We start from the raw sequence: 461373 nt of genomic DNA, 5'->3' as shown, positions 1-461373 counted from the left end.
AATTCACTTGTGTGTCAAACCCTTTCGGGGCCAGCAGCCCAGCATACGGAGGTGCTTTTCAGCCGCCCTTCTCCGCGCCTGCGCGCAGAGGGAAAGGCGGACCCCCGGCAGGACACAGTGTACCACATTTTTATGCGGGTGTCGAGAAATGGCTTTCCTACCCGGCAGCCCCGCCGCGGAAAAAGGCCGCTCCGGACAGATCATGGGCGGTCCCCACACTGCAGGCATCTTCCCGCCGGACGGCCTGCCTGCCGCCAGGCCGTCCGGCGGGCAAAGAACGCAGATATCCGGGGGCCCGGCAAGGGGGACAGATTAGCGTGGCAGGGAGGACAGCATGTGCAGGCTGCCGCTCGTTTGCCGCGGTGTCCGGGCGCGCCGTGAAAAAGGCAGTCCGGGCCCGCGGACGGGCGCGGCGCGGCGGTGAAAACGCCTTTTTCAGCGAAGTGGGGGCGGCGGGGACTGCCCTGGAAATGCGGGTCAAACGAACAGGGGCGGCGGGAGAAGCTCTCCCGCCGCCCCTGCATCCCCGCCCGGCGTGGGGGCGGGGAGGGAAAAGTCAGAATACCGCGATCACGGTGCCCTCGTAGGTCTCTTCGATATACGCCTTTACCTCGGGGCTGGTCATGGCCTCGATCAGCGCTTTCAGCTCGGGGCGCTCGTCTCCCTCCCGGATGGCCAGTACATTGGGATAGGTCTGGGCCGCCTCGCTGTCCGCACCCTCCTTGGCAATGGCGGTGCCGGCGATGCCCGCGCCCAGGGCATAGTTGCCGTTGGCGATGCCCAGGTCCACGTCGGCCAGCAGGTTGGGGATCTGGGCCGCCACCACCTCTTCAAACTTCAGGTTTTTGGGGTTCTCGACCACATCGTTCGGGGTGGCCTCCAGGCCGACCCCCTCTTTGAGGGTGATCAGTCCCTGGGCGGCAAGCAGCTGCAGGGCCCTGGCCTCGTTGGTGGTGTCGTTGGGGATGGCGATCGAAGCGCCGTCAGCAAGGACGTCCAGCGAGGCCGTTTTGCCCGGATAGAGGGCCATCGTCTCAAAATGGACCTCTGCGCCCACTGCCAGATGCGTGCCGTTTTCCTCGTTGAAGTTCTCAAGATACGGGGTGTGCTGGAAGTAGTTGGCGTCCAGCTCGCCGGCCTCCAGGGCGGTGTTGGGGATGATGTAGTCGTCAAACTCCCGCACCACCAGCTCGATGCCCTGCGCGGCCAGCAGCGGCGCGATCACATCGTTCAAGATCTGGGCGTGGGGAGAGGGGGAGGCGCCCACCGTCAGGGTGGCGGTGACGGCTGTGCTGGAGGCGGCCGCGGAGGATGGACCCGCGGCGGACGAACCGGCGGCGGAACTGCCCGCTGCGGAACTGCCGCTGCCGCCGCAGCCGGTGAGGGCGAGGGACAGGGCCAGTGCGGCGCTGATCAGGGGGATGAATTTCTTTTTCATGATGAGTTTCCTCTCTTTCTCTCTTCTCTTTTTTGTCGTGCGTTTTATCTTCTGCCCGCCGCAGGCAAAGGCAGGCGGGTCCCGCCCGGGGCCCCGGGCGGCGGCTGCGCTCTGCCGCGGCAGCGGCGGCGGAACAGGGGGGAGAAGCGTGGGCCCGCGCGTCCGCGGACGTTCCGCCGATCTCCTTTCTCTGCCCGCCGGTGCAGATCTGGTTTCAGGCCCGCGGGGGCCTCAAAGGCGGATGCCCGGAGCCTCTGCGCGTGTCCCGATGTGGCGAACACTTGAAAGTCCTTGCCGGGGCGCAGGCTTTCAGCCCCTTGTGGAAAGGGACCAGGCGAGCTGCGCCTGCGCTTTTTGAATGCTTTTCCCGCAGCGGAGCTTTCCGCGCGCTCCCCGTCCGGGCGTGCGCACCGGGCCCGCCGTCCTTTGGCTGAGGGCATCCGCTCCGCTGAAAGCGCCGGCCGGGCAGCGGCGTGCGCCCGCCGGTGGTTCTGGAGGAGCGCTCTGGCCGTCCGGCAGCGGCTTTGCCCGCCTGCGGGCCGAGGTTTTTCAGAGACCCGGAGCTCGCTCGCCAGGGCGCAGCGGGGGGGGGTTGCCCGCCTGCGCGCCGGGACGTTTGCCCTAAAAGCGGTTTTTCTTATCGATGCGGTTCGCGGCAAAGCCAAAGGCAAACTGGATCAGACAGACCAGCACCACCAGCAGCACCAGGGTGAACAGCATCACGTCGGACTGGTAGCGGTAGTAGCCGTAGCGGATGGCGATATCGCCCAGGCCGCCCGCGCCCACGGCGCCGGCCATGGCGGAATAACCGATGAGGGTGATGGAGGTGATGGAGAGCCCGCGCACCAGGCTGGGGATCGATTCGCCCAGCAGCACGTGCAGGATGATCTGGCCCCGGGTCGCGCCCATGCAGCGGGCGGCCTCGATGACCCCGACGTCCACCTCTTCCAGGCTCTGCTCCACCAGCCGCGCCACAAACGGGGCCGAGCCGATCACCAGCGGCACGATCGCCGCTGTGGGGCCGATGGCTTTGCCCACCACCAGCCGGGTAAAGGGGATGAGGGCTACGATGAGGATGATGAAAGGGATGCTGCGGCCGATGTTCACCACCCAGCCCAGGGCCCGGTTGAGCGGCGCGTTTTCATGGATGCCGCCCTTGCCGGTGGTGTAGAGCAGCACCCCCAGCGGCAGCCCGGCAAGATAGGCCAGCAGGGTGGAGGTGAACACCATATACAGCGTGTCAAAAAGGCCCTGAAGCAGTACGTCTTTGAGCCCGATGATCGTTTCAAGCATGTTTCAGCCCTCCCTCGGTGCCCAGCAGCAGCCGTGTGATGCTGCTTTTGGGGCGGTCGAAGATCTCGTCCGTGCGGCCGCCCTCGGCAAACTGGGCGGCGTCGATGACCGCCACTTTGTTGCAGATGGACCGCACCACGCTGATCTCGTGGGTGATGATGACGATGGTGACCCCCAGCTTCCGGTTGATGCTGCGCAGCAGCCCCAGCACCTGCCCCGTGGTGAGGGGGTCCAGGGCGCTGGTGGGCTCGTCACAGAGCAGGACCTCCGGGCGGGTGGCCAGTGCCCGGGCGATGGCCACCCGCTGCCGCTGCCCGCCCGAGAGTTGGGCCGGATAGGCGTCCGCCTTGTCCGCCAGGCCCACCAGTTCCAGCAGTTCGTCCACCCGGGCGTCGGCGTCAGCTTTTTTTGCGCCCGCCAGCCGCAGGGGAAAGGCCACGTTCTGCCGCACCGATTTCTGCATCAGCAGGTTATAGCCCTGAAAGACCACGCCGGTGCGCCGGTGCGCGTCGATCAGCGCCCTGCCGCGCAGCGCGGCCAGGTCGACGCCGTCCTGCAGGATGCGGCCGCTGGTGGGGCGCTCGAGCATCGAGAGGCAGCGCAGCAGGGTCGACTTGCCCGCCCCGCTCATGCCGATGATGCCGAAGATATCGCCGTCCTCAATGGTGAAGCTGACGTTGTGCAGCGCGGTCACCTCGCTGTCGGTGCCGGATTTAAAGACCTTGGTCAGGTTTTCGATCTGGATCATGCTCTGCGCCTCCTCAAAAGCTGTGAAAATCGCCGGGCCGCGCGGCCAAACGCCGCAAAGCCGGGGACAGGGCGGGAGCCTGCGCGTGGGACAACAAAAAGCCCCCGTCCTTGAATCGCTTCAAGGACGGGGGCTGATGCTCCCGCGGTACCACCTTGGTTCGCCCGGCGCTTGCGCCGCCCGGGCCTCTGCAGCTACTCCGGCAAATGCCATTTATAGCCTGCCACTGTAACGGGTGGGCCCGTCACGGGCTAACCTTTCGGCTCGCCCGCGCAGCTCCGAGACCATGTTCGGCGTCGTTCGCTTTGCCCTCTCGCACCAGATCGGGGGCTCTCTGTGAAAGCGGCGGATGCTTACTCTTCTCATCTGCGCCTTTGGCTGTTTGGTTGTGATTTCATTATACACCGGGGCAGGGCATTGTCAACCGGGGAAAAACAGTCAAACTTTTGCAGAAAAAACCGCGTTTTGATTGGCAAAATTGCACAAAATCAAAGCGGCTTTCAGCGTTGACCCAGGGCGGCAGCTCAGGACAGGCCGTCGATGGATGGGGTGGAAAAGCCCTCGATGTGCTCCGGCGGGGGGAACGCCGCCGGCGGGATCCGGGGCGCGGGCGTCTCGGCCAACACGCCGCTGGGCGGCGCGCTCTGCGGCGGCCAGACGGGCGCGGAAGACGCGCAGGCATCCCCCTGTTCCGCGCTGTCCTGCGGGCTGTCCGCAGGCGCGGGATCAGGGACAGGGGAGGGCGGGACGGCGTCCGTCCCGTCCTCGGGGCCCTCCGGCTGCGGGACGCTGGGCGCCGAAAGGTCGCCGTAGCCCTCGCGTAGAGGGGCGGCAGGCACAGGCGCGGGCGGCGGGGGGACGGGCGGGGCGGCAGAAAGACCGGCCGGGGCCGTCTGCGCCGCGCCGCCTGTTGCGGGGGCGCCCTTTTTGGGCAGCAGGAGCACGCGGGTATCGCACAGGCGGTCCGCCCAGGTGCGCTTTTCCCGGTCCGCCCCGGCCATCAGATAGCCGATGAAAAGCAGGCTGTTGAGAAAGCGGCCCACCGTCTCGCGGTAGATCGCGTCTTTCCAGCCCAGGTAGCCGGTGCGGGTGCAGACCACCCGCATGCGCAGCATCCTTTTGCCCGGCGTGGTGCCCAGCGCCCCCTCAAAGACGCAGAAATACAATATCACCGCCCCCGTCAGCAGCAGGTCGGCGGGAGTGTAGTGGAAAAAGACCGGCTGGCGGCCGATGCCGAAAATGCCCAGAAAAGCCAGCAGCAGACGCAGCGGGACGGAGAGCAGAAGCGCCAGCGCCAGATCGATCAAAAAGGCGGCGGCGCGCCGCCAGAACCCGGCAAAGACGGGATCAGCCTGCGTATACATACATCGGCACCCCGCTTTTGTCGGCTTCCGCAAGCTCTTTCAGCACCTGGCTGTCGCTTTTGGGCAGAATGGAGGCCACCGCGCCCAGCAGGCGGTCAAAGATGGTGGTATCCGAAAAATCAGTGTAATAGGGAGAAGCGCCCGTCTCCCGGCGAAAGGCGTCCAGCGCCTCGTCCAGCGTGGTGATCTCATCGATCAGGCCGTTTTCCAGCGCCTGCTTTGCGGTGTAGATGCGCCCGTCCGCCAGTTTGCGCACCGCCGGCTCGGACATCTCCCTGCCCTCGCAGACAATGCCTACAAACTGGTCGTAGGCCTCGTCCACCACGCTCTGGTAGATGGCGCGCTGCTCGTCGGTGAGGTCCAGGTCGCCCGCCCCCATCGACTTGTTGCGGCCGCTGGTGATATAGACCGACTCAAGGCCAAGCTTTTCATAGAGACCCTTGACGTTGGTGTAGCTCATGATGACCCCGATGGAGCCGGTGGTGGTGTTGCGGTCGGCGGAGATGTGGTCCGCCGCCATGGCGATGTAATAACCGCCGCTGGCCGCCGTGGGGCCGAAAAAGGCATGGATGGGTCGGCCGGTGGCCTCCTTGTACTCCATCAGGGCGCGGTACAGTTCGTCCGACTCGTACACCCCGCCCCCGCCGGTGTCAAAATAGAGAAAGATCCCCTTGTTGGAACGGTCGTATTGCAGATTGCGGACATAGTTCAGCGTGGCGTTGTGGTGGTAGCTGGGCTGGTTGAGCCCCAGCTCGTCGCCGCTGGTGTTCTGGATGGTGCCCACCACGCTGACGACCGCAAAGCTGTCGTAGGCGGGCAGATAACCCGCCGCCGAGGACTCTATCTCCCGCAGCACCGCTGCCGTGAAGGTGCCGAACAGCCCCACCAGCACCAGCGCTATCGCCGCGATGACGACGCCCCAGGTCTGTTTTTTCGTCACTTGCTTTCACCTCGTTCCAGCCCGCAGGCTGGAAAATTTTGTTCCATTCCCATTATACCGGGCCGCAGCCAAAAGCGCAATCGACAAAATGCAAAGGCGCGCGGCAAGCCTTGCCCGTGTGGGCGCGCAGCGGTATAATAAGAGCAAAGACAGCGCGGGCCGGTCTGTTCCGCCCCGCTCCATTTTGGCGCTTTTCAGGGACGACAGAGGAAACGGAAGACAGGCCGCGGCGAGCGGGCCTGTGGAGCGCGGGGCCGCGGGGCCGGAGCGCCGCCGGACGCCGCGCCGCGGGGCTGCCGCCGCACCGCGTTTTGGAATAGAAAACAGCATCCCGGGGCGTCGGACGCGCTTTTTGTCTGAGGCCGGGCCGCACCCGGGCTTTCCCCGCCGCCCGCGCGGCAGGGGAGGCGCTTTGAAAAAATGTCCGCAGAAAGGCCGGGGCCGCAACGCCGCCCCGGCGGAAAGAGAGGGCCGGCGCATGCGCAGGGAAGACCGGGAAGTAAAGGAGTTTGACGGCATTTTAAAGATCGTGGAGGACTGCAGGGTCTGCAGGCTGGCGCTGCAGGATGAAGAGGGGCTTTATATCGTGCCGCTGAATTTCGGCTATGAGGCGGGCGGAGGGCGGCTGACCCTCTATTTTCACAGCGCCGCGGAGGGTCGCAAGCTGCGCGCGCTGGCGGCGGACCCGCGGGTGGCCTTTGAGATGGACTGCGGCCACCGACTGCTGGAGGCAGAGCGCCCCTGCGGTTACGGCTACGCCTTTAAAAGCGTTGTGGGCTGCGGGCGGGCGTTTCTGGTGCAGGACCCGGCGGAAAAGTGCCGCGCCCTGACCCTGCTGATGCGCCACCAGACGGGGCGGGACTTTTGCTTCAGCGGCGCTGAGGCCGGGACAGTGGCGGTCATCCGGCTGGACGTGGAGCGCCTGTCGGCAAAGGTCCACCCCTGAGGGGGAGACGTTCCTGCCCCCCGCTTTTTGGCGGCGGATCCCAGTGAAAGAGAAAAAAAGCGCGTCCCTCGGCTGGTCTTGAGACCAGCTGCGGGACGCGCTTTTTCATGTCTGTTTTTGCCCGGACAGAAAAGCCCGAAGCCTTACTTTTCCTCTTCCCAGATCGGCTCTTTCAGCACCCAGCGGCCGTATTCGTCCTTATAAAAGAGGTCGGTGTTATAGAACTTGTCCAGGATGGCCCAAAACTCGCTCTCGCTGTAGCCGCAGAACGCGCAGAAATCCCGCACACAGAGCGGGTCCAGCGCGCCGTCCCGCTGCTTGATGACGGGGATGGCCTCTTCGCGGGTCATCAGCCCGTAACGGATATAGCGGGCCGTGTAATCGGTGGCGGCCGCATGGCCGAATTTCGGGTATTTGAGCCAGCTGTGCACCAGGTAAGCGCGGCTGTCGATCTGATCGAAATTCTCGGCGTGATGGGTGCGGTCCCACTCGTGCGTCAGGTCATGGAAGCCGTGTTCCCGGGCGATCTGATAGTTTTTCAGGCTGTTCCAGGGCAGAAAATAGCTCATATAGAAAGGGTCCAGCCGGTCCAGCTCCTCGGCGGAGGGGGCCTCGGTGAGGATGAGGTCGTTCTCGCTGACGCCGTAGCTGAGCAGCTCCTCCTTGGGGAACCCGACCGCAACGCCGTTTTCGATCTGCCCCTTGGCGGAATAGGTCTCCTCGTCCGCGCTGCCGCCGTACTCAAACGAGACGTTCTCGCCGTAGCAGAGGAAAGGCGTGTTGAACTTGGCCGCCATGTGCAGCGGGAACGTGTAGATCAGCCGGTCCACATACCAGGTCGGCTTGCCGTACTTTTCAAAAAACACCCGCATCAGTTTTTTCTGGGCGCGGATATTGGGTTTGCAGCTGATGATGGTACAGCCAAAAGCCTCGCTGATGTTTTTCAGGTTGTGCTTGCCCGCCTCGGTCATGGGGAAATTATCCTCCACGCTGAAGAGGATGGGGTTCATGTGCATGACCTCTTTGAGGATATACACCTGGAAATGGCTGTCCTTACCGCCCGAGACAGCCACCGCGCAGTCATAGCCGCCGGGGCCGTTGCAGCCGCGGTACTTGTCGCACATGGCCTCGAACTCTTTCCAGCGGGCGTCCCAGTCCACGTCTTTGCGGTGCTCGTAATGGCGGCAGGCAGAGCAGACGCCCTCGGCGTCAAAAGTGATGCCGGGCCGGGTGTCCGGCATGGTGCATTTTTTACAGTATTTCATCTGATTTCTCCTTACTGTCTGGATCAGGCGTTTTGGATGCGGGGAAACGCACCCGCGCTCCGCCCTTATTGTACCCCATTTTGCGGACGGCTACAAGGCAAAAACCTATTTCAGCAGGCTCAGCCACTCGTCCAGCAGTGCCAGGGTGCGGGGGGGCAGATCGCGCACCTTCCGCACCACCTTTTGGGTCAGCGCCGCCTCCGCCCGGCCGGGCGAAAAAAATTCTGCGGGCGTGACCTCCAGATAATCGCAGATCTCCAGAAACATGGCCATCGAGGGCAGCACTTTGCCGGAGGAGATGCCCTGGATATAGCTGCGGCTTTGGCCGAGATCCAGGCTCATCTTGTACTCCGACACATTTTTTTGCAGCCGCAGCTCGGTGATGCGCTGTTGGATAAAAGCGGTATCCATGCCTTTGGTCACACCCTTTCCCATCTACTATGATACCGCTTTAAAATTGTTTTATTAATTTTTAAAATCGCGAAGATTGAAGATTTTTGTTGATATTACAACTTTAAGAAGTTATAATAAAAATACAAAACATTTTTGAGAAGTATAAAGGAGGCGCGTATGCTGCTGGAGACGCTGTGGCGCCAAGTGGGGTGCCTCTACCTGTCCGATCTGAGGACGGAGCCCTATAACCGTCTGGCCCGTCTGGCGGCCCAGACGCTGCGGGCCGGGGACTTTGCCGTGCAGGAGTGGAACGACGCGGCGGAATACCTGCTGGGGCGGGGCTCGGGCGGCTATCCCAGTGCCGAAGCGGCGCAGCGCGCCCTGATCCTAAAGTAAAAAGGACCCGCCCCGGAACGGATAAAATTGAGCCAGCGGAAGCGCACCGCCGTTCCGTTTCACTCCGGACGGTTCGGGGGGGGCAAAACGGGCCCGTTTGCGGGCCAAAATTCAAAAGCAGAGGCCGCGGAAGTCCAGAAATGACTCCCACGGCCTCTGCTTTTTCTTCCGCTTCGCGCTGAACGTCCAAAGGCTGCGGCCCGCCGCAGAAACTGCGCTGGACTACAGACCAGCCAAAAAATCGCGCACAAAAGGGATCGCCGCGCCCAGAGCCACCACATCCGGCTCCTGCGCGCCCACCCGCAAAAAGTTTTCGCTTTCCGGGAAAGCGGTGCGCCGCTGGATCCGGGCAAACAGAGCGTCCAGATCCTGCTCCGTCAAAAAAGGGGCTACATGGCCGCCTAAAAGAACGGGACTGTCCAATACCATGTGCAGATTGTTGATGGCCAGCGCGAGGTAATCTAAATAGCGTTCCCAACGCGCCTGCACAGCGGCGTCCCCCCGATGCAGCGCTGTAAAAAATTCTTCCAGGGAGCCCGCCCCATCCAACAGCGCACCGGCCGAGCAATAGCATTCCATACAGCCCCGCTTACCGCAATAGCATAGCTTGCCGCCCTCTGACAGGGTCATATGCTCAAAGGCGCCGGTGCGGCCGGTGCGGCCGCTCTTAATGCCGCCGTCCATGATGATGGCGCCGCCCAGATGCTGCCCCAGCGAGAGGTACAGCGCGTCGGTCAGCGAGGGCGTGCGCCACAGCTCCAGCGCGGCGGCGCATTCCGCGTCGTGTACAAACCGGCAGGGGAAAGGCAGCAATTGCCCCAGCCGGTCTGCCGTCATGCCGGTGCAGTGCAGGATCTGCCCGTACAGTACCCGCTGGCCGTCCTCGGAGACGAGGCTTTGCAGCCCGAGGCCCGCCCCCAGGACTTGTTTCGGTTCTGCCCCGCAGGAGGCCAGCAACTCCTGCGTCAGAGAAGCAAGGGCACAGAAGTAAGCGTCCGTCTGCTCAAACGGAAGTTCTGCCGCGATCCGGCCGAAAACCTCCCCGTACAGATCCAACAGCACCACGGTCACCCGGTCGCGCAGGATCTCCGCGCCCACGGCCAACCGGGCTTGGGCGATCGCCTCGTAGGCCGCGGCTTTGCGGCCGATGGAAGAGGCCATCTGCCCCTGCCGGGAGATAAGACCGTCCTTTGTCAGGGCTGCCAGATGCTGGGTCACGGTGGGCAGGCTCATCCGCAGGGCGCCGGCGATGTCCTGCTTGGAGACCCGCCGCTGCCGATAGATATAACGGTAGACGTCGGCATAGTTCTTTTTGCGGATGTCGGCCAGCGAAAAGTTGTCCATCTTTCCCCGCCTTTCGGTGCCCATGTTTTATAAAATATGATTTATATTATAGCGCTTTTAATTGCCGCACACAACTGGCCGGGATCTCCTGAGGCAGAATGCACAAGAAAAAGCGCTGCTTTTTGTGGTTATGAAACTTGATTTTTACATCAGCAAAAACTATTATATAAATAAATTATATAAAATGATTTTATATAATTGCAAACATAAATGAACCGACAGAAAGGAGATCTTTTCATGGGGATCATTGAAAAAATGCGTCTGGATGGCAAAAAGATTTTTGTGACCGGGGGCGCCCGGGGCATCGGCAAAAGTGTGGCGACTGCGTTTTGTGAGGCGGGGGCGGATGTGGCCATTGTGGATGTGGACGGGGAGGCGGCGGAGCGGACGGCTGCCCAGCTGGCGGCTGAGACCGGAGCAGACACTGTCGCTTTTGGGACTGACGTGACCGACCCCGGGCAGGTGGACGCCATGATCGCCGGTTTTCTGGAAAGATACGGCAAGCTGGACGCCGCGTTTTGCAATGCGGGCATCTGCCTGAACGTCCCGGCGGAGGAGATGACGCCCGAACAATGGACCCGGGTGATCAGTATCAACCTGACCGGCGTTTTCCTGACCGCTCAGGCCGCGGGCCGGGTGATGCTGCGGCAGGGCTATGGATCCATCATCAACACCGCCTCCATGTCTGCACACATCGTCAACGTGCCCCAGCCCCAGTGCGCCTACAACGCCTCCAAGGCGGGAGTGATCCAGCTTACCAAGTCGCTGGCTGTGGAATGGGCCGGGCGCGGGGTGCGGGTCAACAGCATCAGCCCGGGCTATATCGGTACCGATCTGACCCTGTCCTCCGAGTCGCTCAAACCGCTGATCGCACAGTGGAACGCCATGGCCCCCATGGGCCGCCTGGGCAAGCCTGAGGAACTGCAGAGCATCTGCGTCTATCTGGCGGGGGACACCTCCACTTTTACCACCGGCTCCGACTTTGTGGTCGACGGCGCGTTCACTTGTTTTTGAGTGAGATAGAGAGGAAAAGACATGGAATATTTGTTGGGAACAGACATCGGGACCTCAGGCACCAAGACGATCCTGGTGGATCTTCAGGGCCGGGTGCTGGCGCAGGATCTGCAGGAGACCGACGTGCTCACGCCGCGCCCCCTGTGGGCAGAGCAGTGGCCTCAGGTCTGGCTGAAAGCAGCGGAAGCTTCGATCCGCAACACGGTGGCCAAAGCGGGGGTGAAAAAAAGCGACGTGCGGGCCATTGCCATCAGCGGGCTTTACGGCGGCTCGGGCATCCCGCTGGACGAGCGGATGGATCCTATCCGTCCCTGCATGATCTGGATGGACCGCCGCGCGCAGGAGGAGAGCGACTGGGCGCTGCACACAGTGGGGGAAGAGCGGCTGTTGCGCGTCACCCACAACGGGGCCGACCCCTATTACGGATACACCAAAATGCTTTGGATGAAGCGACATGAGCCGGAAAACTGGGAGAAGACGAAACTCTTTTTGCCGCCCAACGCCTATGTGATCTATAAATTCACCGGCTGCACGGCCATCGATTATTCTTCAGCCGGTAATATCGGGGGTATTTTTGACATGAATACCCGCACCTGGTCCGGGGAGCTGATGGAGGCTTTGGGCATTCCCCTGGCCAAGATGCCCCGGCGCCTGGTGGAGTCCACCGATGTGGTGGGAGGGCTCACCGAGGAAGCGGCGGCCAGACTGGGGCTTTGGGAGGGCATGCCGGTGGTGGCGGGCGGCGTCGACTGCGGGGCCGCGAACCTGGGCATGGGGGTGTTCGAACCCGGGGTATATGCGGCGGCTATCGGAACTTCCATGTGCGCGGCCCTGATCTCCGACAAGCCGGTCCGGGGCCGAGGGCTCATCGTCTGGCCGTACCTGTACAGGGCAAAAGAGCTCTCTTACTATTTCGCAGGCGGGGCCACGGCGGGGGCTATCGTCAAATGGTTCCGGGATAATCTGTGCCAGATGGAACGGCAAGCGGAACAAGAGGGCGGGCCCAACGCCTATCGGGTGCTGGACGAGCAGGCGTCCCGCATCCCCGCGGGCAGTGAGGGGCTGGTGGTACTGCCCTATTTCATGGGAGAGCGCAGCCCGGTGTGGGACTCAGACGCCAAGGGCACGGTGGTGGGGCTCTCACTCATCCACACCCGGGCGCATCTGTACCGGGCCTTTTTAGAGGCGGTAGCCTATTCGCTGCGGGATGCTATGGAAGCCACTGGCGAAGATCTGGGCAGCTCCATCCTGCTGGCGGGCGGAGCGGTCCGTTCCCGCCTGTGGCGGCAGATCTTTGCCGATGTGACGGGCTACCCGGTGATCTGTCCCAAAAACGACGCAGAAGCCAATATGGGGGACGCGATGCTGGCGGGCATCGGTGCGGAAGTGCTCACCTATGAGGACGTCCGCACCTGGCAGACGCTGGACGAGCCGATCATGCCCGTCCCGGAAGTCCATGCCAAGTATGACCGGTACTTTGCGGTGTACAAATCGGTGTATGGGCATCTGAAAGAGGATATGAAAGCCCTCAGCGTGCTGGAACGCTGAAAGCGGCACGAGCACAAAGGCGCCGGAGTGCTGGCCGGTGCCTTTGTGCCCGTTGTTTTCTGTGCCCATATTTCTGCTTTTTTCTTGAAAAGGCCCCCTGATGCAGGATAGTAAAGCTGCATCGGGGGGCTTTTGACGGTTTGTTCTTTGCGCTGCAAAAGCGCCTATTTTATATAGCGGGCGATCTTTTGCCGCCACACCTGCTGCTGTGCCGGGGCCACCTTTGCCTTTTGGATATAGCCGTAGATGCGGCCGGCAAAGTCGGCGAAAGGCGGGCAGATGCGCCGGAAGCGGGCGGGGTCCAGATGCAGGGCGTCCAGCGCGTGCACGCCGATGAGGGCAAAGCATTTCAGCCAGTTGAAATGCGGCCGGAAAGCCGCGTCAAAGGGGTGGTCGCGGGGCGGTTCACGGTGCACCTGCTCCAGCAGGTCCGCCATCCGCAGATAGGCGGGGCGGGCGGGGTCGTCGTCAAAATAGCCCTCGATCACCTCTTTGGGGATGGGGAACTCCGCCGCAGGCGCGCTCAGGGCGGCGGCGAACTCCTCGTAGCTGCCCACGCAGCGCCCGTCCCGGTAGATGACGGGGTCAAATTCGTGGGGGATGGGCTGGGGGCGCAGGATGCGGCAGCTTTTGCCGGCAAAATAGACTTCCGCGATCGCCGTGCTCATCCAGATGAAGATGTCGTCGGCGGCCGTGATCCACTGCTTCACCGAGTGCTCGAAGATGACGTGGAAGCCCGGCCGCTTCGCCGCCAGCGCCGCCAGGGCCGGGCTGTCCCACTCGGAAGGGTGGCGGCGGTAGACCAGCTCCACGTCGGGGTGGACTGCGAGATAGCGGTCGAACCAGTCCAGTGTGGCGGCCATGGATTCCCGGTTGACGCGGGCGAATTCGCTGAAGTCCTGGCCCGCCATGCGGGACAGCTCCGCCACCTCGTCCTCGCCCATCGAGGCGTAGCCGAAGCTGGAGATGTACAGCAGCAGCCGCTTGTCCGGGTCAAGGCCAAACTCCCGGCACAGAGCGGCGCGGTCCAGAAAATAGCCCTCGAACTCCGGCCGCAGAAAGTCCATCATCACCGCGCCGGTCACCACCGCGTTCTGCGGCGGCACCCCGTGATCGATCAGCCGCCGCCGCGTGCGCTCGCCCCAGCAGGTCTGCACACATTTGCGCGCATTGCCCGAAAAGTTGAACCAGGGCTCGGCCTCCTGGGTGTCCGAGAGCATCTGCTCCCAGTGCAGGTTGACCACCCGCTCGCAGCGGCCCACATTGTTGTAGACGTGGCTGTTGAGGCCCTCGTTGTCATAGAGGTTGCTGGCGACCAGCACCCGAGGGCGCTTCCAGGTGAAATATTTCAGCTTTTTGCGGTCCAGCAGCTGGCGGATCTCCACCGAGTAGCCCCGCCGCTCCAATTCCGCTTTCAGCAGCAGCAGGCTCTCATACTCCCGCACCACATGCTCGTACAGGATGAGAAAGTCCAGCCCCATCAGCCCACCTCCTCAAAAAGCGTGCGGGTCCACTGGGGCAGCCCGTGCACGGTGTCGATGTGAAAACCGTCAAAGAACATGCCGTCCGGGTAGGCGGGATCGTTCTGCCACTCGTAGTCCAACACCCGCGCGCCGCTGGCCGCAAGGGCTTCCAGGGCGGGGCGCATGGCCTCGTCGATGCCGAGCGGCTCGCAGACCAGCCGCCGCACGCTCTCGTCCATGGGCGGCAGCACGATGGTCAGCTCCACGCCGTTCTGTTCGCAGAATTTCGCCAGATCGAGCAGCTTTTCCAGCGCCGCGCCATTCACCGAAAAACGGCTTTGCGCCGGGGTGGCGGACAGCATGGCCCGGGCCATCTCGGCGGCGTTGGCAAGCGCGCCGTCCTCGCCGTAGACCCGCTGGGGCAGCGCCCCGCTCACCGCGCAGTTGCCGTAAAGGGTGGCCGCGTAATCGATCAGGTCCCGCCGGTAGGGCAGGGGGACGCCGTTTTCCTCGTATTCCGCGGCCGTGTGCTCGGCGGTCTCCTCGGCGTCCGGGCGGCCGGCCAGCTTGTCCCCGATCACGGTGAGGGTGTTGATGTTGTATTCCAGGTTCAGGATATAGGCCGCCGGGTTTTTGAGCTGGGTCTCGATGGTGGACATGCGGTTGGCGGTGCGGTAGCCGGCGTTCAGGGTGTAAAAGGAGAGCCCCAGCACCACCCGCTGGATCTCCGGCGCGGTTTCGTACAGATAATAGAACTCGTCGATGCTCTCCTCCAGGCTGGCGCCCCCATAGGAGACGTTGGACCAGGACGCGCCGGACACCTCGTCCACCAGCGCCATGTCGAAGTGGGCCATGCGGCTGTCGCCCAGCAGCAGGTTGGGCTGCGGGTCCAGCTGATAGGCGCGCAGCCGGGCGATCGGGGCGTTGCCGCTCGTGACGCCGCGCAGCCCGAAATAATTGTTCGGCTCAAAAGCCACGAACACCGCCAGATACAGGGCCGCCGGCAGCAGGGCCAGGGCCAGCTTTGCGATAAATTTTTTCATGGCTGCCCTCCTTAAAAGCCCGCGTAGGCAAAACTCACGGTGCCGAAGCCGCCGCTCTGCATGACGGCGCCCGCCAGGATGCAGCCGATGAGCAGATAGTAGACCGCCCAGCGCGCGGCGGGGCGCAGCTTTGCCAGCGCCAGCGAGATGTGCTGGTCCCTGTGGCGGAAGCACTGGCGCCAGTCAGCGAAAAAGGCGATGGCCAGCACCGCCGCAAGAAAGACAAAATAAGCGGCCACCATGATCGGGCGGGCATAAAAGCCGGCCTGTACCGCAGCGCTGGTATCGGCAAAAAACGCGGCCGCAGACCAGCCGGTGAACTGCCTGCCCAGATAGGAGAGCGCGTCGGTCACCGTGCCCCCGGGCAGCAGCCCGACGCGGAAGAACACGAGGCTGGCCGTCCACAGGCAGAACACCCCCGCGGTCTTGAACAGGCGCAGCGGCAGGCCGGGGCGCTTTTTCGGCTTTTTGTAAAAGCGGTGCAGCAGCTCTTCCCCCACCCGGTAAAGGGCCTGCAGCAGCCCCCACGCCACGAAAGGCAGGCTGTTGCCGTGCCAGAAACCGCTGACGAAGAACAGGATCACCAGGCTGGAGAGCATGGGCGGGTTTTCGACCCGCTTGCCCACCAGGGGCAGGCGGCTGGTCCAGCGGCCCCAGACCAGCGGCAGAAAGATATAGTCCTGCAGCCAGCTGGACAGGGAGAGGTGCCAGCGGTTCCAGAAAGCGGAAAAGTTGGTGGAAAAATAGGGGGTCTTGAAGTTGACCGGGATCTCAAGCCCCAGCAGCAGAGCGGTGCCCCGGGCCACGTCGGAGTAGCCTGCAAACTCAAAATAGAGCTGCAATGCGTAGAGCGCGGCCGCAGAGATCAGGGTCAGCCCGTGATAGGCGGCGTTGTTTTCAAAGATCTGGTTGACATACAGCCCCAGCACGTTGGCCACGGCGATCCACTTGAAAAGGCCGAACAGGATAAGGCGCAGGGCGTCGGCCCCGCGCTGGGCGTCCCAGCGGCGCGCTTCCCGCAGCTGGGGCAGCATCTGCCGCGCCCGGCAGATGGGGCCGCTGGTGATGGTGCCGAAAAAGGTGACAAAGGCCGCGTAGGCCACAAGATCGGTCTCAGGCTCCATGTCGCCCCGGGCCACGTCCACCAGATAGCTGATGGTGGCAAAGGTGTAAAAGCTGATGCCCAGCGGAAAGGCCAGCTTTGCCAGGGAGCCGCCGGCGGCGCCCAGCAGGGTGGGCATCAGGGCATTGTAGTATTTGAACACCGCCAGCACCGCCGTCACCGAGATCACCGCCAGCGCCGCAAGGCGCTTTTTCCGGGCCGCGGGGGCCGCGCCGATGCGCCGCGCCATAAAATAGGTGAACACCACGTGCAGCGCCAGCACGGCGGCGGAGAGCGGGTGCCCCCCCAGGCTGAAGCCGTAAAAAAGGCAGCTGGCCAGCAGCAGCACCGCGTTCTGCAGGCGCTTTGGCACCAGATAATAGGCCAGCGCCGCCAGAGGCAGAAACAGCGCGTAGCCTGCGGAGGAGAGGGTCATGGAAACGCTCCTTTCAGGGCGGCGGCCGGGCCGCCGGGACACTGTGATTTTGGGCAAAAACAAAGCAGACCATCCCTCCCCCTGCCCGGAGGAGAGACGAAATCTGCGAAAAATGCAGCAAAATGCCGCTGAAGTACGTTCTATTATAAAGGAAGCGCCCCGCCTTGTAAAGCGGCCGGGGCGTCCGCCCGCCCGGCTTTTTATTGATATTGGGGCCGTTTTATAGTATACTTAACTATATTTGTTGCCCTGAGCATTTTGGCAGAAAATGAAAAATAAACGCCCGCCCCCGGGCGGTAAGAGAGGGATCGCGCTATGTCTCACACTGTCATGGTCACCGGCGCCGACGGATTTATCGGCAGCCATCTCACCGAGGAGCTCGTCCGGAGCGGCGAAAGGGTGAAGGCGTTCTGTTACTATAACTCTTTCAATTCCTGCGGGTGGATCGACACCCTGCCGCCAGAGATCCGCGCCGAGATCGAGGTTTTTATGGGCGATATCCGCGACCCCAACGGGGTGCGCACCGCCATGGCCGGGCAGGAGCGCGTCTATCACCTGGCCGCCCTCATCGCCATCCCGTTCAGCTACCATTCGCCGGACAGCTATGTGGACACCAATATCAAGGGGACCCTCAACGTGCTGCAGGCGGCCCGGGACCTGGGCACCCGGCGGCTGATGATCACCTCCACCAGCGAGGTGTACGGCACCGCGCAGTACGTGCCCATCGACGAGCATCACCCCTACCAGGGCCAGAGCCCCTATTCCGCGACCAAGATCGGCGCGGACCGGCTGGCCGAAAGCTTTTACCGCAGCTTTGACCTGCCGGTATCCATCGTGCCCCCGTTCAACGCCTACGGGCCGCGCCAGTCGGCCCGGGCGGTGATCCCGACCATCATCACCCAGCTGCTGGCCGGGCGCACCGAGATCCGCCTGGGCAACCTCGCCGCCACGCGGGACTTCAACTACGTCAAGGACACCGCCGCGGGCTTTATGGCCATCGCTGACTGCGAAGAGGCCGTGGGCCAGGAGATCAATATCGCCACCGGGCGGGAGATCTCCATCGGCGAGCTGGCGGACGAGCTGATCCGTCAGATCAATCCGGCGGCCAGGGTGATCTGTGAAGAACAGCGGCTGCGCCCCGCCAAGAGCGAGGTGGAACGGCTGCTGGGGGACGCCACCAAGCTGCGCCAGATGACCGGCTGGGCGCCCCGGTATACCTTTGAAGAGGGGCTGGCGGAGACCATCGAGTTTCTGCGCAGGCATCTGGACAGCTACAAGATCGACGCCTATAATCTGTAGAAAAAACGGCGCGCGCCCCGCGGGCGCGCGGGCGGGGAGTGCGGGATGGACGGTGCGCTGCAAAAACTGAAAAGCCTGTGGGGCCGCTCCGGGGTGCGCTGGGCGCTGGGCTGTCCCGTCGTGCTGCTGTGCGGCGTGGGCGTGGTTTATTACTGGCGGGTGGCCTATGGCTTTGACGGCCTTTCGCCCTGGGTGGCCACCGCCGTGGTCTGCGGCGGTTTCGCGGCGGTCTACGCAGTGGTCTTTCTGATCGCCCATTTTGTCAGGCAGAACCTGGCGCTCAAGGCCTCGCTGCTGGTGCTGGTGGCGGGGCTGTGCTTCGTGTTCGCCAACCCGCCCCTGCAGGCGCCGGACGAAAATATGCACTTTCTGCGCGCCTATTCCATCGGCAGCGGGAATTTTATGTTTGAGCAGGACGAGGACTATCCGGACGACGTAGACCTGCTGATCCAGGATTTTCCCGGCCTGTACAGCCACCAGCTGATCGCCACCGGGCAGGCCACCATGGCCGACGGCTTTGCGCGCTACCGCGCCCATCTGCAGCAGGGGGCCGCTGCGCCCAACGCCTCCACCCTGATCCAGCAGCTGGTGCCCTATCTGGCGCAGGCGCCGGCCATCGCGCTGGCGCGGCTGTGCGGCGGCGACGCGCTGGCCTGCATGTACGCCGCGCGCGCGGGCAACCTGCTGCTGTACGCGGCGCTGTGCTATTTCGCCTTTCGGGCGGCAAAGCGGTTTTTGCCCATCCTCATCGCGCTTGCCATCTCCCCCATCGCCCTGTTTACGGCGGGGTCCTGCAGCGCCGACGGCCTGCTGCTGGGGCTGACCTGGGTCTTTATCGGGCTGTGCTTTTCCGACCGCCTGTCCCGGCCGCAGGTGGCGGTGCTGGCGGTCAGCTTCGGGCTGATGGTCTTTGCCAAATACGCCCCGGCGGCCCTGCTGCCGCTGGTGGCGCTGATCCCGCAGCCGGAGGGCCTGAAAGCAGGGCGGCACGGCGCGGCGCGCAGCCGGTGGCTGGTGGCGGGGTTCTGTGTGGCGGGGGCGGCGCTGGTGTATGTGCTGCTCACCGCCTACACCAGCTTTGCCAGCACCTACGGGGCGCTGCCCTATGCGGATACCGGCGTGCGCCCGGCCGAACAGCTGCGGTTCATCCTGTCCAACCCGCCCCGCTATCTGGCTGTCTTTCTCTATTCGCTCTACCGCGACAAGGCGAACCTGTCCATGCTGGGCAACTTTGGCTGGATGGATATGAACGTGCCCTTTGTCAGCGTTTTTTCGCCGCTGGTACTGCTTTTTTCGGCCGGGATGTCGGCGCTGGAGGGCGCGCGGGAAAAGCCGCGCACCGGCTGGGCCTGCGCCCTCACGGCGGCGCTGCTGTACGCGTTCACCTATACGGGCATGTATCTGACCAGCACGCCGGTCTCGCTGCCCGAGATCAACGGCGTGCAGAGCCGCTATCTTCTGGGCGCTTTTTTTGCGCTGCTGGTGCTGGCCGCCATGCTGCTGGGCCGCAGCATGGCGCTGGACAAGCTGCGCCCGGGAGAGCCGCAGAAGACCCCGCCCGCGTGGCGGATGCTGCATCTGGCGTTCTGCTTTGCGCTGGTCTCGGCCCTGCTGCTGTTCCAGTCCTACTACATCGGCCCCTGAGAGGGGCCGCGCCCTTTCCCGCGCCGCGGCCCGCGCTGCGGCCGGAGATCCTGACCTGCGGGAGGATAACCTGATTTGACGGCATTCATGGAGATGTTCCTTACCTTTGCTGCGCTGGCGGCGCTCAGCTTTTTTGTGGGCGCGCGCACCAGCCTGCCCTCGGGCGCGGCGCCTCTGGCCGTGCTCTGCGCCACCATGCTCTGGTACAGCCTTGCGGGCTGCTTGGACCTGCTGTTTCCGGCGGGCCTGCTGTGGTTCGCCGCGGCCCTGGCCGCTGCCGCGGCGCTTGTGCTGCGGCGCAGGGAGATCCGCTGGAAAGAGCTGCTGGGCCCCGGCATGGTCTTTTTTCTGATCGCCAGCCTGTTGGTGATCGGGCTGTTCGCCCTGCGCCGCCCCATTTTTATGGAGTGGGATGAATTCACCTTTTGGGGCATCGCGCCCAAGGTGGTCAAGTCCACCGGGCGGCTGTACACGTTCGAGCCCGGCAGCATGGTGGGGGTCACCTATGTGCCCGGGCTGGTGATGCTGGATCATGCGTTCCAGTTTCTCGGGACGGCTTTTGTGCCGTGGAAGGTGTTCGCCGCCTATGACATCCTGTTTTTTGCCATCTTCGCCGCGGCGCTGTCCATGTTCCGGCGGCGCGGCTGGCGCATGGCCGTGCCGATGGCGGTGGTGCTGACCCTGCTGCCCTATCTGCTCACCGTCTATCACCGGGGCATCTATGTGCAGCCCATTTATATGAGCGCTTACGCCGATATCCCCATGGGCCTGCTGTTCGGCGCCGGGCTGGCGGTTTATTTTGCCGCGGAAAAAAAGACCCCCGCGGTGCTGCTGACGGCGGCTCTGGCCGTGACGGCGGAGAGCATCGCCAAGGATATGGGCTTTGCCCTGTGCATGGTGGCGGCGGCGCTGATCTGCTTTGATCTGCTGTTTGTCGAAAAGGGCGGGGCCGTTTTTGCAAAGCTGCGCGGCGTGTGGGCAAAGCTGTGCTGGTGCGCGCTGACCGTGCTGCTGCCGCTGGGGGCCTTTTTCGGCTGGGCCCTGCATCTGCAGGCGGCCCTGGGGGTGAGCCGGTTCGACCTTGGCGGCAGCGAGGAAATGGGCATGGTGCAGATGGTGGTCACCGGCATCGCAGAGCTGGCCAGCCCGCAGAAAAGTGAAAAATTTGCACAGATCGCAGACGGCATGTACAAGGCGTTCTTTACCACCAAACTGACCATGCTGGGCAGCGGCTTTGCGGTGGTGCTGGTGATCCTGGCGCTGCTGGCGCTGGCCTACCTCTGCGGCAGCCGGGCGCAGAAAGCGCGCACGGCCTGGTTTGCAGCGCTTTCCATGCTGGGCTTCGCGGCGTTTTATATTTTCAATATTTTCACCTACGCCTATATCTTCAAGGGGCAGGAGGCCCTGGGCCTGAGCAACTATAACCGCTATATCTACCCCTATTACATCGGCTGGCTGCTGGCCGCCCTGGTGCTGCTGGGCAGGAGCCTGGCGGACGGGCGCGCCGAGCGGGCGGGCGGCCGCGCGCTGGCGTGGCAGGGCGCGCTCTTCGCGCTGCCCTATGCGCTGATGGCGGCCGTGCTGCTGCCGCTGCGCGGGGTCTGGGCCGCACAGGACGGGGCCTCTTACCGGCTGCAGCCGCTGCTGCTGGCCGCGGGCCTGGGGCTGACGGCTTTGCTGCTGGCCCTTTCCGCCGCGCCGCTGCGCGCGGTCTCCTTTGTGCCGCTGCTGCTGGCCGCCCTTTCCTTTCTCTGCTGCGCGCGGGTGTTTGCCCTGGTGCAGCCGCAGCTTTCGGTGGTGGACTATCCCGACGGCTATTTTGCCGGCCGGAACGAGCAGATCGCCCAGGTGGAGGGGATCAAGGCGCGCCTGGGAGAAAACGAGCGGGTCTTTTATATCTGCCAGGGGGACGACGGCAGGCGCTGGTTTATGAGTTATTACGATTTTTACCCCGAAGTGCTGTTGGATTACAGCCTGGGCGGTGCGGGGATCTCGCCGGAGAGCCGGCTGAACACGGTCTCGATCCCGCGCTTTTTCACCCGCGAGCAGGCGCAGCGGTTTCTCGCCGCAGACGTGACCCTGACGCCGGAGGTCTGGTGTGAATATCTGCAGGCCAGCGGCTGCACCGCAGTGTATCTGGAGCAGGTGGACGAGAGTTTTCAGCAGGCGTATGGAGCCCTGTTTGAGGGCGGCGCCCAGAGCGGCGGCCTCTACCGCATCCAGGGGGAGGGGCAGGGCATGCGCTTTGCGCCCATCCCGGAGGAGGTGAGCGCCCGGTGAACCGGATCAAAAAACTGGGCTGCGCCCTGGTCCGCCTGCCGCGCAGGGACAAACAGCTGGTGGCCCTCTGCTATGCCGCTTTCTTTGCCGTCAGCCTGCTGGTCTCGCTCTACAGCTTTGCCGAGGACCGGGTGCAGCGGGCGCTGGGCAATGTGACGGAGACCGAGATCAGCGCCGCTGATTTTGAGTGGACCGATCTGGAGCAGAGCCCCGGCGGCGCGCTGGTGACCACCTCCGCCGACCCGCGCATGGTGCTGCGCGACCCGCCCGTCTATGTGCGCGGGGTGCGCGTTGAAGCGCTTTTCCGCAAAAAAGACCCGGGCGAGTTCTGCATCTTTTACAAGCCGCGGCCCGGCATGGAGGACTTTGACGCCAACTACCGGGTCTGGGCGCGTGTGGAAGCGGACGGCAGCTATACCTTTGCGCTGCCGCGCGGCAAAATTTATGGCCTGCGGCTCGACCCCGGCATCTATGCCGGCATCGAGATGGAGATAACGGGCATCACCCTGAACCCGCAGCGGAGCTTTGGGTCGTACTTTGCGCCCTCCCGGCTCTGGCTGCTCTGCCAACTGGTCGCCCCGGCGCTTGCCGCCAGCGCGATCCAATGCGCGGCCGAGGCCTTTTTTGCCCTGAAAAAGGGCGGCCGCCTTTCTGGAGGGAAAGAACGATGGAAATGAAATTCATACCCCTGTCCGTCCCCAATTTTTCGGGCAATGAAAAGGAATACGTCAACGGCGCGGTCGTCAGCGAGTGGGTCTCCACCGGCGGCAGTCTGGTGGGCGAGTTTGAGCAGAAGGTGGCCGGATATGCCGGCATGCCCGCCGCAGTTGCCTGCAACAGCGGTTCCTCCGGCCTGCACCTGGCAAACCTGGTGGCGGGCGCGGGCCGCGGGGACGAAGTGCTGGCCCCGGCGCTCACCTTTATCGCGGCGGTGAACCCCATCCGCTATGTCGGGGCCGAGCCGGTGTTCATCGGCTGCGACGATTCGCTGTGCATGGACCCTGTCCTGGCCGAGCGCTTCCTCAGTGAAAACTGCGAGATGCGCGGCGGCTGCTGCTACAACCGGCGCACCGGCGCGCGGGTGCGGGCCATCGTGGTGGTCCACGTGTTCGGCAATATGGCCGACATGCCGGCTTTTCTGGCGCTGGCGAAAAAATATAATCTGGTGCTCATCGAGGACGCCACCGAGGCGCTGGGCACCCGCTACACCGGGGGCCCGCTGGCGGGCCGGATGGCCGGCACCATGGGCGACGCGGGGGTCTACAGCTTCAACGGCAACAAGATCATCACCACCGGCGCGGGCGGCATGGTGGTCTCCAACCACCCGGACTGGGCCGAGCATGCCAAATATCTCTCCACCCAGGCAAAGGACGATCAGCTGCAGTTCATCCACGGCGAGGTGGGATATAACTACCGCCTGACCAACGTGCAGGCGGCCATGGGCCTGGCCCAGATGGAGCAGCTGGAGGATTTTATCGCCCACAAGATCCAGATGCACGAGTTCTACGCCAGCCGGCTGGACGGCAAAAACGGCTACCGCGTGCTGGGCTTCCGGGACGGGGTGCGGGCCAACCGCTGGTTCTACAGCCTGTATCTGGAGGACCCGCGCCATCAGCGGGATCAGGTCATTGCCGCCCTGGCGGAGCAGAAGATCCAGACCCGGCCGGTCTGGGCGCTGATCAACGAGCAGAAGCCCTATCTCCAGTGCGAGGCCTACGGCCTGGAGAAAGCGGAGGACTACCGCGCAAAGATCGTCAACCTGCCCTGCAGCACCAACCTCACCGCGGAGGACGCGCAGCGGGTGGTGGATGTGCTGCTGGCGCTGTAGGCCCCGGCACAAACGAAAAGAAGGGGGTGGACCCTGATGAAATTGGACGAACTGCTGATCGAAGAGGACCGCACCGTGCTGGAAGCCATGCGGCGGCTGGACGAGACCGGCCACCGCATCCTGTTTGTGGCGCCGGAGGGCAGGCTGAAAGCGGTGGTGACCGACAGCGACGTGCGCCGCTATATCCTGCGGGGCGGCGCCCTGACCGGCCCGGTGCGGGAGATGGCGAACTACCGCCCCAAATCGGTCACGGTGGAGGAGCGGGGCAGCGCCCGCAGGCTGCTGCTGCAATACTCCATCGACGCGCTGCCGGTGCTGGACCGGCGCGGGGTCATCAACGACGTGATCTTTGAGGGCGACCTGGACGTGGACACCCACAAAAAGGCGGATCTGCCGGTGGTGATCATGGCGGGGGGGCTGGGCACCCGGCTGTACCCCTACACCAAGATCCTGCCCAAGCCCCTCATCCCGGTGGGGGAGCTGCCCATCGCCGAGCACATCATCAACCGGTTCAAAAATTTCGGCTGCTATGAGTTCACGCTGGTGGTCAACTACAAAAAAAGCATGATCAAGAGCTACTTCAATGATCTGGAAAAGGACTATACGGTCCACTATGCCGACGAGGACCAGCCGCTGGGCACCGGCGGCGGGCTGGCGCTGCTCAAGGGCAGGGTCACCAGCACCTTTTTTCTCACCAACTGCGACGTGCTCATCGACGCGGATTTCGGGGATATCTATGATTTCCACCGCCGGCAGGGCAACCTGATCACGGTGGTCTGCGCGTTCAAGCACATCACCATTCCCTATGGGGTGATCGAACTGGGAAGCGGGGGCGAGATCAAAAACGTCACCGAAAAGCCGGAGATGAACTTTTTGACCAACACCGGCGTCTATGTGGTGGAGCCCCGGGTCATCGACGAGCTGGAGGACGGGGTGGCCGTGGGCTTCCCCGACATCATGGAAAAATACCGCCATGCGGGCGAAAAGATCGGGGTCTACCCGGTGAGCGAGAACAGCTGGATGGATATGGGTCAGCTGGAAGAGCTGGAAAATATGCGCCGCCGCATGGAGGAGCAGAACGGCTGAGGCAGGCGGCGTGCCGCCCGGCCGAAAGAAAAACAGGGAAGAAAAGAGGCTGCCGTATGAAAACGCTCATCATCGCCGAGGCCGGGGTCAACCACAACGGGGACCTGGCGCTGGCGAAAAAGATGGCGGTCGTGGCGAAGAACGCCGGCGCCGACATCGTCAAATATCAGACCGCCGTGCCGGAACTGGTCATCAGCAAATTTGCCGAGAAAGCGGAGTACCAGAAGGTGCAGACCGGGGACCATGAGACCCAGCTGGAGATGGTGCGCCGCATCCATTTCGGGTTTGAGGCGCACCGGGAGCTGAAAGCGTACTGCGACTCCATCGGCATCCAGTACCTGTCCGCCGCTTTCGATCTGCCCAGCATCGACTTTTTGGCCTCGCTGGACCTGCCCCTCTTCAAGATCCCCTCAGGCGAGATCACCAACCTGCCCTATCTGGAGCGGGTGGCGGCCTGCCGCAAGCCGGTGCTGCTGTCCACCGGCATGAGCGAGATGGAGGAGATCGCGGCGGCCCTGAACGCCCTCAAGCTGGGCGGCGCGGGGGAGGTGACGGTGCTGCACTGCAACACCGAGTACCCCACCCCGGCCGAGGACGCCAACCTGCGGGCCCTGTTGGACATCAAAAAGCGCTTCGGCTGCCGGGTGGGCTATTCCGACCACACGTTGGGCATCGAGGCGGACGTCGCCGCCGTGGCGCTGGGCGCCGAGGTGGTGGAAAAGCACTTTACGCTGGACAAGAATATGGAGGGGCCGGACCACAAGGCCAGCCTTTCGCCCTCCGAGCTGATGGAGATGGTCTCCGCCATCCGCCGCACCGAGGCCATGCTGGGCAGCGGGCATAAGGGGGTCAGCTTTTCAGAGCGCAAAAACATCGCCATCGCGCGCAAGAGCATCGTGGCGGCGCGGGACATTGCGCCCGGAGAGACCTTTACTGAAGAAAACCTGACCGTAAAGCGGCCGGGGCAGGGCGTGTCCCCCATGCGCTGGTACGAGGTGCTCGGCAAACGCGCAAAGCGCGCGTTCGCCGAGGACGAGATGATCGAAGTATGAGCGGGGCGAAAAAACGCCGGGTCGCGGTGGTCACCGGCACCCGCGCCGAGTACGGCCTGCTGCGCCCGGTCTGTCAAAAGCTGCTGGCCAGCGACGAGCTGGAACTGGAGCTGGTGGTGACCGGCGCCCACCTGTCGGAAAAATACGGCGGCACGGTGGCGGAGATCGAGGCGGACGGCATGCCCATCGCGGCCCGCATCCCCATTTTGAACCACCCCTCTACAGACCTTGGCACCTGTTTGACCATCGGCGACGCGGTGGGGCGGTTCGCAGAGCAGTTCAGCGCCTCCCGGCCGGACTGCGTGCTGGTGCTGGGCGACCGGTACGAGATTTTTGCCGCAGCCACGGCGGCCGCGGTGCTGCGCATCCCGCTGGCGCACATCAGCGGCGGCGACGTGACGGCCGGCGCAGCGGATGAATTTTTCCGCCACTCCATCACCAAAATGGCCTCGGTGCATTTTCCCTCCTGCTCGCAGTACGCCGCCCGCATCATCCGCATGGGGGAAGAGCCCCAGCGGGTCTTTAACGTGGGCGGCCTGGGGGACGAGAACATCCGCACCATGCGCCTGCTCAGCCGCGAAGAGCTGGGACAGGCTTTCGGCTTTGATTTTACGGCGCCTTACCTGCTGGTCACCTACCATCCGGCGACGCTGGGCGGCGACCCGGCGGCGGAGGTGTCGGAGCTGCTGGACGCGCTGGACGCTTTTCCCGAAATGGGACTGATCTTTACCAAGGCGAATGCCGACGCCGGGGGCGAGGCGATCAACGCCCTGCTGGACCGCTATACCGCCTCGCGGCGCAACGCCGCGGCGTTCACCTCCATGGGCGCAAGGGGGTACCTGTCGGCCATGAATTTCTGCGCTGCGGTGGTGGGGAATTCCTCCTCCGGCGTGGTGGAGGCGCCCAGCTTCCACAAACCCACCGTCAACATCGGCGACCGGCAGAAAGGGCGGCTGCGCTGCCGCTCGATCCTGGACTGCGGCACGGCCCGGGACGAGATCGTCAAGGCCCTGCGCACGGCGCTCTCGCCCGCCTTTGGACTGCAGTGCAAAGCGGCCCGCAGCCCCTATAACGGCGGCGACACCAGCGGCATGATCGTCAGCCTGCTGGGCGCTTTTCTGGACAGCGGGCTGGCGCACCGGCCAAAGATGTTTTATGACATGCCGGCCTGCGCGGGGTGTGAAAAGGGCGAGGAGCATTAGCCGGGTCCGGAAAGGAAACAGGAGTCGAGCCATACGATTTTGGCGCAGCGCCGCCGGCTTGATCTGTATGCGATCTGTATTTTTAATGCACAAAAGGGGTTGTCTTATGGAACTGTTGATCGTCGGCCTGGGCAGCATGGGCAAACGCCGCGCCCGGCTGCTGCGCGGCCTTGAGCCGGAGGCGGGGCTTTCCGGCGTGGATTCCAATCCCGGCCGCAGGGAAGAGGCGAGGGCGCTGGGCATCCGGGTCTTCGAGAGCATCCCCGCCGCGGTGGCGGCGCGGCGCTACGACGCGGCGCTGGTCTGCACGGCCCCGCTCTCCCACGCGGCCATCATCGCGCAGCTGCTGGACGCGGGCCTGCCGGTGTTTACCGAGCTCAATCTGGTGGCGGACTGCTACCGGGAAAACATGGCGAAAGCGAAAGAAAAGGGGTTGCTGCTCTTTCTCTCCAGCACTATGCTCTACCGGGGGGAGACCCGCCATATCGCCGGGCGGGTGCGGGCGTTTGAGGGCCCGGTGAACTACCTCTACCACATCGGGCAGTATCTGCCCGACTGGCACCCGTGGGAGGATTACAAAAACTTTTTTGTGGGCGACGCGCGCACCGGCGGCTGCCGGGAGATCTTCGGCATCGAGCTGCCCTGGCTGCTGGACGCGTTCGGTCCCGTGAGGGCGGTGCAGGCCAAAGCGGACAGGCTGACCCGCCTGGATCTGCCTTACCCGGACTGCTGGTTCGTCACCCTGACCCATGAAAACGGCACCCGCGGCGTGCTGGCGGTGGATGTTGTCTGCCCCAAAGCGGTGCGCAGCTTTGAGGCGTTCGGCGAGGGGCTGCACCTGTTCTGGGAGGGCAATCCCCGGGAGCTGTACGAGTTTGACCCTGTGACAAAAGAAAAGCGCTTTGTGTCCACCTATCAGACGGTGGAGCAGGACCCGCGCTACAGCGACAACATCGTCGAAAACGCCTATGTGGACGAGCTGGCGGAGTTTCTGGCCTGTCTGCGCGGGCAGGCCACGGCCCGCTACAGCTTTGAAAAGGACCTGGCCGCCCTGGACCTGATCGAGGAGATCGAGAGGGAGGCGGGGCGATGAAAGCGCTGTTCGTGGGCCTGGGCTCCATCGGTACCCGGCACCTGAAAAACCTGCAGGCGCGCTGCGCCGCCCGCGGCATCCCTCTGCAGGCGGACGCGCTGCGCTCTTCGCCGCGCCCCCTGCCCGCCGAGACCGCGGCGCTGCTGCGACAACAATTTACAGAGAGTGATAAACTTGGCCATTATGACCTTTTGTTTATCACAAATCCCACCAACCTGCACTTTTCCGCCATCCGTGAGCTGGCCGACAAGGCGGATTGCCTGTTTATCGAAAAGCCGATCTTTGAGGACGGGCGTTATCGTCTGGAGGACGCGGGCCTGACGGGCAAAAAAGCGGTGGTGGCCGCCCCAATGCGGTACTGCGGCACCTTTCTGGCCCTGAAAGAGGAGCTGCGGGGCAGGCGGGTCTATTCGGCCCGGCTGATCTGTTCCAGCTATCTGCCCGACTGGCGTCCCGGGGTGGACTACCGCCAGGTCTATTCGGCCCGGCGGGAGATGGGCGGCGGGGTGACCATTGACCTGATCCATGAGTGGGATTATCTGGTGGATCTTTTCGGCTTCCCGCAGCAGAGCTATAACCTCAAGGGGACCTATTCGCAGCTGGAGATCGACAGCGACGATCTGTCGGTCTATATCGCCCGCTACCCCTCGCTGCTGGCGGAGATCCACCTGGACTACTTTGGCCGCACCTATCGCCGCACCGCAGAGTTTTTTGTGCAGGAGGGCACCATCACCGCGGATTTCGGCGCAGGGACCCTCACCCGCGCCGACGGCAGTGTGCTGCACTGTGAAGAGGAGGTCAACGCCCGCTATCTGCGGGAGATGGACGCCCTGCTGGACTATGCGCTGGGCGGCGAAGAAAAGAGCGCAAACCCGCCTGAGATGGCGCTGCAGGTGCTGAAGCTGACGCTGGGCGAGCGATAGCCCGGACGGCCCGGTGTAAAGGGAAAGCACTTTCCTCTTTTAAAAAAGGACCTCCTGCGGCCACAGGAGAAAATGAAACGAAAATGAGACGGGGAGGAACAGAGATGAAAAGGGTGCTGATCACAGTTTGCGGCCGTGCGGGCAGCAAGGGGTTCCGCAACAAGAACCTGAAAGTATTTTGCGGCCAGCCGCTGGTCTATTACACGCTCTCAGCGGCGGAGCTTTTCCGCCGGGCGCGGCCGGACCTCTCGGTAGAGGTGGCGCTGAATACCGATTCCCCCGAGCTGCGCGCCCTGACCGCGCAGCGCTACCCCGAGGCGGTCCCGGTCAAACGCCCGCAGGAGCTGTGCGGCGACACGGTGCCCAAGATGGCGGTCTTTCAGCAGACGCTGGCCGAGATGGAGCGGCGGGGCGGCTGCCGCTACGACTACCTGATCGATCTGGACATCACCAGCCCCATCCGCAGGGAGGGGGACGTGGCGGGCGCCTTTGCGGCCGCCGAAGCGCGGGAGGACCTGGACCTTGTCTTCAGCGTGGCCGAGGCGCGGCGCAACCCTTATTTCAATATGGTCAAAGTGGTGGGCGACCATGTGGAAAAAGTCATTGAGAGCCCCTATACCGCGCGCCAGCAGGCCCCTGCCATCTATGATCTGAACGCCAGCATTTATGTTTTTCGCCGGGATTTTCTGGCGGAAAACAGGACCGGCATCCTCTGGGACGGCAAATGCGGCATCTATGAAATGTTCGACTCCGGCATTTTGGATATCGACTCAGAGGCGGACTACCGCCTGATGGAGGTCGTCGCCCGCCATCTGTACGACACGGCGCCCGAGTTTGCCGCCGTGCGGGAGAATATCCGGGGCTGAAGCGCGCCGGTCCCGTCTGCAGATGAAAACGCCGGACGTCTGGAAAAAACTGCCGGGGCCGTTGAAAATCCGGCGCTCGACGCCCTGTCTGCAGCCGGCAGGGGCCGTGGCCCTTGCCGGGCCCGGACGGGGCATGCCGCCTTTTTCGCCCCGGCCCCGCGCGGCGGCCGTGAAAAGAGGCGGCGGCCTTTTCGGCTTTCAAACAGGCCCAAGACGGGGGGCCGGCGCAGCAGCCGCTGTGGCCGGCCGGGCCGGGCCCGCGTTTTTGCGGGGGACCTTTCGTCCCGGTGGATCTTTTCGAGCTTTTTCCCACTTTGCGGCGGGTTTCAGACAGCAAACAACAGATTTTTCCACAGCCGGCGCGTTGAAGTTTTGCCCGCCGCGGGGTATGATAAGAGCAGACGGCGGCCGCCGGAAATGGCGCTGCCGGGTGTATCAGAAAAATCGGGGCCTTTTGTCGCCCATGGAGATGATAGATTGTCCACGTATCGAGAATTTCGGGCCGAGGCCAAAAAGAAAAAACGGCGCCGCGCTTTTCAGCGCTGCTGCCTGATCCTGCTCATCGCCGTCCTGCTGGGCGGCCTGACCTGGTTCGTTGTCCAGCTTGCGGGCAGGGTCGGCACGGCGGAGAGCGCGCCGCCCGCGCCGTCTGTTTCGTCGCAGGCAGGGCAGTCCACGGCGGACGCCGGGGACCCGGCGCTGCCCTCCGGCACTGCCGCGCCGGGGTGGCAGGGGATCGGCCCCATCCAGCAGACCATCAACAATTTTCAGATCATCTCGCCGGACCGGCGCATGATCTCGCTGCCCGAGAACGGGCGGGTGGATCTGTCCTATTTTGACGACGCCACCTTTGTAGGCGATTCGATCACCACCGGCTGGAACGTTTACCGCGCCGCCGATGGGCTGCTGCCGAACGCCCGCGTGGTGGCCGAGATCAGCACCTCGCCCCCGGTGGGCGGCGTGCAGTGGGTGCACAATAAGAATGCCGCCGATGTCTACGACCCCATGCAGGCCATCGCCGACACGGTGCCCAAAAAGGTGTATGTGATGTTCGGCACCAACATGCTGGTCAACCAGAGCGAGGCCACTGAGGATAAGCTGATCAGCGATTACAGCGCTTTTATCGACGATCTGGGCACCCGCATCCCGGGCTGCGAGGTCTATATCCAGTCCATCCTCATCCCCACCGCTGCGGGCACGGCCTCCAAGCCGGGGCTGAACCCCGAGCGCATCAACCGGGTCAACGACCGGCTGGCGGCGCTGGCCTTTGAAAAGGGCTGCCACTATCTCAATGTGCAGGAATACCTTTGCCGGGACGGCGTGCTCAACTGGGACATCGCCGCCAAAGACGGCATCCACCTGAACACGGACGGCTATCGCGCCTGGCTGGACTACCTGGCCACCCACACGGCCTACAGTGCTGCAGCCAGCTATTTGGGAGGCACGCCCTATCCCGCCGCGCCGGCGCAGCAAACGCCTGCCGAAGCCCCGGCGGGGACGCCCGCCGAGACGCCGGTCCCGGAAACGTCCGGGGCCCCGGCCGCCTGAAATGAGAATTTCCGACCGCTTTCCCATCAGCCGGGAGAGCGGTTTTTTTGTCCGCCGCGCCCGGCAAAGACGGGCGCAGGCGCAGAAAACATTTTTTGCGGAGGAAAAAAAGAGCACGGAAAGAGCCCGGCTGCGTTGCCGGCCAAAGTTTCCACAAAATTTTCAAACTTTTCGCCGGGTATCCGCGTCTAGGAAGTGGTACAATTAAAACAAAACATTTTTCGGCTGGTGTCCCGGTCGTCCCGCAAAGATAGGGGCCAGGCCATAGAGATAAGATGTTTTTTATTGCGGAGCGATAAAAAATAGCCGGAGGCTATTTTTTAGTAGCCATGCGGCCTGTCCTCAGGCCGCGGCGAATCGAAATAAGATGTTTTTTATTGCGAAGCAATAAAAAATAGCCGGAGGCTATTTTTTAGTAGCCATGCGGCCTGTCCTCAGGCCGCGGCGAATCGAAATAAGATGTTTTTTATTGCGAAGCAATAAAAAATAGCCGCAAGGCTATTTTTTAGTAGCCGTGCGGCCTGTCCTCAGGCTGCGGCGAATCGAAATAAGTTGTTTTTTTGGCCAATGCCCCGGTCGTCCCGCAGAGGGCGGGGACAAGCCTTCAACGGAAGTCTTTTCGTGCGCAGCAAGAAAAACGGGATCTCCGTGCCGCGATCGCCCGGACGCGGCTGAAAAAATGGGCGCAGGCCGTCTTTTTTGCTGCTCTGCCGCAAAATGCGCAGAACGGCTTTTGCCGCGGAGGGCCTGCATTGCCCGAAGAAAAAATCGAAAACAGGGAAAAGGGGGCAGGACGGTATGGCGGACTATCGCGAACGCCGCGCAGTACAGCGGCGCAGACGGCTGCTGCGCCGGGTACGGGCCGCGGCGCTGATGCTGCTGGCGGCGGCGCTGCTGGCCGGCGGCGTCCTTGCCGCGGTCCATTTTTGGAACAATAAAGAGGCGGGCGGCGGTGCGGACAGCCTCCCGTCCTCTTCCGGCAGCGGGCAGGCGGCACTTTCCGGCCCGCAGCAGGGGGCGCAAGACACCGCGCAGACGGACGCGCTTTCCCGCTGGGAGGAGATGGCCTCCGCCGGGCGGACCATCAATAACTTTTCGCCGCTGACGCCCAGCCGCAGGCTTTACGCTTTGCCCCAAAACGGCCGGGTGGACCTGTCCTATTTTGACGACGCGGTCTTTGTGGGGGATTCCATCAGCACCGGCTGGAGCGTTTACAAGGACGCCGCCGGCATGCTGCCCAGCCCCAACGTGGTGGCGGAAAAAGGCGCGTCGCCCCCTGCAAACGGCAGCCAGTGGGCGCGCAACCAAAAATCGAGCGACCTTTACGACCCGCTGGAGGCGATCGTGGCCCTGTCGCCCAGAAAGATCTATATCATGCTGGGGGCCAACATGCTGGTGGCCGAGGGCGAGGGGGTAGAGGACAGGCTGGTGAGCAGCTACGGCATCTTTATCGATGACCTGCGCGCCCGTCTGCCGGGAGTAAAGATCTATCTGCAGTCCATCCTGCTGCCCACGGCGGAGTACAGCGCCGCGCACGCGGGCCTGACGCCTGAACGCATCGACCGGGTGAACGACCGGCTGGCCGCACTTTCCTTTGAAAAAAATTGCTATTATCTGGACCTCGAGGAATACCTGTGCAAAAATGGGGTGCGGAACTGGGACATCGCCCAGCCCGACGGGCTGCACATCAATACCGACGGCTATCGCGGCTGGCTGGAATATCTGGTCACCCACACCGCCTATGATCCCGCCAACCCCTACACCGAGGCGCCTCAGAGTTATTGAGCGGCAGGGCCCCCCGATTGACCCCTGGCCGAACTGTGTTATAATATGGAGTATTCCCGGCGTTTGCTTTCAGGAAAGTTCTGCGCCGGGCGCTGAAAGAAATGTCACGGAGTTGATATCCTTTGGATTACAGGGAGTATTACCGGGCGGATGCGAAGCGCCGCCGCCGCAGGCGCGGGTTCCAGCGCTTTTGCTTTTTTGCGCTTCTTCTGCTGTTGCTGCTGGGCCTTGCGGCCGTGATCACCTGGGTGATCGAAGCGGTGGGCGGCAAAGACGATCCCTCCGCCTCGCTGCCGGGGCAGAGCGTGTCCTCTTCCGCCGTTTCCTCACAGCCGGAGGAGAGCAGCTCCGGCGCTGTCCAGCAGGGCGCAGCCCTGCCTGAAAAGGGCCGGGTGGAGCTGTCCTACTTCACGGACGCCGCTTTTGTGGGCGACTCGATCACAGTGGGCTGGAACGATTACAAGGGCGCAGCCGCCCTGCCGGACACCAATGTGATCGCGGCCATCGGCGTCACCCCGCCGGTGAACGGCATCCAGTGGGCGGGCAGCGACGGCGCGATGTACGACCCGCTGCAGGCGGTCGCGGACGCCGCCCCGGCCAAGCTGTATCTGATGTTCGGCGCAAACAAACTGGTGGACCAGGGGGACGCGGCCGAGGATACGCTGCTGTCCAGCTATGCCTCCTTTATCGACGACCTGCGGGCAAAGCTGCCGCAGGCCAAGATCTATATCCAGTCGGTCCTGACCCCCACCGCGACGGGCACCGACGCGCACCCCGGCCTCAGCCCGGAGCGCATCGCCCGGGTGAACGGGCGGCTGCAGGCCCTGGCGGCGGAAAAGGGCTGCTATTATCTGGATCTGGAAGAGGCGCTCTGCCCGGAAGGTGTGCTCAGCGACGCTTATGCGTCGGGAGATGGGCTGCATTTGTCCAAAGAGGGCTATATGGCCTGGCTGGAATATCTGATCACCCATGCGGCATATGACCCTTCCAACCCCTATGTGGGCGGCATCGACCCAGGCCCCTGAACCACTGCGCGCGCTCCTGCGGCCGCCCCCCTTTGCGCCGCAAGGCCGGCGTACAGGGCGGACGGCAAAAATAAAAGCAACAAAGAGGCCCGGCTCTCAGCCGGGCCTCTTTGTCTTAAAATGCCTGTTCTGAATATGAAAGCGCCTGTTCCGGCGGCGGGGCGGCAGCCGCTTTTCAGGCGAGCTGGGCGATCCGGTCCTCCAGCACCTGGGTGATCAGCCGGTGCCCGGCCTCGTTGGGGTGGATGCCGTCCCCACAGAGCAGGCTGCGGTAGTCGTTGTGCGAGAGAAACGCGCCGCGCAGGTCCACGACCGGCACGTTCAGCGCCTGCGCGGTCTCTGCCGCCAAGTCGCTGTAGTGGGCCTGCCAGTCGTAGATGCGGCGCACCCCGCCCAAAAACTGCAGCAGTGCGTCTTTGGAGAGGCCGCGGGAGATCCAGTCAAAATAGCGCTGTTCATCCACCGGCGGCAGGCTGAACGCCACGGGCCGGCCGCCCGCGCGGCGCACCTGCTGCAGCAAAGCGCCGTATTCCGCGCAAAAACGCGCTGGGGGTGTGTTACAGTCATGGGGGGACAGCGGATCGGCGGCCACCTGCTGCCAGCGATAGTCGCAGTCATTGCCGCCGAACTCCACCACGGTGTAGTCGGCCCGGGCGGCGTCCTCCAGGTGCCGCTGCGCCACCCGGCTGCCCTTGGTGACCGTACAGCCAAAGCGGGAAAAATTTTCAACTGCAATGTGCCTGGCCTCAGCCACCAGCCGGGCAAAGCAGGAGCGGCTGTCCACATAGCGCTGTTTCGCTTCGTCCAGCACCACGCCGCGCGCCACGGAATCTCCAAAAATGCAGACAGACTCGATCATTTTTTATTACCTCGCATAATACAATATATAATATTATATGATGTAATTATTATTATGTCAATTAAGACGCGTTGTTATTCAAACTATTTACAATTTCCGCTGTCTCTGATAAAATAGGGCTGGACCTAAGACCAACAGAGGGAGGGGAAAGGCGTGAAAGAGGTGGAAGAGCTGAGCCGCCGCCTGTCTGAGTGGCGGCCCGCGCCCTATGACAGCCTGCCGGATCTGGACCTGTACAAGGATCAGGTGCTCAGCTATATGCAGCGCCAGCAGCTGCCCGGCGAGAGCGCGGACGAGCTGACCGGCGCCATGATCAACAATTATATCAAAAGCGGGGTGCTGCCCCGCCCGGCAGGCAAAAAATATCAGCGCCAGCATCTGGCGGCGCTCACCGCCATCTGCCAGCTCAAGCAGGTGCTCTCGGTGGCAGATGTCAGCGCGCTGCTGGCCTGCCAGCCGGACGCGTCGGACGCCGCGGCCTTTTACGGCCGCTATCTGCAGCAGCTGGACGAGGCGCTGCGCCGTGCCGCCGACACGCTGCCCGGGGCCGGGGAGGACGGCAGAGAAGCATTGGCGCGCTGCGCACTCACGCTGGCGGTGCAGAGTTATGCCGACCGCCTGGCCGCCCGCGAGCTGTTGGCCCTGCTGGAGCGCGCAGAACAGCCCGACACGGATGCGGCGCAGAGGGAAAAGACCGCCCCGGCGCCGAAGAAGTGAGACGCTGCGGCGGGAGCTGCCGCACGGACAGGGCAAGACGGTGCAAAGACGCTTTTTGAGAGGAACACGGCCCGGCAGAGCGGCGAAGCGGGCGAGCGGCCGGGGCGGACAGGCCCTGCGGCCGGCGGCGGGACAACTGCTTTTCGCCGGGCGGCCGCGGCCGGCGGGACACAAGCGGGCGGCTGTGCCGCGACCGGGAAAGTGCCGCCCGCACAGCGCCGTGCCCGGGACAAAAAATACGGCCGCCGCGCGCCGGAAAGCGCGGCCGCCCCGGTGGGATGCGGGAACCGCGCCTTTCGGGGCTCAGATGGGAGAATAGAGATGCGCGATTATGTGATCCTGACCGATTCCTCCTGCGACCTGCCCGCCGAGATGGGGCAGCAGCTGGAGGTCACCGTGCTGCCGCTCACTTTCCAGATCCAGGGCAAAGAGTACGCCAATTATCTGGACGGGCGCGAGATCGGCTTTCACGAGTTTTATGAGCTGATCCGCTCCGGGGAGCAGAGCGTCACCAGCGCCGTCAATATGGACAGCTGGATGGCGGGCATGCGCCCGCTGCTGGAAGAGGGCAAAGACCTGCTGGTGCTGGCCTTTTCCTCGGGTCTGTCCAACACCTACAACGCGGCGCAGCTGGCGGCAAAAGAGCTGAAAGGGCAGTATCCCGACCGCCGGATCTATGTGGTGGACACCCTCTCCGCCTCTCTGGGCGAGGGGCTGCTGGTCTATCTGGCGGTCGAAAAAAAGCGTCAGGGGCTTTCCCTCGAGGAGGTGCGCGACTTTGCCGAACAGACCAAGCTGCACCTCTGCCACTGGTTTACGGTGGACGACCTCAACCACCTCAAGCGCGGCGGGCGGGTCAGCCCCACCGTGGCGCTGGTGGGCACCATGCTGGGCATCAAGCCGGTCATGCACATGGACAACGAGGGCCATCTGATCAAGGTGGGCACGGCCAAAGGCCGCCCGGCCAGCCTGAAAGCGCTGGTGGACCGGATGGAAAAGCTGGCGGTGGAACCCCGCAGGCAGACCGTATTCATCAGCCACGGCGACTGCCCGGAGGACGCCGGCCGGGTGGCGGAGATGGTAAAAAAGCGGTTTGGCTGCAAGACGGTGATGCTCAACTATGTGGGCCCCGTCATCGGCGCCCATTCCGGCCCGGGCACCGTTGCGCTGTTCTTTCTGGGCAGGGAGCGGTAAAAAAAGAGAGAGAAAGGCCGCACGGCAGCAGCGCCGTGCGGCCTGTTTTTTTGCCGCGGGGCTGCGGGCCGCGCACAAAAGCTTGTCGAAAGCCGCTGCGGGATAAGAAGAGGAAAAGCAGCGCGCAGCGCCGCGGCCTGACAGGGCGGCGGCCGTCCTGTTTTTGGAAAGGAGCTCCCCGGCTTTTCCGGGCGGGCCGGGGCATCCATGTCGAAAGGCGCTGCAGCGCCGCAAAGGCGGCCCGGCGGCGGTCCCGGCAGAGGAGAAAACAGCCGCTGCAGCGGGCAGAGCCGCGCGGAGCGGCGCGCTCTGTTTCCCGAGCGGCCGGCCCCCCCGGAGCGCGCCGTTCACACCAGATCCGGCAGGCGGCAGAAGTCGCAGAGCTGGACGTAAAAAGCGGAGTAGCGGTCCAGCAGATAGTCCGCGCCGGTGCGCAGATGGGTGTCGGCGGCGTCCTTTGCCAGCGGGAGGGAGAGCGCAAAGCAGCTGCCCTCGCCGAAAACGCTTTCAACGGACAGCACGCCCCCCAGCCGCGCGGCCAGGGACTGGACAAACGCCAGGCCCAGCCCCGTGCCCGCGCCCCCGTCCCCGCCGGGGCCGGCGGAAAAGAACGGCTCACAGATGTGCGGCAGCACGTCCGGGCGGATGCCCGTGCCCTGGTCCCGTATCCGCAGCAGGGCGCGGCCGGGCAGGGCCGAGACCGACACGGCGATCTCGCCGCCGTCCTGAGAAAAACGCAGCGCGTTGTCCAGCAGCGCCCCCACCGCCAGCGACAGCAGCTCTGCCCCGCAGCTCACCGGCAGCTGGGTTTGCGGGCCTGTCCAGCGGATGGCGGGCAGGCCGGGCAGCAGCGCGCCGCGGGCGGCTTCACACAGCCCGCGCGCCACCGAGGAGAGATCGGCCGCCCGGCCGGGAAGCTGGCCGCCGGACAGCAGCGAGAGGCCGGACAGCAGGCAGACACTGTGCAGCAGCCGGTAGCAGCAGCGCTCCAGCTCCAGCAAGGGGGCAGGGTCTGCGGCGGCGTCCAGCTGCCGGGCCAGCAGCGGCAGCAGCGCAAAGGCCTCGGTGAGCGGACCGCGCAGCCGGGCGGGAAAGCCGCGCGGCAGGGCGGCGCAGCAGGGGGCGCAGAGAAAACCGTGGTAATTCCCCTCCGGGCCGGGCAGCAGCGCAAGTTCCAGCGCGCCGTCCCCCGGGCCGGGCAGCAGCAGGCTGACGCCGCGGCCGGCCCGCAGCAGCTCCCATGCGCCCGGGTGGGCGCGCAGCAGCTTCAGCGCCCCGCCCTGGCCGCAGAGCCCGGGGGCCAGCGCCTGTGCGGCGGGGTCGGCCCACAGCAGCTGCAGGCGGGGCGAAAAGATCAAGGGCGGACAGGCAAAAGCGCTGCGGGCCGCCGGTCCTTTGCTTTTGGGCGGATAAGACATCCGGGCTTCGCCGCCTTTCTTCCACAAAATAGCGGCGCGGGTGCCGCCGCCCATCCCCGGGCGGCAGGGCGGCCGGCGGGGAATGACGGCCGCTTTTCGGCAAAAAGAAAAAGGGTCCCGCCGCGCGCCGCGGGGCACGGGGCCCAGTCGTTATCCTGCCGCAAAAAAATGCCCATATCCCCGGGCCGCAAAAGAAAATATTCTGCGCTGTAAACGTTAAATTTTTGTCAACGGCCTTGTAGTTTTTTCAAAAGTAGTATAGAATAAGGTTAAATCCAAATCTTAAGGAGGATGTTGTTTATTATGGCAGTTAAAGTTGCGATTAATGGCTTTGGCCGGATCGGCCGCCTGGCGTTTCGTCAGATGTTCGAGGCCGACGGTTACGAGGTCGTCGCCATCAACGATCTGACCAGCCCCAAGATGCTGGCCCACCTGCTGAAGTATGATACCGCACAGGGCAGCTTCATGGGTCACATGGGCGAGAACAAGCACACCGTCGAGGCCGGCGAGGATTACATCGTGGTCGACGGCAAGAAGATCGTCATCTATGCGAAAGCGAATGCGGCCGAGCTGCCCTGGGGCGAGATCGGCGTGGACGTCGTGCTCGAGTGCACCGGCTTCTACACCAGCAAAGCCAAGGCGCAGGCCCACATTGAAGCCGGCGCCAAAAAGGTCGTCATCTCCGCGCCCGCGGGCAACGACCTGCCCACCATCGTTTACAGCGTCAACGAGAACACCCTCACCAAAGAGGACACCGTCATCTCCGCCGCCTCCTGCACCACCAACTGCCTGGCCCCGATGGCGGATACCCTGAACAAGGCTTATCCCATCGTTTCCGGCATCATGACCACCGTACATGCCTACACCGGCGACCAGATGATCCTGGACGGCCCGCAGCGCAAGGGCGACCTGCGCCGTGCCCGCGCCGGCGCGCAGAACATCGTGCCCAACAGCACCGGCGCCGCCAAGGCCATCGGCCTGGTCATCCCCGAGCTGAACGGCAAGCTGATCGGTTCTGCCCAGCGCGTGCCCGTGCCCACCGGCTCCACCACCATCCTCGTGGCTGTCGTCAAGGGCAAGGATGTCAGCAAAGACTCCATCAATGCCGCCATGAAAGCCGCCGCCTCCGAGAGCTTTGGCTACAACGAGGAGGAGATCGTCTCTTCCGACGTCATCGGCATGCGCTATGGCAGCCTGTTTGACGCCACCCAGACCATGGTCACCAAGATCGACGACGACACCTATCAGGTGCAGGTCGTGTCCTGGTACGACAACGAGAACAGCTACACCAGCCAGATGGTGCGCACCATCAAATATTTCGCCGAGCTGTAATCGCTTTTACAAGCGCAACTGTCTTTCGCCCCGCAGAGCCCCGCAGGCCCTGCGGGGCTTTTTGCGCGCCTGCGGCCGCGTTGGCATTGTTTACGCCGGCGAGATTTTCCCGCCCATTTTTGTTCATAATTAGATGATACACTAATAGCGGGCCGGCGGTGTGTCCACCTTTTCAGGCGGCGGAGAGCGGGGGAAAAAACTTTTCCGCGCGGCCGGGTCCGGTTTCTATCACCACAGGCAAGGGGCGGTTTCATGCATAAAAAAATGTTGCTCATCTACAATCCGGTGGCGGGCAAGGCCACGGTGCCGGGCAAGCTCTCTTTCATCATCGAGAGCTTTTCCAGCGCGGGCTTCGAGGTCACGGTGCATCCCATCCAGCCCGGCAGCGGGGCGGAGGAGGTGCTGGCCGCGCGCGGCGGCGCCTATGACCTGGTGGTCTGCTGCGGCGGGGACGGCACCCTGAACCACACGGTGAACGGCCTGATGCAGATGGAGCGCCCGCCTGTGTTCGGCTACCTGCCCAGCGGCTCCACCAACGATTTTGCGCGCTCGCTGGGGCTGCCGCAGAAGATCGAAGACGGCTGTGCCGCCATTGTGGAGGGGAGCCCTTTCTTTTACGATATCGGGGCTTTCAACGACCGCTACTTCAACTACGTGGCCGCTTTCGGCGCTTTTACCGACGTGTCCTATCTGACGGCGCAGAACGACAAGAATGCCCTGGGGCATTTGGCTTACCTGATCGAGGGCGTCAAACGGCTGCCCATCGGCCAGCACTTTCCCGCAAAAGTGGAGTGCGGCGGCGAGAGCTGGGTGGGAGACTACCTCTATGTGGCGGTGAGCAACTCCACTTCGGTGGGCGGCATCCAGCTGGGCAGGCCGGAGGAAGTCAGGCTGGACGACGGCAAATTCGAGGTGCTGCTCATCAAAGCCCCCGCCAACGTGGCCGAGACCAGCGCCATCGCCGGGAAGCTGCTCACCCGGGAGTTTGACGGCGATTTTGTGCGGCTGATCCGCACCGACAGCATCCGCTTTACCTTTACTGAAAATACCGCATGGACGCTGGACGGCGAGTTCGGCGGCGAAGTGCGGGAGGCGGATATCCGCGTCTGTCCGCGGGCGCTGGGGATTTTGAAAAAGCAGGTGTGACGGGCGCTGCGGCGGGGCCGGGAATGAAAAAACGGGACGCCGCCTTGAAAGAGCCGGGGGATAAAAGTGCTCTCCGGGAGATGCGGGCCGCGGGACCGGCCGCGGCAGCTGAAACAGCGGGAGACAGGCGCGGAGGCCGCGCCCTGTACCCGCGCGGGCCCCGTGGGAGAAAGGGCTCTCTGGTGCGCCGGACATCCCGAGAATAAAAAAAGGGAAGCTTGAAAGCTTCCCTTTTTTTATTTTTGAAAGAGGAACCGGCTGCGGCGGCCCGAAAAAGTTTCCGCTGCAGGACAGGGGAAAGCAGATCTTTCACAGAGACGCTGATGCGCGGGCAAAACACGAGCCGCACGGGCAGCGGGAATGCGGGATGCGGGCGCAGAGTGTCCGGCTGTCCCCTTGAGACGCGCTCTGCTGAAAGGGCTTTGCAGCTCACCGCTTGACCGGCCCTCCCGGCTGTGTGCCCTGATGATCGAGGGCGCAGGGAGCGGTGAAAGGAAAAACTGCTTTTGGCGGGCAGCCGGACCGCAAAGACAAGCTTTCTCCCGGACGGGAGTTGGGGGAGATGGAGGGCATCCGGCTTGTCCGAAAAAAGCGGGACAGAGGGCCAAAAGGGGGCAAGCCGCACCCGCAACTTTTAAAAGAACGCCAAGGGGGCGCTGCGGACGCCCAGAGCAGTCCGCCGGCCGGGGCGGGAAAACTCTTTACCGCCGCCGCAGCGCCGCGTAGGCGGCGGCCAGCTGTACGGCTGTGCCGGCGCACAGGGACAGGCTGTCGGCCGGCGGTACCTGTGATGCGGACGGCAGAAGCGCCAGCAGGCCCCCGGGCAGGCCCAGGTCCCATTTGCTGGCCATGACCCGGGCGGCCTCCGGCGGGGCGGAGGCGCAGAGGTGCAGCGGCCGGGCGGCGTCGGGAAGCGCAGGGAAGTCACCGCCGCCCAGACCGATCAGCGGCACCCCGCAGGAGGCGAGATAAGCCAGACAGCGGCCGGGGTCAAAAAGATGCGAAAAACCGGCGCAGACCACGGCCACCGGCGTATGGGCTAGGGCATGCAGATCGGCCGGGACCTCTGCGGTCTCCGCGCCGGGCTGTTCGGGCTCCCCCAGCAGGGGGACTGCCAGCACGGGGATGCCCGCCATGGCGGCGGCGAGCAGGGCCGATGAGACGGCGGCGGGGGCGTCCGCAGAGGAAGCGAGCAGGATGGGCAGGGAGGCGCGGCCCGCGGGCTGCGCCTGCCGTTTTTCCAGCGCGTCCAGTTCGCCGGGGTCCGCGCCGATGCGCAGTTTGCCCCCCAGTACGGCGATGACGGCGGGGACGCCGCCGGCGTCCCGCACGGCCCTGCCGGCGGCAGCCAGAGCCGCCGCCCAGCCCCCCGCCAGCGGGGCGCTGGGGAAAGCGGTCACCGGCTTGCCGCAGGCAATGGCGCGTTCCACCTCGGGCGCGACCGAAAGATAACGCATCGGATTCATTTTAAGACACCCCTTTCCGGCAGCCGCCGGCGGCTTGAGAGCAAAAAGAACGGGAAAAAAGGAGAAAAGACCTCTGCGATCATTTTAGTCAATCCCGACGCAAAAAACAAGCGGGCCAGAGATATGCGGCGGGGGGACGGCACAAAAGCGCCCGCGCGCTCTTGGCGCGCCGGGGAAAGGAGCGCCGCGGGGGAGAACGGAGGAAATCGCGAAAGGCGGAACGCTTCCGGCGGACCGGCCGGGAAAGGGTGCGCAGAAAATTCTGGGGCGCAGCGCTGTTCCGCAATCGGGGGCCCCGGGCGCCCGAAAGGGTAGGCAAAACAGGCGGACGCAGCCCTGGACAGAGCGCCTTGCGGCGCTGCCCCCCGCTGTGCGGAGCGGGTTTCGCGTTCCGGCTTCGGGCTTGAGAATTCCCTGCCGGGCGCGGAAAGGGCGCGGCGGCGCTGTTTTCTCTGCTGTGAAGCAGTGCGGGCGGAAACCGGCTGCCCCGGGTTCCGCCGTGCAGAACGGGATCGCCGGTCCATTCCCCCCAGTCCCACGGCGATCCGCCCTTTTTTCGCGCTTTCTCTCAAGTGGGGGAGGCGGGAGCGGCGCGGCGCTGACGGATGCGCCCCGGCGGAGAAAGGCGAGGCGAGCTTTCGGCCGCGGGCTTTGCGGCGGCCATGCATAAACCGGGGGCGGGGGGCCAACAATAGGGATAAACCGGGGCCGGGACGGCCCGGAAAAACGGCGCTCAGCGCAAAAAAACAGCCGTGCGGCGGGGTCGAACCCAGGGCCGGTCGCGGCGCGAAAGGAACAGAAGATGGACAAGAAAAACAAATTTTCCTCGATGTGGAAGGGCAAGGGCTTTTACATCGCGCTGGGGGTCTGTGTCTTTGCTGCGGTCATTTCCAGCGCGCTGGCCATCAACAACATGATGGGCAAACTGGAGGCGCAAAATCCCGCGGGCAGCGCCGCGGCAAGCGAGAGTGGGGTGAACGATCCGTGGGAGCAGGGAGAAGAAGTCGGCAAAACCGAGAGCAAGGTGCCCGTATTGCCGGGCTCGTCGTCACAGCAGCAGAGTGCTGCGTCATCGGGCTCTGCCTCTGGCGCTGCGCAAGAAGCGCCGCAAGAACCCGCAGATGGGCAGCCTGTGCAAGAGGGCTCATTCAGCTTGCCGGTGGACGGTAAGGTGAGCGCCGCCTACAGCGGAGACGAGCTGGTCTACAATAACACGCTCGCTGACTGGCGCACCCACAACGGCATCGACATCTCCGCCGCCGCGGGCGCGCAGGTCAAAGCGGCCATGGCCGGCACCGTAGCCAGGGTGACGGAGGACGATATGTGGGGCAATGTGGTAGAGGTCGTCAGCGGCGATCTGACGCTGCGCTACTGCGGCCTTGCAGAGGACGCGGCGGTCAAAGAGGGCGACACCGTCTCGCTGGGCCAGCAGCTGGGCCTTTTGGCCGAGGTGCCCGCTGAAGTGGCGGAGGAACCGCATCTGCATCTGGAAGTGCTGCGCGGCGAGGCCACCATCAACCCGGAAGAGATCATGAAATAATCGGCATCGGCACTGCAAAAGCCCTGAAAAGCGCGGAAGAACGCTTTTCAGGGCTTTTTGGCGTGGGCCTCCCTTGCGCGCGGGGACCGTTCCGTGGTAAAATAGCCGGGTAAGTCCTTTTTGGTGGGCAGATTCCAGCCTGTGGTACACGCGCAGAGCGGAGCGCCGCCGCTTGTGGCCGATCGCCCGGCTGCCGCTTCGGCGGCAGGGACAGGCGTCGGGATAAATTGATTTTGATGGTGCAGCCACAAAAAACAGCCGCTCATCGCTGCTGCGGCGGGAGGCGGTGCCGAAAGCCTGCCGCGGGCAGACGCTTTTCCGCTCCGCTGCGCTCCCTGCTGAAACCGGCCGCCTGGCGCCGCAGGGGGCGGGCAGGCGCGAAAAAGAGCCGGACGCGGGCATGTGGATGCCGTTTTGCTGCGCGCAGAAAATAAATAGTTTGCCTTTTTGGACGCCTCGTTGGGGCAGCGGACGGCCGGCTGAAAGCACCGGCCGGCGCGCGGGTGCGGCGGGGCCTGATTTTGATTTTTTGGAGGAACGGATTTGTTAACAGTCAGCGATGTGAGCCTGCAATTTGACGGGACCGATCTATTCAAGCATGTGGACCTGAAGTTCACCGACGGCAACTGCTACGGCATTATCGGCGCCAATGGGGCTGGCAAAAGCACCCTGCTGCGGGTGCTGTCCGGCGACCTGGAACCCACCACCGGCAGTGTGTCCATGAGCCCGGGCACCCGCATGAGCGTGCTGCAGCAGGATCACTTTAAATTTGATGAGTATTCTGTGATGGATACCGTCATCATGGGAAACCGCCGTTTATATGACGTGCGCTGTGAAAAAGACGCTCTTTACATGAAAGAGGACTTTTCAGAGGCGGACGGCGAGCGGGCGGCCGAGCTGGAGGGCGAGTTTGCCGAGCTGGGCGGCTGGGACGCGGAGACCGAGGCGGCCCAGCTGCTGAACGGGCTGGGCATCCCCACGGACCGGCACGACGCGCAGATGTCCAGCCTGGACGGCCGCGGCAAGGTAAAGGTGCTGCTGGCCCAGGCCCTGTTCGGGCAGCCCAACATCGTGCTGCTGGACGAGCCCACCAACTACCTGGACATCGAGTCCATCGACTGGCTGGAGGAGTTCCTCATCGACTATCCCTATACGGTGCTGGTGGTCAGCCACGACCGTCACTTTCTCAATGCGGTCTGTACCCACACGGTGGATATCGACTACAACCAGGTGCGCATGTACGCGGGCAACTATGATTTCTGGTATGAGTCGTCCCGGCTGATGCAGCAGCTCATCCGCAACCAGAACAAGAAAAAAGAGGAAAAGATCCGCGAACTGCAGTCCTTTATTCAGCGCTTTTCCGCCAATAAATCAAAGTCCAAACAGGCGACCAGCCGCAAAAAGGTGCTGGAGTCGATCCAGCTGGAGGAGATGCCGGCCTCCAGCCGCAAGTATCCTTTTGTGGGCTTTTCCATGGAGCGGGAGCTGGGCAAGGACATCCTGTTCGTGGAGGGCGTCTCCAAAACGGTGGATGGGGTCAAGGTGCTGGACAACGTCTCGTTCAGCGTCGGCAGGGGCGAAAAAATCGCCTTTATCGGGGACAACGAGGCGGGCCAGACAGCCCTGTTCCAGATCCTGGCCGGGGAGCTGGAGCCGGATGCGGGCAGCTTCAAGTGGGGGGTGTCCACCAGCCGCAGCTATTTTCCAAAGGACAACTCCGCCTTTTTCAACGACTGTGACCTGAACCTGGTGGAGTGGCTGCGCCAGTTCTCCACCGATACCACCGAGACCTACCTGCGCGGTTTTTTGGGGCGGATGCTTTTTTCCGGCGATGAGGTCTACAAACCGGTAAAGGTGCTCTCCGGCGGCGAAAAGGTGCGCTGCATGCTCTCCCGCATGATGCTGGGAAGCGCCAACGTGCTGCTGCTGGACCAGCCCACCAACCACCTGGACCTGGAAAGCATCACGGCGGTCAACAACGGGCTGTCCGATTTTGGCGGCAACGTCTTTTTTTCAAGCCATGATCACCAGTTCATCGACACAGTGGCTACCCGCATCATCGAACTGCGCACCGAGAGCGAGGGCGGCGGCTGTATCGACCGCGCCGGCAGCTACGATGAATTTTTAGAGTACAAGGCAAAGCTGAAAGAGCGGGAAGAATTGATCTGAAAGCGCACAAAAGGCGCGGCGGAAGCCGCGCCTTTTGTTTTGGTGGGGAGGGCAGCGTGCAGAGCGCGGCACGCAGGAAAAATAAAACCGCAGCTGCCGGTCTTTTGATCCGGCGGCCGCGGTTTTGCCGTGTACTGCATAAGGGGGCAACGCGGTGTTCAAGTGTGTTCGATCAGGCTTTCCGGTCATCGGAACGTGGCGACGATGACCCCGACAATGATGATCGCCACACCCGCCCAGCGGTTGGCGGGGACTTCTGATTCCCAGAAAGTGATATTTCATGCGGTTCCCTGTTGCGCGCTCACATATAGTGACACAGGGGGATAGATAAGAGACACAGATAACCGCAGAGGCTGCCGCCCAGAAAAAGGTAGACAAGGACAAGCGCGAAGCGATACCCACCATTCTCGGTGCACGGCGGGCAGCGCCAGAAGAGGAGGCCACAGCGCGATCAGACCTGCAAAGCCGTCTTTGAGTGCCCGCGGCCGAAGCGCTGTCCCTGGGTTAGAAGATATACACCGCAAGATAGGTCAGCGCCGAAACATCAGGAGGCCGCAGAAAAAACGGCCTGTTTCATCGGGACACAGCAGCCCTTGCGGTCCAGGAGGCGAAGCGGATAAGCTGCGCTGAGGAAATGCGCCCCAACGGAAAAAAGCCGATGAAAGGTTTTCAAATTTTAGTGTTCAGCGGCTCAAAAAAGCCAGGAAAAATTGTTGCAGTACATTGACTTGGAGAACAGCGACAAAACTGCAAATTCCTGCCCGCAGGAAACTGGAAAGTTTTTGGGAGAGCTTTTCCTGACCTAAAGCGCAAAGAAGAGTTAAGGGCAACGCACTGTGATAAAAATATCGGCCCAATAGTACGTCGACTCGGGAGGTAAGTGTTCCGAAAATCAAGACGGTTAGATTTCCGGCCACGGCTAACGCTGCAAAAAGAAAAATGACGCTGCGCCGCCCTTCCTTGGATTCCTCAAACCGTCCTTTCAGCAAACGGATTCCGTAAAGGAAAGTCGGGAAAGAGAGGGCCAGAAGTGCGAGAAATGCAAGAAAGCCGCTGGACCGCAGCAAAAGAAGAATCCAGCCGTTTGCTGCGGCTTCAGTGGGATAAAAATAAGAAGAAAGAAAAGACATCAGCCCAGGTAGAAGCCGGACAGGGGCTGCGCTGGGATTTACCAGCGGCAGTACATAGGAAAGATGTTGGGCGGTCCCGGTAAAAGCGCCATAAAGATACCAATTGTAACAGAACCACGGTATAAGGGCAAGCAAAACCGCGGCAAGGCAGGGAAAAAACAGTTTGCCCTTTCGCAGAGAAAGCAAGATGCAGAGCAGAGGGGCAAGCAGAAATAAGGCAGTGATTTTTGTAAGGCAGGAAAGCGAGATGAAAAGCACAGAGAGGATCAGGCTGCGGAAAGAACTATGGTAAAAAAGAAAATTTATCATAAAAAAGAGAGCCGCGGTGCTGAATAAAACGGCAAGAGCCTCGTTGCTGACAGTAGAAAAACGCACCAATGTCCCGGGGGTAGCCCAAAACAAGAGAAGCAGCGCCAAATCTCTTGCGGGGCGAATAGAAATCACCTGTTCCCGCTCCAGCAGGCGCAGGACACATAAAGTAAGGTACACGCATCCCCACCAAAGCAGGAAACTAAAGCCTCTTAAAAGGAAAATACGGGTCAATTTATCGGAAATAGGAAGGCATAAAAGGGAACAGACCCAATAATAGACAGGGGGCTGGACTGCCTCGTAATAAGCGGGATCTATGTTCATGTTGGGCAGATGACCAGAGGCCAGAATATAGTGTATGTTATAGTAATGTGCAGCTTCATCCACAACGGAAAAAATATCGCCGGTTGAAATATAAACGAGACAAAATGCGGAGATAAGAACAATTAAGCAGAAATAAGCGCGGGTGTCGTTCGCGGAAAAATAGCAAAGCGCCAGAAAAAGCATCGCGGCATAAAACACGGCGGTAACGGATTCTCCCCGCAAGCCGGTTCGGTAAAGAAGCAGCCCCGTGCAAAGAAGTGCAGCGGCGGCGAAAAAGCAAAGGAAAAAAGTCCAAAACTGGCTGCGTTTTGACGATGGGAACAAAGAACAACACCGCTCTCTGTAATTTTTGAATTAAGTATACCTGCCTTTGACAGATATGACAAGAGCGGCACCCCCCCTTTTGCCAACGCTTGGAAAATAAAAAAGCTTTGGCAAATTGCACCTCGCCCAGCGTCAAATCCGACAACGAAGTTTGTTAAATTTTTGCAAAATTAGACAGTTCACCAAAACTGCAACAACCTGTTTAATTTTTAACAATCCCCCTTGAAAGCGGCCCCCCATTGTGATATATTTAACATGTACCAGGAGGGGGAACGCCCCCTCCCACCCGAGAGCAACAGAGACAGGGCAGACCGGAAAAAGGTAACATCAAAAATGGAGGGAACCAATTATGTCTAAGGAAATCGTACTCGTGGGCGCCTGCCGCACCGCCATCGGCAAGATGGGCGGGGCGCTGTCCAACGTCCCCGCCGAGCAGCTCGGCGCCATCGTGATGAAAGAAGCCATGAACCGGGCCGGCATCGCCCCGGAGCAGGTTGACGAAGTGCTTTTCGGCAATGTGCTCACCGCGGCCATGGGCCAGAACCCCGCCCGCCAGGCTGCCGTCCACGCCGGCATCCCCTACAGCGTGCCCGCCCTGACCATCAACAACGTCTGCGGCAGCGGCCTGAAGACCGTCAATATGGCAGCCGCCCTGATCGAGGCCGGCGAGGCCGACGTGGTCATGGCCGGCGGCATGGAGAATATGTCCATGGCCCCCTACGCGCTGACCAAAGCCCGTTTCGGCTACCGCATGAACAACTCCACCATGGTCGACACCATGGTCAACGACGCTCTGTGGGATGCGTTCAATGATTATCACATGGGCATCACCGCCGAGAACGTGGCGGAGGAGTACGGCATCACCCGCGAGATGCAGGACGAATTTGCCGCCTGGAGCCAGCAGAAATGCGAGGCTGCCCGCAAAGCCGGCAAGTTTGACGACGAGATCGTCGGCGTGCCTGTGAAAGTGAAAAAAGAGACCGTCATCTTCAATAAGGACGAGGGCCCCCGCGACGGCGTGACCGCCGAGGGCATCGCCAAGCTGCGCCCGGCGTTCCGCGCCGACGGCAGTGTGACCGCGGCCAACGCCTCCGGCATCAACGACGGCGCCGCCGCCATCATCGTCATGAGCGCTGAGAAAGCCAAAGAGCTGGGCGTCAAGCCGATGGCCCGCTGGGTTGGCGGCACTTCCGGCGGCGTGGATCCCTCGGTCATGGGCGTGGGCCCCGCCACCTCCACCAAGAAGCTGTTTGAAAAGACCGGCCTGCGCATCAACCAGATGGACCTGATCGAGGCCAACGAGGCGTTCGCGGCCCAGAGCCTGGCTGTGGGCAAGCTGCTCAACTGGGACGCCGAAAGGGTCAACGTCAACGGCGGCGCCATCGCGCTGGGCCACCCGGTAGGCGCTTCCGGCTGCCGCATTCTGGTGACCCTGCTCTATGAAATGCAGAAGCGCGGCTCCAAATACGGCCTGGCCACCCTGTGCGTCGGCGGCGGCATGGGCGTCTCCACCATCGTCGAGGGCATCAAATAAGAACGCCTTTTGGGCGCAACCTGAAACGAGAAGGAGAGTCGTAACATGAGCTTTGTGAAAGTGGAACAGAAAGAGGGCTACGCCGTCCTCACCATCGACCGCGAAAAGGCGCTCAACGCCCTCAACAGCGAGGTGCTGGGCGACCTGGAAGCTGCGGTGGACGCGCTGGACCTGAACGCCGTGCGCGCCCTGATCATCACCGGGGCGGGCAGCAAAAGCTTTGTCGCGGGCGCGGACATCGGCGAGATGAGCGGCCTGACCAAAGCGGAGGGCGAGGCTTTCGGCAAAAAGGGCAACGACGTTTTCCGCAAGATCGAGAGCCTGCCCATCCCCGTCATCGCCGCGGTGAACGGCTTTGCGCTGGGCGGCGGCTGCGAGCTGTCCCTGGCCTGCGACATCCGCATCGCCAGCGAGAACGCCCGCTTCGGCCAGCCCGAGGTCGGCCTGGGCATCACCCCGGGCTTTGGCGGCACCCAGCGCCTGGCGCGCACCATCGGTGTGGGCAAGGCCAAAGAGCTGCTCTACACCTGCGCGCAGGTCAAGGCTCCCGAGGCGCTTTCCCTGGGCCTTGTAAACGCTGTTTATCCCATTGACGAGCTGCTGCCCGCCGCCGAGAAAATGGCCGCTGCCATTGCCGCCAACGCGCCCATTGCGGTGCGCGCCACCAAAAAGGCGGTCAACGACGGCTTGCAGGTAGGCATCGACGAGGCCATCGTCATTGAGGAAAAGCTGTTCGGCAGCTGCTTTGAGAGCGCCGACCAGAAAGAGGGCATGGCCGCTTTCCTTGAGCGCCGCCCGCACGCTCCTTACCAGAACCAATAAGAACGGACCGGCGCGGGCGGGCGACTGTCCGCGCTGGCCGTGCTTTGTCCGGCAAAGACCGCACAGGTTTTACATATGCTTTGCATTCCAGTGAGAGGGGATACCGGCGCCGCAGGCGGCAGCGCCCGGACCGGTACCGCCCAGGATCAGGATGATCAGAAAAATTAGGAGGCTGTCAACATGAAAGTTGGTATTATTGGCGCCGGCACCATGGGTTCCGGTATCGCGCAGGCTTTTGCACAGGCCGGCAACGAAGTTTGCCTTTGCGACATCAAGGCGGAGTGGGCCGAGGGCGGCAAGGCGAAGATCGCCAAAGGCCTGGCGGGCCGCGTTGCGAAAGGCAAGATGGAGCAGGCTGACGCCGACGCCATCACCGCCCGCATCAGCACCGGCACCAACGAGATCGTAAAGGACTGCGATCTGGTGGTCGAGGCGGCCCTGGAAAAGATGGACCTGAAAAAAGAGCTGTTCAAGCAGCTGGACGAGATCTGCAAGCCCGAGTGCATCCTCGCCTCCAACACCTCTTCTCTGTCCATCACCGAGATCGGCAACGGCCTGTCCCGCCCGGTCGTCGGCATGCACTTCTTCAACCCGGCCCCGGTCATGAAACTGGTCGAGGTCATCGCGGGCGAGAACACCCCCGACGAGACCGTGGCCAAGATCGTTGAGATCAGCGAGTCCATCGGCAAGACCCCCGTGCAGGTGAAAGAGGCCGCCGGCTTTGTCGTCAACCGCATCCTCATCCCGATGATCAACGAGGCCATCGGCATCTACGCCGAGGGCGTCGCCTCCGTCGAGGGCATCGACACCGCCATGAAGCTGGGCGCCAACCACCCGATGGGCCCCCTGGCCCTGGGCGACCTGGTGGGCCTGGACATCGTGCTGGCCATCATGGAAGTGCTGCAGAGCGAGACCGGCGACCCGAAATACCGTCCGCACCCGCTGCTTCGCAAGATGGTGCGCGCCGGCAAGCTGGGCCGCAAGACCGGCATCGGCTTCTACGATTACCGCAAATAAGGAAAGAAACACAGCACAAAGGACGGAGCATCTCCGCCCTTTTGTGCTTCGCTGTGACATCCGGATATTGGAGGAGAATACAAGATGGACTTTGTACTGAGCAAAGAACATGAGATGGCGCGCACCCTGTTCCGGGAGTTCGCCGAAAAGGAAGTCAAGCCCCTCGCCGCAGAGATCGACGAGACCGAGCGCTTCCCCACCGAGACCGTCGACAAGCTGAAAAAGTACGGCTTTTTGGGCATCCCGTTCCCGAAAGAAGTGGGCGGCCAGGGCTGCGACACCCTCACCTATGTGATGTGCGTGGAGGAGCTTTCCAAGGTCTGCGCCACCACCGGCGTCATCGTGTCCGCCCACACCTCGCTGGGCACGGACCCCATCAAAAAGTTCGGCACCCCGCTGCAGCAGGAAAAATATCTGAAAAAGCTGGCCTCGGGCGAGTATCTGGGCGCTTTCGGCCTCACCGAGCCGGGCGCCGGCACCGACGCTTCCGGCCAGCAGACCAAAGCGGTGCTGGACGGCGACCACTATGTGCTCAACGGCAGCAAGATCTTTATCACCAACGGCGGCCAGGCCGACACTTACATCATTTTTGCGATGACCGACAAGTCCAAGGGCACCAAGGGCATCTCGGCGTTCATCGTGGAAAAGGATTTCCCCGGCTTCTCGATCGGCAAAAAGGAGGACAAACTGGGCATCCGCGCCTCCTCCACCACCGAGCTGATCTTTGAAAACTGCATTGTGCCCAAGGAGAACCTGCTGGGCGCCGAGGGCAAGGGCTTCGGCATCGCCATGCAGACCCTGGACGGCGGCCGCATCGGCATCGCCGCGCAGGCGCTGGGCATTGCCGAGGGCGCGCTGGACGAGGCGAAAAAATACGTCAACGAGCGCAAGCAGTTCGGCCGTCCCATCTCGAAGTTCCAGAACACCCAGTTCGTCTTTGCGGATCTGGCCACCAAGGTGGAGGCCGCCAAGATGCTGGTGTACAAGGCTGCGATGGCAAAAGACACCCAGAAGCGTTTCAGCGTCGAGGCCGCGATGGCGAAGCTGTTCGCCGCCGAGACCGCGATGGAGGTCACCACCAAGGTGGTGCAGATGTTCGGCGGCTACGGCTACACCCGCGACTACCCGGTAGAGCGCATGATGCGCGATGCCAAGATCACCGAGATCTACGAGGGCACCAGCGAAGTGCAGCGCATGGTCATTGCCGGCAGTCTGCTGTAACGAGAGGGAAGGAGAGTCTATACCATGAACATCGTAGTTTGCATCAAGCAAGTTCCCGATACCAACGAGGTCAAGATCGACCCCGTGACCGGCACCCTGATCCGCGACGGCATCCCCAGCATCATGAACCCGGACGACAAGGCCGGCCTGGAGGCCGCCCTGCGCATCAAAGAGCAGAACGGCGCCCATATCGCCGTCGTCTCGATGGGCCCGCCCCAGGCGGACGCCGTGCTGCGCGAGGCTCTGGCCATGGGCGCGGACGAGGGGTACCTCATCACCGACCGCGCCTTTGGCGGCGCGGATACCTGGGCCACCTCCAGCACCATCGCCTCGGCGATCGAAAAGCTGCCCTATGACCTGATCATCACCGGCCGGCAGGCCATCGACGGCGACACCGCCCAGGTGGGCCCGCAGATCGCCGAGCATCTGGGCCTGGCGAATATCAGCTATGCCGAGGACATCAAGGTCGAGGGCGACTATGTGATCGTCAAGCGTCAGTTCGAGGACCGCTATCACGTCCTCAAGGCGAAAATGCCCTGCCTGATCACCGCTCTGTCTGAGCTCAACGAGCCGCGCTACATGACCCCGGGCGGCATCTTTGACGCCTACCGCGAGGGGGACGTCAAGACCTTTACCCGCCCCGACCTGGCCGTCTCCGACGATAATATCGGCCTCAAGGGCAGCCCCACCCGCGTCTTCAAGTCTTTTACCAAGGCGCTCAAGGCCGCCGGCACCAAGGTCCAGCTGGACCCGCAGGAGTCCGCCGACTATATCGTTGAAAAGCTCAAAGAAAAATTCATTATCTGACAGAACGCGGTGACGCGCCGCGCGCCGGCGGGCCCGTGCCCGCATCGCGCCCGGCGTGACCGGCACAATTCCGAGAAAGGAATGATCATTCAAATGAATCTTCAGGATTATAAAGGTGTATTCGTCTTTGTGCAGCAGGTCGACGGCAAGGTCACAAACGTTTCCTACGAGCTGATCGGCAAGGCGAAAGAACTGGCCGCCGACCTCGGCACCGAGGTCACCGCCGTGCTGCTGGGCCACCAGGTGGATGGCCTGTGCAAGCCGCTGGCCGAGTATGGCGCCGACCGGATCATCAAGATCGACGACAAGCTGCTGGAGACCTATATGACCGAGCCCTATGCGTACTGCATGGCTGAGACCATCAAAAAATACAAGCCCGAAGCCGTCCTGGTCGGCGCGACCGCCATCGGACGCGACGTGGGCCCCCGCATCTCCGCCCGCGTGCACACCGGCCTGACCGCCGACTGCACCGGCCTTGCCGTGGACCCGGAGAGCGGGAACCTGCAGATGACCCGCCCGGCCTTTGGCGGCAACATCATGGCGACCATCATCTGCCCGGAGCATCGTCCCCAGATGGCGACCGTGCGCCCCGGCGTGATGAAAAAACTGCCCCGCGAAGAGGGCCGCACCTGCCCCGTGGAGGAGTTTGTCCCCGCCGACCTGGACCAGCACATAAATGTGGAGATCCTCGAAGTGGTCAAGACCGCTGCTGCGAAGATGGATATCCAGGACGCGAAGATCCTGGTCTCCGGCGGCCGCGGCATGTGCAGCGCCGAGAACTTCCATCTGCTGCAGGAGCTGGCCGACGTGCTCGGCGGTACCGTGAGCTGCAGCCGCGCGGCAGTGGACGCGGGCTGGGCTGAAAAGGATATGCAGGTTGGCCAGACCGGCAAGACCGTGCGCCCGAACCTGTACATCGCCTGCGGCATTTCCGGCGCCATCCAGCATCTGGCCGGTATGGAGGATTCCGACGTGATCGTGGCCATCAACAAGGATGAGACCGCCCCGATCTTTGAAGTTGCGGACTACGGCATCGTGGGCGACGCGCTGCAGATCGTGCCGCTGCTGACCGAGGCCCTCAAGCGCGAGATCGTCGCCAAGGCCTGAGCGCGTTTTCAGCTGTGCCGCAGCGGAAGCGAAGAGGGAAACTCTCTCTTCGCAGCGCCGCAATGGCCTGGGGGAATGCACAGCATTCCCGCATGGATGCGCACTATAACTGCAGCGGAAAGGAAAGTCTTCTCGCCGCAGTGCCGCAAATGCGTGGGAGAATGCGCAGCATTCTCGCATGGATGCGTACTATAACTATAGCGAAGAGGAAAACTTTTTCGCCGCAGCGCCGCAAATGCGTGGGAGAATGCGCAGCATTCTCGCATGGATGCGTACTATAACTATAGCGAAGAGGAAAGCTCTTTCGCCGCAGCGCCGCAAATGCGTGGGAGAATGCGCAGCATTCTCGCATGGATGCGTACTATAACTATAGCGAAGAGGAAAGCTCTTTCGCCGCAGCGCCGCAATAGCCTGGGAGAATGCGCAGCATTCTCGCATGGATGCGCACTATAACTATAGCGAAGAGGAAAGCTCTTTCGCCGCAGCGCCGCAATAGCCTGGGAGAATGCGCAGCATTCTCGCATGGATGCGCACTATAACTGCAGCGGAGAGGAAAGTCTTCTCGCCGCAGCGCCGCAATGGCCTGGGAGAATGCGCAGCATTCTCGCATGGATGCGCACTATAACTATAGCGAAGAGGAAAGCTCTTTCGCATCCTAATGCCTGTCTCTCGGACAGTGTTCCGTTCCATTTTAAGCGCCGCCCCCTGTGCGAAGCACCGCGCAGAGGGCGGCGCTTTCCTGTTGCGCTGCCTGGGCGGAAAACGCCGCCCAGGCTCTGCCGGGGGAGGGAAAAGGGCTTTCGCCTCCCGTGCCCGGGGAAGCGGAAAACAAAGAGAGGTTTTATAGCGGCAGAGGGTCCGGCTGGGGGCCTGGCTCCGCGTGGGGAAAAGCGCCTGCTTGCGGGCCGGGGGCAGGCGGTGCGGCGGAAAGACGCGTTACGGGCTGCGTTTGAAGCGGCCGGGGGCACCGCGCCCACGCAGGGCTTTTCCGGCCCGATCCTGCCGGAGAAGCCTGGTTTTGAGGCGATAAAGACCGGCAGCGATGGAATGGGTGAAAACGCGGAAAAGATGAAAAGCGATGGAGCAAGATGCGTTCGTCTGCTCCCGCCCCGCGCCTCCTGCGGCCGTGAAAGAATTAAAAAGTATACAAAAATAATCTGTAAATTTGTCAAAAGATAGAAAATCATAAAAAGCGATTTCAAAACACGGAAATAAAGAGTATTATGACAATTGAGACAAAAGCGTCTGCAAAGGTGAACTTCAAACAGATGAGGTGTGGACAGGGATGAAGAAAAAAATAACCGCGCTGCTGCTGGCGGCAGCCGTCGTTGCCTCGGTATTCGCGGGCTGCGGCTCCGGCCCGGAGCCCGGCGGAGAGCCGGCTTCTGTCGGCAGCACGGCCGCAGAAAAAACTCTGGTGCTGAGTGAGCCCGGCGTTTATTCCCAGGCGAGCGAGTACAGCGACGTGGTGCTCAAGGCGGACGGCATCGTGCTGGAAAATGCGGTGATCCACGGCTCGCTTACCGTGGATAAAGCCGTGGGGGAGGGCGACGCGACCCTGCGCGGCTGCACGGTCGAGGGAGACGTTTATCTGTACGGCGGCGGGCCCAACAGCGTCCATTTTGAGGACTGCAGTTTGGGCACTGTTCTGGCGGAAAAAAAGGACCTGCGCCTGGTGCTGGACAGCGGCACACGCGCAGATGTGGTGAGCGCCCGCACCCGTGTGCGGTTTGAGATCTCCGCCGAGGTAAAGACGGTGATGGTCGAGAGCAGCGCGGCCAGCAGCGAACTGCTGCTCACCGACGAGGCCCGGGTGGACAGGGTGATGCTGAACGCCGCGGCGCAGCTGGAGCAAAACAGCCCGCTTGCAGAGCTGACCGTGAGCAAAAAAGCGGAGGGCAGCAGCTTGAACCTGACCGCTGGGGTGGAAAAGGCGGTGCTCAGGGGGAACTGCTCGCTGGAGGTAAAAGCCGGCATCGGGGAACTGGTGCTCATGGACAACGCCTCCGGCAGTGAGATCGCAGTGGCAAAAGGGGCGCAGATCGACGTCCTGGCCACCGGCGTGCCGCTGACCTTGAGTGGCGAGGGCACGGTGAAACGAGCGATCTCTGACGAAAAGGAAAAACTGGGCGGCACGCTGGCCCCTGCTGTGGTCGAAGAAAAAGAGTCCCCGGTGCTGGAGGGGAGCGGGACGGCCAGCGCCAATCTGGCCACGCCCACCAAGGCGCCGTCGGCGACGGCGGCGCCGACCCGAAAACCCGCGCCTGCGCCCACCCCCTGGAACCCGGGCGGCGCGGGCACGGCTACGGCGGTCCCCGCGGCCCCCACCGCCACCCCTGCGCCCACGGCCACGGCGAGCCCGACGCCGACCCCAACGCCGGTGCCGGTACGCGTGTGGGACGGTTCTGCCGATACCAGCTGGTATACGGGTGACGCACAGAAATATGTGTTGGAGAATGCAGAGCAACTGGCCGGCCTGGCCAGTTTGGTGAACGGCGGCAGCGATTTTGCCGGGATCACCGTCACATTGGGCGTGAATTTGGATCTGGATGGCCGGGAGTGGACGCCCATAGGCGCAAGCAGTAGGAGCGGCGGCGGATTGGCGGCGGGCAGCACCCCGTTTGCCGGGGTCTTTGACGGCAGCGGAAACACGATCGCAGGCCTGTCGATCAGCGCGACAAGCGCCGCCGATAGGGGCGTGGGCCTGTTCGGCGCGGTCGCGGGCAGCGGGGCAGAGGTAAAAGGCCTTACCCTGACCGGAGTAAAGGTGGACGTGCCCTCCAGCAAGGCGCTGGGGGCAGTGACGGGCCTGCTCACGGACGGGGCGGCGATCTCTGACTGTCATGTGACCGGCGGCGTGGTCTCCGGCACACAGGGGGTCGGCGGCATCGTGGGGCGCGGCCTCAAGACCGGCGTGGTGCAGAATTGTTCCAATGCCGCGGCCGTCGCGGCCTCAAGTGCCAACGCGGGCGGCATCGCGGGGGCCATGTACTACGATCAGGACCCCGCGGGCACGGCCGGGCGTTCCGCCTTTGCGGTGCGCGGCTGCGCCAACAGCGGCCCCGTGGGCGGCCAGAGCGGCGTGGGCGGCATTGTGGGCCTGTCCACCACCTGTGACATCGAGCGCTGCGCGAACAGCGGCACGGTGACGGGCAGCGGCACCAGCATCGGCGGCATTGCCGGGGAGCAGAAGTTCGGCGGCACGGTGTCCGGCTGTACCAACAGCGCGGCGGCCACGGTCACCGGCGGCTCCTATGTGGGCGGCGTTGTGGGCTGGGTCCGCTATAACGCGCCGGGCGACATCTATAACCAGACCCTCACGGTAACGGTGGAAAACTGTAAGAACCAGGCGGCGGTGACCGGCAAAAGCTGCGTGGCGGGCATTGCGGGCGACATCTACTGGAGCGCGGTCCTCACCGGCTGCGTCAACAGCGGCGCGATCACCTCTCCCGGCATGGGGGCGGGCGTTGCGGTGGAGCAAAGCCTGTCCGCGGGCGGGGCAAAGGACGACAACTATTCCGCTGCGCGCGCGAACCGCGTGGAGGTGACCGGCTGCGCCAACAGCGGCGCGGTGGCTGCGACACCCACCTCAGACCTGCTTTACATTAACAGCAGCGATGGCGGCGGCTGCACGGTGGCGGTGGACGGCGTGATCCTTGTGGACGGGGATAAGATCGTTGCCATCACGGATGGGACCGATCGTTACAGTTCGCTTGCGGAAGCTGTTGCCGGCGCGCCGGACGGCGCGACCATCAGCCTGCCGGAGGGCCGGTATGACGAGACGGTCGTCGTGGGAAAGACGCTGACGATCCGGGGCAGCGGGACGGGTAAAACCGTAATCGCGCCCTCCGCCGCCACGGCCAAAGCCTTTGTGGTGGACCGGGGCTGCACCAGCGCGGCGCAGGCCGACACGGCGCAGCCCGGCAGCCTGACGCTGGAGCATTTGTCCCTGGAGCTCCCGTCGGGCGCGCGCGGTATCCTGGTGGAAAACACCAGCAACTACACGATACGGCTGAAAGATGTGAGCGCCGCCACGGCCGACATCAATACCGTCTTTCTCTATCTGAGGGGCGAGGTCGCCGGCGGCGCGGCGCGGGTGCAGAAAGATCTTTCGGTGGAGGCGGACGGTTTCCGACTCAATGAAGACGCGGGCCTGACCATCGACAGAGTTTTTTCAGCGTTTTATTTCGGCAATCTCACGGGCGGAAGCCTGCGCCTGCAGAACTCGGATCTGCGGGGCGCCCGGTATGCGATCAACCTGCAGCAGTCTGCGGGGATGGAGGTAACGGTGGCGGCCTCGGCCGTGCAGGGCTGGACGACCCTCAACGCCATCAGCAATAACTGCACTTTTGAAGTGACCGGCAGCACCCTGACCGGCTACAACTCCATGACGGGTACCAGCAACGACTACAGCGTGCTGGTCATCGACGGGGGACAGATCATCGGGGTGGACCCGGTACAGGGGTATGTCAACACCCTGCACGTCGCAGATTCCACCCTGCGCGCCGTGCGCGCGCCCGGCTGCTGTGCGGAAAAATATCTCAGCATCCAGTACGGGTCCGCCCAAAACCAGGCCGTTTTTGAGAATGTCCGCTTTGAGGCGGAAAACGACCCGCTGAACGGGGGCAGCGGGCTCGATATCGGGCCCAGCGACCGGCTGGTGGTAAACGGCGCCGAGGTGCCCGGCGCTGCCCCGCAGTTCGTCAAGGAGGACGATGGGGACTACTGGCTGCTGAAGGTCTCCTCGGCGGCGGCAGCTTTAACGGGCGAGTGGTACGATGACGGGACCAAGGCGACCATCTCCACCGACACCGCGCTGCACATTTTGAAAACAGAGGCGGAGAGCAGAAAGGTGTGGGGCTATTTCTCCGCCGTCACAGAGGCAGCGGGACAAAAATGCGCTGTCAGCTGCGATGTGGATATCCGGGATATCGCGGCGACCGATGTCCCGGTCACCGAGATCACCTTTGTCGGAGAGAGCGGCGGCGCGGCCACGGCGGCTGTGGGGGAGACCCGGCAGTTCAGCGCTGCGGTGCAGCCGGGGAATACCACCCACCGCACCGTCGTCTGGTCCAGCAGCGATGAGGGCGTCGCCGCGGTGACGGCCGACCCGCTGGACCCGTCGCGGGCGCAGGTAACGGCGCTCGCCGCGGGGGAGACGATCCTGAGCGCCCAGGCGGGCGGCGTCACTGCCCAGATCACCCTCACGGTAAAGGCCGCGGCAAACAGTGCTCTGTTCGCCCTGCAAGAAAATACCCCGCAGGAGGATGCAAAGACGGCGGCAGAGCAGACGCCGGAGCCGGAAGCAGAAAAGCAGCCCGCGCCGGGGCAGGAAGAAGCAGATATCGCTTCTCCCACGCCGACCATCGGGCCGACGCCGGAGCCGGATTGGACGCCCGAACCCCTGCCCGGCCCGGGCACAGTGACTTCTCCCACGCCGACCATCGGGCCGACGCCGGAGCCGGATTGGACGCCCGAACCTCTGCCCAGCCCGGGCGCGGTGACTTCGACCACGCCCGCGGCAACGCCGGTGCTGAGTCCCACGCCGGACCCGGCCTGGACCCCGGGCTCGCCGCCTGTACCTGCGGCGGCAGACGGGGAAAAGACGGACGATCCCCCGCGCGCGGAGATGGGGCCGGTACCGGATTGGACGCCGGAACCGCTGCGGTAACAAAGAGGAGGGCTGGGCGCCAATGCTGCTTCGGTCCGTGAGGGCAGCCCCCGGTATGGACAAGATGCAAAGTTTTTTGCCGCGGGGCGTGCCGCCGGATGTCTCAGCGGAGGTGCCGGCCAGCTCTTCACCGGCCTTTTCGTTTCAGCGCCCGCAAACGGGCAGGCGGACACTGACGTCCGCCTCTGGTTTTCAGGGGGGCGGATCTTGCCCGTTCCCGTTTTGCCCCGCAGCCACGCAAAAGCCTTTTTTTGGAGGGCGACAGCCTCCCCGGCCGGGACCAAAGACCTTTTGGATTTGATCATAATATTGAGATAAACAGACACAGGCCCGGTGGTCGCCGGGCCTGTGTCTGTTTTGGCAGGACCTTTTCTGGGTAAAATTTTGAAAAAATGAACAAATTTGAAAGAAAAAATCCGGCAGCCGCGTTTTATAAGTGACAAGCCAATATCAGCGCCCCTGTTTTGCCGGGGGCGGAAGGGAATCTTTTATCTTGAAAACGGCCGTGCAAAAATTGAAAAACAGCCGCCGCGCGGCGCTCCTGCTCGCCCTGTGGGCCGTGGCGGTCTTTCCGCTGATGTGCCAGTTTTTTGTGGAGTGGGTGCGGCTGCAGAGTGTGGGCCGGGCCGTGGCCTATTTTGCGGGCCATCTGGGTGCGGCGCTGCTGGGCACGGTTTTTCTGGCCGCGCTGATCGCCCTGTTCGCTTTGCTCACCCGCCGTCCCTGGACAGGTGCGGCGCTGACGGGCGGGCTTTTGTTCATCGGCGCCTATGTCAACTTTTACAAGCTCACCTACCGCGGCGATCCGGTGCTGCCGAAAGATCTGGCCATTGCCGGGGACGCGGCAAAGGTGGCGACCGAGCTGTCCATCCCGCCCACCTTTCAGATGGGGGTGTTCTTCCTCTTTTTTTCGCTCAGCATCCTGCTGCTGCTCCCCATCCAGCTGCCGCTGCCCGGCGGTGCAAAGGGTCTGGCGCTGCGGGTGGCCGGGCCGCTGGCAGCGGCGGCGTTCTGCGGCGTTTATCTGTGGGGCGTGCTCTGGAACAGCGGCGTGCAGGCCGCTTTCAAGATCGACACCATGGCGTTTCAGCCCTCCAAAAGCTATGAACAAAGCACCTTTGCCACCGGGTTTTTGATGTATACGGGTGCAATGAGCCCGCGCGCGCCCAAAGGCTACGGTGAGGCGGCCGCCGCCGGGGCCGCGCAGGCGCTGCCCAAAACGGACCGCAGCGCCCAGCGCCGCCCGGACGTGATCGTGGTGATGCTGGAAAGCTACTATCGGCTGGACAATGTACAGGGGGCGTCCTACGACACGGATCTGACCGAAAACTATGACCGCTATGCGGCGGAGGGGATCTCGGGCAGTTATATCTCGGACAAATATTCCGGCGGCACCGAGGAGATGGAGTTCGGCGCACTGACCGGCTTTTCCACCAGCCTGCTGCCCACCGGCAGCATCCCGTATGTGGAATACGTGGACGGGGAGTTCCCCTGCTATCCGCGCTTTTTGAAAGAACAGGGCTATAAAACCATCGCGCTGCATCCCTATGACCCGACCATCTACAGCCGTGACAAGGCGTATCCGGCCATGGGGTTTGACGAGTTTTACGCGCAGGACGATTTTGACGACCCGCAGATGCACGGGGCTTATATCGACGACGTCGAGACGGCAAAAAAACTGATCGAGCTCTATGAACAGGCCACTGCCGACGGCAGCAGCGTTTTTCTGCACACCGTGACCATGCAGAACCATATCCCCAACGACCCCGACGAGTACACGGCGGACTATAAGGTGAACGCGCAGCTGCCCGGCGTGCCGGAGTACTATGTGGACAGCCTGGAAAGCGTCGCCACCGGCCTGCGGGATGCTGACCGCGCCATCGGCCTGCTCTGCGATTATTTTGCCCGCAGCGACCGGGACGTGGTGCTCTTGTTCTTCGGCGATCACCAGACCGCCATCGGCGACCGGGACGGCCGGGAGCTGCTGGATGAGCTGGGCTCTTTCCAGGCGCTCAGCGAGGAGGAACAGCTCCGGGCCAAGCACATCGCGCCCTATCTGATGTGGTCCAACTTTGAGACAAAAGAGGCTGAGACGGCGGGGACCATGCCCCCTTATCAGCTGCTGGCGACCATGCTGGCCCGCTATAATGTGCTGCGGCCCGCCTGGTTTGATTTTCTGGCCCAGAGCCAGACCGTGATGAAAGGGGTCAACCTGGGCGAGGTGATCGGCCCGGACGGCAGCTTTGCCGGGCCGGTGTCCAATGCCGGCGAAGCGCAGAAAGACCTGCTGGAAAAACAGAAGCTGCTGCAGTACGACGCCATGTTCGGCGAGGGATTCGCGCATCAAAAAATGTACGGCTGACCGGCCCGGCCGGCAGGGAAAGGAAGACGAGCGATGTATCCGCTGATGGGGGCGCTGGCCGTCTTGTTGGGCGCGCTTTTGTTCGCGCTTGCCGGCGCGGCGGGCAAAAAGAGCCGGGGCGCTGCCTTGGCCCTGCGTGCGGCCGGGGTCCTGCTGACGATCGCGGGGTTGACCGCGCTTTTTCTGCTGCTGACAGGGCGCCTGACCCTGCCTCTGTCCCGCGGGTGAGGGAAAAAGCGCGCCGGCATAGGCGAGGCGCAGCCGAAAAGCAGTGCGCAGCCGCTGTTTTTCGGGTGAGAGAAAAAGCGCCCCTGCGCCGCGCAGGCGGCACATGGGCGAAGAAAGGCCAAAGTTTGAAAGGCGATAAAAAAAGGGCCGGAGCGGCAGGGAGGTTTTCCCCGCCGCTCCGGCCTTTCATGTTGTGTGGATACGGCCGCGGCTGTACCGGCGGCGCGCGCCCGGGCAGTTTTTCTTTGCAGGGAAAGCGCGGGCCGGGAAGCGGAGAGCCGAAAGCAGCGGCCGTTTTTTAGCTGCGGAAGCAAAGATATACGGCGGTACAACTGACCGTCTTTTGGGATGGCCACAGCGGGGGAGCAGCATAAAAGGGGCCTGAGGCCCTGTTTTGTTGTGCAAAAGCCCGGAGGCCGCGGTGCGTTTTCCCCTTTTCAAAAAGGAACGGCCTCAGGAAACGGTCCCCCGCTCATCTCAAGACGCAGGCAGGGAGATCGTGTACCCGGCGAGGCTGCCGGACGGCAGCCTCCCAAACGCGGTGAAAACCAGCCCGCAAATGACGGGTCCGGGCTTTTTTAAAACGCGATGACGATCCCTCCGTCATTTGCGTAGACGGTCGAGACGCCTGCAGCGGGCACGATCAGCACGTCTTCCAGCGCGGGGCAGGCCTCCAGCAGGGCCTTTTTCAGCCCCAGCGCGCGTTCAGTGCAGTTGCACTGGCTCATCACCAGCTGTACGCTGTGGGCCGCGGCGTCCCGGGTCATCTCGCCCACCCGGGCCACCAGCTTTGTCAGCGCATTGGCCGTGCCGCGCACTTTTTCCAGACAGGCGATCTCACCGTGGCCGTTGTCGCTCATAATGGGCCGCAGGCTGAGCATGCTGCCGATCACGCCCGCAGCCTTGCTGATGCGGCCGTTTTTGATCAGGTTCGACAGATCTTCCAGCACAAAAAGGGTGCGCATCTTGTCCCGGAACGCACAGGCCTGGGCCGTTACCTCTTCAAAAGGCAGTCCGGCCCGCACAAGGTCGAACAGCAGCAGCGCCAGCCGGGTCTCGCCCGCCGCCGCGCTCTCAGAGTCCAGGATGAAGATCTTTTTTTCGGGTTCTTCCTCCAGCACCAGGTCGCGGCCCATCACCGCGGCGTTGTAGCTGCCGGACAGCTTTGCAGACAGGGTGATCACCACGCACTCGTCGCATCCGCGCATGGCCTGCGCATAGGCCTCCGGCGACGGGCAGGCGGTGCCGGTGGCCTCTTTGGTGGCTTTCATGGCCTGCAGCAGCAGATGGGTGTCCAGCGTTTCGTCGTCGACAAAGCACTGCCCCGGCCCGGGGCGCAGCTCCAGGGGGATATGGCGCAGCCCCAGCAGGCTCTTGAGGGCGGGGGTCAGGTCGCAGCAGCTGTCGGCAAGGATCTGGATTGGCATAAAAGGGGCCTCCTTCAGCCCCGCAGGGCCGGTCTTTCAGTTGTATATCGATTCAATTGTAAGGATTGCAGGCGGATTTGTCAAACCGACCGGGGCGGCGCCCCGGCGGCGGTACTTGTAATTATACCGGGGATTTGTTAATATTCTGTATATACGGCAAAAAGGCTTTGCGTCTCTGCCGTCAGGAGAGGGGAAAAGGAAAAGTGGAGAACAAAGTCACCGAATTTTTTAAACAGAAAGGTTTTGACCTGGAGGCTGTCTTCACGGGCGAGGATACCAGCACCGTGGCCAAAGCGGCCGCCGTGCTGGGGGTCGAGGACGGCATGATCGCCAAAAGCCTCGCTTTCCGCCTCAAGGACGGCACTCCCATCGTGCTGGTGGTCTGCGGTACCGGCCGCATCGACAACCACAAGTTTAAAGAGCAGTTCCACTGCAAGGCCAGCATGCTCAGTTTTGAGGACACATTGGCTGTCACCGGGCACCCGGTGGGCGGCGTCTGCCCGTTTGCCCTGCCGGACGGGGTAGGCGTCTATCTGGACAAGTCGCTGAAAAAGTATGAGGTGGTTTACCCCGCGGCGGGCACGCAGGACAGCGCGGTGCGGGTCGAGGTGGCGCGGTTCGAAGAGTATACCGGCGGGACCTGGGTGGACGTGTGCAAAGAGGAAGCGCCCGCCGCCCCGGCGGAATAGAATGGAAAACAGCCGGGCCCCTCGTATGGGGGACGCCCGGTTTTTTCGCGCCGGAAGGCGCGGGGGGAACACACACACCGTGACGACAGGAGGCAAAGCATGAAAACTGATATCGAGATCGCCCAGAGCACCCAGCTGCTGCCCATATCCCGCATCGCTGAGGCCGTGGGCCTGCCGGAAGAGAGCGTCGATCTCTACGGCCGCTATAAGGCAAAGGTGGATCACCGCCTTGTGGCCCGCAGCGCAGGCCGGCCGGACGGCAAGGTCATTCTGGTCACCGCCATCAGCCCCACCCCGGCGGGAGAGGGAAAGACCACCACCAGCGTGGGGCTGGCCGACGCGCTGCACCGGCTGGACAAACGGGTGATGCTCTGCCTGCGCGAGCCCAGCCTGGGCCCGGTGTTCGGCGTCAAAGGCGGCGCTGCGGGCGGCGGCTATGCCCAGGTCGTGCCCATGGAGGACATCAACCTGCACTTCACAGGCGATCTGCATGCGATCGGCGCGGCCAACAACCTGCTGGCGGCCATGATCGACAATCACATCTATCAGGGCAACGCGCTGGGCATTGACCCGCGCCGGGTCACGTGGCGGCGCTGCATGGACATGAACGACCGGCAGCTGCGCTTTCTGGTAGACGGCCTGGGCGGGCGGACCAACGGCACCCCGCGGGAGGACGGCTTTGACATCACGGTGGCCAGCGAGATCATGGCCATTTTCTGCCTGGCGACAGATCTTGCCGACCTGAAAGCGCGGCTCGCCCGCATCGTGGTGGGTTCCACCTATGACGGGGAGCCGGTCACGGCGGGCCAGCTGGGGGCCGCGGGCGCCATGGCCGCGCTGCTCAAGGACGCTTTCGACCCCAATCTGGTGCAAACGCTGGAACACACCCCGGCGCTCATCCACGGCGGGCCCTTTGCCAATATCGCGCATGGCTGCAACAGCGTCATCGCCACAAAGCTGTCCCGCAAGCTGGCGGACTATGTAGTAACCGAGGCCGGCTTCGGCGCGGATCTGGGCGCTGAAAAATTTCTGGACATCAAATGCCGGCTGTCTGGCATCCGGCCGTCGGCAGTGGTGCTGGTCGCCACCCTGCGGGCCCTCAAACATCATGGCGGCTGCCCCCGGGACGCGCTGGACCAGCCCAGCCCGGCGCTGGTGCGGGCTGGGCTGCCCAATCTGGAACGCCATATTGAGAACCTGCGCGGTTTTGGTCTGCCTGTGGTGGTGGCGATCAATGCATTTCCCACCGATACGGCAGAGGAGCGGGCCGAGGTGGAGGCGCTCTGCGCCCGGATGGGGGTGCCCTGTGCGATGAGCGAGGTCTTTGCCAAAGGCGGCGCCGGCGGCGAGGCGCTGGCGAAAGAGGTGCTGGCGGTGATGGAAAGCCAGCGGGAAACGCCCGAGCTTTGCTTCACCTATGAGGACGGTCTGCCGCTGGCGGGAAAGATCGAGGCGGTCTGCAAAAAGATCTACCGCGCCAAAGCGGTCAACTTTGCGCCTGCGGCGGCAAAAGCCCTGGCGGAATACGAGCGCATGGGTTACGGCAGCTGCCCGGTCTGCATCGCCAAGACGCAGTATTCTTTCAGCGACAACGCCAAACTGCTGGCGGCGCCGGAAAACTTCACGGTGGAGGTGCGCGAAGCGCGCCTTGCGGCGGGCGCGGGCTTTGTGGTGGCGATCTGCGGCGCGATCATGACCATGCCGGGCCTCCCCAGGAGGCCGGCAGCGGAGAATATCGACGTGGACGCGGACGGTAAAATCAAGGGGCTGTTCTAAAGAAAACAGCGGGCTTGCGCCGGCCTCCGGACGTATTCGGATAAGCCCGGCCGGCAGCGGGATTCCGCAGAGTATAACAGCGAGCTCGAACTTCAAAAGGATGACTTCCAGAAAGCTTTAAAGAACAAGGGTCCCCCTAGCGGCTTGTGCCGCTAGGGGGGACCCTTGTTCTTTTCATTGTAAAAGGACGCGCACGAGACAATCAAAGATCACTGATAAATAAAATGGAATTTTTTATCGCAGATGACTTTTTCCACCAACTCGCTGCACAGACCCTGGCTGCTGAAAGAGGTGGATTGCGCTGCGATCTCCCGGCAGGCAGATACCGCTTTGAGCAGAGAGACCGGATCGTCGTCATTGATAAAAGAGCGGATAAAGCTGGTGGCGACCGTATCGCGATAGTGAGAAAAAAGAGCCGAGCGGGGAGTCGGATCAGAAAAAACGCAGATGATGCTCGCCTCATCGTCGGTATAACAGAAGTGACTGTCCCCATAGCAGACCAGCAAAGGCCCGGCGAGTTTGGCGTGCAGCTGTTTGGATATCCGAAAAATGCTTTTTTCATCCGTCATATCGGGCGTTTCCCGCTCCAGAATAGCCGCTGCATTTTCCAGGCTGGTCACCATGCCGTTGAACTGATTGAGAAAATTTTTATAGCGTTTGATACGCGTGGGCTTGGTGCAGACGAACAAAGTGGGAGAATAAGTGGAGGAAACGTATTGCAGAGTTTCGCTGGACAGGCTGTCCTCGACGACGATCAACTGGGCATGGCGCAGTTTGTACTGCTTGCTGCTCAGAAACTCAGGGGTGATCAGGCGCTGCAGTTTCATGTTGGCAGAGGCGAGAATGATTTTGTTGAAATCCAACGTGCGGATCTCCAGATAGGTGGAAGTCCGCTCTGAGGGGACGATCATAAAACTGTCGGTGTCGACCCCTGCGCTCTTGCACTCTTCAATCAGGGAACGCCCCAGCAGATCAGAACCCACGGCAGAGATACAGCAGGTGCGCATTCCAAACCGGGTCAGAGATTCTGCAATATTTTTGCAGATACCGCCATAGCTGACCCGCAGGTCATAATCATCCAGCGCAAGAGGGGTAAAAATTTGATTTTCCGCCATTACGGTCTGATAGTCCACACCGGAGGACCCGATCACGCAGATGCTTTTTTGATCTTCGATCACATATCCGCGCCCACGGATATATCCTTTTTGCATCAGATAGGAAATATAAACCGACACCGAAGAGCGCGTGATATTTAGCATCCGTGCCAGCTCACTTTGAGAAAGCATAGGATTTTCCGTCAGTTTTTCCAAAATGATCTTTTCATGCTTGTTCACTCTCATCGCACCTTTAAAACTATCCATTTTATAGAAATTATTCTATCTGTATTTTATAAAAAAGTCAATTAATGTAAGAATAGCACAATTAATTTCACTAAAAATTATAACTTTTATGGGTTTACACTTAAAAAAATATAGCATATACTATTTTTAGATCAAAAAGCTATAAAGGCTGCGGGCGGGAGGCGGAACCGTGGAGAAAAAGCAAAATTGCGCATATGGCAAAAAACTCCCTCTCAAAGCCGGCATCTATTTCATGGGCATGGCGATCAGCTGCTGCGGGACCGCAATTTTCACCCTGAACGGTCTGGGAAGCGATGCCATGAACACCTTGTTCACCGCAATTGCCAGCAGAATGAATATTTTACCGGGCCGGATCTATACGGTGTTCAACCTCACCATGCTGCTGGCTGGATTTTTGCTTGCCAGACGCTATATGGGCATCGGGTCAGTGCTGATGATCCTGGTCCAGGGATTTTTTATCGATATCTGGATGAGCTGTTTCCTCTCAGTGCCCTGGCTGTTTGAGGGTGCTGGATGGAAGGCTGCTATGGCGGCGCTGGGCTATGTCTGCCGGACTTTTGGATGTGCGCTGTCCACTTCTATGTGCCTGGGCACAGCGGGCTTTGAGGCTTGTCTTTTTACTCTGGCAGACAGGATACGGGTGGAATACAAATATTTGAAGATGTTCAGCGAGATCTTTTATTTCGCAGCAGCTCTGGCTTTGGGAGGCGTATACGGTGTAATGACGATCATAGAGGTCTTGTTTTACGGCTGCGGACTCAGCTTTTTTATGGTAGGGCTGAACAAAACCGTTTGGAGACGGTGGGACATAGACGACAGGCGCAACGACCTTTCACGCAACAACCGGCGCAAAACATTCGCCGGCGATGCGGGTGAGGAATAAAGTCCGTATTCCCGCTTTAAAGCGCTTTGAAGCGGGTTGGGAATAAAAGGAGCACTTAACTCCGAATTTCAGTAAAAGAAAGGAAGAAGATCATGAAAAAGTTACTTGCTATCTTGCTGACGCTTGCTATGGCAGCCTCGCTTGCCGCCTGCGGTGGTTCCGGCGGCGGAGACAAACCCGCTTCCGGCGGAGCTTCCTCCGGTGCTGCGGCACAACAGGGCGCTTCCGGCACAGCGGACGGGGATGCGCGCAGCATCATCTATCTGTGCATGAATCTGGGCGATTTGTCCTTTAACGATCTCGGCTGGGAAGGCTCTCAAAACGCGGCGGAAAAGTATGGCTGGAGCGCAGATGTCATCGAACTGGGCAAAGATACCTCCACCTATGAAAATGCTTTTGTCGACGCTTTGGACAGCGGAAAATATGACCTGGTAGTTACTCAGTCCAACTATGGATTGTCCGATTTGTGTATCAAATATGCTCCTGAATATCCCGAGATTGATTTCATCTCCTTTGATATGTCTGCTACGGCAGACATTTCGGGCATCGACAATCTGTTTGGCATTGCATTTAAACAGAATGAAGGCTCTTTCCTGGCGGGCGCCCTGGCGGGGAAATTGACCAAGACCAATAAGATCGGCGCTTTTGTCTTCAATGATGTGCCGGTCGGCAACGACTTTGTCACCGGTTATGTGGCCGGCGTCCGCGAGGCCAACCCCGACGCGGAAGTCAGCATCGCTTACGGCGGCGGGACGGCGGACGCTTCCAAATTGCAGGAGGTCTCTTCGGCCATGTTTGACAGCGGAGTGGATGTCATCTACGGTATCTCCGGCTCGGCCTATCCCGGCCTGGCAAAGGAAGCGACCGGCCGCGGCGGGATCGACAGCGGTCTGTGGTGCATTGGTGTAGACAGCGACATGTGGACGGTCTACAAGGCGTCGGAAAATGCCGATTATGCGGATGTGATCGTTACCTCGATGAAGAAAAATGTGGCGGATTCCATTGTTTACACGATCGACCGCATGGTGGAAGGATCGCTCCCGTTCGGCAAGGTGGAGCCCTACGGCATCACGGAGGGCGGCGTCGGCCTGGCGGACAACGAATATTACCGCTCCAAAACCCCGGCGGACGTGCTGGAGTACATGGACAGCCTGCAGAAAGACGTTGTTGACGGCAAGGTAAAGGTTCCTTCCTACTTCGATTTCGAAGATTATGACGCTTTTGTCGAGTGGAGAGACCAGTAAGCGGAGGGTCGTCAAAGCAGTTCATTTCATGAAGTACATGGGGAGATGGACGGGGGTTCATCTCCCCATCTGGTAAAGGGGAGAAAAGATTTGGCAGAAGTACTTCGCATGCAGGATATCACCAAAATCTATCCCAATGGCTTTATGGCCAACAAGGACGTCAATCTGGTCATCAGGGAAGGCGAGATCCACGCTCTTGTGGGAGAGAACGGAGCGGGCAAGACGACACTCATGAAAATTCTTTTCGGTATGGAGGATTTTCAGGGCGGGCAGGTCCTGCTGGACGGCAAGGACGCATGCATCTCGAGCCCGCTGGACGCGATCGCGAAAGGCATCGGTATGGTCCATCAGCATTTTATGCAGGTGCCGTCCCTGAGTGTTGCGGAGAACGTCACGCTGGGGATCGAACCCGGACAGGGCCTGCTATTTGACAAGAAAAAGGCTGCGCAGATCACGCAGGAGATCTCTGACCGGTATCAGCTCAAAGTGAACGCCAACGAGCGGATCGCGGACATGGGCGTGGGTCTGCGGCAGAAAGTGGAAATATTAAAAGCGCTGGTACGCAAATGCCGCATCCTGATTTTAGACGAACCTACGGCTGTGCTGACCCCGCAGGAGACGCAGGAACTTTTTGTGCAGCTGAAAGCGCTGAAAAAAGACGGCATCGCCATTATTTTTATCTCCCACAAGCTGGAAGAGGTAATGGCTCTTTGTGACCGGGTCACCGTGCTGCGTGCGGGCCGTACGGTGGGAACAGATGTGATCGAAAACCTGAACCCGACCAAGATCTCCCGCATGATGGTTGGCCGCGATGTGGTGCTGGAGATCGAAAAGGAGCCTGCAGCGCCCACCGAACTGGTGCTGCAGGTAGAGGATATCCACTATAAAAACGCTGAGAATATCATGACCGTAAACGGTGTGACTTTCGGCATCCGGCGCGGCGAGGTCGTGGGGATCGCAGGCGTAGAGGGAAACGGGCAGAACGAGGTGGCGGAACTGATCAGCGGTATGCTTCCGCTGACGCAGGGAGAGATCCGGATCTGTGGTAAGAGCATCCGCGGCAAGTCGGTGCGCAGGATCCGAGATATGGGGATGGCCTATATCTCGGAGGACCGTATGGTTTATGGCTGCGCCGCAAATCTTCCCATCCGCGAAAACATGATGGCCGACCGGATCCATTCCCAAAAATACCGTAAGTTTGGCCTTTTTATCGACACAAAAAAGATCAATCAGGATATTGACGGGCTGATTGAAACATTTGAGGTTGCCTGTGACGACCGCGCCCAGCCGGTGCGGATGCTCTCCGGCGGCAATATTCAAAAGGTCATCGTAGCCCGCGAATTTTCCAGCGGGGCGCATCTGATCCTGGCAAACCAGCCGACCCGCGGCATTGATGTGGGCACTACGGAAATGATCCGCAAAACTTTAGTGCGCAAGGCGAGGGAGGAGGGCGTGGCGGTACTGCTCGTTTCTTCGGACCTGAACGAAGTGCTGGAGGTCTCTGACCGCCTGCTGGTCATGAAAGACGGCAAGATCGTCGCGCATTTTGAGGACGCCTCGCTGGTAAGCGAAGAACTGCTGGGTGAATACATGCTGGGGGTCAGGCAGATGACTTCGGAAGAAATGGGTGAAATGGTATGAAAGAAACCAGAAAAATAGAGTTTGGATTTGAGATCTTCAGGATCATCGTTGCCCTTGCCATCGCCTACGGCATCACCCTGTTATGCATCATGATCATCAGTGACGACCCCTTTCAGGCCGTTTATATGTTTGCAGTAGGACCGTTTACTTCGATCCGCCGGCTGGGACAGTTGTTCGGCAAGTTTATCCCTTATCTGCTGACCGGCGCGGGGATGTGTTTTGTGTATGCCTCCAATCGGTTCAACCTGATCGGGGAAGGCGTTTACCTCATGTCCGGCTGCCTGGTGGCTTATGTGGCCGTGCAGCTGGGCGGAGCAGGCATCCCGCATATCCTGTTTGTGCTGCTGCTTCTGGTGGTCGGCGCTTTGACGGGGGCGCTGTTCGGCTCGGTACCCGCGCTGCTGCGTGAGAAAATGAATATCAACGAGACCGTGGTCTCCATCATGATGAACTGGGCGATGCTGTACCTGGCGACCTATCTGGTCAAAACTAAAATGTATGACAACAGCATCACCTACATGGCGTCCAAGCCCATCCCGCAGGAAGCACGGCTGACCGCTCTCATTCCCCGCACGCAGCTGCACACCGGCATTTTTGTCGGCATCATCGCTGTGGCGGTCACTGCGCTGATCTTTTACAGAACTGCATTGGGATACGATATCCGCATCTGTGGGGCCAACCCCAAATTTGCCAAAGCAAGCGGTATCAATATGACTGCCACCTTGATTTTGGCCCAGGTGATGGGGGCGGCACTGGCGGGCCTTGGCGGCGCGGTGGACATTTTGGGCATTTACGACCGTTACATGTGGACGGCCCTGACGAATATGGGGTTTGACGGTTTGATCGTGGCCGTGCTGTCCAAAAAGAACCCGGTTTTTATCCCGCTGGGGGCTTTTCTGCTGGCGTATATGAGAACGGGTGCCTCCATTCTCAATTACACGACCGAGATCCCGATAGAGTTTGTGGATATTATGCAGGCCGTTATTATCCTTCTGATCGCAGCGGAACACTTCCTCGGCGGATTTAAGGAAAAGCTGATCTTCAGGGCGTCGAAAGAAAAGAACAAGGAGGTGGCGTGACCGTGCTCGATACCATCGTTAAATTTTTGTTTTCTGTTATCCGGGTCTCAACACCGCTGGTTTTTGGGGCGGTAGCGGCCTGTGTCACCCGCAAGGCCGGCCTGCTCAACCTGGCGATCGAAAGCATGATGCTTGCCTCGGCGCTGACGGGCGTTCTGGTCAGCGGCGCCACCCAAAGCCTTCTGCTGGGGATGCTGGCAGGATTTGCGGCGGCTATCGCCATCACGATGATCATCTCTTACAGCGCATTTGTGCTTAAATGTGATCTGTATCTGGTGAGTATCGCGATGAACACCGCGCTGGTGGGAGGTACGGTGTTCGTGATGTACCTGTTCACACAGCAGAAAGCAAATACTGCGGGCGCGATCCCCAGCCTGTTTGTAGGCAGCATGGAACTCCCTCTCATCAAGAACATCCCCCTGCTGGGAGGCATCCTTTCCGGACACAACGTGCTCACCTATGTGGCTTTTTTGATGGTGTTTCTGGTGTGGTTCCTTTTATACAAGACCAAGATCGGCCTGCGCATCCGCTCGGTGGGCGAAAACCCGCAGGCAGCGGAGTCGGTGGGGATCTCCCCGCGCCGCATTTACTTTTTATCCTTTGGGATGTCCGGCTTTATTGCGGCGCTGGGCGGCATGTACATGTCCATGGGATATCTGACCTGGTTTGCACGCGACATGATCGCGGGCCGCGGCATGATCTCCATGTCGGCGATGAACATTGCGGTGGGTGAGCCGGTGAGCGCGACTTTGGCGGCGATGATGTTTGGCACGGCCGACGCACTGTCCAATTATATGCAGCTGGGCAAGTTCCCCTCGGAGCTGATTTCCATGTTCCCTTATGTGTGCACTGTCGCGATCTTAGTGCTGATGGCGGTGATCCGCACGGTCAAAGCCACGGCGGAAAGAAATAAAATTTAAAACGAACGGAGAGTCGATCATCATGAAAAGAAAAATAATTCTTGATGTGGATACCGGATCTGACGATGCGGTAGCCATCATGTCTGCGGTCTTGTCACCGGATCTTCAGCTGGAGGCGGTGTGCTCTGTGGCAGGGAACAAGGATATCGACAAGACGACCGAAAACACGCTGCGGGTGATACAGCTGCTGGGCGCTGACGTGCCGGTATATCGCGGCTGCCGCGAGCCGCTGGTCAAGTTTTTATGTCCTGACCGGCTGCCCAAACGCGGGGCCTCCAAACCGGTTTTGAAAGATGGAAAAGAAGTGCAGATGCATGCCGATTATCTGGATATCCCCGCAGCCGTGATCCGCGAGCAGGCGATCAGCGCGCCGGAGTTTTATGTGCAGTATCTGCGCGCGGCCAAAGAACCGGTGACCATCGTTGCGGTGGGGCCCTTGACCAATGTTGCCATGGCGCTTCTTCTGGACAACTCGATTTTGAATAAGATCGAGGAGATCGTCGTCATGGGCGGCGGCTACAATATCACCAACACCTCGCCGAGCGCAGAGTTTAATATTTGGTATGACCCGGAAGCCGCCCAGAGAGTTTTCCACTGCGGCGCCAAGGTCACGATAGTTCCTCTGGACGCGACCCACGCGGCATGTGTCACACTGGAAGACTGCGCGCGTTTCCGTGCGCTGGGAACGGTATCCGGCAACTTTGCAGCCGAACTTTGTGAACAGCGCATCACAGTACACGACGATTCCCAGCCGTTGGCAGTGCCGCATGCGGCCGCTGTCCACGACGCGGTTTGCGTGGCTTATCTGATCGATCCCTCGGTGCTCAAGGATGTGCGGCATGTGCATTGCGATGTGGGATTCCGAGATTTCTGTGAGGGGCAGACCATCCTGGACCCACGGTATTACACGGAAGAAAAAAACTGCTATTTTGCTTTTGACGGCGACAGGTTCAAATTTGTGGATATCCTCTGCGACCTGTTTGCGCGCGACAAAAAAGCTGGGAGGTAATTTTATGGCAACAAAAGTGATTTTGGATGTCGATACCGGGTCGGATGACGCCGTAGCGATCATGACAGCGGCGCTTTCCCCCGAGATCGACCTAGTCGCGATCTGTACCACCTGGGGCAATCAGGCGATCGAAGACACCACGGACAATACCCTGCGGCTGGTGGACGCCATGGGCCTTGACGTACCGGTTTATCAGGGGTGCGATACGGCGATGGTAAAGTATCTGACCAACGATTATGTGGAAAACCGTCCGCATGTGCCTGTGATGCACAACGGAAAGCCGGTCATCATGCACGCGAAACATCTGGATCTGCCCGAGGCGGTAACACGGCCCCAGAACGTGCCGGCGGCCTGCTTCTATGTCGACTATCTCCGCAAGGCTACCGAAAAAATCACGCTGATCCCAGTCGGCCCGCTCACGAATCTGGGCCTGGCCCTGCGCATCGCCCCTGATATTGCAGAGCATATAGAGCAGATCGTGGTGATGGGCGGCGGCAGTAAGATCACCAACTGCAACCCCTGGGGCGAATCGAATATCTGGCACGATCCGGAAGCGGCGCAGATCGTGGCGGAATGCGGCGCAAAGGTCGTTTGGGTGCCGCTGGATGCCACGCACCGGGCCTGCATCACGATGGAGGATTGCAGACGCTTTCGGGAGATCGGCACTTTTTGCGCCAAGTTTGCCGCGGAACAGTGCGAACAGAGGATCATCGTCCACAACGCGCAGCAGCCGTTGGACATTCCCGACGCAGCGGCGGTACATGACGCTTTGTGCGTGGCCTATGTGATCGATCCCACTGTGCTTACGGACCTGCGTCATTGCCATGTGGAGATCGGTCTGGCAGGCTATGGAGAAGGGCAGACGATCGTGGATCAGCGCGCATATCCCTTGGAGAAAAACGGCTATTTTGCCTATGATGCGGACCGGTTCAAGTTCGTGGATATCCTTTGCAGCTGCTTTGCGCGCGATCCTCAAAAGGCGTAAGGCGTCGATCTCTTTTACCGTGCGCCGCTGAACAGGTCAAAGGGGCGCAGGCGGCAGTGAAAAAAGGATGCCCAGAGGCGGTAAAATGTGCCTGTCCAGTTGAGAAGAGCCCGCCGCGCAGGCGGACATGACGGGAAGCATAAATATCAAATGATGCCGCAGCATGCTGTTGCGGCATCATTTGATATCGGGTCAAAAGAGGAGGCAGAAGATGAGAAAGATCATTATGGATGTGGACACCGGCACCGATGATGCGATCGCGATCATGGCCGCTGTCATGGCGCCTCAAATCGAGGTGGCGGCGCTGTGTACCGTCCACGGAAACACCAGCGTGTCCAACACGACGAAAAACACGCTCAGGGCAGCCTTTGCCGCCGGAAGAGAGGATATCCCCGTCTATCCGGGAGCTGCGGGCCCCATGGTAAAAGACCTGTCGGAGGTAAGACGCATCCCGGTGCCGGAACCGGTGCTGGGGGGCACGGCGGAGGTGGACGGGGTCACAGTATCGATGAATCCTGATCTATTGCCCCTGCCGGACCCCTCCTGCGCGCCGCAGGCCACGCCCGCCCCACTGTACTATCTGGAATTTTTGAGGACCACGACAGAGAAAGTCACAATTGTCGCTACAGGCGCGCTGACAAACCTGGGGCTGGCATTGTCGCTGGACCCGATGCTCGCGGAAAAAATAGAGGAGCTTGTGATCATGGGAGGAGGGGTGAAAAAGAGCAATATCACCGCTTCGGCAGAGGCCAATTTTTATAAGGACCCGGAAGCGGCGGCGATCGTTCTGCAATGTGGCGCGCCCATTACTCTGTGCACGCTGGACGCCACCCACAGCTGCGCTCTCACAGAGTCCCACGAGCGGAGGCTGAGAGCGATAGGAAATACGGCAGCGGTGTTTACGGCAAACGATGTACGGGCCCGGCGGGAGAGTTATGCGCGTTTTCAACCGCTGGAACGGGCGGGGACAGCCCCCATCCATGACGCGCTGTGCATCGCGTATCTGATCGACCCCACCGTCTTGACCTGTGTGGAAGATGCGGCCTGCATGGTGGAGTGCTCAGAGGGGATCGGTGACGGGAGACTGCAGGTGGATACCCGAAGTTTTCACGCGGCGCCAAACGTCAGACTGGTCACACAGGCTGATCCGGACAAAATGTGCGATATTCTGGCAGAAGTTTTTTCCGGGAGAGGGGGAGTAACGGGATGAGCATGAAAAAAAGGCGCGTTGTTTTGGATGTGGACGCCAGCAGCGGCGGGACCGCCGCCGTGTTATTGGCTGCGTCCTCTGGAAGGTTCCATCTGGAAGGAGTGACGACGGTCTGGGGGCGGAAGCAGCCCGCAGAGGCCGCGGCACAGGCGCTTATGGTGGGGGAAATGCTGAAAAAAGAATTTCCCATCTGCCCGGGATGTCCCGGCCCCTTGGTGCGGGAAGTTTACCGGCAGGCGCCGGAAAGGGAAGACGGAAGAAAACCGGCGCCGCTGCTTTCTCCCTTTTGCACAGAGAAACACGCGGTGGACTATCTGATCCGGCAGTGCCGTGCCAGCACAGAAAAGCTGACGATCTTGGCTATGGGACCACTGACCAACCTCGCTGCGGCGATCCGCATTGCCCCGGACCTGTTGGAAAATGTCCGGGAGATCGTCGTGGCCACAGGAGGCGCAGGAGGGACGGACAGCGCCTTTTGCCCCGAGGGAAACGTCTTTCAGGACCCTGAAGCTGCCAAAATCGTGGCTGAAAGCGGCGCCCGGGTCATATTTTTGCGGCGGAATATGGTGCGGCAGACGTTTTTGCCGGAGGGATATGCCGCAAAGTGCCGTGCCCTGGGCAGCCCCGCAGGCGAGTTTTTTGCCCGGATATTGGAGGGGCAGGCCCTTGCCTACAGCGGACCGCGGCCCCGGCGGCAGGCGGATATCGCCCCCATCCAGGCGGCGCTGAGTTTCGCTTATCTGGTCGACCCCGCCAGCCTGGGGAAGCTGGAGCATATTTCTTTGGACATTTGTTTGGACAGAGGCGCGGGGCGGGGAGCGGTGTTGATCGGCGACCCGCATTTCAAATTGAAGAAGAACGTCTGGATGGCGAACGAAGCAGATGCGGACCGGGTGGGAGAAATTGTATTGGAGGCCCTGCGCGAAGCGCCGGCGGGGCAGTGAAAGGCGGAAAAAATGTTTGATCTTATAATTCGGAATGGAACTCTGGTGACTTCTGCGGGGAGACAAAAGCTGGATATTGCGGTAAAGGATGGACGCATCGCCGCCCTTGGGGAGGGGAATGCACAGGCAGCCGCGCGGGTGGTGGATGCAGCGGGCCTTTATCTGCTGCCGGGATTGATGGATACCCATGTGCATTTTCGAGACCCTGGCCTTACCCAAAAGGAAGACTTCGCTACCGGTTCCCGGGCAGCACTGTATGGAGGTATGACCTATGTGGTGGATATGCCCAATGTAAAACCGGTCACGTCCACAGCGGAACGCCTGCGGGCACGCACAGAGCGCGCCCGCAGGGAAGCCAGCCTGGAAATCGGTTTTTTTGCTCTGCTCACTGCGGACAACCTGGAAGAGATGGACGCGCTGAAGCAGGCCGGCGCCGTGGGTTTTAAAATCTATCTGGGCACCTCGGTGGGAGAGATCGCTGCGCCGCCGGACGGGGTGATGCTGGAACAATTCCGCCGCGCCGCCCGCCTTGGGATGAGGATCGGATTTCATGCGGAAAACAATGCCATCAACGACTATTACACCGCGCTTGAACAGGCGGCAGGCTGCACAGACCCAGGCGCCCTGATCCGGGCCCGGCCGGATTTTTCTGAGGAGGAAGCTGTTTGCAAAGCCATCGCCTATGCCCGGGAGACAGGGGCGGCCATCCACATTTATCATGTGAGCAGCGGAAAAACGGTAGACCGGATACGGGAGGCCAAAGCGGAGGGGATCGACGTGACAGCGGAGACCTGTCCGCATTACCTCTTCCTGGATCAGGCGGATTACAAACGGCTGGGCGTCTTGCTGAAAGTATACCCTACCGTTAAAACGCAATGGGACAAAGAAAAACTCTGGGCCGGTCTTGCCGATGGGACGATCGATATGATCGCGACCGATCATGCGCCGCATCTCCCGCAGGAAAAACAAGGAGGGCTGTGGGAGGCCATGGCCGGAGTGGCGGGCGTCGAGATCTCGGCGCGGCTGATGCTGGATGCGGTAAACCGGGGAAGGCTCACACTGGAGCAGCTTGCGGCATGGATGAGTGAAAACCCTGCCCGCATTTGGGGACTGAAAGAGCGGGGCACAGTAAAATCTGGGCAGCCTGCTAATCTGACGGCAGTGGATCTAAGCCGCCGCGGTGTCATTCACAATGCGCGGCTGCATGGCAAGACCAATGTGACGGCGTTTGACGGGGTAGAGACGATCGGAGCGCCTGTGTTTTCGGTCACAGGAGGAAAATTGTTTGAGATACCGCTGAAATAGGGATTCAGGACGGCTGTGTGCGTTCAACGGAACCCTGTTTTTGGCAATGATCCTGTCTTGTGTAGACGTGAAAGGGATCTCCAGTGGGGCTGTCAGCTTCGGCTTCCAGGCCCACTGGAGATCTTTTTCACAAGGGGCGATTATCGGTGCTCCGCCCGCATAAGACACGCGGGTTCCCCTGTTGTCCGGTGTTGTCACGTCGGGGCCTTTTTCTCCTGTTTGTGATGCTGAAAGAAAAACTGGGAGAAAGGCGTATCAGGCGTATAAAAAAACGGAAAGAGAAAAACTGCAAACCACTGCAGGCCAAAAGAAAAATTAAGAGCGCCCTCAAGTGGAAATTTGCCCATAACTGTGGTAGAATACAAAATGAATCAAAGCGCGCAAAAGCTGTTTTGCCGTGTTTTTCGCCTTTCAGAGGGCAAAATAAAGGTGATTTGAGGTAGCAGAATGGGTAAATTCAATTTTATTGCGACAGAGCTTCCCGGCGTTGTGATCATCGAACCGACCGTATTCCCGGATCCGCGCGGTTATTTTATGGAGACCTATGCCCGCCGCGACTTCGCAGAGGGCGGCATCGACCGCGAATTCGTGCAGGACAACCAGTCCAAAAGCACGCGGGGCGTGCTGCGGGGCCTGCACTTTCAGAAACAGCATCCGCAGGGCAAACTGGTGCGGGTGATCTCGGGCGAGGTGTTCGACGTGGCGGTGGACTGCCGCCCCGGCAGCCCGGCCTACGGCAAGTGGACCGGCGTCGCGCTCTCGGCGGAAAACAAAAAGATGCTCTATATCCCCGAGGGTTTCGCCCACGGGTTTCTGGTGCTGTCCGACGAGGCCGAATTCACCTATAAATGCACCGACTACTACACCCCCGGCGACGAGGGCGGCATCCCCTGGAACGACCCTGACATCGGCGTCCAGTGGCCGGATGCGGGCGTGGCGCCCCTGACCAGCGAGAAAGACGGCAAGCACCCCGGCTTTGCCCGGCAAAGCTTCGATTACTTTAAAAGGTGGGCCGACTGATGCAGAAGATGAAGCCCTATTTTAAGGATTTCTGGCGCTATCGCCACCTGCTGAACAATCTTATCAGCCGGGATATCAAGGTGAAGTACAGGCGCAGCGCCCTGGGCCTGATCTGGAGCGTGCTCAACCCGCTGCTGATGATGCTGGTCATGTACGTGGTGTTCAGCCAGATCTTTCACATGACCCAGCTGAACCGGGGAGATGTGGAGGTCAACTTTGCCGTTTATCTGCTCACCGGCCAGCTGATGTACAACTTTTTTTCCGAGGCGACCCAGACGGCGATGAGCAGTGTGCTGGGCAGCGCGCCGCTGATCAAAAAGGTCTACATCCCCAAATACATCTTTCCGCTGGAAAAGGTCGCCTTTTCCTTTGTCAATGCACTGTTCAGCCTGATCGCGCTGGTGATCGTGATGATCTTCACCCGCACGGCGGTGCACGTCACCGTGCTGCTGTTCTGGGTGCCCATGGTCATCCTGTTCCTCTTCAACTTCGGCGTGGGGCTGATCCTCGCCTCGGCCACGGTGTTCTTCCGCGATATCATGCACCTGTACGGCGTGTTGGTCGCGGCGCTGATGTATCTGACCCCCATTATGTACGATGTGAGCATCCTGCCCGCCTGGGCGCTCAAATTTATCCCGTTTAACCCGATGTACTGGTTTGTCAGCATGTTCCGCGACTTTGTCATCTACGGCCAGATGCCGGGCATCAACGCCTGGATCGGCACCTGCGCGTCGGCGCTGACGTCCCTGGCGGCGGGCCTGCTGCTCTTCAAAAAAACCCAGGACCGCTTTGTCCTGTACATTTAAAGGGGAATCACGGTATGAATATCATCGAAGTGCGCGACGTCTCGATGCGCTTTAACATGGCAAAAGAGCGGGTGGACAACCTCAAGGAATTCTTCATCAAAAAGGCGAAAGGGACCTTGAAGTTTGAGGAGTTCTACGCTTTGAAAAACGTCTCCCTGACCGTGGAAAGGGGCGACGTCTACGGGCTGGTAGGCCTTAACGGCAGCGGCAAATCGACCCTGCTCAAGGTCGTGGCCGGGGTGCTCAAGCCCACGACCGGCACCGCCGTGGTGCGGGGCGTCATCGCGCCGCTGATCGAGCTGGGAGCGGGCTTTGACATGGACCTCACCGCCCGCGAGAACATCTACCTCAACGGCGCCGTACTGGGGCTGGAGACCGCTTTTATCGACTCCAAATTCGACGAGATCGTGGAATTCAGCGAGCTGCGGGAATTTCTCGACGTGCCGCTGAAAAACTATTCCTCCGGCATGGTGGCCCGCATCGCATTTGCCATCGCCACCGTCACCAAGCCGGACGTGCTCATCGCGGACGAGATCCTCTCGGTGGGGGACTTTTTGTTCCAGAAAAAATGCGAACAGCGGATGAAAGAGCTGATGAGCGGCGGCACCACAGTGCTTATCGTCAGCCATTCTATCGAGCAGATCGAACGGCTGTGCAACAAGGTGGCCTGGCTGGACCATGGCCGCATCAAGATGGACGGGCCGGTGGAACAGGTGTGCGAGGCCTACAAGGAGCTCGACCCCGACGCGGCTGCCGAGCAGGAAGCGAGAGGGAAGAAATGAGCGCTTTGCCTGAAAAAAAGACCGCTGCGGATGAGCGCGACAGCGTGGGCAAAGCCATCCGGCGCAACCTTTCCCCCAAAAAGGCGCTGGAGCTGGCCGCCCGCGGCGCGCGCTGCTTTGCCACCCGGGGCGCAGAGGCCACCGGGCGCGAGATCTCGTTCCGGGTGGGCCTGATGCTGGGCCGGGACGACTGGCGCCACCGGGCCGATATCCCCCTGCGGCGGGAACTGCGCGCCCAGCGGGCGGCAAAGCTGCCCCGCATGCCCCTTATCAGCGTCGTTGCGCCGCTGTACAACACGCCGCCGCTGTATCTGCGGCAGATGGTGAACAGCGTGCTGCGCCAGAGCTATCAAAACCTGGAGCTGGTGCTGGTGGACGCGAGCGACCGGGATCACCCCGAGGTGGGGGAGTTCTGCAGATCGCTGCGGGACGCGCGGGTCAACTATGTCCGCCTGGCAAAGAACGAGGGCATCGCGGGCAATACCAACCTGGGCCTGTCGGAGGCCAATGGCGAATATCTGGCCCTGCTGGACCACGACGACGTGCTGCAGCTGAACGCGCTGTACGAGATGGCGCGGGCCATCGGAGAGACGGGGGCGGACTTTCTCTACAGCGATGAGATCGTACTGGGGCCGGACCTGAAGACGCTGCGGGAATACCACTTTAAACCTGATTTTTCACCCGACAGCCTGCGGGGCTGCAACTACATCACCCATTTTTCCGTTTTCAGCCGCCAGCTGCTGCAGGCGGCCGGCGGCGGGGAGGACCGGCGCTACGACGGCGCGCAGGATTTTGATCTGATCCTGCGGCTGACCGAGCGCGCGCAGCGGATCTGCCATATCCCCAAAGTCCTCTATGTCTGGCGCAGCCATGCGCACTCGACGGCCAGTGATATCTCGGCAAAGCCCTATGCCATCGAGGCGGGGGCCGCCGCGATCCAGGCGCAGCTGGACAGGCTGGGTCTGGCGGGGGAGGTGGAGCCCCAGGAGGGCGGCCCGGGCAGCTACCGGGTGCGGTATGCCCTTGCCGCGCACCCGCTGGTCTCGGTGCTCATCCCCAACAAGGACCATGTGGAGGATCTGCGCCGCTGTCTGGACAGCCTTGCCGCAAAGGCGGGCTATGACGAGATGGAGATCCTGGTGCTGGAGAACAACTCCACCGAGGCCGCGACCTTCGAGTTTTACAAAAATGAGCTGCCGAAATACGGCCGCTGCCGGCTGGTGACCTATACCGGGCCGTTCAACTTTGCCGCGGTCAACAATCTGGGTGCGCGCGAGGCAAAAGGGGAACAGCTGCTGCTGCTGAATAACGATATCGAGCTGCTGTCGGACGGTTTTATCCCCGAACTGCTGATGTTCTCCCAGCGGGAGGACGTGGGCGCAGTGGGGGCGAAGCTCTATTACCCGGACGACAAGATCCAGCACGCAGGGGTGTTTATCGGTTTGGGCGGCAGTGCCGGGCACAGCCACAAGGGCCTGCCGCGGGACAACCGCGGCGATCTGTACCGCCTGTCCACCGCCCAGAACATGAGCGCGGTGACCGGGGCCTGCCTGATGGTGAAAGCCTCGCTCTACCGCGAGCTGGGCGGTCTGGATGAAAAAAACTTTGCAGTCAGCTACAACGACGTGGACTTTTGTCTGCGGCTGCGGGAGCGGGGCTATCTCAATATCTTCACCCCCTACGCGGAGGCTTATCACTATGAGAGCAAGAGCCGCGGCCTGGACACCCAGGGCCCCAACGCGCGCCGCTACGCGGGGGAGCGCCAGCGCTTTTGTGAAAAATACGCCGCGCTGCTGCGGGACGGCGACCCTTATTACAACCCCCATTTCACATTGCTGTACGAGAATTACGGGTACAAATAAAAAAACAGCCGCGGGCTGCTTTTCGGCCGGGACGCAGGCTGGAGGGCGGCCCTGTGCGCCCTGTGGCCACGGCTGTCAAAAGGAAGCCTTTTGCTGCGGGGCGATGAGGACCGCACGGAGCGAAACGATCTGTTCCCAATGATCTGTTTGCGGACACGGGCGTTGCCCCTCTGTCATGCCGCCGTCCGCGGGGACGGCGCGGCCTGCCCCCATCTTGGCTTTTACCCGGGCCGCCGCAGCGAGGGGCGGGAACAGGACTGTTCTGGCTGCCGCTTTTTATGCGCGGGTGTCTGCGCCCGGGCTGCCCAAAGGGCGGGGCGCGGCAGGGACCTGCGCGCGGGTCTGCCGTGCGGGACCAAAAGGCGCCGCGGCCGGGCCCTCTGATTTTATCTCAGTAATTTATCCCAGTAAGGAGAACATATGCATCGTCTCAAACGGTTCAAAGAACTGGTATTGCTTTTTTTTAAAATGGTGCGCGAGGATGGCCCCGGCTTTACCCTGCGCAAGATGAGCGGCTTTCTGCGCCGCAGGCTGCGCCGCAAAAAGGGGCGTTTTCTGCCCGCACGGGCGGAGCTGGAGCGCCAGCGGCGGGAGGACGTCACGGCCCTGCCCCGGATCAGCATCTGCACTGCGCTTTACAACACGGACCCCAAATTCCTCAAAGAGTTTTTGAACAGCTTTCTCTATCAGACCGATCAGAACTCAGAGCTCTGCCTCGCGGACGCCAGCGATTCCGAGCACGCCTATGTGCGCCAGATCGTCTCGGCCTGCAAGAGTCCGCGCATCCAATATGTAAAGCTGGACCGCAATGCCGGCATCAGTGAGAACACCAATGCGGCCGCGCGCCTGGCCACCGGTAGCTATCTGGCCCTGGCGGACCACGACGACATCCTGTCGCCCAACGCCTGCTATGAGCTGGCACAGGCGGCGGCTTCGGGCGCCCAGTTCATCTACAGCGATGAAGCGCTGTTCTCCGGCGATTACCTGCGCCCCCGGGTGGGGCATTTCAAGCCGGATTTTGCGCCCTATTACCTCACCAACTGCAACTATATCTGCCATATCGCCGCTTTTTCAGCAGAGCTGTTCTGGAAAGTGGGGGGGCTGAGGGCGGAGTTTGACGGTAGCCAGGACCACGATCTCTTTTTCCGTCTCACCGAAAAGACCAAAAAGATCTGCCATATCCCCAAGGTGCTGTATTATTGGCGACTGCACGAGGGGAGCACCAGCAGTGGCGTGGAGGCCAAACCCTATGTGGCGGAGGCGGCAAAGCGGGCCATCGACGAGCACCTGGCCCGGAAAAAGATCAGGGGACATGCGGTGGACGGCCGTTTTCCGTCCACCTATAAGGTGGAGTACGATCTGCGGATAAAGCCGCTGGTGTCGATCCTGATCCCGAACAAGGACCATGTGGAGGACCTTTCCCGCTGCCTGGAGAGTATTTACGGCAAGACCACCTGGCCGAAGTTCGAGGTCATCGTCATTGAAAACAACTCGCAGGACGAGGCGACTTTCCGCTATTACGAGGAGCAGCAGGCCGCGCATGCGAACCTGAGGGTGGCGCGCTATGAGGGCGCGTTCAATTTTTCCGCCATCAATAATTTCGGCCGCGGACAGGCGCAGGGCAAATTCCTGGTGCTGCTCAACAATGATATTGAGATCCTCACGCCGGACTGGATCGAGCAGATGGTGATGCTGGCAAAGCAGCCAGGCGTGGGCGCGGTGGGCGCTATGCTCTACTATCCGGACGATACCGTTCAGCACGCGGGCGTGATCACCGGCCTTGGCGGCTATGCCGGGCACAGCCATAAGTACGCCAGGCGCGGGCACAGCGGGTATATGTTCCGGCTGGCGACCGTGCAGGACCTATCCGCCGTGACGGCGGCCATGATGATGGTCAAAACCGCAGTCTTTGATGAGGTGGGCGGGCTGGACGAGGGGTTCACCGTGGCGTTCAACGATGTGGACTTTTGCCTGCGGCTGCGCGGCGCGGGCTACAGCGTGCTTTTCACCCCCTATGCCGAGGCCTATCACTGCGAGAGCAAAAGCCGGGGTCTGGACAAAAAGGGGGAGGCGAAGGAACGTTTTGACGGCGAGCGCGCCCGCCTGAAAGCGCGGTACGGCGAGGTCCTGCTGCGCGACCCCTTTTATAACCCCAGCCTGACGCTGGACATGGAAGATTTTTCCGAGGCCGCGGTATTGCCCGCCTATTGAACGGATGTCCGGGGCGGAGCCGTGCGGCCCGCCCCAGAAGCTGTATTTTATCTGAGGAGAGGAGGCTGCTGCGCATGAAGCTGCTGTCAAAGCCGGACAGAGTCGGTATTTTTGCCTTTTATGATGCGGACGGCATTGTGGACGATTATATCCCGATTCTGGTGGGGGCTGTGCGGGAACACTGTGCCTATCTGCTCTGCGTGGTCAACGGGGAGCTGACGGCAGAGGGCCGGCAAAAGCTGGCCGCAGTCTCAGACGAGATCCTCTGCCGCCCCAACGAGGGCCTGGACGTCACCGGGTATAAAGAGGGCCTCTTTCATCTGGAAGAGAGGGCGCGCGGCGCCGACGAAGTTCTGTTTTTCAACCAGACCGTGTTTGGCCCCCTCTATCCGCTCGAAGAAATGTTCAGCGCAATGGGCGCGCGCGATCTGGATTTTTGGGGAATGACCCGGCACAAGGGCCTGCAGGCCGACCTCACCGGCACTATGTGGGAAAAGGTGGAATACGGCTATATCCCTCCCCATATCCAGAGTTATTTTTTCGCAGTGCGCAGCAGCCTGCTGCAGAGCCCGGAGTTTTGGAAATATTGGCGCGGGCTGCCGCCGATCCATGATTATGTCGAGGCAGTCAGTTTTCATGAGGTGAAGTTCACTAAATATTTCGAGAATCTTGGATTTTGCGGTGAGCCCTATCTGGACTGCAGTGAGTGGGAACCCTATATGGATTATCCCCTGATGGGGATACCGGTGGAAATGGTGAAAGAAAAGCGTGCGCCGCTGGTGAAACGCAAAAGCTTTTTTGCGGCACGCACTTCGATCCTTGGCATCCCTTTTGGAGGAGAAAGCTGGGAGCTTTATCTTTACTTGAATAAGCTTAAAACTTACAGGACTGAATACATTTTACAAAATGTAACGCGGACAGTATCCTGTGCGGAATATACTGCGGCCCTGGCGCCGACTTTTTGCCCCCGGCCGGGGACGGCAGAGCAGGGACGGACGGCCCTGGTACTATGGCTGTCAGATCCCATGATATTCCCTTACGCCGCAGCGGCGGCTCGTTCTCTCCCGGCGGGGGGACAGATTTTTTGTCTGGTCACTGATGGCGTATTAAAAGCAGCGCTAGAAGATTTTCTGCCCCAGGCCAAAGTCTTGATCGAAGAAAAAAATGGCTTTTTTAGATTGTTTCGAGATCTGTGGCAGGAGATAAAAGCCTATCAATACTGCTGCTATTTACCGCTTGTGCCTACTTTTCTGCCAGACAGCCTACAAGATATGTCATTGGTTCACAGCAATTTTAGGGCCTTGGGTGATATTTCAGCAGATTTAAAAATGCTGCGCGAGGTGCCCGGGATCAGCGTTCTCTCCCCGATTCCGGAAGGACTGGGAAACGCTTTTTTCAACACTTTGTCGGTAAAGACGCTCTCTCCTTTAGTGGAAATATTGAAAGAAGCTGAAATAGGAAAACAATGTTTGGGAGAAGAACTGCTGCGGCTGCCGGGAAGCGCCTTTTTTGCGGAGACAAAAACCCTTGAGCTTTTGAGCGGCCTTCCCTGGGAAAAAATATCTTCTCTTAAAACGGAACTGCCGGCAGAAGAATTTTTGCTTCCCCTTGCTGCCCAGTCCTGTTCTAAACTGTGTGGTTTTTGCGCATCCTGGGCAGATGTGACCCGGGAATATTGGAATGCAAGAGAATATGCGATGCGCTTTGCGAGGATATTTAAGACACCCAGCAAGCAAAAGCCGGACCTGATCGAATACCGCATGCGCGGGATCAAAGATTTTTATGACGAGCGCCGCTATCAAATGACGTTGGAGCAGGCCTTTAAAGCGAAGCTGGGCTTCAAACAAAAGCTCTGGATCATTGTGCAGCTGCTGCTTTCGCCGCAGGCGTTTGAACGGCTGCAGCGTCTGCTGCACGGGGGAAAGCTGCCGCCGGCCCCGCCGCACCCGCAGGACCCACTGGATTGAGAGGGAAAATCGTGAAGAGAATTAATGGCTTGATAACGCGGCACGACCTCAGCGCCCGCACGCTCTGGATCGCGGCCCTGGCATTGGTCGGCCTCAAAATTTTGCTCTGCAGTTTTCAGCTCATGTATGCGTCGCCGGATCTCTCCCCCATCGACGATACCCTGATGGTGGACCTGGCCAAAAGCATTGCCGCGGGCCGGTGGCTGGGGGATTACAACTGGCTGACTTTGGGCAAACATTCATTTTTTGCGCTCTGGCTCGCTTTTTTAAACAAGCTGGGCCTGAATTTTCTCATCGGGGGCCAGCTGCTGTTCGCGGTGGGCGCTTTGCTGCTGCTGGGGGCGCTGCGGCCGCTGTTCAGGACAAATCTGGCGCGGTTTTTCGTTTTCGGCATCGTGCTCTGGACCCCCGCCTCCTGGGCGGAGCACAGCCTGCGCGCTTACCGGGACAACATTTATCCCGCCCTGGTTTTGCTGTCCTTTGCGGGGCTGCTGGGCGCCTTTGTGCGCTATCGAGAGCCCGCCCGCCGGGCGCTGCCGTTTTATCTCGCCGCGGGCCTGGCTTTGGGCGCGGCTTGGCTGTCGCATGAGGACAACGCGCTGCTGGTGCCCTTTCTGCTCTGCGCGGCGGTCCTTTACATCGTTTTTCTGCTGTGGGGCCGCGTGGGGCAAACGGCGGCAAAGCTGGCGCTGCTGGCGGTGCCGCTGGCGCTGTGGGGCGGTTGTGTTGCGGCCTGGTGCGGCATGAATCAAAAAGTCTACGGCCGCTTTATCGTCAGCGACTTCACCTCAAGCGAGTTTTCGGATGCGATGGGCGCGCTTGCCCGCGCCTGCCCGGAAGACCAGCAAAGGTATCTGCTGGTACCGCGAACCACCAGGTTTGCCCTCTATGAGGTGTCTCCGACTTTTGCGGCGATCGAGCCTTATCTGGAGACAGAGGATATCTACAACGGATACGGCAGCGTTCCAGACCAAGAGATCAACTCCGGGGGCATCCATTGGGCGATCCGCAAGGCAGCTGGCCTTGCTGGCTATTATGCCGATCCGGAAACAGCGCGCCAGTTTTATGCCGCGGTGGCAGAAGAGGTGAACGCGGCCTGTGACGCCGGGCTGCTGCCCGCAGGCGCAAAGCGGTCCGGCACCTTTGCCCCGTTCAAAGGGGAATACCTTGCGCCCACGCTGCAAAAGTTCAGCGAGCAGCTGCGCATTTTGGCGTTTTATGAGCAGACCCGGCCCACCGCGCTATTATCTATTGCCACACCCCAGCAGAGCACAGACTGGGAAGAGTTTCTGCATTGTAACAGCACAAAAGTGGCGATAGAAAACACCAATGCTGCATATTTTACTCCTGTTCAGCACTTTATCTACAAATTTCTTAACCTTGCCACCTGGCTGCAGCGCATCCTCCTCTGGCCCATGCTGCTTCTGGCGGGATGGTGGCTTTGCCGCACAGCGGCCTCGGCGGTGCGCGGCCTTCGCAGAAAACAGCCTCCCCGGGACCTGCTGGGCGCTTTGCTGCTGTTGGGCTTTCTGTTGAGCGGCCTGCTGCGGGTCGCGGCGATCTCTTATCTGATGGCGGTGAGCTTTTCCATCAAGGGATACCTGATGTATCTGGCGCCGGCCTGCCCGCTGCTGCTGGCATTTCTGGCATATGGCACAGCCAAGTGGCTGGAGGGGCCGCAGCAGGAGCGGGAAGAGCACACGGACGGGAAACAGAGCGCCTAAAGCCGGAAAGCTTCGGCGCTCCCCGGCAGCTGTGTTTTGTTCCTCACACGGCGCGAAAACGTCTGACCGCGCGCCTGCATTTTCTGCGGGGCCGGCAAAGGCGGCTGCTGCGACGGGCTTTTCCGTCTGCGCTGCAAGCCGGCGCGCTGGGGTTTCAGGGCCAGGGCAATGGCAGCGGCTCCGGCCGGCCTTTGCGTGCCGCGCTGCAAAGGTGATCGCGGCTTTGCAGGCGGGCCGGGGATGGGGCGCAGCGGCCGACACCGAAAAAATCGTCTCACAAAAGGCGCTTTCCCGGCAGCCCTGCCGGGAAAGCGCCTTTTGTGCCGTATCCGGGCTTTGCCGGTGCCGGCCACGGCCGCGTCCGGATCTTGCGGCCCTAAAAAGCGGGCCGCTTTGACAGCCCCCGCACAGCAGAGGCGGCGCGGCGGAGGACTTGCCGCCCCAAAAGCACAAAAAGCCCCGGCACGCCGCCGGGGCTTTTTGGCTGCATCCTTTGCCGCAGCTACAGCGTGGTCAGCAGCAGTTCACAGATCCCGCTGACCCGGTAGGCGCCGCATCCCGCGGGGACAAAGACGCATTCCCCCGCGGCGATGGCAAGGCTGCCGCCCGGGTATTTCAGCTCCGCTGCGCCGCTGGTGAGCAGCAGCGCGTGGTAACTCCTGCTGTCGGCGCAGAGCGGGACAGAATCCCGCACTTTCAGCAGGGTGGTGGAAAAGTAGTCGCACAGACCCAGCACTGTCTCGGTGTAGCCGCCGCAGTCCATCTCCGGCCCCACGGGGCCGACGGGCCGCTCAGGCGGGGCCAGCCGGGTGACGGCCAGCGCCTTTTCGATTTGAAGCTCGCGCAGGGCACCGTTTTTATCCCTGCGGCCGTAGTCAAAGATGCGATAGGTGGAATTGGAATTCTGCTGGATCTCGGCGATCAGACAGCCCGCGCCGATGCCGTGTAGGGTGCCCGCTTCGATGAACAGAACGTCCCCCGCCCGCACCTTGACCGCGTTGACGTCGTCCAGCAGAGTGCCGTCCTCGATATGGGCGCGAAATTCCTGCTGGGAGATCGGATGCCGAAAGCCGTAGAGCAGCTCGGCCCCCTCGTCCGCCTGGATGACGTACCACATTTCGGTCTTGCCGTGCTCATGCTCCACGGCCATGGCATACTCCTCCGTGGGGTGTACCTGCACCGAAAGCTGCTGCCTGGCGTCGATTAGTTTGATCAGGATGGGCAGGCCGCCCTCCGGGCAGGCAGTGCCCAGGGCCCCGGGGTCTGCGTCCAGGACCTCTTTCAGCGTCCGGCCTGCATCCCCGCCGCTGGCGATGACGCAGGGGCCGTCCTTATGTACGCTGAGTTCCCAGCTCTCAGCGAGGGGGGACAGATCGGTCTGCTTGCCGAATACGGTCCGCAGACGCTGCCCTCCCCAAAGATAATCCTTAAAGACCGGACTGAGCTTGCATGGTGTGCGCATGGTTTACCCTCCCTGTATTTCAGTTTCCGGCGGGGAGCGCCGCCGTTTATTCCATATAATCAGTCACCTGGATCGGCTTGCCGCCCCGGGTGTAGACCCGCTGTACGCGGCGGCCGATGTCGCAGATGATCTCATAGTTTACAGTGCCGCACTTGTCGGCGATATCGTCCACCGAGTCCGCCGCGCCGCCGCCGAAGATGGTGGCCACGTCCCCCTGCTGCACGCCGGGGATGCCGGTGACGTCCACGATGATCTGATCCATGCAGACCCGGCCGACCACCGGCGCGGGACGACCATGGATGGAGACCACCCCCCGGTTGGACAGCGCCCGCTGGTATCCGTCGGCATAGCCCACCGACAGGGTGGCCACCTGCATGTCGCGGTCTGCGGTGAAGATGCGGCCGTAGCTGAGATCGTCCCCGCGGCGGATGGATTTCACCAGGCTGACGGCGGCTTTCAGCTCCAGCGCGCCGCACAGCTCGCTGCAGGTCACGTCGGGGCTGGGACGGTAACCGTAAAGAATGACTCCCGGCCGCACCATGTCCAGCTGCATATCCGGGTAGGCGAGGATCGCGGCCGAGTTGCAGCAGTGGGCGACGGGAAAAGTCACGCCGCGGGCCGCCAGACGGCGGACGGCCTCGCAGAACAGCTCGAACTGCCGTTTGGTGTAGCTGATGTCCTCCGGCAGGGCGGAGTCCGCCACCGCAAAGTGGGTAAAGATGCCGATGTGGCACAGCCCGGGCAGCGCGGTGGCCTCACAGACCTGCGCCACCGCCGCCTCCATATCGTCCCGCACGGCAAAACCGATGCGCCCCATGCCGGTGTCCAGCTTGATATGGACATTGACCGTTACCCCGGCCGCCACGGCGGCCTCCGAGAGCTGACGGGCATATTCCAGCGAATAAACGGTCTGCGTGATGGTGTTGATGGCCAGCATCGCCGCTTTTTGAGGGCTGGTATAGCCCAGCACCAGGATGGGGCGGGTGACCCCGGCGCGGCGCAGCCGCAGGGCCTCGGCAAAACCGGAGACTGCGAACCGGTCTGCGCCGGCTTCTTCCAGTGTGGAGGCGATGACGGCGTCCCCGTGCCCATAGGCGTCCGCCTTGACCACGGCCATGATCATGCTGTGGGGGGCGCGGCGCTTGATGACCCTGAAATTGTGTTCTATTTTGTCCAGGTCGATCTCGGCCCAGCATCTCTTTTCAAATTCCATTCTGGAAGCTCCTTTTTTCCTCTTTCGGCGATCTGCGCGATCCCCGTCCGGGGGCGCGCCTGTGCCTGTTTGGCATTAGTATAGCACAAAAGGGGGGCAAATAAAATAAAAGCAGGGCGACCCCAAAAGACTTTGCCCCATTGGCAGCGGGGCATAAAAGCGGCTGCAGGGACGGTATCGACTCTTTGCGGGCTGCTGCAGGGTCGACAAAAAACAAATTTTAGTACAAAATGTTATTTTTTGGAACAAAATTACAAAAAATAAGAGGCGCCTGCCCCCCTGAGCGGCGGTGCGGCGGCTGTGCAGTCTGCCGCCCCGCCGCCAAAACGGAGAGGCTAAAAGGCAGACGACCCGCCTTGCAGTACATTGAAACGACAATTTTGTACCGCAAACACGCTTTTGCACACAGGGGACCGGGTGTGGTATAATGGCGAAAAAGAAGAGGATACCGCGTTGATGTCTGATGTTTCGCCCTCAGGCGGGGCGCCGATCTTGTCCGCGCTTGGGGCAGGGGGCTGTAAAGCAGCTGCGCCGCGCTTACCCGGAAACGCATCCGCCGGGGACGGCGGGCGCCGCGCGCAGGGGCGTCAAAAGAACAAAAGCGGCAGGGATATCGTTCCGTCACAATAAAAACTCTGCGGCGCGGATGTGGAAGAGGCGTGTAAAAAATGAGAGATTTGATCGTGTTGGATTTTGAGACCACTGGCCTGGATGCCGGGACGGACGAGGTGCTGCAGGTCTCGATGGTGGACGGTGCGGGCTCGGTGCTGATGAACGAGTACTGCCGGCCGGAGCGGCATACCGCCTGGGAGGCCGCGCAGAAGATCAACGGCATCAGCCCCGGCATGGTGACGGACAAACCGACTTTTCGGGAACTTTTGCCCCGCGTACTGGAGCTTTTGGCCGGGGCAAAGACCGTGGTGGCGTACAACGCCGAATTTGAAAAAGGATTTTTAACGGCTTACGGCGTGGATGCGCGCAGGCTGCGCTGGGGCGCGGACCCGATGAAGCTGTTCGCCGCTCATTTCGGCAACCAGCGGCGCACCCTCTCCACCGTGGCGGTCTTTTTTGGCTGTGAGTTCAAGGCTCATGATGCGCTGGAGGACACCCGGGCCACGCTGGAGGTCTACCGGCATCTCTCCGCCGGGCCGCTGCTGCCCCATTTGATGGAGGCCGGCGTCCCGGCGGAAGAACCCGGCTGCCGTACATTTGAAGAGGAAGCGGACTGGCTGCGGCTGCTCAAAACGCTGGGGCTTTCGCCGCTGACCGCTAAAAAGCGCAAGCCTCTGATCTATAAGGGCGTGTTCACAGACGGCCCCGTCGCCTGCGAGGCGGTGGGCTTCGAATATCCCGCCCTGTCCGACGATTCAGCCGTGCTGCTGGTGCAGGCAGGGGAGGCGCGGGTGCGCATCTGTGACGCTTATCTGCGGGAGATGCAGGGAGGTGCGTTTGGTGAAAACGCCCCCGCGGCGGCTGTCCGGCAGCCGCGCAAAAGCCGGGCGGCCGACCGGCCCCGCCCGGCGGCAGCGCCCGCAAAGGAGGAACAGAAAAATTCTGCGCCCGCGCGGCAGGGAGGCAAATACGCGGCCTTTGCGGCGAAAAAGACGGATCTTCGCGCTTTGTCCCCCAATCTGGACGCCGACCCCGACAACCCTTTTTTTGGCAAAACAGTGGTTTTCACCGGTGATCTGACGCTCTCGCGCGGGGAAGCGGCCGCCGCGGTCTCAGCGCTCGGGGCAAGCGTGAAATCCTCGGTATCCAGGCATACCGATTATCTTGTGGTGGGGACGCAGGACGCCGCCCTGGTGGGGGCGAAGGGGTACAGCACCAAAGAGCAGAAAGCGGCGGAGCTGAACGAAAGCGGCAAAGCGGAGATCAGCATTTTGGACGAGCAGCGGTTTATGGCGCTGCTGGCCGATGCCAAGGGGACGTGAGCGCACCTGCCCCGGAACTTTCGCGCAGAAAAGCGGAAAAGTCCCGAAAAGCGGGGAGAACGAAATGGGGGGGCGGGGAACCCGGGCGGAGTTGTGAAAACAAGCAAGGAAAATGCTTTTGCTGTATAGTTTCGCGGCCGCCGGTGAGGAGGACGCAGGCCGGCCCCTGCGGGATGTTGCCCGGAGTATACCGATCGATACCTGCCGACGGCAGGGAGGATGCGGATCGGAATGATGGAGAGAGCGGCGGCTGCGGTCCGTGATCGCATCAGCCGGATCGCCCTCGCCGAGGCCCCGGGGACAAGGGAAACTGTATCTGCCCGCAGCGGCGTGCGGAGCGGTCGTCCGCCGCTGTTTTGCCGTTCTTATTATTTGAAAAATGGCATAAGAGCATACGGCAGAAAAAAAGAGCAAATAAAAGAAAAACAGAGATCGGAATCCATAGATTGCAATAATCAGATTTTTTTGTTGACAAGCCTGTGACAGGCTGTTATAATAACTCGTGCAGCCTTTAAAAAGGTGTTTTCTGCCCGTTTGGCGGGCAGGTCCGATTTTTTTGAAAGAGATCATACGGGAGGAACACGATATGAGCACAACGTTAGCAAAACCCGGCCAGGTCGAGCGCAAGTGGTATATCCTGGATGCCGCTGGCAAGCCTCTGGGCCGCGTTGCCGCCAAGGCAGCTGTTCTGCTGCGCGGCAAAGACAAAGTCATTTTCACCCCGAACGTCGATTGCGGCGACCACGTCATCATCATCAACTGTGATCAGGCCGTCCTGACCGGCTCCAAGCTGGACAAGAAGTTCTACCGCACCCATTCCGGCTGGATCGGCGGTCTGAAAGAGGTCAACTACCGCACCCTGATGGCTGAAAAGTCCGACAAGGCCATGATGATCGCGGTCAAGGGCATGCTGCCCGGCAACAGCCTGGGCGCTGCGGCGCTCAAGCGCCTGCGCGTCTACAAGGGCGCCGAGCACAACAATGCCGCGCAGAAGCCTGAAGTTTACGCACTGTAAAGAGGGGGTAACAAAGAGATGTACGAGACGAAACCTTATTTCTACGGCACCGGCCGCCGCAAATCTTCCGTTGCCCGCGTCCGCGTGTATAACGGTACCGGCAAGATCACCATCAATGACCGTGATATCGACGATTATTTCGGCCTCGAGACGCTGAAGCTGATCGTGCGTCAGCCGCTGGTCCTCGCCGAGATCGAGAACAAGTTTGACATTGTGGTCCGCGTTGCGGGCGGCGGCGTTTCCGGCCAGGCCGGCGCGATCCGCCACGGCCTTTCCCGCGCGCTGCTGCTGTATGATGAAAACCTGCGCCCCGTGCTGAAGAAAGCGGGCTTCCTGACCCGCGATCCGCGCATGAAAGAGCGCAAGAAATACGGCCTCAAAGCCGCTCGTCGTGCGCCGCAGTTCAGCAAGCGCTGATTCGGCCGCTTCCGTATTCTACAGAAAAAGAGCCCTGCTCGCACGAGCGGGGTTCTTTTTATTGCTTTGCGATAAAAGACAACTTGTCTCGGTGGCCCCGCCCTCGCCGCTTGCGCGGCAATTGGGCGAGTGGCCGGGAAAATATCCTGCGGCTATTTTCTGTTGTTCCGCAATCAAAAAGCGACTTATCTTAATGGGCCCTGACCTCGCCGATTGCGCGGCAACCGGGCGGATGGCTGAAAAATAGCCTGCGCTATTTTTTATCAACAAGAGTCTTTCCGGCGCTCTGATCTTTGGCGCCGTACGACAGGGGCGGCCGCGTTTCCGCGTTCCGCTGCACCGTCGGGGCAAAAGAGGCCTGTCGGCTGGGGCATAGTGAAATCGTTCCGCACCGCCGGATCCCAGGACATCTCTCCGCGCGGTAGTGCACCGGCGTCGGATGACCCGGAAAGCAGAGGGAGCGTGGCGGATCGCCGGGAAAAGACGCCGACGCTATGCGGGGAAGTTTTATGCTGCTTTCGTGCTTACTGCTCAGAATCAGGCCCTGCCGCCGGGGCGGGCCGCCGCGATGGCGGTGCGCAGAAAAAGGCAGAAAAACCAAAAAAGAAGAGCCGTTTTGTGCAGCCCGCCAAAACGGCTCTTTTCTATTGACAAAATGGTCTATAAGTTATAGACTTAAAACACGGGGATGGTCTATAATTTATAAACCAAACAAAAAGAAAGAAGAAGGTGATGCAGATGCCGGTAAAACCGCTCACAGAAGCGGAGCTGCGGCTCGCAGAACTGATCTGGGACGCCCAGCCCCTGCCCTCCGGGGAGCTGGTGCGGCGCTGTGAGGAAGCTTTCGGCTGGAAAAAATCCACCACCTACACCATGCTGAAAAAGCTGTGCAGCTGCGGCGTCGCCCGCAATGAGGAAGCCGTCGTCACCGCGCGCATGAGCCGGGAAGAATATCACCGCCGCCAGGGGGAGGCGGTGATCCAGGAGGGGTTCGAGGGCTCGCTGCCGCGTTTTTTGACGGCATTCATGCGGGGGAGAGGGCTGTCCCGCAGGGAGGCGGAGGAGCTGAAAGCGCTGATCGACCGCTGGGAGGAGGCCGGGGATGAGTGAGATATTCAAGACTGTTTTGCAGATGAGCCTGCAGGGCAGCTATGTGATCCTGTTTGTGCTGGCCGCCAGGCTGGCGCTGCGGCGCGCGCCGAAAGGGTTCTCTTATGCGCTTTGGGCCGCGGCGCTGTTCCGCCTGCTCTGCCCGGTCACGCTGAGATCCGTTTTCAGTTTGCTGCCCCGCAGCCAGGCGCTGGCAGCGCCGGTGGAACAGCTGGCTGCCGTGCCGGGCTTTGTCTCCCCGCCGGTGGCTGGGCCGCCGGCGGGGCAGGGCGGGACGGGCGCCGCCTCTGCCGCCATGGCGCCGCTGGAGATCTGCGCGCTGGTCTGGGCGGCGGTGGCCGCGGCTCTGGTGCTGGGCAGCCTGATCTCGCTGCTGCGGCTGCGCCGGTCGCTGCGCGGGGCCGTGCAGGTGGGGCCGGGGCTTTATGAGGCGGCGGGCCTGCCCACCGCTTTTGTGCTGGGCGTGGCGCATCCGCGCATCTATCTGCCCGCGGGCCTGCCCATCCGCGAGCGGGAACATGTCATCCGGCATGAGCGGGTCCATATCCGGCGCGGGGACTGGCTGGTGAAGATGGCCGCTTTTGGGACGGTGTGTCTGCACTGGTTCAACCCGCTGGTCTGGCTGGCCTTTTCACTGGCCTGCAGGGACATGGAAATGTCCTGTGACGAGCGGGTCCTGCGCGAGCTGGGGGACGGGGTGCGGGCGGATTACTCCCGCTCGCTGCTGGCAATGGCCTCCGGCCGCCGCATCTGGAACGGCGGGCCGCTCGCCTTTGGAGAGAACGACGCCAAAAGCCGCGTCAAAAATGTGCTGAACTATCGCCGGCCGGCCTTTTGGGTGATGCTCGCTGCCGCTGCCGCAGTGGCGGCGCTGGCGGCAGGCCTTGTGCTGGACCCGGCGGTGCGGCCCGAGCCGCTGCGCTGGGCCCAGAATCTGGAGGCGGCGCAGGTGGAGCGCATCGAACTGACCGTGATGCCGTCCTCGCCGGAAGAGCGATATCATCTGTTCACAGAAGCGGAGCTGCCGGGCGTTGTCGAGCACATCCGCCAGAGCCGCGGACGGCTGGTGAAAGATCCAGAGAGCATCGCCGGCGGCGGCATGACCCTCACCGTGACGATGAAAGACGGAAGCGTCCACACGGTAGGGAACAACGCCAACACCTATCTGGTGATCGACGGAGAAAGCTTTGACGCAGGCTATGATTGGCTCGCGGGCTGGGATTACCTGGGCGACGCCGCCGCGCCGGTCAGCGGCGGGGCGTCTTACCGGCTGGACCAGCTGCAGCAGAGCATCCGCTACGATGCCGAAAGCGGTGTTTTGCAGTTCACGATCCCGGACGGGATCACGACAGGGGCGCTCGACCTGCAGGTGAGCGGCAGGCTGACCGCGGGCGGTGGTATGAGCTGGCATGCTTTTGAGCGGGAGAGCGCAGCGGCCGGCTGGGAGCCAGGGCGCACCTATACCGCCCAGGTGGACGCCGAATCTCTTGAGAACATCCTCATCAGCGCGGAGCTGAACGGCTATGTCCGCCGCTGGGAGATCGCCGCCCCGGATTTTGAAGTACGGCTCAGCATTTTGGGTAGAGCGGAGAGCAACGAGGTGCAGGACACCGGCGGGCTCAGCTTCCCGCATCCCATGGGCAGCACGCCGGTGACCCTGGCGGACGGCAGCGGGGTGGAGGTCAAGCTGGTCATGACTGCCGGCAAACTCTGGACCGAGAGCGATCCGGATTTTGCGGCGGGCGGGCCTCTGCATGCGGGGGAGAAAAACTATCTCGGCGATTTTGAGATCGTCGTCTCGCGGGACGGGCTCACCCTTTCCAGTATGCCCTTTGTGCCCGGCACCGGCGACACGGCCTGTTTTTACGGGCCGGTGACGCTCCGCGTCATGGACTATAATGACGACGGAGACCCAGACTTTTCCCTGGGAAGCTATCTGTGGAGCGGCGGCAACACGTTTAACCTCTACAGCATCGACCGCACCGGGAGGATCTACCAGATCGGGACGGTGGAGCGGCACGATGAGCCGGAAGCCTCGGTGCTGTTCGGCGTGCCCGCCAACGGCGGCCACATCGTCACGATGCAGTGGAACCAGGAAAAGGGCGATTATGACTATCTCTATTATCACTATGACGCAGAGCAGCGGCTCTTTTTGCCGGAGAACCCCGACGTGTCTCAGGGCGGGGAATGAAAATCAGCCGCAAAGCTGTTGCGGAGGCGATCGGCGGGATGCTGCACAAACAACAATGGCAAGGGCATAGAAATGGAATAAACTGATTTTGAAAGCGAAAGCACCTTGTTGCTTTCGCTTTTTTGATCGCCCCACAAGCAGAGCCATTTATACTTGTCAATGGCGGGCAAAGCCCATTCATCATTGACGAGCACGAATGGCTTTGCTGCTTATTGAGTGGTAGAAAAAATGCAGCCTGATGATAAAATATTTTATGCCGTATTGTTTGCCGGGAGCGGAAAGAGCAATATTGTCAAAACCCATAAACAATATGAGGATAGTAAAAGAATGAGAGATTTAGTGGAAATAAACAAATTGAAATTTTAAGAGGAGGTGAACCGTAGATGTATACCCAATCTGGTGATTTTTATATCACTTCATTTATTGTTATGTTTTCGATGGTAATAGGTTTAGTACTTATTATCATAATTTATAATTGGTGGAAAAATAGATGCTCGCCTCTTATTGTAACCCAAGCGACAGTTACGGATAAACGTATTGAAGAACATTATGTCCGAAGTAAACGAAGTGCCGGCATTGGATATAGAACACGAAAAGTGCTGATTTATTATATAACTTTTAATTTAGAGGGTGGAGAGAATATAGAGCTGCGTACTAAGGAAATAGTATATTCAGAACTGCAATACAATGATTGTGGAAAACTAACATTTAAAGAATCAAAATACATAAATTTTGAAAAAGTTTAATGTATAAATTTCCTTTTATCGTTTTTCAGCTTGCACAACTTTATATCTGTATTACACGGCGGTTAGTCATTACGATTGACCTTTCTTATGAAAAAAGGACGCTGGTATAGCATCCTAAAGTGTCATGTCAAAGCTCATTCAATCGTGGTAAAATGAATATTTTTTAGTTATTAAATCTTCTTAAAATGTAGTGTTTATGCGGATAATCTGAAATTACATATAGAATTTAACACAACTTTAATGAAATAACTTTCCCTTGAGGCAAAAAAGATAAATGGGAAATTGAGGAGGTAAAGCGATATGACAAAACAGCTAAAGAAAAGACCCATAGAAAAGGAACTGAATTTTTTGACCAATTTTGAAATATACGGCGCGCTAATGTTTGCAGCGCTATACTTCGCAACAAAGTATATTGTTGATATGGATTTTGGAAAAGAACCGTTTAAATTAAATTGGATCTCATTTTATCCATTGTTGGTATTTTCTATTATAGTGATCGAGGGAAGTTTCTATTGGCGGAATAAGTTGAAAAAAGTAAAAAGAAAGAAGTCTTTGAGTAATATCCAAATAGGTAGGATATATCATAAATTGAGATGGATAAATGTAATTTTATTAACGGCCTATCTGCCGGCAATTATTATAACGGCACTTGTAAAAGAAAATCTATCTGGAATAGTGGTTGGGACTTTGTTTTATCTTATGGCGGTAATAGAACAAATCAATTATTTTCACATCAGACTTTCTTATGAAACGGTAAACGGTGCGCTCTTGGTCGTTGAACCTTTAAAACAACTATTGACGGGAACAGGGAGGCGCTCGGCATTACGAAAGGATATTGACGCTTATTTGGGTGTTGAAAAAAATAGAAAACAGAATTCTGTTTAAATAATATGTAAGAGCGAGATAGATAGAAACTGCATGGCCAAGAGGCAGAAAAAATCGTGGTCATATTGGATAACAGTCAAAACAAGAGAACAGCAAATTCGTATTTATAAAGAGTTTGGATAATCCCGACAAGCAAAAATGCAGCACATTTTTTCGGCCGATCGCCCGGCTGCCGCGCAAGCGGCGAGGGCGGGGCCATAGCAATAAAAAATAGCCGCAAGGCTATTTTTTAGTAGCCATGCGGCCTGTCCTCAGGCCGCGGCGAATCGAAATAAAACGGCCGGCCGAAAATCGCGGGGGAGGACAGGCATTCTCCGGCGGTTTTCGGCCGGCCGCACTGTTTTATCCCGACGGCGTCGGTCCCGGGCTGCACCTTTCCGGCAGCGCGGGGCCAAAAATTGGGCCGTGCGGATGCGGACGCAGCGCCGCTGTGGTATCATAAGAGGGAAACGGTCAAGACGTCAAAGTCCAGCGGCTTCCCCTTTTTTGCGGGGGGATGATCTGCGGGCCGGGGCGGGCGGTGTGTACGGCGAAGTTCAGCGGCGCGGGGATGACCGGCTTTTGCTGCGCCGGGGTACCCGGACGGCGGGACGCCCCGGCGCCGGACGGTCCCCGGGCTTGAACCGCCCCATCTGCAGCCGCCGCGGCAGCGCGCCGCCGCAGGGGCCGGGCGCTGGCTCGGCACAAACGGGAAAAGACAAAGGAGGAGACAGGATGGAGATCCGGATACGGCCTTATGGCGAGAGCGACTTGATGGCCATTCAAAAGATCTGGAACAGCGTGGTGGAAAAAGGGGACGCCTTTCCCGGGGAGACGCCGCTGAGCCTGCAGGAGTGCCGGGACTATTTTGCGCAGCAGACCCTGACGGCGGTGGCTGAGGCCGCAGGCCGGGTGGAGGGCGTTTATATCCTGCATCCCAACAACATCGGCCGCGCGGGACACATCGCCAACGCCAGCTATGCGGTGGCGCCGTCCGCCCGCGGCCGGGGCGTGGGGGAGGCGCTGGTGCGCCACAGCCTGGGGCAGCTGCGCCCCCATGGTTTTGCAGGGCTGCAGTTCAACGCGGTGGTCGGCACCAACCGGGCGGCGATCGCCCTTTATGAAAAGCTGGAGTTCACCCGCGTGGGCACAGTTCCCGGCGGCTTCCGGCTGCCGGACGGCAGCTTTGCCGATATCCACCTCTATTTTCACGCCGCGCCGGAAAAAGAGCGCGCACCGCGCACTGCCCAGGACCCGGAGGAGTGCTAGGGGCGCGGGAGAGCGTTTCTCCCGTGCCCGGACGCTCAGCTGCCGCAAAAAGAGAGGCCGCCCGCTGAAACGGGTGGCCTTTCTCAAAAAGATAGCTGTTTGAATAGAGGACGCCTTTGTGGCTGCGGCAGCGCGCCAGGGACTGGCAGGGCAAAGGTCAAGGGCCGAAAGCCCGGGGAGCACCCGCATAGCCCGATGGAATCTCGCACCCCCATGGTCTGACGGCTTTGCGTACCGCGTGACAGTCACCTCGCGGCCAAGGGTTCCCCCAATAGCATGGGAACTCTTGGCCGCCCGACGATTTCCGCGTAGTCCGGCAGTTTTCTGCACAGCGCGACAGTTCCCCATCGTCCAATGGCTGCTGCATGGTCTGGGGGCCGTATAGTTCAAAGGTTCTCTCATGCCCCTGCGCCTCTCTGCACAGCCAAATGGTTTTCCCGTAGCCCGGCGGTTACCCATAGCCCGAGGAGCATCCGCAGAGTCCGCGCACTCGCACGGTCCGGCAGGTCTCCCATAGTCTGAGGATTCCGGCACAGCCCGGCGGCTGCCCCATAGTCCGAGGGCACCAGCCCGACCCGGCGATTCTCTTCGCAGCCAGAGGCCCCCTCATAGTCCTGCGATCCTCTGTACAGCACGGCGGCCCTGTTGCGGGAAGCCGCCTTTACAGCAGGTCCCCCAGCGCGCAGAAATCCTCCAGCGTCAGCTGCTCGGGGCGCACCAGGGGGCCCTTGCCCAGGGCCTCCACCGCGGCGGAGACCTGCGCTTTGGGCAGCCCCAGCCCGGCGGAGATCGCGTTGACCGCCGTTTTGCGCCGCTGGCTGAAAGCGGCGCGGATGACCGCGAACATCCGTGCCTCGTCCCCCGGCGTCACCGGCGGCGCGGGACGCAGCCGCAGCTGGATCACGGCGCTGGTGACCTTGGGCGGCGGCGTGAAACTGCCGGGCGAGACGGTAAACAGCACTTTGGGCTCGGCATAATAGCGCACGGCAAGACTGATCGCCCCCGCGTCCCGGCTGCCGGGGGCGGCGCAGATGCGGTCCGCCGCCTCTTTTTGGACCATGGCGGTGATGCTCTCGATGGGCAGCCGCTCTTCCAGCAGCTTCATCAGGATGGGGCTGGTGATATAATAGGGCAGGTTGGCGACCACGGCCACCCGCAGCCCGGCAAATTCGCGGCGGATCAGACCGGCAAGGTCGGTCTTGAGCACGTCGCCCAGAATGATCTTCACATTGTCAAACTCCGCCAGCGTTTCGGCCAGCAGCGGCGGCAGGCGCTCGTCGACCTCCACGGCGACGACCCGGGCGGCCCGCAGCGCGGCCTCTTTGGTGAGCACCCCTATCCCCGGCCCGATCTCCAGCACGCCAAAGCTGCGGTCGATGCCGGCGGCTTCCACCATTTTGGGGCAGATGCCGGGGTTGACGATAAAATTTTGTCCAAAGCCCTTGGAGAGGGCGAACCCATGGCGCTCGCAGAGCGTGCGGATGGTTTTGAGATCGGTGAGGTTCGGCATGGGAAAAGGCTCCATTTCCAGCTTTTTTTGGCGCGGCGCGCCTTTTTTTATGAAAGCGTCTGCGCGTCGGGGCCCGCCGCTTTCCCTCCGCAAAACGCGGGGCGGGGCGCAGGGCGCGGGCGGCGTCCCGACTGCTCTGCGGTTATTATACCACAAGCGCGCGCCCGGCGCAGCAGAAAGCGGACGGCGCGCAGGCCAAAACTTGCACATTTGGCTGCAATCGTTTATCATAGAAAAAAACGGGACGGGCGGTGGAGCCGCCGCCCCGGGGATGGGGTGTCTTATGGCGCGCAGGGACAAGATCAACTATTATCTGGACATTGCCGATGCGGTCTCACGCCGCGGCACCTGCCTGCGGCGCAACTACGGCGCGATCATCGTCAAAAACGACGAGATCCTCTCCACAGGTTATGTGGGGGCGCCGCGCGGGCGCAAAAACTGCAGCGATATGGGGGTCTGCATCCGCGAAAAGCTGCAGATTCCGCGCGGGGAGCGCTATGAGCTCTGCCGCAGCGTGCACGCGGAGGCCAACGCCATCATCAGTGCCGAGCGCAAGTCGATGATCGGGGCCACCCTGTATCTCTCCGGCCGCAATGTGACCGACGGGCGGTATGTGGAGAACGCGATGTGCTGCAGCATGTGCAAGCGCATGGTCATCAACGCGGGTATCAGCACGGTGGTGGTGCGGATCGACGACGAGCATTACCGCACCGTGGACGTGGAAGCGGAGTGGGTCGCCCAGGACGAGAGCCTGGACGGCGTGATGGGCTACTGAGGCGCAGACGGCAGCGAAAAAACAGCAGGGACGGCCGCAGGGCCGGGCGCGCGCTTTGAGGCGGCCCGGCCGGGGCGGCCGCCTGCGTTTTGCGCGGGACTGCGGAAAAGAGGAGAAACGGCATGAAAACGGGATTGGTGCTGGAGGGCGGCGCGCTGCGCACGATCTTTTCCAGCGGGGCCTGCGACGCCCTGCTGGACCTGGGCCTGACGGCGGATTACGTGGTGGGGGTGTCGGCGGGCATCGCCTATGGGGTGAGCTATCTGTCGGGGCAAAAGGGGCGCAACCTGGATATCCTCACCACCTATGCAAACGACCGGCGGTATATGGGCGTGCGCAATCTGCTGGACCGGAAAAACCGCAGCTATTTTGGGCTCAAGTTCGCCTACGAAGAGATCCCCAACAGCCTGATCCCGTTTGATTACGACGCGTTTGCCGCCTGGCCCGGCGAGGCGGAAGCGGTGGTGACCAGCCTTGCCCGCGGGCAGGCGGAATATCTGCCGGTGCCGCGGCGGGACGAGAGTTTTTTGCTGCTGCAGGCGACCTGCGCTATGCCGCTGCTGTTTCCCGCCTTTGATCTGGGCGGCGGCCCGGTGCTGGACGGAGGGGTGGCGGACGCCATCCCTTTCCGCCGGGCGCTGGAAAAGGGCTGCGACCGGGTGACGGTCATCCTCACGCGGGAGCGGAGCTACCACAAAAAGCCGGAAAAGCTGCAGCCCCTGATCGACCTGGCCTATCGCCGCTGGCCGAATTTTTGCAGGGCCATGCGCCGCCGCGCCCAGCAGTATGAGGCCGCGCGGGAAGAGCTGTTCCGCCTGGAACAGGAGGGCCGGGCGCTGATCCTGGAGCCGGAGAGCACCGCGGGATTCTCGCGGGTGGAGCGGGATGTGGAGAAGATCCGCACCCTTTACCGGGAGGGCTATGACGCCGCCATGGCAAAGCGGGAAGAGCTGGGAGCGTTTTTGAAAAACACATAGACCGCGGCGGGGCAGGCGGGAGGACCGCTTTGCCGCCGGCCGTTTTTTGCGGGAGGCGCATGAAAAATGGGACCTGTGCTGAAAGTGGGCGTCGGGGTGCTGATCTTGAGGGAGGATAAGATCCTGCTGGGGCACCGCGTCGCCGGGGCGAAAGACACCGGCGGCATTTATGAGCCGGACAGCTGGTGTCTGCCGGGCGGAAAACAGGAGTACGGGGAGACGATGTTCGAGGCCGCCGCGCGGGAAGTGAAAGAGGAGACCGGCCTCATCGCCGGGGCTTTTGAACTCTTCAGCGCCGCGGACGATATCCAGCCGGGCAGACATTTTGTGACCCTGCAGATCGTGGCCAGGACCTGCGCGGGGGAGGCAAGGGCCATGGAGCCGGACAAGCAGGATGAGTGGCGATGGTTCGGCCCGGACGCGCTGCCCAAAAACCTGTATTCCCCGTCGGAAAAATTTATCCGCGCGTTTTTTCAAAAGAAAGCAAAATGAAAATTGCGGTATATCGCGGCTTTTTAAAGGCATTCTCTTGCCGGGCAGGGACGCCGAAAGCGCAGGGGGGAGAAGCCGTCCCGCCGCCCGGGGCGGACGGCCTGCGCGGGGTAGGTAAGGCTTTTCGGCGGACTGCCTCCCCAGGGCGGCAGCTTCTCGGCGGGCGCAGCCCCTCTCCCGGCCGCAGCCCGCGCCCGCCCCTCTGCAAACGGATGGTTTGCCTGCGCGTCCAGTGCTTCCGCCCTGCCGGCGGCCGGTTTGTCCCAAAGCGCTTTGGCCCGCTGCCGCCGCTGCGCTCTTTTGCGGGCCGCCGGGCGCGCAGCACCCATAAAAAAGGGACGCCCTGCGGCGTCCCTTTTTTGCCGGGCCTTACAGGCCCAGGTCTTTTTTCATCTTTTCCAGTTCGTCGTCCACCGAGGCGTCGGTGCCCGCGGCGCTGTACTTCGCCTCCAGGGCCTTGGCCTCGTCCACCGGCTCGGTGTTCAGCTCGGCCATGGCGTTTGCCTCGTCCAGCATGCGGTTGGCCTTGTCCTCCATGCGGTCGAAAGCGCTCATCGCGCCGGCGGCCTTGTCGGAAGCGCTGCTGACCTGGTTGACCTTCTGCTGCGTTTTGGCGACGGCCACCTTGGCCTTGACCATCTCGCGGCGGGCGTTCAGGGTCTCGATATCGCTGACCAGCTTGTCGTGCATCTGACGCATTTTGACTGCGTTTTCGTGGGCTGCGGCATAGGCGGTGGCAAGGCCGGCGCCTGCGCTTTCCACCTGCTGCTTTTTGGCGATAAAGACCTTGGCGTCCTCTTCATTGCCCGCCTGCAGAGCCTTTTTGGCCAGATTGGCATATTTTTCAGCGTCGGCCTTGTTTTCATCCACCAGCCGTTTGGTGCGGGCTTCCTCGGCCATGACGCCGGCGGTCTCTTTTTTCACCTCGGCCAGGTTGTCGGTCAGCTCACGCAGGTACTGGTCGATCATTTTGGCGGGGTCCTCCATCTTGTCGAGCACCGCGTTGACGTTTGCCTTGATAATGTCGTTGAATCTTGAAAGAATTCCCATAGTGTACCTCCTGATAAACGTGTTTTTTATTTTACTGCACAGCAATAAAAGCATGGTTGCCGGTCCGCCCCGGGCGGCGCCCGCCGCGCGGGGGGAGAGAGCCGTTTATTCCTCTTTCGTGTCGTCCTCATACTTTTTGGCCAGATCTTCGACTTCGGTGTCGCCGAACTTTTCCAGCGGGGTATTGAGGATCTCCGCCGTCTGCCGGGCCTCCAGGTTCTTCTGCTCTTTGGCGTGTTTCCACCATTTATAGAGCAGTGCCACCACGATCACGACGGCCGTGACCACGACCACGGTGGTCAGCACGGCGGGCCAGGGGGATCTGGTCACGGTCATGATGCGCTCGCCGGTCTTTTCAAAGGTAAGGGAGAAGAACTCCTCGTCCCCCATGTCGTCGGAATAGTAGCGGTCCAGATAATCGGCGAGAATACCCAAAGCCTCGTCGTCCATGATGGTCTTGGCCTGGGCGCCCACCGAGTAACCGCACATATAACCGCCGCTGCCGTTGTCGCAGAACACCAGCAGAAAATGGGCTTCGTCGGTAAACAGCTGGCTGTAGAGCGTCTCGGCATACGCCTGGATGGCGGACGCTGTGGGCCGGGCAGTGCCGTCCACCGTCTCGGCGATGTAGAGGTAGGGCTGCACGCCGGTCTGCTTATAAAAGCGCTTCATGCCGGCTGTGAGCTCGCCGCTGTTGCTGATCCAACCGGGCTCGTCGGTGTAGTAGGCCGTCTCGTTGACCGCCCCTGCGGGCAGCGGCTGGCGTTCCACCGTCGATTTGGCGATGCCGGAGCTTCCGCCCGAACCGCCGCCGCCAAACGAGAAGAGCGGGAGCAGCACCGTGCCGATGACGACAAGGATCACGATCACCGCAAGAAAGGTGCCGCAGCCTGAAGTCTGTCTGCCCCTTCGCGGCCCGCCGCCCGGCGGGGGGGCGCCGTAATAGCGCCGGGTGTTGATGAATACCGGGCCGCGGTAGCCGCCGAACACCGGGCCGCTGTGATGGGAGGAGCCGCCGTAAGAGCGTCCGCCGCCCGAGCGCCCGCCGCCGCTGCGCCCGCTGCCGAAACCGCCGGAAAAGCTGCCGCTGCTGCGCCCGCCGCCGGAAAAACCGCCGGAGAACCCTCCGCCGTGACCGCCTCCGCCTCCACCTGATCTTCCCACAGGAAACCTCCTTCTGTCGTTCCAAACTTTTTATTCGCCCCCCGAAAGGGGCCGCGCCGCCGTCCCGCTGCGGGTCCGGCGCACAGTGTAACGGTAACGGCATCCTCGCGCCGCCGGGGAACACCGCCGTGCTGATTGCCATCTGGTCGACCGGGAAGCATTTTGCCTCCCTTACCGCTTGAGTTAATTAAACCATACCGGGATGCAAATTGCAATGTCGCCCCCGGCCCCCCGCGGCCGCCCCGGGGCCCGGGCGGGCACCCCGGGTGCAAGGGAACTTTCAATCTCACGCAAGCGGCCTCAATCTCTGCCAATCTCTCGAAATCTCACAAAAAGCAAAGAGGTGGGATGCGGAAGACGGCGAAAAAGGTCAAAAAAAGCAGCGGGCGGGCTCTGCCGTTTCCGCTGCTTTTTTGAGTTTTTGCCCGAGCGCTTAAAAGCCGGTCAAAAGATCTGCGTCCCCGTTTTTCTGCGGCCGGCGGCGTGCGCGGCGTTAAAAATGCCGGGAGGCCGCCGGGGCTTCGGCGCTTTTCACCCTTCGGCCCCGCGCCGGCGGCAAAAGCTCCGCCCTTTTCGCCGGCCCCAAAGCGGGCCCTATTCCTGCGGCGCTTTTTCCTGCGCCGGGTCTGCTCCGGCGTCCTCTTCCAGGGGAGCCCCGGCGGCAAATTCCACCGTGGCGACAAAGAGATCCGCGTCGGTGCCCACGGCAAAGCGGCCGCCGCAGGCCTCGGTAAAGCTGCGGGCGATGGACAGGCCAAGGCCGCTGCCGCCGTCGGTGCGGCTCGGGTCGCCGCGCACAAACCGCTCGGTAAAGTCCATGCCGTCGGGCAGTTCGGCGGCGGAGGTGTTTTTGACCGAGGCGCAGGCCACGCCGTCCTGCTCGCTGAGGGAGACGTGGACGCGGGAGCCGGCCAGAGAGTACTGCAGCGCGTTTTGGATCAGGTTCTGGAACACCCGGTAAAGACGCTCGCCGTCCGCCCGGATCGCGACCGGTCCGTCGGGGATCTCCGCGCGCACCGTCACCGGCGCGGCGTCGATCTGCGCCGACATGTCGGCCAGGGTCTGCCGCAGCAGCTTGCCCAGGTCCAGCGATTTGAGATGCACGGGCAGCTGGCCGGACGCCGCCTTGCTCACCTCCACCACGTCCTGTACCATGGTCTTCAGCCGCAGAGACTTCTGGTCCAGAATGCGCACATAGTCCTGCACATGCGGGGGCAGACCATCCTCCCGCTTGAGAAGTTCGATATAACCGATGATGGAGGTCAGCGGGGTCTTGATGTCGTGGGACACGTTGGCGATGAGTTCCACTTTCATCCGCTCGCTCTTGATGCGCTCTTCCAGCGCGGTGCCCATGCCCTGCTGGATCTCGGCCAAGTCTTTTGCCGCGGCGGCCAGATCGGCGTCCGCGGGCAGTTCCAGCGGCAGCGAAAGATTGCCCGCCCGCACCGAGGCGATCTGCTCCACCAGGCTGCCCATATCCTGCGCCAGCTCGCGCTCATTGCGCAAAAAGAGCACCAGCGCCCCGGCCAGAAGCAGGCAGAGGAAGCCGCAGACGGCGGCAAAGGGCAGCGCCCAGCTGTCCGCGCCGGAGGCGGCGAACAGCGCCAGGGGCTGGGCCGCCGCCACAGCCAGCCCGATGGCGGCGGCCGCCATCAGCCAGCTGCGCCGCACCAGCCGCTTTTGCAGGGGGCGTTTCATGCCCCAGGTGGACAGCAGGCTGTGCCGCCATACGCGGGGGTTGCGGCGCAGGTCGCATATCCACAGCCAGACGATCCAGAACAGGCCGCAGAGCCAGCCGGTGGAAGTGAACAGGTCCCACAGGGCATAGGTGAACAGGCCGGGATAAATTTCCCCATAGCTGAACGCATAGGTGACCTCCTGCCACCAGCCGCTGTCCCAGTTTTGCAGACAGATGCTGGAAACGGGCAGCGCCAGGGCCAGCAGGGTGAGCAGCAGCTTGCACTCAAACCACAGCTTGCCGAGGACGCGGGCGATGGCGGCCTCGGCCTGCCGGCGGCTGCGGCGCATCGCCAGCCCCGCGACGAGCAGCACCAGACCGGCGGCCAGGGCGGCCGCGCCGAAGAGATATTCCAGGCGGGCGTCCCGCAGGTTCTTTTCCATCCAGTAGAAAGTGTTGCAGCCGTCGGCGCCGCCGCTGGCGCCGTAGTTGCCGACCAGATAAAGGATGGGGTCCGCGGCGCAGGCGATGGTCACCCGGCTTTTTGCGGCGTCCTCACCTGCGGGAAAGTTTTTGTATCCGGGCAGGCACCAGTCGGTCTCATCGTTATAGTAGCCGTCGCCGTAGATGTCCAGCACCTGGCCGTCTTTCTGCACCGTGACCTTTTCGCCGTCAAAGTAGAGCAGGAAGTTATAGCCATCCGGAAGCTTGCCCGCCGCCCCGTCCAGCTGCAGGCCTCCCGCGTTGGTGTATTTCACGCTGCCGTCCCGGCTGACCGAATAGAGCATGTTTTTGTCGTTGGCCCACAGGTCCGCCAGCTCGCGGGCGCTCCGGGCCCACTCTTTGCGGGCCCGCTCGTATTCCTCTTTTTCTTCCGCTGAAAGATCCTCCGCCGTGCCCTGCGCGACGACGGTGCCAAAGCCCCAGTCGCCATACTCCACCGACGACAAGAGGAGGCCGCTGCCCGGGTACTCGCTGGAATACCCGTACCAGCTGTCCACCGGGCCGCCGGCGGCCATGGCCAGAAGCTGTTCCAGCCGGTTGGAGATCTCGTTGCGAAAGGCCTGCGTATCCTGATAGTCGTCGCTGAAGACGTCCCGCACGCCCCAGGCCTCGCCGCCCCGGCGGGCCATCTGCACTGCCGGCCCGATCGAGCACAGCAGCAGTGAGACGCCGAAAAAGAAACAGGCGAAGCTAAGAATGACTTTCCACTTTTTCGATTTTGTATCCAATGCCCCATACCACCTTTAAATAGTCTGGCTCTTTCGGGTTCAGTTCGATCTTTTCACGGATGCGGCGGATGTGTACCATCACGGTGTTTTCAGGCGCGAAAGCGTCCTCCTGCCAGACGCGGCGGTAGATCTCCTCGGCGGGGAACACCCGCCCAAGATTGCGCATCAGCAGGTCGACGATGCCCGTCTCGGTGGCGGTGAGCCGCACCGGCTCGCCGTCCGCGCGCAGCACCCGCTCGGCCTTGTTGTACCGCAGCCGGCCGTTGACGATCTCGTCCGCCGGCAGGGCGTCGATACCGCCCAGCCGCGTGTAGCGGCGCAGCTGGCTGCGCACCCGGGCCACCAGTTCCAGCGGGTTATAAGGCTTGGCGATATAGTCGTCCGCCCCCATGGAAAGGCCCAGCACCTTGTCGGTGTCCTCGCTTTTGGCGCTGAGCACGATAATGGGCAGGTTGCGCTGCTCCCGCAGCCGCAGCACGGCGGAGAGGCCGTCCAGCCTGGGCATCATCACGTCCATCAAAATCAGCTGAACAGATTCCCGCGCCACCAGGTCCAGCGCTTCCAGCCCGTCATAGGCCCGCAGCACCCGGTAGCCCTCGTCCTCCAGCAACAGGGCGATCGCCCCCACGATCTCGCGGTCGTCGTCGACCACCAGCACACATTCCTTCATCTGCATTCCCTTTCCGGGGGCGCGGCCGCATCCCCCTTGAGCCTGACTTTATTGTAACGGCCGGTTCTTACAAAACGATCGATGGATCTCTTACAGAAGTCTTACGGTTTTGCGGGCGCGGCAGCCGGGGAGGGCGCGCCGGACAGCCCTGACCGCACAAAAGGGACCCGGGCCGCCGGGCCCGAGTCCCTTTTTCAAATAAGGCTCATCTGCAGGCCCGGATGCGGGCAAGAAGTTCTGCTTTTTCGCTCTGGGGCAGAAAGGCGGCCTCGGCGGAATAGGCCAGCATCTGCAGCAGGTCGGCGCGGGAAAAGCCCATCTCCTGCAGGCAGTGGTCGTATTCGGTGTCCAGATCAATGCCGGACAGGATCATGTTGTCGGTGTTGATGGTGACCCGCAGCCCCATGTCGAACAGCTGTTTGGCCGGGTGCTGGGCATAGCCGGGCTGGCTCTGGCACTGCACATTGCTGGTGGGGCAGATCTCCAGCGTCACCCCGTCGCGGACCGCCCGCGCGCAGAGGGCTTTATCCTCAAAAATGTGGTGCCCGTGCCCGATGCGGCGGGCGCCGAAGTCCAGCGCGTCCCGCACCGTGTCCGGCCCCTGGCTGTCCCCGGCGTGACAGGTGAAAGGCAGGTCCAGCTTTTTTGCCAGATCAAAGACCGGGGCAAAATTTTTGAGAGGCACGATGCCCTCTGCGCCCGCAAGGTCCACGGCCGCAACGCCGCGGCCCCGGTACTCCGCCGCCAGGCGCACCGTTTCCAGGTTTTCGGCCATGTTGACGCTTTCCGGGCCGACGCTCATGGCGCACAGGATGATGCCCGCGCCGATGCCGGGGTTTGCGGCCAGCCCCTCGGCCCGGCCCGCCAGCACCGCCTCCACCGCGTCCCGCTGGGTCAGGCCGCCCCGCAGATGCAGCTGGGGCGCAAAGCGGATCTCGGCATACGCCAGCCCCTGGGAGGCCAGCAGGCCGATCAGCTCGCGGGTGACACGGGCCAGGGAGGCGCTGTCCTGCAGGACCTGCAGGGGCAGCTCAAAGCGCTTCAGGTATTCGTTGACGCTGCGGCAGTCCGCAGTCACCACGATAAAATGGCGAAATTCCTCCAGCGTGTCGGCCGGCAGGGGCACGCCCTGCTGGTGCGCCAGTTCCCATGCGGTCTCCGGCAGAACGGAACCGTCCAGATGCAGATGCAGGTCGATCTTGGGCAGGTCATAGTGAGACATATTCGATCTCTCCTTAATAAAAAGTGCGGCCGGAGGGGAAAGCGCGGCCAAAGGGAAAACACCTCTTTCGGGCGGGAAAGGACCCGCGGGTCCGCAGCGGACCCTGGCTCCTCTTTGCCGCGCGGCGGCGCGGGCGGCAGGGGCTGGTGCGTGGAGAGCGGAGCTGGATGCCAAAACCTCTTTGCCGCGCAGCCGCCCCGGCGGCAGGGGCCGGTGCGCGATATCCGCCTTTATCATACCCGAATCCGCACCGCCTGTCAAAACCGGGCGGCGGGCGGCTGCCCCCGCACTGAGGACCGGGCGGGGGGGGGGAGGGGGACAGGGACGGGGAAGCGCAGAAAAAAAGAGGGAAAGACGCGCCGCGCCTCTCCCTCTTCTGCTTTTTGTACAGGGGTCAGGGGTGTTTTTATACCGTCTGCTTTTCCCCGTCCTTGGCGTACTCTTCCAGCGAGCGCTTCAGCCAGCCCTTGCCGTTCATGATGCGGGCCGCGACCATGCCCAGCGCGGTGTCGCCGGTCACATTCACCAGGGTGGCAAAGGGGTCGCCCAGCGTGACGATCAGCGCCATGATGGGGATGGTCCAGCCGGGCAGGCCAAAGATGGAGGCGATGACCAGCTGGCCCACATAGCCGCCGCCGGGGATGGCGCCCATGATGGTGGAGCCCACCACCGCGGCGACGATCAGCAGCACGATGTTTTTGGGGTTGTAGACGTCGATGCCGCACATGGCGCAGACAAAAGTGGCCTGCAGCACCTGCAGGATGCTGGCGCCGTCCTTGTGCAGGTTGGCGCCCATCAGCACGCACAGGTCGGACATATCCTTGGGCAGGCCCATCTGTTTGCCCGCGATCATGTTATAGGGCAGGGTGGCGGCGGTGGAACAGGTGCCCAGGGCGGTCAGGCTGGGGGTGAGGTTGTTTTTCCAGTACAGCTTCACCGCCTCCATGCCGCCCCCGATGTAGGCCATGACTGAATGTCCCACAAAGTAATAGATCAGGATGGCGACGACATAGACGAAGAAAGAGCGGGAGAGCGGGCCCACGATATCCTTGCCGTTGGTGCCGATGAGGATGGCGAAATAGAACCCGAGGCCCAGCGGGGCCAGTTTCATGATGATGCCCACCAGCTTGACCAGCACCTCGTTGAGCCCCTCCAGCAGGCTGACGACGGGACGGGCCTTTTCGCCCGCCATGACCACGGCGATGCCGGTGAGGATGGCAAAGACCACCAGCGCCATCAGGCTGGTGCGGGACCACAGCGCCGGGAAATCACTGACCGTGAACATGGACAGGATATCCAGCTTGGTGCCGGAAAGGTCCACCGTCTCCTGGGTGAACTGGGTCATATCGGTGTTTTTGGCCGGGTCAAACAGGGCCGAAAAGCCCACCATATAAGCGCTGCACACGATGCCGGTGATGAGAAACAGCACCAGCAGTACCGCCAGCAGCTTGCCCAGCTTGCGCATGTTCTGCATGCCCGCGATGGCCGAGACCAGCGAGACAAAGATCATCGGCACCACAACGCAGTACAGCAGGTTCAAAAAGATGTTCGCCCACGGGGTCAGCACACTGGCGCCCGGGCCCCAAAACGCGCCCACAACGCCGCCAAGCACCATACAGCCCAGCAGGATGAACGAGGACTTGTACGAACTCCAGATCTTCTTCACAAAAATTCCTCCATCACAAAATTTTCCGGCGCCTGCGGGTCCGGCGTGCGGAGGGGGACAGCCCGGCTGCCGCAAAACTGTCCTCTTGATAACAACACCCGCAATTCCAAACCTTACTATACCCCTTAAAAAATGCAAAGTCAATGCGCAGAAGAGGGAGAAACAATTATTTTTTAAGCGAAAGACACAGCGCCCTGTTTCATCGATAAGTGAATATTGTCCTGATTGCACAAAAAAGCAAGAATCTGACAGGCGGAGAGGGGAAAGCGCTCCGCAAAGAAAGCTTGTCCTCAACACAAAGACAAATTCTCTTGATTTTTGGTGTCCACAGAGCTATGCTTAATATAAAATCCGCGCCCTGCCCGGACGGGACGCAGTAAAAGGAGCGATCATTGTGAAAGAGATCCTGTGTTTCGGCGATTCCAACACGCACGGCTATATGCCGGGCGTGGGCACCCGCTATCCGCTGGACGTGCGCTGGAGCGGCCGGCTGGCTGGCCTGCTGGGCGAGGGCTATCATGTGGTGGAGGAGGGGCTGGACGGCCGCACCACGGCCTTTGAGGACGAGCTGCAGCCCTGGCGCAGCGGGCTGGGGTATATCGGCGGCTGCGTCAAAAGCCACGCTCCGCTGGATCTGATCATTATCATGCTGGGCACCAATGACGCCAAGACCCGCTATGGGGTGTCGGCGGAGGAGATCGGCTTTGGCCTGCGCGAGCTGATCGCCAAGATCGAGACCTTTTTCCGCTATAACGGGGCGCACTATGGCCCCTGCCCCAAACTGCTCGTCATCAGCCCGGTGCCGATGCCGCAGACCGGCGGCGACCCGGAGTTCAACGAGGAGTCGCTGAAAAAGCAGGCGGGCCTGAAAGCGGTGTACCGGCCCATCGCAGAGGAGATGGGCTGCGCTTTTGCGGCTGCGGAGGACTGGATCGGCCCCGACCTGCTGGGCGAGGACTACTGCCATTATCTGCCCGAGGCGCACCGCATCTTTGCAGAGAAAACCGCCCAGTTGGTGCGGGAGCTGCTGGGCTGAGCCCGCGCGGACGCGGCTGCGCTTTGGCGGGCAGCTCCCCCGTCCCGGTGGGACCTGCGGCTGGCTGTGTACCGGGACGCCTGCGGGATATCCTGGGCCCTAAATAAGCTGAGACCGCGCTCCGGCATAGGCCTGCGGGCCGCGAAGCGCGGCCGCCTTGCGCGCCCAGATAAAAGGGAGCGGGGGAGCTGCTCTGTGTCTCCGGCGCAGGCGCAGCGGGCGGGCCTGCGCCCCACCCGCTGCGGACAGACTGGGGGAGAGTGCGCAGCTGCGCTGGGAGCGCTGTCTGCCCGGCAGCTGCGGCCCGCGGGGAAGCGGTCGGGCGGGAGGCGCGGGGCAAAAAACATCGGCAATACGCACAGTGCCGGAGAAGCTTTTTTGCCGGTTTTGCTGAAAAAACGGCGGGAGGGCCAAACGGAAGCCGTTTCCCGGTTGCGAAAAGTCACAGAAAAAGGTATAATAATCTACTTAGAATAGAGGGGGACGCTTTGGCAAGGCGGCCCCCTCCCAGTCTGTGAACACGGAAAGGGCGGAACGAATTGGGACTTGCAAAACTGTTTGAAGCGCATGACGTCACGGTGGGCACGCCGTGGAAACGCATTACCGAGCTGACGATCCCCATGCTGATCGGCAATATCGCGCAGCAGCTGTACAACACGGTGGACACCATCGTGGTGGGCAAATATGTGGGGGACAACGCGCTGGCCGCTGTGGGCGGCGCGTCTCCCATCCTCAATCTGCTGCTGGTGCTCTTCGTGGGCATCTCCACCGGGGCCAGTATTCTGGTCTCGCAGCGGTTTGGCGCGCGGGACCGCAGGGGCCTGGCGCGGGTCATCGGCAACTGCATCACGGTCACTGCCCTTGCCACCCTGATCACCATGGGGCTGGGCCTGCTGGCCATCCGGCCGCTGCTCACGGTCATGAACACCCCGCCCAGCATCTATGAGTGGTGTGCGAGCTATCTGACCATTTTCCTGGTGGGCGGCGCCGGTTTCATCTTTTACAACATCCTCTCCGGCATCCTGCGGGGGATGGGGGACAACGTGTCGGCACTGGCCTTTTTGCTGGTGGCCACAGTGCTCAACATCGGGCTGGACCTCTGGTTTGTGGCCGGGCTGGGCATGGGGGTGCCGGGCGTGGCGCTGGCCACCGTCATCGCCCAGACCGTCTCGGCCGTGCTCTGCACGCTGAAGCTGCTGAACATGCGCCAGTACTTTGATCTGCACCTGGGCGACCTGAAACTGGATGGGCGCTATGCCAAAAAGATCATCGGCCTGGGGCTGCCCAGCGGGGTGTCCCAGGGCGTGTTCTCCATCTCGGCGCTGCTGGTCCAGTCGCTGACCAACAGCATGGGCGAGGTGGTGATGGCCTGCAACGTGGTGGTGATGCGCATCGACGGTTTTGCCATGATGCCGGCTTTTTCCATCGGCGTCGCTATGACCACCTACGCGGGCCAGAACTATGGCGCGAGCAGGCCGGACCGGCTCAGGTCCGGCGCCAGGCAGGGCATGGCGGTGGCGTTTTTCATGTCCCTGGTGCTCACAACGGGCATCCTGCTTTTCGGCGGCCAGCTGGCGGCCATCTTTACCAGTACGCAGGAGCTGATCGCCCTGAGCATGCGCATGCTGCGCATTTTGGCGGTGGGGTATCTGGTGTTCGGCATCAACCAGGGCCTGTGCGGCTTTATGAGAGGTACCGGCGACACCACCACCCCCATGTGGATCGGCATCATCACCCAGGTCATCCTGCGGCTGCCCCTGGCCTATCTGCTGGCCTGGGCCACCAGGGACGAGGCCTACCCCAACGGCAGGCCGGAGGCGCTGTTCCTCTCGCTGGTCATCTCCTGGACCGTGGCCACGCTGCTGGCATATCTCGCCTACAGGCGGCAGGCAAAGCGGCTGGAGCGGGAGTTCGCTGCGGTGAAAGCGCCCGGGGAGGCAAAGGCAGAGCCCGGTGCCTGAGCGAGAAGAAACAGCCCGCCGCGCCGGCGTGGGCCTGAAAACGCGGCAGCGTGCGGTTTTTTGACGGGCAGAGCCCCCGGCCATGCGGCCGGGGCCTTTTTGCGCCCCGCGCAGGGCGCGGAAAAAGAGAGGCCACCGGGTCGGAACAGATGCTTTGTGAGCAGCCTCAAAGCCGATGACAGCCGCCGTCCGCAAGGACAGCGAGGGTCGAAACTGCATTTCTCGCGCCCAGATATCGGCCCGCTGCGGTCGCTGCCCGCAAGGGCGGCGCGGTCTGGAACGAGATCCTGTCGGGGACGGCATTGGCCCGGCCGCCGTCCCGGAGCGAGGCGCAGGCTGAGGCCAGGGGAGGCGTGCGTGGGCGGGCTTTGCCGCCCCGCGCGGATGGCTTGGACCGCGCGGGGCAAGGCGAGCAGGGATGCCCAGCCGGAGGACAGGTTCCGCGGCCGCCGCCTGCGAAAGGGCGCGGGTGAAATTTGAACCGGCGGCGCGGATGTGTTATAATAGGCGCCGCCGAAGGAAGCAGGTGCAAGACCTGCGCGGGCCCGTCGCCGTGAGGCGCAGCAAAAGCCGCCGGTCTCACCCAAAGCCGCGTTTGGGGACAAGCCATTGGAGCGATCTGAGAAGGCTGGCCGGCAGAGCGCCAAAGCCGGAATATTTCGGCAAAAAACCTCAGTACAGGGCCGCGAGCGCCGGCCGTGAGGGAATAAAATTTGAGGAGAGTACGATGATGCAGATGACAAAGATCAAAAAATCGCTGTCTGTTTTTCTGTGCGCAGTGCTGATCGCGGCAGCGGCGCTGACCACCACAGGCTGTAACAGCAGCAGCGCCCAAAGTGGCTCCAGCGCGGCCACGGGCAGTTCCAGTGCGGCCGCGGGCAGTTCCAGTGCGGCCGCGGGCAGTTCCGGCACAGCCGGGGACAGTTCCAGCGCAGCGCAGAGCGCCCCCGCCTCGGGCACGGCCGGCAGCGTGCTGGGAGAGGGCGAGACCGTCTTTGCCTTTGAGGTGACGGACGGGGACGGCGGCACGACCGCGTTTGAGATCCACACCGACAAGACCACCGTGGGCGAGGCGCTGGCAGAGCTGGGCCTGATCGCCGGCGAGGAGGGGCAGTACGGCCTTTTTGTCACCGAGGTGAACGGGATCGCTGCCGATTATGACAAGGACGGGACCTATTGGGCTTTTTATGTTGACGGGGAGTGTGCCTCCGCAGGGGTGGATTCCACCGAGATCACGGCGGGCGCAGTGTACGCCCTCAAGCTGGAAAAGGCGTGAAGCTGAGCGCCAGGGAGGTGGCGGTCTTCGGCATGTTGGGGGCCGCCATGTATGCCTCCAAACTGCTGATGGAGTTTTTGCCGAACGTGCATTTGCTGGGTGTGTTCACTATTGCGGTCACGATCGTCTACCGCAAAAAAGCCCTGTATCCCATCTATATCTATGTGCTGATCAACGGCCTGTTTGCGGGCTTCTCCCTCTGGTGGATGCCCTATCTTTATATGTGGACGGTGCTGTGGGGGGCCGTCATGCTGCTGCCGCGGCAGATGCCGCCCAAGGTGCGGCCGCTGGTCTACATGGCGGTCTGTGCCGGGCACGGCTTTTTGTTCGGCACCCTGTATGCCCCCGCCCAGGCGCTGCTGTTCGGGCTTGATCTCAGGGGGACCATCGCCTGGATCGTCGCCGGGCTGCCCTGGGACGTGCTGCACGGCATCAGCAATTTTTTCTGCGGCGCTTTGATCCTGCCCCTTGTCTCGGTGCTGCGCCTGGCGGACAGAAACGCCCGCGGCGGCTGAATGGGCCGGTGAAAGCGGCGTTCCGAGCAGCGCTGCCGCTGCGGTCCGGCCGGGGCGGCGGCCATTTTGCCCGCCGGGCGCGGCAGAGCGCCTGCAGGTCGGGGCCGCTGCGGCGGGCAAAAGAAAAAGCTGTTTTGCCGCAGAAGAGGGCGAAAGCGTCCCGGCGGAAAAGACCGCTGCGCTGCCCCAGCGTGAGGGGGCGCGCGATTCAAAAAAAGGCAGGCGGCCCGTCAAAAGACGGGCCGCCTGCCTTTTTTACCCCCATGGGTCCAGACAAAGCTGCAGGCCATACAGCGGGAGCCGGCGCGGCAGGGCCGACCCTGGGAAAGAAAGCATAACAAAAAAGAAAAGGCCGACAAGCAAAAGCTTGTCGGCCTATCCTGGTGGGAGCGGGTGGATTCGAACCACCGTAGTCGAAAGACAACAGATTTACAGTCTGCCCCCTTTGGCCGCTCGGGAACACTCCCTTATTCAGTTTGATTCAACTGGTGGAGCTGGTGGACGGACTTGAACCCCCGACCTGCTGATTACAAATCAGCTGCTCTACCAACTGAGCTACACCAGCAGAATAGTGCTTGATTAATATATCACATTCCCGGATTTTTTGTCAAGCCCTTTTTGCGAAAAATCCGCGCGCGGCCGGGGAAACGCTTTCGCAGGCGGCGGCGGGTGAGTCCCGGTCTTTCCCCCCGCTTGCGGGACGGCTGCGAATGGCCTACAATAGAGGGTAAGAAAAAGGGGCGGGAACGCCCGCACACGCGGGGCCCCAGGGGAGGCGAAGGGATGAAGCTCACTTTTCTCGGCGCGGCGCGCACGGTCACCGGCTCGGCGCATCTGCTGGAGGCGGGCGGACGCAGGCTGCTGGTGGATTTCGGCATGTTCCAGGGCAGGGACGGGGACACGGTGCAGCAGCTGCCCTGCCCGGCGGCGCAGATCGATTTTGTGGTGGCGACCCACGCGCATATCGACCATACCGGGCACCTGCCGCTGCTGGTCAAAAACGGGTTCCGGGGGCCGGTCTACGGCACCGGCGCCACGGCGGAACTGTGCGAGATCCTGCTGGCCGACAGCGCCCATATCCAGAAAATGGATACCGAGTGGGAGAACAAAAAGCGGGAGCGGCAGGGCCTGCCGCCCCTGGAGCCCCTTTACACCGCCGACGACGCGGCCCGCGCCGCTGCGCTGTTCCGCCCGCTGGAATACGGGGTAAAGCTGCGCCTGTGCGACGAGTTCACCATCCGCTTCACCGACGCGGGCCACATTCTGGGCTCGGCAGCGGTGGAGGTGTGGGCCACTGAGGGCGACGTCACGAAAAAGGTCGTCTTTTCGGGCGATGTGGGAAACCTGGACCAGCCCATCCTGAAAAATCCACAGTTTGTCCGGTCTGCGGATTTTCTGCTGATCGAGTCCACCTACGGCAACCGCATCCATCCCCCCGCGGGGGATGTGAAAGCGCAGCTTGCCCGGGTGGTGCTGGACACTTTCCACCGGGGAGGCAAGGTGGTCATCCCGGCCTTTGCGGTTGGGCGCGCCCAGGAAATGATCTACTATCTGCGCGAGCTGTACGCCGAGGGGGCGTTTCGGGGGTACGAGCACTGCCCGGTTTTTCTCGACTCCCCGCTGGCCATTGAGGCGACCGCCATCTTCAACAGATTTGAAAACGGCTATTACTACGACCGGGAAGCCCTGCAGGTGGTGGAAAAAGGCGGCGAGATCCTGAATTTTCCCCAGCTGCAGCTGGCCATTTCCTCTGACGACTCCAAAAACATCAATGCCTACAAGGGCAGCTGCATCATCCTCTCCGCCTCGGGCATGTGCGATGCGGGCCGGATCCGGCACCATCTCAAATACAACCTCTGGGGGCCTGAAAACACGGTGGTCCTGGTCGGCTTTCAGGCCGAGGGCACGCTGGGACGCAGACTGCTCGAGGGTGAAAAAGAGGTCCGCGTGCTGGGGTCCGAGGTGGCGGTGAACGCCGCTGTCGAGAACATCGACGGGCTGTCGGCCCACGCCGACCGCAACGGGCTGCTGCGCTGGCTGGGCGGCTTTTGCGAGATGCCGCAGTGCACTTTTGTGGTACATGGTGAGCCGGCGGCGGCGGACTCGTTCGCGGCCTACCTCACCGAGGCCCGGGGCATGGCCGCCTTTGTGCCCTCGCGGGGGGAGAGCGCTGACCTGCTGGCGGCCCGGCCGCAGCTGGCGCCGGCGCCGCCGCTGGCCGAGATGGCGCCGGTCACGGTGGCGGCGGCTCGCACCCCCAAAAAGAAAGCAAAGCCCGGGGCGCTGGCATCCGCCATCGCGCTGCTGCAGGAGATCGAAGCCAGCGGGAAAAAGCTGCCCAAACGGGAGCTGAACGAGCTGGTGCGTGCGGTGGACCGGCTCTGGGGCAGGCTGCAGGAAAAATAGGGCACAGCTTTTCTGTGGCAGGCGGCGGGTGGGCTGCGGGGCGGGCGGCCGCTCTGCTCCAGGAAAAGGGGCCGGGCGAAAACGGCTTTCAGACGGCGGGAGAACAAAGCGCGCAAGACCCGCCGCCTGCAGGGGCCCGGTCCCGTCCGCTCTCGCTCTATTTTAAAGGTACAGATCAAAGTGCAGGCCGCCGGCGGGAGAACTGCCGCAGGCGGCCTGTTTTTTTGTGCGCCCCAGCCATCGCAGATCGCTTTTAAAAGCGCCTTTTCAGACCGGCTGCAGGGGCCGTTGGTCACCAGAGGCGAAAAGATGATAAATTGGCCGAACAATGAGAGACCAAAACGCAAAATAATGAAAAAAATTGAAGAAAACGGTCAAATCTTATAGCTTTTCTGCTTTAAATCAGTTAGAATAAAACCGACTGAAACTGAAAAATAAACAGAGAACGATCAGGAGGGCTGCTTTATGGGAAAAGTCCAGGTCTTCACGAACTCCTCATCCGAGATGTCCCCGGCGCTGGCTGCTGAATTCGGGGTCATTGTCATCCCGGACGTGGTCGTCTTCAGCCCGGAAGAGCAGTACCTGAACAATGTGGAGATCGATCCGCCCACATTTTTTCAAAAGCTGCAGGGGCGCAAAAAACTGCCCACCACCTCCCACCCCAATATCGCCCAGTACATGGATGCTTTTTCGGCTGCACAGGACTGTGACGAGATCCTTTTTGTCGGCCTGACCAGCCAGATGTCCGGCTCTTTCAGCACGGCCTGCACGGCGATCCGCATGCTGCAAGAACAGGGGTTTTCCACCCCCATCACGGCTTATGACTCGCTGCAGAACTGCTATGCGCTCTGCATGATGGCGCTGGAGGCGGCCCGCATGGCGCGCGCGGGCGCGGGGACGGCGGAGATCACTGCCCGGCTGGATGTGCTGCGCGGCAAGATCGGCGCTTATTTTGTGGTCGAGTCGATGGACAATTTCCGCAAAGCCGGCAAGGTCGGGGCCATCCGGGTGCTGGCGGCCGATCTTTTGAACGTCAAGCCGATTTTGATGTTCCGCGACGGCACGGTGCGGGACGTGGGCATCGTACACGGCTTTCCGGCCGCGGTGGACAATATCCTGGACCGTTACCGCAAGCAGGCGCAGTACGGCGAGGAGGTCTTTCTCTACCATGCGGACCGGGAGGAGCTGGCCGCGCAGGTCAAGGAGCGGCTGCAGGCCATCGATCCCGGCGCAAAGGTGCGGGTGGAGTGGATCGGCGCCATCATCGGCGCTTATACCGGCGCGGGCTGCATCGGGCTGGCGTTCCACGAAAAGTGACCGCGCCGCTGCTGCTGGGGGCGGTCTCGTTTTTCGTGTTCGCGCTCTCTGATCTTTTCGGCGTTCTGCGCCCCCGGCGGGGGGCGTCCGCCTTTTTCGCCCTGGGAGGCGTTTTGCTGACCGCATCCACCCTCTGGCTGGTGCTGCGCCGGGGCCCGGGCGCGCTTTTCGGCGGCCTGTGGCCTCTGCGCTGGCTTTCGCTGCTGCTGGCCGCGGCGGGGCTGGCTCTGCTGGTCCACACTTTGTTTTTTGCGCTGCCGTCCGGCGGCAGCGGTGTGGCGCCGCCGCCGGACGGCAGGCTGCCGCTGGTGGACACCGGCGTCTTTGCCCTCTGCCGCCATCCGGGGGTGCTCTGGCTGGGCCTGAGCTACCTGGGGCTGTGGGGCGCGCTGGGCGGCGCGGGGCTGGGTCTGGCTTTCGCGCTGTTCACCGCGCTGGATGCGGCCTATGTGTTTTGGCAGGACCGCAGGGTCTTTCCGCACAGCATCGCGGGCTATGAGAGCTACCGGGCCCGGGTGCCTTTTTTGCTGCCCACCGCCCGCAGCCTGCGCGCCTGCCTGAAAACGGGAAAAGGCCGCGGCTGACCGGGAAAGGCCCCCGGCGGCGCGGCGATGAGAACGGTCCCTGGGGTGTGGGGACGGAAATGAGGAGGCCGTGGATGACCTTTGAAGAAAAACTGAAAAGCTGTTCCGCCGCTGAGATCTGGCAGGAGTACTGCGGGTTTCTGGATCTCTCGATGGAGGAATACATGGGGATCCAGCGCCGGCTGTTGATGGAACAGATCGACCTGATGAGCCGGTGCGCTTTGGGCCAGCGCTTTTTTGGGGGAGACCCGCCCCGCACGCTGGATGAGTTCCGGCGCAGGGTGCCGCTGACCAGCTTTGGCGATTACGCCGACGTGCTGCTGACCAGACGGGAGGAGATGCTGCCCGCAAAGCCGGTGGTCTGGCTGCGCACGACCTGGGAAGGCGGCGATTTCCCGGCCAAATACGCCCCTTACACCGAAAGCATGCTGGACACCTACAAGCACAATATGCTGGGCGCGGTGCTGCTGGCCACCAGCAGCGGCAAGGGCAGGTTCCATGTAAAGCCTGGCTCCCGCATCCTCTACAGCCTGGCGCCCATGCCCTATGCCACCGGCCTTTTTCCGGACCTGATCGAGCCGGAGCTTCGCGTGCGCTTTTTGCCGTCGGTGCGGGAGGCCCGCAAGCTCTCGTTCGGCCAGCAGAGCCGGCGGGGCTATAAACTGGCGCTGCAGCAGGGCATGAACATGTTCTTCGGCATGAGCAGCGTGCTGTACGGCACCACCCGCAATCTGGAACAGATGGGCCACTCTTCGCAGGAGAGCGGCAGCCGTCTGCGCTCGATACTGGGCATCAGCCCGCGCATGCTCTGGCGGCTGGCGGCGGGCCGTTACCGCTCGCGGCGGGACGGCAAGCCCCTGCTGCCCAAAGACCTGTTCCGTCTGGACGGCTTTGTCTGCATCGGCACCGATTCCAGCCGGTATAAGGATGAGCTGGAGGCCGCCTGGGGCGTGCGCCCGATGGAGCTGGCGGGCGGTACCGAGCCGACCTGTCTTGGCACCGAGACCTGGAGCAAAAACGGTCTGGTCTTTTTTCCGGACGCCTGTTTTTATGAGTTCATCCCCGAGCAGGAGATGCTCCGCAACCTGGCCGATCCGTCTTACAAGCCGCACACCTATCTGATCAACGAGCTGGTGGCGGGCCAGAACTACGAACTGGTCATCACCGTGCTGCGGGGCGGCGCGTTTTTGCGCTACCGGGTGGGGGACGTCTACCGCTGCCTGCGGCTGCGCAACCCGCAGGACGGGCTGGAACTGCCGCAGTTTGAATATGTCGACCGCATCCCCACCGTCATCGACATCGCCGGCTTTACCCGCATCACCGAGCGGGAGATCCGCAAGGTGATCGAGATGTCCTGCCTGCCGGTGGCGGACTGGTTCGCCCTGAAAGAATACGACGACAACGGGCACTCTTTTCTGCGGCTGTATGTAGAGCTGCGGGCGGGGGCGCGCCAGAGCCCGGCCCTGAGCAGGGAGATCATCCGCGAGCACCTGTCGGTTTATTTCCGCTATTACGACGGCGATTACAAGGACCTGAAGCGGCTGCTGGGCATCGACCCGCTGGAGGTGACGATGCTGCCCACCGGCACCATCGCGCGCTATGAGGCCGCCAGCGGGCAGAAGCTGCCCCGGGTGGGTGCGCCCCGCGAGGCGGTGCTGGACCTGCTGCACAGGCCCTCAGCGTTCACATCGGGAGAGGGGGATGCAGGATGTCGCTGAACCAGCGTCTGTTCATTATCGTGCCCCTGATCTCAGCGCTGTGCAACATTTTTCTGCTGCTGACCGTGCTGAGCGCGAAAAAAAACAAACAGATCTATGCCTTTATGGAGCTGCTGTGCGCGTTTACCGCCTGGTGTACCGGTTCGCTCTTTATGCGGCTGACGGTCTATCCGGGGCCGGAGTTCTGGTACGAAGTCTCGATCATGGGCATCTTTCTGACCCCGTTCTTCGTCTACAACTTCATGTACTGCTTCACCGAGTCCAAGGGGGGCTTTGTGCGGGGCACCCTGTTTGCCAGCTGGGTGGTGGTGACGGCCCTCAACCTGTTCCACGTTTTCATCACCAGCCCGCGGGTCGTGGAGGAGGCGGGGGAGCGCCGGTTCGAATATGGCGTTTCGCCGGCTGTCATCGTGCCGATCCTGCTGGTGGTGGTCACGCTGTGGGAGGCCTGGAGGCTGGCCTACAAAAGCGTGCGGGAGGATCGGGTCCCGCTGTCCCAGTTCACCCCCATGATCGCCGGCGTGGCGGTCATGTTTGCCTGCACGGTGGCCGCGGTGCTGCCGCAGATGGTCTCGCTGCCGGTAGACACCTTTTCCTGCGGGATCAACGCCATCTGCCTGTATTACGCCCTTTACAAAAAGCGCATGATCCAGCTGCGGGGCATTGCCTCCAACGGGCCGGCCTATCTGGTGTCGGCCGTGCTCACCACCCTGGTGCTCATCGCCGGGTACCAGCCGATGGAGGCGTTTTATGAGCGGTATTTTTCCAATTATCAGGAATATAAGGTCATCGTGTTTGCGGTGGGTTTTTCGCTGGTCACCATGGCGGTCTACAGCGCCGTGCGGCGGCTGATGAGCAACCTGTTCGTAAAAGGGCAGGAAAACCAGGAGGCGCAGCTCAAGCAGTTTTCCAGCGCCATCAACAAGACCCTGAAACTGGACGAGATATTAGAGCTGTACCGAGACTTTTTGCAGCGCAATCTGCCGGGCAGAACGGCGCGGGTCTTTCTCTATCAGCCCGGGGCCGGCGGCTATCAGGTCGCAGACTGCACCAATTCCGCGCTGGCAAAGGGCGATTTCATCGCCGGGGACAACCCGCTGGTGCCCTGGCTCAAAAGCTATAACCACGGCGTGAGTTACGCCGAGTTCCAGCGCACCCGCATCTACCGCTCCCTGTGGGAGGAGGAAAAGCGCCGCTTTGCCGAGATGCATATCAGCTTTATCCTGCCGGTGGTCTGTGACGACGAGCTGACCGCCATCACCACTTTTTCGGACGAGTCCGGGCAGGGGCGCGCGCGGGAGCTGAGCTTCCGCGAAGTCACCTTTCTCGAGTCGATGGCGGCCGTGCTTTCGATGGCACTGAAAAACGCGTCGCTGTATGCGGCCATCGAGAACAAGGCCCGGCGCGACCCGCTGACCAACCTGTTCAACCGCGGCTATTTTGAAGAGTGCATCCGGCGCGATTTTGAGCTTTGCCGGCACGACAGCCTGTCGCTGCTGATGATCAGCTTTGACGATTTTCACCTTTATAACGAGCTTTACGGCACCACAGAGGGGGACCGCATCCTGCGCCGGTTCGGCGAGCAGCTGACCGCGCTGGTAGGGCCGCGGGGCACAGTGGCACGGTACGGCGGCAAGGATTTTGCCGTCAGCCTGCCGTTCTGCACCGCCTCGGTGGCGGAGACCCTGGCCCGGCAGGCGCGGGACTGGCTGCGCTATGAGGTGAGCAGCGCGCCGGAAAAGACGAAAAAGTTTCTCACGTTCAGCGCCGGCATCTGCGCTTACCCGGTGTCGGCCGCTTCGGTCGAGGAGCTTTTCACCTATGCCAACATGGCGGTCTATACCGCCAAATCCAACGGCAAAAACCGCGTCGTGCTGTATGACCCGGAACAGAACCGGCAGGATACGGACAGCAATTTTCAGGAAAAACGGGCGCTGGCCGACAACTGCGCGGCAACCATCTACGCGCTGACCGCGGCCATCGACGCCAAGGACCACTACACCTTCAACCATTCCAATAACGTGGCCGAGTATGCCTCCGTCCTGGCGGCGGCCATCCCGCTGGACGCCGAGCATGTGGAGATCATCCGGCAGGCGGGCCTGCTGCATGACATCGGCAAGATCGGTATCCCCGAGGCCATCCTGTCCAAGACCACCCGCCTGACCAAAGAGGAGTACGAGGTCATGAAGCAGCACGTGGAGGGGTCCATCGCCATGATCCGCTATCTGCCCTCCCTCGACTATGTCATCCCCTCTGCCATCGGCCATCACGAGCGCTGGGACGGCAAGGGCTATCCCCGCGGCATCGCGGGGGAGACGATCCCCATCGGCGCGCGGTGCCTTTGTCTGGCCGACTCCTTTGACGCCATGGTGTCAAAGCGCAGCTATAAAGAAGCCATGAGCGTGGAGCAGGCGCTGCAGGAGATCCGCCGCAACCTGGGCACCCAGTTCGACCCCGACCTGGGGCTGCTTTTCATCCGGCTGGTGGAGGAAGGGCGCATTCAGCCGCACGTCTCCGCCGGGGAGGACTGAGGCGCGGGCGGCGCGGGCAGAGAGACGCTTTTGAACTGCAGACATGATCTTTTAGGGGACGGCGCTGCCGGTGCGGCGCCGTCCCCTTCGTCCTGCCCGGCGGCGGCAAAAGGCGCAAGGGCGTGGAAAATGAGCATATAAGAAGCCCCCGCTGCCGGGGGCTTCTTGTGCGGAGAACACGGCCCGCCCGCAAAATAAAAGGGCGGCCGCCTCAAACGAATGCAGCGCAGAAACAAAGACATAAACACAAAACGCACTGTGGGAAAAAACGGAATTTATGGCTTTGTTTTGCCGCTCTGTTTCAAAATGTATCAAAAGGCACGGACGGGAGACCGACAGCGCACAAAGCCGTCGCTTCCCGGCAGAGAAAAAGCAGCGGACGATGTTTTTTCGCAGGAGAAAGGTCCAGACGGAGAAGCGCCGAGGAGCTGGTGGCCGCCGGCAAGCCTGCGAGCGGTTCCGTCCTCACGCTGCGGCGGAATGAAAATGGAAAGCTCGTGGCGGCGCTGCCTGCTCTGCCTGCGCGTTATCGCTTTGCGGCCGGTTTCCGTCCGGCTGCGGCTGCCGCGGGCGGCGAGGATCGTTTTCTGCCTGTGGAGAAGAACCTTTTTTCGATCTGTCTGCTTTTGGGGGCGATCTCCTATCTGTACCGCAGCTGCCAAAAAGCCACCGCGCTGGCCGCCGCCACGTTCAGCGAGTCCACACCGTGGTACATGGGGATGCGCACGGTGTAGTCGCAGGCGGCGATCGTGCGTGGGGCCAGGCCGTCCCCCTCGGTGCCCAGCACGACGGCGAGCTTCTGCTCTGCCGCAAGACGCGGGTCCTCAATGCTGACGGCGTCGTCGCTCAAAGCCATGGCGGCGGTTTTGAAGCTGAACTTCTGCAGCAGGGCCATGCCCGGCTGCGGCCAGTCGTCCGGCCCGCTGCCGATGCGGGCCCAGGGCACCTGAAAGACGGCGCCCATGCTCACCCGCGCCGCGCGGCGGCACAGCGGGTCGCAGCAGGTGGGGGTCAGCAGCACCGCGTCCATGCCCAGCGCTGCGGCAGAGCGGAAGATCGCCCCCACGTTGGTGGCGTCCACAATGCCCTCCAGCACCGCCACCCGGCGGGCGGAGGCGCACACGGTCTCCGCCTCCGGCAGGTGCGGCCTGCGCATGGCGCAGAGCACGCCCCGGGTGAGCCGGTAGCCGGTCAGCCCGGCCAGCAGGCTGTCGTCGGCCGTATAAACGGGGATATCCCCGCAGCGGCGGATGACGCCGCGCGCCTGTCCCTCGATCTGCCTGCGCTCCATCAAAAGCGAGAGCGGTTCATAGCCCGCGTCCAGCGCGCGCTCGATCACCTTGGGGCTCTCAGCGATAAAAACGCCCTTTTCCGGCTCCAGGCGGCTGCGCAGCTGCGTTTCCGTCAGCCGGGCAAAGACGTCCAGTTCCGGCTGTGCAAGATCGGTCACTTCAACGATGTTGGGCATGGCGGCCTCCTCCATGAAAGACGCCCCGGCAGGGAAGCGCGGGGGAACGCGGACCCTGCGGGGCCGTTATGTGGCAATTATAACCCCGTTGGCCCCGGATTACAAGAAACCGCGGTGCGCGGCGTCCGCGCCGCCGCGGGACATCCGGGAACTTATCGGGAGAGCAGCTCTCCCGGCGGGAGGACCGCTTGGGAAAGCGCTGTGAAAACGCCGCGAAAGCGCTGGGCGGCTGCGCGGCGTCGTCTGCCGCTGCGCGGGGCCTTTGGACGCTACTTCAGCGTTTCGGCCATCCTCGCCGCCCCTGTCCCCAGCCCATCCGCGCCCGCACAGCGCCCCGGCCGGGTGTTGACGGCATGGTCCAGCAGGGGCTGTGCCTGGCTGTCGGCGTCCAGGCACAGATCGAGCGCCAGCACATCCTCCCAGGCGCGATTGAGAAAGGCCACCTCCCGGCGGCCGTGGGTGCGGGTGAGGGAGAGCGCGCCCGCCTTTTGCAGATAGAGGGCGATCTGCCCGCGGGAAAAACCGGCGGCGGCGAGACTTTCCGTCAGCCCCTCCCGGAACAGCCCGGCCAGGTCTGCCCACCGGCGGGGCGGCACGTCGTACCGCACAAAAGCGTAGCGGCTTTGGCAGTGGACGGCAAGCAGGCTTTTGCGGCCCCGCAGATCGATCACATGAAGGTCCCAGCAAAAGCGCCGGTCCGGCTCTGTGCCGCAGGCCGGCGTTTTTATCTTTAAAAACCGCTGCAGGGGAAAGGTCAAACCAAGTTCCATCATCTCGCCTCCCCGGGAAAGGTGATCTTCTCCACCCGGATCTTCCCGTCCCAAACCTCCGCCGTCATCATGGTGATTTCCTGATGGAACCGGCGGGGGCCGCAGGAGCCGGGGTTGAGCCACAGCACACCGTCCTTTTCCTCCTGTACGGCTTTGTGCGAGTGGCCGAACACCACCACATGGACCCCGGGGAGTTCCGCGGGGACCTCTTTCCTGTTGTGGACCATGTAGAAAGTCACACCGCCCAGCGCGACGGTGAGGTCGTGGGGGAGCGCCGCTGCCCAGTCCCCGTCGTTGTTGCCGCGGACAACGTAGAGGGGGGCATACCGGCGCAGCTCGTCCACGATGCTCTGGGTATGGATGTCCCCGCCATGAAAAATGGCGTCGGCGGTTTTCAGCTGCTTCCGCACCTCAGGCCGCAGCAGGCCGTGTGTGTCGGAGAGGAGGGCAAGCTTCATCGGGCGCCGCCTCCCTCCAGGGTCCAGCCGAAATCATTGTGATAGATCATCTGGCGGGTCATGCCGCCGTCAATACAGATGTTTTCTCCGGTGATAAAGCCCGCCTTGTCGGAGCAGAGGTAAAGCGCCAGGTTGGCAATATCCAGCGGGGTCCCCACCCGGCCGGCGGGCTGCTGGGCGGCGTCGGGGCCCGTGTGGACGGTGCCATCGGTGTCGATCCAGCCGGGCGAGATGGCGTTGACCCGCACCTTGCCCGCCAGGCTCACGGCAAGCGCGTGGGTCAAAGCGGAAATGCCGCCCTTGGCCGCCGTGTAGCTCTCGGTCTGGGGCTGGCTCATCCGGTCCCGGGAGGAGGAGATGTTCACGATGCAGGCGCCGGGGGCGAAATGGGGGACAAACAGTTGGGTGAGATAAAAAGGCGCGGTGACGCCCACCCGCAGGGCATAGTTGAATTCCTCGTAAGTGCAGGCGTCCAGGCCTTTCATCAGGGGAAGCGCGTTATTGATAAGATAGTCCACATGGTCGCAGTCCGCGATGACCTTGCGGGCAAAGTCATCTAAAACAGTCTGGTCGGCCAGATCGCCCTGATAGTAGCCGCCCGGCAGCAGATCGATCACGCACACCCGGGCGCCTGCTTTGCGGAATTCCTCTGCAATGGTTTTTCCAATGCCTTTGGCTCCGCCGGTAATGACCGCAATTTTGTCCTTAAACATCGCCGCACCTCTTTCAAGTCGATATCTCCATTTGCTCCGCCTGCCGGGGCGCTGCCCGGCAGGGAAACGCCGCCGCAAAGCGGGACGGCCCGCGGGCCCGCAGGGCCGTTATAAAAATTTTCTGTTCCGCAGCGCGGGACAAAAAACAAAGGGCGGACGCACGGTGCGGGCCCTCCGCCCAGAGCACTCCGGCTTTTTTCAGCTGCGGGCGGGAAAGGCCTGTCCTGCTCCTGCACGGCGCGCGCAGAGACGGAAGACCCGGTGCCGCGCCGCCGCAGCGTCAGAGGGAGCCGGGCAAAAAATGGCGATTTTACACTTCTTCAGCGCCGTCCCCCTCAAATGAGGATGCCCTCGCAATGGTCGATCTCATGCTGGATGATCTGAGCGGTCCAGCCGGTAAAGGCCCTGATACGCTCCTGAAACTTTTCATTCTGCCAGCGCACCTTGATGGACTTCCACCGCTTGGCCGGGCGGACGCCGGTAAGGGAAAGACAGCCCTCCTCCGCCTGGTATGGCTGCGATCTTTTGACGATCTCCGGGTTGAACATGACCATGTATTCACCCCCGTTGTCAAAGGCGATGATGCGCCTGTTGACGCCGATCATGTTGGCCGCCATGCCCACGCAGCCGTCCTTGTGATGCTCTAATGTCTCCAGCAGGTCCGCGGCTGTCTGCAGGTCATCCTGCGTGGCGGGCTCCGCTTTTTGGGCCAGAAATGTCTCATCCTTGCAGATCTCGCGGATCATCGTTGGTCCTCCTTGTTTTGTGGAATGACCGCCGCGAGGGTCTGGGCCGCAATGCGGGAGCCCCGCTCATTGGGGTGGACCCCATCGGCGGCATAGAGGTTTTGTGTGCCGGACAACGCATAAAACTGCTGGCCCACATTGGCAAGCAGAGCGTTGTTCTCCCGCGCGGCTTTCTGGTAGGCCTCAGACAGCTTGCGGGCCATCTCGTCATAGTCCCAGCCCCTGGCCATCAGCCTGGCCCCGCCTTTTTGATAGGCCCAGGTGGCATAGAGAATGGGCACGGCTCCGTTTGCCCGGATCTGTCTGCAGAGCTGCTCCACACTGGCAAAGAAACGCTCTGGGGCAGTGATGGGGCCGTGGCTCATCTCCTGCAGGATAACATAGTCCCACCGTTCCGTGGCCAGCGCTGCCTGGGTCCTGGCGCCCAGCTTTGTTTTGGGGTTCAGCTGTTCTGCCAGCCGCGCGCCTCCCCGGGTGTGGTGGGCCACCTGCGCATTGGTCAGCCCGGCCAGCATCTGCGGCAGATGGTTGGCAAGGGTAAAGCTGTTGCCCAGCATGAGGATGCGCATAACGATGCTCCTTGTCCTTTTTTGGCAGTTGGCGTGTTTCATGGCTGCGCCGTGATGAGCAGAAGAGGAACGCCCCGCCCGCTTTTGGACCGCCCTTTGTGCGCGGAACAACACGGATCACGGAAGGCCTCGGGGCGGTGCTTTCGCTTGGCAGGGAAAAGCGCGCGTGCAAAACGCAGACCGGAGCCCGCGCGCGTGAGGCCGGGCGCTCCCCGCCGCGAAAGAGACGCTGCTGCTATTATAGCGTATTGAGCAAGCGCGGAAAAGACTTTCACGCAGAAGCTGACGGCAAAAATCGATCTGCGGGCGTCCCGGCTCCGCAGCAGATGTCCCCAAGCCGGCATCGACCCCAAAACGATGGAAAGGGATGCTCTTCTCTGCAGGGCAGAGCCGAAAGAAAGCGGGGGGCTGGAAGCGGGAGGGCTGCGGGGAAGCAGATCCGCTGCGAAAGCCGGCGCCGGCGCTGCCCCGGGCAGGGCGGGCTGCGGAAAAACGCGGACCTCCCGATAGGCCGCTCGGGTGAGAAAAGCAAGGCTCCCGCACAGCTGCCCGCCACGGCGCAGAGCCGCAAACCAGCAGAGAGGGAAGAATGCAAAGAGTTTAAAAAGAAGCGGCTTTTGGACGAAAGACGGCTGCGGATGCCGGGCCGGTGCCTTTGCCGCTCATGTATGAAAAACCCCCTCTGAAATCAGGGATTTCAGAGGGGGCGGAAAATGATTACAGGATTTGAGAAAGATCCTCCTGTCAACGGCTTTTCTGCTGTCAGGAAAAATGGGGCTTACACAAGGGTATAAAGCAGAACTTCTTTGAAAAGGTTGCTCCATAGATTGCGGCTTTTGCCCAGATACTCCGGGTTTTCCTCTTTTTCGTCCCAGACAATCTGGGCAAGACGGTCCCCCAATTCCTGCCAGACACCGCAGGGATCCTTTTTCCAGGAATAAGCGCCAGTGCTCTCGTCAACCTGGATCAGGGCCCGGAAAGCGCCGACCACCGGATAAAGGATTCCCTTGGGGACAAGATATCGGAGCTCGGCCTGATAAAGCATGCTGTGGCCCACGATTTCGTTGTTCTTGTATTGAGAATATTTTTTTGCACCGTATAGCCGCTTGTTGTTTTTTACCTTTTGCGGGAACTCGCACTCGACGGTTTCCCACAGCCGAAAAATATCGCTTACGACAGGTTGCATATTGCACAGAATCCGCTCTCGGGGTTCTTTGCCCTGGCCTAAAAAGCGAGTCAAACTAATCTCTTTGCCGGTATAGCTCTGGATGGGCTGTCCTTCTCCCGAAAGCCCTTCTTTGCCGCGAATAGGGTAAAGATTCTGGTTAAACATATTTAGAATCGTGATGATTTCGCGGACATCGATGACCGGGATCTTTTCTCCCCAATGCTGGTTCATCCGATAGGCGATGCGGTTCTCAAAAGGAAACGGAGCGAGGATTTTTTTCAGGGTATCGAAACTCCGCTTCAGCTCTTCCTGGGATTTCAGGTCAACCGCGACCGATGTGTTTCTTGCCGCAGCAAGTTCCACAGGGGACTTGAGACCCACAAAAAACTCTGCGAATACATATCGGCCTTCAAGCGGCTGGCCGGATTTTTTGGCTTCATAGATCGCGCGGAGAGTGTGTCCGCCGTCAATATTCCCGTGGACATCGTCATTGGCCATTTCAACCGTGAGGGTCTCGTTTCGGTTGTCATATTTTACGGATTCAACTGAAAAAAGAAGACCGCGATTCAGCTCGTGAAACTCATCGTTTTCCAAAAGGCTTGTGCGAATCGCTTTTGCGGTGGCCGTAGTCATTTTCTGGTCGCGGGGGTTTGTTTTACTCCAGTTTTGCAGTTCCGATGGAAGCGTGGCCGTGTCCAGGTAGCAGATGTACTTGGTGTGGCCGCCGGGTTTGCGGTTGGGGTCTCTCATGGTTTTGAATTCTCTTGCATGCATTTCAAATTTTGGCATAATGATCTCCTTTCGAAAATAAAAACACCTTCGCATGCAAGACACGAAGATGCAGCCAACAGAGAAATACAGCAAAAAAAGATCGGCCAATGCCCATCCGCTTTTATCTGTCAATTCAGTTGTGCCCACAAATTCATATCTTACATATAAATTTTGGCTGCCTCAATAGCACATGCTATTAGGACTTCCCCTTTAGGATAACAGACGGAAAAATTATTTGCAAGCAAAAAATCCGCCTTACCGTCCGACAGGAAAAGGGCGGGCCTTATCCCGCCGCATCCCTGCCGCGCCAGGGCGAAATCTGTTTTTTCTCACCCTCGCGGGGCAGAGCAGGACATAGCGGGTCCCGCTCGAAAGCACAGAAACATTTCGTGCGGTGAAGAGGCCTCGCACACAGGCAGGGTTTTGCGGCACAATATGTAACGAAAGTCGATCTGCAGCTTTGTTTCGAGACACAGCAAGAAAACATGGAAATGGAGCAGGGATTCTGTCTGCATGTGGCCTCAAAATATTTTGATAAAATTGTGAGAGGGTATTTCAGAGCAGTCGTTTAGGAAAGCAAAAACAGCTTTGGCGGTTTACCAAAGCTGTCTTTGTCCTTATGACCATGTGAGGGGCATTCGTAGTGCCACTGCTGCGCAAAATCGATATTGGCATCCCCGTTCCCCCTCGGGGCGGAGCCCAGCGAAGCGGGTCCGCCCCGAAAGCGAAGAAACGCCCCGTTCGGCTAAGGGGCCTCGCCAAAGACGGGGACCCGTGCCATAAGGGGCGTTTCTGAGTTGGTCGGAGGGTAAGTATAGGATCTGGGAAAACCCAGCTGTTTCAATGGCTTTAGCGCAGCAAGCAAGAGGTTTTTATCTGTGTTACTTTTTTAGGTAAATCTGCGGAAAGTTTTTGTCTTTAATTTTGAGGTCCTGCCTAATTGCTTTTACTACATTAGTGAGAAACTCATCATGAAGATTAGTTTCTTTCCCTACGGCCTCATTTTCATACTGCAATATACTTTTTACAACTTTCTCACTTCCTACAATAAGCAGCTTATCACGATGATAAGTATATTTTGAAATGGCATCTCTACTACTATTGTTCGCTGCGAGATTATGTAAAGATTCAATATATGAAATATAGTGCTCTTCTTTCAGTTTTCTTAACTGAAGCATATTGCTGTTTTTATTTGAGAGAACTGCTCCGATAACGGCTACTATAACAGCAGATATTGCACCAAGTACAGATATTATTATTTCCATCAGCTGCCACCTCAAAATGAGAATATCATATTCTTATAGGCTTAGCCAGCAAATTTTGCTTTTTCCAGAAAACAAAAAAGTGAGTCCGATAAGGACTCACCCATGGTCCGAGTGACAGGATTCGAACCTGCGGCATCCTGCTCCCAAAGCAGGCGCGCTACCAGCTGCGCTACACCCGGATATGCTTTTTTATCTTATCTGCAACTACTGAATTATAGACCATCCCGCGCGCGGATGTCAACCTTTTGGCCTTGACTTGCCCCAGCCCCTGCTTTACAATAGAAAAGTAACTGGAACGGCCCATCCGGGGCCGCGGCCCGGTGCAGCACAGGGAGGAGAAGGATACAATGAACAACACGGAAAAGACCATGGACAAGGTCATCGCGCTTTGCAAAAACAGGGGCTTCGTTTTCTCGGGCAGCGAGATCTACGGCGGCCTTTCAAATACCTGGGACTACGGTCCTCTGGGCGTGGAATTCAAAAACAACGTCAAGCGCGCCTGGTGGAAAAAATTTGTGCAGGAGTCGCCCACCAACGTGGGGCTGGACGCGGCGATCCTGATGAACCCGCAGGTGTGGGTGGCTTCCGGCCATGTGGGCGGCTTTTCCGACCCGCTGATGGACTGCAAGGACTGCAAGACCCGTCACCGCGCCGACAAGCTGATCGAGGACGCGGGCGGCGACGCCAACGGCATGACCTTTGAGCAGATGAGCGCCTATATCCAGGAGCACGGCATCGTCTGCCCCAACTGCGGCAGCGCCAACTTTACCGATATCCGCAAGTTCAACCTGATGTTCAAGACGTTTCAGGGGGTCACCGAGGACGCCAAAAGCGAGATCTATCTGCGCCCGGAGACCGCGCAGGGCATCTTTGTCAACTTTGCCAACGTGCAGCGCTCCACCCGCCGCAAGCTGCCTTTCGGCGTCTGCCAGATCGGTAAAAGCTTCCGCAATGAGATCACCCCGGGCAACTTCACCTTCCGCACCCGCGAGTTTGAGCAGATGGAGATGGAATTCTTCTGCAAGCCCGACACCGACCTGGAGTGGTTTTATTACTGGAAAGACTACTGCAAAAACTTCCTCATCGGCCTTGGCATGAAAGAGGAGAACATGCGCCTGCGCGACCACGAAAAAGAGGAGCTCTCTTTCTACTCAAAGGCCACCACCGACATCGAGTATCTGTTCCCGTTCGGCTGGGGCGAACTTTGGGGCATCGCGGACCGCACCGATTACGACCTGGGCCGTCACAACGAGGTCTCGGGCAAGGTGCAGGACTATTTTGACCCCGAGACCAACGAGCACTATGTGCCCTATGTGGTGGAGCCCTCTCTGGGCGCCGATCGCGTCGCGCTGGCGTTTTTGGTAGAGGCCTATGACGAGGAGGTCGTGGACGCGGAGAAGAACGATACCCGCGTGGTGCTGCGGCTGCACCCGGCGCTGGCCCCCTACAAAGCCTGTGTGCTGCCCCTGTCCAAAAAGCTGAACGACAAGGCGGGCGAGGTGTACGCCCTGCTGCAAAAGCGGTTCATGGTGGATTATGACGATGCCGGCTCCATCGGCAAGCGCTACCGCCGTCAGGACGAGATCGGCACGCCGATCTGTGTGACCTACGATTTCGACTCTGAAAACGACGGCTGCGTCACCGTGCGGGACCGCGACACCATGCAGCAGGAGCGGATCAAGATCGAAGAGCTCGCCGCTTATATCGAGAACAAGATCGCCTATTAAGGCGCTGAGAGCGCCGGGCGCGGCGCGCGGGCAAAAAGCTGCGGCCGCCGGTTGCCTTTTCCGAGGCAGAGACGGCAGTTCCGCCGCAGAGAGGGCGGCCCGCGGCCGGCAAGGCGCGCCGCTTTTGGGGGCAGGGTCGCCCGGCCCGCCGCCTGGTTCGGCGTCCGCTGGGAACGCAGCGGACGATCCCGTGAAGAGAACAGAGCCCTTTTTGAAACATGCCGCCGCAGCAGCGGCCGGTTTGAGATACAGCGCAGGGCAGACCGCTGCCGCCTTTGTTGGCGGCAGGCAAGACGGTTTCGCGCGGCGCGGTGCTCAGACCGGCCGCTGTTTGGCGATATGGTTTACAGGAACGGCGTTTTTGGCCGCTGTTTTTTGCTTTTGACAGTAGGCAGGCCGCCGGTGGTCTGCTATAATAGCATTTGTGCGATTTGAACAAAAACGCGGTGCGTTTGATGGGAAAGACGATAGGGCCCCAGGGAGACCCGCCGCGGTGGGAGGAAGAGATCTTGAATATTTTGTGGCAAGTGGGCATTCTGTTTGTGGTCTGCCTTGCGGCCCAGTGGCTGGTGACCCTGCTGCCGTTCGCTTTTCCGGCGAGCGTGCTGGCGATGATCCTGGTGTTTTTGCTGCTGCTGGCAGGCGTCATCAAGGTGCGGCAGATCAAAGAGCTGTCCAACTGGTTTGCGCAGAACATGGCCTTTTTGTTCGTGCCGGCCTGCGCGGGGGTGCTCAACTATTTCGACCTCATTGCGGCGAACCTGTTTCCCATCCTTTTTATCAGCGTCGTCACCACCTTTCTCGTCTTTGGTGCGACCGGCTGGACGGTGAAAGGACTGATGCGTCTGCAGGCGCGCCTGAGAAAGGAAAAGGAGGGGCAGGAAAATGGCTGAGGTGCTCTCAAATCCGGTGTTCGGCATCGCGCTGTCGGTGGCGGCCTATGCGGTGGGGGTCTGGCTGAACAAAAAGCTCAAAAGCCCGCTGGCAAATCCGCTGCTCATCGCGGTGGTGCTGCTGATCGCCTTTTTCCTTTTGACCGGCATCCCGATGGGATACTACAACGCGGGCGGAGACATCATCAACTTTCTGATCTTCCCGGCCACCGCCTCGATCGGCCTGTCGATCTACGCCAACTTTGACATCCTGAAAAAGAACCTCATCCCGGTGCTGGGCGGCTGCCTGGTGGGCGCGGTGACCAGTGTGGGCAGCGTGTGGGCGCTGTGCAGGCTGTTTTCGCTGGACGCCACCCTCACCGCGAGCCTGCTGCCCAAGTCGGTGACCACCGCCATCGCGGTGCCCATCAGCGAGCAGAACGGCGGCATCCCGCAGATCACCATCGTGGCGCTGATGATCGCGGGCACACTGGGCGCGGTGCTGGCCCCCAGTCTGTCCAAATGGTTCCATCTGGACGACAGCGAGGTGGCCACCGGCCTTGCCACAGGCTGCGCCAGCCACGCGGCAGGCACTTCCACCGCGGTCAAGATGAGCGAGACGGTCGGCGCGATGAGCGGCCTCGCCATCGGGGTGTGCGGCGTTTTTACCGTGATCCTGGCCATCTTTTTCAAATATCTGCTCTGATGCGTGGAGATCCATACAAAAAGCAGGCCCGGCTTTCACAGCTGGGCCTGCTTTTTTGTGCGCCCGCTTTTGCGCCGAGGCGGTGAAATGCAGAAAACGGGGGGCAGGCTCCCTTTTGCCGGGCGGCGATAACGGGTACAATGGATGCATGGGCCGGCGCCGGGGGCGGCGGCAGTAAGAGAAGATACGGGGGGGAGCGGAATTGAAGCTCAAGATCGAACAGTCGCCCGCCTGCCAGGAGGTGGAGATCACAGTGCGCTGCGCCCAGATGGACGCGCGGCTGGCCTCGCTGCTGGAGCAGATCCGGCTGTACGGGTTTTCAGTGACAGGGCTGCGGGACGGGCGCAGCTATCAGGTGCCGCTGGACGAGGTGCTGTATATCGAGACGGTGGAGGAAAAGACCTTTCTCTACCGCAGCGGGGACGTGCTGGAATGCCAGAGCCGTCTTTATGAACTGGAGGAGCAGCTGCGCGGCACCAGCTTTGTGCGGGTCAGCCGCAGCTGCCTGCTGAACCTGCGCCGGCTGGAAAGCGTCTCGCCCCAGTTTGACGGCAGGTTTGAGGCGCGGATGGAAAACGGTGAGACGGTGGTCATCAATCGTCACTATGTGAAGGGCTTCAAACAGCGCTTCGGGCTTTAAGGAGGGCCAGAGATGAAAGAGAGAATCCGGGACGCGGTCGTCACCTGTTTTGTGTCCTTTACGGTGCTGATCCTCTGTTATGCGGCGCTGGACCTTGCGGGCTGGATCTGGCCGCTGGACAGCCGCCAGGCGCTGCGGCTGTTCGCGCTTACGGCGGCCATCGGGGCGCTGATACAGCTCACCGCGCTGCTGCCCGTGCAGCGGCTGTCCGGCCAGCTGCTGCTCCAGTTTGCGGATGTGGCGGCGGTGGTCTTTGGGCTGGGCGGCCTGATGGGGGTGTTCCCGTGGGAGGGGCCGGTGCTGCTGCTGGTGGGCGGCATGCTGACCTTTACCTACTTTGCCTCGCTGCTGATCTTCCGTCTGATCGAATTTTCCTGCAACCGGCGGGATTCCGCGCGCATCAACCGCATGCTGGCCCGCACACAGGGGCGGACGGGAGGGGACAGATGAAAGTGCTTTTGCTCAACGGCAGCCCGCGCGGCGAGGGCAGCGGCACGCTGCGGCTGGCCCGCGCCTTTCTCGACGGGCTGCAGAGCGTCTGCGATGCGGAGATAGGGACGATCCACCTGATCGAAAAGAAGATCTTGCCCTGCCGGGGCTGCTTTGGCTGCTGGACCAAAACGCCGGGCCGCTGTGTGCAGCGGGACGATATGGACGCGCTGCTGCCGCTTTACCGGCAGGCGGAGCTGGTGGTCTGGTGCCTGCCGCTTTATTATTTCGGCATGCCCGCCCACGCAAAGGCTTTTCTGGACCGCCTGCTGCCCTCGAACCTGCCCCGCATGGACCCCCGGCCGGAGGGCGGGGTGGGGCATCCGCCCCGCTGGCCCGAGCTGCAGCGCCAGCGCCATCTGCTGGTATCCACCTGCGGCTTCTGTGCGCGGCAGAACAATTACGAAGCGCTGGAAAAGCAGTTCGAGCTCGCTTTCGGCGGCGCGGAGGGGCGGCTGACCGAGATCTTATGCCCGGAGGGGGAACTGTTTCGGGTGCCGCAGCTGCGCGGGCGCACCGGCGCCTATCTCGGGCTGCTGCAAAAGGCCGGGCAGGAGTTTGGCCGGGGCGGCATCGCTGCGGATACCCGCGCCGCGCTGGAAGAGCTGCTCTTCCCGCCGGATGTCTTTATAAAGATGGCGGACGCCAGCTGGGAGATCGCAGGGGAGCCGGAGGCAGAGAGCGAGGCGCTGCGCTTCACGCGGCAGATGGCGGCGCTCTATGACCCCGAAAGCTGGCCGGGCAAAGATCTGGTGCTGGAAATGGCCTATACGGACAAGGGGGAGGCGTTCCAGCTGCGGCTGGGCAGGGAAGAGGCCGCTGTCTGTGCAGACAAGGCGGATTTTGCGCCGTATACGGCGCGGGTCGAGACCCCGCTGCAGCTGTGGAGGCAGATCGGCGCCGGAGAGGCGGACCCCATGCAGGCCCTGGCGGAACACAGATACCGCATTTTTGGAGATCTGAGCTTTATGAGCCGCTGGGACGACTTTTTCAGCGGCGGCGCCGCAGCGCCCGCGGCGGGGGAGAAGCGCGCGTCCTCCGCCGACGTGCAGGGCGAAAGCCGCAAAAGCCCCAGTTTTGCGCTGCTGCTTTTGCCCTGGATCGTCTTTTCCTGCGCGCAGTCGGCGGGCGCTTTGGCGGGGGCGGCGGTGACGCTGGCGGCCTGTCTGCTCCTGCTGCCGGCCGCGCTGCGCTGGCAGCTCACCCCGTTCGACGCCGCGGAGGGGGTGCTGCTGGGTGCGTTTTCGGCCGCGGTCCTGCTGCTCGGCGCCGGGTGGGAGCCGTGGCTGCGGGCCCTGGCAACGCTGGGGTACGCGCTGCTGTGGCTGGGCACGGGCCTGTTTGCAAGAGTACCGCTGACGGCCTGGTATTCCAGCCGCGAGTTCGGCGGCAGGCGCGCCTGGGCCAACCCGCTGTTCCTGCGCACCAACCGCATTTTGACGCTGGTGTGGGGCATTTATTTTCTGCTCAGCGCCGCGCTGCCCCTGTGGGCGGCGCGCGCGGGGGCGGCCCCTCTGGCGATGGCGCTGGCAGGGCAGCTGGCGCCGCTGCCTTTGACGGCGTTCACCCTTTGGTTTCAGCGGTGGTATCCGGCCTGTGCAGCCCGAGGCCGGGATAAGTAAAAGGCTCTGCGGCGTAGACGCCTGCCGAGAGGGAGGACAGCAGCGCGGCGTTTGCCACCCGGTAGCCGCCGCCGTCCAGCCGGCACAGCGCCCCCTGGCCGCACAGCTGGCCAAGGACGCGCAAAAGCTGCCGGTGGCTGCAGCCCAAAAACTCGGCCATATGGGTGTGGTTGTCGTGAAACTCCCCTTCCCGCGCGCCGGCAAGGATGTAGCTGGCCGCCCGCCGGGTCACGGAAAAGCTGATGGCGTCCGCCAGATCCCGGTCCCGCAGAATGGCTTTGTGGCAGAGCGCCGCGCACAGAAAGCGCAAAAAGACGGGGTCTGCAAGCAGCTGCTCCCTCTGCGCCATGGGCAGGCAGAGACAGAGCAGATCGTCCGCCGCCTCGACGTCGGTGCGCACCGCCCCGCCCTCTGCAAACTCAAAATCTCCCAGTACGGCAAAGGGCTGAAAAAAGCGCAGCAGGCACTGGCGGCCGGTCTGCAGCAGCCGCACCACACGGCAGCGGCCCTGCAGCAAAAAGTAGAGGAAGCGGGCGCGGTCGCCCTCGCGGCAGAGCGCTTCTCCCTTTTGAAAAGCGCACAGCTTCAGCTGCGCGGCCGCCCGGGCGGGGAGGATGCTCCGCACGCCGCAGGCGTCGATCCATTGTTCCCGCTCCGCATCCGACCGGATCTCTCTCAATCTATTCGCCTCCTTTTTCTTTAACTATGACATATGACATAGTTGATTGCAACCCATATTTGTTACACTGGGGGCGAAATAAAAATGCGGACCGCGCGGTCCGCGGCCGCCCGGGCGGTTTTTGCCGGGGCAAAAAAGGGGGATGCTGCGGATGATCTATTTTCTTGTGTTTGTCGGGGGCCTGCTGCTCTCGTCCATGCAGAGCCTCAACGGGCTGCTGAGCGGGTATCTGGGCCTGTTCGGCACCAGTTTTGCGGTGCATGTGATCGGCGGGGTGCTGCTGGCCGCCTTTATCCTGCTGGTGCTGCGGCAGAAGATCCGTCTTGGCCCCATGCCGTGGTACCTGTATGCGGCGGGCGTTTTCGGCATCGCGCTGGTCACCTGCAACAGCGCCTGTATCGCCCATCTGGGCGCAGCACTCACCAGCTGCCTGTCCATTGCCGGCCAGCTGATCTTTTCCATCCTGCTGGACCATTTCGGCCTGTTGGGCATGCGCCGGGTGCGCTTTGACCGGCGGCGGCTGCCGGCCCTGGCCCTGATCGCCGCGGGCCTGGTCATCGTCACCGCTGCGGGCTGAGGGAGGGGAAAAGGATGTTTTATCTGTTTTTGCTGTTGGGATTTGTCTGCGGGGGCATCAATGTGGTGTCCAAGACCATCAACTATCAGGCCACCAATCATCTGGGCACCGCCTGCGGCACCCTGATCAACTACCTTGTGGCCTCGCTGCTCTCGGCTTTGGTGCTGCTGTTCACCGGGCCGCAGCAGCTGGCGCCGGCCCGCTTCGCCTCGGCGCCCTGGTGGCTGTATCTGGGCGGGGTCTGCGGCCTGCTTGCCATGCTGATCAACGTCACCTCCCTGCACAAGATCAGCCTGTTCCAGTCCACCACCATGCTGCTGGTGGGACAGCTTGTGGGGGCGGTGATCCTGGATGCGCTGGTGTTTCGCAGTATGTCGCTGCTCAAAGCGGCCGGGGTAGCGGTGCTGGCGGCCGGTGTGGTGTGGGACAAGCGCCTGTGTACGTCCCCCGCCGGGGCAGCTGGGGACGGCGGCGGGGCCTGAACGCCGCCCGGGCCGGCACGGCCCGCTGCGGGGGAGACCCGCTGCCGCCCGGGAAAAGACGGCCCCGGTCCGCAGACAGAGCGCGGCCCCGGCGGTTTCAGGGGGCCTGTCCGGGCGGTGTGGGCCGCGCCGCAAAAGCCCCGCCGGGGCGCGCGGTGTGCGCGGCTGCTCCGGTCCCCCATACGCTTTGAGGCTGTTTTGCTGTTTTGCCCCGGCCGCGGTAAAGCGGAAAGGAGACCGCATGAGCGGCGGAACACGCCGCCCGGCCCCGCGCTGCCGGGAAATGGCGCACGGAAAAAGGCTGCCGCAGATGCGGCAGCCTTTTGCTGTTTTCAGGGAAAAATACAGGCGGTTTGCCCCAGCCCAGTCTCCCCAAAAAGGGGAGGGTCAGCTGCGCTTTTCAGCCTTTCTGCCCGCGGCGGCGCGGGCGGGGCGGCCGCTGCTGTGGGCGGCACGGGGGGCGGCGGGACGCTGCTTTGCAGCCTCGCCCTGGTTCGCGCGCACGACTGTGTCGTTCTTTTTCGAGGTGGCGCGCTGGATGGGGGTCACGTCCTGGCTGCGCGCGGCACGAGGGGCCCGGGTCTTTTCCGCCGCGGTGCCTGCGCGCTTGCTGATCTCCTTTTCCAGCTGCTCCAGCGCTTTCACATGCAGGCGCTCGTCCTCCAAAATCAGCTCCAGCGTTTTGCGCACGGTGGGTTCTTTTACCCGGTGCAGGGTGTTCTCATAGCTCTGCACCGTCTTTTTTTCAAACGAGAGGTCGCGGCCCACCATGGCCTTGAGCGTTTTGGGGTAAGGGATCATGTCGGCGCGCCAGAAGCGCTTTTCCACGCCCGGCACGGCAAAGTTCGCGTCGGCACCCAGACGGTTGATCATCTCGCCCAGACGCTGCAGGTGGGAAAGCTCCACCAGATAGATGCCGTGCATCACCGCGGCGGCTTTCTTTTCGTCCTGGGTGGTGAGCTTCAGGTTCTGATAGAGATAGATCATGGAAGCCGAGATCTCGCCGATCTGACCGGCGTAGTCCTCGTACAGGGCCTTGGCCAGCCCGATGTCCGGCTTGAGCACCGACAGGTCGGGATAGGCTTTGCCGGTGGTGTAGCGGGTGCGTGAGCCCAGCGGCGGGTTGGACCCCTTGGCCGCGGTGCCCCGGGTGGAGGGGTTTTTCTGCGCCGGGGTTTTCACCGCCGCTTTTTTTGCCGTAGACGCCGTCTTTTTTGCAGCGCCCTTCAGCGTGGTTTTGGAGGCTGATTTTTTTGCGGCCGCGCTTTTGGCCGGCGCTTTGGAGGATCTTGCACTGCCGCTCTGGGCACCGCTCTTCCGGGAAGCGGAAGAAGCTGCGCCCGCGGAGGCGCTCTTTTTTGCACCGGCAGCGGATCTGGAGGCGGTCCCGGATCTGCCGGGCTGGGAAGCCGCTGACTGTTTGGATGTGGTCGAGGTCATATTCGCATTCATTCCTTTCAAAATACGCGGGGTGGGCGCGGCGCGCCGGTGTCCGGCGCGGCGTTCCCCTGATTTTGCTGTTAGCGTTTCCCGGCCCGGCGGGTTTATGCATTTTTTGCCGTTCCGCACAAAACCGGCGGGCCGGCGCGCCCGGGCAAAGCCGACGCGCCGGAGCGAAAGACGGTTTTTCCCCCGCGCATTTTGGTGTATACTAGAAGAGAAAGCGAACAGAGAGGACGGGATAAAATGGACGGAGAACTTTTTAAGCGATATGCGGAGTTTGCAGTGCGGGTGGGGGTGGGCGTGCTGCCCGGCCAGACCCTGATGATCACCGCGCCCATCGAGGCGGCGGAGTTTGCGCGCTGCTGCGCGCAGGCTGCTTTTGAGGCCGGTGCGCGGGATGTCCATCTGCGGTATGAGGACGAAAAGCTGGCGCGCATCCGCTACCAGAATGCCACCGAGGAAGCGCTCTGCGACGTGAAGCCCTGGGTGGAGCGCAGTTATCTCGACTATGTGGAAAGCGCGGGCGGCACCTCGATCCTGCACATTTTGGGCGAGGACCCGGAGGCGTTTCTGGGCCTGGATGCGGACAAGATCAACCGCGCCCGGCAGGCCGCGCGCAGCGCGCTGAAGACCTGGCGCTCCTACACCATGAACGACCGGGTGGCCTGGAGCATCGTGGCGGTGCCCACGGACAACTGGGCGAAAAAGGTCTTTCCCGGCTGCGCGCAGGAGCAGGCGGTGGAAAAGCTCTGGCAGGCCATTTTCGATGTCTGCCGGGTGACCGGCGGCGACCCTGTGGCGGCGTGGCGGCAGCACATCGAGACCTGCACGGCCATGAAAGAAAAGCTGAACGCCCTAAACCTCCGCTCGCTGCATTTCACCAGCGGCAACGGCACCGACCTGACGGTGGGGCTGGCAGAGGGCGCAGTGTGGGAGGGGGCGGCCAGCACCACCCCGCAGGGCCAGCGGTTCATCGCCAATGTGCCGACCGAAGAGGTCTTTACGGCCCCGCACCGGCACAGGGTGGACGGGGTGGTCTATGGGACCCGGCCCTATGTCTATAACGGGGACCTGATCGAAGATCTCTGGGTGCGCTTTGAGCAGGGCCGGGTGGTGGAGAGCGGCGCGCGCAGGAACGCCGCCCTGCTGAAAACGCTGCTGGACACCGACGAGGGCAGCCGCTCGATCGGCGAGGTTGCGCTTGTGCCCGCCTCCAGCCCCATCAACCGCAGCGGCCTGCTGTTTTACAACACGCTGTTCGACGAGAACGCCGCCTGCCATATTGCCTTTGGAGACGGCTATCCCGGCACCGTGCAAGGCGGCACCGAGCTGACGCAGGAAGAGCTGCTGGAGCGGGGCGTCAACCACAGCGTGGTGCACGAGGACGTGATGATCGGCGCGGCGGACACCCGCATCATCGGCGTGGCCGGGGACGGGCGCCGGGTGACTGTTTTTGAGGACGGGGTCTGGGCGCTGTAAAAGAGACCGCAAAGGTCCGGGCCGCAGCCACAAAAATAAAAAGAGGGCGGGGCGGGGGCTGTGCCTCACGCCCTTTCCCTTTTTCTGCAGCGACCCGGCGCGGTGGAGCGCGAGACCTGCAGCGGCGCGCCGGAGACTGATCGGGAGGCCGCCGCAGGACCGCGTTTGCCGCCCCAGCGGCGGAACGGGGATTTTTTATGGTGGCGCACGGAAATCCACCGCTGCACAGCCGGCTACCCATGGGCGGAGTCTGCGGGCAGCAGCCTGCGGCGGGGCGCTCGCGGCCTGGGCCTTGTGGTATGCAGCCTTGTGGTCCGCCGCCTGCGCGGCAGGCGGACGCAGCGCTTTCCGGCGGCGGGGGACGGCGCGGAGAAAGGGCCGCCGACAGCGGTGCGGCTGTGTCCGCAAAAAAGACCGGGGCCCGCAGGAGGGCGTTCGTTTTTTCAGCCGCCGTTTTGCCCCCCCGCCGCGGAGAAAAGGGAGAAAAGTGCAAAAAACGTCCCCCGCCGCGCGCCGCGCTGCGGGCCGTTCTCTGCATTTTAAGTTTTTTTTAAGAGATGGGACCGCTTTTTCCTAAGACGGCTCTTTTATACTGGGGCATAGGGCAGGCGGGCCTTTGCGCGGAAAAGCTGTGCGCCGCCGATACAGGGGGCGGCGCACGGCGTGGAAAAAGGTGTGAAGTGAGGGAGGCCGCATGGCAAACGAGAAGATACTGGTAGTGGATGACGACAGGGCGATCGTGGAGGCGCTGACCATCCAGCTGAAAAAAGAAGGATTTGAGGTGGCCGCCGCCTACGACGGCTACGGCGCGCTGGACGTGCTCGCGGGCGGCGGCGTCGACCTGCTGCTCATCGACGTGATGATGCCCCAGCTGGACGGCTTTTCGGCGATCATGCGCATCCGGGAAAAGCAGAACCTGCCCATTTTGGTGATGAGCGCCAAGACGGAGGACACCGACAAGATCCTCGGCCTTTCCATCGGGGCGGACGACTACATCACAAAGCCTTTCAATGCGGCGGAGGTGGTGGCCCGGGTCAAAAGCCATCTGCGGCGCTACTACCAGCTGGGCGGGGCGGGACCTGCGCCGGCGGCCGAGAATGTGACCCGGGTGGGGCGGCTGAGCTACGACTTTGACGCGCATCAGCTCAGCGCCGACGGCGCGCCGGTGCGGCTGACCGCCACGGAGACCCGCATCGTGGAGCTGCTGTTCCGCAACCCGGGGCGCATTTTCTCGGCCGAGGAGATCTATTCCCGCGTCTGGCAGGAGGAGTCGTACGCCTGCGAGAACACCGTTATGGTGCACATCCGCCATATCCGCGAAAAGACGGAGCTCAACCCGAAAGAACCCGAGTATATAAAGGTGGTGTGGGGACTTGGATACAAGTTGGAAAAGCACGGAAGATAAAATGGAAAAACACCCGGGGGAAAAGCTCTCCGGCGGCCTGCCGCTGCTTTTTTCGCTTTTTCTCGGTTTGACGCTGCTGGCCCACGCGGTGGTGATGGCCGTTTTCGGCGGCGGATGGTACGGGCTGACCGATTGGGCGTATCTGCGGGGAGACCTCTCCCGCAGCCCCGCCTATGCGGACGCAGTGGCAAACCTCTACCGCACGGTGGCGATCACGGCCGCCGGCGCGGGGGATGCGGTGGGAAAGCCCACCGAGACGGTCTCCGACGACCTGGAACTGCAGCAGCAGGATGAAAACGGCATCCGCAAAAACATCGTCGCCGCCTCTTCGGAGGCTGCCCTGGCGGAGGACAGCGGCGCAGAAAACTTTGAAGAACAGCAGGAGAGCGCTTTCTGGCCCGCCGCCGAAGAGACGGGGGACAGCGCGGCCCAGGCCCGGGCCGCCATGCGGGACTGGCTGTCCCATATTCTGTCCGCCGACGGGCAAAACGGGGGCCAGCGGCTGGGGATCGCGGTGCAGGGGGCGGACGGCAGCCTGCAAAAGGATTACCCGGTCACCGTGCCCTTTGACGAAGAGACCGGCCAGCCGGTGGTGCCGGCGGGCTGGCGGCTGGAGGTCTATTGGGACGGCGAGAGCCTGACCGCTGCGAATGAGAAGATCCTGGAAGCCTATCAGAACACCGCCTGGGCCATCCGTCCTCTTGAGCAGAACATGGCAGGGCTGCGCATTGCCCTGATCACCCGCAGCTGGGACGCCGGGGACGGGATATACACGTCCTGGTACTTCGGCAACGATGCGCTTTATTATGCGTCGTATACGGCCTCCAACGAGCATGCGGCCTCGCTGCTGGTGCTGGGCGAGCTGGCTGTGGGCTTGCCGATGGTTCTACTGCCGCTGGTGCTGCGGCGCCGGCGCAGGGCGGGGGCGGCGGCATTCGCCCGCTTCACCGGCTGGTTTTTGGCAGAGTTCAAGCTGCTGTGCGCGGCCCTGGACCTGGCTGTGGTGTACTGGCTTGCCCGGGCCGCGCTGTACGAGGTGGGCGGCAGCCTGGTAAATCTGGCGACACTGTCGGCCATCGGCGGCTTTCTGCTCGTGGTGCCGTTCTGTGTTCTGCTCACCGATCTGCTGTACAACGGGGCGGCCGTGTTTCACAACAATCTGTGGAACCTGACCCGCCGCGCCGTCCACGCGCTGACCTCCCGCAGCGGGCTGGAAAAAAGCCTGATGACCCGGGCATGGGCGGCGGCCGCGCCCGCTATTTTGGGCTGCGCCGGCTTCTGCATGATCCCGCTGGCCGGCCTGTCCGGCTGGTATGGGGGCGGAGAGATGCTGCTGGGGCTGGTGCTGTGCCTGCTGCTGATCGCGCTGGGGGGGATCTTGCTGCTCTGGCTCTGCGGGCGCGCTTTCCGGACCATGGGCGCTTATGCCCGGCAGGTGGGCGATCTGGCGGAGGGACGCCCGGCCCAGCCCCTGCCGCTGAAGCCGGGGGACACCTTTGCCGCGGCGGAACGCGACCTGATGAACCTGCAGGAGGGGGTGCGCCGGGCGGTGGATCAGGCCGTGGCGGTGCAGCTGCAGGCGGAACGGGTGCAGCTGCAGTCCGAGCGGATGAAAGTGGAGCTGATCGCCAATGTCAGCCATGATCTGAAGACCCCGCTCACCAGCGTGGTCAACTATGCGGACCTGCTGTGTGAGGAACCGCTGCAGGCGCCGGCGGACCACTACGCCCAGGTGCTGCGGGAAAAGGCCTATCGCCTTAAAACCATGGTGCAGGATGTGTTCGACGTGAGCAAGGCCGCCAGCGGCGCGCTGCCCCTGCAGCCGGAGCTGATCGACCTCTCGCGCCTGATCGGCCAGACACTGGCGGATATGGATGAAAAAATCGCGGCCTCCGGGCTGGAATTCAAGGTGAACCTGGCGGCGGAGGTGCTGGTTTTTGCGGACGGGGCAAAGCTTTACCGGGTTTTTCAAAACCTGCTCGACAACGCGCTGAAATACGCCATGCCCGCCTCCCGCGTCTATGTGGACGTCGCCCGGCAGGAGGGCCAGGCGGCGGTACGGGTGCGCAATGTCAGCGCCCGCGCGCTGGATATCCCTCCGGAAGAGCTGGTGGAACGCTTTGTGCGCGGGGATGCCAGCCGCACCGACGGCGGCAGCGGTCTGGGGCTTTCCATTGCGAAAACCTTTACCGAGGCATGCGGCGGCGCGTTTGAACTGCGCTTTGACGCCGACCTTGTGACCGCCGCCGTGCGGCTGCCCCTTGCCCCGGAGGATGGGGAGAAAAAGAAAAAGGACCGGCCCGGCCCGGAGGCCGCGGCCCGGGAGGAAGCTGCTTGCCCCGCCGCAGACCCGGAGGATTGCCCTGGCCCGGCGGAGCAGGATTGCCCCGGCCCGGCGGCGCAGGAGGGGGACAACGCGAAAGCGCCGCCCCCCAAGTGCGGGGACGGCGCGGCGGAAACATCAGGACAGCCCTCTGCGCCAGACGCGGCGCAGGCAGAGGGAGCTCAGCCCTGAGGGGGCGGCTGTTCTCCGCGGTCCAGGTTATCCAGCGCGTACTGACAGCACTGGATCACCAGTTGGTTCAGGGAAACGCCCTTGTCCTGGGCGAGTTGTTCAAGGTCGGCAATGAGGTCGCAGGGAAGCCGGAAGGTCTTGTTGCTGTACTCGGTCTTTTTTACCTGAAACATGACACTCACCTCCTGACTCTCATTTTAGGTGTAAAATAAAATATTATATACACGCTATATTTACACCTATAAATATCTTGTAAATTTCCGTGTATTGTGATAGGATGAGAGCAAAAGCGGCAGGTGGCGGCAAAAAATTGTTTTATTTGGCGCTGCCGGTGGGGATGACCCGGCTTTTTGCGCTTTTTCTGTTGCGTTTTGCGGAAAATGCCGTCTTTAATAGTGAGCGGCTTTTTCAGGAGGGAAAAAGCGCGGCGCTTGACAAAAAAGCGCGGAAAAGCGTAAAATGGGATAAAGTTTACTATTGTAAGCCATATAAGAGGGAGGGGCCGGGATGAGAAACGGGATAGAGCGATTCGTGACGGCTGCGCGCCGTGCCGCCGTGCTGTTGTTGATCCTGTGCGCCTTTCTTCTTTTGCTGCCCGCGGCGCCGGCGGCGGGGGCGGCGGTCCCACCGCCCGTCCAGGCGCAGCTGGTCCGGTGGGATGGGCGCTGGCTGGAGAACGTGAGCAGCGGCCGCTGCGGGGCCCGGGTGCTGGTAGAGGGGCCGCAGGGGCCGCGCAGCCGGGTATACCTGCTGGGGCCCGGAGAGCGAAAGCAGGTGCAGGATATGGATGGCGAGCGGGCGGTGAGTATCCGGGCCTGGGCGATCTGAGCGGTCGGCGGCAGAGCCTGCCGGGCGGCCGCCGGGCTGGACAGCACAGAAAGAAAACGCTCCGCTCCGCAGCGGAAAATCCCTCTTGGGAGAACGGCTCTGCCGTTCCCGCATGGACGGCCACCAAAGCGAAAGGTTATGGGGAAACAATATGCCGTTCCGCAGCGGAAAATCTCTCTTGGGAGAACGGCTCTGCCGTTCTCATATGGACGGCCACCAAAGCGAAAGGTTATAGGGAAACAATATGCCGCTCCGCAGCGGAAAATCTCTTTTGGGAGAACGGCTCTGCCGTTCTCGCATGGACGGCCACGAAGACTAAAGGTTATGAAGAGACAATATGCCGTTCCGCAGCGGAAAATCTCTTTTGGGAGAACGGCTCTGCCGTTCCCGCATGGACGGCCACAAAAGCTAAAGGTTATGAAGAGACAATATGCCGCTCCGAAGTGGAAAATCTCTCTTGGGAGAACGGCTTTGCCGTTCTCGCATGGACGGCCACTAAAACGGTAGGTTACGAGAAAACAATATGCCGTCCTAATGCTTGCATATTTCCGCCGCTTGTGGTATAGTATGCTAGTAAGAAGAATGTCAACCGTGAAGCGTGGGCCGCAAGGCCCGCGCTTCATGTTTGTAACGGCGGTCCTGCAGGGGGCGTGATCCCCCGCGGGCCGCCCGCTTTTGGAGGTGTATATGGCGAAAGGCAAGGGAGGCAGCACGGTGGCCATCGTCGAGCGCATCGCCCGCCCGGTGGTCGAAGAGCTCGGCTATCGCCTGTGGGACGTGCGCTACGAGAAAGAGGGGCCGGATCACTTTCTGCGGGTTTTCATCGACAAGGACGGCGATATGGACACTGCGGACTGTGAAAAGGTCTCCCGGGCGCTGGACCCGCTGATCGACGAGGCGGACCCCATCGAGGAGAGCTATTACTTTGAGGTGAGCAGCCCGGGGCTGGGCCGCAGGCTGACGCGCCCCGAACATTTTGCCGCGGTCTGCGGGGAAAAGGTACTGGTGCGGCTCTACCGCGCAGACGCCCTGGGGAACAAGGAGTTTACCGGCACCCTCACAGGCGCGGCGGACGGGGAGATCGTCCTTGACGCTGCGCAGGGAGAGCGCCGCTTCGCCCTCTCCGACGTCGCACTGGCCAAGCTCTGCGACGATGAAGACCTTTTTTGACACGGCACGGCCTGTGCGGGCCGACGTCCCGCCGCGCGGCGGCGGGACCCAAAACCGGGAAAACAAGCCGTTTTTTATTGCGGAGCAATGAAAAATACCCGCGCGCCGCGGGTCAGGGAGGAAAACAGAAAACATGAACAGCGAATTTTTCGAGGCTCTTGCCCTTCTGGAGAAAGAGCGCGGCATCAGCGAGGACTATCTGGTGGAAAAGATCCAGGCCGCCATCGTCATCGCAGTCAAAAAAAGCTATGATGTAGAGGAGAACGTCAACGTCGTCATCGAGCCCCAGACCGGCAAATTCTCGGTGGCCATCGTCAAGGACGTGGTGGACGAGGTGGAGGACCCGCGCACCCAGATGACGCTGGAGGAGGCGCAGAACGTCAAAAAGAGCGCCCGCGTGGGCACCCAGGTGGAGATCCCCCTCAAGCCGAAAGAGTTTGGCCGCATCGCGGCACAGACGGCCAAGCACGTCATCCGCCAGGCCCTGCGCGAGGCGGAGCGCAACCAGATGTACGCCGAGATGCAGAGCAAGGCGCACGAGATCGTCTCGGCCGTGGTGCTCAAGATCGACCCGGTGCGCGGCATCGTGGTGGTGGATCTGGGCAAAAACGAGGCCATTCTGCCCCATAACGAGCAGGTGCCCGGCGAGACGCTGCGCGAGGGCGAGCGGGTGAAAGTTTACGTCGTGGACGTGGCGGTCACCGACAAGGGGCCGAAGATCATGATCAGCCGCACCCACCCGGGCCTGGTCAAGCGGATGTTCGAGATGGAGGTGCCGGAGATCTTCGACGGCACCGTGGAGGTCAAAGCCATCTCCCGCGAAGCGGGCCTGCGCACCAAAATGGCGGTGTGGAGCAAGGACGAAAACGTCGATCCGGTCGGCGCCTGCATCGGCGCCCGCGGCGCCCGCGTCGCGAATATCGTGGAGGAACTGGGCGGCGAAAAGATCGACATCGTCCGCTACAGCGAGGACCCCGTGGAGTTCATCTCCGCCGCCCTCTCGCCGGCCACGGTGGTCAAGGTGGAGATCCTGGACGGCGAGACCAAGAGCTGCAAGGTGACCGTGCCCGACAACCAGCTCTCGCTGGCCATCGGCAACAAGGGTCAGAACGCGCGGCTGACCGCGCGGCTGACCGGATACAATATCGATATCCGCCCCGAAAGCGGCTATTACGGCGAGGAGCCCGAAGAGGCCCCGGCGGCCGAATAAGACAGGACGGGGTCACGGCAGGACGGAGGGATGCTCAAAATGGTGACAAAAAAGATCCCGGTGCGCCGGTGCGTCGGCTGCAACGAGGGCAGGCCGAAAAAAGAGCTGGTGCGCATCGTGCGCAGCGCCGAGGGAGAGATCAGCGTGGATGTGACCGGCAAAAAATCGGGGCGCGGGGCGTATATCTGCCCCAGCCGCGAGTGTCTGGCCAAGGCGCAGAAAGCGCGGCGTCTTGAGCGGGCTTTCAGCTGCGCGATCCCGCCGGAGATCTACGAGCGGCTCGCCGCCGAGGTAGAGCAGCGCGCGGAGGAAGCAGATGGATAAACTGCTCGGCGCGCTCTCCCTCTGCCGCAAGGCCGGCAAGCTGGTGATGGGCTTTGATCCGGTGGCGGAAAGCGTGGCAAAGGGCAACGCACAGCTGGTGCTGCTGGCCGCCGATCTGGCGCCGGGCAGCCGCAAAAAAGCGCTGCGCTTTTGCGAGGGTGCGGGCCTTGCCCCGCGGGAGCTGCCGTTCACCCAGCAGGAACTGCTGGCCGTCACACCAAAAAGGACCGGCGTCTTCGCCGTGATCGATACAGGCCTCGCGCAGCTGGTGGAACGCCAGCTCGCCCCGGCCGGGCCGGAGGGCGGCAAACCGCTCCGGGCCGAACAATAACCAACCGATGGAGGTACTGCTTATATGCTGATCAAATACAAGGCCGGCGACGTCGCCAAGGATCTCGGGCTGCCCAACAAAGAGCTGCTGGAGGTCGTCACAAAAAAATTTGGGGAGGGGAAAAAATACACCACCCCCCTCACGGAAGAAGAACTGAACTACGTTTTTGAACACTACACCAGGGAGAAGCAGGTGGCCAGCTTTGACGAGTATCTGGCCAGCGCCCCGCAGCCCAAGCCGGCCGCGCCGGCGGAGCCGCTGAAAAAAGCGGACGGCACCGTGGTAGAGCTCAAGCGCACCGGCGGCAGCAACATCGACTTCAAGGCCCCGCCCAAAAAGGAAAAGCCCGCGCAGCCGGCACAGCCCAAGCGCGAGGTGGTGACCGTGCGGGTGGATACCCGCGGCGGCGACGTCAACCTGGACAAATTCAACGAGAAGTACGAGAGCCTGGCCGGCGCGCCCACCCGCGGCGCGGCGCAGGCCTCCGGGGGCGGCAAGCACGGCAAGCAGAAGGTCGGCCCCGGCGGCAAACAGAAGTTTGCCCAGCGCAACAACCGGCGCGGCCAGCCTTTCAAGCGCCGCGAGACCGAGGCGGAGCGCCTGCAGCGCCTGCAGCTGGAAAAGGCCCGCAAGGCCCAGCTGAAAGTCTCCATCCCGGACGAGATCACGGTGGGCGAGCTGGCCTCCCGCCTCAAGCAGACCGCGTCCAACGTCATCAAAAAGCTGATGGGCCTCGGCGTGATGGCCTCGGTGTCCGAAGTGGTGGACTACGATACCGCCGCCCTGGTGGCGGAGGAGTTCGGCGCCAAGGTGGAACACGAGGTGCACGTCACCATTGAGGAGCGGCTGTTCGAGGACGTGGCCGACGATCCCGGCGTGCTGGAAGAGCGCCCGCCGGTCGTGGTGGTCATGGGGCACGTCGACCACGGCAAGACTTCGATTTTGGATGCGATCCGCAAGACCCGCGTCACGGCGGGCGAGGCGGGCGGCATCACCCAGGCCATCGGCGCCTACCAGGTGGAGGCCGGCGGCAAAGCCATCACGTTCCTGGACACCCCGGGCCATGAGGCGTTCACCTCCATGCGCGCCCGCGGCGCGGACCTGACCGACATCGCGGTGCTGGTGGTGGCGGCGGACGACGGCATCATGCCCCAGACCATTGAGTCCATCAACCACGCCAAGGCGGCGGGCACCACCATTATCGTGGCCATCAACAAGATGGATAAGCCCCAGGCCAACCCCGAGCAGGTCAAGGAACAGCTCACCAAATACGAGCTGGTGCCCGAGGAGTGGGGCGGCGACACCATCTGCGTGCCGGTCTCCGCGCTCACCGGCCAGGGGATCCCCGATCTGCTGGAGAACATCAATCTGCTGGCCGAGGTCAAGGAACTGCGGGCAAACCCGAACCGCCGCGCCAAAGGCGCGGTCGTCGAGGCGCGCCTGGACAAGGGCCAGGGCCCCGTGGCCACCATCCTGGTGCAGAACGGCACCCTGAAAAAAGGCGACTGCATCATTGCCGGCACCGCTGTGGGCCGCGTGCGCGTGATGCGCAACGACAAGGGCGAACCCATCGAAACGGCCGGCCCCTCCACCCCTGTCGAGATTACCGGCCTCACCGAGGTGCCCGCCGCGGGCGACCTGTTCGAGGCTGTGGCGGACGAAAGACTGGCCCGCGAGCTGGCCGACCAGCGCGCGGCCAAACAAAAGGAAGAGCAGTGGGGCAGCTACCAGAAAGTCACCCTCGACAACCTGTTCAGCCAGATCGAAGAGGGCGAGCGCAAAGAACTGCCCATTGTGGTGAAAGCCGACGTGCAGGGCTCGGCCGAGGCGGTCAAGCAGTCGCTGGAAAAGATCTCCAACGACGAGGTGCGGGTCAAGGTCATCCATGCCGGCGTGGGCGGGATCTCGAAGAGCGACGTCATGCTGGCCGCCGCTTCGGGCGCCATCATCATCGGCTTCAACGTGCGCCCGGACCCCGTCGCCAAGGCGGAGGCGGCCCAGGCCGAGGTGGAGCTGCGCATGTACCGCGTTATCTATGACGCCATCAACGACGTCACCGATGCCATGAAAGGGATGCTGGCCCCGAAGATCCGCGAGGTGGAGCTGGGCCGCATCGAGGTGCGCAATGTGTTCAAGATCTCGTCGGCCGGCACCATCGCGGGCAGCTATGTCCTGGACGGCAAGATCACCCGCGGCAGCAAGATCCGCCTGGTGCGCGACGGCGTCGTCATCACCGAGGACGAGATCAGCTCGCTGCGCCGCTTCAAAGACGACGTCAAAGAGGTGGCCGCGGGTTACGAGTGCGGCGTCGGGCTGGAAAAGTACAACGACATCCACGAGGGCGATATCTTTGAGGCTTATATCCTGGAGGAATACCGCGACTGAATCGCGGCAGGATAAGAACCTGTACCCCAGAGCGGAACTACCGGGTGAGCGGGGACGCTTTTTTGCCGGGCAGGGAGGCTTCCCGCTGCCCGCCGGCCGTCCTGCGGCAGGCGGGGCCGGGCAAAAGAGGCCGCCGCAGGTAGGGGTTCTGAGGTCGGATGAAAAAACGGCGGCGTGCCGCCCCACCGGCAAGGAGAGACGATATGGCGCAATCCAATCACATGGGCCGTCTCGCTGAGGACATGAAGCGGGAGCTCATCGACATCATCAGCCACATGAAAGACCCGCGGGTGAACGGCCTTTTGACCGTTATGCGGGTGGAGGTCACCCCGGACCTGGACACCGCAAAGGTCTATGTCAGCGTTTTGGGGGAGGAGGACGCCCCCAAAAAGGCGGTGGAGGCCCTCAACCATGCGGCGGGGCACGTGCGCAGCGAGATCGCAAAGAGGATGCACATCCGCAAGAGCCCGTCCTTCCGCTTTATCGAGGACGACGGCGCGGCCTATGCCGCCCATATCAACAAAATATTGGGAGAGTTACACCATGACTGAACGCATCGATCTGGCAGCGGTGATGGAACGGCTCGCCGGGGCGGAGGATATCCTGCTGCTGTGCCACAAAAACCCTGACGGCGACACGCTGGGGTCCGCCGGCGCGCTCTACTGGGCGCTGACGGCGCTGGGCAAGCGGGCCGCGATCTTCTGCAGCGACCCTGTCACGGAACGGTACGACTATATGCAGCTGGGCCTGTACGACGGCAGCTGGGAACCAAAGTATGTGGCGGCCATCGATGTGGCGGGCATCCAGCTGTTTGGCGAGGGGGCCGCGCAGTACCTCAAGCGCGTCGACCTGTGCATCGACCACCACCCCAGCAACTCGGGGTACGCCGACGCGACCCTGCTGGAGCCGGAGGCCGCCGCCACAGCGGAGATCATTTATCTGCTGATCTGCCGCATGGAGGTGGAGTTCACCCCAGTCATGGCGGACTGCCTGTACACCGGCGTGTCCACCGACACGGGCTGTTTCAAGTTTGCCAACACCACCCCGCGCACCCATCACATCGCGGCGGAGCTCATGGAGCGGGGCGCGCATTTTGTACACCTGAACGAGCTGCTGTTTGAGAGCAAAAGCCAGCGGCGTCTGGCCATCGAGCAGACGGCTTTGTCCCATCTGGAATATCACTTTGGCGGGCGCTGCGCGCTGATGTACGTCTCCCGGGACGAGATCCTGCAGACCGGGGCCGACAGCAATGATCTGGAGGGGATCACCAGCATCCCGCGCATGATCGAGGGCGTCGTGGTGGGCGTGACCATGCGGCAGCTGGAGAGCGGCAGTTATAAGGTCAGCGTGCGCACCGCAGGCGAGATCGACGCCTGCAAGATCTGCGCGGCGCTGGGCGGCGGCGGGCATATGCGGGCCGCGGGCTGCGAATTTTTCGGCAACCTGGAGAACGCCAAGGCGGCGGTGCTGGCCGAGGTGGAAAAACAGATATGAACGGCATCCTGATCGTGGATAAACCCGCGGGCTGGACCAGCTTTGACGTGATCGCCAAGCTGCGCGGGGCGCTGCACACAAAAAAGATCGGCCACTCGGGCACGCTCGATCCGCTTGCGACCGGCGTGCTCCCGCTTTTTGTGGGGGGCGCAGTCAAGGCGGTGGACCTGCCGCAGAACCACCGCAAAAGTTATCTGGCAACGCTGCGCTTCGGCGTGCACACCCCCACCGGCGACCTGGAGAGCGAGCCGGACGAGCTGCGCCCCGGCCGGGTGGAGCGGGCGGCGCTGGAGGCGGCGCTGCCCGGTCTGATCGGCCCCGGCGAACAGCTGCCGCCCATGTACTCGGCGGTCAAGGTGAACGGGCAGCCGCTTTACAAGGCGGCGCGGGCCGGCCGGCAGGTGGAGCGTAAGCCCCGCCCGATCGAGATCTTTTCGCTGCAGTGCATCGGGCCCGGCCCGGGCGAAAATGAGTGGCAGGTGGCGGTGAGCTGTTCGCGGGGCACCTATATCCGGGTGCTGGTGGAGGAGATCGCCGCCCGGCTGTCGACCGTTGCCGTGATGAGCGCGCTGCGGCGCACCGCCAGCGGGGATTTTACATTGGAGGCGTCCCATCCCATGGATGAGATCCTGGAGGCAGCCGGGAAAGGCGAGGCCGAGCGGCTGCTGCTGCCGGTGGACAGCGTTTTTTGCCAGCTGCCGCGTCTGGACGCTTCCGAAGAGCTGGCTTCCCGGCTCTGGCATGGCGCGCCCACCCATCTGCGCCTGGCGGACGGGCTTTACCGCGTCTATGCGCAGGGGACTTTTTTGGGATTGGCGTCGGCGGAGCAGGGCGTGGTGAAGGTGAAAAAGCTGTTTTGTGAGCGGGAGGGCTGACCTCCCGCCGCGGGGCGCGCTCCCTGAGGCTGTCGGCATGCACTGCGCCGCGGCGGCTCAGAACCCCGGACCGTCTGCGCCCCCGGCAGGACGGGAGACGGCCCGCATCCCGGGGCCGCCCCGGCACAGGAAAGACGGCGCGGCCTGCCTTTGGGGCGGCGGCCGGGCGCGGACCTTATCGCGAGGAACGGCAAACCGCCGTTCCAGGAAAAATACAAACAGTGATTTTGAAAGAAGATATTACAAAAAGAGGCTTCTTATGCGAGAGCTGGAACAAAAACCGAAAAGCCGTTTGACCGTGGCGCTGGGATATTTTGACGGCGTGCATCTGGGGCATCGGCAGGTGCTGGGCGCCGCGGTGCGCGCGGCGCGGGCGCAGGGGCTGCAAAGCGGCGTGTTCACCTTTGTGTTTGGGGAAGAGAACCCGATCAAGGGGGACGCCATCCTCGCGCCGGAAGAGCGCCGCCGCCGGATCGGGGCGCTGGGTCTCGACTGGTATTATTGCCCGTCCTATGACGATTTCTGCGGGCTGTCGCCCGAGCAGTTCGTGGACGACATCCTGCTGGCCCGCATGAACGCCGCCGCCGTATTCTGCGGGGACAATTTCACGTTTGGCTGCGGCGGCGCTGGGAATGTGGCGCTGCTGCAGTCCCTGTGCGCGGCGCGGGGCATTGCGGTCACCGTGGTGCCCATGGCGCAGGACGCGGGCGGCCCCGTCTCGTCCACCCGCATCCGGGATATGCTGCTGGCGGGGGAGATGGAGCAGGCCAACCGCCTGCTGGGCGAGGCCTATGCGCTGGAAGAGCCGGTGGCCCACGGGCGCAAGATCGGCCGGGCAAAACTGGGGTTCCCCACCATCAACCAGAGATACCAGCCCGGCATGCTGCTGCCCCGCAGCGGCATCTATATCACCCGGGCGTGGGTGGGCGGCGGCGCCTATCCGGCGGCCACCGGCCTGGGCGACCGGCCCACGGTGGGCGGCGCGGACATCACCTGCGAGAGCTTTTTGATCGGCTTTGACGGCAACCTCTACGGCGACGCGGTGCGGCTTGAGTTTTTCAAATACATCGCGCCCACCCGGAAGTTTGATACGCTGGACGAACTGAAAGCCTGCATCTCCGACGCGGCGCGCCGGTCACGGGAGTATTTTGCGGCGCGCTGATGCGGGAGGGCGGGGCCCCGCGCGTGGTTTTTGTGTCCCGCTGCGGCCGTGAGGGGGCGGAAAAGCGCGGCGCCGTGCGCTGCCTTTTTTTCTGTAAGGAAGCTGTAAAAAAGCAGGAGGAAATTCCTTTACAGGCTGCTTTGTTTGTGCTATAATAATTTAGCTTACCCGGGCTCAGGCTGCGGCGCTCCGGCCCTGCCTTAGTTCGCGGCAAATCGCGTATAAAAAGGAGAAACAAAGATGAAGAGCAAAGCTGAGATCATTGCCGAGTATCGCCTCACTGAGACGGATACCGGGTCCCCCGAGGTGCAGGTCGCGCTGCTCACCGAGCGCATCAACCACCTCACCCAGCACATGAAAGAGAACAAGCACGACTATCACAGCAACCGCGGCCTGCTGAAAATGGTCGGCCGCCGCCGCAACCTGCTCGCCTACCTGCAGAAAAAGGATGTCGAGCGCTATCGCGCCCTGATCGCGCGGTTGGGTCTGCGCAAATAACAAGCTCAGAAAGGGCAGCCGGTCTTGCCGGCTGTCCTTTCAGTGATTTTAGGGGCATTCAGCGTTTAGCGGTAAACTGGGCGCTTTGCTTTGTGCAAAACGCCGAGTTTATTGCTAAAACTGGCTGCCTCCCAAATCACGCTATATTTCATTATTCAGGAGGCTATCCCCATGGTCGAAGAATTTACTTCCCGCCTCGAGACCTTCCCCAACTACAAGGTGTTCGAGACCGAGCTGGCCGGCCGCCCGTTTGTGGTGGAGACCGGCAAGATGTGCTGCCTGTCCAACGGCAGCTGCCTGGTGCGCTACGGCGAGACCGCCGTGCTGTGCAACGTCACAATGAGCGAAAAGCCCCGCGAGGGCATCGACTTTTTCCCGCTCAGCGTGGATTTTGAGGAAAAGCTCTACTCGGTGGGCCGCATCCCCGGCAGCTTTATGCGCCGCGAGGGCCGTCCGGGCGAAAAGGCCATCCTCACCAGCCGCGTGGTCGACCGGCCCATCCGGCCGCTCTTCCCCAAGACGATGCGCAACGACGTGTCGGTGGTGATGACGGTCATGAGCGTCGATCAGGACTGCAGCCCCGAGATCGCGGGCATGATCGGCACCTCTATTGCGCTTTCCATTTCCGACATCCCCTGGAGCGGCCCCATCGCCGGCGTCTTTATGGGCCTGGTGGACGGGGAGCTGGTGGTCAACCCCACCGAGGCGCAGCGCAGGGTGAGCGACCTGTCCCTCACCGTGGCCGCGACCGAGCAGAAGATCGTCATGATCGAGGCCGGCGCCAACGAGGTGGACGAGACCACCATGTTGCAGGCGATCAAGGACGCCCACGCCGAGATCAAAAAGATGATCTCTTTCATCAACGGCATCGTCGACGAGATCGGCAAGCCGAAAAAGCAGTTCGAGATCGTGGATCTGGACTTTGACCTGCTGATGAAGGTGCGGGACAAATATCTCGACGACTTCAAGGCCGCGATGGATACCGACGACAAAAACGTGCGGGACGCGCGCCTTGCCCCCATCCAGGACCGGCTCATCGAGGAGTTCGGCGACGAGGTGGATTACGCCACCATCGACCTGCTGATGTACAAGATGCAGAAGTATGTGGTGCGCCGCTGGCTGCTGGACGACGGCAAGCGGGTGGACGGGCGCGGCATCAACGAGGTGCGCCCGCTGGCTGCGGAAGTGGGCCTTTTGCCCCGCGCCCACGGCAGCGGCATGTTTACCCGCGGCCAGACCCAGGTGCTCACTGTGGCCACCCTCTCCAACGGCCGCGACGCCCAGATCATGGACGACATCAGCACCGAAGACGAAAAACGCTATATCCATCATTACAATTTCCCGCCCTATTCGGTGGGCGAGGCCCGCGCGCCGCGCAGCCCCGGCCGCCGCGAGATCGGCCATGGCGCCCTGGCGGAGCGCGCCCTCATCCCCGTGCTGCCCAGCGAGGCGGAATTCCCCTATACCATCCGCCTTGTCTCTGAGGTGCTGTCCTCCAACGGCTCTACCAGCCAGGCCTCCATCTGCGGCTCCACCCTGGCCCTGATGGACGCGGGCGTGCCCATCAAGGCGCCGGTGGCCGGTATCTCCTGCGGCCTGATCACCGAGGGCGACCGCTGGATGACCATGCTGGATATCCAGGGCGTGGAGGATTTTCACGGCGATATGGACTTCAAGGTCGGCGGCACCCACAAGGGCATCACCGCCATCCAGATGGATATCAAGATCGACGGCCTCACCTACGATATCATCGAGGAGGCGTTCGAAAAATGCCGCAAGGCGCGCCTGTATATCCTGGACGAGATCATCCTCAAGGCCATCCCGGCCCCGCGTGAGCAGCTGTCCGCCTACGCGCCCAAGATGGTCAGCTTCATGATCGACACGGAAAAGATCCGCGACGTCATCGGCAAGGGCGGCAAGGTCATCCAGGACATCTGCGCCAAATGCAACTGCAAGATCGACGTGGAGGAGGACGGCCGGGTCAGCATCACCGCCGTCAGCCGCGAGGACCTGAACCGGGCCGTGGGCATCGTCAAGATGATCGTGGAGGACCCGGAGGTGGGCGCGATCTACAAGGGCCGTGTCACCCGCCTGATGAATTTCGGCGCTTTCGTCGAGATCGCCCCGGGCAAAGAGGGGCTGGTCCACATCTCCAAGCTGGACACCAAGCGGGTCGAGCGGGTCGAGGATGTGGTGGCCGTGGGCGACGAACTGCTGGTCAAGGTCACCGAGATCGACCAGCAGGGCCGCATCAACCTCTCCCGCAAGGACGCGCTGGCCGACATGGCAAAACGCCAGGCGGAGCGCTCTCCGGCGGGGGAATAAACACCGGGGCCGCGCCAGGCCGCGGGCTTTTACAGCGAGATCAAAAAGGGGAAGCCGGCCACGGTTTCCCCTTTTTCACACCTGTGCGGCGTGCTATGAAAAAACGGTGTCCAGCAAAAACGGCCTGTTCAAAAAACGGGCGGCAGCCGGGCGGGTGGCTTAAAAAATAGCCTGCGCCTTTTACTGTTACGCAGAAAAAAACGGCCTGTTTCTATGTGCTCCTCGTCCCCGCGGGACGATCCGGGGCAAGGAGCGGAAGAACGGCCTGTAAAAAGGCCGACTGAAGATCTGCCGGAAAGACGCCGCGGCGAAGCATCGCCGGGGTGAGGACACGGGCGAGGCTGAAAAAAGGACGATTTTCCCGCACAGGAGGGGCGCGGCCCTTTTTCTGTCCCGCGCGGGAGCAGGAGGAGTGACATGACGTTTGGACACTGGGGATTTTCCTGGACCGGGCTGGTGTTTTCAGCTCTGCTGATAGCGCCGAATCTGTTTTGGACCAAAAACAAGCCCAGGGGCTACAGCGCGGCCGGCGAGGATCGCCGTCTGCTGGTTCTGGAGCGGGTGGGGGAAGCGGGGACCCTCTGCGCGGCGCTGTTTTTCCGCGACACCGACCCGGGCCCCTGGTCGGGCTGGAGCCTCTGGCTGGTCGCTTCAGCGGTGTTGATGCTGCTGTATGAGTGCTGGTGGGTCCGATATTTCAAAAGCGGCAAAGAGCTGACGGACTTTTACAGCTCGTTTCTGGGAGTGCCGCTGGCCGGGGCCACTCTGCCGGTAGGGGCTTTTCTGCTGTTGGGGATCTACGCGCGTCTGATACCGCTGCTCTTTTTTACCCTGGTGCTGGGGGTCGGGCATATCGGCATCCATCTGCAGCACCGCAGGGCGCTTGAGCGGCCGGGCGGCTAGGGGCCATCAGGAAAAAAGCGGGCAGGCCGTCATGATCTTTCAAGACAGCTGCGGAACAAAAAACAGGGAGAATCCAGGATAAACAGGGCGCTTTTCAGACGGCGGTCAACGCTCTGGCCGGAAAGAAAGCGAACGCGGCCTGTGGTCGCTTGCGCGACCTTTCTGGACGGCGCGCTGCAAAAAGGAGAAAAACATGAGACCTTATCTGCACAGAGTGCAATATTATGAGACCGACAGGATGGGCATCACCCACCACTCCAACTATATCCGCTGGATGGAGGAAGCGCGGGTGGATTTTTTGGAACAGCTGGGCTGGGGTTATGACCGATTGGAGAGTCTGGGCGTGGCCTCGCCGGTGCTGGGGGTGGAATGCAGCTACAAACGGTCCACCACCTTTCATGACGTCGTGGAGGTGACGGTGCGGCTGCAGTCCTATCACGGGGCCCGCATGACCATCTTTTATGAGATGCGCGCCGCCGCCGGCGAACTGGTCTGCACCGGCTCGTCCCAGCACTGCTTTGTGGACAGCGCGGGCCGGCCCGCCCGGCTGCGCCGCAGCCTGCCGGAGTTCGACGCGCTGCTCTGCTCTTTGGCGGCAGAGGGGCAGAGTGCCTGAGCCGCACCCGGGCGGCGGCAGACAGGGCCGCCGGGCACGAGAGATCCCCGCGGGTGCAGCGCGGGTGAAACGACGGCAGACCCGGCCGCCGGACACAAGGGCTTTTCCAAGTGAGGCGCGGGCACAAAAAAGCGGGTCACGGGGATGTGTGCCGCAGACGGGCGCTGCGCCGCCGCCCGGGGCAAAGCGGCGGAGAAGTATCGGCCGCGCTCCTCCGCATGCCCGCTGCCGCTAGGGAGGCGGGGCCGAAAGGCTGGTGTTCGCGCTGCTCGCCGTAAAAAGGGAGGCCGGGTCTTAAGGGGCTGCCGCCTCCCTGCTGTAGAGAAGCGCTGCTTTCAGGCATGGCAAACTGGTTTTCGGCGCAATATCCAAAAACTCCCTGCACTTTTTCGGTGTAGGGAGTTTCCGATTTGGATCGCCTTGGACCAAGAAGGCGCGATCAAATCAGTACGACAAACGGAAAGTTGTCATGTTATAGGTACGTGTTCTCTTTTTCAAGTACCCAAGGAATACTTGCAGAGAATTCAAGCTGGATAGCTGGAAGCGGAAAATCTGTTTCCAACAGGGAAATATCTTTCTGCATGGATACATGGAAACTAGGAGAAACAGAAAATGCTGCACTTTCATCCCAACATGAAGTTGTATCACTTGTTTTCTTCCACGCACTCTCTCCCTCTAACAAGGTGCCGCAGATGTGATAAAAGCCGCCATAGGATAGCGTTCCGTCATCGTTTGTGCAATTTACATAGCATTCGCACACCTTGCGCATGTCAACGCCAAGATCGGCAAAGAACTTTCTTACCGTCTGCGGGAGCGCATCGACGGCTTTCTCAAAATTCAGGCAGCCATCGCAGGAACATCCTTTGCTGACTGGCTCTGCATTCTCATAAAAGTATTTTGTTTTTTCAGTATCGATATCAACTATGTATTGCCCGAATTTAGCGACCATATGTTTGCTCCCCTCGCCAGCATCCGAATTGTCGTTCTCCGCCTAATACGGCCTGCTTTTTTACATTCTATTAGATGAAACTGTTCCTTTCAAGGCTGTTTGGTGAGACTGATGGAGTTTTTGCCGGCAATATTTATCTTACAGCAGGGACGCAGCCCCGATGTTTTGCTTTTGAGGCCCGGTTATGATACAATATTACCCGTATAGGCCCTGGGCCAAAAATCAGCATCCCCGTTGCCGGGGCAGGGAGGAAACGCATGAGGATCGTCGTCAAGGTCGGCACTTCTACGCTGGCGCATGCCACGGGCCAGCTGAACATCCGCCGTATTGAACGGCTGTGCCGGGTGATCGCGGACGTCAAAAACAGCGGGGTAGAGGTCGTGATGGTCTCTTCCGGCGCCATCGGCATGGGGGTGGGCAAGCTCTCTCTGTCCCAGCGCCCAAGCGACGTGCCGGGCAAGCAGGCGGCCTCGGCGGTGGGCCAGTGCGAGTTGATGTACGTCTATGATAAGGAGTTTGAGCAGTATCATCATGTGGTGGCGCAGATGCTGCTCACCAGCTATGAGATCGAGAACGACGATTGCCGCTGCAACATCGAGAACACGCTGCAGCGGCTGATGGATTACCGGGTGCTGCCCATCGTCAACGAGAACGACACGGTGGCCACCGAGGAGCTGGGCATCGGCGAGAACGACACCCTCTCCGCGATCGTGGCCACCCTGGCCAAAGCAGACCTGCTGGTCATCCTGTCGGATATCGACGGGCTGTATGACAGCGACCCGCATCAAAACCCGCAGGCAAAGCTGATCCCGCTGGTGCGCGAGATCACCCCTGAGATCTTTGCCCTGGCCGGGGGCGCCGGTTCCAAACTGGGCACCGGCGGCATGGAGACCAAACTGCGGGCGGGTCTGGTGGCAAACCGCGCCGGGATCCCCATGGTGATCATGAACGGCAGACAGCCCGAGCTGCTCTATGACCTGATGGAGGGCAAGCCCGTGGGCACCCGTTTTGAAGGGAGGAAAGACGTATGAGCGTCTTGTCACTGCTGGACCGTGCGCATGCCGCAAAGGGCAGCGTGGCCTATGCCTCTGCAGAGGAGAAAGACAGGCTGCTGCTGGCGATGGCCGACAGCCTGCGCCGCTCACAGGAGGAGATCCTGGCGGCCAATGCCGCCGATCTGCAGGCGGCCCGCGAGATCATCAGCGAGGTCATGCAGGACCGGCTGCGCCTTACCCCGGACCGCGTCGAGGGCATGGCGGCGGGCATGGAGAGCGTGGCCGCGCTGCCCGATCCCGTGGGACAGGTGAAGAAACATATCGAGCGCCCCAACGGCCTTGTCATCGAAAAGGTGACGGCCCCCATGGGGGTGATCGCCATCATCTACGAGTCGCGCCCCAATGTCACGGCGGACGCGGCGGCGCTTTGCCTGAAAGCGGGCAGCGCCTGTGTGCTGCGCGGCGGCAAAGAAGCGATCCGCAGCAATACCGCCATCGTGGCCGCGCTGCGGCGCGGCGCCGCGAGCGCGGGCTTTGACCCGGATGTGATCTGCCTTGTGGAGGATGTCACCCGCGCCAGCGCCAACGAACTGATGACGGCGGAGGGCCGGGTAGACCTGCTGATCCCCCGCGGCGGTGCGGGCCTGATCCGCGCCTGCGTGGAAAACGCCACCGTGCCCTGCATCGAGACCGGCACCGGCATCTGCCATGTCTATGTGGACCGCGCCGCCGACCCGGAGATGGCGGCCCGTATCGTCACCAACGCCAAGGCCAGCCGTCCCAGCGTCTGCAACGCGGCGGAGGACTGTCTGGTCCACGAGCAGATCGCGCCTGTATTTTTGCCTCTGGCGGCCCAAATGCTGGAAGAGGCGGGCGTGGAACTGCGCCTGGACGAGGCGGCGGGGAAAATAATTTCTGGAAAACCCGCAAATGAACACGATTTTGACACAGAATTTTTAGATTATATCCTAGGGATCAAGGTCGTGCGCGATCTCGACGAAGCTCTGGCCCACATTGCGGCCCACTCCACCCATCACTCGGACGCCATCGTCACTGCGGATGAGGCGGCCGCGGCGCGCTTTTGCCGCGAGGTGGACTCCGCCGCCGTGTATGTCAACGCTTCCACCCGTTTTACTGACGGGGGAGAGTTCGGCCTGGGCTGTGAAATGGGCATCTCCACCCAAAAGGTGGGGGCGCGCGGCCCGATGGGGCTTGAGGAGATCACCACCTATAAATACGTCGTCCGGGGCAGCGGCCAGATCCGCTGACCCGGACGGAGGTCACGAGGTAACAACATGGCTTATAAAAGACAGACCAAGGAAGAGAAAGAGCGGATGCGCCGCCGGCGCCGCCGCCAGCTGCTGGGCGGCGCACTGTGTGTGCTGATCGTGCTGGGCGCGGTGTCGTTGATCTCCGCCGGGGTGCGGGTGACCGCCAAGTTGTTTGACGACACCAAGGAGAAAGAACAGTATGAAAGACTGCTAGCCCCCATCGTGATGCTGGACCCGGTGCCCTTTGACAGCCTGGAGACAGCGGACCAGAACATGCTGCTGCAGACGGCGATCTGGGAGGCCATCTACAACGAGGATATCTCCAAGTATGAGCGCGATGACGTGGGCGCGCTGATCCTGCCTGCTGTGGATATTGACAAAAATGGCGCGCTGCTGTTCGGCAGGGACTATGTGCTGGAGCACCATACCTTTGACGCCAACGGCATGCAGTTCGTCTATGATGAGGAAAAAAGCGGCTATATCATCCCCATCACCGGCACCACCAGCGCTTATACCCCCAAGGTGGTGAAGATCAAGAACTCGGTACAGCAAAAACGGATCACCGTGGGCTATGTGGCGCCCCCCACCGGCTTTTCGCTGGACGGCACCCTTTCCACCGAGCAGGGCGAGCCGGCGTTTTATTACGACTATATCTTTACCCGTCAGGGAGACGGCTATTATCTGGCGGCAATGACCACCAGCGACATGAAGCCGGAGACGACCGCCGGCGCCGCTGCCAGCCAGGCGCCGCCCGTGATACCGCAGGACGAGCAGCTGGCCAGCGAGATCCAGCAGCAGGCGGATTCGCTGGCGGGCGGCAGCTCCGCCCCGCAGAGTGCTCCTGAAGAGGGCACAGAGTAAAAGCCGCATGGTGCAAAAGGCGCGGCGCCCGCGCAGCGCGCCGGCGCGCGCTGACACTGAAAGAGAAAAAAGACGGACAGGGAGAGACCTGTCCGTCTTTTTTTGTGCGCAGGATCGCCGGCAGCGCGAAAGGGAGTGTCCGGGGAAAAACGCATCCATATTTCAGCCCGCGGTGGGAATACGGCGTCCCGAAGCCGCCCGTTGAACATACGCCGGAGGGCGCAGGGGAAAGGGAAACAGTGAAAAAACGGACTTTTGCAGCGCCTGAGGGGAACGGGGGCCGAGGGGAAATATCCGCCTCCCCGGGTTTTGTGTTGCGGGGATAGGGGGCGCTGCCCGCGGGCCTTGCCGGAGGCCTTGCGCCGCGGGAAGCGTTTTTGGAGCTCAGCGCCGCAGGCGGGCGCGCATCGCCCGCGAGAGCAGCAGTGCGGCGGCGGCCTTGCAGGCGTCGGGGATCACGAAAGGCAGCACACAGAGCGCCAGGCTTTCCGGCAGGCTGCGCCCGGTGACGATCATAAACCAGCCGGTGCCGAGCGCATAGCAGGCCAGCAGCCCCGCGGCCATGGCCGCGGCGGTCCAAAGCGGATCTTTGCCGTGTTTTGCAGCCAGCGCAGTGAACAGCGCGATCAGCAGATAACCGACGATATAGCCCCCGGTAGGGCCGGCCAGAATGGCCGGGCCGCCGGAAAAGCCGGCAAACACCGGCAGGCCAAACGCGCCCAGCAGAAGATAAGCGGCCATGCTGGCCAGCGCCCAGACGGGTTCCAACAGGCAGCCGGCCAGATAGGCCCCCAGGACCGCCAAATTAAAGGGGACAGGCCCGATGGGCAGCATGATCTGCGCCAACACGGCGGTGGCGGCGGTCAACAGGGAAGCGAGCACCAGTTCCCTGGTCTTTTTAGCAGTGTGTTCCATAGGTCCCTCCAAGATTTTTGGCCGCGTAAAGCGGAAAAGTTTGTCCCGCACCCCGCGTCGGGGCGCGGACGGATTTTTTGAAGCAGAGAGAGAGAGCCGCGCCCGCGGGCGGCGGCACCCGCCGCAAAAGCGGGGCGCATGTTCTGACCCAGAGAGAAGCCGGCTGCGCTGCAGCGCCGGCCGCCCCGCAGAGACCGCTGTTTTGCCCGGGAGGGGACACCGGCAAAGGCGCAGCAAAGATGTGGCAAAAAACCTGTGCGCCGCGGCCGCGCCCACCGGCTCAGAGCATGAGACGGCGCGCTTTCAATGGGGGAGCAGCCGCACCTCGCCCGCGTTTAATAAGCGGCATTCCCCGCCGGGCAGGCGCACGGCAAGGCGGCCCTGGTCGTCGATCTCCCCGGCCGTTGCCTGATAGGGCTGGCCCAGCACGGGCAGCACGGTGACGCTGCGTCCGGGCAGGATGCTGGCGGCGCGGTATTCCTGCAGAAAGTCTTTGGCGGGAAGCGCTTCCAGCAAAGGCAGGAATTCCCGCGTGACGGCGGCGGCCAAAGCGGCGCGTCCGGGCGCGCAGCCCGGCGCAAAGACCGCCCCGGCGACACCGGCCAGCGCAGGGGGAAAACCGCTTTCCGGGGCTGTGAGGTTGAGGCCGAAGCCGACGATCAGGTGGTCCACCAGCCCGCTTTCAAAGCCGGTCGCCGCCTCGGTGAGGATGCCGCAGACCTTGCGCTCCCCCATCCACAGGTCGTTGACCCATTTGACGCCCACTTCGGCCCCGCAGCCCGCCAGCGCCCGCCGGACGGCAACTGCCGCCGCCGCGGTGACCAGCGGCGCGTCCGCAGCTGCCAGAGCGGGGCGCAGGAGCAGGCTGAAATAAAGGCCGCTGCCGGGCGGCGAAAAAAAGCTGCGCCCCCGGCGGCCCATACCGTCCGTCTGTTCCTCAGCCGCCACCAGCAGCGGCGCGGCCGTGCCGCTGTTGGCAAGCTCACGCGCGCGGCGATTGGTGGAGGGCAGGGAGCGGAAGCACTCGGCCTGCCAACCCGGTCCAAGATGGACCAGCAGCTCTTCCCGGGTGAGCAGATCTCCGCCGGCCGCCAGCCGATAGCCGCGCCGGGGCACTGATTCCAGCGGAAAACCCTCGGCCCGCAGTTCGCCTGCGGCTTTCCACACCGCGCTGCGGGTGACGCCCGCCGCCTCGGCCAGGGCCTCCCCGCTGTGCCATTGACCGGGCGCGGCGCGCAGCGCCTGCAGCAGGGCCTCTTTGACAGGGCTCTTTTTCACCTGCTTCCTCCTTTGCCTTTGCAGAGGCGATAAAAAGTGCGATCGGGATAAAATCGATTTTAACCAATTTAGAGTGTAAAAGAAAACCGCGCTATTGTCAACTAAAAATATTTTTTAGTTGACAATAGCGCGGTAAGAACAGCGTAAACCGGCAGGGAGCACGGCTGTTTTGAAACCGGGGCGGGGAGAAGGGCCGGAGGGAGGCTGCAGGGTATCCGCGGACAAAACGGCGCGCCCTGCCGCGCGGTCCCCGTTCCTGTTCTCGAGACCATGCGGCAGCCGGCGGGAACCAGCCGCCCCACACGAGTAGCACGTCTGCAAGAGGGAGACGCCGTCGCCTGCGGGCAAAAGCGGGCTGCTGCGAAAAACAGAGCAAAACAGCCTTGCACCGGCCGTTCCCCCACAGAGAGGCCGCCCGGCGGGAAAGCCGCGGCTGCGCGTCCCCCCAAAGGACGCGTTCCGCGTTCTCCAAAGCCTGCTGAAAGCGCGGGGAGAGGCCGCAGGACGCCCCCCAAAAGGGCCTCAGCGGATGCCGAACAGTGTGCGGCCGTTGGCCATGGTCTGGGTCAACAGCGTTTCGGGATCCACGCCCCGCAGGGCGGCCAGCGTCGCTGCCACATGGGTGAGCAGGGAGGAATCATTGCGTTTGCCGCGATAGGGTACCGGGGCCATATAGGGACAATCCGTCTCGATCAGCAGCCTGTCTGCGGGCACGGCGGCTGCGGCTTCCAGTGCTTTGCGGGCGTTGCGAAAGGTCACCACCCCGCCAAAGCCGATATACAGCCCCTGCGCGGTCAGCCACTTTACGTCCTCCGCGCTGCCGGAATAACAGTGCACCACGCCGCGCGGACGGTACTTTTTCAGCAGCGCGTAGGTGTCGGCGTGCGCCTCCCGGTCGTGGACGATGATGGGTCTATCCAGTTCCAGCGCCAGCTGCAGCTGGGCCTCAAACAGCGCCAGCTGCTCGTCTTTGGGCACAGGCCAGTGATAATCCAGGCCGCACTCTCCCACCGCGGCCACCCGCGGGTTTTCATACAGCGGGCGGATCGCCGCCATCTCGGCCCGCCAGTCGCCGCCGAACCGGCAAACCGTGGAAGCGTCCTCCTCGATCAGGCTTTCCGGGTGGATGCCCACTGCCGAGTAGAGAAACGGATAGCGCTCGCCCAGCGCCAGGCTGGCGAGGCTGCTCTCAAGATCGGTGCCGCAGTCGATCACCAGCCCCACGTTTTTGCCGGGCAGTGCGGACAGCACCGCGTCGCGGTCGGCATTGAAAGCAGAGGCGGTATAGTGGGCATGGGTGTCGAAGATCGCAGCCATAGAGATCCTCCTTTATTTGAAACATCGCGGCGGGGGAACGGCGGCCTCAGGCCTTTTTCCGGTTCACCAGCCAGATACCGGCACAGACCAGCGCCAGCGCGCCCAGATATTTGAGCTGCAGCGCCTCTTCCCCCAACACCAGGATGGAGAGCAGGGTGCCGAAAATGGGGATGAGAAAATTGAAGATGCAGACGCGGCCCGCCGGGTTGTATTTGAGCAGGGTGGTCCAAAGGGAAAAAGCCACCGCGGAGAGCAGGATCAGGTAGGCCAGCACGGCGATCCCGCCGCCGGTGACCTGCGGGAAACGGCCGCCCCCCGCAAGGCCTGCCGCGGCAAGAGCCCCGCCGCCGAGGGCCAGCCCCCACCCGGTGAGGGCCATGGGGGAAATGCCCTGTGCGTATTTGCGGGCCAGCAGGGAACTGCCCGCATTGGCGGCCGCAGAGAGCACCATGAACCCCTCGCCCGTCAGCCGGAACGCGAGGTCGCCGCCCCCGGCGGCCAGCAGCACGCCAAGAAAGCCCACGGCGCAGCCCGCCACCCCGGCGCCGGTCAGCTTGTCGGAGCGGAAGAACAGCGGCGCGCCCAGCACTGCGAAAAAGGCCGAAGTGGAGGTGAGGATGCTGCCCAGCGTGCCGCTGGTGTTGGAGAGGCCCACATAGAAGAAAATATACTGCAGCACGGTCTGCACCAGCGCCATCAGCAAAATGGGACCCGCTTCACTTTTTTTGAAAAACAGGGGCCGCCGGGCGGCGGCGCTGCCCACGGCCAGCACCACCACGCCGGCAAAGCCGAAGCGCAGCCCCGCAAAGAGCAACTTTGTGTAGACACTGGCGTCGCCGCCGATGCCGAAAGCCGCGTACCCCAGTTTGACAAAGGGGAAAGCGCTGCCCCACAGCAGGGTGCACAGCACTGCCAGCAGCGGCATCGAGAGCCGCCCGGTAAAGAGATTTTTCTGTTTGAGATCTGTCAAGAGATACACCTCGCTTGCTTTAAAAAGGGCCGCCCTGCGGGCAGCCCTTGAATGGAGCGGGTCCTTGTGATAAGGGAGGACGCTGCCGGCGGCGCAGGCGCTTCAGCGGATGCGGCTGCCGGGGCGCACCTCGTCGGGGAAGAAAAAGACCGCAGCGCCGCCGTCGTCGGTGTCAGCCGCCAGGACCATGCCCTCAGAGACGTATTTGCCGCCCATCATCGGGCGCGGGGCCAGGTTTGCCACAATGCCCACCTTTTTGCCGGCCAGATCCTCAGGCGCATACCATTTGGCGATGCCCGAAAGGATGGTGCGCTCCCGCTCGCCGTCAAAGACCGACAGCTTGAGCAGTTTTTTGCTCTCTTTCATCCGCTCGCAGGACACCACCTGGCCCACCAGCATCTCCACTTTGCTGAACGTGTCGTAGTCGATCTCAGCCTCGTGTTCCACGGGCTCGGCGGGTGCTGCGGGTGCAGGCGCAGCGGGCTTTTCGGCCGCGGCCGCCTGTGCCGCCAGGGCGGCTCTCTGGGCCTCCAGCTCGGCCAGCTCTTTGGCCGCGTCGATGCGGGGGAAAAGATTTTTGCCCTTGTGCAGCACGGCGGCCGCGGGCAGGGCGCCCGCAGCGGCGGCGCTGTCCCAGGTCTGCACGGCGGCGTCCGCGCCGACCTGGGCAAAGATCTCCGCACAGGTGGCGGGCATAAACGGCGTCAGCAGCACGGCGCACAGGCGCAGCGTCTCAGCCAGGTTGTACAGTACCCGGGCCAGGCGGGGCTTTTTCTCTTCGTCCCGGGCCAGCACCCAGGGGGCGGTCTCGTCGATGTACTTGTTGGCGCGCGCGATGACCGAGAACACCTCGGCCAGGGCGGACTGGAACGAGAACTTCTCCATCTGCGCCTCGTATTTGCCGCGCAGCGCGCCCAGCATGGCCAGCAGCTCGGCGTCCTCGGGGCCCTCGTCCTGGGGTGCAGGCAGGGTGCCGCCGAAGTATTTGTCGGCCATCGCCGTGGTGCGGGACAGCAGATTGCCCAGGTCGTTGGCCAGGTCCATGTTGATGCGCCCGATCAGCAGCTCATTTGAAAAATTGCCGTCCGAGCCGAACGGGAAATCGCGCAGCAGAAAATAGCGCAGCGCGTCGGTGCTGTAGCGCTCCGCCAGCAGATAGGGGTCGACGACATTGCCCTTGGATTTGGACATTTTGCCGCCGTCCAGCAGAAGCCAGCCGTGGCCGTAGACCTTTTTGGGCAGGGGCATGTCCATGCTCATCAGCATGGCGGGCCAGATGATGGAGTGAAAGCGCACGATCTCCTTGCCGACAAAGTGCACGTCTGCGGGCCAGTATTTTTCATAATCGCTGTCCGGGTAACGGTCGTTCATAAAGCCCAGCGCGGTGGTGTAATTGAACAGGGCGTCGATCCACACGTAGACCACGTGTTTTGAGTCGAAGTCCACGGGCACCCCCCACGAAAAGCTGGTGCGGGAGACGCACAGGTCCTCCAGCCCCGGGTCGATAAAGTTGTGCACCATCTCGTTCACGCGGCTGCGCGGTTCAAGAAAATCAGTGTTGACCAGCAGGTCGCGCACGCGGCCGGCATATTTGGAAAGGCGGAAAAAGTAGGCTTCCTCCTCCGCGTCGACCACCGGGCGTCCGCAGTCGGGGCAGCAGCCGTTCACCAGTTGGCTCTCGGTCCAAAAACTTTCGCAGGGGGTGCAGTATTTGCCCTTGTAGGTGCCCTTATAGATGTCCCCCTTGTCGTACATTTTTTTGAAGATCTTCTGGATGGCGGCCACGTGATAGTCGTCGGTGGTGCGGATAAAGCGGTCATAGCTGATGTCCATCAGCTTCCACAGGTCCTTGACGCCGCGGGGCCCCTCGACGATCTGATCGACGAACTGCTGCGGGGTGACCCCCTTTTCGTTGGCTTTTTCCTCGATCTTCTGGCCGTGTTCGTCGGTGCCGGTCAAAAACATCACGTCATAGCCTTTCAGGCGCTTGTACCGGGCCATCGCGTCGGTGGCGACGGTGCAGTAGGTGTGCCCGATATGCAGCTTGTCCGACGGATAATAGATCGGCGTGGTGATATAGAACGTTTTTTTCTCTTCCATTTTTCTCCCCCCACAATAGATCGGGCCCAAAGCGCGCCTTGAAACGGAAAACCGCCGAAAAATTGCCGAGGCGGGGGGCTTTGCCGGTAAAAGCCGCGGGACGGCTGGTCCCTTTCCGCGTGCTTTTGGCAAAAGCCCCGCCTCAGTAAAATTTTCAACTGTTTGGAGCTTCAAGATGCGCTCGTCAGCCCGGGTTCACGTTTTTCAGCGGTGCATCAGCTTGCTGCGCACCTTAAGAGCAGCTTCCATGGCCGTGTTGACGGCCGCGTTGTACACGATGCGGAACTCGCCTGCCGTGGTGACGATCTCACCGGTGAAATTCTGTTTGAAGCCCAGGACATTGTACAGCTGCAGGCTGTCCTCCGGGCGCACCGCCACGCCCTGCATGTCATAGACCCAGCAGCCGGTGGAAAGGGCCCACTTCATCATCTCCCACTGCAGCAGATAGGTGGCGCGCAGCCTGCGCAGCTCGTGGTCGTCGCTGGAACAGCCGTAGACATGGGCCGTCTTGCCCGCGTAGTTTACCGCCAGGCCGCCGCAGATGGGCGCGCCCTGTTCGGAATAGCACATATACATGCGCGCGTGGGCGGGAAACGCTTTCAAAAAGCCGGCCAGATACTCTTTGGGCCGGATGTTGAAGCCCTGCCGCTCGCCGGTTTCGGAATAGACCCTGTAAAAATCGTCCAGGCAGTCGTCCCCCCAGCGGCAGGTGACCCCGTGTTTGCCGGGATAGCGGATGTAATAGCGGGTCTCCCGGGCAAACTTTGACAGCAGTTCCTCCTCGCTGAGCCCCTCCAGATAGGGCAGCATGTAGTTGTAGCGGGGCTGGATGGTGTCCTTGAAAGCCGCGTCAGGGGTGAAAGAGCAGCCCAGCGACTGGAACAGCTCGATGTGCTGCTTGTCCCCCTCCAGGATATAGGGGTCCATCTTCAGGATATGGGCGTGATGTTTTTTTGCCACCGCGGCGGCGCCCGCCAGCAGGTCGGCAAGGGTGTCCCGGTCGTCGTAGTCGCACACCGGCCCGCGCGGCGCGTACAGCAGCGCGCCGGGGCCCATGGGCATGATCAGGATGCTCATGACCCCCTTTAATTTGCCGTCCGGCCCGCGCCGGGCCGCGATCTCATGCTTCCAGTTCGGCTTCACCTTCGCCCAGGCGGGGCTCTGCATAAAGCTGCCCGACCGGTGGTGGCTGACAAAGGCCTCCGCTTCGCCATATTGCTCCGGTTTCAAAAGTTCCAAATTTTCTGCGTCCCCTTTGTAGAGATTCGGCCCCCGGGCAAAGCGCCGCCCAACGCCGGGCCGCCCTGCCGCTTTTGGCCTATATACTGATATAGTATAGCACAACGGCGGTTGTTTTACCACCCGGGAGGGGTGTATAATTAAACTGAAAACAAAACGCGCTGCGGCGCGGAATTCGGCAAAAAAGGGGGCGCGGCCCGTGATCACGGTCACCGGCACGGTATTCCAGCTGGACACGGCGCATACCAGCTATCTGTTTGAGGCGCGCGGCGGCCTGCTGCAGCAGCTCTATTATGGGCCCAGGATCAAGACCCACGACGCGGAACCGCTGCGCGAGAAGACCGCGGCGGGCTACGGTAGCGAGGTGGTTTACAAAGCGGCGGAAAAGCCGCTTTCGCTGGACAGCCGCCCGCTGGAGTTTTCACCGAAAAATAAGGGCGATTACCGTCTGCCCGCCTTTTCCGCCCGCACCGGGCAGGGGTTCACCGCAGACCTTGTGTATGAGGGCTTCCGGGTGGAGGAAGCGCTGCCCGCGCCGGAGGGGCTGCCCGCTCCTCACGGCGGGGACGGCTGCCTCATCGTGACCCTGAAAACGGCGGACGGCCTGGAGGTGGAGCTGCTCTACGGCGTGTTCGAACAGGCAGACGTCATCGCCCGCAGCCTGCGGGTGGTCAACCGCACCAAAGCGCCGCTGGAGCTGCTGCGGGCGATGAGCTTTCAGCTGGACCTGCCCGGCTGCGGGTATACGCTGGCCACGCTGGACGGGGCCTGGGCGCGGGAGCGCCATGTCACCGAGCACCGCCTCGCCCCGGGCGCGGTCGTCTTTGGCAGCCGTACCGGGGCGTCCTCCAACCGGACCAACCCGTTTTTTATGGTGTACGAGGATGGCGCGGGAGAATTTGCCGGGCGGGTCTATGGCTGCAATCTGGTCTATTCCGGCAGCTTTGAGGGCGCGGCCGAGGTCTCGCCGCTGGGGTCCACCCGCATCATGGAGGGGGTGCAGAGCGACGGCTTCTGCTGGCCGCTGGCCCCGGGGGAGCGGTTTGAGGCGCCCTGGGCGGTGCTCACCTGTTCCGACGCGGGCAAAAACGGCATGAGCCAGAACATGCACCGCTTTGTGAAAGAGCACATCCTGCCGCCCGCCTTTGCCCACAAGCTGCGCCCGGTGCTGCTCAACAACTGGGAGGCCACCTATTTTGATTTCAACGAGCGGCGCCTGCTGCGGCTGGCCCGGGAGGCCGCGGCCCTGGGCGTGGAGCTGTTCGTGCTGGATGACGGCTGGTTTGGGGCGCGGGACAGCGACAGCGCCGGCCTGGGAGACTACGAGGTGAACCGCAAAAAACTGCCCTCGGGCCTGGATGGCCTGGGGGATAAGGTGCGGGCATTGGGCCTGGGATTCGGACTTTGGATGGAACCCGAGATGGTCAACGAGGATTCCGGCCTCTACCGCGCCCATCCCGACTGGGCGGTAAAAGCCCCCGGCGTGGAACCGGGCCGCGGCCGCAACCAGCTGGTACTGGACCTCTGCCGCCGGGAGGTGCGGGACTATATCGTCGAAAACGTGGTGCGCACGGTCAAAACAGCCGGCGCAGCCTATGTCAAATGGGATATGAACCGGCATGTGTCGGACAATTACTCGCCCGCACTGGACGAGCAGGGCAGGTTTGCGCACCGCTTTGTCCAGGGGCTGTACGAGATCTTCCGCCGGGTGACAGAAGCCTGTCCCGACGTGCTGTTCGAGGGCTGCGCCTCCGGGGGCGACCGCTTCGATCTGGGGGTGCTCTGCTACATGCCGCAGATCTGGACCAGCGACGATACCGACGCCTATGAGCGGCAGCTCATCCAGACCGGCACCAGCTATGGTTATCCGCCCTGTGTGATGGCGGCCCACGTTTCGGCCAGTCCCAACCACCAGGCGTCCCGGCCCTCGCCGCTGGAGGCGCGGTTCGACGTGGCTGCTTTTGGGCTGCTGGGGTATGAACTGGACCTCACCGTCGCCTCGGCGGCGGAGAAAAAGGCCATGAAAGAGCAGATCGCCTGGTACAAGGCGCACCGCCAGGTGCTGCAGCAGGGAGATTTTTACCGGCTGAAAAGCCTGTTTGGCCCGGACGACACCCGCGGCCTGACCGCGCGGGAGACCCAGTGGATCACCGTCGCGCCGGACAAGAGCGAAGCGGTGGCGGGCGAGTTTATGGGCCTGCTGGTGCCCAGCAGCGCCAAACCGCCCATGCGGCTGTACGGCCTGCACCCGGACCGGCTGTACGAGATCTCGGTGCGCCGCGAGGTCATCAATATCAAAACTTTCGGCAGCCTGATCAACCAGATCCTGCCTTTCCGGGTCAATGCGGACGGCCTGCTGATGCACACCGCCAGCGGGGTCTATATGCTGCCCTGTGAAGAAGAGCATTACACCGCCTGGGGGGACCTGCTGATGCGGGCGGGCCTGCGCTTCAAGCAGTCGTTCACCGGCACCGGCTACAATGACGATGTGCGTCTGATGCCGGATTTTTCCGGCCGCCTCTATGCGCTCAAAGCGGGTGCGGGCGCGCTGCGGGCTGAAAAGGAGAGCAAAAACGAGCAAAGCACGAATTAAACCGGGGAAAACCATAAAATTTGCGTGAATGAGACCATTTTTCTTGACAGAACGGCCCCGAATGGCATAAACTAAGAAAGGACTGGGAGACGGCGCAGCGCCTTGGCCTGCGCCGTTTTTGCGGCCCGATTTTCAAAAGAGCAAAGGAGTGTGAACCGCTCGTGGAAGGCGACCCCAACCCTCGAAGACGCAATCAAAACACCGGCCCCGCCGGCGTCCCCGCGGGCGGTCTGCGCCCCTGAGGACGCCTGCGCCGGGCCGGGAAAGCAGGTGACCAATATGATCGATATCTACATGACCAACCCCGTCAACGGCGCCCTGGCCGAGCAGGAAAAGATCCTGCCCGGCTGCTGGGTGCATCTCTGCGACCCCACCCCGGAGGAGATCGGCCGGGTGTCCAGCTGCCTGTCCATCGACCGGGACTTTTTGATGGCCGCCCTGGACGAGGAGGAGCGCAGCCGCCTGGAGGTGGAGGACGGGACCACGCTGGTGCTGGTGGACACCCCCACCGTGGAGACCCAGGGCCCCAACTTTGTCTACAACACGCTGCCGTTCGGCATCATCCTCACCGAGGAGAACATCGTCACCGTCTGCCTGAAAGAGGTGGCGCTGCCCCGCGCGTTTACCGAGGGGCTGGTCAAAGGGCTCAACACCCGCAAAAAGAACCGCATGACCCTGCAGTTCCTCTACCGCAACGCCACGCTGTTCCTGTTTTATCTGCGCCAGGTGGACAAGAACAGTACCCGCGTGGAAAACGAGCTGCACATCAGCATGAAAAACAAAGAGCTGATCCAGATGCTGGGGCTGGAGAAGAGCCTGGTCTATTTCTCCACCGCGCTCAAAAGCAATGAGATCGTGCTGGAAAAGATGCTGCGGCTGGATTTTGTCAGGGATTACCCCGAGGACACCGAGCTGCTGGAGGACGTCATCATCGAAAACAAGCAGGCCATCGAGATGAGCAATATTTACCGGGACATCCTGAGCGGCACCATGGACGCTTTCGCCTCGGTCATCTCCAACAACCTGAACATCGTCATGAAGTTGCTGGCCGCCGTGACCATCGTGCTGACCATCCCCTCCATCATTTTCGGCCTGTGGGGCGCGAACGTGCCGGTGCCCTTTGGCGATAACCCGATGGGGTTTGTTTATCTGGTGCTCATCGCCGCAGTTTTCACCATCGCCGCGGTGGCTGTCATGATCCGCAGAAAATGGCTGTAGGGCCGTGCGAAAAAAAAGCGCTCCGCTTTTGCCGGATCCAGACAAGGAAACATGACCGCAAAGGTGTCAATTGTAGCGCATTGCGGGGGTGGCCACCAGCGCAGCCGACGCTGATGGAAAGCGGCCAGCCCGGCAAGCTTGGCTGAAAGCAAACGGAAAGGCAGCAAAGAAGAGAGAAAAAAGACAGTCCCGCCGGGGACTGTCTTTTTTTATATAAAGAAAGCCGCTCGCCGGGCGAGCGGCTCAAAAGAAGCCTCATGGCGATCATGCAGACAGGGAAAAAACGTTATAAAAATAGAGATGCGGTCTGCCCCCCTGCACAAAAAGCAAAGGGAAGCGTCCAATGAATGACCGGAACCGTTGATCGCGTAGGGGAGCAAGAATTCCGGCGTCGAGGACCTTATGCAGATACGGCGGGGAAACTCCAAAGAAAAACAGAAAGATCCATAGGACACCGGCAGAAAGAAGAGCTGGCAGGCGAACAGCGGACAATGGGAAGTTTTTCATAAGCCTGTTTGCGGATGGCAGGCAGACGATTTACCGCGGCAGTCAGGCCGTGCCAACGCGGCGCGACGTGTGCTGGTGTTTGATGGGTTCGCCCGCCGGTAAACTCCCTCGGCTTTGCCGGTTTTTTTACGGTTTTTTGTTTGCGCCCCCACGCGGATTTTTTGCGCAGCGCGTTCGTTTTTTCATTACCGCGCGTCTTTTGCCGGCCCCGGCGTGCCTTTTGACGGCCCGATGCGCTGCAAAAGCGCAGGCGCAGAGCTAACGCGAAAGCCACGGACAAAGCCGGAAAAAGAGCGGAACAAGCGGCTGCAGCGCCGGGCGGCTCACCTGTGGGGGAGACGCGGGCTTTGCGGCGGTGGGGAGACGCGATGGAGAAAAAGGGGAGGAGCCTGTTCCCGGCGGTCCCCTCCGGCAGCCGGAGCCGCTCAACATGCGCTTTGCAGGGCGGAAGTACAGGCCCTCGTTATTTCCCCTGGGGTCCTGCGCGCGAACTGGGAGGTCGCGGATATCGCCCTCGCCGCGAGGCGCTGCCATCCCCCCTGGCGTCCGCGCCCGAGCTGGCAGGGCAAAACGCCGCAGACGAGGGCAAACGCCCGCTGTCACCCCCGGCGTCCTGCGCTGCAAGACGGCGGGGAGGGGACGATTTTACCGCGGGCTTTTGCTCCCTGAACGCATGCGGCGGGGCCGCCGGGCCCGCCCCTCAGTCCGCCGCGTCGATCTGTGCCAGCAGCGCTGTGTAGCGCGGGTCGTCTTTCAGCGGTTCAAAGGCCGTACCGGTCAGCAGAGTGCGCAGGAAGACAGCCTGCCCCTGGCGCTCTTTTGGTGTGAAAGTGCTGATCTTCCATTCCAGCCTGTCAAAAAAGGGGCTGTCCGGGGCCGCGGCGCCGGACAGGATCGCCCGATAGCTCTCCGCCAGTTGCTGCGCGGCTGCCAGCAGCGCCTCGGGATCCCCTGCCTCAGAGGTCAGTCTCAAACGGGTCAGCAAGGCGCTGTGGCGGGTGTTGGCAGGCAGCCCAAAGCAGCTGCAGAGCGTATCCATGGCTTCGCAGCAGCGGGCGGCAAATGCGGCGTCTCCCCGCCCCAGCGCGGAATGCGCGAGGCCGGACAGCCCGGTCACCGCCCCGGAAAGCTGATCGTAGAGCAGCCGCTGGGCCAGCTTTTCCGCCTCGTCCGTGCGGCCCTGCATCCTGTAAAGGCTGACCAGCAGCAGCCGGGGGTCCACGTCCGGGACGGGGATGGCGCTGAGCAGCTCCTCTGCCTTTTCCGGCCGGCCGGCGGCCACATAGTGGGAGATGAGCAGGGTCTGCGCGCCCTGGCGCACCTGCGGGTCGTCGGACTGAACGGCAAGATCCAGCAGCTGCCGCTGCAGGTCCAGTAAGGCCTGCGTCTCTTCTTCGCCCTCCGCCAACACGGCCTTGCCCAGCAGCAGTCCTGCAAGGCGGAAAGCGAGATAGCTGTCGCGGGGGTATTCCCGCAGGGCGGCGCGGCAGGCCGCAAGCCCTGCAGAGAACTCCCCCTCAAAAACGGCGGCGCAGCGCTCTTCCAGCGCCAGCACCTCCGTGGGTGAAAGGTGTTCCGCATAGGACAGCAGAAGATCGACCGAAACCCCGAAAAAGCGGGCCAATGGCGCCAGCAGCGCGATATCCGGGCAGCTTTGGGACGACTCCCATTTGCTGACCGCGGAGGCGGAGACCCCCACGGCAGAGGCGAGCTGCTCTTGTGTGACCCCCTGCCGCCGCCGCAGCGCCGCAATGTTTTGACCGATGGATAACTGTTCCGACCCCATATTTTGCCTCCCTATGCCATGGTTTGAGGCGGCTGCCTCTGCTTTTATTGTACAGGCACAGCCCCCGCGCCGCAATGGAGGCGAGGTTGACCCGCAGGCAGGTTTTGTGGAGAGAGACGCAACCCGGTGTCCCTGCTGCGCAGGGGCAGGGTGCCGATTCCCCGGCGCAGCATCCCGGTGAAAACAAAAAAGGACCCGCGGGCCCGAGCCGTGTCCGGCTCAGGGCCTGCGGGCCTGAGATCGCAGCCTGCGGCCGCGGGGAAGAGAAGAGTCAAAAGGACCGACCCCAAAGACCCCGCCGCCGGAGGCCGCAGCAAAAGGGGGCGTGACCAGACGGATGCAGACAAAAACGGGTCAGTCGTCGCTTTTGCCCATGCCGGCGGGCGAGCTGACATACCGCACTGCGAACGAGATGACCAGCAGGGTCACCACATAGGGCACCATGGAAAGCAGCTGCCCCGGGATGCTGGAGGAGGTGACCACGTTCTGCAGCGAGTCGGCCACCCCGAAGAGAAGACCGCCCGCGATGGCGCCCAGCGGATTAAAGCGTCCCAGGATGTTCACCGACACGGCGATATAGCCGCGCCCGGCGGTCATGTCCATGACAAAGCGGTTGACGTGATCGATGGACAGAAAACTGCCCGCCAGGCTGCACAGCAGCCCGCAGATCAGCACACCCAGATACTTGAACTTTTTGGTGTTGATGCCGATCGTCCTGGCGGCGAGAGGGTTTTCCCCCACAATGCGCATGTGCAGCCCCTGCGGCGTTTTGAACAGATACCCCCACAGCAGCACCGCCAGCAGGATCGCCAGCGGGACCATCACCGAGATATCGCCCACCAGGGGCAGCTGGATGTGGTCCAGGGTGGGCACGGTGTCCGAGTAGGCGCGGGTGCCCCAGACGATCTGGGTCATCGAGGTGGTGAAGCCCAGCGCAAACATGTTCATGCCGATGCCGCAGATGACCTGGTTCATGGAAAAAGTGACGCAGAGGACAGCGTAGAGCAGGGAATAGAACACCCCGAACAGGATGCCGACCAGCAGGCCCAGCCAGGCGTTTTGAAAGGTGTAAGCGCCCCATGCCGCGCCGAAAGAGGCCACCAGCATAAAACCCTCCATGCCCATGGCCATCACGCCGCTGCGCGCGCAGACGGAACCGCCCGCCGCGGCCAGGATCAGCGGGGTGCTGGTGCGGATGGCGGAGAGCAGCAGCAGGCCCAGCAGGTTTAAAAATTCCATCATACCGATCTCCCGCCTTTCACAAGAAACTTTTTGAGGGGCGCCAGCAGCTTGTCCATCAGCCGGGGCGCCGCCACCAGGATGACCACCAGCGCCTGGATCAGCGAGATGACGTCCATGGGCACGCTGGCGATGCGGTTGACCACCGAGGCGCCGGATTTGATGCCGCCCCAAAGAATGCCGGAAAGGATCAGGGCGATGGGGTTAAATGCAGCCAGCGTGGCCACCGCCACCCCCTCGAAGCCAAAACCGGAGGAAAAGTTGGTGATAAAACGGAAATAGGTGCCGCATACCAGCAGCCCTCCGCACAGACCGGAGATGGCCCCTGACAGGAACATGGTCTGGATGGTGATGCGGCCGCTGTTGATACCCGCCGTCTCGGCGGCCAGCCGGTTGCCGCCACAGGCCCGCGCCCGGTAGCCGAAACGGCTGTTTTTGAACACGAAGTTGACGACGACGATCAGCACCAGGGCGAACAGGATCGCCTGGGACAAAGAGTGGTCCTTTACCAGGCGGCCCAGCTGCGCCGTCTCGGCGATCCGCTCGGTCTGCGTCAGTCCCTGGTCATTTTTGAGAGGGTAAGCGACCAGATAACTGCAGAACAGGGTGGCCATGTAGTTCATCATAATGGTGGTAATGACCTCGTTGGCGCCGTATTTTACCTTGAGAAAGGCCGCCAGGGCGGCATACAGCCCGCCGGCCAGGGCCCCGGCCGCAAGCACCAGGGGCAGATGGATGACTTTGGGCAATACCGTGACGTAAGCGCCCAGCAGGGCCGAGGTCATGGCCCCGGCGTACAGCTGGCCCTCGATGCCCAGGTTGAGGATGTTGGCGTGCCGGGCCACGATGAAAGAAAGGCCGGTAAAGAGCAGCGGGGTGGCATAGATCAGCGTCGTCAAAAAGGCTTTGCCGCCGCCGAACGCCCCTTTGAAGATCAGCTTGTAGGCCTGCAGCGGATTGAAGCCGGCGATATAGAGAATGACGCCGCCGAAGATCAGCGCCAGCAGCAGGGCCGCCACGATCCTCAAAAAATGATACAGCTTTGTGGTGTCGAGCTTAAATTTTCCCATCGTCATCCCCCTCGCTTTCCGGGACATAGTCCACGCCGGCCATGCGGCACCCCAGCCGGTCGTCGTCGAAATTGTCCGCCAGGTCCTCGTCCACGATGCGGCCCTTATACAGCACGCCGATGCGGTCGCTCATCGTCTTGATCTCGTCCAGGTCGGCCGAAACCAGCAGGATCGCCTTGCCCTGGTCGCGGTAGCGGAACATCACCTCGTGGATATACTCGGAGGCGGCGATGTCGATGCCCCGTGTGGGCTGGGCGCAGACCACGAAGTCCGGCTCTTCGGAGAATACCCGTGCGATGATCACCTTTTGCTGATTGCCGCCGGACAGGGAAGACACAGGGGTGTTACAGTCCGGGGTCTTGATGTTGTAGTCGTCCACCAGCCGTGTGCCGGCGGCCTGGATCGCAGCCTGGCGCAGCAGGCCGGACCGGGAAAAATCCTCTTTGTCCTCATAGCCCAGGATGATGTTTTCCGCCACGGTCATGTTGCGTACCAGGCCCCGCTGCAGGCGGTCCTCCGGCACATGACCGATGCCGCTGCGGATAAAGTCCACCGCCGCGCCCGTCACTTGCCGGCCGTCGAGGGTAAGGGTCATCGAATCGGGCTTCAGCAGACCGGTCAGGACCTCCAGCAGCTCGGTCTGGCCGTTGCCCTCGATGCCGGCGATCCCGTAGATCTCTCCCTCGCGGATATCGATGTTGATGTCGGAGAGGACCGGCAGCCCGCCGCGGGTATAGGACAGATCGCGGATGCTGCACTTGACTTTGCCGCTGAGATCAGAGCGGTGCCGGGCGCCCAGGCTCACCTCGCGCCCCACCATCATCTTGACCAGTTCCCGGATCGAGGTGTCCTTTTTCTCCACGCTGCCGATCAGGTGCCCGTCCCGCAGCACGGTGACGCGGTCGGCGATCTGCATGACCTCGCCCAGCTTGTGGGTGATGAGCACGATGCTTTTGCCCTCGTCGCGCAGCCGGCGGAAGGTGAGGAACAGTTCGTCCACCTCCTGCGGGGTCAGCACGGCGGTGGGCTCGTCAAAGATCAGCACCTGGGCGTTTTTGTATAAAACTTTCAGGATCTCCACCCGCTGCAGCTCCCCCACCGAGAGGTCGCCTGCACGGGCCCTCACGTCCAGCGAAAAGCCGTTGTCCCGCGCGAGCTTTTCCACCTGCTGGGCGGCCTTGGCGAAATCGAAAAAGAGACCGCGCCGGGGCTCTGAGCCGGCGACCACGTTTTCGGTGACGCTGAGCACCGGGATGAGCATGAAGTGCTGGCTTACCATGCCGATGTTTTCTTTGATGGCGTCCAGCGAATCCCGGAAGCGCACCGGCCTGCCGTTGACAAGGATCTCCCCCTCGTCCGGCTGCAGCAGCCCGTACAGCACATTCATAATAGTGGTTTTGCCTGCGCCGTTTTCGCCCAAAAGGGCGTGGATCTCACCCTTTTGCAGGGTGAAATCCACATGGTCCAGTGCGGTCAGAGAACCGAATCGCTTGGTGATGCCGCGCATTTCGATCGTATTCACTGTAGCGCCCTCCTGCGGTTTTGTCATGCGAGCCCATTTTCAGCGGCCCAGGCGTCCACATCCTCCGCCTTGGAGGGCAGTTCGATGCCGCCGGCGACGACCCAGTCCCGGGCCTCCTCCGCCTTGTCCAGGATGTGCTGAGGGATCTGGATGCTGGCGTCGTCGGTGACAAATCCCAGCGAGCCGTCGGCCAGGCCGGGGCTCACGATACCGGGCGTCCACTCGCCGTTTACCAGCGCCTCGCACTCGTTGTAGACATACTGATACAGGATGAAGAGCGAAGTGCCGATGATGCGCTTGCTCATGGTGTTCTGGTTGGCGCCGACACCGATCGCCAGGGTGCCGGTCTCTTCCGCTGCGGCGAAGATGCCGGAGCCGGAGCCGCCCGCATCATTCTGGATGATGTCTACGCCCTGTTTGATGAGCGCTACCGACATCTCTTTGGCGGCGCCGGGGTCACTGAAAGAGCCGACAACAGAGATGAAGCATTCCACTTCGGGATCAGCCCAGCGCGCGCCCGCCTGGAAGCCCACGGCCATCGCCATGGGGATGGGGAAATCCTCGCCGACTACGACGGCGATCTTTTTGTCCTCATTGACGCCGTCAAAGCCCTCTTCCTGGGTCAGCAGGGCGGCCACGACGCCCGCCATAAAGGTCTGCTCGGCGCCGATCTTGGCCACGGAGCGCATATTGGGCAGATCGATGGTGGTATCGATGATGGTGAAGTTTTGATCCGGATATTCCGAGGCGACCTCTTCCAGAGAGGAGGCCGCGCTGGAGGTGGCCAGCATGACCACGTCATAGCTGCCGTCCTGTGCGTACTCATACAGGGCGGTAATGATCTCGCCGTCGGAGGCGGGTTCGATGTAGTCAAAATAAACGCCCAGTTCATCCCGCGCACGGCAGAGGCCGTCGTAGATCATATCGGCGAAATTGTTGTCGCCCAGGCCCCCGGGGCCGAACACGACGCCGACCTTATACTCCGCATCCGCATCCGGGGCCGCTGTGGAAGCGCTGCCGGATGCCGCCCCGGAAGCAGCGCCGCCGCCTGCTTCCAGGTCCTTGGTGCCGCCGCAGGCAGCCAGGGAGAACAGCATGGACAGTGACAGGAGAACCGCAAAAAACCGTTTCATTTTCTTCCCTCCATTTTTCTTATCCTGTTGCATGTATGTTGTGCGCGCACCGCGCGCGGGAAAACGGGCTCACCGGATCACATCCACCCAGATGGGGCTGGACCAGGCCTGGTGCTCGTCCTGCTGGGTGACGCGCAGATAAAAGCAGCTGCTCTCTGTTAGCTCCAGCTCATATTCACAGCGGCAGCGGCGGCCCTCACAGGCGGGGGAAAAGACGTCCTGGTTGTCCTGCACCAGCTCGACGCTGCGCAGATCCCGGGTGCCCAGCACGTCGATCTCCACCTTGAGCCGCGCCCCGGCGCAGACGCTGATCTCGCTGCCCATGCGGGCGCCGTTGATCTTCAGCGAGACCAGGATCCGCGCGCCGGTGGTGGCGTAGACAAAGCGGTCGTACAGGGCGGCAAAGATGTCCTCGCGGCGCTGCGCAGGCACGAACGCGGCGACGATGCCGCCCTCGGTGCCGTGCTCCATCTGATGCGAGTCGCTGCCCGCCGTAAAGCCCAGCCGGTAACCTTTGGCCAGGGCGTCCTGCACGTATTTGCCGTCCAGGCGCGGGTTGTTTTTGGTGTAGACCGAGGTGGTGCCTTTCTTTTCAAACGGGGCGTGCCGCGAAAAAATTTCCGCCAGACGCTGCACCTGCGGGTCGTGAAAATCCCAGTCGGTCGCGGCGCTCACCACCTCCCAGGTGGCGGCGGGGTGATGGGGGATGGCGATGCCGCCGTATTTTTTGACGTTGGCAAAAAGGCGGTCCGGCGTCAGTCCCTCTTTTTCACAGGCGCGGAAGATCTCGCCCTCCCCGCCCGGGTAATAGACGTTTTTGTGGCCAAAGTCATACCGCACCTCGTTGGACGTCCACTCGTAGGCGAGCAGGGTGGAAAATTCGCCGTCCCGGTTGAACTCGTTGCAGGTGGTGCGCATATATTCCCACTCGGATTCCGTGATGACGTCGGTAAAGCAGTCGTGATCGGTCAGGGCGGTAAAGTCCAGCCTGGAGACCGTTCTTGCATAGTTGTAGTAAAGGTCGATCTGGCCCGAGCCGTCGGACATGTCGCTTTGGCCGTGGATATCCCCGAACAGGACGTCCAGCCCAAGGTAGCCGTTGCGGGACAGCCAGGCGCGTTTTTCCGCGTCGTCTACGGCCTCCAGCTGCTTTTGGGCCTCGATGGGGCGGGTGAAATTGTTGGTCAGCGCGTCCACGTAACCGTCGTCCCGCGAAGCGATATCGGCAAAACTGGCGCGGAACAGCCGCACGTCGGCATACCGCTCGCGGTGGCCGTTGCCGTTGGCGTATTGATAAATGATATAGACCATATCGTCCGGAGTGACGACGATGCGGGGACGCACCCCGGCGCAGAGATGGTCGTCGCAGTAGACGATGACCGAATTGGACCAGGCGCCGCCGTCCTGCCGGCTGCGGGCCACCATGGCGTGGTAACTTTTGGAGTGGACCAGGATATCCCGCCTGCCGTTGGAGGCCAGCGCCACAGAGGCGAACCAGTCCCGGATGCGGGCAAGGCGCGAGGCCTCCCTGCAGCGGAGAGCGCCGTCCTCTACGGCGAGCTCTGCGGTCCAGTAGTCGATGTCGGCGCGGGGGGCAATGGCATACCAGAGCGCCGTCAACCCGGAGGAGGTCACCGCAAGCTCCGGCGCACAGGCCCAGGTCGTGCCCTCAGACAGGGTCGTCTCCCGGCCCGGCACACCGTTTTCGACCGTCAGCGCCCGGACGAAATACTGTCCGTCTTCAAAACAGTCATAGGCGCAGCAGAGCTCGCCGTCCCACACCGCAAGGGCGGGGCGGTAACAGTGCGCGCCGCGGGAGATCTCGTGCTTTTCTCCCGCCGTTTCGCCGTCAAAGGCGCACAGCAGGATGCGGCTCTCGCCCTGCTCCTGCTGGGTCCAGGCCAGATAAGCGCGCCCGCCGTCCACCGCCGCCCGGGGGAAGAAAACGCCCGCCGACTCGCCGATCTCCACGGTCTCGCCCAGCCCGTCGGGAGAATAGGCGCGGGCCAGCAGCTTCCAGCGCCCGCCGGAAAACTCGCTCCACGCCACATAAATACGGCCGCACAGTTCAAACAGTACCGGTTTAAAGGCCTGTCCCTCGCCCGACACCTGCTGCAGGGCAAACGGCGCGCCGTCCCGCAGCGTGCAGGCAAAAATGCGGTCGTGTTTGTCGCGATAGCTCTGCCAGCAGGCGTACAGTCCGCCGTCCCCGCCCAGAAGAAGATCGGGATATTGGCAGCTCTCGGTATCGATATCCGTCAGCCTGGTCGTGTTGTCCTGAAAGGTGCAGACCATATCCATATGTTTTCCCTCCTGTGATTCGTCTTTGCCCTCATCTTAAAAGAATCCGCAGAAATTGAAAATGCCAAATGGCAGAGTGGGGCGGCTGCATTTTCGACAAAGTTCGGGGGATTTTTTTTACAGCGCGCAACCGCGGCCCCACAGCGGAGCGGCCGGTGGAAGCGCACTTTCAGGCAAGGCGGAAATGAGAAACGGCGGCCCCGCGCCCGGGGCCGCCGTAAAAACAGAACGCAGCGCGCAGGGAGACCGCCGCCCCTGTTGGGGGCTGTCTCCCCCCGGGCGGCGCACCCTGCGCGCTGCGTTTTTGCCGTTTGACCTGTGCGCAGCAGGCAGGGCGTGCCGTCCCGCACCGCCGCTAAAAACCCTGCTGCCGCATAAAACTGCGCATTTTTTCATAGTGGGCGTCGTCGATCACAAAGCCGCCCCGCCGGGTGTTGAGCAGCCCCAGCTCTTTCATGCGGCTGACTGAGCGCGCCACAGAGCGCACGCTGGCCCCCGTGCTGATAGCCAGGCGGGTCTGGGTATCGCGGATCAGGATGGAGTGTACCTCGCCGCAGGTGGACGCGCGGCACATGGCAAATACGTCGCAGAAATAACCGCACAGTTTGAGGATGACGTCGCCGCGCACAAAGTACTGCAGCCCGCTGCGGTGATATTTGAGGATCGTGCGGCGCATGAGCCAGAAAAAGAGCCCGCGGCTCTGATCATAGACCTCGCGCTGCAGCAGCCTGCGCGGGATGGAAAGCAGCACCGCCTCGGTGAAAGAGCTCATGTTGGCCGTGCGCAGCACAAAATCTTCGCTGAGGGCTTCCAGGGTGCCGATGACAGAGCCCTGCGGGCAGTAGATGGGAAAAAGCAGGCTCTCGTAATTGCAGAAGAGCTTGCACACGCCGTAGATCAGCACGTAAAGCGGGCTTTCGTCCCAGTCCTCCTGCTGATAGAGCAGCGTGTCGGGGGGCAGCCGCCGGAGCGAAAGCCTGTCCAGGACGCCCTCGTCCAGCTCCAGCAAAAGAGGGGAGAGCTCGGGGAGATAGCGGTCGACAAAGCGGAGATCGCGGTTATCCATATCCATGCCCCCCTTGGCGGTAAAACAGGTGTTCGGACGTCCCGTCGCGCCGCCGCGGGCGGCTGATGGAAAAGATAGAACGGGACGGCCGAAAGATCATAAGAAATTTGCGCTTGTGATTTTCAGTATAACAAATACGGGAAAGTCCCGCAAGGCGGGCGCAGGGGGGCAAAGGGGCGGCGGGACACGGAAAACGGCCCGCGCCGGAAGCGCGGGCCGCAAAAGCAGGCAAAAATTACCAGAGATTGATCATTTCGGTGTACAGGCCGATATAGGAGCTGGCGCTGGTTTTCCAGCTGAAATCACAGTCCATGGCACGGCGCACCAGCGTTTTCCACCCCTGCGGGAAGTCGTAGCCGGCCTTGGCGCGCAGACAGGAGTCCAGCATGTCGTGGGCGTTGTAGCCTTTAAAGGTAAAGCCGTTGCCCTGGCCGTCGCCCGAGTCGGTGATGGAGTCTTTCAGGCCGCCAGTCTCCCGCACGATGGGGATGGTGCCGTAGCGCAGGGCCACCATCTGGGCCAGGCCGCAGGGCTCTGATTTGGAGGGCATCAGGAACATGTCGGCCCCCGCGTAGACCTTGTGGGCCAGCTCCGGGTTGAAGCCGATGTAAACGCCCACCCGGCCGGGATATTTGGCGGCAAGCTCGTTGAAAAAGCTCTCGTACATATAGTCGCCGTTGCCCACGATCACGAACTGCAGCCCGGAAAGCACGATGTATTCGGCCACATGGCGCACCAGATCCAGCCCTTTATGGCTGACAAGACGGGTCACCATGCCCACGATGGGCTCGCCGTTCTTTTCCAGCTTGAAGATCTCGCGCAGATCGTCCTTGCAGCGGGCTTTGCCGGTCTCAAAGGTGTCGCGGTCGAAATGGTAGGCGATCAGCGGGTCGGCGGCCGGGTCGTAGACCACGGTGTCGATGCCGTTGAGGATGCCGCAGGTCTTGTAGGCCTTTTCGCGCAGCAGCCCATCCAGCCCATGGGAATACCAGGGGTCCATGATCTCATAGGCATAGGTGGGGGAGACGGTGGTCACCTTGTCCGCGCACTCGATGGCGCCTTTCATGTAATTGACGCAGCCGTCGTATTCCACCAGATGGGCGTTTTCCGGCCCGATGGAGAGCACATCCTCCAGCAGCTCCAGGCCGTATTTGCCCTGATACTGGATGTTGTGGATCGTGAAAGCCGTCTTGATGCGGGCAAACTTGTCGATGTGCCGGTAATAGAGGTTCAGGTAGACGCAGACCAGCGCGGTCTGCCAGTCGTTTGCGTGCAGCACGTCGGGCGCAAAATCGATGTGCACCAGCATTTCGAGAATGGCGCGGGAGAAAAACGCGAACCGCTCGCCGTCGTCATAAAAGCCGTACAGCCCTTTGCGCTTAAAGTAGTATTCGTTGTCCAGCAGGTAATAGGTGACCCCGCCCGCTTCGGCGGTGAAAACGCCGCAGTACTGGCTGCGCCAGCCCACCGGCACCGTGAAATTGGTGAGGTAGGTCATCTTTTCGCGCAGTTCCGGTTTGATGTCGCCGTACAGGGGCATCACCACCGCGCAGTTCACCTTGGCCTTGACCAGCGCCTTGGGCAGGCTGCCGGCCACGTCGCCCAGGCCGCCGCTCATGGCAAAGGGCAGCGCCTCGCTGGAACAGTAGAGGATATTCATATGGGTTTCCCTCCTTTATGGTGTGCCGGCGGGAAAGGCGCACAGCGCGCTTCCCGCCGGCGGTGCGGCAGGCTCAGACGGTGGACCCTTTCTTGACGAAGACCTGGAAGCTCTTGGTGCCGCCCAGATACTGGCCCTCGGTGATCGAGACGTCCTTGTCGGTGATGACATAGTCCATCCGCACGCCCGGCGCCACGGTGGTGTTCTGCATCAGCACACAGTTTTTGACCACCGCGCCCTTGCCGATATGCACGCCGCGGAAGATCACGCAGTTTTCGATCTCGCCCTCGATGATGCAGCCGTCGGCCACCGTGCTGTTTTTGACCTTGCAGCCCAGCGCGTAGCGCACCGGCGCCTCGTCGCGCACCTTGGTGTAGACCGGACGCTCTTCGGGGAAGAGGCGGTTCAGGTTTTCAAGGTACAGCAGCTGCATGTTGGCGTCAAAGTAGCTGGACATATCCGCGATGCGGCTGCGGTAGCCGGTGTACTCGTAGCCGTAGACCTTCATGGTGTCCAGGTTTTTGGCCAGGATGTCCTGCTCAAACTTGACCAGCCCTTTGGCGTAACCGGTGCGCACGATCTCCACCAGCTGCTCGCGGCCGAGCACCACGATGCCGATCGACAGGTTGCGCTTGCCGGTCTGCGGATCGTTGATCAGCAGCTCGCGCACCCGGCCCGAGGGGGCAAGGGAGAGGGAGATGTTGTTTTTGGCCAGCGCGGGGGTCATCTTTTCTTTGGTGTAGGCGATGGTGACCTCGGCGCCGCTGGCGGCGTGACGCTCCACCAGGGCGGCATAATCCAGGTCGCAGACCACGTCACAGTCGGCCAGGATCACGTATTTTTCTTTCGCGCTTTCGATGTAGGGCAGGATGCCCTTGAGCGCGCCGATGCGCCCGTGATAGCCGTAGCCGGAGTCGCCGCTGGGCGGGAAGATGGTCAGGCCGCCGCGCTTGCGGGCCAGGTCCCATTCACGGCCGCTGCCCAGATGGTCCAGCAGGCTTTGATAGTTCTTTTTCACGATGACGCCGATGTTCTGCACACCCGCCACCGTCATGCCGGAGAGCACAAAGTCGATCAGCCGGTAGCGGCTGGCAAAGGGCACGCTGGCCATGGTACGGTGGGCGGTCAGTTCGGGAATGACCGAGTCATGCATGTTGGGGAACACGATCCCCATCGCGTTCAGGTTGACCATCTCACAGCACCTCCTTGACATCTTCCGAGATCATGGCTTTCGGGCCGACCTTGGCCCCGGCCCCCACCGTGATGCCGTCGCCGACCACGGCGACGCCCCACTTGTCCAGGTCCTCCATGTGCTCGGGGCGGGCGCCCACGATGGCGCCCTTTTTGACGACCACGTTTTCAGCCAGGATCGCGTAGTGCACCTGCGCGCCCTCCTCGATGACGCAGCCGGGCATGACGATGGAATCGCGCACCACCGCGCCGGGATGGACCTTGACGTTGGAGAAGAGCACGCTGAAATCCACCTCGCCCTCCACCTCGCAGCCCTCGGTGATCATCGAGTTTTCCACATGGGCCTGGGAGGTGATGTGATGGGGCGGCTGCGCGGCCGTGCGGGAATAGATCTTCCAGCTCTCGTCCCAGACGTCCAGCGGCACGTTGGGGTTGAGCAGGTCCATGTTGGCCTCCCACAGGCTGTCGATGGTGCCCACGTCTTTCCAGTAGCCCTCAAAGGGGTAGGCGCACATGCGCTGCCCCTCGCCCAGCATGGCCGGGATGATGTTTTTGCCGAAATCGTTGTCGCTGTCCGGCGTGGCCTCATCCCGCTCCAGATACTCGCGCAGCTTTTTCCAGCTGAAGATATAGATGCCCATCGAGGCCAGGTTGCTTTTGGGCTCCTTGGGTTTTTCTTCAAACTTGGTGATGACGCCCTCGGCGTTGGCGGTCATGATGCCGAAACGGCTGGCCTCGGCCCAGGGCACCTCCAGCACGGCGATGGTGCAGTCCGCCTGCTGCTCTTTGTGGTAGGCCAGCATGCGGGAATAATCCATCTTGTAGATGTGGTCGCCGGACAGGATCAGCACATACTCGGGGTCGTACCGGTCGATGAAATTGATGTTTTGGTAAATGGCGTTGGCGGTGCCCTTGTACCAGTCGCTGCCGCCGGATTTCTGGTACGGCGGCAGCACGTGCACGCCGCCGTACAGACGGTCCAGGTCCCAGGGCTGGCCGTTGCCGATGTACTCGTTGAGCACCAGCGGCTGGTACTGGGTCAGGATGCCCACGGTGTCGATGCCGGAGTTGACACAGTTGGACAGCGGAAAATCAATGATGCGGTACTTTCCGCCGAACGGGACGGCGGGCTTTGCGAGCTTTTGGGTCAGGGCGTACAGTCGGGAGCCCTGGCCGCCGGCAAGCAGCATGGCGATACATTCTTTCATGTCGGTTTCTCCCCTTTTTTATCCATATCGGCAGACCCTGCGGGCAGGGCGGCCGTTATTGGTCCACGGTCTTTTTCGCCGCCTTTTTTGGGGCGGCTTTTTTTGCCGGAGCTTTTTTCACCGCCTTTTTTTCCGCCGGCACCGAAAAGTAAACGGCGGAGAAAGCGGGCAGGGTAACGCTGATGGAATGGTCCAGCCCGTGCATCGGGCGCTTGCGGCTGCGGGCCGCCGGCAGCCGGACGCCGCTGCCGCCAAAGGCCTCGTCGTCGGACGAGAGCAGCACTTTATAGGAGCCGGGACGCGGCACGCCGAACTGGTAGTCCTCGCGGGTGACGGGGGTGAAATTGCAGGCGGCGATGATCTCGTTGCCCGCCCGGTCCATGCGGCGGAAGATGATCACGCTCTGGCTGTTGTCGTCCGGCACGATCCACTGGAAGCCGTCCCAGCTGTAGTCCGCCTGCCAGAACACGGGCAGATCGCGGTACAGGCGGTTCAGCTTTGCCACATAGGCCTGCAGCTGGCGGTGGCGGTCGTAGCCCAGCAGGTTCCAGTCCAGCCCGTGCTCCTCGCTCCACTCGGTGAACTGGCCGAACTCCTGCCCCATAAAGAGCAGCTTTTTGCCGGGGTGAGCGGTCATATAGCCGTAAAAGGCGCGCAGCTGGGCAAACTTCTGGTCGTATTCGCCGGGCATTTTGTTGATCAGGCTGCACTTGCCGTGCACCACCTCGTCGTGGCTGATGGGCAGGACAAAGTTTTCGCTGAACGCGTAGAAAAAGCTGAAAGTCAGCTTGTCGTGGTTGCCCTTGCGGAAGAGCGGGTCGGTGGACATATACTGCAGCACGTCGTTCATCCAGCCCATGTTCCACTTGAAATTGAAGCCCAGGCCGCCGTCCTGCGGGGGGCGGGTCACCATCGGCCAGGCGGTGCTCTCCTCGGCGATCATCAGCGCCCCGGGCACCCGCTCGAAGACGGCCTTGTTCAGCTTGCGCAGAAAGGCGATGGCTTCCAGATTCTCGTTGCCGCCGTCCCGGTTGGGCCGCCACTCGCCGTCTTTGCGGTTGTAGTCCAGATACAGCATACTGGCCACCGCGTCCACCCGCAGCCCGTCGATGTGGAACCGGCGCAGCCAGTAGAGCGCGTTGGAGATCAAAAAGCTCTGTACCTCGCCGCGGCCGTAGTCAAAGACCATGGTGCCCCATTCCTTGTGCTCGCGCCGCAGCGGGTCCTGGTCCTCATAGCAGCAGGTGCCGTCGAACATATACAGCCCGAACTCGTCCCGCGGGAAGTGGGCGGGCACCCAGTCCATCAGCACGCCGATGCCGTTCTGGTGGCAGGCGTCCACGAAAGCCATGAAATCGTGCGGTGAGCCGTAGCGGCTGGTGGGCGCGTAGTACCCGGTCACCTGATAGCCCCAGCTGCCGTCGAACGGGTGCTCGGCCACCGGCATCAGCTCCACATGGGTGTAGCCCATCTCTTTTATGTAAGGGATCAGCTCTTTTGCCAGATCGCGGTAATTAAAGGGGTTGCCGTCCGGATAGGTGCGCCAGGAGCCGGCATGCAGCTCGTAGATGTTCATGGGCGCGTTGACGACGTCCTTTTTCGCTTCGGCCTTTTCCCAGGCGCGGTCCCCCCACTGGTACCCCTCCAGATCGTAGACCTTGCTGGCGTTGCCCGGGCGCGTTTCGGCGTGAAAGGCATACGGGTCGGCCTTGTAGACCTCTTTGCCGCCCTTTTGGATCACGCAGTACTTGTACACATCGTATTCCCGCACCAGGGTGGTGAAGCATTCCCAGATGCCGCTGTCCTTGACGTTCTCCATGGGGAGAGCGCCGGGGTCCCAGCCGTTGAAATCCCCCACCAGGCTTACCGCCTCGGCGTTCGGGGCCCAGACACGGAACAGCACGCCTTTTTCCCCGTCCAGCAGCACGGGATGAGAGCCGAAAAAGTCATAGCTCTCAAAATTCGTGCCCTGTTTGAAGAGATAGACGGGCAGGTCGAAATCCACTTTTTTCTGGTACTTCAAAACGCTTCCCCCCAGCGGGCCCCGCAGGGCCGGTAATCTGTAAAAGCGATTGTCGCTATACATATTCTACCATATTGAGTTGGTTTTTCAAGAACTTTTTAAGCAAAAATGGCAATTAATTTACAATAGACAAACACCAATTTGTGCAAATAGTACAAATGATTTTCAACAATGTAGGCTGACCTGTCCCATTCCCGCGCGTTTGGCCGGCAGGGCGCGGCGGGCCGGCAGGGGGCCCGTCCGTTTCTGCGCGGCGAAAAACAGCGGGAAAAAGGACAGGCCCGCACAGACGGGCAAAACATAATTATGCACATTTTGTATAAAAGATACCGCGAAACTTGACGGCTCGCCGCAGATGGGGGCAAGATCCCGTTTTTCGCCTGCGTCCGCGCTTGTGTTTCCCTTTTGCGCTGTGGTATCATAAAGCCGGAAAGCCGAGGTGGATGCAAGATGGAAAAACTTACCGCCGCAAGTACGCTGGCAGAGCTCTGGCGGCATCCGGTGGGCCACGATGTGCTGGACAAGCTGCTGCTGCAGATGGGCAGGGGCGAGGGATGGGTGACCAACCCTCTGGTGTCCCGCCTCACCATCGGCAGGGCCTGCCGGCTGGGCCGCGGGCTGGTGGGCGAGGGGTTCGCGGATACCCTGCTGGCGCTGGTCAACGCCGCCCCGCCCCCGGTGACGGGCGCGCCGGGCGTGCGCCGCGCGCCCTTTAAAGAGGATGTGTTTTACCAGATCTATCCGCGCAGCTTCCGCGACGCGGACGGCGACGGGGTGGGCGACCTTGCCGGCATCCTGGAAAAACTGCCCTATCTGCAGGAGCTGGGGATCACCGCGCTCTGGCTCTCGCCCATCTATGCCAGCCCGATGGACGACAACGGCTACGACATCAGCGATTATCGCGCGGTCAACCCCGAGTTCGGCACCATGGAGGATCTGGAGCGGCTGCTGGCGGAGGTGCACCGGCGGGGCATGAAGCTGATCATGGACCTGGTGGTGAACCACACCTCTGATGAACACCCGTGGTTCCGGGAGGCCTGCCGGGACCGGCAGAGCCCGTATCACGACTACTATATCTGGCGCGACGGCGGGCCGGACGCCCCGCCCAACAACTGGACCAGCTTTTTTTCGGGGCCCGCCTGGAACTATTATCCCGAGGTGGGCCAGTGGGCGCTGCACCTGTTCTCCAAAAAGCAGATGGATCTCAACTGGGACAACCCGGCCCTGCGGGCCGAGGTGGCGCAGATCGTGCGCTGGTGGCTGGATAAGGGCGTGGACGGTTTCCGGATGGACGTGATCAACTATATCTCCAAGGCTTCTCTGGCGGACGGCAGCGAGGCGGTGGGGAAGCTGATGGGCTTTACCGGCATTGAGCACTATTTTTACGGCCCGCGCCTGCACGAGTATCTGCACGAGCTGCGGGAGAACGCCTTTGCGCCCTATGGGGCGGTGATGGTGGGCGAGACGCCGGGCGTGGGCCTGGAGATGGCAAAGCAGCTGACCGCCGAGGAGCGGGAAACGCTGGATATGGTCTTTAACTTTGACCAGCTGGAGACCCCGGGCCACGTGCGGTTTGACGACTATGATTACGACCTTGCCTACTTGAAGAAATATTATCTCAAGTGGATGGCCGGCATGCCGGACAACTGCCGCATGAGCATTTTCTGGGACAACCACGACAACCCGCGCATGCTGGGCAAGATCGAGCGCGGGCAGGAGTACCGGGCCGTGCTGGCAAAGCTGCTGGCTGTGCTGCAGCTCACCCTCAAGGGCACGCCTTTTCTCTATCAGGGACAGGAGCTGGGGATGACCAATATCCCGTTCCCCTCCGCCGCGGAGCTGCGGGACGTGGAGAGCCTGAATCTCTGCCGCGCACTGGAGAAAGAGGCCGGCCCAAAAGCAGCTTTTGAAAAGGTGCTGGCGGGTACCCGGGATCATGCCCGCACCCCGATGCAGTGGGAAAACGCGCCCGGCGCGGGTTTTACCAGCGGTACCCCCTGGATCTGGCTTTCGGACGACTGGCAGGCGGGGTGGAACGCGGCGGACGAGGCGGCGGACCCGGATTCGGTGCTGAACGCCTATAAAGCGCTGCTCGCGCTGCGCCGGGCGCACCCGGTCTTTGCTTACGGCGCCTTTGCCCAACAGTATGCCAGCCGCCGCGACCTGTTCTGCTACACCCGCACAGGGGAGGGGGAGCGGTACGCCGTTCTGCTCAACCTGATGCCCGGGGCCGCGCCCCGGCCCCGGCTGCCGGCGGGGGCGGCCTGCGCCTACAACAGCTATGGAGGCCCGGCCAAAGAGCTGCGCCCCTACGAGGCGGAGATCTGGCGGCTGGAGGGGCCGGAGCGCTGAGCGGCCGCCGCCCGGCCCGCGGCCTGCGCCATCCGGCGGGGCATAGGGCGCGGCTTGCGCGGCCTTGCCGGGGCGGGACCGGCGGTCCCGCTGCCCGTTCTGCGGGGCCGGGATGCAAAAAGCAGCGGCGGAAACACAAAAACAAAGGCGGCGCGCGCCGCTTTTCACAGGGAGGAACTCCATGCAGATCAAAAACGGGACCCTTTATACGCAGGGTTTTTTCTTTGAGCCTCACGACCTCATCACCAGCGGGGACCGGATCGCCCGCATCGCGCCCTCGGGTATCGAGACCGGGGAGGAGGTCCTCGACGCCTCGGGCTGCTACGTCGTGCCCGGGCTGGTGGACATCCACATTCACGGCGCTGCCGGCAGCGACCTGTGCGACGGCACGGCACAAGCGGTGGACGTCATCGCCTCCTATCTGGGGGAGATGGGGGTGACCAGCTTCCTGGGCACCAGCATGGCCTTGGGAGAAGAGCGGCTGACCGCCATTTTTGAGAGCGTCCGGCCCCTGGTGGGGGCCGACCGGGGCGGGGCGGTGCTGCGCGGCCTCAATATGGAAGGGCCTTTCTTCTCGCCGGAAAAAAAGGGCGCCCAGGCGAAAGAACATCTCGCCGACCCGGACATCGGCCTGTTTGACCGGCTGTTCGAGGCGTCGGGGCGCAATGTGCGGCTGGTGGACGTAGCGCCGGAGCTGCCGGGCGCACTGCCGTTCATCGAGCACGCCGCCCGGCGCTGCTGGGTCTCGCTGGCCCACACGGCGGCCGGCTATGAACAGGCGCGGGCGGGCTTTCGCGCCGGGGCGGACCATGTCACCCATCTGTTCAACGCTATGCCGCCCTTTGGCCACCGGGAGCCGGGCGTCGTGGGCGCCGCCGCGGACCTGGCCGCGTATGTGGAGCTGATCTCAGACGGCGTCCATGTCCACCCGGCCATGGTGCGGGCCGTTTTTCAGCTCTTTGGCGCGGAGCGGGTCTGCCTGGTCAGCGACGCGATGAGCGCCTGCGGTATGCCGGACGGCAGCTATGAGCTGGGCGGACAGGCGGTGCGGGTGGAGCAGGGCCGCGCCGCGCTGGCCGACGGGACGATCGCGGGCAGCGCCGCCTGCCTGACCGACTGCGTGCGCCGGGCGATCTCGTTCGGGGTGCCGCTGGAGGACGCCCTGCGGGCCGCCACGGCCAACCCGGCAAAGTCGGTGGGGCTGTACGGGGAAGTGGGCAGCCTGTCGGAGGGCAAGCGCGCAGACCTGCTGGTGCTGGATAAGGGGCTGAACCTCAAGGCCGTGGTGCTCGGCGGACGGCGGATCAAGTAGGAGCGCAGCGGCGGCCCGGGCTGTGGGCCGGAGCGATACGGGAAAAGCGGGCGGCAGGCCCTGCAGGAGGGGCGGGAACGCCGCCGTCGGCGGGGCCTGTATCGGTGCTTAGCAAATAGCAGGACTTTTTGCGCAGCGCTTGCCGGAGAAATGGACGCCCCGCTGGCGGAGGGACCTCCATCGACATTTGGCAGCGGCGAAACCTCTCGCACAGCGGCTGATGCTGCAGGTCTGCCTGCGTCAAATTTCGAAAGCAGATTCTTCCGCATGGACGTTTGACAGAGACAAAACCTCTTGCACAGCGGCTGATGTTGCGGGTTTGCCTGCGGCAAATTTCGAAAGCAGGTTCTTCCGCATGGACGTTTGGCAGCAGCAAGACCTCTTGCACAGCGGCTGATGCTGTAAGTTTGGCCGCGGCAGACTTGGAAAGAGGGCATTGCCGCCGGCTGCGCCGCGCGGCGTTTTCAACACGAGGAAAGGTGGAATGGATATGGCTCCCCCCATCCGGGCGCTGCTGCTGGATATCGACGGGACGCTGGTGCCGCTGGGGCGGACCGGCGTCTCGCCGGCCATTGTGCGCCGTGTGGAGCAGATCCGCGCCGCAGGGGTGGCTGTGATCGTCGCCACCGGGCGCAGTTCTTTTGTGCTGGGGCCGCGGCTGCTGGGCACGTTTGCAGCGGATTATTATATCTGCGCCAACGGCGCGGAGGTGGTGGACGCAGAGGGGAGACGCCTCAGTGAGGACCGTTTCACTGAGGAGGAGGTGCGGCTCCTCACCGCCTACTGCGAGCGGGAGAAACTGATCCTGGCTTTCCCGTTTGAGGATGGTTACGGCATCTACACGGGTTATGAGGACTATCTCGCCGGGGCGGGCCGGCCGGGGGAGACGCGGCGGGACCCGGTGGGAGAGGGCCCCTATGACGGCTGGGTGAAAAATTGCCCGGGGCGCGACCGGCATCTCACCGGGCTGCCCTTTGGCGCGGTGATCCACGGCGTGCCGGAGGGGCACCGCTTTCCCGCGGCGCTGGCCGGGTTTCAGTTCGTGGGCTTTCGCCGGGGCAGCTTTGACGTTTATCACGCGCAGGTGGACAAGGCGCGGGCCGCCGCCCGGCTGCTGGAGAAGATCGGCGTCCCGCTGTCCTGCGCCGCCGCGGTGGGGGACGGCAACAACGATGTGCCGCTCATCCGCGCCGTGGGGGTGGGGGTCGCCATGGGGAATGCGCGGCCCGCCCTGCGGCAGGCGGCCGATTTTATCGTCGGACCGGTGGAGGAAGACGGTCTGCTCGAGGCATTCGACCGCTTGGGACTGTAGCGGGGGGAAGTAAGCGGCGGAAGCGCCGCCGGGCCTGCAGCCCGGTGCGGCGCTTTTCCGGGCGCTGCTGCGGATAAAAAGACGCGGGGACCGGCCTTTGGGCGGGTCCCCGTTTTTTTTGGATAAGGGAAAACCACTCGCTTGACCCTGCGGATGTCCGGCGCAGGGCGTCCGGGCACTTCCCGCAGGGTCCCTTTGTACCGGCAGGGCAGAAGAAAAATGCGCCGCGGAAAGTGCCGCAGGCTCTGGATATGCACTCAAAACCCCCGTAAACAGCCGCGCGCCGCTTTCCCGGGGAATGCCCGGGACCAGCCGCCCCGGGCCGGCGAAGAAGAAGTTCTGCACACAATGCAATCGGCGGATATGCCAAAGTTTCTACACCAATAGACAAATTGTAACTGCAATATTACAAAAATTTGAACAAAAGCAAAAAAACAGTTGCAATGTTGGGTGGGGCACCGTATAATTTCATTAATTTATTGCTTCGATGCTTTGCTGCATAGAAGTGTGAAAGAGCTGCGTTTTTTTCAGCGCAGGCGAAAAATGGCTTTTTCACCGGCTCAGCCGGTGTGGAAAAACGGGAAGCGCGTCGGCCGCGCGCGGCCCGGTTTTTAGAAGCGAAGATGAGCGGCGGTGACCGGACGCGGGTCTGTGAGACAGCCGGACGGGCGCTCACGGGTCAGGGTTCGATCGCCGCGGCCCCAAAGAGGAGGAAATAAAGTGGAAGCAGTTAAATCGTTTATCGAGACCAGTCCGCTCATTTGCTTTTTCATCTGTGCGTTTTTGTACATGATCGGCGATCTGGTGGGCACGATGACCAAAGCGTGGGTCCCGTCGATGTTCGTCATCGCGGCGCTTTTCCTGGTGGGCTACTGGACCATCCTGCCCCAGGATCTCATCCCCAACAGCGGCCTGAGCAATACCTTTATCGGTGTGATCTGCCCGTACATCCTGGTGGTCCACATGGGCACCACCATCAGCCTGCGGGATCTTGCAAAGCAGTGGAAGACCATCGTCTGCTGCCTGGCCGGCCTGGTGGGCATGTGTGCGCTCTGCATGCTGCTGCCGATGATCGGCCTGGTGGACCGCCCGCTGGTGATCGCCGGCCTGCCTCCCCTCACGGGCGGTATCGTGGCCACCCAGATCATGAGTGAGGCCGCCGCCGCCAAGGGCCTAACCGCCGCGGCGCTGTTCGCCACCGTCATGCTCTCCGTGCAGGGCTTTGCCGGTTATCCCATCACCGCCGTCATGCTCAAAAAAGAGGGCGCGCGCCTGCTGAAAGATTACCGCTCGGGCAAGGTCGCCAAGGTCGCTTCTGCGGGCGAGGTCGACACCTCCGCCGGCAAGATGGCGGATACCGCGCCTGAAAAGAAAAAGCTGATCCCCGCCGTGCCGCAGAAGTACTACGGCACCGCCCTTTCGCTGGCCAAGGTCACCCTGGTGGCTGTCGCCGCGTTCTATATGGGTACGATCAAGTACGGCACTTTCACCATCAGCGGCATGGTCTGGGCGCTGATCTTCGGCGTTATCGCCACCGAGCTGGGCTTTTTGGATAAAAACCATCTGGGAAAGAGCGGCTGCATCAACTTTGTCATGTTCGCCCTGATGATGCTCGTCTTTAACGGCCTGCGCACCGCTTCTCCGTCCGATATCGCCTCCCTCATCGTACCGATGCTCGTCGTCGTCGCGATCGGCGTCGTCGGTATGGGCATTGTCTGCCTGCTGGTGGGCAAGGTGCTCAAGGTCAGCCCCTATATGGCGTTCGCCACCGCGCTGACCGCCCTGTACGGCTTCCCGCCGAACCTGATCCTCACCACCGAGGCCTGCAAGTCCATGACCAACGATCCCGAAGAGAACCAGTATCTGATGGACAACATGCTGCCGCAGATGATCGTGGGCGGCTTCACCACCGTCACGATCTCCTCCGTGCTGATCGCCGGCGTTTTCGCAAACTGGCTCTAAGCGGCAGGGGGCCTTGCCGCGCAGCGCGCGGGATTGGCCAGGGGCCCCGTTCTCTTACCGCAAAGTGAGTTCAGTTGATAAAAAAGACCTCCATGGGTTTTCCATGGAGGTCTTTTTTTGCCGCCGGCGGCGCTGGGCGCTGCGGTGGGAGCACGGATATCACCGCTCCCACCGCGGACGGCCGTTTTTCGCCGCTCTTTCCGGCGCCCCGGCCCGCGCGAGGCGCTGCGGGGAGGGGAGCCTGCTTTCTGCGGACCTCCCGGCGCGGCAAAAAAGGCGGCCGCCTGCGCGCTTCCTGATGCTCATCCCGCCGCTGCTTTTTGCCCGCGGCGCTTTTCCGCCGCTGCGGACAGTTTTGGCCTGCATTGTCCCCGCAGCGACCGCCGGGCCGCCGCGCGCAGACATGCGCCGCCTGTGCCGCAACGCGCTGTGTCTAAGTCTTTTTCCTGCCCACGTTTTGCCAGAAAGCCTTATAGTCCTTTTCCGTAAAGTCGGCTTTTGTGGACATGATCCGATACCTGACCCCTCTCATCGTGAACGTCTGATCGGTTTCATAGAATCCGTTTCTCCGATAGAACTCGATGCGCCGCCGCCGCTGCCGGGCATTATCCGCGCTGTCGTCCGCCTTTTCCACGTCCAGGATAATCGTCCTGCCGGGATACAGGGCCTTGATGCAGTTTAAGATCTGCGAGCCGTATCCCTGGCCCCGCAGCCGGTCGTCGACGGCGAGATATACGATAAAAACAGTTTTTTCCTGCACCGCGAGATAGGCAAAGCCGCAAAATTTTTTCTTCTCCCAAAACGCCAGCGCGTCCAGGTGCCCATGCGCGGCCATCCATCGCAGGGCGATGCCCGGGATGCGTTCCCGGGGAGGGAAAGCGCGCCGGTACAGCGCCTGGACAAGCGGATAGTCGGGCGATCTTCCATAAAATTTCTTTGCAGCCAGAGCCATTTTCGTCCTCCGTCCCATTTTTGCCGTTTTCTCAAAATTTGCAGATCTGTCCCATAGTATAACATCGCGCCGCAAAAGAATACCACTTTTTTCTTGATCTCGCATCCGATTTTTCTCCGCACTTTTTTCGCGCTCCCCCAGAGGGGCGGCGGCTTTCCGGCAGAGACGGGCGCCGCGCTTTTTCGGCAAATAGCGCGCTGTGGCTGCGATTTCAATATGCGCAATGGCTAAACTTGGTGGAGAAATTTTGTGTAATTGGCGGTAGTTCCGTCATAAAGAAGAAAAAGAATTGAATTCGGCCCCTCAAAACGGTATAATTATGAAAAGATTATGAATAAAGATCTCTGATCTTTTTAACGGCCCCGCCTTTTATGGAAATTGCCGCTTTCGGGCGGCGCATTATAAATGAAGTAAGGAGGAGATACTTATGGACCACAAACTGATCTGTGAGATTCTCAACAGCGAGATGGAACTCGCCACCGGATGTACTGAGCCTGCCGCGATCGCGCTTTGCGCCGCAAACGCCAGGGCTCATTTGAAAGGCGAGGTGGCGGAACTGACGGTGTTGGCCAGCGTCAACATCATCAAAAACGCAATGGCGGCGGGCATCCCCGGAACGAGCTATACGGGTATCGACTACGCCGCGGCGCTGGGCGCCGTGGGCGGCAAGGTGGAGCGCCAGCTGCAGGTGGTGGACGAGGCCAGCGAAGAGGAACGCCGCATGGCGATCGCGCTGGTGCAGGGCGGCCATGTGCGCATGGGCAAAAAGGATACCCCTGAAAAGCTCTATGTCGAAGTGGAGGTCAAAAGCGCCGACGGCCATCAGGCGAAAGCCATCATCGCCTCCGCTCACACCAACGTGGTCTATATCGAAGAGGACGGCGCGGCCGTCGTCGACCACGAGATCGGCACCCTGGTGAGCGGCGTGCCGGCGGACGTGATTGACGAGACCCTGTCCATCCAGACGATCTTTGATTTTGTAAATGAGCTGGACCGCGAAAAAGACGACCTGCACATGATCGAGCAGGCCATCGCGGTCAACACCCGCATCGCCGAAGAGGGCATGAAAGGCGACTACGGCCTGAATATCGGCCGCAACATCGCCAAGGCGAAAAAGGCGGGCTATATGAGCGACGACCTGGTCACCAACGCCATGGAGGTCACCGCCAGCGGCGCCGACGCGCGCATGGCGGGCGCCAACGTGCCGGTGGTCACCAACTCGGGCTCGGGCAACCAGGGCATCACCGCCACCATGCCGGTGGTCAGCGCGGCCAAAACACTGGGCGTCAGTGAGGATAGGATGTTCCGCGCAGTGACCCTCTCCCACCTGATCGGCATCCATATCCACTGCCGTTTCGGCCTGCTCAGCGGCCTGTGCGGCGCCACCGTGGCGGGCACCGGTTCGGCCTGCGGCCTGGTCTATCTGCTGGGGGGCAACGTGCAGCAGATCGGCTACGCGGTCAACAACATGCTGGGCGACGTCACCGGCATGCTCTGCGACGGCGCCAAGGCGGACTGCGCGCTCAAGATCAGCACCTGTGTGAACACCGCGTTCCAGTGCGCGTTCATGGCGCTGGACAACGTCTGCGTGCAGCCCAGCGACGGCATCGTGGACAAAGACCCGGAGCAGACGATCAAGAACTTCGTCCGCCTGGGCAACGAAGGCTCTCCCGTCATGGACAATATCGTATTGGACGTGATGTTGACAAAGCAGAAGTAACGGCCATACTTTTGCAAAGGAAGCAAACAACACTCTATCAAGAGGAGGAAAATCAATGCAAACATTTACCGACCTGATTGCGTCGTCCCCGATCATGGCCTTTGTCTTTGTGGCCCTGGTCTATGCGCTGGGCGAGGTCGTCGGGACCCTCACCAAGGCGTGGGTCCCGTCCGTCTTCGTCACGGCGGTCCTGTTCCTTGTCGGCTACTGGACCTTCTTCCCCAAGGAGATCGTCTCCATCGCCGGTTTTGCGACCCCGTTCACCAGCCCCATCTGCATTTACATCCTGATCACCCACATGGGCACCACCATCTCCATCAAAGAGCTGGTCAAACAGTGGAAGATCATCGTCATCTGCATTGCCGGCCTTGCGGGCATGATCGGGCTGTGCATGGCCCTTGCGGCCACCGGCCTTGTGGACTGGAACTATGTGGTGTCCGGTCTGCCTCCCCTCACCGGCGGCATCGTCGCGGCGCTCACCATGCAGGAGGCTGCGGCGGCCAAGGGTCTGGAGATGGCCGCTCTGCTGGCGATCGCCATGTACATCTTCCAGGGCTTTGTGGGCTATCCGCTCACTGCCGCTCTCCTCAAAAAAGAGGGCAGCAATCTGCTGAAGGGCTATCGCTCCGGCGAGGTCAAGTTAACTGCCGCCGCCGAGGAGAAGACCGCGGAGGAACCCGAGAAGAAAAAACTCATCCCCTCTGTGCCCGACAAGTTCTTCACCTCTGCGTTTGCTCTGCTGAAAGTCTCTCTGGTCGCGCTGCTGGCGTTCTACATCGGCAGCTGGACCGGCATCAGCGGTGCTGTTTGGGCCCTGATCCTGGGCATCGTGTTTACCGAGCTGGGCTTTTTGGACCGCGACATTCTGCACAAGTGCGGCTGCTTCAACTTCATCTGCTTCGCGCTCATGCTGTTTGTCTTTGACGGCCTGAAATCCGCAACCCCCGCCATGCTGGTCCAGATCCTGGTACCGCTGCTCATCATCATCGTGGTGGGCGTTCTGGGCATGGGCGTGCTGTCCATCCTGGTGGGCAAAGTGCTGAAGGTCAGCCCGTTCATGGCTTTTGCCACTGCGCTGACCGCGCTGTACGGCTTCCCGCCGAACCTCATCCTCACCACCGAGGCCTCCAAGGCTTTGGCGAGCAACGACGAGGAGTATCAGTACCTGATGGATACGATGCTGCCGCAGATGATCGTGGGCGGTTTCGTCACCGTTACCATCACCTCGGTCATCATCGCCGGTATTTTCACCGGTTTCCTGCAGTAAGCTTTACAAGAGCGCCCGGCGGCCACCGGGCGCTCTTTTGCAAAACAAAGATAGTTTAAACTAACTCGTGCGGGCGGCGGGGCAGGGAGGGGCCGGAAAGTTGCGGCAAATCACTCGAAATGCCTGTTCAAGCCCCCCTGCATGTGTTACAATAATAATATCAAAGTACCTGCCGCGCGCACGGCGACCCGCCGCAGCGGGGCCCCTGGCCGGCTGCGGCGCAGGCGCGGCACAAAAGGAGGAGAACGACAATGGATATCAAAGCTTTGGCGGAAAAGGTTGAGAGCTATGTCATCGAGCAGCGCCGCTGGTTCCACGCTCATCCGGAGCTGTCCTGGGAGGAGTACAAGACCACCGACGCCATCGCCGCGCAGCTGGAGGGCATGGGCCTGGAGGTCAAGCGCTTCACCGACGGTCTGGCGGGCTGCACTGCGATGATCTACGGCGGCAAGGCGAAGCCCGGTTGCAAAACGGTGGCGCTGCGGGCCGACATCGACGCGCTGCCCGTGGAGGAAAAGACCGGTCTGCCCTTTGCCAGTGAGAACCCCGGCTGCATGCATGCCTGCGGCCACGACAACCATATCGCCATGCTGCTGGGCGCGGCGAAGATCCTCACCGAGGTCCGGGACGAGCTGCAGGGCAACGTAAAGCTGTTTTTCCAGCCCGCGGAGGAGAGCTGCCACGGCGCCGAGCCCTGCATCGAGCAGGGCGTGCTGGACGGGGTGGACGCCATCTATGGCCAACACATCTGGGACGGCCTTGAAGCCCCTTATCTGAACGTGCAGCCCGGTGCGCGCATGGCCAGCTGCGATAACTTCTCGATCACCGTTGAGGGCTCGTCCTCTCACGGCAGCGCCCCCAACCTGGGGATCGACGCCATCGTGGCGGCCTCGGCCATTATCATGAACCTGCAGACCATCGTCTCGCGCAACAACAACCCGCTCAACGGGCTGGTGGTCTCCATCGGCGAGATCCACGGCGGCCAGCGCTGGAACGTGGTTGCCGGCAAAGTTGTCATGGAGGGCACCTGCCGCACCCACTCCCGTGAGATGCGCGGCCAGATCGAGCCGCTCATCCGCCGCATCGCCGAGTCCACCGCCGCGGCCTACAAGGCAAAGGCGACCCTCAAGTACGAGGCGTTCCCGGCCCCGGTCATCAACGATCAGGACGACCTGAACCAGATCGCCCACGACGCGGCCATCAAGCTGTACGGCGAAGAGGGCATCAAAGAACTGCCAAAGATGATGGGCAGCGAGGATTTCGCTTATTTTATGGAGAAGGTCCCCGGCGTCTTCGGCTTCCTGGGCAGCCACGACGCACAGCACAGCGCCAGCAACCACAACGACCACTATGACGTCCCGGAGGAAGTGCTCAAGCGCGGGGCTGCCATGCACGCCCAGTTCGCGGTCGATTATCTGGCGGCCAAGGCGGAATGACCGTCGCCCCCAAAATGGAAAAACAGAGGAGTGTTACCCATGAACGTTCGTGAACTCGCTGAAAAATACGAATCCTATATCATTGAGCGGCGCCGTTATTACCACACCTGCCCGGAATTGTCCGAGCACGAGGTGGAGACCGCCAAAAGCCTGAAAGCCGATCTGGAGGCGATGGGCGTCGAGGTCGAGATGTGCAAAAACTGCAACGGCGTGGTGGGCACCATCAAAGGCGGCAAGCCCGGCAAGACGGTGGCCCTGCGGGCCGACATCGACGCGCTGAGCGTGGTGGAGGAGACCGGCCTGCCCTTTGCCAGCAAAAACGAGGGCGCCATGCACGCCTGCGGCCACGACAATCACATGGCCATGCTGCTGGGCGGCGCAAAGATCCTCACCGAGATCAAGGACCAGTTGCCCGGCACGGTAAAGATCCTGTTCCAGCCCGCGGAGGAGGTCGCCACCGGCGCCAACGCGATGATCGCTGAAGGTGTGCTGGAGGGCGTGGACGCCATTTACGGCGCGCACATCTGGGGCGATTTTGACGCGCCCCTCATCGACGCTTCCGCCGGCAACCGCATGGCCTGCTGTGACGGCTTCACCATTGAGGTGGAAGGCGTCTCCACCCACGGCAGCAGCCCGCATCTGGGCACCGACGGCATTGTGGCCGCGGCCGCCATCATCCAGGAGCTGCAGTCCTACGTCTCCCGCAACAACAACCCGCTGAACCCCTGCGTCGTCACCGTGGGCACCATCAACGGCGGCCAGCGCTTCAACATTATCGCCAACAAGGTGGTGCTGGAGGGCACGGTGCGCACCTTCTCCCGCGAGACGCTGGCGACCATTCAGGAGGATATGCAGCGCATCGTCAGCAACACCGCCGCCGCCTTTGGCGCCACGGCGAATGTGACCAAGTACAGCCACATGACGCCGCCGCTGATCAACGATAATGAGGACCTGAACAAGATCGCGCAGGACGCGGTGATCAAGCTGTACGGCGAGGAGGCCCTGGGCCACCTGCCCACCATGATGGGCAGCGAGGACTATGCTTTCTTTATGGAAAAGGTGCCGGGTATCTACTGCTTCCTGGGCAGCCGGGATGCAGAGCATCATTATATCAACCACCACGAGAAATACGACGTCCCCGAGGATGTGCTGAAACGCGGCGCGGCGATGTACGCCCAGTTCGCTTTCGACTTCCTGGAGGCGAATGCCTGAGCGGCCGGCCTCAAAAAACGGCCCGCAGAGCGGTACACAGGACAAAAAAACGGACGCGCCCTTTTGGGATGTGTCCGTTTTTTTGTCGGGCAGAGGGACAAAGGCTACCCCGGCAGGTCGCTTTTTTGGAAGCACTGACGCGGCGTTTGGCGCGCGTCCGCACCCTTATCGCACCCGGCGTGCGGTCTCGCGGAACACAAGGAATGCGACTTGCCGCGGCGCGGCGGCAGGCGCGGCTGCGGCCCGGGGGGAAAGAGCAGACGGGCGCACAGGCCTTTGGGCCGCCCGGCGGGACAGGCGCCGGGAAGCAAACAGAAACGCGGCAGAACAAACAACAGCGCAGCCGCCGTCCGTTTGCGCATCCGTGCTGCCGTTATGGGAGCAGTCGCCATCGCCGGCCATCCGGGCGCGTTGCACCGGGATGGCCGTTTTTCATACGGGGCAGCGGTGGGGCAGCAATAAAAAATAGCCGCATAGCGGCTATTTTTTGGGCCACTCGCCCGGTTGCCGCGCGAGCGGCGAGGGCGGGCCATCAAGATAAGATGTTTTTTATTGCGGAGCAATAAAAAATAGCCGCAAAGCTATTTCTTGGCCGTCCGTTCGCCGGTCTGCCGCACTGGGACGGGATGCAGCTCCGTCTGATCGGCCGTTTTTGCCGGTCCGCTGCGCTTCGCAAGAAAAATTTTGTGAAATGCTTGACAAATCACTATACTGGGTATATAGTTAATTACACAAGTAATGAACCTACGAACCTCGTGGGCCAGAGGGAGAGGTGAACTGTTTGAACTTGAATTTATCGGATGAAAAGTCCATCTACCTGCAGATCGGCGAAAGCATCGAGAACGATATCCTGCGGGGCATTTTGCTGGAGGAGGAGCGGGTGCCCAGCACCAATGAACTGGCACGGGCCTATTCCATCAACCCGGCCACTGCGGCAAAAGGCATCAATCTGCTGGTAGAACAGGGGATCCTGTACAAGAAACGGGGGATCGGTATGTTTGTCGCATCGGGCGCAAAGCAGCAGATCATTGCCAAGCGCAAAAACAGCTTTTACGACAGCTTTATCGTCAGCCTGGTGGAAGAGGCGCGCAGCCTCTCGATCAGCGAGGACGAGCTGGTGGAGATGATCCGCCGGGCGAGAGAAGAGAAAAAATAATACGATTGATTTGGGAGGAAGCTATGGAAGCGAGAAACGATATGACACTGCGCTGCGAGCATGTCAGCAAGGAGTACGGCGGCAAGCGGGTGCTGGACGACGTTACACTGGAGATCGAGCCGGGCCGCATCTACGGACTGATCGGACGCAACGGGGCGGGCAAGACCACGCTGCTGTCCATCCTCACCGCCCAAAACCCCGCCAGCAGCGGCACCGTCACGCTGGGCGGCCAGCAGGTGTGGGAAAACCAGAAAATGCTCGATCACCTCTGCTTCTCGCGGGAGCTGAACCCGCAGAACGCGTTCGGCAACGCGTCCTACAAGGTAAAGGAATATCTGCGCATGGCGGCGGCCTATTACCCCAACTGGGACAAAGCGTATGCCGAGCGGCTGATCGGCCTGTTTGGGCTGGACGTGAAAAAGCGGATCGCCAAGCTGAGCAAGGGCATGCTGTCGATGGTCACCATCATCGTCGCCCTGGCCAGCCGCGCGGACATCACCATCCTGGACGAACCGGTGGCCGGGCTGGACATCGTCTCCCGCGAGCGGTTTTATCAGCTGCTGATCGAGGATTACACCGAGACCGGGCGCACCTTTATCGTCTCCACCCACATCATCGAAGAGGCGGCCAACGTCTTTGAAAAGGTCATCATCCTGCACGAGGGGCGGCTGAAGCTGGTGGAGGATACCGTCGGGCTGGTGGCGCGCTTCTGGGCCGTCAGCGGCCGGGAGGATGAGGTGGACGCGGCCTGCGCCGGGTTGGATGTACACCATGTGGACCGGATGGGACGGGGCAAAACGGCCTATGTTTCGACTGAGCCGGGCGGCGATATCCGCCGCTGCACCGACGGACACGCGGTGGATATCGCGCCGCTCAGCCTGCAAAAACTGTTTGTCGCCCTGTGCGGCGACGAGACGGCGGAGGGGGAGACAAAATGAGAGATTCCCTTTTGCGCAACCTGCGCTGCCAGGGACACACCGCCCTGCTCTCGGCGGGCGGCGTGCTGATCACCGTGCTGGCGCTGTGTCTGTTTTCGGCCCTCACCGCGCCGGTGGACGCCATTGCCCAGACGGTAGGGCAGAATTTTGTCGTCTACATCCCGGTGTCCTGCATGTTGTGGAGCATGGGCATCAGCCTTAACTTTTACGCGGTCTGCGCGCCCAACTATCTTTCGCTGGGAAGCACCCGCGGCGGTATCTTTGTGGTGCAGCAGCTGATCAAGGTGCTGTTCTGCGGTCTGGGCTGCGCGGTCATGTTCGGCAGCCTGAAGCTGTTCGGCGGCCCGCAGGAAGCCCTTGGCGGCACCGCGCTGCTGGCTTTCGGCAGCCTGCTGCTGTTGGACGGCGCCGGCGAGCTGGCCGGGCTGCTGGCCTACCGGTACGGCAAATGGGCGATGCTGTTGTACGGCCTTGTCATCTTTGTGATCTGTCTGTTTGCCGGCGGGGTGTTTGGGATCTTTGCCGCTTCCAGCCAGGTGGAAGACAATCTGGCGGCGCGGCTGCTGCAGTGGGCCGCCGGGCTTCCCGCCGCGGGCATAGCGGGGCTGGCGGTGGCCGGTTCGGCGGTGCTGGCCGCCGTGACCTGGATCTTTTTCCGCCGCACGGCGGTCAAAAGCTGAGAGGGGGGCGCGACGATGACTGCGATCAAAAAAGAATGGAAAGTACAGTGCCCTGCACTAGCGCAGGAGCTGATGATCGTGCTGGGGGCTTTTCTGGTGGGCAAGCTGTTGGGGCTTTTTCTCACCGTCGTCACCGATATGCCGCAGGAGTTTCCGCTGGGGTCGGTCTTTGGCATCATCGGGCTGGCAGTGGTGCTGTTCTGCGTCGGCGGGCAGTTCGTGCTGGGCCTTAACAACGCGATCCTGATGAGCCGCACCAGAAAAGGATTTTTGCTGGGACACTATGTGGTCAGCACTTTATCGCTGCTGCTCTGCGCGCTGCTCGCGCTGGTACTTTTCGTCCTGGAGGTATGGCTGATCCCCGGCATGGGGGAGGCAGGGCGGCAGCAGGTGCAGCAGGTGCTGGCGGTGGTGCTGAACCCCGCCCTCGCCGCGGCATTTTTGCTGGGCGGGGTGGTGCTGGCGAACTTTGTGGGGGCGCTGCTGGCCCGCTTTGGGAAAAAGGCGTTTTGGGTGCTGTGGGCGCTGTGGATGTTCTGCTTTCTCGTGCTGCCCCGCATGATGGAGGCCTCAGAGGGGAAAGACTCGATCCTCACCCGCGCCGGGCGCGCTCTTGCGGGCCTGTTCACCGGTTTCAGCCTCACCGCATGGGGCGTGGTAGGGCTGGTCTGCACGGTGCTGGCGTTCTTCGCCACCCTGCTGATGAGCCGGCACAAGCGGGCGGAAGCCTGAGCGGAGATCAGGAATAAAAAAAGAGACGCCGCGGCTGCGGCGAAAGGGGAAAAGAGTAAAAAGAAAACGGGCGCACCAAAGAGGCGCTTTCTGGCTGGGCAGGTACCCCCGGAAAGCGCCTCTTTTTGTGTTGGGACTCCCCCGCGCGGCAGCGAAAGCAGCTTTCAAAAAATTTTGGCCGCGCGCCGGGCGAGGGAGGAGGGCGGCGGAGGAAACAGAAATAAGCAGGGCCATCGGGAGCAGGCCCCCGAGGCGGCCGGCATCCCGACCGCTTACGGCAAAAGGGGACGGCGGGAAAAATCTTTCCGCGCATCCCCCATGAGGCGATCAGAGAAAAAACGATTTTACAGCCCAGCGCGGCCACGCCGCCGGCCGGGCAGGACCCGCGCGCGGAGACCGGACCGCTCTTTGGGGGATATCCCGGATGTCCGGCCTGAAAGGGGGCCTGCCGTAAGCGGCCCGCCCGCGCCCCCGCCGGGCGTCCGCCTCCAAGCCCGTCGGCCCCAAAGCCAGCCATCCCCCAAAGCCCGCGCGCCTCCGCGCCTGTCGGCCCCAAAGTCAGCCATCCCCCCAAAGCCCGCGCGCCCCACGGCCGCGCACTCAAAGCCCACCGCCGTTTCCCGCGCGGGAGCCGGGCGCCCGCCGCTTCCGTGCTGTCCGCCCTCGTCTTTTTTTGTCGGATATGCTACAATATCCACGAAACGATGTGCGGGACGCATGTCCCAAAGGAGGGCGATTTCATGAAACTGATCTCCTGGAACGTCAACGGCCTGCGGGCCTGCCTGACCAAGGGGTTTCAGGGCTTTTTCAGCCAGCTCGACGCCGACGTCTTTTGTGTCCAGGAGACCAAGATGCAGCAGGGCCAGGCGGAACTGGAACTGCCGGGCTACCGGCAGTATTGGAACAGTGCGGAGCGCAAGGGCTACTCCGGCACGGCGGTCTTTGCGCGGCGCGAGCCCCTGGCGGTCACCTACGGCCTGGGCATTGAAGAGCACGATCACGAGGGCCGGGTCATCACGCTGGAATACCCTGAATTTTATCTGGTCAACTGCTATACCCCCAACTCCAAGCGGGGGCTTGAACGGCTGGAGTACCGCATGCAGTGGGAGGACGCGATGCGCGCTTATCTCTGCGGCCTGGACGGGAAAAAGCCGGTGGTCTATTGCGGCGACCTGAATGTGGCGCATCAGCCCATTGACCTGAAAAACGCCAAAAGCAACGAGGGGAACTCCGGCTACACGGCGGAGGAGCGGGGCAAGATGACGGAGCTGCTGCAGAGCGGTTTTCTGGACAGTTTCCGCGCCCTTTACCCGGAAAAGACAGGCGCTTACAGCTGGTGGAGCTATATGTTCAACGCCCGCGCCAACAACGCGGGATGGCGCATCGACTATTTCATCATCAGCGAGCGGCTGCGCGGCGCGGTGGTGGACAGCGCCATCTGGCCCGAGGTCACGGGCAGCGATCACTGCCCGGTGGGGCTGGAACTGAATTTTTGAGGGGAAAAAGGCGGAAAAACAAAACCCGCTGCGCGGGACAGCGGACCCTGTCGGCATGCTTTTTGGCAGGGCCCCTACCCGCCCGGGACAGCGCTTTTCGGGAGAGAAAGGGCGGCACGGCTGCAAACGCGCCGTTCCGCCGCGCGCTTTTTCTGTTTTTGAGGCACCGCAAAAGCCGTCGCGGCCCTGACCGCAGCGCGTTCAGGGGGTTGCTGTATCCCGCACTGCCTTTTTCGGGCGGCGGACGCATGCTTTCCGCTTCCGGGTGAGAGCCGCGGCTGTGGGCGGAAAGGGCCGCGGGCTGCGGGTGCGCTTGTTCTTTCCGCGGCGGACGCCAGGGCCTGCGCAGCCGTTTTCTTTTTCTCAGCAAAAAGGCCGCGGCGGGAAGCGCCGGTGGATGCCCTGTGCCTGCCCCCTGCGCAGAGGCGGGCCCCGAAAGGGCAGAGGCCCGCGGCCCTTTCGGGAGGCGGCAAACTTTTCTCGTCTGCTCTGTCTGTCCCACGATCTGCAAACAGGCGCTTTTGACGCGAGCCAAAGCCCTCTGCTGCGGCGGGACGCTCCTTTGTTGTCCGCTGGGGTCGATATCGGGCCCCCTTTTTTTTGCCTCCGGCACAGCAGGGAATGCTTTTTACCCGGGCAAACAAAGAGAACTGAGCCTCCCCCGCACAGAAACGGCAGGGCGGCAAGCCCAGCGGCCGTGGGGACAAAAAAACAGGGCTGCCGCGGCAGCCCTGTCTCGCGATCTTCAGATGTCATTTGATGGCGTTCAGCAGCAATTTGCAGCGGCTGGCGGCCTCGGTCAAGTGGTCCTTGTCGATGCCGGCGGTGAGATAACTGCCGATGCCCACGGCGTAAGCGCCGCTTTCAAACCAGTGGCCGATATTGCTGTAGTCCACGCCGTCGGTGGGCATGAACTCCAAAAACGGCAGCGGCGCCTTGACCGCCTCGATAAAGTCAGGGTCGATGGACGAGCCCGGGAACAGTTTGATCAGATCGCTGCCCGCCAGATAGCTCTGGTAGGCCTCATTGGCGGTGGCGGCTCCCATGCTGCACAGCAGGTCCAGCCGCTTACAGGCCGCGCCTACCTCGGGCAGGATACAGGGGCTGGTGACAAAGTCGGCCCCGTTTTCGTAGGCGCTTTCCACCTGCTGCGCCGACAACACGGTGCCCGCGCCCACCAGCACATCGTTGCCGAACTCGTCGTTCAGTTCACGGATCAGGCGGGGGGCGTCTTTGACGGTAAAGGTGACTTCGATGGCGCCGATACCGGCCTCCGCCACCGCATGGGCCACCGCTTTCGCGGTGTCAAAGTCGTCAAAACGGATCAGGGCGACGCACTTGCCGCGCAGAGCGGCCATCGCCTCTTTTTTTGTCATCGATTTCATGCAGAGAGTTCCTCGCTTTCAGGCGGCCGGGACAGGTGAAACAGCAAAAGGGCCGCGCAATAGTCTAATGGCACTATTATACACCAAAAGGCGGCAAAGAAAAAGAAAATCTTTGTAAGAAATGTCTGAAATTTTAAAGAATAGCGAAAGGATCGACAAAAAGCGATAAAATTTGGGCATCGCTGCCCGCAGCGCCCTTGACGGGGGCGGTGCACTGCAAGATGCGGACCGGCCGCAAAGGCGGCAGGACGCTGCGCCCGCATCGTCGGCAAGGGCGGTTTTGGCCCGGCGGCAGGGCGCGGGCGAAGAGCGGGCCGCAAAGGGGAAAGGGCCCGCGGGAAAGGAGAACTTTATGACAAAGCTTACGGGACAAAAAGGAACAGCGCGGAAAAAGGCCTTTTTAAAACGCGCGGCAGGGAGAGCAGCACGATGAGGGCAGCGCAGCGGCGGGTGCTGGCCCGCATTGCGGCCGCTGTCCCGCCAGAGGCGCTCTGGGCCGTGGGCGGCAGCGCGCTGCTGGAGCGGCACGGCCTGGCACAGGGGGCGAACGATCTGGATCTGGTGACCGCGGAGGCGGATCTTGAGGTGCTTCGCCGTGTTTTGGGGGCGCTGGGGCAGGAACAGCCGCGTCCCCCAAAACCGCCTTTCATCAGCCGACGGATGACCGGCTTTGAGATCGAGGGAGAGGAATTGGATCTTATCGCGGGTTACGGCACCCGCTGCCCGGAGGGGGATCACTTTCTGGCATTTGACCGCGAGAGCGTGGCGCAGACGGTGGAACTGGAGGGCCAGCCGGTCCCTTTTATGGCGCTGGAGGATTGGCTGGTGCTGTACGGTCTGATGCCCTCGGCAAAGCGGCAGCTCAAATGCGCGGGCATCGCCCGCCGTTTGGCGCAAAGCGGCGTGGAACATCCGGCCCTGCTGGCCCGCGCGCTGCGGCAGCCTCTGCCGCAGGGGCTGCGGCTGCTCTGTGTCGCTCTGCTGGAGGGAACGGCGCGGGATGCGCAGCTGGAACGATGGCAGAGAGCGCTGGAAGCGGAGCTGAAGCGCTAAGGGCCGCCGCAAGAGAGCGGCGCAGCCGTGCGGCCCGGCCGCGGGAGAGATGCGGAGCGGGAGAGGGAGCCGGCGTTTCTCCCCGGCGTTTTTTATGCTGAAGCGGCAAAACAGTCCCAGAACAGCCGCTTGGCCCGTCTGCGGCTTTCCATTGCCCCGCAGAAGCGAGGGGGACACGGCCGCCGTGCGAGAGCCTTTTTTTCTTTTGGCCGGGTTTTGCGGCAGCGCTGGCGCGCGCAGCCTTTTTTTGCGCAGAGGAAATGGAAAAAACGTTTGACGCCCTCCCGCAGGGGAGGGCTTATGCGGTTGACAGGGGGCGGCGCGGCAGGACCGGCCGCTTACAGGCCGCGCCTGCCCCGGGCAGCATGCAAAGAGTGAAAAAATATAAGGATCGATCGGGGCCGCCAGCCCTCTTTTTTCTCTTCGGACCGTCTCGAAGAAAGAGGGGGACAGGGGGAGGACAGGAACCGGACCGCCGGATAGAGCCGGGATTGTTTCTCAAAGGCTGATTTGATAAAATGATGGAGTCAAACCGCCGGGGGACGGAACGCTGCGAAAAGCACAGCGGGCAGGCGGCAGGGCCGGAAAGATGGACGGCGGCTGCCGGGGCGGGAGAGAAAAAAGCTTGTGAGGGAGGATGGTGGATCGTCTTGAAAAAAGCAATTTTGCTGGGGGGCGTGTCCTCTTTCTTTTTTGCTTTTACCTTTGTACTTAACCGAAGCATGGAACTGGCGGGCGGAAGTCCGCTCTGGAGCGCTTCGCTGCGGTATCTGCTGCTGACGCCGATCCTGTTTTTGCTGCTGCTGCCTCGGGGCGGCTGGCGGCCGGTCCTGCGCTCGGTGCGGGAGGCGCCGGGGCAGTGGCTGCTCTGGAGCACAGTGGGTTTCGGCCTGTTTTATCTGCCGCTGACCCTGGCTTCATCCTTTGGAGAGTCCTGGTTTGTGGCAGCCTGCTGGGAGCTGACCATTCCGGCAGGGATCTTGCTGACGCCGCTGTTTGGCCGCAGGATACCGGTGCGGACGCTGCTGTGCGCTCTGCTGGTGGTAGCGGGCGTCTTTTTGCTGCAGGTGCGTCCCGGCGGCCCGGGGGAGGGGCTCTCCATCTGCGTGGCGCTGGTGGTAGCGGCGGCTTTTTCCTATCCGCTGGGCAACCGCAAAATGATGCAGCACTGTGGGGGCGGGCTGACCGCCCTGCAGCGGGTATTTGGCATGAGCCTTTGCAGCCTCCCGTTCTGGCTGGCAATTTCGGCCGTGGCGTGGGGTACGGCGGGCGCGCCCGGCGGGGGACAAGTGCTTCAGTCGCTGCTGGTCGCCGTTTTTTCCGGGATCATCGCCACCGTACTGTTTTTCAAGGCGACCGATCAGGTGCGGGAACAGCCCGCCATGCTGGCAGCGGTGGAGGCGACCCAGGCGGGAGAAGTGCTTTTCACTTTGCTGGGAGGGATTTTGCTGCTGGGGGACGCGCCGCCTTCGCCGCTGGGCTGGTTGGGGATCGCGCTGGTAGCGGTGGGGATCGCCGCTTCCAGCCTGGCTGCGGCGGCTGAGACAAAAAGATGAGGCAACGGGGAGCCGCCGCTTTATCGGCCGCCCCGGCAAGCGGGACAGGACGGATGCCGCAGAGATACTATTTGCTGTATCTGCTCGCTGCTTCGATCTTTCGCCGGGGCCTCGGTTGCTTTCCCCTCCATGGCCGACAAAAAGTGCTTGACTCTCCCCCGCGGGGGAGGGTTTATGCTGTTGACAGGAAAGGAGGCGCGGCCGGATGTATCGGATCGGAGCGTTTTCAAAGATCACCAGCCTGACGGTCAAGGCGCTGCGCTATTACGATGAACAGGGGCTGCTGCGGCCCTCGGCGCGGGATGAAAGCGGTTATCGGCTCTACAGCGAGGAGGACTATCAGACCGCGCGCCGCATCGCGCTGCTGCGCCGCTTCGGCTTTTCCATCGCCGAGCTGCGGGACGTGCTGCGCGGCAGCGGCAGCGACGACGAGCTGGCAGTCTATCTGCAGGAAAAGCGCTCCCTGCTGGAGCGGGAGGTGCGCAGAAAGCAGGCGCAGATCGACGCGCTGGAAAAGGCCCTCGCCTCTTTTTCACAGCAAAAGGGGGAGGATAAAGCGATGGAGCCGGAACAGAAGACCCTGCCCGCGCTGTGGGTGCTGAGCGCCCGCTTCTGCGGCGCTTACCCGGAGGTGGGCGCTCACATCGGGGCGCTGTACAAGGCGGCAAAGGGCAGCGCGTGCGGACCGCCTTTCAGCCTTTACTACGACGAGGAGTACCGGGAGGGGGACGCCGATATCGAACTCTGCCTGCCCGTGCGCGAGGGCACGCGCGGGGCGAAACGTCTGGCCGGGGCAAAGGCGCTCAGCCTGCTGCATATCGGCCCCTACGACAACCTGGGCCCGGCTTACAAGCGGCTGCTGGACACGGCCCGGGCGCAGGGGCTGAACTGTCTGTCCCCCTCGCGGGAGATCTATCACAAGGGGCCGGGCATGATCTTTAAGGGCAATGCCGACGCTTACCGCACCGAGATCGCGGTGCCGGTGCGGCCGGCGGAATAGGAGGCAGCACAGAATGGACGGAAAACGGGACTACAAAAAAGAATTTCCCGACCTGTACCACCCCAAACAGGCCCCGGCACTGGTGGAGGTGCCCCCCATGACCTTTATCATGGTGGACGGCAGGGGGGACCCAAATGAGGAGGGCGGCAGCTACCAGCAGGCGGTGGGGCTGCTGTATGGCCTGACTTTCACCATCAAGATGAGCAGGAAAAGCGGCAGCGCGCCCGAGGGCTATTTTGAGTATGTGGTGCCGCCGCTGGAGGGGCTGTGGTGGAGCGAGGACGCCCTCTGGCAGGGGGAGAGCGCGCCCGACAAATCGCGCTTTTGCTGGACCTCCATGATCCGCCAGCCGGAATTCGTCACCCCGGAAGTGTTCTGCTGGGCAAAGGAGGCTCTGGCAAAAAAGAAGCCGGAGCTGGACCTCTCCCCCGCGCGGCTGGAGACCTTTTGCGAGGGCCTCTGCGTACAGGCGATGCACGTGGGCCCCTACGACACGGAGCCCGCCACGCTGGCGCGGATGCAGCAGTTCGTCCGGGACAGCGGCTGCCGCGAGGATCTTGAAAACGGCCGCCGTCACCACGAGCTGTATCTGGGCGACCCGCGGCGCACCGCGCCCGAGCGGCTGCGCACCGTGCTGCGCCACCCGGTGGCCCGCGGGGCCGACGGGTAAAAGAAAAGACGCCTCTGCCCCCTGAGAGGGCGCATGCCGGGGCAGGGGGCCCGGGCCGGGACTGCAGATGTCCTGTAAACAAACGGCGGCGGGCCGTGCGCTGGAATGCGCGGTGCGCCGCCGTTTTCCTTTTTCCGGCGCGGGGCTTCAAGAATTTCAAAACGCATTTTTTCGCCGGGCCAAGACAGACAGTGCGGGCGGCGTCCCCTGTTTTAGGCCCTGAAGCGCACTTTAGGGCAACCGCCGGCGTGGGAAAGCTTTGAAAAAGATGCGCGGCCGTCTTTGCGGCGCGCAAAGGAATGGCACACCGGGCACGGATATGTTATACTAAAAAAGTAAGAGCCGGGCGGCGAGCCCCCGGCCGGAAAGGAAGCCGAAAGATGCGAGTAAAAAAGGATCTCGACCGCCGCAGGCTGGTCGCCGCGGCGATGGGGCAGGAGCCCTGTGACCTGACCGTAAAAAATGTGCGTTTTGTCAACGTCATCACCGGCGAGATCTACCCCGCCGAGGTGGATGTGCTGGACGGCGTGGTGGTGCGGGTGCGTGAAAAGGGCAGACAGGCGGAACAGGAGAGCCGCGCCGTCTACGACGGCGGCGGGCGGTATCTGGCCCCGGGCTGCATCGATATCCACATGCACATCGAGAGCACCATGATGACGCCGGAAAATTTCGGCAGGGCCGCGGTCCTCTGCGGCACCACCAGCGTCTTTGTGGACCCGCATGAGATCGCCAATGTGCTGGGCGTGGACGGGGTGCGCTTTATGATCGAAAACGCCAAGGCTTCGCCGGTGCGCCAGTTCAACCTGGCCCCGTCCTGCCTGCCGTCGGTGCCCGGCGCAGAGGGCAACGGGGCAACTTTCGGCCCGCAGGAGATCGCCCAGTTGCTGGAGACCGACGGCGTTTTCGGCGTGGCGGAACTGATGGATTTTTACAATGTGACCCACGGCTCTGAAAAGATGCGCGGCATTGCGGGCGAGGGCCTGGCGCGGGATATGCTCATCCAGGGCCACGCGCCCAAACTGGAGGGCGGCGCCATTGCCGCCTACGCGCTGGCTGGCCCCAGCGACAACCACAGCATCCGAGACAGCTGGGAGGTGGTGGAGAACCTGCACGCCGGGCTCTATGTGGACCTGCAGGAAAACTCGCTGGGGGCCAGCACCATGCCCCAGCTGGTGGAGGGGCTGAAAGGCATGCGGTATACCGACCACGTCTGCCTGTGCAACGACGACGTCCACGCAAAAGACCTGCTGGAGACCGGCCATGTGAACCGGCTGATCAAGTCGGTGCTGCGCCAGGGCGTGCACCCTATGGACGCGCTGCGCTGGTCCACCTACAATTCGGCCCGCAGCGCCCGCATCGACGATCTGGGGGCGCTCGCGCCGGGCTATGTTGCCGACATGCAGCTGCTGGACGAGCTGGACGGCCGCGACCCCTATGCGGTCTTTTTCGAGGGCGCACTGGTGGCCGAGGGCGGCAGGCTGGTGAACGAAACGCCCGCGCAGCCCATCCCCGCCGCGGTGCGCGGCGGTACGGTGCGCATCGCGGGCCTCACGGGCCCCGAGTCGCTGGCTCTGCGCGCGCCCGGGGGCGCGGGCGATACCGTCAAGGTGGCGGTGCTGGACTACGACACCCCCACTGCCCGCAGCGACCTGTTCTATGAGGTGCTGCCGGTAAAGGACGGGCTGGTGGACCTCTCCGGCCGGGAGGACCTCTGCTTTATCGCAGTGTGGAACCGGCATGGCTCGGGCGAGGGCACGGTGTCGGTGGCCCGTCACCTCTATCTGCGCGATGGCGCGATGGCCACCACCGTCAGCCATGACTGCCACAACCTGACCCTGTGCTACCGGCGGCCGGAGGACGGCTATGCCGCGGCGCAGGCGCTTGCCCGCTGCGGGGGCGGTTTTTGCACGGTGCAGGACGGCCGGGTCACCGGCCTGCTGGAACTGCCGGTGGCGGGCCTGATGAGCGAACTGCCCTGCCGGGAACTGGTGCCCGCCATCGCCCGGCAGGAGCAGGCCACCGACGCGATCTTTGAGCGCCCGGGCCGCATGATGAAGCTGTCGCTGGTCTCGCTGGCCTGTACCCAAAACGCGGTCATCACCGACAAGGGGCTGTTCGACGGCAGGACGCAGCGGTTCTACGAGCAATTCCCGAAAGACTGAGCCGGGGCGGCGGCTGCCGCGGATCAACAAACGACGAAAAAAACAGCGCTGGGCGACCGGCGCTGTTTTCAGGTGAAAAGATGGAGATGGAAAAAAAGACCTTTGAGATCGGGGGCATACCCGCGCTGCTCTGGGGCCCGGGCGCGGAACGGCTGATCCTGGCCGTGCACGGCAGCCATTCGCACAAGGCGGACGTGCCTGTCCGGCTGCTGGCCGAATGCGCGGTGCCAAGAGGGTATCAGGTGCTCAGCTTTGACCTGCCGCAGCATGGAGAGCGGGCGCAGGGCCCTGCGCCTTTCGAGCAGCGGGTCTGTGTAGAAGAGCTTGCCGCCGTGGTGCGGTATGCCGGGAAGCGCTGGCTGCGGCTCAGCCTGTTCGGCAACAGCCTGGGGGCCTGGTTCAGCCTGGCGGCCTGCCGGGACGAACCGCTGGAACAGGCGCTCTTCCTCTCCCCGGTGGTGGATATGCGGCGGCTTATCGAGAACATGATGGCCTGGGCCGGCGTGACGCCTCAGCGGCTGCGGGCGGAAAGAAAGATCCCCACCGGGTTTGGCGAGACCCTTTGCTGGGACGAGTATTGCTATGCGTGCCGGCATCCCGCCGGGCCCTGGCGGGTCCCCACCGCCATCCTGTACGGCGGCAAGGACGATCTCTGCGAGCAGGAGGTGGTGCAGGCTTTTGCGCAGCGGTTCGGCTGCGCGCTCACGACTGTGCCCTGGGCGCCGCATTACTTTCACACGCCGCAGGAACTGGACGCTCTGCGGGGGTGGTTTGCAGAAAAGCTCTGAGCGCCGTCGCCCGGGTGGGAAAGCGGCGCGGGGACGGGTTGGAGGGCGGGATTATTTCGCGGTGTCCCTCCCGCACGGCCAAAGCAGCGCGGCGCTGTCCTCCTGATGCGCCCGGGCCCCCGCTGTGGTCCCGGGGCGGGGGGCTCGGGTCCCGCGAGGATAAAAATGAAAAAGGTCCCCGGCAATACCGCTGCCGGGGACCTTTTTGCCGCTGTGGTTTTTTCAAGAGCGTATTTTCAGGGAAAGGAACGGTCGCCCGGCAGCCTGCGCAGGGGATGGGGACATCGTCGCGCCCACTGCTGCAGGCGCCGGCCTGCACTGCGCTCTTTGGAGAAGCCCGGGTGGAGGCGCGTTGCGCGGGCTCTACCGAGAGCAGGCGGCGGGGGAAAAGATCACGCAATGACGCATATCAGAGTTTCTGCAGATGCGAGCGATTTGGAATATTGGGGTCCATCACTTTGCCGAATTCTGTTATGAAAGCGACAAAAGCGCTGATCTCCTCCGCCGAGAGATCGTCCAAAAGGGGGAAAATGGAGGCCCATTCTTCTTTGATGAGTTGGATGCGTTTCAAATAGAACTCTTTTCCCGCGGGAGAAAGCTTGAGGATAATGCTTTTCCGGTTGTCCTTTATCCGATAGCGGTCGATCAGGCCATGGCTTTCCAGCGTCTTTACATATTTTGAAAAGTTGCTTGCAGGGATCCCCAATTTGTCGGCCAGGGCGGCCATATTGTAAAACTGGTCCTCAAATTCATAAATGCATTCCAGGGTCTGCCATTCCTGCGCAGAAAGAGGAATAGCCGCGCCGTCGGTCCGCTTTTCGGGCTGAAAGTGAGAGTAGAGATTTGCATAGCGGATCAAAGCCCGGACAACTTCGCGGTAAGGCCCCATCCAATGAAGCGGCACATCCATCACCTTCTCAACCAGAGTATCCAGATCAGCCGAACGGCTTTGGCACCATTATAGCAGAAAACAGGCCCGGAGGAAATGAAAAATAAAAACCGCAAAAAAGAAACGCGGCTTTTATTCCTGAGTCGGAGACGGCAGCGCCGGATGACGGGACGCGGCGGGGCTGCAGCTTCACAGCGGGCAGGGCCGCAAAGGGATACAGCGCAGCGGCCGTCGCATGATGCCTGTTTGACCGCAGGGAGAGCGTTTTTGATACAAAAGCAGGCCGCGCGCGCCCTTACCACTTGGGGCGGATGTAGCGCTTTTCCTCCTCGGGCAGGTCCAGGCCGATGGTGCCGCCGGGGTTCATGATGCCGTGGGGGTCGAAGTGCGCTTTCAGCGCGCGCAGCACATCCATCTGGTTGGTGCCCAGATACCCCTCCAGCCAGGGGGCGAACAGCTTGCCCACCCCGTGATGGTGCGAGATGGCCGCGCCGCTTTTCTGGATGTGATCCAGGATGCCGCGGTGGTACTCTGTAAATTCCTCCAGCTCGGTCATGCGGGCGATGAAGATGAAGTAGAGGTTCGCGCCCTGGGGATAGGCGTGGCTCATATGGGTCATACAGATGGTGTCCGGGCGGCTCTTGCAGTAGCCGCGCACTGTCTGGTATACCTGCTGCATATTGCTCCAGTTCACCGTGCACTCCAAAGTGTCGGTCATGATGCCGAAATCCTGCATCGTGTCCCGCAGATAGGGGTCGTTGAAGCGGCCGTGCTCCCAGCCGGTGGTGGGGATGCCGGTCAGATACATGGCCCCGTGGCGGCGGCAGATGCGCTTGACGTTTTTGACGACGTTTTTGCAGAAGCCGCGCTCGCCGTCGGTGAAGCCCAAAAACAGGCAGCGGTTGCCCTCGGTGAAGCCCCGCATCCGCAGCAGGCTGTTCAGCGGCGTCTCTTCGATGCCGTACAGCTTCATCATGATCTCGGTCTCCTCGCAGTCCGACAGCCGGAACACCGAGGGGTAGCCGAACTGCCCCTGCATTATTTCCCGCGCCGCGGCCTGGGCGTCGGCCCAGCTCTTGAACATGAAGCTGAATTTGAGATGGTTTTCAGCGGTGAGGTGAAAGACCTTCAAAGTCACGGCGGTGAGCACACCGAAAGCGCCCTCGCTGCCCATCATGATCTGGTTGATGGAGGGGCCGGTCGCCCGGGCGGGATAGGCGTCGGTCTTGATGGCGCCCACCGGGGTGGCATACTCCTGCCCCAGCACAAGGTCCTCGATCTTGCCGTAGTAGGTGCTGTTCTGCCCCGCGCCGCGGGTGACCACCCAGCCGCCCACACAGCTGTACTCAAAGCTCTGGGGAAAATGGCCGCAGGTGTAAGCCCGGTGCGCGCCCAGCCGCGTCTGGGCGTGGTTCAGGACCTCTTCCAGCTGCGGGCCGCTCATGCCCGCTTCCACGGTGATGGTCTGGTCGGTCTCGTTGAACTCCAGCACCTTGTTAAAGTGCCTGCGCATGTCCAGCGTGACGCCGCCTTTCATGGCCTCCACGCCCCGCGTGACGCTGGAACCGCCCCCGTAGACGTACACGGGGATGCGCTGCCCGTCACAGTAGGTGACGATCTGCTGGATCTGGTCTTTGTTTTCCGGGTAGAGCACCGCGCCGGGCACATTTTCCACGATCCCCTTGCGCAGCCGCAGAAGATCGTACATCGTCTTGCCGTAGGCCACCGAAAGGCGGCTGTAATCGTCGGTTTTGACGTTGTCCGCGCCCACGATGTCGGCGAAATGTGCCAGCTGCTCTTCCGACAGGCCGGTGGGCAGGTCGAACTGTACCTGTTCCAGCCCCAGCTCCCGGTGCTGGCTGAAGTCCTCGTCGGTCAGATGAAAGGTTTCCTTGATCATCTTGTACAGCGTTTCCTTGGGCACCTTGTTGAACTCCGGGTCGCCCCATTTCAGGATGCTGCGGTAGCTGCCCGCGGGCGGCTTTTCGGTGTACCATTGCGGTGAAAACCCCTTGTACGGCTTGCTGCTCATCTTGTTTCCTCCTCCGATGCCTGTTCATAGCTGCCGGTGTCCGCCGTGGCCACAAGGGCCACCCCGGTGCCCAGCAGATCGTCGATCAGAACGTCCCCGCGGCGCGCGGGCCAGGTCAATTTAAAGCTGTTGATCTCAGTCATGGCCCGCATCAGGGCGCCCTTGGGCAGTTCTCCCGCTGTTTTCACCGGCAGCACCGGGCACATGGGCAGGGTGGTGGCCACGGTGGTGGTCAGGCTCCGGGTGGGTGCGGTGACCTCCCGCTCGCCGAACGCCACCCCGCGCGGGCAGCCCGCGCCGGTCACGGTGACCGCACCGTCCCGCTGCGTCACGGTCAGATCGCAGCCGTTGGGGCACACGATACAGGTGAAAAACGCGCTTTCTTCGCTCATCGCTCTGCGCCTCCTTTTCTGCTTGGGGCTGGGGCTTTCACAGCGGCGCTGCCGCCGGGCCGTTTTGCGCTTTCTCCGCCGCGTCCTCCAGCCGAAAAACGACCGGGCCGCTGCCGCCGGGCCGCAGGGAGACCCGCTCCATCTCCGGCGGGCGCAGGCGGCGGTAGCTTTTTTGCAGCAGCACCGCGCCGCCCTGGCTGACAACCAGCCGGGTCGGGCCGCGAGTCTCGGCCACCCGGAAGTAACAGGCCGCCGGCTCGTTGCCGGGCCTCAGCCTCTGCGGCAGCACCGAGACGAACTCGCGGCCGTATTCCACCGGCAGGGCCGGGGCCGGCGCCGCCTCTTTGCCCAGCGCGCGCAGCGCGGCGCAGCGGCCCGCTGTGGCCGCCCCCTCGCTGACATAGTCCACCAGGTCGTGTACCTGCACGGCGTTGCCGCAGCAGAAAACGCCGGGACAGTCCGTCTCAAAGCGGGCGTCCACCGCCGGCCCCTTGGTGTGGGGGTCCAGCGGGATGCCCAGAGATTCCGCCAGCTCGTTTTCCGGGATCAGGCCCACTGAGAGGATCAGGGCGTCGCAGGGGACCAGCCGCTCCGAGCCGGGCACCGGCTTCATGCGCTCATCCACCCGGGCCGTCTCTACGGCCTCCACCCGGCCCTCGCCCAGCACGCGGGTGACGGTATGCGAGAGATGCAGCGGAATGCCGAAGTCGGTGAGGCATTGCCGGATATTGCGCGACAGGCCGCTGGGCTCCGGCTTTGCCTCGTAGACGCCCTCCACCTCCGCGCCCTCCAGCGTCAGGCGGCGGGCCATGATCAGCCCGATGTCCCCGCTGCCCAGGATGACGCAGCGCCGGGTGGGCAGCACCCCCTGCAGGTTGACCAGATGCTGGGCGGTGCCCGCGGTGTAGACCCCGGCGGGTTTGTCGCCGTGGACAAAGATCTGCCGGGCGGTGCGCTCGCGGCAGCCGGTGGCAAGCACCAGCGCCCCGGCTTCCAGCCGGTGCAGGCCGCCGCGGCTGGTATAGGTGACGGCAAAGCCGCCGCCGCTTTTTTCAAGAGAGGTGACAAAGCTGCGCAGCCGCACCGCAATGTTCCGGCCGCCCAGCAGGCGGATGTAGTTGTCGGCGTATTCCGGCCCGGTGAGACGCTCGCCGAAGCGCAGCAGCCCAAAGCCGTCGTGGATGCACTGCTTCAGGATGCCGCCGAGGCGGGCTTCCCGCTCCAGCAGGCAGACGCAGGCGCCCTGCTCCTCGGCGGCCAGGGCCGCCGCCAGGCCCGCCGGGCCTCCGCCCAGCACCAGCACGTCAAACCGTTCCATCCCGCTCGCCTCCCTTGGTTGGGCCAAAACCGATCTCGCTGCCCTCGCCGCTTCTGCGCACCTGCCACAGGGGGATGCCCTGCTCCTGTGCGATCAGCTGGGCTACCGCCGGGCTGCAGAAGCCGCCCTGGCAGCGTCCCATGCCGGCCCGCACCCGGCGTTTGACCCCGTCGATGCTGTTCGCGGGCACCGGCCGGCGCAGCGCGGCCAGGATCTCGCCCCGGGTGATGCCCTCGCAGCGGCAGACGACCTCGCCGAAGTCCGGGTCGCTCTCGATCAGCGCCTCCCGCGCCTCGGCCGTCATTTCGGACGGACGGGGGATGGCTGTGCGGTGGGGGTCAAAATGGGGGTTAAGCCCCACCGGCCCCCTGTCTGAGAGCGCCTTTACCGCAAAAGCCGCGATATCTTTTGCGATCGCGGGCGCAGCGGTGAGCCCGGGGCTCTGGATGCCGGCGGCGTACAGCAGGTTGCGCACCCGGGGGCTGGGACCCACGATGAAGTCCTCCTCATAGGTCGCCGCGCGGATGCCGGAAAAATAAGTGATCACGTCCCGCTCCGACAGGTGGGGGGCCACTTTGCTGTGCTTTTCAAAAGAGGCGTCGATCTGCGGCTGATGGGTGGAGTTGTCCTCCCGCTGGCGTACCTCCACCGCCGTGGGCCCCACCAGGATATTGCCGTCTATCGTGCGCACGATGCCGCCGCCCTTGGTGTGCTGCCGCACGTCCGCAAACGGGGCCTTTGCCAGCACGCTGGCGGTGAGGTAACCCGCTTTTTTGTCCAGGATGCTGCTGGTGCCCTTGCGGGGATGGATGGTGAAAAACTCGTCCCCGGCCAGGGCGGCGATGCGGTCCGCCCACACCCCGGCGGCATCCACCACCAGCCGGGGACGGACGGTGCCGCGGTTGGTGTGCAGCGCCGTGACCCGGTCCCCCTGACGCTCGATGCCGGTGACGGCGGTCAGCAGAGAGACGCGCGCCCCGTTCTGTACCGCGTTTTCCGCCAGGGCCACGGTCAGCCCGTAGGGGCACAGAATGCCGGAAGAGGCGGTATAAACGGCGCCTTTGGCCCAGGGAGCGACCTCGGGCTGAAGCCGCAGCAGTTCCCTGCGGGACACATAGCGCACGCCGGGGATAGGGCCCCTGCGGGCGCGCAGGTAAAAGGCCGGCACCAGCAGCCGTTCCCATGCTGCGGAAAAGATGATATAGCTGCCGTTGCGCACAAAGGGGATCTCCAGCTCAGCGGCCAGCTGGTCGAACATGGCGTTGCCGGCAATGCCGTAGCGGTGCTTGAGGGTGCCGGCCCGAAGGTCGATGCCGGGGTGGATCATGCCGTCGTTGCGGCTGGATGCCCCCATGGCGATATCGGACTCTTTTTCCAGCAGCAGCACGTCCAGATCATAGCGGCACAGTTCGCGCGCGATGGCGCAGCCGATGACGCCGCCGCCGATCACCGCCACATCGGGGCGCGCGCCCTCCAGCGCGCTGTCCCGCAGGCGCGGTGATTGGGGCTCAACAGGGGGCAGGCCGGGCAGGTCCAGATGGTTGACCACATGGGGATAGCGCCCCCGGTGGGCGGCGGCAACGCTGCCCGCCCGCACCACATCGGCCCAGGCGGGCAGCGTGCCCTCCAGCAAAAGGCTGCCGTTCAGCTCGCCCACCGCCACGCCGCCGAGGCCGGCCCGGCGCAGGGCGCGGCCCACCCGGGCAAGATCTGTTTGCGACAATGCGCTCCCCCTCCTTTTTAAGCACGGACAGAAAAGTGGTACGGTTGTCCGGACATCTTGACGTCATTGTAACTTTTCTTTACAATAAAGTCAACAGGATGAAAGAGACGGTTTTGTAAATTTTCTGCGAAAAGAGGCCCTTGCCATGGTTGACAAAAAAAGCCCGGTCCCGCTGTATGTCCAGCTGCGCAGCACCCTGCGCGAGGCCATCGACGCGGGGGAGTATCCCGCGGGCAGCCAGCTGCCAACCGAGTTTGAGCTGGCCCGCCGCTACGGTCTGGGCCGCGCCACGGTGCGCAGCGCGCTGGACCTGCTGCTGCGCGACGGCGTCATCGAAAAACGGCACGGCGTGGGCACTTTTGTGCGCCGTCCCCGGCGGGAATTCAGCTTTGAGCCGCTGATCTCGCTGACTTCGTTTTTGCGGGGGATGGGGGTGCCCACCGAGAACCGGCTGCTGAAAAACCGCTGGCTGCGGGCGGAGGCTTCCCTTGCGGCAAAGGCACGGGTGCCCGAGGGCGCGCGGCTGGGGGGCGTGCTGCGGCTGCGGTACGCCCTGGGCGAGCCGATCGCGCTGGAGCAGAGCTATTTTGCCGAGGATATTTACCGGCATCTGCGCGCGCTGCCGCTGGAGGGGTCGCTCTCGCAGCTGCTGCTGCGCGACCTGGCGGTGGATATCCAGCGCATCGAGCAGACCATCCTCCGGCGGGAGCCCACGGCGGACGAGCGGCGGGCCCTGGCCCTGACAGAGGAACAGCAGGTGATGGAGCTGACGCGCTGGCTTTACCGGCAGGGGGAGGACACTCCCTTTTACTATATCGAGTTCATCGTCACAGCGGGGGTTTACGAGGATATCGCCGCGACCGGGGAGGGCTTGAGATGATGCTGCTGTCCGTCGCCGCGGCGGTCTATCTGGCCCAGCTTTCGCTGCTGCTCTGGGTCGCCTATTCGGAAAAGCAGTTCCACCACTATACGGCCGCCAAAGCGGCGACCAGCGCCGGGTTCCTGCTGCTGGCGCTGCTGGCCTGGCTGACCGGCTCCCGCTCGCTGGGGCCGCGTTTCTGGCTGCTTTTTGGCGCAATGGTGCTCTGTGCGGCCGGAGACGTGCTGCTGGGGCTTGCCAATAACGGCAGAGGGGTCCACTCAAAAACATTTTTGAAAGGGCTGGTCGCTTTTGGGCTGGCCCATGTGGTGTTTTGTCTTTTTTACGCGGCCTTGACGCCGCCGGGCTGGTACGATCTGCTGCTGCCCCTGGCGCTGCTGGCCGTCACGGCGGCGCTGTCAAAGCGGGGGCTGCTGCGGCTGAAAAAGCTCAAGCGCCCGGCTTTTTGCTATTGTTTCCTGGTGGGGCTGATGTGCAGCATGGCGGTCAGTTCGGTGGCGGTGGCGGGCCTCCGCGGCCCGGGCAACCTGTTCGCGGCCGCGGGCAGCGTTTTGTTTTTGCTGTCCGACAGCATCATTATTTTTCTTTACTTTTATATCCGGCAAAACCGCTGGATGCGGTTTGCCAACCTGACGGCCTATTATCTTGGCCTGCTGCTGCTGGCGCTGTCGGCGGCGTTTTAAAGGCGCTGCCCGCGGCGATGATAATAAAAAGCCCCGCCGCGGCCCGGGTGTCTGGCTGCCGTCCCATCCCGGCCGCAGGGCCGGGGCTTTAAAGGAGGAAAAGCTCATGTCTGAATCCGCCGTGATCCTGGCGGCCCAGCGCCGCTATTTCAACTCGGGGGCAACGCTGCCGCCCGCGGCCCGGCGGGCGGCCCTGAGACGCCTGCTGGACGCCGTCACCGAAAGGGAGGACGAGATACTGAACGCCCTGTCTGAAGATCTGGGCAAGGCCAGGATGGAGGGCTATCTCACCGAGGTGGGCATCGTGAAAAGCGAGCTGCGCGCCATGCTGCGTCATCTTGACCGCTGGGCGCGGCCGCGCCGGGTGGGCACGCCGCTGGCGCATTTTCCCTCCCGCAGCGTCGTCTGGCCCGAACCTTACGGCGTGGTGCTGGTGCAAAGCCCCTGGAACTATCCGTTTCAGCTCTGTCTTGCACCGGTGGCGGGGGCCCTGGCTGCCGGGAACTGCGTGATGATCAAGCCGGGCAGCGCTGCCCCGGCCACCGCTGCAGTGATCGCAGAGCTGATCGCCGCCGCCTTTCCGTCCCAGTATGTGCATGTGCTGCGCCCGGGCGGCGACAGCCATGAGGAGATCCTGGCCGAGCACTACGACTATATCCTGTTCACCGGCTCGCAGCGGGTGGGCAGCATCGTGATGACGGCGGCGGCAAAGCACCTGACCCCCGTGACGCTGGAGCTGGGCGGGAAAAGCCCCTGCATCGTGGACGAGACGGCGGACCTGAAGCTGGCGGCAAAGCGCATCGCTTTCGGCAAATTCCTCAACGCGGGCCAGACCTGCGTGGCGCCCGACCATCTGCTGGTACAGCGCAGCGTCAAGGCCCCGCTGTTGGAGGAACTGAAAAGCGCGGTGGCGGAACTCTACGGCCCCGACCCCCTGCAGAGCCCCGATCTGCCCCGCATCGTGAACGAGCACCATTTCAAGCGCCTGTTGGGCCTGCTGGAGGGGCAGCAGGTGGTGATCGGCGGCCAGTGGGACGCAGAGAACCGCAGGATCGCCCCGACCGTGCTGGACAATGTGAAAGAAGATGCCGCGGTGATGGGGGAAGAGATCTTTGGCCCCATCCTGCCGGTGTTGACCTTTGAAACGCTGGACGAGGTGGTGGAGCGTCAGCACGCGCTGCCAAAGCCGCTGGCGCTTTATCTGTTCACCCGCAGCAGGGCTGCGGAGCGCAGGATCATAGAGAACGTCAGCTACGGCGGGGGCTGCGTGAACGACACCATCGTGCATCTGGCGAACGATCAGCTGCCTTTTGGCGGTGTGGGCGCGTCCGGCATGGGCAGTTATCACGGCAAAGCCAGCTTCGACACGTTCACCCACTATAAGGGCGTGCTGAAAAAGTCGAACCTGCTGGATATCCCGCTGCGCTACGCCCCTTACACCGAGCGGGCGTTCCGGCTGGCAAAAAAAATCATGAGATAAAGCGGCGCTTCGGCTTTCGTACCACAGAGAAAAACAAAAAAAGGCGGCGGGTGGCCGGTCGCGGCGGGCCGCGCAGGCCTAAGATCAGGACTTACAAGGCGGGCGGGGCACTTTTGCCCGCAGGCCCCATCCGATCGCAAAAAACAGGGACAAAACGCATGTGACGCGCTTTGTCCCTATTTTTTATTGCTTTGCAATAAAAAATAGTTTATTTCGACTCGCCGCGGCCTGAGGACAGGCCGTATGGCTACTAAAAAATAGCCTGCGGCTATTTTTTATTGCTCCGCAATAAAAAAACATCTCATCTTAAATGGCCTCGCCCTCGCCGCTTGCGCGGCAACCGGGCGAATGGCCGAAAAAATAGCCGCTATGCGGCTATTTTTTATGCCGTGCGGTCCTCACCGCACAGGGCGATTTTCACGTTTTCGCCTCCGGCGCGGAAAGCGGCCGCAGACCGGGCGTTAAGAGAAAGCTGCCGGAGGCCTGCGCGCCCGGCCGCAGACCGGGGCGGGCGCGCTTTTCACCGCGCGGTTTCTCTCTGCCCTGTGGGGGGGCTGCCGGTAAAAGACCGGCTTGCCCGGTCAACGAACCGCATCCCGGCTTCCCCGCCAGCCACCGCCGGGCCTCACAGGGTGGCGTTGAACGCGGGGATCAGCGCGGCCCAGGTGTCCCGGCCCACCTTGCCGTCCACTTTCAAGCCCTTGCTGGCCTGGAACGAGCCGACGATCCGAACGGTGCTGGGGCCGTACTTGCCGTCCACCGTGAGCAGCGGACGGCCCTGGATGGCGTTGAGGTAACTCTGCACAAAGCGTACGGAATCACCGCTGGAACCGGCGCGCAGTACAACGCCGGGATAGGGGGTGACGACGTGCTCGGGGTTGCCGGACGTCAGTCTGCCGTGGACCTCGACGATCTTGTTCCAGGTATCGGAGCCCAGGATGCCGTCCGCAGAGAGGCCGAACTGCCGCTGGAACCGACGCACCGCGTCGGACATATTGGCGCCGTAGGCCCCGTCCACCGTCTGGCTGTTGATGCCTGTGTACGTTCGGGCGATCTCGTTGAGCCGCAGCTGCATGTGGCGCACATCCTCACTGCGTGCGCCGGGGCGCAGAGTGAGGCCGGGGTAAGTGTCCGCGCTGCCGCCGATGGTGGCGTTGTAGTCGGCCACCAGCGCGTTCCAGGTGTCCCGGCCCACCTTGCCGTCAGCGGACAGGCCGACAATGGCCTGGTATTGCCGGACGGTGCTGGCAGTGCCGGAGCCGTATCTGCCGTCCACCGTCAGGGAGGCAAGGGCTGGATATTTGACCCGCAGGGCGTCCAGATACTTCTGTACCCGGGCAACCTCGCTGCCGGAACTGCCGCTCTGCAGCACGCGCCCCGGATAGACGGGGCTGACGGCCGCATTGGGGGTATTAGCCATAAAAATATCTCCTTTCCGGCCCGGGCGGGGACGGAAAAGGGCACGCCCCGTCCGGCCTACCTCAGGGTATGCGGCGTGGGGGAAAAGGGTGTTCAGTCCACGCCGCTCTTGCGAGCGGCGACCCCCCAAAAACACCGGCAAAGCACGGCATACTTGTTTCAATCCAGCGGCGGGATCTGGAAGTGGTTGGGCGGCGCAAAGGTGCGGAATTCGCTGGGCGAAACGCCGACCTCGCGCGTGAACGCCTTGTAGAAGTTGCTGTAGTCCGGGTAACCGCAGCTGCGGCTGACCGTTTTCAGCGGCACGCCGCTGAGGATAAGGGACTGGGCGGTGATGATGCGGCACTCGATGACATAGCGGTAAAAAGATTTTCCCAGCTTTTGGCTGAAGAGGTGCTCCACCGTGGAGGGGCTCACGAAAAAATGCTCCGCCGTGCCCTGCAGGGTGATGGGGGAGGCGTAGTTTTCGTGGATATAGGTGACGAGCTTGTCCAGCAGTGGGCTTTTGTGCCCGTGGATGCCCGAAACGATGTTTTTATCCGAGATGGTGCGGTTGAGCTGTACCAGAAAATTGATACAGGCGTAATGGGCGCAGGCGGTCCGGCAAAGGGCCTCGCCCTGCATCTCGAACCAGATGGTTTGAAGATAATTTTCCAGCGTCTGGGCCAGCGCGGGGGTGGAGCAGCGCACCATATATTCCTCCCGCTCGCGGCACAGACGCATGGCATAGTCCATATCGGGGTCCAGCGCGACGATGTTTTTGAGAAAATCGTCGGAGAGCCAGAGCACGTACCGCTTGTATTGGTGGGCGTCCTGCTGAAAGATGGGGTGGTGCATCACCGTGGGCGGGATGAGCAGGATATCCCCGCGCTTGAGCTGGTAGCTGCGCGAGCCCACCACATAGCTCTGCAGGTCCCCCTCGCAGAACAGATAGAGCTCATAAAAAGGATGGGCATGGAATTCCACCGTGGGGGAGTCGGCGTCCAGGCAGTAGCGCAGCTCGATCTCTCGGGACTGCATCTCCTGTCCCGGGTTAAAACGCATGGGGCGGATGGAACGTTTCATGGGCGGCCTCCTGTTCTGGTGTAAAACATCCAAAAATTGCCATATACCAAATGCACAAAAAAAATAAAGAGTGATTATGGAATCTGTGGGTATCATACGACATATTTGCAATAAATGCAATATAGTATGAAAAATAAACCATAGAAATTGTAATTATTACATGCTAACATATAAAAAACTGATAAGAGATAGCACTTGAAAAATAGCTAGAAAAATAAAAGGAGGAGAAAATGGGAAAAAAGGTTTTTGCTTACAAAAGTAAAGAGATCACACAATACCCAGGGGCATATTCTTGGGAATATTTTTCTGAGGAAGAGTCTGCCTGTAAAGGCTTTAAGGCGATGATGAATCACTTTTATAATGAAGAATATATTGTTCCCTATGGTCTCCACGAAGATAATGAAGGCTTTTATGTTGTAAGTGGAAAGGGGAAGATGATCATTGGCAGCGAAGAATATGACTTGGCACCCGGAGTTGCCATGCTGGCACCGGCCCATGTTCCCCATGCGATCAAAAAAACTTCCTGCGAAGAGCTGGAAATTTTTTTATTCCACTTTCCCGTAATAGAAAAATAAGGCGAAAAGCAGGCTCGCGGAAGATAAGCCTTTTATAGGAGAAATAAGCTTTCGAATCAATAAGGAGCAAGGTAATGGACGAGAAAATTTTATTTCGAGCGGAAAAAATCAACAAATCCTTTGGCCCAACTCATGCGGTCGCTGATTTTTCTATAGAAATTTCTCCGGGTGAGGTGCGTGGACTTATTGGAGAAAATGGCTCCGGGAAAAGCACTTTTTCTGCAATTATAGCGGGATTACATAAGCCGGATTCAGGCAGGCTCTTTTTTCAAGGAAAAGAATATATGCCGTCCGATACCAGTATGGCAGCGCAGGCAGGAGCATCTTTGATCGTACAGGAGATAGGGACGATTGCGGGGATTTCTGTAGCTGCAAATATTTTTATTAATAAAGAGCGAAAATTTGCAAAACACGGAATGCTCAATTATGAAGAAATGAATCGTGAGGCCCGGAAGATTTTAGACAAAATAGGGGGAGAGCATATTGATCCTTCCGTGATAACTGGCAAACTGAATTTGGAGGATAGAAAACTGGTGGAGATCGCCAAAGCGATGTATTCACAACCGGCATTGCTGATTATAGATGAAACCTCCAATGCGTTAACAACTCATGGAAGAAATATTTTATACCAGAATATCGATGCTGTCAGGCAAGAAGGCGGTAGCGTTATTTTTATCACCCATGATTTGGACGAATTGATGTCCGTATGCGATAGCGTGACTATTATGCGGGACGGACATTATATCACCACTCTGCGAGGAGCAGAGATGGAACAGAAAAAAATGAAAGAGTTGATGGTGGGGCGTGAGATCAGTAATAACTTTTACCGCTCGGATATGGAGCCCAACTATCGCCGGGATCGGGTAGTGCTGGAAGCTACTGATTTGTGCAGTATAGAAGTAGGCAATGTAAGCTTTAAACTACATGAGGGAGAGATCCTGGGGATTGGAGGATTGGCCGAGAGCGGTATGCATGAGCTGGGACGGCTGCTATTCGGTCTTGAAAAAAAGGACTCGGGAGAAGTGGTTGTGGCAAAAAGCGGAGACCGTATCCATAATCCTCAAGATGCGATCCGAAACAGTGTTGGCTATATGTCAAAAAACAGAGATACAGAAGCTCTGTTGCTGAGATTCAGCATTAGTGACAATATTGCACTTCCCAGTTTGGACCGCATCAAAGAAAAGGGAATGATTTTCAAAAAAAATGAACACAAGTTGGCTGGACAATGGGCAGAAAACCTGTCTATCAAAATGCGAGGCCTGGATGATTTGTGTACAAAACTCAGCGGTGGAAATAAACAGAAGGTGGTTCTGGGTAAATGGCTGGGCAATGATTCTCACATCCTTATCATGGATTGTCCCACACGAGGCATTGACATCGGCGTGAAAGAGGCGATCTATCGCCTGATGGAAAATTTAAAGGCAGAAGGCAAGGCGATCGTGATGATCTCCGAGGAACTTCCAGAATTGATTGGAATGAGTGATACCATTCTGATCATGAAAGACGGTATGATAACCCGTACGATTGAGCGCGGTGAGGATGTCACTGAGCAAACGGTAATCCAATATATGATTTAGGGGGATGCCCAATGTCAAACAAGATACTGCAAGCAAAGAAGCCGGCTGGGCTCAGACACTATAAAGGATATTGGCTGACAAGACTTGTGGATTTTTTTCCTGTCCTGGGATTTTTGGCTATTATTGTGTTTTTTGGGTTAGCTACCGGGGGGAAAATGTTCACTTGGTTTAATATTAAGACAATTTGGAAGCAGTCTTTTCTTTATATTGTCGGTGGCTTGGGAGTGATATTTTGTTACGCTCAGGGAGTGCATGATTTTTCTCTGGCTTCCAATATCGCACTCAGCGCTATTTTGGGAACAAAGATCGGTGGAGATAACGCCTTTCTCACAGTATTGATAGCGCTGGGAGTGGGCACGGCAGTGGGCGCGGTTAACGGGTTCATTTATTCGCGCACAGGTGTGGGAGACTTTATTCTGACCTTATGCATGAATTTTTTGATCTCAGGCACGTTAATTACGCTCATGGGAAATGTAGCTTATCAGCCGGGCTCCAAAGGACTCATAGCTTTGAACAGCGGAATTTTTGAGGCGATCGTCATTTTTGCAGTTACACTTATCGTAACTTTCGTTTTTAACTTTACCAAATATGGCCGCTATTGCAAAGTTTTGAGCGCAGGACCGACGGCTGCTTCCCAGTGTGGAGTAAATGTAAAAGGCATGAAGTTCATGGCTTTTTTAGTGGCGGGATTTACTGCAGGGGTCATTGCTGTTTTATCTGTCATCCGTACGGGAACCGCGGGATCTGGCACAGGGGCAATGTTCCATTTTAACATTATGATTTGCATGATTTTAGGCGGCATGCCATTGAGCGGGGGAAGAGATGCAAAGATCATCAATGTTTTCTTTGGGGTGCTGGGATGCATGGCGCTGACGAATGGAATGGTTATGTTGGGATTGAGCAGCCGGGCACAGGACGTAGTAAAAGGGATCGTATTTATTGTTGTGGCCGTGGGAATGACCCGCTTGCGCGATAAGGCAAACGCAATATAGTGATGTCCTGAAGGAAGTGAACTTCCTTTTATAATTAAGCAAAATGGAGGAAATGAAGATGAAAAAATTATTGTGTTCAATTCTCGTGTTGTGTCTGTGCATGGGAATGGCAGCTTGCGGCGGAGGGGACGGGCAGGGAAGCGGAACGCCTGCCCAATCCGGCGCGGCAGCCGGCGGTTCTTCTGCTGTGCAGAGTAAGGAGCTAGAGGCATGGACGATGGGGTGCATTGATCCTGGAGCGTGGAATGCTGCCTACGGACCGGTTTACGATCAATTGGAAGCACTGGCGGACGCACTGAATTATAAGATCATTTATGCTACACGTGCCTCCGCGTCTACAGACGACACTCTGGCGGCAGTTCAAAATTTGATCGTTTCGGGTGCGGATGCGCTGGTTTTGGGAAATGATGTCCTTGGATGTTACATGCAGGTCGCAGATATTTGCGAAGAAGCGAAAGTCTATTGGACTATGTATTGGGCCGGCGTTTCAGAAGAGGACCGGGAAGCGCTCAACAATTATAAATACTATGTGAGCGCTACTTATGAAGATGAAGAATATGCCGGATACTGGCTGGGCAAGGCTGCCGGAGAGGCGGGCTGCAAGAACCTTTGTCTGATCGGGGCCCCGGATGGCCTGGACTTCACCATCCGCCGCAATAAGGGGCTGGACCGCGCCTGTGAAGAATATGGAATGACGATTTTGGCTCAAGAGCGTGATATTACTCTGACAGGTTCTGCCGCCGGCGGTATGGATATTGTGAATCGCTTTTTGGAAACTTATCCTCAGTGCGACGGTATTATCATTCAGGGAAGAACGCATTCATGTCTGGCGGGCGTAGTGAATGGGTTGTCCGATGCAGGAAAAACAGAAGATATTCCCATTTTTGCCATCGATTGCAACATTAACCAGACCGAATACTTTGCTAATAAACAGGAAGCAGGCGTTATTGGCGGCCATCATCTTGGCGGTATGTACAATACTATTTTGCTGACGAATATCATAAACGGGACTCCGCTGACGGATGAGAAGCCTTATCTGCTCAACCACTATGTGGAGCTGACCACAACGGAGCAGTGCGAGCAGTGGGCTCATCACGTATGGGATAACAATGCCTATACAGGAGAAGAAATTTTGCAGTACATCAAGGCGTATAACCCTCAGGCAACTTATGAAGATTTAGTAGCGCTCACGGAGAGCTATAGCCTGGAGGATATCATCGCACGTCACGGCTGAACAGGGAAAGTTCGCCGGCGGGACGGCAGAGGCCGATTCTGTAAAACACTCGTGATTTAAGATTCGGGGTATCCGCCAGCGATTCGTCGTTGGCGGATACCCACAAATTAGGGCGCTTTGCCGCCAGCTTGGGGGACAGATTGTGGAAAAAATCAAAAAGCACTTAATATCAGTGCTCATGTTTTTACTGATTCCAAGTGTGGTGTATGTGATCTTTTTATGTATGCGACCGGCTGCATTTGGAAAGATCTCCATGCTGTCAATGTTAATTACGCAGTCTTTCATCAATTCGATCATTGCGTGGGGCCTTACTTTTAGCATGACGGCAGGAAATTTGGATTTATCAATCGGGGCACAGATATCGGTGTCGACGATCGTAGGATGCCTTTTGTCCCAGCAATATGGAATGGTGGGGCTTGTGTTGGGCTGCCTGGGAACGTCGTTGCTGATCGGCGCGATTAAAGTGGCACTGATGAGAGTTATCAGGACTTCTTCGATGGTCATAAGCATTGCATATGCGCTTATCCTTGCATCCATTGGAGGAGTCATTGGCGGCAGCAAAGTTCTGGTTATCAGTAATGATTGTACCATCCTGGGGCGTGCGCCTTGGAATCTAATTATTTTTATAGTCATGGGGATCGCAATGTATTACCTGCACCGGTACAGCGTTTATGGGGCCAGGGCGCGAGCCGTTGGAGGCAACTCTGTTCTGGCAGAGTCCGCGGGGATTTCTACTCTTAATATCCAGAGCGTAGCGATTATGCTTGCGGCGGTCTACGGAGGAATAGCGGCATTGCTTTCGCTGAGTTATGGAACGGGAACATCGATAGAAAATGGACTGGACACCATAGGTACGGCCTTTCAAGCGATGCTGGGCGTATTTGTTGCCGGCTTTATTGCCAAACATGTAAACATTGTATTTGGTGTGTTTGCCGGGATATTGTCTTTGAATATTTTGCAGACGGGATTGGTTGCAATTAATTTGGACACCAACCTGAAGAATTCTGTGACCGGCTTGTTCCTTATTCTGCTGATGTCAGTTACTGAACTAAAGAATATGTCTGCCACCGAGAAACTGCGCAGGGAAGCAAGCAGGACTAACGCCTTAAAACGACAACAGGGCTGAAAAAGTGGACCTCATCGAACAATGAGGACCAGTGGAAAAGGGAGATGGAAAACAATGTATGTCATTAAGGGGAGAGTCATTGATGGAAACGGCGGCGCCCCTATAGAAAAAGGCGCCGTGGTCGTTGAGGGAGATAGAATCCTTGAGGTATGCGAGGAGAAAGCATTGCAAGTACCGCCAGATGCTCAGATATTGGAAGTTGCAGATGGAACAGTGATGCCGGGACTTATCGATCTACATACGCATATCGGGGGTGTGGGGAAACTGTTTACAATGTCCCCGCATGAAGCTACGGCACGGGCTTTGCCCAAACTGAAAGAGATTCTTTACTCCGGATTCACCACAATTCGGGAATGTGGAGGGATAGGGGTCCATATTCGATCTTGTCAGGAGGAGGGCGTTTTTGAAAGTCCGCGTATCAATTCAGCCGGAATGGGAGTATTTCAGACAGGCGGTCATGGGGACGCCTTGAATGGAATGATAATGCCCACGGGTATTCCTAAAAACTTATTGACGACATGGGGTCTGTGCGCAGATGGTGAGGCGGAGGTCAGGCAGCAATGCCGATATACTTTGAGCCAGGGCGCAGATTTTATCAAAATAGCGACGTCTTCCGGTGTCAATAGCCGATGCAAGACGGTGAACAAGGTGGAATTTTCTGATTCAGAAGTCAAAGCAGCGGTCGAGGAAGCAGAGCATTTTGGAACTTATGTTAGCTCCCACGCGGTCAGCAACGGAGGAATCAAGCTGGCCGCCCGCAATGGAGTACGCACGATCGAGCACGCCACCTTTTTAGACGAAGAGGCGGTGGAACTGATCGAGAAAGCGGGGGCCTATATTATACCCACTTTCGCTTTGGCAAAAGTGCAGTATGATATGCGGGACAGGCTGGACCCTCTGGTGGGAAAGAAGATTGCAGTTGCTTATGAAGCGCATTGCCGAACTTTTGAACTGGCATTCAAGGCAAACCTTAAAATAGGAGTTGGCACAGACTTTTTCCCGGGCCCTGATAATGCATTGGAGATGGAATTCCTGGCTGGTCTGGGAATGGATCCTATGGCAGTGATTCAGGCGGCGACAAAAACAGGGGCAGAGGTGCTGATGAGAAACGATATAGGTACGCTGGATAAAGGAAAGCTGGCGGATATCATTCTGGTTTCGGGCAATCCACTGAAAAACATGGGATTGCTTCGAAGGACGGAAAATGTCAAAGTAGTAATGCAGGGCGGGAAAATTGTCAAACAACTTTAAACTGGATATCTGCAACACGGACTTCATCTATCCGCTGGGGTCCTATCTGGATTCGCTGCTGCACCAGCTCAAGATCAGCGAAGAAGTCTACTCCAAGGTCTGCCGTCTCAACGCGCAGGAGCTGCTGGGCCTGTAAACCGGGCGCGGCAGGGGGCGCGGCACAGCGCGGCCCGCGCAGGGCCCGCCGCTGCGCCGGCGGACGGTAGAGCTGCCGTCCCCCGGCTGGCGGCCCCCTTTTGCGCCCGCGCGGCGGTCTGCCGCCCGTGTGTGAAAGGGGGCTGTTTTCTTCTGCGGGCGGGACGCCCGCCGGGAAAAGTGCGCACGGCAATCGGATGAGGAAGGATGTAAAAAGATGAACTTTATGGATGCGGAGTTCCTTCTCTCGGGGGAAGCGGCCCGGAGACTGTATGAACAGACCGCGGAGATGCCGATCTTTGATTACCACAACCATCTCGACCCGCAGGAGATCGTGGAAAACAAAAATTACAGCTCCGTCACCTCCATGTGGCTGGCGCGGGACCACTACAAATGGCGCATCCTGCGCGCGGCGGGCGTCCCGGAGCGCTATATCCGCGGGGAGGCGGACGACCGGGAAAAGTTCCGCGCCTTTGCCGCCGCCTGTGAAAAGGCCATCGGCAGCCCGGTCTACTACTGGACGAACCTGGAGCTGCGCAGGCTGTTCGGCGCAAAAGAGCCCTTGACCCCGCAGAGCGCCGACCGGCTGTACGACCTGTGCAACCGCAGGCTGCAGCAGGACGACCTGCGCCCGCGGGCGCTGCTGCGGCGCTTAAAGGTGCGGGTGCTGTGCACCACCGAGGCGCCCGACGCGGGGCTGGAATGGCACAAGGCCTTTGCGCGGCGGGCGGACGACGGCCTGCGCATCTCCCCGGGCTTCCGCCCCGACGGCGTGCTCCACATCGGCAAGCCCGGCTGGGCGGACAGCGTCAAAAAGCTGCTGGCCGCAGAGGGGGTGCAGGAGGACAGCCTGGACGGCCTGGAGGCGGCGCTCGCCTCGGCGCTGGACCGTTTCAAGGCGCTGGGCTGCTTTACCAGCGACCACGGCTTTGAGCGGTTTGCTTACCGGACCGCCAGCCGGGACGAGGCGCAGGCGGCATTTCAGCGCGCCCTGCGGGGGGAACCCCTCACGCGGGAGGCAGAGGACGGCTATGTCAGCTATCTGGCCGCCCGGCTTGCCGCCCTTTACCACAGCCGCGGCGTGGTGATGCAACTGCATCTCGGCGCGCTGCGGGACGCCAACACCCGGGGCTTTGCGCGCATGGGGGCGGACAGCGGTTATGACAGCGTGGGCCGGACGACCGACCCGTCTGCGCTGGCGGCCTTTTTGGACGATCTGGCGCAGCGGGACCAGCTGCCGGACGTGATCCTCTACTGCCTCAACCCCTGTGATTATCCCGTTTTGGCGACCGTCTGCGCCACTTTTGGCGGCGGGCGGCCCGGACGGGTGCAGCTGGGCGCCGCATGGTGGTTCAACGACACCGAGCGCGGCATCCGCGAGCAGCTGCAGTATCTGTTTGAAAACGGCATGTTCGCCTATACTCCGGGCATGCTGACCGACTCGCGCAGCATCGGGTCTTTTGTGCGCCACGAGTATTTCCGCCGCATTGTCTGCGACGAGGTGGGGGCCCTGCTGGACAGCGGCAGATACCACAGCTTCGACGCAGCGCGGGCCATGCTGGAGGATGTGTTTTACAACAATGCCCGGCGGCTTTTTATCGGGGAGAACGCGCCTTGAAAAGCGCCGGCGCCGGACAGGATATGTTCCGGGCCGCATTTTTCGCCGCGCGGGGCTTTTTGACTGCCGGAAGAGGGCGCGGGAGCGCGCTGCGGCAAAGCGCCGCGGCCTGATTTTAAAAAGACGACCTTTTGACGAACAGGAGGAGAGAAGATGAAACTCAGGGAGAATTGCAGATACGACCTGATGACGGTCACCAGCATGGGGGTGCGCATCACCCCGGCGGACCGCCAGCCGGTACACACCAGCAGGCTGTATTCCATGCAGGCCACCAGCGCCGAGAGCAATGTGCTGAACGTGTCCGCGTCGCTTGGGCTGCGCACCAAGGTGCTCACCCGGTTTGTGGCCGACAGCGCCGTGGCCGCCTTTATCAAGGGCGAGCTGCGGCGGCGCAACATCGAGTTTGAGGGCAAAGAGGTAGACCAGGGCGGCCCCTGGGGTTACCGGCACCAGTTCAATATTGCCGACAGCGGCTATGGCATGCGGGCGCCCCGCGTGCTCAACGACCGCGCAGGCGAGGTGGGGCGCGGCCTCAGTGCCGCGGATTTTGACCTGGACCGCCTTTTCGGCGAAGAGGGCTGCCGCATCCTGCATCTGTCCGGCCTGATCGCCGCCCTTTCAGAGGAGGCGACCCAGTGCTGCCTGGAGGTGGCGCGGGCCGCGAAGAAGCACGGCACCGTGCTCTCGTTTGACATGAACTACCGGGCCAGCTTCTGGAAGGGCCGGCAGGAAGAGCTGCGCCGCAGCTTTTCCGAGATCGCCTCGCTGGCCGATATCCTCATCGGCAACGAGGAGGATTTTCAGCTCGCCCTGGGCATCGAGGGGCCGCCCGCCGGCGGCAGCGGCATCCAGGACAAGATCGACGGCTTTAAGGGCATGATCGAACGGGTGCGCGCCGCCTACCCCAACGCCAGCGTCTTTGCCACCACCCTGCGCGAGGCGCTCAGCGCCAACAGCCATGAGTGGGGCGCGGTCATGCTGGCCGAGGGCGAATGGCATGTCGAGCCGCTGCGGGAGATCCCGGTGCTGGACCGCATCGGCGGCGGCGACGGATTTGTCAGCGGCATGCTCTACGCGATCCTGAAAGGCTGGGCGCCGGAAAAATGGATCCAGTTCGGCTGGGCGACCGGCGCGCTGGCGGCGACCGTGCTGGAAGATTACGGCACCCCCGCCGACGAGGCGCAGGTGTGGAGCATCTACAAGGGCAACGCCCGCGTCGTGAGATAGGCGAAAGGGGAGAGACGGATGGCACAAGCGGATATTGCAATGATCGGCATGGCGGTGATGGGGGAGAACCTGGCCCTGAACATGGAGGACAAGGGATTCTCGGTAGCTGTTTATGATATTGCGGAGGGCGTGGTGGACCGCTTTCTCGCAGGGCGCGGGGCGGGCAGACGCTTCATTGGTGCGCACAGCCTGCCGGAGCTGGTGGCCGCGCTGAAACGCCCGCGCAAGGTGATGATGATGATCCGCGCAGGCAGCCCTGTGGATGAGACCATCGACCGGCTTTTGCCCCTGCTGGAGCCGGGCGACATCATTATCGACGGCGGCAACAGCCATTTTGCCGACACCGCGCGCCGCACGGCGCTGGTGGAGAGCAAGGGCCTGCTGTATGTGGGCACCGGCGTTTCCGGCGGCGAGATGGGGGCCCTGCACGGTCCCTCGATGATGCCCGGCGGCTCCCCGGCCGCGTGGGAGCAGGTGCGGCCCATCTTTCACGCCATCTGCGCCAGCACCGACGGTTCCCCCTGCTGCGAGTGGGTGGGTTCCGGCGGGGCGGGCCACTTTGTGAAAATGGTCCACAACGGCATCGAGTACGGCGACATGCAGCTGATCTGCGAGAGCTACCAGCTGATGCGGGACCTGCTGGGGATGACCAACGAGGAGATGCACGAGGTGTTCCGGGAGTGGAACGAGGGCGAACTGAACAGTTACCTGATCGAGATCACCCGCGACATCCTGGCGTACCGGGAGGAGGACGGCGGGGCGCTGGTGGACCGGATCCTGGACACCGCGGGGCAGAAAGGGACCGGCAAGTGGGCCTCTATCGCCGCGCTGGACGAGGGGGTCGCCCTGACACTGATCGGCGAGGCGGTCTTTGCGCGCTGCCTGTCCGCGGCCAAGGAGGAGCGGGTGCGGGCGTCCGGCCTGCTGCGCGGCCCCGACGTGCGTTTTGAGGGGGACAGGGCGGCGCTGGTGCGGGATATCCGGGACGCGCTCTACGCTTCCAAGATCGTCTCTTATGCGCAGGGGTACGCCCTGATGCGCACGGCGGCCGCGACCTACGGCTGGGACCTCAACTTTGGTGAGATCGCCCTCATGTGGCGCGGCGGCTGCATCATCCGCAGCGTCTTTCTGGGGGACATCAAACGCGCGTTTGACGCCGACCCGCAGCTGACCAACCTGATGCTGGACGGCCATTTCCGCGAGGTGCTGCAGCAGGCGCAGGGAGGCTGGCGGCGGGTGTGCGCCCGCGCGATGGAGTGCGGCGTGCCGGTGCCGGCCATGAGCGCGGCGCTCAGCTATTACGACGGTTACCGCTGCGCGCGGCTGCCCGCCAACCTGCTTCAGGCGCAGCGCGACTATTTCGGCGCCCATACCTACGAGCGGCTGGACGCGCCGCGGGACAAGTTCTTTCACACCGACTGGACCGGTGAGGGCGGCGGCACGGCGTCCTCCACCTACAACGCATAGACGGAGGCGGGCATATGATCGATCAGGTATTGCTGGAAGAGCGGGAGGGCGCGATCACCGCCGAACGGATCGCCCGGGCGGTAGAGGCCTCCCTTGCCGACTGCCGGGACAAGCTGAACAGGGTGCTGCTGGTGGTGCCGGATTACACCCGCTTCCACTCGGGCGCGGGGCTGATCGCAAACCTCTATTACCACCTGCTGTCCGGCGCCTGCGAGGTGGATCTGCTGGAGGCGCTGGGCACCCATGTGCCCATGACGCGGGAGCAGTGCGCGGACATGTACGGGGATATCCCGTTTGAGCGGTTCATCCCCCACGACTGGCGCAGCGACGTGGTGCGCCTGGGCGAGGTGCCGGGCAGCTTTGTGCGCCAGGTGTCGGAGGGCATTATGGACCAGCCCATCCCGGTGGAGGTGAACAGGCACCTGCTGGATGGATACGACCTGATCCTTTCCATCGGCCAGGTGGTGCCCCACGAGGTGGTGGGCATGGCCAACTACAGCAAAAATATCCTGGTGGGCACGGGCGGCAGCGGCATGATCAACTCCTCCCACATGCTGGGGGCGTTCTACGGGCTGGAGCGGATGATGGGCCGGGACAGGACCCCGGTGCGCCAGGTGTTCGACTATGCGCAGCAGCACTTTCTCGCCGGCCTGCCGCTGAACTATGTGCTCACCGTCACCACCGCCCCGCACGGGGAGATCGACACCCACGCCCTTTTCATCGGCAGCGGGCGCGCCTGTTTTGAACAGGCGGTGACCCAGGCGCAGAGATATAACCTCAATTTGATCGACGAGCCCTTTGACAAGGTGGTGGTGCTGCTGGACGGCAAAGAGTTCAAAAGCACCTGGCTGGGCAACAAGGCGGTCTACCGCACCCGCATGGCCATCCGGGACGGCGGCGAGCTGATCGTGCTGGCGCCCGGGGTGGACCGCTTCGGCGAGGACCCGGAGATCGACGGGCTGATCCGCAAATACGGCTACTGCGGCCGCGAGGAGGTCATCCGGCTGTGCGGCACACAGCGGGACCTGCAGCAGAACCTGTCCGCCGCCGCCCACCTCATCCACGGCAGCAGCGACGGCCGTTTCCGCATCACCTACTGCACGCGGCTGCTCTCCCGCGAGGAGGTGGAGGGGGTCTGCTTCAGCTACCTGCCCTATGAGACGGCCGCACAGAGGTACGACCCGGAAAAGCTGGCCAGCGGCTATAATACACTGCCGGACGGGGAGCGCGTTTACTATATCCCCAACCCGGCGCTGGGGCTGTGGGCGGACCGCAAAAAATTTGAGAAAGCGTGAAAGTGATGACAAAACTTCCCTTTAAGATCGACCTGGGCGGCAAGACCGCCGTGGTCACCGGCGCTGGCGGCGTGCTCTGCGGCGGTTTTGCAAAGACGCTGGCGGCCTGCGGGGCAAAGGTAGCCCTGCTGGACCTGAACCTGGAAGCCGCGCAGGCCGTGGCTGCCGCCATCGAGGCGGAGGGCGGCACGGCCCGGGCCTACAGGGCCAACGTGTTGGAGCGGCAGACCATGGAGGCCGTGGCGGGACAGGTGCTGGCCGACCTGGGCGGCTGCGATATCCTGATCAATGGGGCGGGCGGCAACAACCCGCGCGCCACCACCGATAAGGAGTATTACGAGCCGGGCGACCTGGATGCCGAGACAAAATCCTTTTTTGACCTGGACCCGGCCGGGGTCGAGTTCGTCTTTAACCTTAACTTCATCGGGACCCTGATCCCCACCCAGGTCTTTGCCCGCTATATGACGGAGGGCGGCGGCGTCATCGTGAACGTCTCGTCCATGAACGCCTTTACCCCCCTGACCAAGATACCCGCCTATTCCGGGGCCAAGGCTGCGGTGAGCAACTTTACCCAGTGGCTGGCGGTCCACTTTGCCCGGGTGGGGATCCGGGTCAACGCCCTTGCGCCGGGATTTTTTTCCACAAAACAGAACGAGGCGCTGCTGTGGAACCCCGACGGCAGCCCCACGGCGCGCACCGGCAAGATCCTGGCGGCCACCCCCATGGGCCGCTTTGGCCAGCCGGAAGAACTTTCCGGCGCGCTGCTCTACCTGGTCAGCGACGAGGCCTCCGGCTTTGTGACCGGCACCGTGATGCCGGTGGACGGCGGCTTCTCGGCTTATTCGGGCGTGTAAGTGTGACGAAAGGGGCCGCAAGACGGCGTACCATCACGGACGGAGACGCTCTGCCAAGAGAGCACTTATCGGCAGAACGCCCGTCCCCGCCCGCAGGGGCGGCGCAGGCTGAGACATACTGCCGGTTTGCGGTGCGTGCCCCGCACGGGCTGTCATCTGCAGGGGCGGCGCGGATCGAAACCCGCTGCATCTCCCGTTTGAGCGCCAGCGCCTTGGTCCCCGTCCGCAAGGGCGGCGCGGATCGAAACAACGACCGGGAGCGCCGGGAGTGGGAGCAGCTCGGGCCCCCGCCCGCAAGGGCGGCGCGGATCGAAACCGCCCCGCGGACAGGTTGCGGCCAGCATTGAGGCAGTTGCCGCCCGCAGGGGGCGGCGCGGGTGGGCGGCGGGGCGCGCGGCGCAGCCGGGCCCCGGGTTTTGCGGTCTCGCCCCGCCCGGGCAGCACAGAGGCAAACGCGGCGCGTGCCGCCTTGCTTTCCCGCAAGCCTTTTGCCCCTGCTTTTTGCCGGATGCATCCCCATTACCGGCATGGGGGCGCCGCAGCCGGCGGGATTGCGGTTTTCGGCAGAGCGCGGCAAAATAAAAAAACACGGCGGAGCGATCCGCCGTGTTTTTTGTGCTGTTTGTGGCAGGTCAGGCCTTTTTCCCTTTGGTGGCTTTCATCCGCAGATCGTTTTTCAGGATCTGCTTGCGGATGCGGTAGCTTTTGGGGGTGACCTCCAGCAGTTCGTCGGTGTTGAGGAACTCCAGAGCCTCTTCCAGGCTGAAGCGGCGCGGCGGGATGAGCCGCAGCGCGTCGTCGCTGCCCGAGGCGCGGGTGTTGGTCAGATGCTTGGTCTTGCAGACGTTGACCGCCATGTCGTCCCCCTTGGGGTTCGAACCGACGACCATGCCCTCGTAGACCTCCTCGCCCGCCCCGATGAACAGGGTGCCGCGCTCCTGCGCGTTGTACAGGCCGTAGGTCACCGCGGTGCCGGTGTCGAAACTGATCAGCGAGCCGGTGGTGCGGGTGGGCAGGTCGCCCTTGTATTCGCCGTAGCCGTCAAAGATGGTGTTCATAATGCCCTCGCCGCGGGTGGCGGAGAGGAACTCGCTGCGATAGCCGAACAGCCCGCGGGACGGCATGCGGAATTCAAGACGCATGCGGGTGTCGCCCTGCGGATGCATTTCGACCAGCTCGCCTTTGCGGCCGGACAGCTTTTCAATGACCGCGCCCTGGTACTCGGTGGGCACGTCGATGACCACCAGTTCGTAGGGCTCCAGCCGGTTGCCGGCCTCGTCGGTGTGCAGCAGCACTTTGGGCGGCGAGACCTGGAATTCGTATCCCTCGCGGCGCATCTTTTCAATGAGGATGGACAGGTGCATCTCGCCGCGGCCCATCACCCGGAAGCTGTCGGTGGTGGTGGAATCCTCCACCTGCAGGGCCACGTCGCGCAGCAGCTCCTTGTGCAGCCGCTCACGGATCTGGCGGCTGGTGACAAATTTGCCCTCTCTGCCCGCGAACGGGGAGTCGTTGACCGAGAAAGTCATCTCCACGGTGGGGTCGGTGATCTTGACAAAGCTGATGGGGTTGGGCATCCCGGCGTCGCAGATGGTGTTGCCGATCGTGACGTCCTCAATGCCGGAAAACATCACGATGTCGCCCGCAGAGGCGGACTCGATCTCCTTGCGGCCCACACCGTCAAAAGCGTACAGCGCGGTGATGCGGGCGTTTTTGCACAGGTCTTTGTTGTGCCAGTCGCAGACGGTGACGTTCTGGCCCACTTTCATGGAGCCCGCGTCGATGCGGCCGATCGAGGTGCGGCCCACGAATTCGTTGTAGTCGATGCAGGACACCAGGCACTGCAGGGGCGCGTTGGGGTCGCCCACCGGCGGTTTCACATACTCGACGATGGTGTCGAACAGCGGCTTCAGATCGGTGCCGGGCGCGTCGGGCGAATAGCTGGCGGTGCCCGCGCGGCCGGAGCAGAAGACCATGGGGGAGTCCAGCTGCTCGTCGGTGGCCCCCATGTCCATCAGCAGCAGCAGGACCTCGTCGATGACTTCTTTGATGCGGGCGTCGGGACGGTCGATCTTGTTGACCACGATGACGATGGACAGGTTCTGGTCCAGCGCTTTCTGCAGCACAAAGCGGGTCTGGGGCATCGGCCCCTCTGCAGCGTCCACCAGCAGCAGCACGCCGTTGACCATCTTCAGCACCCGCTCGACCTCGCCGCCGAAATCGGCGTGGCCCGGGGTGTCGACGATGTTGATGGTGACGCCGTTGTACTCGGTGGAAGCGTTTTTCGACAAAATGGTAATGCCGCGTTCCCGTTCAATGTCGCCTGAGTCCATCACGCGGTCGGCGACGACCTGGTTGTCACGGAAGACGCCGCTCTGTTTCAGCATCTCGTCGACCAGGGTCGTTTTGCCGTGATCGACGTGGGCGATGATCGCGATATTGCGCAGATCTTTTCTCTCCATACTTCCCGTTCCTTTTTCTCAAATTCCTATATGCAGACGTAATATTCTATAATATAACAGAGCAAATGTCAAGGCGCGCGGACGGCGCGAAAGGGCCGCCAAAGGTGGATTTTCAGCGCCCCGCATGGTAAAATGAGGAAGCGGTGTCAAGGAGGAGGAAGCGCAGATGAAAAGATCGCCCGCGCGCGGAGGCGCGCTGCTGGCCCTGACGGCGCTGATCTGGGGGTTCGGCTTTGTGGCCCAGTCGGCGGGGCTGAGCTATATCGGTCCCTTTACGATGAACGGGGTGCGCAGCCTTATCGCGGGGCTGGTGCTACTGCCGGTGATCCCGCTGATGGACAGGCTGTCGGGGCGCCGTCCCTCGCTGTGGGGCGCGGCCGCCGGCCCGGCGCAGCGCAGGACCCTGCTGCGCGGCGGCCTTGCCTGCGGCCTGGCGCTGGCGGCTGCGTCCTCGCTGCAGCAGGTGGGCATCGCTTATACCACGGTGGGCAAGGCGGGCTTTCTGACGGCGCTGTATATCCTGCTGGTGCCGCTGCTGGGCATTTTCAGGGGGCGCAGGCCCGCGGGCCGGCTCTGGATCGCCGTGGGCGCGGCACTTGCGGGCATGTACCTGCTGTGCGCTGGTGAGGGCTTTTCCATCGGCCTTGGGGATGGGCTGATGCTGCTCAGCGCCCTCGGGTTTGCCGTGCATATCCTGGTCATCGACCATTTTGCAGACAAAACGGACGGGGTGCGGATGTCCTGCATCCAGTTTTTTGTCTGCGGCGCGCTCTGCTGCGGGGTGATGGCTTTTACAGAAAAGCCCACCGCCGCTGCGCTGGCGGCCGCCTGGGCGCCGGTGCTCTATGCGGGCGCGGTCTCCGCCGGGGCGGGATACACGCTGCAGATCCTGGGCCAGAGGGAGCTGGACCCCACCGTGGCCTCGCTGATCCTCAGCCTGGAATCTGTTTTTGCGGCGCTGGGCGGGTGGCTGCTGCTTGGGCAGTCGCTCAGCGGGCGCGAGCTGGCGGGCTGCGCGCTGGTCTTTGCGGCCATTCTGCTGGCCCAGCTGCCCGTGAAAGGGGAGAGGCGCCGACAAGACCGTGACCGGGACGAAAAAGAGGAAAAGCCGGTGTGATCGCGCGGCTCAGGTGGGTATACTGAAAAGAAAGGAAAAAGCGGCTCAAGATGCCAAAGAGGCCTGGGCCGCCTGTTTTGAGGAGGACGCCATGAAAAATATTCTGATGATCGGCACAGGGGGAACCATCGCCTCGGACATCACGGACGCGGGCCTCACCCCGGAGCTGTCCACCGAGGACCTGCTGCGCCAGGTCCCGGGGCTGGAAAAGCTGTGCAGGGTGGACTGCCTGCAGGTGTGCAGCCTGGACAGCACCAATATGACGCCGGCCCGCTGGCTGGACATCGCGGCTGCGGTGCGGGAAAACTATGACCGCTTTGACGGCTTTGTCATCTGCCACGGCACCGACACCATGGCCTACACGGCCGCCGCCCTCAGCTATCTTATCCAGGGCAGCCCCAAACCCATCGTGCTCACCGGCAGCCAGAAGCCGATCCACATGGAGATCACCGACTCCAAGACCAACCTGCTGGACAGCTTTGGCTGCGCCTGCGACGGGCGCATCGCCGGGGTGCAGGTGGTGTTCGGGGGCGCGGTCATCGCGGGCACGCGGGCACGCAAAAATTATTCCAAAAGCTTTTCCGCCTTTTCCAGCATCAACTATCCGGTGCTGGGGGTGACGCGGGAAGGCAAGCTCATCCCCTATCTCAGGCCCGAGGCGGCGGAGCGGCCGCAGTTTTATCAGGCGCTGAACGAGCGGGTGGCTCTGCTGAAGCTGATCCCGGGCGCGCGGGCGCGCCAGCTGGAACTGCTGCTGGAGGAAAACGACGCCGTGATCATCGAGAGCTTCGGCGTGGGCGGGGTGCCCACCGACGGGGGCTATCTGGAGGCGATCGGGGCCGCGGCGGAGAAAGGGAAGATCGTGGTCATGACCACCCAGGTGCAGAACGAGGGCAGCGACCTTGGCGTGTATAAGGTGGGGCATGTGCTCAAGGGTGCGCCGGGCGTGCTGGAGGCTTACGATATGACCACCGAGGCGGTCACGGCAAAGCTGATGTGGGCGCTGGCGCAAACGCGGCAGCCGGACGGGATAAAGCGCCTGTTTTACACGCCGGTGGCAAACGATATCCTGTGCGCGGAGGAGTGAGCGCGCAGGCCTTTCCTGCGGCCGCAGGCCGCAAAAGCGCCGGGAAGCGCAAAAAAGAGGACGCCGGCGGCGTCCTCTTTTTCTGTGCCCCCTTGCGGCTGCGGGGACGTCCCCGCCTCCAGCCCTGCGCCCCAGACGCGGGGAGGGGGAAGCGGGACGCGATTTTTCTGGAAAAAAATAAAAGGCATCCGTTTGGATGCCTTTTATTGGTGGGCGGTAAGGAACTCGAATCCCTGACCCCCTGCACGTCAAGCAGGTGCTCTACCAGCTGAGCTAACCGCCCATATCCTGTCGGCTGCGTTGTGCGACGGTTTATATTATATAATGGCGGCGCCATAAAATCAACCCTTTTTTTCAAAAAAATATTTTTTGCGCCTTTTTCGCTCCCCCTGCGCGCGGTTGCCCCGCGGTCTGCTTTGTGCTATAATAAATCGGTTAATAAACCCGCGACCAGACCATGCTGAAAAGGAGGACTGCGCGTGCGCATTCTCGGCATCGATCCCGGCTATGCCATCGTCGGCTACGGCGCGCTGGACTACAGCGCCGGGCGCTTTAAAGTGGCGGAGTTCGGGGCCATCACCACCCCGGCCCACACCCTTTTTGAAGAGCGCCTGGTCAGCGTTTACGACGAAATGACGGCCCTGCTGGAGCGCACAAAGCCCGAGGCGATGGCGATCGAGACCCTGTTTTACGCCCACAATCAGAGCACCGTCATCTATGTGGCCGAGGCGCGCGGGGTCATCCTGCTGGCCGCCCGCAAAGCGGGGGTGCCGGTATTTGAGTACACGCCGCTGCAGGTCAAACAGGCGGTGGCCGGGTACGGCAAAGCGGTCAAAAAGCAGGTGCAGGAGATGACCCGCGCCATCCTCAAGCTGGACCGGGTGCCAAAGCCCGACGACACGGCCGATGCGCTGGCCATGGCCATCTGCCACGCGCATTCCAGCCGCAGCCAGCTGTTCGGCCGCACCGGCACGGTGAACAACTATAACCTGCGCCCCGGCGACCTGAGCCGCAGGCGGTGAGCGCCCTGCGGGCAGCCTGCCGGCAGGGGCGGAAAAGGCACAGATAGGTGCCGCCCAAGCGGCGGCGGGAGGTAAAAGGAGAGATATGATCTATTCCCTGAACGGCAAAATCACAGAAAAGGGCCTGGACCGGGTCGTCGTGGAGTGCGGCGGCGTGGGCTACGAGGTGGGGGTGCCCGCCTCCGCGGCCTCCGCGCTGCCCCCCCAGGGCGGCACCGCCACCCTTTATACCTATTTAAATATCACGGAAAACGACGTCTCGCTGTTCGGCTTTCTCACGGCGGCGGACCGGCAGATGTTCAAGCTGCTCACCAGCGTTTCCGGCGTGGGGCCCAAGGCTGGGCTGGCCATCCTGTCGGCCCTGCCCTGCGACCGCATCGCGCTGGCCGTGTCCGCGGGAGACGCCAAGGCGTTTACCGCCGCCAGCGGCGTGGGGCCCAAGCTGGGCCAGCGCATCGTGCTGGAGCTCAGGGACAAGGTGGGCAAGGGGCTGGCCGACGGCGTTTCGCTGGCCGACGTCTCAGGGGCGGCTTCCGCGCCCGCAGGGGGCGCGGCCCAGGCTGTGGCTGCCCTCTGTTCGCTGGGCTACGGCCAGAGCGAGGCCGCGCTGGCGATCGCAAAGCTCGACCCGGCGCTGCCGGTGGAAGAGCTCATCAAACAGGCCCTGAGATCCATGGCCGGAAAGGTGCGGTGAGGTGAATGGAAATCTCGGATGACCGCCTGATCTCGCCCTCGCCGGCGGCGGAGGATTTTGACAGCGATTTCACGCTGCGCCCCCGCACGCTGGAGGAATATGTGGGCCAGGAGAAGATCAAAGGCAATCTGCGGGTCTATCTGGAGGCCGCAAAGCGCCGCGGCGAGCCGCTGGACCATCTGCTGCTCTACGGCCCCCCCGGCCTTGGCAAAACCACGCTGGCCTGCATCGTGGCCCATGAGATGGGCGTGCAGATCCGCACCACCTCCGGCCCGGCCATTGAAAAGCCCGGCGACCTGGCGGCCCTGCTGACCAACCTGCAGGAGGGGGACGTGCTTTTTATCGATGAGATCCATCGCCTCTCGCGTCAGGTAGAGGAGGTGCTTTATCCGGCGCTGGAGGACTACGCGCTGGACATCATGATCGGCAAGGGCCCGTCGGCCCAGTCCATCCGCATCAACCTGCCGCGCTTTACCCTGATCGGGGCCACCACCCGCGCAGGGCAGCTCACCAGCCCGCTGCGTGACCGGTTTGGCGTACTGCTCAAGCTGGAGCTCTACTCGCCGGACGAGCTGGCAAGGATCGTGCGCCGCTCGGCCGGGCTGCTGAACGTGCCCTGTGACGACGCGGGCGCGGGCGAGCTGGCCAAATGCAGCCGGGGCACCCCGCGCGTGGCGAACCGCCTGCTCAAGCGGGTGCGCGATTTTGCAGAGGTGATGGGGGACGGCGTCATCACCCGGGACACCGCAAAGGTGGCCCTCAAGCGCATGGATATCGACGAGCTGGGCCTGGACGAGCTGGACCGCAGCCTGCTGCGCGCGGTGATCGAGCTGTACGGCGGCGGCCCGGTGGGGCTGGACACGCTGGCCGCAGCCCTGGGCGAGGAGGCGGTGACGCTGGAGGACGTCTGCGAGCCCTACCTGATGCAGATGGGCTTTTTGGCCCGCACTCCGCGCGGCCGCTGCGTCACCGACGCGGCCTACCGCCATCTGGGCATGCAGCCCCCCGCCCGCGCCGGGCAGGGGATGGACGCCGGCGGCCCGCGCCAGCAGAGCTTTGACGACCTGGGCGCAGAAGGACCGTAAAAAACAGGGCAGTACGGGCGGCGCGCACATCACCGCGCGGCCCGCACATAAAATAAATGGAAAGACCCTTTTGGGGACGCGCGGCGCCTGCCGCCGCCGCAGAAAGGGGCTGCAACCGGCCAAAAGCCGGCATCCGGGGCGACCGCCCCATGATTCAGGAGGAAGATTATGGCAAGACTGTTTGGAACCGACGGCGTCCGCGGTATCGCGGGCGAGGACCTCACCCCCGGCTTGGCGATGCTCATCGGCCGCGGCGCGGCGACCGTGCTCACCGCACAGACCAGCCCCCGGCCGCGCATCCTCATCGGCAAGGACACCCGCATCTCCGGCGATATGCTGGAGGCAGCCCTCTCCGCCGGCCTGTGCAGCGTGGGCGCGGATGTGGAGCTGCTGGGCGTGATCCCCACCCCGGCCGTGGCCTATCTGGTGCGCAAATACGGGGCGGACGCGGGCATCGTGATCTCAGCCAGCCATAACCCCATGGAGTTCAACGGCATCAAGATCTTCAACGGCGACGGCTATAAACTGCCCGACGAGGTGGAAGACGAGATCGAGCATCTGGTGCGCAACAAGGCGGAGGTCAAGCTGGCGACCGGCGCGGGGGTGGGCAGGGTCACCCGCCGCGAGAATGCGGTGGAGGATTATGTGGAGTATCTGGCCGGTTGCCTAAAGGCGAACCTTTCCGGCCTGCGGGTGGCCATCGACTGCGCCAACGGCGCGGCGGCGGCCCCGGCGCAGCTGCTGTTCACGCGTCTTGGCGCCGAGTGCCATTTTATCGGCGTGGAGCCGGACGGCGTAAATATCAACGAGGGCTGCGGCTCTACCCACATCGCCAATCTGGCAAGCTATGTGGTGGAGCACGGGCTTGACTGCGGGGTCGCCTTTGACGGCGATGCGGACCGCTGCCTGGCGGTGGACGAAAAGGGCGCTGAGATCGACGGCGACAAGATCATCGCCGTGCTGGCAAAACACATGCGGGAACAGGGCGCGCTGCCGGCAGACACCGCGGTGGTCACCGTCATGTCCAACCTGGGCTTCATGCAGTATATGCGGGAGGTGCTGGGCCTTAAGATCGCCACCACCGCGGTGGGCGACCGCTATGTGCTGGAGGAGATGCGCGCCCGGGGCTATGCCATCGGCGGCGAGCAGAGCGGGCACGTCATTTTGCTGCAGCATTCCACCACCGGCGACGGCGAGCTGACGGCGGGGACGCTGCTGAACATCCTGGCGGCTTCGGGCGGCAGAATGAGCGGCCTCACCGGCGTGTATGAAAAGTTCCCGCAGGTGATCCTCAACGTGAACGCCACCCCGGAGGAAAAAGCCCGGTTCAAAGAGGACGAATACATCGCGGGCTTTATCGAGAGCCAGCAGCAGGGTCTGATGGGCCAGGGGCGGGTGCTGGTGCGCGTCTCCGGCACCGAGCCCTATATCCGCGTCATGGTGGAGGGCCGGGACCAGGAGGCCATCGCCCAGGCCGCGCAGCTGATCGTGGACATGATCGAAAAGAGAAAATAAAGCCGCTTTGAGGCGCCGAGGGCGGCCGCAGGCGAAAGAAAGGGAGGGCCGCGCATGCGCCTTGCCGGAAACTGGAAAGAATACGAACTGCTGGACGCCACCGGCGGCAACCGGCTGGAACGCTGGGGCAAGACCATCCTTGTCCGGCCGGACCCGCAGGTGGTCTGGCGCTTTGAGGAGGCCAGTCCCCTGTGGCAGCGGGCGGACGCGGTCTATCACCGCAGCGCCAGCGGCGGCGGCCGCTGGGAGAAGCGCGGCCGTTTTGCCGACGAATGGACCATCGGCTATGACGGGCTGAAACTGAAGGTGTCGCCCACCGGCTTTAAGCACACCGGCATCTTTCCCGAGCAGGGGGTCAACTGGGACGCCTACCGCAGCATGATCAGGGCGGCGGGTCGGCCGATACGGGTGCTGAACCTGTTCGGGTACACGGGCGGGGCGACGCTGGCCTGCGCGGCCGCGGGGGCCAGCGTCTGCCATGTGGACGCCTCCAAGGGCATGGTGGCCTGGGCGCGTGAAAACGCCGCCCTTTCCGGCCTGGCGGAGCGCCCCATCCGCTGGATCGTGGACGACTGCGGCAAATTCGTACAGCGGGAGGCCCGCAGGGGCAGCCGCTACGACGCGGTCATCATGGACCCGCCCAGCTACGGGCGCGGCCCCTCCGGCGAGGTGTGGAAGCTGGAGGACAGCATCTTTGAACTGGTGACCGCCTGCGGCGCCATCCTGAGCGACACGCCGCTCTTTTTTGCAGTGAACAGCTACACCACCGGCCTTTCTCCGGCGGTGATGGAGTACATGGTGCGCCGGCTGCTCTGCCCGCGCTACGGCGGGCACACCGCCAGCGACGAGATCGGCCTGCCGGTCACCTCAGGCGGGGCCCTGCCGGCGGGCGCCACCAGCTTTTGGCTGGCGGACGGCGCGGCACAGTGACCGCACCGCTGCGGATATCATTTTTTAGAGCAGCCGCGCAGCTGTCCCCCCCCCCGCACGGACAGTACAGACAGTCACGAAGATGTAAAGCTGCGGGAAAACGGCAAGCGGGAAAGAACACTCAGGAGAACGGCGCAGCCGTTCCCGCATGGGCGGTCACAAGAACATAAGGTGGCGGGAAAACGGCAAGCGGGAAAGAGCGCTCAGGAGAACGGCGCAGCTGTCCTCGCATGGACAGTCACAAAAACATAAGGTTGCGGGTAAGCGGCAAGTGGGAAAGAACACTCAGGAGAACGGCGCAGCCGTTCTCGCATGGACAGTCACAAAAACATAAGGTTACAGGTAAGCGGAAGAGAACACTCAGGAGAACGGCGCAGCCGTTCTCGCATGGACAGTCACAAAAACATAAGGTTACAGGAAAATCCAATACTGTCCTAAGGTCCCTGCATCGTCTTTGGGCGAGCGGGAGACAGGGAGGGAAACCGAAAAGAATGGAAAATCAGATGATCCGGGCAAAAGAGGTCGTCTTTCGCTATGCGGAGGACGGCCGGGCAGCCCTGGACGGGATCTCAATGGGGGTCCGGCGGGGCGAATTCGTGGCGGTGCTGGGGGCCAACGGCTGCGGAAAATCCACACTGGCCAAGCACTTCAACGCCATCCTGCTGCCCGAGCAGGGCGAGGTCTATGTAGAGCAGTACAACACCAGAGAAGAGGATCACCTCTACGACATCCGCCAGCGGGTGGGAATGGTGTTCCAAAACCCGGACAATCAGATCGTGGCCACCGTCGTGGAAGAGGACGTGGCCTTTGCCCTTGAAAATCTGGGCGTGCCGCCGGACGAGATGCGGGGCCGGGTGGATGAGGCCATGGAGATGGCCGGCATCTACAAGCACCGGGAAAAAGCTCCCCACAAGCTGTCCGGCGGACAAAAGCAGCGGGTCGCGATCGCGGGCGTCATCGCCATGCGGCCCGACTGTCTGGTGATGGACGAGTCCACCGCCATGCTGGACCCCATCGGCCGAGAAAAGGTGATGCGCACGGTGAAGCGCCTCAACACCGAATACGGCATCACGGTGGTCATGATCACCCATTATATGGAAGAGGCCGTGCAGGCCGACCGCGTGATCGTGATGAGCCGCGGCCGCATCGAGCTGGAGGGCACCCCCAAAGAGGTCTTTCGGGACAGCGCGCGCATCCGGGCGCTCAAGCTGGATGTGCCGCAGGCCAAGGAACTCTGCGACCTGCTGCGGGAGGCGGGCGTGGACCTGCCGCAGGACGTCATCTCGGCGGAAGAGTGCGCAAAAGCGCTGGCAGCGCTGCTGGCCGGCACTGCTCAGGCGAAAAAATAAGCCGGCGCGGCGGGGCAGGGGCTCCGCATCCCGGCAACACAGGGCGGGCTGCCAGCCGCACGGCGGCGGACCTTTGCCCGGAACAGGTGGTAACATGGCATCAGTGATCAAGGTCGAACATCTGACCTATATTTACGGCGAGGGCATGCCCGACGCCACGACCGCGCTGGACGACATCAGTTTTGAGATCGAAAAAGGTGAATTTTTAGGGGTGATCGGGCCGACAGGCTGCGGCAAATCGACCCTGATCACGCATTTTAACGGCCTCAACCGGCCCACGCGGGGCAAGCTTTATATCGACGGCGAGGATATCTGGGCGGACCCCAAAAAGATCCGGCAGTACCGCTTTAAAGTAGGGCTGGTGTTCCAGTATCCCGAATACCAGCTTTTTGAGGAAACCGTGCGCAAGGACATCGGGTTCGGGCCCCGCAACATGGGGCTTTCGGACGAGGAGGTCGACCAGCGGGTGGTGGAGGCGGCCCGCTTCTGCGGCCTGGACGAGGCGGTGCTGGAGCGCTCGCCCTTTGAGCTGTCAGGCGGACAGAAGCGCCGGGCGGCCATTGCGGGCGTGATCGCCATGCGCCCCGAGGTGCTGGTGCTGGACGAGCCCGCCGCCGGGCTGGACCCGGAGGGGCGGGAGATGATCCTCAGCCAGGTCAAGCGGTATCACCGGGAGACCGGCACGACGGTGGTCCTGGTCAGCCATTCGATGGAGGATATCGCCAAATACGCCGACCGCGTACTGGTACTGCAGGCGGGGAAGGTGGCCATGCTGGACACCACCGCAAATATTTTTGCCCGCGCCGAGGAGCTGGTGAGCTATGGCCTCTCGGTACCCGAGGTGACCAAGATCTTTCTGCAGCTGCGGGAGATGGGCCTTGAGATCCCCGTCGACGTCTATACCGTCAAATATGCGCGGGATACTATTTTGAACGCACTGGCACGGCAAGGGGGTGGGGACCGTGCTTAGGGACATCACCATCGGACAGCATTTCCCGGGCAATTCGGTCATCCACCGCATGGACCCCCGGGCAAAACTGCTGCTGACCGTGGCCTATATCGTCATTTTGTTCGTGGGCTCCAACCCCATCGGTTTGGCGCTGTCCGCACTGTTTTTGATCCTGGCCTATGGGGTGGCGAAGATCCCCCTCAAGCTGATCGGCAAAAGCCTGCGCCCCATCCTGCCCATCATTCTGTTCACGGCGGTCCTCAACCTGTTTTTTGTGCCCGGCGACCCCATCTTCACCTGGTGGGTGATCACGGTCACCTGGCAGGGCCTGTACAATGTGCTGGTGCTTTCGGTGCGCATCGTCTGCCTGATCGCAGGCACCAGCCTGCTGACCTACACCACCAGCCCGATCGTGCTCACCGACGCGCTGGAACGGCTGCTCAAGCCCTTTGCGCGCCTGCATCTGCCGGTGCACGAACTGGCCATGATGATGACCATCGCTCTGCGCTTTATCCCCACCCTGATCGAGGAGACCGATAAGATCATGAGCGCGCAGAAAGCGCGCGGCGCCGAGCTGGACACCGGCAAACTCACCGACCGCATCCGGGCACTGATCCCGGTGCTGATCCCCCTGTTCATCTCCGCTTTCCGCCGCGCCGACGAGCTGGCCATGGCGATGGAGTGCCGGTGTTATCACGGCGGGGAAGGGCGTACCCGGCTGCGGCAGCTGCATCTGGGGGGCATGGATCTTGTCCTGGTGGCGGTCTGCGCCGCGGTATTCACGCTGATCGGCTGCTCGGGCATGCTCTGGGGGCTGATGGGGCTATGAAGCGGCATCTGGCTTTGTTTTTGGCCTATCAGGGGACGGCGTATCACGGCTTTCAGGTACAGAAAAACGCCCTCACAGTGGCCCGGGTGCTGCAGGACGCCATCGCCGCCGCGCTGGGCAGCCGTGAGGAGATCAAAGGCTGCTCCCGCACCGACGCGGGCGTGCACGCGCTGGCCTATTGCGTGAGCTTTTTTACCGCCAGCGGGATTCCCTGTGAAAAACTTCCCCTGGCGCTCAACGCCCACCTGCCGGCGGATATCCGCGTCTTTTCCGCGCGGGAGGTGGAGCCCGACTTTCACGCCCGGTACAGCTGTACCGGCAAGGCTTACCTTTACCGGGTGCGCAACGCGCCCGCCGCCTCGCCTTTCAGCTACCAGCTGGCCTGGCGCGTCTGGCCGAAGCTGGAACTGCAGCCCATGCGCCGGGCTGCGGCCCTGCTGTGCGGGCAGCACGATTTCGCCAGCTTTATGGCAGCGGGCAGCACCATCGAGGCGGAGGGGGGCAGCACGGTGCGCACCGTGCGCTCGTTTGAGGTGGAGCAAAAAGGGGACGAGCTTCGTTTTATGATCGAGGCCGACGGATACCTTTATCATATGGTGCGCATTTTGGTGGGGACCCTGGTGGAAGCCGGCGCTGGCCGGCGCGATCCGGACGGGGTGCCCGCCATTCTTGCAGCCCGCGACCGGGCGGCGGCAGGGCAGACCGCGCCCGCAAAGGGGCTTGCTCTGGCAAAGGTCTTTTATGATGAATTCACATTGGACGGCGGAGGAGAACTATGGGCTTAGGGCCGAAAAGGGAAAAAAAGGGAAAGCGTCTGTCCAGTGCGGAAGCCTTTCGCCGCGCCGCCCTGGAGCACGGCGGGCAGCCGCCGGAGGAGGCCCCGGAGGAGGTCCGCTGGGACGAGCCGAGCGGCGCGGCTAGCGCGCACCGGCAGGAGCTTCCCGCGGAAAAGGACAGACGGCGCGGCAAACCCAAAAAAGAGAAAAAACAGCCCCAGAGCGATATGCCGCGCATCGAGCAGATCCGCCGCCGCAAGCACGAGCGCAGGCTGCGCCGGGGCGCGCTGGCGCTGGCCGTGCTGGTGGCGTTCTTTTTATATCTGGGCGGCGTGTTTTCCGCCTCGGTCAACCTGTTCGGTGACCTGCTGGACTCAGCCCGCATCGCCCTGACGCCCGGCGCCGGCTGGCCGGCGGGGATGGAGGTAGAGGGGCTGCTCTACGCCGAGCCGCTCAGCGGGGGCCTGGCCCTCTGCGGCAAATCGGAGCTGGCGCTCTACTCCTCTACGGCGCGGCAGCTGCGCAGCGTGCAGCACGGCTACGCCGAGCCCGCGCTGGCGGTGGGCAACGCCCGGGTCTGCGTTTATAACCGCAGCGGCAAAGAGCTGCGGGTGGAATCGCGCAGCCGCACCCTTACCACCAAAACCACTGAATACCCCATCCTCACCGTGGGCATGGCGCCGGGCGGCACCATGGCGGTGGCTACCCGGTCGGAGCGGTATCTGGCCGAGATCACGGTCTATGACCCCAACTTTGAAGAGGTCTATTACGCCTATCTGGCTGAGTATTACCCGCTTTCCATCGCCATTTCCTCCGACAACCGGCATATGGCGGTGAGCTGCATGAAAGTGGAGAACGGGGTGTTCGGCACCCAGCTCCAGTTCTACGACATGTCAAAAAGCGCACAGGAGGCCCGGGTGACGGTGGACGTGCCCGACAGCGTGCCCCTGCAACTGCATTACACCTCCGACGGGGCGCTGGCAGTGGTCTTCGACGGCTTTGCCGCCGTATACGACCCCGCCACCGGGCAGCAGACCGGCCGCTATGATTACGGCGGCAGCTCTCTGCTGACCGCGGATTTTCACGGACGCAACACGCTGCTGGTGTTTGGCGAGGCCGGCCGCGCCGCGGCGGGCAGCTGTGTGCTGCTGGGCGAGACGATGCAGGTGCTGGCCGCCGTAACGCCGGGGATCGACGTGCGGGACGCGGCTTTGGACGCCGAGCATTTTTATCTGCTGGGCGCCAAAACGGCGGTGGGGTATGATCTCACCGGCGCCGAGGTCTGCCGGGAGGTCTTGCCGGCGGAGGGGATGCGCATGGTCTGCGGCAAAGCGCCGCTGGCGGTCACGGCCAAAGAAATTTTACAATTAACACCTTTGAAGAATAAATAAGTTATGCTATAATACCTATTTATCATAGACAAAAACGGCCGCACAGCCGCAGGGGGGGAGAAAGAACCGCCCGCGGCGCGGCCGTTGCCCTCAACGGGGCGGGAGGTTCCGGTTTATGACGATCACATCCGCGCTCATTCTCGACCTGGCGCTGCTGGCCCTGGTCATCGTCACGGTGATCGTGGCCGCCAACCGCGGCTTTCTTGCCACGATCCTGAAGCTGTGCGGCACCGCGCTGGCGCTGGCGGCTTCCTGGCTGGCGGCAAGCCGCCTGTCTGCAGCGGTGTTCGAAAATTTTTTCAAGAACGGCATGATCGATAAGACCTCGCAGATGATCAGCGAGGGCGGGCAGATCTCGATCCAGGCGGTGGTGGATAAACTGGCGGCTTTTTTGCCGGACAGCCTGGTGCAGAGCCTGTTGGGCGGCACCGAGCAGCTGCAGGGCCTGCTGGACTCCGGCGCGCCCGGGGTCGCTTCACAGGTGGTGGATCAGGTGATCGCGCCGCTTTTTCTGCCGATCATCTCGGTGGTGGTGTTTTTTGTCACCTTCGCCATCACCAGCGTGCTGATCAATTTCCTCGTCTCAGCGCTGGCCAACGTCAACCGGGTGCCCCTTATGGGCGGGCTGAACCGCACGCTCGGCGCTGCGGCGGGGCTGGTGCTGTGGGTCGTCTATGTACTGCTGCTGCTCTGCGCGGTGTGGGCCGTGGTGGTCATCACCAGCGACGGGCTGCCGTATTTTAATACGGCGACCCTGCAGGACAGCCTGTTTTACCAGTTCTTTTCCAGATATAACCCCTTTGTCTAGGGGGCTGCCCCGGCAGGGGCGGTAATTATTTCCGCGCGTGCGGCGCGGGGGCGGGGGCAGAGTAAGAAAAGCTGTCCTCACATCGAAGAACAGAGGCTTTGCGCGCTTGATGCGCACGTGTGCGGCGGACGAAATGCGCCGCAAGAGAAGGAGTGATAACTTATGGCACAGATGCTGTGCGTCCGCTGCAAAAAGCGGCCGGCTGTCGTCTTTGTCCAGCGCATGGACGGCGGCGAGACCAAAACCGACGGTTATTGCCTGACCTGCGCCAAAGAGCTGGGCATCAAGCCGGTGGACGATTTGATGAAGCAGTTCGGCATTTCGGATCAGGATCTTGAAAATATGGAGGACCGCTTCTCCGCCTTTATGCAGAACGGCGGCGCCGAGGCCATGGAGGGCCTGATGGAGAGCGGCTCTGAGGACGGGGACGAGTCCGGCGACGGGGAAGAGGACGATTTTACCCCCGGCGGCAGCGCCACTTTCCCTTTCAACCTGATGGGCCGCATGGGCGGAGAGGCGCAGGACGCCGATTACCGCCCGGTGGAGGGCCAGGACGACGCGGCGGGCCGTGCAGACAAAAGAGACCCGCGCGCCCGGGAGAAAGGCAAAAAGCGCAAGTTCCTTGACACCTATTGCGAAAACCTCACCGGCAAAGCGCAGGAGGGCAGGCTGGACCAGATCATCGGCCGCGACAAGGAGATCTACCGCGCCATCCAGATCCTCTGCCGCAGACAGAAAAATAACCCCTGCCTGATCGGCGAAGCGGGCGTGGGCAAGACCGCCATCGCCGAGGGCATCGCGCTGCGCATTGCCGAGGGCAAGGTGCCCAGCCGCCTGGCGGACAAGGAGATCTATCTGCTGGACCTGACCGCCCTGGTGGCCGGCACCCAGTTCCGCGGCCAGTTCGAAAGCCGGGTCAAGGGCCTGATCGGCGAGGTCAAGGCCGCGGGCAACGTGATCCTGTTCATCGACGAGATCCACAACATCACCGGCGCGGGGGATTCCGAGGGCGCAATGAACGCCGCCAACATCCTGAAGCCCGCGCTCTCCCGCGGGGAGATCCAGGTGATCGGCGCCACCACTTTCGGCGAGTACCGCAAATACATCGAAAAAGATCAGGCGCTGGAGCGGCGTTTCCAGCCCGTGAAAGTGGAGGAGCCCTCCATCGCCGACACCGTGTCGGTGCTGATGGGGATCAAGCAGTACTACGAAAAACATCATTACGTGAAGATCAGCCCCGCTATCGTTCAGATGGAGGTCACGCTGTCCGAGCGCTATATCACCGACCGCTTTTTGCCGGATAAGGCCATCGACCTGATGGACGAGGCGGCGGCCTGCTGCAGCCTGCGCCACCCGGAGATCACCGAGTATGTGAACCTGGATAAGCGCATTGCCGAGCTGGACGCCGAGCGGCTGGCCATCGAGCAGAAAACCGGCGCGGAGCAGGCGGATTTCGAGCGGCTGGCCAACGTCAAAAGCGAGCTGCTGCGCCTGGGGGTCGAAAGGGACGCCAAAAAGGAGCTGGTGGAACAGATCGAGGTAGAGCCCGAGGACGTGTCCAAGGTCATCGAGCTTTGGACCGGCATCCCGGCGGTCAAGATCCAGCAGAGCGATTTCTTCAAGATCAACGCTCTGGAGGGGACCTTGAAAGAGAAGATCATCGGCCAGGACGAGGCGGTGGAGCTGGTGGCAAAGGCCATCAAGCGCAGCCGTGCCGGTATTGCGGGCCGCCAGCGCCCGGCCAGCTTCATCTTTGTGGGACCGACCGGCGTGGGCAAGACAGAATTGGTCAAGCAGCTGGCGACCGAACTGTTCGACACGGTGGACCCGCTGATCCGTCTGGACATGAGCGAGTTCATGGAAAAATTCGCCGTCTCGCGGCTGATCGGTTCGCCTCCGGGCTATGTGGGCTATGACGAGGCGGGCCAGCTCACCGAAAAAGTGCGCCGCCGCCCGTACAGCGTGGTGCTGTTCGACGAGATCGAAAAGGCACACCCGGACGTCATGAACATCCTGCTGCAGATCCTGGACGAGGGCAAGATCAACGACGCCCAGGGGCGCACGGTGAATTTTGAGAATACCGTCATCTGCATGACCAGCAATGCGGGCAGCAGTGAGCGGGTCGGGGAGACCGGCTTCAACAAGACGGCGGCCCAGATGAGCAAGGACAAGGCCATGAAAGCGCTGAGCGACTTTTTGCGTCCCGAGTTCATCGCGCGCGTGGACGAGGTGATCAGCTTTAATCCCCTCACAGGGGAGGACCTGCAAAAGATCGCCTCGCTGATGCTGGAGGAATACCGCAAACCGCTGCAGGATAAGGGCATTGGGCTGAGCTATACCCCGGCGGCGCTGGCGCTGCTGTGTGAAAAGGCCAGCGGAGGCAAATTCGGCGCCCGGGACCTGCGCCGGGTCATCCGCAAGGAAGTGGAAGACCCCATCGCCGAGCGGATCGTCAGCGGCGACGCGCCGCGCGAGATCCAGATCGACGCCCGGGACGGCGCGCTGCACGTGACCGGCGAACAGATCGCGGTGGCGGGCATGCCGCTTGACAGCGCGGCCCCCAAAACGGTATAATAAAAACTGTCCCCCGCAGATGGGGGACAGAGATGCAGGTGTCGTACAACGGCTAGTACAGCAGCCTTCCAAGCTGCGGACGAGGGTTCGACTCCCTTCACCTGCTCCAAAGAAAAGGCGTCCCCAAAGGGGACGCTTTTTTCATGCAGGTGAAGGGAGTCGAACAAAGCGCTCGCGCGAACGCGAGACGTGAGGCGAAGCGCGAGCGGGCCAGCGGCAGTCCGGTGGACTGCCGCGCAGCGCGTCCAAGCGGAGGCGCGCAGCGCCGAAGCGCGCCGAAGCGCGCTGAACTCCCTTTACCCGATCCAGTTCAGAAATACTCCATTTGATGGGAATCCCCGCCTCACGGCAAGGCGCCTTAGCCGAATGGGACGTTTCTTCGCTTTCGCGACAGACTTTGCTCCGCTGAGCTTCACCCTGAGGGGACAGGAGACACCCATATCGATTCTACATGATCATGGCATACCAGACAAAGGAGTAGAAAGCAGGGGTGAAAATGTTCCCCTTGTTTTTTTAATAGATGAGTCGGTATAATAGATATGATCTAAAAGTAAGGCGATTTTAGGTGGCAGTGTTGATTTCATTACGGATATGCACTTAGAGGCGCGATAGCTGGAGTGGGGAGACGTACAGTGCGAAAAAAGTTTCAATTGTTTATGGATAATGAAATTACCACAAAAGAAGAGTTGCTTTACTCTATTGCTGGCTATCTGGAACATTGCCGAACAGATGGGGTTCTTGAAGAGGGCTGGTCCCAGGTAAAAAGCGAAGCGGTTGTGAAAATTTGTCAACATTTTTATCAGCAGGTACAGGACAGTGCTTTGCCGACTCTGCATGATTGGTGGTATTACAATTATTCCCTTACATCTGCGGGCATGTGCCTGGAGTTGTGTCACTGTGATGAGATTTCCTACGATTCAAATGGCGAAAAAATGGAGCAGCAAGCGGATCAAGTTTATCTGCTGCTGCAGGTGAATTCCTCTTTGCTTTCGATAGCGCAGTTCGCACAGCATCACGGGGTGACGGTACCAACGGTACAACGTTGGCTGCGCCGGGGGAGACTCCGCTCTGCGCAGCTAATTGAGGGGGATTGGCGTATTCCGGACCTGGCTGACAGACCCGGACGTACCTTTATGCCGGTCACATATAGCTGGAACGAAGAGATCCCGGAATTGCAAACTCAGTTCGGCTTTTTAAAGGGGGTGCACCAGCTTTTACCTCTGTAAAGACTGGGGCGGGAAGAAAAATTTTCGAGTGATAACAGGAGCCCCGGGTGCAACTGACCGAATCTCTCTTTTTTTAGATGATAAGCAACGGGCGGCATTAGAGCGGGCATTGATTGGTGATCCTCGAGTTACTGTCACGGAGGACGAGGAATGTGTAATGTTCAGCCCCCCAAAAGAGGATCATCTTCGACAAAATAGTATTTATGAAAAATTGGTTCAATATCAGCGAAGCGGAGAAAAAGGGGCGTATCTGGAGTATGGTCCTGTTCTTGTGACAAAAGGACGACACAAAGGATGTATCGGATTTTTTGACGACTATGATGATGATTGGCAGGCAGTCGTATATTTCGGTGACCCTCTATTAACCAATCAGTATGATACCTTTCCAATAAAATACTTAGATAACCTGATCCCAACGATAAATCTTTTGGAACGAATAGATGAATTGAGGGGGCTGCATTTCCGCTCCGTCGGATATGCCGAAAGATATCGACAACTTCTAGAGCTGGAATATTGTGAAAATTTATTGTTTGAGAGGTATATTAAAGCTATGTATTTAAAACCAACTAATCCATGCAGAGTATTTATATCACATGCAACGGGGGACCTCGCCTTTGCCAGAGCTTTGGCCACTGATTTGTTAGAGGCAGGTTATCAGGTCTTCCTGGACGACTGGTCCATTGAACTGGGCGAAGATATTATTGCAAAAATATCGCAGGGGATTGAAGCATCTAAAGCCATGATCCCTCTTATCTCAGAAGCTTTTTTGAGTTCTGTTTTTTGCAGGGATGAATGGACGGCTTATTATATGAGTTTTGCAAAAGAACAGCCCGATTCAATTTATCCCGTTATTCTGGATGATTCACAGCCGCCGGCGCTGCTGGCGTCAAAAAAATATGCCCGTATCAGAGAGGACAGGGACTACCAACAGTTTTTAGAACCGCTGCTGCGATCGTTAAAAAGGCAAAGTTATTAATCCAGCTGGTTAGGCGGTCTTTCGGGTCCTATATATCTTGAAGATTATGTGTCGCATCGCAGTGTTCCCCACGGTTTCATTGATTCCGCAGACAGGTAAAACAAATTCTCGCCCTACAGAAACTCTCTGCCGCTTTTTTGATGGCCCAGGGTTTGCAGCGCACAGATGCCGCGGCTTCGCTGTTTTGACCCCTTGTCCTCGAACGTCGGTTGTATTAAGCAGCGCTCCCCCCCAGCGGGGTCCACGTTCCGCTGGGGTTTTGTTTTTGAAATAACCCACTTTTGAGTAAAAAAATAAAAATCAGGCCTCATTTTTTGCGGTTTCAAGCAGGATGAGAAAGATAGAATTAATTTTTTGCGCGATGTTTGCCGCGCGGCCCTCTGTTCTCTGTGATTAGGGACAGAAAGTGTCCAGCGCTTTTGGATGGCAGGGCACTGGTTTGAGCTTTTCCCTTGGGGAACGCTGAGGCTCTCGCCGTCGCTGCTGGCCTCGTTTCCACGAAACTAAGCCCTCCCGGCGAGAGAGCGGAGACAGCGGCTGCAAGAGCGGGGCGCACTTCGCTTGTTGCGCTCTGCTCGCAGGCGCGGCCCGCTCACAGCCTGCGCGTTTGGCTCCCGCCCTGTTTTTTGTGCTGAGAAAACCGCCGCTTCAGGGCACCTTTTGCTGCCGCGCGATCAAAGCCCGGATCTTGCGGTACTAGGCGCCGCGGCGGATGGGACCGCGGGTCAAAAGGGCGGCAGGACAAAAGCTGCGGGACCAATGCCTTTGCTTTTTTGGACCGGCCGCCCCGGTCGTGTCTGTGTCCGTGAAGCGGACACGTTCCGGGGGCCGGTTCAGAACTGCGCCGGAGCCGGGAACAGTCTCGGCCGCTCTTGGCAGCGGCCTTGTCCGCCCGTCCCCACAGGGAACAAGCTCTGCAGGGGATTTTCACTTCGGGTCGAAAGCGGGGGCGCAGCCCTGTTCTTCCAGCGCGTCCGCCACCACATCCCGCAGATGGACCGGGGCCAGCTGGCTGCGCGTGCAGCGCCGAGCCAACTTATGTACAAAAGCCAGTTCAACGGAAACGTCCGAGACAAAGGCAGTTTGGCGGCAGCCCTCGGGGCTGAATTCCAGACAGGCAATACCCCACGAACAGTAAGGGCCGATGTCGGGATGAAATAGGCTTTCTTTAATGGGGAGATACAGTTTCATCTGGAAATACGACCTTTCTGTAGTTTTCGATCTCCAGGTCAAAAAAGAAGACCAGCCTTAAAAACGGTTCCACCTTGACTTGAGACGTGCCTTTTTCAATGCGCTGGTATTCCCGCACAGAAATGCCGGCGGCCTCTGCGGCAGCAGCCTGTGAAAAGCCTTTTTTCAGCCGGGCGTTTACAAGGTCCCCGCCAAAATGAGAATTGAAACGGTTGAACAAAATAATCCCTCCTTGAAAAGAAGAATATTCCATTTTTTGACAAATAACGACGACATCGATGTCGCATTGTAAAATGTTCTAAATTTTGGTTTTCAAAGTTTTTCAGCTTGTGGGAAATGGATAAGGAAAAATGGCTTCTCTGGTGTTTTCTTCTGCTTATCCGGGCTGGCTTTGGGCTGAGACGCCTTTTTGTTCCACGCTTTTTGTTCCCAATATCCCCCTCTCCGTCATCTGGCTTTCAGGCAGGGGCGGGCCCACACGATTTTTTAGTAAGGCGGCCGGAGACTTTTAAACTGCCGGGCGCGCGGCCCTATTTTGCAGAGCCGACGGCGGTTATGTCCGTTTTGCAGTTTGTACTTGATCCCAGCAGCTCTGCCCTCCCGCTGCAGGTCCGACGACCGCGGCGGGACACCAGCCGCAGCGGGCGGTTTTCGGGTAGGACAGGGGGGAAAGCCACCCGTGCGGGCGCGTCAGGGGGTTCGAAATGCGTAAAGGCAAAACAGAACCGGCCTCGTTGAAAAACGGGGCCGGTTCTGGTATACTGTGTTCAATCTCTGGGGAAGAAGCGTGATGAGGATGAAGACTGCATTTGTCAACTGCACTTTGCTGGACGGCACAGAGAACATGGCGCCGCAGGCCGGGATGGCGGTCGTCGTGGAGGATGGGAAGATCGCCCTGGTGGAAAAGGCGGCGGCCTCTTATGAAGGATGCGAAGTGGTGGACCTGGGCGGCAGATACCTGATGCCCGGTCTGATCAACCTGCACCTGCATCTGGCTTCCACCGGCGCGCCGAAGAAAAAGGAGACCGACGCCGCAAAACTGGCCTCATTTTTGATGGGGAACCCCGTCACCCGTGCGCTGGCCCGCAGCGTATGCGAGAAGGCGGCAAAGACCGAACTGCTCTCGGGGGTTACGACCATCCGCACGGTGGGCGGTCTGGACGGGGTGGACTCGGCTATTCGCGACCGGGTCAAAACCGGCAAAACAGTGGGGCCGCGCATGCTGGTGGCCGATCTGGCAGTGACGGTGCCCGGCGGCCACATGGCGGGCTCTGTGGCTGCGGTGGCCCAGACGGAAGAGGAATGCCGCGCCCTGGTGCGCAGGATCGCGCAGGGCAAGCCGGATCTGATCAAGCTGATGATCACCGGGGGCGTGCTGGACGCAAAGGTCAAGGGCGAGCCGGGCGTGCTGCGCATGCCGCCGGAGCTGGTCCGGGCGGCCTGTGAGGAAGCGCACCGGCTGGGATATCCGGTGGCCGCCCATGTGGAGAGCCCCGAGGGGGTGCGGGTGGCGCTGGAAAACGGTGTGGACACCATTGAACACGGCGCGGCCCTGGATGAGGCACTGGTAGAGCTGTTCCAACAGCGCGGGGCGGCCCATGTGTGCACCATCTCCCCGGCGGTGCCCCTGGCGATGATGGACCCGCAGGTCGTGGGCAGCACAGAGCTGACACAGTATAACGGCAATGTGGTGTTTGAGGGCATCGTCTCCTGTGCAAAGACCGCTCTGGCGCACGGCATACCCGTGGGGCTGGGCACCGACGCGGGCTGCCCCTTTACCACCCATTACGATATGTGGCGCGAACTGCAGTATTTTCACAAATACGTGGGGGTGTCCCGCGCCTTTGCCCTGCATACCGCCACGCTGAAAAACGCTGAGATCCTGGGCATTGCGCAAAAGACCGGCTCGGTGGAGGCGGGCAAATCCGCCGACCTGCTCGTCACCGACGGCGACCCGCTGGCAGACCTGACCTGCCTGCGCGCGCCCTATATGGTCGTCATGGCCGGCAGGGTGTTCGCACAGCCGCGGGTAAAAAAATATCCGCTGGTAGAGCAGGAACTGGACAAATTTTTGTAAGCGCAGGTCATGGGGACGCCCGCCTTATCCGGGACAAGGCGGAACGCGCCGCTTTGTTTTGGGCTCGCCCGGCCCCTTAACTTTTGGCGGCAGAAAAGGGGCGCAGGGCGGAAAAAATTGATTTCCCCCGGTGGAAATGCTATAATTTGGCTGTGAACAGAAGCGAAAAAAGGGGGAGACAGAAATGGAACAGGAAATTTTGAAAGTCATAAAAGAGCGCCGCAGCGTACGCGCCTATAAGCCCGAGCAGATCAAGCCGCAGGAACTGGACACCGTGCTGGAGGCGGGCGTCTGGGCGCCCAGCAGCATGGGGCTGCAGTCGCCGAAGATGGTGGCGGTGCAGGACGCGGAGACCGTCCGGCTGCTTTCCAGGCTGAATGCGCGGGTACTGGGCAACGACAGTGATCCTTTCTACGGCGCGCCCACGGTGATCGTGGTGTTCTCAAACGGCGACCGCCCCACCTGCACCGAGGACGGCTCGCTGGTGATGGCGAACCTGATGCTGGCAGCAAAGGCCGTTGGGCTGGGGTCCTGCTGGATCCACCGGGCAAAGCAGGTCTTTGAGAGCGAGGAGGGCAAAGCCCTGAAAGCAAAGTGGGGCATCCCGGAGAACTACGTGGGTGTGGCCCACTGCGTGCTGGGCTATGCCGCGGAAGAACCGGCCGCGAAACCGCGCAAGGACGACGCGGTCGTGCGCGTGTAAAACGGAGCGAAACGCCGAGAAAGATCTCGGATCAATTGCCTCGGCACATTGCCGTCTGCAGGGACGGCGCGGATGGAAAAGATACTGCCGGCGGGTTGTCTGACCACAGCGCGCCGGCTTTTTATGTGCAGGAGGAAAGAAAAAGACTTTGCCTTTGCGGAAAGGGAGCAGAAAAATGGAACATACAGATGTTTTGCAGCAGTGGGACGCAGCGGCGCAAACCTACCAGAAAGTGCAGGAGCAGTCGGCATTTGCGGCGCAGAATAAAGCGCTGGTAGAGCGGCGTTTCACGGATGTGCGGGGCTGGAAAGTCCTGGATGCGGGCTGCGGTTACGGCTGGTATACCCGCTGGTTCCAGCAGCAGGGGGCTGCGGCGCGGGGCTGCGACGGCTCACAGGCCATGCTGGAGCTGGCGCGCGAAAACGCCCCAGGCTGCCAATTTGACCGCGCCGACCTGCAGGCGGCGCTGCCCTACCCGGCCGCGACGTTTGACCTGGTGTTCTGCAACCAGGTGCTGATGGATGTGGGAGACATTTCGGGGACGATGCGGGAATTCGCGCGGGTGGTAAAGCCGGGCGGCCGCATGTGGTTCTCCATCGTCCACCCGGCTTTTTTTGCCGGCAGCTGGCAGCGGGATGAAAACGGCGTCGCCGTGGCAAAACTGGTGCGGGGTTACCTCGAAGAGGGAGAGCAGGTGAACGAGTTCTGGGGGCGCTCGGTCCATTACCACCGCCCGCTCTCGTTTTACCTGAACCTCGCGGCGGAGAACGGGTTCAGCCTGACGCGGCTCACCGAACCGGAGACCTACGACCCGGCGGACAACACTTCCCATCTGCCGCTGTTCCTCTGCGCGGAGTTTTGTAAAGCAGCGCCGGCAGAGACAAAATAAAAAACGCCTCTACGAAGCGTCGATTGCATTTTTTCAACTTCCGGGGTATCCTGGAGGACGGAGGTGATCGGAATGGACCAGCAAAAGACCGGCGCGCTGATCCGCCGCCTGCGTCTGGAAAAGGGCCTCACCCAGCGCGCCCTGGCCGAAGCCGTGGGGGTGGGGGACAAGGCGGTCTCAAAATGGGAACGCGGCGCAGGCTGCCCGGACGTGGGCACTTTGGGAGCGCTGGCCGAGGCGCTGGGCACCGGTGTGAACCAGCTTTTATCCGGCTGCCTCGAAGCCAACGACACCGAGGGAGGAAATATGAAGCGTATTCAATTTTATGTGTGCCCGTCCTGCGGCAACCTGATGACTGCGACCGGGGCGGCGGAACTCTCCTGCTGCGGGCGCAAGCTGGAGCCGCTGCGGGCGCAGCCCGCAGACGAGGCGCACCGGCCCGCTGTGGAGCAGGTGGAGGATGAGGACTATATCACCTTTGCCCATGGCATGGAAAAAGAGCATTATATCGTCTTTGCGGCCCTGGTGGGGTACGACCGCGTGACCGTGGTGCGGCTGTACCCGGAGCAGGGGGCCGAACTGCGCATTCCACGGCTGCGCAGGGGGAAGCTGTACTGGTATTGCAGCAGGCACGGCCTGTTCACCAGTTGACCCACCGCGCCTTTTGCCGGCCCCGGGCCGGCGGGCGCAGGGGGAAAAAGGCGCGCTGAAACCGCCGCATAAATGCGCAGGGGAAAAGCACGGCCCAGGGCTCGGCCCGCGCGTCAGGACGCTTCCAGGGATTGCGGCCTCCGCGCTGTGGCAAAAGGGGCGGCGCAGGGGCTTTTAAGCGGTTCACTTTTTTATAGAGGCCCAGAGCGCCCGTAAACGGTATCCCGCTTTTTTAGCGCCCGGTTCCAGAAAAAATATGCGATAAAGCCGGAGGAAACATTGCTTTCCTCCGGCTTTATCGTGCTTTTGGGGGAATACCGGGCGATGTGTTCCCGCGGAGTGGCGTTGTGAGGACGCCTGCTATTTTTATTGCTGCGAAAATGACTTATCTTATCCTGATAGGTTTCGCCCCCGCCGCTGCACGGCAACCGGGCGGATGGCTGAAGAAGCAGCCTGCACTTTGCCGCCGGCTATTTTTTATTGCTCCGCTCGGACTGCTGCACTTTCCCTCGCGGTCGCTATCACGGCTATCGTCATCGTCCCGGCAATCTCCGGCGTGGTCTTTTCTTTGATCGATACTGGGCTTTTCCGCCTGGTGCTGGGCGGCGCGGCATTCCCGGCTAATGAGTTATCTTAACTGGCCCCGCTCTCGCCGCTTACGCGGCGACCGGGCGGACGGCCCCCAAAATATCTTATCTTGACCTCCACGGCCTCGCCGCTGAACCGGCACCCGGAGCAAGGCCCGAAAAACCGGCTTCCGGCCATTTTTTGCAGCTTTGCGGAGCGGGGCGGCTTTTCTCCCTCAAAACGGGAAAAGATAAGGATGAGCCCCGCGCACGGCGGGAGAAAACGGACAGAAAGACGGGATCAGAACCTGCAGAAGCGCCCCGGACGGTAAAACAGGCGGTGCTGTGCGGCCTGGAAGAAGCAGGCGGGGGGAAAATTGGGAGAGTTGAAAAAACAGTTGACATTTCAATCTGTAACTAATATAATAACAGTAACAAATGTAATCAAAATAATTACAGATAAAAGGAGAGGGATCGCATGAAATGGATCGGGCTGCTGGCGCTGGCGTTTGCCGCGCCGCTGTTGTTCGCGGGCTGCCGGGGAGCAGAAGGGGACAGATCCCGGGCGACGGCGGAGCCGGGCAACGCGTCGTCCCGGACCGAGACGGCTTACCATAAGATCAGCGCGGAAGACGCCAGGGAGATGATCGATGCAGGCGGCGTCACGATCGTGGATGTGCGCCGCGAGGACGAATACACGCAGGAGCATATCCCCGGCGCGGTGCTGGTGCCGCTGGGGACCATCGGGGACCAGCCGCCCGACGCCCTGCCGGAAAAGGACGCCGTGCTGCTGGTGTACTGCCGCAGCGGGGTGCGCAGCAGACAGGCCGCGCAAAAGCTGGAGGCTTTGGGATACCAAAACATCTACGATTTTGGCGGCATCATCGACTGGCCCTACGAGACGGAGAGCGGGACCGCAGAGTGAGAACAGAAAAAACAGAGCGCACAGACAGAAGAAAGGAGCAGGTTTTTATGGCGATCAGAAAGATCGGCACGACAGAGTTTGAACAGGAGGTCTTAGGGGCGGCGCGGCCGGTGGCGGTGGATTTTATGGCCGACTGGTGCGGTTACTGCAGACGCCTCTCCCCGGCGCTGGAACGGGCGGCGCAGAAAGTGGGGCAGGCGGCGGAGGTGGTACAGGTGGACATCGACGAGGGCGGAGAACTGGCCCGGCGGTATCGCGTGGACACCATCCCCACCCTGATCCTGTTTGCCGGGGGCAAAGAGACGGCGCGGGTGGTGAACCCGCCCTCGCAGGCGGCAGTGGAAAGCTGGCTGAGGGAAAACGGCGTTGCGTTCGGCTGAAAACAAGACCGCTGCGGCGGAAAGACGGCCCGCGCCCTGAAAAACGGGCCGGGACGCAAAATGGAAAAACAGAAGAGGTGAAAACTATGAGACTGGAAGGGAAAACAGCGATCGTCACCGGCGCATCGCGGGGCATCGGCTACGCGGTAGCGCGGGCGTTTGTACAGGAAGGGGCGCGGGTGGCGCTTTGCGGCAGCAGCGCTTCCTCAGCCGAGCGCGCGGCACAGCGGCTGCTTGCCGAGCTGCCGCAGGCGGAGATCCTGCCGCTGGGGGCGGATGTGTCGGACACGGCTGCGGTGCGCGCCATGGTGGCTGCGGTGATGCAGCGCTGGGGCAGGATCGACATACTGGTGAACAATGCGGGCATCACGTCGGCAAAACGGATCTTTGACATGACGGATGAGGAGTTCGACGCGGTGCTCGGGGTCAACCTGGGAGGCGCGTTCAAGTGCACACGGGAGGTCGCGCCGATCATGCGGGATCAGGGCGGCGGCAGCATCGTCAATACCAGTTCCATGGTGGGCACCTATGGCGGCAAGATGCAGACCGCGTATTCCTCCTCCAAATTTGCGGTCAACGGGCTGACCAAGTCCTGCGCAAAGGAGCTGGGGCCCTATCATATCAGGGTCAACGCCGTCGCCCCGGGCGTGGTGGGCACCGACATGGTGGCCCAGTCGGTGGACGAGCGGATGATGGCCGGCCTCAAAGCGCTGACCCCGCTGGGGCGGATGGCCGAGCCGGAGGAACTGGCCGGGGCCTACGTCTATCTGGCCTCAGACGAGGCGTCTTTCACCACGGGCACCATCGTGCATGTGGACGGCGGCCTTGTAATGTGAAAAGGAGAGATGAGAGATGAGCGTCAAAAAAGTCGACGTGGCGGTGCTGGGCGGCGGCCCGGGCGGATATACGGCGGCACTTTACTGCGCGCGCGCCGGTTTTTCGGTGACGGTGATCGAAAAGATGGCGCCGGGCGGCCAGATGGCGACCACCGGGCGGGTGGACAACTATCCCGGCTTTGACGAGGGGGTCGACGGCTTTGAGCTGGGTGAGCGCATGCAGCGCGGGGCGGAGCGGTTTGGGGCCGAAACGCTGTTTGCCGACGTCACAGGCGTGGAACTGGCCGGTGACACCAAGCGCATCCTGACCACCGACGGCGAACTGGAAGCGCGGGCAGTGGTGCTGTCTACGGGGGCCTCCCCGCGGGAGCTGGGCCTGCCGGAAGAGCGGGAGCTGCGCGGCCGTGGGGTCGCATACTGTGCCACCTGCGACGGCATGCTCTATAAAGACAAGACCGTGGTGGTGGCGGGCGGCGGCAACAGTGCGGCCGCCGACGCCCTGCATCTGGCAAAGCTCTGCAAAAAGGTGATCCTGGTCCACCGGCGCGATACGCTGCGCGCCTCTCAGGTCTATCTGGCGCCCCTGAGGGAGAGCGGGGTGGAATTTGTCTGGAACAGCCGCATCACCGGCATCCTCCACGGCGCGCAGGTGACCGGAGTGCGGGTGGAGGACGTAAAGACCGGCGCGGAGAGGGAGATCCCCTGCGACGGGCTGTTCGTAGCCGTGGGCCGGGTGCCCGACACCGCCCTTTTCGCAGACCAGGTAAAGCTGGAAGAACACGGCTATGTGGATGCGGACGAGACCACCCGCACCGATCTGCCCGGCGTCTTTGCGGTGGGCGATCTGCGCTCGAAGCCGCTGCGGCAGATCGTGACCGCAGCCTCGGACGGCGCGGTGGCGGCGCATTTCATTGAGGAATATCTGCTGCAGCAGGCCTGACGGTGTGGCAGGGACGCAGAAAGGGCACGGCAGCCGGCTTTGATGGCCGGCTGCCGTGCCCTTTGCTGTTTTTCCTCAGAAGCCCGCGGATAAAACCCTACCGCCTCGGCGGGGCGGTGCGTCTCCCCATGCGGGTGAAGTTAAAAATGAAATTCCATGCCGCTGCGCTGCGCCATATCCCGGATGTGCTCCAGCCCCAGCGTGATGCGGTTGTCCACGACCCGAAAGGCCTGCGCCTGGGCGGTGGGCAGCAGATCGGCAAACAAAAAGTTGGCCCCCGCCGCAAGCGCGGCCAGATTGCCGTCGTCGCTGGCAAGGCCGTCGGCCGGATTTTCGCCCGGCTGCTGCGCGGTGATGTTGACGCGGGGCATCATCAGCCGCAAAAGAGAGATCTCTTTCAGGTTCAGCTCCCGGCTGCCGGGGCCTCCCTCGGCCGCAAGGGGGGTGTTCTGGGCAGGGAGATAGGGGATCACGGGCGCCCAGCTGATCTCCAGCTTTTTCATCAGCAGGATATCCTCGGCAAGCTGCTCCAGCGTCTGACCAGGATAGTCCACGATGTTGCCCGAGGCAAGCAGCAGGCCCGCTTCTTTTACGCTGCGGATGGCCGCCATCCTCCTGTCATAGCTGGTCGAGGGATTGAGCCGGTCAAAGGTCTCCCGGTCCGACATCTCGAATTTTACCACATATTCGTCCGCCCCGGCGGCGCGCAGCTCTTCATACTGGCTGCGCTCATATTCGCCGCAGGCCAGGCTCACCCAGCTCATGCCCAGCGCCTTTGCGCCGGCGACGATCTGCAGCAGCTTGTCAAAGCCGTATTTGGGGTCCTCGCCGGAGACGAGAAAGACGCGCCGGAACCCCAGCTCATGGGCGGCGGACAGGGAAGCGAGCACGTCCCGCGGGTCGATGCGGTAGCGGGGCACCGCGCTGTTCGCTGCGCGCATCCCGCAGTAGAGACACTGGTTTTTGCACACATTGCTGTAGCCCAGCATGGCGGTGGCGGTCAGGCGGCCGCCGTTTTCCTGCTGGTGGACGCGCCGGGCTTCCGGGGCGACCGCCGCGAGGTATTCCTGCTGGGGCATCTTCAGGATCTCCAATATTTCAGCTCTGGTCTCGACTTTCATCGCAAGTCCCTCCACATTTTTTTGACAGCAGCAGGGGAACAGCCTCCCCCGCGTGCTCTGCGATCTCTGTGCGCCCTGTTCCGAAAAGCGCTCCCGCGCCGCGCCGGGAAGCGGGGGAAAACGCGCAGACGGACGCTCAGGCGGACGGGGCCTCCATCCGGATCAGCGCGCCGCCCATCAGCGCCACCTCGTCCTCGTCGTGGGTCACCAGGATGACGGTGGCCCCGTCCGTGTAGCGGCGCAGATAGTCCGCCACCGCGCGCCGGGTCGTCTCATCCAGGCCCTTGAAAGGCTCGTCCAGGATCAGCAGCTCGCCGGCGGCCAGCACCGCGCGGGCGATGGCCACCCGCCGCCGCATGCCGCCGGACAGCTCGCGCACCGGCTGCCGGGCGGCGTCTGCCAGCCCGACCTCTGCCAGATGTTCGCCGATCAGGGCGGCAGACGCCCTGGGGCGGACAAAGGCCAGGTTGGACGCCGCTGAAAAGCTTTCCAGCAGCCGGTCCTCCTGAAAAACTGCGGCCAGGCGCGCGGGTACCCCTGTCACCGTACCGCTGTCTGCGGGCAAAAGACCCATCAGGATATTCAGCAGCGTGGTCTTGCCGCAGCCGGACCGGCCCATCAGACAGGTCGTGCGCCCTGCCGCAAAGCGGGCGCTGAAGTTCTGCAGCACGGCCGTGCCGTCAAAACTTTTGCACAGCCCCTGCACGACGATATCCTCCACAGAGCGCACCTCCTCTCCGGCCGGGGCCGGTCACAGCCGCTCCAGACGGCGGTAGCCCACCCGCAGCAGCCATAAAAACAACTTTTCAAACGCGATGCTGACCGCGATGATCACCACCGTCCAGGCGAACAGGTCGGCGGAACTGAGATATACTTTCGCCTCGTAAAGCCGTTCGCCGATGGAGCCGCTGGGGATGCCGATGACCTCGGCCGCGATGCCGGCTTTCCAGGACAGGCCCAGCGCCACGCTGCAGGCTGTGGTCAGATAGGGGCGCAGCTGCGGCAGATAGATGTAGAGCAGCCGGCGCCCGGCCCTGGCCCGGAACAGCCCGGCCATCTCCAGCAGTTTGGGGTCGGTCTGGCGGATCCCCTCCAGCATATTGGCGTAGACGATGGGCAGCACCATCAAAAACGAGATGAACACCGGCAGGCTGGAGGAATCCAGCCAGATCAGGCAGAGGATGATAAAAGAGGCCACCGGCGTCGTCTTGATAACGGTCATATACGGCCAGAGCAGCACCTCGGCCAGATGCCAGCGGCTTGCGGCCGCCGCCAGCAGGGTGCCGCAGCACAGGCCCAACAGGAACCCCGCCACGATCCGCACGAAAGAAAAGCCCACCGCCGCGTAGAACTGGGGCTCCAGCGCCAGTTCTGAAAGGCGCTGCAGCACCCGCAGGGGGGAGACCAGCAGCAGCGCGCTGCCCAGGGCCGCGGCCGCGGCCTGCCAGACCAGCAGGGCCAGCAGCACGGCAGCCGCGCGCTCCCAGCGGGGCTTTGACGGTTTAGACGGCATAGTAGAAGTCGTCGCCCGGCAGCTTTCCGCCGACCGATTTTTCGTTCTGGTCGAACAGCACCTGCAGATAACCGGCCATGGCGGCTTTCATCTCGTCGCCGGCAAGATAGGTGATGTTGCAGTAGGGGATGGCCTTTTCCGCCACCGCGGCCTTGACGATATCAAACTTTTCCACCAGCTGTGCAGCCTCGGGGACATTGGCGTTGACCCACTCGGTGGATGCCTGATATTCCTGCAGAAACGCCGCCAGCTGGTCGGGGTACTGCTCGGCAAAATCGGCGCGCACCACCAGGACGCCGGTCAGAAACAGGCTGCCGTTGTCAAGGCTGCTCCAGGCCTGGTTCAGGTCGACGGCCACCCGCAGGCCCTCCACTTGGGTCTGCGCCACGGTGACATAGGGCTGGGGCAGCATGGCCACGGCGTTTTCAGACTGGGCCAGCAGCTGGACCACCTCGGTGGGCTCGGTTTTCCACTCCACGGTCAGGTCGGCGGCCGGGTCGATGCCGTTTTCGCTGAGGATGTAATTGAGCGCGTACTCGGGGGTGGAGCCTTTGCCGGTGGCATAGATGGTCTTGCCTTTCAGGTCGGCCAGGGACTGGACGATGTCGCCCTTTTCAACAATGTAGATGACGCCCAGGGTGTTGACCGCCAGCAGCTTGACGGCGCCCTCGGTGTTATTGTAGAGCACGGAGGCCAGGTTGGCCGGCACGGCGGCGATGTCGAATTCGCCCTGGATCAGCTTGGGGGTGACCTCGTCGGCGGACCCGGCGATGGTAAAGGTGTAGTTGTTGGCGGCGCCGCCGTTTTCGGCGTCCTCCATCAGCTTGACCATGCCCATGGAGGTGGGGCCTTTCAGGCCCGCGATGCGGATGTCCGCGGGTTCCACGGGCGCCTTTTCAGGGGCGGAGGAAGAGGCTGCGGCAGACGAGGCCGGCAAAGAGGCGGAAGAGGCCCCGGAGGACGGGCTGCCGGAAGAACCGCAACCCGCCAGCATGGAGGCGGCAAGGGCAAGGGACAAGACAAGGGCGGTCAGTTTTTTCATGGTCGATTTCTCCTTTTCATATGCGCGCCCGGCCAGGAACAAAAGCCGGGCCGGGATGTTGTGGCCGGCGGGCGGTCACGGGGCGTCGGGACGCAGCGGCGCCCTGGAGGTCATCGTCTTTGCGGTGACACCGGGCAGCATGCCCAGCCTGCCCGAGAGGGCGCTGATGACGTCCCCGGGCGCGTCGATGACCACGCAGATCACCGAGACGCCCCGCTCGCGATACGGCAGCCCCATGCGGCCGACGATATATCGCCCGCATTCATGCAGCAGATCATTGATCTTCACCGCAGAGTCTCTGTCCTCCACGATGATGCTGACAACGGAAAGCCGGTTCTCCAAAGGTGCGTGTCCCCCTTTCTTTTATTCAGCTTCGCCGGGCGCGGATGATCGGGATATAACGTTTTTTTATTGCGGAGCAATAAAAATAGCCGAAGTGAAGCGGAGGCTATTTTTTGGCCAATCGCCCGGTTGCCGCGTCAGCGGCGAGGGCGGGGCCAATTAAAATAAAACGTTTTTTATTGCGGAGCAATAAAAAAATCCGCGCCCTTTGAAAGGCGCGGAAAATCGTATACAAATGCCCGGGCAGCGCAGACGCCGCCGGCAATTTATCCTGATTTTCGCAGCGACCTTTCCATCCGGGCAGGCCCCAGATGTGTCAGGACGGTTGCTGAATTTGCTTTGCGCATCCTTCCCGCAGGGCAAGCCCTTTGTGGTCGGAACCGCGCAGGTCTATTATAGCGGATACGGCGCAAAGAATCAAGAGGGGGGAGCCGTCCGCGCCGGGGGAAGAACTGTCCTGCCGCGGGGGCGGCCGTGCCGGGAAGTAAAAAGAAGCGCCGCGCAGAGCGGACTGCCGGGACACTTTTGGACGGCAGCGGAAAAAGAGGGGCAGGACGGCGGCGGGGGGCAGGCAGGGAGAGCCGCGCCCCCGGGACCGCCGGCTGCAGACGCCTTTCGACCGCCGGGGGCGCGCCTTTTCATTGCAACGGGCACGCGGCTGTGGTACACTCAGATAGAAAAATTCTCTGTGAAAGGGGAACAGAAAAATGACAAGCGACAAAACGGTCGTGCTCAATGCCGCCCGCGTAAACTATGACGGCAGGGCGGGCTTTGAAGAGATCGCTTCCCAGGTGACGGTCTACGACGATACCCCGCCGGAAAAAATGCTGGAGCGGGTGCAGGGATACACGGTGGTGGTCACCAAGGAGATCCCGGTCCCGGGCGAGCTGATCCGGCAGTTTCCGGCTTCGGTAAAGCTGCTGTGCGAGGCGGGCACGGGCTATAACAACATCGATCTTGCCGCCGCGCGGGAAAAGGGGATCACCGTGTGCAACGTGCCCGCCTACAGCAGCGAGCGGGTGGCCCAGACCGTGCTGCTGCTGATACTGAATCTGGCCTCCTCGATGACAAGGCAGCAGCGGATGCTGGCGCGGGGCGACCACACCAATTTCACCCGCTGCCTGGGGGTGGACCATGTGGAACTGAACGGCAAAACGCTGGGCGTTGTGGGGGCGGGCAATATCGGCCGGGCAGTGATCCGGGCCGCGCAGGCGCTGGATATGAATATCCTTGCGACCGCGCACCGCCCCCGTCCGGACGAGGGGGGCGTCCACTATGTCCCGCTGGAAGAACTGCTGCGGCAGAGCGATTTTGTCTCGCTGCACTGCCCGCTGACCGAGGAGACGCACCACATGATCAACCGGCAGACGCTGGAGCTGATGAAGCCGACCGCCTTTGTGATCAACACGGCGCGCGGGGCGCTGATCGACGAAAACGCGCTCATTGAAGCGCTGCAGGCGGGGTGCATCGCGGGGGCGGGCCTGGATGTGCAGGAAAGCGAGCCGCCGGCAGAGGACAGCCCCCTCTACATGCTGGAAAACGTGGTGCTCACCCCGCACATGGGGTGGAAAGGCCTTGAGACACGCCAAAGGCTGGTGTCCAAGGTGGGCGAAAACATCCGCGCCTTTTGTGAGGGACGGCCGGTCAATGTGATCGTTTAAAGGCGGTGGCGGAGCAGCGCGCCCGCCGTGCGGCCGGAGGCAAAAGCCCGGACGCTTTTGAGCGAATGAAAACAGTGCGTTTTTCCCATACTTTCAGCAGGCCGCCGGAGCGGTCTGCTGAAAAGAGGGGAGAGACGGCAATGAAAGCGAATGTAAATGAGAACTGCATCGGGTGCGGTCTTTGCGCATCCACCTGCCCGGAGGTGTTCCAAATGACCGGTGAGGGCGTCGCACAGGCGCAGGAGGAACCGGTCGCGCCGCAGCTGGAGCCATCCGTGCTGGACGCACAGTCGGGATGCCCGGTCGACGCCATCGAGGTGGAGTAAAGAGGGCGCAGGCCGCCTGAAAAGGACGCCGCCGGGGACAAGACAGCCTTAAAGCTGTTTTGCCCCGGCGGTGTTTTTTCTTTGCGGGCACCGTGGAAAGGGGGGGATAAAAAATAGCCGCGCAGCGGCTATTTTTTTCGGCCAACCGCCCGGTTGCCGCGCCAGCGGCGAGGGCGGGGCCATTGAGATAAGTTTTTTTATTGCGGAGCAATAAAAATAGCCGCGCAGCGGTTATTTTTTCGGCCAACCGCCCGGTTGCCGCGTCAGCGGCGAGGGCGGGGCCGATGAAGATAAAAAACAGGCGCGGGCTGGTTGAGGTGCGCGCCGCCTGTGTTGCAAAGGGACAAGGGCCATCCGGGCGCAGCGTGCGCCGGATGGCCCTTGTTGCTTCTCTGGATCGCGTTTTCTGCGATCAGGCGTGGGACAGCAGTGGAAAGCGCAGCCGGGACCCGTCGTCAAACGGGGAAAGGCCGCCTTTCAGTACAAACAGGGCGTCGTCCTCCCCCACCGCCTCAAAGCGGCAGCCGGCGGAACAGGCGGGGGTGAAGCCCAGCTCCACCTCCCGGTCTGTCGCTAGGGCAAGGGGGGCCACCACCTCTTCCAGCCGCGCGCCCTCTCCGCCGAGGACGTCCAGGCAGAGCAGGCGCCCCTGCTCCCGCGCGGCGACGACGACCGCGTCCGTCTGGGGCAGATAAAAGACGCTTTCCCGCCAGGGGCCGGTGCAGTGGAACATCAACAGCTCGTAATCCCCCTGCAGGGACAGGGCGGAAAACGGGTTGCCCCGCAGCGAGCGGGCCCAGAGCAGTTCCCGGTCGGACGGCTTGTCCATAATATCCAGCGGCCGCACCGCGCCGGGCCGCGGCGTGGGCGCGGGCATAAAGCAGCGGTATTCGGTCTGGCGCTGAAACTCAAATTTGGGGTAAAAAGTCAGTGCAGAGGAGTTGGCGAACAGATAGACCAGTTCCGCTTCCTCTGCCCAGTCGCGCAGCAGTTCTTCCAGCAGACGGCGGGCGAGGCCGTGCCCCCGCGCTTCGGGGGCGGTCATCACGGTGCCGATCTGGATGCAGCGGCGGACGCTTCCGCCCCAGCGCAGGTCCATCAGGTTTGCGGCCGCGCATGCCAGCACCGCGTCCCCCTGGGCGAGAACGTAAGGGCGATAGGCGTTTCCCCAGTATCCCTGCTGGAACCAGTTTTCAAAGGAGATGCCGAAGACCCGCTGCGCCAGCGCATTGAAGCTGCCGCGCAGCGGTCCGTCCTCCTGCAGGTTTTTGATCATTTTTATTTCAGACATCGGTCCTGCCTCTCTTATCTGTGGGGGCCGCGGCGCCTCAGCGGTCGAACAGCGCCCGTCGCCGGGTGGAGTGGATGAACATCTCTTCCAGCGCCGGCCGGTCCTCCCGCTCCAGCATGCCGCGCATGCGCAGCAGCTCGCCGGTAAAGCTGTCGATCTGTTCGATCAGCTCCTGCCGGTTGAGCAGGAACAGCTCGCTCCACATCTTTTCGTTGATGCGGGCGATGCGGGTCAGGTCGCGGAAAGAGTCGCCGGTGTAGTTCTGCAGGTTTTCATCCTCGTTGCAGGTCATCAGGCTCACAGCGATGGCGTGGGTGAGCTGGGACACAAAGCCGATGATCTCGTCGTGCGCGGCGGGGGACAGCTCGGAGACGGTGCGAAACTCCAGCAGACGGCCGATCTCACGCGCTGTCTGCACCGCTTCAGGGGTGTTTTTTTCGGTGGGGGTGACGATGAAGTTGGCGGCCCGGAAGATGGCCTCGTCGCTGTTGCGCACCCCGTAGACCTCTTTGCCCGCCATGGGGTGGCTGCCGATGAATTCGAGGTCCTCCCGCAGAAAGCCCTGGATGACGTCCACCACGTGACACTTTACGCCGGATACGTCGGTGAGCAGCGTGCCGGGGCGGAAAAGCGCCTGGTTTTGCCGCAGCCAGCCGATCATCACGGTGGGGTAGAGGGCAAACACCACGATATCCGCGCTGCGCGTCAGCGCGGGGTCGGGCCGGGCGGCCCCCCTGCGGATGAGGCCGTTTTCCAGCGCGTAGGAGATACTGGCGGCGTCGGTGTCGATGGCGTCGACCCAAAAGCCCTTTTTGGAAAGCCCGCGGGCGTAGCTGCCGCCGATCAGCCCCAGGCCGACGATGAGAAATCGGGTGTCCTCCGTGATCATGTCGCAGTCCTCGTTTCTGTTGATTTTTTGCCGCCCGCCGCGATCAGCGCGGGCGGGAGCCGTCCCCCTCAGGGAAGCAGCTCCACCCGCACACCCACGCTTTGCAGATCTTCAAAAAAGCGGGGATAAGATTTTTCCACCGCGTCCGCCCCCTCGATGGTCACCGGCCCGTCTGCGCGGGCCGCCGCTACGGCAAGGGCCATGACCACGCGGTGGTCGTTCCAGCCGCAGAGCGGGGCCGCGGGCGCGCGGCAGGCCTTTTCGCCGATACCGGGGACGATCAGCGCATCCCCCTCGCAGCGCACGGCAAGGCCCAGCTTGGCAAGCTCGGCCTGCATGGCGGCGATGCGGTCGGATTCTTTATAGCGCAGCCGTCCCGCGTGTTCGATGCGGGAGACGCCCCCGCAAAAACAGCAGAGCACCGTGAGGATGGGGCCCAGATCCGGGCAGTCGGCCAGGTCGAAAACGCCCGGGCGCAGCGGCGAGCGGCGGCAGCAAAGCGGGGCGCCGCCCTCGCCGCCCGCCGCCGGGGCCCCCATGCGGGCCAGAAGATCAAAGATCACCCGGTCGCCCTGCGCGGAGGCCGGGCGCAGCCCGGCGCAGCACACTTCGCCCGCCAGCGCCCCCAGGGCCGCAAAAAAAGCCGCCTGGGAGTGATCGCCCTCCACCGCAAAGCGGGGGACGGGGCGATAGCGCTGCCCGCCGGGGATGAAGAGGGAGAGGCCGTCCTGCCAGTGAGCCGCGACGCCGAACCGGGCCAGCACGTCCAGTGTCAGCTCCACATAGGGGCGGGACTCAAAGGGGGGCTCGATCCTGAGAACAGAGTCCCCGTCCAGCAGCGGCAGGGCGAGCAGCAGGCCGGTGATGAACTGGGAGCTCACCGCGCCGGACAGCCGGTACTCCCCGGCGGTCAGCGGGCCGCGAAAGCGCAGGCCTGCGGGCCCCGTCTCAAAGGGCAGGCCGCGTGCGGAGAACAGCGCCCGATAGATCTCCTGCGGGCGCTGCGGCAGACGGCCGCGGCCCGTAAGGGTGACCTCGGCGCCGGTGAGCGCCAGCAGCGGGACCAGAAAACGCAGGGTGGAGCCGGACTCGCCGCAGTCCACGGCGTCCCGGGGCGCCAGGGGCAGGGGGACGCCCCGCACCCGCAGCGCCTCTCCCGGCAAAGGCTCGGCCACAGCGCCAAAGGCGCGCACGGCCGCCAGCGTGGCGCGCACGTCCGCCGACGGGGTGACGTTTTCCAGGATCGTCTCGCCCTCCGCCAGCGCGGCCGCCAGCAGCGCCCGGTGGGCGACGCTTTTGGAGGACGGCGCCCGCACGCAGCCGTGCGCGGGCCCGGGATGGACGACGGCCCGCATCAGAGGTCGCGCCCCACCACCCGGGCGATTTCGCGGCCTTTTTCGATCAAAAAGGCAAACTGGCTGGGGTACAGGCACTGCGCGCCGTCGGACAGGGCGTGGGGCGGGTCGCAGTGGGTCTCGATGATCAGGCCGTCGGCGCCCGCCGCGATGGCCGCCAGCGACATGGCTTCCACCAGTTTGCGGTCGCCGGTGGCATGGCTGGGGTCGATGACGATGGGCAGATGGCTGCGCTGCTTGACGATGGGCACCACCGACAGGTCCAGCGTGTTGCGGGTGTATTTTTCAAAGGTGCGGATGCCCCGCTCGCAGAGGATGACGTTTTCATTGCCGCCGGCCATGATGTACTCGGCGCTCATGAGCCATTCCTCGATGGTGTTTGCCAGGCCGCGCTTGAGCAGCACCGGCTTTTTGGTCTTGCCCACCTCTTTGAGCAGATCAAAATTCTGCATGTTGCGCGCGCCGATCTGGATGAGGTCCACGTTTTCCACAAATTCGTCCAGCTTGTCGATGCTCATCAGCTCGCTGACGATGGGCAGGCCGTACTTTTTGCCCGCCACGGCCATGTAACGGATGCCCTCGCTGCCCAACCCCTGAAAAGCGTAGGGGCTGGTGCGCGGTTTGTAGGCGCCGCCGCGGAAGATGCGCCCGCCCGCCTCGCCGACCAGACGGGCCATTTCGTCGGTGTGGGACTCGCTCTCGATGGAGCAGGGGCCGCCCATCACCACGATGGGCTCGCTGCCGCCGACCTTTACGCCGGAGACGTCCACCACCGTGTCGGCGGGGTGAAACACGCGGTTGGCCAGCTTGTAGGGGGCGGACACCCGCTGCACGTTGTCCACATAGGGGGAGGCGGAAAGCTTGCGGTCGTCAAGGATCGTGGTGTCGCCCACCACCCCGAAGACGTTGTAGTCGGTGCCGCTGATCATGGTGACATGCAGGCCTTTCAGCTCGATGCTCTGTACCATGCGGTCGATCTCTTCCTGCGGGGCGAGCTTTTTCATCGTGATGATCATAATCGGGTCTCTCCGTTTCTGTGTTGAGATCGCGGGGCGGGCGGTCAGGCCCGCAGCGCCAGGATATGGGCTTGCAGCTCCCGGATGGCCCGGGCGTAGCCGGCGATGCCCTCGCCGGTGATGGTCAAAAAGCAGGCGGGCCGGATATAGGACACCTGCCGGAACGCCTCCCGCTGCTCGACGGCGGAGATGTGCACCTCCACCGCCGGCAGCTGCACTGCCCTGAGCGCGTCCAGCAGGGCGATACTGGTGTGGGTATAGGCCCCGGGGTTGAGCACCAGACCGTCCACCCGGCCCATGGCCTGCTGGATGGCGTCCACCAGCGCCCCCTCGTGATTGGACTGAAAGACCTCGGTCTCGACGCCCTGCTCCTCGCCGGTGCGCTGCACCAGGGCCAGCAGGTCCGCGTAGCTGTCGCTGCCGTACACGCCGGGTTCGCGCACGCCCAGCAGGTTGATGTTGGGGCCGTTAAGCACCAAAATACGCATAAAATGCCTCCTCCACCCGCCGCGCGGCGGTCTCGATGGTCTCGTCGTTGTCCAGCTTCAGGTCGCAGTAGCGGTTGTACAGCGGGTAGCGCTCGATATACCGCTGGCGCAGGGCCTCAAAATCGCGGGAGAGCGGCCGCCCCGAGGTGGCCAGCAGCGAGAGCTCGCGGTCGATGAAAAGGATGACCCCGTTCTGCCGCAGCCGCCGCATGTTTTCCGCCCGGGTCACCGCGCCGCCGCCGGTGGCGATGAGCTGGCCGCCCTTTTTGGCGATCTCTGCAATGACCCGGCTCTCGATCTCGCGGAAAGCCGCCTCCCCGTCCTGCTCGATGATCTGGGCCGGGGTGCGCCCGGCGTAGGCGGTGATCTCGTCGTCGGTGTCCACAAAGGTCTTGCCCAGCATGCGGGCCGCCCGGCCGCCCACCGTGGTCTTGCCTGCGCCGGGCATGGCGATAAGCACGCAGTTGGCGCGCTCGGCCTGCAGCCGGCGGTGCACCCGGCCGATCTCCTCGTCCGGCAGCGGGCGGCCGAGAAACAGCTCCGCGGCCGTCTTGGCCTGGGCCACCAGCATCTCCAGGCCGCCCGCGGCGGGCAGCCCCAGATCCAGTGCGCGCAGCACAAAAGCGGTCTGCAGCGGGTTGTAGACCACGTCCGCCGCCGCTTCCAGCCGGGGGAAAAGGGCCGGGTCCATGGGCAGTCCGTCGTTGTCCGGGTACATGCCGCAGGGGGTGGTGTTCAGCAGGACCTGCACGTCCCGCCGCATGGCCGCGTCGTGGTAGGTGAGGGCGCCTCCCTTGCCGCTGCGGCTGACCAGCAGCACCTCTTTGGCGCCTTTGGCCCGGGCCAGCGCGGCGCAGGTCTTGCTGGTGCCGCCGGTGCCCAGGATCATCACCACCCGGCCCCCCAGCAGGATGCCGTGCCGGTGCAGCAGGTAATCCACCCCGTCGTAATCGGTGTTATAGCCGGTCAGCTTCCCGCCGCGGTTCACCACCGTGTTCACCGCGCCGATCTCCGCCGCCCGCGGGTCCACCTCGTCCAGCAGCGGCAGGACGGCCTCTTTATAGGGGATGGTGACATTGAGGGCGGCAAACTGCCGCCCGGCAAAAAACGGGGCCAGCTGCTGCGGCGCAAGCTCGATGAGGTCATAGGTGTAATCTGCAAGCTGCTCGTGGATCGATTTTGAAAAGCTGTGGCCCAGATGCTCTCCGATCAGGCCGTACCGCTGTGTTTCCATGGTGTCCTCTCCCTTTTTTCCTCGTTTGCATGGGCCCGGCGCGCGCTAGAGGAACGCTTCCGCCATCCAGTCGGCGCCGTGCCGGCAGGCGGCCAGATCCACCAGCCCCAGCGCCACAACGGCGTCCACCACCGCCCGCGCCCGGTGTACGATGGCGGGGTCGTGGCGGCCCTGGATGGACAGGGCCGCGTCCTCCTTTTTGTCCAGGTCCACCGTCTGCTGCGGACGGTAGATGGAGGGGGTGGGCTTGACGGCGGTGCGCACGATCAGCGGCATGCCGTTGGTGATGCCGCCCTGTACGCCCCCGCTGTGGTTGGTGCGGGTGCGCACGGCGCCCCTGTCGTCATAATAAAAGGGGTCGTTGGCCGCGCTGCCCGTCCGCTCCGCGATGGCAAAGCCCGCGCCGAACTCGACGCCCTTGACGGCGGGCACGCTGAACAGCAGATGCGCCAGCTCGCTTTCCACCGACCAGAACCAGGGTTCCCCCAGCCCGGCCTCCAGCCCCAGCACCGCGGTCTCCAGCACTCCGCCCACGGAATCGAGCTCTGCCCTGGCCGCCGCGATGCGGGCTTTCATGGCCTCGCCCGCGGCCTCGTCCAGCACGGGAAAGTCGCTGCGGTCCCAGCGCTGCAGCGCGGCTTTCAGCGCCGGTCCGTCCTGCGGCAGCGGCGCGTCGGCCACGCCGCCGCAGCGGGCGATGCGGGTGCCCAGCGTCACGCCGCGTCCGGCAAGGATCTGCTGGCAGATGGCCCCCGCCGCCACCACCGGGGCGGTGATGCGGCCGGAAAAATGGCCCCCGCCCCGATAGTCCTGAAAACCGTGATATTTGCAAAAGGCGGTGTAATCCGCATGGGAGGGGCGCGGCTTTGACTTCAGCTCGCCATAGTCCTTTGAGCGGGTGTCGCCGTTGCGGATCAGGATGGTCAGCGGCGCGCCGGTGGTGCGGCCCTGAAAAAAGCCGCTGAGTAGTTCAAACTCGTCCGCCTCCCGCCGTGCGGTGGAGAGCGCCGCGCCGCCCCGCCGCTGCGCCAGCCGCAGCCGGATATGGTCCAGGTCCAGCGGGATGCCGGGGGCAAGGCCGTCCAGCACCGCGCCGATGGCGGGCCCGTGGGACTCGCCGAACAGGCTCACGGTCAGGGCGTTTCCAAATATGCTTTTCACGCGCCGATCCCCTCCTTTGCTTCCCGTTCCAGCAGCGTGCGCAGCCGTTCCAGCGGCACGGTCTCCAGCCGGGCCGCGCCGGCCCGGTCGGCTGTGACGATGGTCACCTGGCCGTCCGCCGCCTTTTTGTCGTGGCAGAGCCCGGCAAAGACCGCCGCCGGGTCAAAGGCCGCGCGGGTGGGCAGGCCGTTTTGCCGCAGCACCGCTTCCAGCCGCGCCCGCAGGGCGGGGGAGGTGCACATGGGCAGCATGCCCAGGGCCACGCATTCGCCGTGCAGCAGGCCGCCCAGGCCGTAGACGCTCTCGATGCCGTGGCCGATCGTGTGGCCAAAGTTGAGCAGCTTGCGGGGGCCGGACTCCTTTTCATCCTGCTCCACGATCCGCTGCTTGAACCGCAGCGAGCGCAGCAGGATCTCTTCCAGCCTGCCCTGGGCGTCCTCCTGCTCAAACAGGGCCAGCAGCGGCTCGTCGCCCACCACCCCGGCCTTGATGGCCTCGGCCATGCCGTTTGCCAGCTGACGCGGCGGCAGGGTGCTCAGCAGCGCGGGGTCCACCAGCACCCGCCGGGGCTGATAAAAGGCGCCGGCCACGTTTTTGACCCCGCCCAGGTTGACCGCCACCTTGCCGCCGATGGAGGAGTCGATCTGGGCCAGCGCGGTGGTGGGGATGTTGTAAAAATCCACGCCGCGCATATAACAGGCGGCGGCAAACCCCGCAAGGTCGCCCACCACACCGCCGCCCAGGGCCACGACGCAGTCACTGCGGGAAAAGTTTTCCGCCAGCATCGTTTTGAGCAGCCCCTCCAGCACGGCAAAGCTCTTGGCGCCCTCGCCCTGTTCCACCCGGGCGGTCACCGGCGCCGCGCACTGGCCGGCCAGCAGCGCTGCATAGCGCTGGGGCACGCCGGTGTCGGTGACGATCAATACCCTGCGGTCCAGATCCAGCAGCTTGCCCGCCCGCTCCAGCAGGCCGCGTTCCAGCAGGATATCATAGCTGTTTTCTCCCAGCGCCATCCGCAGCTGTTCCACAGCATCCAGCTCCTTTCTGAATTGAGACAAAAAACGGCGGCCTGCTGTGCAGGCCGCCGTTCATTTAAACAAAGGTGTCGAAACTCACCGCATGTTCAAACCGGTTTTGCGCAGCACAGAATGGGCCCTGCTAAAGTAATAAGCAAAGCCATAGCTAAAGTAATAGCGCGCTGCGGTGTTGAACTGTTTCATGGATAACTCTCCCTGAAATGCAGATTGGTACCAGTATAGAGGAAAAAATGCCGCTTGTCAACGAAAAGATTTGGCGCGACCGGCTGCGGGGGAGGCGCGGCGGAGGCGGTCCCTCCCGCCGGCACGGGCGCGGCGTCAACGCCCCTCCGCGTCCCGGCGCTCCCAGGCGCCGAGCAGTTTCAGCTGGCTGCAGGCGGCGGCCAGCTCGTCCAGCATCTCCCTTGCCCGGGCGGAGGACGGGTCGCCCACCACCTCGGCATAAAAGAAATATTGCCACGGCAGATCGCGCATCGAGCGCGAGCGGATGCTTTCCAGGTTGAAGCCGCGGCTGCCGATGATCTGCATGGCCCGGGCCAGCGCCCCGGCGTCATGCCGCACCGTGAACACCAGATTGAACCGGTCGCCCCGGTGCTGCGGCGTGCGGGAGAGCACGATAAAGCGGGTCACATTCTGGGCGCTGGTGTTGATGTCCCGCGCCAGGACCGACAGCCCGTACAGCGCGGCGGTGTCCGCGCTGGCAATGGCCGCCTTGGCGCAGTCGCCGCACTCGCTGATATATTTTGCGGCCAGCGCGGTGTTGGGATAGGGCACCACCTCAAGATCCCGCCCAGACAGCCAGGTCTGGCACTGGCTGATGGCCTGGTGATGGGAGTAGACCTGCCGGATATCCTCCAGCCTGGCCCCTGGCAGGGCCAGCAGGTTCTGGCGGATATCCAGATCGTACATCTCCACGATCGAGCAGTCGTACCGCCACAGCAGGTCCAGCACCTCTCCCACCTCGCCGGTATAGGAGTTTTCAAAGGGGACCACGCCTGCGGCCGCCGTGCCGTCCTGCACGGCCCGAAAGACCTCTTCAAAGGTCACAAAGGCCTGCTGCTTTTTGCCGGGGAAGATGCGGGAGGCGGCGATGTGGGAGAACGCCCCCTCCACGCCGGGATAAGCCACCGTGAACTCTCCCAGCTGGCGGGACTGAAAGTCCCGCGAGACCTCCATCAGGCGCTCGAGCACCCGGGTGTAATACTCCCGCAGGGCGGGGTCGCTCACCCGCGCCGCCCCGCGCTGCAGCACCTCTTTTTCCCGCCCCGCGTCCAGCACCGGCAGGCCGTGGGCGCGTTTGTACTCCAGCACCTGCCGCACCGCCGTCATGCGCCGCTCAAAAAGGGCCGCCATCTCCGCGTCCACCTCGTTGATCTCGGCGCGCGCCTGCTGCAGTTCATCCACCGCGTCCATCCCCCTTGCGTTCTGCGTTTGAGGCTATTATAGCAACCATCCGCCCCTGTGCGCAAGCCCCGCACCGCTCTGCCGTGTCCCCGCCCGCAGACTGCGTGCGGTCATCCGCCCCTGCACACGAGCCCCGCAGGCGCATGTGGAAAAGGGCCGACTCACAGGCGCTTTCCCTGCATGGGCTTTCGCAAGTCCAGCCAGCATGTGCGGGGAAAAGGCGAACGCCGCCGCCCCTCGCACCGGGATGGGAGCGCCGGGGGATGCGCAGACAGGGGAGCGGGTCAAAAGCGCCGCCGCCCGCCCGGGGATAAGCGGGCTCTATTTGGCTGAAAGCGGGCCCCCTGGTCGTCCCCAAAGCCCTTTCCCGGCAAAAAGACGGGTTTTTTGTAATATTTTGTAATATATCGTAAACAGCGGGGGCGAAAAAGTGGGATTTACAGGCAAAATGACACTGGAAAAAGGATTTTGGCTCTGTTATACTACCCAGTGAAACAATATGTGAAATTTTTGACGAATGGAAGTGCGATCCGGTGCAGATCAAGGATATCGCCCGCATGGCGGGGGTGGCCCCCTCGACCGTCTCCCGTGTCATCAACGACTCGGGCTATGTGAGCGCGGAGGTGCGCGGCAGGGTGGAAGAGGTGATCCGGCGCACCGGCTATGTGCCGAACAGCATTGCAAAAAGCCTCAAGGCAAAGCGCAGCCACACCATCGGCGTCATCGTGCCGCGCGTGGCCTCCGAGGCGATGGCCCGCCAGATCCAGGGGATCGCCGGCGAGTGCGAGCAGCGCCGCTATGAGATGCTGCTGGCCAATGCGGGGATGAAAACGGAGAATGAATCGGCCTGTCTGGAGATGCTGGCGCGGCGGCAGATCGACGGCGTGATTATCATGTCCTCGGGCGTCACGGCGGACCTGCGGCAGCGGATCGGCGCGCTAGAGGCCCCGGTGGTCATCACCGGGCAGCAGGCGGAGGGGCTGTGCTGCGTGGTGCACGACGAGACGGCGATCATGCGGGAGCTCACCGCCGCGCTGCTGCTCAAGGGCCGCCGCGACCCCGCCTTTATCAATGTGGAGCTGGAGGACGACGCCATCCGCCACAAGAGGTTTTCGGGTTTTTGCGAGGCCCTGCGCGAGCAGCATCTGGCCCTGCGCCCGGGCCGGGTCGCCTATGGCGGGTTTACCATCGAGGAGGGGGCGGCCGCCATGAAGCAGCTTTGGGAGCAGGAGGGCCCCCGCCCCGACGCCGTGCTCGCGGTCACCGACCGGGCGGCGGTAGGGGCCATGCAGTATCTGAAATCGCAGGGCGTGTGCCTGCCGCAGCAGTGTGCGGTGACGGGGATCGGCAACAACCAGCTGGCCGCCGTGGTGGAACCCGCGCTCACCACGGTGGAGTATTTTTACGAAGAGGTGGGGGCCCGGGCGGCGCGCCTGCTGTTTGACGCCATCCAGCAGGGAGAGCGCCCGCAGGGCGTGCATTTTGTGGAGTACCGGCTCATCGAACGGGATTCCGCCTGAGGGAGGAGATCGGCAGGCGGCGGGATATGCTGTGTTTTCACGCTGTTTAGGACTGAAAGAGAAGCAAAGAAGCGCCTGTGCGGGTTTTGCCCCCCCTGTGCGGGAGCGTGCGGGGGAGCGCAGGGCCGCGCGGCTTCCCCGCGCCCGGACCGCAGGCTTACCGGGAAAGTTTTTCCGGCTCGCGCGGGAGGGTGGCCTGGCAGCGGTGGGTACGGCCGCCGCAGCGGGCCCTTTTTTCTGCGCACGCGGGCAAAAAATTCTTACCCGTCCCGGTCCAGCAGGGCCGTGACATGTCCTTTTCACTGCATGCGCGGGCGGAGAGGGCTTTGGTCCCTGGGGCCGCTGCGCCCGGCTGCGGCCGCTGCTTCACCGGCGGCCCCGGCTGGTCTGTAGAGAGGAAAAGCTGCTTCCTGGGAGCGGTTGGGCCGGTGCGGCCCTCAGAAGCTGAGCAGTGCGGGGTTGGGGCATACAGGACGGCCGTCAGAGGCCCGATGCCCAGCTGCGGCCACGCCTTTTTTCTCCTCGCTGCGGGCGAGCGGCCCGCGGACACGGCCGATGGGCGGCCGCAGCGAAAAAACGCTGCGCAGGGCCGCTGCCGGGCGCGAAAAAATGACGAAACGGAATAAGTCCCCCAGCCCCGGCCCTGCCGGGGCGTTTTGCGTTTGTGGGAAAAGGCACGGCCGCGCATAGCCGCCCCGGCTGCGGGCAGACTAGGGACGGAGGTGAGAGTTTTCATGGAAGAGAGAAAGACACGGTTTGAAAACGCCGGCAGGCCCGGCTTTAACGACGACGCCAGCACCCTGGACCGCTTTGCGCACCACGCGCTGAACAATCGGCCCAACGACGTACACGATACGGGCAGGCACGAGGCGGAGCGGCGGCAGGCGCAGCAGCGCAAACAGGAGGCGGAAGCCCGCGCGGTGCACGACCGCCTGCGGCAGGGAAACCCGCAGGACCGCCAGTGCGCGGGCCGCACAAACTGCATCCCCTCGTCCCAGCGCAATGCCCAGGCGCAGGCAAAACAGCAGATCAAGGGCAATCTTTACTATACCCAGATGGATGTGGAACTGAAAGATCATGGCCGCCGCTATACCGAAAGCGATGAGACGGTGGTCAGCAAGATGATCAGCAAAGAGGAATTTCCGCTGGGCTGAGCCCCGCGGAGATGGAATTTTCTGCCGCAAGCGCGCCCTGCGGACCCCAAAGGGCCCCGCAGGGCGCGCGTTTGTGCTGTGCGGAGCGGCGAAGACATCTCCCAAAGGCATGTACAGGGCTGCGGCGCGGCGCGGGCGTTTTCAGCCGCGGCGATCCCGCAGCTTTTGCTTTCCGCGGCTGCAGCCGCTCTTAGGGCGCGTGGCTTTCGGTTTTCTGCAGTTTTTACTTTCCGCGGAGGGGCTCCTCTGGGCCCGGTTGCTTTGAGCTCTCCGCCGCAGTCACTCCCCGGAGGCTGCGCGGTTTTAGCCTCTCCACTAGGGCCGCCATGCGGGCAGCGACCTTTTGCTGCACATCGCAGTTTTGCTTTCCGCGGCGGGGCCCCCTCAAAGCTGAGCTGCTTTGAGCTTCCTGCCGCAGTCACCCCCCGGAGGCCGCGCGGTTTTGGCCTCTCCGCCGCGGCCACTGCGCAGGCAGCGGCTTTCTGCCGTGCGACGCAGGCTTTGCTTTCCGCGGCAGTGCTCTTCTGCGCCAGGTGACTTTAGACTCTTCACAGCCGCCGTGGGGGCGGAGATGTTTTGCTGCATGTCGCAGCTTTGCCCTCCCCCGGCACTGCGGGCCGGAAAGCCGCTGCGCCGCGCAGACGGCCGTTTTTGAGACTTTGCAGCGCCGGGCCGAAAAAAAGCTGGTATTTTTGGGAAAGGCGTGCTATACTTTTATTGATAATTATTATCAATAAAAGGAGATGGCTTTTATGCTGCGCGATCCACTGGTCCTGGCTATGCTCGGCACCGGCTTTACCTTTGCCGCCACCGCGGTGGGGGCCGCCGCCGTGTTTTTTGTAAAAAAAGACGCTTCCCCGTCCACCCATCGGGCCTTTTTGGGGTTTGCGGCCGGCGTGATGATCGCCGCTTCGGTCTGGAGCCTGCTCATCCCCGCACAGGAGATGGCGGCAGAGCAGGGGATGACCGAGTGGCTGCCCACCACGCTGGGCTTTTTGACCGGCGGGGCGTTTTTGTTCCTGCTGGATCACCTGCTGCCCCACCTGCATAGGGGGGAGGAGAAACCCGAGGGGCTGCCCGCGCATCTCAAGCGCACCACGCTGCTGGTGTTTGCAGTGACGCTGCACAACCTGCCCGAGGGCATGGCCGTGGGGCTCTCGTTTGCCATGGCGGCCCAGGGCGGCATGGGGGCGGCTTCCCTTGCGGGGGCGGTGGCGCTGGCTTTGGGCATGGCGCTGCAGAACCTGCCGGAGGGCGCGGCCATCTCGCTGCCGCTGCAAAAAGAGGGGATGAGCCGCCCGCGGGCGTTTGTTTACGGGGCGCTGTCGGGCATTGTGGAACCGCTGGGGGGCCTGGTGGGCGTGCTGCTGGCGGTCACAATGGCAAGGGTGATGCCCTTTATGCTGTCGTTTGCGGCAGGGGCCATGATCTATGTGGTGGTGGAAGAGCTGGTGCCCGAGGCGAGCGGCGAGGGCCACGGGCACGCCGGGGTCATCGGCTCGATGCTGGGTTTCGCGCTGATGATGCTGCTGGACGTGGCGCTGGGCTGAGGGCCGGACGCCGCTTTTGAGGGCGCGCCGCGCCTCCGGCCGGCGCCCTGTGCGTTTGGGCCGGCGGGGGCGGAAAAAACTTCCTTCCGCGGCAGCTTCATGTTATACTGATGGGGTACAGGAAAGGAAGGGAAGCTTTATGGCAAATATCTGGCATGATATCAGCCCCGCCCGCATCAACCCGGAGGATTTTATCGCGGTCATCGAGATCGAAAAGGGTTCCAAAAACAAATATGAACTGGACAAGGAGACCGGCCATATCATCCTGGACCGCATCCTTTACACTTCCACCCATTACCCGGCAAACTATGGGCTGATCCCCCGCACCTATGCGGACGACGGCGACCCCCTGGACGTGCTGGTGGTGTGCAGCGAGAACATCCGCCCCCTTAGCCTGGTGCGCTGCTATCCCATCGGGGTGATGGCGATGCTGGATGCGGGCAAGATGGATGAAAAGATCATCGCCATCCCCTTTGAGGACCCGACCTACAACGAGTACCACGACATCAGCGAGCTGCCCGGCCATGTGTTCAGCGAGATGCGGCATTTTTTCACCGTCTACAAGAGCCTGGAGGGAAAAGAAACGGTGGTCAACGACGTCGCCGGCGCCGAGGAAGCAAAAAGAGTGATCCAAAAGTGTCTGGACGCCTACATTGAAAAGTTCTGCAGATAACAAAAACGAAAAGAAGGGCAAAAACGGCGCCGGTGCGCGCCGTTTTTGTCTGTTTTTAAAGAGGAGAGGACCTACATGAAACGCATTTTGAGCCTTGCCCTGGCGCTGGTGCTGACGGTTTCGCTGGCGGCCTGCGGCGGGGCGCCGGCTGCAGAGCAGACCCAGCAGCAGTTCGACGCCTATCTGGAGACGCTGCCCGCCCGGATGATGGACAGCAGCGACCTCAGTATCCAGTATCTGTTTGAGGATCCCGCGGCTTTCGGCTTTGACGACGCGGCGCTGCTGGAGCTGCCCTTTGCGGACAGAGAGGACTATGCCCAGGCCGACCGGGAAACGCAGGAGATGCTGGAAGAGCTGGCGGCGTTTGACGCCGAAAAGCTGGACGACAGCTCCCGCCTCACACTGGACATCCTGACCGATTATCTGCAGCGGTCTTTGAAGATCGGCGAGCAGTTTTATGAACAGGACAACAGCTATCTGGGCAGCTTTATCGGTTTTCAGGCGCAGCTGCCGATGCTGCTGGCGGAGTACAGGATCCGCACCCAGCGTGACCTTGACAGCTTTTACCACCTGATGGAGACCAGCGGCGAGACCTTTGAAAAATACGCCGACATGGAGCGGCAGCGGCAGGAGAGCGAGGTGGGCATGGGCCCCACCGTCATGAAAGAGGTGATCGGCCAGTGCGAGACCTTTGCCGCCGGGGACGCGGGCTTTTTGGTGGAGGCGATCGCCGAGGAGATCGACGCGGCCGATTTTTTGTCTGAAGAGGAAAAGGCAGCCGCCCGCGAGAGGAGCGAGGCCCTGATCCGGGGCGAATTTCAAAGCGCCTACCGCCGCCTGGGCGAGCTGCTGGCCGGCATCGAGATCAAAAGCACCGACCTTGGCCTGGCCCACCAGCCGCAGGGAAAGGAATACTACGAGGCCCTGCTGCAGGTGAGGACCGGCGTGGATATGACGGTGGAGGAGGTGCGGGACTACTTTGAGAGCAAGCTGGAGGAGGATATCCAGACATTCCGCGGGCAGCTTGCGCTGCTGTACCAGCAGGACCCCCAGCGCACCGCCGAATTTTTGGATGCGTTCGAGGTCGACTACGGCGATTTCGCCTCCGCCGAGGAGCTGATCGACTATCTGGGCGCCCAGTGCGCCGCCGACTATCCGGCCCTGGACCATTTGAACTACACCGTGATGCCGGTGGCCGAGTCCATGCGGGACAACTTCTCCCCGGCCGCGTATCTGCAGGGCCGCATCGACGCGCCCCGGGACGAGGCGGAGGTCATCTATATCAACGGCGCGTTTGAACCCGGCCTGTTTACCACTGTGGCCCATGAGGGATATCCCGGCCACATGTATCAGCACAGCTACTTCAAATCGCTGGGCCTGCCCGCCGTGCGGTATATGATCGACTACAACGGCTACAGCGAGGGATGGGCCACCTATATCGAGCACAACAGCGTCAAATACCTGCCCACCGGCGATGCAGGCTATGCCGCCGTGCTGGAAACAGACCGCGAGATCGTGAACGACGTCACCGCCCTGTCGGATATCGGTATCCATTACGACGGCTGGGACCGGGAGCAGTACGCGGCATTCATCGAAAACTATCTCTCGACGGATCCGGCGGCCCTGGACAGCCAGTTTGCGCTCCACCTGGAAACGCCCACCAACTATCTGCAGTATTTTTTAAACGGGAAGTTGTTCCAGGATATGCACGATGAAGCCCAGGAGGCGCTGGGAGAAAAGTTCACCGAGGCAGGGTTCCACCGCGTGCTGCTGGAGACCGGCCCCGCGCCGGTCTCCCTGATCCAGACGCAGGTGGACGCCTGGGTGGAGAGCCTGGCCCCGGCGCGCCGGAACGCGGCATAGGCGCAGGGGAAGATCACACAAAAGGACAGGGCGCGGCTTCGCTGTTTCCAGGAAGCCGCGCCCTGTCCTTTTTATGCGCCCGCCGGCGGATGGCCTTTGAAAGGGGCGCGCCGCAGGGGGCGGGAGCCCGACGCCGGCCGCGCAGTCAGAAAAGCCGCGCGCGGCGGTCTTTTTCGGCCGCGCGCTTTGTCCCCCCGCGCTCGCAGCGCTGCGGGGAGGTCAGCGGATTTCCCCCGCAGCGTCCCCGGCCGCGGCCCGCAGAAGCGCGGCAAGGGGCCCCGCCGCAGAGAGATCGACAAAATCCACTTTTTTGCCGTAGGTGTCCAAAAATTGCCGGTCCTCCCCGGTCTGGGCGTCACCCTTGCGCTCTATCATCCGCTTCATCATCCCCATCATCAGGCGGTGCAGCGGCGAGAGGGCGGCATAGTCCATTGCGCCCCTGAGGTGGAACACCGCCGCGTTTTCGCGCAGCGCGGCGGGCAGGGCGCGCTGTGCGGTCTGCTGCAATGCGGGCAGATCGGCGGGCTCTTCGGGATCGGCAAGGCCGCAGGTGAAAAAGATAAGGCGCTTGCCGCGCAGCTTTTCGGCGTTTTTGGCCAGCAGCTTCGCGCCGTTGACCCCGCCGGCATAAAGCCCGCCGCCCCAGACGACAACGTCCGCCCCGGCCAGCAGCGGGGCTGCGTCCCGGGCCTCCGCCAGCCGGGCGTGCAGCGCCTTTGCAATGCAGGCGGCATACCGACGCGTGGCCCCGTAATGGGACGCATAGACGACCAGAATGTGTTTCATCTCGTTTCCTCCATGGGGACGGCCTGCGCGCAGAGCGCCGCAAAGGCGTCGTCCATCATCCGGCGGGCCTCTTGGTCGCTGATCTCCACAGCGCCGGAGACCAGCATCGAGCAAAGCCCCTGGGTGTATACCAGCATCTGCAGGTGCAGCCGCCGGGCAGCCGCCGGCGGCAGGCCGGTCTGTGCGGCCGCGGCCCGCGCCGCCGCGGGGTCGGCGCGCTCGCGGTAAAGGGCGGCCAGGTCCCGGTGCCGCCGCAGGTCGGAGAGGAACAGCAGCCGGAAGAGCTGGGGCTCCTGCCGGGCAAAGAGGACCTGCGCCCACCCCCGGGCGCGGAAAGAGGGATCCTCCTCCAGCTGCGCCGCGACAAAGCTGCGATAAAAAGCGTCCGCCCGCAAAAAAAGATCCTCGCGCAGCGCCTCCATATTTTTAAAATAGCTGTAGACCGGCTGCACCGAGCACCCGGCGGCCGCAGCCACGCGCTGCACCGACAGACGCTCGTACCCGTCGGCGCGCACCAGCTCAAAAGCGGCGTCCAGCAGCAGCTCGCCGGTGATACGCTGTTTCGGCATTGGAATTCCTCCCGTTTCAATTAATATAATATATATTATATAATATTTATTATATTTGTCAACAAAAAAAACCGGGGCACAGCGGCCCCGGCGGCGGGATGTAAAAATTAAAGGTCGATCTCCATCAGGCGGCCCAGCGCGCAGATAAAGATGACAAGGCCGTCCAGCAGCTTTTTGCGGGGGAAACCCTCGTTGGCCCCGTGGATCCGCCCCACAAAGGGCGGGTGCTCGAGCCCTTCCTCCTCCACACCGAAGCTCACGGCGCAGGGCAGATGGCGGGCATAGGTGCCGCCGCCCATGGTGAACGGGGCGTCGCTTTTGCCGGTGAGGTCGTGATAGGTGCTGCGCAGGGCCAAAATGGGGGGCGCGTCCGGCGCGATGTAAAAGGGCGGGTTGACACGCACACCGCGCAGGACCATGCCCGCGGCGGCCGCGCGCTGGCTGAGCCGCTCGGTGATCTCGTCCCCGGTGATGGAGGTGGGGTAACGGCAGTCGAGGTTTTGGATCAGGGCGCCGTCCTCCATGCGGATCTGGCCGCCGATGATGGTGAGCGGGGTAAAGACGTCGTCCCGCGCGGCGATGCCCAGCAGCGCGCCGTCGCAGGAGATCGCCAGATCGCGGATCAGCTCCAGCGCGGCGCGTTCTTTTCCCGCGGCGAGCTGATTTTCCAGCAGATAGGAGGCGATCATGCCGATGGCGGAGCGAGAGCCCTCCGGCGCCGAGGCGTGGGCGGCGATGCCGGTGGCTTCGAGGCGCGCCCCGCCGGAAACGGCGGTCACGGTGATCCCCTCTGCGGCGGGCAACTTTTCGGCGGGCAGCGCGACCACGGCAAAGGCGTGGTCGGGTACCACGTTGGCGGCCAGACCGCCCTCAAAGTCCCGCAGCACCCCGTCCAGCGGCCCGCTGACGAACTCGCCGCCAAAGCCGCCCTTTTCCCCGTTGCAGACCGGGAAAGCCGCGTCCGGCGTAAAGGCGAAGTCGGGCGCCGGGTGGGAGGCCAGATAACTGCTCAGGTCCTCCATACCGGTCTCTTCGGCCGTGCCCAGCAGCACCTCGATCCCGTGGCGCGGCCGCTGGGGCAGGTCGGCAAAAAATTTTGCGGCCCAGAGCGCCAGCACCGCCGGTCCCTTGTCGTCCGCCACCCCGCGGCCCAGCAGCCAGCCCTCCCGCTCGGTGAGAAGATAGGGGTCGGTGTCCCAGCCGCTGCCCTCCGGCACCACGTCCAGATGGGCGATCATCCCCACCGTTTTTGTGCCGGTGCCGGGCACAAAAGCGCGCCCCATCACTTCAAGATCCTCGGCCGCAAGCCCTCTCTCGGCCGCCAGGGCGAGCCCCTCTCTCAGCGCGGCGCGGGGGCCGGGGCCAAAGGGGGCCCCGGGCTCCGGGGTGCCCCGCACGCTTTTGACGGCGACCAGACGGGCGATGTCGGACACGATCTCCTGTTCATGGCGCGCGGCGAATCGTTCCGCCTCTGCCCTGAGTTGTGAAAAATCCATTTTATGCCTCCCGGTTGGGCTCTCGCCCGTATTTTGTTCGTGTTCCATTATACCATTTTAAGCGCGCATTTAAAACAGCGGCGCGCCCGGGGGAAAAGCCGCGCCGGCAGACAGAAACGAGGCGTCTGTGGTATAATAAGCGCAAAGCGGCCGCGGCGAAGCCGAGCCCCGACGCTTTTGCCGCCCGCCCCCGCGCGCAGGGCGGGCGCCCCTGCGCGGACGCGATGCCGTTTGGCACTTGGCGTTCGCGGGATGCGGGCCCCGGCGCCGCGGGCCCGCAGAGACGGGAACCAAAAGCGGGAAGCCGCGTTGCCGAGATCACGGAAAAAAGCGGCCCGCGCCGTGGGAGCCGGGCCGCTGCAAGCCGGGCACGGGCGTGTTTTTGCGGCCCGGCGGCGTTTTTGCCAGCCTGGGCCGCCCGGGGCGGCGGATAAGAAAAGGAGCAGAAAAAACGGTATGGAAAAAGGAAAATTTTTTAAAAAACGCGATCTCATCGTGCTTTTTGTTTTGCTGGCCCTGGCTGCGGCCATCGGCTTGTTCTATCTGACCCGCGGCGCGGGGGCAAAAGCCACCGTCACGGTGGACGGCGGCGGGGCCTGGGAGATCGACCTGTCCCGGGACGAGATCTATCACATCGAAAACGCCGCTCTGCCCGTCACCCTGGAAGTGAAAGATGGGAAGATCCGGTTCATCGATTCCCAGTGCCCCGACCACCTTTGCGAGGGGTTCGGGTTTATCGGCAGCGAGGGGGAATATGCCATCTGCATGCCTGCGGGGGTGGCGGTAAACATTTACGGTTGAAAAGGACGCGGCAAAGAGAACGCTTTTGGGCAAACCGCCTGAAAGCGTCTCTTTTTTTTGTGCATCATTACGTTTTTTAATGACACCATTACAAAAACTATACCATTTCCTTACCAAATGATGCTATACTGATTTTGCCTGTGGATTTTGACACGCCCCGACAGGAGGCGTCAAGTTCCGCACCGGCAGAGCACAACAGAAAAAAACAGACGACAGCGGGGGATTCGATGGATATTTTTTCCGTTATTTCACTGGCCGGCGGCATTGCCCTTTTTCTCTATGGAATGAGCATCATGGGCTCCGGCCTCGAAAAGCTCGCAGGCGGCAAAATGGAGGTCATCCTGAAAAAGCTGACTTCCACCACCGTCATGGCGGTGATCTCCGGCGCAGTGCTGACGGGCCTGATCCAATCCTCTGCGGCGACGACCGTCATCGTCATCGGCCTGGTCAACTCGGGCATCATGCGGCTGCCGCAGGCCATCGGCGTCATCATGGGCGCCAACATCGGCACCACCGTCACCGGCCAGATCATCCGTCTGGCGGATCTGGGCGGCGACAGCATCTTTCTGCAGCTGCTCAAGCCCACCACCATCGCGCCGGTGTTCGCGTTTGTGGGGGCTATCCTGTTCGTCTTTTTGAAGACCCCCTCCAAGCGCAACATCGGGCAGATCCTCATTGGCTTCGGTATCCTGTTCACCGGCATGTTCACCATGGAGACCTCGGTGGCGCCGCTGAAGGACAGCCCGCTCTTCCTCCAGCTGTTCGCCAGCCTGGAAAATCCGATCCTCGGCATCATCGCGGGCGCTCTGGTCACCATCGCCATCCAGAGCTCGTCGGCGTCGGTGGGCATCCTGCAGGCGCTTTCCACTACCGGCGTGGTCACCTGGGGCAGCGCGATCCCCATCATTCTGGGCCAGAATATCGGCACCTGCTCCACCCCGCTCATCGCCTCTATCGGCGCCTCAAAGGGGGCAAAGAGGGCGGCCTTTGTCCATCTTTACTTCAACCTCATCGGCACCTTTGTCTTTATGGCGGTGCTTTACGGCATAAAATACACGGTGGGTCTGCCTTTCTGGGAGGGCGTGATGAACCGCGGCGACATCGCGAACTTCCACACCTTCTTCAACGTGGTCACCACCCTGTTTTTCATCCCCTTCACCAAGCTGCTGGCAAGGCTTGCCACCCTTACCATCCCGGACAAGGGCGACGAGACGATGGACAACGATATGCCGGTGCTGGACGAGCGCCTGTTCGGCTCGCCCTCCGTGGCCATCCAGCAGGCGCGCGGCGCGGTGGAGAAGATGGCGCACAACGCGCGCCTCAACTATGAGGCGGCCATCCCCCTGCTGTACAGCCACGACCTGGAGGCCATTGCCCAGGTCAACGCCCGCGAGGACGTGGTGGACAAGCTGGAATATTATATCGGCAATTATCTGGTCAAGATCGCCGACCGCGAGCTGTCCGAGACCGAGAGCCGCAACGTCTCCGACCTGCTGGCGTACATCACGGAGTTTGAGCGCATCGGTGACTACAGCATCAACGTGGTGGAGCGCAGCGGCGAGATCTTTGACAAAGAGATCAGCTTTTCAGACTCCGCCCGGCGCGAGCTGAACGTGCTGGACGGCGCGATCAAGGAGATCATCCACCTGGCCGAGCGCAGCTTCCGCCACAACGACGCGGCCCTGGCCGCCAGTGTGGAGCCGCTGGAGGAGACGATCGACAGCATCTGCGACCTGCTGCACAACCGGCATATCGAGCGGCTGCAGAACGGCCAGTGCGCCATTCAAAGCGGCGTGGTCTATCTGGAGGTGCTCACCAACCTGGAGCGCATTGCGGACCACTGCTCCAACATTGCCGCGCGGGTGATCGGCAACGAGGCGGAGGACGGCCAGTTCGACGCGCACGAGATGCGCCGCAAGCTGCATGACGGCTATGTGGAGGATTACAACGACCGCCTGCAGAGCTATGAGCTGAAATATCTCTCCCCCATCCGGGAAGAGGGCTGAAGCGCTGAGAACCGACGGAAACGCCGCGTTTCCCCCGCCGGGAGCCGCACAGGCGGCGGCGGGGAAGAGCGCTTTCCGGGGTTTCCGGCGGCGCAGCCGCGGCGGGCGCGGGGTGGCCGGCACAGATCAGTCTTGATTTTTGGACAAATGAAAACAGCCTCTGCAGAGCGGAGGCTGTTTTTTGATCTCACGCTTCTGCCGACCCGGCGGCCCCAAAACGCTCTGCGGCTCCTCTGCGGCTCAAAAGAAATTCAATGGAACGGTCATCAGCCGGGTGGAAGACCTGAGACCGGGCGGCAAAAAGGAGGCGGCCGATATGGACCTGGAAGCGTTGAAAGCGCAGTGGCTTAGGGAAGAGCGCGACGCCCATATCCGCGGATGGGATTTTTCCCATATCGAGGGGCAGTACGAGGAGGGCGAAGACATCCCGTGGGATTACGAGGCGGTCGTGCGCAGTTACCTGTCGCCGGAGCTCCGCTTGCTGGACATGGATACGGGGGGCGGAGAGTTTTTGCTGGGCCTGGGCCATCCCGGTGAAAACACCAGCGCGACAGAGGGGTATCCGCCCAACGTCGCCCTGTGCCGGTCGGTCCTGCCGCCGCATGGGATCGATTTCCGCGAGGCCGCAGACGTGCGCCGTCTGCCGTTCGGGGACGGCGCGTTCGATATCGTGATCAACCGGCACGGCAGCTTTGACGCCGGAGAGCTGGCCCGCGTTTTGAGACCGGGGGGAGTCTTTGTCACGCAGCAGGTGGGGGCGGAGAACGACCGGGGCCTGGTCGAACTGCTGCTGCCCGGCACCCGGCCGCCCTACCCGGAGCAGTATCTGGAAAAAGCCTGCAGAAGATTTGAGGACGCGGGCTTTGAGATCCTGCAGGCGCGGGAGGCGTTTCCCAGGATCAGGTTCTACAGCGTCGGCGCGCTGGTGTGGTTTGCCCGGGTCATCCCGTGGGAATTTCCGGGCTTTTCTGTCGAGCGCTGCTGGGCGGGCCTGTGCAGGGCGCAGGAGCTGCTGGAACAAGAGGGCGTGATAGAGGCGTCCACGCATCGTTTTCTGCTGGCGGCGTCCCGGATGGTACAGCGGAAAGGCGGGGCGGGGGACCGCTGCTGACCGCGTGGGTGCCCCGGCGATCCCGGCTGCCGGGCCGGGCAGAGGGGGAGTCGCCGGGGCGATAAAATGCGCCCTGCCTGCCACATTTCCGACGTTTTTCCTATATGAATAACAGAGGGGACCGAAATGGGTCTGTTTTGCTTTGTTCCGGAAAGGAGGAGCCGGCATGCTGGAGGACTGTGCCATTGTCGAGCTGTACTGGCAGCGCAGCGAAGAGGCGATCCGGGAGACGGCGCGCAAATACGGCGCGTATTGCCGCACCATCATCCGCAATATCCTGGGCAGCCATGAGGACACCGAGGAGTGCGAAAACGATACCTGGCTTTCCGCCTGGAACGCCATGCCCACCAAACGGCCGGACCGGCTGGCGCCGTTTTTGGGCCGCATCGCCCGCAACCACGCGCTGGACCGGTATGACTACAACACCGCAAAAAAGCGCGCCGCGCCGGCCGCGCTGCTCATCGACGAGCTGGCCGGCTGCCTGCCCGGCGGGCAGGAGGTGGAGGAGGCGCTGGATGAGCGGGAACTGGCCGCCCTGATAACGGCGTTTTTGCGCACCCAGAACAGGACGGCGCGCGGCGTGTTTTTGCGCCGCTACTGGTATGCGGACCCGATCGAATCTATTGCGGCGCGGTATGGGCTGACCGAGGTCAACACCCGCACCCTGCTCAGCCGTACCCGCGCCCGGCTGCGGACCTATCTGGAACGGGAGGGGGTGCGGTTATGAGCGGGGAAAAGCTGCTGCGGGCCATCGGCTTGGTAGAGGACGACCTGATCTTGGAGGCGGACCAGACGCCTGCCCCGCGCAAGGAGAAAACGACACTCCGGCGCTGGCTGCCCCTGGCGGCCTGCGCGGCGCTGGCCTGCCTGCTGCCGCTGCTGCTGCGGGCAGGCGATCGGTACGCCTCTGCCGCACCGGGCACTGCCGGCGCCGAGGCGCTGGATGAGACCGCCCAGCAGAACATGCAGGATGCGGGCGGAGGCGCAGCCCCCCAGGCCTTTGCGCTGGGCGAAAGCGGGGGCGGAGGGTTTGGCTTTGAGGGCCTTTTGGAGTTCGCGCCGTCGGAACTGGAACGCGGCTGCCCCTGGCAGCCAGGCGATGCGGTGGACAGCCTGCCGGTCTACAAAAACGGCAGTACCCTGTATCTGAGCGGAGCGGCCCGGTTCACGCTGGACGCGCAGCAGATGGAGGCGCGGCTGCGCGAGCTTGCCGCAAAGCTGGGCTATGCGGTGGAGGAGGTCGAGATCTCTCCCACCGAGAGCGAGATAGCTGAGATCTGGGAAAAGCTGCAGGGCGCCGACAGCCTGACGGTGGAGCTGAACACCCGGCCCTACCGCGCTGCGGCGGAATGCGGCGGAGCGGTACTGGCGGTGGACGCGGGAGGCGACCTGACCGTGGAGTTCCGCGAGCCGATCGCCCTGCCCGCCGGGTATGACTTCACGGCGGACGCCGGTGCGGCGGAGGCCGGGCGGACGGCGCTTTATCTCTGGTCGGTCTACGGCGAGCCTTTGGGGCTGTCCCAGCCCATGCCGCGGCTTTTTCAGGACTACACCTACGAGGGGGAGGCCCATCGGGAATTCGCTGTTTTCGAGGGCAGCGGCACGCTGGCGGACCAGCTGCTGCAGTTCAGCCTGGGCGGCCTCACTTTCTGGAACGATGAACAGGGACGGCTGTACGGCTTCCGCCTGTCCGGCGCCGGCGCGGCGGGGGAGAAGCTGGGCGACTATCCCGTGGTCTCCTATAAAGACGCGCAGACGCTGCTGGCGCAGGGGGTCTGCCTTACCAGCGTCACAGAGGCCTTTCCCGGCATGGAATATCTTGCGGCTGCCGAACTGGTGTACCGGGTCGGCTCTGACACGGTAGCGCCCTACTATCGGTTTTTGGTCGAGCTGCCCTCCCTGGAAAGGGAAAACGGCCTCAAGACCTATGGGGCCTACTATGTGCCTGCGGTGGAGAGCGCCTATATCACCGACATGCCCTCTGCGCAGTGGCAGGATGCCGCCCCCAGCCTGCCGCCGCAGTGAAGCGGCGTTCAGCCTTTTTCACGGGAAGTGAGAAAACCGTGAAAAAACTTGACTTTGGGGCCGCGCGGACTATACTGTACCTCACAGAACGGATTTTAAAAGACAGGGGGGCGGTACGGTCATGAAGTACGCGGTGGTCTATATCAGCAAAACGGGAAATACGGCCAAGGTGGCGCGGGCGATCCGGGAGGCGCTGCCGGAGGGGAGCTGCGTCGCTTACGGCGCGCCGGGAGAGGCCGCAGCGCGGGCCGATCTGATCTTTGCGGGCTCCTGGACCGACAAGGGGGCCTGCAGCGGGGAGATGGCGGCTTTTCTGGCCGGGCTGTCCGGCAAAAAGGTGGCGCTGTTCGGCACGGCTGGGTTCGGCGGCTCACAGGAGTACTTCGACACGGTGCTGGCCCGCATGGCAAAAGCGCTGCCGGCGGACTGCTCGATGGCGGGCGGATTTTTGTGCCAGGGACGCATGCCGCAGGCGGTGAAGACCCGGTATGAGGCCATGGTGAAAGCGCAGCCGATGGACGCGCAGGCGCGCGCGATGCTGGACAATTGGGCCTTGGCCTATCCGCATCCGGACGAGGCCGACCTGGAGGCCGCGCGGGCGTTCGCGCGCCGGGTCGTGCGGGAAAACGGCGGGGAAAAATGAAAGAAAAGACAGCGGGGACCGCAGTATGCGGTCCCCGTTATTTTTTAGCGGACGTGGGGCGGCGCACCGGCCCATTTGCCGGCGCCGGTGAAACGGGCTGCGGGGACGCCTTTTGCGCGTTTTAAGCTGCTGCGCCGGGAAAAAGCCCTGCGGCGGCGCGTGCGCAGAGGGGGACAGTTCCGGCGCAGCGGGCAGCCCGGCCGCGGCAGCCTGCGGCAGCGCATGCACAGACGGGGACAGGGCGGAAAATTTTGCAGATGTTTCACAGAAAAAACAGTTGACCTTTTTGCCGACGCTGCGTATAATGATAAACGTTAAGCGCTTAACTGTTTGACGCTTAACATTTTTTCGGAAAGGAACGGAGAGATGGAAAATCGACGGGACGAAGTGACGCGGGCGGCCCAGCGGCTGCACGAGATGTCGATGCTGCGGCGGATCATCCTGCAAAAGGTGACCCAGGGCATGGACCTGTATTTCGGGCAGCTGCGGGTCGTGGAGTATATCGCCGGCCACGACGGCTGCACCCAGGCGGAGGTGGCCCAGAGCATGATGGTCACCCCGGCCTCCATGGCGCTGACGGCCAAACGCCTGGAAAAGGCGGGCCTGCTGCAGCGCGAGGTGGACGAGAGCAGCCAGCGCTGCAAGCGGCTGTCGGTGACCCCAAGGGGCCATGACCTGGCCGCGCGCTGCCGGGATTTTCACGACGAGTTCGACCAGCGCACCTTTGAGGGCTTCAGCGAAGAGGAACTGGCCGCGCTGAACGCCTTTTTGGGGCGGATGATCTGCAACATCACAGGCGAGCCCTATCCGCCGCAGGACGGCTTTGTGCCCATCGGCCAGCTGGAAGCCCGCCTGCGCGAGAGCCGCAGGGAGAGAGAGGAGAGAAAACGAACGTGAGACAACTGCTTTCTTGTGTGGGGAAGTACAAAAAACAAACGCTGCTCACGCCGGTCATGGTGATCGGCGAAGTGGTGGTGGACATCATGATCCCGCTGCTGATGTCCCGCATCATCGATGTGGGCATCCAGAACAGGGACGTGGGCTATGTGGCGCGCGTCGGGGGCCTGATGGTGCTCTGCGCGCTGGTGGCGCTGGCGTTCGGCGCGCTGTCCGGCCGTTTCGCGGCAGTGGCCAGCATGGGCTTTGCCAGAAACGTGCGCCAGAAGCTCTTTTACAAGATCCAGGACTTTTCATTTGCCAACATGGACCGGTTTTCCACCGCGTCGCTGGTGACGCGGCTCACCACCGACGTCACCAACACCCAGATGGCCTATATGATGTGCATCCGCATGCTGGTGCGCGCGCCGATCATGCTGATCTGCGCCACCGCCATGACGATCAGCATCAACGCCCGGCTGGCGATGATCTTTTTTGTGGCGATCCCGGTGCTGGGCACAGTGCTGTACCTGATCGCCACCCGCGCTTATCCGCGCTTTCAGGCCATGCTCACCAAATACGACGGTCTGAACGCCCGTGTGGAAGAGGGGCTGATCGCCATCCGGGTGGTCAAGGCCTTTGTGCGCCACGAGTACGAGGAGGAAAAGTTTGAAAAAGAGGCGGACGCCCTGCGCGCGGCGCAGAAGCGGGCGGAAAAACTGGTGATCCTGAACATGCCCGCCATGCAGCTGACCATGTACGCCTGCATCATCTCCATCCTGTGGTTCGGCGGCAACATGATCGTGGGCGGCGTCATGGGCACCGGCGAGCTGATGAGCTTTATCAGCTATGTGACCCAGATCCTGATGTCCCTGATGATGCTCTCCATGGTGTTCGTCAACCTGGTGCTGTCCCGCGCCTCGGTGCGCCGCATCACCGAGGTGCTGGACGAGACGCCGGATATCGACGACAGCGCCGCGGACCCGGGCGCAAAGCTGGAGGATGGCTCGATCGAGTTCAAAGACGTCTCTTTCAGCTATTCCCACCGGCCGGATAACCTGACGCTGCAGCATATCAATCTGTCCATCAAAAGCGGCGAGACCATCGGCATCATCGGGGGCACCGGCAGCGCAAAGACCACGCTGGTGCAGCTTATCCCGCGCCTGTACGACATCGACGGCGGCGAGCTGCTGGTGGGCGGCAGGGACATCAAGGAGTATCCGCTGGAGGCCCTGCGGGACGGGGTGGCCATGGTGCTGCAGAAAAACGTGCTCTTTTCGGGCACCATCGCAGACAATCTGCGCTGGGGCGACGGCCAGGCCACCGGGGAACAGCTGCGGGCGGCCTGCCTGGCGGCGGACGCCGACGGGTTTGTATCGTCTTTCCCCGACGGCTATGAGACCGATCTCGGCCAGGGCGGCGTGAACGTCTCCGGGGGACAGAAGCAGCGCCTGTGCATCGCCCGGGCCCTGCTCAAAAAGCCGCGCATCGTCATTTTGGACGATTCCACCAGCGCGGTGGACACCGCCACAGACAGCCGCATCCGCGGCGCGCTGCGCACCCAGCTGGCGGGCACCACCACCATCATCATCGCCCAGCGCATCACCTCGGTGATGGACGCCGACCGCATCGTGGTGCTGGACGACGGCAGGATCAGCGCCGTGGGCACCCATGACGAACTGATGAAGACCAGCGAGATCTACCGCGAGGTGTATGAATCCCAGCAGAAGGGGGTGGCGTAAATGGCGGGTCCCATGCGCAAAGCTGTTTCAAAGCCGAAGAATCTGCGGGCGACCCTCAGCCGCCTGCTGCGCTACCTGGGCGCTTACCGCGCCCAGCTGGCCCTGGTGGTGGTCTGCATCCTCATCAGCGCCGGCGCCTCGGTGACCGGCACCTACTTTTTGAAACCGCTGATCAACAATTACATCCTGCCCCTTGTGGGGCGGCAGGGGGCGGATCTGTCCGGGTTCGTCTCGATGCTCTGCCTGCTGGGGGGCATCTATCTGTGCGGCGCCGCCAGCACCTGGGTATACAACCGGCTGATGCTGAACATCTCCACCGGCACCCTCTACCGGCTGCGCACCGATCTTTACAGTCATCTGCAGAGCCTGCCCATCGGATATTTTGACACCCACACCCACGGCGAACTGATGAGCCGCTTCACCAACGACGTGGACGCGCTGCGCGACATGTTCTCGCAGAGCTTCGCCCAGCTCATCAACTCGGCGGTCACCGTCACCGGCGTCTTTATCGGTATGCTGCTGCTCAGCCCTGCGCTCACCCTCATCACGCTGGCCATGCTGGCGGTGATGCTGCTGGTGGTCAAGGGCATCGGCAGCCGCAGCGGCGCGTTTTTCAAGCGGCAGCAAAAGGCCATCGGCCGCGTCAACGGCTATATTGAAGAGATGATCGACGGCCAGAAGGTGGTCAAGGTCTTTTGCCATGAGGACAAGGCGAAACAGGAGTTTGACGCCCTCAACGACGAGCTTTGCCGCGCCGCCACCAGCGCCAACACCTTTGCCAATATCCTGATGCCCGTCATGGGCAACCTCTCTTATATCCATTACGCCGTCACCGCCATCGCGGGCGCCGTGATGGCCATCGGCGGCGGCATGGACATCGGCACCATCGCCTCGTTCCTGCAGTATACCCGCTCGTTTTCCCAGCCCATCACCCAGATCTCCCAGCAGTTCAACAATGTGCTCATCGCGCTGGCGGGCACCGAGCGCATCTTTGAAGTCATGGATGAAAAGCCCGAGACGGACGACGGCTATGTGACGCTGGTGAACATGGAGCGCGGGGAGGACGGCCGCCTGCGGGAGGCGGACCATCACACCGGCCTGTGGGCCTGGAAACATCCGCACCAGACCGGCGGCCTGGATTATACGCCGGTAAAGGGGGACGTGGTGTTTGACCATGTCACTTTCGGCTATGACGAAAAAAAGACGGTGCTGCGGGATATCTCGCTCTATGCAAAACCGGGACAGAAGATCGCCTTTGTCGGCTCCACCGGCGCGGGCAAGACCACGATCACCAACCTGATCAACCGCTTTTACGACGTGCCCGACGGCAAGATCCGCTACGACGGCATCAACGTGAACAAGATCAAAAAGGACGACCTGCGCCGCTCGCTGTCCATGGTGCTGCAGGACACCCATCTGTTCACCGGCACCGTGCGGGAGAACATCCGCTACGGCAAGCTGGACGCCAGCGACGAGGAGATCGAGCGCGCGGCGAAGATCGCCAACGCGGATGGATTTATCCGCCATCTGCCGCAGGGGTATGACACGCTGCTCACCGGCGACGGGGCCAACCTTTCACAGGGGCAGCGGCAGCTGATCGCCATTGCCAGGGCGGCGGTGGCGGACCCGCCGGTGCTCATCCTGGACGAGGCGACCAGCAGCATCGACACCCGCACCGAGGCGCTGATCGAAAAGGGGATGGACGGCCTGATGGAGGGGCGCACCGTCTTTGTCATTGCCCACCGGCTGTCCACGGTGCGCAATTCCAACGCCATCATGGTGCTGGAGAACGGCGAGATCATCGAGCGCGGCACCCACGACGAGCTGCTGGCCCAAAAGGGCAAATATTACCAGCTCTACACCGGCATGTTCGAGTTGTCCTGACAGGGGCAGGCTGCTTTTCTGCAGCCGGGATTGAAAGTTCCTCAAAGACGATTTGTCGGGGGAGCATTCCCCGCCGTTCCGCGGGGAGGCGTGGAGCGAAACGTGCCCACGCCCATTTTCTGGATGCTGCCGGGCAGCCGCCGCCCGCAAGAGCGGCATGGATTGAAATTGCCTGGTATGCGGCCCGGCGCGGTGCTTTTGGGTCGGCGGCCCTCCCCCCGCAGGGAGCGCCGCGGCCTGAAGCCGCTGCGCGCCCCCTGCGTGTTCCCCGGCGGCGGATGACCGCGCGCTTGGGCCCGTCCGCGGCCCCGGAGGGCGCGGCGGCCGGCCGGCAGCCGCTGCCGGGCGGCGGCGAATAAACGACAAAAAAGAAACGCTTTCCCACGGCTGGCTCAGATGGGAAAGCGCTTCTTTTTTTGCTGTGCGGGGGACGGTCCCCGTCCCCGGGAATTTTGTGCGAAAGCCGCAGCCCCTTTTCCGCCCGCCGCAGGTCCGCACGGCGGGGAGGAACACAGGCGGCCTCTCTGCGCCTGCGGTATTGCCTGCGGCCCTGCAGGGCGGCGGGCCGGCCCTGGCCGCTGCATTTCAAAAAGATCAGCTCTTTGTCAGGAACAGCACACCCAACGTGCCCGGGCCGCAGTGGGCGGAGATGGTGCAGCTGGCCCGGGTGATGTGTATCTCCCGGAAGATGCCCGCCTCCTCCACCGCTTTGCGGGATACCTGGAGCCAGTTTTCCGGCACGCCGGAATGGGTGAGAAAAACGTGGTCCGGCACGGGGTCCCGATAAGCGGAAAGCTGGTCGCGGATATAGGCGGGAAGCACCGTCTCCATGGAGCCTCGGTATTTTTTGCCCACGCCCATGGCGCCCTCTTTTTCCGTGTGGACCTGGATACAGGGCTTGAGGTGCAGCAGATTGGCGCCAAAGGCGGCCACGGCGCTGCAGCGGCCGCCTGCGCGCATGAACTCCAGCGTGTCCAGCACAAAGCTGGCATGGCTGCAGGGCACCAGGGCGTTCAGGGTCTGCTGGATCTCCGCGGCAGGCATCCCCTGGCGGATCAGCTCTCCTGCCCGCAGCACCAGCAGGCCGATGCCGGTGGAGAGATTGCAGGAGTTGACCGGGTAGACATGCCCCAGAGACCGGGCCGCGACGCAGCAGTTCTGATAACCCGACGAGAGGGCGGAGCCGATGCTGACATGCACCACCTCATAGCCCGCCTCTACCCACGGGCGGAAATATTCGGCGTACTCCAGCGGCGTGACGGCGGCCGTCTTGGGCAGCAGCCTGCGCTCGCGCCAGGCGCGGTAGAGGTCGTCGGGCTGGATGTCCACACTGTCCGTATAAGACGCTTCGCCCAGCAGGATGTGGAAAGGGTAAAAGTGGACGTCGTAGCGCCGCTGCAGCTCCGGGCCCAGATCGCAGGGGCTGTCGGCGCTCAGGATGACTTTTTGGCTCATATGAAAAACTCCTTTTTCATGGCGTTTGCCAAAATTGCTGCATTCGCTATGGAAAAGAATACCACTTTATGCCATTTGGGACAAGTGTTCGCAGACCAAAATGTCCGCGGAACAAAAACGGCAGGGGAGCTGCCGGGGCAAACGAGGCGCTCAGAAAACAAAGCGGAATTCGCCCGCGAGGCCCTCAGCGGGGGCAAATTTTCTTTTGAACGTGTAGAGATGGAAAAGAGCGGGCGACTCAGCCTCATCGGTACAGACGCCCCCCATATCATAGAGATCGCAGCCCCGCTCCAGCGCAAAGCGCAGCATCTCCCACTGCAGAAGATAGCAGGCCGCCAGCTCGGGACGGCGGCGGCTGGATGCGCCGTAGACAAAGCTGAGCCGGGGCCCGAAAGCCACCGCCACCGACCCGGCCAGCGCCTCCCCCTCCGGGCTGCGGCAAAGGTACAGACGCGCGTGTGCCCCAAACGCGCTCAGGATGGACAAAAGGTATTCCTCCGGGCGCACAGGAAACCCCTGACGGCGCCCGGTCTCCTCATAAAGGGCGTAAAATTCAGGCAGGGCCTCCTGCGGGCAGGGGGTGCAGGTCACGCCCTGGGCAGCGGCCCGCCGCACATAATAGCGGGTCTTGGCGGAAAAGGAGGCCAAAAGCTGCGCCTCGTCCATTCCGGCAAGGCCGCGGCGCACCGCGTTCTGGCGCGGCTGCACCGTTTCATGGAATTTTGCCCCCGGCGAAAACGAAAGCCCAAGGGCGGTCAGACCGGCCACGGCCTCCGCGTCCCCCTCGGCCACCAGCGGGTCGCATTTGAACTCTCCCCGGCCAAAGCGGGACGCCAGCATCCGCGCCCCGGCAAAAAGGTCGGCCAGCGCGTGCAGGTCATGAAAGTCGCAGACCGGCCCGCGCGGCGCATAGAGAAGCGCTTTGCCGTCCCCCCGGTCGGCCAGCGACAGGACCAGCATGCTGCCCCGCAGGGTGCCGTCTTCCCTTTGGGAGAACAGCACCGTGTGCCCCCATTTGGGCTTTACCAGAGCCCATCGGGGCGACTGCATAAAGCTGCCCAGCGGATGGGACGCGGCGAAGCGCTCGGCAAGGACCTCGTCCTCCGGGCCGGATGCAAAGCGGATACTCATCATTCTTCCTCCTCAAAAACAGGCTGCAGGCCGCAGCAGCCGCGGGCCCTCCGGTTGAGCGGCGGCGGGCGGAATATGGTTTACAAATGTAACCGAACAATGTAAAAACAGGGCCCCTGCCCAAATGTACGGCAGAGGCCGTGTGCATATTCAGAAAATGGCGGCGAAATGCGCTTTGCACAGCTGCGGCAAAAGCGCTTTTCCGCTCCGCAGGCAAACCGCCGCTCCCGGCGGGAACGATCCTGCATCCGGCAAAGGGGCAACGGCTGCGGAGAGAGGGCAGGCTCGCGCCCGGCACTGGCCTGCGGCATCCGGGGCGGCCGATGGGAAACGAACCAGCGGGAAACGGCCCCGTGGGCGGAAAGGGCGGGGGAGAAGCGCGCGCGGGAACGGGCCGGGCAAACTTTTTTTGTGCGCCCGGGAAGAGCGGTTTAAAGTTCTCTGGCCTTTTCCTCCACCAGCTGCCGCAGCTCTTCCAGGTCGCTGCGGCTCAGCGGCTCTTCACTGCAAAAGGCGGCGACAAAGTTTTTCAGCGAACCGGCATAAAATCGGTCCAACATGGAACGGCTCTCATGGGCGCGATAGTCCGCTTCGTTCACCAGGGGCTGATAGAGGTTGTTCTTTCCCTCTTTTTCACAGGATAAAAATCCCTTTTCCACCAGCCGCAGCAGCAGGGTGAAAACGGTGCTCTTGTTCCAGCCGCGGCTTGCGGCAAGGGCGGCGGCGACCTCGCTGCCGCGCACCGGCGCCTCGGCGCGCCAGACGGCGAGCATGGTCTCCAGCTCGGAATCCGGCAGTTTTTTGATGGCTTTTGTCATTTTACACATTTCCCCTTTTTTTGCCGGAGCCGCCGGCACCGGCGGGGCAGCTGTCCGGCGGGGGATCCTGCTGCTGCGGCGCTTCGTCCGCAGCGGCGAAGTCGTCCCAGGCGAAGATCTTCCGCAGGTGTTCCAAAAATGCAGGCACGGATCTTTGAGCGCTCATCCTGAAACCTCCCCGGCCGGACTTTAGTTTACAAATGTAACTTTACATCTCTAGGGTACCGCTGTGCGCGGGGAAAGTCAAGGCTTTTTGGAGAATTTTGCAAGAACAGGGAAACCGGACCTGCCGCACCGAGGGAAAAGGGCACGTGCAGAGGGGGAGGAAAAGGCGAACCGAAAGCTGTGCCGGGCCGCCCGGATGAGGCGGGAGGCGGGAGGTGTCTTGAGACCCTTGTGACCCTGCGGATTTGAGCCCGCGGACACTTTGAGGGGTGCTCCGAGCGATGGCCTCGGAAGAATGCGGAGCAGGGGGAGCGTCTTTGAAAATCTGCAAAAGGGGAGCAAGGAAAGCGCGCCGGGCAGGAGGGGGCGGGAGGCAGGAGCTTTCCTGCGCAGCATCCTTTCGGCACCGCTGTATCGCTGCATCTTTGAAAATCTGCAAAAGCAGCAGGGAAAGCGCAACGGGCAGGGGGAGAGGGATGGCAGGAACCCCATTTCTGCGCCGGAGTTTTGGCCTTGCGGCATCGCCCCATCTTTGAAAATCATCCACAAAAGCCGCAGGAAAACACACTGCGCGGAGGGGAGACGGGCGGGCAGGAACCCCATTTCTGTGCTGGAGTTTTGGTATTGCTGCGTCGCCCCGTCTTTGAAAATCATCCGCGAAAGCAGCGGGAGAAGCGCGCTGGACAGAAAGAAAAATGGACAGCAGCACTTCCTTTTCCCCGCCGCCGTTTCTGCACCGCTGTATCGCTGCATCTTTGAAAATCTGCAAAAGCAGCAGGGAAAGCGCAACGGGCAGGGGGAGAGGGATGGCAGGAGCCCCGTTTCTGCGCCGCAGTTTTGGCATTGCTGCGCGCTACATCTTTGAAAATCATCCCAAAAAGCAGCAGGAAAAACACACTGCGCGGAGGGGAGACGGGCGGGCGGCAAAAGATCCTCTTCCGCGCTGCCATTTCAGCGCTGCCGCGCGGAAAAGCCGCGGGAGAGGGGCGGGGCGGCAAAAGCGCCGGGAGGGCGCGCGCAAAAAAACTCCCCGGCTGTGCCGGGGAGCGGAAAAGGAGCAGAAGATAAAATTATTGCTGGTTGAGATAGCGCACCGCCACGTTGGCCAGCATCTGCATCGCCAGCGGCAGGGCCTTTTCGCTGGGGAAGAACACGTCGCTGTGCAGCCCCTTGCCGCCCGAGCCGTCGTCCCCCACGCCCAGCCAGACAAAGGCGCCCTTTACCTTTTTGAGGTAGAACGCAAAATCCTCAGAGCCCATGGCGGGCTGCGGGGTCACGATGTTCTCTGCGCCGAAGACCTCTTCGCAGGCCTCCCGATAGAGCTTGGCCATAGCGGGGTCGTTGATCAGGCTGTCATAGCCGAAGCGGTGCTCATAGTCGCACTTGACGTCAAAGGCCAGCTCCAGGCCGCGGGCGATGTTCTCCATCCGGCGCTTGAGCTCCACCCGCAGATCGTCGTTATAAGCGCGTACGTTGCCCACGATCTCTGCCTCGGCGGGGATGATGTTTTCCGCCGTGCCGCAGTGGAAGTAGCCGGTGTCGATGATGGCGGTGTCGAACGGATCCACCGCCTGGGTGCGCAGCACCGAGATCTCGTTCATGAACTGCAGGGCCGGGTACAGGGCGCTGCGGGCCCGGTGCGGGGTGGAGAGATGGCCGCCGGTGCCGTGGATCTTCAGCTTGAAGATATCTACGCCCGCCATCATCTCGCGCTCGCAGACGCCCACCTTGCCCAGCGGCACGGTGGGAAAGACGTGGGCGGAAAAGATCGCGTCCACGTGCGGGTCTTCCAGGATGCCTTTCTGCACCAGCACCTCGGCGCCGCATTGGGTGGCGCCGGCCTCTTCGGCGGGCTGAAAAATAAGCTTGACGTCGCCGTGCAGCTCCTCCCGCAGGTCCTGCAGGATAAAGGCGGCCCCCAGCAGGCTGGCGGTGTGCATATCGTGCCCGCAGGCGTGCATGACGCCGCCGTTTTCAGACGGATAGGCGCAGCCGCTGGCCTCGTCCACCGGCAGCGCGTCCATATCGGCGCGCAGGGCCACGGTCTCGCCGGGGTGGCCGCCGCGGATCATGCCCACGACGGTGGTCCCCTCAAAATCGCCGCGGCACTCGATGCCGTGGCGCTGCAGGGCCTCCAGTACATAGGCCTGGGTGCCGAATTCTTTCCAGCTCAGTTCAGGATGGCGGTGGATGTAGCGCCGCGCCTCCAGCGTTTCTTCCAGGTGCCGCTGTGCCAGCGCCTCCAGTCTCGACTTTTCCATCTCGACGCTCCTCTCTTTACTCCGTTGAAGCATTAAAATAGTCTTTTCTTAATCTTACAGGAGATGGCGCAGAAATACAAGAGAAAAATGCAGCAGTCACCGCGCGGCAAGCGCCCAAAAAACAAAACGTGGGCGCCGTTTGCCGGGCTGGGCGAACGGCGTCCACGGGAAAAAACGGCTGCCCCTGCGGCGGGGAGGCGGGCCGGGACCTACACCTGCTTTTCGTAGCAGCAGAAAAGCAGCGGGCGGCCCTTGAAGTGCATGGTGCCGGCCTGCCGGTAGCCGCAGCGGGTAAAAAGACGGTTCATTTTGTCATTGATGGAGTAGGTATCGGAACGGATGCAGTGCAGCCCCTGCGCGCGGGCGCGCTCTTCTGCAAAGGCCATCACCCGGCTGCCCACGCCCCGGCGGCGCGCTGCCGGGCTGACCGCCATGCGGTGCAGCACCAGCGGCGCGCCGGCAAACTGCCAGTTTACCGCGGCATATTCCTCCGGCTGGACGCCGTTGAGGCAGACAAAGGCAAGAGGCGCGCCGTCTTCTTCCAGCAGCCAGAGGCTGCCCTGCGCGATGTCCGCCAGGAAATCCGCGGCCTGCGGGTAATCATCGTTCCACTGGTCGTTGCCGTAGCTTGCCATCTCGGCGCGGGTGTCCCGCAGGATCTCTAAAACAGCGGGCAGATCGTTTTCAACCGCTTTTCTGATCATTTTTTTGCTCCTTTCGATAGGCCTCCAGATCGGCCTCGCAATTTTCCCGCATGCGGCGCAGCAGGCGGCGGGCAGCGGCCTGTTCTTCTGCGCTGAAGCCCGCGAAACAGGCGCGGGCGCTGCGGTTTTCCTCCTCGATCACCAGGTCGTAAAGCTCCAGCGCGCGGGGCGTGGGGTACAGCCGCCACACCCGCTCGTCCTGTTCGTCCCGCCGGCGGGTCAGATATCCGCTGCGCAAAAATTTCGGCACCACTTTCGCCACAGTGGTCTTGTCCACCCGCAGCAGGGCCGCCAGATCCGCCTGGCGGATGCCCGGGCACTCGCAGATGCGGGTCAAAAAAATGAACTGCCCGCGCTGCAGGTCCAAACGGCGATATTTGGAATCGTACAGCGCATGGGCGCTGCGGAACAGCGCGCCCACCTCCCGCAGGACCGGGTCTTGCAGCTGCTTCATGACAGGCCTCCTTTCTCCCCGCCGCGCAATGCGGGAGCTCACCCGCAAAAAGTTGAACTTTCAACTAAAATAATAAATGCTTTTGGGGTCCTTGTCAACTGTTTTATGGCTTGCCGCAAAGGGGAAAACGGCGCGTCATCTGTCTTTGAAAACTTTGACCGGGAAATTTTCATAAAATAGTCTGTTTTTTATCGAAATGGCAAAAAAAGTAAAAAATTTTAAGACACGCTATCTTCTGTTTAAAAAAAATGTTATGATAGAAGCGGAAAAAGGAGGCGGCTGCATGGAACCTTTTGAGAACATCCTCGCTCTGGCGGAGGAGACCCTGCGGGGATGGTTTTGCAAAAAGGACAGCCGTTCTACCCTGGAGGCGTTCGACCCCCAGGCGGTCGTCTGGATCGGAATGGACGAAGAGGGGTCTGCGCACGGATACGCGCAGCTGGAACAGCTCTTTTTAAAAAACAGAGACCGGGTGCGCCCGCGGGCCCTGTCGGGCCTTCAGCTGGAGGTCTCCGCCTGCGGCGGGGAGTTCTGTGTGGTGAGCGGCGAATTTGACCTGCAGGTCGTGGACACGGGGGAGCGGGATCACTGCCGCCTGACGCTGGTCTATACGGCGGCAGGGGACGGGCCCCGGATCCTGCACGGCCACGTCTCTGTGCCCGGCCTGCCCGCAGGGCTGCGCGCTTTCGGCGGGCGGACGGTGAGCTGGGCGGAATATGAGCGCCTGCGCTTGGCATTTGAAGAAAAGGCGGCCCAGATCGAGATGATCGCCCGCACCACTGCCGGCGGCATGAAAGGCAGCCTGGACGACGACAAGTACACTTATTTTTATGTCAATGACGAGCTTTGCGAGATGCTGGGCTACACGCATGACGAGTTTATGGAGATGAGCGGCGGCACGGCGGTGGGGGCGGTCTACCCTCCGGACCTGCCCGCCGCGCTGGCCTCGGTGGCGGAATGCTTCGCCCGCGGCCCCGAGTACCATGCCGAGTACCGCATCCGCAAAAAAGACGGCTCTCTGCTGTGGGTGATGGACAGCGGCCGCAAGGTCAAAAACGCGCGCGGCGAATGGGTGATCAACAGCATCATCACCGATATCTCGGCGCTGAAAAAGGCGGCAGAGCAGCTTCGCATCGAGCGGGAGCGGTATGAGATCGTGGCCGAGCTGTCGGGGGAGACGATCTTTGAATATGATCTGGCCACCGACACGCTGCAGGAATTTTTGCCCGCGCGCGCCGGGCAGGCGCCGGGCCGCAGATGCTACGCCGGGCTGCGCAGCGGCGAGGGGATGGGCCTGCTGGGGCTGCACCCCGACGACCAGCAGCGCCTGCTGGAAAAATTCTCACAGGCCGAGCATGGGCCGCGGCCGGATGATCTGGCCGCCTGCGAATGCCGGCGGCTGCTGCCGGACGGCAGCTATGGCTGGCGGCGCATCCTGCTGCGCTTTATCTGCGACAGGGACGGGCGGCCGGTCAAGGCGGTGGGCAAGGTGATGGACATCAGCTCCGAACGGCTGCTGCTGCAAAAATCGCGCACCGACGCCCTCACCGGGGCGTATAACCGCGCCTATCTGGAACACGCGGTGGAAAAATACCTGGCACAGCAGCCCGAAGAGGTCTTTGCCGCCTGCCTGATGATCGATATCGACCATTTCAAACGGCTCAACGACAGCTGCGGCCATCTGTGCGGGGACACGGTGCTGACCGACCTTGTGGGGATGCTGAAGCGGCTCTACCGTGCCACCGACCTGGTGGCGCGTCTGGGCGGGGACGAGTTCATGGTTTTCATGAAAGACATCTACAGCGCTGAGATCGTGTGCGAAAAGGCGCAGCGGCTGCTGCAGATGGCCCGGCAGTATGCGGGAGAGGCGGGCATTTCGTTCGCGGTCACGCTGAGCATCGGGGTGACGACGACCCGCGGGGGCGCGCGGTCGTTTGAACAGCTTTACCGGGAGGCGGATATCGCGCTGTATGCCGCCAAGGCGGCCGGCCGGGACCGGTACCGACTGTACGAACCGGGGATGCAGTATCCCACGGAGCGGCGCGCCGACGGGTGAGAGCGATCCGCGCGGACGATAACGAAAAAAGCCTCCGGCGAGAGTATGAACTGAACAGAACCAGAAGAAATAGACATTGAATAAAAAAGCCTCCAGTCGTAGGATAGAAACTACGACAGGAGGTTTTTTAAATGTCGGGGAAAAAGGGAATGGGGCGGTACAGTGAAGAGATAAAGGGAAGGATAGCGGCAGATCGAAAGCAGGGCGCAAGCATAAAAAGTTTAAGTAAGAAAACTGGAGTGAGCAGATATTCCGTACAGAGCTGGTGCGGATTACGCCCGGAGGTGGAGCTTCGACATGCAGCGCCGCTGCGCAGAGGGCGGCGGACGGTCAAACAGCGCCGGCGGCCTTTTTTACAGGCGCCTGCGCCGGGCGGAAGAGACCAAAAGCAGCGGCCCGCGCGCCGCGCGTCAAAGGCCGCCGTTCTGCTCCATCGCGTCGCAGACGCGGGGCAGGGGGCAGTCGCCGGGGGCGAGAAAAGCGCCCAGCCGGTCGCGGCCGGCCTCATAGGCACCGTGAAAATCGCTGCCGCCGGTGCAGAACAGCCCGTGGCGCGCGGCCAGCTCACGGATCTGCGCCCGGTCCGCCGCCCCGTTGGAGGGGTGACAGAGTTCCAGCCCGCAGAGGCCGGCCTCCACCAGCGCCGGAACCAGACTGAAATTCTGCTGCTGGCCGGGATGGGCGAGCACCGCATAGCCGCCGTCCTCGCGGATGGCGGCTACGGCAAGCCGCGCGTCGGGATACTCGATCTGCCGGTCACAGGGGCCGCCGTTTTTAAAAAGGCGGCGGCTGATCTCCCCAAACAGCGCTTCGCTTTGGCCGCTGTTCAGCAGATACTGGTAGATGTGCTGCTTGTACAGCGTGCCGCCCTGGGCATAGGGCAGCACATCCTGCGGCGAAATGCGGTAGCCCAGCCCGTGCAGCACTTCGATCTGCCACAGGCAGTTGGCGTGACGGCGGCGCAGCACCGGGGCGCAGAGGGCGTCGATGGCAGAGGTGGAGCGGAACAGATAGCCCAGTACATGCGCCTTGACCCCGGTCTGCGGGTCACAGGCGGACAGCTCCACCGCGCGCAGCACCTTTACACCGGCCCGGCGGCCCAGCGCCGCGGCTTCGGGGTAAAAGCGGGTGTCGTCGTGCTCGCAGAAAGCGAGATGGGTGATGCCCAGCCCGGCGGCTGCGGCCAGGATCCGGCCGCGGGTGAAACTGCCGTCCGACTGGACGGAGTGAACGTGCAGGTCTGCTTTCATCTTCCTTTTCCTCCTGACATGAAAAAGCGGCGGCGCCGGGGCGGGAGCCGCCGAACAGACGGAGCGCCCCAAAAACGGGCCGTCTGCGGCAGGGCCGCTGCCCCCTCAGGGCGTTCCGGGGCAGGCGTCCCTGTTTTTGGCGCTTTTTTGCCGGTACATCCGGGCGTCGGCCTCGCGCAGGAAAGCCTCGGGCGAAAGCCTTTCGGTATCGCGGCAGCAGAAACTGCCCCAGCTGAAAAAGATCTGTTCCGGCAAGGGGCGGCTGAGGTTCTCCTTTTGACAGGCGGCGGCGAGCTCCTGTTCTGCACGGGAGAGATCGCTGCTTTCGCCTGCGCGCCAGGCCAGCACGAACTCGTCGCCTCCATACCGGGCGGCCACCAGCCCCTTGCGCCGCACGCAGCGGAGGGTCTCCGCCATGGCGCACAGGGCGCGGTCGCCCCCGAGATGGCCCTGCGCGTCGTTGATCTGCTTCAGGCCGTCCAAATCGATCATGATGCCGCAGACCAGCGCGCCGCGGGGCGCGGAAAACCACTTCTGCAGCGATTCGTCCAGCAGCCTGCGGTTGGCCAGCCCCGTCAGTTCATCCGTATAGATGCTGGCGTTCTGCGAGACCTGAAAAATGAGCAGCGCCGATACGGCATAGGTGCACAGCAGCGAGCAGGGCCGGAAAAAGATCTGCACCAACTCGGCGCAAAACGGCGGCAGAGGAAAGAGGAGAAGCGGGTAGAACTGCCCGCGCCGGAGGCTTTTTCTGCTGCGGATCAACAGCAGGCCCGCGAGAAGAATGCTCAGGTAGTTGAACAGGGTGAAAAGCCAGATCGCCGGGGAGCCGACGAGAAAAGAGCCCTGCGGGGAGATGCGGAACAAAATACCCGTAAAGAGATCGGCCCCCACCAGCAGCAGGTCGGCAAAGAAAAAGCAGGTGAAAACGGCGCGCAAAGGGGCACGGCCGCGGCGGTCGGGGGCGCAGACCTGGCCGAGATATCCCGTCCACAGCCAGACGATCAGGGCGTTTATGCAGAAATAAAGGCTTTTCACCGCTTTCAGCGCCGCCCGCCCCCAGAGCGAAGTGCGGCCGGATAAAAGCAGATAGATAATGTCCAGTGAGAGAAAGACGCAGATCGCGGCGACGAGCCAGAAGTAACGGCGGCTCGATGGCTCGCGCCTGGCCCTCTGCCGCAGGCTGTACAGCAGGATGAGCATATAGACGATGGAGAGCGTATCCAGCGCCACGCTGCAGCTGATGCCCACGGGCCGGCACCTCCTTTTGGCGGGACGCGATGCGCCCCGCAGAAACATTGTTTTTCAGTATAGCACAAACGCGGCCCGCAGGGAAGAATCCCGGCAGGCAAAACCGGCCCGCCGCTTTTGCCGCGCAGGGCCGGCCCAAAAGCGCGCCGCACGCCGAGGACGCAGGAATTCCGCTTTCCTGCGGCGGCGCAATGTGTTACAATAGAATCCACAGAGAGGGAAGTGAAGGTGAAGCCGTGCTCGTCCGCATCCGCAAAGCGCTCTACGCCATGGAAAACAGCCCTGTGCTCAGCGCGATCAAAAAAGGGTTCCTGCTCGTCATCCCCGTGGTGCTCACGGGGTCGTTCGCGCTGCTTCTGCTCAATTTTCCCGTGCCCGCTTATCAGGAGTTCCTCGCCTCGTTCGGCGGAGGGGTCTTTTTTGTCCTTCTGCAGTTCATCACCGATTCCACCACCGGGTTTTTATCCCTCTATCTGGTGCTGGCGATCAGCTATTTTTACTCCGACCCGCTGGCGGGGCGCAACCTGACCCTGCGGGTCATGGCGATGGTGACCTCCTGCGTTTGCTTTATCGCCTCGTTCGGCGGCGAGAGCGGGTCGCTGAACCTGTCCTGCTTTGGCACGATCGGGGTCTTTACCGCCATGGTATGCGCCATTCTGGCCACCCGGCTCTTTTTTGCACTGAACGGGCGCCTTTACCGGCAATACCGCTCTTATGCCGCGGGCAACGACATCCATTTCCGCAGCTCGATGTCCTCTATCCTGCCTGTGGTGGTGTGCGTGACTGTGTTCGCACTGGGCAACCTTTTGCTGCAGAAGCTCTTTCAGGTGGGCAACCTGAACGACCTGATCAGCGGCCTGCTGTTCCGCGCCTTTGGCGAATTGCGGAGGGAACCGGGCAACGGCGTGGTCTTTTTGCTGCTGCTGGATCTGCTATGGGTATTCGGCATCCACGGGGGCAACGCACTGGACCCGGTGGCCCAGACCGTGTTTGCAGCGGGGTCGTCCGGGGTGATCACAAAATCGTTTTTGGATAACTTTGCCGTCATGGGGGGCAGCGGCGCCACCCTCTGCCTGCTTTTGGCGCTGCTGCTCGTCTCACGGCAGAAGAGCAGCCGCCGGCTGGCCTACTCCGCTGCGCCGCTGGCGCTGTTCAACATCAACGAGATCCTGGTGTTCGGGCTGCCCATCGTCCTCAACCCGGTGCTGGCCATTCCCTTTGTCCTGACCCCGGCGGCCACCATGCTGCTGGCCTACGGCGCGGTGGCGGCGGGCTGGATGCCGATGGCCCAGCAGGCGGTGAACTGGACTACCCCGGTCTTTTTCAGCGGCTATCTGGCCACCGGCTCCTGGCGGGGGGCGGCGGTGCAGCTGGTGGGCATTGTGCTGGGCACCCTGATCTACATCCCCTTTGTGCTGCTGTCGGAGCGGCTGCAAAAGGACCAGGAAGAATACCTGATCGACGAGCTGACCGAGCATTTTGCCGGCGCGCTGCGGGATGAGCGACAGCCCTGTTATCTTGAGCGCAACGACAGCCTGGGAATGATGGCCAAAAGGCTGGCAGGCCGCCTGCGCGCGGATGTGGCGGCCGGCCGGGTCCCGGTGTTCTACCAGCCGCAGGTGGATGCCCGGGGACGTGTGGACGGGGCGGAGGCCCTGCTGCGCTGGCAATATGGAGACAGAACTCTTTATCCGCCCCTGGTGGTGGCGCTGGCACAGGAGGACGGCTGTTACGAGGAGCTGACCTGGTGCGTCCTGTCCACGGTCTGCGCGGATATCGGACCCCTGCGGCGGCGTTTTGGGCAGGAGATCCACGTGTCCGCAAATATCGTGGCGGAACAGCTGAACGACCCGGACCTGACCGGGCGGATCATCGGCCTGGCCGAGCGCACCGGCGTGTGTCAGAACCTGGTGCTGGAGGTGACGGAGGAGACCTCGCTGGACCATCTGCCATATATCACCGCCAATATCGAGCGGTTTGGCAGGCACGGCATCTATCTGGCCATCGATGATTTCAGCATGGGACAGACTTCGCTGAATTATCTGCGCGACAACCGCTTCCGCTACGTGAAGCTGGACGGCGGGCTGGTGCGCCAGGTGCGGGAAAACGAGCGCTCGCGCGAGATCGTGGGTTCCATCGCCGCGCTGGGGGGAAGCTTGGGCTTTCAGGTGATCGCGGAATGTGTGGAGACACAGGAGATGCGCGATACCCTGCTGGAACTGGGCTGCAATGTCTTCCAGGGATATCTGTACAGCCCTGCGGTGCCGCTGGAAACGCTGCTGGACGCCAGCTTTTTACCGGGGGAAAAAGCCTGAAAAAGATCGCCCGGCGCGCAGACGGGTGCAGAGGCGCTGTGCACGCAGGGGAATAGGGAAAAGGGCCCGGGACAGATCTTGCACAGGAAAGCGCGTCCGCCCGCAAAAGGGTAAAAGCGGCCGTTTGAAAGAAAAAAACGCATCTGTCCCGGTTTCCGGGCTGCAGGATGCGTTTTTTAATTGCCGACGGAAAGCAAAAGGGCGGCAGGCAAGCGGACTTTTGACACAGCGCCGCAGCGCGGGACCTGCCGCAGACGGCGGATTTTTGCGGGGCAGACCCGCTTTGCGCGGCTAAGGATAAAAGCAGGTCGGATAAGGCGGCGCGATGCGGTGTGGAACTAAAAAGAAAGGGATTTTGTCCGACGACAAGTTTTTTCTTTTTAGGTGCAGGAGATTAAAATCGATATTCTGCATTTAGCAATGATAGACCTCAAGAGATTAGTCGTTAGGGATTAGAATTCGAAACCCTAACACCTGGGGCTCAGAATTAAGAAATTCCATTTTTGAATACTCAATAGATTTCTTTTGATACGCCGATATCTCACTTCTATCAATGAACCAGACTATTTTGTTCGACCCGCTCATGGAGCAAGCAAGGACATAGTTGACATCGGGACTATTGTCTAAAAGAGATAGAAATTCTCGACATTGTCCAAGGCAGATGGGCCGAATAAACGGAGAGTCATTACTGTAGTCTACGACCATACTCCCTAACGGCGAGGTATCTTCGATAAAAAAAAGAACCTTAACTGCTAAAGAATCACTTATTAAACCACGATTTTTTAAGTTCTTTTTGTATGTACTGATTTGTAGATAATGTTCGTTGAAATTGCGACACACATTTTGAACATAGTCTTGGTATGAAGAAAAACCCTGTATCTTATCGTGAAAATAGGCACCAGCTTCTGTTGGAGTAATTTTTTTCTCTAATCGGTCTATTCGGCTTTGCTCTCTTCTGCTCTGACTCCCTTTCCGTGTGACTCTGTAGCAATCAAATTCGAAATGCTCTGTGATGAAGGCTGTATTATTTTTGCAAATGAACAAATCAGGAGCATCATCAATAAAGCGTTCTCCAGATAGAAATATATTAGCAAATTTTTTTATTGCAGTGCCTGCCCCCTGGTAATATATGTTTGTTCCATCTTCGGATGAAAAGTATTTGTTTATTGCGGTTAATAACTCATTATTTCTTTTCATTCCAATCTCCTATAGGGAATACTCAGATTTTATTAAATAGATTTTACTTAATTATACCCCACCCTCTGATCCATTTGAAATATGTTTTCTTTTTACACTTTATGGCTGAAGATAACCCGGCAGTATGCAAAGACTTTAAGGTTTATGGAACTAAATTGATTTTGTACTGTATTTCTTAAGAATCTCAATTGCGTTTTCGGATATAACAAAACCTTCCATATTTTTGTTCATGAGCAGTAGAACGCGGAAACTTGCGAAAAAAGAAGAAAGAATTTTGTCATTCGACAAAATTCCTTCTTTTTTGGTGCGGGAGATGGGACTTGAACCCACACACCGAAGTACCGGCTCCTAAGACCGGCGCGTCTGCCATTCCGCCACTCCCGCGGACGGTTTTCAGTTTATCAGTTTACCGCAGGGTTGTCAACGGCCGCTTGACGCGCGGGAGGGGCCGGCATTACAATGAGAACAAAGAGGCCGCGCCGGGCGCGGCGAAACGAAAGGGGACGGCACTTATGACAAGGGAAGAGATCCTTGCAAGGGTGGATCACACACTGCTGAAACCGGAGGCGCGCTGGCAGGACATCCGCGCGCTCTGTGACGAGGCGCTGGAGAACCGCACGGCGTCGGTCTGCATCAATTCGGGCTTTGTGCAGCGCGCGGCGCAGTATCTGCAGGGGCGGGTGCCGGTGTGCACGGTGATCGGCTTTCCGCTGGGGGCGATGAGCACCGCCGCAAAAGTGTTTGAGGCGAAACAGGCGCTGGCGGACGGCGCGTCGGAGTTTGACATGGTCATCAATATCGGCGCGCTCAAGGCCGGAGAAGTGGATGCCGTGCGGGAGGAGATACGCGCCGTGAAAGCGGCGGTGGGCGACAAGGTGCTCAAGGTCATCATCGAGACCTGCCTGCTGACGGAAGCGGAGAAAGTGCTCATGTGCGACGTGGTCTGTGAAGCGGGGGCGGATTTTATCAAGACCAGCACCGGGTTTTCCACCGGCGGGGCGACCTTTGACGATATCGCGCTGTTTGCCCGCTGCGTGGACGGGCGCTGCCGCATCAAGGCGGCGGGCGGCATCCGCACGGTGGAGGATATGGAACGCTTCCTCGCGCTGGGGGCTGACCGCCTGGGCACCAGCAGCGCGATCAAAATTTTTGACAAACAGGACGCGTCCGACGGCTATTGAGAAGCCGCCGGGCGGCGGGCGCGGCCCCGAAAAGGTGAAAAGAGAGGGGCAGCTTTTGCTGCTCTGCTGATTTTTATTCAGTGTCCTGAACGCAGGCCGTCCGGCCTCTGGAAATGGCCCGCGGCTGTCTTGAGCGCGGGCACAGTGGGGGGATGGGCAGATCGGCCTGCTGCGGGCTTCCTGCCGCGTGGATGCGGGGCGCGGAACTGCGGTTCTCTGTCGTGGCACTGGAAAATTCATCTTGATGATCGTCATGATCACCCGCTTTTACAGCTTTCCGGCAGCCGGAGCGGATTTCCAAGAGACGGCCCCTGTCCCACAGGGGCCGTCTCTTATTGGTTAGGGAAACCACGGGCTATGCCGGTGGAGGTGCCGCGCAAAAAGCTTTCGCTTCAAGTATCGAGCGAAGCGAGTTGCTGACATAGCAGCCTGCCGAGCAGCAACGGCTTGGGGAGATGGGCTTGTGTCCGCTTACGGGGGGGCCGAGAAGTTGATGCAAGAAAAAGATAATTCAGTACATCTTTAGATGTCCGCCGGTAAAATGCCCTTTCAGGGCTTGATCAGGCTTCCGCCTTAGCCGGAGGTCATGACTATAAAATGCAGCGGAGCAGCAACGGGGCTGCTGGTCCCGCGACGCCCGGTCTTAGTGTCAGGCCAGGGTCCCGGCGGCGCTGAGGCACTGTTGAGACACTGCTGTTCCTCTTTGCGGTAAGGCCAGCATCCTCTGGACGGGACGGGGGAAAAACCGTGCGGCTCCCGGAAGCGGCCGCGCAGACGCTGGGCTTTCCCTGCCGGGGAAATATAAAAAACGATGCGGGCACAAGAAAAAGGGCGGCGGGAGAAAAGGCGCGGACGCCCGCGGAGCGCGCCGGCGCGTTTCTCCCGCGGCGCTGTTTTGCGGCCACACGGGAAACAGCGGAGGCGCCGGTTTCTTCAGAGACCGGGGCCGGGCTTGCCGATGTCCGGCAGATATGCAGAAACCGCGGCGGGCCCGCCAAAAGGCGGCCGGGCCTGCCGGGCCGCCAGCATGATTTCTCAAAAAGTTAATATACTGTACAAAACTGCGTGTTAAACTTTGGGGGATTGTGTATGCTGACTGCAATACTGATGACGACGGTGGCGGGCTTGTCCACCGGCATTGGCGGCCTGATCGTGCTGCTCTGCAAACGTCCCACCGACCAGATGATGGCCTTTTCTCTGGGGTTTGCGGGAGGCGTGATGCTCACCGTCTCGCTTTCGGATATGATGCCCCACGCGGTGGGGGATTACCGCGCGGTGATGACGAATTTCCGCGCTGTGAGCGCGGCGATCAGCCTTTTTCTGCTGGGGATGCTCATCGCCTGGCTGCTGCAGCATTGCCTGCCGGAGCCGAAAGCGGAACGGCTGGCAAAGCCGGGGGACGGCCGCGACGCGCGCCAGCTGGCCCTGGCGGCCAAAAGCGCCATCATCACCACCGCGGTCATCGTGATGCACAATCTGCCGGAAGGCGTGCTCACCCTTTTTACCGGCTATGCAAACCCCGCGTTCGGTCTCACGCTGACGTTGGCCATCGCGCTGCACAATATCCCCGAGGGCATCGCCGTCTCGGTGCCGGTGTACTATTCTACCGGCTCCAAAGGCAAGGGGCTGGCGGCCTCTCTGCTGTCCGGCCTGGCGGAACCCGCGGGGGCGCTGCTCGCGTTCTTTTTCTTTAAAGACGCCATCACCCCGCTTTTTCTCAACGGATTGGTGGCCACCATTGCGGGCATCATGAGTTTTGTCTCGGTCAGCGAACTGCTGCCGGGCGGGTTTTCTTACGGTAAGCCGGGCTGGGCGGTGCTGGGGGTGTCCCTGGGGCTGTTTGTGATGAGCCTGGGGGTCTATCTGCTCTGAAAGGGGTGTCGCCCCCGGCAGCCGGCGCGGCGGCGCGGGCGCCTTCTTGTTTCGGGGGCGCGCATGTGATAAAATAATCTATCAGAGCCGGGTCTGCGCGGCACGCGCACAGAGAGCCCGGGCCGGCGGGGCGCCGCAGGCAGAGAACGCGGCGCGGCAGAGGACGGGCGGCTTTTCGCACAAAGACCGGCTGCGCAGACCGGCCGCGGCGCGGGCGTTTGGAAAAATATCCCGAAAAAAGCGCTGGTGTTTTTAAAATGAGCGCCGGCCGGCAGTTTCCCCAAGCGGGGCGCGGCAGCCATGCCCCGGCCGGGGCGGAAAGGGGCGCAGGCATGAAAAAAGTTGTTCTGACAGTGGCGGCGCTGCTGCTGGCGCTGCTGTGCGCCGCCTGCTCCGGCCCCATGGGGGGCAGCGTGGAGGAACTGCTGGAAGCGCCAAAACTCAGCCAGAGCCAGACCCTGGTCATGGAGGAGCTCAACCGCTATATCGGCGGAAGCGCAAAGCTGCAGTATCCGCGCCGGGGCGAGTTTCTCTCCCCCTTTGTTTTCAAGGACATCAACGGCGACGGGCGGGAAGAGGCCGTCGTCTTTTATGGGGACGAGGGCAGCGAATCGAAAAACAAATATGTGCGGGTGGCCCTGTTGGCCCAGGAGGACGGCAAGTGGACCGTGCTGTGGGATGAAGAGGGCCTGGGCACCGAGGTGGAGGCGGTGAGCTTCAGCTCGATGTACGGGCCGGACACCGCCACCCTGATCGTGGGCTATGCCAGCGCCAACCTGAAAGACAAGTTCCTCGCCGTCTATACCTATAAAGAGGACGAGCACACCATGCAGAAAGTGGACGAGCGCAGCTATTCCGAATACGCGCTGGCCGATTTTACCGGCAGCGGCACCGACGATCTGGTGGTGCTGTCCTCCCTCACACAGCCCGGCCCGATGGAGGTCTCGCTGCTCACGGTGCGGGAGGGCGAACTGCAGCCGGTGACGGCGATCTCGCTGGACAGCCTGCTGCAGGACTGCGCGGGCATCTATACCAGCCTGTCCAACGGGCAGTTCAGCCTGGTGGTGGACGGCAACACCTCCGGCGGCACCCTTGTCAGCGAGCAGCTCTATTTTGACAGCCGCACCGGGGGCCTTGCCAGCATGAGCACAAAGCTGACGGCCAATATCCCCACCCTTTCCACCCGGGTCGGGGCCAGCCTGCGCAGCCGCGACGTGGACGAGGACGGCGCGGTGGAGATCCCGGTGGTGCTGGGCAACGTGTCGGCGTTTTCCACCGAGCAGCGGATGCAGTGGGTGAGCTTTTACGACTTTGCGGCCATTGACGAATACCAGAACAATTTTGAGAAAGAAGCCGTCTCGCCGGGACGGCAGATCCCCTCTGTGCTGCCGGTGCCCACCGGGCGGGGGGACTCGTCCCGGCAGGGCGGCGTCCCCGACCCGTCGGGGGAGGACGAGCCTGAAAGCGCCTCGCAGCCGGCCTCGGGCGCAGACAGCCAGAGCGTCCCCCCGCCGGAAGAAGCCGCCCCCACCAACGAAAAGGTCTTTGGCCTGGCGGACCTGAGCTACGGTTATTATATGCGCTTGCCGCTGAGCTGGAAAAACCGGGTGGCGGTGGAGCGGCTGGGGTCCCGCAACTGGTATCTGGCGGACGCGGCCAGCGGCGAGACCCTGCTGGCGGTACAGATACTGGGGCCCGAGGAGGAACTGGTCAGCGGCGGCGTCCGGCTGGGGCGTGCAGAGGAGTACACCCAGGTGGCGGCGGTGGGGCGGTACCGCATTTTTGTGCGCATCCGCCCGGATACCGGCATCGACGAAGCGGAGATCCTGGCCGGGGTGACGGTGCTCAGCTGATCGCTTTCTTTTGTAAATGCGTCCGGCCCGCCCCGCGGGGCGGCTGCGGGGGAAACCTTTTCTCCGCGGCAGGCCGGCACGATTTCCGGAAAGGAATGGGCAAACGATGAGAAAAATTTTGGTCGTGGAAGATGAGGACGCGATCCGCGAGGTGATCGCCCTCAACCTGCGCATGGCGGGGTACGACGTCGCCGAGGCCGCCAGTGCCGAGCGGGCGCTGGAGCTGCTGGGCGCGGAGCAGGACGGCTTTGACGTGGCGCTGCTGGACGTGATGCTGCCCGGCATGAACGGTTTTTCCCTCTGCGAGACCATCCGCAGGGATTCCGCCGAGGTGGGCATCATTATCCTGTCGGCCAAAACGCAGGAAAAGGACAAGATCAACGGGCTCTCCATCGGCGCGGACGACTACATCACAAAGCCGTTCAGCGTCTCGGAGCTGCTGGCCCGGGTGGAGGCGCTCTGCCGCCGCGTGACGCGGCAGGCCACCGAAAAGCAGGGCGAGAGCCGCCTGGTCTCCGGCCAGTTCGTGCTGGACCAGAAAAGCCGCGTGCTGTACAAAAACGGCCAGCCCATCGATTTGACGCAGGTGGAGTTCCAGATCATGGAGCTCTTCTTTCAAAACCCCGGCGTGGCGCTGGTGCGGGACAAGATCCTGGAGGGCGTGTGGGGCAAAAATTACTACGGCGATGTGAAGATCGTGGACGTGAACATCCGCCGCCTGCGCATGAAGATCGAGGACGAGCCCAGCAGCCCGGCGCACATCGCCACCGTCTGGGGCTATGGATACCGGTGGAAGCCCTGAGGGAGAGCGTCTGCCCCAGCGGGGCGGTGAGGCTGTTTTTTAAGCGCTGGGAAGCGCCGGGGCCCTGCCCGCCCCGATGCGGCGCGCATTTTGCCGGCTGCGCGGCTTTGGGCGCGCTTGCCGGCCTGCCGGGGCGGTAAAAGCTGAAAGGGAAAGGGAGGTCGCGGCTTGGCGAAAAAGAAACGCGAGGGCACCATCACCCGGCGCTGGGTCCGGGGCAGCCTGCTGGTCACCATCCTGGTACTGCTCATCGCCGAGGGCGCTTTTGTCTTTTATCTCAACAGCTATTATTATTCCGGCGCGCGCACCGCGATCATGACCCGGGTCAACACGCTCACCGGCCAGCTGTCGGCGCTGTCCTCCGCCAGCGACTCTGAGCGCAGCTCCACGCTGCGGCGGATGGCGGAGGAGTTCACCGAAAAAGACAAGTTTGAGTTTATGCTCATCAACACGCTGGGGCGGGTGGTGTCCACCTCCAGCGGCTTTGTGCCGGATTATCTCGAGAGCCTGGACGATTTTGAGAAGGCGAAAAAGAGCGCCGACGGCATTGGGGAATTCGTGGGCACCGACAGCACCGGCGAACACATCATGGCGGTGACCTATCTGGTGCCGAAGCCCGCGGGCGGCATTATGGCGGTGCGGTTTGTCACCGGCCTTTCCCGGGTGGACAATCAGATCGCCCTGCTGGTGACGGTCTCGGGGGCGGTGGTGCTGGCGATCCTGTTCTTTTCCCTTTTTTCGGGCACCTATTTCATACGTTCCATCGTGCTGCCGGTCAGCAAGGTCGAGCAGGCGGCCACCAAGATCGCGGCGGGGGATTTCGGCGCCCGGATCGACAACGTCTACAACGACGAGCTGGGACGCCTGTGCGACACCATCAACCACATGGCGGAGGAGCTGTCCAAGACCGACCAGCTCAAAAACGAGTTCATCTCATCGGTCTCGCACGAGCTGCGCACCCCTCTCACCTCCATCAAGGGATGGACGGAGACGCTGGCCCGGGTGGACGACCCCGGGGACGAGAATTACCAAAAGGGGCTGCGCATCATCATGGGGGAGACCGACCGACTTTACCTGATGGTGGAGGAGCTGCTGGACTTTTCCCGCATGCAGAACGGCGGGCTCTCCCTTTCTCCCGAGCTGCTGGACCTGGGCGCCGAGGCGGCCGACGTGCTGCTGATGATGGGCCAGCGGGCCGAGGGCGAGGGGGTGCGGCTGGAATTCAGCGAGCCGGAGCAGCCCTGCCCGGTGATGGCGGACAAGAACCGCCTGCGGCAGGTGCTTTTGAACGTGCTGGACAACGCGCTGAAATACTCCCCGTCCGGCGGGGCCATCCGGGTGGGCCTGTGCCTGCGGGGCGGCTTTGCCGTGGTGGAGGTGCAGGACGAGGGACCCGGCATTGAGCCGGAGGACCTGGCGCACATCAAAACCAAATTTTACAAGGGACGGGGCTCGGTGCGCGGCAGCGGCATCGGGCTGGCCGTGGTGGACGAGATCATGACCGCGCACGGCGGCCGCCTGGAGATCGAGAGCGCGCCGGGCGCGGGCACGCTGGTGCGCCTGTGGCTGCCCGCAAAGCGATAGGCTTTTTGCTTTTAATAAAAAGAGAGGGGGCGCGCCCCCCGGAAGGAAGACCCATGAGCAGACATAACCTCAAAGAAAAATTCAAGACCTCGGTGGGCGGACAGGCCCTGATCGAGGGGGTCATGATGCGCGGCCCCAGCAAGCTGGCGATCGCGGTGCGCGACCCGGCGGGGGAGATCCAGGTGGAGACCACCGACGTCAAGCCCAACCCGGTGGCGCGGGTCCCCGTCCTGCGCGGCGTGGTCAGCTTTATCGACTCGCTTCTTGTGGGCTACAGGGCGATCATGCGCTCGGCGGAGATCAGCATGACCGAGGAGGAAAAGGCCGAGGAGCAGAGCGGCTTTGACCGCTGGCTGGAGGAGCATCTGGGAGAAAAGGGGATGAGCGCGCTGATGACGGTCAGCGCCCTTGCGGGCGGCCTGCTGGCCATTGTGCTGTTTATGGTGCTGCCCACCTTTTTCACCGGGCTTCTGGGCCGTTTTGTGGAACTGGGCTCTTTTAGGGCGGTGGTGGAGGGCACGGTAAAGCTGGGGCTCTTTGTCCTCTATCTCTTCCTGATCTCCCGCATGAAAGAGATCAACCGCCTGTTCCGCTATCACGGCGCCGAGCACAAGACCATCGCCACCTATGAGGCGGGCGAGCCGCTGACGGTGGAAAACGTGCGCGGCAATTCCCGCTTCCACCCGCGCTGCGGCACCAACTTTCTGCTGCTGGTGCTCGTCGTCAGCATCCTGGCGTTCAGCTTTGTGCCCTGGCATTCCACGCTGGGGCGGGTGGGGCTGAAGCTTCTGCTCCTGCCGCTGGTGATGGGGTTCAGCTATGAGCTCATCAAGTTCGCGGGCCGCCACGACAACCTGGCCACCCGCATCATTTGCGCCCCGGGCCTCTGGCTGCAGCGGCTGACCACCGCAGAGCCGGATGATTCCATGATCGAGGTGGCGATCGCCTCGGTGAAGGCGGTGCTGCCCGCAGAGGGTGAGGACGACCGGTGGTAGCGGGAGAGGCGTACCGCGCGGCGCGGGCCGCGCTGCAGCGGGCCGGCGTCGAGGAGGCGGCTTTCGAGGCGGACCAGCTGCTGCGCCTGGCTACCGGCAGGGGGCATCTGGAACAGGACGCTGAAACGCCGCTGCGCGCAGAACAGGAAAGGCGTTTTGAGACGCTGCTGCGCCGCCGGTGCGGGCGGTATCCGCTTCAATATCTGGCCGGCCGCTGGCCCTTTTATGGCCTGGAGCTGGCGGTGGGGGAGGGCGTGCTCATCCCGCGCCCCGACACCGAGACGGTGGTGGAGCGGGCGCTGAAGCTGCTGGAGGGCGTACCGGCCCCCCGGGTGCTGGATCTCTGCGCGGGCACGGGGGCGATCGGGCTGGCCGTCGGGCGGGTGAGGCCGGACGCCCGGGCCACGCTGGTGGAGCGCTCGCCTGACGCCCTGCGCTACTGCAGGGAAAACGCGGGGCAGGCGGCCCGGGTGATGGCGGCGGACGTCTTTGGCTGCGAGCGCGCGCTGGAAGCGGAGCGCTTTGACTGCATCGTCTGCAACCCGCCCTATGTCACCGAGGAGGAATACGCCCGCCTTGAGCCGGAGCTTTTGTTCGAGCCGAAAGAGGCCTTGGTGGCGCGGGAGCAGGGCCTTGCTTTTTACGCTTATATCGCGCCCCGCTATCGGGACCGGCTGGCCCCGGGCGGCGCGCTGGTGTTCGAGATCGGCGCCGCCCAGCGGGAGGCGGTGCAGGCGATCCTGGCCCGCAGCGGATATGAGGAGATAGGCGGCGAGAGGGACCTTGGCGGCAACGACCGCTGCGTGTGGGGCCGCCGTCCCGGGGCCGGCGCGCGCGGATGAGGCGCTTTTTCGCGGGGCTCTCTTTTGTCCCGGCGGGAACTTTGGCCGCGCGCGGGCAGAGGAGGGCCTCTTGGGGCAGACGGCGATCACGCTTTTGCCCTTCCCGTTTTGGCCCGCGCGCGCGGGCGGGAGCAGAGTCCAAAATAAAGGATAATAAGCCCGCCCAAAACCCCTGCTTTGACCCGCGTGCGGGCGGGGAAGAGCTTCCGGCGTGGGGCATCCGGGTGATTGCGGACAGCCTGCTTTGACCCGCGTGCGGGCGGGGAAAATCCTCTCCGGTGGGCAGGCCACCGCTGGCCAAAAACGTTTTTGGGGACCCGCCCGGCCCGCGGCGGGAAGTTTTTTTGGAGGGGCTGCATTTTTTTTCGGCGGCGCCTGCGGAATATGGTTTAGGGCTTGACAGCGCCGGGGCGCTGTGTTAAACTAGTCTGGTCAGTAAAGAAGCTGCGCTTTGCCGCACTCACCTTGTGTGCCCTCCGGGCGCCGGGTCAACAGACGTTTTTCAGGCCATGGGCCTGTCTGTGCGTATGTGAGAGTGGGGGCGGCGCGCCTCCGCTTTTTTTGTTTTGCGGCCCCGCTGCGCGGCGGCTGAAAAACGGGCGGCCCCCGGGCGGTCCGCTGACAGAGAGAACCACATCGATACTAGTTTATTTGGAGGTGTTTTACAATTAGCGGCAAGAGAGAACTTGAGTTGAACGAGCAGATTCGTGACAGAGAGGTACGCGTGGTCGGCAGTGACAGCGAGCAGCTGGGCATCATGTCTTCCCGGGACGCGCTGCGCCTGGCGGCTGAAAAAAATCTCGACCTTGTCAAGATCGCGCCCACAGCGACGCCGCCCGTCTGCCGGATCATGGATTACGGCAAATTCCGCTTCGAACAGCAGAAGAAGGAAAAGGAAGCGCGCAAAAACCAGCGGATCGTCGACATCAAAGAGATCCGGCTGTCTCTCAACATCGACACCAACGACTTCAACACAAAGGTCAACCACGCCAAGCGCTTTCTGAAAGAGGGCGACAAGGTCAAGGCCTCGATCCGGTTCCGCGGCCGCGAGATGGCGCACACCAACCTGGGCTACGAGGTGATGAAACGCTTTGCCCAGGTCATGTCCGAGTTCGCCACGATTGAAAAACAGCCCAAGCTGGAGGGACGCAGCATGCAGATGTTCCTTGCTCCGCTCCCCAAGGAAAAGGTCCAAAACAAGGAGGAAAAATAAAATGCCCAAGATGAAAACCCACTCCGGTGCGAAAAAGCGTTTCGCCCTCACAAAAAACGGCAAGGTCAAGCGCGGCAAGGCGTTCCGCAGCCACATCCTGACCAAAAAGACCACAAAGCGGATGCGCGGCCTGCGCAAGCCGGGCTATGTCTCGGAGGCCAATGAGGCGACCGTCAAAAAGATGCTGCCCTACGCGTAAAAGGCGCACTTCGCAGCCCGAAAAATCAAACCGGGGCGCGGCGGTGCCCGCCCGCCACCATTCGTGAAATAAAGGAGAAATAAATTATGGCTCGTATCAAGGGCGCTATGATGACCCGCAAGAGAAGAAAGAAAACACTGAAGCTGGCCAAGGGCTACTGGGGCAGCAAATCCAAGCATTTTAAAATGGCCAAACAGCAGGTCATGAAAAGCGGCAACTATGCGTTTGTCGGCCGCAAGGCGAAAAAGCGCGATTTCCGCCGCCTGTGGATCGCCCGCATCAACGCGGCCTGCCGCGCCCAGGGCACCAATTACTCCACCTTTATGAACGGCCTGAAAAAAGCCGGTATCGACCTGAACCGCAAGATGCTCTCCGAGATGGCGATCAACGACTCGGCGTCCTTCGCGAAGCTGGTGGAGACTGCAAAGACTGCAAAATAAGTTTGCAAACAACGCCCGTACGCGACCGCGCGCGGGCGTCCCTTTGTTTTATTCCCAGGTGCAAAAATCGGGACGGACCGGAAAGGCCGGGTGAGGAAAACGACGGGTGAGATCACCAGCCGGGACAATGAGCGGGTGAAATACACCGCAAAGCTGATGCAAAAGCCAGCCTTCTGCAGGGCGGAGAACCGCTTTGTCGCAGAGGGCGTAAAGCTGTGCCTCGACGCGGCCGGCTCCGGCCTGGCTATGGAAACAGTATATTATACCTATAAGGCCGAAAAGCGGTGGCCGCAGCTGCTGGAACTGCCCTGCGAGCAGCTGCGCATCAGCGAGCCGGTGGCGGAAAAGCTGTCCGGCCAGAAAACGCCGCAGGGAGTCTTTGCCGTGTGCAGAATGCCGGAGTTTGGGCTGGCGGAAGCCGACCCGGCGGGGCGCTATATCGCGCTGGAGGATGTGCAGGACCCCGCCAACGTGGGCGCGGTGCTGCGCAGCGCCGCGGCGTTCGGCTTTTCCGGCGCCATCCTGACGCCCGGCTGTGCCGATCCCTTTGGGCAAAAGGTGCTGCGGGCCTCGATGGGCGCGGTGTTCAAGCTGCCGGTCTTTGAGACGGCGGACCTGGCGGGCGAGCTGCGGCGGCTGGGGGCGCAGGGCGCGCAGACGCTTGCCGCCGCCCTGCGCGGCGCGCAGGACCTGCGGGAGATCCGCCGCAGCGGCGGCGGGCTGGCGCTGGCGGTGGGCAACGAGGGCAACGGCCTGTCCGCCGAGGTGATCGCCGCCTGCAGTGCGGTGGTCAGGATCCCCATCCGGGCGATGGAATCCCTCAACGCCGCCGTGGCGGCCTCGGTGCTCATGTGGGAGCTTGGGGGCAGGCGCGATGGATGAGCGGCTGCCCTGGCTGTGGCTTGCCTCCGGGCTGGGGTTCGCCCCCAGAGCGCTGCAGCCCCTGCTGTCGGCCTATGGGGACGCGGCGGGCGTCTATGCGCACCGCGCCCAGCTGCTGCGCGAGGGGCTGGTCACGCCCGGCCAGCAGCGGGCGCTGGCGTCCTCCCGCGCAGAGGGGTTTCAGGAACGGCTGGGCCTCCACCTGCGGGCCGGTTACCGGGTGCTGTGCTACGGCGATGAGGAGTACCCGGCCCGGCTGCGGGAGATCGATGATCCCCCCGCCGTGCTCTATCTGCAGGGCGAGGCCCGCTTTTTGAGCGAGGGCCTGCTTGTGGGCATGGTGGGCACCCGGCGGCCCTCGGCTTACGGCATGGAGGCGGCGCGCTTTCTGGGCAAGGGCCTTGCGGAGGCGGGCGCGCTGCTGGTGTCGGGTCTGGCCGACGGTCTGGACAGCGAGGCCCACAAGGCGGCCGTCGCCGCGGGCACGCCCACCGTCGCGGTGCTGGGCACCGCCGTCGACCGCACCTATCCCGCCCGCAACGCCACGCTGCGGGAGCTGATCGCGAAAAACGGCGCCGTGGTCAGCGAGTATCCCATCGGCACGGCGGGGCAGGGACATTACTTTTTGCTGCGCAACCGCATCATCGCGGGGCTCTCCCGCGGGCTGGTGGTCACCGAGGCGCGCCGCCGCAGCGGCACCATGAGCACGGTGCGCTATGCGCTGGACGGCGGCAGGGACGTTTTCGCGGTGCCCGGCAGCATTTTCAGCCCGCTCAGCGAGGGCACCAACTGGCTGCTGCAGCAGGGCGCAAAGCCGGTGCTCTCCGCCCGTGACGTGCTGGAGGAGTACGGCCTGGGCGGGGACGCCGCGGCAGCGGAGCGCGCGTTAGAAGAGCACGGCGCGGAGGCGGAGGCCGGGCTCAGCCCCGCGGCCGCGGCACTCAACGCCGCGCTTTCCGCCCGGCCGCAGGGCCTGGCAGAGCTGTGCGCGGCCAGCGGGCTTGCCCCCGCCGCGGCCATGGCGGCCCTGACGGAGCTGGAACTGGCCGGCCTGTCGCGGCAGCTGGCCGGGCGGCAGTTTGTGCGCGGGCAGTGAGGGCGGCGCCTGCCGCCGGTGTGTGATCCGGCGGCGGGCGGTAAATACTAGAGACGATCCCGCGCCGCGGGCGCGCCGAAAAAAAAGGCGTCCCGGCGGCGCTGACGATATCCGAACCGACAACGAGGTGCAATATGTCTAAATTGGTCATTGTGGAGTCCCCCGCGAAAGCGAAGACGATCCGCAAATATCTGGGCGACGGGTATGAGGTGATGGCCTCCATGGGCCATATCCGGGACCTGCCGGCAAGCCAGCTCGGCATCGACGTGGAGCGGGACTACAACCCCCAGTACATCAACATCAAGGGCAAGGAAAAGCTCATCAAAGAGCTCAAGAGCGCTGCAAAGCAGAGCGAGGGCGTGCTTCTTGCGACCGACCCGGACCGGGAGGGCGAAGCCATCAGCTGGCATCTGGCCCATCTGCTGGGCCTGGACGTGGAAGCCCCGGACAGGGTGACTTTCGGCGAGATCACCAAAAAGGGGGTCACCGAGGGCATGGCCCATCCGCGCAGCATCGATCTGGACCTGGTGAATGCCCAGCAGGCGCGCCGGGTGCTGGACCGCCTGGTGGGCTACAAGCTGTCGCCGTTCCTCTGGCGCAAGGTGCGCCGGGGCCTCTCGGCGGGCCGGGTGCAGTCGGTGGCCGTGCGGCTGATCGTCGACCGCCAAAAGGAGATCGACGCCTTTGTCCCCGAGGAGTACTGGAACCTGGACGCCACCCTCTCGGCGCCCGGCAGCGCCAAAAAGTTCACCGCGCGGCTGGCCTCCACCGCAGAGGGGGAGAAGATCGCCGTCACCGACAAGGAGCAGGCGGACCGCATCCTCGCGGCGCTGGAGGGCAGGGATTACAGGGTCTCCAAGATCACAAAGGGAACCCGCAAAAAGGTGCCAGCGCCCCCGTTCATCACCTCCACCCTGCAGCAGGAGGCCAGCCGCAGGCTGGGCTTCACAGCCACCCGCACCATGCGGGCGGCCCAGACGCTGTATGAGGGCGTGGATATCGCCGGGGTGGGCACTACCGGCCTGATCACCTACATGCGCACCGACAGCCTGCGCCTGTCCGACGAGGCGGTGGCCGGGGCGAAAGCGTTCATCAGCGAGCGCTGGGGCGACAGGTACGTCAACAAGGCAAAGCGCACCTACAAGAGCAAAAACGCCACCGCCGCGCAGGACGCCCACGAGGCGATCCGCCCCTCTAACCCGGCCCTCACGCCGGACGAGGTGGAAAAAAGCATCAGCGGCGACACCGCCAAGCTCTACCGGCTGATCTGGAGCCGCTTTACCGCCAGCCAGATGGCGGACGCCATCCACGACACCATGAACGTGGAGGTGGCGGCCGGGGATTATCTGTTCAAAGCCAGCGGCTATACCGTGGCTTTCGACGGCTTTACGGCGCTCTACGAGGAGGCCACCGACGAAAAGGAAAAAAAGGAGACCGCCCTGCCCCCCCTGGAGGAGGGCATGACCCTGAAGCTGAAAGACCTGGCGGCGGAGCAGAAGTTCACCCAGCCGCCCTCGCTCTACACCGAGGCGACCCTCATCAAGGCGCTGGAGGAAAACGGCATCGGCCGCCCCTCCACCTATGCGCCCATCATCACCACCATCATTGACCGCGGCTATGTGGAGCGGGAGGCGAAAAAGCTCAAGCCCACCCTGCTGGGGCTGACGGTGAACGAGCTGATGATGGATGAGTTTTCGAACATCGTGGACGTCAAATTTTCGGCCCAGATGGAGAAAAACCTGGATAAGGTGGAGGCCGGCCGGGCGGAATGGGTCAAAACGGTGGATGATTTTTACACCGCGTTTGACAAGACGCTGAAAAAGGCGGAACAGGACCTGGAGGGCAAAAAGATCAAGGTCCCCGACGAGGAGACCGACGAGGTCTGCGAGCTGTGCGGCCGCAAGATGGTCATCAAGACCGGCCGTTACGGCAAATTTCTGGCCTGCCCGGGCTTTCCCGAGTGCAAGAACACCCGGCGGCTGGTGCAGGCCGCGCCGGGCGAATGCCCGCTCTGCGGCAGCCGCATTCTGGTGCGCAAGTCCAAAAAGGGACGCATCTATTACGGCTGTGAAAAAAATCCCGCCTGCGGGTTTATGAGCTGGGATGAACCCACCGACGAGAAGTGCCCCGAGTGCGGCAAGACCCTGTTCAAGCACGGCGGCAAAAGCGGCGAACTGGTCTGCCTGGCAGAGGGCTGCGGCTTTCGAAAGCCGCTCAAGCCTTGACGCCCGCGGTGCGGGTGGTGGGGGCGGGCCTCGCCGGCTGCGAGGCGGCGCTGCTGCTGGCCGGCGCGGGGGTCCCGGTCCTGCTGTATGAGCAAAAGCCCCTGCGCTTTTCACCCGCGCACAAAAAGGAGGGCTTTGCCGAGCTGGTCTGTTCCAACTCGCTCAAGGCCGACCGGCTGGATTCAGCCAGCGGCCTGCTGAAAGCGGAGATGCGCCTTTTGGGCAGCCGCCTGCTGGACGCCGCCCAGACAGCCCGGGTGGCTGCCGGCGGCGCGCTGGCGGTGGACAGGGACCTCTTCAGCGAGACGGTCACCGGCATGGTGGAAAACCACCCCAACATCACGGTGCGGCGGGAAGAGGTCGCCAGCCTGGACTTTGAGGATGCGCTGCCGGTCATTGTCGCGACCGGCCCGCTCACCGAGGGGGCGCTGGCAGAGGCCATCCGCGAAAAAACAGGCCGGGACAGCCTGTCTTTTTTCGACGCGGCGGCGCCCATCGTCACCGCTGCGAGCATCGACCGGTCCAAGGTCTTTGCCGCCTCCCGCTACGGCCGGGGCAGCGACGACTATCTGAACTGCCCGTTCGACAAAGCGGGTTACGAGGCGTTTTACGCCGAACTGGTGAACGCGGAGCGCGCCGAGCTGCACGACGCGGACCGGGTGAACGTTTACGAGGGCTGCATGCCGGTGGAGATCATGGCGCGGCGCGGCGCGGACACCCTGCGCTACGGCCCGCTGCGGCCGGTGGGCCTTGTGGACCCCGCCACCGGCCACCGGCCCTGGGCGAACGTACAGCTGCGCAGCGAGGACCGCGAGAACAGCCGCTACAATCTGGTCGGTTTTCAGACCAACCTGAAATTCGGCGAACAGAAGCGGGTCTTTTCGATGATCCCGGGCCTGGAACAGGCGGAGTTCGTGCGCTATGGCGTGATGCACCGCAACAGCTTTCTCAACGCGCCCCAGGTGCTGGGGCCGGATCTGTCGCTGAAAGGGCAGCCCGGCCTTTACTTTGCCGGGCAGATCACCGGCGTGGAGGGCTATATGGAAAGCGCCGCCTGCGGCCTGCTGGCCGCCCATCAGGTGCTGCGCAGGCTGCGTGGGCTGCCGCCGCTGGCGCTGCCGCCCGAGACCATGTGCGGCGCGCTGATGGCCCATGTGACGGCCGAGACTGCGGATTACCAGCCCATGGGCAGCAACATGGGCCTGCTGCCGCCCCTGCCCGAGCGCGTAAAGGACAAGCGCCTGCGCTACCAGAAGCTGGCCGAGCGGGCGCTCGCGGCAATGGAGCAGGCCCTGCGCAGCCAGGGCGCGCTGCCGGCCCGCTGAAAAAGGAAAAACAAAAGCGGATGGACGCGGCAAAGCGATCCGGCCGCACAACAGGGGAGGATGGAAGCATGAAGATCATTTTGGACGCCATGGGAGGCGACAACGCCCCGAAAGAGATGCTGCTGGGCGCGGCCGCGGCGGTAAAAGAGCTGGGCGTGGAGATCATCGCCGTGGGCGACGAGGAGAAGATCGCCGCCTGCGCAGCGGAAAACGGCATCGAGATGACGGGCATCACCGTGAAGCACGCCTCGCAGACCATCGAGATGTGCGACGACCCCACCTCGGCGGTGCGGCACAAAAAGGATTCGTCGATGGTGGTGGCGCTGCGGCTGCTGGCCGCGGGGGAGGGCGACGCGCTGGTCAGCGCCGGCTCCACCGGGGCGCTGCTCACGGGCGCGACCCTGATCGCCAAGCGGCTGCCCGGCGTCAAGCGGGCGGCCATCGGCACCGTCATCCCCGGCCGGCTGCAGCCCTATCTGCTGCTGGACTCGGGCGCGAATGTGGAGTGCCCGGCCGAAATGCTGGACTGTTTTGCCACCATGGGCAGCGTGTACATGGAAAAGGTGATGGGCCGCAGGGAGCCGAAGGTGGCCCTGGTCAACAACGGGGCGGAGGAGAGCAAGGGCACGCCCGTTTATGTGGAAGCCCACCAGCTGATGAAGCAGAATCCCGCCATCCGGTTTGCAGGCAATGTGGAGCCGCGGGAGGTGCCCGACGGCGCGGTGGACGTGGTGGTCTGCGACGGCTTCACCGGCAACGTCATCCTCAAGCTGACCGAGGGGCTGGCCCGCTTTTTCACCGGGGAGCTGAAAGCGATGTTCAAAAAAAATGCCGGCACCATGTTGGCGGCGCTGCTGATGAAAAACGGCGTGCGTGAGTTCAAGGCCAAGCTGGACGCCGACGAGCACGGCGGCGCGCCTTTGCTGGGCATCAGCCGGGTGGTCATCAAGGCCCACGGCTCCTCCAATGCCAAGGCGGTCAAAAATGCGGTGCGCCAGGCGAAGCTCTGCTGTGAAAACGGCATGGTGGAGGCGATCCGCGAGAACATCAGGCGGTAAAACAGGCGTTTCGGGCCGGGGCGGGGCCGCCCCGGCGGCGCCGAAAAGGCGCTTTTCCCGGGCAAAGAAAGGGGCGGTTCCATGGAAAATCTACAGGGGCTTGAGCGGGCGCTCGGCCATCAGTTCAGCAATATCAAGCTGCTGTCCGCAGCGGTCACCCACTCCAGCTTTGCCAACGAGCAGCGGCGCGGCACCGAGTATAACGAGAGGCTGGAGTTTCTCGGCGACTCGGTGCTCTCCATCGTGGTAAGCGAAGAGCTCTTCATCTCGCACCGGCATCTGCCGGAGGGGGAGCTCACCCGCATCCGCGCGGCGCTGGTCTGCGAGACCAGCTGCTATGAATTTGCAAAGAAGATCGGCCTGGGGCAATATCTGCGCCTGGGCAAAGGCGAGGAGAACAGCGGCGGCCGCACCCGGCCCTCCATTTTGGCCGACGCCTTTGAGGCGGTGCTGGCGGCGCTGTATCTGGACGGCGGGCTGGAGGCGGCCCGCGCGTTCATCCTGCCCCTGGTGCGGGATGAGCAGGCGGTGCCGGAGGATTACAAGACCCGCCTGCAGGAGATCATCCAGCAAAACCCGGAAGAGCGGCTGCGCTATGTGGTGGTGGACGAGTCCGGCCCGGACCACAACAAGAGCTTTGTGGTGGAGGTGCACCTGAACTCCAACGTCATCGGGCGGGGCGAGGGCCACAGCAAAAAGCTGGCCGAGCAGCAGGCCGCCAGAGAGGCGCTGAAGCTGTTTGGCGAGGACGGCGGGCGGCTGTGAGGGCCCGCCACCGCAATCTGCCCTTTTTTATACCGCATGCGGGCTGCCCGCACCGCTGCAGTTTCTGCGACCAGAACTCCATTTCCGGCGCGGCGGCGGGGCCGTCCCCCGCACAGGTCGCTGAGAGCTGCGCGGCCCTGCTGCCCCCCGCGGGGGAGGGCTGCGGGGTGGAGATCGCTTTTTTCGGCGGCAGCTTTACCGCTGTGGACGCCGGTTATCGGCGCGCCCTGCTGGCGGCGGCCGCCCCTTTTGTGGAGGCGGGGCGCGCCGCGGGCATCCGGGTCTCCACCCGGCCCGACGCGGTGGACGCCGCCGTGCTCGCCGAGCTGCGCCGTTACGGCGTGACCGCGGTGGAGCTGGGGGCGCAGAGCATGAACGACACGGTGCTGCGGCTCAACGGCCGCGGACACACCTCGTTGCAGACCCGGTTCGCAGCCCAGCTGGTGAAAAACAGCGGCTTTTCGCTGGGGCTGCAGATGATGGTGGGCCTGTTCGGCGAGTACGACCCGGCCCGCGCGGCAAGGGACACCGCCATTGCGCTGGCAAACCTGGGCCCGGACACGGTGCGCATTTACCCCACGCTGGTGCTGCGGGGCACGCCGCTGGCGGAGCTGGCCCGGCAGGGCAGCTATCGCCCGCTGACGGTGGAGCAGGCCGTGGAGGCCACCGCGCCGCTGATCGAGCTGTTTGAGCGCAAAGGCGTCCGGGTCATCCGCGTGGGCCTGCAGGACGACGGCCCCCTGCGGCAAAACCTGGTCGCCGGGCCGTATCATCCGGCTTTTCGCCAGCTGTGCGAGGCGCGGCTCTACCGGCAGGCGGCAGAGGCCGCGCTGCGCGGTCTGCCCGCCGGGAGATATCTGCTCAGCGTCCCGCCGGGCGGGCACAGCGCCGCCGCGGGGCAGCGGAGAGAAAATCTGCGCTATTTCAGCGAGCGGGGCTACGAGCTGGCAGTGCGGGAGGAACCCGCCCTCAGCGGGCGGCAGATCGGGCTGAGGGCGCTGTGAGCGGCGGCAACTTTTCCAGAAAGAGATGTGAGACGAAACCGTGTTTTTGAAAGCACTTGAGATACAGGGGTTCAAATCTTTCCCCGACCGCACCCGCATCACGTTTGAGGGCGGCATCACCGCCGTGGTGGGGCCCAACGGCAGCGGCAAGAGCAATATCTCGGACGCCATCCGCTGGGTGCTGGGCGAGACCTCTTCCAAACAGCTGCGCGGCGCGGGCAAAATGGAGGACGTCATTTTTGGCGGCACCCAGACCCGCAGCCCCATGGGCTTTGCGTCGGTATCGCTGTACATCGACAACTCCGCCCACCGGCTGGACGTGGAAAAGGACGAGGTGGTCATTACCCGCAAGTATTACCGCAGCGGCGAGAGCGAGTACGGCATCAACGGCCAGAATGTGCGCCTTAAGGACATCTACGAGCTGTTTTTGGACACCGGCATCGGCCGGGACGGCTATTCCATCATCGGCCAGGGCCGCATCGCCGAGATCGTGGGCGCCAAGTCGGGCGAGCGGCGGGAGATCTTTGAAGAGGCGTCCGGCATCGCCAAGTACCGCTACCGCAAAAACGAGGCGGAGCGCAAGCTGGCCGGGGCCGAGGACAATCTGGTGCGGCTGCGGGACATTCTGGATGAACTGACCGCCCGGGTGGGCCCGCTGGAGCGGGACAGTGAAAAGGCGAAAAAATTTCTGGAATTGTCGGAACGCAGAAAGTCGCTGGAAGTCACCCTCTGGGCGGACACGCTGCGCAAGGCAAAGGACAGCGTGCGGGAGGCCCAGCGGGCGCGGGAAGCCGCCCAGGGCGATTACGACCGCGCCAGCGCCGAGATCGACGGGGTGGACGCCGAGACCGAGGAGATCCGCACCGAGATCGAGCAGCTGATCATGGAGATCGAGCGCACCAACGCGGAGATCCGCAGCATCACCGAGGAGATCGCCGGCTCCGACGCCTCCATCGCGGTGCTGCGCAACGACATCTCCCACAGCGAGGCCTCCATCGCCAGCCTGCGGGACGAGATCGCCGCGGCGGGGGAGGACGACGCCACCGTGGCGGACGAGATCGCGGCAAAGCGGGCTGCGATCGAAGAAAACGCGGGCAGGATCCGCGGACAGGAAGCGCGCATCGCCGAGTTGTCGGCGATGCTGGACGAGCTGTCCGCCAGCGCCGAGGCCACCGGCGAGCGGCGCGGCGTGCTCACCGAGCGGCTGGCCGGCCTGACCCAGCGCGCCACCGACCTGAAAGTGGCCGCGGCGGGTGCCGACAGCGCCGCTGAAAGCGCCGGGGCGCGGCTTTCCTCGCTGCAGGACGAGGCCGCCTCGGGGGAGGGACGGCTGCAGCAGCTGCGGCAGGAGCAGGCGGAAAATGCCGATTACCTGGCGCGCTGCAGCGCGGATCTGACCAGGCTGGGCAATATCAAGGAGGGCCTTTCCCTGAAGCTGGCTTCCCGCCAGAAAGCGCTGGACACGGCCGCAGAGGAGGCGCGCCGGGCCCAGAGCCAATGCGAGGCCGCGATGGAGCGCATCCGCATCCTCAAAGATCTGGAAAAGAGCATGGACGGCTACAACCAGAGCGTCCGGCATGTCGTCAAGGCGGCGCAGGCCCGCCGCCTGCGGGGGGTGATCGGCCCGGTCTCCTCGGTCCTCACCGTGCAGCCGGGGTACGAACTTGCCATTGAGACCGCCCTGGGCTTTGCGGCCCAGAACATCGTGGTGCAGGACGAGAATGCGGCCAAGGCCGCCATCGCCCTGCTGCGGGACGACCGCGCCGGGCGGGCGACCTTTCTGCCGCTGGACACCGTGCGCCCCTCCGGCTTTGACCGGGGCCGCCTGCCCGCCGGGGCATCCCTTGCCGCCGATCTGGTGCAGGCGGACGCAAAATACGCCAACATCGTCTCCAACCTGCTGGGACGCATTTTGGTGGTGGAGAATATCAACGACGCGGGCCGGGCCGCCAAAAGCCTGGACTACCGCTACCGCGTGGTCACGATGGACGGCCAGGTGGTCAACGCCGGCGGTTCGTTTACCGGCGGCTCGGCCTCCCGCTCGGCGGGGCTGTTCACCCGGCGCACCGAGATCGAAGAGCTGAACCGCAGGGTGGAGGAGCTTTCCGCCCAGCGGCGCAAGCGGCTGGAGGCGCTGGATGGGGCCAAAGCGGAACAGGAGAAGCTGGCCGCGGAACTGGCGGCCACCGAGAGCGAGGCCATCACCGCAGCGGGGGACAAGATCCGCGCCGAGGCGGAGCAGAGCCGCATCGAGACCGCCCTCACCCAGGGGCTCGCCGCCGCCGAACTGATGGACGCGGAGCGGGAGGAACTGGAACAGAGGATGGCCGCCGCCCGGGACACCATTGCACAGAGCGAGGCCGAAAGCGCACGCGTGGCGCAGGAGATCTCCGCTCTGGAAGCGGAGCTCACCGGCCTTGCGGACGGGGACGACAGCTTCCTTGAGACGCGGGCGCGGCTTTCGGACGAGATCTCCGAGTGCAAGCTGGCGCGGCTGGCGCTGGAAAAGGATTCCGAGAGCGCCCGCGCCGCCATCGCCTCGCTGGAGGGGCGCAGCGGGGAATCCGCCCAGCGGGTGGAGGGCCTGCGCGCTTCCATCGCCCGGCTGGAGGCCTCTATCCGCGAGAACGAAGAGCGCATCGCGGCGGTGGAGGAGCGCAAGCGGGACGCCGCCGCCCGTATCGCGGCCGGCGAGGAGGCCATCCGCGCTGCCACCGACCGGCGGCTGGAAAAGGAGGGCTCCATCACCCGGCAGAACGCCCGTATGCGCGAGCTCACCGCGCAGCGGGAGGAGCTCTCGCGCGAGATCACCCGCCTGGACGAGCGGCGCACGGCGCTGGAGACGGAGTACGACGCCACCACCGCCAAGCTGTGGGAGGAGTATGAGCTCACCCTCAGCGACGCGGCGGCCCTCAGCGTGCCGTTTGAAAGCGTCACCGAGCTGCGCCGCGGTGTGGCGGAGGTGCGCGGGCAGATCCGCGCTTTGGGCAATGTGAACGTGGGCGCCATCGAGGAGTACGCCGAGGTGCGCGAGCGGTATGAATTCATGCGCAGCCAGGTGGCGGATGTGGAAAAGAGCAAGGCGGAGCTGACAAAGCTGATCGCCGAGCTCTCAGGCGAGATGAAAGAACTTTTTTCAAAGAGCTTTGAGCAGATCAACGCCCATTTCAGCCGCATTTTTGCCGAGCTGTTCGGCGGCGGCAGCGCCCGGCTCTCCCTTTCCGACGAGGACAATGTGCTGGAGAGCGGCATCGATATCTCGGTGTCGCCGCCGGGCAAGATCATCAAAAACCTGTCGGCCCTCTCGGGCGGCGAGCAGGCGCTGGTGGCCATCGCCATCTATTTCGCCATCCTGGCGGTCAACCCCGCGCCTTTCTGCATCCTGGACGAGATCGAGGCCGCGCTGGACGACGTCAACGTGGTGCGGTACGCCAGCTACCTGCGGCGCATCACCGCCCACACTCAGTTCATCGTCATCACCCACCGCCGCGGCACCATGGAGGAGGCTGACGTCCTCTACGGCGTGACGATGCAGGAGGACGGGGTCTCCAAGCTGCTGAAGCTGGATGTCAACGAGGTGGACGCGAAGCTGATCTCGTGAGCGTCCAGGGACAGGCTGTGCGGACACGACCCCGCCGCAGAGGGCGCGGGATCAACTTTTTATGAGGTGCAGATATGGGCTTTTTTGAAAAACTGGGACGCGGGCTGGCCAAGACCCGCGACGCGATCTTCGGCTCCATCGGCGAGCTGGAAAACGCGGACCGCATCGACGAGGAGACCTATGAGGAACTGTTGGAGCAGCTGATCCTGGCCGACACCGGCGCGCAGGTGGCGGAAGAGCTGGTGGACCAGCTGAGAGAGCGGGTGAAAAGAGACCGCCTCAAGACAGGGGCCGAGGCCCTGGCGGCGCTGAAAGAGCTGCTGGTGGAGATGCTGACGGCGGAACGCCCCTTTGACCCGCAGGGAAAGCCCGCGGTAATCCTGGTCATCGGCGTCAACGGTGTGGGCAAGACCACCTCCATCGGCAAGCTGGCGCAGCTGTACGCGGCGCAGGGCAAAAAGGTGCTGCTGGCGGCGGGGGACACTTTCCGGGCGGCGGCGGCGGAGCAGCTGGGCGTCTGGGCGCAGCGGGCGGGGGTGCCGCTGGTGCGGCACGACGAGGGTTCCGACCCGGCGTCGGTGATCTACGACGCCGTGTCCTCCGCCATCGCCCGCGGCTGCGATCTGGTGATCTGCGACACCGCCGGGCGGCTGCACAATAAAAAAAGCCTGATGGACGAGCTGTCCAAGATCTCCCGGGTGGCGGCCAAGGCCGGGGCCGAGGGGGATGTGGAGACGCTGCTGGTGCTGGACGCCGTCACCGGGCAGAACGCCATCCAGCAGGCGGCGCAGTTTATCGACGCGGCCAGCGCCACCGGCATCATCCTCACCAAGCTGGACGGCACGGCCAAGGGCGGCTCGGTCATCTCGATCAAAGCAAGGCTGGGCCTGCCGGTGCGGTTTGTCGGGGTGGGCGAGGGCATTGACGACCTGATGCCCTTTGACCCGCAGGGCTTTGTGGACGCGCTGTTCCTGAAAGAACAGGGATAAACGCGGCCTTTGCGGGGCGCGAAAGCCGCGCAGGCCGGGCCCGGTGAAAGGGGGCGGCGGGGGACGCGTACAGAAAATCCTAAGAAAATCACAACAAAACCGTCAAAAATTTTTGATAAGATCAGCGAGGTGCAGCATGATTTTTGCCGTTGCAAGCAACAATCCCGGTAAGATCAAAGAGATCCAGCGTATTCTGGACGCTGCCGGGCACGAGGCGAAGAGCCAGCGGGAGCTGGGGTTCGACCTTGAAGTGGAAGAGACCGGCACGACCTTTGAGGCAAATGCGCTGCTCAAGGCGCGCGCGCTCTGCGTGCAGTCCGGGCTGCCCACCATTGCGGATGATTCCGGCCTGTGCGTCGAGGCGCTGGGCGGGGCGCCGGGGGTGTACTCGGCCCGCTACTGCGGCCGCCACGGGGACGACGAGGCCAACAACGACAAGCTGCTGGCCGAGCTGGAGGGCCTGCCGCGCGAAAAAAGGGCGGCAAAATTTGTCAGTGCGGTCTGCCTGTGTATGCCGGACGGGCGCAGCCTCACCGCCATGGGCGAGTGCCCGGGCTGGGTCGGCTTTGAGCGCAGGGGGGAAAACGGCTTTGGCTACGACCCCATCTTTTATGTGGGCGAGCGCAGCTATGCCGAGCTTGCGGACCGGGAGAAGGACGGGCTCTCCCACCGGGGCAAGGCGCTGGCGCTGCTGGGCAGGGCGCTGCCGGAGTTTTTGAAAGACCCGCAGGGCTTTGGCCCCGCGGGTGCGCAGATCGTGATCCGGGACGGGGAGTAGAACGCTGCGGCCCGGCCGGGGGCGGAACAGCGCGCTTTTTTAACGGCGGCAAAACCGCCGCGGCCGCGCGGCCGCACAGGGCAAAAGGGGGGCGCGGCGGGCAGAAAAATGTCACCGGGCCACGCGTTAGCCGGTCACAGCCCACCCGGATACGTTCGGAGCCGGGCGCAGAAAACCGCTGCCCGGCCGCGTCTGCCGGCTGCGGACCGGGGCCGCCGCCGGGCTTTTCTGGCCGGGGCGCGCGGGCGGCCGGCGCACACAAAAACAGATAAAGGAGAAATTATGCTGACAAGCAAACAGCGCGCAGTGCTGCGCGCACAGGCCAACGGCCTGGAAGTCGTGTTTCAGGTGGGCAAGGGGGAGATCGACGAGGCGCTGATCAAGACCACCGCCGATTGCCTTGCCGCGCGGGAACTGATCAAAATGAAGGTGCTGGAGACCAGCGCCTATACCGCAAGGGAAGCGGCGGAGGCGCTTGCCGCGGCCACCGGCAGCGAGGTGGTGCAGGTCATCGGCTCCCGCTTTGTGCTCTATCTTCAGAAAAAGAAAGATTCCAAATACGCGCCGCTGCTGCCGAGATAGCGGCGGGCGGCGCGCGTCCAAAAAAGCGCCGGGGGCGCGCTGCGCCCGCGCGTGAAAGGGGATTTGGCTGCATATGAAGATCCTGCTGTTCGGCGGCACCTTTGACCCGCCGCATACCGGGCACCTGGCGCTGCTGCAAAACGCGATCGGCGCGGTGCAGCCGGACCTGGCCCTGGTCATGCCCGCGGGGGTGCCCCCGCACAAAGAGGCTTACGGCACGCCGGCAGAGCTGCGCTATCAGATGTGCCGCGCTTTTCTGTCTGTGGACAGACGGGTCCACCGCTCCCGCTTTGAGATGGATCAGCCGGGCAAAAGCTACACCGCCAACACGGTGCGGCACCTGCAGGCGCGCTGGCCGGGGTGTGAGATCTTCCTGGTGGTGGGCAGCGATATGCTGCTCTCCTTTTCCACCTGGTACTGCAGCGGGTGGCTGCTGCAGAACGTCACCCTGGTGGCGCAGAGCAGGGACGAGGGGGAGACCGCCGCCATGGGCCCCGCGGTGGAGGACCTGCGGCGGCAGGGCGGCAGGGTGCTTTTTCTGCGGCAGCCGGTCTGCCTGCTGTCCTCCACCGAGGTGCGGGCGCGCTGCGCCGCGGGCGAGGACATCAGCGCCCTGGTGCCGCCGGAGGCGCTCCGGGTCATCCGGCGGCACGGGCTTTATCTTGATCCCACGGGGGGAAGTGCAAAAATGGTCACTGCGGAGTTTTGTAAAAAGCTTGCCAAGCGCAACCTCAGCGCCAAGCGCTATCAGCACACGCTGAACGTGCGCAGGCTTGCGGTCAAGCTGGCAAAGCGCTACGGCGCGGATGAGGACAAGGCGGAGATCGCGGCCCTGCTGCACGATATCTGCAAAGAGCGCCCCAAGGGCGAGTTGTTGCAGATGGTGCGGGATAATGCTATAATGACACAAAATGCGGCCGAAAAGCCGCAGGGCGTCTGGCATGCGGCCGCCGCGATGGTGGTCGCAAAGCAGGAACTGGGCGTCGAGGACGGCGAGATCCTGGACGCCATCCGGTACCACACCTCCGGCAGGGCGGGCATGTCCATGCTGGAAAAGGTGATCTATATGGCGGATATGTGCAGCGAGGAGCGCGGCTACCCGGAGGCGGAAGAGCTGCGCAAACTGCTGAAAAAGGATATGGACAGGGCGCTGCTGCGGGCGCTGCAGTACAGCGTGCAGTGGCTGCGGGAGGAGCGCAAGCCCATCGACGAGGACTCTCTGCTCGCCCTGCGCTGGCTGGAAGAGCGATATCACCGCGCCTGACGCGTCTGAGACCCAGGAAAGGCAATCTGAAACTATGGCAAAGAAACCCACGAACCCTTATTATCATCCCGAAGAGCAGCGCCGCGGCGCCCCGCCGCGGCCCGTTTCTCCCTACAGCGACCAGCGGGCGGCCAGCCCGGCCCAGCAGCGCGCCGCGGCGGCGCGCCGCAAAAAGGCGGCAAAGGCCAAGCGCCGCAAAAGGCGGCTGGCTGTTTTCGCCGCCGTGCTGCTGGCCTGCGCGGTGCTCTGCGTAGCGGTGTATAACCTGCTGAACAACCTGGTCACCGGGGGCGGCGGCGTGCTGCCCGGCGAGATCGGCACCGAGGACGCCCTCAAGGGGGATGTGGTCAACATCCTGTGCGCGGGCATCGATTTTGAAGAGGGACGCGAATATCCCAATGGCATGGGCTTTACCGATGTGATCCTCTATGTGAGCTTTGACATGAAAGCGAATAAGATCTCGATGCTGCAGATCCCGCGGGACACCTATATCGGCGAGGCGACCACCACCGGCAAGATCAACGCCGTGGCCCTGCAGGGGAAAAGCGAGCCCCCCATTGCGGCGCTGGCCACCCTGATCAACCAGCAGTTCAAGCTGCCGGTAGACTATTACGTCACCATCGACATGGATGCTTTCAAGGCCATTGTAGACGCCATCGGCGGCATCGAGGTGACGGTGCCCTTCGACATCACCGACGATTACGGCAACACCCTGCACGCGGGCACCCAGCTCATCGACGGGGCCACCGCGGAGTTCATGGTGCGCCAGCGGCACAACTACGGCAATGCCGATATCGGCCGGCTAGAGATGCAGCGCTATATGTACTCGGCGCTGCTCAAGACCTTTAAGAGTTTCCCGATCAAAGACATCCTCAAGGTGATGCCGGCCTATATCCAGTACGTAAAAACCGACATCAACCTTGCAAAGATGGGTTCGCTTGCCACCAAGGTGGTCAAGGTCCCCAGCGAAAACATCGTCATGTTCAAGGTGCCGGGAGAGGCCTGTATGGTGGGCAGCCAGAGCGTGTTCACCGTGCATCTCGAGGCCACGGCCAACATCCTCAACAGCTATTTCAGACCCTATTCCGCCCCGGTGCCCGCCGCAGAGCTGAGCCTGATCGAGCTGCAGAACACGGTGCCGGACGTGGACAGCGGCACCGGCCAGACCATGGACAGTATCGACAGCGGCACCGCCCAGTGGGGACAGGGCAATGTGGACCCGAACGCGGCGGCGGGGGGCAGCTCCTCCGCCCCGGCGGCATGAACGGCCGCCGCACGGCCCCCTACAAAATGAGAAAGGCAGGAGAGCAATGACATCCTTAGAACTTGCAGCCGTCGCCGCCAGAGCGATGGATTCCAAAAAAGCGAAAGACATCCGGGTATTGAAAGTGGAGGACCTGACCGTCCTCACCGATTATTTTGTCATCTGCACCGGCTCCAGCGCCACCCAGGTCAAGGCGCTGGCGGACGAGGTGGAATATCAGCTGGGGCAGGCGGGCGTGAAGCCGCTGCGCCGCGAGGGCATGGACGCCCGCAACTGGATCCTGCTGGACTACGGCACCGTCATCGTGCACGTCTTTTATCCCGAGACGCGGGATTTTTACGATCTGGAACACCTGTGGGCCGACGCGACCCCGGTGGAGATCGAGTTTTAAGGCTTTCTTTTCGCCCCGCGGCGGGCGTTTTTGAGAGGAGCCGCCCGGCCCGGGCGGCAAATTGTGTGGGAGGAATGCGTTGTGAAGTACGATTTCAAGGCCATTGAATCGAAGTGGCAAAAAAAGTGGGAGGACGAGCACACCTTTGCGGCAAAGCAGGATTTCAGCCTGCCCAAGTTCTACGCCCTGGTGGAGTTCCCCTATCCGTCGGGCCAGGGGCTGCACGTAGGCCACCCGCGCAGCTACACCGCGCTGGATATCGTGGCGCGCAAAAAGCGGCTGGATGGGTACAACGTCCTTTACCCGATGGGGTGGGACGCTTTTGGCCTGCCCACTGAAAACTTTGCGATGAAAAACCATATCCACCCCGAGATCGTCACGAGGAACAACGTGGCCCGCTTCAAAAGCCAGCTCAAAAGCCTGGGCCTCTCCTTTGACTGGGACCGTGAGGTCAACACCACCGACCCCAGCTATTACAAGTGGACCCAGTGGATCTTTCTGCAGCTGTACAAAAAGGGGCTCGCCTATAAAAAGGAGATGAGCGTCAACTGGTGCACCGGCTGCAAGGTGGTGCTGGCCAACGAGGAGGTCGTCAACGGCACCTGCGAGCGCTGCCACAGCCCGGTGGTGCACAAGGTGAAAAGCCAGTGGATGCTGCGCATCACCGCTTACGCGGACCGCCTGATCGATGATCTGGACACGGTCAATTTCATCGACCGCGTCACCACCCAGCAGAAAAACTGGATCGGCCGCAGCCACGGCGCCGAGGTCACCTTCGGCACCACCGAGGGCGACGATATGATCGTTTACACCACCCGCCCCGACACGCTGTTCGGCGTCACGTATATGGTCATCGCGCCCGAGCACAAATTTGTGGACAAGTGGGCGGACAAGATCACCAATATCGATGCGGTGCGCGCCTACCGCGAGGCTGCGGCCCGCAAGAGCGATTTTGAGCGCACCGAGCTGGCAAAGGACAAGACCGGCGTACAGCTGGAGGGGGTCATGGCCGTCAACCCGGTAAACGGGCAGCAGATCCCCATCTTTATCTCCGATTACGTGCTGGCGACCTATGGCACCGGCGCCATCATGGCCGTGCCCGGGCATGACCAGCGCGACTACGATTTTGCCAAGGCGTTCGGCCTGCCCATCGTGGAAGTGGTCGCCGGCGGGGATATCTCGCGGGAGGCCTTTGCCGACTGTGCCACCGGCGTGATGGTGAACAGCGGCTTTTTGACCGGCATGACGGTGGAGGACGCCAAGACGGCCATCACCGAGTGGCTGGAAAAAGAGGGCAAAGGGGTCAAAAAGACCAACTTCAAGCTGCGCGACTGGGTGTTCAGCCGCCAGCGCTACTGGGGCGAGCCCATCCCGATGGTCCACTGTGAAAAATGCGGCTGGCAGCCTCTCCCCGAAAGCGAACTGCCCCTGAAGCTGCCCGAGGTGCAGAATTACGAGCCCACCGAGGACGGCGAGAGCCCCCTGGCCCACCTCACCGACTGGGTCAACACCACCTGCCCCTGCTGCAGCGGCCCGGCCCGGCGCGAGACGGACACCATGCCCCAGTGGGCGGGCTCCAGCTGGTATTTCCTGCGCTATTGCGATCCCCACAACGACCAGGCCATCGCCAGCCCCGAGGCGCTGCGCTACTGGATGCCGGTGGACTGGTACAACGGCGGCATGGAGCACACCACGCTGCATCTGCTGTACTCCCGCTTCTGGCACAAATTCCTGTATGACATCGGCGTGGTGCCCACCGCCGAGCCCTATGCCAAGCGCACCAGCCACGGCATGATCCTGGGCGAGAACGGCGAAAAAATGTCGAAATCCCGCGGCAATGTGGTCAACCCGGACGATATCGTCGACCAGTACGGTGCCGACACCATGCGCCTGTACGAGATGTTCATCGGCGATTTTGAAAAGGCGGCTCCCTGGTCCTCTTCCAGCATCAAGGGCTGCAAGCGCTTTTTGGAGCGGGTCTTTGACCTGTCGGAAAAGCTGCTGCCCGGCGAGGGGTACCGTCCGCAGCTGGAGACCAGCTTCCACAAGACAGTCAAAAAGGTGGGCGAAGACATTCTGCAGCTCAAGATGAACACCGCCATCGCCGCCCTGATGAGCCTGCTCAACGAACTGGACGCCGCGGGCGGCATCACGCGGGAGGAGTACCGCACTTTCCTGCTGCTGCTCAACCCCTTTGCCCCGCACATCACCGAAGAGCTGTGGGAAAAGGCGGGCTTTGAGGGACAGATCGCCCATGCCGCCTGGCCCGTTTACGACGAGGCCAAGTGCCGGGATGCCCGCATCGAGCTGGCCGTGCAGGTGTGCGGCAAGGTGCGCGGCCGCTTTATGGCCGCGGCGGACGTCAGCGGGGCCGAGGCGATCGCCGCCGCAAAGCAGGCGGACGGCATCGCCCCCCTGTTGGAGGGCAAGACCGTGGTGAAAGAGATCTACGTGCCCGGCAAGCTGGTCAACCTGGTGGTCCGCTGAGCACAGGCGCGGGGAAAGCGCGGCAGGCGGTTTCGGCGCGCTGCGGGACCACCGCCGGCGCGCACCGGCGGGGAAGGGCTCCCGGCCCTGCCCTGCGCCCCGTTTTGCAGAAAAATGGCGGCGCCCGCGGCAGATGCTGACGCTGGGAACGGCTCTTCCATTTGGGACAGGTTAAAAAAGTGCGGGCGGATTTTCGGCCCGCTGCGCGGCAAAACGGGAAAAATATGCCTGCGCCGGACCGGTTTCTGCCGCCCCGGTCAACTTTGAGGTTGACACGGGCACTGCAAATAGAGTATAATTCTAATGTTGATTCTCTGGCGGGAGCGGGCGGATGAACTGCTCCGCAGCTTCCTCCCGGGCGTCATACTCCTACCTCAAGTGTTAAGGGAGGGACAAAGATGTCGGAAATCCGAGTGAAGGACAATGAATCACTTGACAGTGCACTGCGCCGTTTTAAGCGTTCCTGCGCGCGTTCGGGTGTTCTTGCCGAAGTACGCAAGCGCGAGTGCTATGAAAAGCCTTCCGTGAAACGTAAGAAAAAGTCCGAAGCCGCCCGCAAGCGCAAGTTCAAATAAGTTTGCAGGCTGCCGCGGCTGTGACAGCAACTAAAAGCGGACCTGAGGGCGACCCTGCCCCGGAGGTCCGCTTTTTTGCCACTTTCCAGAACTTTGCCGGGCCCTGCGCGCCCGGCGCCTCAGCGAAAAAAAGGAGTGCAGCCCTGTTGAGTGTTTTTTGCCCGGACTACATCTTCAAAAGCGTGGATCGGATCACACCGGAGTTTTTGCGGCAGCAGGGCATCACGGCCCTGGTGCTGGACGTGGACAACACCCTTACGGCCCACGACAGCCAGGAGCTGGCCCCCGGCGTGGCCCGCTGGCTGGACGCGATGCGGCAAAGCGGTATAGAGATGCGCATCAGCTCCAATAATGTCGCCAGGCGGGTGCGCCCCTTTGCAGAAAAGGTGGGGCTGCCTTTCGTCTCTTTCAGCCTAAAGCCCGCCTCGCGCGGCCTGCGCCTGGCGCGCAGGGCCTTTGGGGTGGAAAAGGGGCGGATGGCGCTGGTGGGAGACCAGATCTTTACCGACACCCTGGCGGCCAAGCTCTACGGTGTGACGATGCTGCTTGTGCAGCCGGTGGCGCCGGACACTAAGTGGAACATTCGGCTCAAAAGGGTGCTGGAGCGGCCTTTCCTCGCCCGCTATTACAAAAAAGGCGGTAAATTGCATGAGTGAACTGCGTTTCGGCACGGCGGGCATCGCCGATGATTTTGAAGAGCTGGGCTACAGGACGGCGTTCCAGGTGCCGGAGTACCTGTGCTCTTACGGCTTGAACGCCTTTGAATACCAGTGCGGCCGCGGCGTGCGGCTGACGGAGAAAAACGGACAGAAGCTGGGGGCCCTGGGGGCTGAAAAAGGCATCCGCTTTTCTGTCCATGCGCCGTATTATATCTCCATGTCCAGCATGGAGGAACCCAAGCGGGTGGGCAGCGTGCGCTATCTGCTCGAGAGCGCGGCGGCGGTGCGGTCCCTGGGGGGCAGGCGCATCATTTTTCACTCCGGCTCCTGCGGCAAGCAGAGCCGGGAGGAGGCGCTGGCAAAGGCCCTGGACACCATGCGCCTGGCCATAGAAGCGCTGGATGAAAAGGGATTTTCCGATATCGTGCCCTGCCCCGAGACCATGGGCAAGATCAACCAGCTGGGCACCCTCAGCGAGGTGCTGGCGCTGTGCGGCGTGGACCGGCGCATCGTGCCCTGCATCGACTTTGGGCATCTCAACGCCCGCACGCTGGGGGGCCTTGCCTCCAAGGCGGATTTCGCCGCGGTGCTGGACGAGATGGCCGACACGCTGGGGGATGACCGGGCCAAAAATTTCCACGTCCATTTTTCCAAGATCCAGTACACGCAGGGGGGCGAAAAGTGCCACCTCACCTTTGCCGATACCGAGTACGGTCCCAACTTTGAGCCGTTCTTTGAGCTGTGCTATGAGCGGGGGCTGACCCCCACGGTGATCTGTGAGTCCGCGGGCACCCAGGCGGTGGACGCGCAGGCCATGAAGCTGTATTATGAATCGCTCGGCGCGCCGGGCGCAAAAAAATGAAAAGGAGCGACATCCAATGCTGAACCGATGCCAAAAGCTCGCCCTCTCCATGCCGGAGGGGTTCGAGGCCGCCCTTGTGACCACAGTGGCCAACCGTTTTTATTTTTTGGACTTTGACGCTGACGATGCGGGCACGCTGCTGATCTTTCCCGATGAGAGCATTTTTTTGATCGACTCGCGCTATATCGAGGTGGCCGGCCGGACGGCAAAAAACGCCCGGGTGGTGGAAGAACAGGACGGCCTGGCCCAGGTGCGTGAGCTGCTGGCAAAGCGCGGCGTCAAGCGCCTGTACGCCGAGGAGGATGTCAGCGTGGCGTATGCGGGCCGCCTGCGGGCCGCGCTGCCGGACGTGGAGGTGGATCTTTCGCCGGTGCTTTCCCAGGCCATCCGCGCCCTGCGGGTGATCAAAGAGCCGGAGGAGATCGAGCGCATGAAACAGGCGCAGAAGCTCACCGACGACTGCTTTACTTATATCTGCGGCAAGATCAGGCCCGGCGTGCGCGAGATCGATCTGGCGCTGGAGATGGAGGTCTTTATGCGCAGCCGCGGCGCGGGGGCGCTGGCGTTCCCCATCATTTTTGTCAGCGGGCCCAAGACCAGCATGCCCCACGGCGAGCCGGGGGACAAGGTGATCGAGCAGGGGGATCTCGTCACCATGGACTACGGCGCAAAATGGGGCGGCTACTGCGCCGACATGACCCGCACCGTGGCGGTGGGGGGCCTGAGCGCGGAGATGGAACGGGTCTACGACACGGTGCTGCGCGCGCAGCTCGCCTGCTGCAAAGCCATCAAGGCCGGCATGACCGGCCGCGAAGTGGACGCCATCGCCCGGGAGGTCATCGACGGCGCGGGCTATGCGGGGCGGTTTGGACACGGTCTGGGCCACTCGCTGGGCATTGAGATCCACGAGGACCCGCGCTGCTCGCCCCGGGACAACACCGTGCTGCGGGCCGGCATGACCATGACCATCGAGCCGGGCATCTACCTGCCGGAACAGTTCGGCGTGCGCATCGAGGACGCGGTGGTCGTGACGGAGGACGGCTGTGAGATCCTGGGCAGGTCTGACAAAAATCTGATCGTGCTGTGAGGGCAGGGGAAGCCCGGCAAAAGACACCCCGCCCCGGCGCCTGCAGACAGAGGGAAAATGACGGAAAAATAGCCTTTTTCGGCGCTGCGCCCCTTGCATTGCAGACTGTTTTAGGATAAAATTGATAAGGTAAATGTACAGCCTTGCGCAGGCGTTTGGCCCGCGCGGGCAGTCTGAATATTTTGGAGGATGTTTTTATGATTTCTGCTGGTGATTTTCGCAATGGCGTGACTTTTGAAGAGGACGGCAACGTGCTGCAGGTCGTCGAGTTCCAGCACGTAAAACCGGGCAAAGGCGCCGCTTTCGTGCGCACCAAGACCAAAAATGTCATCACCGGCGCTGTGCTGGAAAAAACCTATAACCCCACCGCGAAGTTCCCCACCGCGTACATCGAGCGGCGCGAGATGCAGTACCTGTATGAGGACAGCGGCCTGTACTATTTCATGGACACTGAGACCTATGAGCAGACCCCGCTTAACGAGAGCGAGCTGGGCGACGCCTTTAAGTTTGTCAAAGAGAACGAGATGGTCAAGGTGCTGTCTTACAAGGGCAAGGTCTTTGGCGTTGAGGCCCCCAACTTCGTCGTGCTCGAGGTCACAAAGACCGAGCCGGGCGTCAAGGGCAACACGGCCACCAACACCCTGAAGCCCGCCATCGTGGAGACCGGCGCAGAGGTCAGAGTGCCGCTGTTCATCAACGAGGGCGAGATGATCCGCATCGATACCCGCACCGGCGAGTACATGGAGCGCGCGTAAGGCGCCGCTTCCCATCACGGCTTTATCGCCCGATAGGGCGTGAGCATAAAAACGACAGGGGCGCTGAGCGCCCCTGTCTTAGCCAAAAGGAGGGCTACCCCATGAACCTGACTGAAAAATCCGCTTATATCAAGGGCCTGATGGAAGGGCTCGACCTGGACTCCGACAAAAAGGAGGTCAAGGTCATCAAGGCGCTGGTCGATCTGGTGGAGGATCTGGCCCTCACCGTGACCGATCTGGACGAGGACGTGGATCAGGTCTATGATGAGCTGGATGCCATCGACGAGGACCTGACCGAGATCGAGGACGCGGTCTTTGAGGACGATGAGGACGACGAGGACCTGGACGACGAGGATATGTATGAGATCACCTGCCCGTCCTGCGGCGAGACCGTCTGCGTGGACGAGGACACCCTGCTCTCGGACGATCTGTCCTGCCCGGCGTGCGGCGAGAAATTCGAGATCGACTTTGACGGCGAGGGCGACGCCTGCGAGGGCTGCGCCGGCTGTGGGGACGACAAGGAAGAAAAGTGAACAGGATCTGCCGAAAGGCAGTGAAAGGGGCGCGGGGCTTTCCGCGCCCCTTTTCCTATGGGGGGAGAGGGGGCGTGCTTTGTAAAAAATAGCCGCTGCGCGGCTATTTTTTCGGCCGTCCGCCCGGTTGCCGCGTAAGCGGCGAGGGCGGGGCCGGTTAAAATAAAAATAGTATTTGTTTTGGGGTCATCCAAAGGTGCGGACCGCTGAAAAGGCGGAGCAATACTTGCTTTTTATGGATCTGTTTCTTTACCATCCGTAAGATGACCCGGAATTTGGAGGTGTGACGACCATGGATATAACAGATAAAAATATTGACGGCGGAAAAGCCTTTGACTGGGGAAAAACTTCGTCCGATTACGCAAAATACCGGGATATTTATCCGCAGGAATTCTATGATAAGATCATCGGCCGCGGATTATGCATAAATGGTCAGAGGGTGCTGGATATCGGCACAGGGACGGGCGTTCTGCCCAGAAATATGTATCGCTATGGAGCAAAATGGACCGGTACGGACATATCGGAAAATCAAATTGAAGAGGCAAAAATCCTTTCACAGGGGATGGAGATCGATTACTGCGCGGTATCGGCGGAAAATATGGATTTTCCGGACGAGTCTTTTGATGTGATTACGGCCTGTCAATGTTTTTGGTACTTCGATCACAAAGAAACCGTTTCAAAATTTTATCGCATGCTTAGACCCAGCGGGCGCATCCTTGTATTGTATATGGCCTGGCTGCCTTATGAAGATAAAATTGCCGGCGCCAGTGAAGAACTTGTGCTGAAATATAGTCCGCAGTGGAGCGGCGCGGGAGAAATGATCCGGCCCATATTGATCCCGGATCGCTATCTTGAAAAATTCGAATTGGTTTATCATGAAGAATATCCGCTGCGCGTTCCTTTTACCCGCGAAAGCTGGAATGGGAGAATGAAAGCCTGCCGCGGGATCGGGGCCTCGCTTACCGGCGCGGAAGTTGCGGCGTGGGAACAGGAGCATAAGAAGCTGCTTCGTAAAATCGCTCCCGCCGAATTTACCGTTTTGCATTATGGAGCTATTGCCGAATTAAAAAAATAAATTCGAACCCGTCACGGAGACTGAGAGCAGAGGACGCGGAACAGAAAGCTGCAGAGCCGGCAGACTGCGCTTTCCCTCCTGATGATTATAGCGCCATGGTTCGCTATAAATATGGATATCGCATAAAAGGAGCAGCAATGATAAATTTGTCAGAATTTCACCGTTATGTCGCAGAGAACCAGCCGAATATCTGTCAGGTGACGGTCGTTCACCACGACAGGACAATGATAAACGATAGCTGGAACGGCTACCAAGAGGACGACACGGTGCACACGATGTCCGTTACAAAAAGCGTTGTTTCTTTATTGACCGGCATCGCCGTCGAACAAGGTCTGATCGGCAGTATCGACGATTATGTACTGGACTATTTTCCGGATTACAAGATCAAACGTGGAGAAAAGACGATTCAAAAAGTCACATTGAAAAATCTTCTCACCATGACCGCGCCCTATAAGTATAAATCAGAACCCTGGTCAAAAATATGCGTACAGGAAGATTGGAGCATTGCGGCTTTGGATTTTTTGGGCGGCAGGCGCGGCATGACGGGGGAATTTCAATACTCTACCCTGGGCATCCATATCCTCACAGGTATCATCGCAAGAGAAAGCAAAATGACGACGGTGGATTTTGCAAATAAATATCTGTTTGAGCCGCTGACGATTGCACCGAGAAAGATGTACGTCGCCCCCGATGCCGAGGCGCACAAGGCTTTTACAGTGGGAAAGGCCCCCAAAGGCAATATTTGGTTCTCTGACGGCAAAGGTGTTGGGGCCGCCGGATACGGCCTTTGTTTGTCCGCTGAAGAGATGTCAAAGATAGGGCTGCTGTGTCTGAAAAAGGGCGTTTTTCATAACAAGCGCATCGTTTCTGAAAAATGGCTGGAAGAAAGCACAAGCGCCAGGCTGTGCTGCGGCGAAAAATTTCGCGATATGAAGTACGGGTATTTGTGGTGGATAATTGATGAAAAGGAGAAAAGCTATGCGGCCATCGGAAATAGTGGAAATGTTATTTATATCAATCCGAAAAATAGATTGGTAGCAGCGGTTTCCGGCTATTTTAAACCGACTGTATTTGACCGCATTGATTTTATCAAAGAACAAATAGAGGAGAAATTGAAGAATAAATAGCAAATACGCCGCAATTCACGATGAACGACGTAAATCCGGCGAGGTTTTTTGCTTTTTCCCATTCCCGTTTTGCAGGGATACCAGAATACGCCAAGCTGCTTTTCGCCTTTTATCCTGAAAATGGTGCCGCATTGTGACTGTAGGAACAGCGATATCGGCAATAAAAGATGATTGCAAGGCTATCTTAGGGCTATTGCACAGGTTGTCCCGCAGGGACGATGGGCAAGTCTTTCAGGATAAGACGTTTTTTATTGCCGAACTAAAAAACGTCTCTGAAAAAATTGAAATCGCGGCGCGGCTGCGCTATAATGGGAGCATCCACAATGAGGTGGCGGGCCGTGGCGCCCGCCGCTTTTTTTGCAGCCTGCGCAGCGGGCGGCAAAGGCGTGCGGCGGGACTGAAATGTTTTATCCTGCCCCTGCGCCGCTGCGCGGGGAAAATTCACGACAGAAGGAGCAGACGAGATGAGAGCATTGATCTATGGCTACAGGGCCGACGAAGAGGCGGCTTTTGAGGAGTTTACCGCCCGCCTGGGCATTGAGCCGGTTTACCTGCGGCAAAACCTTTGCCGGGAGACCGCTGCACAGGCGGAGGGGATCGAGGCCATCGCGGTAAATGCCATGAGCCAGCTGGATCGCGAAAACCTGAAACGGCTGGCACAACTGGGGGTCCGGTACATCGCCACCCGCAGCATCGGATTTGACAATCTGGACGTGGAGGCCTGCCGGGAGCTGGGGCTCAAATTTGCCAACGCGCCCTACAGCCCGCACAGCGTGGCCGACTATACCGTGATGCTGATGCTGATGCTGACCCGCAAGCTAAAGACCATCCAGCGCCGTGCGCTGGCGCAGGATTACGGCTTTGACGGGTTTCAGGGCAGGGAGCTGCACAACCTGACCGTGGGGGTGGTGGGCACCGGCCGCATCGGGCGCACCGTCCTGGGCGACCTGGCCGGGTTCGGCCCGCGCTGCATCGCCTATGACCTCCGCCCGGACGACGCCCTGCGGGACCGGGTGGAATATGTTGGGCTGGAGGAGCTGTTCGCCCGCGCGGATATCATCACCCTGCACGCGCCGCTGCAGGCGTCCAGCCGCCATATGATCAACGCCGGGAGCATCGCCGGGATGAAAGACGGCGCAATGCTGGTGAATACGGCGCGGGGGGAACTGGTGGACACGGCGGCCCTCATCGACGCGCTGGAGAGCGGCAAGCTGGGCGGCGCAGCGCTGGACGTGCTGGAGGGGGAGCAGGCCTATACCTTTGCCGACCACCGCAGCGGGCGCATCGTCTGCCGCGAACGGGCGATCCTGGAGGCGATGCCCAATGTGCTGCTGACAGGGCACTACGCGTTTTACACAGATCAGGCGGTCAGCGACGAGGTGCGCATCGCGCTTGAAGCGCTCAAACAGTTCACCGAAACCGGTAAAGCCGATTCGCAGATCATCTGAGCGCCCGGGCCGGCGGTATCTTCGGCAAAAACGGGAGACGGCAGGCAAAGGCCCGACAAAGGCGGGCGCAGCCGTCCGGGACAGAAAAAAGGGGAGGCAAAGCGGATGTACGAACTGTACCAGGTGGGGGAAAACTCCTTTTATATTGACTGCCCTGCAAAAATGGGGGTCTATCGCGTCGCGCCCGACGAGGCGGTGCTGATCGACAGCGGAAACGACAGGGAAGCGGGCAAAAAAGTGCTCAAAATTTTTGACGCCCAGGGCTGGCGGCTGAAAGCGATCTACAACACCCATTCCAACGCCGACCACATCGGCGGGAACCGGCTGCTGGCCGACCGCACCGGCTGCGCCGTTTACGGCGCGGAGATCGAAAACGCCTTTACCCGCGACCCTGTGCTGGAACCCTCTTTTCTGTTTGGGGGATATCCGCCCAAAGAGCTGAGGAGCAAATTTCTGATGGCGCAGCCCAGCAGCCCGCAGCCGCTGACGCCGGAAACGCTGCCGCCGGGAATGAGCAGCTTTTCGCTGCCGGGACACTTTTTCGGGATGGTGGGCTTTGCCACCGACGACGGGGTCTGCTTTTTGGCGGATTGCCTTTCCGGGGAAAATATTCTGGAAAAGTATCATGTCTCGTTTATCTATGACGTGGCGGCGTATCTGGAAACGCTGGACAGGGTGGAGAAGATGCAGGCACGGATGTTCGTGCCCGCCCACGCGCCGGCTGCGGCGGACATTGGGCCCGTGGTGCGCGCCAACCGGGAAAAGGTCTGCGAGGTGGCCGCGCGCATCACGGCGCTTTGCCGCGCGCCGCAGACCTTTGAAGAGGTGCTGCGGCAGGTGTTCCAAAGTTATGATCTGAAGATGGATTTTGCCCAGTACGCGCTGGTGGGCAGCACGGTGAAAAGTTATCTGGCGTGGCTGCACGACACGGGAAAAATACAGGCCCGGTTTGAGGACGGCCGCCTGCTGTGGCAGGCAGTCTGAGAGAGAACAAAAAGGGGAGGCGCAGTGCGCCTCCCCTTTGTTGGTCCCGGGAAATTATTTTTTTGCCGCGTCCTTTTTGGGCGCGTTTCTCTTTGCGTCCGCCAGCTGACGCTCCAGCAGGATGGTGGCAAAGTCCAGCGCATTGTACAGCCCGTTTTTGTCGGTCTGCTTGATGATGCGGTTTTTGGGCGAAAGCGTGGTGTCGGTGGAGAGCAGGGTCAGATGGACCCGGTCGGCCACCTCTTCTTCCCCCTCCTTTTTGGTGGTCAGGATCTGCAGAAAAACCACAAAGGGTTCTTCCAGGCTGCCGTAATAGATCTCGTTTTTGCAGCGAACCAGGGGACGTCCCTTATATGTCAAAGGCGCAGTATATGCCATGCTTGAATCCCTCCGTAAAAGATAAAAAATAGAATAAGTTTCCTAAGTAGTATACCATAAAGCGCCGGTCAATACAACGGGCGGGGGAGAAAGGCGACGTAATTTCTCAGATCTCCCGTTTCTCTTTGCGGCGCTTTGCCTCTGCGGCCAAAACTGGGCGGCAGAACGGGGCGGAGAGAAAAGCCGCGGAAAAGCCGCGGATAAGATAAATGCGCCCCGCAGCGGCGGCTTGTGCACTTCTCCTTTTGGAGATAGAACGGTTGTGGAGAGGCGCGGGACGGGAAAGCCGCTGCGGCCTGCAGGCCGCGGAGAACGCTTTCCAGGCGGGCTCCCAAAACACTGGTCCACATCCCGAAAAAGGGCGGGAAGAGGGCTGGAGAAGAAAAGCGCCGCGGGGGGGAACAGACGGGCTGGCGGACGGCCGGATAAAAAAAGGGCTCCCGTGCGGCCGGGAGCCCTTTTGGGGATCGTGAGATAAGGTCAGGCGAGGAACCGCTGGGTGTAGGTGAGGAAGAACTCCACATCCTTTTTCAGCGCGGCCTCTTCCACGTCAAAGGTGGGGTTGTGGTGGTTGCCGGAGGTGCCGGGGCGGCTGGAATGGGTGCCCAGGTTCATGTAAAACCCGGGGAACGCCTCGAGGAATTCTGCGAAGTTGTCCGAGCCGGCGCTGGGGTCCAGGTCGTCTTCCAGCTTCAGGCCCACTTCAAGGGCGATCTCCCGCGCCATGGCGATGGAGGCCGCGTCGTTGATCAGCGGGAATTTGGCGCCGGAAGCGTTGGTCACCGACACGGTGCAGCCGTGGGAGGCGCAGATGGACTGCGCGGCCTGACGGATCTTCTCCAGCACGACCTCGCCGTCGCCCATCTTATAATAACGGATGGTGCCCTCGATATGCGCGGTCTCGGGGATGATGTTGAAGCGCTCGCCGGCTTTCAGGCAGCAGGGGCTGACCACGCAGGTGTCGAACATGCTGTGGTGGTTGGTGGGGATGGTGATCAGCCGCTGGTAGACGTCCACGGCGGCCTTGATGGGGTCTACGGTGAGATCGGGGCGGGAACCGTGGCCGCCCACGCCCTTGATGTCGATGTAGAAGATCTCGGCGCCGGACAGCCGGGCGCCCTCGCGCAGTTCCACATAGCCCGGATCAAGGGCGCCTGCCACATGCATGCCGATGGCGCTGTCCACGCCGCCTTTGGCTTTCAGGTAAGCGACGATCTCGTCGGCGCAGCGGCCCGCTTCCTCCGCGGCCTGGAAGCAGAGATACACCTTGCCGGAAAAGCTGTCGGTCATCTCCAGCAGCGCTTTGCCGATGCCCAGCAGGCAGGCCGCATGGGCGTCGTGGCCGCAGGCGTGCATGCAGCCGGGGATCTGGGACTTATAGGGCACGTCCACCTCTTCCACCAGGGGCAGGGCGTCGAAATCGGCGCGGATGGCGATGGATCTGCCGGGCTTGCCGCTGTCGATGAGGCCGACCACGTTGTGCCCCTCCACGATCTCGCAGGGGATGCCCATTTTTTCCAGCTCTTCCGCAATGCGGGCGCGGGTGCGGTCCTCCTTGAGGCTCAGCTCCGGGTGCATATGGAACTCGCGGCGCATGTCTACGACGTACTGTTCCACCTTTTCGGACATTTCTTTTGCTGTCATATTCTCCACTCCTTAACCAATAGGGGTTTACCCCTTTGAAGCATTAAAGTTATTATAAAAAATTGGCCGCATGATGTCAATAAAAACAAAAACAGGGCGCCCGGCCGGAAGCGGCGGTTTTGGCCGGGACAAAAAACAAACACGGCGCAGCGAAAGACGCTGCGCCGTGTGCTGCCCGATTTGAAAAGACTACTCGCCGAGAAAATTTTTCAGCAGGGCGGCGAGCAGATCATCGCGGTCGATCTTGCGGATCTTGCTGCGTGCGCCGCCATAGGTGGTGATATAGGTGGGGTCCTCGGAAAGAATATATCCGACCAGCTGATTGATGGGGTTGTAGCCCTTTTCTTTCAGCGCGTCGTAGACCTCGGTCAGGATCTGCCTGATCTCGCGGTCCTTGTCCTCGTAAATCGAAAAGATCGTCGTAGGCTCGCTCATTTCGGAACCTCCTTTGTTGTTTTTCATTATACCCAAAAAAGGAGGCGGTTTCAAGTGTCAGTTTGTGACTCTTTTGCCAAAAATGCCGGGACAAAATTGTCAGGGAGGAAAATCCGCCCAGGCGGGCGCTCTCAGCTGCGCAGGACGACGCCCAGCTGCTCCAGGTTTTTCAGCACCCTGGCGACGGCCTTGTCCGCCTCTTCGTCGGTGAGGGTGCGGTCTGCGGTGCGCAGCACCAGGCTGTAAGCCAGGCTTTTTTTGCCCGCGCCGATGTTCTCGCCGCGATAGATGTCGAACAGGGAAAGGCTTTCCAGCAGCTTGCCGGCGCCCTGCTCGATGCGGGCGGCGATCTCGGCCGCCGGCACCTCCTCGCCTGCCACCAGCGCCAGGTCGCGGGTAATGGCCGGGTGCTTGGGCAGGGGGCGGAACTCCGGCATGGGGCCGCGATGGGCAAACAGCAGGTCCAGATCTATATCCGCCACGCAGACCCGCGGTTTGAGACCGTAGTTTGCCAGCACCTTGGGATGCAGTTCGCCGATCACCGCCAGCTTTTCGTCGCCCAGCATCAGCCAGGCGGCACGGCCGGGGTGATAGGTGGTGCCCTCGGTGTTGGGCGTCACGGTCACGCCGGTGATGCGGGCGGTCTCCAGCAGCTGCTCCACGATGCCTTTCAGGCTCAGATAATCGCGGCCCGGGCCGTAAACGGCAAGGATCAGCTTTTCGTTTTCGACCGGCAGCTTTTCCGGATCGCCGGCGGGCAGGTACTCGGTGGCGTTCTCAAATACCGCCACCTCGGCGGCCCGGGCGTTGTAGTTGCGGGCCACCACCTCCAGCAGGCTGGGCACCGCGGTGGTGCGCATGATGCTGGTGTCCTCGCCCAGCGGGTTCGAGATGACCACCCCGCGGCGCAGCGGGTCGTCCGCGGGCAGGTTGATGTTGTCGAACGCCTTTTTGCCGTAGAAGCTGAAAGTCTCGCACTCGTACAGGCCATAGCCCACCAGCGCCTCGATCATGCGGCTGCGGAAGGTCTGCAGCTCGCTGGGCCGCGCGGTGGCGACGCCTTTCATGATGGTGCTGGGCACCCGGTTGTAGCCCACGTAGCGGCAGATCTCTTCCGCGATATCGCAGTCCCGCTCCACGTCGTAGCGCTCCGGCGGCACGACCACCACATACGGGCTCTCCTCGTGTTCCACCAGGGCGGTGAGGGGCTTTTTCTCAATGCCGAAGCCGAGCGGCTTCAGGATGGCGATCATCTGCTCCACCGGCACCTCGGTGCCCAGCAGGCGGTTGATCGCGCCCGGGCGCAGCGGGATGCGGCGCTCGGCGCGGGGTTGGGGGTAGACGTCGATGATGCCGCCGATCACATCGCCCGCGTCCAGCTGGACCACCAGCTCCAGCGCGCGCTGGATGGCGGGCAGGCAGTTTTCGGGGTTGAGGCCCTTTTCAAAGCGGCCGGAGGCCTCGGTGCGCAGGCCCACCTTTTTGGCCGTGACCCGCACCGAGGGGCCGTCGAAGCAGGCCCCCTCAAAGACGATGGTTTTGGTGCTGTCGTAGATGCCGGAGAACTCTCCGCCCATCACGCCCGCCACCGCCATGGGCACCTTGTCGTCGGCAATGACCATCATGGTCGCATCCAGGGGGCGCTCCACCCCGTCCAGGGTGACGATCTTTTCGCCCTCCCGGGCCATGCGCACGTGGATCTGCCTGCCGCCCACATAGGCGTGGTCAAAGGCGTGCATGGGATGGCCGTATTCCAGCATCACATAGTTGGTGATGTCCACGATGTTGTTGATGGGGCGCACGCCGCACAGCCGCAGCCGCTCGCGTAGCCAGCGGGGGCTGGGTGCCACCCGCACGTTGGTGACCATAGCCGCGACATAGCGGCTGCAGGTGGGGGCCGTGATCTCCACGCTCAGCCAGTCGCGGATATCGCCCTCGCCGCCGGGCGCTGCCGGCACGTGGTCGCGGAAAGGCACGCCGTAGGTGGCGGCGGACTCGCGCGCCAGGCCGCGGATGGACAGGCAGTCGGGGCGGTTCGGGGTGATCTCAAACTCCACCGAGACATCGTCCATGCCCAGTGCTTTCACCGCGTCGGTGCCCACCGGCACCTCCTCGTCCAGCACCATGATGCCGTCCTCGACGGCACAGGGGAAGTCGTGGGTGGTGAGGCCCAGTTCCCCCAGGCTGCACAGCATGCCGCAGGACTCCACGCCCCGCAGCTTGCCGCGGCGGATCTTCACCCCGCCGGGCAGGGTGCTGCCGTCCAGGGCGACGGGGCACAGGTCGCCCTCTTTCAGGTTCTGCGCGCCGGTCACGATGGTGAGGGGCGCCGTTTGGCCCACATCCACCGCGCAGACCCACAGATGGTCGGAGTCGGGGTGGCGCTCCAGCTTTAAGATCCTGCCGATGACCACCTTTTCGATCCCGTCGGCCTCGCAGGTATAGCCCTCCACCTTGCTGCCGCTCATGGTCATTTTTTCCGCATATTCATGGGGCGTGGTCACGATATCGGCGTAGTCACGCACCCAGTTCAAGGGTAATCTCATCTCTAAAACCTCCAAAATCAGCGCACGGCTGTGTGAATGTCAGGGTCAGAATTGCTTGAGGAAGCGCAGGTCGTTCTCGTAGAACAGCCGCATGTCGTCGATGCCGTACCGCATCATGGCGATGCGCTCCAGGCCCACGCCAAAGGCGAAGCCGCTGTAGACCTCGGGGTCGATGCCGCAGTTTTCCAGCACTTTGGGATGCACCATGCCGCAGCCCAGGATCTCGATCCAGCCCTCGCCCTTGCACAGGCTGCAGCCCTTGCCGCCGCATTTGAAGCAGCTCATGTCCATCTCGGCCGAGGGCTCGGTGTAGGGGAAGTGGTGCGGGCGGAAGCGCACCCGCGTCTCTTCGCCGTAAAGCTTTTTGATGAACGCTTCCAGCGTGCCTTTCAGGTCGGTGAAAGTGATGCCCTTGTCCACCACCAGACCCTCGATCTGGTGGAACAGCGGGGAATGGGTGGCGTCCACCGCGTCGCTGCGGTAGACGCGGCCCGGGCAGATGATGCGGATGGGGGGCTTCTGCGCCTCCATGGTGCGGATCTGCATCGGGCTGGTCTGGGTGCGCAGCAGGATGTTTTCAGTGATGTAAAAGGTGTCCTGCGTGTCGCGGGCCGGATGGCTTTTGGGCATGTTGAGCATCTCGAAGTTGTAGTGGTCGTATTCCACCTCCGGGCCGGCCTTGACCTCGAACCCCATGCCCAGAAAGATCTCTTTGAGCTCGTCCAGCACCTGCTGGAACGGATGGCGGCGCCCCTGCTGCGGGCGCTGCCCGGGCAGCGTCACGTCGATGCGCTCGGCGGCCAGGCGCTGCTCCAGCAGCTTGTCCGCAAGCTCTTTGCCGCGCTGGCGGAGCTCGGCGTCGATGGCGGCCCGCACCTCGTTGGCCAGGGCGCCCATCTTGGGCCGCTCCTCGGCGGTGAGGGCGCCCATCTGTTTGAGGATCGCGGTCACCTCGCCTTTTTTGCCGAGAAACCGCACCCGCAGTTCTTCCAGCGCCGCTTCGCTGTCCGCTTTGGCGAGCAGCTCTTCCGCGCTTTGGCGGATCTTTTCCAGTGCTTCCTTCATCTTCGTTCTCACCTCAAATAAAATTGATCGTCGGGGAAGGCGCAGGGCAACAAAAAACGCCCCGCCGCCTGCAAAAACATGCAGGGGCGAAGCGTGACACTCCGCGGTACCACCCAGCTTCCCGGACGGAGCGGGGCTCCGGCAGGGCACTTTGACGCCGCATAACGGGGGCGGGCCGTCCCGGCCTACTTGGACGCGTTCAGCCGGGCCTCTCCCGGGGGAACTTCAGCCTTTGCCCCTCTGCGGCGCTCACAGCGGTACGCCGCTCTCTGAGAGAGGGGAGGAAAAGCCTACTTTCCCCGTTCATCGAGTTATCTTTTGTCATGATAGCACCTTTGCCGGGCTTTTGCAAGCGCTTTTACCGGCGCGGGGCGTTCAAAAAAGACCGTTTTGTGGTATACTGGACAAAAAGAGAAAGCGGAACGGCGCAGCGCGGCCCTGCAGACTCCCCGGCAGCCGCTTTGCCGCCCGCAGCCCGGTCCCGGGGCTATGGTTTGGGACCGCCGGTCTCGGGCGCAGCAGGGCGGCCGCCGGGCCAAAGCGCCGCTGCGCCGGACATGCGGGCGTTTTGCGATTTGCAAAAGAGCGGGCGGCGCCGGAACGCGGCACGCCACACGGAAAAGACCTGCCGGCGGGCGGGCCCGCAAACAGGCCGCAGCAGGTGCTTTGAGGGAAACAGGCGGCTGGCCCGGGGCGGGGACAAGCGCGCGGGGAGAAAAAGAGCCCGACCACGGAGGAAAACAGGATGATACAGCTTGGTTTCGACGCGGCGCAGGTGAGCCGCCTGGAAAAGAGCATGAGGAACCCCCGCTTTTGCGAGCGGGTGTTTTCGGCGCAGGAGAACGCGCTGATCGCCGCAAAGCTGCGCCCCGCCGAGACCGCGGCGGCCCATTTTGCCGCAAAGGAGGCGCTGGGCAAGGCGCTGCGCTGCGGTATTTTCGGCTTTGACCTGCGCCAGGCGGCGGTGCTGCGGCGGCCGGACGGCTCGCCCTGCTTTGCTTTCAGCGGCGAGCTGGCAGGCCGGATGGAGCAGCTGGGCCTGACGGCGGAGGTCTCCCTCTCCCACGAGGGGGGCTATGCCTTTGCCTGTGTGCTGCTGCAGCCGGGGAGGTGAGGGGATGGTCCTGATGATCGGCGGGGCCAGCTGTACCGGCAAAACACTGCTGGCGGGACGGCTTGCCAGGCGCTGGGGGATCTCGGCCTTCTCACAGGACCATCTGAAGATGGGCCTGATCCGAGGATGGCCGGACTGCGGCTTCACCGCCTGCAGCGCCGACGGCGAGATCGCGGCCAGACTGGCCCCCGTGCTGACCGGCATTGCCCGCACCTGCCTTGAGAATGAGCAGGACCTGATCCTGGAGGGCTGCTATTTTCCCCCGCAGGCGGCGGCCCTGCTGCAGAAAGAGGCCCCGGGCGCGTTTTTTGCCCTCTATCTCGCCCTGTCGGAAGAGTACCTGCGCAGCAATTTTGAGACCGGCCTGCTGGCGCACCGCAACGCGGCGGAGCGGCGGCGTTTTCCCGAGGACCGGCAGCTGGCCTGCTTTGTGGAGGCCAACCGCCTGGTGCGGCAGCAGTGCCGCCGGGCGGGGGTGCGCTGTCTGGTGATCCGCAGGGAGTACCGCGCAGAGCTGGAGGCGATCCTGCCGGAGCTGGACGCATGGCGGGCCGCGCAGGGCGGGGAATAGCGGGCCCCGGGCGCCCGGGGCCCGGCCTTTCGGGCAAAAGATAAAAAGGGATGTTTAAACCGGCTTTCCCTGGTGCAAAATAAAGGTGCAGGCTTGCAGAGAATAAATTCACCTATTTTGCACAGGAGGGCGGAACGTCAAGATGGAAGTGAAACGAGGAGAGGTCTTTTACGCGGACCTGAGCCCCGTGGTGGGCAGCGAACAGGGCGGGACCCGGCCGGTACTTATTATACAGAATGATATCGGCAACCGGTACAGCCCCACTGTGATCGCCGCGGCGATCACCTCGCGGCAGGACAAAAACAGGATGCCGACGCACATCAATATCAAGGGGGAAAAGTGCGGCCTTGCCAAGGACAGCATCGTCCTGCTGGAGCAGGTGCGCACGCTGGACAAGCGCCGTCTGCACGAGTGCACGGGGCGCATCGACGAGACCGACCAGCGCCGGGTGGACGAGGCGCTGAACGTCAGCTTCGGGCTGACCAGTTATTGACCCGCAGAGCAGCGGGAGCGGCGGAAAACCAAAAAGCCGCAAAGACGCCGGCGGGGGCGGCAGGGGCGCGGGGCCGGGGGAGACCGGCGCAGCGCAGGCCCCGAGCCGCCGTCGTATACACGCCGGAGCGGCAAAAGGAAAATCGGGGAAAACCAGCGCGGGCCCAAGCCGTGCTGCGGCCTGTGCCGCGCCCTGCTGTGGCGGGACGGTTTTCCTTTTCAGCTTTGCATCAACGCCGCGGAGGGGCAGCAAAAGCCCTCCCGCGGCGTTTTCTCGTGCGGGAACTTTCAAAATCCGCCTTTTTTTGCTATACTGTAGGCATGGAAAAGACAGGCCCGCCGGCGGGCGGCGGAGGAGGCCGCAGGGGAACGGCGCTTTTGCGGGCCGGGGAGAACTGCGGCCGGACAGTTTCCGGCGGTTTTCAGTACAAAAAGAAACAGGTGAGACGGGATGCGCGCACTTAAAAAGATCTTGCTCTGGCTGCTCATGGTGGCGGTGCTGGCGGCGCTGGTGGTAGGCGGCGCAGTGGGATATTTTTATTTTCAGGCAGAACCGGGAGAGGCGGCCGACGCGCCGCTCACAGTGCAGACGGGCGCGGACGGCGGCGCGTCGACAGAGCACCAGTTCGTCGCGCCGGTGGGTTATGCGCTGCGCGTGCCGGTGCTGGGCGGCGTCCTTTACCGCGATTTTGAGGGGGCGGACCCGTCGGCGGAGCAGGAGCTTCAGCGGGATCAGCTGGAGGGAGCGCCCCTCTCCCTGCCGCAGGGATACCGCTTTTTGTCCATCCAGGTGGACGGCACCGGCGGTACCCTTTTCTCCGGCACGGAAGAGGCGTACAGCGCTTTCACCTATCCGGGCAACGGGCGCTATCTGTACCGCATCCAGGCGGAGGCCCCGCCCGCCGGCGAGGGGGAGCGCGCCCGCGCGCACGGCGTGCTGAACTATAAATTCACGGTCAAGGTCTCGGTGGAGCTGAACGCCTTTCTCTCCGAGGACAGGGTAAAACAGGGCGAGATCCTGGCGGTGCGGATCGAAAACAACCTGGACGGCATCCAGCCGTTTGGGGAAAGCGCGCTGGGGCCGGTCAATTTTATCCCCTCCGGCGAGGACGGCTGGGTGGCCTTTGTCCCGGTGGCCTATAACCGGGAGGCGGGGGATTACACCGTTGAGGTGAGCTGCGGCGATTTTTCGGCCAGCCTGCCCGTGGCGGTGGAATACAAGCCCTATGAGAAAAAAGAGTTCGCCTCCGCGGCCGATCTGCCGGACGCCGCACAGGAGAGCGCGGCGGCCAGCAGCCAGTACAGGGACGCGATCTGGCCCCTTTACGACGCCATGCGCCCCAGCGTGCTCTGGCAGGGGATCTTTCAAAAGCCGGTGGAGGGGCTGGTAAAATACGAGTACGGCATGGGCAGCCTGCTGCCGGGCGCTTCGGTCTCGCAGCGGCACAGCGGCGTCGACTACACCGTCGCGGCGGACAATACGCCGGTGACCGCCCCCGGCGGGGGCGAGGTGTTCTATGCGGGCAATCTGGCGCTTACGGGGAACACGGTGGTGATCGAGCACGGCGGCGGGGTAAAAAGCTATCTTTATCACCTGTCCAGTCTCGCGGTGACCGGGGGGCAGACGGTGGAAAAAGGGCAGCAGATCGGTACGCTGGACGCGGCCGGCACCCTGCACTATGAGATCAAGATCGGCAACCAGAGCGTGGACCCGGCGCCGGTTTTTTCAGGACAGAGCGGGCTTTACCGATAAGCGGAGCGGGCGGCCCGGTGCGGCCGCAGCCCCGGCAGCCGGGAAGCCCGATGATACAGGGAGGCAGAGAGATGAAAAAGATCGGATTTATCGGCGTGGGCGTGATGGGCGCCCCCATGGTGCAGAACCTGATGAAAGCGGGATATGAGCTGACGGTCTATTCCCGCACCAAAGCAAAGTGCGAGGCCGTGCTGCAGGCAGGGGCGGCATGGGCGGAGACCCCGGCCGCCTGCGCCGCGGGCCAGGACGCGGTGCTGACCATGGTGGGCTACCCCCAGGATGTGCAGCAGGTCTATTTCGGGGAAAACGGTATTTTTGAGAGCGTGGAAAAAGGGATGCTGCTCATCGACCTGACCACCACCAGCCCGCGGCTTGCAAAGCGGATCTATAAACATGCCCAGGAGGCGGGCGCCCAGGCGCTGGACGCGCCGGTGTCGGGCGGCGACGTGGGCGCGCAGAAAGGGACGCTGGCCATCATGGCGGGCGGCGACGAGGACGCCTTTGCGCGCGCAAAGCCCCTGTTGGAGGCCATGGGCAGCAATGTGGTGTACGAGGGCCCCGCGGGCAGCGGCCAGCACACCAAGATGGCAAACCAGATCGCCATCGCGGGCGCGGTGTCCGGCGTCTGCGAGGCGCTGGCCTACGGCCGGGCGCAGGGGCTGGACCTGGACCGGATGCTCGCTACGATCGGCAGCGGCGCGGCGGGCAGCTGGCAGATGTCGGGCAACGGCCCCAAAATGCTGGCAGGCGATTTTGCACCCGGCTTTTACATCAAGCATTTTATCAAGGATATGAAGATCGCCGAGGAAGAGGCCGAGAGCGCAGGGCTGGAGCTGGGCATCCTTTCGGACGTGCTGATGATGTACGAGGAGCTGGAGGAACAGGGGATGGGAGATCTGGGCACCCAGGCCCTGCTGAAATACTATGAACCGGAGGACGGGGAATGACCCGCAGCGGGCGGGAAAGGTCACAGATCATGGTCTTTTAAAGATGCGGCCGGGCGGGAGAGCCCGGCCGCATCTCTGTTTGCAGGGAATGGTTTTGCATAGAAAGATCCGGCTTTTCATAAACTGAAAGACGGGGACCGGCAGGGCAGATGAGGGCGACAGTTTACAAAAAATTCATAAAACAGGACCACAGAATCTGGTATACTATAATTATAAATAAAAGTTTACATTTGGCCGGGCGCCGGTGCCGGCCCGGAGAGGAAGGTGAGAGATGAACAAGATATTAAAAGAAAAGATCCGCGAGGCGGTGGCTTCGGTCCTGCCCATCACCGGCATCGTGCTGGTACTCAGCGTCACCGTGGCGCCGATGCCGCTGGGCACCCTCATGATGTTTCTGGCCGGCGCGCTGCTGCTGGTGGTGGGGGTGGGCTTTTTCTCGCTGGGGGCAGATATCTCGATGATGCCGCTGGGCGAGGCGATGGGGGCAGGGCTGGGCGGCAGCCGCCGCTGGCCGCTGGCGGCGCTGGTCAGCCTGGCGCTGGGCGCGCTGATCACGGTGGCCGAGCCGGACCTGCAGGTGCTGGCAAACCAGGTGCCGGCGATCCCGGACGAGGTGCTGATCTTTACCGTCGCGGCAGGGGTGGGGGCTTTTTTGGTGCTTGCCCTGCTGCGCACGCGGCGGGGCTGGCCCCTGTCGCGTCTGCTGGCGATCTTTTACCCGCTGGTGTTTTTGCTGGCATTTCTGGCCCCGGGCGATTTTATCGCCGTGGCGTTCGACTCGGGCGGGGTGACCACCGGGCCCATCACCGTGCCGTTTCTGATGGCGCTGGGGGTGGGCATGGCCTCCCTGCTGGGGCAGCGGCAGTCGCGGGAGGACAGCTTTGGGCTGGTGGCCCTTTGCAGCATCGGCCCCATCCTGGCAGTGCTGCTGCTGGGGATCTGCTATGATCCGTCCACAGCCAATTATGCGGGCATCGCGGTGCCGGACGTGTTTACCACAAAAGACGTCGCACGGCAGTTTGCAGCCGGGCTGCCCGCCTACGCCGAAGAGGTGGGGCTGGCGCTGCTGCCCATCGCGGCGGTCTTTGCGCTGTTCCAGCTGATCAGCCGCAGCCTGCACCGGCGGCAGCTGGCGCAGGCGGGGGTGGGGCTGGTCTACACCTTTTTGGGGCTGGTGCTGTTTTTGACCGGCGTCAACGTGGGGTTCATGCCCGCGGGCCATTATCTCGGCAGTGAGCTGGCGGCGTCCCCGCTGCGCTGGCTGCTGCTGCCGGTCGGTTTTCTGGTGGGCTGGTTCATCGTCACCGCCGAGCCGGCCGTACATGTGCTCACGCACCAGGTGGAGGAGATCTCCGGCGGCGCGATCTCCCGCCGGGCGATGCTGCGCAGCCTGTCGGTGGGCGTGGCCGCCTCGGTGACGATCGCCATGCTGCGCGTGCTCACCGGGGTTTCGATCTTCTGGTTCCTGATCCCCGGCTATGCGCTGGCGCTGGGGCTTATGCGCTTTGTGCCGCCCATCTTCACCGGCATCGCGTTCGACTCCGGCGGTGTGGCGAGCGGCCCCATGACGGCGACCTTTTTGCTGCCCTTTGCCATGGGGGCCTGCGAGAGCTTGGGCGGCAATATCCTGACCGACGCGTTCGGTGTGGTGGCCATGGTGGCCATGACGCCGCTGGTCACCATCCAGCTGATGGGCTTTGCCTACAGCCGCAGGTCAAAGCGCCTGGCCGCGCAGGCGGATGGGGACGATATCGTGGAATACGACTGCGGGGAGGTGCAGTATGAGTGAGGGAAAACGGCGGCAGGGCGCCTGCCTGATGATCGCTATTGTGGACAGGGGAAAGGGTGAAAAGGCCGCTGCCCTGTGCGGGGGAGAAAAAGCCCCCCACACCATCTGCCCGGCGCGGGGGACGGCAAACAGCGAGATGCTGGACGTTCTGGGGCTGGCCCGCACGTCGAAAGACCTGGTGCTGGGGCTGCTGCCTCCGGGGGCGGCCCGGACGGCGCTGCCGCGCCTAGCGCAGGGGATGGAGCTCTCGCGGCCGGGCCGGGGCATCGCCTTTACGCTGCCCCTTTCGGGGGCGAGCAGCCGGGCGGTGCGCCTGGCGGAGGAAGGCGACTTTGAGATCACAGAAGAGGGAAGTGAAAAAGCGATGGGCGAACAGATGCATTACGACCTGATCCTGGCGGTGGTCAACGCGGGCTGCACGGACCTTGCGGTGGACGCTGCCGCCGCTGCGGGCGCCCGGGGCGGCACGCTGCTGCACGGGCGCGGCACCGGGGACGCGGCGGGCTTTTTGGGCGTGCCGCTGCCGCCGGAGCGGGAGATCGCGGCGATCCTGGTGCCGGCATCGCTGCGCCATGCGGTCCTGGCCGCAGTCAACGCGGCGGCCGGTTTGTCCAGCGAGGCGCAGGGGCTGGTGTTTTCCCTGCCGGTAGACGAGGTGGCGGGCCTGCATTTTCAGGGGGAATCCCCGGCCTGAACGCGCCTGTCCGCCGGGATAACAGGTTTTCATACAGAAAAAAATGAAAGGCGGCCGCCCACAGACCGGGCGGCCGCCTTTCACCGGCCCGGGCGCGAAGCGCCCAGGCGGCAGTTTTCCAAACCAGCGATCAGGGCTGGAGAACGTGCCGGCGGCCCCCATGTCCTGCGCCGCTGTGTCCGGGGGCCTTTTGTCGCGCCGCCGCCGAAAATGCCGCGGGCAAAAAATGCCGTCGTCGAAAATGCCTCCGCTGAAAATGTCGGCGGCAAAAGCGGCAGCGCTTTTGAAACGGCGCAAAAAAGTGGCTTCTGCCCCGGGGACAGAAGCCACAGATCATCACGGATCAAAAGAGCGGGAACAGGAGCGCCGGCATAAAACTGCGCCTCTGTTCCTGCTTTTTTATCGCATTTTATCGCATCCCCGCACCGCCGGTCAGCGGGGGGCGGCGCTGCGCATCTCTGCTTTTTCAGCGCTCAGACGATCATCCGCTTGGCGGCCTTGTAGATGTCGCCGCAGCCCAGCGTGATGACGAGGTCTCCTTTTTGCGCGTTTTTGCCGATATACTCCACAATGCCGTCAAAGTCCGGGAACCACACGCTGCCGGGGATGAGGGCCGCCAGGTCGGCGGTATAGATGTGAAAGGCGTCGTTCGTCTCGCGGCTGCCCATGATCTCGCTCATCACCACCTGGTCGGCGATCTGCAGCACCCGGGCAAATTCTTTCAGCAGCAGTTTGGTGCGCGAGTAGGTGAAAGGCTGGAACACGGCGATCACCCGCTGGAACCCCATCTGCTTGGCGGCGGAGAGGGTGGCCTCCAGCTCGGTGGGGTGGTGGGCATAGTCGTCTGCCACCGTGGCCCCGGAGGCGGTGTGCCCCAACACCTCAAAGCGGCGCCCGGTGCCCGAAAACGCGCCGATGCCGCGCACCGCCTCATCGGCGGTGCAGCCCGCCAGCGTGGCTGCGGCAAAGGCTGCCAGAGAATTGAGGACGTTGTGCCGGCCGGGAACCGACAGCGTCACCTCCGCAAGGCGCTCGCCGCCGTGCCAGACCTCGTAACCGTAAAACGCCGGGCGGACCATGCGGATGTTTTTGGCGGCGTAATCGCAGCCCTCCTTCTCGCCGAAGGTGACCACCTCGCGGTCGATGCCGGCCAGCGTCTGCATGGTGTTGGCGTCGTCCCCGTTGGCGATGATGCGCCGGTCTGTCAGCTCGGCGAATTTGCGGAAGCTGGCTTTCAGGTTTTCCATGGTTTTGAAAAAGTCCAGGTGGTCCGCGTCGATGTTGAGGATGATGCTGGTGTCGGGGCTGAGGTGCAGAAAGGTGTTGGAGAATTCGCAGCTTTCCACCACGATGTTTTCCCCTTTGCCCGCTTTGCCGTAGCCGTGGATCAGCGGCAGCTTGCCGCCGATGACCGCGGCGGGGTCTTTGCCGGCCATCTCCAAAATCTGGGTGATCATGCCGGTGGTGGTGGTCTTGCCGTGGGTGCCGGAAACGCAGATGGACCTGGCGTACAGCCGCTGCACATAGCCCAGCATCACGCTGCGCTCCACACAGGGGATCCCCAGCTCCTGCGCGCGCCCGATCTCGGGGTTGCCCGGCAGAATGGCCGCGGTATACACCACCAGATCGGCCCCCTCCACATTTTCAGCCGCATGGGGGATCCTGACGGTGATGCCCATCGCCCGCTCATAGTTGATGATGTCCCCCTCGTTGACGTCGCTGCCGGTGATGCTGTATCCGGCAGCGTGCAGGATCTGCACGATCGGAAACATGCCGCTGCCCCCGATGCCCACGAAATGCAGTCTTTTTTTACCCTCTAACAGTCCGGCGTCAAACTCGTTCAATACAGTCTCCCCGCTTCCTATTTTTCACTCTGCCACCAGTCTATGGTGGGCACGCCCGGTGCGTTCCAAACAAAATCGCAGCTTTTGCGCAGTCAAAAGGGCCCCAAAAACCTCAAAAAGCTTCCCGCAGCAGCAGGCGGGCGGCGGAGGAGCGCGCCAAAACCACGGTTAATATTATAGTATTTTTTGTCGGGGAAAGAAACACCTTTGCCGAAATTTCGCAGTCTGATATAATAAAGGGACAAAGGGGACGCGCGGGGCCTCTGGGTGACGCCCAAAGCGGGCAGATGGACTGCGGGCCGGCGCCCCTGCGCCCCAGGCCGGAGACCGGCTGCGGGCGGGGTGGCCTGCGCGGGTACCATGCGGCGGCCCCGGGGACCATGACGAAAAAAGTGGGGGAGGTGCGGCGGATGGAAGCTGCGGCAAAGGTGCTGGAACTGCTGCGCCGCGCAGCGGAGGGAGACGAGGCAGCACACGAAGAGCTGGCGGCGGCCTGCGGCGGGGCGGACATTTTTGCCGCGCTGCCGCCGCGCCGGGTGCGGGACGCGGTACAGGCGGCGCTGCTGGCCTGCCGGCCGCAGGCGGTCTATCTGCCGGTGCGTGCGGGCCGCCTTGCCCGCTTTGGCCTGCGGCAGCTCCGTTTTGAGCTGCCGCTGCAGGCCCTGCCCGCGCAGATGCTGCTGCGCTGGTGGGGACTGATCCGGGCGTGCGGCGGCCGCCCGGCACAGGTGGTGCAGGGGTTTGGGTTTTCCCGCTCGTTTCAAAGGGATCTGGAGCGGCTGGACGAGCTTTATTTTGCCCCGCAGCCGGCTTCTCTGCGGGAGCTGAAACAACAGCTGCGCCAGCCGCTGCCGCAGCCTGCGGAGGAGCTGTACACGGCTTTTGCCGCCCTGGACCCCCGGTTTAAGGAGCGCTGCGCGCTGCTGGAGCGGCTGCAAGCCAGCGGGGAAGCCTATACATTGGAGATGCTGGCCATCCGCCCCGCCTCGCTGCGGGCCCTGGGCCTGCCGGGAGACCGGGTCGGCCCGGTGCGGGAGCTGCTGCTGGACGCGGTGATCCGCGCGCCGGCGCTGAACCGGTATGAGACGCTGGCGAAGATGGCGACAGAGCTGGCGCCGCTGACGCAGAGGAGGAGAAACTTTTGAAGACCAGAGACAGGGCTGCGCCCGACTGCGTCCATGTGGACGTCGCTGACGGCTTTCGCGCCCTCAGCGCACTGCTGGTGCTTTGGTTTCACTTCTGGCAGCAGAACTGGCTGCGGCCGGAGATCGCGACCCCTTTCCTCGCGCCGGTCGGCATCGCCTCCATCGATCTGGAATGGCTGCCGCGCAGCGGCTATCTGTTTGTGGACGCGCTGCTGATGCTCAGCGGGTTCTGCCTTTTTCTGCCGGTCGCCCGCGCTGTGGAGGAAAGGCGGCCGGACGCGGGCCGCATCGATGCGCGCGACTTTTACCGCCGCAGGGCCGCGCGCATCCTGCCCAGCTATCTGTTTTGCCTTGCGGTCATCCTCCTCTTCCGCATCCTGCCGGACTGGCCCTATGCCTCGGCGGGCGATTTTTGGACCGATCTGCTGGGCCATCTCACCTTTACGCATTCTTTTTTCAGGGCGTCCTATCTCGGCACCCAGCTCAACGGCGCCCTGTGGACGTTGAGCATCGAAGCGCAGTTTTATCTCATCTTTCCGCTGCTGGCCCGCTGGTTCGCGCGCGCGCCGCTGCGGGCCTGGGCGGTGATGAACGGGATATCCCTGGCGGCGGTGGGGGCGCTGGTCCTGCTGCGGCCGGATCTGTGGATGTGGATCAACCAGCTGCCGCTCCAGCTGTGTACCTATGCCGACGGCATGCTGGCGGCGCTCTGCTTTGTGCGGCTGGCAAGGAGGGAGCGGCGCGCAAAGTGGGACGGGCTCTTCTTCTCCGCGCTTGCGCTGGCCTGTCTTTGGGGCGTTGCGGAACTGGTAAAGCGCCAGGGCCGCGCCCCAAACCTGCAGCTTGGACAGGTGCTGATCCGCCTGCCGCTCTCCGCGCTCTTCGCGGCCCTGCTGGCCTGTCTGGCGCTGGCTTCGCGGCCGCTGCGCCGGCTGTTCTCCAACCGGGTGATGCGGTTTTTGTCGGCCATCTCTTTCAACCTTTATATCTGGCATCAATATCTGGCGGTCCAGCTCAAATGGCGGTGGCGTATCCCCGTCTGGAGCGGGGAGCTGCCCCCGAACCAGACCGGCGACCGGGCCTGGCAATGGCGCTATACCGCCGTCATCCATCTGGCCGCGTTCGGCGCCGCCATCGCCTGCACCTATCTCATCGAGCGCCCCTGCGCGCGCTGGATCTTGAAGAGAGGCAGGAAAAAAGAAGAGGCTGCGTCCAGCTGAGCAGACCTCCGTTCTCAAAAAACAAAAACCCGCCCGGGCAAGCGTGTGGATGCGCTTGCCCGGGCGGGCTTTTTTCGAAGTAAAACGCGAAAGGGCCTTATTCGGCCGTCAGATAAGCGTGCGCCTCCGCCAGCCTCTCCGGGATCGAGATGTGCTGGGGGCAGAGAGACGCGCAGCGGCCGCAGCTCACACAGGCGGTCTGCCGGCTCTGCTCCGCCATCCGCCCATAGGCCCCTTTTGCGGAGGCCGGGGCGTCGAACACAGCGCCCTCGTTGCGGATCTTGAAGATGCCGGGGATGTCCACCCCCATGGGGCAGGGCATGCAGTACCGGCAGCCGGTACAGGGCACGACCGTGCGGGCGCGGTAGAGTTCCGCCGCCTTTGCCACCGCCGCGCGCTCGTCCTCTGTCAGCGGCCGCAGGGTGTCAAAGGTGTCCAGGTTGTCCTCCACCTGGGCCATGGTGGTCATGCCGGAGAGCACCACCGCCACGCCGGGCAGCTCGCTGACCCAGCGCAGCGCCCAGGAAGCCGCGCTCCAGCCGGGCTGCAGGGCCTGGTAGCGGTCCATGATCTCGCGGGGAGGGGCGGCCAGGCTGCCGCCCTTGACCGGCTCCATGACCGAGACGGTCATGCCGCGGGCGGCGGCGAGCTCGCAGCCGCGCAGGCCGGCCTGATCGTCCACGTCCATGTAGTTGAGCTGCAGCTGGCAGAAGTCCCAGTCGAAAGCGTTCGCCATCTCTTCAAAGACCGGGTACTCGTCGTGAAAGGAAAAGCCCAGTTTGCGGATCTTGCCCGCGGCTTTCAGGCGGGAGACGATGGCGAGGACGTCGTTCTTTTTGGCGATCTCCCAGCGCTCGGCCCCCATGGCATGCAGCAGATAAAAATCCACATAGTCTGTGCCCAGTTTGTCCAGCTGCTCCTGGAAGATGCGCTCCACGTCGGACGGCTCTTTGACCAGGTGAATGGGCAGCTTGGTGGCGAGCACGACCTTTTCACGCGGCTTGGTGGCGAGCCAGCGGCCCACGACCCGCTCGCTCTCCCCGTCGTGATAGGGGTAGGCGGTGTCGTAGTAGGTCACCCCGCGGGCCCAGGCGCGGTCCAGCATGCGGAAGGTCTCCGCCTCGTCGATGCTGCCGTCCTCCCGGGTGGGAAAGCGCATGCAGCCGAACCCCAGGGCGCTCACTTCCACGCCGGCGTGTTTCCGATATTCCATTGACACATCCCTCTTTTCAGGCGTCCTGTCCAAAGACGCCGTTTCAGAGCCGCCGTCCCTGCACCTCCCCGCAGGAGGCAGGGGCGGGACGCGCGGCTTTCTGTTTGCTTTCAGTATACCTGCTTTTTCCATTTTTCACAAGATGGCTTTGCGACCCGGCAGAGGCGGAGGCGGGGCGGAAAGGGCCGGGCCCGCCCCGGCGCTGGGGGAACAAAAGCTTCCCGCCCCACATAGGATGAGCCAGAAGTTTAGGCGCGCCCTGCCTGCGGGGAGGCGTTGATCTTCTGACGGCCTGTCCACGGCGCGCAGCGCGGCGGGGGGATGGGCGCGCGATATCAAGGCGGGGGTGATCTTTTGCAGGAAAAAAGCTTCGCGGTGATCGGGGAGGACGGCCGCCAGCGCGCCGCCGCGGATTATCTCAAACAGCTGGGCTACCGGGTCGTAGGTGCGGAGAAGATCTCGGCAGCGGATATTATTTTGCTGCCCATGCCGCTCTCGGCGGATCGGGCGCAGCTGGCGGCGCTGCTGCGGGCGGCAAAGCCGGGGGCGGTCGCTTATGCGGGCAAGGTCAGCGATGAGGCGGCGGCGGTGGCAAAGGCCGCGGGCGTCGAGCTGGACGACTATCTGCAGCGGGAAGAACTGGCGGTGATGAACGCGATCCCCACCTGCGAGGGCGCGGTGGAGATCCTGCTGCGGGAGCGGCAGGCCGCGCTGTGGAACAGCAGGGTTTTGATCACCGGTTTCGGGCGCATCGCAAAACTGCTCTGCCAGCGGCTGACGGGGTTTGGGGCGCTGGTGACGGTGGCGGCGCGCAGGCCGCGGGACCGGGCGCTGGCCTCGGCCCTGGGCTGCCGCACCCAGACCATAGACGCCCTGCGGGAGACCGTGCGCGGCTTTGACGTCATCGTCAACACGGTGCCCGCGCCGCTGATCGACCGGGAGATGATCGGCACGATGGGGCACGACACCTTTTTGCTCGATCTCGCATCCGCGCCGGGCGGCATCGACCTTGCGGCCGCCGGCACGGCCGGGATCAAGGCGGTATGGGCGCTCAGCCTGCCGGCAAAATGCGCGCCGGTGACCGCGGGGCGGTTTGTTGCCGACACGGTCTTACAGATGATGGAGGAGAGGGATTGACCATGAGAAATACCACGATCATTTATGGGCTGAGCGGCAGCTTCTGCAATTTTGAGCGCAGCCTCAAAGCGCTGGAGGAGCTGGTGAGCCAGGGGGCGGAGGTGATCCCGGCCATGTCCTTTAACGCGGGCAGCCTGGACACCCGGTTTGGCACCGCGGCGGAGTTTCGGCGCCGCCTGACCGAGATCACCGGGCACGAGATCATCGACACGATCCAGGCGGCGGAGCCGGTCGGGCCCAAAAAGCTCTGCGACCTGCTGGTGATCTCGCCCTGCACCGGAAACACGATGAGCAAGCTGGCCTGCGGCATCACGGACACCCCCATCACGATGGCCTGCAAAAGCCATCTGCGCTGCGGCCGGCCGGTGGTGCTGGCCCTGGCGTCCAACGACAGCCTTTCTGCCAGCGCCCAGAACCTGGGACGGCTGCTCAACACCAAAAACTATTATTTTGTGCCGCTGGAGCAGGACGACTGGCTGAAAAAGCCCAGCTCGCTGGTGGCGGACTTCAGCCAGCTGTCCGCCACGGTGGAATCCGCCCTGCGGGGCCGCCAGATCCAGCCGATCTTTTTCTGAGCCCCTGTCCCGCCCTGGAGGGACAGGGGGGCTCTGCGGCGCGCGGGCCCCGCCGGATGCGCAGCGGGCGCGCCGCAGAGCAAAAATGTTGCCATTTTGACACATTTGTGGTATAAATAAAAACAGGAAAAACCAGCTCTGCGCGGCGCGGCGGGATGCGCTGCGCCGCGGCGGCAGCCGCTTTTCAGGCTGTGGCGCGGGGCGGCTCTGCGGGCTTTGCATCCCGGCCGCAGCAGGAAAGCGGGACGCCTTTCGTTGCGGGCGATATCCCCCTGCGGCGCGGCCGGATGCGCCTTTTCTGGCTGCAGCGCCGGGGGCGGGAGGACGGTCCCGCAGGGGAACGGCCGCTGGACCGCAGGACGATAAAAAATTAAAAATGCCGGGCTTTGGGTCCGGCATTTCTTCTGTGCAGAGGAGGGCGGAACGCCTGAAAAAGATCATTGTGGTGGGCGGCGGCGCTGCCGGGATGCTCGCCGCGGGAACTGCGGCGCGGCGCGGCCTGCAGGTGACCGTGGTAGAGCATATGGAGCGCACCTGCAAAAAGATCCTGGTCACAGGCAAGGGGCGCTGCAACGTCACCAACGACTGCGACCCGGCGACAGTGCTCAAAAATGTGCGCGGCAACCCAAAGTTCCTCTATTCCGCCCTCAACGCGTTTACCCCGGCGGACACCATGGCCCTGATGGAGTCGCTGGGCGTGCCGCTCAAGACCGAGCGGGGGCGCAGGGTGTTCCCGGTCAGCGACCGGGCGGCGGATATCGCCGACGCGCTGGCCCGCTATGCCGGCGGCTGCAAAGTCGTCTTTGGCGAGGCCAGGGCGGTGACGGTGACGGACGGCGCGGCGGCCGGGGTGCTGCTGGCGGACGGGCGGCTGCTGGCGGCGGACGGGGTGCTCCTTGCCACCGGCGGGCTGTCTTATCCCGGCACCGGCTCCACCGGCGGAGGATACCGCATGGCGAGAGAGCTGGGGCACAGCGTCGTGCCGACCACCGCCAGCCTGGTGGCCCTTACGGCCGCCGGCCCTGCCAGGGCGGAGTGCCGGGCCATGATGGGCCTTTCGCTGCGCAATATGCGGCTGACCCTGCTGGAGGGGGACAAGCCCCTCTACGCGGAGCAGGGGGAGATGCTGTTTACCCATTTCGGCATCTCGGGGCCGCTGGTGCTGTCCGCCAGCGCTTATCTGCGCACAGAGACGGCAAAAGAGACCCGCGCCGTGATCGACCTCAAACCGGCGCTGGACGAGCCCACGCTGTATGCCCGTGTGAACCGGGATTTTGAAAAGTTTGCCAACCGGGACGCCGCCAACAGCCTTTCGGGCCTGCTGCCCGCGGGCATGGTGCCGGTGATACTGGCCCGCTGGGGCGTGCCGCCCGATAAAAAGGTGAACCAGATCACCCGGGAAGAACGGCGCAGGCTGACCGGCCTGCTCAAGGGGTTCGAGGTGCCCATCTCCGGCAAGGACGCCATCGAGCGGGCCGTGGTCACGGCGGGGGGCGTGTCCGTGCGCGAGGTCAGCCCCCGGACGATGGAGTCCAAGCTCGTCAAAAACCTGCATTTTGCGGGCGAGCTGCTGGATGTGGACGCCTATACCGGCGGCTACAACCTGCAGATCGCTTTTTCCACCGGCTACGCCGCAGGGACCCATATTCTGGAAGAAAAGTGAGGAGACCGATTATGATCCAGATCGCTATCGACGGCCCGTCCGGCGCGGGCAAAAGCAGCCTTGCCAGGCGCCTTGCACAGGAGCTGGGCTATCTGTATGTGGACACCGGCGCCATGTACCGGGCCATCGGCCTGTACATGCTGCGCGCGGGTGTGGAACCCACAGACCCGGCGGCGGTGCTGCCCCGGCTGGGAGAGGTGCATTTGGAGCTCAAGCACCTCGGCGGCGTGCAGCATGTGTTCCTCAACGGGGAGGACGTGTCGGAGGAGATCCGCCGCGAGGAGGTCTCGATGGCTGCCAGCAGCGTGTCCGCGCATCAGGGCGTGCGGGATTTTCTCACCGAGACGCAGCGCTCGATCGCGCGGCAAAACAACGTGCTCATGGATGGCCGGGACATCGGCACCGTCATCCTGCCAGACGCGCAGATCAAGATCTTTTTGACGGCCAGCGCCGAGGAGCGGGCCCGCCGCCGCACCCGGGAGCTGCAGCAGAAGGGCCAGCCGGCGGATTACGAAGAGGTGCTGGCGGATATCCGCCGGCGCGATCACAACGACAGCCACCGCGCCGCCGCGCCCCTGCGGCAGGCGGAGGATGCGGTGCTGGTGGACACCAGCAACGACGATTTTGAGGCCGCGTACCAGAGGCTGTACCGGCTGATCCAGGGGAGGCTTGGCTGAAATGTTTTGGTTTTATCACCTCTGTTTCATCCTCGCCTCGGTGGTATTCCGGCTGCCCTACCGCATCCGGGTGATCGGGCGGGAAAACCTGCCCAGGGACCGGGGCTATGTGCTCTGCCCCAACCACCTGTCCGCCATTGACCCGGTGTTCGTGGTGCTGGCGCGGGGGTTTGGCAAACCCATGTGGGTCATGGCAAAGGAAGAGCTGTTCCGCAACGGGTTCGTGGCCTGGTTTTTCCGCCATGTGGGCGTTTTCCCGGTCGAGCGGGGCAAGGGGGACAAGACGGTGCTGAACAATGCCATCGAGTCGGTGCGAAACGGCCGCTCGATGCTCATCTTCCCCGAGGGGACCCGCAACAAAAAGGGGGAGGGGCTGCTGCCGCTCAAAAGCGGGGCCTTTGTGGTCGCAGAGTCGGCCCACGCGGATATCGTGCCCTGCCGGGTGCTCTATAAGGGCGGCAGGCAGCATCTGTTCTGCACCGTGACGGTGGTGTTCGGCGCGCCCATCCCCATCGACAGCCTGAATCTGGGCGGCGAGCACGCGGCCAGCAAGCTGAGGGCCGCCAAAGCGGTCCTGGCAGCCAGGCTGGGCGAGCTGTACGAACAGAACAAACAATACGAATGAGCGGACAGAGGGGCGCTTTTTGAGCGGGGCGGCCCCTGTTCCGGGAGGAGTTTTATGGAGATCATCCGGGCCGAGACCGCGGGCTTCTGCTTTGGCGTCGACCGCGCAGTGCGCATGACCGAGCAGCTGGCGCGCGAGGGGCATAAGGTCGCCACGCTGGGGCCGCTGATCCACAACCCCCAATGTGTGGCCGCGCTGGAGGCGCAGGGCGTCGTCACGGCGGATTCGGTGGAGTCTGTGCCGGCGGGGTATGAGGTCGTCATCCGCAGCCACGGCGTCGGCGAGGATGTTTATGCCGCGCTGGCCGCGCGGGGCGCGGAGGTCCACGACGCGACCTGCCCCTTTGTGGCAAAGATCCAGCGCATTGCGGCCCAGGCGGGGCGCGTGGGCGCTGTGCTGCTGATCGCGGGCGATGAGGACCACCCCGAAGTGCAGGGCATCGTGGGCCATGCCTGCGGCGAGGTGCGGGTCTTTGCCGGTTTGGAGGCGCTGGAAGCCTGTTCCACCCCGGAAATACGGGAAAAACCGGCGTTTGTTGTAGCACAGACGACTTTTGAAGTTACAAAATGGTTAGAAAGCACAAAGTTTATAAAAAAAGTGTATACAAGCCCGCGAATTTTTGATACAATATGTAGTGCAACGTGGGCGAGGCAGCAGGAGGCGGAAGAACTCGCGCGCAGATGCGACCTCATGGTGGTCATCGGCGGGCGCCATTCCTCCAACACCCAGAAGCTGGTCCGTGTCGCGGGCAGGTACTGCAGAACGCTGGCGGTGGAGACCGCAGCGGAGATCACCGCAGGCGATTTTGCGGGGGTGCGGCGTGCCGGCGTCACGGCGGGGGCTTCTACGCCATCGTCTATAATTGAGGAGGTACTTAACAAGATGAGCGAGGTAGTACAAAACGAAGAGATGAGCTTTGAGGAGATGATCGATCAGTCCTTGAAGCCGGTCTTCAACGGCAAGGTCGTAACCGGTATCGTCACCGGAATCTCGCCGAGCGAGATCACCGTGGACATCGGCACCAAGCAGACCGGCTTTGTCGCCGCGTCCGAGTGGTCTGACGATCCCACCGTGAAGCTGGAAGATGCGGTGAAAAAGGGTGACGAGCTGGAACTCGTTGTCATCAAGGTTAATGACCAGGAAGGCACCGTTGCCCTGTCCAAAAAGCGCTTTGAGGCCAAGGCCGGCCAGGCGGAGGTCGAAAAGGCGGCGGAAGAGGGCACCATCCTTGAGGCGACCGTCTCCGAGGCGGTCAAGGGCGGCCTTGTCGCCTATGTCAAGGGCGTGAAAGTCTTTATCCCCGCTTCGCAGGCTTCCCTGCGCCGCGGCGAGGATCTCACCGGTCTGGTGAAACAGAAGACCCGCATCAAGATCATCGAGTGCAGCGGCCGCCGTGTGATCGGCTCGATCCGCGCGGTCCTCTCTGAGGAGCTGGAGGCCAAGAAAGAAGCTTTCTGGGCCGAGGCCGAAGAGGGCAAACAGTATGACGGCGTGGTCAAGAACCTGACTGATTACGGCGCGTTCGTCGACATCGGCGGTGTGGACGGTCTGGTCCATATTTCCGAACTCTCCTGGGACCGCATCAAGCATCCCAGCGAGGTGGTCAAGGTCGGCGACCAGATCGAAGTTTATATCAAAAGCCTGGACCGCGAGAACGGTAAGGTCTCGCTGGGTTATAAAAAGGCGGAGGACAACCCCTGGGAGCGTCTGCGCAGCGAGTTCCCTCTCGGCAGCGTGTTCAAGGCCCCGGTGGTCTCCATCACCAAGTTCGGCGCTTTTGTGCGGGTGCTGCCCGGCATCGACGGCCTGGTACACATCAGCGAGATCTCCAACGAGCGTGTTGAAAAGGTCAGCGATGTGCTGAAAGTGGGCGACGAGGTCGAGGTCAAGTTGATCGAGGCTGACTTTGAAAAGCACCGCGTCGGCCTGTCCATGAAGGCCCTGCTGGACGACGCCCCTGCCGGCGACGACGAGTTTGTGGCCACCAGCGGCGACGTGGAGTAAGTCAAGAATAAAAAACAGGCTGCGCATTCGGCGCAGCCTGTTTTTTTTTCGGTTTCCCCTTTTGGTTGTCGTGCCGGACATTAGAAATAGAGCCGATTTAATAAGACGATTTGTTTTTTGTCCGTATACTTGTATTCAAAATGCAGATATCTTTTAAAAAGAACCCTCCACTATAACACCAGACTTTTAAAATGAGATATATTACAGTAGAGTGGAGGTGGTTTGCCGTGAACACATACAAGACTTCCCAGGTCGCCGCCGTGATCGGGATACATCCAAACACCGTGCGGCTGTATGAAGAATGGGGTATTATTCCAAGGCCGGAGCGGAAAGAGAATGGGTATCGCGTCTTTACGGATTTTCACATTGATCAAATCCGGCTTGCTCGTACCGCCTTTCAAATTGAAATCCTGCAAAATGGCCTGCGAAAGAAAATATTTCAGATGGTCAAACTGTCGGCGGCGGGGAAGTTTGATGAAGCATTTTCCCTTACGCAGGCATATTTAAGCGGGCTGCGTCAAGAGCGTGACAATGCGGAGGATGCGATCCGCATTGTGAAACAAATCATATCCGGCGAAAACCAAGAGAACAGGGCTTTTATGAAGCGGAAAGAAGTATCTGAGTATTTAGGCGTTTCAATGGACACCCTGCGGAATTGGGAAATGAACGGCTTGCTAGCGGTCAAGCGGAAAGAAAACGGCTATCGCATCTATACGGATGACGACATCAAACGGCTGAAAATCATTCGCGCCCTGCGCTGTGCCAATTACTCGCTGGAGGCCATTTTGCGGATGCTGCAGCAAGTATCAAAAAATCCCAACGTGGATATTAAGACGGTACTCAATACGCCAAGGCCATCCGACGATATTATCTCGGCTTGTGACCAGTTGATCCGCTCCCTGTCTGCGGCGGAAAAAAACGCCATTATTCTGATGGAAATGTTGCAGAAAATGAAACGGCAGTACTCATAAACCCTCCATCTTACCACCAATGTTTTCATTGGTGGTATTCTTTTGCCATCACGAAAAGGAGGGCGTGCGTATGCAGGAAGCACTCAAAGTCGAGCGGTTGTCGAAGTTATACGGCGATCAGCTTGCGTTGGACAACCTAAACCTATGCGTCCGGAAAAATACGGTTTTCGGTTTGCTGGGGGCAAACGGTGCGGGAAAGAGTACGACCATCGAATGTATGTTAGGGACGAGAAAGGCCGATAGCGGCACGATATCCGTCCTTGGCCGCGATCCCAAAAAAGACCGCCGCAATTTGTTCCAAGAGGTAGGCGTTCAATTTCAAGAGGGAGACTATCAGCCGGAAATCAAAGTTTCGGAACTATGCGAGGAAACGGCTTGCCTCTACAAAAGCCCTGCCGACTGGAAATCTCTATGTGAACAATTTGGGATCGGGAACAAGGTGAGCCGGGCGGTTAAAAGTCTATCCGGCGGGGAGCGCCAGCGGCTTTTCATTGTTCTGGCATTAATTCCAGATCCCCGGCTTGTCTTTCTTGACGAGCTGACAACCGGGCTTGACGCAAAAGCGCGGCGGGATGTCTGGAAAATACTTGAGGGACTGAAAAGCAAAGGACTGACCATCTTTCTGACCTCACACTTCATGGACGAGGTTGAGGCCCTGTGCGATGAAATCTGCATACTCAAAAAGGGCAGAGCTGTTTTCTACGGGACGGTGGCCCAGGCAAAAGAACAATGTGGCTGCGGAAAATTTGAGGATGCCTATCTGGTGCTTTCCGGCGAGGAGGGAATGGACGAATGAGAACCTTTGGAACGCTCTTGAAAAATGAGTTGAAGCTCAACATACGAAATATGAACATGGTGATTTTCGCCATCATTATGCCGCTGGTAGTCTTGGTCATCCTCGGTTTCCTTTATGGCACAAAGCCCGCCGCCGCTGGCGCGGCGTACACCTTTATGGATCAGTCCTTTGGTGCGCTCTGTACCATCTCCATCTGCGCGGGGGGCTTGATGGGCCTGCCCCTGGTGGTGGCGGAATACCGGGAGCGCAAGATCCTGAAACGCTTTCAAGTGACCCCGGTTAGTCCCGTTATGCTGCTGGCTGTGGAGTTCATGATTTATGTGATTTACGCCGCTGTCTCCATGCTGACCCTGTTCCTTGTGGCAAAGCTGTTTTGGAATGTTACCATTCACGGCTCCCCGCTGGCGTTTTTGGGTAGCTGGCTGCTGACGATGGTGTCTACCTTGAGCATTGGAATGATGGTGGGCGGCATAGCGAAAAATGAAAAGACCGCGAGTGTGATCGCCTGTGCGCTCTATTTCCCCATGTTGATTTTCTCCGGCGCGACATTACCGTTTGAGGTCATGCCGGAAATGATGCAGAAAATCATCCGTGTTCTTCCCATGACCCAGGGCATACAGCTCATGAAAGAAACCTCCCTTGGCTTGCCGGTCGGCAACGTCTGGCTTCCCATTGTCGTAATGGGGGCTGTGACCGTTCTCTGTACCGGGACCGCGGTGAAATGTTTTAAGTGGGAGTAAAGCCCTCTTTGTAGGAGGGCGATACATTATACCGCAAAAACTGGTGCAGAACAGCCAAAAAGCTGTTCTGCACCAGTTGCATTTTTGCGTCAGCTTGACGGTGGCTTTTGAGAGGTCAAAGCCGCCGTTTTTTATTGTGTAAAAGACAACCACTGGTTCTGCCAGTGGAGATAAAAAAGCTTTAGCTATGGACAAAAAAGGAACTCCCCGATAGATTAAGGTTAAGGTCTGCCAATCCAACTAAAAATGTCGAGGAGGTCTTTTCCATGACAGAGACGATGGCTTGCGCATACCACTTTGTTTTCTGGAGATCCGCCTTATAAAAAAGCGTCCGGGAGGGGGCCCCAGACGCTTTTTTGCGATCTCTATCGGGTAGTAAGGTCTTTGCCGACCAGTATGCCGGCATCTTCCAGATCCAGCGTGAGCATCAGCCAGCCGGCGTCTTTGTAGTCTTTTTTCAAAATTTTGTAGGAGATCCCCTCGCAGACTACGTACTCGGCATTGTCAAAAAAGCGTTGGGTAAAGGGGTTGTCCAGCACAGTACAGATGCTTTTATTTTCGTTCAGGACACCCTGCGTCCAGGCTCCATCGGTCAGATCCTCCAATCGCAGAGGGAAGTGGGGATAAAGGAGAAGATCCTCAGAGGGCGCGGGGAGCGCCGATGCATCCCCCATCGGCGCAAACACATACCAGATGTGATCTACCTGGGCACAGACGGCAGTGTCTTTTAGAGCCTCCGCAAGCTGAAAGAACAGGGTACGGTTGCTGGTGATATACAGAGTGTCGGAGGCCGTTTCTCCGCGCAAAAGCTGTTCGAGCTCCTGGTCGACGACCGTGTGGTGATAGTCGATATCAAAACGGGCGGTAAAGCCGTCGTTGGTGGTCATGCCGGTGTCGGCCGCATAGAGCGCCGGATAAAGCGCCTGTACCAGCGTATCGTCCAGAGAGAACATGTGAGCGTATCTGCCGTCGATCGCGTCCCAGAATTCGCTTTTCATGGGGTTTTCAAAGGAGGGGGAGGGCGAGGTAAAATAAGCGCGCTTCTCTTTCAAAGCCGGAGAAATGTCCCAAATTTGCACAGCCAATATCACGACCAGAAGTGCGCTGCCGATCTTTGCCCCCCAGCGGCGGGCAAAAAAGACGACCGTAAACAAAAGGATAAGATAGTAGACGGGATAAAACATCCGGCCGCTGCTGCGAAAGATACTGCCCAGCTTCAGCAGAAAGGACGGCACGGGGATGGTGAAGAGGACACGGGTGTTGGCGAGGACCGTGTTCGATACGGCAAACGCCGTCAGACAGGCGCTGGCGAACAAAAGCCCCCAGTAATTTTTTAAAAACGAAAGCAGCCGCTGCCGCCTGCCTTTTTGCAAAAGCCACATCAAAACGGCGATGGGGAACGCGGCCAGCACGCCCAACCCCAGATAGTTGAACCCGTCGTAACTGCCGAGCCCCTGGGGCAGAGTGGGCAGGACGCGGGACCAGACGATGCCGGAACAGCTGAGCGGATTGAAGAGGCTGTTGAGATTCATGCAGAAATAGCCGTATCCTGTGGACCCGCCGGAAGAGGGGGTCGAAAAGGCGCCAATGGAAAATCCCACAGCGCCGACCACAGCGAACGCGGCGAGGAGAAAAAGCAGCGGCTTGAGCGGCTTTTTGGTGCGGACGGCGTGTTCGAGCAGATCGGCGAAAAGCACGGCAAAGATCATGGGCAGAAAGTAGGGATGGATCGCCGTGGCAAGCCCGGCCAGCACCAGATAACCGGGCCGATAGCGCCAGCCTTTTTGTCTGTTGCAAAAATAGAGATAAAGGGCGAAGAGGATCAAAAAGTGAGAGGCGAGCGCGGTGTGGCGGAAAGCCCGTTCGATCATGATGGGGCTGAAGAGGAAAAGGCAGCTGCCAAGCAGGACCGGCAGTACGCGGTTGCAGAATACGGTGAGCAGCAGCGCCGCTGCGGCCCCTTGCAGCATATAGCAGCACAGCGTATACAGCCCAAAATACTGGAAAGTCGCGGGCAGAATAGGGGAGAGCAGGCGGAACAGGATCGCAAACAGCGGAACGGAATCGGTATAGGTCACCGCCGCGCCCTGGGGATAGTTGATGGCAGAGCTCATCCCCAGCGGAAAAGAGAGCGGGCTTTGCCTGTAAAACAGCCAGCCGGTATAGTGCTGGATGATGTCTTTTTCCACATAACCCGAGCGGATCCATGCGTCATTCATCACGTTCAGGGATGCGCCGGTATTCACGAGCAAAAAAACAGCGGCGCCCAGCAGCGCGCCGGCGGCGACCAGAAAAATTTTCCGATAGCGGATATTTTTAGTCAAAGGCATTTTTATCTACATCCTCATCTGAAACTGATTTTGTTGGCGGCAATGCCCCGACAACTCTGGGACAAACTTGTTGTTCTCTATTATAGAAGAAAATGGATTTTCCTGCAATGAATATGTTATAATCAAAAACAGAACATGCGTTTGACCGGACAAAAATGGGGGTAGGTGCAAGAAAAATGGCTTTGTTGTCTGTGGTGGTGCCCTGCTACAATGAAGAAAAGGCACTGCCGTTTTTTTACGAGAAGATCACACAAATTTCTGAGATGCTGAAAGAACGATATCAGTTGGAGACGGAATACTGGTTTGTGGACGACGGCTCGCGGGACCGGACACTGGAGCTGGTAAAAGAGCTGCGCGCGACAGACAGCAGGGTCCACTATGTCTCTTTCTCGCGCAATTTTGGCAAAGAGGCGGGGATCTATGCGGGGCTGGAGGCTGCCCGCGGTGAATACGTCACCCTGATGGACGCGGACCTGCAGGATCCTCCTGAGTTGCTGCCCGAGATGTTCCGGGCGGTCACAGAAGAAAAGTATGACTGCGCCGCCACCCGGCGGGTGGACCGCAAGGGGGAACCGCCGGTGCGCTCTTTTTTTGCGCGCTGCTTTTACCGCCTGATCAATCGTATCTCCAAAACCGAGATCGTGGATGGGGCCCGGGATTTTCGCCTGATGACAAGGCAGATGGTGGACGCCATCCTCTCGATGTCAGAGGTGAACCGCTTTTCAAAAGGCATTTTCGGATGGGTGGGGTTCCGGACGAAATGGATCGAATTTGAAAACGTGGAGCGGGTGGCAGGCGAGACCAAATGGTCGTTTTGGAAGTTGTTCCTCTATTCGATTGACGGCATTGTGGCATTTTCCACCGCGCCGCTGGCCATTGCCTCCGTTGCAGGTCTCTTTTTTTGCGGGCTCGCCTTTTTGGCGCTTCTGTTCATCTTTGTCCGCGCGCTGGCGTGGGGCGACCCGGTCGCGGGCTGGCCGTCGATGGTCTGCATCATCTTGCTGGTAGGAGGCATTCAGCTCTTTTCTATCGGCGTGCTGGGGCAATATTTGTCCAAGACTTATCTGGAAACAAAGAGAAGGCCGGTTTATATCGCAAGGGAGAAAGAGTAATGGAGAAGCTGAAAAAAGAAAAGTCCTGGTATCTTTTATTGGCCTTTGCTCTTTTAGTCGGTTGTTGTTGGAGACTTCTGCGCCCGGGGATGTTTTACGGGAACGATCTTCCGTTTCATTTGTGGCGGATTGAATTTATAAAAGAGGGGCTCAAAGACGGACAGTTTTTTCTCAAAATAATTCCGGAAGCTCTCGAAGGATACGGATATCCTGTCAATCTGTTTTACAGCGGTTTTTTCCTTTTGATACCCGCCGCCTTAGCTGCATGTGGGCTTTCTGTGATCACTTCTTATAAACTTTTTCTCGTGCTGATCATTTGCAGTGCGATGTTTACCTGTTTTTATGCTGTTTATAAGATATCGCAGAACAGAAGAACTGCGCTTCTTGCCGTTTTTTTATATATTGGAAGCGCCTATTTTGAAACAGACTTGTATTCCAGAGCCGCATTGGGAGAAACGCAGGCATTTGTGTTTTTACCTCTTGTTGTGGTGGGGTTTTATGAAATATTGTGGGGAGACGAAAAAAATATCAGTCCTCTTGTTATTGGCTTTGGAGGACTGCTTTTGTCCCATTTGCTCACATTTTTTCTGGCGTTTTTGTTGGGGGCTTTTGTCTGTGCAATTGCTGTTCGCCGTTTCTTTCTTGAGCCAAAGAGGTTTCAAAATTTGTTTAAAGCGGCGGTAATTACGGTTCTATTGACTGCATTTTTTCTGTTTCCTCTTATAGAACAGATGTCGGCTCAATTGCTGCGCGGAAAGGCGACCCATTATGGAGAATATGCTCAAAACAGGACCATGCGGCTGCGCAATCTGTTTTTTATGGTTTCTCCTCCGGAACTGTACGCTCCTGTAGCAGGTGTGACCTTTCTGGGGGTATTGGCCCTACGCTTTTTTTGTGGATCGCCTAAAACGCAGGCAGCCAAAAAAAGAGATTTGTTTTATCTCATGGGGATTGCGTGCCTTTTCGCTTGCACAAGCCTTTTTCCATGGTCCTTTTTTGAGAAGCTGCCAGGCCTGGATGCGATACAGTTCCCGTGGAGATTCCTCCTTTTTGCCACGCTGTTTTTGGCGATCGGAGGCGCTATGGCGGCAGAGCATTTTTTAGAAAAGATATCCAGACCGCGCTGGGGAACGGCGGTGTGTGATTTTGATTGCCGCACTCTGCATTCTACAGTTTCAAACAGCGTTTCGCGATAATTTTGTCCGCCAGGAAGAATTGCATCAGACATTGTATGAGGTAACGGACAAACCCTTTGTAGATTCTCACTATTTGCCGGCATCAGCGCTTCAGCCGTGGGATGGCATCACAGTACCGGAAGAAGCGGGTCTGACCAGAGAAATATTTGCCGAAAAAGGAAATCTTAAGGTAATATTTAAAGCGGAACAGCCAGGAAACAAATTGGTCGTGCCCAAATACTTTTATCCGGGATATGAAGCGGTTTTGCAGGAAACGGGAGAACGGCTGATGTGTGAGAAAAGTGCTGATGGATTTTTACAGATCGTGCTGAACACGACGACAGAGGGAACGGTCAAGGTCCACTATAGGGGCACGGCGATCCAGTTTGTGAGCGCCGGGGTGAGCTTTTTGGCAGCAGTCGCTTTAATGGGGGCATATTTCAGACGGCGGAGAAAAAGCGTTGGGGAAAAATAGCTTTTTTGTAACTCAAAGATAAAAACGATAAAAAGCAGCCTAAGCTAAGGCTGCTTTTTATCGTTTAAAAAAGTTTTTTGCGTCTGATCCCCAATAAATAGACCGGGAAGATGAAAAGCGTGAGGATGCTCAGCCCCGCGGTGAAATGTTGTAGAGAGGTGCCGCTATAACGGATCAGTATTTCCTCGGACGATCGGGCGGGAAGAGATAGTTCTGCAAAGCCGTTGTTTCCGGGCGTCAAAGCGCATTCTCCCCCCGTAGTGAGGTCAATGGCGCTGTACCCCTTGGTGTAGTTTAAGGGCAAAGTGACAGCGGCTGCGTCTTTATTCGGATTGTCATAAGCCAAATAAATTTTACCGTATTCCCTTCTGATGGAGCACGGGACGGGGGCTTGCCCCATTAGTTCGGCGTCAGGGGGCGGACTGAAAAATTCTCCCTGATGATTTTCGTGAAAATAATTGTTGTCGATAAATTTGCATTGCTCGATTGAAAAATAAAGCATTCCGCCTTCTTCCACTGTGCGCGCTGTTTGATAATTGCTTTCAGGACTGGGTTGGGCGGCGCTTGCAAGATAGATCGTGCGTTGTTCTTTCAAAGTCACCATACTGGCGCCCACAAGGCAAAAACATAAAAGAGGGAACACTAGTTTAGGGGATCTACGCGCCAATTGACTGAAAACATAACCGCCCGCAATCGACAGAAAGGCACAGGCCGGGAGAAAAAGGCGCCAGGGAAACTGCAGAAAATAAAGATACCGGCTCAAAAAAGCCCAAGGGAACACGGAGGTGGAAGCAAATAAGGCCAACGAGCCCATAACCAGGCAAAAGTCACAAAAATGCACCGACATCTCCCGTTTCCGCGCAATAAAAGGACGTCCCAGATAGACGAGAGGAAAGAGCAACCCGATGCCCGGGAATACTACTCCGGGAGACATGATGGGGCTGCCGCTGAAATTGTAAAAGAGGTTGCGGATCCTCACCGCACTTTCAGATAAAATCAGCACTTCATTGACCTGATGGGAATAGATCCGCCCCGTAAGCATTTGTTCCAAAAGAGGAAAAAGGAAAAATGCCGTCACCAGTAATGTTATCCCCGTTGCTTTTAGCAGCGCGATAAAACGTTTGGGTTCGGCCAAAAATCGAAAAAGGCCTATCAGGAAAAAGAGCGCTGCAAATGCCAGGGCCATTGCAAAGCTTAACAAATGCGATAAAAGCAGCCCCGCAAAACCGACAATCAACGGCAGGCTTTTTTGATATTCACCGAAAAGCAGACGATAAATACCCAGGAGGATCAGAGGAAAAAAGATCCATGCCTGAACTTCTCCCAAATCAGCCCTTAAGTAGAGATCGAAGATAAAATAGGAAGAGAAAACATACAAAAGAGCTGAAATAAGACCCGCCAGGCGGGAACGGAAAATGCGGCTGGAAGCGTAGTAAGCGCTTCCAGCGGTGCCGGCGATGATCAAAACAAGAAAAATTTTATAACTGGTGATCAGGTCCACACCGCAAAGGGTTAAAAAAGCGGGAATGTTCAAGAAAAAATCCCCGTAAAAAAGGCCGCAGGCATACCCGTAGCCATTATAGAGGTCGGGATATACTTTCAGAAAGAAGTGTCCGTGCCGCATTCCTTCACAGATGGAATTGATGCGGGACAGATGAAAAGAAAAGTCATGTCCAAATGGGACTCCCGGCCAGAAAAGGGAAACCGAGCAGATCAGGACAGCTGTCAGCAAGAGCGCGGCCGTCAGACCTCGTTTTGTATTTTCTTTCATCATTGCATATCTCCAATTGCCTAGAATTGTGTTCAGGTCATCGTCTGCACCATTTTGTTGGGCGGATAAAAGATATCGGCAGGCACAGCTCCGCGCCCTTGCCGGACAGCGTTTTGGGTACTAGAATAAAAGACATATGGCCTGTCCGCCCTGCGGCGGGCAATGCGCTTTTAAAGGGGAGCGCTTTACTTTTTCTTATTATATCGGGCCGGGGTCAAAGGCGCAAGAGAAGAGCAGAGGAGAGTTGCGTGGAATGGCGGAAAAAAGAGTACGCACGAAAGAAGAATTGTTCGAGACCTATTCGATCCCCAAGGCGGTGCTGGTCCTTTCAGTGCCCACGGTGCTCAGCTCGCTGGTGACGGTTCTCTACAGTTTGGCGGACACCTATTTTGTCGGTATGGTCAATGATCCCATCCAGACCGCATCGGTCACTTTGGCGGCGCCGGTGCTGCTGGCGTTCAACGCGGTGAACAATCTGTTTGGCGTGGGCAGCTCCAGCATGATGAGCAGGGCCATGGGGCGCAAGGATGAAGAGACCGTGCGGCGAAGCTCGGCGTTCGGCTTTTATGGGGCGCTGATCTGCGGCGCTGTGTTCGCGCTGCTGTGCACCGTGCTGCGCGCTCCGCTGCTGGGCCTGCTGGGGGCGGGGCCAAACACCGCCGCGCCCACCTCCGCTTATCTGAACTGGACCGTCTCACTGGGGGCGGTGCCCGCTATTTTGAACGTGGTGATGGCCTACATGATCCGCTCGGAGGGGGCGGCCCTGCATGCGAGCATCGGCACGATGAGCGGCTGCCTGCTGAACATCGTGCTGGACCCCATCTTCATCCTGCCCTGGGGTTTGAACATGAAAGCGGAGGGGGCCGCGCTGGCCACGTTTTTGTCCAACTGTGTGGCCCTTGCCTACTTCCTGCTCTATCTCTATCTTCGCCGCCGCCGCACCAGCGTCAGCATCTCGCCGCGGGATTTCAAGCTGAAGCGGCAGGTCGTATCCGGTGTCTTTGCGGTGGGCGTGCCGGCCTCGGTGCAGAACCTGCTCAATGTGACCGGCAGCATGATCATGAACAATCTGGCCGCTGTCTATGGGGCGGAGGCGCTGGCCGCGATGGGCATCTGCACCAAGATCAACATGGTGCCCATGTACGTGGTGATGGGGGTGGCGCAGGGGATCATGCCCCTGATCAGCTATAATTATGCCAGCGGCAACATCCCGCGGATGAAAAAGGCGTTCTTCTTCACCGCCCGCATCGGTGTGACCGTTTCGGCGCTGGCGTCGATCTTTCTCTTTACCTGTGCGGACGGGCTGGTGGAGATGTTTATCGCCAACGCCGCCACGGTGGCGTACGGCATCCGCTTCCTGCGCGGGTTTTGCCTGGCGCTGCCGCTGCTGTGCGTCGACTTTCTGGCGGTGGGCACCTTTCAGGCCGTGGGCATGGGCCGGGAGTCGCTGCTGTTTGCCATTGCCCGCAAATTGGCGCTGGAGCTGCCGCTGCTCTACCTCCTCAACGCAGTGTTCCCCCTGTATGGCATCCCCTATGCACAGCCCACAGCGGAGGCGGTGCTGGCCGTGGCTGCCTGCGTGGTGCTGAGCCGCTTTTTCCGCCGGGCGGAACGGGAAAAACAGGCTGCGGCGGGGCAGAACGCATAAAAACGCCGGTGCCCGCAAGGCCTTCCCCGGAGGGCGCGGACCTATGGGACCGTCGGGCCGCGGGAACTTTGCCGGGCAGGCGCTGCAGCCGGGGAAGCGCTGGCCTGAGGATAAATACGAAAAGCCGCCGCCGTGTATTCGCTTACACGGCGGCGGTTTTTGGCTTGTTTGCAGCGAGATCCACCGGCTGGGCCGGTGGATGAAATTTTGCCGGACTCTCATGCCGGTAGGCCAAAGGCGCGCCTTGCGGCACAGTGCGGATGGGGGACAGGGAGAAGCCCAAAAGCGCAAACGGCTTAAAATTCGACCTCCAGGCCGAGCCCTGACGCCTCCGCCTTGCGGCGGACCAGCGCCGCCGCGCAGAGATCTTCCAGTGAGATGCCCACAGATTCGAAGAGCGTGATCTCCTCCTCGCTCTGCCGGCCGGGCAGTTCTCCCAGCAGCACCTGGCCCACCTCTCCGCAGATCTTTCGCGCATCCAGCGATCCCTCTTTCAGGGGGATCGCCAGATCGCCGCTGTCCCGCAGCGCGGCCTCCCGCTGGTCCGCATAGATACGGCTGCGCAGCACCGCCTCGCTGTCCAGCTCGCGCGCCAGCGGGCTGCAGGCCCCCACGGCGTTGATGTGGGCGCCCGGCTTCAGCCAACGGCCCAGCAGGATAGGTTCACGGGCCTGGGTGACGGTGCAGACGATGTCCGCCTCCCGCACGGCCTCCTCCGCCGAGGCGCAGGGAACGGCCCGCAGGCCCAGTTCCGCGGCGCGGCGGCAGCACTCCTGTGCGCGGGAAAAGGTGCGGTTCCAGACATAGACCGTGCGGATGGGGCGCACCCGGCGGATGGCGTCGATGTGCAGGCTGCCGATGCGCCCGGCGCCCAGGATGGCCAGGGAGGCCGCGCTTTTGCGGGCGAGCAGGTCGGTGGCGGCGGCACTGGCGGCGGCGGTGCGCACAGCCGTGATCTGCTCTGCGTCCACAATGGCGGCGAGTGCCCCGGTCTCAGAGTCAAAAAGAGGGATGATCCCCTGGCTGGTGCCCCGGCGCGCGGCCTCAGCCCCGGGGAAAACGATGACTTTGGCGCCGCAGAGCCGCTCCCTGCGGTCGGCGCCTCCCATGAGGGCGAATTTATTGTCCTGCGGCAGGGGCAGCATACAGCGCTGCAGCATGGCGCCGTCCCCGGCGGAGACGTCCCGCAGCGCCGCGCGCATGGCTTCGATGCAGTCCTCCATGGTGAGCAGCCGGCGCACCTCGTCGCCGCGGATGATACGGGTCTTCATATACTGGACCTCCTTTACAGAAAAGACGCCGGGGCGGGGAACGCCCCGGCCTTCCGCTCCATTATACTCCGCCTGCCGGGCGGCGGGCAATCCGCCGGCAGAAAAAATCCCCCGGATGGATTAAAACCGGTTCTGGCTGCCAATCCTTGCCGCATAGACTGAAAGCGAGGTGGAGCGATTGGAACTGACTGCGATCCTGACGGGGCGCAAAGCCCCTGGCAAGGAAGTCGGAACAAGGGAAGACGCGGCCTTTGCCGAGCGCTACGGCGCCGCCGATACGGTGGGACAGCTCAAAGAGTGCGAATACCTGCTGCGCAAAAATGAAATGCTGTTCAACATGGAGAGCGACGACGAGCTGATCGACTGCCGCATCTACGAGCGGGAAGCACTGCTGGCGCGGTACCAGTATCTGCTGCGCAGGGTGCGCGCCGAACGCGCGGCGGCAAAAGCGGCCAGCGCAGGATAACGCGGGCCTGCGGCGGGCAGTGCAATACACAGGATCATCCACCGGCCGCGGGCGGGCCCGCGGCAGCAAAAACGCGGGCGCTTGCCGCCCGAAAAAGGTGGGTAAAAAGAAATGACGGTGGATGTGTTGGCGATCCTGCTTGGCGCTGCGGCGCTGCTGTGTGTGTCGGCGGCGGCCTCAAGATCAAAGCACCCGTTCCGCACAGGGCTGCTCTCGGCGTTCTGCGGCATTGCGGGGCTGGGCGCGGTCAACCTGCTCTCGGGCTCGACCGGGGTGGCGATCGCGCTCAATTACGGCACGGCGCTGGTCTCGGTGGCCCTGGGGGTGCCCGGCGTTGTCACCCTGCTGCTGCTGCGCGGCATCTTTTTCGTCTGAAGCGTGGCGGCCGGATGCGGGATAGAGAAAAAAGAGGCTGTCTCACAAAGTGAAACAGCCTCTTTTTATTCTTTAAGCGACCAGTCCGTAAGCCGGGTTCTGTATTAAACGACGATCTATCTTGTCCCCGCGTCGCCGCGGGGCTCGCGCCACCTCCTGAAAGCACGCGGGGCACGTATCGCTTTCATGTCGGGTGTTGCTCCTGGCAGGGTTTACATAGCCGGTACGTCGCCGCACCGCTGGTGAGCTCTTACCTCGCCTTTCCATCCTTACCGCCCCGCAGGGCGGCGGTCTCTTTCTGTTGCACTGTCCCTGGGGTCGCCCCCGGCTGCCGTTAGCAGCTGCCATTCCCCTGTGGAGCCCGGACTTTCCTCACCGTGCGGCGGTAAACAGCCGCACCGCGCCGCCGTATGGGCTGCTCGCGTTTAAAGATATGGTTGGTTGTGTGCGCTCTCAGTCAGTAAGCGGCTGTCCGAAAGCATCGGTGTCGATGTGGCCGCACAGGATCAGGATGCCCTCGACAAAGCCCCAGATCGAACTGACGATACCGCAGCAGAGCACAAACAGGACGATCTGGCAGATCCCCTTTTCGTTGTAGCCCAGATAAAAGTTGTGGATGCCCAGACCGCCGAGAAAAATGCCCAGCAGACCCGCGGCAAGCCGGCTTTTCTGCCCTGCAGGCCGCCCGCCCGCCGCGTTTTGCCCCTGGATGTTGGTCAGCGGCGCGCCGCAGTTGGTGCAGTAGACGGCAAGTTCGTCGGTGGGGTGGCCGCAGCGCGGGCAGAATTTGTAACCGCTGCCCGCGGGTGCGCCGCAGCCGGTACAGACGGTGTTTCCCTCCCCGATCTCACGGCCGCAGTTTCGGCAAAACATACGATCCACACTCCCCGTCGCTGGTTTCTCACCGCAGACGAAAGATTGCGGCTTCGAGAGACAGTATAACACAAAGCGGCCGTGCGGGCAACCGGGAGAGCGCTTTTTTGACGGAAAAGCAGCGGCCGCAGCGCTGCCGCCGGTCCGCGCCGGCTCCCCGGCAGAGCAGCCGCAGCCGCCGTGCTCCCGCGCCGCGCATGCAGCGCTTTGAAAACGGGCCGCAGCATCGCTTCCGGCGGGAGATCGGCGTGCGCAGAACCGCCCCGCACAGGGCTGCCTTTCTGATTTTACTGTGCAAAACCGTAAAAAATATCGGGAAAATTTGTACAAAATGGTTGTAATCAAAAACAATTGATTTTATAATAAGTACATTCGAAAACCGGTTTGTCAAGGCGGCGAAAGGGCGGCTGCGCGGAGGGGCGCAGCCCTGGCGCGGCCGGCTGCCGGCGGCGTGCGCGGGCGTTTCCGGGAAGGGAAGCTGAACGCCCCGCGCAGAATTTTTGGGGAGGGGAAAGCAATGTTCAAAAATGCGTATCTGGAAAAGGTCTATGGGGAGGTGGCTGTCCGCAGCGCCGGGGAACCGGAGTTTCTGCAGGCGGTGCGCGAGGTGCTGGAATCGCTGGAAACCGTGGTGGAACGCCGCCCGGAGCTGGAAAAATGGGGCATCCTGGAGCGGATCTGCGAGCCCGAGCGGTTCGTGCAGTTCCGGGTCTCCTGGGTGGACGACGCGGGCAGGGTACAGGTGAACCGGGGCTACCGCTGCCAGTTTAACTCCGCCATCGGCCCCTATAAGGGCGGCCTGCGGCTGCACCCCAGCGTCAACGCCTCGGTCATCAAGTTCCTGGGATTTGAGCAGACCTTTAAAAACAGCCTCACCGGCCTGCCCATGGGCGGCGGCAAGGGAGGCAGCGATTTTGACCCCAAGGGCAAGTCCGACATGGAGATCATGCGCTTTTGCCAGAGCTTTATGACCGAGCTGTACCGCCACATCGGGCAGTTCACCGACGTGCCCGCGGGAGATATCGGTGTGGGCGCGCGGGAAATCGGCTATCTGTTCGGCCAGTATAAGCGGATCACCGGCGAATACAGCGGGGTGCTGACCGGCAAGGGCCTGTCCTACGGCGGCAGCCTGGCGCGCACCCAGGCCACCGGTTATGGGCTGTGCTATCTGGTGCAGGAGATGCTGTCCTGCATGAAAGGGGACGGCTTTGCGGGCAAGACCACCGTCATCTCGGGCAGCGGCAACGTGGCCGTCTACGCCTGTGAAAAGGCGCAGAGCCTGGGGGCAAAGGTGGTGGCCATGAGCGATTCCAACGGGTATATCTACGACCCGGACGGCATCCGGCTGGATGTGGTCAAGCAGATCAAAGAGGTGCGCCGCGGCCGCATCCGCGAGTACCTGGAAGAGGTGCCCGGCGCACAGTACCACGAGGGCTGCCGGGGCATCTGGACCGTCCCCTGCGACATCGCGCTGCCCTGCGCCACCCAGAACGAGCTGGACGAGGAGAGCGCCGCCGCGCTGATCGCCAACGGCGTGATGGCCGTCGGCGAGGGCGCCAATATGCCCTGCACCCTTGAGGCGACCAGGGCGCTGCAGGCGGCGGGGGTGCTGTTTGCCCCCGCAAAAGCGGCCAACGCGGGCGGCGTGGCCACCAGCGGCCTGGAGATGAGCCAGAACAGTCTGCGCCTTTCCTGGACTTTTGAAGAGGTGGACGCCCGGCTCAAAGAGATCATGACCGGCATCTTCCACAACGCTTACGACGCCAGCCGGGAGTGCGGCTGCGAGGGCAACCTGGTGGTGGGGGCAAACGTGGCCGGGTTCCTCAAAGTGGCGGACGCGATGCTGGCCCAGGGCGTGGCCTATTGACCCGGGGTAGCAAAAACGCGCAAAATTTGTTATAATAAGGTCCGTGTGCCGGGCGGCGACGCCGCGGGCGCACGGATCTTTGTTTTGTAAAGGGGGCGGCGCGGTTGCGGCTGACCTTTCAGGTGGACGGGGACGCGCAGGGCCGGCGGCTGTCGGACTTTTTGCGCCGCCGGGGGCTGACCGCAGGGCTCATCAAGACGGTGAAATACCTGCCCGGCGGCTTGCGGGTGGACGGCCTGCCCGCCCGCACCGACCTGCGCCTCGCCGCCGGGCAGACGGTGGAGGTGGAATTGCCGCCCCAGCCGGAGACCGCGGTGCCGCCGCAGCCGGTGCCGCTGGAGATCCTGTACGAGGACGACTTTTCTGCGGTGATCGACAAGCCCGCGGGCATCCTGGTCCATCCCTCGGCCCCCGGCTGCGGCGGCACGCTCGCCAACGGCTGGCGCTTTTTGATGGAGGCGCGCGGCACGCCCTGCCCATTCCGGCCGGTGAACCGCATCGACCGCAACACCTCGGGCCTGGTGCTGGCGGCAAAAAACAGCTTTGCCGCCCCGCTGCTGGCCCGCGGCTTTCGCAAGACCTATTGGGCGGTAGCCGAGGGGGAGCTGCCCCCCGGGGACGGGGCGATCGATCTGCCCATCCAGCGGGCGGAGGGCAGCATCATCTGCCGCCGCACCGGCGGCGGGGGCAAGCCCAGCCGCACCGAATACACGGTGCTGGCTGCCGCGCGGGGGCATACGCTGCTGCGCGCGGTGCCGGTCACCGGGCGCACCCACCAGATAAGGGTACACTTTTCCGCCCTGGGGCATCCCCTGGCCGGGGACGACCTCTATGGCGGCAGCCGCGGCCTGATCGCCCGGCAGGCGCTGCACGCGGGCAGGATCGTTTTCACCCCGCCGCTGGCGGAGGGTGAGGTCACGGTGACGTCACCCCTGCCGCCGGACTTGGTTCTGCTTTTGGAAAAAACAGGGCTGCCGCAGCCCGCTCTGATCTGAAAAAGATGGAAAATATTTGACAAAATCAGGAAACCCGCGTGAAAAAAACGTGAAAAGGGTTACAAAATGATTGCAGAACCGGCGGCGGCGCGTATAATGTGAAGTGTCGGCGCAGGCCGTTTGACCTGCGCCGGAAACAGGAACATGTGCGGGCCGCCGCGGCGGGCCCGGGATAAAGCCCCCAGGGGCCGGAGAGAAGAACAGGGAGGTGCGGCAAGCTGGACAGTGCGAAAAACACGGCGCATGCGCCGCAGAGCAGAAAGAGACAGACGGCGGACGGCGCCTGGTCAAGAGCCAGGCGGCGGCTGTTCCGTCTGAGAACGTTTTTGGGAGATCTGTTTTACCGGGTGGGCGTCCAGGCGGAATACCACGCGGTGCTGGCCGGGCGCCGGCTGAAGGCTGCGGCGCTGTTTTTCGGCCGCTGCCTCGCCCGCCTGTTGGCCCCGCTGGCGGGCAGGACGGCGCAGGCGGCCCGCAGCGTAAAAGAGGATCTGGCGGCCCCGGTGCGCCGTGCAAAAAGCGGCGCGTCCCATATCCGCGAGCTGATGGCCGATGAAAAGAAAAACGGCCTGTGGCACGCCCTGAAGCTGGGGCTGGGCTATTTCTGGTCCGGTGTGCGGGCCTACGGATATCTGGCCAAAAATCTGGTCTACTATCTGCTGCCGCTGGGGGCCGGGGCGATCTTTGTCTTTACGGTGGTCAATGTGCTGGACAGCCGGTTTGCCCTGGCGGTGGAATATGAGGGTCAGGTCGTGGGATATGTGGACCAGGAGTCGGTCTACGAGGAAGCGGCCCAGATCGTCCAGAACCAGCTGGTCTATACCGGGCATGAGCAGGAGTGGGAGCTGCATCCCACCTTCAGTATCGCCGCGGCGAAGCCGGACGAGCTGTCCGACAGCCAGACGTTGGTGGACGCGATCCTGCGCAGTTCGGGCGAGGAGATCACCGAGGCGGTGGGCCTGTATGTGAACAGCCGGTTTTACGGCGCGACCACCGAGATCGACCGCCTGGAGGCGGCGATCGAGGCGCTGAAAGACCCCTACCGGGCCCAGTATCCGGGCGCGGAGATCAGTTTTGTGGAGGACCTGAACCTGAAAAAGGGGGTCTATCTGACCGAGAGCGTCCAGGACTATCCCTCGCTGGAGGCGCTGCTGCACCAGGAGGTGCAGGGCCAGCGCACCTATACCATCCAGGCGGGGGACACCCCCTGGAAGATCGCGGGCGCCAACGACGTCACGCTGGACGACCTGTACGCTCTCAACCCGGTGCTGGAAAACGGCAGCAATATGCCGGTGGGCGCAGAGCTGGTCATCGGTCAGGCCGTCCCGTTTTTGCAGGTCAAAGCCATCGTCACCACGGTGGAGCGGGAGCCCATTCCCTACGAGACCGAGACCGAATACAGCACCGGCCTGGCCTTTGGCATGCAGCGCATCCTGCAGGAGGGCGTGGAGGGCGAGAAAGACGTCACTTATGAGACCACCTATGTGGGCGGGCAGGTGACCGAGCGCAGGGCCGTGGGAGACCCGGTAGTGATCACCGGCCCGGTGACCCAGATCCAGCAGATGGGCGCGTACATGACCAGCGACGGCACCATGATCAAGCCGGGCAACGGCAACATGATGTTCCCGGTGGACTACAGCGGCTACAAGGGCATGAGCCGCGGTTACAGCGGCCCGCTGCTGCCCGCCCACAACGGCCTGGACCTGCGCGGCTATGTGGGCACCCCCATCTATGCGGCGCAGAGCGGTGTGGTCACCTATGCGGGCCAGACGCGCGGCGGCTACGGCATCCACGTCATCCTCAACCACGGCGGCGGGGTGCAGACCCTTTACGGCCACTGCAGCGGCCTTGCGGTCAGCGTGGGGCAGGTGGTGGAGCAGGGGCAGCTGATCGCCTATGTGGGGTCTACCGGCTGGTCCACAGGCCCGCACTGCCACTTTGAGGTCATTGTAAACGGCGTTCGCCGCGACCCCATGAACTATCTGGGCTGACCGCGGCGGGGCCGCGCAAACCATGAAAGTTTTGTAAAATCCTTGCGGGAAAGCGCGAAACTGAGTATAATTGAAAACGGAAAACAGCACAGCGGCGGGCCCATGGTCTGTCGGCGCGGAGAAAAACCGCCCCGACGGATGCAGAAGGCCCGCGCTGTCGTTACCGGCCCGCAGGCGGGCCGGTGCGAGGGGAGGCGCAAAAAATGGCACAGGCAACAGCGGTGAGGCCGGGGACGCCCCCGCCGTTTAAAAGCCGCGCGTCGGTGCGCCTTTGGCGGCTCAAAGCGCTGCTGGGCCAGCTGTTCTACAAGGTCGGCACGGCGGCCGAGCTGGAGGGCGTCCGCTTCTGGCGCGCCCTGCAGGGCGCGGGCCGGCTGCTGGCGCGGCTGCTCTGGCGGCCGCTGCGCGGCCTGCTGCACGCCGCGGGGCGCGGGCTGAAAAGCTTTTGGGCCGATCTCACCGCCCCCTTTCACCGGGCCCACAGCGGCGTGTCGCATATCCGCGAGCTGATCGCGGACGAACAGCGCAACGGGGCGGGACACGCGGCCCGGCTGGCCCTGCGGTATCTGGGCAGCGGTGTGCGCCGCTATGCCTATCTGGGAAAAAATCTGCTGTACTATCTGCTGCCGCTGGGGGCCGGGGCCGTTTTTGTTTTCACCGTGGTCAGCGTGCTGGGCGTGCCCTATGTGCTGGCGGTGGAAAACGGCGGCCAGGTGGTGGGCTATGTGCAGCAGGAGTCCGTCTATGAAGAGGCGGCCCGCATGGTGCAGGACCAGATCATCTACACGGGCGACGAGCAGCGCTGGACGCTGAACCCCACCTTTACGATCTCCGCCGCGCGGGCGGAGGAGATCAGCGACACCCAGACGCTGGCGGACGCGATCCTGCGCAGCTCGGGCGAAGAGATCACCGAGGCGGTGGGCCTGTATGTGGACGGCCAGTTTTACGGCGCCTCGGCCGATGGGGCGCGGCTGGAAAACGCCATCGCGGCCATCAAAGCGCCCTATGAGGCGGAAAACCCGGGCGCACAGATCGAGTTTGTGAAAAACGTCGAGCTGCGCCAGGGCATTTATCTGGCCGAGAGCGTGCGGGATTACAGCGAGCTGCAGGCCCTTTTTGACGAGCCGGTGCAGGGCCAGCGCACCTACACGATCCAGGCGGGGGACACCCCGCTCGTCATCGCGGGCGCCAACGACATCACGCTGGACGAGCTTTACGCCCTGAACCCGGTGCTGGAAAACGGCAGCAATATGCCGGTGGGACAGGAGCTGATCATCGGAGAGTCGGTGTCCTTTTTGCAGGTCAAGGTGGTCAAGACACAGGTCGAGCAGGAGGAGATCCCGTTTCAGACGGTCAAGACCGACGACGGCTCGCTGGACCGCGGCAAGACCAAGACCACCCAGGAGGGGGTCAAGGGCCTGCAGGAGGTCACCTACCAGTACACCTATATCGACGGCCGCATGGTGGAAAAGGCCCAGATCGGCGACGCGGTGGTGCTGCAGGAGCCGGTGGAGGAACACATCTCGGTGGGCACCTATATCTCCCAGGCGGGCTACAGCGCCGTCCCAAGCGGCAGCGGCGGGATGATCTTCCCGGTCGGGCCGGGCTTTAAGTATATGAGCCGGGGCTTCACCGGCGCTTATGGGCATAACGGCCTGGACCTCTGCGCGGCCTATGGCACCCCCATTTATGCGGCGCAGAGCGGCGTGGTCACCTACGCCAGCGCCACCGCGGGCGGCTACGGCATCCACGTCATCATCGACCACGGCGGCGGGGTGCGCACTCTTTACGGCCACTGCAGCGGCCTTGCGGTCAGCGCGGGCCAGTCGGTCAGCCAGGGTCAGGTGATCGCCTACGTGGGCAGCACGGGCAATTCCACCGGCAACCACTGCCACTTTGAAGTCATCCTCAACGGCGCGCGGGTCAACGGTGCCCCCTATGTGGGCATCTGAGGCAAAAGCGCCGGCAGCATGCCCCAAAAAAGAAAGCCGCGTGCGCGCCGCCGGGCCGGGGCCCGCAGCGCAGACACGGCCATAGTAAAAAGGGCGCGGGCCTGGACAGGGACCCGCGCCCTCTTTTGGTGTGGGAGAGGGAAAACACCGGGGCGGCGGGAAACGCTGCGGCAGCGTGCCGCCGGGACCCCTGCAGGCCCTGTTCTGTGGCGCGCCGCCGGGGCCGGAAGAATTTTCTTCCGGCTGTTTTTCTGAGCTTTGTTTGGGGAACCCTGTTAAAGTGCGAAAAAGGCGTCCGGCACGGCGGATCGGCAACAAATATCCATGCGGGTTTTCTCATGAAATTGTTACTTTTCATCCCCGCGCAAAGGTGCTATAATAATACAGGCTTTACAGGGCTTTTAGATTTAGAGAGATTACCTGCCTGAAAAAAGGGGAGTTTAGAATATTGGAGAAGTTTGTGGTACGCGGCGGCGCGCCTCTGGTGGGCGAGGTCACCGTGAGCGGCGCCAAGAATGCGGCCGTTGCCATCCTGCCCGCCACTATCCTGGCGGGGGGCAAGTGTGTGATCGAGAACCTGCCCAACATCAGCGACGTGGCCACCTCGGTGGAGATCCTGCACGCCATGGGGGCGTCGATCCGCATGATCGACAGCGCCACGCTGGAGGTGGATACCTCCCGCATCGTGGTCACCGATGTGCCCGCGGAGATGAGCCGGCAGATGCGCGCGTCCTATTATTTTCTGGGGGCGCTGCTGGGCCGGTTCGGACGCGGCTGCGTCTCGATGCCCGGCGGCTGTGACCTGGGCACCCGCCCCATCGACCAGCACCTGAAAGCGTTCGGTTCGCTGGGGGCAAGCTATAATGTGGAATACGGCATGATCCGGGTCAGCTCCAGCAAGCTGGCGGCCGAGCACATCTTTTTTGACACCGTTTCGGTGGGGGCCACCATCAACGCCATGCTGGCGGCCGTGATGGCGGAGGGGATCACGGTCCTGGAAAACGTCGCCAAAGAGCCGCATATCGTGGACGTGGCAAACTTTTTGAACACCATGGGCGCCGACGTGCGCGGCGCGGGCACCGACGTGATCAAGATCCGCGGCGTGCGCGAGATGCACGGATGCACCTATTCCATCATCCCCGACCAGATCGAGGCGGGCAGCTATATGGCCGCCGCCACCATCACGCGGGGCAATGTGCTGATCCGCAACGTCATCCCCAAACATCTGGAGCCCATCACCGCCAAGCTGGAAAAGGCGGGCGCGACCATTGAGGAGTTCGACGACGCCGTGCGGGTGTGCTGTGTGGGCGATATCGAGCCGCTGAACATCAAGACGATGCCGCACCCCGGCTTCCCGACCGATATGCAGCCGCTGATGGCGGTGCTGCTCAGCGTGGCCAAGGGGACCTCCATCATCACCGAGGGCATCTGGGAGAACCGCTTCCGCTATGTGGATGAATTGATCCGCATGGGCGCGAATATCCAGGTGGATGGACGGGTCGCGGTCATCGAGGGGGTGCCGGAGCTGCAGCCCGCGCCGGTGCGCGCCACCGACCTGCGGGCGGGCGCGGCCCTTGTCGTGGCGGCGCTGGCGGCAAACGGGGTCTCCGAGATCGAAGAGATCAGCCACATCGAGCGCGGCTATGAGGACCTGGTGGGCAAGCTGCGCGGCCTGGGGGCGGACATCAAGCGCATCGACATCCCGGGGGAACGGCTGCGCCAGGCGCTGTGAGCGGCTTTGCCCCCCGCACAATGTGATAAGGATGCAAAAGGGGCTGTCCCGCGGGGGACGGCCCTTATTTATAAAAACCGCCCCGCTGCGGAAAAATCATTTTTTAGGAGTTTACATATCATGGCGACCTTCCTCTCCCTCTATTCCGGCTCCTCCGGCAACTGCGCGCTGGTGGGCGAAAACGGCCGGTACCTGTGCGTGGACATGGGGAAAAACTGTAAGACCACCATCAACGCCCTCTACTCGGCGGGCCTTTCGGTGGCGGATCTGGACGGCATCCTCATCACCCACGAGCACTCGGACCACGTCAGCGGCCTGCGGGTGTTCCTCAAGCACTATCCCGTGCCGGTCTACGGCAGCGAGGCGACGCTGGCATATCTGGCGGATCACGGGATGGTGCCGCCCACGGCGCAGCTGCAGGTGCTGGAGGGCTGCGGCCGGGTGGGAGAGTTTGAGGTGCGCTCGTTTCACACCAGCCACGACTCGGTGGATTGCTGCGGCTTTCGCGTCACAGCGCCCTCCGGCCGCACGGCGGCCCTGGCCACCGACCTGGGCGTCATCACGGATGAGGTGATGCAGGGGCTTGCGGGGGCGGATCTGGTGGTGCTGGAGGCAAACTATGACGCGGTGCGGCTGCGCACGGGCCCTTATCCCTATTATCTCAAGGCCCGCATCGCCTCCCCGCGGGGCCACCTGTGCAACGCGGATACCGGCGAGACGCTGACAAAGCTGCTGCAGTGCGGCTGCGAGCGGTTTGCCCTGTGCCATCTCAGCCAGGAGAACAACACGCCGGAGCTGGCCCTGGGCGCGGTGACCAGCGCGTTTCTGGCCGCCGGCGCCCTGCCGGGCCGGGATGGGCTGCTGCGGGTGCTCTCCCGCAGTTCGGTCACCCCGGCGATCAACTTTTAATGCGGGCCTTTGGGCAAAGGAGGACGGCGGCATGCAGACGGTGACTGTGATCGGCGTGGGCAGGCTGGGCCAGCCCTTTTTGCAGCAGGGCTGTGCGGAGTACGCAAAACGGCTCTCCGCTTTCTGCGATCTGAAGCTGGTGGAGCTGCCGGAGGAGATGATCCGCGAAAAAGCCGCGGGCGATGCGGAGATCCGCCGCGCGCTGCAGAAAGAGGGGGAGCGCATCCTGGCGGCAGTGCCCAAAAGCGCTTCGCTGGTGGCCCTGTGCATTGAGGGAAAACAGCTCAGCAGTGAGGAGCTGGCGGACTTTTTTCAGCAGAAAGCCCTCTCCGGGCGCGCGGATGTGGCGTTTGTCATCGGCTCTTCCCACGGCCTGTCCGACGAGGTCAAGGCGCGCGCCGCCCTGCGGCTGTCCATGAGCAGGATGACGTTCCCGCATCAGCTGGCGCGGCTGATGCTGCTGGAACAGATCTACCGGGCCGCGTCCATCAACGCGGGCACGCGGTATCACAAATAAGGCGGGAGGAGGCGGACGCCATGGCGGAGAGACGGCAGAGCAGAAGCCCGGTGGCAAACTATCTTCACAACCATTCCCTGTGTCTGGAGCTGCAGACCGCCCCCTGGGGGACAGGCCTGCAGCTGCCGGTGGACGGGGACGGGATGATCGTGGACCAGCGGCTGTTGGCGGGTTACAGGATGGGGGTCACGGACTCCGCGGCCTGCGGCTGCGGCTGGATCGCCTGTTATAACGCGCTGCGGCTGCTGGGCGGGCGGCAGCGCCCGGAGAGCGTGCTCAAAGAGCTGGAGCGCAGTTTGGTGCTGAGCGGCCGCATGGGCACCCGCACCGTGGCCCTGCCGGCGTTTTTTTTAAAGCGCGGCTGCCGCGTCGCGGTCAGCTTTACGCTGGCGGGGGCGGAAAAACAGGCCCCCGGGGCGGACGCGAACATCGTCTATTATCTGCGCGGCAAGCACCCCAGCGCCCATTTTGTGGCGTTCAGCGGCGGAGTGGGAAAGACCCCGCAGGGCGAGACGGTCTATCGGTTCTACAATTCCCTGACCGCGCGTCTGCTGCCCTGCCGGCGCCCGCAGGGCATAGAAAGCCCCTGGTACTGTGCGGGCGGACGCCGGGGAGACCGGCGCACGCTGGCGGCGCTGCTGGAGCCCGAGGCGCCGCTGCTGAAAGCGGTGTTCAGCATTTACCGCCCGAAGCAAAAGGCGAAAAGCGGCGGGGACTGACGCAGGCCCCCGTGGGACAGGGAGGGGCCCGCGGTCCGGGCGTACAGAGGGAGAGCGGATGGCGCAAAATTCTGCACAGACCGCCGGTGAGCGCCCGCAGGAATGCAGCTTTCCGCTGCGCTGTCGCCCCCTTGTGCCCTTGAGGAAAGAAGTTTCGGATTTCTGAAGAGATCCTGCCGGAGGATGGCCGCGCTGTGGGACTGCACGAAAAAAGAAAGGTCCTTATTTTTTATCGGGATGCAGGGCGGCCCTTTTTCTGAAAGGCCTGCGGGCCCCCTCGAAAAATTTTTCTGGAAAAAGCCGGTACGCAGCACTGTTTGTGCCCGTCCCGGGCCATCGCAGCCCGGGATGCGTGGCTTGCGGAGCGGGAACGGCGGTTTGTGAACTGCGCGCTCCGTCCTCTGCGGCCCGGTAAGGCGAAAAAACCACCGCCTGCTTTAAAAGCAGACGGTGGTTTTTTTGTTTTGGATGCGCTGCGGCTTTATGCCTCACTGCGCGGGACAGGGCGCGGCCGGACAACGCCCCGCGCTTTTGCCGCCGGTTGGTGGGGCGTTCTGTTTTGCGTTGCTTTCCGCCGCGCGGCCGCGGCGGCCTTTTTGTTTGGCTTGGGCTGTGCCGCCGCTCCCGCGCGCCACAGGGGCGGGCGGTCACCGGCTGTGCCAGTATTTCCGGTCCAGGTTGCGGTACTGGATCGCCTCGCTGACATGGGGCGCGTCGATCTGCTGTGCGCCGTCCAGATCGGCGATGGTGCGGCTGACCCGAAGCACCCGTCCGTAGGCGCGGGCGGACAGGCCCATGCGCTGGAAAGCCCGGGCCAGCAGCCGGTCGGCCGCGGGGGTGAGCGGGCAGTGGAGCCGCTGCAGAGCGGGGGTCAGCTGCGCGTTGCAGCTGATGCCGGCCCCCTCGTACCGCTCTTGCTGACGGCTGCGGGCGGCGGTCACCCGCGCCAAGATCTCGCTGCTGGTCTCGCCCTGCTCCTGTCCGGAAAGGGCGCCGTATTCCACCGGGGGGACCTCCACATGCAGGTCGATGCGGTCCAGCAGGGGGCCGGAGATGCGCTGCAGATAGCGGTCGATGGCGGAGGGCGTACAGGTGCACTGGCGGGTGGGGTGGCCGAAATAGCCGCAGGGGCAGGGGTTCATGGCCGCCACCAGCATAAAGCCGCAGGGAAAGGTGGCGCTGGCCGCCACCCGGCTGACGGTGACGCGGCCGTCCTCCATGGGCTGGCGCAGCAGTTCCAGGGCGTCGCGGCGGAATTCGGGCAGTTCGTCCAGAAACAGCACGCCGTTGTGGGCAAGGCTGATCTCACCGGGACGGGGCACGCTGCCGCCGCCGGCCAGCCCCATGGAGGAGACCGAATGATGCGGGCTGCGGAAAGGCCTGCGGGTCACAAGGCCGCTGCCCCTGGGCAGCTGGCCGGCCACCGAGTAGATCTCGGTCGTCTCGATGGCCTCCTCGCGGGTCATGGGCGGCAGAATAGAGGGCAGGCGCTGGGCCAGCATCGACTTGCCCGTGCCCGGCGGCCCGATGAGCAGCAGGTTATGGTGGCCCGCCGCGGCGATCTCCAGCGCGCGGCGCGCCTCCGGCTGTCCGCGTACGTCGGCAAAATCAGGCAGAGTGCCGCCGCAGGAAAGGGAAAACCCGGTGGGAGGCACCGGGAGCAGCGGCGCGCCGCCGCGCAGATGGTCCGCCAGTTCGCGCACGGTATGCAGGGCGTAGACCTGCAGCTCTTCCACCACCGCGGCCTCCGGCGCGTTGTCCGCGGGCACGAACAGCGCCCTGACGCCGTGGGCGCGGGCGGCCAGCGCCATGGGCAGCACCCCGTTGACGCTGCGCACCGTGCCGTCCAGCGCCAGCTCTCCCAGAAACGCGGCGTCCGGCGCGGGCGCCGGCAGCTGGCCCGACGCGGCCAGGATGGCCAGCAGCACCGGCAGGTCGTATACCGGCCCGGTCTTTTTGATGTCGGCAGGGGCAAGGTTCACCGTGATGCGGCTTACCGGGTAGGTGAAACCGTTGTTTTTCAGGGCGCTGCGCACCCGGTCCCGCGCCTCTTTGACCGCGTTGTCCGGCAGACCGACCAGTTCGAATGCGGGAAGCCCGCCGGACAGGTCCGCCTCTACCGTGACCGGAAACCCCTCCAGCGCCAGACCGCCCAGACTGGTGATTTTTGCGTACATGCGCAAAGCCCCCTCTCCGCGATCCCGCAGGATCGTCCTGTTTTCATGATACCTGCGCCCCGGCGGGATTGCAAGCGCTGTTTTGCCGCGCGCGGAGCGGCGGCGGGGACCGGGGCCCCTCTTTTTGAAAAAAATAGGCCTCTTCTGTTGTGCAAAATGAATTCTTAACACAACTGCAACTTTACTCTTTTTGAGGAAAGGATTATAATAGGGAACAAGTAAAAGAATGGTAAAGCCCCATCCGCGGTGCGGCGGCGCCTGTCGCGGCTGCCCGCAAAAAATTGAATCAGGCAGGTGCATGAAATGGTTATGGAAGAGTATGGCCGCTGGCTGAAGCACGCCACAGAGGACGAGGACCTGATCCCCGAGCTGCGCGCGATCGAGGGCAAACAGGACGAGATCGAGGACCGCTTTGCGGTCAGCCTGGAATTCGGCACGGCAGGCCTGCGCGGCGTCATCGGCGCGGGCACCAACCGCATGAACATCTACACCGTCCGTCAGGCCACCCACGGCCTGGCCGTCTACCTGAAAAAGCACAACAAGCATCCCAGGGTAGCCATCTCCTACGACAGCCGCAACAAGAGCCTGGAGTTTGCCCGGGCCGCGGCGGAGGTGCTGGCGGCAAACGGGGTCAAGGCCTATCTGTACAAGACCCTCATGCCCACCCCCATGCTGTCCTATGCGGTGCGCAAGCTGAAGTGCGACGCCGGCATCATGGTCACTGCCAGCCACAACCCGGCAAAGTACAACGGTTACAAGGCCTATGGGCCGGACGGCTGCCAGATGACCAGCGAAAGCGCCGACGCGGTCTACGCTGAGATCCAGAAGACCGATGTGTTCCGCGATGTGCGCCGCATCCCGTTCGATAAGGGCATGCAGGAGGGGATCATCGAATACATTTCCAGCGAGGTCATCGAGCGGTATTACGACCATGTCAAAGACCGCAGCGTGCGCCCCGGCGTCTGCCGCGGCTCCGGCCTGAAACTGGTGTACACCCCGCTCAACGGCACCGGCAACCTGCCCGTGCGCCGCATCCTGGCCGATATCGGCATCGAGGACGTCACTGTTGTGCCAGAGCAGGAGCTGCCGGACGGCAACTTTACCACCTGCCCTTACCCCAACCCGGAGATCAAGCAGGCCCTGCAGCTGGGGCTGGAACTGGCCAAAAAGACCGGCGCGGACCTGCTGCTGGCCACCGACCCCGACGCGGACCGGGTGGGCATCGCGGTGCGGGACGGCGGCGATTACCTGCTGCTCTCCGGCAACGAGGTGGGCGTGCTGCTGCTGGATTATATCTGCAAGGGCCGCACCGAGGCGGGCACGATGCCCCGGGACCCGGTCTATGTGCGCAGCATCGTGACCACCGCCCTGGCCGACGAGGTGGCCAAGACCTACGGCGTCACGCCGGTGCAGGTGCTCACCGGCTTCAAGTATATCGGCGAGACGATCCTGCGGCTGGAGCAGAAAGGCGAACAGAACCGCTTTATCTTCGGTTTCGAGGAGAGCTACGGCTATCTGGCAGGCAGCTATGTGCGGGACAAAGACGCGGTGGTCGCCAGCATGCTGATCTGCGAGATGGCGGCTTATTACACGGCGGGGGGCTCTTCGCTCAAGGCGGAGCTGGACCGCATTTACAAGACCTACGGCACCTATCTGCACAAGGTGGACTCTTTTGAGTTCGAGGGCCTGGCGGGCATGGACAAGATGAAGCAGCTGATGGCCGACCTGCGCGCAGGCGCCCCCACCCAGATCGCGGGGTACAGGGTCGTGCGGGTGGAGGATTATGCCCGCAGCACGTCCACCGACACCGCCACCGGCGAAGTGGCCCCCATCGACCTGCCCAAAGCGGATGTGCTGACCTATCATCTGGATTGCGGCGCCAGCGTCATCGTGCGCCCGTCCGGCACCGAGCCGAAGATCAAGACCTATTATTCGGCCAAGGGCGAGAGCCGCGAGGCGGCTGCGGCCCTGCAGCAGAAGCTGGCCGCGGCGGTCAACACCATGCTGGGTTTTTGAGCGCGAAAAAACAGTTGCTTTTTTGTGCGGGTTGTGGTAGACTACTATAGCAATCGTGTATTCCGGTGTCCAAGCCCCGGTGAGATCAGGTTGTGATGCTGCGTATGCCAAATCACATGCGCTAATAATCAGAACCAGAGTGAGGTGAACGAAGATGAAGGAAGGTATCCATCCCAAGTATGAGGACGCCGTCATCACCTGCGCCTGCGGCGAGGTGATCCATACCCGTTCCACAAAGAAAGAGCTCCGCGTGGACGTGTGCTCCAAATGCCATCCCTTTTACACCGGCAAGCAGAAGCTGGTAGATTCCGGCGGACGCGTCGACCGCTTTAAAAAGCGTTTCGGCATCGAGGACTAAGGCAAAAGTTAACAGAAAAAGAGACCTGAGAGGGCAGCGCTTTCTCAGGCCTTTTTGTGTTATAAAAAGGCCTGCCGCGCGCCTTTTTTACCTTTTGCGCCGGGAGGCCCCGAAAAAGCGCCTCCCCCGGCCCGCCGGCAGAGGGGACCAAAGGGGCGCGCCGGGCGCGCTGCGGGCGGCCGCGCCGGAAAAGATCGAAAGCGCGCGGAAACGGACTAGGATAGGGGTATGGAAAGCGTCCCAAAGCGGGGCGCGGAACAAGCGCGCCGCAGCCGGCTGCAGCGGGGAGCAGGGCGCGGGGAAAGCGCTTTGCCCGGCCCGGGAAAGCGCGTTGGCATTTGGGCAAAAGGGACGAAAAACAGCAGAGGAGGAGCAGAATTTGGAGAGCTATACCACCATCGAGGGGACGGCGGCCGCGACCATCGTGGAAAAAAAGAGCGAGTTTATCGCCTCCGCCTCCTTTGCCGACACCGAGGCGTCGGCGCTGCGCTTTTTAGAGGAGGTGCGCGCGGAGCACCGCACGGCCAACCACAATGTTTACGCCTATCTGCTGCGGGAGAACAGCCGCACCCGCTATTCCGACGACGGCGAACCGCAAAAAACGGCGGGCCTGCCCGTGCTGGAGGTGCTGCGGCACTCCGGCCTGACGGACCTGATCGTGGTGGTCACCCGCTATTTCGGCGGCACGCTGCTGGGCACCGGGGGGCTGGTGCGGGCGTATACCTCTGCGGCGCAGGCGGCGCTGGAACAGGCGCGCCGGGTGACGGTGCGCCCCTGCGTCGATCTTTCGGCGGTGCTGCCCTATGCGCTTTACGAGCAGGGGGCGCGGCTTGCCGCCGCCGCGGGCGCAAAGGTGCGGGACACCCGCTTTACCGACGAGGTGACGCTGGAGCTGACCCTGCTGGAGGGCGCCGAAACACCGCTGCTGGAACAGCTCTCCGAGCTCTGCCGCGGCAAGCTGCGCGCCCAGGTGGGCAAGCCCTATTATGCGCCGTTTTGAGGGCCGCCCGCGCGGGCCAAAGACAGTACAAGCGCAAAAACGCCGGGTCTTTTGAGGGCGGCCGGCGGATATTCTGTGAAAACCGCATCCCTGCCCGCGCCGTATGCTGCAAGGGGGAGACGGCCGCGCCTCCGCCAGAGAGCCGGGAAAAACGCTGTGCCGCAGCGGCGGTTTCCATGCCGGCAGGACCCGGCTTTTGCGGGGCTTTGACCACGCTGCCCCTTTTTTGCAGCGTGAAGAAAATTTTTCTGGAAATTTCTGTGAAAGAAAAGGGTTTTAGGCAAAAAAGTCGTATAGTATATATGGAAGTTATTTTTGCTCGCCCGTACGCGTTGGGTTTGGACGGGGCGCAGCGGAGGTGATCCTTAGGTGACGGTACGGGAACGCACGGAAGAGATCGAGCGGCAGACCCTCTCGGCTTATGCCTGCCTGTCTCAGGACAGCCGCGGCAGGGAACGGCCGGAAGAGCCCTGCCCGCTGCGGCCCTGCTTTCAGCGCGACAGGGACCGCATCATCCACTGCAAAAGCTTCCGGCGGCTCAAGCAAAAGACGCAGGTCTTTCTCGCGCCGGAGGGGGACCACTACCGCACCCGCCTGACCCATACGCTGGAGGTGGCGCAGATCGCCCGCACCATCGCCCGCAGCCTGCGGCTCAATGAGGATCTGACCGAGGCCATCGCGCTGGGGCACGATCTGGGCCATACGCCGTTCGGCCACGCGGGGGAGCGGGCGCTGAACGGCCTGTGCCCGCAGGGCTTCGCCCACTATCTGCAGAGCGTGCGGGTGGTGCAGATGCTGGAAAAATATCCCGAGGGGCTCAACCTCTCCAAAGAAGTGCTCAACGGCATTGCCTGCCACACGCGCGGGCCCGAGGCGTTCACGCTGGAGGGGCAGGTGGTCAAATATGCGGACCACATCGCCTATATCAACCACGACATCGAAGATGCCGTCACGGCCGGGGTGCTGCACCAGCAGGACCTGCCGCGCGAGGCGGTGCGGGTGCTGGGGGCGACCAAAAGCCGCCGCATCACCACCCTGATCTCCTCCCTGGTGGAAAACAGCGCCGACGGCGCGCTGCGCATGGCCCCGCAGGTCTACGAGCAGTACGAGGCGCTGCACAGCTTTATGTACGCCACGGTGTATGTGGACAAACGGGCCAAAAAAGAGGAAAAAAAGGTCGACAAGCTGATCGAAGAGCTTTACGGCTACTTCAAGGCGCATCCCAACCGCATGCCGGGCCAGTTCCAGCAGATCTTTGCGGAAGAGGGGGCCGACCGGGCCGTTACCGACTATATCTCCGGCATGAGCGACGAATTTGCCATCCGCACGTTTGAGGATCTGTTCGTGCCCAGGGGCTGGTCGCTGCAGTATTGAGAGAAACAGGATAAAAAACGCCTGCCGGGCCGACGGGGCCCGCGGGCGGGAGAGGAGGCGGGGACATGGCGATCTCACCGGATTATCTGCAGGAACTTTCCCAGCGCACCGATATCGCGGAACTGGTGGGCGGCTATGTCCAGCTTCGCCGCAGGGGGCGCACCTATACCGGGCTTTGCCCGTTCCACAGCGAAAAGACCCCCTCCTTTGTGGTTTACCCTGAGACGGCCAGCTTTTACTGTTTCGGCTGCGGGGCAGGGGGGGACGCCATCACCTTTGTCAAGCGGATCAACAACCTGGACTACATAGAGGCGGTGAAGTTTCTGGCTGCCCGGGCCGGGATGCCGCTGCCTGACGACCGGGACGACACGGGCAAAATAAAACGCCGTATCCTGGCAATGAATAAGGATACCGCCCGCTTTTACTTTGAACAGCTGAACACCGACGAGGGGCGTGCGGCGCGGGGGTATCTGCGCGGCCGCGCCCTGTCCGACGGCACCATCAGACGGTTCGGGCTGGGGTATTCGCCCGAGGGCTATCACGCCACCAGCGACCATCTGCGCAAAAAGGGCTATACCGAAGAGGAGATGCTCGCCGGCGGCATCATCAAGCGCGGCCAGCGCGGGGGCACCTATGATTTTTTTCACGGCCGGGTGATGTTTCCCATCATCGACCTGCGCGGCAACGTCATCGCCTTTGGCGGCCGCCGCATGGGGGACGAGGGCGGCCCCAAATACCTCAACAGCGGCGACACGCCGGTATTCAAAAAAAGCCGCAACATGTTCGCCCTCAATATCGCAAAGCGCTCTCAAAGCAAGCGCTATATTCTCTGCGAGGGATATATGGACGCCATCGCCCTGCATCAGGCGGGCTTCGATACCGCGGTGGCCCCGCTGGGCACCGCGTTCACGCCGGAACAGGCAAAGCTGCTGTCCACCTACGCCGACGAGCTGGTGCTGAGCTACGACAGCGACGAGGCCGGGCAAAAAGCCACCCGCCGGGCCATCGGCATCCTGGCCAACGAGCCGGTCAAGGTCTCTATCCTGACCGTGCAGGGGGCAAAGGACCCGGACGAGTTCATCAAAAAGTATGGGGCCGAGCGGTTTCAGATGCTGCTGGACGGCTGCAACAACGCCATCGAGTACGAGCTGGCCCGCGCCCGGGCAAACTATGATCTTGCAAAGCCGGACGGCCGGGTGGGCTATCTGCGGGACGCCATCGAGATCCTTTCGGGCAGGGTGACCCCCACCGAGCGGGACGTCTATGCGGGCCGCCTTGCCGAGGAGACCGATGTGGAGAAAAAGACGGTGCTCACCCAGTTGGAGGCGCGCCTGCGGGCCAAGAGCCGCAAAGCCGCCAAAGAGCGGGAGAAAGCGCTGCTGGGCGAGGGGGCGGCCGCCCAGATCAAGGTGCCCTATACCCAGGGAGGGCAAAAGGCGCTGGGGGTGGCCTTTGCCGAGCAGCAGCTGATGGCTGCGGCCATCAAGGACCCCGAATACCTCAAGACCATCGCCGCGCGGCTGTCGCCCGGGCAGTTCATCACCCCGGAAATGGCCGAGGTCTTTCAGCTCCTGCTGCAAAAACAGCAGCGGGGCGAATATGTCGATTTTACCCAGCTCTCCGGCGAGCTGCCGGAGGCGACGGTGTCCCTGCTCTCCCGCGTGCTGGCGCAGAACTACGACGTGGGCTTTACCGCGCGGGACGTGACGCTGTATATGGAGCGCATTGAAGAGAGCGTGCCCAAGTCCGCGGCGGCGGCGGGGATGAGCCCGCAGGAGCTGGAGGGATATCTGGAACGGCTCAAGCAGAAGCGCAAGTGAAACTGTTTTTACAAGACGACCCGGCGCGCCGGGGGAAGATAAATAAAGGGGAATGCACACTATGGCTGACAAAAAGACCGTGATCCGGGAACTGATCGAGACAGGCAAAAAGAACGGCAAGCTGACGACCAAGGAGATCAGCGACGCGATGGAGGAGATCGGCTTTGACGTCGATCAGGTGGACAAGCTGTACGAGACGCTGGACGCCCACAACATCGAGGTCGTGGACGAGCCTGACCCGGAGATCGAGGAGTTCAAGCTGACGGAGGAGAACACCGACGAGTTTGAGGGCGCCCTCGCCGCCGAGGGCGTGGCCATCGACGACCCGGTCAAGGTATACTTAAAAGAGATCGGCCGGGTGCCCCTGCTCACCCCCGAGGAGGAGATCGAACTGGCCGAGCGCATCCTGCAGGGCGACGAGCGGGCCAAGCAGCGGCTGGCGGAGGCCAACTTGCGTCTGGTGGTCTCGATCGCAAAGCGGTATGTGGGCCGCGGCATGCAGTTTCTTGATCTGATCCAGGAGGGCAATCTGGGCCTGATCAAGGCGGTGGAAAAGTTCGACCACACCAAGGGGTTCAAGTTTTCCACCTATGCCACCTGGTGGATCCGGCAGGCCATCACCCGCGCCATCGCCGACCAGGCCCGCACCATCCGCATCCCGGTGCATATGGTGGAGACCATCAACAAGGTGAAAAAGGTCTCCAGCCAGCTGCTGCACCGCAATGGGCATGAGCCCACGCCGGAGGAGATCAGCGCCGAGCTGGATATGCCGGTGGACAAGGTGCGCGAGATCATGCGGGTCGCGCAGGAGCCGGTCAGCCTGGAGACCCCCATCGGCGAGGAGGAGGACAGCCATCTGGGCGATTTCATCCCCGACGAGGACGCGCCGGTGCCGGCCGAGGCCGCCAGCCACACCCTGCTCAAAGAGCAGCTCTCCGGCGTGCTGAAGACCCTGACCCCGCGGGAGGAAAAGGTGCTGCGCCTGCGCTTTGGCCTGGAGGACGGCCGCCCCCGCACGCTGGAAGAGGTGGGCAAAGAGTTCAACGTCACCCGCGAGCGCATCCGTCAGATCGAGGCAAAGGCGCTGCGCAAGCTGCGCCACCCCAGCCGCTCGAAAAAGCTGCGGGATTTTCTGGACTGAGGTCCCAGGGGATGGGCCTCCAGCGCGGCATAAGACAGAAAGATACCGGCGGCAAAAGGGACCGGCCGCCCTCCGGCAGGAGGAGGGCGGCCGGTCCCTGCGCATCTCCGTGTGGGGCGGCCGGCAGGGAAGAGGAGTCAAAAAAATGAAAAAGCGTTCTATCGTGTGGATGATGACCTTGTATTCGCTGTTTTTTATGGTGTCGAATTTTGTCCACCCCATCACGCCCGCATTCTTGCAGAGCATCCGCTGCCCCGATTATATGTTCGGTCTGGCCTTTGCCGCCATGGCGCTGTGCAACTTTCTGGCCAGCCCGTTCTGGGGCAGGGTCGGCGATAAGGTGGGCTACGGCAAAAGCATGGCGCTGGGCATGTTCGGGTATTGCGTGGGGCAGGCCCTTTTTTCCATGGCAACGACGTCGTGGATGATCCTGGCAGCCCGCTGTGTGGGAGGCTTTTTTGCCTGCTCCACCATGGTCAACTCGATGGCCTACATCACGGCGTATACGGAGGATCAGGAAAAAAGGGGAAAGTATCTGTCCGTTTATGCGGCCCTGGGCTCCCTCACGACGGCAGCCGGCTTTTTGATCGGCGGGCTGATCGGCGACAGAGATATGCAGCTGGTCTTTGTGGTGCAGGTGATTTTGGCGGCGGCGGCGGGCCTTGTCACCCTTTTTACGCTGGGGGAAGCGGTCCCCCCTGCACACGGGGCAAAACTGCAGCTGCAGGAGATCAACCCCGTTTCCAGCCTGTGCGCCTCGGCAAAAAGGGCCACCGGCCCCATGGCGACCTTTTTGCTGATCGTTTTTCTCAGCAATACCGCCACGTTTGCCCATGACCAGTCCTTCAACTATTACCTGCGCATGCAGCTGGATTTCCCCACCTCTTACAACGGCGTGTTCAAAGCGGCGGTGGGGCTGGTCGGCCTGGCCGCCAATATGACCATCAATATGTGGATCGTGAAAAAGACTGATATCCGCAAGGCGATCTCGGCGGTGCTGGCGCTCTGTTCGCTGTCCCTCACGGCAATGGTGATGGCTGCGGGGGTGCCCATGTTCCTTGCGGCGGCGATGCTCTATTACACCTTCAGCGCAGTGTTTCTGCCCATTTTGCAGGTGCTGATGGTCAAAAACGACAACGGCAGCTCTAAGGGGGAGATGGCGGGCCTCTTCAACGCCGCCCGCTCGCTGGGGATGATGGTAGGCCCCCTGCTTTCCGGCTTTGCCTATGGGCTGCTCCCCGAGCTGCCCTTTATCGGCGCTGCCGCCGCCTTTGCTATCAGCGTTCTGCTGTGCATGGCAAACCGCCGGCAGTACGAGCGGCAAGGGGAACCGCGCTGACCTTTTTGTCGCTTGTCAGCCGGCCGCGGACAGAAGATCTTTGGCGCCCCGGGGACATATTTGGCGGTTCACCGGTCACACTAAACACCGGTGATGAAAGTGAAACAAAAGATCGGGATCTTTCTGTTCGGCGCGGTGGGGTACGGAAGCATCGAGATCATCTGCCGCGGATACACCCATTGGAGCATGGCCCTTGCCGGGGGCACCTGCCTGCTGCTGATGTTCGGCATCAGCAGGCGGCTGGGGCGGCACAGCGTCTTTTTGCAGGCGCTGACGGCGGCCGGGGCAGTGACCGCCATCGAACTGGCCGTGGGGCTGGTGGTGAACGTCTGGCTGGGCTGGGCGGTGTGGGATTATGCGGATCGCCCCCTCAACCTGCTGGGGCAGATCTGCCCGCTGTACAGCTTTTTCTGGTTTTTGCTGGCCCTGCCGGTCATGCTGTTTTTTCGCGAGGGCAGGCCGCGCGCCCGCCGGCGCAGGGCAGAGGGATGACAAGGACCGGAGCGCTGTAAGGACGGGTCGCCGTCCGGCGGGCGGAGGCCTATGGCCTGCGGCCTGCGGCTGAAAAACAACGGCTGCGCGGCAGACGCCGCTTTGGGCCGGGCAGACACGGGGCGCGGCGCTTTGCGGCGCTGCCACAGAGGAGGGGGCGTTTTTGCCCCCTCCTCTTGACTTTTGCCGGGCCGGTGTTATACTTAATATACACAAAATTAGTATACTTTAAGGGGGCGGCGCCGATGCATCTCACACAGGAGACGGATTATGCCATGCGCATCGTTTTTTGCCTGGCAAAAAATGACCGACGCATGGATGCGGCCAGCATCAGTGAGGCGATGTGCGTCACGCTGCGCTTTTCGCTCAAAATTCTGGGCAAGCTGGCAGGCGCCGGTCTGGTAAACAGCTATAAGGGCATTAAAGGCGGCTATGAGCTGGCGCGGCCCGCCAGCCAGATCACCCTCAAACAGGTGGTCGACGCAGTGGAGGGGAAAGCCTATGCCATCAGCCGCTGTCTTGACCCGGAGAACGGGTGCAACCGCGGTGTGTCGGGCTGCTGCAGCTTTCAAAAGGTGTGGCAGGAGGTGACCCGGGAGGTGAACGCTCGGCTCTCAGCGGTGACCTTTGCCGATATGGTGGCGGATGACGCCGAGAGGGAGGCCTCAGGGCAGCAGGTATAAAACCAATAAAAAACGGACGGGGCTCTCCCCGTCCGTTTTTATTGGCCAGTTTTTCGCCTTTGCCCGTCTGCGCGTTCCCCCGGCCCCGGGCCTTGAACAAGCTGCTTTTCTCAGAATGCATCCGCGTGGAGCGGGATGGCTTTGACGGGGGAGGCCGCGCGAAAAGGAAAAAAGCAGTCTGCGAACCTTGGCGTTCAGCCGTGGCCCTGCGTCCAGCGTTCCCATGCCTCGCGGACAGCAGTCTCAAACGCGGGGAGGTCCTCAAGAAAATCCAACGGCTCTCCCGCGTCTATGGTCTCCAGCGGTTCCCCGCCCGGCAGGAGCGCACACCGCAGCGCCTCGTATTCAGCCGCGGAAACCGTCTCGCTGCTCTGCGGGGTCCTGTAATAGACTGGAGATCTCCCCTCTGTTTCAGAGTAGTTCAGCTCCGCCAGAACAAGGCGGCCGTCTGAAAGGCTCAAAAAGCTTTCGATATGATAATGTGTGGGATCAGCCGCTCCAACAGGCAGTTCCCCCTGTGTATAGAGTACACGCTGCCCGCCCTCTTCCCAGAGGGAAAATTCCAGCTGCGAACCCAGCGGCGCTACGGCAAGATAAGCGCTGCCCAGTTCTTTCGGCGTCTCGCCGCTGACGTTATAAGCCAGCAGCCCGGTTTGCTTGCCGCCGCCGGTGCTGTAGGTGAGAAAGAGCTCAGGCGTGCCGTCGCCGTCCAGATCCGCAAAAAAAACAGTTCCCTCCGGCAGGGCCATCGCATCCGCGGCGCCCTCCACGGCAGGCCACTGCCGCTGGAAAAAAGAGGCGAAAACGGAGGGCAGCGCTTCCTGTGGCAGGGCGGAGGAGCTGTCGGCGCGGAAAGCCGCAGAGGAGGAAGAAGACGCAGGCACTTTTTCCGGGGAGGAAGAGGCGCCGGTCCCACAGGATGTCAGGGCGATGAGAACGGCGAAAAGAAAGACCGACAGCTTTGCTTTTGTTTTCATTTTTTATTCTCCTGTTGTAATAAATTTGCGGTGAAAGGCACGGCAGCAGGCGGTGCCTTTTATCGTCTCATCACCGGACCGGATAGAAAAAAGGCTGCGGGGAGGAATTGGCCTCAAAAACTTTAACCTATTATTTATTGAAAGGAGAACGCGGCTCTTTTTCTATTGTCATTCTATCACCGGCTCTGTGGAAAGCCAATAGCCGCAGGGCGAAGAAGAAACTTCTGCGCTTTCCGGCGTCGGGGGAGGGAAGATACAGCGGTTTGCCTTGACAAATTCTGCTTCAGGGCAAAATGGCGAAAAAATGATTCAAAATTCGTCAAATGAAATAATGGTTGACATCTTGACAGCGATGAACTATAATAAACAACTGTATCAAAATGGCTTCGTTTGCACTTATTGACGAAATTTTATATTATTTTTTGTGCAAAACGCACAATGTCAATTCGGGCCGACGGACCGCTGCATTTCCCTTTTTGGTGCTGGATTACAGATGAACAGGAGTGGTCGCAACTTATGGTGAAGGTCAAGCCGGTACAGCTTGGAAAAACCGAACGAATGACTTTTTCCCAGATCGACGAAGTCGTCGGGATGCCCAACCTCATCGAGGTGCAGAAAAATTCTTATCAGTGGTTTTTGGACAAAGGCCTGAAAGAGGTCTTTCGGGACATCTCCACGATCGAGGACTACACGGGCAATCTCGTGCTGGAGTTCATCGATTACCGTCTCGACGAAGAGCCCAAGTACACGGTCAAAGAGTGCAAGGAGCGGGACGTCACCTACGCGGCCCCCATGCGGGTGCGCGCCCGGCTGCTGAACAAGGAGACCGGCGAGGTGAAAGAGCAGGAGATCTTCATGGGCGATTTTCCGCTCATGACCGATTCCGGCACTTTCATCATCAACGGCGCCGAGCGGGTCATCGTCTCCCAGCTGGTGCGCTCTCCGGGCGTGTACTTTGGCTTCAGCTACGACAAGACCGGCAAGAAGCTGTACACCGCCACGCTGAACCCCAACCGCGGCGCCTGGCTGGAGTATGAGACCGACTCCAACGACATCTTCTATGTGCATATCGACAAAAACCGCAAGATCCCGGTGACCACTTTCCTGCGGGCGCTGGGCCTTGGCACCGACGCGCAGATCCGCGAGTTCTTCGGCGATGACGAGCGCATCGAGGCCACCCTGACCAAGGATGTGGCGAAAAACGAGGAAGAGGGCCTGCTGGAGACCTACCGCAAGCTGCGCCCCGGCGAGCCCCCGACGGTGGAGAGCGCCCAGAGCCATCTGAACAGCCTGTTCTTTGACGACCGCCGCTACGACCTGTCCCGGTTCGGCCGCTACAAGATCAACAAAAAGCTGGCCATCGGCCCGCGGGTGCGGGGCTTTGCCCCCATGCGCGACGTCATCGCGCCTCTCACCGGTGAGCTGCTGGCCGCCAAGGGCGAGGTGATCCGCGCCGATGTCGCCGAGGCCATTGAGCGCTCCGGCGTTTCGGTCGTCTATCTGGACATCGAGGGCCGCGAGGTCAAAGTGGTCTCCAACGGCATGGTCGCCGCGAATGATTTTCTCAGCTTTGACGCCGCCGAGTACGGCATCGACGAGAAGGTCAGCTTCGGCGAGCTGCAGAAGATCCTTGAGGTGGAGGACGTCGCGGAGCAGCAGGCCATGCTGGACAAAAACCGCGACCTGCTGATCCCGCGCCATGTCACGGTGGACGATATCCTGGCCTCCATCAATTACCTCAACGGCCTGGGCAGCGGCGTGGGCGACGTGGACGACATCGACCATTTGGGCAACCGCCGCATCCGCAGCGTGGGCGAGCTGCTGCAGAACGCGTTCCGCACCGGTTTTGCCCGCATGGAGCGGGTCATCCGCGAGCGCATGACCCTGCAGGCGCAGGACATGGAGGTCATCACCCCCCAGGCGCTGATCAATATCCGGCCGGTAGTGGCGGCCATCAAGGAGTTTTTCGGCTCTTCGCCGCTGTCCCAGTTCATGGACCAGACCAACCCGCTGGCGGAACTGACCCACAAGCGCCGCCTGTCTGCCCTGGGCCCCGGCGGTCTCTCCCGCGACCGCGCCGGTTTCGAGGTGCGCGACGTACACTACACCCACTATGGCCGCATGTGCCCCATCGAGACCCCTGAGGGCCCGAACATCGGCCTGATCTCCTATCTTGCCACCTTTGCCAAGATCAATGAGTACGGCTTTGTCGAGGCGCCTTACCGCCGCATCGACAAGGAAAATCACCGCGTCACCGACGAGGTGGTTTATATGACCGCCGACGTGGAGGACAATTACACGGTCGCACAGGCCAACGAGCCGCTGGACGAAAACGGCTGGTTCGTCAACGAGCGCGTCAACGCCCGCTGCCGCGACGAGATCCTGTCGGTGGAGCGCGAGCGCGCCGACTTTATGGACGTCTCGCCGAAGATGGTCGTCTCGGTGGCGACCTCGATGATCCCGTTCCTTGAGAACGACGACGCCAACCGCGCGCTGATGGGCTCCAACATGCAGCGGCAGGCGGTGCCCCTGCTGGTCACCGAACAGCCCATCGTGGCCACCGGCATGGAGTACAAAGCGGCCTGCGACTCCGGCGTTTGCGTGCTGGCGAAACACGACGGCGTGGTGGAGCACGTGGACGCGGACAAGGTCGTGCTGCGCACCGGCAAGAACACCACCGAAGAGTACGACGTCATCAAGTTCATGCGCTCCAACCAGGGCACCTGCGTCAACCAGCGGCCCATCGTCGAAAAGGGCGAGCAGGTCAAGGCCGGCCAGGTGCTGGCCGACGGCCCCGCCACCAAAAACGGCGAGGTCAGCCTGGGCAAAAACGCCCTGATCGGCTTTATGACCTGGGAGGGCTACAACTACGAGGACGCGGTCCTCATCAATGAAAAACTGGTCCGCGAGGACGTCTACACCTCCATCCACATCGAGGAGTATGAACTGGAAGCCCGCGAGACCAAGCTGGGACCCGAGGAGATCACCCGCGATATCCCCAACGTGGGCGACGACGCCCTGAAAGATCTGGACGAGCGCGGCATCATCCGCGTGGGCGCGGAGGTCAACGCCGGCGATATCCTGGTGGGCAAGGTGACCCCCAAGGGCGAGACCGAGCTGACCGCCGAGGAGCGGCTGCTGCGCGCCATCTTTGGTGAAAAGGCGCGCGAGGTGCGCGACACCTCGCTGCGGGTGCCCCACGGCGAGTACGGCATCATTGTGGACGTGAAGGTCTTTACGCCCGACAACTGCGACGAGCTGAACCCCGGCGTGCGTGAAGTCGTGCGCTGCTATATCGCCCAAAAGCGCAAGCTCAGCGTGGGCGACAAGATGGCCGGCCGCCACGGCAACAAGGGCGTCGTGTCCCGCATCCTGCCGCAGGAGGATATGCCTTTCCTGCCCGACGGCACCCCGCTGGACATCTGCCTGAACCCGCTGGGCGTTCCCTCCCGTATGAACATCGGCCAGGTGCTGGAGGTTCATCTGGGCATGGCCGCCAAGGCCCTGGGCTGGAAGGTCGCCACCCCCGTCTTTGACGGCGCGCACGAGCAGGATATCCGCGAGATGTTCAAGCAGGCGGGCCTGCGCGAGGACGGCAAGACCTATGTCTATGACGGCCGCACCGGCGAGCGGTTCGACAACCCCGTCACCGTGGGCTATATGTACTTCCTCAAGCTGCACCACCTGGTCGACGACAAGATCCACGCCCGCTCCACCGGCCCGTACAGCCTGGTCACCCAGCAGCCTCTGGGCGGCAAGGCGCAGTTCGGCGGCCAGCGCTTCGGCGAGATGGAGGTCTGGGCGCTGGAGGCCTACGGGGCGGCTTATACCCTGCAGGAGATCCTGACCGTCAAGTCCGACGACGTGGTGGGCCGTGTCAAGACCTACGAGGCCATCGTCAAGGGCGAAAACGTGCCGCGTCCGGGCATCCCCGAGTCGTTCCGCGTGCTCATCAAAGAGCTGCAGTCCCTGGGCCTGGATGTGCGCGTGCTGGATGAAGAGAAAAACGAGATCGATCTGAAACAGAACTTCGACGATGACGACGTCGGGTTCGATTCCTCCTCGCTGCCGCTGGGCGACGACGTGCTGGTCGAGAGCGAGCTGGATAATTACACCATTGGCGACGTCGAAGAGGGCGATGCTCCCGTTGCGGAGGAAGAGGAGGACTCGGAAGATCTGATCGAGACCGACGACCTCTTCTCGGATCTGGAGACTGAGCCGGAAGGCGACGAATCGAACGAATAACGAAGTGAGGCCGGCCTGCGGGCCTCGTGTCCCGCCCCGGCCGTCCGGCAATTTGTAGAGTAAAGGAAGGATTCGCTCAATGGAGTTTAACGTCTTTGATTCGATCAAAATCGGTCTTGCCTCCCCCGACCAGATCCGCGCATGGAGCTACGGCGAGGTGAAAAAGCCCGAAACGATCAACTACCGCACCCTCAAGCCGGAGCGCGACGGCCTGTTCTGCGAGCGCATCTTTGGACCGACCAAGGACTGGGAGTGCCACTGCGGCAAGTATAAACGCATCCGCTACAAGGGCAAGATCTGCGACCGCTGCGGCGTCGAGGTCACCCGCTCAAAGGTCCGCCGCGAGCGGATGGGCCACATCGAGCTGGCCGCGCCGGTCAGCCATATCTGGTATTTCAAGGGCATCCCCTCCCGCATCGGCCTGATGCTGGATCTCTCGCCCCGCCTGCTGGAAAAAGTGCTGTACTTTGCCAGCTATATCGTCACCGACCCGGGCTACACCCCGCTGGAGGAGAAGCAGCTGCTCAGCGAAAAAGAGTACCGCGACATGCGGGACCGCTATGAGGATGAGTTCAAGGCGTCCATGGGCGCCGAAGCCGTCAAGGAGCTGCTGAGCCGCATCGATCTGGATAAGCTGTCGGAGGAGCTGCACGCCGATCTGGAGGACGCGTCCGGCCAGAAACGGGTGCGCATCCTCAAGCGCCTTGAGGTCGTGGAGGCGTTCCGCCTCTCCGGCAACCGGCCCGAGTGGATGATCATGGACGTGGTGCCGGTCATCCCGCCCGACATCCGCCCCATGGTGCAGCTGGACGGCGGCCGCTTTGCCACCAGCGACCTGAACGATCTGTACCGCCGGGTCATCAACCGCAACAACCGCCTCAAGCGCCTGCTGGAGCTGGGCGCGCCCGATATCATCGTGCGCAATGAAAAGCGCATGCTGCAGGAGGCGGTGGACGCCCTGATCGACAACGGCCGCCGCGGCCGCCCGGTCACCGGGCCCAATAACCGCTCGCTCAAAAGCCTGTCCGACATGCTCAAAGGCAAGCAGGGCCGCTTCCGTCAGAACCTGCTGGGCAAGCGCGTGGACTACTCCGGCCGTTCGGTCATCGTCGTCGGCCCGGAGCTGAAGATGTATCAGTGCGGTCTGCCCAAAGAGATGGCGCTGGAGCTGTTCAAACCGTTCGTCATGAAAGATCTGGTGGAAAACGGCGTCGCCAACAACATCAAATCCGCCCGCAAAATGGTGGAGCGGGTCCATCCGCAGGTGTGGGATTCCCTCGAGACGGTCATCAAAGGCCATCCCGTGCTGCTGAACCGCGCGCCCACTCTGCACCGTCTGGGCATCCAGGCATTTGAGCCGGTGCTCGTCGAAGGGCGCGCTATCAAGCTGCACCCGCTGGTCTGCACCGCGTTCAACGCCGACTTTGACGGCGACCAGATGGCGGTCCATCTGCCGCTGTCCGCGGAGGCGCAGAAAGAGGCCAAGACCCTGATGCTCGCCTCCCACAATCTGCTCAAGCCCTCCGACGGCAAGCCGGTGGCGGTGCCCACCCAGGACATGGTACTGGGCAGCTATTACCTGACCATGGTCAACGACGGGGACAAGGGCGAGGGCAAAGTGTTCCGCGATGAGGCCGAGGCCATGATGGCCTATCAGGAGGGCGTCATCACCCTGCAGGCCCGCATCAAGGTGCGCCGCGAGGTGGAAATCGACGGCGAAATGCGCACCAAGATCATCGACACCACCATCGGCCGCATCATCTTCAACAACCCCATCCCGCAGGACCTGGGCTATGTGGACCGCAGCGATCCGGAGAACCTCTTCAAGCTGGAGGTCGATTTCCTGGTGACCAAAAAGACACTGGGCCAGATCATCGACCGCTGCATCCACATCCACGGCACCGAGCGCACTTCAGTGATGCTGGACGCCATCAAGGCGCAGGGCTACAAGTACTCCACCAAGGGCGCCATCACGGTCTCGGTCTCCGACGCTGTCATCCCGCCCAAAAAAGCGGAGCTGCTGGCCGCCGCCGAGGAGCGGATCAACAAAATCCACAAGCAGTACAACAAAGGCCTGATCTCCGACGACGAGCGCTACAACAGCATCATCAACATCTGGAACAAGACGACCGACGACGTGTCGGCGGCCGTCACCGAGAACCTGTCCGACCGCAACCCCATCTTCATGATGGCGGATTCCGGCGCCCGCGGCTCGATGAACCAGATCCGTCAGCTGGCGGGCATGCGCGGCCTGATCGCCAACACCGCCGGCAAGACCATTGAGATCCCCATCAAGGCCAACTACCGCGAAGGCCTGAACATTTTGGAGTACTTTATCTCCAGCCGCGGCGCGCGCAAAGGCCTTGCCGACACCGCTCTGCGCACCGCCGACTCGGGCTATCTGACCCGCCGTCTGGTGGACGTCTCGCAGGACGTCATCGTCCGCGAGGAGGACTGCGGCACCACCGAGGGCATCTGGGTGGAGGATATCCGGGTGGGCAACGAGCTGTATGAGCCGCTGGAAGAGCGGCTGCTGGGCCGTTACCCGGTCAACGACATCCTTGATCCCGAGACCGGCGCGCTGCTGGTCTCCAAGGACACCATGATGCACGAGGACGAGGCGAAAAAGGTCGTCGAGGCGGGCATCAAAAAGGTGCATATCCGCAGCGTGCTGGGCTGCCGCGCGCAGCATGGCTGCTGTGCCAAGTGCTATGGCGCCAACCTGGCCAACGGCCGCCCGGTCACCATCGGCGAGGCGGTCGGCATCATCTCGGCACAGTCCATCGGCGAGCCGGGCACACAGCTGACCATGCGTACTTTCCACACCGGCGGCATCGCCAACGCCGAGGATATCACGCAGGGCCTGCCCCGCGTCGAGGAGCTGTTCGAGGCCCGGCGTCCCAAATCTCTGGCCATCATGACCGAGATCGCGGGCACGGTGCATGTGGACGACACCAAGAAGAACCGCCATATCGTGGTCTCCGGCGTGGATGAGAACGGCGCTCCGCTGGAAAAGAGCTATATGATCCCGTTTGGCCAGCGCGTGCGCGTGGCGGAGGGAGACGTGCTGGAACTGGGCGACATGGTCACCGAGGGCAACGCCTATCCGCAGGATATCCTGGCGATCAAGGGCGCGGCCGCCACCCAGGACTATATCATCCAGCAGGTGCAGCAGACCTATCGAATGCAGGGCGTTGATATCAACGATAAACACATCGAGGTCATCGTGCATCAGATGATGCGCAAGGCCCGGGTGGACGACGCCGGTTCCACCAGCCTGATCGGCGGCGCGCTGTCCGACAAGCAGGAGATCGAGATGAAAAACGCCGAGATCCGCCGCCGCATCGCAGATGGGGAGACCGATCTCAGAGAGGCGAAGTACACCACGGTGCTGCTGGGCATCACTAAGGCGTCGCTGGCCACCGACTCGTTCCTGTCCGCGGCGTCTTTCCAGGAGACCACCCGCGTGCTGACCGAGGCCGCCATCAAGGGCAAGGTCGACCCGCTGCTGGGCCTGAAAGAGAACGTCATCATCGGCAAGCTGATCCCCGCGGGCACAGGCCTTGGCGAGGAGGAAGCCGCTGCGTTCGAGGCGGAGGAATCCAGCCCCGAAGTGGACTGAGCTGCCGGAAGAAACGGTTAAAAGCACAAAACGCAAAAAGAAAAAGCCGGCTTGCCGGCTTTTTCTTTTTGCGCGCCCGGCACAGGGCGCGGCGGGGGAGAGAAGATCGACATGCTGCAGCCGCGCACGAAAAGAGATATTTGCGCTTTCCGGCGGGGAAAGCTGTTGTCAGCAAAAGGTAAAATGATATAATAGAGCCAGTAATGAGAAAGCAAAATGCGGTCCGGAAAAGGCTGAAACGTTTTTGGACCGGCGTAGAACGGATGGTCGGAAAAATGGAGAAAACAAAAGCACTTTTGCGAAGATGGAAAGAGAAGTCATCCGCCCTGCATGGATGGACTGGCTGTACGCTTCAAAACCGATTTTGGGCGACCTCTCCTATGACCTCTATTTTGCAGATGAGGAGAAGAGAAACGCACAGATGACACAGGAACAGGAAACCGTGTACCAGGCGCAGGCCATGCTGCAGTATGATCTGATGTTCGGCAAACAGTATGCGGCCCCCTCTCTTTATGAAAAGGCTTTGCCCCCCGCATAAGAACGCGGTTTTTGGCCCATTCTTTTCAGGAAAGACCGGGAAAAGCCCGCAGGGGGAAAAGCTGTAAAAAATCGGCAAAATGCTGAATTTTACGCCGCTTTTCTGTTGACAGCGCAAAAAGAAACGTGTAAAATATAAATGTTGCGCCAAGGGCGTGTTTTGCGTTGCCCAGCGCCTGTTTTACGGTTGTCCGGCGGCTTGCCGCCACAACATAAAGGGGGCTTTGCCCCAAAAAAAATTCTCAGGAAAGGAGGAAAATCATGCCCACCTTTAACCAGCTCGTTCGCAAAGGTCGTGAGGTGATGGTGAAAAAGTCCACCGCTCCCGCGCTGCTCCGCGGCTATAACAGCCAGAAGAAGCAGTACACCGAGCAGAACTCCCCGCAAAAGCGCGGCGTCTGCACCGCGGTGCGCACCATGACCCCCAAAAAGCCGAACTCCGCACTTCGTAAGGTTGCCCGTGTCAAGCTCACAAATGGTATCGAGGTCACTTCTTACATTCCCGGTATCGGCCACAACCTGCAGGAGCACTCTGTCGTGCTCATCCGCGGCGGCCGTGTCAAGGACCTGCCCGGCGTGCGCTACCACATCATCCGCGGTACTCTCGATACCCAGGGTGTTTCCGGCCGCAACCAGGCCCGTTCCAAATACGGCGCGAAGCGTCCCAAGGCCGGTGCCGCGAAGAAGTAGTCAAAGTTGATCTGATAGTCGCCAAAAAGAAGGCGTATTGATATAGATATGCCTCTTTGCGGACACTGTCGGAAGCTGACGCTTTCGAGTACCGATGATATCATTATGTGAAGGAGGGAAGAAAGATGCCCAGAAGAGGTAACATTGCAAAGCGCGACGTGCTGGCTGATCCTGTTTACAATTCCAAGATGGTCACCCGTCTGGTCAACAGCATCATGTACGACGGCAAAAAGGGCGTTGCCCAGAAGATCGTCTACGGCGCGTTTGACATCGTCAAAGAAAAGACCGGCAACGACCCGCTGGAGATGTTCGAGAAAGCACTCGAGAACATCATGCCCGTGCTGGAGACCAAGTCCCGCCGCGTCGGCGGCGCCAACTACCAGGTGCCGATGGAGGTCCGCCCGGAGCGCCGCCAGACCCTTGGCCTGCGCTGGCTGACCGCCTATGCCCGCACCCGGAACGAGCGCACCATGCGCGAGCGTCTGGCAGGCGAGATCATGGACGCCGTCAACGGCACCGGCAACGCGGTCAAGAAGCGTGAGGATACCCACAAGATGGCCGAGGCCAACAAGGCTTTTGCACACTACAGATACTAATCTGCGTCTTTGGGGGGCCGTGTCCGTTTCCCTTGCCGCAAAGCACAAGATATATCTGGGACCCACACGGCGTTCCCAAAAAGTTTAGGAGGTAACTATGCCAAGAGACGTTTCTCTGGAAATGACCAGAAACATCGGCATAATGGCGCACATCGACGCGGGTAAGACCACGACAACAGAGCGTATTCTGTTTTACACCGGCATCAACCATAAGATCGGTGAAACGCACGACGGCACCGCGACGATGGACTGGATGGCGCAGGAGCAGGAGCGCGGCATCACCATCACTTCCGCCGCGACCACCTGCTATTGGAGCCATACCGAGCTCCAGAATGACCCGAAAAAGGCGCTGGCAAACCGGCACCGCATCAACATCATCGACACCCCGGGCCACGTGGACTTTACCGTTGAGGTCGAGCGCTCGCTGCGCGTTCTCGACGGTTCTGTCACCGTCATGTGCGCCAAGGGCGGCGTTGAGCCCCAGTCCGAGACGGTGTGGCATCAGGCGGACAAGTACCATGTGCCCCGCATGATCTACGTCAACAAGATGGACATCATGGGCGCAAACTTCTATCATGTCCTGGACATGGTGAAAGAGCGCCTGAAAGCGAATGCAGTGCCCATCCAGCTGCCGATCGGCAAAGAGGATACTTTTAAAGGTATCATCGACCTGATCGACATGACGGCCGATATCTATTATGACGACCTGGGCAAGGATATCCGCGTGGAGGAGATCCCCGAGGATATGAAAGCCAAGGCACAGGAGTACCACGATGCCCTCATCGAGGCTGTCGCCGAAAACGACGAAGAGCTGATGATGAAGTACCTCGATGGTGAGGAGCTCACCAAAGAGGAGATCAAAAAGGCGCTGCGCAAGGAGACCATTGCCAATACCATCGTGCCGGTCACCTGCGGTACCTCCTATAAGAACAAGGGCGTTCAGAAACTGCTCGACGCCATCGTGGACTATATGCCCGCCCCGACCGATATCGAGGACATCAAGGGCATGAACCCCGACACCGGCGAAGAGGAGAGCCGTCCCTCGGACGACAACGCGCCGTTTGCGGCGCTGGCGTTCAAGATCGCGACCGACCCGTTTGTGGGCAAGCTGTGCTTCTTCCGCATCTATTCGGGCGTGATCAAGGCCGGCACCACCGTTTACAACTCGGTGAAGGACAACAACGAGCGCATGGGCCGCATCCTGCAGATGCACGCCAATCACCGTCAGGATATCGACGTGTGCTATGCGGGCGACATCGCCGCCGCCGTGGGCCTGAAGAACACCACCACCGGCGACACCCTGTGCGATGAGAAGCACCCCATCATCCTTGAGAGCATGGAGTTCCCCGAGCCCGTCATCCGCGTGGCCATCGAGCCCAAGACCAAGGCCGGCCAGGAGAAGATGGGCATCGCGCTGGCGAAGCTGGCCGAGGAGGACCCCACTTTCCGCACTTATACCGACGAGGAGACCGGCCAGACGATCATTGCCGGCATGGGCGAGCTGCATCTGGAGATCATTGTCGACCGCCTGCTGCGCGAGTTCAAGGTCGAGGCAAACGTGGGCAAGCCCCAGGTCGCCTACCGTGAGACGATCCGCCGCAAGGTCGATCAGGAGACCAAATACGCCCGTCAGTCCGGCGGTAAGGGCCAGTATGGTCATGTAAAGATCAACATCGAGCCCAACGAGTCCGGCAAGGGATACGAGTTCGTCAATGCCGTGGTCGGCGGCGCTATCCCCAAAGAGTTCATCGGCCCCATCGACCAGGGCATCCAGGGGGCCATGCAGGCCGGCGTGCTTGCGGGCTACCCCGTTGTCGACGTCAAGGTCACCCTGTACGACGGCTCTTATCATGAGGTCGACTCCTCCGAGATGGCCTTTAAGATCGCCGGTTCCATGGCGTTCAAAGAGGCGATGCGCAAGGCCGACCCCGTCATCCTGGAGCCCATCATGAAAGTTTCGGTCATCGTGCCGGACGAGTATATGGGCGACGTTATCGGCGACCTGAATGCCCGGCGCGGGCAGATCCAGGGCACCGAGAGCCGCAGCGGCGCACAGCAGATCGATGCGTTTGTGCCCCTGTCCAGCATGTTCGGTTATGCCACTGACCTGCGCAGCAAGACCCAGGGCCGCGGGCAGTACACCATGGAGCCCAGCCATTATGTGGAGGTGCCCAAGAGCATCGCCGAGACCATCATGGCGGGCCGCGCGAAGAAAGAGGGCTAAAAGTCCTCTGCGGGCGCGGATACTCTTGATTTTTAAGGCCTTAATTGCTAAAATAGGGCCAAGTGACCATTTTTTGAATTTAAGGAGGATACTACAATGGGTAAGGCAAAATTTGACCGTTCCAAGCCGCATGTTAACATCGGCACCATCGGCCACGTTGACCACGGCAAGACCACGCTGACCGCTGCGATCACCAAGGTCCTGGCCATGAAAGGCGACGCCGACTTCATGGACTACGCCAACATCGACAAGGCTCCTGAAGAGCGCGAGCGCGGCATCACCATCAACACTTCCCACGTCGAGTATCAGACCGATACCCGTCACTATGCCCACGTCGACTGCCCGGGCCACGCCGACTATGTCAAGAACATGATCACCGGCGCTGCGCAGATGGACGGCGCGATCCTGGTCGTTTCCGCTGCCGACGGCCCCATGCCCCAGACCCGCGAGCACATCCTGCTCTCCCGTCAGGTCGGCGTGCCCTATATCGTCGTTTTCATGAACAAGGTCGACCAGGTCGACGACCCCGAGCTGCTTGAGCTGGTCGAGATGGAGATCCGCGACCTGCTGTCCAGCTATGACTTCCCCGGCGACGACACCCCGATCATCCAGGGTTCCGCGCTGAAAGCTCTGGAGTCCACCTCCACCGACATCAACGCCCCCGAGTACAAGTGCGTCCTCGACCTGATGGATGCCGTTGACTCCTATATCCCGACCCCGGACCGTGCGGCTGACCAGCCCTTCCTGATGCCGGTCGAGGACGTCTTCACCATCACCGGCCGCGGCACTGTCGCCACCGGCCGTGTCGAGCGCGGCACCATCAAAGTCGGCGAGGAAGTTGAGATCGTCGGCTTGCAGGATGAGAAGCGCAAGACCACCATCACCGGCCTTGAGATGTTCCGCAAGCTGCTGGACTTTGCCCAGGCTGGCGATAACGTGGGCGCCCTGCTGCGCGGCATTCAGCGCAACGAGATCGAGCGCGGTCAGGTCCTGTCCAAGCCGGGCAGCATCCACCCGCACACCAAGTTCGGCGGCCAGGTCTATATTCTGAAAAAGGATGAGGGCGGCCGTCACACCCCGTTCTTCAACAACTATCGCCCGCAGTTCTACTTCCGCACCACCGACGTTACCGGCGTGATCTCCCTGCCGGAGGGCGTTGAGATGTGCATGCCCGGCGATAACGTCACCATCGACGTTGAGCTGATCACCCCGATCGCCATCGAGCAGGGCCTGCGCTTCGCTATCCGCGAGGGCGGCCGCACCGTTGGCTCCGGCGTTGTTTCCACCATCAACGAGTAATCTTTGATGTGTTAGAGCTCAAAAAAGGGACTTGCCTTTGTGCAAGTCCCTTTTTTATCAGGCTGGGAGGCCGGCGGCCCCTGCACAGGGATCCCGGCTTCAGCAAAAGCACTCCCCCAACGGCCGACGCCGTTGGGGGAGTGCTTTTGTCCTGTCTGCAAGACTTTTCCGGATTTTCTCAAGCCCAGTTTTGCCGGGAGAGGGGACTTTTTGTGGGAGAGCCTGCAGCGGGCTTATTTCAGCTCGAACCGCACGCCGTCCAAGATCACGGCGGTCACCTCGTCCGGGTCAAGGATGCGCCGGTAACTGGCCCGCAGTGTGACGGACGCGTCCTCGCCGCCTGCGCCGCCGGAAAGGCGGTCCTCTTCGGTCAGCAGCGTGCCGTCGGCCAATTCTACGCACATTTCCGGGAACACGTAATCGGGAGCGTCTTTGGCAAAGAGCAGCGGCAGGGGGTTGCGCCAGAGATCTACCGACACGGAGACCGGGGTCACGGTGACCTTACTCAGGTGCAGCGTCCCATTCGCCTGATCCAAAGAGCCGCCGGGCCGGAACGTCCTCTTGACACCGGAAAGCTGTACCGCCGTCTCAAACTCCCAGCTGCCGCCTGCCGCGAGGACCTCGCCCTCGTCACGGTAGCGGTACAGGTCCTCCAGCGTGATGGACAGCTTTCGGCCGGACATCTTTTCAGAACTGTCAAAAGCCAGCAAAAAACTGGTGCGGTTGTCGGAGAGATCATCGTCGGGGAGCTGCTCACAGCTCCATCCCATGCGCACGCTGTCCTCCATCCTCACAGTGACGCGGGCAAATCCCAGGTCCTGTGCCAGCGCTTCGCCGTTGGGCCCCTGGAGTTCGATCAGAAAATAGGCGAGATTGTCATCGCCTGCAGCCTCGACCAGCGTTGCGGTGTACCCGCCGTTTTCGCTGCTCTGGCCCAGCTGCACAGCGGCGACCGTGGAGGGGTCGCCGCCGCTCCACAGCGCCAGCAGACGGCCGTCCATCAAAAATGCGGCGCTGGCGCCAAAGACAAAAAGCAGCAGCACGGCGGCCGCACAGACGCCGGCCAGCCGCCGGGGGAAAAACAGTTTTCTTTTGCGGCCCGCCTCCCGGCCGGGAAGCCCGGCCTTTTGCAGAGTGCGTTCCAGCAGCGCGTCCTGCTCGGCGGCAGGGAGCGGCGGCTCATCCAGCGCTTCATCCTGTGGAACATACGTTGCGATCAGATCTTTCCACTTCATGGGACAAGACCTCCTTTCAAGAGCAGATCTTTCAGCTTGGGTTTGGTGCGGAACAGCAGATTTTCGACCCGCTTTTGGGAAAGGCCCAGCGTCCGGGCGATCTCCGGCACGGTCTGACAGGCGTAGTAGCGGTGCAGAAAAACCGTGCGCGCGGGCTCGTCCAGTGCATCCACGGCCTGCTGCACTGCGGCTGCGCTCAGCCGTGCGGTCACCTGGTCCTCCAGAGCATCATCGTCCGGCAGGTCCTGTTCCAGCGGCAGGCTGCAGGACCTGACGGCGGCCCTGCGGCGGTCAGCCGCAAGGTGGCGGCAGAGGCCGTAAAACCAGCCTTTCAGCGGCCCGCGCTCCGGCTGCCAGCGGCCGATATCGCGCCAGAGGGCGGCAAAGCAGTCTGCGACGCACTCTTCTATCTCCTCTTCGGGCAGGCCACGCAGCTGTCCGCGGCACAGGGTGCGCGCAGCTCCGCCCCAAAGGCGGATCGCCTCCGCCAGTCCCTGCTGAGGATCGCTTTTGATCAGAGCAGCCAGCCTGGAGTCTTCGGTAGCCGGATCCTTTTTCATGACATTCGCACCCCCTTTCACTTTTCTATTCGTTTGAAAGAACAGATCTCACTCAGGTTTTGTTCAAAAAATTTTTTATTATCGGTTAAAGCAAATGAAAAACCAGGGAGCGGCACAGAGCGCGGCCCTCTCCCGCAGCGACCGGCAGTCCACAGCAGGCGCTGCGGCGTTTGGGCCCGGGGCGAAGCGCGTTTCCCAAAGGGCAAATCGGCCGGGGGCCCGGGAGGCGCAGGACAAATAAAGACACGGCGCCCGCTGTCTTTCACCACAAACGGGGAAAGAGGAGAAAGACCGTCTGCAAACAGTAGAAACTTCCCCCGTGCATCACTCAGGAATAAGGCATTACGCCGTCGATGTCAAAACGCGGAGATCTCCATGACAATGCTGTGGCGGAGAATTTTTTCTCCGCTCTAAAAGGCTAAAAGCAGAATGCATCTCAAGGCGGAAACTTCGCTCCTTTGAGCATGCCGGACGACTCATTGACGACTCCATTTACTTTTGCGATTTTGAGCGTTTTCAATTAAAATACCGTCTGACTCCATTTCAAAAACGCAGCCAGACGGTCTGATCCTTTGATATTCTACGTGCGGCTTTTCTTTTTTCTGTCTCTTTTCTCTACACCACACCGATTCAGCAGGGAGACGCTTGCAGGGCGGCGTCGGTGCGCGCACAAAAATGCCGGCAACGACGCCGCGCGAAAAGCTAGACCAGCACGATCTCGACATGGTGCCGGGCGATCTTTTCCAGCACAGGCGCATTTTCTTCATTTTCCACCGTGATGAGAACGTCCAGCGCATCGAAATCGCAGAAAGTGTAAAGCCCGCGGGAGTGATATTTGGAGGAGTCCAGCAGCGCTATCCTGGTGGTGGCGCAGCCCACAAGGGCCTCTTTGACCGAACACATGAGGGGATAGGACACCGTGAGCCCGCTGCTGTTGGAAACGCCGGTGGAGCCCAGAAAAACAAGGTCGGCATGGATCTTGTGAAAGAAATCCGTCACATCGACGCCCCCCACACACTGTTCCCCCGCAAGCACAAACCCACCGGGGATCGCCACCCGGTACTGTTCACAGGTGGCGATGGCGATATCCAGCGAGGAAGTGACGATATCCAGCCCCTGAATGGTGGGGTCGTCTTTCAGGCACTTGACCAGCGCGGCGACGCTGGAGCCGGAATCCAGCGCCAGAGAGGTGTTGGAGGTGACATAGCGGACGGCTTTTTTTGCGATCCTCATTTTTTCTTCCTGAAAGAGATCGCTGGAATTGAACCTGGTCAGCAGGTCCCGGGTGGGCAGCAGCGCATAGCCGCGCCGCCGCCGCACCAGGCCTTTTTCTTCCATTAAGAGCAGATCGCGCCGGATCGTCGTTTTGGTGACCTGCATCAGGTCGGCCAGATCCTGTACGGAGACCTGTTCGTGGATCTGCAGCAGCTTGTAGATCTGTTCCACCCTGTTGTTGTTCATGGCAGCCTCCCGGCAAAGGGGATGCGAAAGCACATCCTGAATTATTTCTATCGTAGTCAGGTTTGTTCTTTTTGTCAACAGAAAAGAACAACACACACAAAACGATAAAGGCAAAGAACATAAAAAACAACAGCGAGCCGATGTGTTCCGCCGCCATGGATGCCTTGAAAGGCGCCGTTTTTGAGAGGAGAAGAAAAAGAGAGGGACCGGGGCGCTGCGGCAGAGGCTTTTCAGCGGGGAGCGCGCCGGCCGGAAACGCGCGCAGGAAGCCCGCGGGGCGGGGAACGACGGCAGTGGCGGGCGGCGGGCGATAGGGCCTGGTCGGAATAGCAAAATAGCGCCGTGGTCCTTTGTGCAATTTTGAAGAAAACGAACAGATGAAACGAACAAATAGTGCAGTTTTCGTATTTTAAAGTAAAAAAGATTGAAAAAAGAGGAAAGCGTAATATGATAAAAAGTAGGACTTCAATGTCAAAACAGGCAAAATTTTGTGGAGGATGCCGCCTGCAAAGGCGCGGGACGCTTTTGCGCGGTGCCGTCTGGATGGCCCTGACGGGAAGCGGTGCTTTTTGCACGCTTTGCAGCAGAGGAGGTTTCCGGCGAGGGCTTGTCCGGCGGGGCGGGCCGCAGGAAAAAAGCTGAGGGCGCGCATTTTTTGAAGCGCCGCCCGGCCGCTGCAAAACCGTGCGGGCGCGGTGCTTCCTGTAAAGCGCTTTTCCAGCGCGGGGCTTCGGCCTTAGGGCGGCCTTGCCTTTTCAAAACCGCCGCGTTTTAGCCGGGCGGAAAAGGCGGGCCGTTCTTTTTATGTCCTGGAACATTGAAAAAATATGAGCCGTAAGGGTGGAAATGATGAAGAAAATCAAAACGGGCGGGCTGCACTATGCATGGTGGATCGTGATCGCCTGTATCTGCATGAAGATCGGCTCCAGCGCCGCGGTGGCGGCGGCCATGAGCAATTTTATCACCCCCATCGTGCGGGACCTGGGGTGTGAGGTGAGCGCGCTGACCACCTTTGTGAGCATTGAGGCGGTGGCGATGGCGCTGATGTATACCACTGCATCCAAGATCTTGACGACCAGAAAGATCGGCCGGGTGATGGGGATCGCCTCCATTGTGGAACTCGGCGGTCTGGCGCTGATGTCGACCTATCGCTCGGTCCCCATGTTTTATTTTTCCGGCCTGCTGATCGGCGTGGCGCAGGCTTTTACCGGGTTTGTGGCTATCCCCATCCTGCTCAATATGTGGTTCCGCAAAAAGGCCGGCACGGTGCTGGGCGTGGTGGTGGCGGTCAGCGGCGCGGCGGGTATTCTTTATAATCTGCTGTCGGCGCAGCTGATCACGGCGTTCGGCTGGAGAACCGCCTATCTGGTGCTTGCCGCCATCGGCGCGGTGATCACGCTGCCCGCGGTGTTCCTTATCATCAAAAGCCCGGCAGAGGTGGGATGCCTGCCCTATGGCGCAGAAGAGGCGGGCAGCGACGAGCCGGAGAAACGCGCGGATTGGGCGGCTTCCGAATGGGGCCTCACGCGCAGGCAGGCATTCAGCTCTCTGTTTCTGTATGTCGCCTGGCTGGCATGCATCATGTACAGCTACGGCAGCGGCGTGTCGGGCTATACGGCCACCTACGCCACGATGGAGCTGGGCCAGTCGATCAATTTCGGCGCTTATGCGGGCATCGCCCTGAGCATCGGCACGATCGTCAGCAGCCTGATCCTCGGCTGGATCAACGACCGCCTGGGGGTGCGCGCAGGCCTGGTGTGGGGGGCCGTGACCACCACGCTGGGCTATGTGCTGATGCTGGTGAGCAAGGCGAACCCGCTGCTGGTGCTGCCCGCGGCCTTTACGGTGGGGCTGGGGTCCAGCATGTACACGGTGCAGTGCCCGCTGCTTGCCCGCAGCATCGTGGGCGTGAAGCATTATTCGGAGATCTGGTCGCTGATGATGATGGCGAACAGCCTGATCGGCGGAGGGCTTTACTCTTCCATCGGATTGTTTTATGATAAACTAGGCAGCTATACCGGGGCTTTTATCATGGCGATCGCGCTTTATGTGGGGGCGCTGGTCGTGGGCGCGCTGGCGATCTCGCTTGCCGGCAGGCATAAAAAAGCCGAAGAAGAGCTGCTGAAGCAAAAGCTATAATAAAAAATGGAGGCGGGAACAATGACTTATGATTTTACCACAGTGATGGACCGGCGGGGCAAGGACGCGACCGCGATCGACAATATCCCCTACGACCGTTCCATCGTGAAAGAAGAGTTTTCCCTTATACCGATGTGGGTGGCGGATATGAACTTCGCGACGGCTCCCTCCATCATCCGGGCAATGCAGGAGCGCATCGACCATCCGCTGTTTGGGTATTTCCCCACCTCGGACGCCTACTATGACGCTGTGATCCGCTGGCAGGAAACGCGCAACGGGGCCGTGGGGCTGACGCGGGACTGCATTGGGTATGAAAACGGTGTGCTGGGTTGCATGATCAGCGCTGTCAACGCCTTTTGCAGCCAGGGGGACGCGGTCCTTCTGCACAGCCCCACTTATATCGGTTTTACCAGCAGCCTGGCCCGCAACGGCTATCAGATGGTCCACAGCCCCCTGGTGCAGGACGCGGACGGCGTTTGGCGCATGGATTATGAGGATATGGACCGCAAGCTCAAGGAGTTCCATATCCACGTCGCGATCTTCTGCTCCCCGCACAACCCCTGCGGACGCGTGTGGGAGCGCTGGGAGATCGAAAAGGCGATGGAGGTCTATGCGGCAAACCACTGCGTCGTCATCTCGGACGAGATCTGGTCCGACATCGTGCTCAACGGCAATCGTCATATCCCCACCCAGTCCGTCTCGGAAGATGCCAAAAAGCGGACGATCGCCATCTATGCGCCCTCCAAGACCTTTAACCTGGCCGGTCTGGTGGGGTCGTACCACATCGTTTATGACGAGTATCTCAGAGACCGGCTGAACGCGTCCGCCAGCAAACCGGGCTACAACCACATGAACGTGCTCTCGATGCACGCCTTGATTGGCGGCTACGGCGAGGAGGGCGCAGCGTGGGTGGACGAGCTGTGCGGCGTGCTCAGCGCCAATGTCAACTATGCGTATGAATACATCTGTGAAAAGTTTGACGGAGTGAGCCTGTTCAAGCCGCAGGGGACCTATATGCTCTATCTGAACTGTGAGGAGTGGTGCAAGGCCCATGGCAAGAGCCTGGACGAGCTGCTGCAAGCAGGGGCGTCTGTGGGCGTGATCTGGCAGGACGGCAGGCCGTTCCACCACCCGTATGGGATCCGCCTCAACCTGGCGCTGCCCGAGAGCCTTTTGCGGGAAGCGCTGGAAAGACTGGACAAATACGTTTTCAACGCGTGATCGGAGCCCCAAAAACAGAGGGGATCAAACAGATAAAAAAACAGGCGGCTGCCCCGCGGGTTGGGGCGGCCGCCTGCGCTTTTGCGCGCATGGGACGGATCTCTCAGCAGGGAAAGACTTGACGGTTTTACCTTTAAGTGATATATTTATCACTGAAAGAGATAAATATATCACTTAAACCGTGCTGTAAGGCGGGTGAGGAGGAAAAAATGAAAAAGAAAACGGCGCGCTTTCGTCCCTGGATGGGGGCCCTGGGGCTGTTGGGATTTTTGGGATTCCTGCCCAAACACGGGGGCGGGCACAACTATCTGTTTTTTGTGTTCTTTGCCTTTTTTTCCTGGTTTTTCTGGGGGCTGCTCTGTATGGAAAAGGTGGACGAGCGGCTGGTGGAAAATCAGAACCGGGCGATGCGGCTCATCGGCGCTCTGTTTGCGATGCTCAGTTTTTTGCTGATCTTTTTGCTGGATCGGGGCGTCGCGCCGGATACGGTGCTGCTGACCGGGTCGCTGGGGTATGCGGGCTGCTTTGTTGCCGCCCCGGCTCTCACCTGGTATCTGGACCGCAGGGGGTAAGAGGATGGGGAGCTTTACCAGCTATCTCAAAAAATATCGGCTGCTGGCGGGCCTGACGCAGGAAGATCTGGCCGAACAGGTGGATGTGCGGCGGGAGACGATCGTGCGGTTGGAAGCGGGACGCTACAACCCCTCGCTGAAGCTTGCCATCGACATCGCGCGCGCGGTACAGGCGCCGATAGAGGACATCTTCGTATTTGAATGAGCGGGCGCGGAGAAAAGCCCACGGCGTCCTGTGCCGCTTGGGGCGCAGGCAAGGCCATATAGTCGGGAACAGCCCGAGGGGCGGGGGAGGACTGTTTGATCGGCCCACTGTGCAAACGGATGAAAGAGAAAAAGACGAAAAGGTGCCTCGACAAAAGCCGAAGCACCTTTTTTCAGTCTATGGAAAAGCGCGTTACCCGGCCGCACGCCGGCGCGGGCGGCAGTGAAAGAAAGAGCTCTCGAAGTTTGCCGCGGACGAGCTTGCAGCACCGACCGGCAGGAAAAAGGGGGGCGGAGCACTTAGGGCAAAGCGGAAGAGAAAAGTTCTCAAAACTTGCCGCAGGCGAACTTGCAGTACTGGCCCGCAGGCAAAGGGGGATGCGCGGCGCTTACAGAGGATGCAGGGCAGAAACGCCAGCGGGGAGAAAGCGGGAACAGGATCCCTCTGCAGCGGGCTGTCAATCCAAAAGATAGGTTTCCAGGGTGAGGGTACCGTCGCCGTTCAAGGTGCAGATCGTGGCCTGGACCGTAACGATGCCGTCCGCGCCGCCTGCGCCAAAGCTGTATACCCAGCGGTCGCCGGGCTGATAGCCTGCGGCCTGCTCTGCCAGGACCGTGGGCGTTGTGGCCCCGTTTTCCAGATAATCCCCATTTTCATTCCTCCGCAGCGTGAGGGCGGAGCCGCTCACAGGCCTGCCGGCGGCCACCAGCTCGTCGGCGCTCTTGTCCTCATATTCGGCGATCGCTTTCCAGGCGGCCCGCTCTTCTTCGCTTTCCGGCAGATCCGGCTGCGGCTCCTGCCACATGCCGTCCAGATAAGCCTGGGCTTTCTGCGGGTCGGCCAGACCGGCGTCCACCGGCAGATCAAACAGGAGATTCAGCTTTTCATAAGCGGGGTTTGGGGTGATCGCCCCGGTGTCCTGATCCCACAGATACGCGTCCGTGTCGTAAAACGTTCCCTGCTGTACGCAGAGATAAAGGCCGCGGTCGGCAAAGATCTCCACATTGTCGCATTCGGTCATGCGGTACAGCACGCCGTCGATCACTTTTTCCACATAAGAGCCGTTCATGGTGGCGATATTGTATTTTGCGGGGTCCAGGCCTTTGACCAGCGGGGAGACGAAAAAGCTTTCTTCCGCAAAGGCGTCCTCGGGCAGGGCCGTGCCGTCGGCGCGTTCGATGCCGACTACGGAATAGGTCTTGCTGCGGTCGGTCCCGGCGCCGGCGGCGTCCTCCAGCGCCGCGCCGGAAGCGACGCCGAGAAAAGTGACCCGATACCCGCCGGCGGTACGCGCCTCGTTGACGGACAGCGCGTCCTGGCCCTCAAATGCGCGGGCCACCGCGCTGCCGGAAAGCTCCGCCGCGGCCTCGCCGGCGGTGAGCAGATAGTTGGCGGCCAGCACGGTGCCGGCGGCCAGACAGATCGCCACGGCGGCGATCAGCAGGGCGGAAATTCTTTTTTTCATGTGGATACCTCCTGATGCTGCGCAAGGGACGGGCACAGAGCGGAGGGCGTGGGCAAAGATCGCGTCTTTGTCGAGAAAGTTTTCGTCTATCGCCCGCTTGAACAGTTCCCTTTCAGTCATTTTCTGTTCCGTCCTTTCCGTAAAGTTTTCTCAGTTCAGCAACTGTGCGGTAAAGCCTGCTCTTGACCGTCGATTCGTTCATCCCCAGCTCCAGCGCGATTTGATGCGTGGTCAGGTCCAGATAATAGTACAGATAAAAGATCTTTTGGGTGAGGGGCGGTTTGCGCCGCACACAGTCCAGGATGGCCGCCAGCTGGGCCCGGTCCTCCGACTGCTCTTCCACCGAGCGCTCGTCCAGATCGATCTGCAGGTTTTCATACTCCTCTTCGTCTTGCGGCGTGCCGCAGAACAGGGGGACCAGACAGCGCAGGCGCTCTTTCCAGGAGTAGTATCGGTGCAGACGGGTCTTGGCAATGTGCAGCACCAGGGCCTGTGGGTTTTTAAAATAGGCGCGCCCCTTGCGCAGCAGCACACGGTAGACCTCGGCATAGGTCTCCTGCAGGATATCGGGGATCTGGGCCGGGTCGCCGCAGCGGCGGGTGACAAAGAGAACGGCAGAGGCATAGGTGTCTTCGTACAGCTGCTCAAAAAAGGTGATGGATGCGTGGTCGACCATTTATTTCACCGCCTTCACTTCTATCGTGCGGCCGGGCCGCAAAAAAGTTGCAGTCATTTTGCGGCGGCGCAGAACTTTCTGCGCCGGGAGATGCGAAAACTGACGCGGGTCAGGACCGAAAAAAGGCCAGAGGGCGGAGGGGATATGGAATGAGAGCCTCCTCCCGGTTCGGCGGGGAGGCTGAAAAAAGAGCGGACAGTGCCGGAAACCGGCAGCGCGGGCGGCAGAGAAAACGCTGTGCAGACAAAAAGCTGATAAAAAACGCACCTGAAAGAGGGGGCGCTGGCCCCTTTTCAGGTGCGTTGGTCTGTGTCGGTATTGTTTTTTATTGCTTTGCAATAAAAAACAAATTATTTCTATTCGCCTCGGCCTGAGAACAGGCAACAGGGCTATTTGGGGGCCGTTTCGCTGGGGCACCCTCTTTTGCTTGCCCCGGCGGAGGAACAATAAAAAAGCACAAAAAGCACTTTCGCGCGCCGGATCACACGGCGCCCAGGGCACCGGCCAGTTTGCCCACAAAGTCCTGCACATTGGTCACGATGGTACGCACCGACAGGCTGCCGCGGTCCCGCAGCTTGTTCACCGAGAACTCGGAGACGTCGATGGAATAGAAATAGAGCGGGCGCACCGTGCCGCCGACCAGCCGATAGCTGGGGGTCATGTTGCCCGTGGCAATGGTGTGCAGGGTGGTGGCCATGCAGATGACGGTGGTGGCGCTGCGCACCAGCGCGCGCATCGCATTCTGCCCCTCATAGACATTGCCGCAGACCTCGGGCAGCGGCCCGTCGTCCCGCACAGAACCCACCAGCACAAAGGGCACGCTGTTCTGCACACATTCATACATGATGCCGTCGGTGACATGCCCGGCCCGGACAAAGGCGGGGATGGAACCACACTCCCGCACCTTGTTGATGGTGTCCAAATGGTTGTAATGGCCGTTTTCGCGGGGCTGCTGGGTGTAGATGTCGCTGCCCAGCGCGGTGCCCAGATAGCTGGCCTCCATGTCGTGGGTGGCAAGGGCGTTGCCTGCCATCAGGCCGTTTACATAGCCGGCCCGCACCAGCGCGGCAAAGGCTTTGCGCGCGCCCGCGTCAAAGGCGCAGGCTGGGCCCATCACCCAGAGGATATTGCCGTGCTGCCTTTCATGGCGCAGCAGCTCCACCAGCTCGTTGTAGTCGCGGGTGTACCCGGTCTCCCGCGAGCGTCCCTGGCGAAAGGCGAAAGCGTCCCGGGCGTCGCCCTCCTCCTCAAAACCGCCGGTCCAGAGATAAATGCCCTCGCTGCCGTCTTCGCTGCGGCCGGTGACCACCAGGTCGCCCTGTTTCAGGTTGCGGAACTCCACGATGCGGACCTCCCCGTCCTGAAAGACCGCGGTGCAGTCCATCCGGCTCTCTTCGGCCAGCAGCCAGCGGCCGCCAAGTTTGAAGTATTCCGGGTACATACTGGTGGAATGGTAGTTTGCCGGCGCGATGCCGTCCCGCGGGGCGGGGGCCAGCGCCGCGTCCGGCGCATTTTCCAGCCGTGGCTGGGTGAAGTCGGGCTCGTGATAAAAAGGCAGGGTGAACGCCATGCCGCATCCCTCCGTTGCTGTGTTTTGCCGTGTCGGCCAGGGCAGCACGGCACCATCCTCCGCAAACGCCCCGATACGGGCAGGCTCTCCCGTTTTCCGGCGTGTGAGGCAGTCAGGACAGCGCAGTGCTGACCTAAAAAGTTTAACACAAAACCGGCGCGATGTCGAATTTACTTGCCCGGCGCATTTGCCAGGTAACGCAGCTGGGGCTCGCCGGCCCAGAAAGAGGCCTTGTCGGCAAGGACCAGATGGGAAGAGAAGCCACTTTCTTCGGGTACGGAGTAACAGAGCGCATCTGCAGTTGCGGCGAAAATGGTTTGGTGCCAGAAAGGCTCCATATGGCTCTGTTCAGGCGGAAGAAAAACGAACTCACTGACTTTACCGGTCTCAAGGTCTACAGCCCAGCGCTTGATATTTAGGGAGAGGCTGGAACTATCATCGAATGAGACAGAAAACAGCAGCTTTTGATCGATGACCTGAGTAGGCAAATAGCATCGTTGAGAGGCTCTATCCGGCAGGGGCGGCAGCTGGTCGGTGATCAGCGTTTCCTCCCCGGTGAGGAGGTCAAATTTTTTGAGGGTGCCCAGAGCGGAATTGGTGAGGTAAAGGGTGCTGCCGTCCCGAAAATAGCCGCTGTCCTGTCCGTAGTAGTCGCAGTAGACCTGGCGCCGCATGCCCCCCTCCAGCGGTACGGCCTCAAGGCGAAGTTCGCCCCGCTGCCAGTCGATACCGCCCAAAAGCAGATGGCCGGAATAGACTCCAAGGCATGGTTCAAACACGTCCTGCAGCGGTTCCGTCTCCCCGGTGGAAAGAGAGACCCTCAACAGTGTAAAAAGCGCATGGCCAGGCTGAGCAAAAGAGGGACTGGCGCACAGATAGAGAAAAGAGCCGTCTGAAAACGTATAGGGGAAGTAGAGATGCGTCGCAGCGTATCCGGTTTCCGGCTCAGCCTCCACCGGCCGCAGGGTGACAAGCGGGCGCCGATCTGAGCCGTCCAGCGCCATCGTCTCCACGCAGAGCGTATAAGGAGGAAACTCACAGTCAGACAAAAGAGAGGGATCCTGCGGCCACTGAGAACTGTACGCCAGCACCAGCCGGTCTGCAACGACCCCCATCAGAAGCATATCTGTGGCGGGGAAAAGGGCGGGGCAGCCCGCATGCAGATGGTCGCAGTCCGGGTCCGGGCAAAGCGGGCCCGTCGTGCCGCTGGAAAAATCAGAGTAGATCAGCTGGTTGAGCGGGGCATTTGTCTGGTCCCGCAGCGGGATGGTTTGGAAAAGTCCCTGTTCGGTGGAAGCGTAGTAAGAAAAAGACGGTTCGGCATCCGTGGGTGCAGAGAGGGGCAGATCGGAGAGAGAGGATGCCGAGGAGGACAGCGGAGCAGTCTCTTCCTCCACCCCGCAGCCCACCATGCCGCCCAGCAGACCGGTCAGCAGCGCTGCACACAGGAAAAGCGCGCCGCCGCGCCGCTTGCCCTGCTGAGAAAAAAGCGCCTCCAGACGGCGTTTCATCGACCTGCCGCCTGCGGAAAAATGGGTGGTCAAAGCCGGGACGCGCGCGTTCATGCCGGCCACAGCCAGCAGAGCGCCGCCATAGGCTGCGCGGGTGAGGGGGCTGCTGCGGCGCAGTACCGCCTCGTCGCAGGCGTACTCGATATCCTGCTCCGCTTCGCGGCAGAGCAGCCAGACCGCCGGATGATACCAGTGCAGCGCCCGGACCGCCAGCAGCAGCCCTTTCCAAAACAGATCGCGGTGCAGCGCGTGGGTCAGCTCGTGGCGCAGCATCAGCGGCAGGCCGGGGTCCTCCGCCAGTTGGGGCGGCACCAGCAGTACCGGGCGCAGAAGCCCGGTCAGCATCGGGGTGTGGATGCGGTCGTTGCCGAAAGCGGGCGGCGGGCGGCGCAGCCGCACGACCTGGGCCGCGCGGTCCACCGCCTGTTCCAGCTTGGGGGAGAGCGGCAGATCCCAGCGGCGCAGCTGCCGCCGCCACAGGGCGTAGCGCAGCAGCTGATCCAGCAAAAACAGCAACATACCGCAGCACCACACCAGGGCCGCGATCCCCAGCGGCGAGAGCGGCGCGGGGACGGGGGAGGCAGGCTTTTGCGGCAGCAGCGCCGGCAGGGCGCCGCTGTTTTCCGCCTGCGGGGAGCCTGGAGGGGGCACAGCGCCCGGCTGCCCGCCAGCTGCGGCATCGGCATTTTCCGGGTGGGCCTCGCCGGCAGGGAGAGCGTGGCCTACCTCCGAAGGTGGCTGTCCCAGGTCCAAAGCGGCTTCGTCGCCGGGGTGCCGCAGAGGGGCCACCGTCTCGGCGACAGCTGCGGGCAGCTCGATCTGCACAGGGGCTTCTTTGCCGGGGAACAGAAACGCCGGGAAAAGTGAGAACGGCAGCAGCAGCCGCACGGCCAGCAGCAGCCAGACCGCGCGGCGCAGGCCCGCGGTATATTTTTTGCGCATCAGGGGGGTCAGCAGGGCAAAAAACAGGACAAGCGCGCCGGTGGACAGGCCGGTGCGGGCAAAAGCCAGGAACAGCTGCGTCATCACCCATCACCCCGCTTTGCTCTGTCCAGATATTCCTGCAGCTCGCGGATATCTTCGCCGCTCAGCGCGCCGCCGCCGTACAGCGCTGCGATAAAATTTTTTGGATCGCCGCCGTAAAGGGTCCCCAGCAGCGTTTTGCTCTCGGCCGCAAGGTACTCTTCCTGTGTG

384 protein-coding genes, 6 tRNA genes, 1 other RNA gene, 1 pseudogene, 1 riboswitch and 1 other annotated feature (2 of these 394 running past the window's edge) are annotated in these 461373 nt (G+C 62.1%); of the genes and pseudogenes, 269 read left to right on the top strand and 123 right to left on the bottom strand.

Annotation, left to right across the window (positions count from 1 at the left end):
* The 6 genes from H8S23_RS04000 to sppA form a co-directional block, all read right to left on the bottom strand.
* On the bottom strand, positions 1-7 hold the start of the coding sequence (locus H8S23_RS04000; RefSeq protein ID WP_186887000.1) for a phosphatase PAP2 family protein. The gene continues 920 nt to the left of window position 1, outside the view; 7 of the gene's 927 nt are visible here — the first part of the coding sequence; the start codon lies at positions 5-7; the stop codon falls past the left edge of the window.
* Positions 8-556: 549 nt separating this feature from the next.
* A complete protein-coding gene (locus H8S23_RS03995) occupies positions 557-1438 on the bottom strand; it encodes a MetQ/NlpA family ABC transporter substrate-binding protein (protein WP_186886999.1) in 882 nt (293 codons plus the stop codon).
* Between the two features lie 621 nt (positions 1439-2059).
* Positions 2060-2731 (bottom strand): methionine ABC transporter permease, encoded by a 672-nt coding sequence (locus tag H8S23_RS03990; protein WP_186886998.1) that lies wholly within the window; start codon positions 2729-2731, stop codon positions 2060-2062.
* Positions 2724-3479, bottom strand: a complete 756-nt coding sequence (locus H8S23_RS03985) for a methionine ABC transporter ATP-binding protein (RefSeq protein ID WP_186886997.1) — start codon at positions 3477-3479, stop codon at positions 2724-2726. The genes H8S23_RS03990 and H8S23_RS03985 overlap by 8 nt, the downstream gene beginning before the upstream one ends.
* Before the next feature lie 524 nt (positions 3480-4003).
* Positions 4004-4843, bottom strand: coding sequence for an RDD family protein (locus tag H8S23_RS03980; RefSeq protein WP_186886996.1), 840 nt, complete (start codon positions 4841-4843; stop codon positions 4004-4006).
* Positions 4827-5783: a signal peptide peptidase SppA gene (gene sppA, locus H8S23_RS03975; protein ID WP_186886995.1), complete on the bottom strand. Its 957-nt coding sequence runs from the start codon at positions 5781-5783 to the stop codon at positions 4827-4829. The genes H8S23_RS03980 and sppA overlap by 17 nt, the downstream gene beginning before the upstream one ends.
* A 478-nt stretch (positions 5784-6261) precedes the next feature.
* Here sppA and H8S23_RS03970 point away from each other — a divergent pair, with 478 nt between their 5' ends.
* A complete protein-coding gene (locus H8S23_RS03970) occupies positions 6262-6729 on the top strand; it encodes a pyridoxamine 5'-phosphate oxidase family protein (RefSeq protein ID WP_186886994.1) in 468 nt (155 codons plus the stop codon).
* Positions 6730-6872: 143 nt separating this feature from the next.
* Here H8S23_RS03970 and H8S23_RS03965 read toward each other — a convergent pair whose 3' ends face one another.
* The gene (locus H8S23_RS03965; RefSeq protein ID WP_186886993.1) at positions 6873-7994 is read right to left on the bottom strand and encodes an N-acetyl sugar amidotransferase; all 1122 of its coding nucleotides are present in this window, start codon (positions 7992-7994) and stop codon (positions 6873-6875) included.
* 105 nt (positions 7995-8099) lie between these two features.
* Positions 8100-8405 carry a helix-turn-helix domain-containing protein gene (locus H8S23_RS03960; RefSeq protein ID WP_186887240.1) on the bottom strand — a complete coding sequence of 102 codons (306 nt, stop codon included), beginning with the start codon at positions 8403-8405 and terminating at the stop codon, positions 8100-8102.
* Between the two features lie 159 nt (positions 8406-8564).
* Here H8S23_RS03960 and H8S23_RS03955 point away from each other — a divergent pair, with 159 nt between their 5' ends.
* A complete protein-coding gene (locus tag H8S23_RS03955) occupies positions 8565-8783 on the top strand; it encodes a hypothetical protein (protein WP_186886992.1) in 219 nt (72 codons plus the stop codon).
* A 222-nt stretch (positions 8784-9005) separates the two neighbouring features.
* Here H8S23_RS03955 and H8S23_RS03950 read toward each other — a convergent pair whose 3' ends face one another.
* Positions 9006-10127, bottom strand: a complete 1122-nt coding sequence (locus H8S23_RS03950; RefSeq protein ID WP_186886991.1) for an ROK family transcriptional regulator — start codon at positions 10125-10127, stop codon at positions 9006-9008.
* A 237-nt stretch (positions 10128-10364) separates the two neighbouring features.
* Here H8S23_RS03950 and H8S23_RS03945 point away from each other — a divergent pair, with 237 nt between their 5' ends.
* Positions 10365-11141, top strand: coding sequence for an SDR family oxidoreductase (locus tag H8S23_RS03945; RefSeq protein WP_186886990.1), 777 nt, complete (start codon positions 10365-10367; stop codon positions 11139-11141).
* 21 nt (positions 11142-11162) lie between these two features.
* Positions 11163-12689 carry an FGGY-family carbohydrate kinase gene (locus H8S23_RS03940; protein ID WP_186886989.1) on the top strand — a complete coding sequence of 509 codons (1527 nt, stop codon included), beginning with the start codon at positions 11163-11165 and terminating at the stop codon, positions 12687-12689.
* 164 nt (positions 12690-12853) lie between these two features.
* Here H8S23_RS03940 and H8S23_RS03935 read toward each other — a convergent pair whose 3' ends face one another.
* Genes H8S23_RS03935 through H8S23_RS03925 form a run of 3 tightly spaced genes read right to left on the bottom strand, consistent with a single transcriptional unit; the run spans position 12854 to position 16733 of the window.
* Entirely contained in the window at positions 12854-14170 is a 1317-nt protein-coding gene (locus H8S23_RS03935) for a surface carbohydrate biosynthesis protein (RefSeq protein WP_186886988.1), read from the bottom strand.
* Complete coding sequence (locus tag H8S23_RS03930; protein ID WP_186886987.1) at positions 14170-15195, bottom strand: hypothetical protein; 1026 nt, start codon at positions 15193-15195, stop codon at positions 14170-14172. The genes H8S23_RS03935 and H8S23_RS03930 overlap by 1 nt, the downstream gene beginning before the upstream one ends.
* Before the next feature lie 11 nt (positions 15196-15206).
* Positions 15207-16733: an MBOAT family O-acyltransferase gene (locus H8S23_RS03925; RefSeq protein WP_186886986.1), complete on the bottom strand. Its 1527-nt coding sequence runs from the start codon at positions 16731-16733 to the stop codon at positions 15207-15209.
* A gap of 315 nt (positions 16734-17048) precedes the next feature.
* Between H8S23_RS03925 and H8S23_RS03920 the strand changes: the two genes are divergently transcribed.
* The 14 genes from H8S23_RS03920 to H8S23_RS03855 all read left to right on the top strand — a co-directional run bounded on the left by H8S23_RS03920 (position 17049) and on the right by H8S23_RS03855 (position 34364).
* Entirely contained in the window at positions 17049-18032 is a 984-nt protein-coding gene (locus H8S23_RS03920; RefSeq protein WP_186886985.1) for an NAD-dependent 4,6-dehydratase LegB, read from the top strand.
* A 45-nt stretch (positions 18033-18077) separates the two neighbouring features.
* Complete coding sequence (locus H8S23_RS03915; RefSeq protein WP_186886984.1) at positions 18078-19676, top strand: DUF2142 domain-containing protein; 1599 nt, start codon at positions 18078-18080, stop codon at positions 19674-19676.
* A gap of 75 nt (positions 19677-19751) precedes the next feature.
* Positions 19752-21956, top strand: coding sequence for a hypothetical protein (locus H8S23_RS03910; protein ID WP_186886983.1), 2205 nt, complete (start codon positions 19752-19754; stop codon positions 21954-21956).
* Positions 21953-22633, top strand: coding sequence for a hypothetical protein (locus tag H8S23_RS03905; protein ID WP_186886982.1), 681 nt, complete (start codon positions 21953-21955; stop codon positions 22631-22633). The genes H8S23_RS03910 and H8S23_RS03905 overlap by 4 nt, the downstream gene beginning before the upstream one ends.
* Entirely contained in the window at positions 22624-23784 is a 1161-nt protein-coding gene (locus tag H8S23_RS03900) for a LegC family aminotransferase (RefSeq protein WP_186886981.1), read from the top strand. Before H8S23_RS03905 ends, H8S23_RS03900 begins: the two co-directional genes overlap by 10 nt.
* Positions 23785-23820: 36 nt before the next feature.
* A complete protein-coding gene (locus tag H8S23_RS03895; protein WP_186886980.1) occupies positions 23821-24870 on the top strand; it encodes a sugar phosphate nucleotidyltransferase in 1050 nt (349 codons plus the stop codon).
* 56 nt (positions 24871-24926) lie between these two features.
* Positions 24927-25922, top strand: a complete 996-nt coding sequence (gene neuB, locus H8S23_RS03890) for an N-acetylneuraminate synthase (RefSeq protein WP_186886979.1) — start codon at positions 24927-24929, stop codon at positions 25920-25922.
* Positions 25919-27124, top strand: a complete 1206-nt coding sequence (gene neuC, locus H8S23_RS03885) for a UDP-N-acetylglucosamine 2-epimerase (protein WP_186886978.1) — start codon at positions 25919-25921, stop codon at positions 27122-27124. The genes neuB and neuC overlap by 4 nt, the downstream gene beginning before the upstream one ends.
* 106 nt (positions 27125-27230) lie before the next feature.
* Positions 27231-28217, top strand: coding sequence for a Gfo/Idh/MocA family protein (locus tag H8S23_RS03880; protein WP_186886977.1), 987 nt, complete (start codon positions 27231-27233; stop codon positions 28215-28217).
* Complete coding sequence (locus tag H8S23_RS03875; RefSeq protein ID WP_186886976.1) at positions 28214-29140, top strand: Gfo/Idh/MocA family oxidoreductase; 927 nt, start codon at positions 28214-28216, stop codon at positions 29138-29140. Before H8S23_RS03880 ends, H8S23_RS03875 begins: the two co-directional genes overlap by 4 nt.
* Before the next feature lie 104 nt (positions 29141-29244).
* Positions 29245-30006: an acylneuraminate cytidylyltransferase family protein gene (locus tag H8S23_RS03870; RefSeq protein WP_186886975.1), complete on the top strand. Its 762-nt coding sequence runs from the start codon at positions 29245-29247 to the stop codon at positions 30004-30006.
* 477 nt (positions 30007-30483) lie between these two features.
* Positions 30484-31554: a GDSL-type esterase/lipase family protein gene (locus H8S23_RS03865; RefSeq protein WP_186886974.1), complete on the top strand. Its 1071-nt coding sequence runs from the start codon at positions 30484-30486 to the stop codon at positions 31552-31554.
* Between the two features lie 798 nt (positions 31555-32352).
* On the top strand, positions 32353-33339 hold the full coding sequence (locus tag H8S23_RS03860) for a GDSL-type esterase/lipase family protein (protein WP_186886973.1): 987 nt from the start codon (positions 32353-32355) through the stop codon (positions 33337-33339).
* A 122-nt stretch (positions 33340-33461) separates the two neighbouring features.
* A complete protein-coding gene (locus H8S23_RS03855) occupies positions 33462-34364 on the top strand; it encodes a GDSL-type esterase/lipase family protein (protein WP_186886972.1) in 903 nt (300 codons plus the stop codon).
* A 175-nt stretch (positions 34365-34539) separates the two neighbouring features.
* Here the strand turns inward: H8S23_RS03855 and H8S23_RS03850 are convergent, their stop codons facing one another.
* Positions 34540-35223, bottom strand: coding sequence for an SGNH/GDSL hydrolase family protein (locus tag H8S23_RS03850; protein WP_186886971.1), 684 nt, complete (start codon positions 35221-35223; stop codon positions 34540-34542).
* Positions 35224-35376: 153 nt separating this feature from the next.
* Between H8S23_RS03850 and H8S23_RS03845 the strand changes: the two genes are divergently transcribed.
* Positions 35377-35940, top strand: coding sequence for a DUF1836 domain-containing protein (locus tag H8S23_RS03845; RefSeq protein ID WP_186886970.1), 564 nt, complete (start codon positions 35377-35379; stop codon positions 35938-35940).
* A 321-nt stretch (positions 35941-36261) separates the two neighbouring features.
* The gene (locus H8S23_RS03840) at positions 36262-37134 is read left to right on the top strand and encodes a DegV family protein (protein WP_186886969.1); all 873 of its coding nucleotides are present in this window, start codon (positions 36262-36264) and stop codon (positions 37132-37134) included.
* Positions 37135-37481: 347 nt separating this feature from the next.
* Here H8S23_RS03840 and H8S23_RS03835 read toward each other — a convergent pair whose 3' ends face one another.
* Positions 37482-38552, bottom strand: coding sequence for a sensor histidine kinase (locus tag H8S23_RS03835; protein WP_186886968.1), 1071 nt, complete (start codon positions 38550-38552; stop codon positions 37482-37484).
* A 303-nt stretch (positions 38553-38855) separates the two neighbouring features.
* On the opposite strand from H8S23_RS03835, the gene gap reads away from it, so the two are divergent.
* Together gap and H8S23_RS03825 are read left to right on the top strand one after the other, a co-directional pair.
* Positions 38856-39884, top strand: a complete 1029-nt coding sequence (gap, locus tag H8S23_RS03830) for a type I glyceraldehyde-3-phosphate dehydrogenase (RefSeq protein ID WP_186886967.1) — start codon at positions 38856-38858, stop codon at positions 39882-39884.
* 252 nt (positions 39885-40136) lie between these two features.
* Positions 40137-41030 (top strand): diacylglycerol/lipid kinase family protein, encoded by an 894-nt coding sequence (locus tag H8S23_RS03825; RefSeq protein ID WP_186886966.1) that lies wholly within the window; start codon positions 40137-40139, stop codon positions 41028-41030.
* A 701-nt stretch (positions 41031-41731) separates the two neighbouring features.
* Here the strand turns inward: H8S23_RS03825 and H8S23_RS03820 are convergent.
* Positions 41732-42496 carry a pseudouridine-5'-phosphate glycosidase gene (locus H8S23_RS03820; protein ID WP_186886965.1) on the bottom strand — a complete coding sequence of 255 codons (765 nt, stop codon included), beginning with the start codon at positions 42494-42496 and terminating at the stop codon, positions 41732-41734.
* Positions 42497-43298: 802 nt separating this feature from the next.
* Between H8S23_RS03820 and H8S23_RS03815 the strand changes: the two genes are divergently transcribed.
* The 3 genes and pseudogenes from H8S23_RS03815 (at position 43299) to H8S23_RS03810 (ending at position 46205) form a co-directional block, all read left to right on the top strand.
* On the top strand, positions 43299-44036 hold the full coding sequence (locus H8S23_RS03815) for a M23 family metallopeptidase (RefSeq protein WP_186886964.1): 738 nt from the start codon (positions 43299-43301) through the stop codon (positions 44034-44036).
* A gap of 561 nt (positions 44037-44597) precedes the next feature.
* Positions 44598-45119, top strand: a pseudogene (locus H8S23_RS14230) (ATP-binding cassette domain-containing protein); the annotation flags it as partial.
* Positions 45108-46205 (top strand): ABC-F family ATP-binding cassette domain-containing protein, encoded by a 1098-nt coding sequence (locus H8S23_RS03810; protein WP_423717499.1) that lies wholly within the window; start codon positions 45108-45110, stop codon positions 46203-46205. The pseudogene H8S23_RS14230 and the gene H8S23_RS03810, both read left to right, overlap by 12 nt.
* Positions 46206-46888: 683 nt before the next feature.
* Here the strand turns inward: H8S23_RS03810 and H8S23_RS03805 are convergent.
* Positions 46889-48292 (bottom strand): hypothetical protein, encoded by a 1404-nt coding sequence (locus H8S23_RS03805; protein ID WP_186886962.1) that lies wholly within the window; start codon positions 48290-48292, stop codon positions 46889-46891.
* Between the two features lie 349 nt (positions 48293-48641).
* Between H8S23_RS03805 and H8S23_RS03800 the strand changes: the two genes are divergently transcribed.
* From H8S23_RS03800 to H8S23_RS03760, 9 genes are all read left to right on the top strand, one after another.
* On the top strand, positions 48642-49826 hold the full coding sequence (locus tag H8S23_RS03800; protein ID WP_186886961.1) for an acetyl-CoA C-acetyltransferase: 1185 nt from the start codon (positions 48642-48644) through the stop codon (positions 49824-49826).
* A 45-nt stretch (positions 49827-49871) separates the two neighbouring features.
* Positions 49872-50648 carry an enoyl-CoA hydratase-related protein gene (locus tag H8S23_RS03795; RefSeq protein WP_186886960.1) on the top strand — a complete coding sequence of 259 codons (777 nt, stop codon included), beginning with the start codon at positions 49872-49874 and terminating at the stop codon, positions 50646-50648.
* Between the two features lie 180 nt (positions 50649-50828).
* Positions 50829-51665 (top strand): 3-hydroxyacyl-CoA dehydrogenase family protein, encoded by an 837-nt coding sequence (locus H8S23_RS03790; RefSeq protein WP_186886959.1) that lies wholly within the window; start codon positions 50829-50831, stop codon positions 51663-51665.
* Between the two features lie 84 nt (positions 51666-51749).
* Positions 51750-52886, top strand: coding sequence for an acyl-CoA dehydrogenase (locus H8S23_RS03785; protein ID WP_186886958.1), 1137 nt, complete (start codon positions 51750-51752; stop codon positions 52884-52886).
* A gap of 24 nt (positions 52887-52910) precedes the next feature.
* Complete coding sequence (locus H8S23_RS03780) at positions 52911-53693, top strand: electron transfer flavoprotein subunit beta/FixA family protein (protein WP_186886957.1); 783 nt, start codon at positions 52911-52913, stop codon at positions 53691-53693.
* 93 nt (positions 53694-53786) lie between these two features.
* A complete protein-coding gene (locus tag H8S23_RS03775; protein WP_186886956.1) occupies positions 53787-54800 on the top strand; it encodes an electron transfer flavoprotein subunit alpha/FixB family protein in 1014 nt (337 codons plus the stop codon).
* A gap of 1285 nt (positions 54801-56085) precedes the next feature.
* Positions 56086-60471 (top strand): Ig-like domain-containing protein, encoded by a 4386-nt coding sequence (locus tag H8S23_RS03770; protein ID WP_186886955.1) that lies wholly within the window; start codon positions 56086-56088, stop codon positions 60469-60471.
* A gap of 493 nt (positions 60472-60964) precedes the next feature.
* Entirely contained in the window at positions 60965-62833 is a 1869-nt protein-coding gene (locus H8S23_RS03765) for an LTA synthase family protein (RefSeq protein WP_186886954.1), read from the top strand.
* A 33-nt stretch (positions 62834-62866) separates the two neighbouring features.
* Positions 62867-63061 (top strand): hypothetical protein, encoded by a 195-nt coding sequence (locus H8S23_RS03760; RefSeq protein WP_186886953.1) that lies wholly within the window; start codon positions 62867-62869, stop codon positions 63059-63061.
* Between the two features lie 578 nt (positions 63062-63639).
* On the opposite strand, the gene H8S23_RS03755 is transcribed toward H8S23_RS03760, so the two are convergent.
* Complete coding sequence (locus H8S23_RS03755) at positions 63640-64488, bottom strand: DegV family protein (RefSeq protein WP_186886952.1); 849 nt, start codon at positions 64486-64488, stop codon at positions 63640-63642.
* 203 nt (positions 64489-64691) lie between these two features.
* Here H8S23_RS03755 and H8S23_RS03750 point away from each other — a divergent pair, with 203 nt between their 5' ends.
* Both H8S23_RS03750 and H8S23_RS03745 read left to right on the top strand, forming a co-directional pair.
* A complete protein-coding gene (locus H8S23_RS03750; protein ID WP_341479884.1) occupies positions 64692-65177 on the top strand; it encodes a YbaK/EbsC family protein in 486 nt (161 codons plus the stop codon).
* 99 nt (positions 65178-65276) lie between these two features.
* Positions 65277-66953, top strand: coding sequence for a formate--tetrahydrofolate ligase (locus tag H8S23_RS03745; RefSeq protein WP_186886950.1), 1677 nt, complete (start codon positions 65277-65279; stop codon positions 66951-66953).
* A 209-nt stretch (positions 66954-67162) separates the two neighbouring features.
* On the opposite strand, the gene H8S23_RS03740 is transcribed toward H8S23_RS03745, so the two are convergent.
* Positions 67163-68287 (bottom strand): PfkB family carbohydrate kinase, encoded by a 1125-nt coding sequence (locus H8S23_RS03740; RefSeq protein ID WP_186886949.1) that lies wholly within the window; start codon positions 68285-68287, stop codon positions 67163-67165.
* A 196-nt stretch (positions 68288-68483) separates the two neighbouring features.
* On the opposite strand from H8S23_RS03740, the gene H8S23_RS03735 reads away from it, so the two are divergent.
* The 17 genes from H8S23_RS03735 (at position 68484) to H8S23_RS03655 (ending at position 89906) form a co-directional block, all read left to right on the top strand.
* Entirely contained in the window at positions 68484-69197 is a 714-nt protein-coding gene (locus tag H8S23_RS03735; protein ID WP_186886948.1) for a YczE/YyaS/YitT family protein, read from the top strand.
* 92 nt (positions 69198-69289) lie between these two features.
* Entirely contained in the window at positions 69290-70441 is a 1152-nt protein-coding gene (locus H8S23_RS03730) for a BMP family ABC transporter substrate-binding protein (protein WP_186886947.1), read from the top strand.
* Positions 70442-70531: 90 nt separating this feature from the next.
* Entirely contained in the window at positions 70532-72082 is a 1551-nt protein-coding gene (locus tag H8S23_RS03725) for an ABC transporter ATP-binding protein (RefSeq protein WP_341479883.1), read from the top strand.
* Complete coding sequence (locus H8S23_RS03720) at positions 72079-73161, top strand: ABC transporter permease (RefSeq protein WP_186886945.1); 1083 nt, start codon at positions 72079-72081, stop codon at positions 73159-73161. The genes H8S23_RS03725 and H8S23_RS03720 overlap by 4 nt, the downstream gene beginning before the upstream one ends.
* A complete protein-coding gene (locus H8S23_RS03715) occupies positions 73158-74081 on the top strand; it encodes an ABC transporter permease (RefSeq protein WP_341479882.1) in 924 nt (307 codons plus the stop codon). The genes H8S23_RS03720 and H8S23_RS03715 overlap by 4 nt, the downstream gene beginning before the upstream one ends.
* A gap of 22 nt (positions 74082-74103) precedes the next feature.
* Positions 74104-75090, top strand: coding sequence for a nucleoside hydrolase (locus tag H8S23_RS03710; protein WP_186886944.1), 987 nt, complete (start codon positions 74104-74106; stop codon positions 75088-75090).
* Between the two features lie 4 nt (positions 75091-75094).
* Complete coding sequence (locus H8S23_RS03705; protein ID WP_186886943.1) at positions 75095-76075, top strand: nucleoside hydrolase; 981 nt, start codon at positions 75095-75097, stop codon at positions 76073-76075.
* Positions 76076-76286: 211 nt separating this feature from the next.
* Positions 76287-77285, top strand: a complete 999-nt coding sequence (locus H8S23_RS03700) for a nucleoside hydrolase (RefSeq protein WP_186886942.1) — start codon at positions 76287-76289, stop codon at positions 77283-77285.
* The gene (locus H8S23_RS03695) at positions 77282-78229 is read left to right on the top strand and encodes a nucleoside hydrolase (RefSeq protein WP_186886941.1); all 948 of its coding nucleotides are present in this window, start codon (positions 77282-77284) and stop codon (positions 78227-78229) included. The genes H8S23_RS03700 and H8S23_RS03695 overlap by 4 nt, the downstream gene beginning before the upstream one ends.
* Before the next feature lie 12 nt (positions 78230-78241).
* Positions 78242-79534: a dihydroorotase gene (locus H8S23_RS03690; protein ID WP_186886940.1), complete on the top strand. Its 1293-nt coding sequence runs from the start codon at positions 78242-78244 to the stop codon at positions 79532-79534.
* A gap of 447 nt (positions 79535-79981) precedes the next feature.
* Positions 79982-80554: a dTDP-4-dehydrorhamnose 3,5-epimerase gene (rfbC, locus tag H8S23_RS03685; protein WP_186886939.1), complete on the top strand. Its 573-nt coding sequence runs from the start codon at positions 79982-79984 to the stop codon at positions 80552-80554.
* A complete protein-coding gene (locus H8S23_RS03680) occupies positions 80554-81360 on the top strand; it encodes an ABC transporter permease (protein ID WP_243165824.1) in 807 nt (268 codons plus the stop codon). The genes rfbC and H8S23_RS03680 overlap by 1 nt, the downstream gene beginning before the upstream one ends.
* 14 nt (positions 81361-81374) lie before the next feature.
* The gene (locus H8S23_RS03675; RefSeq protein ID WP_186886938.1) at positions 81375-82142 is read left to right on the top strand and encodes an ABC transporter ATP-binding protein; all 768 of its coding nucleotides are present in this window, start codon (positions 81375-81377) and stop codon (positions 82140-82142) included.
* Positions 82139-84004, top strand: a complete 1866-nt coding sequence (locus H8S23_RS03670; RefSeq protein ID WP_243165823.1) for a glycosyltransferase family 2 protein — start codon at positions 82139-82141, stop codon at positions 84002-84004. The genes H8S23_RS03675 and H8S23_RS03670 overlap by 4 nt, the downstream gene beginning before the upstream one ends.
* Before the next feature lie 420 nt (positions 84005-84424).
* Positions 84425-86215, top strand: coding sequence for a glycosyltransferase family 2 protein (locus tag H8S23_RS03665; protein WP_186886937.1), 1791 nt, complete (start codon positions 84425-84427; stop codon positions 86213-86215).
* A gap of 74 nt (positions 86216-86289) precedes the next feature.
* Positions 86290-88182, top strand: a complete 1893-nt coding sequence (locus tag H8S23_RS03660) for a rhamnan synthesis F family protein (RefSeq protein WP_186886936.1) — start codon at positions 86290-86292, stop codon at positions 88180-88182.
* 11 nt (positions 88183-88193) lie between these two features.
* Positions 88194-89906 (top strand): hypothetical protein, encoded by a 1713-nt coding sequence (locus H8S23_RS03655; RefSeq protein ID WP_186886935.1) that lies wholly within the window; start codon positions 88194-88196, stop codon positions 89904-89906.
* A 502-nt stretch (positions 89907-90408) separates the two neighbouring features.
* Here H8S23_RS03655 and H8S23_RS03650 read toward each other — a convergent pair.
* The gene (locus H8S23_RS03650) at positions 90409-91368 is read right to left on the bottom strand and encodes a type I phosphomannose isomerase catalytic subunit (RefSeq protein ID WP_186886934.1); all 960 of its coding nucleotides are present in this window, start codon (positions 91366-91368) and stop codon (positions 90409-90411) included.
* A gap of 46 nt (positions 91369-91414) precedes the next feature.
* Entirely contained in the window at positions 91415-92581 is a 1167-nt protein-coding gene (alr, locus tag H8S23_RS03645; protein ID WP_186886933.1) for an alanine racemase, read from the bottom strand.
* Between the two features lie 668 nt (positions 92582-93249).
* Here alr and H8S23_RS03640 point away from each other — a divergent pair.
* From H8S23_RS03640 to H8S23_RS03615, 6 genes are all read left to right on the top strand, one after another.
* Positions 93250-94515, top strand: a complete 1266-nt coding sequence (locus tag H8S23_RS03640; protein ID WP_186886932.1) for a 3'-5' exonuclease — start codon at positions 93250-93252, stop codon at positions 94513-94515.
* 231 nt (positions 94516-94746) lie between these two features.
* A complete protein-coding gene (locus H8S23_RS03635) occupies positions 94747-94998 on the top strand; it encodes a hypothetical protein (protein ID WP_186886931.1) in 252 nt (83 codons plus the stop codon).
* 103 nt (positions 94999-95101) lie between these two features.
* Positions 95102-95530 carry a 50S ribosomal protein L13 gene (gene rplM, locus H8S23_RS03630; protein WP_186886930.1) on the top strand — a complete coding sequence of 143 codons (429 nt, stop codon included), beginning with the start codon at positions 95102-95104 and terminating at the stop codon, positions 95528-95530.
* A gap of 18 nt (positions 95531-95548) precedes the next feature.
* Complete coding sequence (gene rpsI, locus H8S23_RS03625; RefSeq protein WP_186886929.1) at positions 95549-95947, top strand: 30S ribosomal protein S9; 399 nt, start codon at positions 95549-95551, stop codon at positions 95945-95947.
* A 738-nt stretch (positions 95948-96685) separates the two neighbouring features.
* Entirely contained in the window at positions 96686-97057 is a 372-nt protein-coding gene (locus H8S23_RS03620; protein ID WP_186886928.1) for a BlaI/MecI/CopY family transcriptional regulator, read from the top strand.
* Positions 97050-99248: a M56 family metallopeptidase gene (locus H8S23_RS03615; RefSeq protein ID WP_186886927.1), complete on the top strand. Its 2199-nt coding sequence runs from the start codon at positions 97050-97052 to the stop codon at positions 99246-99248. The genes H8S23_RS03620 and H8S23_RS03615 overlap by 8 nt, the downstream gene beginning before the upstream one ends.
* On the opposite strand, the gene H8S23_RS03610 is transcribed toward H8S23_RS03615, so the two are convergent.
* The gene (locus H8S23_RS03610) at positions 99233-99442 is read right to left on the bottom strand and encodes a hypothetical protein (protein ID WP_186886926.1); all 210 of its coding nucleotides are present in this window, start codon (positions 99440-99442) and stop codon (positions 99233-99235) included. The two genes, H8S23_RS03615 and H8S23_RS03610, sit on opposite strands and share 16 nt — an antisense overlap.
* Before the next feature lie 189 nt (positions 99443-99631).
* Here H8S23_RS03610 and H8S23_RS03605 point away from each other — a divergent pair, with 189 nt between their 5' ends.
* From H8S23_RS03605 to H8S23_RS03595, 3 genes are all read left to right on the top strand, one after another.
* Positions 99632-99994 (top strand): DUF2500 family protein, encoded by a 363-nt coding sequence (locus H8S23_RS03605; protein WP_186886925.1) that lies wholly within the window; start codon positions 99632-99634, stop codon positions 99992-99994.
* A gap of 300 nt (positions 99995-100294) precedes the next feature.
* On the top strand, positions 100295-100879 hold the full coding sequence (locus H8S23_RS03600) for a hypothetical protein (RefSeq protein ID WP_186886924.1): 585 nt from the start codon (positions 100295-100297) through the stop codon (positions 100877-100879).
* 714 nt (positions 100880-101593) lie between these two features.
* Complete coding sequence (locus tag H8S23_RS03595; protein WP_186886923.1) at positions 101594-102127, top strand: GNAT family N-acetyltransferase; 534 nt, start codon at positions 101594-101596, stop codon at positions 102125-102127.
* A gap of 661 nt (positions 102128-102788) precedes the next feature.
* Here the strand turns inward: H8S23_RS03595 and rsmA are convergent.
* Positions 102789-103637 (bottom strand): 16S rRNA (adenine(1518)-N(6)/adenine(1519)-N(6))-dimethyltransferase RsmA, encoded by an 849-nt coding sequence (rsmA, locus tag H8S23_RS03590; protein ID WP_186886922.1) that lies wholly within the window; start codon positions 103635-103637, stop codon positions 102789-102791.
* 283 nt (positions 103638-103920) lie between these two features.
* Here rsmA and H8S23_RS03585 point away from each other — a divergent pair, with 283 nt between their 5' ends.
* The 3 genes from H8S23_RS03585 to H8S23_RS03575 all read left to right on the top strand — a co-directional run bounded on the left by H8S23_RS03585 (position 103921) and on the right by H8S23_RS03575 (position 105881).
* Entirely contained in the window at positions 103921-104412 is a 492-nt protein-coding gene (locus H8S23_RS03585) for a deoxycytidylate deaminase (protein WP_186886921.1), read from the top strand.
* Between the two features lie 122 nt (positions 104413-104534).
* Entirely contained in the window at positions 104535-105389 is an 855-nt protein-coding gene (locus H8S23_RS03580; RefSeq protein ID WP_186886920.1) for a patatin-like phospholipase family protein, read from the top strand.
* Between the two features lie 66 nt (positions 105390-105455).
* Positions 105456-105881: a nucleotide triphosphate diphosphatase NUDT15 gene (locus H8S23_RS03575; RefSeq protein ID WP_186886919.1), complete on the top strand. Its 426-nt coding sequence runs from the start codon at positions 105456-105458 to the stop codon at positions 105879-105881.
* A 369-nt stretch (positions 105882-106250) separates the two neighbouring features.
* On the opposite strand, the gene H8S23_RS03570 is transcribed toward H8S23_RS03575, so the two are convergent.
* The 6 genes from H8S23_RS03570 to H8S23_RS03545 form a co-directional block, all read right to left on the bottom strand.
* Positions 106251-106931 carry a PspA/IM30 family protein gene (locus tag H8S23_RS03570; RefSeq protein ID WP_186886918.1) on the bottom strand — a complete coding sequence of 227 codons (681 nt, stop codon included), beginning with the start codon at positions 106929-106931 and terminating at the stop codon, positions 106251-106253.
* 105 nt (positions 106932-107036) lie between these two features.
* A complete protein-coding gene (locus H8S23_RS03565; RefSeq protein WP_243165822.1) occupies positions 107037-108095 on the bottom strand; it encodes a hypothetical protein in 1059 nt (352 codons plus the stop codon).
* A gap of 594 nt (positions 108096-108689) precedes the next feature.
* Complete coding sequence (locus H8S23_RS03560) at positions 108690-111005, bottom strand: sensor histidine kinase (RefSeq protein ID WP_186886917.1); 2316 nt, start codon at positions 111003-111005, stop codon at positions 108690-108692.
* On the bottom strand, positions 110968-111675 hold the full coding sequence (locus H8S23_RS03555) for a response regulator transcription factor (protein ID WP_186886916.1): 708 nt from the start codon (positions 111673-111675) through the stop codon (positions 110968-110970). Before H8S23_RS03555 ends, H8S23_RS03560 begins: the two co-directional genes overlap by 38 nt.
* Before the next feature lie 205 nt (positions 111676-111880).
* Positions 111881-112897, bottom strand: coding sequence for an adenosine deaminase (gene add / locus H8S23_RS03550; RefSeq protein WP_186886915.1), 1017 nt, complete (start codon positions 112895-112897; stop codon positions 111881-111883).
* Between the two features lie 406 nt (positions 112898-113303).
* On the bottom strand, positions 113304-114563 hold the full coding sequence (locus H8S23_RS03545; RefSeq protein WP_186886914.1) for a cation:dicarboxylate symporter family transporter: 1260 nt from the start codon (positions 114561-114563) through the stop codon (positions 113304-113306).
* A 394-nt stretch (positions 114564-114957) separates the two neighbouring features.
* Here H8S23_RS03545 and H8S23_RS03540 point away from each other — a divergent pair, with 394 nt between their 5' ends.
* From H8S23_RS03540 to H8S23_RS03525, 4 genes are all read left to right on the top strand, one after another.
* Positions 114958-115599 (top strand): GDSL-type esterase/lipase family protein, encoded by a 642-nt coding sequence (locus tag H8S23_RS03540; protein WP_186886913.1) that lies wholly within the window; start codon positions 114958-114960, stop codon positions 115597-115599.
* 539 nt (positions 115600-116138) lie between these two features.
* Complete coding sequence (locus H8S23_RS03535) at positions 116139-117560, top strand: MATE family efflux transporter (RefSeq protein WP_243165821.1); 1422 nt, start codon at positions 116139-116141, stop codon at positions 117558-117560.
* 467 nt (positions 117561-118027) lie between these two features.
* Positions 118028-118236, top strand: a riboswitch (cobalamin riboswitch).
* A gap of 51 nt (positions 118237-118287) precedes the next feature.
* Entirely contained in the window at positions 118288-118836 is a 549-nt protein-coding gene (locus H8S23_RS03530; protein WP_243165820.1) for a DUF4430 domain-containing protein, read from the top strand.
* Positions 118833-119351: a hypothetical protein gene (locus H8S23_RS03525; RefSeq protein WP_186886912.1), complete on the top strand. Its 519-nt coding sequence runs from the start codon at positions 118833-118835 to the stop codon at positions 119349-119351. Before H8S23_RS03530 ends, H8S23_RS03525 begins: the two co-directional genes overlap by 4 nt.
* A gap of 381 nt (positions 119352-119732) precedes the next feature.
* Here H8S23_RS03525 and H8S23_RS03520 read toward each other — a convergent pair.
* A tRNA-Tyr gene (locus H8S23_RS03520) sits at positions 119733-119818 on the bottom strand.
* Positions 119819-119840: 22 nt separating this feature from the next.
* Positions 119841-119916, bottom strand: a tRNA-Thr gene (locus H8S23_RS03515).
* Between the two features lie 218 nt (positions 119917-120134).
* Between H8S23_RS03515 and H8S23_RS03510 the strand changes: the two genes are divergently transcribed.
* The 5 genes from H8S23_RS03510 to H8S23_RS03490 all read left to right on the top strand — a co-directional run bounded on the left by H8S23_RS03510 (position 120135) and on the right by H8S23_RS03490 (position 127907).
* On the top strand, positions 120135-121757 hold the full coding sequence (locus H8S23_RS03510; protein ID WP_186886911.1) for an MBL fold metallo-hydrolase RNA specificity domain-containing protein: 1623 nt from the start codon (positions 120135-120137) through the stop codon (positions 121755-121757).
* 465 nt (positions 121758-122222) lie between these two features.
* Positions 122223-123074 carry a DegV family protein gene (locus H8S23_RS03505; protein ID WP_186886910.1) on the top strand — a complete coding sequence of 284 codons (852 nt, stop codon included), beginning with the start codon at positions 122223-122225 and terminating at the stop codon, positions 123072-123074.
* Positions 123071-123658 carry a hypothetical protein gene (locus tag H8S23_RS03500; protein WP_186886909.1) on the top strand — a complete coding sequence of 196 codons (588 nt, stop codon included), beginning with the start codon at positions 123071-123073 and terminating at the stop codon, positions 123656-123658. The genes H8S23_RS03505 and H8S23_RS03500 overlap by 4 nt, the downstream gene beginning before the upstream one ends.
* Positions 123659-123732: 74 nt before the next feature.
* Positions 123733-125376 (top strand): GH3 domain-containing protein, encoded by a 1644-nt coding sequence (locus H8S23_RS03495; RefSeq protein WP_186886908.1) that lies wholly within the window; start codon positions 123733-123735, stop codon positions 125374-125376.
* Positions 125367-127907 carry a histidine kinase N-terminal 7TM domain-containing diguanylate cyclase/phosphohydrolase gene (locus H8S23_RS03490; RefSeq protein WP_186886907.1) on the top strand — a complete coding sequence of 847 codons (2541 nt, stop codon included), beginning with the start codon at positions 125367-125369 and terminating at the stop codon, positions 127905-127907. The genes H8S23_RS03495 and H8S23_RS03490 overlap by 10 nt, the downstream gene beginning before the upstream one ends.
* A 640-nt stretch (positions 127908-128547) precedes the next feature.
* Here the strand turns inward: H8S23_RS03490 and H8S23_RS03485 are convergent.
* The 9 genes from H8S23_RS03485 to H8S23_RS03445 form a co-directional block, all read right to left on the bottom strand.
* The gene (locus tag H8S23_RS03485) at positions 128548-129375 is read right to left on the bottom strand and encodes a TrmH family RNA methyltransferase (RefSeq protein WP_186886906.1); all 828 of its coding nucleotides are present in this window, start codon (positions 129373-129375) and stop codon (positions 128548-128550) included.
* Positions 129376-129644: 269 nt separating this feature from the next.
* Complete coding sequence (locus H8S23_RS03480; protein ID WP_186886905.1) at positions 129645-130145, bottom strand: DUF6933 domain-containing protein; 501 nt, start codon at positions 130143-130145, stop codon at positions 129645-129647.
* Positions 130145-130603, bottom strand: coding sequence for a metallophosphoesterase family protein (locus tag H8S23_RS03475; protein ID WP_186886904.1), 459 nt, complete (start codon positions 130601-130603; stop codon positions 130145-130147). The genes H8S23_RS03480 and H8S23_RS03475 overlap by 1 nt, the downstream gene beginning before the upstream one ends.
* Positions 130600-131316 carry an SDR family NAD(P)-dependent oxidoreductase gene (locus tag H8S23_RS03470; protein WP_186886903.1) on the bottom strand — a complete coding sequence of 239 codons (717 nt, stop codon included), beginning with the start codon at positions 131314-131316 and terminating at the stop codon, positions 130600-130602. The genes H8S23_RS03475 and H8S23_RS03470 overlap by 4 nt, the downstream gene beginning before the upstream one ends.
* Positions 131317-131651: 335 nt before the next feature.
* Positions 131652-132062 carry a peptide deformylase gene (locus H8S23_RS03465; RefSeq protein ID WP_186886902.1) on the bottom strand — a complete coding sequence of 137 codons (411 nt, stop codon included), beginning with the start codon at positions 132060-132062 and terminating at the stop codon, positions 131652-131654.
* On the bottom strand, positions 132059-132631 hold the full coding sequence (locus H8S23_RS03460; protein WP_186886901.1) for an SGNH/GDSL hydrolase family protein: 573 nt from the start codon (positions 132629-132631) through the stop codon (positions 132059-132061). Before H8S23_RS03460 ends, H8S23_RS03465 begins: the two co-directional genes overlap by 4 nt.
* A 778-nt stretch (positions 132632-133409) precedes the next feature.
* Entirely contained in the window at positions 133410-134588 is a 1179-nt protein-coding gene (locus H8S23_RS03455; protein ID WP_186886900.1) for an AIPR family protein, read from the bottom strand.
* 863 nt (positions 134589-135451) lie between these two features.
* The gene (locus H8S23_RS03450; RefSeq protein ID WP_186886899.1) at positions 135452-135835 is read right to left on the bottom strand and encodes a hypothetical protein; all 384 of its coding nucleotides are present in this window, start codon (positions 135833-135835) and stop codon (positions 135452-135454) included.
* Between the two features lie 103 nt (positions 135836-135938).
* A tRNA-Pro gene (locus H8S23_RS03445) sits at positions 135939-136014 on the bottom strand.
* Between the two features lie 168 nt (positions 136015-136182).
* Here H8S23_RS03445 and H8S23_RS03440 point away from each other — a divergent pair.
* The 6 genes from H8S23_RS03440 (at position 136183) to H8S23_RS03415 (ending at position 141891) form a co-directional block, all read left to right on the top strand.
* A complete protein-coding gene (locus tag H8S23_RS03440) occupies positions 136183-137562 on the top strand; it encodes a glycine--tRNA ligase (RefSeq protein WP_186886898.1) in 1380 nt (459 codons plus the stop codon).
* 509 nt (positions 137563-138071) lie between these two features.
* A complete protein-coding gene (locus H8S23_RS03435) occupies positions 138072-138455 on the top strand; it encodes a CidA/LrgA family protein (protein ID WP_186886897.1) in 384 nt (127 codons plus the stop codon).
* The gene (locus H8S23_RS03430; protein ID WP_186886896.1) at positions 138448-139140 is read left to right on the top strand and encodes an LrgB family protein; all 693 of its coding nucleotides are present in this window, start codon (positions 138448-138450) and stop codon (positions 139138-139140) included. Before H8S23_RS03435 ends, H8S23_RS03430 begins: the two co-directional genes overlap by 8 nt.
* Before the next feature lie 202 nt (positions 139141-139342).
* Complete coding sequence (locus H8S23_RS03425; protein WP_186886895.1) at positions 139343-139780, top strand: LytTR family DNA-binding domain-containing protein; 438 nt, start codon at positions 139343-139345, stop codon at positions 139778-139780.
* A 12-nt stretch (positions 139781-139792) separates the two neighbouring features.
* A complete protein-coding gene (locus H8S23_RS03420; protein WP_186886894.1) occupies positions 139793-140230 on the top strand; it encodes a hypothetical protein in 438 nt (145 codons plus the stop codon).
* A complete protein-coding gene (locus H8S23_RS03415) occupies positions 140227-141891 on the top strand; it encodes a flavodoxin family protein (RefSeq protein ID WP_186886893.1) in 1665 nt (554 codons plus the stop codon). The genes H8S23_RS03420 and H8S23_RS03415 overlap by 4 nt, the downstream gene beginning before the upstream one ends.
* On the opposite strand, the gene H8S23_RS03410 is transcribed toward H8S23_RS03415, so the two are convergent.
* On the bottom strand, positions 141833-142570 hold the full coding sequence (locus H8S23_RS03410; RefSeq protein ID WP_186886892.1) for a cyclic nucleotide-binding domain-containing protein: 738 nt from the start codon (positions 142568-142570) through the stop codon (positions 141833-141835). The genes H8S23_RS03415 and H8S23_RS03410 overlap by 59 nt on opposite strands.
* A 151-nt stretch (positions 142571-142721) precedes the next feature.
* On the opposite strand from H8S23_RS03410, the gene H8S23_RS03405 reads away from it, so the two are divergent.
* Both H8S23_RS03405 and H8S23_RS03400 read left to right on the top strand, forming a co-directional pair.
* Positions 142722-143147 (top strand): DMT family transporter, encoded by a 426-nt coding sequence (locus H8S23_RS03405; RefSeq protein ID WP_186886891.1) that lies wholly within the window; start codon positions 142722-142724, stop codon positions 143145-143147.
* A gap of 14 nt (positions 143148-143161) precedes the next feature.
* Positions 143162-143629, top strand: a complete 468-nt coding sequence (locus H8S23_RS03400) for a DMT family transporter (protein WP_186886890.1) — start codon at positions 143162-143164, stop codon at positions 143627-143629.
* A 387-nt stretch (positions 143630-144016) separates the two neighbouring features.
* Here H8S23_RS03400 and H8S23_RS03395 read toward each other — a convergent pair whose 3' ends face one another.
* Complete coding sequence (locus H8S23_RS03395) at positions 144017-144811, bottom strand: manganese catalase family protein (protein ID WP_186886889.1); 795 nt, start codon at positions 144809-144811, stop codon at positions 144017-144019.
* 504 nt (positions 144812-145315) lie between these two features.
* Here H8S23_RS03395 and H8S23_RS03390 point away from each other — a divergent pair.
* The 3 genes from H8S23_RS03390 to H8S23_RS14085 all read left to right on the top strand — a co-directional run bounded on the left by H8S23_RS03390 (position 145316) and on the right by H8S23_RS14085 (position 150471).
* Positions 145316-146551, top strand: a complete 1236-nt coding sequence (locus H8S23_RS03390; RefSeq protein ID WP_186886888.1) for an aminopeptidase — start codon at positions 145316-145318, stop codon at positions 146549-146551.
* A 694-nt stretch (positions 146552-147245) separates the two neighbouring features.
* The gene (locus H8S23_RS03385) at positions 147246-147956 is read left to right on the top strand and encodes a response regulator transcription factor (protein ID WP_186886887.1); all 711 of its coding nucleotides are present in this window, start codon (positions 147246-147248) and stop codon (positions 147954-147956) included.
* A 1-nt stretch (position 147957) separates the two neighbouring features.
* Positions 147958-150471: a sensor histidine kinase gene (locus H8S23_RS14085; protein WP_186886886.1), complete on the top strand. Its 2514-nt coding sequence runs from the start codon at positions 147958-147960 to the stop codon at positions 150469-150471.
* Here the strand turns inward: H8S23_RS14085 and H8S23_RS03375 are convergent.
* A complete protein-coding gene (locus tag H8S23_RS03375) occupies positions 150462-150644 on the bottom strand; it encodes a hypothetical protein (RefSeq protein ID WP_186886885.1) in 183 nt (60 codons plus the stop codon). The genes H8S23_RS14085 and H8S23_RS03375 overlap by 10 nt on opposite strands.
* Positions 150645-150978: 334 nt before the next feature.
* On the opposite strand from H8S23_RS03375, the gene H8S23_RS03370 reads away from it, so the two are divergent.
* From H8S23_RS03370 to H8S23_RS03305, 14 genes are all read left to right on the top strand, one after another.
* The gene (locus tag H8S23_RS03370) at positions 150979-151299 is read left to right on the top strand and encodes a hypothetical protein (RefSeq protein ID WP_186886884.1); all 321 of its coding nucleotides are present in this window, start codon (positions 150979-150981) and stop codon (positions 151297-151299) included.
* A 687-nt stretch (positions 151300-151986) separates the two neighbouring features.
* The gene (locus tag H8S23_RS03365) at positions 151987-152469 is read left to right on the top strand and encodes a ribosome maturation factor RimP (RefSeq protein ID WP_186886883.1); all 483 of its coding nucleotides are present in this window, start codon (positions 151987-151989) and stop codon (positions 152467-152469) included.
* Positions 152470-152602: 133 nt separating this feature from the next.
* Positions 152603-153679, top strand: coding sequence for a transcription termination factor NusA (gene nusA / locus H8S23_RS03360; protein WP_186886882.1), 1077 nt, complete (start codon positions 152603-152605; stop codon positions 153677-153679).
* A gap of 39 nt (positions 153680-153718) precedes the next feature.
* Positions 153719-154003, top strand: a complete 285-nt coding sequence (gene rnpM, locus H8S23_RS03355) for an RNase P modulator RnpM (RefSeq protein ID WP_186886881.1) — start codon at positions 153719-153721, stop codon at positions 154001-154003.
* Positions 153996-154334 (top strand): L7Ae/L30e/S12e/Gadd45 family ribosomal protein, encoded by a 339-nt coding sequence (locus H8S23_RS03350; RefSeq protein ID WP_186886880.1) that lies wholly within the window; start codon positions 153996-153998, stop codon positions 154332-154334. Before rnpM ends, H8S23_RS03350 begins: the two co-directional genes overlap by 8 nt.
* A gap of 24 nt (positions 154335-154358) precedes the next feature.
* The gene (gene infB, locus H8S23_RS03345; RefSeq protein WP_186886879.1) at positions 154359-156719 is read left to right on the top strand and encodes a translation initiation factor IF-2; all 2361 of its coding nucleotides are present in this window, start codon (positions 154359-154361) and stop codon (positions 156717-156719) included.
* A 203-nt stretch (positions 156720-156922) separates the two neighbouring features.
* Positions 156923-157270 (top strand): 30S ribosome-binding factor RbfA, encoded by a 348-nt coding sequence (gene rbfA / locus H8S23_RS03340; RefSeq protein ID WP_186886878.1) that lies wholly within the window; start codon positions 156923-156925, stop codon positions 157268-157270.
* Entirely contained in the window at positions 157263-158213 is a 951-nt protein-coding gene (locus H8S23_RS03335) for a DHH family phosphoesterase (RefSeq protein WP_186886877.1), read from the top strand. Before rbfA ends, H8S23_RS03335 begins: the two co-directional genes overlap by 8 nt.
* The gene (gene truB / locus H8S23_RS03330; RefSeq protein ID WP_186886876.1) at positions 158210-159088 is read left to right on the top strand and encodes a tRNA pseudouridine(55) synthase TruB; all 879 of its coding nucleotides are present in this window, start codon (positions 158210-158212) and stop codon (positions 159086-159088) included. The genes H8S23_RS03335 and truB overlap by 4 nt, the downstream gene beginning before the upstream one ends.
* A gap of 259 nt (positions 159089-159347) precedes the next feature.
* Positions 159348-160250, top strand: coding sequence for a riboflavin biosynthesis protein RibF (gene ribF, locus H8S23_RS03325; protein WP_186886875.1), 903 nt, complete (start codon positions 159348-159350; stop codon positions 160248-160250).
* A 240-nt stretch (positions 160251-160490) separates the two neighbouring features.
* Complete coding sequence (gene rpsO / locus H8S23_RS03320) at positions 160491-160748, top strand: 30S ribosomal protein S15 (protein ID WP_186886874.1); 258 nt, start codon at positions 160491-160493, stop codon at positions 160746-160748.
* 171 nt (positions 160749-160919) lie between these two features.
* On the top strand, positions 160920-163073 hold the full coding sequence (locus H8S23_RS03315) for a polyribonucleotide nucleotidyltransferase (protein ID WP_186886873.1): 2154 nt from the start codon (positions 160920-160922) through the stop codon (positions 163071-163073).
* Between the two features lie 417 nt (positions 163074-163490).
* Positions 163491-163976: a hypothetical protein gene (locus H8S23_RS03310; protein WP_186886872.1), complete on the top strand. Its 486-nt coding sequence runs from the start codon at positions 163491-163493 to the stop codon at positions 163974-163976.
* Between the two features lie 193 nt (positions 163977-164169).
* Positions 164170-164592, top strand: a complete 423-nt coding sequence (locus H8S23_RS03305; RefSeq protein WP_186886871.1) for an acyl-CoA thioesterase — start codon at positions 164170-164172, stop codon at positions 164590-164592.
* A gap of 472 nt (positions 164593-165064) precedes the next feature.
* Here the strand turns inward: H8S23_RS03305 and H8S23_RS03300 are convergent, their stop codons facing one another.
* The gene (locus H8S23_RS03300; RefSeq protein WP_186886870.1) at positions 165065-165541 is read right to left on the bottom strand and encodes a hypothetical protein; all 477 of its coding nucleotides are present in this window, start codon (positions 165539-165541) and stop codon (positions 165065-165067) included.
* A gap of 257 nt (positions 165542-165798) precedes the next feature.
* Between H8S23_RS03300 and proB the strand changes: the two genes are divergently transcribed.
* From proB to H8S23_RS03285, 3 genes are read left to right on the top strand one after another with little or no spacing between them, the layout of a single operon-like run.
* Positions 165799-166572, top strand: coding sequence for a glutamate 5-kinase (gene proB, locus H8S23_RS03295; RefSeq protein ID WP_186886869.1), 774 nt, complete (start codon positions 165799-165801; stop codon positions 166570-166572).
* A complete protein-coding gene (locus tag H8S23_RS03290) occupies positions 166569-167804 on the top strand; it encodes a glutamate-5-semialdehyde dehydrogenase (RefSeq protein WP_186886868.1) in 1236 nt (411 codons plus the stop codon). Before proB ends, H8S23_RS03290 begins: the two co-directional genes overlap by 4 nt.
* A 27-nt stretch (positions 167805-167831) precedes the next feature.
* On the top strand, positions 167832-168668 hold the full coding sequence (locus H8S23_RS03285) for a hypothetical protein (protein WP_186886867.1): 837 nt from the start codon (positions 167832-167834) through the stop codon (positions 168666-168668).
* A gap of 384 nt (positions 168669-169052) precedes the next feature.
* Here the strand turns inward: H8S23_RS03285 and H8S23_RS03280 are convergent, their stop codons facing one another.
* The 6 genes from H8S23_RS03280 to H8S23_RS03255 form a co-directional block, all read right to left on the bottom strand.
* The gene (locus H8S23_RS03280) at positions 169053-169583 is read right to left on the bottom strand and encodes a biotin transporter BioY (RefSeq protein WP_186886866.1); all 531 of its coding nucleotides are present in this window, start codon (positions 169581-169583) and stop codon (positions 169053-169055) included.
* 303 nt (positions 169584-169886) lie between these two features.
* Complete coding sequence (locus H8S23_RS03275; RefSeq protein WP_186886865.1) at positions 169887-170861, bottom strand: biotin--[acetyl-CoA-carboxylase] ligase; 975 nt, start codon at positions 170859-170861, stop codon at positions 169887-169889.
* 522 nt (positions 170862-171383) lie between these two features.
* A complete protein-coding gene (locus tag H8S23_RS03270; RefSeq protein ID WP_186886864.1) occupies positions 171384-172178 on the bottom strand; it encodes a TatD family hydrolase in 795 nt (264 codons plus the stop codon).
* Between the two features lie 46 nt (positions 172179-172224).
* Positions 172225-173148, bottom strand: coding sequence for a DMT family transporter (locus H8S23_RS03265; protein WP_186886863.1), 924 nt, complete (start codon positions 173146-173148; stop codon positions 172225-172227).
* 102 nt (positions 173149-173250) lie between these two features.
* On the bottom strand, positions 173251-175248 hold the full coding sequence (gene metG / locus H8S23_RS03260; protein WP_186886862.1) for a methionine--tRNA ligase: 1998 nt from the start codon (positions 175246-175248) through the stop codon (positions 173251-173253).
* A 204-nt stretch (positions 175249-175452) separates the two neighbouring features.
* Entirely contained in the window at positions 175453-176487 is a 1035-nt protein-coding gene (locus tag H8S23_RS03255; protein WP_186886861.1) for a lipid II:glycine glycyltransferase FemX, read from the bottom strand.
* 199 nt (positions 176488-176686) lie between these two features.
* Between H8S23_RS03255 and H8S23_RS03250 the strand changes: the two genes are divergently transcribed.
* Both H8S23_RS03250 and H8S23_RS03245 read left to right on the top strand, forming a co-directional pair.
* Positions 176687-179080 (top strand): alpha-galactosidase, encoded by a 2394-nt coding sequence (locus tag H8S23_RS03250; protein ID WP_186886860.1) that lies wholly within the window; start codon positions 176687-176689, stop codon positions 179078-179080.
* 279 nt (positions 179081-179359) lie between these two features.
* Positions 179360-180298 carry a magnesium transporter CorA family protein gene (locus H8S23_RS03245; RefSeq protein WP_186886859.1) on the top strand — a complete coding sequence of 313 codons (939 nt, stop codon included), beginning with the start codon at positions 179360-179362 and terminating at the stop codon, positions 180296-180298.
* 1207 nt (positions 180299-181505) lie between these two features.
* On the opposite strand, the gene H8S23_RS03240 is transcribed toward H8S23_RS03245, so the two are convergent.
* The 11 genes from H8S23_RS03240 to glgB form a co-directional block, all read right to left on the bottom strand.
* The gene (locus H8S23_RS03240; RefSeq protein ID WP_186886858.1) at positions 181506-182591 is read right to left on the bottom strand and encodes a helix-turn-helix domain-containing protein; all 1086 of its coding nucleotides are present in this window, start codon (positions 182589-182591) and stop codon (positions 181506-181508) included.
* Between the two features lie 354 nt (positions 182592-182945).
* A complete protein-coding gene (locus H8S23_RS03235; protein ID WP_186886857.1) occupies positions 182946-183833 on the bottom strand; it encodes an ABC transporter permease in 888 nt (295 codons plus the stop codon).
* Complete coding sequence (locus H8S23_RS03230) at positions 183830-184900, bottom strand: ABC transporter permease (RefSeq protein ID WP_186886856.1); 1071 nt, start codon at positions 184898-184900, stop codon at positions 183830-183832. The genes H8S23_RS03235 and H8S23_RS03230 overlap by 4 nt, the downstream gene beginning before the upstream one ends.
* On the bottom strand, positions 184887-186422 hold the full coding sequence (locus tag H8S23_RS03225) for an ATP-binding cassette domain-containing protein (protein ID WP_186886855.1): 1536 nt from the start codon (positions 186420-186422) through the stop codon (positions 184887-184889). The genes H8S23_RS03230 and H8S23_RS03225 overlap by 14 nt, the downstream gene beginning before the upstream one ends.
* Before the next feature lie 23 nt (positions 186423-186445).
* Positions 186446-187555 (bottom strand): BMP family ABC transporter substrate-binding protein, encoded by a 1110-nt coding sequence (locus tag H8S23_RS03220; RefSeq protein WP_186886854.1) that lies wholly within the window; start codon positions 187553-187555, stop codon positions 186446-186448.
* A 69-nt stretch (positions 187556-187624) separates the two neighbouring features.
* Complete coding sequence (locus H8S23_RS03215) at positions 187625-189856, bottom strand: CehA/McbA family metallohydrolase (protein ID WP_186886853.1); 2232 nt, start codon at positions 189854-189856, stop codon at positions 187625-187627.
* 355 nt (positions 189857-190211) lie between these two features.
* Positions 190212-190922, bottom strand: a complete 711-nt coding sequence (locus H8S23_RS03210; protein ID WP_186886852.1) for a Crp/Fnr family transcriptional regulator — start codon at positions 190920-190922, stop codon at positions 190212-190214.
* A 235-nt stretch (positions 190923-191157) separates the two neighbouring features.
* Positions 191158-192582, bottom strand: coding sequence for a glycogen synthase GlgA (gene glgA / locus H8S23_RS03205; RefSeq protein WP_186886851.1), 1425 nt, complete (start codon positions 192580-192582; stop codon positions 191158-191160).
* Positions 192583-192655: 73 nt separating this feature from the next.
* Positions 192656-193774: a glucose-1-phosphate adenylyltransferase subunit GlgD gene (gene glgD / locus H8S23_RS03200; RefSeq protein ID WP_186886850.1), complete on the bottom strand. Its 1119-nt coding sequence runs from the start codon at positions 193772-193774 to the stop codon at positions 192656-192658.
* 1 nt (position 193775) lies between these two features.
* Complete coding sequence (locus H8S23_RS03195; protein ID WP_186886849.1) at positions 193776-194981, bottom strand: glucose-1-phosphate adenylyltransferase; 1206 nt, start codon at positions 194979-194981, stop codon at positions 193776-193778.
* A 55-nt stretch (positions 194982-195036) separates the two neighbouring features.
* Entirely contained in the window at positions 195037-197004 is a 1968-nt protein-coding gene (glgB, locus tag H8S23_RS03190; RefSeq protein WP_423717469.1) for a 1,4-alpha-glucan branching protein GlgB, read from the bottom strand.
* A 450-nt stretch (positions 197005-197454) separates the two neighbouring features.
* On the opposite strand from glgB, the gene H8S23_RS03185 reads away from it, so the two are divergent.
* The 4 genes from H8S23_RS03185 to H8S23_RS03170 all read left to right on the top strand — a co-directional run bounded on the left by H8S23_RS03185 (position 197455) and on the right by H8S23_RS03170 (position 203942).
* Positions 197455-199356: a glycoside hydrolase family 13 protein gene (locus H8S23_RS03185; protein WP_186886847.1), complete on the top strand. Its 1902-nt coding sequence runs from the start codon at positions 197455-197457 to the stop codon at positions 199354-199356.
* A gap of 181 nt (positions 199357-199537) precedes the next feature.
* Complete coding sequence (gene nagA, locus H8S23_RS03180; protein ID WP_186886846.1) at positions 199538-200668, top strand: N-acetylglucosamine-6-phosphate deacetylase; 1131 nt, start codon at positions 199538-199540, stop codon at positions 200666-200668.
* A gap of 490 nt (positions 200669-201158) precedes the next feature.
* The gene (locus tag H8S23_RS03175) at positions 201159-201980 is read left to right on the top strand and encodes an HAD family hydrolase (RefSeq protein WP_186886845.1); all 822 of its coding nucleotides are present in this window, start codon (positions 201159-201161) and stop codon (positions 201978-201980) included.
* A gap of 720 nt (positions 201981-202700) precedes the next feature.
* Positions 202701-203942 carry a hypothetical protein gene (locus H8S23_RS03170; protein ID WP_341479881.1) on the top strand — a complete coding sequence of 414 codons (1242 nt, stop codon included), beginning with the start codon at positions 202701-202703 and terminating at the stop codon, positions 203940-203942.
* 433 nt (positions 203943-204375) lie between these two features.
* Here H8S23_RS03170 and H8S23_RS03165 read toward each other — a convergent pair whose 3' ends face one another.
* Positions 204376-204894, bottom strand: a complete 519-nt coding sequence (locus H8S23_RS03165) for a GNAT family N-acetyltransferase (protein WP_186886844.1) — start codon at positions 204892-204894, stop codon at positions 204376-204378.
* 427 nt (positions 204895-205321) lie between these two features.
* Here H8S23_RS03165 and H8S23_RS03160 point away from each other — a divergent pair, with 427 nt between their 5' ends.
* From H8S23_RS03160 to H8S23_RS03120, 9 genes are all read left to right on the top strand, one after another.
* Positions 205322-206614, top strand: a complete 1293-nt coding sequence (locus H8S23_RS03160) for an L-cysteine desulfidase family protein (RefSeq protein ID WP_186886843.1) — start codon at positions 205322-205324, stop codon at positions 206612-206614.
* 55 nt (positions 206615-206669) lie between these two features.
* A complete protein-coding gene (locus H8S23_RS03155) occupies positions 206670-207881 on the top strand; it encodes a hypothetical protein (RefSeq protein WP_243165818.1) in 1212 nt (403 codons plus the stop codon).
* A 251-nt stretch (positions 207882-208132) separates the two neighbouring features.
* A complete protein-coding gene (locus H8S23_RS03150) occupies positions 208133-209317 on the top strand; it encodes an amidohydrolase (protein ID WP_186886842.1) in 1185 nt (394 codons plus the stop codon).
* Positions 209318-209356: 39 nt separating this feature from the next.
* Positions 209357-210529, top strand: coding sequence for an amidohydrolase (locus H8S23_RS03145; protein WP_186886841.1), 1173 nt, complete (start codon positions 209357-209359; stop codon positions 210527-210529).
* A 781-nt stretch (positions 210530-211310) separates the two neighbouring features.
* Entirely contained in the window at positions 211311-211685 is a 375-nt protein-coding gene (locus H8S23_RS03140; RefSeq protein WP_186886840.1) for a GntR family transcriptional regulator, read from the top strand.
* 23 nt (positions 211686-211708) lie between these two features.
* Positions 211709-212623 (top strand): ABC transporter ATP-binding protein, encoded by a 915-nt coding sequence (locus H8S23_RS03135; protein WP_243165817.1) that lies wholly within the window; start codon positions 211709-211711, stop codon positions 212621-212623.
* The gene (locus H8S23_RS03130; protein WP_186886839.1) at positions 212620-213303 is read left to right on the top strand and encodes a hypothetical protein; all 684 of its coding nucleotides are present in this window, start codon (positions 212620-212622) and stop codon (positions 213301-213303) included. The genes H8S23_RS03135 and H8S23_RS03130 overlap by 4 nt, the downstream gene beginning before the upstream one ends.
* Before the next feature lie 15 nt (positions 213304-213318).
* Positions 213319-214035 carry a hypothetical protein gene (locus tag H8S23_RS03125; RefSeq protein WP_186886838.1) on the top strand — a complete coding sequence of 239 codons (717 nt, stop codon included), beginning with the start codon at positions 213319-213321 and terminating at the stop codon, positions 214033-214035.
* A 740-nt stretch (positions 214036-214775) separates the two neighbouring features.
* Entirely contained in the window at positions 214776-215531 is a 756-nt protein-coding gene (locus H8S23_RS03120; RefSeq protein WP_186886837.1) for an exodeoxyribonuclease III, read from the top strand.
* Between the two features lie 752 nt (positions 215532-216283).
* Here H8S23_RS03120 and H8S23_RS03115 read toward each other — a convergent pair.
* Complete coding sequence (locus H8S23_RS03115; RefSeq protein WP_243165816.1) at positions 216284-216916, bottom strand: bifunctional 4-hydroxy-2-oxoglutarate aldolase/2-dehydro-3-deoxy-phosphogluconate aldolase; 633 nt, start codon at positions 216914-216916, stop codon at positions 216284-216286.
* Positions 216917-217345: 429 nt separating this feature from the next.
* Here H8S23_RS03115 and H8S23_RS03110 point away from each other — a divergent pair, with 429 nt between their 5' ends.
* The 6 genes from H8S23_RS03110 (at position 217346) to H8S23_RS03085 (ending at position 224145) form a co-directional block, all read left to right on the top strand.
* Positions 217346-217969, top strand: coding sequence for a hypothetical protein (locus tag H8S23_RS03110; protein ID WP_186886836.1), 624 nt, complete (start codon positions 217346-217348; stop codon positions 217967-217969).
* Between the two features lie 650 nt (positions 217970-218619).
* On the top strand, positions 218620-219525 hold the full coding sequence (locus tag H8S23_RS03105) for a DMT family transporter (protein ID WP_186886835.1): 906 nt from the start codon (positions 218620-218622) through the stop codon (positions 219523-219525).
* A 205-nt stretch (positions 219526-219730) separates the two neighbouring features.
* On the top strand, positions 219731-220525 hold the full coding sequence (locus H8S23_RS03100; RefSeq protein WP_186886834.1) for a MerR family transcriptional regulator: 795 nt from the start codon (positions 219731-219733) through the stop codon (positions 220523-220525).
* A 13-nt stretch (positions 220526-220538) separates the two neighbouring features.
* The gene (locus H8S23_RS03095; protein WP_186886833.1) at positions 220539-221195 is read left to right on the top strand and encodes a GyrI-like domain-containing protein; all 657 of its coding nucleotides are present in this window, start codon (positions 220539-220541) and stop codon (positions 221193-221195) included.
* A gap of 380 nt (positions 221196-221575) precedes the next feature.
* The gene (locus H8S23_RS03090; RefSeq protein ID WP_243165815.1) at positions 221576-223357 is read left to right on the top strand and encodes an adenine deaminase C-terminal domain-containing protein; all 1782 of its coding nucleotides are present in this window, start codon (positions 221576-221578) and stop codon (positions 223355-223357) included.
* Positions 223358-223437: 80 nt separating this feature from the next.
* Positions 223438-224145 (top strand): alpha/beta hydrolase, encoded by a 708-nt coding sequence (locus H8S23_RS03085; protein WP_341479880.1) that lies wholly within the window; start codon positions 223438-223440, stop codon positions 224143-224145.
* 409 nt (positions 224146-224554) lie between these two features.
* Here H8S23_RS03085 and H8S23_RS03080 read toward each other — a convergent pair whose 3' ends face one another.
* The 5 genes from H8S23_RS03080 to H8S23_RS03060 all read right to left on the bottom strand — a co-directional run bounded on the left by H8S23_RS03080 (position 224555) and on the right by H8S23_RS03060 (position 230499).
* On the bottom strand, positions 224555-225049 hold the full coding sequence (locus H8S23_RS03080; RefSeq protein WP_186886831.1) for a MarR family transcriptional regulator: 495 nt from the start codon (positions 225047-225049) through the stop codon (positions 224555-224557).
* 280 nt (positions 225050-225329) lie between these two features.
* Positions 225330-227066 carry an FAD-binding oxidoreductase gene (locus H8S23_RS03075; RefSeq protein WP_186886830.1) on the bottom strand — a complete coding sequence of 579 codons (1737 nt, stop codon included), beginning with the start codon at positions 227064-227066 and terminating at the stop codon, positions 225330-225332.
* Positions 227063-227458, bottom strand: coding sequence for a DUF1667 domain-containing protein (locus H8S23_RS03070; RefSeq protein WP_186886829.1), 396 nt, complete (start codon positions 227456-227458; stop codon positions 227063-227065). The genes H8S23_RS03075 and H8S23_RS03070 overlap by 4 nt, the downstream gene beginning before the upstream one ends.
* A gap of 37 nt (positions 227459-227495) precedes the next feature.
* Entirely contained in the window at positions 227496-228776 is a 1281-nt protein-coding gene (locus tag H8S23_RS03065; protein WP_186886828.1) for an NAD(P)/FAD-dependent oxidoreductase, read from the bottom strand.
* Complete coding sequence (locus H8S23_RS03060; protein WP_186886827.1) at positions 228763-230499, bottom strand: NAD(P)/FAD-dependent oxidoreductase; 1737 nt, start codon at positions 230497-230499, stop codon at positions 228763-228765. The genes H8S23_RS03065 and H8S23_RS03060 overlap by 14 nt, the downstream gene beginning before the upstream one ends.
* Before the next feature lie 145 nt (positions 230500-230644).
* On the opposite strand from H8S23_RS03060, the gene H8S23_RS03055 reads away from it, so the two are divergent.
* From H8S23_RS03055 to H8S23_RS03045, 3 genes are all read left to right on the top strand, one after another.
* Positions 230645-231379, top strand: a complete 735-nt coding sequence (locus H8S23_RS03055; protein ID WP_186886826.1) for a GntR family transcriptional regulator — start codon at positions 230645-230647, stop codon at positions 231377-231379.
* Positions 231376-232062 (top strand): lysoplasmalogenase family protein, encoded by a 687-nt coding sequence (locus H8S23_RS03050; protein ID WP_186886825.1) that lies wholly within the window; start codon positions 231376-231378, stop codon positions 232060-232062. The genes H8S23_RS03055 and H8S23_RS03050 overlap by 4 nt, the downstream gene beginning before the upstream one ends.
* Positions 232063-232168: 106 nt before the next feature.
* On the top strand, positions 232169-233542 hold the full coding sequence (locus tag H8S23_RS03045; protein WP_186886824.1) for an aldehyde dehydrogenase: 1374 nt from the start codon (positions 232169-232171) through the stop codon (positions 233540-233542).
* A gap of 625 nt (positions 233543-234167) precedes the next feature.
* Here the strand turns inward: H8S23_RS03045 and H8S23_RS03040 are convergent.
* Together H8S23_RS03040 and H8S23_RS03035 are read right to left on the bottom strand one after the other, a co-directional pair.
* The gene (locus tag H8S23_RS03040) at positions 234168-234962 is read right to left on the bottom strand and encodes a peptidoglycan-binding domain-containing protein (protein WP_186886823.1); all 795 of its coding nucleotides are present in this window, start codon (positions 234960-234962) and stop codon (positions 234168-234170) included.
* A gap of 158 nt (positions 234963-235120) precedes the next feature.
* Positions 235121-236026 (bottom strand): helix-turn-helix domain-containing protein, encoded by a 906-nt coding sequence (locus H8S23_RS03035; protein WP_186886822.1) that lies wholly within the window; start codon positions 236024-236026, stop codon positions 235121-235123.
* Between the two features lie 230 nt (positions 236027-236256).
* On the opposite strand from H8S23_RS03035, the gene H8S23_RS03030 reads away from it, so the two are divergent.
* From H8S23_RS03030 to H8S23_RS02975, 12 genes are all read left to right on the top strand, one after another.
* Positions 236257-236601, top strand: coding sequence for a cupin domain-containing protein (locus H8S23_RS03030; RefSeq protein WP_186886821.1), 345 nt, complete (start codon positions 236257-236259; stop codon positions 236599-236601).
* Between the two features lie 74 nt (positions 236602-236675).
* Complete coding sequence (locus tag H8S23_RS03025) at positions 236676-238178, top strand: sugar ABC transporter ATP-binding protein (RefSeq protein ID WP_186886820.1); 1503 nt, start codon at positions 236676-236678, stop codon at positions 238176-238178.
* 11 nt (positions 238179-238189) lie between these two features.
* A complete protein-coding gene (locus H8S23_RS03020; RefSeq protein WP_186886819.1) occupies positions 238190-239170 on the top strand; it encodes an ABC transporter permease in 981 nt (326 codons plus the stop codon).
* A 58-nt stretch (positions 239171-239228) separates the two neighbouring features.
* Entirely contained in the window at positions 239229-240404 is a 1176-nt protein-coding gene (locus H8S23_RS03015; RefSeq protein WP_186886818.1) for a sugar ABC transporter substrate-binding protein, read from the top strand.
* A 142-nt stretch (positions 240405-240546) separates the two neighbouring features.
* On the top strand, positions 240547-241530 hold the full coding sequence (locus tag H8S23_RS03010; RefSeq protein ID WP_186886817.1) for an ABC transporter permease: 984 nt from the start codon (positions 240547-240549) through the stop codon (positions 241528-241530).
* A gap of 54 nt (positions 241531-241584) precedes the next feature.
* Complete coding sequence (locus H8S23_RS03005; RefSeq protein ID WP_186886816.1) at positions 241585-242781, top strand: metal-dependent hydrolase family protein; 1197 nt, start codon at positions 241585-241587, stop codon at positions 242779-242781.
* Positions 242765-242917 (top strand): hypothetical protein, encoded by a 153-nt coding sequence (locus H8S23_RS03000; RefSeq protein WP_186886815.1) that lies wholly within the window; start codon positions 242765-242767, stop codon positions 242915-242917. Before H8S23_RS03005 ends, H8S23_RS03000 begins: the two co-directional genes overlap by 17 nt.
* Positions 242918-243133: 216 nt before the next feature.
* Positions 243134-244534: a glucuronate isomerase gene (gene uxaC / locus H8S23_RS02995; RefSeq protein WP_186886814.1), complete on the top strand. Its 1401-nt coding sequence runs from the start codon at positions 243134-243136 to the stop codon at positions 244532-244534.
* A gap of 153 nt (positions 244535-244687) precedes the next feature.
* Positions 244688-245761, top strand: a complete 1074-nt coding sequence (locus H8S23_RS02990) for a sugar kinase (protein WP_186886813.1) — start codon at positions 244688-244690, stop codon at positions 245759-245761.
* Positions 245762-245779: 18 nt separating this feature from the next.
* Positions 245780-247228 (top strand): decarboxylating NADP(+)-dependent phosphogluconate dehydrogenase, encoded by a 1449-nt coding sequence (gene gnd, locus H8S23_RS02985; protein WP_186886812.1) that lies wholly within the window; start codon positions 245780-245782, stop codon positions 247226-247228.
* Positions 247229-247242: 14 nt separating this feature from the next.
* Complete coding sequence (locus tag H8S23_RS02980) at positions 247243-248523, top strand: nickel-dependent putative hexonate epimerase (RefSeq protein ID WP_186886811.1); 1281 nt, start codon at positions 247243-247245, stop codon at positions 248521-248523.
* Positions 248524-248528: 5 nt separating this feature from the next.
* Entirely contained in the window at positions 248529-249377 is an 849-nt protein-coding gene (locus tag H8S23_RS02975) for an SDR family oxidoreductase (RefSeq protein ID WP_186887228.1), read from the top strand.
* A 632-nt stretch (positions 249378-250009) separates the two neighbouring features.
* Here H8S23_RS02975 and typA read toward each other — a convergent pair.
* Entirely contained in the window at positions 250010-251839 is a 1830-nt protein-coding gene (gene typA / locus H8S23_RS02970) for a translational GTPase TypA (RefSeq protein ID WP_186886810.1), read from the bottom strand.
* Between the two features lie 166 nt (positions 251840-252005).
* Between typA and H8S23_RS02965 the strand changes: the two genes are divergently transcribed.
* Entirely contained in the window at positions 252006-252956 is a 951-nt protein-coding gene (locus H8S23_RS02965) for a DMT family transporter (RefSeq protein WP_186886809.1), read from the top strand.
* Between the two features lie 91 nt (positions 252957-253047).
* Positions 253048-254043: an asparaginase gene (locus tag H8S23_RS02960; RefSeq protein ID WP_186886808.1), complete on the top strand. Its 996-nt coding sequence runs from the start codon at positions 253048-253050 to the stop codon at positions 254041-254043.
* A 207-nt stretch (positions 254044-254250) separates the two neighbouring features.
* Here the strand turns inward: H8S23_RS02960 and H8S23_RS02955 are convergent.
* Positions 254251-254326: transfer RNA gene (locus H8S23_RS02955), tRNA-Val, on the bottom strand.
* 196 nt (positions 254327-254522) lie between these two features.
* Here H8S23_RS02955 and ruvC point away from each other — a divergent pair.
* The 15 genes from ruvC (at position 254523) to H8S23_RS14170 (ending at position 270167) form a co-directional block, all read left to right on the top strand.
* A complete protein-coding gene (gene ruvC, locus H8S23_RS02950) occupies positions 254523-255065 on the top strand; it encodes a crossover junction endodeoxyribonuclease RuvC (RefSeq protein WP_186886807.1) in 543 nt (180 codons plus the stop codon).
* Positions 255066-255150: 85 nt separating this feature from the next.
* On the top strand, positions 255151-255759 hold the full coding sequence (gene ruvA / locus H8S23_RS02945) for a Holliday junction branch migration protein RuvA (protein ID WP_186886806.1): 609 nt from the start codon (positions 255151-255153) through the stop codon (positions 255757-255759).
* 5 nt (positions 255760-255764) lie between these two features.
* Entirely contained in the window at positions 255765-256844 is a 1080-nt protein-coding gene (ruvB, locus tag H8S23_RS02940; protein WP_186886805.1) for a Holliday junction branch migration DNA helicase RuvB, read from the top strand.
* 168 nt (positions 256845-257012) lie between these two features.
* A complete protein-coding gene (gene glmM / locus H8S23_RS02935; RefSeq protein ID WP_186886804.1) occupies positions 257013-258359 on the top strand; it encodes a phosphoglucosamine mutase in 1347 nt (448 codons plus the stop codon).
* Positions 258360-258413: 54 nt separating this feature from the next.
* A complete protein-coding gene (locus H8S23_RS02930) occupies positions 258414-259289 on the top strand; it encodes a class I SAM-dependent methyltransferase (RefSeq protein ID WP_186886803.1) in 876 nt (291 codons plus the stop codon).
* 491 nt (positions 259290-259780) lie between these two features.
* Positions 259781-260638 (top strand): energy-coupling factor transporter ATPase, encoded by an 858-nt coding sequence (locus H8S23_RS02925; RefSeq protein WP_186886802.1) that lies wholly within the window; start codon positions 259781-259783, stop codon positions 260636-260638.
* A 94-nt stretch (positions 260639-260732) separates the two neighbouring features.
* Positions 260733-261608, top strand: coding sequence for an energy-coupling factor transporter ATPase (locus H8S23_RS02920; RefSeq protein WP_186886801.1), 876 nt, complete (start codon positions 260733-260735; stop codon positions 261606-261608).
* Entirely contained in the window at positions 261601-262416 is an 816-nt protein-coding gene (locus H8S23_RS02915; RefSeq protein WP_186886800.1) for a CbiQ family ECF transporter T component, read from the top strand. Before H8S23_RS02920 ends, H8S23_RS02915 begins: the two co-directional genes overlap by 8 nt.
* Positions 262413-263201 carry a tRNA pseudouridine(38-40) synthase TruA gene (gene truA / locus H8S23_RS02910; protein ID WP_186886799.1) on the top strand — a complete coding sequence of 263 codons (789 nt, stop codon included), beginning with the start codon at positions 262413-262415 and terminating at the stop codon, positions 263199-263201. The genes H8S23_RS02915 and truA overlap by 4 nt, the downstream gene beginning before the upstream one ends.
* Positions 263192-264583 carry a DUF5711 family protein gene (locus tag H8S23_RS02905; RefSeq protein ID WP_186886798.1) on the top strand — a complete coding sequence of 464 codons (1392 nt, stop codon included), beginning with the start codon at positions 263192-263194 and terminating at the stop codon, positions 264581-264583. Before truA ends, H8S23_RS02905 begins: the two co-directional genes overlap by 10 nt.
* Before the next feature lie 115 nt (positions 264584-264698).
* Positions 264699-265391 carry a CvpA family protein gene (locus tag H8S23_RS02900; RefSeq protein ID WP_186886797.1) on the top strand — a complete coding sequence of 231 codons (693 nt, stop codon included), beginning with the start codon at positions 264699-264701 and terminating at the stop codon, positions 265389-265391.
* Positions 265392-265562: 171 nt separating this feature from the next.
* The gene (locus H8S23_RS02895; RefSeq protein ID WP_186887227.1) at positions 265563-267965 is read left to right on the top strand and encodes an ATP-dependent Clp protease ATP-binding subunit; all 2403 of its coding nucleotides are present in this window, start codon (positions 265563-265565) and stop codon (positions 267963-267965) included.
* Positions 267966-267999: 34 nt separating this feature from the next.
* Positions 268000-268074 (top strand) — tRNA-Gly (locus H8S23_RS02890).
* Between the two features lie 523 nt (positions 268075-268597).
* Positions 268598-269191, top strand: coding sequence for a helix-turn-helix domain-containing protein (locus H8S23_RS14175; protein ID WP_186886796.1), 594 nt, complete (start codon positions 268598-268600; stop codon positions 269189-269191).
* Positions 269192-269219: 28 nt separating this feature from the next.
* Positions 269220-270167, top strand: coding sequence for a TIR domain-containing protein (locus H8S23_RS14170; protein ID WP_186886795.1), 948 nt, complete (start codon positions 269220-269222; stop codon positions 270165-270167).
* 927 nt (positions 270168-271094) lie between these two features.
* On the opposite strand, the gene H8S23_RS02875 is transcribed toward H8S23_RS14170, so the two are convergent.
* Positions 271095-271358 (bottom strand): DUF6514 family protein, encoded by a 264-nt coding sequence (locus tag H8S23_RS02875; RefSeq protein ID WP_186886794.1) that lies wholly within the window; start codon positions 271356-271358, stop codon positions 271095-271097.
* Positions 271336-271578, bottom strand: coding sequence for a helix-turn-helix domain-containing protein (locus tag H8S23_RS02870; protein WP_207721063.1), 243 nt, complete (start codon positions 271576-271578; stop codon positions 271336-271338). The genes H8S23_RS02875 and H8S23_RS02870 overlap by 23 nt, the downstream gene beginning before the upstream one ends.
* 570 nt (positions 271579-272148) lie before the next feature.
* On the opposite strand from H8S23_RS02870, the gene H8S23_RS02865 reads away from it, so the two are divergent.
* The 9 genes from H8S23_RS02865 to trxB all read left to right on the top strand — a co-directional run bounded on the left by H8S23_RS02865 (position 272149) and on the right by trxB (position 279325).
* Positions 272149-273435, top strand: coding sequence for an amidohydrolase family protein (locus tag H8S23_RS02865; RefSeq protein WP_207721062.1), 1287 nt, complete (start codon positions 272149-272151; stop codon positions 273433-273435).
* 184 nt (positions 273436-273619) lie between these two features.
* A complete protein-coding gene (locus tag H8S23_RS02860) occupies positions 273620-274138 on the top strand; it encodes a nitroreductase family protein (protein WP_186886792.1) in 519 nt (172 codons plus the stop codon).
* 175 nt (positions 274139-274313) lie between these two features.
* Positions 274314-275027 (top strand): class I SAM-dependent methyltransferase, encoded by a 714-nt coding sequence (locus tag H8S23_RS02855; RefSeq protein ID WP_186886791.1) that lies wholly within the window; start codon positions 274314-274316, stop codon positions 275025-275027.
* Positions 275028-275099: 72 nt separating this feature from the next.
* Complete coding sequence (locus H8S23_RS02850; protein ID WP_186886790.1) at positions 275100-275678, top strand: helix-turn-helix domain-containing protein; 579 nt, start codon at positions 275100-275102, stop codon at positions 275676-275678.
* A 436-nt stretch (positions 275679-276114) separates the two neighbouring features.
* Positions 276115-276315, top strand: a complete 201-nt coding sequence (locus H8S23_RS02845) for a hypothetical protein (RefSeq protein ID WP_186886789.1) — start codon at positions 276115-276117, stop codon at positions 276313-276315.
* A 407-nt stretch (positions 276316-276722) separates the two neighbouring features.
* Entirely contained in the window at positions 276723-277169 is a 447-nt protein-coding gene (locus tag H8S23_RS02840) for a rhodanese-like domain-containing protein (RefSeq protein ID WP_186886788.1), read from the top strand.
* 47 nt (positions 277170-277216) lie between these two features.
* Positions 277217-277549 (top strand): thioredoxin family protein, encoded by a 333-nt coding sequence (locus H8S23_RS02835; RefSeq protein WP_186886787.1) that lies wholly within the window; start codon positions 277217-277219, stop codon positions 277547-277549.
* Positions 277550-277635: 86 nt separating this feature from the next.
* Positions 277636-278385, top strand: a complete 750-nt coding sequence (locus H8S23_RS02830; protein WP_186886786.1) for an SDR family NAD(P)-dependent oxidoreductase — start codon at positions 277636-277638, stop codon at positions 278383-278385.
* Positions 278386-278401: 16 nt separating this feature from the next.
* Entirely contained in the window at positions 278402-279325 is a 924-nt protein-coding gene (gene trxB, locus H8S23_RS02825) for a thioredoxin-disulfide reductase (RefSeq protein ID WP_186886785.1), read from the top strand.
* Positions 279326-279465: 140 nt separating this feature from the next.
* Here the strand turns inward: trxB and H8S23_RS02820 are convergent, their stop codons facing one another.
* From H8S23_RS02820 to H8S23_RS02800, 5 genes are all read right to left on the bottom strand, one after another.
* Positions 279466-280446, bottom strand: a complete 981-nt coding sequence (locus H8S23_RS02820; protein ID WP_186886784.1) for a biotin synthase BioB — start codon at positions 280444-280446, stop codon at positions 279466-279468.
* Between the two features lie 136 nt (positions 280447-280582).
* Entirely contained in the window at positions 280583-281167 is a 585-nt protein-coding gene (locus H8S23_RS02815) for an ATP-binding cassette domain-containing protein (RefSeq protein WP_186886783.1), read from the bottom strand.
* A 30-nt stretch (positions 281168-281197) separates the two neighbouring features.
* Positions 281198-281959 carry an ABC transporter permease gene (locus H8S23_RS02810; RefSeq protein WP_186886782.1) on the bottom strand — a complete coding sequence of 254 codons (762 nt, stop codon included), beginning with the start codon at positions 281957-281959 and terminating at the stop codon, positions 281198-281200.
* On the bottom strand, positions 281949-283001 hold the full coding sequence (locus H8S23_RS02805; RefSeq protein ID WP_186886781.1) for an ABC transporter substrate-binding protein: 1053 nt from the start codon (positions 282999-283001) through the stop codon (positions 281949-281951). Before H8S23_RS02805 ends, H8S23_RS02810 begins: the two co-directional genes overlap by 11 nt.
* A 75-nt stretch (positions 283002-283076) precedes the next feature.
* Complete coding sequence (locus tag H8S23_RS02800) at positions 283077-283343, bottom strand: TM1266 family iron-only hydrogenase system putative regulator (protein ID WP_186886780.1); 267 nt, start codon at positions 283341-283343, stop codon at positions 283077-283079.
* Between the two features lie 707 nt (positions 283344-284050).
* Here H8S23_RS02800 and H8S23_RS02795 point away from each other — a divergent pair.
* Both H8S23_RS02795 and H8S23_RS02790 read left to right on the top strand, forming a co-directional pair.
* Complete coding sequence (locus H8S23_RS02795) at positions 284051-285004, top strand: 2-hydroxyacid dehydrogenase (protein WP_186886779.1); 954 nt, start codon at positions 284051-284053, stop codon at positions 285002-285004.
* Between the two features lie 140 nt (positions 285005-285144).
* Positions 285145-285330 carry a ferredoxin gene (locus H8S23_RS02790; protein ID WP_186886778.1) on the top strand — a complete coding sequence of 62 codons (186 nt, stop codon included), beginning with the start codon at positions 285145-285147 and terminating at the stop codon, positions 285328-285330.
* Between the two features lie 412 nt (positions 285331-285742).
* Here the strand turns inward: H8S23_RS02790 and H8S23_RS02785 are convergent, their stop codons facing one another.
* The 9 genes from H8S23_RS02785 to H8S23_RS02745 all read right to left on the bottom strand — a co-directional run bounded on the left by H8S23_RS02785 (position 285743) and on the right by H8S23_RS02745 (position 295205).
* Positions 285743-286621 carry a GNAT family N-acetyltransferase gene (locus H8S23_RS02785; RefSeq protein ID WP_186886777.1) on the bottom strand — a complete coding sequence of 293 codons (879 nt, stop codon included), beginning with the start codon at positions 286619-286621 and terminating at the stop codon, positions 285743-285745.
* A gap of 37 nt (positions 286622-286658) precedes the next feature.
* On the bottom strand, positions 286659-287510 hold the full coding sequence (locus tag H8S23_RS02780) for a prephenate dehydrogenase (RefSeq protein ID WP_186886776.1): 852 nt from the start codon (positions 287508-287510) through the stop codon (positions 286659-286661).
* Between the two features lie 68 nt (positions 287511-287578).
* On the bottom strand, positions 287579-288865 hold the full coding sequence (gene aroA / locus H8S23_RS02775) for a 3-phosphoshikimate 1-carboxyvinyltransferase (protein WP_186886775.1): 1287 nt from the start codon (positions 288863-288865) through the stop codon (positions 287579-287581).
* On the bottom strand, positions 288865-289881 hold the full coding sequence (gene aroF, locus H8S23_RS02770) for a 3-deoxy-7-phosphoheptulonate synthase (RefSeq protein WP_186886774.1): 1017 nt from the start codon (positions 289879-289881) through the stop codon (positions 288865-288867). Before aroF ends, aroA begins: the two co-directional genes overlap by 1 nt.
* Positions 289882-289925: 44 nt before the next feature.
* Positions 289926-290369, bottom strand: a complete 444-nt coding sequence (gene aroQ / locus H8S23_RS02765; RefSeq protein WP_186886773.1) for a type II 3-dehydroquinate dehydratase — start codon at positions 290367-290369, stop codon at positions 289926-289928.
* Positions 290350-291603, bottom strand: coding sequence for a shikimate kinase (locus tag H8S23_RS02760; protein WP_186886772.1), 1254 nt, complete (start codon positions 291601-291603; stop codon positions 290350-290352). The genes aroQ and H8S23_RS02760 overlap by 20 nt, the downstream gene beginning before the upstream one ends.
* Before the next feature lie 45 nt (positions 291604-291648).
* On the bottom strand, positions 291649-292764 hold the full coding sequence (gene aroC, locus H8S23_RS02755) for a chorismate synthase (RefSeq protein WP_186886771.1): 1116 nt from the start codon (positions 292762-292764) through the stop codon (positions 291649-291651).
* Positions 292761-293792, bottom strand: coding sequence for a 3-dehydroquinate synthase (locus tag H8S23_RS02750; protein ID WP_341479879.1), 1032 nt, complete (start codon positions 293790-293792; stop codon positions 292761-292763). The genes aroC and H8S23_RS02750 overlap by 4 nt, the downstream gene beginning before the upstream one ends.
* Positions 293793-294119: 327 nt before the next feature.
* Positions 294120-295205 carry a bifunctional chorismate mutase/prephenate dehydratase gene (locus tag H8S23_RS02745; RefSeq protein WP_423717463.1) on the bottom strand — a complete coding sequence of 362 codons (1086 nt, stop codon included), beginning with the start codon at positions 295203-295205 and terminating at the stop codon, positions 294120-294122.
* Between the two features lie 533 nt (positions 295206-295738).
* On the opposite strand from H8S23_RS02745, the gene H8S23_RS02740 reads away from it, so the two are divergent.
* The 5 genes from H8S23_RS02740 (at position 295739) to H8S23_RS02720 (ending at position 301965) form a co-directional block, all read left to right on the top strand.
* Positions 295739-296725 (top strand): substrate-binding domain-containing protein, encoded by a 987-nt coding sequence (locus tag H8S23_RS02740; protein ID WP_186886769.1) that lies wholly within the window; start codon positions 295739-295741, stop codon positions 296723-296725.
* Positions 296726-297459: 734 nt separating this feature from the next.
* Positions 297460-297879, top strand: coding sequence for a hypothetical protein (locus tag H8S23_RS02735; RefSeq protein WP_186886768.1), 420 nt, complete (start codon positions 297460-297462; stop codon positions 297877-297879).
* A gap of 752 nt (positions 297880-298631) precedes the next feature.
* Positions 298632-299429: a ZIP family metal transporter gene (locus H8S23_RS02730; RefSeq protein WP_186886767.1), complete on the top strand. Its 798-nt coding sequence runs from the start codon at positions 298632-298634 to the stop codon at positions 299427-299429.
* Positions 299430-299568: 139 nt separating this feature from the next.
* Complete coding sequence (locus H8S23_RS02725; protein WP_186886766.1) at positions 299569-300102, top strand: inorganic diphosphatase; 534 nt, start codon at positions 299569-299571, stop codon at positions 300100-300102.
* Positions 300103-300177: 75 nt separating this feature from the next.
* Positions 300178-301965, top strand: coding sequence for a DUF885 domain-containing protein (locus H8S23_RS02720; RefSeq protein ID WP_186886765.1), 1788 nt, complete (start codon positions 300178-300180; stop codon positions 301963-301965).
* Between the two features lie 219 nt (positions 301966-302184).
* Here the strand turns inward: H8S23_RS02720 and H8S23_RS02715 are convergent, their stop codons facing one another.
* The 3 genes from H8S23_RS02715 to H8S23_RS02705 all read right to left on the bottom strand — a co-directional run bounded on the left by H8S23_RS02715 (position 302185) and on the right by H8S23_RS02705 (position 304816).
* Complete coding sequence (locus H8S23_RS02715) at positions 302185-302751, bottom strand: flavodoxin domain-containing protein (RefSeq protein WP_186886764.1); 567 nt, start codon at positions 302749-302751, stop codon at positions 302185-302187.
* Positions 302748-303320 carry a TetR/AcrR family transcriptional regulator gene (locus H8S23_RS02710; protein ID WP_186886763.1) on the bottom strand — a complete coding sequence of 191 codons (573 nt, stop codon included), beginning with the start codon at positions 303318-303320 and terminating at the stop codon, positions 302748-302750. Before H8S23_RS02710 ends, H8S23_RS02715 begins: the two co-directional genes overlap by 4 nt.
* Before the next feature lie 107 nt (positions 303321-303427).
* Positions 303428-304816: a Sapep family Mn(2+)-dependent dipeptidase gene (locus H8S23_RS02705; protein WP_186886762.1), complete on the bottom strand. Its 1389-nt coding sequence runs from the start codon at positions 304814-304816 to the stop codon at positions 303428-303430.
* Positions 304817-305272: 456 nt separating this feature from the next.
* On the opposite strand from H8S23_RS02705, the gene H8S23_RS02700 reads away from it, so the two are divergent.
* From H8S23_RS02700 to H8S23_RS02660, 9 genes are all read left to right on the top strand, one after another.
* Complete coding sequence (locus tag H8S23_RS02700) at positions 305273-305617, top strand: NusG domain II-containing protein (protein WP_186886761.1); 345 nt, start codon at positions 305273-305275, stop codon at positions 305615-305617.
* A gap of 227 nt (positions 305618-305844) precedes the next feature.
* Positions 305845-307623, top strand: coding sequence for a Na/Pi cotransporter family protein (locus H8S23_RS02695; protein WP_186886760.1), 1779 nt, complete (start codon positions 305845-305847; stop codon positions 307621-307623).
* Positions 307624-307804: 181 nt separating this feature from the next.
* The gene (locus H8S23_RS02690) at positions 307805-308734 is read left to right on the top strand and encodes a methyltransferase domain-containing protein (RefSeq protein ID WP_341479878.1); all 930 of its coding nucleotides are present in this window, start codon (positions 307805-307807) and stop codon (positions 308732-308734) included.
* Positions 308735-308900: 166 nt separating this feature from the next.
* Complete coding sequence (locus H8S23_RS02685; RefSeq protein ID WP_243165810.1) at positions 308901-309461, top strand: RNA polymerase sigma factor; 561 nt, start codon at positions 308901-308903, stop codon at positions 309459-309461.
* Positions 309458-310759, top strand: coding sequence for a hypothetical protein (locus tag H8S23_RS02680; protein WP_186886759.1), 1302 nt, complete (start codon positions 309458-309460; stop codon positions 310757-310759). Before H8S23_RS02685 ends, H8S23_RS02680 begins: the two co-directional genes overlap by 4 nt.
* A gap of 121 nt (positions 310760-310880) precedes the next feature.
* A complete protein-coding gene (gene bilS / locus H8S23_RS02675; RefSeq protein WP_186886758.1) occupies positions 310881-311402 on the top strand; it encodes a flavodoxin family protein BilS in 522 nt (173 codons plus the stop codon).
* A gap of 366 nt (positions 311403-311768) precedes the next feature.
* Positions 311769-312299, top strand: coding sequence for a MarR family winged helix-turn-helix transcriptional regulator (locus H8S23_RS02670; RefSeq protein WP_186886757.1), 531 nt, complete (start codon positions 311769-311771; stop codon positions 312297-312299).
* The gene (locus H8S23_RS02665) at positions 312296-314020 is read left to right on the top strand and encodes an ABC transporter ATP-binding protein (RefSeq protein ID WP_341479877.1); all 1725 of its coding nucleotides are present in this window, start codon (positions 312296-312298) and stop codon (positions 314018-314020) included. The genes H8S23_RS02670 and H8S23_RS02665 overlap by 4 nt, the downstream gene beginning before the upstream one ends.
* A complete protein-coding gene (locus tag H8S23_RS02660; protein WP_186886756.1) occupies positions 314021-315904 on the top strand; it encodes an ABC transporter ATP-binding protein in 1884 nt (627 codons plus the stop codon).
* Positions 315905-316498: 594 nt separating this feature from the next.
* On the opposite strand, the gene H8S23_RS02655 is transcribed toward H8S23_RS02660, so the two are convergent.
* The 7 genes from H8S23_RS02655 to H8S23_RS02625 form a co-directional block, all read right to left on the bottom strand.
* Positions 316499-317359: a DegV family protein gene (locus H8S23_RS02655; protein WP_186886755.1), complete on the bottom strand. Its 861-nt coding sequence runs from the start codon at positions 317357-317359 to the stop codon at positions 316499-316501.
* Positions 317360-317509: 150 nt separating this feature from the next.
* Positions 317510-318490 carry a lipid II:glycine glycyltransferase FemX gene (locus H8S23_RS02650; RefSeq protein WP_186886754.1) on the bottom strand — a complete coding sequence of 327 codons (981 nt, stop codon included), beginning with the start codon at positions 318488-318490 and terminating at the stop codon, positions 317510-317512.
* Between the two features lie 431 nt (positions 318491-318921).
* Entirely contained in the window at positions 318922-319308 is a 387-nt protein-coding gene (locus H8S23_RS02645; RefSeq protein WP_186886753.1) for a BlaI/MecI/CopY family transcriptional regulator, read from the bottom strand.
* A 1-nt stretch (position 319309) separates the two neighbouring features.
* A complete protein-coding gene (locus H8S23_RS02640) occupies positions 319310-319474 on the bottom strand; it encodes a hypothetical protein (RefSeq protein WP_186886752.1) in 165 nt (54 codons plus the stop codon).
* A 1069-nt stretch (positions 319475-320543) separates the two neighbouring features.
* Positions 320544-321734, bottom strand: coding sequence for a M20 metallopeptidase family protein (locus tag H8S23_RS02635; protein WP_186886751.1), 1191 nt, complete (start codon positions 321732-321734; stop codon positions 320544-320546).
* A gap of 209 nt (positions 321735-321943) precedes the next feature.
* Positions 321944-322438: a GNAT family N-acetyltransferase gene (locus tag H8S23_RS02630; RefSeq protein WP_186886750.1), complete on the bottom strand. Its 495-nt coding sequence runs from the start codon at positions 322436-322438 to the stop codon at positions 321944-321946.
* A complete protein-coding gene (locus H8S23_RS02625) occupies positions 322419-322892 on the bottom strand; it encodes a MarR family winged helix-turn-helix transcriptional regulator (protein WP_186886749.1) in 474 nt (157 codons plus the stop codon). The genes H8S23_RS02630 and H8S23_RS02625 overlap by 20 nt, the downstream gene beginning before the upstream one ends.
* A gap of 283 nt (positions 322893-323175) precedes the next feature.
* On the opposite strand from H8S23_RS02625, the gene H8S23_RS02620 reads away from it, so the two are divergent.
* Positions 323176-324948, top strand: a complete 1773-nt coding sequence (locus H8S23_RS02620) for a GGDEF domain-containing protein (RefSeq protein WP_186886748.1) — start codon at positions 323176-323178, stop codon at positions 324946-324948.
* A 410-nt stretch (positions 324949-325358) separates the two neighbouring features.
* Here the strand turns inward: H8S23_RS02620 and H8S23_RS02615 are convergent, their stop codons facing one another.
* The gene (locus H8S23_RS02615; protein ID WP_186886747.1) at positions 325359-326198 is read right to left on the bottom strand and encodes a PHP domain-containing protein; all 840 of its coding nucleotides are present in this window, start codon (positions 326196-326198) and stop codon (positions 325359-325361) included.
* Positions 326199-326303: 105 nt separating this feature from the next.
* Positions 326304-327449: a diguanylate cyclase domain-containing protein gene (locus tag H8S23_RS02610; protein ID WP_186886746.1), complete on the bottom strand. Its 1146-nt coding sequence runs from the start codon at positions 327447-327449 to the stop codon at positions 326304-326306.
* A gap of 191 nt (positions 327450-327640) precedes the next feature.
* On the opposite strand from H8S23_RS02610, the gene H8S23_RS02605 reads away from it, so the two are divergent.
* On the top strand, positions 327641-329764 hold the full coding sequence (locus tag H8S23_RS02605; protein ID WP_186886745.1) for a PTS sugar transporter subunit IIC/EAL domain-containing protein: 2124 nt from the start codon (positions 327641-327643) through the stop codon (positions 329762-329764).
* Positions 329765-330202: 438 nt separating this feature from the next.
* On the opposite strand, the gene H8S23_RS02600 is transcribed toward H8S23_RS02605, so the two are convergent.
* Both H8S23_RS02600 and H8S23_RS02595 read right to left on the bottom strand, forming a co-directional pair.
* Positions 330203-330961 carry a hypothetical protein gene (locus H8S23_RS02600; RefSeq protein ID WP_186886744.1) on the bottom strand — a complete coding sequence of 253 codons (759 nt, stop codon included), beginning with the start codon at positions 330959-330961 and terminating at the stop codon, positions 330203-330205.
* A gap of 302 nt (positions 330962-331263) precedes the next feature.
* Positions 331264-331345: transfer RNA gene (locus H8S23_RS02595), tRNA-Leu, on the bottom strand.
* A gap of 128 nt (positions 331346-331473) precedes the next feature.
* Between H8S23_RS02595 and deoC the strand changes: the two genes are divergently transcribed.
* The 35 genes from deoC (at position 331474) to H8S23_RS02420 (ending at position 370758) form a co-directional block, all read left to right on the top strand.
* A complete protein-coding gene (gene deoC, locus H8S23_RS02590; RefSeq protein WP_186886743.1) occupies positions 331474-332142 on the top strand; it encodes a deoxyribose-phosphate aldolase in 669 nt (222 codons plus the stop codon).
* Between the two features lie 1089 nt (positions 332143-333231).
* Positions 333232-334014, top strand: a complete 783-nt coding sequence (locus H8S23_RS02585) for a ZIP family metal transporter (protein WP_186886742.1) — start codon at positions 333232-333234, stop codon at positions 334012-334014.
* A 332-nt stretch (positions 334015-334346) separates the two neighbouring features.
* Complete coding sequence (locus H8S23_RS02580; RefSeq protein ID WP_186886741.1) at positions 334347-335867, top strand: hypothetical protein; 1521 nt, start codon at positions 334347-334349, stop codon at positions 335865-335867.
* 106 nt (positions 335868-335973) lie between these two features.
* The gene (locus tag H8S23_RS02575; protein ID WP_186886740.1) at positions 335974-336669 is read left to right on the top strand and encodes a response regulator transcription factor; all 696 of its coding nucleotides are present in this window, start codon (positions 335974-335976) and stop codon (positions 336667-336669) included.
* 168 nt (positions 336670-336837) lie between these two features.
* Positions 336838-338253, top strand: coding sequence for a HAMP domain-containing sensor histidine kinase (locus H8S23_RS02570; protein WP_186886739.1), 1416 nt, complete (start codon positions 336838-336840; stop codon positions 338251-338253).
* A gap of 53 nt (positions 338254-338306) precedes the next feature.
* Complete coding sequence (locus H8S23_RS02565) at positions 338307-339248, top strand: DUF1385 domain-containing protein (RefSeq protein WP_186886738.1); 942 nt, start codon at positions 338307-338309, stop codon at positions 339246-339248.
* Positions 339242-340090, top strand: coding sequence for a peptide chain release factor N(5)-glutamine methyltransferase (gene prmC / locus H8S23_RS02560; RefSeq protein WP_186886737.1), 849 nt, complete (start codon positions 339242-339244; stop codon positions 340088-340090). The genes H8S23_RS02565 and prmC overlap by 7 nt, the downstream gene beginning before the upstream one ends.
* A gap of 691 nt (positions 340091-340781) precedes the next feature.
* Positions 340782-341303: a translation initiation factor IF-3 gene (infC, locus tag H8S23_RS02555; RefSeq protein WP_207721061.1), complete on the top strand. Its 522-nt coding sequence runs from the start codon at positions 340782-340784 to the stop codon at positions 341301-341303.
* Between the two features lies 1 nt (position 341304).
* A complete protein-coding gene (gene rpmI / locus H8S23_RS02550; RefSeq protein ID WP_186886736.1) occupies positions 341305-341502 on the top strand; it encodes a 50S ribosomal protein L35 in 198 nt (65 codons plus the stop codon).
* A gap of 86 nt (positions 341503-341588) precedes the next feature.
* On the top strand, positions 341589-341942 hold the full coding sequence (gene rplT / locus H8S23_RS02545) for a 50S ribosomal protein L20 (protein ID WP_186886735.1): 354 nt from the start codon (positions 341589-341591) through the stop codon (positions 341940-341942).
* A gap of 90 nt (positions 341943-342032) precedes the next feature.
* Complete coding sequence (locus H8S23_RS02540) at positions 342033-342824, top strand: TrmH family RNA methyltransferase (RefSeq protein WP_341479876.1); 792 nt, start codon at positions 342033-342035, stop codon at positions 342822-342824.
* Positions 342817-343920 carry a DNA-processing protein DprA gene (gene dprA, locus H8S23_RS02535; protein ID WP_186886734.1) on the top strand — a complete coding sequence of 368 codons (1104 nt, stop codon included), beginning with the start codon at positions 342817-342819 and terminating at the stop codon, positions 343918-343920. Before H8S23_RS02540 ends, dprA begins: the two co-directional genes overlap by 8 nt.
* A 134-nt stretch (positions 343921-344054) precedes the next feature.
* A complete protein-coding gene (gene topA / locus H8S23_RS02530; RefSeq protein ID WP_186886733.1) occupies positions 344055-346145 on the top strand; it encodes a type I DNA topoisomerase in 2091 nt (696 codons plus the stop codon).
* Complete coding sequence (trmFO, locus tag H8S23_RS02525; protein WP_186886732.1) at positions 346142-347470, top strand: methylenetetrahydrofolate--tRNA-(uracil(54)-C(5))-methyltransferase (FADH(2)-oxidizing) TrmFO; 1329 nt, start codon at positions 346142-346144, stop codon at positions 347468-347470. Before topA ends, trmFO begins: the two co-directional genes overlap by 4 nt.
* A 68-nt stretch (positions 347471-347538) precedes the next feature.
* The gene (gene plsX / locus H8S23_RS02520) at positions 347539-348528 is read left to right on the top strand and encodes a phosphate acyltransferase PlsX (RefSeq protein WP_186886731.1); all 990 of its coding nucleotides are present in this window, start codon (positions 347539-347541) and stop codon (positions 348526-348528) included.
* Between the two features lie 81 nt (positions 348529-348609).
* A complete protein-coding gene (rnc, locus tag H8S23_RS02515; protein ID WP_186886730.1) occupies positions 348610-349293 on the top strand; it encodes a ribonuclease III in 684 nt (227 codons plus the stop codon).
* Complete coding sequence (locus tag H8S23_RS02510; protein ID WP_186886729.1) at positions 349290-350297, top strand: radical SAM protein; 1008 nt, start codon at positions 349290-349292, stop codon at positions 350295-350297. The genes rnc and H8S23_RS02510 overlap by 4 nt, the downstream gene beginning before the upstream one ends.
* 40 nt (positions 350298-350337) lie before the next feature.
* Positions 350338-353898, top strand: coding sequence for a chromosome segregation protein SMC (gene smc / locus H8S23_RS02505; RefSeq protein ID WP_186886728.1), 3561 nt, complete (start codon positions 350338-350340; stop codon positions 353896-353898).
* Between the two features lie 74 nt (positions 353899-353972).
* On the top strand, positions 353973-354887 hold the full coding sequence (ftsY, locus tag H8S23_RS02500) for a signal recognition particle-docking protein FtsY (protein ID WP_186886727.1): 915 nt from the start codon (positions 353973-353975) through the stop codon (positions 354885-354887).
* Between the two features lie 136 nt (positions 354888-355023).
* Positions 355024-355665 (top strand): RdgB/HAM1 family non-canonical purine NTP pyrophosphatase, encoded by a 642-nt coding sequence (gene rdgB / locus H8S23_RS02495; RefSeq protein WP_186886726.1) that lies wholly within the window; start codon positions 355024-355026, stop codon positions 355663-355665.
* A 282-nt stretch (positions 355666-355947) separates the two neighbouring features.
* Complete coding sequence (locus H8S23_RS02490) at positions 355948-356247, top strand: YhbY family RNA-binding protein (protein WP_186886725.1); 300 nt, start codon at positions 355948-355950, stop codon at positions 356245-356247.
* Positions 356248-356320: 73 nt separating this feature from the next.
* Positions 356321-357511, top strand: a complete 1191-nt coding sequence (gene yqeK / locus H8S23_RS02485) for a bis(5'-nucleosyl)-tetraphosphatase (symmetrical) YqeK (RefSeq protein WP_186886724.1) — start codon at positions 356321-356323, stop codon at positions 357509-357511.
* Between the two features lie 34 nt (positions 357512-357545).
* Complete coding sequence (locus tag H8S23_RS02480) at positions 357546-358775, top strand: LCP family protein (protein ID WP_186886723.1); 1230 nt, start codon at positions 357546-357548, stop codon at positions 358773-358775.
* Between the two features lie 46 nt (positions 358776-358821).
* Positions 358822-359166: a ribosome silencing factor gene (rsfS, locus tag H8S23_RS02475; protein ID WP_186886722.1), complete on the top strand. Its 345-nt coding sequence runs from the start codon at positions 358822-358824 to the stop codon at positions 359164-359166.
* Positions 359167-359247: 81 nt separating this feature from the next.
* Complete coding sequence (leuS, locus tag H8S23_RS02470; protein ID WP_186886721.1) at positions 359248-361653, top strand: leucine--tRNA ligase; 2406 nt, start codon at positions 359248-359250, stop codon at positions 361651-361653.
* Between the two features lie 398 nt (positions 361654-362051).
* A complete protein-coding gene (rpsU, locus tag H8S23_RS02465; protein ID WP_102050457.1) occupies positions 362052-362228 on the top strand; it encodes a 30S ribosomal protein S21 in 177 nt (58 codons plus the stop codon).
* A gap of 146 nt (positions 362229-362374) precedes the next feature.
* On the top strand, positions 362375-362884 hold the full coding sequence (locus H8S23_RS02460) for a YqeG family HAD IIIA-type phosphatase (RefSeq protein ID WP_186886720.1): 510 nt from the start codon (positions 362375-362377) through the stop codon (positions 362882-362884).
* The gene (locus H8S23_RS02455) at positions 362877-363749 is read left to right on the top strand and encodes a TIM barrel protein (RefSeq protein ID WP_186886719.1); all 873 of its coding nucleotides are present in this window, start codon (positions 362877-362879) and stop codon (positions 363747-363749) included. Before H8S23_RS02460 ends, H8S23_RS02455 begins: the two co-directional genes overlap by 8 nt.
* 16 nt (positions 363750-363765) lie before the next feature.
* A complete protein-coding gene (locus H8S23_RS02450; RefSeq protein ID WP_186886718.1) occupies positions 363766-364836 on the top strand; it encodes a M24 family metallopeptidase in 1071 nt (356 codons plus the stop codon).
* Positions 364837-365033: 197 nt separating this feature from the next.
* Positions 365034-365591, top strand: coding sequence for an elongation factor P (gene efp, locus H8S23_RS02445; protein WP_186886717.1), 558 nt, complete (start codon positions 365034-365036; stop codon positions 365589-365591).
* A gap of 101 nt (positions 365592-365692) precedes the next feature.
* Positions 365693-366124, top strand: a complete 432-nt coding sequence (locus tag H8S23_RS02440; RefSeq protein WP_186886716.1) for a CD1247 N-terminal domain-containing protein — start codon at positions 365693-365695, stop codon at positions 366122-366124.
* Between the two features lie 292 nt (positions 366125-366416).
* Positions 366417-367199 carry a class I SAM-dependent methyltransferase gene (locus H8S23_RS02435; RefSeq protein ID WP_186886715.1) on the top strand — a complete coding sequence of 261 codons (783 nt, stop codon included), beginning with the start codon at positions 366417-366419 and terminating at the stop codon, positions 367197-367199.
* A 95-nt stretch (positions 367200-367294) separates the two neighbouring features.
* On the top strand, positions 367295-368326 hold the full coding sequence (locus H8S23_RS02430) for a serine hydrolase domain-containing protein (protein ID WP_243165808.1): 1032 nt from the start codon (positions 367295-367297) through the stop codon (positions 368324-368326).
* A 464-nt stretch (positions 368327-368790) separates the two neighbouring features.
* Complete coding sequence (locus tag H8S23_RS02425) at positions 368791-369774, top strand: NAD(P)-dependent oxidoreductase (RefSeq protein WP_186886714.1); 984 nt, start codon at positions 368791-368793, stop codon at positions 369772-369774.
* Positions 369775-369879: 105 nt separating this feature from the next.
* Positions 369880-370758: an MBL fold metallo-hydrolase gene (locus H8S23_RS02420; RefSeq protein WP_186886713.1), complete on the top strand. Its 879-nt coding sequence runs from the start codon at positions 369880-369882 to the stop codon at positions 370756-370758.
* A gap of 54 nt (positions 370759-370812) precedes the next feature.
* On the opposite strand, the gene H8S23_RS02415 is transcribed toward H8S23_RS02420, so the two are convergent.
* The 5 genes from H8S23_RS02415 to pheS all read right to left on the bottom strand — a co-directional run bounded on the left by H8S23_RS02415 (position 370813) and on the right by pheS (position 376826).
* A complete protein-coding gene (locus H8S23_RS02415; protein WP_186886712.1) occupies positions 370813-371136 on the bottom strand; it encodes a hypothetical protein in 324 nt (107 codons plus the stop codon).
* Positions 371137-371616: 480 nt separating this feature from the next.
* Positions 371617-372780, bottom strand: coding sequence for a M20 metallopeptidase family protein (locus H8S23_RS02410; RefSeq protein ID WP_186886711.1), 1164 nt, complete (start codon positions 372778-372780; stop codon positions 371617-371619).
* A 189-nt stretch (positions 372781-372969) separates the two neighbouring features.
* The gene (locus H8S23_RS02405) at positions 372970-373215 is read right to left on the bottom strand and encodes an IreB family regulatory phosphoprotein (protein WP_186886710.1); all 246 of its coding nucleotides are present in this window, start codon (positions 373213-373215) and stop codon (positions 372970-372972) included.
* A gap of 131 nt (positions 373216-373346) precedes the next feature.
* Positions 373347-375761: a phenylalanine--tRNA ligase subunit beta gene (pheT, locus tag H8S23_RS02400; protein ID WP_186886709.1), complete on the bottom strand. Its 2415-nt coding sequence runs from the start codon at positions 375759-375761 to the stop codon at positions 373347-373349.
* Between the two features lie 45 nt (positions 375762-375806).
* Positions 375807-376826, bottom strand: a complete 1020-nt coding sequence (gene pheS / locus H8S23_RS02395) for a phenylalanine--tRNA ligase subunit alpha (protein WP_186886708.1) — start codon at positions 376824-376826, stop codon at positions 375807-375809.
* 79 nt (positions 376827-376905) lie between these two features.
* Positions 376906-377142: a binding site (T-box leader), on the bottom strand.
* Positions 377143-377571: 429 nt separating this feature from the next.
* Here pheS and H8S23_RS02390 point away from each other — a divergent pair.
* The 7 genes from H8S23_RS02390 to H8S23_RS02360 all read left to right on the top strand — a co-directional run bounded on the left by H8S23_RS02390 (position 377572) and on the right by H8S23_RS02360 (position 384186).
* Positions 377572-377940 carry a holo-ACP synthase gene (locus tag H8S23_RS02390; protein ID WP_186886707.1) on the top strand — a complete coding sequence of 123 codons (369 nt, stop codon included), beginning with the start codon at positions 377572-377574 and terminating at the stop codon, positions 377938-377940.
* Between the two features lie 4 nt (positions 377941-377944).
* Positions 377945-378511 carry a hypothetical protein gene (locus tag H8S23_RS02385; protein ID WP_186886706.1) on the top strand — a complete coding sequence of 189 codons (567 nt, stop codon included), beginning with the start codon at positions 377945-377947 and terminating at the stop codon, positions 378509-378511.
* Between the two features lie 142 nt (positions 378512-378653).
* Complete coding sequence (locus tag H8S23_RS02380; protein WP_186886705.1) at positions 378654-379004, top strand: type II toxin-antitoxin system PemK/MazF family toxin; 351 nt, start codon at positions 378654-378656, stop codon at positions 379002-379004.
* 450 nt (positions 379005-379454) lie between these two features.
* On the top strand, positions 379455-380756 hold the full coding sequence (locus H8S23_RS02375) for a M23 family metallopeptidase (RefSeq protein ID WP_186886704.1): 1302 nt from the start codon (positions 379455-379457) through the stop codon (positions 380754-380756).
* A 71-nt stretch (positions 380757-380827) separates the two neighbouring features.
* Entirely contained in the window at positions 380828-381703 is an 876-nt protein-coding gene (locus tag H8S23_RS02370) for an NAD(P)-dependent oxidoreductase (RefSeq protein ID WP_186886703.1), read from the top strand.
* 271 nt (positions 381704-381974) lie between these two features.
* Complete coding sequence (locus tag H8S23_RS02365; protein WP_186886702.1) at positions 381975-383492, top strand: DUF1538 domain-containing protein; 1518 nt, start codon at positions 381975-381977, stop codon at positions 383490-383492.
* Positions 383485-384186 carry a transcriptional regulator gene (locus tag H8S23_RS02360; protein ID WP_186886701.1) on the top strand — a complete coding sequence of 234 codons (702 nt, stop codon included), beginning with the start codon at positions 383485-383487 and terminating at the stop codon, positions 384184-384186. Before H8S23_RS02365 ends, H8S23_RS02360 begins: the two co-directional genes overlap by 8 nt.
* Positions 384187-384659: 473 nt before the next feature.
* Here H8S23_RS02360 and murC read toward each other — a convergent pair whose 3' ends face one another.
* The gene (murC, locus tag H8S23_RS02355; protein ID WP_186886700.1) at positions 384660-386030 is read right to left on the bottom strand and encodes a UDP-N-acetylmuramate--L-alanine ligase; all 1371 of its coding nucleotides are present in this window, start codon (positions 386028-386030) and stop codon (positions 384660-384662) included.
* Between the two features lie 380 nt (positions 386031-386410).
* Between murC and H8S23_RS02350 the strand changes: the two genes are divergently transcribed.
* Positions 386411-387175, top strand: coding sequence for a hypothetical protein (locus H8S23_RS02350; protein WP_186886699.1), 765 nt, complete (start codon positions 386411-386413; stop codon positions 387173-387175).
* Positions 387172-388395, top strand: a complete 1224-nt coding sequence (locus tag H8S23_RS02345; protein WP_186886698.1) for an acyltransferase family protein — start codon at positions 387172-387174, stop codon at positions 388393-388395. The genes H8S23_RS02350 and H8S23_RS02345 overlap by 4 nt, the downstream gene beginning before the upstream one ends.
* Positions 388396-388492: 97 nt before the next feature.
* Here H8S23_RS02345 and H8S23_RS02340 read toward each other — a convergent pair whose 3' ends face one another.
* Positions 388493-389608, bottom strand: a complete 1116-nt coding sequence (locus tag H8S23_RS02340; protein WP_186886697.1) for an aldo/keto reductase — start codon at positions 389606-389608, stop codon at positions 388493-388495.
* Positions 389609-389962: 354 nt separating this feature from the next.
* Here H8S23_RS02340 and H8S23_RS02335 point away from each other — a divergent pair, with 354 nt between their 5' ends.
* The 9 genes from H8S23_RS02335 to H8S23_RS02295 all read left to right on the top strand — a co-directional run bounded on the left by H8S23_RS02335 (position 389963) and on the right by H8S23_RS02295 (position 398796).
* A complete protein-coding gene (locus tag H8S23_RS02335) occupies positions 389963-390745 on the top strand; it encodes an NAD(P)-dependent oxidoreductase (protein WP_243165807.1) in 783 nt (260 codons plus the stop codon).
* Between the two features lie 2 nt (positions 390746-390747).
* A complete protein-coding gene (locus H8S23_RS02330; protein WP_186886695.1) occupies positions 390748-391320 on the top strand; it encodes a dipicolinate synthase subunit B in 573 nt (190 codons plus the stop codon).
* Between the two features lie 376 nt (positions 391321-391696).
* Entirely contained in the window at positions 391697-392983 is a 1287-nt protein-coding gene (locus tag H8S23_RS02325; RefSeq protein WP_243165806.1) for a BaiN/RdsA family NAD(P)/FAD-dependent oxidoreductase, read from the top strand.
* An 11-nt stretch (positions 392984-392994) separates the two neighbouring features.
* Positions 392995-393660, top strand: coding sequence for a (d)CMP kinase (cmk, locus tag H8S23_RS02320; protein WP_186886694.1), 666 nt, complete (start codon positions 392995-392997; stop codon positions 393658-393660).
* 1 nt (position 393661) lies between these two features.
* A complete protein-coding gene (locus tag H8S23_RS02315) occupies positions 393662-394285 on the top strand; it encodes a lysophospholipid acyltransferase family protein (RefSeq protein ID WP_186886693.1) in 624 nt (207 codons plus the stop codon).
* A 54-nt stretch (positions 394286-394339) separates the two neighbouring features.
* Positions 394340-396289: a bifunctional 4-hydroxy-3-methylbut-2-enyl diphosphate reductase/30S ribosomal protein S1 gene (locus H8S23_RS02310; protein ID WP_186886692.1), complete on the top strand. Its 1950-nt coding sequence runs from the start codon at positions 394340-394342 to the stop codon at positions 396287-396289.
* A 227-nt stretch (positions 396290-396516) separates the two neighbouring features.
* Complete coding sequence (locus tag H8S23_RS02305) at positions 396517-397260, top strand: MerR family transcriptional regulator (protein ID WP_186886691.1); 744 nt, start codon at positions 396517-396519, stop codon at positions 397258-397260.
* A 70-nt stretch (positions 397261-397330) separates the two neighbouring features.
* Positions 397331-398056 carry an ABC transporter ATP-binding protein gene (locus H8S23_RS02300; protein WP_186886690.1) on the top strand — a complete coding sequence of 242 codons (726 nt, stop codon included), beginning with the start codon at positions 397331-397333 and terminating at the stop codon, positions 398054-398056.
* Positions 398053-398796 (top strand): ABC transporter permease, encoded by a 744-nt coding sequence (locus tag H8S23_RS02295; protein ID WP_186886689.1) that lies wholly within the window; start codon positions 398053-398055, stop codon positions 398794-398796. The genes H8S23_RS02300 and H8S23_RS02295 overlap by 4 nt, the downstream gene beginning before the upstream one ends.
* 365 nt (positions 398797-399161) lie before the next feature.
* Here the strand turns inward: H8S23_RS02295 and H8S23_RS02290 are convergent, their stop codons facing one another.
* Positions 399162-401126 (bottom strand): DUF6311 domain-containing protein, encoded by a 1965-nt coding sequence (locus tag H8S23_RS02290; protein WP_186886688.1) that lies wholly within the window; start codon positions 401124-401126, stop codon positions 399162-399164.
* 176 nt (positions 401127-401302) lie between these two features.
* Between H8S23_RS02290 and H8S23_RS02285 the strand changes: the two genes are divergently transcribed.
* Genes H8S23_RS02285 through H8S23_RS02275 form a run of 3 tightly spaced genes read left to right on the top strand, consistent with a single transcriptional unit; the run spans position 401303 to position 403888 of the window.
* The gene (locus H8S23_RS02285; protein ID WP_186886687.1) at positions 401303-402238 is read left to right on the top strand and encodes a glycosyltransferase family 2 protein; all 936 of its coding nucleotides are present in this window, start codon (positions 401303-401305) and stop codon (positions 402236-402238) included.
* Positions 402238-403434 carry a glycosyltransferase family protein gene (locus tag H8S23_RS02280; RefSeq protein WP_186886686.1) on the top strand — a complete coding sequence of 399 codons (1197 nt, stop codon included), beginning with the start codon at positions 402238-402240 and terminating at the stop codon, positions 403432-403434. Before H8S23_RS02285 ends, H8S23_RS02280 begins: the two co-directional genes overlap by 1 nt.
* Positions 403379-403888, top strand: a complete 510-nt coding sequence (locus tag H8S23_RS02275; protein ID WP_186886685.1) for a hypothetical protein — start codon at positions 403379-403381, stop codon at positions 403886-403888. Before H8S23_RS02280 ends, H8S23_RS02275 begins: the two co-directional genes overlap by 56 nt.
* A gap of 64 nt (positions 403889-403952) precedes the next feature.
* Here H8S23_RS02275 and H8S23_RS02270 read toward each other — a convergent pair whose 3' ends face one another.
* The gene (locus H8S23_RS02270; RefSeq protein ID WP_186886684.1) at positions 403953-405662 is read right to left on the bottom strand and encodes a hypothetical protein; all 1710 of its coding nucleotides are present in this window, start codon (positions 405660-405662) and stop codon (positions 403953-403955) included.
* A gap of 250 nt (positions 405663-405912) precedes the next feature.
* On the opposite strand from H8S23_RS02270, the gene H8S23_RS02265 reads away from it, so the two are divergent.
* Positions 405913-407307, top strand: a complete 1395-nt coding sequence (locus H8S23_RS02265) for an MATE family efflux transporter (protein WP_186886683.1) — start codon at positions 405913-405915, stop codon at positions 407305-407307.
* A 296-nt stretch (positions 407308-407603) separates the two neighbouring features.
* Here the strand turns inward: H8S23_RS02265 and H8S23_RS02260 are convergent, their stop codons facing one another.
* On the bottom strand, positions 407604-408578 hold the full coding sequence (locus tag H8S23_RS02260; RefSeq protein WP_186886682.1) for an ornithine cyclodeaminase family protein: 975 nt from the start codon (positions 408576-408578) through the stop codon (positions 407604-407606).
* A gap of 178 nt (positions 408579-408756) precedes the next feature.
* Between H8S23_RS02260 and H8S23_RS02255 the strand changes: the two genes are divergently transcribed.
* Together H8S23_RS02255 and H8S23_RS02250 are read left to right on the top strand one after the other, a co-directional pair.
* Entirely contained in the window at positions 408757-409044 is a 288-nt protein-coding gene (locus H8S23_RS02255; protein WP_186886681.1) for a hypothetical protein, read from the top strand.
* Between the two features lie 111 nt (positions 409045-409155).
* Positions 409156-409419: a pro-sigmaK processing inhibitor BofA family protein gene (locus H8S23_RS02250; protein WP_186886680.1), complete on the top strand. Its 264-nt coding sequence runs from the start codon at positions 409156-409158 to the stop codon at positions 409417-409419.
* A gap of 73 nt (positions 409420-409492) precedes the next feature.
* Here the strand turns inward: H8S23_RS02250 and rnpB are convergent.
* An RNA gene (gene rnpB / locus H8S23_RS02245) (RNase P RNA component class A) lies at positions 409493-409841 on the bottom strand.
* Positions 409842-409872: 31 nt separating this feature from the next.
* Positions 409873-410292: a TM2 domain-containing protein gene (locus H8S23_RS02240; RefSeq protein WP_186886679.1), complete on the bottom strand. Its 420-nt coding sequence runs from the start codon at positions 410290-410292 to the stop codon at positions 409873-409875.
* Between the two features lie 517 nt (positions 410293-410809).
* On the opposite strand from H8S23_RS02240, the gene gdhA reads away from it, so the two are divergent.
* The 8 genes from gdhA to H8S23_RS02200 all read left to right on the top strand — a co-directional run bounded on the left by gdhA (position 410810) and on the right by H8S23_RS02200 (position 420974).
* Positions 410810-412159 (top strand): NADP-specific glutamate dehydrogenase, encoded by a 1350-nt coding sequence (gdhA, locus tag H8S23_RS02235; protein WP_186886678.1) that lies wholly within the window; start codon positions 410810-410812, stop codon positions 412157-412159.
* A gap of 104 nt (positions 412160-412263) precedes the next feature.
* Positions 412264-413154, top strand: a complete 891-nt coding sequence (locus H8S23_RS02230) for an RluA family pseudouridine synthase (protein WP_186886677.1) — start codon at positions 412264-412266, stop codon at positions 413152-413154.
* A 326-nt stretch (positions 413155-413480) separates the two neighbouring features.
* Positions 413481-415145, top strand: coding sequence for a M23 family metallopeptidase (locus H8S23_RS02225; protein ID WP_186886676.1), 1665 nt, complete (start codon positions 413481-413483; stop codon positions 415143-415145).
* 203 nt (positions 415146-415348) lie between these two features.
* Positions 415349-417097 (top strand): M23 family metallopeptidase, encoded by a 1749-nt coding sequence (locus H8S23_RS02220; RefSeq protein WP_186886675.1) that lies wholly within the window; start codon positions 415349-415351, stop codon positions 417095-417097.
* Between the two features lie 448 nt (positions 417098-417545).
* Positions 417546-418829, top strand: a complete 1284-nt coding sequence (locus tag H8S23_RS02215) for a UDP-N-acetylglucosamine 1-carboxyvinyltransferase (RefSeq protein ID WP_186886674.1) — start codon at positions 417546-417548, stop codon at positions 418827-418829.
* Positions 418830-418949: 120 nt separating this feature from the next.
* Positions 418950-419738: an MBL fold metallo-hydrolase gene (locus H8S23_RS02210; protein ID WP_186886673.1), complete on the top strand. Its 789-nt coding sequence runs from the start codon at positions 418950-418952 to the stop codon at positions 419736-419738.
* Positions 419739-419769: 31 nt separating this feature from the next.
* The gene (rlmH, locus tag H8S23_RS02205; RefSeq protein WP_186886672.1) at positions 419770-420255 is read left to right on the top strand and encodes a 23S rRNA (pseudouridine(1915)-N(3))-methyltransferase RlmH; all 486 of its coding nucleotides are present in this window, start codon (positions 419770-419772) and stop codon (positions 420253-420255) included.
* 20 nt (positions 420256-420275) lie between these two features.
* Positions 420276-420974, top strand: coding sequence for a hypothetical protein (locus tag H8S23_RS02200; RefSeq protein WP_186886671.1), 699 nt, complete (start codon positions 420276-420278; stop codon positions 420972-420974).
* Between the two features lie 647 nt (positions 420975-421621).
* On the opposite strand, the gene H8S23_RS02195 is transcribed toward H8S23_RS02200, so the two are convergent.
* On the bottom strand, positions 421622-423151 hold the full coding sequence (locus H8S23_RS02195) for a YifB family Mg chelatase-like AAA ATPase (RefSeq protein ID WP_186886670.1): 1530 nt from the start codon (positions 423149-423151) through the stop codon (positions 421622-421624).
* Between the two features lie 303 nt (positions 423152-423454).
* Here H8S23_RS02195 and H8S23_RS02190 point away from each other — a divergent pair, with 303 nt between their 5' ends.
* From H8S23_RS02190 to H8S23_RS02150, 9 genes are all read left to right on the top strand, one after another.
* Positions 423455-425167 (top strand): phospho-sugar mutase, encoded by a 1713-nt coding sequence (locus H8S23_RS02190; protein ID WP_186886669.1) that lies wholly within the window; start codon positions 423455-423457, stop codon positions 425165-425167.
* 154 nt (positions 425168-425321) lie between these two features.
* Complete coding sequence (gene rpmE / locus H8S23_RS02185) at positions 425322-425525, top strand: 50S ribosomal protein L31 (RefSeq protein WP_186886668.1); 204 nt, start codon at positions 425322-425324, stop codon at positions 425523-425525.
* Positions 425526-425904: 379 nt separating this feature from the next.
* Positions 425905-426525, top strand: coding sequence for an IMPACT family protein (locus H8S23_RS02180; RefSeq protein ID WP_186886667.1), 621 nt, complete (start codon positions 425905-425907; stop codon positions 426523-426525).
* A 369-nt stretch (positions 426526-426894) separates the two neighbouring features.
* Positions 426895-427899, top strand: coding sequence for a deoxyguanosinetriphosphate triphosphohydrolase (locus H8S23_RS02175; protein WP_186886666.1), 1005 nt, complete (start codon positions 426895-426897; stop codon positions 427897-427899).
* A gap of 65 nt (positions 427900-427964) precedes the next feature.
* Complete coding sequence (gene dnaG, locus H8S23_RS02170) at positions 427965-429719, top strand: DNA primase (protein ID WP_186886665.1); 1755 nt, start codon at positions 427965-427967, stop codon at positions 429717-429719.
* Positions 429720-429780: 61 nt separating this feature from the next.
* Entirely contained in the window at positions 429781-430860 is a 1080-nt protein-coding gene (rpoD, locus tag H8S23_RS02165; RefSeq protein ID WP_186886664.1) for an RNA polymerase sigma factor RpoD, read from the top strand.
* 145 nt (positions 430861-431005) lie between these two features.
* Positions 431006-432199 (top strand): MFS transporter, encoded by a 1194-nt coding sequence (locus H8S23_RS02160; protein WP_186886663.1) that lies wholly within the window; start codon positions 431006-431008, stop codon positions 432197-432199.
* A 99-nt stretch (positions 432200-432298) separates the two neighbouring features.
* Entirely contained in the window at positions 432299-432691 is a 393-nt protein-coding gene (locus H8S23_RS02155; protein ID WP_186886662.1) for a putative ABC transporter permease, read from the top strand.
* A 245-nt stretch (positions 432692-432936) separates the two neighbouring features.
* Positions 432937-433374 (top strand): RrF2 family transcriptional regulator, encoded by a 438-nt coding sequence (locus H8S23_RS02150; protein ID WP_186886661.1) that lies wholly within the window; start codon positions 432937-432939, stop codon positions 433372-433374.
* 194 nt (positions 433375-433568) lie between these two features.
* Here H8S23_RS02150 and H8S23_RS02145 read toward each other — a convergent pair whose 3' ends face one another.
* Complete coding sequence (locus H8S23_RS02145; RefSeq protein WP_186886660.1) at positions 433569-434351, bottom strand: hypothetical protein; 783 nt, start codon at positions 434349-434351, stop codon at positions 433569-433571.
* 516 nt (positions 434352-434867) lie between these two features.
* On the opposite strand from H8S23_RS02145, the gene rpoB reads away from it, so the two are divergent.
* From rpoB to tuf, 7 genes are all read left to right on the top strand, one after another.
* Positions 434868-438596, top strand: coding sequence for a DNA-directed RNA polymerase subunit beta (rpoB, locus tag H8S23_RS02140; protein ID WP_186886659.1), 3729 nt, complete (start codon positions 434868-434870; stop codon positions 438594-438596).
* A gap of 79 nt (positions 438597-438675) precedes the next feature.
* Positions 438676-442218, top strand: coding sequence for a DNA-directed RNA polymerase subunit beta' (rpoC, locus tag H8S23_RS02135; RefSeq protein WP_186886658.1), 3543 nt, complete (start codon positions 438676-438678; stop codon positions 442216-442218).
* A gap of 304 nt (positions 442219-442522) precedes the next feature.
* Positions 442523-442756, top strand: a complete 234-nt coding sequence (locus H8S23_RS02130) for a hypothetical protein (RefSeq protein ID WP_186886657.1) — start codon at positions 442523-442525, stop codon at positions 442754-442756.
* A gap of 260 nt (positions 442757-443016) precedes the next feature.
* Complete coding sequence (gene rpsL, locus H8S23_RS02125; RefSeq protein ID WP_186886656.1) at positions 443017-443445, top strand: 30S ribosomal protein S12; 429 nt, start codon at positions 443017-443019, stop codon at positions 443443-443445.
* 125 nt (positions 443446-443570) lie between these two features.
* A complete protein-coding gene (gene rpsG, locus H8S23_RS02120) occupies positions 443571-444041 on the top strand; it encodes a 30S ribosomal protein S7 (RefSeq protein ID WP_186886655.1) in 471 nt (156 codons plus the stop codon).
* 97 nt (positions 444042-444138) lie between these two features.
* The gene (gene fusA / locus H8S23_RS02115; protein WP_186886654.1) at positions 444139-446265 is read left to right on the top strand and encodes an elongation factor G; all 2127 of its coding nucleotides are present in this window, start codon (positions 444139-444141) and stop codon (positions 446263-446265) included.
* Between the two features lie 96 nt (positions 446266-446361).
* Entirely contained in the window at positions 446362-447564 is a 1203-nt protein-coding gene (tuf, locus tag H8S23_RS02110; protein WP_186886653.1) for an elongation factor Tu, read from the top strand.
* Positions 447565-447797: 233 nt separating this feature from the next.
* Here the strand turns inward: tuf and H8S23_RS02105 are convergent, their stop codons facing one another.
* The 3 genes from H8S23_RS02105 to H8S23_RS02095 all read right to left on the bottom strand — a co-directional run bounded on the left by H8S23_RS02105 (position 447798) and on the right by H8S23_RS02095 (position 450820).
* Positions 447798-448799: a DUF4179 domain-containing protein gene (locus H8S23_RS02105; protein WP_186886652.1), complete on the bottom strand. Its 1002-nt coding sequence runs from the start codon at positions 448797-448799 to the stop codon at positions 447798-447800.
* The gene (locus tag H8S23_RS02100) at positions 448796-449359 is read right to left on the bottom strand and encodes an RNA polymerase sigma factor (RefSeq protein ID WP_186886651.1); all 564 of its coding nucleotides are present in this window, start codon (positions 449357-449359) and stop codon (positions 448796-448798) included. The genes H8S23_RS02105 and H8S23_RS02100 overlap by 4 nt, the downstream gene beginning before the upstream one ends.
* 702 nt (positions 449360-450061) lie before the next feature.
* Positions 450062-450820, bottom strand: a complete 759-nt coding sequence (locus H8S23_RS02095) for a DeoR/GlpR family DNA-binding transcription regulator (protein ID WP_186886650.1) — start codon at positions 450818-450820, stop codon at positions 450062-450064.
* 849 nt (positions 450821-451669) lie between these two features.
* Between H8S23_RS02095 and H8S23_RS02090 the strand changes: the two genes are divergently transcribed.
* From H8S23_RS02090 to H8S23_RS02075, 4 genes are all read left to right on the top strand, one after another.
* A complete protein-coding gene (locus H8S23_RS02090; protein ID WP_186886649.1) occupies positions 451670-452959 on the top strand; it encodes an MFS transporter in 1290 nt (429 codons plus the stop codon).
* Between the two features lie 21 nt (positions 452960-452980).
* A complete protein-coding gene (locus H8S23_RS02085) occupies positions 452981-454180 on the top strand; it encodes a MalY/PatB family protein (RefSeq protein WP_186886648.1) in 1200 nt (399 codons plus the stop codon).
* 209 nt (positions 454181-454389) lie between these two features.
* A complete protein-coding gene (locus H8S23_RS02080) occupies positions 454390-454752 on the top strand; it encodes a DUF3796 domain-containing protein (RefSeq protein WP_207721057.1) in 363 nt (120 codons plus the stop codon).
* 4 nt (positions 454753-454756) lie between these two features.
* The gene (locus H8S23_RS02075; protein WP_186886647.1) at positions 454757-454957 is read left to right on the top strand and encodes a helix-turn-helix transcriptional regulator; all 201 of its coding nucleotides are present in this window, start codon (positions 454757-454759) and stop codon (positions 454955-454957) included.
* 457 nt (positions 454958-455414) lie between these two features.
* On the opposite strand, the gene H8S23_RS02070 is transcribed toward H8S23_RS02075, so the two are convergent.
* The 5 genes from H8S23_RS02070 to H8S23_RS02050 form a co-directional block, all read right to left on the bottom strand.
* Positions 455415-456422 carry a hypothetical protein gene (locus H8S23_RS02070; protein WP_186886646.1) on the bottom strand — a complete coding sequence of 336 codons (1008 nt, stop codon included), beginning with the start codon at positions 456420-456422 and terminating at the stop codon, positions 455415-455417.
* Between the two features lie 112 nt (positions 456423-456534).
* Positions 456535-457098, bottom strand: a complete 564-nt coding sequence (locus H8S23_RS02065; protein ID WP_186886645.1) for an RNA polymerase sigma factor — start codon at positions 457096-457098, stop codon at positions 456535-456537.
* A gap of 481 nt (positions 457099-457579) precedes the next feature.
* Positions 457580-458668, bottom strand: coding sequence for a putative NPN-dependent ornithine cyclodeaminase (locus tag H8S23_RS02060; protein WP_186886644.1), 1089 nt, complete (start codon positions 458666-458668; stop codon positions 457580-457582).
* 170 nt (positions 458669-458838) lie between these two features.
* On the bottom strand, positions 458839-461205 hold the full coding sequence (locus tag H8S23_RS02055) for a M56 family metallopeptidase (protein WP_186886643.1): 2367 nt from the start codon (positions 461203-461205) through the stop codon (positions 458839-458841).
* A protein-coding gene (locus H8S23_RS02050) for a BlaI/MecI/CopY family transcriptional regulator (RefSeq protein ID WP_186886642.1) crosses the window boundary here: on the bottom strand, positions 461205-461373 show its 3' portion. Its footprint extends 221 nt past the window's final position; only the last 169 of its 390 coding nucleotides appear in the window; the start codon falls outside the window, past its right edge; the stop codon is at positions 461205-461207. The genes H8S23_RS02055 and H8S23_RS02050 overlap by 1 nt, the downstream gene beginning before the upstream one ends.

This window comes from Anaerofilum hominis (assembly GCF_014287275.1).
GTDB lineage: Bacteria > Bacillota > Clostridia > Oscillospirales > Ruminococcaceae > Pygmaiobacter > Pygmaiobacter hominis.
This window is presented reverse-complemented; position numbering and strand designations above follow the sequence as displayed.

Excerpts from the sequence above, each read along its gene's own strand:
- H8S23_RS03995 (WP_186886999.1), bottom strand. The coding sequence starts at position 1,438 with ATGAAAAAGAAATTCATCCCCCTGATCAGCGCCGCACTGGCCCTGTCC.
- H8S23_RS03990 (WP_186886998.1), bottom strand. The coding sequence starts at position 2,731 with ATGCTTGAAACGATCATCGGGCTCAAAGACGTACTGCTTCAGGGCCTT.
- H8S23_RS03985 (WP_186886997.1), bottom strand. The coding sequence starts at position 3,479 with ATGATCCAGATCGAAAACCTGACCAAGGTCTTTAAATCCGGCACCGAC.
- H8S23_RS03980 (WP_186886996.1), bottom strand. The coding sequence starts at position 4,843 with ATGTATACGCAGGCTGATCCCGTCTTTGCCGGGTTCTGGCGGCGCGCC.
- H8S23_RS03970 (WP_186886994.1), top strand. The coding sequence starts at position 6,262 with ATGCGCAGGGAAGACCGGGAAGTAAAGGAGTTTGACGGCATTTTAAAG.
- H8S23_RS03965 (WP_186886993.1), bottom strand. The coding sequence starts at position 7,994 with ATGAAATACTGTAAAAAATGCACCATGCCGGACACCCGGCCCGGCATC.
- H8S23_RS03960 (WP_186887240.1), bottom strand. The coding sequence starts at position 8,405 with ATGGATACCGCTTTTATCCAACAGCGCATCACCGAGCTGCGGCTGCAA.
- H8S23_RS03955 (WP_186886992.1), top strand. The coding sequence starts at position 8,565 with ATGCTGCTGGAGACGCTGTGGCGCCAAGTGGGGTGCCTCTACCTGTCC.
- H8S23_RS03950 (WP_186886991.1), bottom strand. The coding sequence starts at position 10,127 with ATGGACAACTTTTCGCTGGCCGACATCCGCAAAAAGAACTATGCCGAC.
- H8S23_RS03945 (WP_186886990.1), top strand. The coding sequence starts at position 10,365 with ATGGGGATCATTGAAAAAATGCGTCTGGATGGCAAAAAGATTTTTGTG.
- H8S23_RS03940 (WP_186886989.1), top strand. The coding sequence starts at position 11,163 with ATGGAATATTTGTTGGGAACAGACATCGGGACCTCAGGCACCAAGACG.
- H8S23_RS03935 (WP_186886988.1), bottom strand. The coding sequence starts at position 14,170 with ATGGGGCTGGACTTTCTCATCCTGTACGAGCATGTGGTGCGGGAGTAT.
- H8S23_RS03930 (WP_186886987.1), bottom strand. The coding sequence starts at position 15,195 with ATGAAAAAATTTATCGCAAAGCTGGCCCTGGCCCTGCTGCCGGCGGCC.
- H8S23_RS03925 (WP_186886986.1), bottom strand. The coding sequence starts at position 16,733 with ATGACCCTCTCCTCCGCAGGCTACGCGCTGTTTCTGCCTCTGGCGGCG.
- H8S23_RS03920 (WP_186886985.1), top strand. The coding sequence starts at position 17,049 with ATGTCTCACACTGTCATGGTCACCGGCGCCGACGGATTTATCGGCAGC.
- H8S23_RS03915 (WP_186886984.1), top strand. The coding sequence starts at position 18,078 with ATGGACGGTGCGCTGCAAAAACTGAAAAGCCTGTGGGGCCGCTCCGGG.
- H8S23_RS03900 (WP_186886981.1), top strand. The coding sequence starts at position 22,624 with ATGGAAATGAAATTCATACCCCTGTCCGTCCCCAATTTTTCGGGCAAT.
- H8S23_RS03895 (WP_186886980.1), top strand. The coding sequence starts at position 23,821 with ATGAAATTGGACGAACTGCTGATCGAAGAGGACCGCACCGTGCTGGAA.
- neuB (WP_186886979.1), top strand. The coding sequence starts at position 24,927 with ATGAAAACGCTCATCATCGCCGAGGCCGGGGTCAACCACAACGGGGAC.
- neuC (WP_186886978.1), top strand. The coding sequence starts at position 25,919 with ATGAGCGGGGCGAAAAAACGCCGGGTCGCGGTGGTCACCGGCACCCGC.
- H8S23_RS03880 (WP_186886977.1), top strand. The coding sequence starts at position 27,231 with ATGGAACTGTTGATCGTCGGCCTGGGCAGCATGGGCAAACGCCGCGCC.
- H8S23_RS03875 (WP_186886976.1), top strand. The coding sequence starts at position 28,214 with ATGAAAGCGCTGTTCGTGGGCCTGGGCTCCATCGGTACCCGGCACCTG.
- H8S23_RS03870 (WP_186886975.1), top strand. The coding sequence starts at position 29,245 with ATGAAAAGGGTGCTGATCACAGTTTGCGGCCGTGCGGGCAGCAAGGGG.
- H8S23_RS03860 (WP_186886973.1), top strand. The coding sequence starts at position 32,353 with ATGGCGGACTATCGCGAACGCCGCGCAGTACAGCGGCGCAGACGGCTG.
- H8S23_RS03850 (WP_186886971.1), bottom strand. The coding sequence starts at position 35,223 with ATGATCGAGTCTGTCTGCATTTTTGGAGATTCCGTGGCGCGCGGCGTG.
- H8S23_RS03840 (WP_186886969.1), top strand. The coding sequence starts at position 36,262 with ATGCGCGATTATGTGATCCTGACCGATTCCTCCTGCGACCTGCCCGCC.
- H8S23_RS03835 (WP_186886968.1), bottom strand. The coding sequence starts at position 38,552 with ATGTCTTATCCGCCCAAAAGCAAAGGACCGGCGGCCCGCAGCGCTTTT.
- gap (WP_186886967.1), top strand. The coding sequence starts at position 38,856 with ATGGCAGTTAAAGTTGCGATTAATGGCTTTGGCCGGATCGGCCGCCTG.
- H8S23_RS03825 (WP_186886966.1), top strand. The coding sequence starts at position 40,137 with ATGCATAAAAAAATGTTGCTCATCTACAATCCGGTGGCGGGCAAGGCC.
- H8S23_RS03820 (WP_186886965.1), bottom strand. The coding sequence starts at position 42,496 with ATGAATCCGATGCGTTATCTTTCGGTCGCGCCCGAGGTGGAACGCGCC.
- H8S23_RS03815 (WP_186886964.1), top strand. The coding sequence starts at position 43,299 with ATGGACAAGAAAAACAAATTTTCCTCGATGTGGAAGGGCAAGGGCTTT.
- H8S23_RS03800 (WP_186886961.1), top strand. The coding sequence starts at position 48,642 with ATGTCTAAGGAAATCGTACTCGTGGGCGCCTGCCGCACCGCCATCGGC.
- H8S23_RS03795 (WP_186886960.1), top strand. The coding sequence starts at position 49,872 with ATGAGCTTTGTGAAAGTGGAACAGAAAGAGGGCTACGCCGTCCTCACC.
- H8S23_RS03790 (WP_186886959.1), top strand. The coding sequence starts at position 50,829 with ATGAAAGTTGGTATTATTGGCGCCGGCACCATGGGTTCCGGTATCGCG.
- H8S23_RS03785 (WP_186886958.1), top strand. The coding sequence starts at position 51,750 with ATGGACTTTGTACTGAGCAAAGAACATGAGATGGCGCGCACCCTGTTC.
- H8S23_RS03780 (WP_186886957.1), top strand. The coding sequence starts at position 52,911 with ATGAACATCGTAGTTTGCATCAAGCAAGTTCCCGATACCAACGAGGTC.
- H8S23_RS03775 (WP_186886956.1), top strand. The coding sequence starts at position 53,787 with ATGAATCTTCAGGATTATAAAGGTGTATTCGTCTTTGTGCAGCAGGTC.
- H8S23_RS03770 (WP_186886955.1), top strand. The coding sequence starts at position 56,086 with ATGAAGAAAAAAATAACCGCGCTGCTGCTGGCGGCAGCCGTCGTTGCC.
- H8S23_RS03760 (WP_186886953.1), top strand. The coding sequence starts at position 62,867 with ATGTATCCGCTGATGGGGGCGCTGGCCGTCTTGTTGGGCGCGCTTTTG.
- H8S23_RS03755 (WP_186886952.1), bottom strand. The coding sequence starts at position 64,488 with ATGCCAATCCAGATCCTTGCCGACAGCTGCTGCGACCTGACCCCCGCC.
- H8S23_RS03745 (WP_186886950.1), top strand. The coding sequence starts at position 65,277 with ATGAAAACTGATATCGAGATCGCCCAGAGCACCCAGCTGCTGCCCATA.
- H8S23_RS03730 (WP_186886947.1), top strand. The coding sequence starts at position 69,290 with ATGAAAAAGTTACTTGCTATCTTGCTGACGCTTGCTATGGCAGCCTCG.
- H8S23_RS03720 (WP_186886945.1), top strand. The coding sequence starts at position 72,079 with ATGAAAGAAACCAGAAAAATAGAGTTTGGATTTGAGATCTTCAGGATC.
- H8S23_RS03710 (WP_186886944.1), top strand. The coding sequence starts at position 74,104 with ATGAAAAGAAAAATAATTCTTGATGTGGATACCGGATCTGACGATGCG.
- H8S23_RS03705 (WP_186886943.1), top strand. The coding sequence starts at position 75,095 with ATGGCAACAAAAGTGATTTTGGATGTCGATACCGGGTCGGATGACGCC.
- H8S23_RS03700 (WP_186886942.1), top strand. The coding sequence starts at position 76,287 with ATGAGAAAGATCATTATGGATGTGGACACCGGCACCGATGATGCGATC.
- H8S23_RS03695 (WP_186886941.1), top strand. The coding sequence starts at position 77,282 with ATGAGCATGAAAAAAAGGCGCGTTGTTTTGGATGTGGACGCCAGCAGC.
- H8S23_RS03690 (WP_186886940.1), top strand. The coding sequence starts at position 78,242 with ATGTTTGATCTTATAATTCGGAATGGAACTCTGGTGACTTCTGCGGGG.
- rfbC (WP_186886939.1), top strand. The coding sequence starts at position 79,982 with ATGGGTAAATTCAATTTTATTGCGACAGAGCTTCCCGGCGTTGTGATC.
- H8S23_RS03680 (WP_243165824.1), top strand. The coding sequence starts at position 80,554 with ATGCAGAAGATGAAGCCCTATTTTAAGGATTTCTGGCGCTATCGCCAC.
- H8S23_RS03675 (WP_186886938.1), top strand. The coding sequence starts at position 81,375 with ATGAATATCATCGAAGTGCGCGACGTCTCGATGCGCTTTAACATGGCA.
- H8S23_RS03670 (WP_243165823.1), top strand. The coding sequence starts at position 82,139 with ATGAGCGCTTTGCCTGAAAAAAAGACCGCTGCGGATGAGCGCGACAGC.
- H8S23_RS03665 (WP_186886937.1), top strand. The coding sequence starts at position 84,425 with ATGCATCGTCTCAAACGGTTCAAAGAACTGGTATTGCTTTTTTTTAAA.
- H8S23_RS03660 (WP_186886936.1), top strand. The coding sequence starts at position 86,290 with ATGAAGCTGCTGTCAAAGCCGGACAGAGTCGGTATTTTTGCCTTTTAT.
- H8S23_RS03650 (WP_186886934.1), bottom strand. The coding sequence starts at position 91,368 with ATGCGCACACCATGCAAGCTCAGTCCGGTCTTTAAGGATTATCTTTGG.
- alr (WP_186886933.1), bottom strand. The coding sequence starts at position 92,581 with ATGGAATTTGAAAAGAGATGCTGGGCCGAGATCGACCTGGACAAAATA.
- H8S23_RS03640 (WP_186886932.1), top strand. The coding sequence starts at position 93,250 with ATGAGAGATTTGATCGTGTTGGATTTTGAGACCACTGGCCTGGATGCC.
- H8S23_RS03635 (WP_186886931.1), top strand. The coding sequence starts at position 94,747 with ATGATGGAGAGAGCGGCGGCTGCGGTCCGTGATCGCATCAGCCGGATC.
- rplM (WP_186886930.1), top strand. The coding sequence starts at position 95,102 with ATGAGCACAACGTTAGCAAAACCCGGCCAGGTCGAGCGCAAGTGGTAT.
- rpsI (WP_186886929.1), top strand. The coding sequence starts at position 95,549 with ATGTACGAGACGAAACCTTATTTCTACGGCACCGGCCGCCGCAAATCT.
- H8S23_RS03620 (WP_186886928.1), top strand. The coding sequence starts at position 96,686 with ATGCCGGTAAAACCGCTCACAGAAGCGGAGCTGCGGCTCGCAGAACTG.
- H8S23_RS03615 (WP_186886927.1), top strand. The coding sequence starts at position 97,050 with ATGAGTGAGATATTCAAGACTGTTTTGCAGATGAGCCTGCAGGGCAGC.
- H8S23_RS03605 (WP_186886925.1), top strand. The coding sequence starts at position 99,632 with ATGTATACCCAATCTGGTGATTTTTATATCACTTCATTTATTGTTATG.
- H8S23_RS03600 (WP_186886924.1), top strand. The coding sequence starts at position 100,295 with ATGACAAAACAGCTAAAGAAAAGACCCATAGAAAAGGAACTGAATTTT.
- H8S23_RS03595 (WP_186886923.1), top strand. The coding sequence starts at position 101,594 with ATGGAGATCCGGATACGGCCTTATGGCGAGAGCGACTTGATGGCCATT.
- rsmA (WP_186886922.1), bottom strand. The coding sequence starts at position 103,637 with ATGCCGAACCTCACCGATCTCAAAACCATCCGCACGCTCTGCGAGCGC.
- H8S23_RS03585 (WP_186886921.1), top strand. The coding sequence starts at position 103,921 with ATGGCGCGCAGGGACAAGATCAACTATTATCTGGACATTGCCGATGCG.
- H8S23_RS03580 (WP_186886920.1), top strand. The coding sequence starts at position 104,535 with ATGAAAACGGGATTGGTGCTGGAGGGCGGCGCGCTGCGCACGATCTTT.
- H8S23_RS03575 (WP_186886919.1), top strand. The coding sequence starts at position 105,456 with ATGGGACCTGTGCTGAAAGTGGGCGTCGGGGTGCTGATCTTGAGGGAG.
- H8S23_RS03570 (WP_186886918.1), bottom strand. The coding sequence starts at position 106,931 with ATGGGAATTCTTTCAAGATTCAACGACATTATCAAGGCAAACGTCAAC.
- H8S23_RS03555 (WP_186886916.1), bottom strand. The coding sequence starts at position 111,675 with ATGAAGGAATGTGTGCTGGTGGTCGACGACGACCGCGAGATCGTGGGG.
- add (WP_186886915.1), bottom strand. The coding sequence starts at position 112,897 with ATGTCTCACTATGACCTGCCCAAGATCGACCTGCATCTGCATCTGGAC.
- H8S23_RS03530 (WP_243165820.1), top strand. The coding sequence starts at position 118,288 with ATGATGCAGATGACAAAGATCAAAAAATCGCTGTCTGTTTTTCTGTGC.
- H8S23_RS03510 (WP_186886911.1), top strand. The coding sequence starts at position 120,135 with ATGAAGCTCACTTTTCTCGGCGCGGCGCGCACGGTCACCGGCTCGGCG.
- H8S23_RS03505 (WP_186886910.1), top strand. The coding sequence starts at position 122,223 with ATGGGAAAAGTCCAGGTCTTCACGAACTCCTCATCCGAGATGTCCCCG.
- H8S23_RS03495 (WP_186886908.1), top strand. The coding sequence starts at position 123,733 with ATGACCTTTGAAGAAAAACTGAAAAGCTGTTCCGCCGCTGAGATCTGG.
- H8S23_RS03490 (WP_186886907.1), top strand. The coding sequence starts at position 125,367 with ATGTCGCTGAACCAGCGTCTGTTCATTATCGTGCCCCTGATCTCAGCG.
- H8S23_RS03485 (WP_186886906.1), bottom strand. The coding sequence starts at position 129,375 with ATGCCCAACATCGTTGAAGTGACCGATCTTGCACAGCCGGAACTGGAC.
- H8S23_RS03480 (WP_186886905.1), bottom strand. The coding sequence starts at position 130,145 with ATGGAACTTGGTTTGACCTTTCCCCTGCAGCGGTTTTTAAAGATAAAA.
- H8S23_RS03475 (WP_186886904.1), bottom strand. The coding sequence starts at position 130,603 with ATGAAGCTTGCCCTCCTCTCCGACACACACGGCCTGCTGCGGCCTGAG.
- H8S23_RS03470 (WP_186886903.1), bottom strand. The coding sequence starts at position 131,316 with ATGTTTAAGGACAAAATTGCGGTCATTACCGGCGGAGCCAAAGGCATT.
- H8S23_RS03465 (WP_186886902.1), bottom strand. The coding sequence starts at position 132,062 with ATGATCCGCGAGATCTGCAAGGATGAGACATTTCTGGCCCAAAAAGCG.
- H8S23_RS03460 (WP_186886901.1), bottom strand. The coding sequence starts at position 132,631 with ATGCGCATCCTCATGCTGGGCAACAGCTTTACCCTTGCCAACCATCTG.
- H8S23_RS03455 (WP_186886900.1), bottom strand. The coding sequence starts at position 134,588 with ATGCCAAAATTTGAAATGCATGCAAGAGAATTCAAAACCATGAGAGAC.
- H8S23_RS03450 (WP_186886899.1), bottom strand. The coding sequence starts at position 135,835 with ATGGAAATAATAATATCTGTACTTGGTGCAATATCTGCTGTTATAGTA.
- H8S23_RS03440 (WP_186886898.1), top strand. The coding sequence starts at position 136,183 with ATGAACAACACGGAAAAGACCATGGACAAGGTCATCGCGCTTTGCAAA.
- H8S23_RS03430 (WP_186886896.1), top strand. The coding sequence starts at position 138,448 with ATGGCTGAGGTGCTCTCAAATCCGGTGTTCGGCATCGCGCTGTCGGTG.
- H8S23_RS03420 (WP_186886894.1), top strand. The coding sequence starts at position 139,793 with ATGAAAGAGAGAATCCGGGACGCGGTCGTCACCTGTTTTGTGTCCTTT.
- H8S23_RS03415 (WP_186886893.1), top strand. The coding sequence starts at position 140,227 with ATGAAAGTGCTTTTGCTCAACGGCAGCCCGCGCGGCGAGGGCAGCGGC.
- H8S23_RS03405 (WP_186886891.1), top strand. The coding sequence starts at position 142,722 with ATGATCTATTTTCTTGTGTTTGTCGGGGGCCTGCTGCTCTCGTCCATG.
- H8S23_RS03400 (WP_186886890.1), top strand. The coding sequence starts at position 143,162 with ATGTTTTATCTGTTTTTGCTGTTGGGATTTGTCTGCGGGGGCATCAAT.
- H8S23_RS03390 (WP_186886888.1), top strand. The coding sequence starts at position 145,316 with ATGGACGGAGAACTTTTTAAGCGATATGCGGAGTTTGCAGTGCGGGTG.
- H8S23_RS03385 (WP_186886887.1), top strand. The coding sequence starts at position 147,246 with ATGGCAAACGAGAAGATACTGGTAGTGGATGACGACAGGGCGATCGTG.
- H8S23_RS14085 (WP_186886886.1), top strand. The coding sequence starts at position 147,958 with ATGGAAAAACACCCGGGGGAAAAGCTCTCCGGCGGCCTGCCGCTGCTT.
- H8S23_RS03375 (WP_186886885.1), bottom strand. The coding sequence starts at position 150,644 with ATGTTTCAGGTAAAAAAGACCGAGTACAGCAACAAGACCTTCCGGCTT.
- H8S23_RS03370 (WP_186886884.1), top strand. The coding sequence starts at position 150,979 with ATGAGAAACGGGATAGAGCGATTCGTGACGGCTGCGCGCCGTGCCGCC.
- H8S23_RS03365 (WP_186886883.1), top strand. The coding sequence starts at position 151,987 with ATGGCGAAAGGCAAGGGAGGCAGCACGGTGGCCATCGTCGAGCGCATC.
- nusA (WP_186886882.1), top strand. The coding sequence starts at position 152,603 with ATGAACAGCGAATTTTTCGAGGCTCTTGCCCTTCTGGAGAAAGAGCGC.
- rnpM (WP_186886881.1), top strand. The coding sequence starts at position 153,719 with ATGGTGACAAAAAAGATCCCGGTGCGCCGGTGCGTCGGCTGCAACGAG.
- H8S23_RS03350 (WP_186886880.1), top strand. The coding sequence starts at position 153,996 with ATGGATAAACTGCTCGGCGCGCTCTCCCTCTGCCGCAAGGCCGGCAAG.
- infB (WP_186886879.1), top strand. The coding sequence starts at position 154,359 with ATGCTGATCAAATACAAGGCCGGCGACGTCGCCAAGGATCTCGGGCTG.
- rbfA (WP_186886878.1), top strand. The coding sequence starts at position 156,923 with ATGGCGCAATCCAATCACATGGGCCGTCTCGCTGAGGACATGAAGCGG.
- H8S23_RS03335 (WP_186886877.1), top strand. The coding sequence starts at position 157,263 with ATGACTGAACGCATCGATCTGGCAGCGGTGATGGAACGGCTCGCCGGG.
- truB (WP_186886876.1), top strand. The coding sequence starts at position 158,210 with ATGAACGGCATCCTGATCGTGGATAAACCCGCGGGCTGGACCAGCTTT.
- ribF (WP_186886875.1), top strand. The coding sequence starts at position 159,348 with ATGCGAGAGCTGGAACAAAAACCGAAAAGCCGTTTGACCGTGGCGCTG.
- rpsO (WP_186886874.1), top strand. The coding sequence starts at position 160,491 with ATGAAGAGCAAAGCTGAGATCATTGCCGAGTATCGCCTCACTGAGACG.
- H8S23_RS03315 (WP_186886873.1), top strand. The coding sequence starts at position 160,920 with ATGGTCGAAGAATTTACTTCCCGCCTCGAGACCTTCCCCAACTACAAG.
- H8S23_RS03310 (WP_186886872.1), top strand. The coding sequence starts at position 163,491 with ATGACGTTTGGACACTGGGGATTTTCCTGGACCGGGCTGGTGTTTTCA.
- H8S23_RS03305 (WP_186886871.1), top strand. The coding sequence starts at position 164,170 with ATGAGACCTTATCTGCACAGAGTGCAATATTATGAGACCGACAGGATG.
- H8S23_RS03300 (WP_186886870.1), bottom strand. The coding sequence starts at position 165,541 with ATGGTCGCTAAATTCGGGCAATACATAGTTGATATCGATACTGAAAAA.
- proB (WP_186886869.1), top strand. The coding sequence starts at position 165,799 with ATGAGGATCGTCGTCAAGGTCGGCACTTCTACGCTGGCGCATGCCACG.
- H8S23_RS03290 (WP_186886868.1), top strand. The coding sequence starts at position 166,569 with ATGAGCGTCTTGTCACTGCTGGACCGTGCGCATGCCGCAAAGGGCAGC.
- H8S23_RS03285 (WP_186886867.1), top strand. The coding sequence starts at position 167,832 with ATGGCTTATAAAAGACAGACCAAGGAAGAGAAAGAGCGGATGCGCCGC.
- H8S23_RS03280 (WP_186886866.1), bottom strand. The coding sequence starts at position 169,583 with ATGGAACACACTGCTAAAAAGACCAGGGAACTGGTGCTCGCTTCCCTG.
- H8S23_RS03270 (WP_186886864.1), bottom strand. The coding sequence starts at position 172,178 with ATGGCTGCGATCTTCGACACCCATGCCCACTATACCGCCTCTGCTTTC.
- metG (WP_186886862.1), bottom strand. The coding sequence starts at position 175,248 with ATGGAAGAGAAAAAAACGTTCTATATCACCACGCCGATCTATTATCCG.
- H8S23_RS03245 (WP_186886859.1), top strand. The coding sequence starts at position 179,360 with ATGATCGATATCTACATGACCAACCCCGTCAACGGCGCCCTGGCCGAG.
- H8S23_RS03240 (WP_186886858.1), bottom strand. The coding sequence starts at position 182,591 with ATGGGGTCGGAACAGTTATCCATCGGTCAAAACATTGCGGCGCTGCGG.
- H8S23_RS03235 (WP_186886857.1), bottom strand. The coding sequence starts at position 183,833 with ATGATGGAATTTTTAAACCTGCTGGGCCTGCTGCTGCTCTCCGCCATC.
- H8S23_RS03230 (WP_186886856.1), bottom strand. The coding sequence starts at position 184,900 with ATGGGAAAATTTAAGCTCGACACCACAAAGCTGTATCATTTTTTGAGG.
- H8S23_RS03220 (WP_186886854.1), bottom strand. The coding sequence starts at position 187,555 with ATGAAACGGTTTTTTGCGGTTCTCCTGTCACTGTCCATGCTGTTCTCC.
- H8S23_RS03215 (WP_186886853.1), bottom strand. The coding sequence starts at position 189,856 with ATGGATATGGTCTGCACCTTTCAGGACAACACGACCAGGCTGACGGAT.
- H8S23_RS03210 (WP_186886852.1), bottom strand. The coding sequence starts at position 190,922 with ATGGATAACCGCGATCTCCGCTTTGTCGACCGCTATCTCCCCGAGCTC.
- glgA (WP_186886851.1), bottom strand. The coding sequence starts at position 192,582 with ATGAATATCCTCTACTGTTCCAGCGAGGCGCTGCCCTTTGCCATGAGC.
- glgD (WP_186886850.1), bottom strand. The coding sequence starts at position 193,774 with ATGGTCAACCTGAACGCGATGGGGATCGTGTTCCCCAACATGCATGAC.
- H8S23_RS03195 (WP_186886849.1), bottom strand. The coding sequence starts at position 194,981 with ATGAAAGAATGTATCGCCATGCTGCTTGCCGGCGGCCAGGGCTCCCGA.
- H8S23_RS03185 (WP_186886847.1), top strand. The coding sequence starts at position 197,455 with ATGGAAAAACTTACCGCCGCAAGTACGCTGGCAGAGCTCTGGCGGCAT.
- nagA (WP_186886846.1), top strand. The coding sequence starts at position 199,538 with ATGCAGATCAAAAACGGGACCCTTTATACGCAGGGTTTTTTCTTTGAG.
- H8S23_RS03175 (WP_186886845.1), top strand. The coding sequence starts at position 201,159 with ATGGCTCCCCCCATCCGGGCGCTGCTGCTGGATATCGACGGGACGCTG.
- H8S23_RS03165 (WP_186886844.1), bottom strand. The coding sequence starts at position 204,894 with ATGGCTCTGGCTGCAAAGAAATTTTATGGAAGATCGCCCGACTATCCG.
- H8S23_RS03160 (WP_186886843.1), top strand. The coding sequence starts at position 205,322 with ATGGACCACAAACTGATCTGTGAGATTCTCAACAGCGAGATGGAACTC.
- H8S23_RS03155 (WP_243165818.1), top strand. The coding sequence starts at position 206,670 with ATGCAAACATTTACCGACCTGATTGCGTCGTCCCCGATCATGGCCTTT.
- H8S23_RS03150 (WP_186886842.1), top strand. The coding sequence starts at position 208,133 with ATGGATATCAAAGCTTTGGCGGAAAAGGTTGAGAGCTATGTCATCGAG.
- H8S23_RS03145 (WP_186886841.1), top strand. The coding sequence starts at position 209,357 with ATGAACGTTCGTGAACTCGCTGAAAAATACGAATCCTATATCATTGAG.
- H8S23_RS03135 (WP_243165817.1), top strand. The coding sequence starts at position 211,709 with ATGGAAGCGAGAAACGATATGACACTGCGCTGCGAGCATGTCAGCAAG.
- H8S23_RS03130 (WP_186886839.1), top strand. The coding sequence starts at position 212,620 with ATGAGAGATTCCCTTTTGCGCAACCTGCGCTGCCAGGGACACACCGCC.
- H8S23_RS03125 (WP_186886838.1), top strand. The coding sequence starts at position 213,319 with ATGACTGCGATCAAAAAAGAATGGAAAGTACAGTGCCCTGCACTAGCG.
- H8S23_RS03120 (WP_186886837.1), top strand. The coding sequence starts at position 214,776 with ATGAAACTGATCTCCTGGAACGTCAACGGCCTGCGGGCCTGCCTGACC.
- H8S23_RS03115 (WP_243165816.1), bottom strand. The coding sequence starts at position 216,916 with ATGAAATCGATGACAAAAAAAGAGGCGATGGCCGCTCTGCGCGGCAAG.
- H8S23_RS03110 (WP_186886836.1), top strand. The coding sequence starts at position 217,346 with ATGAGGGCAGCGCAGCGGCGGGTGCTGGCCCGCATTGCGGCCGCTGTC.
- H8S23_RS03100 (WP_186886834.1), top strand. The coding sequence starts at position 219,731 with ATGTATCGGATCGGAGCGTTTTCAAAGATCACCAGCCTGACGGTCAAG.
- H8S23_RS03095 (WP_186886833.1), top strand. The coding sequence starts at position 220,539 with ATGGACGGAAAACGGGACTACAAAAAAGAATTTCCCGACCTGTACCAC.
- H8S23_RS03090 (WP_243165815.1), top strand. The coding sequence starts at position 221,576 with ATGCGAGTAAAAAAGGATCTCGACCGCCGCAGGCTGGTCGCCGCGGCG.
- H8S23_RS03085 (WP_341479880.1), top strand. The coding sequence starts at position 223,438 with ATGGAGATGGAAAAAAAGACCTTTGAGATCGGGGGCATACCCGCGCTG.
- H8S23_RS03075 (WP_186886830.1), bottom strand. The coding sequence starts at position 227,066 with ATGAGCAGCAAGCCGTACAAGGGGTTTTCACCGCAATGGTACACCGAA.
- H8S23_RS03070 (WP_186886829.1), bottom strand. The coding sequence starts at position 227,458 with ATGAGCGAAGAAAGCGCGTTTTTCACCTGTATCGTGTGCCCCAACGGC.
- H8S23_RS03065 (WP_186886828.1), bottom strand. The coding sequence starts at position 228,776 with ATGGAACGGTTTGACGTGCTGGTGCTGGGCGGAGGCCCGGCGGGCCTG.
- H8S23_RS03055 (WP_186886826.1), top strand. The coding sequence starts at position 230,645 with ATGGTTGACAAAAAAAGCCCGGTCCCGCTGTATGTCCAGCTGCGCAGC.
- H8S23_RS03050 (WP_186886825.1), top strand. The coding sequence starts at position 231,376 with ATGATGCTGCTGTCCGTCGCCGCGGCGGTCTATCTGGCCCAGCTTTCG.
- H8S23_RS03045 (WP_186886824.1), top strand. The coding sequence starts at position 232,169 with ATGTCTGAATCCGCCGTGATCCTGGCGGCCCAGCGCCGCTATTTCAAC.
- H8S23_RS03040 (WP_186886823.1), bottom strand. The coding sequence starts at position 234,962 with ATGGCTAATACCCCCAATGCGGCCGTCAGCCCCGTCTATCCGGGGCGC.
- H8S23_RS03035 (WP_186886822.1), bottom strand. The coding sequence starts at position 236,026 with ATGAAACGTTCCATCCGCCCCATGCGTTTTAACCCGGGACAGGAGATG.
- H8S23_RS03030 (WP_186886821.1), top strand. The coding sequence starts at position 236,257 with ATGGGAAAAAAGGTTTTTGCTTACAAAAGTAAAGAGATCACACAATAC.
- H8S23_RS03025 (WP_186886820.1), top strand. The coding sequence starts at position 236,676 with ATGGACGAGAAAATTTTATTTCGAGCGGAAAAAATCAACAAATCCTTT.
- H8S23_RS03020 (WP_186886819.1), top strand. The coding sequence starts at position 238,190 with ATGTCAAACAAGATACTGCAAGCAAAGAAGCCGGCTGGGCTCAGACAC.
- H8S23_RS03015 (WP_186886818.1), top strand. The coding sequence starts at position 239,229 with ATGAAAAAATTATTGTGTTCAATTCTCGTGTTGTGTCTGTGCATGGGA.
- H8S23_RS03005 (WP_186886816.1), top strand. The coding sequence starts at position 241,585 with ATGTATGTCATTAAGGGGAGAGTCATTGATGGAAACGGCGGCGCCCCT.
- uxaC (WP_186886814.1), top strand. The coding sequence starts at position 243,134 with ATGAACTTTATGGATGCGGAGTTCCTTCTCTCGGGGGAAGCGGCCCGG.
- H8S23_RS02990 (WP_186886813.1), top strand. The coding sequence starts at position 244,688 with ATGAAACTCAGGGAGAATTGCAGATACGACCTGATGACGGTCACCAGC.
- gnd (WP_186886812.1), top strand. The coding sequence starts at position 245,780 with ATGGCACAAGCGGATATTGCAATGATCGGCATGGCGGTGATGGGGGAG.
- H8S23_RS02980 (WP_186886811.1), top strand. The coding sequence starts at position 247,243 with ATGATCGATCAGGTATTGCTGGAAGAGCGGGAGGGCGCGATCACCGCC.
- H8S23_RS02975 (WP_186887228.1), top strand. The coding sequence starts at position 248,529 with ATGACAAAACTTCCCTTTAAGATCGACCTGGGCGGCAAGACCGCCGTG.
- typA (WP_186886810.1), bottom strand. The coding sequence starts at position 251,839 with ATGGAGAGAAAAGATCTGCGCAATATCGCGATCATCGCCCACGTCGAT.
- H8S23_RS02965 (WP_186886809.1), top strand. The coding sequence starts at position 252,006 with ATGAAAAGATCGCCCGCGCGCGGAGGCGCGCTGCTGGCCCTGACGGCG.
- H8S23_RS02960 (WP_186886808.1), top strand. The coding sequence starts at position 253,048 with ATGAAAAATATTCTGATGATCGGCACAGGGGGAACCATCGCCTCGGAC.
- ruvA (WP_186886806.1), top strand. The coding sequence starts at position 255,151 with ATGATCTATTCCCTGAACGGCAAAATCACAGAAAAGGGCCTGGACCGG.
- ruvB (WP_186886805.1), top strand. The coding sequence starts at position 255,765 with ATGGAAATCTCGGATGACCGCCTGATCTCGCCCTCGCCGGCGGCGGAG.
- glmM (WP_186886804.1), top strand. The coding sequence starts at position 257,013 with ATGGCAAGACTGTTTGGAACCGACGGCGTCCGCGGTATCGCGGGCGAG.
- H8S23_RS02930 (WP_186886803.1), top strand. The coding sequence starts at position 258,414 with ATGCGCCTTGCCGGAAACTGGAAAGAATACGAACTGCTGGACGCCACC.
- H8S23_RS02925 (WP_186886802.1), top strand. The coding sequence starts at position 259,781 with ATGGAAAATCAGATGATCCGGGCAAAAGAGGTCGTCTTTCGCTATGCG.
- H8S23_RS02920 (WP_186886801.1), top strand. The coding sequence starts at position 260,733 with ATGGCATCAGTGATCAAGGTCGAACATCTGACCTATATTTACGGCGAG.
- truA (WP_186886799.1), top strand. The coding sequence starts at position 262,413 with ATGAAGCGGCATCTGGCTTTGTTTTTGGCCTATCAGGGGACGGCGTAT.
- H8S23_RS02905 (WP_186886798.1), top strand. The coding sequence starts at position 263,192 with ATGGGCTTAGGGCCGAAAAGGGAAAAAAAGGGAAAGCGTCTGTCCAGT.
- H8S23_RS02900 (WP_186886797.1), top strand. The coding sequence starts at position 264,699 with ATGACGATCACATCCGCGCTCATTCTCGACCTGGCGCTGCTGGCCCTG.
- H8S23_RS02895 (WP_186887227.1), top strand. The coding sequence starts at position 265,563 with ATGCTGTGCGTCCGCTGCAAAAAGCGGCCGGCTGTCGTCTTTGTCCAG.
- H8S23_RS02875 (WP_186886794.1), bottom strand. The coding sequence starts at position 271,358 with ATGAAACTGTATCTCCCCATTAAAGAAAGCCTATTTCATCCCGACATC.
- H8S23_RS02865 (WP_207721062.1), top strand. The coding sequence starts at position 272,149 with ATGAGGATGAAGACTGCATTTGTCAACTGCACTTTGCTGGACGGCACA.
- H8S23_RS02860 (WP_186886792.1), top strand. The coding sequence starts at position 273,620 with ATGGAACAGGAAATTTTGAAAGTCATAAAAGAGCGCCGCAGCGTACGC.
- H8S23_RS02855 (WP_186886791.1), top strand. The coding sequence starts at position 274,314 with ATGGAACATACAGATGTTTTGCAGCAGTGGGACGCAGCGGCGCAAACC.
- H8S23_RS02850 (WP_186886790.1), top strand. The coding sequence starts at position 275,100 with ATGGACCAGCAAAAGACCGGCGCGCTGATCCGCCGCCTGCGTCTGGAA.
- H8S23_RS02845 (WP_186886789.1), top strand. The coding sequence starts at position 276,115 with ATGGCTGAAGAAGCAGCCTGCACTTTGCCGCCGGCTATTTTTTATTGC.
- H8S23_RS02840 (WP_186886788.1), top strand. The coding sequence starts at position 276,723 with ATGAAATGGATCGGGCTGCTGGCGCTGGCGTTTGCCGCGCCGCTGTTG.
- H8S23_RS02835 (WP_186886787.1), top strand. The coding sequence starts at position 277,217 with ATGGCGATCAGAAAGATCGGCACGACAGAGTTTGAACAGGAGGTCTTA.
- H8S23_RS02830 (WP_186886786.1), top strand. The coding sequence starts at position 277,636 with ATGAGACTGGAAGGGAAAACAGCGATCGTCACCGGCGCATCGCGGGGC.
- trxB (WP_186886785.1), top strand. The coding sequence starts at position 278,402 with ATGAGCGTCAAAAAAGTCGACGTGGCGGTGCTGGGCGGCGGCCCGGGC.
- H8S23_RS02820 (WP_186886784.1), bottom strand. The coding sequence starts at position 280,446 with ATGAAAGTCGAGACCAGAGCTGAAATATTGGAGATCCTGAAGATGCCC.
- H8S23_RS02810 (WP_186886782.1), bottom strand. The coding sequence starts at position 281,959 with ATGCCGTCTAAACCGTCAAAGCCCCGCTGGGAGCGCGCGGCTGCCGTG.
- H8S23_RS02805 (WP_186886781.1), bottom strand. The coding sequence starts at position 283,001 with ATGAAAAAACTGACCGCCCTTGTCTTGTCCCTTGCCCTTGCCGCCTCC.
- H8S23_RS02795 (WP_186886779.1), top strand. The coding sequence starts at position 284,051 with ATGACAAGCGACAAAACGGTCGTGCTCAATGCCGCCCGCGTAAACTAT.
- H8S23_RS02790 (WP_186886778.1), top strand. The coding sequence starts at position 285,145 with ATGAAAGCGAATGTAAATGAGAACTGCATCGGGTGCGGTCTTTGCGCA.
- H8S23_RS02785 (WP_186886777.1), bottom strand. The coding sequence starts at position 286,621 with ATGTCTGAAATAAAAATGATCAAAAACCTGCAGGAGGACGGACCGCTG.
- H8S23_RS02780 (WP_186886776.1), bottom strand. The coding sequence starts at position 287,510 with ATGATCACGGAGGACACCCGATTTCTCATCGTCGGCCTGGGGCTGATC.
- aroA (WP_186886775.1), bottom strand. The coding sequence starts at position 288,865 with ATGCGGGCCGTCGTCCATCCCGGGCCCGCGCACGGCTGCGTGCGGGCG.
- aroF (WP_186886774.1), bottom strand. The coding sequence starts at position 289,881 with ATGATCATCACGATGAAAAAGCTCGCCCCGCAGGAAGAGATCGACCGC.
- aroQ (WP_186886773.1), bottom strand. The coding sequence starts at position 290,369 with ATGCGTATTTTGGTGCTTAACGGCCCCAACATCAACCTGCTGGGCGTG.
- H8S23_RS02760 (WP_186886772.1), bottom strand. The coding sequence starts at position 291,603 with ATGGAAACACAGCGGTACGGCCTGATCGGAGAGCATCTGGGCCACAGC.
- H8S23_RS02735 (WP_186886768.1), top strand. The coding sequence starts at position 297,460 with ATGGAAGAGAGAAAGACACGGTTTGAAAACGCCGGCAGGCCCGGCTTT.
- H8S23_RS02730 (WP_186886767.1), top strand. The coding sequence starts at position 298,632 with ATGCTGCGCGATCCACTGGTCCTGGCTATGCTCGGCACCGGCTTTACC.
- H8S23_RS02725 (WP_186886766.1), top strand. The coding sequence starts at position 299,569 with ATGGCAAATATCTGGCATGATATCAGCCCCGCCCGCATCAACCCGGAG.
- H8S23_RS02720 (WP_186886765.1), top strand. The coding sequence starts at position 300,178 with ATGAAACGCATTTTGAGCCTTGCCCTGGCGCTGGTGCTGACGGTTTCG.
- H8S23_RS02715 (WP_186886764.1), bottom strand. The coding sequence starts at position 302,751 with ATGAAACACATTCTGGTCGTCTATGCGTCCCATTACGGGGCCACGCGT.
- H8S23_RS02710 (WP_186886763.1), bottom strand. The coding sequence starts at position 303,320 with ATGCCGAAACAGCGTATCACCGGCGAGCTGCTGCTGGACGCCGCTTTT.
- H8S23_RS02705 (WP_186886762.1), bottom strand. The coding sequence starts at position 304,816 with ATGGATTTTTCACAACTCAGGGCAGAGGCGGAACGATTCGCCGCGCGC.
- H8S23_RS02700 (WP_186886761.1), top strand. The coding sequence starts at position 305,273 with ATGGAAAAAGGAAAATTTTTTAAAAAACGCGATCTCATCGTGCTTTTT.
- H8S23_RS02695 (WP_186886760.1), top strand. The coding sequence starts at position 305,845 with ATGGATATTTTTTCCGTTATTTCACTGGCCGGCGGCATTGCCCTTTTT.
- H8S23_RS02685 (WP_243165810.1), top strand. The coding sequence starts at position 308,901 with ATGCTGGAGGACTGTGCCATTGTCGAGCTGTACTGGCAGCGCAGCGAA.
- H8S23_RS02680 (WP_186886759.1), top strand. The coding sequence starts at position 309,458 with ATGAGCGGGGAAAAGCTGCTGCGGGCCATCGGCTTGGTAGAGGACGAC.
- bilS (WP_186886758.1), top strand. The coding sequence starts at position 310,881 with ATGAAGTACGCGGTGGTCTATATCAGCAAAACGGGAAATACGGCCAAG.
- H8S23_RS02670 (WP_186886757.1), top strand. The coding sequence starts at position 311,769 with ATGGAAAATCGACGGGACGAAGTGACGCGGGCGGCCCAGCGGCTGCAC.
- H8S23_RS02660 (WP_186886756.1), top strand. The coding sequence starts at position 314,021 with ATGGCGGGTCCCATGCGCAAAGCTGTTTCAAAGCCGAAGAATCTGCGG.
- H8S23_RS02655 (WP_186886755.1), bottom strand. The coding sequence starts at position 317,359 with ATGAGCCAAAAAGTCATCCTGAGCGCCGACAGCCCCTGCGATCTGGGC.
- H8S23_RS02650 (WP_186886754.1), bottom strand. The coding sequence starts at position 318,490 with ATGAGTATCCGCTTTGCATCCGGCCCGGAGGACGAGGTCCTTGCCGAG.
- H8S23_RS02645 (WP_186886753.1), bottom strand. The coding sequence starts at position 319,308 with ATGACAAAAGCCATCAAAAAACTGCCGGATTCCGAGCTGGAGACCATG.
- H8S23_RS02640 (WP_186886752.1), bottom strand. The coding sequence starts at position 319,474 with ATGAGCGCTCAAAGATCCGTGCCTGCATTTTTGGAACACCTGCGGAAG.
- H8S23_RS02635 (WP_186886751.1), bottom strand. The coding sequence starts at position 321,734 with ATGGAAAAGTCGAGACTGGAGGCGCTGGCACAGCGGCACCTGGAAGAA.
- H8S23_RS02630 (WP_186886750.1), bottom strand. The coding sequence starts at position 322,438 with ATGATCAGAAAAGCGGTTGAAAACGATCTGCCCGCTGTTTTAGAGATC.
- H8S23_RS02625 (WP_186886749.1), bottom strand. The coding sequence starts at position 322,892 with ATGAAGCAGCTGCAAGACCCGGTCCTGCGGGAGGTGGGCGCGCTGTTC.
- H8S23_RS02620 (WP_186886748.1), top strand. The coding sequence starts at position 323,176 with ATGGAACCTTTTGAGAACATCCTCGCTCTGGCGGAGGAGACCCTGCGG.
- H8S23_RS02615 (WP_186886747.1), bottom strand. The coding sequence starts at position 326,198 with ATGAAAGCAGACCTGCACGTTCACTCCGTCCAGTCGGACGGCAGTTTC.
- H8S23_RS02605 (WP_186886745.1), top strand. The coding sequence starts at position 327,641 with ATGTGTTACAATAGAATCCACAGAGAGGGAAGTGAAGGTGAAGCCGTG.
- H8S23_RS02600 (WP_186886744.1), bottom strand. The coding sequence starts at position 330,961 with ATGAAAAGAAATAATGAGTTATTAACCGCAATAAACAAATACTTTTCA.
- deoC (WP_186886743.1), top strand. The coding sequence starts at position 331,474 with ATGACAAGGGAAGAGATCCTTGCAAGGGTGGATCACACACTGCTGAAA.
- H8S23_RS02585 (WP_186886742.1), top strand. The coding sequence starts at position 333,232 with ATGCTGACTGCAATACTGATGACGACGGTGGCGGGCTTGTCCACCGGC.
- H8S23_RS02580 (WP_186886741.1), top strand. The coding sequence starts at position 334,347 with ATGAAAAAAGTTGTTCTGACAGTGGCGGCGCTGCTGCTGGCGCTGCTG.
- H8S23_RS02575 (WP_186886740.1), top strand. The coding sequence starts at position 335,974 with ATGAGAAAAATTTTGGTCGTGGAAGATGAGGACGCGATCCGCGAGGTG.
- H8S23_RS02565 (WP_186886738.1), top strand. The coding sequence starts at position 338,307 with ATGAGCAGACATAACCTCAAAGAAAAATTCAAGACCTCGGTGGGCGGA.
- rpmI (WP_186886736.1), top strand. The coding sequence starts at position 341,305 with ATGCCCAAGATGAAAACCCACTCCGGTGCGAAAAAGCGTTTCGCCCTC.
- rplT (WP_186886735.1), top strand. The coding sequence starts at position 341,589 with ATGGCTCGTATCAAGGGCGCTATGATGACCCGCAAGAGAAGAAAGAAA.
- dprA (WP_186886734.1), top strand. The coding sequence starts at position 342,817 with ATGGATGAGCGGCTGCCCTGGCTGTGGCTTGCCTCCGGGCTGGGGTTC.
- topA (WP_186886733.1), top strand. The coding sequence starts at position 344,055 with ATGTCTAAATTGGTCATTGTGGAGTCCCCCGCGAAAGCGAAGACGATC.
- plsX (WP_186886731.1), top strand. The coding sequence starts at position 347,539 with ATGAAGATCATTTTGGACGCCATGGGAGGCGACAACGCCCCGAAAGAG.
- rnc (WP_186886730.1), top strand. The coding sequence starts at position 348,610 with ATGGAAAATCTACAGGGGCTTGAGCGGGCGCTCGGCCATCAGTTCAGC.
- ftsY (WP_186886727.1), top strand. The coding sequence starts at position 353,973 with ATGGGCTTTTTTGAAAAACTGGGACGCGGGCTGGCCAAGACCCGCGAC.
- rdgB (WP_186886726.1), top strand. The coding sequence starts at position 355,024 with ATGATTTTTGCCGTTGCAAGCAACAATCCCGGTAAGATCAAAGAGATC.
- H8S23_RS02490 (WP_186886725.1), top strand. The coding sequence starts at position 355,948 with ATGCTGACAAGCAAACAGCGCGCAGTGCTGCGCGCACAGGCCAACGGC.
- yqeK (WP_186886724.1), top strand. The coding sequence starts at position 356,321 with ATGAAGATCCTGCTGTTCGGCGGCACCTTTGACCCGCCGCATACCGGG.
- H8S23_RS02480 (WP_186886723.1), top strand. The coding sequence starts at position 357,546 with ATGGCAAAGAAACCCACGAACCCTTATTATCATCCCGAAGAGCAGCGC.
- rsfS (WP_186886722.1), top strand. The coding sequence starts at position 358,822 with ATGACATCCTTAGAACTTGCAGCCGTCGCCGCCAGAGCGATGGATTCC.
- rpsU (WP_102050457.1), top strand. The coding sequence starts at position 362,052 with ATGTCGGAAATCCGAGTGAAGGACAATGAATCACTTGACAGTGCACTG.
- H8S23_RS02455 (WP_186886719.1), top strand. The coding sequence starts at position 362,877 with ATGAGTGAACTGCGTTTCGGCACGGCGGGCATCGCCGATGATTTTGAA.
- H8S23_RS02450 (WP_186886718.1), top strand. The coding sequence starts at position 363,766 with ATGCTGAACCGATGCCAAAAGCTCGCCCTCTCCATGCCGGAGGGGTTC.
- efp (WP_186886717.1), top strand. The coding sequence starts at position 365,034 with ATGATTTCTGCTGGTGATTTTCGCAATGGCGTGACTTTTGAAGAGGAC.
- H8S23_RS02440 (WP_186886716.1), top strand. The coding sequence starts at position 365,693 with ATGAACCTGACTGAAAAATCCGCTTATATCAAGGGCCTGATGGAAGGG.
- H8S23_RS02435 (WP_186886715.1), top strand. The coding sequence starts at position 366,417 with ATGGATATAACAGATAAAAATATTGACGGCGGAAAAGCCTTTGACTGG.
- H8S23_RS02430 (WP_243165808.1), top strand. The coding sequence starts at position 367,295 with ATGGTTCGCTATAAATATGGATATCGCATAAAAGGAGCAGCAATGATA.
- H8S23_RS02425 (WP_186886714.1), top strand. The coding sequence starts at position 368,791 with ATGAGAGCATTGATCTATGGCTACAGGGCCGACGAAGAGGCGGCTTTT.
- H8S23_RS02420 (WP_186886713.1), top strand. The coding sequence starts at position 369,880 with ATGTACGAACTGTACCAGGTGGGGGAAAACTCCTTTTATATTGACTGC.
- H8S23_RS02415 (WP_186886712.1), bottom strand. The coding sequence starts at position 371,136 with ATGGCATATACTGCGCCTTTGACATATAAGGGACGTCCCCTGGTTCGC.
- H8S23_RS02410 (WP_186886711.1), bottom strand. The coding sequence starts at position 372,780 with ATGACAGCAAAAGAAATGTCCGAAAAGGTGGAACAGTACGTCGTAGAC.
- H8S23_RS02405 (WP_186886710.1), bottom strand. The coding sequence starts at position 373,215 with ATGAGCGAGCCTACGACGATCTTTTCGATTTACGAGGACAAGGACCGC.
- pheT (WP_186886709.1), bottom strand. The coding sequence starts at position 375,761 with ATGAGATTACCCTTGAACTGGGTGCGTGACTACGCCGATATCGTGACC.
- pheS (WP_186886708.1), bottom strand. The coding sequence starts at position 376,826 with ATGAAGGAAGCACTGGAAAAGATCCGCCAAAGCGCGGAAGAGCTGCTC.
- H8S23_RS02390 (WP_186886707.1), top strand. The coding sequence starts at position 377,572 with ATGATACAGCTTGGTTTCGACGCGGCGCAGGTGAGCCGCCTGGAAAAG.
- H8S23_RS02385 (WP_186886706.1), top strand. The coding sequence starts at position 377,945 with ATGGTCCTGATGATCGGCGGGGCCAGCTGTACCGGCAAAACACTGCTG.
- H8S23_RS02380 (WP_186886705.1), top strand. The coding sequence starts at position 378,654 with ATGGAAGTGAAACGAGGAGAGGTCTTTTACGCGGACCTGAGCCCCGTG.
- H8S23_RS02375 (WP_186886704.1), top strand. The coding sequence starts at position 379,455 with ATGCGCGCACTTAAAAAGATCTTGCTCTGGCTGCTCATGGTGGCGGTG.
- H8S23_RS02370 (WP_186886703.1), top strand. The coding sequence starts at position 380,828 with ATGAAAAAGATCGGATTTATCGGCGTGGGCGTGATGGGCGCCCCCATG.
- H8S23_RS02365 (WP_186886702.1), top strand. The coding sequence starts at position 381,975 with ATGAACAAGATATTAAAAGAAAAGATCCGCGAGGCGGTGGCTTCGGTC.
- H8S23_RS02360 (WP_186886701.1), top strand. The coding sequence starts at position 383,485 with ATGAGTGAGGGAAAACGGCGGCAGGGCGCCTGCCTGATGATCGCTATT.
- H8S23_RS02350 (WP_186886699.1), top strand. The coding sequence starts at position 386,411 with ATGACGAAAAAAGTGGGGGAGGTGCGGCGGATGGAAGCTGCGGCAAAG.
- H8S23_RS02340 (WP_186886697.1), bottom strand. The coding sequence starts at position 389,608 with ATGGAATATCGGAAACACGCCGGCGTGGAAGTGAGCGCCCTGGGGTTC.
- H8S23_RS02330 (WP_186886695.1), top strand. The coding sequence starts at position 390,748 with ATGAGAAATACCACGATCATTTATGGGCTGAGCGGCAGCTTCTGCAAT.
- H8S23_RS02325 (WP_243165806.1), top strand. The coding sequence starts at position 391,697 with ATGCCGGGCTTTGGGTCCGGCATTTCTTCTGTGCAGAGGAGGGCGGAA.
- cmk (WP_186886694.1), top strand. The coding sequence starts at position 392,995 with ATGATCCAGATCGCTATCGACGGCCCGTCCGGCGCGGGCAAAAGCAGC.
- H8S23_RS02315 (WP_186886693.1), top strand. The coding sequence starts at position 393,662 with ATGTTTTGGTTTTATCACCTCTGTTTCATCCTCGCCTCGGTGGTATTC.
- H8S23_RS02310 (WP_186886692.1), top strand. The coding sequence starts at position 394,340 with ATGGAGATCATCCGGGCCGAGACCGCGGGCTTCTGCTTTGGCGTCGAC.
- H8S23_RS02300 (WP_186886690.1), top strand. The coding sequence starts at position 397,331 with ATGCAGGAAGCACTCAAAGTCGAGCGGTTGTCGAAGTTATACGGCGAT.
- H8S23_RS02295 (WP_186886689.1), top strand. The coding sequence starts at position 398,053 with ATGAGAACCTTTGGAACGCTCTTGAAAAATGAGTTGAAGCTCAACATA.
- H8S23_RS02290 (WP_186886688.1), bottom strand. The coding sequence starts at position 401,126 with ATGCCTTTGACTAAAAATATCCGCTATCGGAAAATTTTTCTGGTCGCC.
- H8S23_RS02285 (WP_186886687.1), top strand. The coding sequence starts at position 401,303 with ATGGCTTTGTTGTCTGTGGTGGTGCCCTGCTACAATGAAGAAAAGGCA.
- H8S23_RS02280 (WP_186886686.1), top strand. The coding sequence starts at position 402,238 with ATGGAGAAGCTGAAAAAAGAAAAGTCCTGGTATCTTTTATTGGCCTTT.
- H8S23_RS02270 (WP_186886684.1), bottom strand. The coding sequence starts at position 405,662 with ATGATGAAAGAAAATACAAAACGAGGTCTGACGGCCGCGCTCTTGCTG.
- H8S23_RS02265 (WP_186886683.1), top strand. The coding sequence starts at position 405,913 with ATGGCGGAAAAAAGAGTACGCACGAAAGAAGAATTGTTCGAGACCTAT.
- H8S23_RS02260 (WP_186886682.1), bottom strand. The coding sequence starts at position 408,578 with ATGAAGACCCGTATCATCCGCGGCGACGAGGTGCGCCGGCTGCTCACC.
- H8S23_RS02250 (WP_186886680.1), top strand. The coding sequence starts at position 409,156 with ATGACGGTGGATGTGTTGGCGATCCTGCTTGGCGCTGCGGCGCTGCTG.
- H8S23_RS02240 (WP_186886679.1), bottom strand. The coding sequence starts at position 410,292 with ATGTTTTGCCGAAACTGCGGCCGTGAGATCGGGGAGGGAAACACCGTC.
- gdhA (WP_186886678.1), top strand. The coding sequence starts at position 410,810 with ATGTTCAAAAATGCGTATCTGGAAAAGGTCTATGGGGAGGTGGCTGTC.
- H8S23_RS02220 (WP_186886675.1), top strand. The coding sequence starts at position 415,349 with ATGGCACAGGCAACAGCGGTGAGGCCGGGGACGCCCCCGCCGTTTAAA.
- H8S23_RS02210 (WP_186886673.1), top strand. The coding sequence starts at position 418,950 with ATGGCGACCTTCCTCTCCCTCTATTCCGGCTCCTCCGGCAACTGCGCG.
- rlmH (WP_186886672.1), top strand. The coding sequence starts at position 419,770 with ATGCAGACGGTGACTGTGATCGGCGTGGGCAGGCTGGGCCAGCCCTTT.
- H8S23_RS02200 (WP_186886671.1), top strand. The coding sequence starts at position 420,276 with ATGGCGGAGAGACGGCAGAGCAGAAGCCCGGTGGCAAACTATCTTCAC.
- H8S23_RS02195 (WP_186886670.1), bottom strand. The coding sequence starts at position 423,151 with ATGTACGCAAAAATCACCAGTCTGGGCGGTCTGGCGCTGGAGGGGTTT.
- H8S23_RS02190 (WP_186886669.1), top strand. The coding sequence starts at position 423,455 with ATGGTTATGGAAGAGTATGGCCGCTGGCTGAAGCACGCCACAGAGGAC.
- rpmE (WP_186886668.1), top strand. The coding sequence starts at position 425,322 with ATGAAGGAAGGTATCCATCCCAAGTATGAGGACGCCGTCATCACCTGC.
- dnaG (WP_186886665.1), top strand. The coding sequence starts at position 427,965 with ATGGCGATCTCACCGGATTATCTGCAGGAACTTTCCCAGCGCACCGAT.
- rpoD (WP_186886664.1), top strand. The coding sequence starts at position 429,781 with ATGGCTGACAAAAAGACCGTGATCCGGGAACTGATCGAGACAGGCAAA.
- H8S23_RS02160 (WP_186886663.1), top strand. The coding sequence starts at position 431,006 with ATGAAAAAGCGTTCTATCGTGTGGATGATGACCTTGTATTCGCTGTTT.
- H8S23_RS02150 (WP_186886661.1), top strand. The coding sequence starts at position 432,937 with ATGCATCTCACACAGGAGACGGATTATGCCATGCGCATCGTTTTTTGC.
- H8S23_RS02145 (WP_186886660.1), bottom strand. The coding sequence starts at position 434,351 with ATGAAAACAAAAGCAAAGCTGTCGGTCTTTCTTTTCGCCGTTCTCATC.
- rpoB (WP_186886659.1), top strand. The coding sequence starts at position 434,868 with ATGGTGAAGGTCAAGCCGGTACAGCTTGGAAAAACCGAACGAATGACT.
- rpoC (WP_186886658.1), top strand. The coding sequence starts at position 438,676 with ATGGAGTTTAACGTCTTTGATTCGATCAAAATCGGTCTTGCCTCCCCC.
- H8S23_RS02130 (WP_186886657.1), top strand. The coding sequence starts at position 442,523 with ATGGAAAGAGAAGTCATCCGCCCTGCATGGATGGACTGGCTGTACGCT.
- rpsL (WP_186886656.1), top strand. The coding sequence starts at position 443,017 with ATGCCCACCTTTAACCAGCTCGTTCGCAAAGGTCGTGAGGTGATGGTG.
- rpsG (WP_186886655.1), top strand. The coding sequence starts at position 443,571 with ATGCCCAGAAGAGGTAACATTGCAAAGCGCGACGTGCTGGCTGATCCT.
- fusA (WP_186886654.1), top strand. The coding sequence starts at position 444,139 with ATGCCAAGAGACGTTTCTCTGGAAATGACCAGAAACATCGGCATAATG.
- tuf (WP_186886653.1), top strand. The coding sequence starts at position 446,362 with ATGGGTAAGGCAAAATTTGACCGTTCCAAGCCGCATGTTAACATCGGC.
- H8S23_RS02105 (WP_186886652.1), bottom strand. The coding sequence starts at position 448,799 with ATGAAGTGGAAAGATCTGATCGCAACGTATGTTCCACAGGATGAAGCG.
- H8S23_RS02100 (WP_186886651.1), bottom strand. The coding sequence starts at position 449,359 with ATGAAAAAGGATCCGGCTACCGAAGACTCCAGGCTGGCTGCTCTGATC.
- H8S23_RS02095 (WP_186886650.1), bottom strand. The coding sequence starts at position 450,820 with ATGAACAACAACAGGGTGGAACAGATCTACAAGCTGCTGCAGATCCAC.
- H8S23_RS02090 (WP_186886649.1), top strand. The coding sequence starts at position 451,670 with ATGAAGAAAATCAAAACGGGCGGGCTGCACTATGCATGGTGGATCGTG.
- H8S23_RS02085 (WP_186886648.1), top strand. The coding sequence starts at position 452,981 with ATGACTTATGATTTTACCACAGTGATGGACCGGCGGGGCAAGGACGCG.
- H8S23_RS02080 (WP_207721057.1), top strand. The coding sequence starts at position 454,390 with ATGAAAAAGAAAACGGCGCGCTTTCGTCCCTGGATGGGGGCCCTGGGG.
- H8S23_RS02075 (WP_186886647.1), top strand. The coding sequence starts at position 454,757 with ATGGGGAGCTTTACCAGCTATCTCAAAAAATATCGGCTGCTGGCGGGC.
- H8S23_RS02070 (WP_186886646.1), bottom strand. The coding sequence starts at position 456,422 with ATGAAAAAAAGAATTTCCGCCCTGCTGATCGCCGCCGTGGCGATCTGT.
- H8S23_RS02065 (WP_186886645.1), bottom strand. The coding sequence starts at position 457,098 with ATGGTCGACCACGCATCCATCACCTTTTTTGAGCAGCTGTACGAAGAC.
- H8S23_RS02060 (WP_186886644.1), bottom strand. The coding sequence starts at position 458,668 with ATGGCGTTCACCCTGCCTTTTTATCACGAGCCCGACTTCACCCAGCCA.
- H8S23_RS02055 (WP_186886643.1), bottom strand. The coding sequence starts at position 461,205 with ATGACGCAGCTGTTCCTGGCTTTTGCCCGCACCGGCCTGTCCACCGGC.